This is a genomic window from Pseudomonas sp. FP597 (assembly GCF_030687435.1).
Lineage (GTDB): Bacteria > Pseudomonadota > Gammaproteobacteria > Pseudomonadales > Pseudomonadaceae > Aquipseudomonas > Aquipseudomonas lactucae.
In genome coordinates this window covers 4,307,385-4,764,821 of record NZ_CP117432.1, presented here as the reverse complement: position 1 = coordinate 4,764,821, position 457,437 = coordinate 4,307,385, and the positions used below count along the sequence as shown (strand labels likewise).

The 457,437-nt window shown below is 60.4% G+C and carries 426 protein-coding genes, 10 tRNA genes, 7 pseudogenes and 2 riboswitches (2 of these 445 running past the window's edge); of the genes and pseudogenes, 282 read left to right on the top strand and 161 right to left on the bottom strand.

The window, feature by feature from the left end; genetic code table 11:
* The 16 genes from hemN to ccoN (PSH66_RS21635) all read right to left on the bottom strand — a co-directional run.
* Positions 1–62, bottom strand: the start of a protein-coding gene (hemN, locus tag PSH66_RS21710; RefSeq protein ID WP_003175475.1) for an oxygen-independent coproporphyrinogen III oxidase. Its footprint begins 1,321 nt before the window's first position; 62 of the gene's 1,383 nt are visible here — the first part of the coding sequence; the start codon lies at positions 60–62; the stop codon falls past the left edge of the window.
* A gap of 102 nt (positions 63–164) precedes the next feature.
* On the bottom strand, positions 165–848 hold the full coding sequence (locus PSH66_RS21705; protein ID WP_305427641.1) for a sulfite exporter TauE/SafE family protein: 684 nt from the start codon (positions 846–848) through the stop codon (positions 165–167).
* The gene (gene ccoS / locus PSH66_RS21700) at positions 841–1,059 is read right to left on the bottom strand and encodes a cbb3-type cytochrome oxidase assembly protein CcoS (protein ID WP_078734208.1); all 219 of its coding nucleotides are present in this window, start codon (positions 1,057–1,059) and stop codon (positions 841–843) included. The genes PSH66_RS21705 and ccoS overlap by 8 nt, the downstream gene beginning before the upstream one ends.
* 22 nt (positions 1,060–1,081) lie before the next feature.
* Positions 1,082–3,532: a heavy metal translocating P-type ATPase gene (locus PSH66_RS21695; RefSeq protein ID WP_305427640.1), complete on the bottom strand. Its 2,451-nt coding sequence runs from the start codon at positions 3,530–3,532 to the stop codon at positions 1,082–1,084.
* 82 nt (positions 3,533–3,614) lie between these two features.
* A complete protein-coding gene (locus PSH66_RS21690) occupies positions 3,615–4,154 on the bottom strand; it encodes a FixH family protein (RefSeq protein WP_003175471.1) in 540 nt (179 codons plus the stop codon).
* 15 nt (positions 4,155–4,169) lie between these two features.
* The gene (gene ccoG / locus PSH66_RS21685; RefSeq protein ID WP_305427639.1) at positions 4,170–5,585 is read right to left on the bottom strand and encodes a cytochrome c oxidase accessory protein CcoG; all 1,416 of its coding nucleotides are present in this window, start codon (positions 5,583–5,585) and stop codon (positions 4,170–4,172) included.
* A 207-nt stretch (positions 5,586–5,792) separates the two neighbouring features.
* Entirely contained in the window at positions 5,793–6,203 is a 411-nt protein-coding gene (locus PSH66_RS21680) for a type II toxin-antitoxin system VapC family toxin (protein WP_078825683.1), read from the bottom strand.
* The gene (locus tag PSH66_RS21675) at positions 6,203–6,457 is read right to left on the bottom strand and encodes a type II toxin-antitoxin system Phd/YefM family antitoxin (protein WP_003175467.1); all 255 of its coding nucleotides are present in this window, start codon (positions 6,455–6,457) and stop codon (positions 6,203–6,205) included. Before PSH66_RS21675 ends, PSH66_RS21680 begins: the two co-directional genes overlap by 1 nt.
* A gap of 170 nt (positions 6,458–6,627) precedes the next feature.
* Positions 6,628–7,590 (bottom strand): cytochrome-c oxidase, cbb3-type subunit III, encoded by a 963-nt coding sequence (gene ccoP / locus PSH66_RS21670; RefSeq protein ID WP_003175466.1) that lies wholly within the window; start codon positions 7,588–7,590, stop codon positions 6,628–6,630.
* On the bottom strand, positions 7,587–7,772 hold the full coding sequence (locus tag PSH66_RS21665; RefSeq protein ID WP_003175465.1) for a CcoQ/FixQ family Cbb3-type cytochrome c oxidase assembly chaperone: 186 nt from the start codon (positions 7,770–7,772) through the stop codon (positions 7,587–7,589). Before PSH66_RS21665 ends, ccoP (PSH66_RS21670) begins: the two co-directional genes overlap by 4 nt.
* Before the next feature lie 6 nt (positions 7,773–7,778).
* Positions 7,779–8,387, bottom strand: a complete 609-nt coding sequence (ccoO, locus tag PSH66_RS21660) for a cytochrome-c oxidase, cbb3-type subunit II (protein WP_003193167.1) — start codon at positions 8,385–8,387, stop codon at positions 7,779–7,781.
* Positions 8,387–9,829 carry a cytochrome-c oxidase, cbb3-type subunit I gene (ccoN, locus tag PSH66_RS21655; protein ID WP_305427638.1) on the bottom strand — a complete coding sequence of 481 codons (1,443 nt, stop codon included), beginning with the start codon at positions 9,827–9,829 and terminating at the stop codon, positions 8,387–8,389. The genes ccoO (PSH66_RS21660) and ccoN (PSH66_RS21655) overlap by 1 nt, the downstream gene beginning before the upstream one ends.
* Positions 9,830–10,246: 417 nt before the next feature.
* Entirely contained in the window at positions 10,247–11,194 is a 948-nt protein-coding gene (ccoP, locus tag PSH66_RS21650; protein WP_078825681.1) for a cytochrome-c oxidase, cbb3-type subunit III, read from the bottom strand.
* Positions 11,191–11,397, bottom strand: a complete 207-nt coding sequence (locus tag PSH66_RS21645) for a cbb3-type cytochrome c oxidase subunit 3 (protein ID WP_003175459.1) — start codon at positions 11,395–11,397, stop codon at positions 11,191–11,193. Before PSH66_RS21645 ends, ccoP (PSH66_RS21650) begins: the two co-directional genes overlap by 4 nt.
* Before the next feature lie 3 nt (positions 11,398–11,400).
* Positions 11,401–12,009: a cytochrome-c oxidase, cbb3-type subunit II gene (gene ccoO, locus PSH66_RS21640; RefSeq protein WP_003175458.1), complete on the bottom strand. Its 609-nt coding sequence runs from the start codon at positions 12,007–12,009 to the stop codon at positions 11,401–11,403.
* A 10-nt stretch (positions 12,010–12,019) separates the two neighbouring features.
* Positions 12,020–13,444: a cytochrome-c oxidase, cbb3-type subunit I gene (ccoN, locus tag PSH66_RS21635; protein WP_078825680.1), complete on the bottom strand. Its 1,425-nt coding sequence runs from the start codon at positions 13,442–13,444 to the stop codon at positions 12,020–12,022.
* Positions 13,445–13,522: 78 nt separating this feature from the next.
* Between ccoN (PSH66_RS21635) and PSH66_RS21630 the strand changes: the two genes are divergently transcribed.
* The gene (locus tag PSH66_RS21630) at positions 13,523–14,215 is read left to right on the top strand and encodes an alpha/beta family hydrolase (RefSeq protein ID WP_305427637.1); all 693 of its coding nucleotides are present in this window, start codon (positions 13,523–13,525) and stop codon (positions 14,213–14,215) included.
* 134 nt (positions 14,216–14,349) lie between these two features.
* Here PSH66_RS21630 and PSH66_RS21625 read toward each other — a convergent pair whose 3' ends face one another.
* The 4 genes and pseudogenes from PSH66_RS21625 to PSH66_RS21615 form a co-directional block, all read right to left on the bottom strand.
* Positions 14,350–14,817, bottom strand: coding sequence for a hypothetical protein (locus PSH66_RS21625; RefSeq protein WP_305427636.1), 468 nt, complete (start codon positions 14,815–14,817; stop codon positions 14,350–14,352).
* Positions 14,818–15,042: 225 nt separating this feature from the next.
* A pseudogene (locus PSH66_RS30240) lies at positions 15,043–15,144 on the bottom strand (maturase); the annotation flags it as partial.
* 224 nt (positions 15,145–15,368) lie between these two features.
* Positions 15,369–16,934 carry a PAS domain-containing methyl-accepting chemotaxis protein gene (locus tag PSH66_RS21620; RefSeq protein WP_003175454.1) on the bottom strand — a complete coding sequence of 522 codons (1,566 nt, stop codon included), beginning with the start codon at positions 16,932–16,934 and terminating at the stop codon, positions 15,369–15,371.
* A gap of 99 nt (positions 16,935–17,033) precedes the next feature.
* Positions 17,034–18,437: an FAD/NAD(P)-binding protein gene (locus tag PSH66_RS21615; protein WP_305427635.1), complete on the bottom strand. Its 1,404-nt coding sequence runs from the start codon at positions 18,435–18,437 to the stop codon at positions 17,034–17,036.
* Between the two features lie 641 nt (positions 18,438–19,078).
* Between PSH66_RS21615 and PSH66_RS21610 the strand changes: the two genes are divergently transcribed.
* From PSH66_RS21610 to PSH66_RS21540, 15 genes are all read left to right on the top strand, one after another.
* Entirely contained in the window at positions 19,079–19,978 is a 900-nt protein-coding gene (locus PSH66_RS21610) for a glycosyltransferase family 2 protein (RefSeq protein ID WP_305427634.1), read from the top strand.
* A 4-nt stretch (positions 19,979–19,982) separates the two neighbouring features.
* Positions 19,983–21,053, top strand: a complete 1,071-nt coding sequence (gene rfbB / locus PSH66_RS21605) for a dTDP-glucose 4,6-dehydratase (protein ID WP_003175451.1) — start codon at positions 19,983–19,985, stop codon at positions 21,051–21,053.
* Positions 21,050–21,946, top strand: coding sequence for a dTDP-4-dehydrorhamnose reductase (gene rfbD, locus PSH66_RS21600; RefSeq protein ID WP_305427633.1), 897 nt, complete (start codon positions 21,050–21,052; stop codon positions 21,944–21,946). Before rfbB ends, rfbD begins: the two co-directional genes overlap by 4 nt.
* Positions 21,947–21,948: 2 nt before the next feature.
* Entirely contained in the window at positions 21,949–22,833 is an 885-nt protein-coding gene (gene rfbA / locus PSH66_RS21595) for a glucose-1-phosphate thymidylyltransferase RfbA (protein ID WP_305427632.1), read from the top strand.
* The gene (gene rfbC / locus PSH66_RS21590) at positions 22,833–23,378 is read left to right on the top strand and encodes a dTDP-4-dehydrorhamnose 3,5-epimerase (RefSeq protein WP_305427631.1); all 546 of its coding nucleotides are present in this window, start codon (positions 22,833–22,835) and stop codon (positions 23,376–23,378) included. Before rfbA ends, rfbC begins: the two co-directional genes overlap by 1 nt.
* A complete protein-coding gene (locus PSH66_RS21585; protein WP_305427630.1) occupies positions 23,378–24,196 on the top strand; it encodes an ABC transporter permease in 819 nt (272 codons plus the stop codon). The genes rfbC and PSH66_RS21585 overlap by 1 nt, the downstream gene beginning before the upstream one ends.
* Positions 24,186–25,535, top strand: coding sequence for an ABC transporter ATP-binding protein (locus PSH66_RS21580; RefSeq protein WP_305427629.1), 1,350 nt, complete (start codon positions 24,186–24,188; stop codon positions 25,533–25,535). The genes PSH66_RS21585 and PSH66_RS21580 overlap by 11 nt, the downstream gene beginning before the upstream one ends.
* Positions 25,532–27,307: a sulfotransferase gene (locus tag PSH66_RS21575; RefSeq protein ID WP_305427628.1), complete on the top strand. Its 1,776-nt coding sequence runs from the start codon at positions 25,532–25,534 to the stop codon at positions 27,305–27,307. The genes PSH66_RS21580 and PSH66_RS21575 overlap by 4 nt, the downstream gene beginning before the upstream one ends.
* A gap of 29 nt (positions 27,308–27,336) precedes the next feature.
* On the top strand, positions 27,337–28,416 hold the full coding sequence (locus PSH66_RS21570; protein ID WP_305427627.1) for a DegT/DnrJ/EryC1/StrS aminotransferase family protein: 1,080 nt from the start codon (positions 27,337–27,339) through the stop codon (positions 28,414–28,416).
* A gap of 32 nt (positions 28,417–28,448) precedes the next feature.
* Positions 28,449–31,070 carry a glycosyltransferase gene (locus PSH66_RS21565; RefSeq protein ID WP_305427626.1) on the top strand — a complete coding sequence of 874 codons (2,622 nt, stop codon included), beginning with the start codon at positions 28,449–28,451 and terminating at the stop codon, positions 31,068–31,070.
* Positions 31,060–32,229 (top strand): glycosyltransferase, encoded by a 1,170-nt coding sequence (locus PSH66_RS21560; RefSeq protein ID WP_305427625.1) that lies wholly within the window; start codon positions 31,060–31,062, stop codon positions 32,227–32,229. Before PSH66_RS21565 ends, PSH66_RS21560 begins: the two co-directional genes overlap by 11 nt.
* 80 nt (positions 32,230–32,309) lie before the next feature.
* A complete protein-coding gene (locus PSH66_RS21555; protein WP_305427624.1) occupies positions 32,310–32,966 on the top strand; it encodes an acetyltransferase in 657 nt (218 codons plus the stop codon).
* A complete protein-coding gene (locus PSH66_RS21550; protein WP_305427623.1) occupies positions 32,967–33,932 on the top strand; it encodes a glycosyltransferase in 966 nt (321 codons plus the stop codon). It abuts the gene before it with no gap.
* Positions 33,929–35,002: a glycosyltransferase gene (locus PSH66_RS21545; RefSeq protein ID WP_305427622.1), complete on the top strand. Its 1,074-nt coding sequence runs from the start codon at positions 33,929–33,931 to the stop codon at positions 35,000–35,002. The genes PSH66_RS21550 and PSH66_RS21545 overlap by 4 nt, the downstream gene beginning before the upstream one ends.
* A gap of 33 nt (positions 35,003–35,035) precedes the next feature.
* Positions 35,036–35,482 carry a hypothetical protein gene (locus PSH66_RS21540; protein ID WP_305427621.1) on the top strand — a complete coding sequence of 149 codons (447 nt, stop codon included), beginning with the start codon at positions 35,036–35,038 and terminating at the stop codon, positions 35,480–35,482.
* A 142-nt stretch (positions 35,483–35,624) separates the two neighbouring features.
* Here the strand turns inward: PSH66_RS21540 and cysN are convergent, their stop codons facing one another.
* The 3 genes from cysN to PSH66_RS21525 form a co-directional block, all read right to left on the bottom strand.
* Positions 35,625–37,511 (bottom strand): sulfate adenylyltransferase subunit CysN, encoded by a 1,887-nt coding sequence (gene cysN, locus PSH66_RS21535; RefSeq protein WP_305427620.1) that lies wholly within the window; start codon positions 37,509–37,511, stop codon positions 35,625–35,627.
* Positions 37,511–38,953, bottom strand: a complete 1,443-nt coding sequence (gene cysD / locus PSH66_RS21530; RefSeq protein WP_305427619.1) for a sulfate adenylyltransferase subunit CysD — start codon at positions 38,951–38,953, stop codon at positions 37,511–37,513. Before cysD ends, cysN begins: the two co-directional genes overlap by 1 nt.
* A 137-nt stretch (positions 38,954–39,090) precedes the next feature.
* Entirely contained in the window at positions 39,091–39,879 is a 789-nt protein-coding gene (locus PSH66_RS21525; protein ID WP_305427618.1) for a CPBP family intramembrane glutamic endopeptidase, read from the bottom strand.
* A gap of 426 nt (positions 39,880–40,305) precedes the next feature.
* Here PSH66_RS21525 and PSH66_RS21520 point away from each other — a divergent pair, with 426 nt between their 5' ends.
* On the top strand, positions 40,306–41,166 hold the full coding sequence (locus PSH66_RS21520) for a DMT family transporter (protein WP_305427617.1): 861 nt from the start codon (positions 40,306–40,308) through the stop codon (positions 41,164–41,166).
* Positions 41,167–41,196: 30 nt separating this feature from the next.
* On the opposite strand, the gene PSH66_RS21515 is transcribed toward PSH66_RS21520, so the two are convergent.
* The gene (locus PSH66_RS21515; protein WP_078734190.1) at positions 41,197–42,093 is read right to left on the bottom strand and encodes a DMT family transporter; all 897 of its coding nucleotides are present in this window, start codon (positions 42,091–42,093) and stop codon (positions 41,197–41,199) included.
* Between the two features lie 64 nt (positions 42,094–42,157).
* Positions 42,158–43,783, bottom strand: coding sequence for a methyl-accepting chemotaxis protein (locus PSH66_RS21510; protein WP_305427616.1), 1,626 nt, complete (start codon positions 43,781–43,783; stop codon positions 42,158–42,160).
* Between the two features lie 722 nt (positions 43,784–44,505).
* Here PSH66_RS21510 and aceK point away from each other — a divergent pair.
* The 5 genes from aceK (at position 44,506) to PSH66_RS21485 (ending at position 52,617) form a co-directional block, all read left to right on the top strand.
* Positions 44,506–46,215, top strand: a complete 1,710-nt coding sequence (gene aceK, locus PSH66_RS21505) for a bifunctional isocitrate dehydrogenase kinase/phosphatase (protein ID WP_305427615.1) — start codon at positions 44,506–44,508, stop codon at positions 46,213–46,215.
* Positions 46,216–46,342: 127 nt separating this feature from the next.
* The gene (hrpA, locus tag PSH66_RS21500; protein ID WP_305427614.1) at positions 46,343–50,254 is read left to right on the top strand and encodes an ATP-dependent RNA helicase HrpA; all 3,912 of its coding nucleotides are present in this window, start codon (positions 46,343–46,345) and stop codon (positions 50,252–50,254) included.
* Between the two features lie 239 nt (positions 50,255–50,493).
* Complete coding sequence (locus PSH66_RS21495) at positions 50,494–51,615, top strand: beta-ketoacyl-ACP synthase III (protein WP_003175428.1); 1,122 nt, start codon at positions 50,494–50,496, stop codon at positions 51,613–51,615.
* Positions 51,616–51,775: 160 nt separating this feature from the next.
* Positions 51,776–52,390, top strand: coding sequence for an RNA polymerase sigma factor (locus PSH66_RS21490; protein WP_305427613.1), 615 nt, complete (start codon positions 51,776–51,778; stop codon positions 52,388–52,390).
* Positions 52,384–52,617, top strand: a complete 234-nt coding sequence (locus PSH66_RS21485; RefSeq protein ID WP_003175426.1) for an anti-sigma factor — start codon at positions 52,384–52,386, stop codon at positions 52,615–52,617. The genes PSH66_RS21490 and PSH66_RS21485 overlap by 7 nt, the downstream gene beginning before the upstream one ends.
* A gap of 88 nt (positions 52,618–52,705) precedes the next feature.
* Here the strand turns inward: PSH66_RS21485 and PSH66_RS21480 are convergent, their stop codons facing one another.
* Positions 52,706–54,028, bottom strand: coding sequence for a putative porin (locus PSH66_RS21480; RefSeq protein ID WP_003175425.1), 1,323 nt, complete (start codon positions 54,026–54,028; stop codon positions 52,706–52,708).
* 283 nt (positions 54,029–54,311) lie between these two features.
* Between PSH66_RS21480 and PSH66_RS21475 the strand changes: the two genes are divergently transcribed.
* The gene (locus tag PSH66_RS21475) at positions 54,312–55,436 is read left to right on the top strand and encodes a GNAT family N-acetyltransferase (RefSeq protein ID WP_305427612.1); all 1,125 of its coding nucleotides are present in this window, start codon (positions 54,312–54,314) and stop codon (positions 55,434–55,436) included.
* Between the two features lie 30 nt (positions 55,437–55,466).
* On the opposite strand, the gene aqpZ is transcribed toward PSH66_RS21475, so the two are convergent.
* The 5 genes from aqpZ to PSH66_RS21450 all read right to left on the bottom strand — a co-directional run bounded on the left by aqpZ (position 55,467) and on the right by PSH66_RS21450 (position 60,530).
* The gene (gene aqpZ, locus PSH66_RS21470; protein ID WP_003175423.1) at positions 55,467–56,171 is read right to left on the bottom strand and encodes an aquaporin Z; all 705 of its coding nucleotides are present in this window, start codon (positions 56,169–56,171) and stop codon (positions 55,467–55,469) included.
* Positions 56,172–56,306: 135 nt separating this feature from the next.
* A complete protein-coding gene (locus PSH66_RS21465; RefSeq protein ID WP_141063563.1) occupies positions 56,307–58,139 on the bottom strand; it encodes an ABC transporter ATP-binding protein in 1,833 nt (610 codons plus the stop codon).
* Positions 58,140–58,221: 82 nt separating this feature from the next.
* Positions 58,222–58,785 (bottom strand): peptidylprolyl isomerase, encoded by a 564-nt coding sequence (locus tag PSH66_RS21460; RefSeq protein ID WP_078825643.1) that lies wholly within the window; start codon positions 58,783–58,785, stop codon positions 58,222–58,224.
* A 3-nt stretch (positions 58,786–58,788) separates the two neighbouring features.
* The gene (locus PSH66_RS21455; protein ID WP_078825642.1) at positions 58,789–59,592 is read right to left on the bottom strand and encodes an alpha/beta fold hydrolase; all 804 of its coding nucleotides are present in this window, start codon (positions 59,590–59,592) and stop codon (positions 58,789–58,791) included.
* Between the two features lie 14 nt (positions 59,593–59,606).
* The gene (locus PSH66_RS21450) at positions 59,607–60,530 is read right to left on the bottom strand and encodes a LysR family transcriptional regulator (protein WP_003175418.1); all 924 of its coding nucleotides are present in this window, start codon (positions 60,528–60,530) and stop codon (positions 59,607–59,609) included.
* Positions 60,531–60,579: 49 nt separating this feature from the next.
* Between PSH66_RS21450 and PSH66_RS21445 the strand changes: the two genes are divergently transcribed.
* From PSH66_RS21445 to PSH66_RS21430, 4 genes are all read left to right on the top strand, one after another.
* Positions 60,580–60,894 (top strand): 3-phosphoglycerate kinase, encoded by a 315-nt coding sequence (locus PSH66_RS21445; RefSeq protein WP_305427611.1) that lies wholly within the window; start codon positions 60,580–60,582, stop codon positions 60,892–60,894.
* A 151-nt stretch (positions 60,895–61,045) separates the two neighbouring features.
* Positions 61,046–61,645, top strand: coding sequence for an FMN-dependent NADH-azoreductase (locus PSH66_RS21440; RefSeq protein ID WP_003175416.1), 600 nt, complete (start codon positions 61,046–61,048; stop codon positions 61,643–61,645).
* 203 nt (positions 61,646–61,848) lie between these two features.
* Positions 61,849–62,727 carry a carboxylate/amino acid/amine transporter gene (locus PSH66_RS21435; RefSeq protein WP_305427610.1) on the top strand — a complete coding sequence of 293 codons (879 nt, stop codon included), beginning with the start codon at positions 61,849–61,851 and terminating at the stop codon, positions 62,725–62,727.
* Positions 62,728–63,065: 338 nt separating this feature from the next.
* Positions 63,066–63,587 (top strand): Abi family protein, encoded by a 522-nt coding sequence (locus tag PSH66_RS21430; RefSeq protein ID WP_305427609.1) that lies wholly within the window; start codon positions 63,066–63,068, stop codon positions 63,585–63,587.
* 226 nt (positions 63,588–63,813) lie between these two features.
* On the opposite strand, the gene PSH66_RS21425 is transcribed toward PSH66_RS21430, so the two are convergent.
* Entirely contained in the window at positions 63,814–65,112 is a 1,299-nt protein-coding gene (locus tag PSH66_RS21425; RefSeq protein ID WP_305427608.1) for a mechanosensitive ion channel family protein, read from the bottom strand.
* Between the two features lie 194 nt (positions 65,113–65,306).
* Here PSH66_RS21425 and PSH66_RS21420 point away from each other — a divergent pair, with 194 nt between their 5' ends.
* The gene (locus PSH66_RS21420; protein WP_141063567.1) at positions 65,307–66,653 is read left to right on the top strand and encodes a DEAD/DEAH box helicase; all 1,347 of its coding nucleotides are present in this window, start codon (positions 65,307–65,309) and stop codon (positions 66,651–66,653) included.
* 49 nt (positions 66,654–66,702) lie between these two features.
* Here the strand turns inward: PSH66_RS21420 and PSH66_RS21415 are convergent, their stop codons facing one another.
* Complete coding sequence (locus PSH66_RS21415) at positions 66,703–66,978, bottom strand: hypothetical protein (protein ID WP_141063568.1); 276 nt, start codon at positions 66,976–66,978, stop codon at positions 66,703–66,705.
* Between the two features lie 154 nt (positions 66,979–67,132).
* On the opposite strand from PSH66_RS21415, the gene PSH66_RS21410 reads away from it, so the two are divergent.
* The 5 genes from PSH66_RS21410 to copD all read left to right on the top strand — a co-directional run bounded on the left by PSH66_RS21410 (position 67,133) and on the right by copD (position 71,518).
* A complete protein-coding gene (locus PSH66_RS21410) occupies positions 67,133–67,522 on the top strand; it encodes a transcriptional regulator (RefSeq protein WP_305427607.1) in 390 nt (129 codons plus the stop codon).
* Positions 67,523–67,646: 124 nt separating this feature from the next.
* The gene (locus PSH66_RS21405) at positions 67,647–69,374 is read left to right on the top strand and encodes a copper resistance system multicopper oxidase (RefSeq protein WP_305427606.1); all 1,728 of its coding nucleotides are present in this window, start codon (positions 67,647–67,649) and stop codon (positions 69,372–69,374) included.
* Positions 69,375–69,384: 10 nt separating this feature from the next.
* Positions 69,385–70,203: a copper resistance protein B gene (locus PSH66_RS21400; protein ID WP_305427605.1), complete on the top strand. Its 819-nt coding sequence runs from the start codon at positions 69,385–69,387 to the stop codon at positions 70,201–70,203.
* 50 nt (positions 70,204–70,253) lie between these two features.
* Complete coding sequence (gene copC, locus PSH66_RS21395; RefSeq protein ID WP_003175405.1) at positions 70,254–70,640, top strand: copper homeostasis periplasmic binding protein CopC; 387 nt, start codon at positions 70,254–70,256, stop codon at positions 70,638–70,640.
* A complete protein-coding gene (gene copD, locus PSH66_RS21390) occupies positions 70,637–71,518 on the top strand; it encodes a copper homeostasis membrane protein CopD (protein WP_305427604.1) in 882 nt (293 codons plus the stop codon). Before copC ends, copD begins: the two co-directional genes overlap by 4 nt.
* Here copD and PSH66_RS21385 read toward each other — a convergent pair.
* From PSH66_RS21385 to PSH66_RS21375, 3 genes are all read right to left on the bottom strand, one after another.
* The gene (locus PSH66_RS21385) at positions 71,515–72,381 is read right to left on the bottom strand and encodes a DUF6279 family lipoprotein (RefSeq protein WP_305427603.1); all 867 of its coding nucleotides are present in this window, start codon (positions 72,379–72,381) and stop codon (positions 71,515–71,517) included. The genes copD and PSH66_RS21385 overlap by 4 nt on opposite strands.
* A 65-nt stretch (positions 72,382–72,446) precedes the next feature.
* Complete coding sequence (locus tag PSH66_RS21380; protein ID WP_003175402.1) at positions 72,447–73,169, bottom strand: TorF family putative porin; 723 nt, start codon at positions 73,167–73,169, stop codon at positions 72,447–72,449.
* Positions 73,170–73,375: 206 nt separating this feature from the next.
* A complete protein-coding gene (locus PSH66_RS21375) occupies positions 73,376–73,555 on the bottom strand; it encodes a hypothetical protein (RefSeq protein WP_017527541.1) in 180 nt (59 codons plus the stop codon).
* 323 nt (positions 73,556–73,878) lie between these two features.
* Here PSH66_RS21375 and PSH66_RS21370 point away from each other — a divergent pair, with 323 nt between their 5' ends.
* From PSH66_RS21370 to PSH66_RS21360, 3 genes are all read left to right on the top strand, one after another.
* A complete protein-coding gene (locus tag PSH66_RS21370) occupies positions 73,879–74,715 on the top strand; it encodes a S1 RNA-binding domain-containing protein (protein WP_003175400.1) in 837 nt (278 codons plus the stop codon).
* A 52-nt stretch (positions 74,716–74,767) separates the two neighbouring features.
* Positions 74,768–75,166: a DUF2177 family protein gene (locus PSH66_RS21365; protein WP_141063573.1), complete on the top strand. Its 399-nt coding sequence runs from the start codon at positions 74,768–74,770 to the stop codon at positions 75,164–75,166.
* 198 nt (positions 75,167–75,364) lie between these two features.
* Positions 75,365–76,807, top strand: a complete 1,443-nt coding sequence (locus PSH66_RS21360) for an NCS1 family nucleobase:cation symporter-1 (RefSeq protein WP_003175398.1) — start codon at positions 75,365–75,367, stop codon at positions 76,805–76,807.
* On the opposite strand, the gene PSH66_RS21355 is transcribed toward PSH66_RS21360, so the two are convergent.
* Positions 76,719–77,924: an MFS transporter gene (locus PSH66_RS21355; RefSeq protein WP_305427602.1), complete on the bottom strand. Its 1,206-nt coding sequence runs from the start codon at positions 77,922–77,924 to the stop codon at positions 76,719–76,721. The two genes, PSH66_RS21360 and PSH66_RS21355, sit on opposite strands and share 89 nt — an antisense overlap.
* 102 nt (positions 77,925–78,026) lie before the next feature.
* Here PSH66_RS21355 and PSH66_RS21350 point away from each other — a divergent pair, with 102 nt between their 5' ends.
* The 3 genes from PSH66_RS21350 to PSH66_RS21340 all read left to right on the top strand — a co-directional run bounded on the left by PSH66_RS21350 (position 78,027) and on the right by PSH66_RS21340 (position 81,546).
* Positions 78,027–78,920 (top strand): LysR family transcriptional regulator, encoded by an 894-nt coding sequence (locus tag PSH66_RS21350; RefSeq protein ID WP_003175396.1) that lies wholly within the window; start codon positions 78,027–78,029, stop codon positions 78,918–78,920.
* Between the two features lie 141 nt (positions 78,921–79,061).
* On the top strand, positions 79,062–79,184 hold the full coding sequence (locus tag PSH66_RS21345) for a PA1414 family protein (RefSeq protein WP_003193089.1): 123 nt from the start codon (positions 79,062–79,064) through the stop codon (positions 79,182–79,184).
* A 292-nt stretch (positions 79,185–79,476) separates the two neighbouring features.
* The gene (locus PSH66_RS21340; protein ID WP_305427601.1) at positions 79,477–81,546 is read left to right on the top strand and encodes an FAD-dependent oxidoreductase; all 2,070 of its coding nucleotides are present in this window, start codon (positions 79,477–79,479) and stop codon (positions 81,544–81,546) included.
* A gap of 56 nt (positions 81,547–81,602) precedes the next feature.
* Here PSH66_RS21340 and PSH66_RS21335 read toward each other — a convergent pair.
* From PSH66_RS21335 to speB, 4 genes and pseudogenes are all read right to left on the bottom strand, one after another.
* Positions 81,603–82,368: pseudogene (locus PSH66_RS21335) on the bottom strand (hypothetical protein).
* Between the two features lie 24 nt (positions 82,369–82,392).
* Positions 82,393–83,910: a cytosine permease gene (locus tag PSH66_RS21330; protein WP_003175390.1), complete on the bottom strand. Its 1,518-nt coding sequence runs from the start codon at positions 83,908–83,910 to the stop codon at positions 82,393–82,395.
* Between the two features lie 21 nt (positions 83,911–83,931).
* A complete protein-coding gene (locus PSH66_RS21325) occupies positions 83,932–84,354 on the bottom strand; it encodes a nuclear transport factor 2 family protein (protein ID WP_305427600.1) in 423 nt (140 codons plus the stop codon).
* The gene (gene speB, locus PSH66_RS21320) at positions 84,354–85,304 is read right to left on the bottom strand and encodes an agmatinase (RefSeq protein ID WP_003175388.1); all 951 of its coding nucleotides are present in this window, start codon (positions 85,302–85,304) and stop codon (positions 84,354–84,356) included. The genes PSH66_RS21325 and speB overlap by 1 nt, the downstream gene beginning before the upstream one ends.
* A 151-nt stretch (positions 85,305–85,455) precedes the next feature.
* On the opposite strand from speB, the gene PSH66_RS21315 reads away from it, so the two are divergent.
* The 7 genes from PSH66_RS21315 to PSH66_RS21285 all read left to right on the top strand — a co-directional run bounded on the left by PSH66_RS21315 (position 85,456) and on the right by PSH66_RS21285 (position 93,251).
* Entirely contained in the window at positions 85,456–86,349 is an 894-nt protein-coding gene (locus PSH66_RS21315; protein ID WP_003175387.1) for a LysR family transcriptional regulator, read from the top strand.
* 6 nt (positions 86,350–86,355) lie between these two features.
* On the top strand, positions 86,356–86,961 hold the full coding sequence (locus PSH66_RS21310) for a tRNA-uridine aminocarboxypropyltransferase (RefSeq protein WP_305427599.1): 606 nt from the start codon (positions 86,356–86,358) through the stop codon (positions 86,959–86,961).
* Positions 86,962–87,091: 130 nt separating this feature from the next.
* Positions 87,092–87,994 carry a cysteine synthase CysM gene (gene cysM / locus PSH66_RS21305; RefSeq protein ID WP_003175385.1) on the top strand — a complete coding sequence of 301 codons (903 nt, stop codon included), beginning with the start codon at positions 87,092–87,094 and terminating at the stop codon, positions 87,992–87,994.
* Positions 87,994–89,346 carry a 23S rRNA (uracil(1939)-C(5))-methyltransferase RlmD gene (gene rlmD, locus PSH66_RS21300; protein ID WP_003175384.1) on the top strand — a complete coding sequence of 451 codons (1,353 nt, stop codon included), beginning with the start codon at positions 87,994–87,996 and terminating at the stop codon, positions 89,344–89,346. The genes cysM and rlmD overlap by 1 nt, the downstream gene beginning before the upstream one ends.
* A gap of 124 nt (positions 89,347–89,470) precedes the next feature.
* Positions 89,471–91,714, top strand: a complete 2,244-nt coding sequence (gene relA / locus PSH66_RS21295; RefSeq protein ID WP_078734156.1) for a GTP diphosphokinase — start codon at positions 89,471–89,473, stop codon at positions 91,712–91,714.
* A gap of 132 nt (positions 91,715–91,846) precedes the next feature.
* Positions 91,847–92,680, top strand: a complete 834-nt coding sequence (gene mazG / locus PSH66_RS21290; protein WP_305427598.1) for a nucleoside triphosphate pyrophosphohydrolase — start codon at positions 91,847–91,849, stop codon at positions 92,678–92,680.
* Between the two features lie 25 nt (positions 92,681–92,705).
* Positions 92,706–93,251, top strand: a complete 546-nt coding sequence (locus PSH66_RS21285; protein ID WP_078734154.1) for a DUF2058 domain-containing protein — start codon at positions 92,706–92,708, stop codon at positions 93,249–93,251.
* 98 nt (positions 93,252–93,349) lie between these two features.
* On the opposite strand, the gene PSH66_RS21280 is transcribed toward PSH66_RS21285, so the two are convergent.
* The 4 genes from PSH66_RS21280 to purM form a co-directional block, all read right to left on the bottom strand.
* On the bottom strand, positions 93,350–93,538 hold the full coding sequence (locus PSH66_RS21280; protein ID WP_003175379.1) for a hypothetical protein: 189 nt from the start codon (positions 93,536–93,538) through the stop codon (positions 93,350–93,352).
* Positions 93,539–93,753: 215 nt separating this feature from the next.
* Positions 93,754–94,467 carry a DUF3108 domain-containing protein gene (locus PSH66_RS21275; RefSeq protein ID WP_003175378.1) on the bottom strand — a complete coding sequence of 238 codons (714 nt, stop codon included), beginning with the start codon at positions 94,465–94,467 and terminating at the stop codon, positions 93,754–93,756.
* Positions 94,468–94,475: 8 nt separating this feature from the next.
* The gene (gene purN, locus PSH66_RS21270) at positions 94,476–95,126 is read right to left on the bottom strand and encodes a phosphoribosylglycinamide formyltransferase (protein ID WP_003175377.1); all 651 of its coding nucleotides are present in this window, start codon (positions 95,124–95,126) and stop codon (positions 94,476–94,478) included.
* On the bottom strand, positions 95,126–96,184 hold the full coding sequence (gene purM, locus PSH66_RS21265) for a phosphoribosylformylglycinamidine cyclo-ligase (RefSeq protein WP_003175376.1): 1,059 nt from the start codon (positions 96,182–96,184) through the stop codon (positions 95,126–95,128). Before purM ends, purN begins: the two co-directional genes overlap by 1 nt.
* A 356-nt stretch (positions 96,185–96,540) precedes the next feature.
* Here purM and PSH66_RS21260 point away from each other — a divergent pair, with 356 nt between their 5' ends.
* The 5 genes from PSH66_RS21260 (at position 96,541) to PSH66_RS21240 (ending at position 101,121) form a co-directional block, all read left to right on the top strand.
* Complete coding sequence (locus PSH66_RS21260) at positions 96,541–97,578, top strand: DUF2066 domain-containing protein (protein WP_305427597.1); 1,038 nt, start codon at positions 96,541–96,543, stop codon at positions 97,576–97,578.
* Positions 97,579–97,616: 38 nt separating this feature from the next.
* Entirely contained in the window at positions 97,617–98,690 is a 1,074-nt protein-coding gene (locus tag PSH66_RS21255; RefSeq protein WP_003175374.1) for an AI-2E family transporter, read from the top strand.
* 203 nt (positions 98,691–98,893) lie between these two features.
* Positions 98,894–99,598 (top strand): DnaA regulatory inactivator Hda, encoded by a 705-nt coding sequence (hda, locus tag PSH66_RS21250; protein WP_003175373.1) that lies wholly within the window; start codon positions 98,894–98,896, stop codon positions 99,596–99,598.
* 209 nt (positions 99,599–99,807) lie between these two features.
* Positions 99,808–100,437 (top strand): C40 family peptidase, encoded by a 630-nt coding sequence (locus PSH66_RS21245; protein ID WP_003175372.1) that lies wholly within the window; start codon positions 99,808–99,810, stop codon positions 100,435–100,437.
* Positions 100,438–100,581: 144 nt separating this feature from the next.
* Entirely contained in the window at positions 100,582–101,121 is a 540-nt protein-coding gene (locus PSH66_RS21240) for a C40 family peptidase (protein ID WP_003175371.1), read from the top strand.
* A gap of 82 nt (positions 101,122–101,203) precedes the next feature.
* On the opposite strand, the gene PSH66_RS21235 is transcribed toward PSH66_RS21240, so the two are convergent.
* Positions 101,204–102,517, bottom strand: a complete 1,314-nt coding sequence (locus tag PSH66_RS21235) for a sorbosone dehydrogenase family protein (protein ID WP_305427596.1) — start codon at positions 102,515–102,517, stop codon at positions 101,204–101,206.
* A 99-nt stretch (positions 102,518–102,616) separates the two neighbouring features.
* A riboswitch (cobalamin riboswitch) is annotated at positions 102,617–102,863 on the top strand.
* 77 nt (positions 102,864–102,940) lie between these two features.
* On the opposite strand from PSH66_RS21235, the gene cobO reads away from it, so the two are divergent.
* The 14 genes from cobO (at position 102,941) to PSH66_RS21165 (ending at position 114,302) form a co-directional block, all read left to right on the top strand.
* Positions 102,941–103,552, top strand: coding sequence for a cob(I)yrinic acid a,c-diamide adenosyltransferase (cobO, locus tag PSH66_RS21230; RefSeq protein WP_003175369.1), 612 nt, complete (start codon positions 102,941–102,943; stop codon positions 103,550–103,552).
* Positions 103,549–104,877, top strand: a complete 1,329-nt coding sequence (locus PSH66_RS21225; protein WP_305427595.1) for a cobyrinate a,c-diamide synthase — start codon at positions 103,549–103,551, stop codon at positions 104,875–104,877. The genes cobO and PSH66_RS21225 overlap by 4 nt, the downstream gene beginning before the upstream one ends.
* Positions 104,874–105,524 (top strand): 5,6-dimethylbenzimidazole synthase, encoded by a 651-nt coding sequence (gene bluB / locus PSH66_RS21220; protein WP_305427594.1) that lies wholly within the window; start codon positions 104,874–104,876, stop codon positions 105,522–105,524. Before PSH66_RS21225 ends, bluB begins: the two co-directional genes overlap by 4 nt.
* Positions 105,521–106,429 (top strand): adenosylcobinamide-phosphate synthase CbiB, encoded by a 909-nt coding sequence (cbiB, locus tag PSH66_RS21215; RefSeq protein ID WP_305427593.1) that lies wholly within the window; start codon positions 105,521–105,523, stop codon positions 106,427–106,429. The genes bluB and cbiB overlap by 4 nt, the downstream gene beginning before the upstream one ends.
* Entirely contained in the window at positions 106,422–107,411 is a 990-nt protein-coding gene (cobD, locus tag PSH66_RS21210; protein ID WP_003175365.1) for a threonine-phosphate decarboxylase CobD, read from the top strand. The genes cbiB and cobD overlap by 8 nt, the downstream gene beginning before the upstream one ends.
* Positions 107,408–108,859, top strand: a complete 1,452-nt coding sequence (locus tag PSH66_RS21205) for a cobyric acid synthase (RefSeq protein WP_305427592.1) — start codon at positions 107,408–107,410, stop codon at positions 108,857–108,859. Before cobD ends, PSH66_RS21205 begins: the two co-directional genes overlap by 4 nt.
* Before the next feature lie 150 nt (positions 108,860–109,009).
* Positions 109,010–109,531, top strand: coding sequence for a bifunctional adenosylcobinamide kinase/adenosylcobinamide-phosphate guanylyltransferase (gene cobU, locus PSH66_RS21200; protein ID WP_003175363.1), 522 nt, complete (start codon positions 109,010–109,012; stop codon positions 109,529–109,531).
* On the top strand, positions 109,528–110,583 hold the full coding sequence (gene cobT / locus PSH66_RS21195; RefSeq protein ID WP_305427591.1) for a nicotinate-nucleotide--dimethylbenzimidazole phosphoribosyltransferase: 1,056 nt from the start codon (positions 109,528–109,530) through the stop codon (positions 110,581–110,583). Before cobU ends, cobT begins: the two co-directional genes overlap by 4 nt.
* The gene (gene cobC, locus PSH66_RS21190; protein ID WP_305427590.1) at positions 110,580–111,155 is read left to right on the top strand and encodes an alpha-ribazole phosphatase family protein; all 576 of its coding nucleotides are present in this window, start codon (positions 110,580–110,582) and stop codon (positions 111,153–111,155) included. Before cobT ends, cobC begins: the two co-directional genes overlap by 4 nt.
* Before the next feature lie 2 nt (positions 111,156–111,157).
* On the top strand, positions 111,158–111,886 hold the full coding sequence (locus tag PSH66_RS21185; protein WP_305427589.1) for an adenosylcobinamide-GDP ribazoletransferase: 729 nt from the start codon (positions 111,158–111,160) through the stop codon (positions 111,884–111,886).
* A gap of 42 nt (positions 111,887–111,928) precedes the next feature.
* Positions 111,929–112,333, top strand: coding sequence for a MarR family winged helix-turn-helix transcriptional regulator (locus PSH66_RS21180; RefSeq protein WP_078734135.1), 405 nt, complete (start codon positions 111,929–111,931; stop codon positions 112,331–112,333).
* A 63-nt stretch (positions 112,334–112,396) separates the two neighbouring features.
* Entirely contained in the window at positions 112,397–113,596 is a 1,200-nt protein-coding gene (locus PSH66_RS21175) for an MFS transporter (RefSeq protein WP_305429639.1), read from the top strand.
* Positions 113,593–113,715, top strand: a complete 123-nt coding sequence (locus PSH66_RS21170) for a hypothetical protein (protein ID WP_003175357.1) — start codon at positions 113,593–113,595, stop codon at positions 113,713–113,715. The genes PSH66_RS21175 and PSH66_RS21170 overlap by 4 nt, the downstream gene beginning before the upstream one ends.
* Positions 113,716–113,750: 35 nt before the next feature.
* On the top strand, positions 113,751–114,302 hold the full coding sequence (locus tag PSH66_RS21165; protein ID WP_003175356.1) for a glutathione peroxidase: 552 nt from the start codon (positions 113,751–113,753) through the stop codon (positions 114,300–114,302).
* Positions 114,303–114,367: 65 nt separating this feature from the next.
* On the opposite strand, the gene PSH66_RS21160 is transcribed toward PSH66_RS21165, so the two are convergent.
* The 4 genes from PSH66_RS21160 to PSH66_RS21145 all read right to left on the bottom strand — a co-directional run bounded on the left by PSH66_RS21160 (position 114,368) and on the right by PSH66_RS21145 (position 117,533).
* Positions 114,368–115,651 (bottom strand): OmpP1/FadL family transporter, encoded by a 1,284-nt coding sequence (locus PSH66_RS21160; protein WP_141063587.1) that lies wholly within the window; start codon positions 115,649–115,651, stop codon positions 114,368–114,370.
* A 145-nt stretch (positions 115,652–115,796) separates the two neighbouring features.
* Positions 115,797–116,279 carry a hypothetical protein gene (locus tag PSH66_RS21155; protein ID WP_003175354.1) on the bottom strand — a complete coding sequence of 161 codons (483 nt, stop codon included), beginning with the start codon at positions 116,277–116,279 and terminating at the stop codon, positions 115,797–115,799.
* 280 nt (positions 116,280–116,559) lie between these two features.
* Positions 116,560–116,784 (bottom strand): hypothetical protein, encoded by a 225-nt coding sequence (locus tag PSH66_RS21150; protein WP_003175353.1) that lies wholly within the window; start codon positions 116,782–116,784, stop codon positions 116,560–116,562.
* A gap of 443 nt (positions 116,785–117,227) precedes the next feature.
* On the bottom strand, positions 117,228–117,533 hold the full coding sequence (locus PSH66_RS21145; protein WP_003175352.1) for a hypothetical protein: 306 nt from the start codon (positions 117,531–117,533) through the stop codon (positions 117,228–117,230).
* Between the two features lie 456 nt (positions 117,534–117,989).
* On the opposite strand from PSH66_RS21145, the gene PSH66_RS21140 reads away from it, so the two are divergent.
* Entirely contained in the window at positions 117,990–118,313 is a 324-nt protein-coding gene (locus PSH66_RS21140) for a hypothetical protein (RefSeq protein WP_003175351.1), read from the top strand.
* A gap of 175 nt (positions 118,314–118,488) precedes the next feature.
* Positions 118,489–119,853: a DNA recombination protein RmuC gene (gene rmuC / locus PSH66_RS21135; RefSeq protein WP_181408594.1), complete on the top strand. Its 1,365-nt coding sequence runs from the start codon at positions 118,489–118,491 to the stop codon at positions 119,851–119,853.
* Between the two features lie 40 nt (positions 119,854–119,893).
* Here rmuC and PSH66_RS21130 read toward each other — a convergent pair whose 3' ends face one another.
* From PSH66_RS21130 to PSH66_RS21120, 3 genes are all read right to left on the bottom strand, one after another.
* Positions 119,894–123,364, bottom strand: coding sequence for a PAS domain-containing hybrid sensor histidine kinase/response regulator (locus PSH66_RS21130; RefSeq protein WP_305427588.1), 3,471 nt, complete (start codon positions 123,362–123,364; stop codon positions 119,894–119,896).
* A gap of 114 nt (positions 123,365–123,478) precedes the next feature.
* A complete protein-coding gene (locus PSH66_RS21125) occupies positions 123,479–123,862 on the bottom strand; it encodes a YbaN family protein (protein ID WP_042945088.1) in 384 nt (127 codons plus the stop codon).
* Between the two features lie 20 nt (positions 123,863–123,882).
* Positions 123,883–124,470 carry a YecA family protein gene (locus PSH66_RS21120; RefSeq protein ID WP_003175346.1) on the bottom strand — a complete coding sequence of 196 codons (588 nt, stop codon included), beginning with the start codon at positions 124,468–124,470 and terminating at the stop codon, positions 123,883–123,885.
* Positions 124,471–124,747: 277 nt separating this feature from the next.
* Here PSH66_RS21120 and recQ point away from each other — a divergent pair, with 277 nt between their 5' ends.
* Entirely contained in the window at positions 124,748–126,874 is a 2,127-nt protein-coding gene (gene recQ / locus PSH66_RS21115) for a DNA helicase RecQ (RefSeq protein WP_003175345.1), read from the top strand.
* A gap of 121 nt (positions 126,875–126,995) precedes the next feature.
* Positions 126,996–127,430 (top strand): MarR family transcriptional regulator, encoded by a 435-nt coding sequence (locus tag PSH66_RS21110; protein WP_003175344.1) that lies wholly within the window; start codon positions 126,996–126,998, stop codon positions 127,428–127,430.
* Positions 127,431–127,543: 113 nt separating this feature from the next.
* On the opposite strand, the gene PSH66_RS21105 is transcribed toward PSH66_RS21110, so the two are convergent.
* Positions 127,544–129,733: a patatin-like phospholipase family protein gene (locus tag PSH66_RS21105; RefSeq protein WP_078734126.1), complete on the bottom strand. Its 2,190-nt coding sequence runs from the start codon at positions 129,731–129,733 to the stop codon at positions 127,544–127,546.
* An 84-nt stretch (positions 129,734–129,817) separates the two neighbouring features.
* Here PSH66_RS21105 and PSH66_RS21100 point away from each other — a divergent pair, with 84 nt between their 5' ends.
* Positions 129,818–130,105 carry a SelT/SelW/SelH family protein gene (locus PSH66_RS21100; protein WP_003175342.1) on the top strand — a complete coding sequence of 96 codons (288 nt, stop codon included), beginning with the start codon at positions 129,818–129,820 and terminating at the stop codon, positions 130,103–130,105.
* A 41-nt stretch (positions 130,106–130,146) separates the two neighbouring features.
* Here PSH66_RS21100 and PSH66_RS21095 read toward each other — a convergent pair whose 3' ends face one another.
* Positions 130,147–130,428 (bottom strand): hypothetical protein, encoded by a 282-nt coding sequence (locus tag PSH66_RS21095; RefSeq protein WP_003175341.1) that lies wholly within the window; start codon positions 130,426–130,428, stop codon positions 130,147–130,149.
* 127 nt (positions 130,429–130,555) lie between these two features.
* Positions 130,556–131,440 (bottom strand): DMT family transporter, encoded by an 885-nt coding sequence (locus tag PSH66_RS21090; protein WP_305427587.1) that lies wholly within the window; start codon positions 131,438–131,440, stop codon positions 130,556–130,558.
* A 190-nt stretch (positions 131,441–131,630) separates the two neighbouring features.
* Between PSH66_RS21090 and PSH66_RS21085 the strand changes: the two genes are divergently transcribed.
* Positions 131,631–132,440, top strand: a complete 810-nt coding sequence (locus tag PSH66_RS21085) for a UDP-2,3-diacylglucosamine diphosphatase (RefSeq protein WP_003175339.1) — start codon at positions 131,631–131,633, stop codon at positions 132,438–132,440.
* A gap of 62 nt (positions 132,441–132,502) precedes the next feature.
* Here PSH66_RS21085 and PSH66_RS21080 read toward each other — a convergent pair whose 3' ends face one another.
* The 3 genes from PSH66_RS21080 to phhA all read right to left on the bottom strand — a co-directional run bounded on the left by PSH66_RS21080 (position 132,503) and on the right by phhA (position 134,943).
* Entirely contained in the window at positions 132,503–133,696 is a 1,194-nt protein-coding gene (locus PSH66_RS21080) for an amino acid aminotransferase (protein WP_003175338.1), read from the bottom strand.
* The gene (locus PSH66_RS21075; protein ID WP_003175337.1) at positions 133,696–134,052 is read right to left on the bottom strand and encodes a 4a-hydroxytetrahydrobiopterin dehydratase; all 357 of its coding nucleotides are present in this window, start codon (positions 134,050–134,052) and stop codon (positions 133,696–133,698) included. Before PSH66_RS21075 ends, PSH66_RS21080 begins: the two co-directional genes overlap by 1 nt.
* 99 nt (positions 134,053–134,151) lie before the next feature.
* On the bottom strand, positions 134,152–134,943 hold the full coding sequence (gene phhA / locus PSH66_RS21070) for a phenylalanine 4-monooxygenase (protein WP_305427586.1): 792 nt from the start codon (positions 134,941–134,943) through the stop codon (positions 134,152–134,154).
* Positions 134,944–135,200: 257 nt separating this feature from the next.
* Between phhA and PSH66_RS21065 the strand changes: the two genes are divergently transcribed.
* The 52 genes from PSH66_RS21065 to yegS all read left to right on the top strand — a co-directional run bounded on the left by PSH66_RS21065 (position 135,201) and on the right by yegS (position 187,438).
* Complete coding sequence (locus PSH66_RS21065; protein ID WP_042945085.1) at positions 135,201–136,763, top strand: sigma-54-dependent phenylalanine hydroxylase transcriptional regulator PhhR; 1,563 nt, start codon at positions 135,201–135,203, stop codon at positions 136,761–136,763.
* Positions 136,764–137,028: 265 nt separating this feature from the next.
* Positions 137,029–137,769, top strand: coding sequence for a flagellar basal body rod protein FlgF (locus PSH66_RS21060; protein ID WP_003175334.1), 741 nt, complete (start codon positions 137,029–137,031; stop codon positions 137,767–137,769).
* 81 nt (positions 137,770–137,850) lie between these two features.
* Positions 137,851–138,636: a flagellar basal-body rod protein FlgG gene (gene flgG / locus PSH66_RS21055; protein WP_078734118.1), complete on the top strand. Its 786-nt coding sequence runs from the start codon at positions 137,851–137,853 to the stop codon at positions 138,634–138,636.
* Between the two features lie 53 nt (positions 138,637–138,689).
* Entirely contained in the window at positions 138,690–139,385 is a 696-nt protein-coding gene (gene flgH / locus PSH66_RS21050; RefSeq protein WP_003175330.1) for a flagellar basal body L-ring protein FlgH, read from the top strand.
* A 27-nt stretch (positions 139,386–139,412) separates the two neighbouring features.
* A complete protein-coding gene (locus tag PSH66_RS21045) occupies positions 139,413–140,501 on the top strand; it encodes a flagellar basal body P-ring protein FlgI (protein ID WP_141063612.1) in 1,089 nt (362 codons plus the stop codon).
* 10 nt (positions 140,502–140,511) lie between these two features.
* Positions 140,512–141,777 (top strand): flagellar assembly peptidoglycan hydrolase FlgJ, encoded by a 1,266-nt coding sequence (flgJ, locus tag PSH66_RS21040; RefSeq protein ID WP_370694814.1) that lies wholly within the window; start codon positions 140,512–140,514, stop codon positions 141,775–141,777.
* 10 nt (positions 141,778–141,787) lie between these two features.
* The gene (flgK, locus tag PSH66_RS21035) at positions 141,788–143,824 is read left to right on the top strand and encodes a flagellar hook-associated protein FlgK (protein WP_078734116.1); all 2,037 of its coding nucleotides are present in this window, start codon (positions 141,788–141,790) and stop codon (positions 143,822–143,824) included.
* A gap of 14 nt (positions 143,825–143,838) precedes the next feature.
* On the top strand, positions 143,839–145,422 hold the full coding sequence (locus tag PSH66_RS21030) for a flagellar hook-associated protein 3 (protein ID WP_003175326.1): 1,584 nt from the start codon (positions 143,839–143,841) through the stop codon (positions 145,420–145,422).
* 277 nt (positions 145,423–145,699) lie between these two features.
* Positions 145,700–146,629 carry a ketoacyl-ACP synthase III gene (locus PSH66_RS21025; RefSeq protein ID WP_003175325.1) on the top strand — a complete coding sequence of 310 codons (930 nt, stop codon included), beginning with the start codon at positions 145,700–145,702 and terminating at the stop codon, positions 146,627–146,629.
* A gap of 274 nt (positions 146,630–146,903) precedes the next feature.
* Positions 146,904–148,349 (top strand): flagellin, encoded by a 1,446-nt coding sequence (locus tag PSH66_RS21020; protein ID WP_078734114.1) that lies wholly within the window; start codon positions 146,904–146,906, stop codon positions 148,347–148,349.
* 75 nt (positions 148,350–148,424) lie between these two features.
* Complete coding sequence (locus PSH66_RS21015) at positions 148,425–148,784, top strand: flagellar protein FlaG (RefSeq protein WP_078734113.1); 360 nt, start codon at positions 148,425–148,427, stop codon at positions 148,782–148,784.
* 79 nt (positions 148,785–148,863) lie between these two features.
* Positions 148,864–150,264, top strand: a complete 1,401-nt coding sequence (fliD, locus tag PSH66_RS21010; protein WP_003175321.1) for a flagellar filament capping protein FliD — start codon at positions 148,864–148,866, stop codon at positions 150,262–150,264.
* A gap of 136 nt (positions 150,265–150,400) precedes the next feature.
* Complete coding sequence (gene fliS / locus PSH66_RS21005) at positions 150,401–150,790, top strand: flagellar export chaperone FliS (protein ID WP_003175320.1); 390 nt, start codon at positions 150,401–150,403, stop codon at positions 150,788–150,790.
* Between the two features lie 24 nt (positions 150,791–150,814).
* Entirely contained in the window at positions 150,815–151,111 is a 297-nt protein-coding gene (locus tag PSH66_RS21000; protein WP_003175319.1) for a flagellar assembly protein FliT, read from the top strand.
* 168 nt (positions 151,112–151,279) lie between these two features.
* Positions 151,280–152,755: a sigma-54 dependent transcriptional regulator gene (locus tag PSH66_RS20995; protein WP_003175318.1), complete on the top strand. Its 1,476-nt coding sequence runs from the start codon at positions 151,280–151,282 to the stop codon at positions 152,753–152,755.
* A gap of 110 nt (positions 152,756–152,865) precedes the next feature.
* Positions 152,866–154,077: a PAS domain-containing sensor histidine kinase gene (locus tag PSH66_RS20990; protein WP_141063613.1), complete on the top strand. Its 1,212-nt coding sequence runs from the start codon at positions 152,866–152,868 to the stop codon at positions 154,075–154,077.
* Positions 154,078–154,083: 6 nt separating this feature from the next.
* On the top strand, positions 154,084–155,460 hold the full coding sequence (locus PSH66_RS20985) for a sigma-54 dependent transcriptional regulator (protein WP_042945080.1): 1,377 nt from the start codon (positions 154,084–154,086) through the stop codon (positions 155,458–155,460).
* Between the two features lie 666 nt (positions 155,461–156,126).
* A complete protein-coding gene (gene fliE, locus PSH66_RS20980; protein ID WP_003175315.1) occupies positions 156,127–156,456 on the top strand; it encodes a flagellar hook-basal body complex protein FliE in 330 nt (109 codons plus the stop codon).
* A gap of 16 nt (positions 156,457–156,472) precedes the next feature.
* Positions 156,473–158,251 (top strand): flagellar basal-body MS-ring/collar protein FliF, encoded by a 1,779-nt coding sequence (fliF, locus tag PSH66_RS20975; RefSeq protein WP_078734108.1) that lies wholly within the window; start codon positions 156,473–156,475, stop codon positions 158,249–158,251.
* A complete protein-coding gene (gene fliG, locus PSH66_RS20970) occupies positions 158,244–159,260 on the top strand; it encodes a flagellar motor switch protein FliG (RefSeq protein WP_003175313.1) in 1,017 nt (338 codons plus the stop codon). Before fliF ends, fliG begins: the two co-directional genes overlap by 8 nt.
* Positions 159,261–159,270: 10 nt before the next feature.
* Positions 159,271–160,035, top strand: coding sequence for a flagellar assembly protein FliH (gene fliH / locus PSH66_RS20965; protein WP_003175312.1), 765 nt, complete (start codon positions 159,271–159,273; stop codon positions 160,033–160,035).
* Positions 160,025–161,383 carry a flagellar protein export ATPase FliI gene (fliI, locus tag PSH66_RS20960; protein ID WP_305427585.1) on the top strand — a complete coding sequence of 453 codons (1,359 nt, stop codon included), beginning with the start codon at positions 160,025–160,027 and terminating at the stop codon, positions 161,381–161,383. The genes fliH and fliI overlap by 11 nt, the downstream gene beginning before the upstream one ends.
* 3 nt (positions 161,384–161,386) lie before the next feature.
* Positions 161,387–161,836, top strand: coding sequence for a flagellar export protein FliJ (gene fliJ, locus PSH66_RS20955; protein ID WP_003175310.1), 450 nt, complete (start codon positions 161,387–161,389; stop codon positions 161,834–161,836).
* 120 nt (positions 161,837–161,956) lie between these two features.
* A complete protein-coding gene (locus tag PSH66_RS20950; protein WP_003175309.1) occupies positions 161,957–162,262 on the top strand; it encodes an STAS domain-containing protein in 306 nt (101 codons plus the stop codon).
* Positions 162,259–163,977, top strand: coding sequence for a fused response regulator/phosphatase (locus PSH66_RS20945; protein WP_141063595.1), 1,719 nt, complete (start codon positions 162,259–162,261; stop codon positions 163,975–163,977). Before PSH66_RS20950 ends, PSH66_RS20945 begins: the two co-directional genes overlap by 4 nt.
* Positions 163,978–164,007: 30 nt before the next feature.
* The gene (locus tag PSH66_RS20940) at positions 164,008–164,355 is read left to right on the top strand and encodes an Hpt domain-containing protein (protein WP_003175307.1); all 348 of its coding nucleotides are present in this window, start codon (positions 164,008–164,010) and stop codon (positions 164,353–164,355) included.
* An 87-nt stretch (positions 164,356–164,442) separates the two neighbouring features.
* Positions 164,443–165,783: a flagellar hook-length control protein FliK gene (locus tag PSH66_RS20935; RefSeq protein ID WP_305427584.1), complete on the top strand. Its 1,341-nt coding sequence runs from the start codon at positions 164,443–164,445 to the stop codon at positions 165,781–165,783.
* A 136-nt stretch (positions 165,784–165,919) separates the two neighbouring features.
* Entirely contained in the window at positions 165,920–166,426 is a 507-nt protein-coding gene (fliL, locus tag PSH66_RS20930) for a flagellar basal body-associated protein FliL (protein ID WP_003175305.1), read from the top strand.
* A gap of 9 nt (positions 166,427–166,435) precedes the next feature.
* Positions 166,436–167,404 (top strand): flagellar motor switch protein FliM, encoded by a 969-nt coding sequence (gene fliM, locus PSH66_RS20925; RefSeq protein ID WP_078734099.1) that lies wholly within the window; start codon positions 166,436–166,438, stop codon positions 167,402–167,404.
* A gap of 44 nt (positions 167,405–167,448) precedes the next feature.
* Positions 167,449–167,916 (top strand): flagellar motor switch protein FliN, encoded by a 468-nt coding sequence (gene fliN / locus PSH66_RS20920; RefSeq protein ID WP_003175303.1) that lies wholly within the window; start codon positions 167,449–167,451, stop codon positions 167,914–167,916.
* 1 nt (position 167,917) lies between these two features.
* On the top strand, positions 167,918–168,352 hold the full coding sequence (fliO, locus tag PSH66_RS20915; protein WP_003175302.1) for a flagellar biosynthetic protein FliO: 435 nt from the start codon (positions 167,918–167,920) through the stop codon (positions 168,350–168,352).
* Positions 168,352–169,095 carry a flagellar type III secretion system pore protein FliP gene (fliP, locus tag PSH66_RS20910; protein ID WP_003175301.1) on the top strand — a complete coding sequence of 248 codons (744 nt, stop codon included), beginning with the start codon at positions 168,352–168,354 and terminating at the stop codon, positions 169,093–169,095. Before fliO ends, fliP begins: the two co-directional genes overlap by 1 nt.
* Positions 169,096–169,099: 4 nt before the next feature.
* Positions 169,100–169,369 (top strand): flagellar biosynthesis protein FliQ, encoded by a 270-nt coding sequence (gene fliQ, locus PSH66_RS20905; RefSeq protein WP_003175300.1) that lies wholly within the window; start codon positions 169,100–169,102, stop codon positions 169,367–169,369.
* Positions 169,370–169,373: 4 nt separating this feature from the next.
* Positions 169,374–170,159, top strand: a complete 786-nt coding sequence (gene fliR / locus PSH66_RS20900) for a flagellar biosynthetic protein FliR (protein ID WP_003175299.1) — start codon at positions 169,374–169,376, stop codon at positions 170,157–170,159.
* A gap of 3 nt (positions 170,160–170,162) precedes the next feature.
* Entirely contained in the window at positions 170,163–171,299 is a 1,137-nt protein-coding gene (gene flhB / locus PSH66_RS20895; protein WP_003175298.1) for a flagellar biosynthesis protein FlhB, read from the top strand.
* Positions 171,300–171,440: 141 nt separating this feature from the next.
* Positions 171,441–171,650, top strand: a complete 210-nt coding sequence (locus tag PSH66_RS20890; RefSeq protein ID WP_080547113.1) for a hypothetical protein — start codon at positions 171,441–171,443, stop codon at positions 171,648–171,650.
* A gap of 31 nt (positions 171,651–171,681) precedes the next feature.
* Positions 171,682–171,885 carry a cold-shock protein gene (locus PSH66_RS20885; protein ID WP_003175296.1) on the top strand — a complete coding sequence of 68 codons (204 nt, stop codon included), beginning with the start codon at positions 171,682–171,684 and terminating at the stop codon, positions 171,883–171,885.
* Between the two features lie 300 nt (positions 171,886–172,185).
* Positions 172,186–174,300, top strand: coding sequence for a flagellar biosynthesis protein FlhA (gene flhA / locus PSH66_RS20880; protein WP_370694860.1), 2,115 nt, complete (start codon positions 172,186–172,188; stop codon positions 174,298–174,300).
* Positions 174,301–174,312: 12 nt separating this feature from the next.
* A complete protein-coding gene (gene flhF / locus PSH66_RS20875) occupies positions 174,313–175,629 on the top strand; it encodes a flagellar biosynthesis protein FlhF (RefSeq protein ID WP_141063600.1) in 1,317 nt (438 codons plus the stop codon).
* 104 nt (positions 175,630–175,733) lie between these two features.
* Positions 175,734–176,567: a flagellar synthesis regulator FleN gene (fleN, locus tag PSH66_RS20870; protein WP_003192912.1), complete on the top strand. Its 834-nt coding sequence runs from the start codon at positions 175,734–175,736 to the stop codon at positions 176,565–176,567.
* Positions 176,564–177,304: an RNA polymerase sigma factor FliA gene (fliA, locus tag PSH66_RS20865; RefSeq protein WP_003175292.1), complete on the top strand. Its 741-nt coding sequence runs from the start codon at positions 176,564–176,566 to the stop codon at positions 177,302–177,304. Before fleN ends, fliA begins: the two co-directional genes overlap by 4 nt.
* A gap of 168 nt (positions 177,305–177,472) precedes the next feature.
* Complete coding sequence (locus tag PSH66_RS20860) at positions 177,473–177,847, top strand: chemotaxis response regulator CheY (protein ID WP_160385018.1); 375 nt, start codon at positions 177,473–177,475, stop codon at positions 177,845–177,847.
* A gap of 18 nt (positions 177,848–177,865) precedes the next feature.
* Positions 177,866–178,654, top strand: a complete 789-nt coding sequence (locus tag PSH66_RS20855) for a protein phosphatase CheZ (RefSeq protein WP_003175290.1) — start codon at positions 177,866–177,868, stop codon at positions 178,652–178,654.
* 11 nt (positions 178,655–178,665) lie between these two features.
* On the top strand, positions 178,666–180,897 hold the full coding sequence (locus tag PSH66_RS20850) for a chemotaxis protein CheA (RefSeq protein ID WP_305427583.1): 2,232 nt from the start codon (positions 178,666–178,668) through the stop codon (positions 180,895–180,897).
* Positions 180,898–180,945: 48 nt separating this feature from the next.
* Positions 180,946–182,073 (top strand): chemotaxis response regulator protein-glutamate methylesterase, encoded by a 1,128-nt coding sequence (locus PSH66_RS20845; protein WP_003175288.1) that lies wholly within the window; start codon positions 180,946–180,948, stop codon positions 182,071–182,073.
* Positions 182,073–182,813: a flagellar motor protein gene (locus tag PSH66_RS20840; RefSeq protein ID WP_003175287.1), complete on the top strand. Its 741-nt coding sequence runs from the start codon at positions 182,073–182,075 to the stop codon at positions 182,811–182,813. Before PSH66_RS20845 ends, PSH66_RS20840 begins: the two co-directional genes overlap by 1 nt.
* Positions 182,814–182,889: 76 nt before the next feature.
* The gene (gene motD, locus PSH66_RS20835) at positions 182,890–183,777 is read left to right on the top strand and encodes a flagellar motor protein MotD (protein WP_003175286.1); all 888 of its coding nucleotides are present in this window, start codon (positions 182,890–182,892) and stop codon (positions 183,775–183,777) included.
* A gap of 51 nt (positions 183,778–183,828) precedes the next feature.
* Complete coding sequence (locus PSH66_RS20830; RefSeq protein WP_003175285.1) at positions 183,829–184,617, top strand: ParA family protein; 789 nt, start codon at positions 183,829–183,831, stop codon at positions 184,615–184,617.
* Positions 184,618–184,619: 2 nt separating this feature from the next.
* The gene (locus PSH66_RS20825) at positions 184,620–185,432 is read left to right on the top strand and encodes a CheW domain-containing protein (protein WP_003175284.1); all 813 of its coding nucleotides are present in this window, start codon (positions 184,620–184,622) and stop codon (positions 185,430–185,432) included.
* A gap of 80 nt (positions 185,433–185,512) precedes the next feature.
* Complete coding sequence (locus tag PSH66_RS20820) at positions 185,513–185,995, top strand: chemotaxis protein CheW (protein ID WP_003175283.1); 483 nt, start codon at positions 185,513–185,515, stop codon at positions 185,993–185,995.
* Entirely contained in the window at positions 185,996–186,391 is a 396-nt protein-coding gene (locus PSH66_RS20815; protein WP_003175282.1) for a DUF2802 domain-containing protein, read from the top strand.
* Positions 186,392–186,517: 126 nt separating this feature from the next.
* A complete protein-coding gene (yegS, locus tag PSH66_RS20810; protein ID WP_305427582.1) occupies positions 186,518–187,438 on the top strand; it encodes a lipid kinase YegS in 921 nt (306 codons plus the stop codon).
* Here yegS and PSH66_RS20805 read toward each other — a convergent pair.
* From PSH66_RS20805 to PSH66_RS20795, 3 genes are all read right to left on the bottom strand, one after another.
* Positions 187,397–188,056: a response regulator transcription factor gene (locus PSH66_RS20805; RefSeq protein ID WP_042945074.1), complete on the bottom strand. Its 660-nt coding sequence runs from the start codon at positions 188,054–188,056 to the stop codon at positions 187,397–187,399. The genes yegS and PSH66_RS20805 overlap by 42 nt on opposite strands.
* Entirely contained in the window at positions 188,053–188,946 is an 894-nt protein-coding gene (locus PSH66_RS20800) for a sensor histidine kinase (protein ID WP_042945072.1), read from the bottom strand. Before PSH66_RS20800 ends, PSH66_RS20805 begins: the two co-directional genes overlap by 4 nt.
* A gap of 357 nt (positions 188,947–189,303) precedes the next feature.
* The gene (locus PSH66_RS20795) at positions 189,304–189,753 is read right to left on the bottom strand and encodes a hypothetical protein (RefSeq protein ID WP_176156659.1); all 450 of its coding nucleotides are present in this window, start codon (positions 189,751–189,753) and stop codon (positions 189,304–189,306) included.
* Positions 189,754–190,306: 553 nt separating this feature from the next.
* On the opposite strand from PSH66_RS20795, the gene PSH66_RS20790 reads away from it, so the two are divergent.
* Together PSH66_RS20790 and PSH66_RS20785 are read left to right on the top strand one after the other, a co-directional pair.
* Positions 190,307–191,242 carry a chemotaxis protein CheV gene (locus tag PSH66_RS20790; RefSeq protein WP_003175278.1) on the top strand — a complete coding sequence of 312 codons (936 nt, stop codon included), beginning with the start codon at positions 190,307–190,309 and terminating at the stop codon, positions 191,240–191,242.
* Positions 191,243–191,282: 40 nt separating this feature from the next.
* Positions 191,283–192,089, top strand: a complete 807-nt coding sequence (locus PSH66_RS20785; protein ID WP_003175277.1) for an MOSC domain-containing protein — start codon at positions 191,283–191,285, stop codon at positions 192,087–192,089.
* 65 nt (positions 192,090–192,154) lie between these two features.
* On the opposite strand, the gene PSH66_RS20780 is transcribed toward PSH66_RS20785, so the two are convergent.
* From PSH66_RS20780 to PSH66_RS20745, 8 genes are all read right to left on the bottom strand, one after another.
* A complete protein-coding gene (locus PSH66_RS20780; RefSeq protein ID WP_003175276.1) occupies positions 192,155–192,436 on the bottom strand; it encodes a pyrimidine/purine nucleoside phosphorylase in 282 nt (93 codons plus the stop codon).
* Positions 192,437–192,501: 65 nt separating this feature from the next.
* Positions 192,502–193,044, bottom strand: a complete 543-nt coding sequence (locus tag PSH66_RS20775; protein WP_003175275.1) for an exonuclease domain-containing protein — start codon at positions 193,042–193,044, stop codon at positions 192,502–192,504.
* A gap of 73 nt (positions 193,045–193,117) precedes the next feature.
* Entirely contained in the window at positions 193,118–195,001 is a 1,884-nt protein-coding gene (locus PSH66_RS20770; RefSeq protein WP_305427581.1) for an acetyl/propionyl/methylcrotonyl-CoA carboxylase subunit alpha, read from the bottom strand.
* 118 nt (positions 195,002–195,119) lie between these two features.
* On the bottom strand, positions 195,120–195,881 hold the full coding sequence (locus PSH66_RS20765) for an enoyl-CoA hydratase/isomerase family protein (RefSeq protein WP_003175273.1): 762 nt from the start codon (positions 195,879–195,881) through the stop codon (positions 195,120–195,122).
* Positions 195,878–197,035, bottom strand: coding sequence for a citronellyl-CoA dehydrogenase (gene atuD / locus PSH66_RS20760; RefSeq protein ID WP_003175272.1), 1,158 nt, complete (start codon positions 197,033–197,035; stop codon positions 195,878–195,880). The genes PSH66_RS20765 and atuD overlap by 4 nt, the downstream gene beginning before the upstream one ends.
* Before the next feature lie 16 nt (positions 197,036–197,051).
* Positions 197,052–198,668, bottom strand: coding sequence for an acyl-CoA carboxylase subunit beta (locus PSH66_RS20755; RefSeq protein ID WP_305427580.1), 1,617 nt, complete (start codon positions 198,666–198,668; stop codon positions 197,052–197,054).
* A 3-nt stretch (positions 198,669–198,671) separates the two neighbouring features.
* Complete coding sequence (locus PSH66_RS20750) at positions 198,672–199,544, bottom strand: SDR family oxidoreductase (protein ID WP_141063606.1); 873 nt, start codon at positions 199,542–199,544, stop codon at positions 198,672–198,674.
* Positions 199,545–199,555: 11 nt separating this feature from the next.
* The gene (locus tag PSH66_RS20745; RefSeq protein WP_003175269.1) at positions 199,556–201,334 is read right to left on the bottom strand and encodes an acyclic terpene utilization AtuA family protein; all 1,779 of its coding nucleotides are present in this window, start codon (positions 201,332–201,334) and stop codon (positions 199,556–199,558) included.
* A gap of 149 nt (positions 201,335–201,483) precedes the next feature.
* Between PSH66_RS20745 and PSH66_RS20740 the strand changes: the two genes are divergently transcribed.
* Positions 201,484–202,107 carry a TetR/AcrR family transcriptional regulator gene (locus PSH66_RS20740; RefSeq protein ID WP_305427579.1) on the top strand — a complete coding sequence of 208 codons (624 nt, stop codon included), beginning with the start codon at positions 201,484–201,486 and terminating at the stop codon, positions 202,105–202,107.
* A 93-nt stretch (positions 202,108–202,200) separates the two neighbouring features.
* Positions 202,201–202,989 (top strand): ABC transporter substrate-binding protein, encoded by a 789-nt coding sequence (locus PSH66_RS20735; protein ID WP_003175267.1) that lies wholly within the window; start codon positions 202,201–202,203, stop codon positions 202,987–202,989.
* Between the two features lie 3 nt (positions 202,990–202,992).
* Here PSH66_RS20735 and PSH66_RS20730 read toward each other — a convergent pair whose 3' ends face one another.
* A complete protein-coding gene (locus tag PSH66_RS20730) occupies positions 202,993–203,544 on the bottom strand; it encodes an RNA polymerase factor sigma-70 (RefSeq protein WP_003175266.1) in 552 nt (183 codons plus the stop codon).
* Positions 203,545–204,104: 560 nt separating this feature from the next.
* On the opposite strand from PSH66_RS20730, the gene PSH66_RS20725 reads away from it, so the two are divergent.
* Positions 204,105–206,645, top strand: coding sequence for a hypothetical protein (locus PSH66_RS20725; RefSeq protein ID WP_305427578.1), 2,541 nt, complete (start codon positions 204,105–204,107; stop codon positions 206,643–206,645).
* A 71-nt stretch (positions 206,646–206,716) separates the two neighbouring features.
* Here the strand turns inward: PSH66_RS20725 and dsbG are convergent, their stop codons facing one another.
* From dsbG to dsbD, 3 genes are read right to left on the bottom strand one after another with little or no spacing between them, the layout of a single operon-like run.
* Complete coding sequence (gene dsbG / locus PSH66_RS20720; protein WP_003175264.1) at positions 206,717–207,478, bottom strand: thiol:disulfide interchange protein DsbG; 762 nt, start codon at positions 207,476–207,478, stop codon at positions 206,717–206,719.
* Positions 207,454–208,308 (bottom strand): TlpA disulfide reductase family protein, encoded by an 855-nt coding sequence (locus tag PSH66_RS20715; RefSeq protein WP_305427577.1) that lies wholly within the window; start codon positions 208,306–208,308, stop codon positions 207,454–207,456. The genes dsbG and PSH66_RS20715 overlap by 25 nt, the downstream gene beginning before the upstream one ends.
* Entirely contained in the window at positions 208,308–210,035 is a 1,728-nt protein-coding gene (gene dsbD / locus PSH66_RS20710) for a protein-disulfide reductase DsbD (RefSeq protein WP_141063261.1), read from the bottom strand. The genes PSH66_RS20715 and dsbD overlap by 1 nt, the downstream gene beginning before the upstream one ends.
* 176 nt (positions 210,036–210,211) lie before the next feature.
* Here dsbD and PSH66_RS20705 point away from each other — a divergent pair, with 176 nt between their 5' ends.
* The 4 genes from PSH66_RS20705 to PSH66_RS20690 all read left to right on the top strand — a co-directional run bounded on the left by PSH66_RS20705 (position 210,212) and on the right by PSH66_RS20690 (position 213,480).
* Positions 210,212–210,892, top strand: coding sequence for a response regulator (locus PSH66_RS20705; RefSeq protein ID WP_003175260.1), 681 nt, complete (start codon positions 210,212–210,214; stop codon positions 210,890–210,892).
* Positions 210,889–212,211, top strand: coding sequence for an ATP-binding protein (locus tag PSH66_RS20700; RefSeq protein ID WP_078825552.1), 1,323 nt, complete (start codon positions 210,889–210,891; stop codon positions 212,209–212,211). The genes PSH66_RS20705 and PSH66_RS20700 overlap by 4 nt, the downstream gene beginning before the upstream one ends.
* Before the next feature lie 121 nt (positions 212,212–212,332).
* Positions 212,333–213,100, top strand: coding sequence for an N-acetylmuramoyl-L-alanine amidase (locus tag PSH66_RS20695; protein WP_003175258.1), 768 nt, complete (start codon positions 212,333–212,335; stop codon positions 213,098–213,100).
* 158 nt (positions 213,101–213,258) lie between these two features.
* The gene (locus PSH66_RS20690) at positions 213,259–213,480 is read left to right on the top strand and encodes an MbtH family protein (protein ID WP_003175257.1); all 222 of its coding nucleotides are present in this window, start codon (positions 213,259–213,261) and stop codon (positions 213,478–213,480) included.
* 101 nt (positions 213,481–213,581) lie between these two features.
* Here PSH66_RS20690 and PSH66_RS20685 read toward each other — a convergent pair whose 3' ends face one another.
* The 7 genes from PSH66_RS20685 to minC all read right to left on the bottom strand — a co-directional run bounded on the left by PSH66_RS20685 (position 213,582) and on the right by minC (position 220,319).
* Entirely contained in the window at positions 213,582–215,747 is a 2,166-nt protein-coding gene (locus PSH66_RS20685; RefSeq protein ID WP_305427576.1) for a mechanosensitive ion channel family protein, read from the bottom strand.
* A 52-nt stretch (positions 215,748–215,799) separates the two neighbouring features.
* Complete coding sequence (locus PSH66_RS20680; RefSeq protein ID WP_003175255.1) at positions 215,800–215,976, bottom strand: hypothetical protein; 177 nt, start codon at positions 215,974–215,976, stop codon at positions 215,800–215,802.
* Positions 215,977–216,182: 206 nt separating this feature from the next.
* Entirely contained in the window at positions 216,183–217,472 is a 1,290-nt protein-coding gene (locus PSH66_RS20675; RefSeq protein WP_003175254.1) for a M18 family aminopeptidase, read from the bottom strand.
* A gap of 105 nt (positions 217,473–217,577) precedes the next feature.
* On the bottom strand, positions 217,578–218,213 hold the full coding sequence (locus PSH66_RS20670; protein WP_003175253.1) for an RluA family pseudouridine synthase: 636 nt from the start codon (positions 218,211–218,213) through the stop codon (positions 217,578–217,580).
* Between the two features lie 96 nt (positions 218,214–218,309).
* The gene (gene minE, locus PSH66_RS20665) at positions 218,310–218,564 is read right to left on the bottom strand and encodes a cell division topological specificity factor MinE (protein WP_003175252.1); all 255 of its coding nucleotides are present in this window, start codon (positions 218,562–218,564) and stop codon (positions 218,310–218,312) included.
* Between the two features lie 3 nt (positions 218,565–218,567).
* A complete protein-coding gene (gene minD, locus PSH66_RS20660; RefSeq protein ID WP_017737535.1) occupies positions 218,568–219,380 on the bottom strand; it encodes a septum site-determining protein MinD in 813 nt (270 codons plus the stop codon).
* Positions 219,381–219,581: 201 nt separating this feature from the next.
* Positions 219,582–220,319, bottom strand: a complete 738-nt coding sequence (minC, locus tag PSH66_RS20655) for a septum site-determining protein MinC (protein ID WP_003175250.1) — start codon at positions 220,317–220,319, stop codon at positions 219,582–219,584.
* 119 nt (positions 220,320–220,438) lie between these two features.
* Here minC and PSH66_RS20650 point away from each other — a divergent pair, with 119 nt between their 5' ends.
* On the top strand, positions 220,439–221,371 hold the full coding sequence (locus PSH66_RS20650; protein ID WP_003175249.1) for a lipid A biosynthesis lauroyl acyltransferase: 933 nt from the start codon (positions 220,439–220,441) through the stop codon (positions 221,369–221,371).
* Positions 221,372–221,406: 35 nt separating this feature from the next.
* Positions 221,407–222,555 (top strand): patatin-like phospholipase family protein, encoded by a 1,149-nt coding sequence (locus PSH66_RS20645; RefSeq protein ID WP_305427575.1) that lies wholly within the window; start codon positions 221,407–221,409, stop codon positions 222,553–222,555.
* Positions 222,556–222,597: 42 nt separating this feature from the next.
* Here the strand turns inward: PSH66_RS20645 and PSH66_RS20640 are convergent, their stop codons facing one another.
* From PSH66_RS20640 to puuE, 6 genes are all read right to left on the bottom strand, one after another.
* On the bottom strand, positions 222,598–223,383 hold the full coding sequence (locus PSH66_RS20640; RefSeq protein ID WP_305427574.1) for an outer membrane protein OmpK: 786 nt from the start codon (positions 223,381–223,383) through the stop codon (positions 222,598–222,600).
* A 297-nt stretch (positions 223,384–223,680) separates the two neighbouring features.
* Positions 223,681–224,961 (bottom strand): urate hydroxylase PuuD, encoded by a 1,281-nt coding sequence (locus PSH66_RS20635; RefSeq protein WP_305427573.1) that lies wholly within the window; start codon positions 224,959–224,961, stop codon positions 223,681–223,683.
* A 51-nt stretch (positions 224,962–225,012) separates the two neighbouring features.
* Entirely contained in the window at positions 225,013–225,516 is a 504-nt protein-coding gene (locus PSH66_RS20630) for an ureidoglycolate lyase (protein ID WP_003175245.1), read from the bottom strand.
* Between the two features lie 114 nt (positions 225,517–225,630).
* Positions 225,631–226,626 carry an allantoicase gene (alc, locus tag PSH66_RS20625; RefSeq protein WP_305427572.1) on the bottom strand — a complete coding sequence of 332 codons (996 nt, stop codon included), beginning with the start codon at positions 226,624–226,626 and terminating at the stop codon, positions 225,631–225,633.
* Positions 226,627–226,667: 41 nt separating this feature from the next.
* Positions 226,668–227,183, bottom strand: coding sequence for a 2-oxo-4-hydroxy-4-carboxy-5-ureidoimidazoline decarboxylase (gene uraD / locus PSH66_RS20620; RefSeq protein WP_003175243.1), 516 nt, complete (start codon positions 227,181–227,183; stop codon positions 226,668–226,670).
* Positions 227,180–228,106: an allantoinase PuuE gene (puuE, locus tag PSH66_RS20615; protein WP_305427571.1), complete on the bottom strand. Its 927-nt coding sequence runs from the start codon at positions 228,104–228,106 to the stop codon at positions 227,180–227,182. Before puuE ends, uraD begins: the two co-directional genes overlap by 4 nt.
* 384 nt (positions 228,107–228,490) lie before the next feature.
* Between puuE and uraH the strand changes: the two genes are divergently transcribed.
* Positions 228,491–228,844 carry a hydroxyisourate hydrolase gene (uraH, locus tag PSH66_RS20610; RefSeq protein WP_305427570.1) on the top strand — a complete coding sequence of 118 codons (354 nt, stop codon included), beginning with the start codon at positions 228,491–228,493 and terminating at the stop codon, positions 228,842–228,844.
* A 178-nt stretch (positions 228,845–229,022) separates the two neighbouring features.
* Positions 229,023–234,206 (top strand): dermonecrotic toxin domain-containing protein, encoded by a 5,184-nt coding sequence (locus PSH66_RS20605; protein WP_305427569.1) that lies wholly within the window; start codon positions 229,023–229,025, stop codon positions 234,204–234,206.
* Between the two features lie 21 nt (positions 234,207–234,227).
* On the opposite strand, the gene PSH66_RS20600 is transcribed toward PSH66_RS20605, so the two are convergent.
* The 3 genes from PSH66_RS20600 to PSH66_RS20590 form a co-directional block, all read right to left on the bottom strand.
* Entirely contained in the window at positions 234,228–234,854 is a 627-nt protein-coding gene (locus tag PSH66_RS20600; RefSeq protein WP_305427568.1) for a LysE family translocator, read from the bottom strand.
* Between the two features lie 66 nt (positions 234,855–234,920).
* Positions 234,921–236,183 carry an NCS2 family permease gene (locus PSH66_RS20595; RefSeq protein WP_232291338.1) on the bottom strand — a complete coding sequence of 421 codons (1,263 nt, stop codon included), beginning with the start codon at positions 236,181–236,183 and terminating at the stop codon, positions 234,921–234,923.
* A gap of 252 nt (positions 236,184–236,435) precedes the next feature.
* The gene (locus PSH66_RS20590) at positions 236,436–236,870 is read right to left on the bottom strand and encodes a MarR family winged helix-turn-helix transcriptional regulator (RefSeq protein ID WP_042945908.1); all 435 of its coding nucleotides are present in this window, start codon (positions 236,868–236,870) and stop codon (positions 236,436–236,438) included.
* An 82-nt stretch (positions 236,871–236,952) separates the two neighbouring features.
* Here PSH66_RS20590 and PSH66_RS20585 point away from each other — a divergent pair, with 82 nt between their 5' ends.
* Together PSH66_RS20585 and PSH66_RS20580 are read left to right on the top strand one after the other, a co-directional pair.
* Positions 236,953–238,119 carry a PLP-dependent aminotransferase family protein gene (locus PSH66_RS20585; RefSeq protein ID WP_141063258.1) on the top strand — a complete coding sequence of 389 codons (1,167 nt, stop codon included), beginning with the start codon at positions 236,953–236,955 and terminating at the stop codon, positions 238,117–238,119.
* A gap of 10 nt (positions 238,120–238,129) precedes the next feature.
* Positions 238,130–238,732 carry a glutathione S-transferase family protein gene (locus tag PSH66_RS20580; protein WP_003175235.1) on the top strand — a complete coding sequence of 201 codons (603 nt, stop codon included), beginning with the start codon at positions 238,130–238,132 and terminating at the stop codon, positions 238,730–238,732.
* A gap of 9 nt (positions 238,733–238,741) precedes the next feature.
* On the opposite strand, the gene PSH66_RS20575 is transcribed toward PSH66_RS20580, so the two are convergent.
* Positions 238,742–239,668 carry a LysR family transcriptional regulator gene (locus tag PSH66_RS20575; RefSeq protein WP_305427567.1) on the bottom strand — a complete coding sequence of 309 codons (927 nt, stop codon included), beginning with the start codon at positions 239,666–239,668 and terminating at the stop codon, positions 238,742–238,744.
* A gap of 125 nt (positions 239,669–239,793) precedes the next feature.
* On the opposite strand from PSH66_RS20575, the gene PSH66_RS20570 reads away from it, so the two are divergent.
* The 3 genes from PSH66_RS20570 to PSH66_RS20560 are packed head-to-tail and all read left to right on the top strand — an operon-like array spanning position 239,794 to position 242,729.
* Positions 239,794–241,086: a CitMHS family transporter gene (locus PSH66_RS20570; RefSeq protein WP_003175233.1), complete on the top strand. Its 1,293-nt coding sequence runs from the start codon at positions 239,794–239,796 to the stop codon at positions 241,084–241,086.
* Entirely contained in the window at positions 241,087–242,412 is a 1,326-nt protein-coding gene (locus PSH66_RS20565; RefSeq protein WP_003175232.1) for an acyclic terpene utilization AtuA family protein, read from the top strand.
* Complete coding sequence (locus tag PSH66_RS20560; protein WP_003175231.1) at positions 242,409–242,729, top strand: hypothetical protein; 321 nt, start codon at positions 242,409–242,411, stop codon at positions 242,727–242,729. The genes PSH66_RS20565 and PSH66_RS20560 overlap by 4 nt, the downstream gene beginning before the upstream one ends.
* Before the next feature lie 160 nt (positions 242,730–242,889).
* Here the strand turns inward: PSH66_RS20560 and PSH66_RS20555 are convergent, their stop codons facing one another.
* From PSH66_RS20555 to PSH66_RS20545, 3 genes are all read right to left on the bottom strand, one after another.
* Positions 242,890–243,261: a glutathione S-transferase N-terminal domain-containing protein gene (locus PSH66_RS20555; protein WP_003175230.1), complete on the bottom strand. Its 372-nt coding sequence runs from the start codon at positions 243,259–243,261 to the stop codon at positions 242,890–242,892.
* A gap of 102 nt (positions 243,262–243,363) precedes the next feature.
* Positions 243,364–243,909: a GTP cyclohydrolase I FolE gene (gene folE / locus PSH66_RS20550; RefSeq protein ID WP_003175229.1), complete on the bottom strand. Its 546-nt coding sequence runs from the start codon at positions 243,907–243,909 to the stop codon at positions 243,364–243,366.
* A 227-nt stretch (positions 243,910–244,136) separates the two neighbouring features.
* Positions 244,137–245,384 (bottom strand): MFS transporter, encoded by a 1,248-nt coding sequence (locus PSH66_RS20545; protein ID WP_305427566.1) that lies wholly within the window; start codon positions 245,382–245,384, stop codon positions 244,137–244,139.
* A gap of 350 nt (positions 245,385–245,734) precedes the next feature.
* Here PSH66_RS20545 and PSH66_RS20540 point away from each other — a divergent pair.
* Positions 245,735–245,863 (top strand): annotated as a pseudogene (locus PSH66_RS20540) (fructose-1,6-bisphosphate aldolase); the annotation flags it as partial.
* Between the two features lie 169 nt (positions 245,864–246,032).
* Here the strand turns inward: PSH66_RS20540 and PSH66_RS20535 are convergent.
* The 3 genes from PSH66_RS20535 to PSH66_RS20525 form a co-directional block, all read right to left on the bottom strand.
* Complete coding sequence (locus PSH66_RS20535) at positions 246,033–246,590, bottom strand: Smr/MutS family protein (protein WP_003175227.1); 558 nt, start codon at positions 246,588–246,590, stop codon at positions 246,033–246,035.
* A 73-nt stretch (positions 246,591–246,663) separates the two neighbouring features.
* Complete coding sequence (locus PSH66_RS20530) at positions 246,664–246,984, bottom strand: hypothetical protein (RefSeq protein ID WP_003175226.1); 321 nt, start codon at positions 246,982–246,984, stop codon at positions 246,664–246,666.
* Between the two features lie 142 nt (positions 246,985–247,126).
* The gene (locus PSH66_RS20525; RefSeq protein WP_003175225.1) at positions 247,127–247,717 is read right to left on the bottom strand and encodes a cysteine hydrolase family protein; all 591 of its coding nucleotides are present in this window, start codon (positions 247,715–247,717) and stop codon (positions 247,127–247,129) included.
* 240 nt (positions 247,718–247,957) lie between these two features.
* Between PSH66_RS20525 and prmB the strand changes: the two genes are divergently transcribed.
* Complete coding sequence (prmB, locus tag PSH66_RS20520; RefSeq protein WP_042945067.1) at positions 247,958–248,866, top strand: 50S ribosomal protein L3 N(5)-glutamine methyltransferase; 909 nt, start codon at positions 247,958–247,960, stop codon at positions 248,864–248,866.
* 124 nt (positions 248,867–248,990) lie between these two features.
* Positions 248,991–249,947 (top strand): DMT family transporter, encoded by a 957-nt coding sequence (locus PSH66_RS20515; RefSeq protein ID WP_003175223.1) that lies wholly within the window; start codon positions 248,991–248,993, stop codon positions 249,945–249,947.
* Here the strand turns inward: PSH66_RS20515 and PSH66_RS20510 are convergent.
* Positions 249,944–251,326 (bottom strand): class II fumarate hydratase, encoded by a 1,383-nt coding sequence (locus PSH66_RS20510; protein ID WP_305427565.1) that lies wholly within the window; start codon positions 251,324–251,326, stop codon positions 249,944–249,946. The genes PSH66_RS20515 and PSH66_RS20510 overlap by 4 nt on opposite strands.
* A gap of 180 nt (positions 251,327–251,506) precedes the next feature.
* On the opposite strand from PSH66_RS20510, the gene PSH66_RS20505 reads away from it, so the two are divergent.
* From PSH66_RS20505 to PSH66_RS20495, 3 genes are all read left to right on the top strand, one after another.
* Entirely contained in the window at positions 251,507–252,025 is a 519-nt protein-coding gene (locus PSH66_RS20505) for a DUF2059 domain-containing protein (protein WP_003175221.1), read from the top strand.
* Between the two features lie 6 nt (positions 252,026–252,031).
* Positions 252,032–252,325, top strand: coding sequence for a BolA family transcriptional regulator (locus tag PSH66_RS20500; protein WP_042945066.1), 294 nt, complete (start codon positions 252,032–252,034; stop codon positions 252,323–252,325).
* A 196-nt stretch (positions 252,326–252,521) separates the two neighbouring features.
* Entirely contained in the window at positions 252,522–255,230 is a 2,709-nt protein-coding gene (locus PSH66_RS20495; RefSeq protein WP_305427564.1) for an RHS repeat-associated core domain-containing protein, read from the top strand.
* Positions 255,231–255,287: 57 nt separating this feature from the next.
* Here PSH66_RS20495 and PSH66_RS20490 read toward each other — a convergent pair whose 3' ends face one another.
* From PSH66_RS20490 to PSH66_RS20480, 3 genes are read right to left on the bottom strand one after another with little or no spacing between them, the layout of a single operon-like run.
* Positions 255,288–259,808, bottom strand: coding sequence for a SpvB/TcaC N-terminal domain-containing protein (locus PSH66_RS20490; RefSeq protein ID WP_305427563.1), 4,521 nt, complete (start codon positions 259,806–259,808; stop codon positions 255,288–255,290).
* Positions 259,805–264,661: a neuraminidase-like domain-containing protein gene (locus tag PSH66_RS20485; protein ID WP_305427562.1), complete on the bottom strand. Its 4,857-nt coding sequence runs from the start codon at positions 264,659–264,661 to the stop codon at positions 259,805–259,807. The genes PSH66_RS20490 and PSH66_RS20485 overlap by 4 nt, the downstream gene beginning before the upstream one ends.
* A 2-nt stretch (positions 264,662–264,663) precedes the next feature.
* Complete coding sequence (locus tag PSH66_RS20480; protein WP_305427561.1) at positions 264,664–267,450, bottom strand: Tc toxin subunit A; 2,787 nt, start codon at positions 267,448–267,450, stop codon at positions 264,664–264,666.
* A 245-nt stretch (positions 267,451–267,695) separates the two neighbouring features.
* Between PSH66_RS20480 and PSH66_RS20475 the strand changes: the two genes are divergently transcribed.
* The 5 genes from PSH66_RS20475 to PSH66_RS20455 all read left to right on the top strand — a co-directional run bounded on the left by PSH66_RS20475 (position 267,696) and on the right by PSH66_RS20455 (position 274,454).
* Positions 267,696–268,637: a rhodanese-related sulfurtransferase gene (locus PSH66_RS20475; RefSeq protein ID WP_141063248.1), complete on the top strand. Its 942-nt coding sequence runs from the start codon at positions 267,696–267,698 to the stop codon at positions 268,635–268,637.
* Positions 268,638–268,640: 3 nt separating this feature from the next.
* Positions 268,641–269,276: a DsbA family protein gene (locus PSH66_RS20470; RefSeq protein ID WP_078734036.1), complete on the top strand. Its 636-nt coding sequence runs from the start codon at positions 268,641–268,643 to the stop codon at positions 269,274–269,276.
* Positions 269,269–271,071: an ABC transporter ATP-binding protein gene (locus PSH66_RS20465; protein ID WP_305427560.1), complete on the top strand. Its 1,803-nt coding sequence runs from the start codon at positions 269,269–269,271 to the stop codon at positions 271,069–271,071. Before PSH66_RS20470 ends, PSH66_RS20465 begins: the two co-directional genes overlap by 8 nt.
* Positions 271,072–271,148: 77 nt before the next feature.
* Entirely contained in the window at positions 271,149–273,608 is a 2,460-nt protein-coding gene (locus PSH66_RS20460) for an EAL domain-containing protein (protein ID WP_003175210.1), read from the top strand.
* Positions 273,609–273,686: 78 nt separating this feature from the next.
* Entirely contained in the window at positions 273,687–274,454 is a 768-nt protein-coding gene (locus PSH66_RS20455; RefSeq protein WP_370694859.1) for a TenA family transcriptional regulator, read from the top strand.
* 19 nt (positions 274,455–274,473) lie between these two features.
* On the opposite strand, the gene PSH66_RS20450 is transcribed toward PSH66_RS20455, so the two are convergent.
* Both PSH66_RS20450 and lldD read right to left on the bottom strand, forming a co-directional pair.
* On the bottom strand, positions 274,474–275,400 hold the full coding sequence (locus tag PSH66_RS20450; protein ID WP_305427558.1) for a GGDEF domain-containing protein: 927 nt from the start codon (positions 275,398–275,400) through the stop codon (positions 274,474–274,476).
* 282 nt (positions 275,401–275,682) lie between these two features.
* Positions 275,683–276,825, bottom strand: a complete 1,143-nt coding sequence (gene lldD / locus PSH66_RS20445; RefSeq protein WP_003175207.1) for an FMN-dependent L-lactate dehydrogenase LldD — start codon at positions 276,823–276,825, stop codon at positions 275,683–275,685.
* Between the two features lie 102 nt (positions 276,826–276,927).
* Between lldD and PSH66_RS20440 the strand changes: the two genes are divergently transcribed.
* From PSH66_RS20440 to PSH66_RS20430, 3 genes and pseudogenes are all read left to right on the top strand, one after another.
* Positions 276,928–277,824, top strand: coding sequence for a LysR family transcriptional regulator (locus PSH66_RS20440; RefSeq protein WP_141063245.1), 897 nt, complete (start codon positions 276,928–276,930; stop codon positions 277,822–277,824).
* Between the two features lie 59 nt (positions 277,825–277,883).
* A tRNA-Asn gene (locus PSH66_RS20435) sits at positions 277,884–277,959 on the top strand.
* A 122-nt stretch (positions 277,960–278,081) separates the two neighbouring features.
* A pseudogene (locus PSH66_RS20430) lies at positions 278,082–278,219 on the top strand (ParA family protein); the annotation flags it as partial.
* A gap of 54 nt (positions 278,220–278,273) precedes the next feature.
* Here PSH66_RS20430 and PSH66_RS20425 read toward each other — a convergent pair.
* Both PSH66_RS20425 and PSH66_RS20420 read right to left on the bottom strand, forming a co-directional pair.
* Entirely contained in the window at positions 278,274–278,642 is a 369-nt protein-coding gene (locus PSH66_RS20425) for a BrnA antitoxin family protein (protein WP_305427557.1), read from the bottom strand.
* A 3-nt stretch (positions 278,643–278,645) separates the two neighbouring features.
* Positions 278,646–278,888, bottom strand: coding sequence for a BrnT family toxin (locus tag PSH66_RS20420; RefSeq protein ID WP_042945061.1), 243 nt, complete (start codon positions 278,886–278,888; stop codon positions 278,646–278,648).
* Between the two features lie 1,036 nt (positions 278,889–279,924).
* Here PSH66_RS20420 and PSH66_RS20415 point away from each other — a divergent pair.
* The 5 genes from PSH66_RS20415 (at position 279,925) to PSH66_RS20395 (ending at position 287,117) form a co-directional block, all read left to right on the top strand.
* Entirely contained in the window at positions 279,925–282,612 is a 2,688-nt protein-coding gene (locus PSH66_RS20415; RefSeq protein WP_305427556.1) for a phosphoenolpyruvate carboxylase, read from the top strand.
* Between the two features lie 64 nt (positions 282,613–282,676).
* Entirely contained in the window at positions 282,677–283,732 is a 1,056-nt protein-coding gene (locus tag PSH66_RS20410; RefSeq protein ID WP_003175202.1) for a D-isomer specific 2-hydroxyacid dehydrogenase family protein, read from the top strand.
* Between the two features lie 27 nt (positions 283,733–283,759).
* Entirely contained in the window at positions 283,760–284,413 is a 654-nt protein-coding gene (locus PSH66_RS20405) for an RraA family protein (protein ID WP_305427555.1), read from the top strand.
* Positions 284,414–284,681: 268 nt separating this feature from the next.
* Complete coding sequence (locus PSH66_RS20400; protein ID WP_003175199.1) at positions 284,682–286,535, top strand: ABC transporter ATP-binding protein; 1,854 nt, start codon at positions 284,682–284,684, stop codon at positions 286,533–286,535.
* A gap of 123 nt (positions 286,536–286,658) precedes the next feature.
* The gene (locus PSH66_RS20395) at positions 286,659–287,117 is read left to right on the top strand and encodes an Hsp20 family protein (RefSeq protein ID WP_003175198.1); all 459 of its coding nucleotides are present in this window, start codon (positions 286,659–286,661) and stop codon (positions 287,115–287,117) included.
* A gap of 82 nt (positions 287,118–287,199) precedes the next feature.
* On the opposite strand, the gene PSH66_RS20390 is transcribed toward PSH66_RS20395, so the two are convergent.
* The 4 genes from PSH66_RS20390 to PSH66_RS20375 form a co-directional block, all read right to left on the bottom strand.
* On the bottom strand, positions 287,200–289,611 hold the full coding sequence (locus PSH66_RS20390; protein ID WP_305427554.1) for a TonB-dependent siderophore receptor: 2,412 nt from the start codon (positions 289,609–289,611) through the stop codon (positions 287,200–287,202).
* A gap of 75 nt (positions 289,612–289,686) precedes the next feature.
* Positions 289,687–290,637, bottom strand: a complete 951-nt coding sequence (locus tag PSH66_RS20385; protein WP_305427553.1) for a FecR family protein — start codon at positions 290,635–290,637, stop codon at positions 289,687–289,689.
* A complete protein-coding gene (locus PSH66_RS20380) occupies positions 290,634–291,155 on the bottom strand; it encodes a sigma-70 family RNA polymerase sigma factor (RefSeq protein ID WP_078825514.1) in 522 nt (173 codons plus the stop codon). Before PSH66_RS20380 ends, PSH66_RS20385 begins: the two co-directional genes overlap by 4 nt.
* Positions 291,156–291,243: 88 nt before the next feature.
* Entirely contained in the window at positions 291,244–291,885 is a 642-nt protein-coding gene (locus PSH66_RS20375; protein ID WP_305427552.1) for a TetR/AcrR family transcriptional regulator, read from the bottom strand.
* 121 nt (positions 291,886–292,006) lie between these two features.
* Here PSH66_RS20375 and PSH66_RS20370 point away from each other — a divergent pair, with 121 nt between their 5' ends.
* Complete coding sequence (locus PSH66_RS20370) at positions 292,007–293,224, top strand: MFS transporter (protein WP_305427551.1); 1,218 nt, start codon at positions 292,007–292,009, stop codon at positions 293,222–293,224.
* 7 nt (positions 293,225–293,231) lie between these two features.
* On the opposite strand, the gene PSH66_RS20365 is transcribed toward PSH66_RS20370, so the two are convergent.
* Positions 293,232–293,672, bottom strand: coding sequence for a hotdog fold domain-containing protein (locus PSH66_RS20365; RefSeq protein WP_305427550.1), 441 nt, complete (start codon positions 293,670–293,672; stop codon positions 293,232–293,234).
* A 122-nt stretch (positions 293,673–293,794) separates the two neighbouring features.
* On the opposite strand from PSH66_RS20365, the gene PSH66_RS20360 reads away from it, so the two are divergent.
* From PSH66_RS20360 to PSH66_RS20350, 3 genes are all read left to right on the top strand, one after another.
* Positions 293,795–294,418 carry a TetR/AcrR family transcriptional regulator gene (locus PSH66_RS20360; protein ID WP_305427549.1) on the top strand — a complete coding sequence of 208 codons (624 nt, stop codon included), beginning with the start codon at positions 293,795–293,797 and terminating at the stop codon, positions 294,416–294,418.
* Between the two features lie 56 nt (positions 294,419–294,474).
* Entirely contained in the window at positions 294,475–295,272 is a 798-nt protein-coding gene (locus tag PSH66_RS20355; RefSeq protein WP_003175191.1) for a DNA/RNA non-specific endonuclease, read from the top strand.
* Positions 295,273–295,395: 123 nt separating this feature from the next.
* Positions 295,396–296,607 (top strand): YeeE/YedE family protein, encoded by a 1,212-nt coding sequence (locus tag PSH66_RS20350; protein WP_305427548.1) that lies wholly within the window; start codon positions 295,396–295,398, stop codon positions 296,605–296,607.
* Position 296,608: 1 nt separating this feature from the next.
* Here PSH66_RS20350 and PSH66_RS20345 read toward each other — a convergent pair whose 3' ends face one another.
* The 4 genes from PSH66_RS20345 to PSH66_RS20330 all read right to left on the bottom strand — a co-directional run bounded on the left by PSH66_RS20345 (position 296,609) and on the right by PSH66_RS20330 (position 298,962).
* Positions 296,609–296,770, bottom strand: a complete 162-nt coding sequence (locus PSH66_RS20345; protein WP_305427547.1) for a DUF2986 domain-containing protein — start codon at positions 296,768–296,770, stop codon at positions 296,609–296,611.
* A 109-nt stretch (positions 296,771–296,879) separates the two neighbouring features.
* Positions 296,880–297,398 carry a DUF2569 domain-containing protein gene (locus PSH66_RS20340; protein WP_078825508.1) on the bottom strand — a complete coding sequence of 173 codons (519 nt, stop codon included), beginning with the start codon at positions 297,396–297,398 and terminating at the stop codon, positions 296,880–296,882.
* A gap of 75 nt (positions 297,399–297,473) precedes the next feature.
* Complete coding sequence (locus tag PSH66_RS20335) at positions 297,474–298,514, bottom strand: alpha/beta fold hydrolase (RefSeq protein WP_305427546.1); 1,041 nt, start codon at positions 298,512–298,514, stop codon at positions 297,474–297,476.
* Between the two features lie 40 nt (positions 298,515–298,554).
* On the bottom strand, positions 298,555–298,962 hold the full coding sequence (locus PSH66_RS20330) for a hypothetical protein (protein WP_078734016.1): 408 nt from the start codon (positions 298,960–298,962) through the stop codon (positions 298,555–298,557).
* A gap of 382 nt (positions 298,963–299,344) precedes the next feature.
* Here PSH66_RS20330 and PSH66_RS20325 point away from each other — a divergent pair, with 382 nt between their 5' ends.
* Both PSH66_RS20325 and PSH66_RS20320 read left to right on the top strand, forming a co-directional pair.
* A complete protein-coding gene (locus PSH66_RS20325) occupies positions 299,345–301,039 on the top strand; it encodes a DUF262 domain-containing protein (protein WP_042945057.1) in 1,695 nt (564 codons plus the stop codon).
* Between the two features lie 348 nt (positions 301,040–301,387).
* Positions 301,388–302,446, top strand: a complete 1,059-nt coding sequence (locus tag PSH66_RS20320) for a hypothetical protein (RefSeq protein WP_305427545.1) — start codon at positions 301,388–301,390, stop codon at positions 302,444–302,446.
* 656 nt (positions 302,447–303,102) lie between these two features.
* Here the strand turns inward: PSH66_RS20320 and PSH66_RS20315 are convergent.
* Positions 303,103–303,444, bottom strand: a complete 342-nt coding sequence (locus PSH66_RS20315; RefSeq protein WP_003175182.1) for a DUF6124 family protein — start codon at positions 303,442–303,444, stop codon at positions 303,103–303,105.
* A gap of 452 nt (positions 303,445–303,896) precedes the next feature.
* Here PSH66_RS20315 and msrA point away from each other — a divergent pair, with 452 nt between their 5' ends.
* Positions 303,897–304,403 carry a peptide-methionine (S)-S-oxide reductase MsrA gene (gene msrA / locus PSH66_RS20310; protein ID WP_003175181.1) on the top strand — a complete coding sequence of 169 codons (507 nt, stop codon included), beginning with the start codon at positions 303,897–303,899 and terminating at the stop codon, positions 304,401–304,403.
* Positions 304,404–304,436: 33 nt separating this feature from the next.
* On the opposite strand, the gene PSH66_RS20305 is transcribed toward msrA, so the two are convergent.
* Together PSH66_RS20305 and PSH66_RS20300 are read right to left on the bottom strand one after the other, a co-directional pair.
* Entirely contained in the window at positions 304,437–304,883 is a 447-nt protein-coding gene (locus PSH66_RS20305; RefSeq protein WP_003175180.1) for a hypothetical protein, read from the bottom strand.
* 113 nt (positions 304,884–304,996) lie between these two features.
* Positions 304,997–306,247, bottom strand: a complete 1,251-nt coding sequence (locus tag PSH66_RS20300) for an MFS transporter (RefSeq protein ID WP_305427544.1) — start codon at positions 306,245–306,247, stop codon at positions 304,997–304,999.
* A 102-nt stretch (positions 306,248–306,349) separates the two neighbouring features.
* On the opposite strand from PSH66_RS20300, the gene PSH66_RS20295 reads away from it, so the two are divergent.
* The 3 genes from PSH66_RS20295 (at position 306,350) to PSH66_RS20285 (ending at position 309,175) form a co-directional block, all read left to right on the top strand.
* Complete coding sequence (locus PSH66_RS20295; RefSeq protein ID WP_141063232.1) at positions 306,350–307,318, top strand: AraC family transcriptional regulator; 969 nt, start codon at positions 306,350–306,352, stop codon at positions 307,316–307,318.
* A gap of 378 nt (positions 307,319–307,696) precedes the next feature.
* Positions 307,697–308,410 (top strand): class I SAM-dependent methyltransferase, encoded by a 714-nt coding sequence (locus PSH66_RS20290; protein WP_141063231.1) that lies wholly within the window; start codon positions 307,697–307,699, stop codon positions 308,408–308,410.
* A 222-nt stretch (positions 308,411–308,632) separates the two neighbouring features.
* A complete protein-coding gene (locus tag PSH66_RS20285; protein ID WP_042945046.1) occupies positions 308,633–309,175 on the top strand; it encodes a demethoxyubiquinone hydroxylase family protein in 543 nt (180 codons plus the stop codon).
* Between the two features lie 104 nt (positions 309,176–309,279).
* Here PSH66_RS20285 and PSH66_RS20280 read toward each other — a convergent pair whose 3' ends face one another.
* Positions 309,280–310,164: a LysR substrate-binding domain-containing protein gene (locus PSH66_RS20280; RefSeq protein WP_305427543.1), complete on the bottom strand. Its 885-nt coding sequence runs from the start codon at positions 310,162–310,164 to the stop codon at positions 309,280–309,282.
* Between the two features lie 126 nt (positions 310,165–310,290).
* Here PSH66_RS20280 and PSH66_RS20275 point away from each other — a divergent pair, with 126 nt between their 5' ends.
* Positions 310,291–310,800 (top strand): sugar ABC transporter, encoded by a 510-nt coding sequence (locus tag PSH66_RS20275; protein ID WP_305427542.1) that lies wholly within the window; start codon positions 310,291–310,293, stop codon positions 310,798–310,800.
* Between the two features lie 39 nt (positions 310,801–310,839).
* Here PSH66_RS20275 and PSH66_RS20270 read toward each other — a convergent pair whose 3' ends face one another.
* Entirely contained in the window at positions 310,840–312,333 is a 1,494-nt protein-coding gene (locus tag PSH66_RS20270) for a PLP-dependent aminotransferase family protein (RefSeq protein WP_305427541.1), read from the bottom strand.
* Between the two features lie 87 nt (positions 312,334–312,420).
* On the opposite strand from PSH66_RS20270, the pseudogene PSH66_RS30235 reads away from it, so the two are divergent.
* From PSH66_RS30235 to PSH66_RS20255, 3 genes and pseudogenes are all read left to right on the top strand, one after another.
* Positions 312,421–312,513, top strand: a pseudogene (locus tag PSH66_RS30235) (YggS family pyridoxal phosphate-dependent enzyme); the annotation flags it as partial.
* 37 nt (positions 312,514–312,550) lie between these two features.
* On the top strand, positions 312,551–313,816 hold the full coding sequence (glyA, locus tag PSH66_RS20260) for a serine hydroxymethyltransferase (RefSeq protein ID WP_305427540.1): 1,266 nt from the start codon (positions 312,551–312,553) through the stop codon (positions 313,814–313,816).
* Between the two features lie 264 nt (positions 313,817–314,080).
* Complete coding sequence (locus tag PSH66_RS20255; protein WP_305427539.1) at positions 314,081–314,470, top strand: addiction module antidote protein; 390 nt, start codon at positions 314,081–314,083, stop codon at positions 314,468–314,470.
* A gap of 389 nt (positions 314,471–314,859) precedes the next feature.
* On the opposite strand, the gene gudD is transcribed toward PSH66_RS20255, so the two are convergent.
* Both gudD and PSH66_RS20245 read right to left on the bottom strand, forming a co-directional pair.
* Positions 314,860–316,185 (bottom strand): glucarate dehydratase, encoded by a 1,326-nt coding sequence (gudD, locus tag PSH66_RS20250; protein WP_305427538.1) that lies wholly within the window; start codon positions 316,183–316,185, stop codon positions 314,860–314,862.
* 19 nt (positions 316,186–316,204) lie between these two features.
* A complete protein-coding gene (locus PSH66_RS20245) occupies positions 316,205–317,566 on the bottom strand; it encodes an MFS transporter (RefSeq protein ID WP_305427537.1) in 1,362 nt (453 codons plus the stop codon).
* Between the two features lie 335 nt (positions 317,567–317,901).
* On the opposite strand from PSH66_RS20245, the gene PSH66_RS20240 reads away from it, so the two are divergent.
* The 3 genes from PSH66_RS20240 (at position 317,902) to PSH66_RS20230 (ending at position 321,737) form a co-directional block, all read left to right on the top strand.
* Positions 317,902–318,612 carry a FadR/GntR family transcriptional regulator gene (locus tag PSH66_RS20240; RefSeq protein WP_078733978.1) on the top strand — a complete coding sequence of 237 codons (711 nt, stop codon included), beginning with the start codon at positions 317,902–317,904 and terminating at the stop codon, positions 318,610–318,612.
* Between the two features lie 13 nt (positions 318,613–318,625).
* Positions 318,626–319,321, top strand: a complete 696-nt coding sequence (locus PSH66_RS20235; RefSeq protein ID WP_305427536.1) for a tRNA (adenine(22)-N(1))-methyltransferase TrmK — start codon at positions 318,626–318,628, stop codon at positions 319,319–319,321.
* 358 nt (positions 319,322–319,679) lie between these two features.
* On the top strand, positions 319,680–321,737 hold the full coding sequence (locus PSH66_RS20230; protein ID WP_305427535.1) for a methyl-accepting chemotaxis protein: 2,058 nt from the start codon (positions 319,680–319,682) through the stop codon (positions 321,735–321,737).
* A 114-nt stretch (positions 321,738–321,851) separates the two neighbouring features.
* On the opposite strand, the gene PSH66_RS20225 is transcribed toward PSH66_RS20230, so the two are convergent.
* The gene (locus PSH66_RS20225; RefSeq protein WP_305427534.1) at positions 321,852–322,973 is read right to left on the bottom strand and encodes a lactonase family protein; all 1,122 of its coding nucleotides are present in this window, start codon (positions 322,971–322,973) and stop codon (positions 321,852–321,854) included.
* Between the two features lie 126 nt (positions 322,974–323,099).
* Between PSH66_RS20225 and PSH66_RS20220 the strand changes: the two genes are divergently transcribed.
* The 3 genes from PSH66_RS20220 (at position 323,100) to PSH66_RS20210 (ending at position 327,682) form a co-directional block, all read left to right on the top strand.
* Entirely contained in the window at positions 323,100–323,975 is an 876-nt protein-coding gene (locus PSH66_RS20220; protein WP_305427533.1) for a hypothetical protein, read from the top strand.
* 1,351 nt (positions 323,976–325,326) lie between these two features.
* Positions 325,327–325,785, top strand: a complete 459-nt coding sequence (locus PSH66_RS20215) for a transposase (RefSeq protein ID WP_305427532.1) — start codon at positions 325,327–325,329, stop codon at positions 325,783–325,785.
* Between the two features lie 160 nt (positions 325,786–325,945).
* Entirely contained in the window at positions 325,946–327,682 is a 1,737-nt protein-coding gene (locus PSH66_RS20210; RefSeq protein ID WP_305427531.1) for an OPT family oligopeptide transporter, read from the top strand.
* A 24-nt stretch (positions 327,683–327,706) separates the two neighbouring features.
* Here the strand turns inward: PSH66_RS20210 and PSH66_RS20205 are convergent, their stop codons facing one another.
* Positions 327,707–328,333: a glutathione S-transferase family protein gene (locus tag PSH66_RS20205; RefSeq protein WP_078733974.1), complete on the bottom strand. Its 627-nt coding sequence runs from the start codon at positions 328,331–328,333 to the stop codon at positions 327,707–327,709.
* Positions 328,334–328,395: 62 nt separating this feature from the next.
* A complete protein-coding gene (locus PSH66_RS20200) occupies positions 328,396–328,854 on the bottom strand; it encodes a VOC family protein (protein ID WP_003175160.1) in 459 nt (152 codons plus the stop codon).
* 196 nt (positions 328,855–329,050) lie between these two features.
* Here PSH66_RS20200 and PSH66_RS20195 point away from each other — a divergent pair, with 196 nt between their 5' ends.
* The 6 genes from PSH66_RS20195 (at position 329,051) to PSH66_RS20170 (ending at position 336,383) form a co-directional block, all read left to right on the top strand.
* Complete coding sequence (locus tag PSH66_RS20195; protein WP_305427530.1) at positions 329,051–331,102, top strand: pyridoxamine 5'-phosphate oxidase family protein; 2,052 nt, start codon at positions 329,051–329,053, stop codon at positions 331,100–331,102.
* 143 nt (positions 331,103–331,245) lie between these two features.
* A complete protein-coding gene (locus PSH66_RS20190; RefSeq protein WP_003175158.1) occupies positions 331,246–331,875 on the top strand; it encodes a glutathione S-transferase family protein in 630 nt (209 codons plus the stop codon).
* Positions 331,876–331,900: 25 nt separating this feature from the next.
* Positions 331,901–332,821, top strand: coding sequence for a LysR family transcriptional regulator (locus PSH66_RS20185; protein WP_141063222.1), 921 nt, complete (start codon positions 331,901–331,903; stop codon positions 332,819–332,821).
* Complete coding sequence (locus tag PSH66_RS20180; RefSeq protein WP_305427529.1) at positions 332,821–333,717, top strand: LysR substrate-binding domain-containing protein; 897 nt, start codon at positions 332,821–332,823, stop codon at positions 333,715–333,717. Before PSH66_RS20185 ends, PSH66_RS20180 begins: the two co-directional genes overlap by 1 nt.
* 150 nt (positions 333,718–333,867) lie before the next feature.
* Entirely contained in the window at positions 333,868–335,274 is a 1,407-nt protein-coding gene (gene gabP, locus PSH66_RS20175; protein WP_305427528.1) for a GABA permease, read from the top strand.
* A gap of 23 nt (positions 335,275–335,297) precedes the next feature.
* Positions 335,298–336,383 (top strand): GlxA family transcriptional regulator, encoded by a 1,086-nt coding sequence (locus tag PSH66_RS20170; RefSeq protein ID WP_305427527.1) that lies wholly within the window; start codon positions 335,298–335,300, stop codon positions 336,381–336,383.
* 37 nt (positions 336,384–336,420) lie between these two features.
* Here the strand turns inward: PSH66_RS20170 and PSH66_RS20165 are convergent, their stop codons facing one another.
* Both PSH66_RS20165 and PSH66_RS20160 read right to left on the bottom strand, forming a co-directional pair.
* On the bottom strand, positions 336,421–336,801 hold the full coding sequence (locus PSH66_RS20165) for a cupin domain-containing protein (protein ID WP_305427526.1): 381 nt from the start codon (positions 336,799–336,801) through the stop codon (positions 336,421–336,423).
* Positions 336,802–336,924: 123 nt separating this feature from the next.
* On the bottom strand, positions 336,925–337,536 hold the full coding sequence (locus tag PSH66_RS20160) for a LysE family translocator (RefSeq protein ID WP_003175152.1): 612 nt from the start codon (positions 337,534–337,536) through the stop codon (positions 336,925–336,927).
* A 114-nt stretch (positions 337,537–337,650) separates the two neighbouring features.
* On the opposite strand from PSH66_RS20160, the gene PSH66_RS20155 reads away from it, so the two are divergent.
* On the top strand, positions 337,651–338,514 hold the full coding sequence (locus PSH66_RS20155; RefSeq protein WP_003175151.1) for a LysR family transcriptional regulator: 864 nt from the start codon (positions 337,651–337,653) through the stop codon (positions 338,512–338,514).
* A gap of 58 nt (positions 338,515–338,572) precedes the next feature.
* Here the strand turns inward: PSH66_RS20155 and PSH66_RS20150 are convergent, their stop codons facing one another.
* The gene (locus PSH66_RS20150; protein ID WP_305427525.1) at positions 338,573–340,339 is read right to left on the bottom strand and encodes a S8/S53 family peptidase; all 1,767 of its coding nucleotides are present in this window, start codon (positions 340,337–340,339) and stop codon (positions 338,573–338,575) included.
* A gap of 129 nt (positions 340,340–340,468) precedes the next feature.
* Here PSH66_RS20150 and PSH66_RS20145 point away from each other — a divergent pair, with 129 nt between their 5' ends.
* Positions 340,469–341,944 (top strand): MFS transporter, encoded by a 1,476-nt coding sequence (locus PSH66_RS20145; protein ID WP_305427524.1) that lies wholly within the window; start codon positions 340,469–340,471, stop codon positions 341,942–341,944.
* A 23-nt stretch (positions 341,945–341,967) separates the two neighbouring features.
* Here PSH66_RS20145 and PSH66_RS20140 read toward each other — a convergent pair whose 3' ends face one another.
* Together PSH66_RS20140 and PSH66_RS20135 are read right to left on the bottom strand one after the other, a co-directional pair.
* Positions 341,968–342,387, bottom strand: coding sequence for a DUF6691 family protein (locus PSH66_RS20140; protein ID WP_003175147.1), 420 nt, complete (start codon positions 342,385–342,387; stop codon positions 341,968–341,970).
* Between the two features lie 2 nt (positions 342,388–342,389).
* Positions 342,390–342,822, bottom strand: a pseudogene (locus PSH66_RS20135) (YeeE/YedE family protein).
* Between the two features lie 153 nt (positions 342,823–342,975).
* On the opposite strand from PSH66_RS20135, the gene PSH66_RS20130 reads away from it, so the two are divergent.
* Positions 342,976–343,479, top strand: a complete 504-nt coding sequence (locus tag PSH66_RS20130) for a GNAT family N-acetyltransferase (protein WP_042945036.1) — start codon at positions 342,976–342,978, stop codon at positions 343,477–343,479.
* Between the two features lie 29 nt (positions 343,480–343,508).
* Here PSH66_RS20130 and PSH66_RS20125 read toward each other — a convergent pair whose 3' ends face one another.
* Entirely contained in the window at positions 343,509–343,865 is a 357-nt protein-coding gene (locus tag PSH66_RS20125) for a hypothetical protein (protein WP_305427523.1), read from the bottom strand.
* Positions 343,866–344,284: 419 nt separating this feature from the next.
* Here PSH66_RS20125 and PSH66_RS20120 point away from each other — a divergent pair, with 419 nt between their 5' ends.
* From PSH66_RS20120 to PSH66_RS20100, 5 genes are all read left to right on the top strand, one after another.
* Positions 344,285–344,545 (top strand): DUF6429 family protein, encoded by a 261-nt coding sequence (locus PSH66_RS20120; protein WP_305427522.1) that lies wholly within the window; start codon positions 344,285–344,287, stop codon positions 344,543–344,545.
* 175 nt (positions 344,546–344,720) lie between these two features.
* Complete coding sequence (locus tag PSH66_RS20115) at positions 344,721–344,897, top strand: hypothetical protein (RefSeq protein WP_370694813.1); 177 nt, start codon at positions 344,721–344,723, stop codon at positions 344,895–344,897.
* Between the two features lie 107 nt (positions 344,898–345,004).
* A complete protein-coding gene (locus PSH66_RS20110) occupies positions 345,005–345,475 on the top strand; it encodes a hypothetical protein (RefSeq protein WP_305427521.1) in 471 nt (156 codons plus the stop codon).
* 82 nt (positions 345,476–345,557) lie between these two features.
* Entirely contained in the window at positions 345,558–346,079 is a 522-nt protein-coding gene (locus PSH66_RS20105; protein WP_305427520.1) for a hypothetical protein, read from the top strand.
* A gap of 141 nt (positions 346,080–346,220) precedes the next feature.
* Positions 346,221–347,225 carry a tetratricopeptide repeat protein gene (locus PSH66_RS20100; protein WP_305427519.1) on the top strand — a complete coding sequence of 335 codons (1,005 nt, stop codon included), beginning with the start codon at positions 346,221–346,223 and terminating at the stop codon, positions 347,223–347,225.
* 221 nt (positions 347,226–347,446) lie between these two features.
* On the opposite strand, the gene PSH66_RS20095 is transcribed toward PSH66_RS20100, so the two are convergent.
* A complete protein-coding gene (locus PSH66_RS20095) occupies positions 347,447–348,388 on the bottom strand; it encodes a hypothetical protein (protein WP_305427518.1) in 942 nt (313 codons plus the stop codon).
* A 312-nt stretch (positions 348,389–348,700) separates the two neighbouring features.
* Between PSH66_RS20095 and PSH66_RS20090 the strand changes: the two genes are divergently transcribed.
* Positions 348,701–349,303, top strand: coding sequence for a hypothetical protein (locus tag PSH66_RS20090; protein WP_141063212.1), 603 nt, complete (start codon positions 348,701–348,703; stop codon positions 349,301–349,303).
* A gap of 78 nt (positions 349,304–349,381) precedes the next feature.
* Here PSH66_RS20090 and PSH66_RS20085 read toward each other — a convergent pair whose 3' ends face one another.
* Positions 349,382–349,732, bottom strand: coding sequence for a hypothetical protein (locus PSH66_RS20085; protein WP_305427517.1), 351 nt, complete (start codon positions 349,730–349,732; stop codon positions 349,382–349,384).
* Positions 349,733–349,930: 198 nt separating this feature from the next.
* On the opposite strand from PSH66_RS20085, the gene PSH66_RS20080 reads away from it, so the two are divergent.
* The 3 genes from PSH66_RS20080 (at position 349,931) to PSH66_RS20070 (ending at position 353,089) form a co-directional block, all read left to right on the top strand.
* Positions 349,931–350,203, top strand: a complete 273-nt coding sequence (locus PSH66_RS20080; RefSeq protein WP_305427516.1) for a hypothetical protein — start codon at positions 349,931–349,933, stop codon at positions 350,201–350,203.
* A 423-nt stretch (positions 350,204–350,626) separates the two neighbouring features.
* Positions 350,627–352,582 carry an AAA family ATPase gene (locus PSH66_RS20075; RefSeq protein ID WP_305427515.1) on the top strand — a complete coding sequence of 652 codons (1,956 nt, stop codon included), beginning with the start codon at positions 350,627–350,629 and terminating at the stop codon, positions 352,580–352,582.
* Between the two features lie 273 nt (positions 352,583–352,855).
* Complete coding sequence (locus PSH66_RS20070; protein ID WP_003175134.1) at positions 352,856–353,089, top strand: hypothetical protein; 234 nt, start codon at positions 352,856–352,858, stop codon at positions 353,087–353,089.
* Positions 353,090–353,092: 3 nt separating this feature from the next.
* Here PSH66_RS20070 and PSH66_RS20065 read toward each other — a convergent pair whose 3' ends face one another.
* Positions 353,093–353,323, bottom strand: a complete 231-nt coding sequence (locus PSH66_RS20065) for a DUF6124 family protein (RefSeq protein ID WP_003175133.1) — start codon at positions 353,321–353,323, stop codon at positions 353,093–353,095.
* A gap of 377 nt (positions 353,324–353,700) precedes the next feature.
* Between PSH66_RS20065 and PSH66_RS20060 the strand changes: the two genes are divergently transcribed.
* Positions 353,701–354,273 (top strand): nucleotidyltransferase family protein, encoded by a 573-nt coding sequence (locus tag PSH66_RS20060; protein ID WP_305427514.1) that lies wholly within the window; start codon positions 353,701–353,703, stop codon positions 354,271–354,273.
* Between the two features lie 19 nt (positions 354,274–354,292).
* Here the strand turns inward: PSH66_RS20060 and chrA are convergent, their stop codons facing one another.
* Positions 354,293–355,504 (bottom strand): chromate efflux transporter, encoded by a 1,212-nt coding sequence (chrA, locus tag PSH66_RS20055; protein WP_305427513.1) that lies wholly within the window; start codon positions 355,502–355,504, stop codon positions 354,293–354,295.
* 133 nt (positions 355,505–355,637) lie between these two features.
* Here chrA and PSH66_RS20050 point away from each other — a divergent pair, with 133 nt between their 5' ends.
* The gene (locus PSH66_RS20050; protein ID WP_078825459.1) at positions 355,638–356,078 is read left to right on the top strand and encodes a TspO/MBR family protein; all 441 of its coding nucleotides are present in this window, start codon (positions 355,638–355,640) and stop codon (positions 356,076–356,078) included.
* A complete protein-coding gene (locus PSH66_RS20045) occupies positions 356,078–357,004 on the top strand; it encodes an alpha/beta hydrolase fold domain-containing protein (RefSeq protein WP_305427512.1) in 927 nt (308 codons plus the stop codon). Before PSH66_RS20050 ends, PSH66_RS20045 begins: the two co-directional genes overlap by 1 nt.
* 298 nt (positions 357,005–357,302) lie before the next feature.
* Here the strand turns inward: PSH66_RS20045 and PSH66_RS20040 are convergent, their stop codons facing one another.
* From PSH66_RS20040 to PSH66_RS20025, 4 genes are all read right to left on the bottom strand, one after another.
* A complete protein-coding gene (locus PSH66_RS20040; RefSeq protein WP_305427511.1) occupies positions 357,303–358,067 on the bottom strand; it encodes an ABC transporter ATP-binding protein in 765 nt (254 codons plus the stop codon).
* Positions 358,064–359,068, bottom strand: a complete 1,005-nt coding sequence (locus PSH66_RS20035) for an iron ABC transporter permease (RefSeq protein ID WP_305427510.1) — start codon at positions 359,066–359,068, stop codon at positions 358,064–358,066. Before PSH66_RS20035 ends, PSH66_RS20040 begins: the two co-directional genes overlap by 4 nt.
* Entirely contained in the window at positions 359,065–360,075 is a 1,011-nt protein-coding gene (locus PSH66_RS20030; RefSeq protein ID WP_141063206.1) for an ABC transporter substrate-binding protein, read from the bottom strand. Before PSH66_RS20030 ends, PSH66_RS20035 begins: the two co-directional genes overlap by 4 nt.
* Before the next feature lie 113 nt (positions 360,076–360,188).
* A riboswitch (cobalamin riboswitch) is annotated at positions 360,189–360,383 on the bottom strand.
* 37 nt (positions 360,384–360,420) lie between these two features.
* Positions 360,421–361,347 (bottom strand): DNA/RNA non-specific endonuclease, encoded by a 927-nt coding sequence (locus PSH66_RS20025; RefSeq protein ID WP_141063205.1) that lies wholly within the window; start codon positions 361,345–361,347, stop codon positions 360,421–360,423.
* Positions 361,348–361,479: 132 nt separating this feature from the next.
* Between PSH66_RS20025 and PSH66_RS20020 the strand changes: the two genes are divergently transcribed.
* The gene (locus PSH66_RS20020) at positions 361,480–362,541 is read left to right on the top strand and encodes a M4 family metallopeptidase (RefSeq protein ID WP_305427509.1); all 1,062 of its coding nucleotides are present in this window, start codon (positions 361,480–361,482) and stop codon (positions 362,539–362,541) included.
* Between the two features lie 28 nt (positions 362,542–362,569).
* On the top strand, positions 362,570–362,875 hold the full coding sequence (locus PSH66_RS20015) for a protealysin inhibitor emfourin (RefSeq protein WP_003175118.1): 306 nt from the start codon (positions 362,570–362,572) through the stop codon (positions 362,873–362,875).
* A gap of 42 nt (positions 362,876–362,917) precedes the next feature.
* On the opposite strand, the gene PSH66_RS20010 is transcribed toward PSH66_RS20015, so the two are convergent.
* A complete protein-coding gene (locus PSH66_RS20010; RefSeq protein WP_305427508.1) occupies positions 362,918–364,309 on the bottom strand; it encodes an aldehyde dehydrogenase family protein in 1,392 nt (463 codons plus the stop codon).
* Between the two features lie 103 nt (positions 364,310–364,412).
* Here PSH66_RS20010 and PSH66_RS20005 point away from each other — a divergent pair, with 103 nt between their 5' ends.
* Positions 364,413–365,291: a LysR family transcriptional regulator gene (locus PSH66_RS20005; RefSeq protein WP_003175115.1), complete on the top strand. Its 879-nt coding sequence runs from the start codon at positions 364,413–364,415 to the stop codon at positions 365,289–365,291.
* Between the two features lie 38 nt (positions 365,292–365,329).
* Here PSH66_RS20005 and PSH66_RS20000 read toward each other — a convergent pair whose 3' ends face one another.
* On the bottom strand, positions 365,330–365,539 hold the full coding sequence (locus tag PSH66_RS20000; RefSeq protein ID WP_305427507.1) for a hypothetical protein: 210 nt from the start codon (positions 365,537–365,539) through the stop codon (positions 365,330–365,332).
* A 99-nt stretch (positions 365,540–365,638) separates the two neighbouring features.
* On the bottom strand, positions 365,639–366,835 hold the full coding sequence (locus PSH66_RS19995; RefSeq protein WP_305427506.1) for an amino acid aminotransferase: 1,197 nt from the start codon (positions 366,833–366,835) through the stop codon (positions 365,639–365,641).
* Between the two features lie 343 nt (positions 366,836–367,178).
* Between PSH66_RS19995 and uvrB the strand changes: the two genes are divergently transcribed.
* From uvrB to PSH66_RS19925, 14 genes are all read left to right on the top strand, one after another.
* Entirely contained in the window at positions 367,179–369,194 is a 2,016-nt protein-coding gene (gene uvrB, locus PSH66_RS19990; RefSeq protein WP_003175112.1) for an excinuclease ABC subunit UvrB, read from the top strand.
* A gap of 187 nt (positions 369,195–369,381) precedes the next feature.
* Positions 369,382–370,863: a glutamate--tRNA ligase gene (gene gltX, locus PSH66_RS19985; protein ID WP_003175111.1), complete on the top strand. Its 1,482-nt coding sequence runs from the start codon at positions 369,382–369,384 to the stop codon at positions 370,861–370,863.
* Positions 370,864–371,010: 147 nt separating this feature from the next.
* Positions 371,011–371,086 (top strand) — tRNA-Ala (locus tag PSH66_RS19980).
* A gap of 79 nt (positions 371,087–371,165) precedes the next feature.
* A tRNA-Glu gene (locus PSH66_RS19975) sits at positions 371,166–371,241 on the top strand.
* A 50-nt stretch (positions 371,242–371,291) separates the two neighbouring features.
* Positions 371,292–371,367: transfer RNA gene (locus PSH66_RS19970), tRNA-Ala, on the top strand.
* Positions 371,368–371,445: 78 nt separating this feature from the next.
* Positions 371,446–371,521: transfer RNA gene (locus PSH66_RS19965), tRNA-Glu, on the top strand.
* A gap of 181 nt (positions 371,522–371,702) precedes the next feature.
* Positions 371,703–372,242, top strand: coding sequence for a TetR/AcrR family transcriptional regulator (locus PSH66_RS19960; protein WP_003175110.1), 540 nt, complete (start codon positions 371,703–371,705; stop codon positions 372,240–372,242).
* 13 nt (positions 372,243–372,255) lie between these two features.
* Positions 372,256–373,089 (top strand): alpha/beta hydrolase, encoded by an 834-nt coding sequence (locus tag PSH66_RS19955; RefSeq protein WP_003175109.1) that lies wholly within the window; start codon positions 372,256–372,258, stop codon positions 373,087–373,089.
* A 39-nt stretch (positions 373,090–373,128) separates the two neighbouring features.
* Positions 373,129–373,563, top strand: a complete 435-nt coding sequence (locus tag PSH66_RS19950; protein ID WP_003175108.1) for a thioesterase family protein — start codon at positions 373,129–373,131, stop codon at positions 373,561–373,563.
* Between the two features lie 55 nt (positions 373,564–373,618).
* A complete protein-coding gene (locus PSH66_RS19945) occupies positions 373,619–374,578 on the top strand; it encodes a tRNA-dihydrouridine synthase (protein ID WP_141063202.1) in 960 nt (319 codons plus the stop codon).
* A gap of 398 nt (positions 374,579–374,976) precedes the next feature.
* Positions 374,977–376,416, top strand: a complete 1,440-nt coding sequence (locus tag PSH66_RS19940) for a hypothetical protein (RefSeq protein WP_305427505.1) — start codon at positions 374,977–374,979, stop codon at positions 376,414–376,416.
* An 87-nt stretch (positions 376,417–376,503) separates the two neighbouring features.
* A complete protein-coding gene (locus PSH66_RS19935; RefSeq protein WP_305427504.1) occupies positions 376,504–377,457 on the top strand; it encodes a hypothetical protein in 954 nt (317 codons plus the stop codon).
* A 108-nt stretch (positions 377,458–377,565) separates the two neighbouring features.
* Positions 377,566–378,843: a hypothetical protein gene (locus PSH66_RS19930; protein WP_305427503.1), complete on the top strand. Its 1,278-nt coding sequence runs from the start codon at positions 377,566–377,568 to the stop codon at positions 378,841–378,843.
* A gap of 218 nt (positions 378,844–379,061) precedes the next feature.
* Positions 379,062–380,228 (top strand): hypothetical protein, encoded by a 1,167-nt coding sequence (locus PSH66_RS19925; protein ID WP_305427502.1) that lies wholly within the window; start codon positions 379,062–379,064, stop codon positions 380,226–380,228.
* Here PSH66_RS19925 and PSH66_RS19920 read toward each other — a convergent pair.
* On the bottom strand, positions 380,225–383,503 hold the full coding sequence (locus PSH66_RS19920; RefSeq protein WP_078825443.1) for an EAL domain-containing protein: 3,279 nt from the start codon (positions 383,501–383,503) through the stop codon (positions 380,225–380,227). The genes PSH66_RS19925 and PSH66_RS19920 overlap by 4 nt on opposite strands.
* 64 nt (positions 383,504–383,567) lie before the next feature.
* Positions 383,568–384,458 carry a LysR family transcriptional regulator gene (locus PSH66_RS19915; protein WP_003175101.1) on the bottom strand — a complete coding sequence of 297 codons (891 nt, stop codon included), beginning with the start codon at positions 384,456–384,458 and terminating at the stop codon, positions 383,568–383,570.
* A 139-nt stretch (positions 384,459–384,597) separates the two neighbouring features.
* Here PSH66_RS19915 and leuC point away from each other — a divergent pair, with 139 nt between their 5' ends.
* The 19 genes from leuC to PSH66_RS19820 all read left to right on the top strand — a co-directional run bounded on the left by leuC (position 384,598) and on the right by PSH66_RS19820 (position 403,346).
* Positions 384,598–386,016 carry a 3-isopropylmalate dehydratase large subunit gene (gene leuC, locus PSH66_RS19910; RefSeq protein ID WP_003175100.1) on the top strand — a complete coding sequence of 473 codons (1,419 nt, stop codon included), beginning with the start codon at positions 384,598–384,600 and terminating at the stop codon, positions 386,014–386,016.
* Between the two features lie 10 nt (positions 386,017–386,026).
* Positions 386,027–386,671, top strand: a complete 645-nt coding sequence (gene leuD / locus PSH66_RS19905; protein WP_003175099.1) for a 3-isopropylmalate dehydratase small subunit — start codon at positions 386,027–386,029, stop codon at positions 386,669–386,671.
* Between the two features lie 151 nt (positions 386,672–386,822).
* Complete coding sequence (locus PSH66_RS19900) at positions 386,823–387,587, top strand: class I SAM-dependent methyltransferase (protein ID WP_305427501.1); 765 nt, start codon at positions 386,823–386,825, stop codon at positions 387,585–387,587.
* Between the two features lie 51 nt (positions 387,588–387,638).
* Positions 387,639–388,721 (top strand): 3-isopropylmalate dehydrogenase, encoded by a 1,083-nt coding sequence (leuB, locus tag PSH66_RS19895; protein WP_305427500.1) that lies wholly within the window; start codon positions 387,639–387,641, stop codon positions 388,719–388,721.
* Positions 388,722–388,785: 64 nt separating this feature from the next.
* Positions 388,786–389,898 (top strand): aspartate-semialdehyde dehydrogenase, encoded by a 1,113-nt coding sequence (gene asd, locus PSH66_RS19890; protein ID WP_003175096.1) that lies wholly within the window; start codon positions 388,786–388,788, stop codon positions 389,896–389,898.
* A gap of 169 nt (positions 389,899–390,067) precedes the next feature.
* On the top strand, positions 390,068–391,078 hold the full coding sequence (locus PSH66_RS19885) for an aspartate-semialdehyde dehydrogenase (RefSeq protein WP_305427499.1): 1,011 nt from the start codon (positions 390,068–390,070) through the stop codon (positions 391,076–391,078).
* Between the two features lie 163 nt (positions 391,079–391,241).
* Entirely contained in the window at positions 391,242–393,785 is a 2,544-nt protein-coding gene (locus tag PSH66_RS19880) for a FimV/HubP family polar landmark protein (RefSeq protein ID WP_305427498.1), read from the top strand.
* Between the two features lie 145 nt (positions 393,786–393,930).
* Positions 393,931–394,755 carry a tRNA pseudouridine(38-40) synthase TruA gene (gene truA, locus PSH66_RS19875; RefSeq protein WP_042945019.1) on the top strand — a complete coding sequence of 275 codons (825 nt, stop codon included), beginning with the start codon at positions 393,931–393,933 and terminating at the stop codon, positions 394,753–394,755.
* A 63-nt stretch (positions 394,756–394,818) separates the two neighbouring features.
* On the top strand, positions 394,819–395,451 hold the full coding sequence (locus tag PSH66_RS19870) for a phosphoribosylanthranilate isomerase (RefSeq protein ID WP_003175092.1): 633 nt from the start codon (positions 394,819–394,821) through the stop codon (positions 395,449–395,451).
* 244 nt (positions 395,452–395,695) lie between these two features.
* A complete protein-coding gene (gene accD, locus PSH66_RS19865; RefSeq protein WP_305427497.1) occupies positions 395,696–396,616 on the top strand; it encodes an acetyl-CoA carboxylase, carboxyltransferase subunit beta in 921 nt (306 codons plus the stop codon).
* Entirely contained in the window at positions 396,613–397,920 is a 1,308-nt protein-coding gene (folC, locus tag PSH66_RS19860; RefSeq protein WP_305427496.1) for a bifunctional tetrahydrofolate synthase/dihydrofolate synthase, read from the top strand. The genes accD and folC overlap by 4 nt, the downstream gene beginning before the upstream one ends.
* Complete coding sequence (locus PSH66_RS19855) at positions 397,904–398,557, top strand: SPOR domain-containing protein (protein WP_305427495.1); 654 nt, start codon at positions 397,904–397,906, stop codon at positions 398,555–398,557. The genes folC and PSH66_RS19855 overlap by 17 nt, the downstream gene beginning before the upstream one ends.
* A 141-nt stretch (positions 398,558–398,698) precedes the next feature.
* Entirely contained in the window at positions 398,699–399,256 is a 558-nt protein-coding gene (locus PSH66_RS19850; RefSeq protein ID WP_003175087.1) for a CvpA family protein, read from the top strand.
* 41 nt (positions 399,257–399,297) lie between these two features.
* Positions 399,298–400,803 (top strand): amidophosphoribosyltransferase, encoded by a 1,506-nt coding sequence (purF, locus tag PSH66_RS19845; protein ID WP_003175086.1) that lies wholly within the window; start codon positions 399,298–399,300, stop codon positions 400,801–400,803.
* A gap of 66 nt (positions 400,804–400,869) precedes the next feature.
* Positions 400,870–402,081: an O-succinylhomoserine sulfhydrylase gene (locus PSH66_RS19840; RefSeq protein ID WP_078825435.1), complete on the top strand. Its 1,212-nt coding sequence runs from the start codon at positions 400,870–400,872 to the stop codon at positions 402,079–402,081.
* Between the two features lie 11 nt (positions 402,082–402,092).
* Positions 402,093–402,857, top strand: a complete 765-nt coding sequence (locus tag PSH66_RS19835; RefSeq protein WP_078825488.1) for an SDR family oxidoreductase — start codon at positions 402,093–402,095, stop codon at positions 402,855–402,857.
* A gap of 99 nt (positions 402,858–402,956) precedes the next feature.
* Positions 402,957–403,032, top strand: a tRNA-Val gene (locus tag PSH66_RS19830).
* 55 nt (positions 403,033–403,087) lie between these two features.
* A tRNA-Asp gene (locus PSH66_RS19825) sits at positions 403,088–403,164 on the top strand.
* Between the two features lie 105 nt (positions 403,165–403,269).
* Positions 403,270–403,346: transfer RNA gene (locus PSH66_RS19820), tRNA-Asp, on the top strand.
* Positions 403,347–403,534: 188 nt separating this feature from the next.
* On the opposite strand, the gene PSH66_RS19815 is transcribed toward PSH66_RS19820, so the two are convergent.
* On the bottom strand, positions 403,535–404,818 hold the full coding sequence (locus tag PSH66_RS19815) for an FAD-binding oxidoreductase (RefSeq protein WP_305427494.1): 1,284 nt from the start codon (positions 404,816–404,818) through the stop codon (positions 403,535–403,537).
* 184 nt (positions 404,819–405,002) lie between these two features.
* Here PSH66_RS19815 and PSH66_RS19810 point away from each other — a divergent pair.
* The 7 genes and pseudogenes from PSH66_RS19810 (at position 405,003) to PSH66_RS19780 (ending at position 410,678) form a co-directional block, all read left to right on the top strand.
* Positions 405,003–405,079 (top strand) — tRNA-Val (locus tag PSH66_RS19810).
* A 490-nt stretch (positions 405,080–405,569) separates the two neighbouring features.
* Positions 405,570–406,982, top strand: a pseudogene (gene ltrA / locus PSH66_RS19805) (group II intron reverse transcriptase/maturase).
* A gap of 217 nt (positions 406,983–407,199) precedes the next feature.
* On the top strand, positions 407,200–407,553 hold the full coding sequence (locus tag PSH66_RS19800) for a hypothetical protein (protein WP_042944992.1): 354 nt from the start codon (positions 407,200–407,202) through the stop codon (positions 407,551–407,553).
* Between the two features lie 329 nt (positions 407,554–407,882).
* The gene (locus tag PSH66_RS19795; RefSeq protein ID WP_003175004.1) at positions 407,883–408,599 is read left to right on the top strand and encodes a DUF969 domain-containing protein; all 717 of its coding nucleotides are present in this window, start codon (positions 407,883–407,885) and stop codon (positions 408,597–408,599) included.
* Positions 408,596–409,546, top strand: a complete 951-nt coding sequence (locus PSH66_RS19790; RefSeq protein WP_305427493.1) for a DUF979 domain-containing protein — start codon at positions 408,596–408,598, stop codon at positions 409,544–409,546. Before PSH66_RS19795 ends, PSH66_RS19790 begins: the two co-directional genes overlap by 4 nt.
* A gap of 7 nt (positions 409,547–409,553) precedes the next feature.
* The gene (pcp, locus tag PSH66_RS19785) at positions 409,554–410,168 is read left to right on the top strand and encodes a pyroglutamyl-peptidase I (protein ID WP_305427492.1); all 615 of its coding nucleotides are present in this window, start codon (positions 409,554–409,556) and stop codon (positions 410,166–410,168) included.
* 63 nt (positions 410,169–410,231) lie between these two features.
* A complete protein-coding gene (locus PSH66_RS19780) occupies positions 410,232–410,678 on the top strand; it encodes an anti-virulence regulator CigR family protein (protein WP_003175001.1) in 447 nt (148 codons plus the stop codon).
* 12 nt (positions 410,679–410,690) lie between these two features.
* On the opposite strand, the gene PSH66_RS19775 is transcribed toward PSH66_RS19780, so the two are convergent.
* From PSH66_RS19775 to PSH66_RS19765, 3 genes are read right to left on the bottom strand one after another with little or no spacing between them, the layout of a single operon-like run.
* Positions 410,691–412,091 carry a heavy metal sensor histidine kinase gene (locus PSH66_RS19775; protein WP_305427491.1) on the bottom strand — a complete coding sequence of 467 codons (1,401 nt, stop codon included), beginning with the start codon at positions 412,089–412,091 and terminating at the stop codon, positions 410,691–410,693.
* Positions 412,088–412,759, bottom strand: a complete 672-nt coding sequence (locus PSH66_RS19770) for a heavy metal response regulator transcription factor (protein WP_078733912.1) — start codon at positions 412,757–412,759, stop codon at positions 412,088–412,090. The genes PSH66_RS19775 and PSH66_RS19770 overlap by 4 nt, the downstream gene beginning before the upstream one ends.
* Before the next feature lie 42 nt (positions 412,760–412,801).
* Positions 412,802–413,053 (bottom strand): DUF2790 domain-containing protein, encoded by a 252-nt coding sequence (locus tag PSH66_RS19765; protein ID WP_305427490.1) that lies wholly within the window; start codon positions 413,051–413,053, stop codon positions 412,802–412,804.
* Between the two features lie 203 nt (positions 413,054–413,256).
* On the opposite strand from PSH66_RS19765, the gene PSH66_RS19760 reads away from it, so the two are divergent.
* Complete coding sequence (locus PSH66_RS19760; protein WP_305427489.1) at positions 413,257–413,934, top strand: HAD-IA family hydrolase; 678 nt, start codon at positions 413,257–413,259, stop codon at positions 413,932–413,934.
* An 18-nt stretch (positions 413,935–413,952) separates the two neighbouring features.
* Here the strand turns inward: PSH66_RS19760 and PSH66_RS19755 are convergent, their stop codons facing one another.
* The 3 genes from PSH66_RS19755 to csrA all read right to left on the bottom strand — a co-directional run bounded on the left by PSH66_RS19755 (position 413,953) and on the right by csrA (position 415,004).
* Positions 413,953–414,249 (bottom strand): hypothetical protein, encoded by a 297-nt coding sequence (locus PSH66_RS19755; RefSeq protein ID WP_305427488.1) that lies wholly within the window; start codon positions 414,247–414,249, stop codon positions 413,953–413,955.
* 108 nt (positions 414,250–414,357) lie between these two features.
* Positions 414,358–414,597, bottom strand: a complete 240-nt coding sequence (locus PSH66_RS19750) for a hypothetical protein (RefSeq protein WP_305427487.1) — start codon at positions 414,595–414,597, stop codon at positions 414,358–414,360.
* 212 nt (positions 414,598–414,809) lie between these two features.
* Entirely contained in the window at positions 414,810–415,004 is a 195-nt protein-coding gene (csrA, locus tag PSH66_RS19745) for a carbon storage regulator CsrA (RefSeq protein WP_003192511.1), read from the bottom strand.
* Between the two features lie 262 nt (positions 415,005–415,266).
* Between csrA and PSH66_RS19740 the strand changes: the two genes are divergently transcribed.
* Positions 415,267–415,632 carry an SPOR domain-containing protein gene (locus PSH66_RS19740; protein WP_176156656.1) on the top strand — a complete coding sequence of 122 codons (366 nt, stop codon included), beginning with the start codon at positions 415,267–415,269 and terminating at the stop codon, positions 415,630–415,632.
* 31 nt (positions 415,633–415,663) lie between these two features.
* On the opposite strand, the gene PSH66_RS19735 is transcribed toward PSH66_RS19740, so the two are convergent.
* The 3 genes from PSH66_RS19735 to PSH66_RS19725 form a co-directional block, all read right to left on the bottom strand.
* Complete coding sequence (locus PSH66_RS19735) at positions 415,664–416,353, bottom strand: endonuclease (protein WP_003174992.1); 690 nt, start codon at positions 416,351–416,353, stop codon at positions 415,664–415,666.
* A 4-nt stretch (positions 416,354–416,357) separates the two neighbouring features.
* On the bottom strand, positions 416,358–416,609 hold the full coding sequence (locus PSH66_RS19730; protein WP_003174991.1) for a DUF1654 domain-containing protein: 252 nt from the start codon (positions 416,607–416,609) through the stop codon (positions 416,358–416,360).
* 188 nt (positions 416,610–416,797) lie between these two features.
* On the bottom strand, positions 416,798–417,886 hold the full coding sequence (locus tag PSH66_RS19725) for an asparaginase (protein ID WP_003174990.1): 1,089 nt from the start codon (positions 417,884–417,886) through the stop codon (positions 416,798–416,800).
* A 545-nt stretch (positions 417,887–418,431) separates the two neighbouring features.
* On the opposite strand from PSH66_RS19725, the gene PSH66_RS19720 reads away from it, so the two are divergent.
* The 7 genes from PSH66_RS19720 to PSH66_RS19690 are packed head-to-tail and all read left to right on the top strand — an operon-like array spanning position 418,432 to position 425,396.
* The gene (locus PSH66_RS19720; RefSeq protein ID WP_003174989.1) at positions 418,432–419,391 is read left to right on the top strand and encodes a sugar ABC transporter substrate-binding protein; all 960 of its coding nucleotides are present in this window, start codon (positions 418,432–418,434) and stop codon (positions 419,389–419,391) included.
* A gap of 57 nt (positions 419,392–419,448) precedes the next feature.
* Complete coding sequence (locus PSH66_RS19715; protein ID WP_003174988.1) at positions 419,449–421,002, top strand: sugar ABC transporter ATP-binding protein; 1,554 nt, start codon at positions 419,449–419,451, stop codon at positions 421,000–421,002.
* Complete coding sequence (locus tag PSH66_RS19710; RefSeq protein ID WP_003174987.1) at positions 420,999–421,976, top strand: ABC transporter permease; 978 nt, start codon at positions 420,999–421,001, stop codon at positions 421,974–421,976. The genes PSH66_RS19715 and PSH66_RS19710 overlap by 4 nt, the downstream gene beginning before the upstream one ends.
* 3 nt (positions 421,977–421,979) lie before the next feature.
* Complete coding sequence (locus tag PSH66_RS19705) at positions 421,980–423,002, top strand: LacI family DNA-binding transcriptional regulator (RefSeq protein WP_003174986.1); 1,023 nt, start codon at positions 421,980–421,982, stop codon at positions 423,000–423,002.
* Positions 423,003–423,025: 23 nt separating this feature from the next.
* Complete coding sequence (gene rbsK / locus PSH66_RS19700) at positions 423,026–423,940, top strand: ribokinase (protein WP_003174985.1); 915 nt, start codon at positions 423,026–423,028, stop codon at positions 423,938–423,940.
* Positions 423,937–424,341 (top strand): D-ribose pyranase, encoded by a 405-nt coding sequence (rbsD, locus tag PSH66_RS19695; protein WP_003174984.1) that lies wholly within the window; start codon positions 423,937–423,939, stop codon positions 424,339–424,341. Before rbsK ends, rbsD begins: the two co-directional genes overlap by 4 nt.
* A gap of 26 nt (positions 424,342–424,367) precedes the next feature.
* Positions 424,368–425,396 (top strand): nucleoside hydrolase, encoded by a 1,029-nt coding sequence (locus PSH66_RS19690; RefSeq protein WP_003174983.1) that lies wholly within the window; start codon positions 424,368–424,370, stop codon positions 425,394–425,396.
* 33 nt (positions 425,397–425,429) lie between these two features.
* Here PSH66_RS19690 and PSH66_RS19685 read toward each other — a convergent pair whose 3' ends face one another.
* Positions 425,430–425,642, bottom strand: a complete 213-nt coding sequence (locus PSH66_RS19685; RefSeq protein WP_003174982.1) for a hypothetical protein — start codon at positions 425,640–425,642, stop codon at positions 425,430–425,432.
* Between the two features lie 168 nt (positions 425,643–425,810).
* Between PSH66_RS19685 and PSH66_RS19680 the strand changes: the two genes are divergently transcribed.
* Together PSH66_RS19680 and PSH66_RS19675 are read left to right on the top strand one after the other, a co-directional pair.
* Positions 425,811–426,116: a hypothetical protein gene (locus tag PSH66_RS19680; RefSeq protein WP_003174981.1), complete on the top strand. Its 306-nt coding sequence runs from the start codon at positions 425,811–425,813 to the stop codon at positions 426,114–426,116.
* A 145-nt stretch (positions 426,117–426,261) separates the two neighbouring features.
* Positions 426,262–426,582, top strand: a complete 321-nt coding sequence (locus PSH66_RS19675; protein WP_003174980.1) for an I78 family peptidase inhibitor — start codon at positions 426,262–426,264, stop codon at positions 426,580–426,582.
* Positions 426,583–426,655: 73 nt separating this feature from the next.
* On the opposite strand, the gene PSH66_RS19670 is transcribed toward PSH66_RS19675, so the two are convergent.
* The gene (locus PSH66_RS19670) at positions 426,656–426,868 is read right to left on the bottom strand and encodes a cold-shock protein (protein ID WP_003179963.1); all 213 of its coding nucleotides are present in this window, start codon (positions 426,866–426,868) and stop codon (positions 426,656–426,658) included.
* Positions 426,869–427,157: 289 nt separating this feature from the next.
* Positions 427,158–427,472, bottom strand: coding sequence for a hypothetical protein (locus PSH66_RS19665; protein ID WP_003174978.1), 315 nt, complete (start codon positions 427,470–427,472; stop codon positions 427,158–427,160).
* Between the two features lie 356 nt (positions 427,473–427,828).
* Between PSH66_RS19665 and thrS the strand changes: the two genes are divergently transcribed.
* The 10 genes from thrS to PSH66_RS19615 all read left to right on the top strand — a co-directional run bounded on the left by thrS (position 427,829) and on the right by PSH66_RS19615 (position 435,946).
* On the top strand, positions 427,829–429,751 hold the full coding sequence (gene thrS, locus PSH66_RS19660; protein ID WP_003174977.1) for a threonine--tRNA ligase: 1,923 nt from the start codon (positions 427,829–427,831) through the stop codon (positions 429,749–429,751).
* Complete coding sequence (gene infC, locus PSH66_RS19655) at positions 429,751–430,302, top strand: translation initiation factor IF-3 (RefSeq protein WP_169850653.1); 552 nt, start codon at positions 429,751–429,753, stop codon at positions 430,300–430,302. Before thrS ends, infC begins: the two co-directional genes overlap by 1 nt.
* A 60-nt stretch (positions 430,303–430,362) precedes the next feature.
* Positions 430,363–430,557, top strand: a complete 195-nt coding sequence (gene rpmI, locus PSH66_RS19650) for a 50S ribosomal protein L35 (RefSeq protein ID WP_002553160.1) — start codon at positions 430,363–430,365, stop codon at positions 430,555–430,557.
* 30 nt (positions 430,558–430,587) lie between these two features.
* Positions 430,588–430,944 (top strand): 50S ribosomal protein L20, encoded by a 357-nt coding sequence (gene rplT, locus PSH66_RS19645; protein WP_003174975.1) that lies wholly within the window; start codon positions 430,588–430,590, stop codon positions 430,942–430,944.
* A 109-nt stretch (positions 430,945–431,053) separates the two neighbouring features.
* Entirely contained in the window at positions 431,054–432,070 is a 1,017-nt protein-coding gene (gene pheS / locus PSH66_RS19640) for a phenylalanine--tRNA ligase subunit alpha (protein WP_003174974.1), read from the top strand.
* A 26-nt stretch (positions 432,071–432,096) separates the two neighbouring features.
* Complete coding sequence (gene pheT, locus PSH66_RS19635) at positions 432,097–434,475, top strand: phenylalanine--tRNA ligase subunit beta (protein WP_003174973.1); 2,379 nt, start codon at positions 432,097–432,099, stop codon at positions 434,473–434,475.
* A gap of 3 nt (positions 434,476–434,478) precedes the next feature.
* Positions 434,479–434,781, top strand: a complete 303-nt coding sequence (ihfA, locus tag PSH66_RS19630; protein ID WP_002553164.1) for an integration host factor subunit alpha — start codon at positions 434,479–434,481, stop codon at positions 434,779–434,781.
* Positions 434,762–435,118: a MerR family transcriptional regulator gene (locus PSH66_RS19625; protein WP_003174972.1), complete on the top strand. Its 357-nt coding sequence runs from the start codon at positions 434,762–434,764 to the stop codon at positions 435,116–435,118. The genes ihfA and PSH66_RS19625 overlap by 20 nt, the downstream gene beginning before the upstream one ends.
* A 90-nt stretch (positions 435,119–435,208) precedes the next feature.
* Positions 435,209–435,285, top strand: a tRNA-Pro gene (locus PSH66_RS19620).
* Positions 435,286–435,511: 226 nt separating this feature from the next.
* Positions 435,512–435,946, top strand: a complete 435-nt coding sequence (locus tag PSH66_RS19615) for a hypothetical protein (RefSeq protein WP_080547106.1) — start codon at positions 435,512–435,514, stop codon at positions 435,944–435,946.
* Positions 435,947–436,058: 112 nt separating this feature from the next.
* Here PSH66_RS19615 and PSH66_RS19610 read toward each other — a convergent pair whose 3' ends face one another.
* Positions 436,059–436,595 (bottom strand): helix-turn-helix domain-containing protein, encoded by a 537-nt coding sequence (locus PSH66_RS19610; protein ID WP_141063192.1) that lies wholly within the window; start codon positions 436,593–436,595, stop codon positions 436,059–436,061.
* A gap of 135 nt (positions 436,596–436,730) precedes the next feature.
* Between PSH66_RS19610 and PSH66_RS19605 the strand changes: the two genes are divergently transcribed.
* From PSH66_RS19605 to PSH66_RS19595, 3 genes are all read left to right on the top strand, one after another.
* Complete coding sequence (locus PSH66_RS19605; RefSeq protein ID WP_003174970.1) at positions 436,731–437,513, top strand: aldolase; 783 nt, start codon at positions 436,731–436,733, stop codon at positions 437,511–437,513.
* 37 nt (positions 437,514–437,550) lie between these two features.
* Complete coding sequence (locus tag PSH66_RS19600) at positions 437,551–438,438, top strand: dihydrodipicolinate synthase family protein (RefSeq protein WP_305427486.1); 888 nt, start codon at positions 437,551–437,553, stop codon at positions 438,436–438,438.
* Positions 438,439–438,517: 79 nt separating this feature from the next.
* Positions 438,518–439,237 carry a type 1 glutamine amidotransferase gene (locus PSH66_RS19595; protein WP_003174967.1) on the top strand — a complete coding sequence of 240 codons (720 nt, stop codon included), beginning with the start codon at positions 438,518–438,520 and terminating at the stop codon, positions 439,235–439,237.
* An 80-nt stretch (positions 439,238–439,317) separates the two neighbouring features.
* Here PSH66_RS19595 and PSH66_RS19590 read toward each other — a convergent pair whose 3' ends face one another.
* On the bottom strand, positions 439,318–439,602 hold the full coding sequence (locus PSH66_RS19590) for a hypothetical protein (protein ID WP_318278509.1): 285 nt from the start codon (positions 439,600–439,602) through the stop codon (positions 439,318–439,320).
* A gap of 207 nt (positions 439,603–439,809) precedes the next feature.
* A complete protein-coding gene (locus tag PSH66_RS19585; protein WP_370694812.1) occupies positions 439,810–440,616 on the bottom strand; it encodes a lipopolysaccharide biosynthesis protein in 807 nt (268 codons plus the stop codon).
* 170 nt (positions 440,617–440,786) lie between these two features.
* On the opposite strand from PSH66_RS19585, the gene PSH66_RS19580 reads away from it, so the two are divergent.
* Positions 440,787–443,192 carry a TonB-dependent receptor gene (locus PSH66_RS19580; protein ID WP_305427485.1) on the top strand — a complete coding sequence of 802 codons (2,406 nt, stop codon included), beginning with the start codon at positions 440,787–440,789 and terminating at the stop codon, positions 443,190–443,192.
* Between the two features lie 79 nt (positions 443,193–443,271).
* Here PSH66_RS19580 and PSH66_RS19575 read toward each other — a convergent pair whose 3' ends face one another.
* Entirely contained in the window at positions 443,272–444,009 is a 738-nt protein-coding gene (locus PSH66_RS19575; protein WP_305427484.1) for a M12 family metallopeptidase, read from the bottom strand.
* 166 nt (positions 444,010–444,175) lie between these two features.
* Here PSH66_RS19575 and PSH66_RS19570 point away from each other — a divergent pair, with 166 nt between their 5' ends.
* Entirely contained in the window at positions 444,176–444,790 is a 615-nt protein-coding gene (locus PSH66_RS19570; protein WP_003174962.1) for a TetR/AcrR family transcriptional regulator, read from the top strand.
* 75 nt (positions 444,791–444,865) lie between these two features.
* Here the strand turns inward: PSH66_RS19570 and PSH66_RS19565 are convergent, their stop codons facing one another.
* Positions 444,866–447,604, bottom strand: a complete 2,739-nt coding sequence (locus tag PSH66_RS19565; protein ID WP_305427483.1) for a glycoside hydrolase family 3 protein — start codon at positions 447,602–447,604, stop codon at positions 444,866–444,868.
* A gap of 487 nt (positions 447,605–448,091) precedes the next feature.
* On the opposite strand from PSH66_RS19565, the gene PSH66_RS19560 reads away from it, so the two are divergent.
* The 12 genes from PSH66_RS19560 to gspD form a co-directional block, all read left to right on the top strand.
* The gene (locus tag PSH66_RS19560) at positions 448,092–448,316 is read left to right on the top strand and encodes a hypothetical protein (protein WP_042944985.1); all 225 of its coding nucleotides are present in this window, start codon (positions 448,092–448,094) and stop codon (positions 448,314–448,316) included.
* A 167-nt stretch (positions 448,317–448,483) separates the two neighbouring features.
* Positions 448,484–450,214: a type II secretion system ATPase GspE gene (gene gspE, locus PSH66_RS19555; protein WP_305427482.1), complete on the top strand. Its 1,731-nt coding sequence runs from the start codon at positions 448,484–448,486 to the stop codon at positions 450,212–450,214.
* A complete protein-coding gene (gspF, locus tag PSH66_RS19550; RefSeq protein ID WP_305427481.1) occupies positions 450,211–451,413 on the top strand; it encodes a type II secretion system inner membrane protein GspF in 1,203 nt (400 codons plus the stop codon). The genes gspE and gspF overlap by 4 nt, the downstream gene beginning before the upstream one ends.
* 20 nt (positions 451,414–451,433) lie before the next feature.
* Entirely contained in the window at positions 451,434–451,859 is a 426-nt protein-coding gene (gene gspG / locus PSH66_RS19545; RefSeq protein WP_003174957.1) for a type II secretion system major pseudopilin GspG, read from the top strand.
* A 9-nt stretch (positions 451,860–451,868) separates the two neighbouring features.
* A complete protein-coding gene (locus tag PSH66_RS19540) occupies positions 451,869–452,300 on the top strand; it encodes a GspH/FimT family pseudopilin (RefSeq protein ID WP_003174956.1) in 432 nt (143 codons plus the stop codon).
* Positions 452,297–452,659 carry a prepilin-type N-terminal cleavage/methylation domain-containing protein gene (locus PSH66_RS19535; protein WP_003174955.1) on the top strand — a complete coding sequence of 121 codons (363 nt, stop codon included), beginning with the start codon at positions 452,297–452,299 and terminating at the stop codon, positions 452,657–452,659. The genes PSH66_RS19540 and PSH66_RS19535 overlap by 4 nt, the downstream gene beginning before the upstream one ends.
* The gene (locus tag PSH66_RS19530; protein ID WP_141063185.1) at positions 452,656–453,285 is read left to right on the top strand and encodes a prepilin-type N-terminal cleavage/methylation domain-containing protein; all 630 of its coding nucleotides are present in this window, start codon (positions 452,656–452,658) and stop codon (positions 453,283–453,285) included. Before PSH66_RS19535 ends, PSH66_RS19530 begins: the two co-directional genes overlap by 4 nt.
* Complete coding sequence (locus tag PSH66_RS19525) at positions 453,282–454,007, top strand: type II secretion system minor pseudopilin GspK (RefSeq protein WP_305427480.1); 726 nt, start codon at positions 453,282–453,284, stop codon at positions 454,005–454,007. The genes PSH66_RS19530 and PSH66_RS19525 overlap by 4 nt, the downstream gene beginning before the upstream one ends.
* Positions 454,004–455,047, top strand: coding sequence for a PilN domain-containing protein (locus PSH66_RS19520; RefSeq protein WP_305427479.1), 1,044 nt, complete (start codon positions 454,004–454,006; stop codon positions 455,045–455,047). Before PSH66_RS19525 ends, PSH66_RS19520 begins: the two co-directional genes overlap by 4 nt.
* Complete coding sequence (gene gspM, locus PSH66_RS19515; RefSeq protein WP_003174951.1) at positions 455,022–455,636, top strand: type II secretion system protein GspM; 615 nt, start codon at positions 455,022–455,024, stop codon at positions 455,634–455,636. Before PSH66_RS19520 ends, gspM begins: the two co-directional genes overlap by 26 nt.
* Positions 455,629–456,153 (top strand): hypothetical protein, encoded by a 525-nt coding sequence (locus tag PSH66_RS19510; RefSeq protein ID WP_003174950.1) that lies wholly within the window; start codon positions 455,629–455,631, stop codon positions 456,151–456,153. The genes gspM and PSH66_RS19510 overlap by 8 nt, the downstream gene beginning before the upstream one ends.
* Positions 456,150–457,437: the 5' portion of a type II secretion system secretin GspD gene (gspD, locus tag PSH66_RS19505; RefSeq protein WP_305427478.1), read on the top strand. The gene runs 935 nt beyond the window's last position; the window shows 1,288 of its 2,223 coding nt (coding positions 1–1,288); the start codon lies at positions 456,150–456,152; the stop codon falls past the right edge of the window. The genes PSH66_RS19510 and gspD overlap by 4 nt, the downstream gene beginning before the upstream one ends.

Below are 457,437 nucleotides of genomic sequence, written 5' to 3'. Positions count from 1 at the left end.
CGCGGTCCCGCCAGGTCGTAGCGATGAATCAGATCAGTGTCCCAACGAATGGCGTCGAGCATGCGGGCGTCCCCCGGATAGGCTAGTGGGCCGAGTCTAGGGGCTGGCCGGTGCGGGCACCTTGATTTGCATCAACAGGCAGCGGCGCTATGCCACATGGCCCTTTAATGGCCCATCAGCCAGTGCTGATGCGGCCCCGGCAAGGTCCATAGGCCAAACACCATCACCAGCAACCCACCGGCCATGCGCACGCTGCGTTTGCGCAATAGCGTGGTCACGCGTTCGGCCGCCAGCCCGGTGGCCAGCAGTACCGGCCAGGTGCCCAGGCCGAAGGCCAGCATTAGCAGCGCACTGTCCAGCGCATTGCCTTGGCTCGCGGCCCAGAGCAGGGTGCTGTAGACCAACCCGCACGGCAACCAGCCCCACAGCGCGCCCAGCAGCAGGGCGCGCGGCAGGCTGGACACCGGCAGCAAACGGTTGGCGACGGGCTGGATATGCCGCCACAGGCCGCGCCCGAGGCGTTCGATGCGCGTCAGGCCGCTCCACCAGCCGGCCAGGTACAGGCCCATGCAAATCAACAGCACACCGGCCAACACACGCATGACCAGGGCCGCCGGGCTATTGGCCACCGCCCAGCCGGCCAGGCCGATCAACAGCCCTGCCGTGGCGTAACTGAGGATGCGCCCCAGGTTGTACGCCAGCAGCAGGCGAAACCGGCGACTGCGTTGCTCCCTGGGAATCGCCAGGGTCAGCGCGCCCATCAGTCCGCCGCACATGCCCAGGCAATGGCCACCGCCCAGCAGGCCCAGGATCAGCGCGGAGGCCAGCAACGGCGCCAGTTCAAGCATGGGGCGGGTCTTTGGGCGTGGGCGGTTGCGCCGGGCCGTTGGCTTCGTCGACGGCGGCCAGGTGGTTGGGGTCCTGGTCGTCGAACAGCACGCTGTGGGCCGGGCCGTCGAGGTCGTCGTACTGGCCGCTGTCCACGGCCCAGAAGAAGATGTAAATGGCGATGGCCACTATCAGCAGCGCCGCCGGAATCATCACGTATAAAGCTGGCATCTGCACTCCATGCCCGTGCGGCTCACGCCGGCAGCGGGCGGGTGATTGAGGGGGTACCGGTGACCGGCGCGCTCGGCAGGCGAGTCAGGCGCAGGGCGTTGAGCACCACGGTCAACGAACTGATGGACATGCCGACCGCCGCCCAGATGGGGGTGATCCAGCCGAGGGCGGCAAACGGCAGCATCAGGCCATTGTATAGGCCTGCCCACAGCAGGTTTTCAATAATCACCCGTCGGGTGCGTCGCGCCAGGCTGAAGGCCTGCACCAACGCGTCGAGGCGGTTGGACAACAGCACCGCATCGGCGCTGGTCTTGGCCAGGTCGGTGGCCGAGCCCATGGCCACGCTGATGTCGGCGGCGGCGAGCACGGGCACGTCGTTGACGCCATCGCCGAGCATCAACACCTTGCGGCCTTCCTTGTGCAGTTGTTGCAGCACGTGCAGCTTGTCGTCGGGGCGCAGGCCGCCGTGGGCCTCGTCGATACCCAACTCGGCGGCGACGCTGGCGACCATCGGCGAGCTGTCCCCCGACAGCAGCAACGTACGCCAACCGCGCGCCTTGCAGGCCGCGAGCAGCGCGGGGGCGTCGCTGCGCAGGCGGTCGTCGAGCACGAACCAGGCGAGGGCGCCGTCGCGGTCGCCCAGCAGCAGCCATTGCCCGGCGTCGTCCGGTGCAGCGGGGATCGGGCAACCACTGAGTTCACAGACAAAACCCGGCTGGCCGATGCGTAGCAAACGCTCGCCCACACGCCCTTCCAGGCCAAGACCAGGGGTACTGAGTACTTCATCGGCGGCCAACGGCGCGCGGCCGAAGGCGCGAGCAATCGGGTGTTCGGAACGGTTTTCCAGGGCGGCCGCCAGGCTCAGGCAGCGGTCGCTGTTCAGCTCGCCCAATGGCCGGATCGCCCGCAGTGCCAGGCGGCCCTCGGTGAGGGTGCCGGTCTTGTCGAAAATCACCGTGTCGATTTGGTTCAGGCCTTCCAGCACATGCCCGCGGGTCAGCAACAGTCCGAGTTTGTGCAGGGTGCCGGTGGCGGCGGTGAGGGCGGTCGGCGTGGCCAGGGACAGGGCGCACGGGCAGGTCGCCACCAGCATCGCCAGTACAATCCAGAATGCTCGCGATGCATCCAGCTGCCACCACAGCAGGCCGATCAGCGCCGCGGCGATCAGCGAACACAACAGGAACCACTGTGCGGCGCGGTCGGCGATTTGCGCCAGGCGCGGCTTCTCGGCCTGGGCCCGTTCCAGCAGGCGCACGATGGCGGACAACCGCGTCTCCTGACCCAGGGCGCGCACTTCGACGCTCAGTGCGCCCTCGACATTCAGGGTGCCGGCAGTCACCGCATCACCGACCTGGCGCGGCTGCGGCAGGTATTCGCCGGTGAGCAGCGACTCATCGATGCTGGACTGGCCGTCGAGGATCACGCCATCGGCCGGCAGCACCGCGCCCGGATGCACCAGCACGCGGTCGCCCAGCGCCAGTTCGCTCAACAGGATGCGCTCGCTCTGGCCGTCGGCTTGCAAGCGCAGGCACGAAGCGGGCAGCAGGTTGACCAGTTGCGCCGTGGCGGCCGCCGTGCGCTCGCGGGCACGCCGCTCCAGGTAGCGTCCGGCCAGCAGGAACAGCGCAAACATGCCCACTGCATCGAAATACAGTTCGCCCACGCCGGTGATCGCGGTCCAGATCCCGGCCAGGTAGGCCCCGCCAATGGCCAGGGACACCGACACGTCCATGGTCAGGTGACGCGTGCGCAGGTCACGCATGGCACCCTTGAAGAACGGCGCGCAGCTGTAGAACACAATCGGCGTTGTCAGAAACATCGCAACCCAGCGCAGGATCACGTGTAGTTCCGGGCTCAGGTCGATATTGAATTCGGGCCAGGTGGCCATGGTCGCCATCATCGCCTGGAACCACAGCAGCCCGGCCACCCCCAGTTGGCGCAAGGCCAGGCGGTTTTCGCCGGCCAGTTGCTCGGCGGCGCGATCGGCTTGATACGGGTGGGCGGCGTAGCCGATATGGCGCAGTTCGCTGAGCAGTTGGCTCAGGGGCAGTTGCCCGTCGGCCCAGCGCACTTGCAAGCGATGGTTGGACAAGTTCAACCGCGCCTCGGCGACGGCGGGCAGGTTGCGCAGGTGTTTTTCGATCAGCCAGCCGCAGGCGGCGCAGCTGATGCCCTCCATCAGCAGGGTGGTTTCAGCCAGTTCGCCCTGGTGGCGCACGAAGGGTTTTTGCACGTCGGCGCGGTCGTACAGCGCCAGTTCGTCCACCAACTGCACGGGCAGCGTTTCGGGGTTGGCCGACGCTTCGCTGCGGTGTTGGTAGTAGCTTTCCAGGCCGCCGGCGACAATCGCTTCGGCCACTGCCTGGCACCCCGGGCAGCAGAACTCGCGGCGTGCGCCGAGGATGTCGGCGGTGAACCGGCTGCCGGATGGGACGGGCAGGGCGCAGTGGTAGCAGGGGGTTGGGGTGGTCATGGTTAGGGGTCTTGGCTGGCTGGGAGGGCCTCATCGGGGCGGTGCGACGATTCGACTTGCCCCGATGCGCAAAGCGCGGCTTTTACTTCTTAAGGTCTTCGGCCCCCTGCAACGGTTCATCCCCCAGCAGCAAGTCTTTGTCGTGGGTGACCTCTTCTTCCTCGAACAGGCGCCAGGTCTTGTCGCCTTCCACCCCCAGCAGTTCCACAAAACGACGCCCCTCGACCTTGTCGGTGACCTGGCCGATGTAGCGACCGGGTTCGCTGTCGCTGCGGGTCAGGTTGACCTTGCGATCTTTCTGCGGCTGGGTCGGAGAAATCAGGTTGAGTTCCAGGGTATTCGGGTTGCTGTAGCCGGTCAGGTTCAGCTCGACTTCACCGGTCAGCTCATCCAAATGCAGCTTGGCGCGCAACTGCAGGGTCTGGGCCAGGCGTTCGCGGTCCAGGGAACGGTTGATGCCTTTGCCGGCCTCGTAGTAATTGTCGTTGACCAGGTTGTCCGGGTTATTCACCGCGATGGTCACCATGGACAAGGTCAGGGTCACCGAGCAGGCGAGGATCCCGATGATGATCCAGGGCCAGAGGTGCTTGTACCAAGGGCTTGCGGCAGTGGTTGCGGGCATTCTCGTGTTCCCTGTTTAACGAACTTGTGGGCCGATGAATCGGCTCTTGGCTTCAATTTGGATGCTGGTGTCGTCGGCATCCTTGAGGATGAAGGTCACTTCGTTGGTGCTCGACGGCAGTTGTTCCGGTGCACTCGACAGCTCCACCGGCATGCTTACGATGTCGCCGGCGGCCACTTTGATTTCGCGTCGGCCTTGCAGCTTGAGGTCCGACAGGCCGGCGGCGTCGAGCACGTAGGTGTGGTCGCGCTGGTCCTTGTTCATGATCTTCAGGCTGTAGACGTTTTCGACACGGCCTTCGGCGTTTTCGCGGAACAGCACGCGGTCTTTGCTCACGTCGAAACCCACCAGCGGACGCATGAAGAATGCGCTGGCCAACAGGCTCATCATCGCCAGCAACACCAGGGCATAACCGATCAGGCGTGGGCGCAATTTGTGGGTCTTTTGCCCGGACAGGTTGTGTTCGGTGGTGTAGCTGATCAGGCCGCGCGGGTATTCCATCTTGTCCATGATGTTGTCGCAGGCGTCGATGCAGGCGGCACAGCCGATGCACTCGATCTGCAGGCCGTCGCGGATGTCGATCCCGGTGGGGCACACCTGCACGCACATCGTGCAGTCGATGCAATCGCCCAGGCCCTGGGCCTGGTAGTCGGCGCCTTTTTTGCGCGGGCCCCGCAGTTCGCCACGGCGTGGGTCGTACGAGACGATCAGGGTGTCCTTGTCGAACATCACGCTCTGGAAACGTGCGTACGGGCACATGTAGATGCACACCTGTTCGCGCAGCCAGCCGGCGTTGCCGTAGGTGGCGAGGGTGAAGAAGCCCACCCAGAAATACGACCAGCCATCGGCCTGGCCGGTGAAGAAGTCGAACACCAGTTCGCGGATCGGCGAGAAGTAGCCGACAAAGGTCATGCCGGTGACAAAACCGATCAACAGCCACAGGCTGTGCTTGCTGAATTTGCGCAGGAACTTGTTGGCGCCCATCGGCGCCTTGTCCAGCTTGATGCGTTGGTTGCGGTCGCCTTCGGTGACTTTTTCGCACCACATGAAGATCCACGTCCACACGCTTTGCGGGCAGGTATAGCCGCACCACACGCGGCCGGCATACACGGTGATAAAGAACAGGCCAAACGCCGCGACGATCAGGATGCCCGACAGCAGGATGAAGTCCTGGGGCCAGAAGGTCGCGCCAAAAATAAAGAACTTACGCTCCGGCAGGTTCCACCACACCGCCTGGTGACCGCCCCAGTTCAGCCACACCGTGCCGAAGTAGAGCAGGAACAGACCGGCGCCGCCGAGCATGCGCAGATTGCGGAACAGGCCGGTGAAGGCACGGGTGTAGATCTTCTCGCGCGCAGCGTACAGATCGACAGTTTTACTCTCGGTTTTGGCAGGCGGGGTAACGTCATGTACCGGTATCTGGTTGCTCATCATTGCATCCCACGGCGGTGGAGATTTGCCTCGGCCAGTACGTGCCAACCGCGGTCAAATTAAGGGTCTTGCAGTGGCTTAATGATACGCCCCCGAGGATACGCCAAGGGTGCGACCTTTGGTCGCGTTGGGGGAAATCAATTGATGGTGTACGTGATCTGGATCAATTGACTTGGGAAGTATGGACGGTTTTTGCCGGTAAGCCGGTCATTCGTCCCACGGATTTATCAGTGGAACGCCACTGGATTTGAAATCGCTGACGTTGCGAGTAACAACGGTCAGTCCATGAACCAGAGCAGTCGCAGCAATCAACGCATCGCTTTCATTGGCCTGATCCGGCACATGCAGGTGCGCGCAGCGCAACGCGACTGCTGCATCCACCGGTAGAATTCTGGCATCGAAAGCGGGCATCACATGACGCTTCAGCCAGGTACGTAATACCTTCCCCTGCGCAGGGTCTCGACGCTCCATGCGCAGCACCCCGGTCTCCAGCTCTTTCAACGTAATTGCTGAGATGAACATGCGGGGGGCAATGACGCTTTTGGCCCAGGCGACGACCTTTGCATCAGCCTGGGGTTTACGAAGTTCGGAGATAACATTGGTGTCGAGTAGATACATCAAGAGAGGTCCACGGGGCGATGAGTGATTACGGCGCGCTCGGTTTCGAAGTCGATTTCGGCCGCTTCCGGCATCACCAGCAGGTCAACGATGTCAGCGTTGAGACCTGTCAATTTGTGATAGTCCTCAATGCTTAGCAGTACATGGGCAGGCTTGCCGCGATCAGTGATGAAAACCGGTCCTTGCCGGGCGGCTTTTTTGGCACCGCTTGTGTCTTGATTGAATTCGCGGCTGGAAATGGTCGTGATGGTCATGGGGCCTCCCGCTTATCGGCGTGAATGTAGCTACGTTACTACGGCCCAGTTGCAAGCTTCAAGCGGCAAGCCACAAGTGGTAGAGCGTCGTTTCAATTATCGCTGCATCCTTAACGAAAAAAGCCCCGCCAGCGTTCGCTGTACGGGGCTTTTTTCTTGCAGCTTGCAGCTTATTCTTGCTTCTGCGACAAGCTGTACACATACGCCGCCAGCAAGTGCACCTTGTCGTTGCCCTGCAGTTGTTCCTGCGCCGGCATCTGGCCCTGGCGGCCGTAACGGATGGTCTGCTGCAGTTGCGCGAAGCTGGAGCCGTAGATGAACGCGCCGGGGTGGGTCAGGTCGGGCGCGCCCATGGCGGGTGTGCCTTTGCCGGCGGGGCCGTGGCAGGCCACGCAGTTGGCGGCGAAGAGTTTTTCGCCGTTGGCCACATCGGCCTTGGCGCCTTCCGGCAGTTTGCGGCCGTCGAGCCTGGTCACCACAAAGCCCGCTACGTCAGCCACGCCTTGCTCGCCGATCACTTCGGCCCAGCCTGGCATCACCGCGTGGCGGCCCTTCATGATGGTTTCCTTGATGGTGTTCGCCTCGCCCCCCCAGCGCCAGTCGGCGTCGGTCAGGTTGGGGAAACCATAGGCGCCCTTGGCGTCGGAACCGTGGCACACCGAGCAGTTGGAGGCGAACAGGCGCCCACCCATCTTCAAGGCTTGCGGGTCCTTGGCCACTTCCTCAATCGGCATCGACGCGAATTTGGCGAAGATCGGCCCGAACTTGGCGTCCGACCTGGCCATTTCCTTTTCCCATTCGTGCACGCCGGTCCAGCCGGTCTGGCCGTTGGCGAAGGGGGTTTGCTTGTCGTTGTCGAGGTAGTTGTAGCCCGGCAGCAGGCCTTTCCAGTTGCCCAGGCCGGGGTACAGCACCAGGTAACCGAGGGCGAAGACGATGGTGCCGACGAACAGCATGAACCACCACTTGGGCAGCGGGTTGTCGTACTCCTCGATGCCGTCGAACGAGTGGCCGACGGTCTCGTCGGTTTGCTCGGCACGCTGGCCCTTGCGGGTCGACAGCAGCAGCCAGGTCAGGGCGAAGATGGTACCCAGGCTGAGGACTGTGACGTACAGACTCCAGAACGTAGTCATTCTTTGTTACTCCTAGAAGCTTGCTCGACGTGCTTGATGGCTTCGGGGTCATCCGCAAAGGGCAGCAAGGTCGCGTCTTCAAACTCCGACTTGCGCTTGGGGCTGAACACCCACAACGCCAGGCCGATAAAGGCCACCATCACGACAACGGTGCCCAGGCCACGAATCATCCCGATATCCATGAAGAATCACCGTTTGCTTTTGATGATGGTGCCAAGGCCCTGCAGGTAGGCCACCAATGCGTCCATTTCGGTCTTGCCCTTGACGGCGGCGGCGGCACCGGCGATGTCTTCGTCGGTGTAGGGCACGCCCAGGGTACGCAGGACTTCCATCTTCTTCGCGGTGTCCTTGCCGTCGAGCTTGTTTTCCACGAGGAACGGATACGCCGGCATTTTCGACTCGGGCACCACGTTGCGCGGGTTGTACAAGTGCGCGCGTTGCCAGTCATCGGAGTAACGCCCGCCCACACGCGCAAGGTCCGGGCCGGTGCGTTTGGAACCCCACAGGAACGGGTGGTCCCACACGCTTTCACCGGCGACCGAGTAGTGGCCGTAGCGTTCGGTTTCGGCGCGGAACGGGCGGATCATCTGCGAGTGGCAGCCGACACAACCGTTGGCGATGTAGACGTCGCGGCCTTCCAGTTCAAGGGCGGTGCGCGGCTTCATGCCTTCGACCGGCTTGTTGGTCACATCCTGGAAGAACAGCGGAACGATCTGGGTCAGGCCGCCGATACTCACGGCGATGACCATGAAGAAGGCCAGCAGGCCGATATTCTTTTCGACTACTTCATGCTTCATCAGTGAGCTCCCACGACGGCGATCTGGGCGGCGGCTTCGGCTTGTGCAGGGTCCGAGGCACGCACGGTGCGCCAGACGTTGTAGGCCATGAACAGCATGCCGGCGGCAAAGAACGCACCGCCCAGGGCGCGGACGATGTAGCCCGGGTGGCTGGCTTGCAGCGCTTCGACGAAGGAGTAGGTGAGGGTGCCGTCATCGTTGATTGCACGCCACATCAGGCCCTGGGTGATGCCGTTGACCCACATCGAGGCGATGTAGAGCACGGTGCCGATAGTGGCCAGCCAGAAGTGCGTGTTGATCAGCCCGACGCTGTGCATCTGCGCACGGCCGAACAGTTTGGGGATCATGTGATACAGCGCGCCGATGGAGATCATCGCCACCCAGCCCAGCGCCCCGGCGTGTACGTGGCCGATGGTCCAGTCGGTGTAGTGGGACAGCGAGTTGACGGTCTTGATCGCCATCATCGGCCCTTCGAAGGTCGACATGCCGTAGAACGCCAGCGAAACCACCAAAAAGCGCAGGATCGGGTCGGTGCGCAACTTATGCCAGGCGCCCGAGAGCGTCATCATGCCGTTGATCATGCCGCCCCAACTGGGCGCCAGCAGGATGATCGACATCGCCATGCCCAGGGACTGCGCCCAATCCGGCAGGGCGGTGTAGTGCAAATGGTGCGGACCGGCCCAGATATACAGGGTGATCAGCGCCCAGAAGTGCACGATGGACAGGCGATAGGAGTAAATGGGACGTTCGGCCTGTTTGGGCACGAAGTAGTACATCATCCCCAGGAAACCGGTGGTGAGGAAGAACCCCACGGCGTTGTGGCCGTACCACCACTGGATCATCGCGTCCGTCGCGCCGGCGTAGGCCGAGTAGGACTTGAACAGGCTGACCGGCAACGACGCGTGGTTGACGATGTGCAGCATCGCCGTGACCACGATGAAGGCACCGTAGAACCAGTTGCCCACGTAGATGTGCTTGATCTTGCGCTTGACGATGGTGCCGAAGAACACCGCGCCGTAGGTCACCCAGACAATCGCCAGCAAAATGGCGATCGGCCATTCCAGCTCGGCGTATTCCTTGGTGGTGGTGTAGCCCAGCGGCAGGCTGACGATGGCGCCGACGATGACCGCCTGCCAACCCCAGAAGGTAAAGGCGGCGAGGCCGTCGGAGATCAGTCGCGTCTGGCAGGTGCGCTGCACGACATAGTAGGAAGTGGCAAACAGTGCGCATCCGCCGAAGGCGAAAATCACCAGGTTGGTGTGCAGTGGGCGCAGACGGCCGAAGGTCGTCCAGGGCAAGTCGAAATTCAATTCCGGCCAGACCAGTTGCGAGGCGATGAACACCCCGAGCCCCATGCCAAGGATCCCCCAGACCACCGTCATGATGGCGAACTGGCGGACTACCTTATAGTTATAAGCAGTCGGACTGATTGCTGTGCTCATTCTAAGGTTCCACGGTTTAGGTTTTTTTATAGGTAAAATCGGCCGCAAGTATGTAGAAAGCGAGGGGTCATTGCAACGCAATGGCTGACCTGGATCAATGCGTTCCACGCCAGATTCTGCGCCCTTTCCATGTTTGGCGTAAGGACAAATCCGAAATGGAAAGCTGATCGATTGGACAGGAAAATTGCAGGGGCACAACGGGTGTCGTTGGGTACGCCGCAATCGCTCCGCTTGAAAGCAAGCGTAGACCCGAATGGCAGGAGGGGAAAGGTGTGCTTTGGAAGGGTGTGACACTTGGTCACACGGCTCGGTCACTGTGGCGAGGGAGCTTGCTCCCGCTGGAGTGCGAAGCGCTCCCACGATTCTGGGGCCGCTTCGCAGCCCAGCGCGAGCAAGCTCCCTCGCCACAAGTAACAGTTATTGAGGTTGGCTTTCTGGCGTTGCGCCATTGGCGTTATGGGACAGGCTATACACGTAAGCCGCCAGCAGGTGCACCTTGTCATTGCCTTGCAGCACTTCCTGCGCCGGCATCTGGCCTTGACGGCCGTGGCGGATAGTCTGCTGCAACTGCGCCAGGCTGGTGCCGTAGATGAAACCGGCGGGCTCGGTCAGGTTCGGCGCGCCCATGGCTTCGGTACCGTGGCCTTGCGCGCCGTGGCAGGCTACGCAGGTGGTGTTGAACGCCGCTTGACCGGCGGCCAGGTCGGCGGTGCTGTCGGCCGGCAACGGCAACTTGGCCAGGTCGTGGCGTACATAGGCGGCGACGTTCTTCACACCGTCTTCGCCCAGGACTTCACCCCAGGCCGGCATCGCCGCGTGGCGACCGTTGAGGATGGTGGTCTTGATCGCTTCGGCCGAACCGCCCCAGCGCCAGAGGTTATCCGCCAGGTTAGGGAAACCGTACGCGCCCTTGGCGTCCGAGCCGTGGCACACCGCGCAGTTGGAGGCGAACAGGCGACCGCCCATTTTCAGCGCTTGCGGGTCCTTGGCCACTTCTTCCACCGGCATGGCCGAGAATTTGGCGAAGATCGGTCCGAACTTGGTGTCGGCCTTGGCCATTTCCTTTTCCCATTCCTTGGCCGACGTCCAACCGTCCTCGTAGCCCGGCAACACCCCTTTCCAGTTGCCCAGGCCCGGGTAGAGGATCAGGTAGCCGACCGCGAACACCAGGGTGCCGGCGAATAGCATGAACCACCACTGAGGCAGCGGGTTGTCGTATTCCTCGATACCGTCGAACGCGTGCCCCATGGTCTGGTCGACGCTGCCCTTGGTTTCGCCCTTGCGGGTGCCGATCAACAGCCAGGTCAGGCCGATCAGGCTGCCGAGGGTCAGTACGCAGATCCATGTACTCCAAAATAGGGTCATGGCCGAGTGCTCCTTATTGCAGGCTCTTCTTGAGCGTCGGATGGGGTGGCGGTGGGTTCATCGGCAAACGGCAGCAGGCGTGCCTGCTCGAATTCCGCATTGCGCCGGTTGTTGAACACCCACAGCGACAGGCCGATAAAGGCGATGGCGACGACCAGCGTGCCAAGGCCGCGGATGGTGCCCGCATCGAATTCAAATCCCATGGCTCACCTCTTGCTCTTGATGGCGGTGCCGAGCACTTGCAGGTACGAAACCAGCGCGTCCATCTCGGTCTTGCCCTTGAGGCTGGCGACGGCGCCACTGATGTCATCGTCGGTGTACGGCACGCCGAGGGTGCGCATCACCTTCAACTTGGTCTCGGTGTGGCTGTTGTCGACCTGAGCCGTGACCAGCCACGGATAGGCCGGCATTTTCGACTCCGGTACCACGTTGCGCGGGTTGTACAAGTGCGCGCGGTGCCAGTCGTCCGAGTAGCGTGCGCCGACGCGGGCCAGGTCCGGCCCGGTACGCTTGGAACCCCACAGGAACGGGTGGTCCCACACGCTTTCGCCGGCGACCGAGTAGTGGCCGTAGCGCTCGGTTTCGGCGCGGAACGGGCGGATCATCTGCGAGTGGCACTGCACGCACCCTTCGCGGATGTAGATGTCGCGGCCTTCCAGTTGCAGCGCGGTGTAGGGCTTCATGCCTTCGACCGGCTTGTTGGTGACGTCCTGGAAGAACAGCGGGACGATCTGGGTCAGGCCGCCGATACTCACGGCGAGCACCATCAGCAGCATCAGCAGGCCGACGTTCTTTTCAATCGTTTCGTGTTTCATCACAGACTCCTCAGGCCAGCTGCGTGGCGGTGGCGGCTTCGACAGGCTGCGCCGAACGCACGGTGCGCCAGGTGTTGTAGGCCATCAGCAGCATGCCGCTGAGGAACACCGCACCGCCCACCAGCCGCACGATGAAGCCTGGGTGGCTGGCCACCAGGGTTTCGACGAAGGAGTAGGTGAGGGTGCCGTCATCGTTGATCGCACGCCACATCAGGCCCTGGGCGATGCCGTTGACCCACATCGAAGCGATGTAGAGCACGGTGCCGATCGTGGCCAGCCAGAAGTGCGCGTTGATCAGGCCGATGCTGTGCATCTGCTCGCGGCCGAAGATTTTCGGAATCATGTGGTACAGCGCACCGATGGAGATCATCGCCACCCAGCCCAGCGCCCCGGCGTGTACGTGGCCGATGGTCCAGTCGGTGTAATGGGACAGCGAGTTGACGGTCTTGATCGCCATCATCGGCCCTTCGAAGGTCGACATGCCGTAGAACGCCAGGGACACGACGAGGAAGCGCAGGATCGGGTCGCTGCGCAACTTATGCCAGGCGCCCGAGAGGGTCATCATGCCGTTGATCATGCCGCCCCAGCTCGGTGCCAGCAGGACCAAAGACATCACCATGCCCAGCGACTGTGCCCAGTCCGGTAGCGCGGTGTAGTGCAAGTGGTGAGGGCCGGCCCAGATGTACAGGGTGATCAGTGCCCAGAAGTGCACGATGGACAAGCGATAGGAATACACCGGACGCTCGGCCTGCTTGGGCACGAAGTAGTACATCATCCCCAGGAAGCCGGCGGTGAGGAAAAAGCCTACCGCGTTGTGCCCATACCACCACTGCACCATGGCATCCGTCGCACCGCCGTACAGCGAGTAGGACTTGGTCAGGCTGACCGGGATTTCCAGGTTGTTGACGATATGCAGGATCGCCACGGTGATGATGAACCCACCGAAGAACCAGTTACCGACGTAGATATGCTTGGTGTTGCGCTTCATCACCGTGCCGAAGAACACAATGGCGTAGGCCACCCAGACAATGGTGATCAGGATGTCGATCGGCCATTCCAGCTCGGCGTATTCCTTGGAGCTGGTGTAGCCCAGCGGCAAGGTGATCGCGGCTAGGAGGATGACCAACTGCCAGCCCCAGAAGCAGAACGCGGCGATTTTCGGCGCGAACAGCTGAGTCTGGCAGGTGCGTTGCACCGAGTAGAACGAGCTGGCGAACAGTGCGCAGCCGCCGAAGGCGAAGATCACCGCGTTGGTGTGCAGCGGGCGCAAGCGGCCGAAGCTGGTCCAGGGCAAATCGAAGTTGAGCGCAGGCCAGACCAATTGGGCGGCGAGAAAAACCCCGAGCCCCATGCCGACGATGCCCCACACCACCGTCATAATGGCGAATTGGCGGACCACCTTGTAGTTATAGGCGGTACTTAAAGTAGTGTTCATGGTTCCCCATCCACGGTTCAACCCAAGCAAAGCGGCACTTGGGCTGGAGTTATAGGCAGACTGAATAGCGAGGCAAGCATGGGCAAAGAGCACAAGGCCAGTATTGACGGGGATCAATGGGCGCGGTGTGCGCGCGAACACGGCTGGTTGTGGGACGCCGCCTCGGACGCGGCTGCGGATGCGCCACCAACGCTGATCCTGGCCCATGGCGCCGGTGCGCCGATGGACTCGGCGTTCATGAACGACATGGCCGCACGCCTTGCCGCACACGGCGTGAACGTATTGCGCTTCGAGTTTCCCTACATGGCCCAGCGCCGGCTGGACGGCGGCAAACGCCCGCCGAACCCGGCGCCGAAACTGCTGGAGGCCTGGCGTGAGGTGTATGCCGAGGTGCGGCGCCATGTCGCTGGGAAACTGGCCATTGGCGGCAAGTCCATGGGCGGGCGCATGGCCAGTTTATTGGCTGATGAAGTGGGGGCTGATGGGCTGGTGTGCCTGGGATACCCGTTTTATGCGGTGGGCAAGCCCGAGAAACCAAGGGTCGAGCATTTGGCCCGGCTGAAAACGCCGACGCTGATCGTGCAGGGCGAGCGCGATGCCCTGGGGAACCGGGCGGCGGTGGAGGGGTATGACTTATCGCCGAGCATCGAAGTGATGTGGCTGGTGGCGGGGGATCATGATTTGAAGCCGTTGAAGGCTTCCGGGTTTGGCCATGAGCAGCATCTGGAGGCGGCGGCGGTGCAAGTTGCTGGATTTCTGGGCGCCGGTTAGGGCCTCATCGGGAGCAAGCCCCCTCCCACATTTGACTGTGTTCACAAATGTGGGAGGGGGCTGCTACTGTCAAAGTGTCCACTTTTCTAAGGTGACACTTTGATGGTCGTAGCCAGGCGGGTACAAACGCGCTTTCATGTGGACAGGTACAGGGTAAAGGAGCCAGCAGGCTGAATGCGGTAGCCATGGCTCTTGAAGTGTGCGTTGAACTTACCCTGGGCCGCTCCCTTAACGAGATCAATAGTGATGATAAGTTCGGCGCTGTCGGCGTTGACGGTGCGATAGCCGATAAAGCCCGGAGGGGCTCCGATGCTATGGACGTGCCTGAAAGACAAGCCGTTTTCTAATGTAAATTCTTTGTCTTTGGGTGGTTCGCCTATGTCGGGAATAGACATTAAAAATTGAAAATAGTCTGGGCTGTCAGGTTCGTTTACTGACCCTGAGAATACCCAGGATTCCTCACCCGTCGGCATGTATACGTTATGGAAGAATCTTGAATAGTCGGCTTCCGTTTGCGGATTATCACCAAATTTCCATCGGAAGGTGTTCTTCGGATTATTGATACGTGTTTTTTGCGGAATAAAAATGTCTTGTGCACTCATGGCGAAAATCCTTCTCAGGTCAAGCCCGCTTGGGATAAATCAATGGAGGACGCCTTGACGTTTTAATCTATACGTAAAAACCTATCTACTGTCAGAAGTACCAGTAGACATTCTCTGATTATCTATCTTGGTAATGCCCGGTATGCGATGGCGGATCGAGTAGGAGGCGGCTTCACAACCGCCGTCCTCTCACACCACCGTACGTACGGTTCCGTATACGGCGGTTCAGATTATGCGGATAAGCCGGCTGATCGTATCCAGTACTGAGACCAATCCGAGCTGATTCCACAGTTTCTTCGGCAGCGCCTGGTTCATATGCGACGCTCCCCTCTTCGCTGAACGTGGGATCAGTCACCAGCCTTTCGAGCGTTAAGCCACGCTCGGGATTTCTCTCGTGGCATATCTGGAGTGCGGCTATGGCGGTGACCGCGACTTTTTCTTCGTTTTTCGGTTGAGCGGCGTCTGAGTAGGGTTTTGCAAAAGCTTTGCAAATCGCGGGCAATAAAAATCCTCGATGTCTATCGAGGATTTTTTGTTCTACGTAGATCGGTTCAGCGGTTAAAACGCTCCACCAGCGAGTACTGGCTATTGGCCGTATGCGTCAGCTCTTCACTCAGCTGCGCCGAGTTCAGCGCCTGCTCCGAGGTCTGATCCGCCAACAGCGCAATGGTGCTGATATTGCGGCTGATCTCCTCGGCCACCGAGCTTTGCTCCTCGGTCGCGGCCGCGATCTGGGTGGTCATGTCGGTGATATGCGCCACCGCTTCGCTGATCCCCACCAGCGCCTGGTCCGCTTCCATCACCCGCGCCACGCCTTCCTCGGCCTGGCGATGCCCGGCGTCCATGGTCTGCACGGCGGCGGCGGCGGTTTGCTGCAGCTTGGCGATCAGGGCATGGATCTGCCCGGTCGATTCGGCCGTGCGCTGCGCCAGTTGGCGAACCTCGTCAGCCACCACCGCAAAGCCACGGCCCATCTCACCGGCACGCGCCGCTTCGATGGCCGCGTTCAACGCCAGCAGGTTGGTCTGGTCGGCAATGCCCTTGATCACATCGACCACGCCGCCGATCTCATCGCTGTCCTTGGCCAACTGAGTCACGGTCACGCCCGTCTCCCCAACCGCCACCGACAAACGCTGAATCGCCTCGCGGGTTTCCCCGGCGATATCACGACCGCGGCCGGTCAGGCGATTGGCCTCCTGGGTCGCATCGGCGGTGCGCTGCACATGGCTGGCCACTTCCTGGGTAGTGGCCGCCATCTGATTGACCGCCGTGGCCACCTGCTCGGTTTCGACGCGCTGGCGTTCCAGGCCGCTGGAACTGTTGTGCGCCAGGGTGTTGGACTGCGCTGCCTGGTCGTTGAGATGCTCGGCCGTGTCCTGCAAGCGCGTAAGGCAAGTCTTCAGACGCGCCTCCTGGCTGAGAATCGACATCTCCAGGCGCGCCTGGGCGCCACGGCTGTCGGTGTACATCTGCGCGATCAACGGGTCGGACGTGGTCTGCTCCGCCAGGCGCAGCAGGCGCTTGAGTCCACGCTGCTGCCAGCTCAGGCCCAGCAGGCCCAACGGCACCGACAACCCCGCCGCCAGGGCAAAACCCCAGTGGGAATTGAACGACGCGCCGATCATGAAACTCACCTGGCTGATCAGGATAAACGGCACCCAGTCCTGCAACACCGGCAGCCACTTGTCCCGCTGGGGAACGGCCGACTTGCCCTGGTTGATGCGTTGATAGAGCGCCTCGGCCCGGCGGATCTGCTCGCTGGTGGGCTTGACGCGCACCGATTCGTAGCCGACCACCTGATTGCCGTCGAAGACCGGCGTCACATAGGCGTTAACCCAATAGTGATCGCCCGTCTTGCAGCGGTTCTTGACAATGCCCATCCATGGCAAGCCTTGTTTGAGCGTGGACCACATATGCCCGAACACCGCCGCCGGCACATCCGGGTGACGCACCAGGTTGTGCGGCGCGCGCAGCAGTTCTTCGCGGGAAAACCCACTGATCTCGACAAACGCGTCGTTGCAGTAAGTGATCACGCCTTTGGCGTCGGTGGTGGAGATCAACCGTTGCTGAGCGGGGAAGGTACGTTCGCGCTGGGTAACGGGCTGGTTATTACGCATGATTGTTCAATCCGCAAGGCTTTCAGGGGGTATCGGCCGGAGGCGGGGGTTATTTAACTTATTTTTGCAATAATCCGCCGGCCGATATCAGGGGGCGACCTAGCCTTGAGCGAGTGTTATGGCCAGTGTTTGAGCCATGCGTTTCACGTACTCGCGCAGTTCAGGTACCGCAGTGGCTTCCCAGTCACGCGCCTGGAGGAAGGGGCCTACGTAATATAGCCAGTCTGACGGCACTGCATTGCAATCGAGCAGCGCGCCCGACGGTGCGATATCCATCCCTGTTCCGAGCGCGTCAGGTACCAACAGGCCGTCTGCGCGCAGGGATTTGAGCAGAGGGTCGTCCAACTGGTGAAGGTCCAGCGCGGGCGTCGTGCAATTGATCACCGCTTTGACCGTCAGACGGTCCTCGGTGCTTGCGCCACGACGACGTACGTAAACGCTAATGTTGTGGGGGGTGGGCTCGTAACGGACGATACGTCCGGCCATGAGTTGCAGTCCGCCACTTTCAAGCTCTTCGTGCAGGCGCGCTCCCGGTTGCGGCGCACAGCGATGGCGGTGGGCATCCCAATAAGGGCGTACATGCCGCAGAAATCGCCGGCGTTCATCAAGCGGTAAGGCGTGCCACAATTGTTGGGTGGCGGACCTCAGGCCACCGATGATGTCGCGCCAGTCTCCTCCGGTTTGCGCGTGCTGCCGGACCGCATCACGAACCGCGCGTACGTAGTGGCGCACAGTGCAACGGGTCAACATGTGGTCGGACAACCCCTCATCGTAAGCAGGGTGTGCGCTCAACTCGCGGTGGGGCTGTGGAAGAAGGCCTCGGCGTGAGACTGCCTGGATAGTGCCGGTGTGCCCTCGGTCACGTAAGTCGAGTACCACGTCCAGCATCGTGAGCCCGCTGCCTATAAGGAAGACCGGGTCATTGGCCTCGATAGCATCGAGCGCGCCGGGTTGCCATGGGTCGTGCACATAGCCTGGGTTCTCGTAGAACTGTCGATGTTCTGCTGCAATCGAAGGCTCTTGGCGTGCACAACTGCCAATGCTTAAAACGACATTGTCGGCCTGAAAGTGTTCGCCGTTTTCCAGATAGAGAGAGGCGCCCCTTGCATTGGGCAGGGGCACTACCTTGACGACTTCCCCAATAATTGTCTGCACTTCACAACCGGTTGCAACAGTGTTGGATGCTTCATGAAGCAGCGCTTCCAAGTAATCGCCGTAGATGCGCCGCTCAACAAACGAGCCCGGCGTGGCGGTTGGGATTTTACGTTTTACGTAAGCATAAAAGCTGTCGTCTTCACCGGTCAGGGCATCCATTCTGGCTGCCGGTACATTGAGCACATGTGCGCGGGCCTGGGTGCTGTAGGCGACCCCCCGAGCCATGCTGCCTGGTCGGTTGATCAGCAGGATCTTGAGGGGTGTGACCGGTGGGTGGCGCAACAAATGCACTGCCAGCGTTGAGCCGCAGAAGCCTGTGCCGATGATCGCGAGGGTCTTGGTATTCATTACAGCTCCATGTTCAACGCTGCTCATATTTTCATTTGACAAAGTGGTTCACTTACTCTTTTGGAGTTGGTGACGATAAGTGTTGGGTCGGTTCGACCGAGCGTTGGGTAGGCGCGGGATAATGAAGTAGGCCGGGTTTCTCATCCACTACGCAACTGCGGCTATTGAGCGTTCGTTGATGCAGGTCAGTCTGTATTCATGGCTGAAGTTGTCAAAGTATTCTAACTGAATATGAGTTGAACTTTTCATGGTTGGATTAGTCTCGCTGGCGGTACACCCATTCGGATGTTGCTTTTCGCACACAGTCGCATTGTTTGGTGGCGATGGCGCTTGAACAGGATCGCACCCGGATTCTGGCGCTGTGCCTGGATTTTTGCTGGCAGACCGTCTGGAATGCAGTTTTCATCGCTGCAACAGCTGGCCGTAGAGGCTTTTAAGGGCTGAGGGCGAACGACGGTTGGTCACGGGTGAGATTGTACTTACAGACCAATACTGTAATAATTCGCACATTATCGTGGTCCATGTCCTACCTTCCCGTAGGACGTAGTTAGCTCGCAAGGGATATTGTGCCTATTTCCGCATCGTGTAGTTTCCCCAGCGCTCTGTCGGACGATGCTCGCCCTGCAAAAGTCGCGATTTTGATGTGTTCGTACAACGGCGAAACGTTCGTTGCGGAGCAGCTCGACTCCATTGAGCGGCAGAACCACCACGACTGGACATTAGTTGTCTCGGATGATGGCTCCAAAGATGGCACTTTGGCGATTTTTAACCAGTACGCTGATCGTTGGGGCAGCGACCGGCTGAGCGTCGTGTCCGGACCGCAAAAAGGCTTCGTGGCCAATTTCCTCTCGCTGACGTGCCGTACTGATATCCAGGCGGATTATTTTGCATGGTGCGATCAGGACGATATCTGGGATGACGAGAAGCTGCAGGTGGCCGTCGACTGGCTGCGCAGTCAGCCCTCGGACGTACCTGCCCTGTATTGCGGGCGCACGCGCTTGGTCAGTGATGCGGGTGTTGCGTTCGGTTTCTCTCCGCTTTTCTCCCTGCCTCCGCACTTCTCCAACGCTCTTGTTCAGAGCATTGCGGGCGGCAATACCATGGTTTTCAACCAGGCTGCGCGGGAGCTGATCACCGAGGCGGGTGCGGATGTCGTTGTCCCTTCGCATGATTGGTGGGCCTATCAGCTCGTCACGGGAGCGGGCGGGGTCGTTCACTACGACCCTGTGCCTAGAATGCAATACCGCCAGCATGATGAAAATTTGATTGGCAGCAATTCCGGCTGGGCAGCGCGCCTGGCTCGGGTATGGATGATTTTTCAAGGACGTTTTTACGAGTGGAACGATCAGAATATTCGTGCGCTCGAAGCCATGCAGCATCGTCTTTGCAAAGAGCATCAAACGACCCTCGCGCGCTTCAAGCGTGCGCGAAGTCAAACATTATTTAGACGAGTGCGGGGGTTCCGGTCGGCTGGTTTATACCGGCAGACGTTGATGGGAAATCTCGGGCTAATTCTTGCAACACTACTGAAAAAGATCTGACTCAATGACTATCTTAGTAACCGGCGGTGCTGGCTTTATTGGTGCAAACTTTGTACTGGACTGGGTTGCCCAGGCGGATGAACCGGTCATTAATCTGGATAAGCTGACGTACGCCGGCAATCTGGAGAACCTCAGCTCGCTCGAGGGCAACAAGCGCCACATATTCGTGCAGGGCGATATCGCCGATACGCAACTGGTCCAGCGCTTGCTCGCTGAACACCAGCCGCGCGCGATCTTGAACTTCGCCGCCGAGTCGCACGTTGATCGTTCTATCCACGGCCCGGAAGATTTCATCGAGACCAATGTCGTCGGTACCTTTCGTCTGCTGGAAGCGGTGCGCGCCTACTGGAAGGCGCTGGATAGCGATGCGCAGCAAGCCTTCCGCTTCCTGCACGTTTCGACTGACGAGGTCTATGGCTCCCTGGCCAAGGACGATCCGGCATTTACCGAAACCCACCAGTACGAGCCCAACAGCCCCTACTCGGCGAGCAAGGCGGCCAGTGATCACTTGGTGCGTGCCTACCACCACACCTATGGTCTGCCGGTACTGACCACCAACTGCTCGAACAACTATGGTCCATTCCATTTCCCGGAAAAACTGATTCCGTTGATGATCGTCAACGCGTTGGCAGGCAAAGCATTGCCGGTGTATGGCGACGGTCAGCAAATTCGTGACTGGCTGTACGTAAAAGACCATTGCAGCGCCATCCGCCGTGTACTGGAAGCAGGTACCGTGGGCGAGGTCTATAACGTGGGCGGCTGGAATGAAAAGCCGAACCTGGACATCGTCCACACCGTTTGCGCCCTGCTCGATGAGCTGCGCCCGCAAGCCGACGGCAAGCCGTACAGCGATCAGATCGCTTACGTAACGGATCGCCCAGGCCATGACCGCCGCTACGCCATCGATGCACGCAAACTGGAGCGTGAGTTGGGCTGGAAACCGGCCGAGACCTTCGAGACCGGTATTCGCAAGACTGTGGAGTGGTACTTGGATAATCAGGATTGGGTGAGCAATATCCAATCGGGTTCGTACCGCGAATGGGTAGAAAAAAACTACGCCGAGCGCTCGGCATGAAGATCCTTCTACTTGGCAAAAATGGCCAGGTAGGGTGGGAATTACAACGCAGCCTGGCCCCATTGGGCCAGGTGCTTGCGTTGGATTCGAAAAGCCAGGACTACTGCGGCGATCTGAATGACCTGCAAGGCCTGGCCGCCACTGTGCAGCGGTTTGCGCCCGACGTCATCGTCAACGCAGCCGCATACACCGCCGTCGATAAAGCCGAAAGCGAGCCCTCCCAAGCGCTGCGTGTCAACGCAGAAGCCCCGGCGGTACTGGCGGCAGAAGCGCTCAAGCTCAATGCACTGCTCGTGCACTATTCGACGGACTACGTGTTTGCGGGCGATGGCGATACGCCTTGGCAGGAAACTGATCCGGTGGGGCCGCTGAGCGTCTACGGCACGACCAAGCTGCAAGGCGAGCAAGCCATTCAGGCCAGCGGTTGCGCGCATCTGATCTTTCGCACCAGCTGGGTGTACGCCGCGCGTGGCAACAACTTCGCCAAGACCATGCTGCGTCTGGCCAGGGAGCGCGACAGCCTCAACGTGATTGACGATCAGTTCGGCACGCCGACTGGCGCGGATCTGCTGGCCGACATCACCGCCCATGCGATTCGTTCACTGCACTTGAACCCGCAATTGAGCGGGGTCTATCACCTCGCGGCCGCGGGGGAGACCACCTGGCATCGCTACGCTCGTTTCGTCCTCGAACAGGCGCAAGCAGCTGGCGTGCAGCTTTCGGTGACGCCTGCGAACGTGGGTGCAATTACCACCGCAGCCTACCCGACGCCCGCCAAGCGCCCCGGCAACTCCCGACTAAACACTCAAAAACTGCAGAATGCCTTCTCACTGCGCCTGCCTGAATGGCAGGACGGCGTGGCACGGATGCTCATAGAAATTCTAGAGAAATGAACATGCTTAAACGTAAAGGAATTATTTTGGCCGGCGGTTCAGGCACACGTCTGCACCCTGCAACCTTGGCGATTTCCAAGCAGTTGTTGCCGGTTTACGACAAGCCGATGATCTACTATCCGCTGACCACGCTGATGCTGGCGGGGATTCGCGACATCCTGATCATTTCCACGCCGCAGGACACCCCGCGTTTTGAACAGCTGTTGGGTGACGGCAGCAAATGGGGCTTGAATATTTCCTACGCCGTGCAGGCGTCCCCGGATGGCCTGGCCCAGGCGTTCATCATCGGTGAAGACTTTATCGGTAACGATCTGTCGGCGCTGGTGTTGGGTGACAATATTTATCATGGGCATAATTTCAATGAGCTGCTCAAAAGCGCGATGCACCGTGAGGACGGCGCCAGTGTGTTCGCCTACCACGTGAACGACCCGGAGCGTTATGGTGTCGTCGAGTTCGACGCGCAGGGCAAGGCTATAAGCCTGGAAGAGAAACCGCTCGAACCCAAGTCGAACTACGCCGTCACGGGTCTGTATTTCTATGACCGGGACGTGGTTGAAATCGCCAAGAGCATCAAGCCGTCGCCACGTGGCGAGCTGGAGATCACTGATCTCAACCGTATCTATATGGAGCGGGGCAAGCTGTCGGTGGAGATCATGGGTCGCGGTTATGCGTGGCTGGATACGGGGACTCATGATTCATTGCTCGAAGCCAGCAGCTTCATTGCCACGCTTGAGCATCGTCAGGGGCTCAAGGTTGCCTGCCCCGAAGAGATTGCCTTCCGTCAGAACTGGATTGGTGCAGAGCAACTGGAGCGCCTGGCCGCACCGCTGCTCAAAAACGGTTATGGCCAATACTTGAAACGTCTGCTGACCGAGAAAATTTATTGATGAAACACACAGCGCTAGCGATACCGGACATTGTTCTTATTGAACCCAGGGTCTTCGGTGATGAGAGAGGCTTCTTTTTTGAAAGTTTCAATCAAGAACAGTTTGAGAGCGCCATTGGCCGTTCAGTCAATTTTGTTCAAGATAATCACTCCCGCTCTGTGAAAAACGTATTGCGCGGCCTCCATTATCAAGTTCGCCAGCCTCAAGGGAAGTTGGTGCGCGTGGTCTCGGGCGAGATCTTTGACGTGGCCGTCGATATTCGTAAAGGCTCTGCCACGTTCGGTCAGTGGGTGGGGGAGGTATTGAGTGCCGAAAACAAGCGCCAGCTCTGGATCCCGGAAGGTTTCGCCCACGGTTTTGTGGTGCTGAGCGACTCCGCCGAGCTGCTGTACAAGAGCACGGATTACTACGCACCGGCTCACGAGCGCTGCATTGCATGGGATGACCCGAGCTTGGCGATCAAGTGGCCAATCGATAGCACCCCGACACTTTCGGAAAAAGATACCAAGGGCCAGTTGTTATCGGTTGCCGAGGTGTTTGACTGATGCAGAATTTTTCTGTTTCTCCCTTGGAAATGGTTGGAAGCCTGTGGCGCAATCGCCAGCTGATAAGAACCCTGATCCAGCGCGACGTATTGGGGCGCTATCGGGGCTCAATCATGGGAGTTCTCTGGTCTTTCATCACACCGATCCTGATGTTGGCGGTCTATACCTTTGTCTTCAGCGTTATCTTTAAGGCGCGCTGGAGTTCGGAGAGTACCTCCATGTCGGAATTTGGCATGGTTCTGTTTGTTGGGTTAATCGTATTCAACATATTTGCTGAATGTATTAACAAAGGCCCAGCACTCATTTTAGCCAACGTCAATTACGTCAAAAAAGTTGTGTTTCCACTTGAGGTGCTTCCCTGGGTGTCGATGGGCGTTGCCTTGTTTCATGCTGCAGTTAGTGTGGCTGTGTGGTTGGCTGCCTACGTAATCCTTTTCGGTATCCCTCACTTGACGGTGCTATTGCTGCCGATTGTGATGCTGCCATTGTTGTTCTTGATCATGGGGCTTACCTGGTTCCTTGCTTCTTTGGGTGTTTATCTGCGAGATGTCACTCAATTTGTAGCTATCTTGACGACCGTGACCATGTTTCTTTCTCCGATCTTCTATCCGGCGAGTGCGCTGCCAGAAAAATTCCAGATTCTTCTGCTGCTCAATCCGTTGACCTCCGTGGTTGAAGGAGGACGTGACGTGCTGTTCTGGGGGGTGATCCCGGATATGCAGTTCATTGCTATTTACCTAGTCGGCTCCCTCTTTGCTGCATGGGTGGGTTTTGCTTGGTTCCAGAAAACTCGCAAAGGGTTTGCAGATGTCCTCTGATACCGCGATCACAGTACAAAACCTTAGCAAGTGCTACCAGATTTACGCTAAGCCACATGACCGATTGAAGCAGTCGATCTACCCGCGTGTCCGTCGGACTTTGGGTATGGAGAAAAAACAGTACTTCGACGAATTCTGGTCTTTGCGAGACGTGTCTTTCGAGATTAAGAAAGGCGAGACGGTCGGTATCATCGGACGCAACGGCAGTGGTAAATCCACCCTGCTTCAGATCATTTGCGGCACGCTCAGTCAGTCCGAGGGTTCGATCAAGACCAATGGTCGCATCGCGGCCCTGCTGGAGCTCGGCTCGGGTTTCAACCCGGAATTTACCGGCCGGGAAAACGTTTACATGAACGGCGCGATTCTCGGATTGAGTCGCCAGGAAATTGAAGACCGCTTCGACGAAATTGCGGCGTTTGCCGACATTGGCGCGTTTCTTGAGCAGCCGGTGAAAACATACTCCAGCGGTATGTTTGTGCGGCTCGCCTTTGCCTGCAACATCATGTCCGATCCGGAAATCATGATTGTCGATGAGGCTCTCTCCGTCGGAGATATGAACTTTCAAGCCAAGTGCATGACTGCCCTGACGCATATCAAAGAGCGTGGCGCCACCATTCTCTTTGTCAGTCACGACGTTGGTACTGTTAAAAGCCTTTGTTCCCGCTGCGTCTATTTGGACGGCGGCAAAGTAGTTGCCGTCGGGCCATCGGCAGATGTCACGGAACTTTACGTTCGCTCGATGCGCGAGGAAATGAACGCGGAACATCGCAAATTCTCGCGAGTTTCCAAGCCTTTTGCCGAGCCGTCTGACACTCCGATGAGGCTGCCTGTTGTCGGTGATAAGTCGTTCCGAGTCGATCACTCGTTTGAGGCTCGAGTGGCTCAGTTTCGTTACGGCACGGGCGAAGTCAGGGCGCGTTCCGTCGAGTTGTTAGACATGAACGATGAGCCCACGACCTTTCTTGATTTTAACCAGCAGGTCAAGATCAGGGTGAATTTCGAGGCCTATGCCGAGAAGTCTGTTTCTTTGAATGTCAGTGTCTTTGATGAAAAGAAAAATAACATAACGGGCTGTGGGTTCCAGCATGTCGGTCAGCCCTATCTTCAGACGAAGGAGGGGGGCAAGTACGTCGCTGAGTATTTGTTCAAGATGCCGCTGCAGGAAGGTTATTACTCATTACGGGTCAATATTTCTTCGGTGATTATCGATAATGAAACGGCTGAATTCATTGACTTGATCAATGATGCTGTCGTTTTCCGCGTGGCTCGATGGGAAAAGGCTCGGGTTTGGTCCCAAGTCCATCAGTTCGCAGAGTTGAGGCTTGAGGAGCTTGTGTGAGCGAAAAAATCAAGCAGGCATTCATCATCGGAACCGGACGCTGTGGCACCACTTGGCTTGGCCAGATGTTGAACAGCAACCCAGCATTGTGCGTGCCCCCGGAAATTCAATTGCTATTCGAATATTCCGGCAACGGCAACCGGCTGTATGAAGAGTATTTGCTTGCTGGCGAGCAGGGGCTTGATAGTGATCAATTGGTCTCGATCATAGAGCGCGGGTGCCCGCATAACCTTGATCAGTTTTTTGACTATCCTGCGTTCTGCCGTCAAGACACCACGCCAAAGAGTTCACTGCGTGATTTTGTCAGCGCGTTTTATTCGGCAGTCGCTCAAAGCCACGGTAAACAATGGCTTATCGAACAGACGCCCTGGTATGGACAGCGCCTTGACCTAGCGAAAGCATTGTTTCCCGATGCGAAATTCATCCATGTGGTGCGTGACGGTCGTGATGTCGCATTATCGTTCGCCCGTACCACGTGGTGGCACCGATCTGCGCGTTTGAATCTCTCAAGGTGGCAGCGGGAAATCAAGAAAATCGCGCTGGACGCAAAGTTCTTCCTGAAGCCTGAGGCTTACTTGGAAGTTAAATATGAAGATCTGGTGTCGGATACGACGGGTGAGTTGGACAGAATATGCCAGTTCCTCGGAGTCGATTTTGATCCGGCAATGCTGGATCCCCAGGCTTTCATCGATTACGACCAGTTCTGTAAGTTTGACATGAGCCAAGTGTCCTCACAGGCCTACTCAGCGTGGCGCAAACAGAAAAGCAAAACTGTGTTTGCAGATAACGTAGAAGCGTGGCGCAAAGATGAAAGCGCTTTCGACAAAAGCTTGCCGCCAGAGATCGCTTGCTGGTTGTCTCATTATGGCTACCCGGTGGAAACCTCAGACGCGACGGAAACGCAAAACCTCCACCTTCATGAATATAGCCTGAATGCGTTGGAACAAAACAATCTCGAAAAGTCTCAGCATATTCAGAAGCTGGAGCAGTCTGTAGCGGATTACGTTACTTACCTCGGCAACGCAAGCCTGGTCGAACAAGACTGGGCTGCGCGTGGTGAGCTGCTGGAACATCTGGGCGGCACCGTTCAAGCTATCGAGCAGGACAATGCCGCGCTCCAGGGAAAAATCCATGCTCTCGAACACACGCTTGCTGGACAGACAGAGCACATCGTGCTTATCAAGGATGAGTGGCAAGCTCGCGGTGACTTGATTGATCAGTTAGGCGAAAAATATCGATCGCTTGAGCTAAGCCTTGCTGCCCGGAATATTGAGCTTGATGAAGCGGGGCAGTCCATCGACGAGTTGAAGCGAGAGATTGATGCTCGTGCGGATGCGTTGGCCGCTCATACCGAGCAGACTGCACTAATTGAGCAAGCATTGCGGGCTCGCGAACTTTTGTTGGAGCAGGCAGCCGAAGCCAATGAAGCTTTGAAAAGAGAAAGCGCATTGCGTGACGAGCATATCAATGTGCTTGAACGAACGCTGGCCGAACACAAACAACAGTCTGAAGTTGCGGAAAAACATCTCAGCGCTCGCGAGAGTTTGATCCAGCAGCTGACGGCATCTGTTGACGCGTTGAATTCAACCAACAATAAACAGGCAGAAAAAATCGAACAGCTGATGGCTGATTGCGTTGTGAGTGCTAATACAAACGCTCAACTCGTTCAGGAAATCGCCGATCAGAAACTATTGATCGAGGATTTGGAAGGCCGTCTTAATGAATTTGAGCGTTCGTGGTATGGAATCCTGAGAAAACGTTTCACTAAATGAACGTTTATTAATTTTCGCTTGAGAACTTCATGAATATTACAGTCACCAAACCCTTTATGCCGCCGTACGCCGACTATCAAAACTATTTGGCAGGCATATGGTCTCGAGAATGGTTAACAAACAACGGCCCCCTTCTGAACGAGCTGGAAATCAAGCTTAAAGAGTGCCTGTCGGTTGATAACCTTCTGTTTCTGAGCAACGGCACCGTCGCACTGCAGATCGCGATCCGTGCGCTTGAGCTCGAAGGCGAGATCATCACGACACCATTCAGCTACGTAGCGACGACGTCCAGCATCGTCTGGGAGCATTGCGAACCTGTAATGGTCGATATCTGCCGTGACACGCTGAATATTGACGTCAAGCTGATCGAACAGGCTATTACTGAAAAAACTACCGCCATCCTTGCGACGCATGTGTTCGGAAACCCGTGTGATGTAGATGCGATTGCCATTATTGCCAAAAAGCATAACTTGAAAGTGATCTACGATGCAGCGCATGCGTTTGGCACTGTGCACAACGGCAAATCGCTGCTGGCCTATGGCGATGTATCTACTTGCAGTTTCCACTCGACGAAGCTTTTCCATACTGTCGAAGGCGGCGCAGTCATTAGCCCGCACGCAGATGTGTCCAAGCGCATGGCTATGATGAGAAACTTCGGTCACTCCTCGGCCACTGATTTCGGCGATGTTGGTATCAACGGCAAGAACTCAGAGTTTCATGCTGCCATGGGCTTGTGCAATATCAAGCATGTACCCGACATCCTGGCAGTGCGCCGCAAGCTGTCGGAACGTTATGTGCACAATCTTGAAGGGCTGCCCGTCACCTTTCAAAAGATTCTGGCAAAGACCGAATATAACCACGCTTACTTCCCGGTTGTTTTCGAAAGCGAAGCGGTACTGTTGAAGTTGGTTGAATTTCTAAACCTGAACAGCATCTACCCACGTCGTTATTTTTACCCGTCGTTGACAAAACTGCCTTATGTTCACGGGCAAAGTGCTAGCGTCGCCGAGGATATCTCCCGTAGGATTCTATGCCTGCCGCTGTATCACACGCTTTCTCTGGAAGAGGTGGATATGATCTGCCGACTTGTGAAGCAAGACCTGTCTTGAACGATAGCGTCCTGTAAATAGGGAAATTTAAAATGGCTGTAAATAATAGTGAATGTGCGGGCGGGAATAATAACGTGAGTGGTACTGAAATCTTTAAAATTGATGATTTCAGCAACGAGGATAAACTCGAGCTGCTGAATTTTCTCATGCAGGAGTTCGGTCTTGAGCAGCCACTCGTGTTGAAAGGGGCCGACGCTGCGGTGTCGGCTCTTTTCATTACCAAGCAGTATTCACTTCGTGGGAAAAAAATCGATCTGTTGCTAACGGATTCGAATCTGCTGCAACAGTCCGACGCGTCCGTGGTCAAACTTTTTGATTTGCTATCGGGGCGCGGGCTGCTCTGTGTTGAATCCAAAGGTACTGCGCCTGAGGCGCTAAACCGCCTGCACAAGGCATTTGAACCTATATGGGTCACCCCCGGTTTTTCGATTTTTGCAAAAAAAGAAGGTGAACGTTCAATTCGAAGTGCTCGTTATCAAGTTGATCTCTTTTTACGCAAGCTTCATTTCCAAAAAAGTTGCCAGCTTGGACTAGCGCACGGCCATGTGCCACTGGTGACCGTTATTGTTCTGACGTATAAGCATGAAGCGTATATCGCTGAATGCATCAACTCGGTATTGCGCCAGAAAGGCCAGTTCCGCATGCGCATCATCGTGATTGATGATGTGTCGCCTGATAACACGGCAGATGTCGTCAGGGCAACGATCGAAAACCAGCAAAACGACCGTATTTCCATTGAGTTCCATGCGAACAAAAAGAACGTAGGTGTAGTTGGGAACCTGGCGACGTCGGTTAACCTCGCCAAGGGTTGTGACTACCTGACCTTTTGTGAAGGCGACGATTTCTGGACTTCAGACACGCGTATTCAGCAGCATATTGATTTTCTCGCGACTCATCCGGAATCGGTGATGTCGTTCAATTCGATTGAGTTGTGTGTGTCTGACGGCTCTTCGCGAGAGCTCTTCTCCGAACATAAAAATTTGATAAGTGACACGATAAGCGGACTTGAGCTGGCCGAAAATAATGTCATTGGTAACTTTACTGCGTGCTTTTATCGTGGTCCGATCCTCGATGTTATTCCCGCAGAAATATTTGATATTTATACAGTAGATTGGTTTTTTAATATTTACTGCGCGCAGTTTGGTAGTATTGCTCATCTCAAACAGCCGCTGTCGGTCTATCGTCAACATATCGGCGGTGAGTGGAGTGCTCGCAAAGAGCTGGACAAGGCAACGACTTTGCTCGGTTTGATCGACCAGTACAATACTTTTATCGACTTCAACTATAACGAAGGCTTTCAAAAGTACAATTGGAAGCTGTATTCATGGGTGAACGGCAGCTACTCTGACAGCTTTGAAAAATTGGATTTGATTGTCGTCGATGATGTGTTTCCGTCGCGCCGCAGCGGCTTCCGTCATGTCGAATTCACGGCGTATCTGAAAGCGTTCAAGCGTTCGTTGGTACTGACTACGGGCGCCACGTTGCACGTGCTCGAAAATGCGTCGATAACCAGCGTGGTTCGCGATTACCAGCACACCTATCCCGAGTTGGGCAATCGGGTAATGGTTGCGGATGAGTCGTTCCCGCTGGCTATCGGCAAAGTGCTGTATGTCAACTTCATTTCTAACGCTTACACTCTGTTGCCGCAGGCCGAAGCGCTTAATATTCCGTTTGTGTTTACCTTGTACCCAGGCGCCGGTTTTGCCCTGAACAGCCTCGAATGCGACAAGAAGCTCAAGCGCATCTTTGATTCGCCTTGCTTTCAGAAAGTTATCGTTACCCAGCAGGTCATCTATAACTACCTTACTGAAAAGCACTTGTGCCCGGCTGACAAGATCGAGATGATTTTCGGCGTGGTCATGCCTGAGCCCGTCAGTGAGCGGCCGCGTCTTGAAAAAAACCGCTGGGGTTTTGGTAAGGAGCGCCTGGATATCTGCTTTATGGCGCATAAGTACACAACGTATGGTGAAGACAAAGGTTATGATGTCTTTATCAACACCGCGAGTGTCCTGTGCCAGCGTTATGACGACATTTTCTTCCATGTTGTCGGCCCCTTTAACAAGACGGTCCTTGATGTCAGCTTGTTCAGTGATCGGATCAAGTTCCATGGCTCGCTTAATCCGGATGAGTTTGACGGCTTTTTCCAAGACATGGACATCATCATGTCGCCGAATATCAGCGGGAAAATATTCCCTGGCTCATTTGATGGTTTTCCTACCGCAAGTTGCACCGAAGCAGCATTGCGCGGCACCGCGATTTTCGCTTTCGACGAATTCAATTCCGCTCTGGGTCGGTTCACTGACGGCGAAGATATCGTGCTGATCAAGTATGACTTGTGGGACATCATCAGCTTGGTCGAAAAGTACCATGGCGATCCTGCAGCATTGAAAGCAGTGGGTGAGGCTGGTATCGGTCGTGTTCGCGACCTGTACAGCTATGAGGCTCAGCTTGCGCCACGGATAGAAATACTGCGCCAGGTTATCAATAATCCGGTGATTTCGTCGGTGAGCGTCGACCCGCTGCCGCTGGCCATGCAGAACGTAGCGACTACGGTGGCTCCAGGCCCGCGCGGCAGGCTAAGTACCTTGCGTAAATACTGCCCTGAACCGATCAAAAAAGCTTATCGCCTTTGGAAGGCTCGCCATGTCTCATGAGAAAGTAGATACCGCCCTCAATGCTGACGTGCCGTTGGTCAGCGTTGTGGTGCCGTCCTATAACCACGCGAAACACATCAGCAAGGCCATTGACAGTGTGTTGGGCCAGAGCTTTTCAAACTTTGAATTGCTGATTTCCGATGACCACTCGCCGGACAATAGCTGGGAGGTTATCTCAAGCTTCACGGACCGACGTATTCGGACGTTCAGGCAGGAGAGAAACCTCGGCCCTGTGGGCAACCTTGTATTTTTGATCCGGCAGGCGCGAGGCAAATATATTGCACTGCTCAATTCCGATGACGCCTGGTACCCGTCCAAACTCGGCAAGCAAGTGGTGATCCTCGACGCTCAGCCTGAATTGGGTGCATGCTTTACATGGGCTGATTTGGTGGACGGTTCGGGCCGGGAAATTTCCGGGCCTGAGGCGATCTGGAACGATGTGTTCCGGCAGGCGAATCGCACTCAGGGAGAATGGCTGAAGCATTTCTTCTTGAAAGGCAACTGCATTTGCCATCCAAGTATGCTCGCGCGCAAAGAGGTGTTTGAAACCCTCGGTTATTACAATCCCGGTCTGAGGCAACTGCCGGATTTCGATATGTGGATCCGGCTGGTAAAGCATTTCCCGATTCATGTGATTCAGGAAAATCTGGTCGCGCATCTCCGCGATGGTAATAATACTAGCGCGGTCTCGCCTGAAAACTCAGCGCGGAACTTGACCGAACTTGTTGAGATATTTGGCTCATTCTTCGAATCGCTTTCGGACGAAGTCTTTATTGACGGATTTTCTGAATATTTCCGCCTCAAAGACGTATCGATGACTTCTTCCAGATTGGAAGCCGAAAAGTTTTTCCTTCTGTTGGACAGTGCGTTCGTTCAACCCTCCGGTAAAGCAGCGGCGTTGTCCCTTTTTATCAAGCGCTGTGCTGACCCGGACTTCGAACGTGTGCTGCGTGATGAGTACATGTTCTCGGTGTTCGATTTTTATCGTATAACCGGACAAACGGGCTTTGGACACTTCCTGATGGCGGCCCACAGTGCTTCCATTCCTGCGGTGACCTCGCTGGAGGGGGCGAGCACGTCGAGCCAAGGGCATGTTGTCTACTTTTTAAAACGGGTAGTACGCCGTTTACGCAGAGCGTTACAGCGTATCAATGCTTGAACACCGGTTTAAGGTGTGCTGGCAGGCGCGCGTATCATTGCGTGCCTGCCAAGACAGCGAATAATTCTTCAGAGTACATTATGAAAACATTTTTTGGTCTTATTGGCGCAGGCGGGCATGGCAGAGAAGTGATGCCAATGTTGCGATCAATGATCAACGGCACACCAGCCGGATTGAACTCTGAGTTATTGTTCGTCGTGGAGAACCTGGAGGCGCCCACGCTTATCAACGGGTATCGTGCGGTCAGCCTCAATGCCTTTTTTGAACTTAACGGCGTTAAGCGCTTTAATATCGCGATTGGTGACTCCAAAGCTCGTCAGAGGATTGCCGACGCTTGCCTGGCGCGCGGTATCGAGCCTTTTGCCCTAATAGCGCCCAGTGCGATTTTGTTGGACAACAACGAGATCGGAGAGGGGGTCATGGTCTCCGAGCAGACAATCATTACCTCCAATGTGAAAATTGGACGTTTTTTTCAGGCTAACTGCCAGTGCAACATCTCCCATGACTGCGTGATTGGCGATTTCGTCACTTTCGGACCCGGTGTGAAATGTAATGGCAATGTCACGATTGGCGACCATGCTTACGTAGGTGCTGGTGCGCTGATTAAGCAGGGTAAGTACGGCGTGCCCTTGAAAATCGGTGCGGGAGCGGTTGTCGGTATGGGCGCGGTTGTCGTCAAAGACGTTGAGCCTTTCACCACGGTAGTGGGAAATCCTGCAAGGCCCCTGGTGAAGTAAATGACAGACGAAAGCTCGCACTTTGAATTATCGGTGCTGTTGGTTACCTATAATCATGAACTGTACATTGAGCGCGCACTGGACTCGCTCTTCAGCCAGGATTTCAGCGGTGCTATTGAGCTGGTTGTTGCCGACGATGCTTCATCTGATGCCACGCTAAAACGTATCCAGCGTTATGAAGGCCGAGATGCTCGGTTTACGTTCAAGTACCTTTCTCCCGTGGCCAATCTAGGGATTACCAGGAATTACCAACGCGGGTTTTCGGCCTGTCTCGGCCGCTATGTTGCGGTGCTCGAGGGTGATGACTACTGGAGCAGTCCCTATAAGTTGACGCGCCAAGCGAGATTCCTCGATCAGCACTGGGAATGTGGCCTTTGCTCGGTCAATTACTTTGTTTTTAACGAAGATGACGCAAGCTTCGTCAGTCGAGTCAAGCGAAGTGACGGCTATCGGCTATTAACCGCGCGAGACCTGATTTCAGACAATCTGGTAGGCAACTTTTCTACTTGCCTTTATCGAAAATCGGCGCTGGAAACGCTGCCGGCCGAGCTGTTCGATATCACGTCGTATGATTGGATCGTCAATATCTGCGTGGCAAGAAATAGCCTGATTGGATTTATCGAAGAACCCATGTCGGTTTATCGCGTGCATTCAAGAGGGGCTTGGTCCAACGTGGCCCGTATCGAACAGTTGGAGCAGCAGCTTAGTCTGATTCCCGAGTATGACCAACTCACCCGTCAGCTGTTTCATGCCAGCTTCGCCAAACTGCAACGCCGTCTGCGAAAGGCAGTTTTACTCTCACGACGCGGTCAATCATTAGGTACGGTTGCGCGTGCATTAGCCTGGAGTGCAACCAACCTTGAGCAGTTCATCCCGCCTGTCGTGGTGATAGTTTTAAAAGGTCTTACGCCTCCGGTCGTTAAAAAAATCTTCCTGAAGATTATCCGTCGTGGAGGGGGAATATGAACGGCCCCCTGATAAGCGTGATAATGGCCACCTTCAATCATGCTGAATACGTGGGGCAAGCGATTGCCAGTGTACTGAAGCAGCGCGGCGTCGAACTGGAGTTCCTGATTGCCGATGACGGCTCCACTGACAATACTCGGGAGGTCGTTGAGTCGGTTGTCGACCCTCGAATTCGTTTTTTCCCCTATCAGGACAATCGCGGTGCCTGTGCGGTCACCAACGAGTTGATTGCTCGCTCGAAGGGCCAATTCATAGCGTTGATCAATTCCGATGATTATTGGTGTGATGAAGATAAGCTTGCCTATCAACTTCAGATACTGCTTGGAAATCCTCAGTTAGGTGCGACCTTTGGTCGAGCTCGCTTCATTGATAAGCGAGGCGAGGTCATCAACAAGAAGCGTCTAACCTTTGGCTCGGTGTTTGACCAGCAGAATCGGTCTCAAGGTCAGTGGTTGCGTCTTTTTTTCGATCAGGGCAACTGCATTTGCCACCCCACAGTGCTCATTCGGCGTGAATGTTATGACGAAGTAGGTGTCTACAATAACAATCTTCGACAATTGCCTGATTTTGATATGTGGGTCCGATTGGTAAAAAGATTTCCAATCCACATCTCTGAGCGTGAGCTGATCAGTTTTCGTGTGCTGCCGGGACAAAGTGCGAGCAGTCAAACGGTCGCCAATTCTGTACGTACGATGAACGAGCATTACTTAATCGCCACTTCCTTCTTCCGTAACGTCGGGGCGCAAGCGCTTAAGGATGGCTTTTCTGATCTGTTGAGATATCCTGACGTGCCTAGCGACATACATCTGGATATCGAGAAAGCGCTGCTTTTTTTCGTGCCAAACAGAGGGTTGGGAAAGGCCTATGAGATGGTGGGCATTCTTGAACTCAATCGGCTCCTCAGCTTGGATGGGCATCGAGATGTATTGGTGAGGGATTACGGGGTTGATGCCGGTTGGTATCATCGCAAGATGCAGGATGTTGACGTGCTGCGCCCGAAAGTTTTGGCAGCTATTGCCAATAAAATCGCTGGTTTGAAAAGTGTTTGTTTTAGGCTTTTCAAATCTTAATTGGCTTGAAAATAGAAATTTAAAGGAAGATTTATGCGTACGCTCTACCTACCGGCTGTTGCTCTTCTCGGTCTTCTTGCAGGCTGTGATGCAGACAAGATGAAAGATGTTGCCTCCAACAACTCATGCTCGCTGGACGCTCCTGTTTCGGGCGCACAAGTCCTTGCAAATGTTCCTTTTGAGCCGTGGGGCTGGGCTTACAATGTCGTCGCTGGCACCGTCCCGAAAGATGTAACCTTGCAAATTATCAACGCAAAGAACGACGTTGTTCTGACTTCGCCGGTCACACGTGCCCCTCGTCCGGATGTTGCAAGTGCCTTGAACAAACCTGACTTGGCGATGTCGGGCTTTGTTGGCAAGCTAGACATCAGCAAGCTGGAAGCAGGTACTTACTCGATCAAAGTGATTCAGCAGGAAGGCAACGTCCGCTACAACTGCACCTCGCCAACAAAGTTTAAAATTCAGGCTAACAAAGGCTGATTGAACTCTGGCCAAGCCGCATGCATAACTGACCTTGAGTCGGTTGTGAGCTTCTGTCGTTAATGATTGCAGATATTAATGAACTGAACGACGCCTACCCTGCCACCCGCAGGGTAGGCGTTGTTAAAGCTGTGTGACATCTTTATTTGATGATATCCGACAGTTTGGAGAGTGCCTGTTCGAGGTCAGTTTGCGCAGTATCAATTTCAAGATCAGCTTCAACGGGCGCTTCATAAGGACTCCCCACCCCCGAAAGATTAGGCAACTGCCCAGCCCTTGCCTTCTTATACAACCCCTTCACATCCCGCTCTTCGCACACTTCAAGTGACGTACTCACATACACCTCGACAAACCGATCCTCGCCAATCAGCTCCTTCGCCATCTGCCGTTCTCTCCTGAAAGGCGAGATAAACGCCGTCAACACGATAAGCCCTGCATCCATCATCAGTTTTGCCACTTCGGCAATACGGCGGATGTTTTCCACGCGGTCGGCGTCGGTAAACCCCAAATCTCTGTTCAGGCCTTGGCGTACGTTATCGCCGTCGAGGATGTAGGTGCGGTGGCCCCTGGCGTGCAGTTCCAGTTCCAGCGCATTGGCCAGGGTTGATTTGCCTGACCCTGACAAGCCGGTGAACCAGATGACTTTGCCTTTGTGGCCATTCAGTTTTTCGCGATCTTCCCGTGTGATCGAGAGCGCCTGTCGGTGTACGTTCTGCGCGCGGCGCAGGCTGTGAGTGATCATCCCCGCCGCGACGGTGGCGTGGGTGACGCGGTCGACGAGGATGAAGCTTCCCAGGGCTCTGGAGTGTTGGTAGCTGTCGAATACCAAGGGCTTGCTGGTGGCCAGGGTGCATACGCTGATGTCGTTCAGCGAGAGGTGCCTGCTGGCGTCACGGGCAAGGGTGTTGGTGTCGATGCGGTATTTGATGTTGGTGATGGAGACGGATGCCCACTGTGTCGCCAACTTGATGTCGTAACTGCGGCCGTTCAGGCCAGCCTCTTCGTCCATCCAGATCAGCACCGCTTCAAACTGGTCGGTGACTTCCAGCGGGCTCTGGCTCAAGGAAAGTATGTCGCCGCGCGAGACGTCGATTTCCTTGTTCAATTTCAGGGTAATGGCGTCTCCGGCGCTGGCGGACGGCATCGAGCCGTTCATGCCGATAATCTCGGTGACCGTGGATGTCTGACCGGACAGGCTGGCGCGCACGTTGTCGCCGACGCGGACCTTTCCTTCGGCAATCGAGCCGCTGAAGCCTCGGAAGGAGGCATCCGGTCGATTGACCCATTGCACCGGGAATACCAAGCGCTCGGATTCAGGTGAAGGGATCTCCAGTGTTTCCAGGCAACCCATCAGGGTTGGGCCGCTGTACCAGGGGGTATGGGTGGAGCGTTGGGTGATGTTGTCACCCTTGAGCGCGCTGAGTGGGATCGGGACGATCGTTTCGAAGCCCAGGCTTTGCGAAAACTCACGGAACTCGTCGGTAATCTGGCGGAAAACCGTTTCGTCGAATCCGATCAGGTCCATTTTGTTTATGGCCAACACCACCTGACGAATGCCCATCAATGACACCAGGTAGGCGTGGCGTCGCGTTTGCGTGAGTACGCCCTGGCGGGCGTCGATCAGAATCACCGCCACATCGGCGGTGGATGCGCCGGTCACCATATTGCGCGTGTACTGCTCGTGGCCCGGGGTGTCGGCGACGATGAATTTGCGTTTGGCGGTGGAGAAGAAGCGGTAAGCGACATCGATGGTGATGCCTTGTTCACGTTCTGCGGACAGGCCATCGACGAGGAGTGCAAAGTCGAGATCCTTGCCCTGGGTGCCGTGTTTTTTTGAATCGGCCTGGAGTGTCGTCAGTTGATCGTCCGTCAGCTGTTGGGCATCCCACAGCAAGCGCCCGATCAGCGTGCTTTTGCCGTCGTCCACGCTGCCGCAGGTGATGAAGCGCAGCAGGTCCTGATCACGCTGTAGGGCGAGATAATCGTCGATGGTTGCAGGGGCGGTAAGCGCAGGTATGTCGAGTGCCATCAGAAGTAGCCCTCCTTTTTTTTCTTTTCCATGCTGGAGGCGCAGTCGCTGTCAATCGCTCGGCCTTGGCGCTCGGAGTGGGTGGAGCCCAGCAGTTCCAGGATGACATCGGCGGCGGTGAGGGCGTTCGACTCGACCGCGCCGGTCAGTGGGTAGCAGCCTAGCGTACGAAAGCGGATGTTGCGCGCTTCGATTTTTTCGTTCGGCAGCAGTTTCATGCGTGAGTCATTCACCATGAGTGCCACACCGTTGCGGATGACGACGGGCCGTTGTTTTGCAAAATACAGAGGAACCAATGGGATGTTTTCCTGGTGGATGTATTGCCAGATGTCGAGTTCTGTCCAGTTGGACAGCGGAAATACGCGAATGCTCTCGCCAGGGTTTTTATGGGTGTTGTAGAGGTTCCATACCTCGGGGCGCTGGTTTTTGGGGTCCCATTGATGGGTTTTGCTGCGGAACGAAAACACACGCTCCTTGGCCCGGGATTTCTCTTCATCGCGGCGGGCACCACCAAACACCAAGTCAAATTTGTACTTATCCAGGGCTTGCTTCAGGCCTTCGGTCTTGGTCAGGTCGGTGTGCAACGCGCTGCCATGGTCGAAGGGGTTGATATCTTTACTGATCGCCTCTGGGTTGACGTGCACCAGCAGGTCCATGCCGCTCTCACGCGCCATGAGGTCGCGGAACATATACATTTCCTGAAACTTCCAGCGTGTGTCCACATGGAGTAGCGGGAAGGGCGGCACCGAGGGATAAAAGGCTTTACGGGCCAAGTGCAGCATGACTGCGCTGTCTTTGCCCATGGAATAAAGCATGGCCGGGTTTTCCGATTCGGCCACCGCTTCACGGATGATTTGCACGCTTTCTGATTCAAGCCGTTTGAGATGCGGAGCAAGGCGCGTCGCGTGGGTGTGCAGTGGGTTGGTTGTAGGTTCATCCAACACAGGCGCATAGCTCAGCAACCCGAACTCCACGTTTGCGGGAGCGGCGAGTTGCCTGCAGAGGCCGGTGAGGCGTCCACCTGGAAAAACGACGATGTATTTGGATATATGCGTTTGCAAGCGTTGAAGGGCGTTGAGCAGCCCGTCGGCATCGAGCGGTTCGGTGCCCAGAGGCAGCCAGTAGCGCGCACCTCGTGCATCGTTGGCGTGCAGGAATTCTTGCCCGTCAACTGTGCGCCACAGTTGCGCGAATATCACCAGTCTGCGCTTGGCTCGGGCCCTGTCGATATCCCAGGTGAGGACGGAGTGGGTCGGCGGGCGTCCCAGTTCATCCTCCAGGTTGTGGACGGTCAACTCTGGGGGCAAGAGGCCGATCTCATGAAGGCGCCGCTCTGCAGTGCGCTTGGTATCGGCCTGTTGAGTCCCTTGAAGATGCTGGTAAGCCGACTGCGTGTTCCATACCTGGACCGCATCAAGACCGAGAAAGCCGGGATTAGACATTTTTGAGCCTTGTCGCATTTTGCGAAATTATCGATATATCTATGTAAAATACATTTTTTTATTGGTTTTGTTTGTTTTTATTGTTGTTTTTGCGAATTGCGACATCTTTGCGCCAGTTCTTGGAGCGCTTACTTTTTTCAAGCCAGCATCGGATACACAAACAAGCCAAAATGCAGCAAATTCACTCCGAAATGTGTCATCACCGCCGCGCCCAGCCCGCCAAACCGGTACGCCAACCCGTACCCAACCCCGGCAATTCCAGCCAACAACGTCCACTGCCACCCAGCGCTGACATGCACCAGCCCAAACAACAGTGAGGCCAATAGCAGTGCCAGGTTTTCCCCATAAGGCAGTTGCTTGAAGCGCCGGCTCAACCCGCCCTGGATGTAGCCACGAAACAACGCCTCCTCCACCAACGTCACCAGCAGCAGGTTGTTGAGCACCCAGATCCACGCCTGTTCCGGCCATTTCGGGGCCCAGCTGGTAATCCCCAGCAATACGGCACCGCCCAATGCGACGATGGCCGTGAGGCTCAAAGCCAGCGCCGTGACGCAGAGTGTCAGGCGCAATGAGCGCCGCGCCACGATCCACGGGCAGGCCAGCAGCAGCCAAAAGCCAATCAGCGGTTTGTCCTGGTTCAGGTACATCGAGAACGGTACGGCGTCAGGCGTAAAGCGCTGCGGGTCAATCGCACGGCCATTGTAGAAACCCGGCAGCCAGTGCATCGCCAGCCCCAGGGCCAATACGATGAACAGTCCATGGCCGAGGTAACGCGCCCAAGGCGTGCGCTGCCGGCGCACCGCGTAGCCGGCAATCAGCAGCAGGGCGACAGAGACCGCCGCGAGCGCGCCGAGTTGCCCGTAGGTCAAGGCCAGTACATAGCCAATGGAGAGAAGCGCCAGGTACAGCCAGGGCAGAGCGAGCATGTAAAATCCTTGGATCAAAACCGGTCGGCATTATAACGACCGTGTGTTTGCCTCAAAATGAAAACTCCTCCACGCGAACGGACCACTGCGCGGGTGATTGCACAATAGGTCGAAGGCTGGTTATAGTCGGCGCTTCTCCATCCCTTCACACAAGATCAGCCCATGCCTGCTTCTCCTCGCATAGCGGTAGTCGATCCAGCGGTTAACGCTGTGGTCGTGCCGTGCGGGAATAAGCAGCCTGCGCAGATCAGTCACTACCCCCCTCCTGTCAGTGGCATGCCGGTGTACGCAGTCGTATCACCGCCGGGTGTTGGCATTTCGGGCTGATCAGCGACTCGCTGTTCCCCTGTGCCCGCCTGAAAAAACCTACTGAGTTTCAGCCTTACTGAGCTGAATTGGCTTTTTGCCTGATGACAGGTGGTATTCATGTCTGTTCTTTCGAAACAATCCGTGGCCGCGGCGGCCTCGACGAGCCTGTTTGTACTGCTGTGGAGCAGCGGGGCGATTTTCTCCAAGTTGGGCCTGGCCCACGCTTCGCCCTTTGCCTTTCTGTTGATCCGTTTTGCCATCGCTTTGGCAGGCCTGGTGATTCTGGTACCGGTCCTCAAGCTGAAACTGCCTCGCCCCGGCAAACCTATGTTGTATGCGGCGGCGACCGGGTGGGTGCTGTTGGGGGCGTATCAGATTTTCTATCTGCTGGCCCTGGACCTCAAAGTGACGCCCGGCGTGATGGCAACCATCATGGGCGTGCAGCCGATCCTGACGGTTGTGCTGGTGGAGCGTCAGCGTTCGTTAAGTCGTTTGTTCGGCCTGGCGCTGGGGTTGGCCGGGTTGATCATGGTGGTCTACCAAGGCATCGGGTTGTCCGGGATGTCCCTGGCCGGCATGCTGTTCGGCCTGCTGGCGCTGGCGAGCATGACCTTCGGCTCGATCATGCAAAAGCGTATCACCGACAACCCTTTGGGTACTTTACCGGTGCAGTACCTGGCCGGGCTGCTGCTGTGCTCGGTGTTTGTGCCGTTCCAGCCCTTCCATTTTGAACACACCGCCAGCTTTTACCTGCCGGTGTTGTGGATGGGGTTGGTGGTGTCCTTGCTGGCGACGCTGTTGCTGTACCGCCTGATTGCACGAGGCAATCTGGTGAATGTCACCAGCCTGTTTTACCTGGTGCCGGCGGTGACGGCGGTGATGGATTACCTGATCTTCGGCAACCGGCTTGCGCTGCTGAGCCTGCTGGGGATGGGCTTGATCATCATCGGCCTGGTGTTTGTTTTCCGTAAAAGCTGAAGCTTGCAACGCGGTAGGGGCATCACGCCCCTACCGCGCCTTGGCCAGTTTCCCCACCCCCAAGACCAACCCCAACGCCCCCCCAATCAACACCCCGCCATACACATGCGCCATCGACAACGGCTCCCCCAACAACAAAGCCCCCCACAACACCCCAAACGGTGGGATCAAAAACGTCGTGGTCATCGACTTCACCGGTCCGATTGCCGTCAGCAGCCGGAAGTACAGCACGTACGCCAGCGCCGTACACACCAACCCCAACCCCAGTAACGACGTCCACACCTGCCACCCGCCCCAGCTCGCGGGCGGGTGGCTGATGGCGCTGTAGGCGAAGAGCGGCAGCAGAAACAGCGTCGCGCCGAGCATGCTGCCCAGCGCCGATAGCCGGCTGTCCAGCCCGCCACGCTGGTCCAGCCAACGCCGTGCCAGGAATCCGGCAAAGCCATAGCAGGTGGTCGCCAGCAAACAGGCGAGTGCGCCCATCAACAATTCCAGGTCAAACGCTACCGGTCCGGCGCGGGTCAGTACGCCGACGCCGAGCAGGCCCAGGAATACGCCGGCGACTTTCGAGGGGGTGAGGCGTTCGCTGAAGAACAGCCCGCCGATCAATACGCCCATCAGCGGTGTGGTGGCGTTGAAGATCGCCGAGTAGCCGGCCGGCAGGACCTGGGCGGCCACGGAGTACATCGTCGCGGGGATGCCGGAGTTGATCACGCCCAGCAACAGGACGGTCTTGAATTTGCCCTGGAAATCCCATTTCACGCGCATCACCGCCAACATCGCCAGCAACCCCGCGGCGGCGATGGAAACGCGGAAAAACGCGGTCGGCACGCTGCCGATCTCTGGCGCGATGATGCGCATGAACAGGAAACTTGCGCCCCAGATGGCAGCCAGGCCCAACAGGTACAGGGTGTCGACAGCTCTCACGGAATAGTCCTGTGTCAATAAGGCCGCGAGTGTTGCCCAGCGGCCTGTTCGACACAATCACTGTTTACACGATAAACCGCGTCACCAGGCCGTTGAGGTCTACCGCCAGGCGTGACAGTTCCTGGCTGGCGGCGCAGGTTTGGGTGGCGCCGGCGGCGGTCTGGGTGGACAGGTCGCGGATGTTCACCAGGCTGCGGTCGACTTCGCGGGCCACCAGCGCCTGTTGTTCGGCGGCGCTGGCGATGACCAGGTTGCGCTGGCTGATCTGTGAGATGGCGGCGGTGATCTTCTCCAGGGCGTTGCCGGCGCCGTTGGCGCGTTGCAGGGTTTGGCCGGCGTGTTCGGCGCTGCTGTTGAGGGCGTCGACGGTGTCCTGGGTGCCTTGCTGGATGGCGTTGATCATCTGTTCGATTTCTTCGGTGGAGTCCTGGGTGCGCTGGGCGAGCGAGCGCACCTCATCGGCGACCACCGCAAAGCCGCGTCCGGCTTCGCCTGCGCGGGCAGCTTCAATCGCGGCGTTGAGGGCCAGCAGGTTGGTTTGCCCGGCGATGCCGCGGATCACTTCCAGCACCTTGCTGATGTCCTGTGCCTGTACCGCCAGGCCTTCGGCCTTGTTCGAGGCACCGAGCACTTCGTCCACCAGGTTCTGGATCGAGGTGATGGTTTCGCTGATCTGGTAGTGGCCGTGCTTGCTGTCTTCGTCCGAGGCCTGGGATGCTTCGGCGCTGGACACGGCGTTGCCCGCCACCTCGTCCACGGCGGCACTCATTTGGTTGACGGCGGTGGCGGCCTGTTCGATTTCATCGTTCTGCGCCTGCAGGCCACGGGTGCTCTGGTCCATCACCGAGCTCATCTCTTCGGCGGCCGAGGCCAGTTGCTGCGCGGATTCGCTGATGCCACGGATGGTGCTCTGCAACTGCGCTTGCATGCTGGCCAGGGCGCCGAGCAGTTGGGCCGGTTCGTCGTTGCCCTGCACCTTGATCGGCTGGCTCAAGTCACCGGCGGCGATGGTGCGCGCCACGCTCAGGGCCTGGCCGATGGGCGCGGTGATGCTGCGGGTCAGCAGCCAGGCCAGCAGCAAGGTGGCGAGCAGTGCGGTAACGATGATCAGGCCGACGATCCACTGCGCGTTTGCGTACGTCTGCGCGGCTGAATCCGCGGCGGTTTCGACGCCGTTCTGATTGAAGGCGATCAGGCCTTCCAGGCTCTGGCTGAGGATCGTCCCTTGGGGGGCAAGGCGGCTGACCAGCAGGTCGAGGGCGTCCTGTTGCTGGTCTTTGTCCACCAGCGCGGTCATCTGGCCGACGATGGCGAGGTAGGTCGCCACATTGCGCTTGAGGGTTTTCAGCAGCTCGCGTTCTTCGTCGTTGCTCAGCAAGGCTTCGTGCCGGTCGAGCAAGGCTTGCAGTTCGCTCCCGGTGCGGGTGATCAAGCCTCGGCTGGTGTCACGCACCCGCGATTCGTCGGTGCTCACCATGCGCAGGGACTCCAGGCGGACCGTGGCCACCAGGGCTGCGCTGTCGTGGATGTTCTCGATGCTTGGCATCCAGTTCTTTTCAATGATCAGCGCACTTTCGCGCAGCTTGGCCATCTGGCCCAGGGCAAACACCCCCACCATCACCAGCAGACTGGCCAACACTGCAAAACTCAGACTGGCGCGCAGGCCGATCCGCATATTCCTGAATGACATCTCAATGCTCCTTGTGCGATTAGAACCTGCTCCCGGGTCGGTCTTTTGACCTTGTCAGGGCGGGAGAGGGCGCGCTGTATATCAAAGTGCCATTAATGTGGTAATCAGGGTTTCCCTTAGTTGGATCCAAAGTGCGCGCGGGGGAGGGTGTTCGACCGAGCAAGTGGTTGCCTGTGTTTAACCGGCCAGGCCAAGCGTCCAGCGGCGTACAGGTAAACGCCGAGGCGACTGGCGCGCGTATTTATTGACCGCTTGGTCGACTTATCAAAATTGAAAATAAATGTAAGAACTGAGCGATGTTGTAAAAGACGCCACGAAAAATCGTCCTTCTCCTGCCCACCGGTACGGGCTTAGGCCTCTACACAATTCCCGGTGAACGAAAAATCTATGGCGAATGGGCTGTTGTGGTGAGCGGGCTTTACCTAACAAGCCAGTCAGTTAAGCGCAGATCCCCTGTGGGAGGGGGCTTGCTCCCGATAGCGGTGGGTCAGTTGATATTTAAGTCTCTGACCCACCGCTATCGGGAGCAAGCCCCCTCCCACCTTTGATCTTTGTTGCTTTGAGCATTGCGTTCGCTTAACTGATCGGCGTTGGGGCTTGTCCCGCGCGGGACAAGCCCCGCTCACCACAGAGAGGCGTTTCAGCTGTTAGAAATTGTGTAGATACCTATGCCTGTACTGGCTAAGCTCAGGGCTTCCCGATGCCCGTTCGAGGTTTCCCGCATGCCGCAGTCCGCCCTCGCCATTGCCCGGATGATCCTCGATGGTTTCGACGATTACCGTGAGCACTTCCGCCAGATCACCGACGGCGCCCGCGAGCGTTTCGAGAAGGCTCAGTGGCAGCAGGGGCAGGCGGCATCGGCGGCGCGTATCAACCTGTATGAGGAGAAAGTCCTTGAGGTGACCACGCGCCTGCGCGCCGGTTTCGATGTCGCGCTGTTGCTGGACATCGATGCCTGGCCGCTGGTGAAAAGCGCCTACATCGGCCTGATCGACCTGCGCTTTGACGATGAGCTGTCCGAGACCTGGTACAACTCGATCTTCTGCGGGCTGTTCAGCCATGACCTGATCAGCGACGGCTGCATGTTCATTCACACCACCCGGCCAAGCCTGCGCCGGGCGCGGGCGGCGCAGACCCGCACGTATGCGCCGGCCGGCAATATCCCAGGCATGCTGGCGCAGATCTTTGCGGACTTCAGTTTCAGCGAGCCCTATGCCGACTTGAGCGCCGACCTGCAACGCCTCGAAGCGCAACTGCGCGAGAACCTGCCGGACTGGGTCTGCAAGGACCCGGACCTCAAGGTCGAGCTGTTTGCCTCGGTGCTGTACCGCAACAAGGGCGCCTACCTCGTAGGACGCATCTACACCCGCGACGAACAATGGCCCCTGGTGATCCCGCTGCTGCACCGCGAAGGGCAGGGCATCCAGATCGATGCGTTGATCACCGACGAAGCCGAGGTGTCGATCATCTTCTCGTTCACCCGTTCCTATTTCATGGTCGATGTGCCTGTGCCGGCCGAATTCATCGGCTTTCTCAAGCGCATCCTGCCGGGCAAGCACATCGCCGAGCTGTACACCTCCATCGGCTTTTACAAGCACGGCAAGTCGGAGTTCTACCGTGCGCTGATCAACCACCTGGCGACCACCGACGATCAATTCATCATGGCCCCTGGGGTGCGCGGCATGGTCATGAGCGTGTTTACCCTGCCGGGCTTCAACACCGTGTTCAAGATCATCAAGGACCGTTTCTCACCGTCGAAAAACGTCAACCGCGCCACGGTGATCGAGAAGTACCGACTGGTCAAAAGCGTCGACCGCGTCGGGCGCATGGCCGACACCCAGGAGTTCGCCGATTTCCGCTTTCCCTTGAGCAAGTTCGAGCCCGAGTGCCTGGCCGAGTTGCTGGAAGTCGCCGCCGGCACGGTCGAAGTGGAGGGCGACACCGTGCTGATTCGCCACTGCTGGACGGAGCGGCGCATGACCCCGCTCAACCTCTACCTCGACAACGCCAACCCCGCGCAGGTGCGCGAAGCCCTGGAAGACTACGGCCTGGCAATCAAGCAACTGGCGGCGGCGAATATCTTCCCCGGCGACATGCTGCTCAAGAACTTCGGCGTCACCCGCCACGGCCGCGTGGTGTTCTACGACTACGACGAGATCTGTTTTCTCACCGAAGCCAACTTCCGCCATATCCCCGCGCCGCGTACTCCGGAGGACGAAATGGCCTCCGAACCCTGGTACTCCATTGGCCCGCTGGACGTGTTCCCGGAAGAATTCCCGCCGTTCCTGTTTGCCGATGCCGGCCAGCGCAAGCTGTTCGATGAGTTGCATGGCGAGTTGTACAACGCCGATTACTGGAAAAGCCTGCAAGACGCGATTCGCGCCGGCAAGGTGATCGACGTGTTCCCGTATCGCAGGAAAGAGCAGCGATAAGCGTCGAGCTTCAAGCTGCAAGTAAAAGCGGTGGTGATCTTCCTTGCAGCTTGAAGCTTGACGCTAGCCACTGCTTTTCTGCCACACTTGCCGGCCGTGCATAAACAGCTGACCTTCAAAGTACCTGATGACTGACCAAGCACCCACTATCGACCAACTGCTCAAAAACCTCGATCACGCCATGCTCGCCGACCGCCAGCGCTTGCGCCGGCAGTTGCTTGAGCTGCGCAAGAAACCCGACGAGGAGAAGCTGGCGCACTGGGTGACGCGCATGCAGGCGTCCTGTGCTCAGGTCACGGCGCGGCGCGCGAGCCTGCCAGTGATCCGTTACGACGACAGCCTGCCGATTGCGGCCAAGCGCGACGAGATCAAGGCGGCGCTGCAAAAGCACCAGGTGCTGATCATTGCCGGCGAAACCGGCTCGGGTAAAACCACCCAGTTGCCGAAAATCTGCCTGGAGATCGGCCGCGGCCAGTACGGCCTGATTGGTCACACCCAGCCACGCCGAATCGCCGCGCGCAGCGTCGCCAGCCGGGTGGCCGAAGAGCTGGCCACACCGCTCGGTGCGCTGGTCGGCTATCAAGTGCGCTTCGAAGACCAGAGCGATTCCAACACCCTGATCAAGCTGATGACCGACGGCATCCTGCTGGCGGAAACCCAGAACGACCGTTACCTGGAACGCTACGACACGATCATCGTCGACGAAGCCCACGAACGCAGCCTGAACATCGACTTCCTGCTGGGCTATCTGAAGACCCTGCTGCCACGGCGTCCGGACCTGAAAGTCATCATCACCTCGGCGACCATCGATCTTGAGCGCTTTTCAAAGCACTTTGACGATGCGCCGATTGTCGAGGTCTCTGGCCGCACCTTCCCGGTGGACACCTGGTACCGCCCGCTGACCCTGGAACAGGACGAGGAGGGCAACCGCGTCGAAGACGACTTGACCGTTGACCAGGCGATCCTTGCCACCCTCGACGAAATCGCCGCCTATGAGCGCAGTGAGCGACGCAGCCCCGGCGATGTGCTGGTGTTTTTGCCGGGCGAGCGCGAGATCCGTGACGCCGCCGAGATGCTGCGCAAGGCCCAGCTCAAGCACACCGAGATTTTGCCGCTGTACGCGCGCCTGTCACCGGCCGAGCAGCAGCGGATTTTCCAGTCCCACCCGGGCCGCCGTGTGGTGCTGGCGACCAACGTCGCGGAAACCTCGCTGACCGTGCCGGGCATTCGCTATGTGATCGACAGCGGCACTGCGCGCATCAGCCGCTACAGCTATCGCGCCAAGGTGCAGCGCCTGCCGATCGAGGCGATTTCCCAGGCCAGCGCCAACCAGCGTAAAGGCCGTTGCGGCCGGGTCGAGCCGGGCATCTGTATCCGTTTGTACAGCGAAGAAGACTTTATCGGGCGCCCGGAATTTACCGACCCGGAGATCCTGCGCACCAACCTCGCAGCCGTGATCCTGCAGATGCTGCACCTGCGCCTGGGCGAGATCACCGATTTCCCGTTTATCGAACCGCCGGACGGCAAAGCCATCAGCGACGGTTTCAACCTGCTGCAAGAGCTCTCGGCGGTCGACCGCAACAGCCAGCTCACGCCGTTGGGCCGCCAACTGGCGCGCCTGCCGGTGGACCCGCGCATGGGCCGCATGCTGCTCGAAGCCGCCAAGCTCGGCAGTTTGCAGGAAGTGCTGATCGTCGCCAGCGCCATGTCGATCCAGGACCCACGCGAGCGCCCGCCGGAGCGTCAGCAGGCCGCCGACCAGGCCCACGCCCAGTGGAAGGACCCGGATTCGGATTTCGCCGGGCTGGTCAACTTGTGGCGCGGCTTTGAGGAACAGCGCCAGGCATTGACCGCCAGCCCGCTGCGCAATTGGTGTCGCAAGAATTTCCTCAACTACTTGCGCCTGCGCGAGTGGCGCGACTCCCATCGCCAGTTGAGCCTGATCTGCCGCGACATGCAGTTGACCCTCAACAAAGAACCGGCGGATTACCCGAAACTGCACAAGGCGGTGCTGGTGGGCCTGCTCAGCCAGATCGGCCAGAAAACCGAAGACGGCGATTACCTCGGCGCGCGTCAGCGGCGTTTCTGGATTCACCCGTCATCGGGCATCGGCAAAAAGCGCCCGCAATGGCTGATGACCGCCGAGCTGGTGGAGACCACCAAGCTGTATGCGCGCATGGTGGCCAAGATCGATGCCGACTGGATCGAACCGCTGGCCGGGCACCTGATCAAGAAAAACCACTTCGAACCGCATTGGGAAAAGAAGCGCGGCCAAGTGGTCGCCTTTGAGCAGATCACCCTGTTCGGGCTGATCGTGGTCGGGCGCCGGCCGGTGCATTACGGGCCAATTGACCCGGTGGTGTCTCGTGAGCTGTTTATCCGCGAAGGGCTGGTGCGCGGCGAAATCCAATCGCGGGCCAGGTGCCTCACGGCCAACCAGCAGTTGCTGGAACAGCTCGACGAACTGGAAGCCAAGGCGCGCCGCCGCGACATCCTGGCCGACGAAGAAACCCTGTACGCCTTCTACGACGCGCGCTTGCCGGCGGAGATCCACCAGACCGCGACCTTCGACAGTTGGTACAAGGTCAACAGCCAGAAAGACCCGCAGTTGCTGATCATGCGCGAGGAAGACGTGCTGGCCCGCGAAGCCAGTGAAGTCACCGCCGCGCATTACCCGGACACCCTGCACCTGGGCGACCTGGCCCTGGCGCTCAGCTACCATTTCGAGCCCAACCACCCGCGCGATGGCGTAACCCTGCGCGTACCGGCGCCGTTGCTGCCGGCCCTGCCGCCGGAGCGCCTGGAGTGGCTGGTGCCGGGGCTGATCGAAGCCAAGTGCATCGCCCTGGTGCGTAACCTGCCCAAGGCGCTGCGCAAGAACTTCGTGCCAGTGCCGGACTTTATCAAGGCCGCGCTGCAACGCATCGAATTCGCCCAGGGCTCGCTGCCCCAGGCGCTGGGCCGCGAATTGCTGCGCATGACGGGCGCGCGGGTCAGCGATGAAGCCTGGGCCGAAGCGGCGCAGCAGGTGGAAAACCATCTGAAGATGAACCTGGAAGTGGTCGACGCCCAAGGCAAGTTCCTTGGCGAAGGCCGCGACCTGGCTGAGCTGACCGCGCGTTTCGCCGAAGCCAGCCAAGCCGCGTTGGCCGTGCCGCAAACCGCGAAAAGCCAGCAACCGGTGCAGGCCAAGGCGTTCGCGGCGGTAGCCGAGAAGACCCAGCAGAACATCGCCGGTCTGTCGATGACGGTGTATCCGGCGCTGGTGGAAGAAAACGGTACGGTCAAGGAAGGGCGTTTCTCTACTGCCGCCGAGGCTGAGTTTCAACATCGCCGTGCCTTGCAACGCTTGCTGATGCAGCAATTGGCGGAGCCGGCCAAGTTCCTGCGTGGCAAATTGCCCGGCCTCACTGAGTTGGGCCTGATGTACCGCGAATTGGGGCGTATCGACGCGCTGGTGGAAGACATTCTGCTGGCCAGCCTCGACACCTGCGTGCTGGAAGGCGAAACCAGCCTGCCGCGTGACGGCGCGGGCCTGGCCGCCTTGGCCGAACGCAAGCGTGGCAGTTGGACCGAGCATGCCGAACGCCTGGCGCGCCTGACCCTGGAGGTGCTGAAACTCTGGCACGGCCTGCAAAAGCGCTTCAAAGGCAAGATCGACCTGGCCCAGGCCGTGGCGCTCAACGATATCAAGCAGCAATTGAGCAACCTGGTGTACCCAGGGTTTGTGCGCGAAACCCCGGCGCAGTGGTTCAAGGAACTGCCGCGTTACCTCAAGGCCATCGAACTGCGCCTGGAAAAACTGCCAGGCCAGGTGCAAAAGGACCGGGTGTGGAGCGGCGAACTCAGCGGATTATGGGCGCAGTACCAGAACCGCCTGAACAAGCACGCCCAGGAAGGCAAGCGTGACCCTCAGTTGGAACTCTACCGCTGGTGGCTGGAGGAATATCGGGTGTCGTTGTTTGGCCAGCAGTTGGGCACCAAGGTACCGATCTCCGACAAGCGCTTGAGCAAGCAGTGGGGCCAGGTAGAGCCCTGACCCCTTTCAGCGCCAGGAGCAAGCCCCCCCACATTAAAATGGGCAAATCTGCGAGAGGGCGCCAAATCCCTGGGTTTGTGGCAAACTTCGCCGCTATAAATACCGGGATTGTCGCAAAAGGCTGCGGCGCGATGGAATAAAGCGATGCCAGTTTGATGTCCGCTGCGCGGAATCGGACTACTTACAGTTTGGTACGACGGTACCAATATTATCTGCCTGACAGATCTAGAGGAACGACCGTGCATAACGTCGTCATCAGCGGCACTGGCCTGTACACCCCTGCCAACAGCATCTCCAACGAAGAGCTGGTGCAGTCTTTCAATACCTATGTGCAACAGTTCAACCAAGACAACGCGGCCGCCATCGAGCGCGGTGACGTGCAGGCGCTGACCGAGTCCAGTGCAGCTTTTATCGAGAAAGCGTCGGGCATCAAGAGCCGCTTTGTGATGGACAAGGACGGTATTCTCGACCCGCAGCGCATGACCCCGCGCCTGCCCGAGCGCAGCAATGACGAGTGGTCGGTACTCTGCCAGATGGCCGTCGGCGCTGCCGAACAAGCCCTGCAGCGCGCCGGCAAGACCGCCGCCGACATCGACGGCGTGATCGTCGCCTGCTCCAACCTGCAGCGCGCTTACCCGGCCATCGCCATCGAAGTCCAGGAAGCCCTGGGCATCGAAGGGTTTGGTTTTGACATGAACGTGGCGTGCTCCTCGGCCACCTTCGGCATCCAGAACGCCGCCAACAGCATCCGGCTGGGCCAGGCGCGGGCGATCCTGATGGTCAACCCCGAGGTCTGCACCGGCCACCTGAACTTCCGCGACCGCGACAGCCACTTCATCTTTGGTGATGCGGCTACGGCGGTTGTGCTCGAACGCGCCGACCTGGCCACCTCCGAGCATCAGTTCGACGTGGTGAGCACCAAGTTGCTGACCAAGTTCTCCAATACCATCCGCAACAACTTCGGCTTCCTCAACCGCGCGGCGCCAGAGGGTATCGGCGCGCCGGACAAACTGTTCGTGCAGGAAGGCCGCAAAGTCTTCCGCGATGTGTGCCCAATGGTGGCCGAACTGATCGGCGTGCACCTGGCGGAAAACCAGCTGGAGGTCGCCGATGTGAAACGCTTCTGGCTGCACCAGGCCAACCTGAGCATGAACCACCTGATCGTGAAGAAACTGCTGGGCCGCGAAGCGACAGTGGAAGAAGCCCCGGTGATCCTCGACACTTACGCCAACACCAGCTCGGCGGGTTCGGTGATTGCGTTTCACACCTATCAGGATGACTTGCCCAAGGGTGCCGTGGCGGTACTCAGCTCGTTTGGCGCCGGCTATTCGATCGGCAGCGTGATCCTGCGTAAACGCTGACCGCAACTTAAGGCTTTGAAGGGATAAAAAGTGACCTGTGGCGAGGGAGCAAGCTCCCTCGCCACAGATACAGAGTTTGTCCCTTAACTGACTGGCATCAGGGCTTGCCCAACCCCTCCCACACAGGAACCGGGTTTGCAGAGTGAAATCGAGGTAGACAATGGCAGCAGCGGACGACACGCACCTGCTTGAACGTTTGCTCAAGGGTGAGCAGCGGGCCTACAAGGAATTGGTCACCACCTACCAGAGCGCCATGCGCACGGTGGCCTATGCGATCGTCGGCCAGCGCCACGCCGATGAAGTGGTGCAGGACGCCTGGCTGTCGGTGGTGCGCAACCTGGGCAAGTTCGAAGGGCGCTCCAGCCTCAAGACCTGGCTGTTGACCATCACCGCCAATGCCGCCAAGGGCCGCTACAAGCAAAATCGTCGCGAGGTGTTGCTCGATGATTTGCCTTCGCCCCACGGCACCATCGGCGATGATCGCTTCAGCCCCGACGACGGTCACTGGGCTGTCGCTCCGTATGCCTGGCACCAGGACACGCCGGAAGCGCTGCTCACCGAAGATGAACTGCGCAAATGCCTGGAACATACGATACTGAGTTTGTCTGAGCTGCAAAGCAGCGTGCTGGTACTGCGCGAGCGCCAAGGCCTGGAGTTGGAGGAGATCTGTAATCTCCTGACACTCACGCTCTCCAATGTCCGTGTGCTGTTGCACCGAGCACGGCTTAAAGTCTTCGCTACGGTGGAGCATTTTGAGGAAACGGGCGAATGTTGACCTGTAAAGAACAAGTGGCGCGGTCCAGTGACTACCTCGATGGGCAATTGACCTTTCGCGAGCGCCTGCTGGTACGTCATCACTTGATGTTCTGCCCGAACTGCCGCCGGTTTATCCGCCAGATGCGCCTGATGCAGGCGACGCTGAGGATCATGCCCGAAGAGCCGGTTGAGGATGTGGATGCCCTGGCGCAGCGGCTGGCGGCCGAGCGTCTTAAGGGTCAATAAGCAGTGACAAGCTGCAAGCTACAAGTGAAAAACGGCAAGTGACACGCTTCTCCTTGAAGCTCGCCACTTGCCGCTCGAAGCCGCTTTTTTAGAACTTGGCTTCTGCGTCCAGCTGCAGGGTGTTGGTGTTGGCGTCACGCTGGGTACGGCTGGCGAAATCCGCCTTGGTCAGGAAGTAGGTGGCGCCGACCGCGAAGTTCTTGTCGATGTCGTAACCCACTTTGAGCTTGTGGCCGCGCGAACCGGTGGTGCCGTTGGCGAAGTCCGAGTCGGTGAAGGCGCCGACCACGGCGTTACGTTGCGTATCGCGGTAGTTGTAGTCCAGGTTGAAGCCGAAGACCTTGGACTTGGCGCCCAGCAACCAGGCGGTGTCCTGATCGGTGGAGGCGTCGTTGTTCTTCACGTATTGGCCATACAGCGACAGCGGAACGGCCAGGCCGCCGATGTCCAGTTGGCTGAAGCCTTCGTACAGGCGGAACTCTTCGTTGGCCGAGTTACCGTTGACCGCCAGCGCACACGGCGTGGTGGTCGTGGTGCAGCGGCTGTCTTCGTCGTTCTGGTAGGCGTAGACGCTGCCGCCCACGGTCAGTTTCAGGTTGTCGGTGAGTGAGAAACGCGAGCCCAATTGGCCGGCGGTCAAGCGCAGGTCGTGGCGGAACTGCACGCCGTCGCCGTCGACGTTGTCCTTGAGGTTGTAGTTGCCGATGCTGCCGAACAGCTCGGCGCTGCCGCCCAATGGGTACTTGTAGGTCAGGGCCAGGCCTTCTGGGTTGATGTCGCTATCCCAGATTACGTCGCCCATGTTGACCCACGGTTGCAGCATCTTGCCGCCGATCACGTGCAGGTTCTTGATCTGGTCGGGGTGGTAGTCGATGTAGCCCAGGTCCAGCCAGATCGACTTCTTGTCGAAGTAACCATCCTGGTCCTGGTTGGTGGACCGCGCATCGTCGCCGCCGCCGGTGGCGATACGAATACCGGTGTCCACTTGCGGGTTGATCTCGGTGTAGGCGCCCAGACGGGCACGAATGCGCTGACGGTCCTTGTCGCGCCCGCCGTTGTTGGGTTCGCCATCGATCTTGATGGTCTCCTGGCGGAAGCGCACATCACCCTTGAACTGGGTCTTGGCGGCCCAGGCCAGCTTCTGGTCGAAGCTGCTCAATTCGTTGGTTTTTTTAGCGGTGGCGGCGATTTGTTCGTTGGTCTCTTGTTGAGCTTGCCGTGCGATCTGCTGTTCTTTCTGGTCTTTGGCCAACTCGTTTTGCAGTTCGGTGTACTGCGCAGCGGTGATCTGGCCGTTGGCCTTGAGCATGTCGAGCAATTTAGCGTCGACTGCGGCGCTGGCCGGAATGCTCAGGGCCAGTAACAGGCCGCCGCACAGGATCGCCGCAGTTTTGGTGGAAGCAAGACGCATATCAATCTCCGAAAGTGAGGAGGGATGGCAAACCATCCAGGACACAACCGACCGATGACGGACGGAAAATAGCCGCCCGGCAGCACCGGGCGCTCTAAAAACAGGCGTCAGTATCGCGGCGGTTTGTGACCACGCAGTGGCGAAGTGATGTCATCTACATGACAATTTTTTCATCTTCGGAACTATTGTTTTAGAGCCTTGTCATGCCGATTTAAGGGTGTGCCGGGGGCGGCGATAAGCGATACTCGCGAGGCTTTCACGCCCCGACGTAGTGAGGATGCCGATGCCGCTGCAACGCCTGCAAAACCTGTCCGAAATCACCTCGGATACCTGGGATGCCCTGGTGCCGCAGGCCCAACCGTTCGTGCGGCATGCGTTCCTGAGCGCGCTGGAAGACAGCGCCAGCGTCGGCGCGCATACGGGTTGGCAGCCTGAGCATCTGCTGCACTGGGAGGGTGATCGGCTGGTGGCGGCACTGCCGGGTTATCGCAAGTGGCATTCCTACGGCGAGTACGTGTTCGACCATGGCTGGGCCGACGCCTGCGCGCGGGCCGGTATCGATTACTACCCCAAGCTCCTCACCGCCGTGCCGTTCAGCCCGGTCAGCGGCCCACGGCTATTGGCTGCGAGCGCCGAGGATGGCTTCGAACTGCTCAACAGCCTGCCGGGCTACCTGGAAATCGAAGGGCTCTCCAGCGCGCACATCAACTTCACCGATGCATTGGCCGACGAGGCGTTGGCCCTGCAACCGGGCTGGATGCAGCGCCTGGGCTGCCAGTTTCATTGGCAGAACCGCGGCTATCGCGACTTCCAGGATTTCCTCGACGCCCTGAGTTCGCGCAAGCGCAAACAGATGCGCAAGGAGCGCGAACAAGTGGCGGGGCAGGGTATCGATTTCGAATGGCTGCAGGGCCACGAGTTGAGCGAGGCGCAATGGGATTTTGTCTACGCCTGCTACGCCAATACCTATGCGGTGCGTCGCCAATCGCCGTACCTGACCCGTGCCTTTTTCAGCCTGCTGGCCGAACGCATGCCCGAGGCCATCCGCGTAGTGCTGGCCAAGCAAGGCGCGCGGCCGGTGGCGATGGCCTTCAGCCTGATCGGTGGCGACAGTTTCTACGGCCGTTACTGGGGCTGCCTGGCGGAATTCGACCGCCTGCATTTCGAAACCTGTTTCTACCAGGGTATGGACTACGCCATCGCCCACGGCTTGCAACGTTTCGACGCTGGCGCCCAGGGCGAGCACAAACTGATTCGCGGGTTCGAACCGGTGATCACCCGTTCATGGCACTACCTGCGCCATCCGGGTTTGAAGAACGCCGTGGAGGACTTCCTCGAACGCGAGCGGGTGGGGATTGTGGCGTATGCCGAAGAGGCGCGCACGGCCCTGCCTTATCGGCAGGGCTGAGCATGGCCCATCAAGGCTGCTACGGGAGTTTCAGGTGTCAGTTTCCTCCTTGCCCAGCCATCGATAGGTAATACCGCCGATTACCGCGCCGAGGATCGGCGCGAGCCAGAACATCCACAGTTGCTGGATCGCCCATCCGCCCACGATCAGCGCCGGGCCGGTACTGCGCGCCGGGTTGACCGAGGTGTTGGTCACGGGGATGGAAATCAGGTGGATCAATGTGAGGGCCAGGCCGATGGCGATGGGGGCGAAGCCCTTCGGCGCGCGCGGGTCAGTGGCGCCGAGGATGATCAGCACGAACATCGCGGTCATCACCAGCTCACAGACCAACCCCGCGGTCATCGAATACCCCCCCGGCGAATGCTCGCCATAGCCGTTGGAAGCCAGGCCTGCGGCCAGTTCAAAGCCCGGCTTGCCGCTGGCGATCAAGTACAGCAACGCGGCGGCGACAACCCCGCCGAGTACTTGCGCCACGATATACGCCGGTAACTCCCTGGCCGGAAACCGTCCGCCGACCACCAGCCCCACCGACACCGCCGGGTTGAGGTGACAACCGCTGATATGACCGATGGCGAACGCCATGGTCAGCACCGTGAGCCCGAACGCCAGGGACACCCCCAGCAACCCGATCCCGACCGCAGGGAACGCTGCGGCCAGCACCGCACTCCCGCAGCCGCCCAACACCAGCCAAAACGTACCCAATCCCTCTGTGACTGAACGCTTGAACAACGACATGCCGCACGTCCTTGATAGATCGCTCTACCGAAGCAGTAAATCAGTGATGCTCCCTGCAGATTTACTTCAGCGCCCCTCTGGGCACTGCACTGATTACAGCAGGGTTTCGGGACAAATCCAGGGCATAAATGTGCTTCAGTCGATGCCGACAAACCCCCCGGTCTGGTGCTGCCACAACCGGGCATACAGCCCCTTGTGGGCCAGCAGTTCGGAGTGGCTGCCGCTCTCGGCAATCTGGCCTTTCTCCAGCACGACCAGGCGGTCCATCCGCGCGATGGTCGACAAGCGGTGCGCAATCGCGATGACCGTCTTGCCTTGCATCAGGGTCTCCAGGCTTTCCTGGATCGCCGCTTCCACTTCCGAGTCCAGCGCCGAGGTGGCCTCGTCCATGATCAGGATCGGCGCGTCCTTGAGCAGTACCCGGGCGATGGCGATGCGCTGGCGTTGGCCGCCGGACAACTTCACCCCGCGCTCGCCCACATGGGCGTCCAGCCCGGTGCGGCCTTCGGCGTCCGACAGCAGCGGGATGAACTCATCGGCGCGGGCCTTGCGCACGGCGGCCCAGAGTTCTTCATCGGTGGCGTCGGGTTTGCCGTACAGCAGGTTGTCGCGGATCGAGCGGTGCAGCAACGAGGTGTCCTGGGTGATCATGCCGATCCGCTCGCGCAGGGACTCCTGGGCCACGTCGGCGATGTTCTGGCCGTCGATCAGGATACGCCCGCCCTGCAGGTCGTAGAGGCGCAGCAGCAGGTTGACGAGGGTCGACTTGCCCGCACCCGACGGGCCGATCAGGCCGATCTTTTCACCGGCGCCGATCTCAAGGTTCAAGCCGCCAATGATCCCGCTCTTTTTGCCGTAGTGGAAATCCACCTGCTCAAAACGCACTTCGCCATGGGGTACGTTCAGGCGCGGGGCGTTGTCGCGGTCGACCACCGCCAGCGGCTGGGCGATGGTCTTGAGGCCGTCCTGCACGATGCCGATGTTTTCGAAAATACCGTTGACCACCCACATGATCCAGCCGGACATATTGACGATGCGGATCACCAGGCCCGTGGCCAGGGCGATGGCGCCCACGGAGATCAGCGACTGCGTCCACAGCCACAGGGCCAGGCCGGTGGTGGTGACGATCAGCAGGCCGTTGAGCACCGTGATCACTGCATCCATGCTGGTGAGTACGCGTGCCGCCAGCTGGGTTTTTTCGGTTTGCTCGACGATCGCTTCCTTGGCGTATTCCTGCTCACTCTGCGTATGGGCGAACAGCTTCAAGGTGGTGATGTTGGTGTAGCCGTCGACGATGCGCCCCATCAGTTTGGAACGTGCCTCGGAAGAAATCACCGAACGCGCCTTGACCCTCGGCACGAAGTAGCGCAAAGCCAGGCAGTAACCGATGATCCAGGTGATCAACGGAATCATCAGGCGCCAGTCGGCCTCGGCAAACAGCACCAGGGAGGTGATCGCGTAGATCGACACGTGCCAGATGGCCTCCGCCGTTGCCACCGCGGAGTCACGCAAGGCGTTGCCGGTTTGCATGATGCGTTGGGCAATGCGCCCGGCGAAGTCGTTCTGGAAGAAATTCAAGCTCTGCTTGAGCACGTAGCTATGGTTCTGCCAGCGGATCTGGCTGGTCATGCCGGGGTTGATGGTCTGGTGCACCAGCAGGTCATGCAGGCCGTTGAAGATCGGACGCAGCAGCAGGGCGACCACGGCCATCCAGATCAGCTCGGTGCTGTGCACCTGGAAGAAGTTGGCGGGCGGTGTGCCCTGGGCCAGGTCGATGATGCGGCTCAGGTAGCTGAACAGCGCGACTTCGATCAACGCGCCGACCAGGCCCACCACCAGCAGCGCGGCAAAACACGGCCACACCTGGCGCAGGTAGTAGAGGTAGAAGGGCAGGACTTTATCGGGAGGGGCTTCGCTGGGCGCGTCGCGGAAAATATCGATCAGTTGTTCAAAACGACGATAGAGCATTGGGGTTGACGCCCGCCGGGCGGGCTCTCCTTTCAGATGCGCGCGCAGCCTTGTGGGCTGCGCGCGGAGCTTCCTGCCGACCTCAGTCGATGCGCTTGGCCGACTTGATCAGGACAGGATCGATGGGCACGTTCTGCATGCCCTGCTTGGTGGTGGTCTGGGAGTTGACGATGATGTCGACCACGTCCATGCCCTTGACCACTTTGGCGAACACGGCATAGCCGGCGTCGCGACCTGGGTCGAGGAAGGCATTGTCGGCCACGTTGATGAAGAATTGGCTGGTGGCCGAATCCGGGTTCGAGGTGCGCGCCATCGACAGAGTGCCGCGCACGTTGTGCAGGCCGTTGCTGGCTTCGTTCTTGATCGGCGCTTCGGTCGGCTTCTGCGACATCTGCTGGGTGAACCCGCCGCCCTGGACCATGAAGCCTGGGATCACACGGTGGAAAATCGTGTTGGTGTAGAAGCCTTTGTCGACATAGGCCAGGAAGTTCTTGGTACTGATCGGCGCCTTGACCGGGTCCAGTTCGATTTCAATGTCGCCATTGGTGGTGGAGATCAGCACGTGGGGCGCCTTGGCGGGCTCGGCCGCCATCAGGTTGGCAGCAAACAATACGGAACCGGCAAAGAAGGCGATTTTTTTCAGCATGGGTCAGTGATCCTGGGTTGTGGTGTCGACGGTCTTGAGAAAGTCGAGCAGGGTAGCGTTAAAAACGTCGGGTTGATCCAAGGGCGTGGCATGGCGGGAATCTTCGATTACCACCAGCCGCGCATCGGGCAGCAGTTTTACATAGATTTCTTTGTGGGCCACGGGGGTGTAGTCGTGGTCGGCGCTGATGACCAGGGTTGGACAGGTGATTCTGGAAAGTCGTTCCAGCACGCCCCAGCCCACAATCGCATCGAAGCTGGCGAGATAAGCACGTTTGTCGTTTTTTGCCCAGCGTTCGGCCATCTTGCGGCGCAGGTCGGCCTGGTGCGGTTTGGGGAACAACCGCTCACCCAGCGCCTTGCCGATGGTGCTCAGGCTCAATACCCGGGCCAGGGTCCAGCGCTTGGCCCACTGCCAATAGTCATCGGCGCTGCGCACCTTGACCTCGGGTGCGCTGTTGACGATGCACAGGCTCCTGACCAGGGCGGGTTGGTCCACCGCCAACTGAAACGCGATCATGCCGCCCATGGACAGGCCCACCACATGGGCGGCGGGCAGGTTCAGGTGTTCGAACAGCGCCAGCAGGTCAGCGGTAAAGCCTGGGATGCTGTAGCGCTCGCGCGGTTTATCGGAGCGCCCATGACCCCGCACGTCCACCACGACCAGGCGGTAGTGCCTGGCCAGCAGCGGAACCTGCAGTTCCCAGTCCTGGCTGCTGGAGCCCAGGCCATGGATCAGCACCAGCGGGGTGCCGTGGCCGTATTCTTCGTAATGCAGGCTGCAGCCGTCGTGGTCGAACCAGGCCATGCATGAACTCCGTTTCAGGCTTGCCGGGGAGCGGCGAAAGGCGCATCCAGCGGGGCCGTGTCAAAGGTGCGCAGCAGTTCCACGAGGATCTGCGTCGCCGGCCCCAAGGGTTTGTCCTTGTTTGAATACAAATAGAACGTGGGGTGGCGGCTGCCGCCCTGTTCCAAGGGTAGCTGCTTGAGCACACCCTCGGCGAGTTCGCGTTCGATCATGTGCCGAGGCAGCCAGGCAAAGCCCAGGCCGCTGCCGACGAAGGACGCCGCGGTGGCCAGGCTGCCGACGGTCCAGCGCTGTTCGGCGCCGAGCCAGCCCACATCGCGGGGTTGCTGGCGGCCGGAGTCGCGGATCACCACTTGCATCTGGCTTTCCAGGTCCTGGAAGCTCAGCTCGCGATTCATGCGGTGCAGGGCATGTTCGGGGTGGGCCACGGCGACGAATTCCACGTCGCTCATTTCCGTGCCCAGGTAACCGGGGATGCTGAAACCGCAAATGGCGAGGTCGGCCACGCCTTCAATCAACAACTCTTCGACACCGGACAACACCTCTTCGCGCAGGCGCACCCGGCAGCCACGGCTCTGCGGCATAAATGCGCTGAGGGCGCGTACCAGGCGTGCGTTGGGGTAAGCGGCGTCGACCACCAGCCGCACTTCGGCCTCCCAGCCCTGTTCCATATGGTGGGCGAGGTCTTCCAGCTGGCTGGCGTTTTTCACCAGCTGCCGGGAGCGGCGCAGCAGCACTTCGCCGGCATCGGTGAGCACTGCCTTGCGCCCGTCGATGCGCAGCAGTGGCACACCGAGCTGGTCTTGCATGCGGGCCACGGTGTAGCTCACCGAGGACTGCGAACGGTGCAGCGCTTCGGCCGCCTGGGCGAAGCCGCCATGGTCGACCACGGCTTGCAGCGTGCGCCATTGATCGAGGGTAACGCGGGGCGCTTTCAAGATAGGTTCCTCTTGTCCTAAGCTGGCGGTCCTTATTGGAGACTGCCGAATGAAAAAATTGTGTTGTGTGTTGCTGGCGCTGTTGCCGATGAGCGCATTTGCCTACCCCATCGACGTGACAAAAAAGATCGAGGGCGTGAGCGTGGACTACACCGCCTCCGATGTGGACGGCGACATCAGTTCGATTCAACTCAATAACTACGGCACCCGAGACGCCGTGTGTTCGGTCATCTTCACCAACGGCCCGGAAGCGCCGCGTCGTCGCATGGTCACGGTACCGGCGGGCAAAAGCACCAACACCACCGCCAAGTTCAACCGCGCCATTATCAAGATGCGCATTGCCCTGGACTGCGCGCCGAAATAAAACGGCAGCGGAGCATGCCGACAGGAATACTCCGCTTATCAACAAATTTCTAGATGGGTTGCAGCAGTTTTTTGCGCTTTTTTATCGAATGAGCCCTGGTTAATCTTTTCTCCATCGACTTACAGCAGTTTCAGATGGAGCCTACGAAGCCATGTCCAATGTTCTGATCATCGAAAGCAGCGCCCGCCAACAGGATTCGATCTCCCGCCAACTGACCCGGCAGTTCATCAGCCAATGGCAGGCCGCCCACCCGGCGGACCGGATCACCGTGCGTGACGTGGCCCTCAACCCGGTGCCGCACCTGGACGCCAATTTACTCGGCGGCTGGATGAAACCGGCGGAGGAGCGCAACGACGACGAACAGATCTCCCTCGACCGCTCCAACGAATTGACCGACGAGTTGCTGGCCGCCGACGTGCTGGTCATGGCCGCACCGATGTACAACTTCGCTATTCCAAGCACTTTGAAAGCCTGGCTGGACCATGTGTTGCGGGCCGGCGTGACGTTCAAGTACACCGCCACCGGGCCCCAAGGGTTGCTGACCGGCAAGCGCGCCATCGTGCTCACCGCGCGCGGCGGCATCCACACCGGCGCCAGCTCCGATCACCAGGAACCCTACCTGCGCCAGGTCATGGCCTTCATCGGGATTCATGACGTCACCTTCATTCATGCCGAAGGCGTGAACCTGAGCGGTGACTTCCAGGAGAAGGGCATCAATCACGCCAAGGCGCTGATTGCCCAGGTGGCGTGATCCTTTAATCGCCACGTAATCGCGCGGTGTTTATATCGCTGCACGCCACCCCTTCAAGTACGCGTATCGAACCTCCCTTTGCACTTGTTGCTCCTGAGTGCTCCTGCCCGACTGACGCTTTAGCGAGGTCGGGTTTTTTTTGTCCCGAGTTTCTTCAAGCGCCGAAAACCTTTAATGTCCCGCCCATTCGAAACGAGGCGCGCATGGGCTATCTACTGGTTGTCACCCTGATACAGGCATTTTCCTTCAGCTTGATCGGCGAATACCTCGCGGGGCACGTCGACAGTTACTTCGCGGTGCTGGTGCGCGTGGTGTTGGCCGGGCTGGTATTTATCCCCCTGACCCGCTGGCGCTCGGTGGAACCTGCGTTCATGCGCGGCATGCTGGTGATCGGTGCGTTGCAGTTCGGCGTGACCTACGTGTGCCTGTACCTGAGCTTTCGCGTGCTCACGGTGCCGGAGGTGCTGTTGTTCACCATTCTTACCCCGTTACACGTGACCCTGATCGAAGACGCCCTCAACCGGCGCTTCAACCCCTGGGCACTGGTCGCCGCGCTGGTGGCGGTGGCGGGCGCGGCGGTGATTCGTTTCGACCAGATCACCCCGCACTTCCTGATGGGCTTTGTGCTGCTGCAACTGGCCAACTTCACCTACGCCGCCGGGCAAGTGATGTACAAGCACCTGGTGGCGCGTTATCCGAGTGACTTGCCGCATTACCGGCGTTTTGGCTACTTCTACCTCGGCGCCTTGTTGGTGGTGTTGCCGGCATTCCTGTTGTTCGCCAAGGCCGACTTCCTGCCACAAGCGCCGCTGCAATGGGGCGTGCTGGTATTCCTGGGCCTGGTCAGCACCGCGCTCGGCATGTACTGGTGGAACAAAGGCGCGTGCCTGGTGCATGGCGGCACGCTGGCGGTGATGAATAACCTGCATGTGCCGGTGGGGTTGTTGCTGAATTTGCTGATCTGGAACCAGCACGAGCCGCTGGGGCGTTTGGCGTTGGGCGGGTTGGTGATTCTGGGGGCGGTGTGGATCAGTCGGTTGGGTGTGCGTTCTGCGGGGGCAGTTGTGCCACGCAAAACTTAATGAATGCCTGCGTCTTCTGTGGTACCCGGCTCCTGTGCAACGCTGAGCCTGGAAGCGCGCCGTAGCAAAAAACGCAATCGCCAGAAATGAGGAGGCCCCGCAGAGCGGGGCCGTCACATAACCTAGTCTCATCACCGTTTCGTGTTGCACGGGAGTGGAGGTTCCTAGGGCTGCGGGGGTAGATTACCAGCCCCGATTTGCACGTCAACCCCTTGCGGCGCGTCGGGTGAGCTACCCCATGATTTGGCAATAGTTTGTTGCTTTGAGGCGAAGAAACCAGCCTGTACCATCGCTCGTGCTTGTGACATTTCTTAGCGCTGAAAGGAGCTTGCGTATAGATGGTCTGGCAAACGCTGGAGGCGAAGCTCTCCACTCCAAGGATGAGTCGCTATCTCAAAGGGCATCGGGGCAATCAAGATCACGCGGCTGCAGCTTATGTGCACAACATGCGGATTGCAGAATCCCTTGTTTCGATTTTCCACGTGCTTGAAGTGAGCTTACGCAACGGTATCCAGCGCGAGATGGTGCGAGAGTACCAGCGGGATGACTGGTATGAAGTGTTCAGGGCCAGTACCAATGTGGAACTTCTTTCCAGCTATCAAAAAGTGGACGCTGCGCGTACGGCGCTTCAGAAAAGAGGTGTAAATCCTGGTCCGGACGAAATCACCGCTGAGTTGAGCTTCGGCTTCTGGACTTCACTGTTCAACCGTAGAGCATTTCCGGACGTCTCCAAGCCTTTGATGAAGGTGTTTTTCTACTGCCCAAAAAACGCCAAAAAGGCACACGTTATCCGCAGCCGCTTGAATAATGCCAGGGATCTGCGAAATCGTTGCTTTCATCACGAGCCGCTTCTGTGGTAGCCGCTTTTCAACCTGCATCGAGATATCACAGAGATCGTTCAGTGGATCGACCCGGGACTATGCGTTTGGATCAAAGGCCATGACCGACTTCCCGCTGCGCTGGTTGATTGGCGTAACTGGAAGGAAGCGGCGAAGCGTCAGGCCGATCAGGCAATGTTAGAAAAAGTAGGACCCAGCTAAAGATCGAGGGGACAGCGCAGCGCTTGAAAGGCTGCGCTGAATCGCTCTAGATCGTGGCTTTTTCCGGCGCAGGCAGTTGGCTGGCCCCCAGCACGGCAGGCAACATCCCCGCCCTTAAATCATTCCCACTCGGCTGCTGATACAAACTCAAGCCGAACTCCGGCAGCACCGCTAGCAAATAATCGAAGATATCCCCCTGGATGCGCTCGTAATCGGCCCACGCCGTGGTGCGGGTGAAGCAGTAGATCTCCAGCGGTACGCCCTGGGCGGTGGTTTGCATCTGGCGCACCATGCAGGTCATGTTCGGCTGGATGTCCGGATGGCTTTTCAGGTAGGCCAGGGCGTAGGCGCGGAAGGTGCCCAGGTTGGTCATGCGTCGGCGGTTGGCCGACAGTTGCGCGCTGTGGCCCTGGGCTTCGTTCCAGGCCTTGAGCTCGGCCTGCTTGCGGCTGATGTAGTCGGTGAGCAAATGCACCTGGGTCATGCGCGCTTCTTCGTCGTCATGCAGGAAGCGCACGCCGCTCGCATCGATGAACAAGCTGCGCTTGATGCGGCGCCCGCCCGAGGCCTGCATGCCGCGCCAGTTCTTGAACGACTCGGACATCAGCCGCCAGGTGGGGATGGAGACGATGGTCTTGTCGAAATTCTGCACCTTGACCGTGTGCAGGGTGATGTCCACCACATCGCCGTCGGCGCCTACCTGGGGCATTTCGATCCAGTCGCCGACGCGCAGCATGTCGTTGCTGGTCAGTTGCACACTGGCGACGAACGACAGCAGGGTGTCCTTGTACACCAACAAAATCACCGCCGACATCGCACCCAGGCCCGACAGCAGCAACAGGGGCGAACGGTCGATCAGGGTGGCGACGATGATGATCGCGCCAAACACGAACAGCACCATCTTCGCCAACTGCACGTAGCCTTTGATCGAGCGGGTGCGGGCGTGTTCGGTGCGGGCGTAGATGTCCAGCAGGGCATTGAGCAGGGCGCTGATCGCCAGCACCAGGAACAGGATCGAGATGGCCAGGGCCACGTTGCCGATAAACAGGATCGCGGTCTTGCTCAGGTCCGGTACCAGGTACAGGCCGAACTGGATCACCAGGGACGGCGTCATCTGCGCCAGGCGGTGGAAGACTTTGTTGTGCCGCAGGTCATTGAGCCAGTGCAAAGCTGGCTGGCGGCCGAGCAGTTTGACCGCATGCAGGATGAGGTAGCGCGCGACGCGTCCGAGCAGCAGCGCGACTACCAGCAACACCACGAAACCGAGGCTGGCATGCAGCAGCGGGTGTTGGTCGAGGGCGCCCCAGAGGTCTTGGACGTTGCGCCAGAGCTGTTTGATATCCATGGGTAGAACCGATTCTTCTGTAAGACAAGACGGGCGCGATTAGAGCATTTAAGTGCGACAAAGTTGACGGCGCGGACAAACTCCCTGACAAAAAAGCAGCTGTTTGGCACCGTTCGCGTAAAGAAACTCGGTTTGGACGCCCGAAACCGTTACCCTATGCAGCTGATATTTTGTATTTCTTCGAGGTAGCACCCGTGTTTTCCCAATTCGCCCTGCACGAACGCCTGCTCAAAGCCGTGGCCGAGCTGAAATTTGTCGAGCCTACGCCTGTGCAAGCAGCGGCCATCCCGCTCGCGCTCCAAGGGCGTGACCTGCGGGTGACGGCACAAACCGGCAGCGGCAAGACCGCCGCTTTCGTCCTGCCGGTTTTGAATCGTCTGATCGGCCCGGCCAAGGTCCGCGTCAGTATCAAGACACTGATCCTGCTGCCGACTCGCGAGTTGGCCCAGCAGACCCTGAAGGAAGTCGAGCGCTTCTCGCAGTTCACCTTTATCAAGTCCGGCATCATTACCGGCGGCGAGGACTTCAAGGTCCAGGCGGCCATGCTGCGCAAGGTGCCGGATATCCTCATCGGCACGCCGGGCCGCATGATCGAGCAACTCAACGCCGGCAACCTCGACCTCAAGGAAGTCGAAGTGCTGGTGCTCGACGAAGCCGACCGCATGCTCGACATGGGCTTTGCCGACGACGTACAGCGCCTGGTCGCTGAATGCGTCAACCGTCAGCAGACCATGCTGTTCTCCGCCACCACCGGCGGTTCGACCCTGCGTGACATGGTCGCCAAGGTCCTGAACAACCCCGAGCACCTGCAGGTCAACAACGTCAGCGACCTGAACGCAACCACGCGCCAGCAGATCGTCACCGCCGACCACAACGTGCACAAAGAGCAGATCCTCAACTGGCTGTTGGCCAACGAGACCTATCAGAAGGCCATCGTGTTCACCAACACCCGTGCCGCCGCCGACCGCATCTACGGCCGCCTGGTGGCCCAGGAATACAAGGCGTTCGTGCTGCACGGCGAGAAAGACCAGAAGGACCGCAAGCTGGCGATCGACCGCCTCAAGGCGGGCGGCGTGAAGATCCTGGTGGCTACCGACGTCGCCGCGCGCGGTCTGGACGTGGACGGCCTGGACCTGGTGATCAACTTCGACATGCCACGCAGCGGCGACGAATATGTGCACCGTATTGGCCGTACCGGGCGAGCCGGCAACGATGGCCTGGCCATTTCGCTGATCTGCCACGGCGACTGGAACCTGATGTCGAGCATCGAGCGCTACCTCAAGCAGTCTTTCGAGCGCCGCACCATCAAGGAAGTCAAAGGCACCTACACCGGGCCGAAAAAGGTCAAGGCGTCGGGCAAGGCCGTTGGCGTGAAGAAGAAAAAGACCGACGCCAAGGGCGACAAGAAGAAAGCCGGCGCCAAGTCGCCGACCAAGCGCAAGATCGCCAACCGCCCGAAGACCGACAACCTGTCGCTCGTCAGCAAGGACGGCATGGCGCCGCTCAAGCGCCGCAAGCCGCAAGCGCCAGCTGCCGAGTAATACGGGGCTGATGTAAAAAAACCGGACGTTGTCCGGTTTTTTTATACGTTCAGTTTTTCGCTTTGGCGGCAGCTTCTTTCAGCTCTTGCAAACGGGCGTCGATCAACTGGCACTTGTCGGGGAATTGCGCGCTTTCAGTGTCCAGGTCCATCTTTTGCAGCTCGTCGTTCATCTCCTTGGCTTTGGCCGGGTTCTGTTCGGTGAGTCGGGTCACTTCCTTGGCCAATGCTTCGCGCTTGGCCGTGGCCTCGTCGGGCGTACAGGCCCAGGCGGGCAGGGCGGTGAGCAGCGTGGCGGCGATGGCCAGGTTTTTCAGGGTGTTCATGATCGGACCTCCTTGGCGATGATGCTCAGTTGAGGTGGCGAACGTCTGGAAAGTTCAGAGAAATGACGCCCGTCGGTTGGTCTGAACGGCCACAGGCGCGCAGGGTCACTTCTACTGACGGGCTACTTTCCTCAGGCCCGCAGGAGGAATCAGGATGACGACTTACAATTGGGATTTGATCGAACGTCTGCTGCATGAAGTGCAGAACGGCGAAGGCAGCTTTGCGCCGCGCAAATACGCCGAACAGGAAGCGGCCGAGAAGGCCACGGCGGGCGAGGACACCGGCAATCTGGATGCGCTGAAGAAGACCGCTGCCGATTACGAGGCGCTGCTGTTCAAGCGCGGTTTCATCGAATCACGCCCGGAGGAAGAAGGCGGCAATGGCGAGAATTTCATTTTGACGGCGCTGGGCGCGCAATTGCTGGCGCTGATCGACAGTTCCATTCCGGGCAATGATCATCCGCGCCAGGTGCTGGATGAGCAGGCCGACGTACTGGACCCGCAGACCTTCGCTGACGTGGCGTCCAAAGCGCAAATCGCCTGACCTTGTCACGCGCCGGCACCCGCATGGCCGGCGCGAAACTGTCGGATCGGTAATCTGGCGCTAAGGTTGCTGACAGCCGGCGCCGCCTAATCTGCTGCCATTCAACTGACGGGCTTGAATTGGCATGCACCCTCTCACTTCTCGACGCACTTTCGTCAAAGGCCTGGCCGCCGGCGGCCTGCTGGGCGGTTTCGGGCTTTGGCGTACCCCGGTCTGGGCGCTGAGCAGCCCAGGCCAACCCACAGTGCTGGCAGGCACTGACTTCGATCTGTCTATCGACCAGACGCCGGTCAACCTCACCGGCCAGGCACGCACCGCATTGACCATCAACGGCAGCCTGCCGGGCCCGTTGTTGCGCTGGCGTGAGGGCGACACGGTGACCCTGCGCGTGAAAAACCGCCTGGCCGAACCGACCTCGATCCACTGGCACGGCATTCTCCTGCCCTCGACCATGGACGGCGTACCGGGCCTGAGCTTCAAGGGCATCGAGCCGGGTGGCGTGTTTGTCTATCAGTTCAAGGTCAAGCAGCACGGCACGTACTGGTACCACAGCCATTCTGGATTCCAGGAGCAGCAGGGCGTGTATGGCCCTTTGGTGATCGACCCCAGGGAACCCGAGCCTTATACCTACCAGCGCGACTACGTGGTGATGCTGTCGGACTGGACCGACGAAGACCCCGTCGCCCTGATGAAAACCCTCAAGAAGCAGTCCGACTACTACAACCTGCACAAACCCACCGTGAGTGATTTTGCACGCGATGTGGACAGGCAGGGCTGGTCGGCCACCGTCGCCGACCGCTGGATGTGGGCGCAGATGAAAATGAACCCCACCGACCTCGCCGACGTCAGCGGTGAAACCTACACCTACCTGCTCAACGGCCAGCCGCCGCGTCACAACTGGACCGCGCTGTTTCAGGCCGGAGAGACGATGCGCCTGCGCTTCATCAACGGCTCGGCGATGACGTATTTCGATGTACGTATTCCCGGCTTGAAGATGACCGTCATCGCCGCCGATGGCCAGCCGGTGACGCCGGTCAGCGTGGATGAGTTTCGCATCGCGGTTGCCGAAACCTTCGATGTGTTGGTGGAGCCCACGGCTGAGGCTTACACACTGTTTGCCCAGTCGATGGACCGCACCGGCTTTGCCCGAGGCACCCTGGCCCGGCAGGCCGGCGCGATGGCCCCGGTGCCGGCGCTTGATCCGCGTGTCTGGCTGAGCATGCAAGACATGGGCATGGGCGGCATGGACCACGGCGCCATGGCGGATATGCCCGGCATGGAAGGCATGGACCACAGCGCCATGGGCGCGATGCCGATGCCGATGCCGATGCAGAGCCATGCGGCCAGCGAGGCGAACAACCCGCTGGTGGACATGCAAGCCATGAACCCGGTGCCCAAGCTCGACGACCCCGGCATCGGCCTGCGCAACAATGGTCGGCGGGTGCTGACCTATGCCGACCTGCGCAGTACCTTCGAGGACCCTGATGGCCGCGATCCGGCGCGGACCATCGAGTTGCACCTCACCGGGCACATGGAAAAATTCGCCTGGTCATTCGATGGCGTGAAGTTTTCCGATGCCGAGCCCTTGCAGCTCACCTATGGCGAGCGCGTGCGGTTGGTGCTGGTCAACGACACCATGATGAGCCACCCCATTCACCTGCATGGCCTGTGGAGCGACCTGGAGGACGAGAACGGCCAGTTCCAGGTGCGCAAACACACCATCGACATGCCGCCGGGCTCGCGTCGCAGCTACCGCGTGAGCGCCGATGCCCTGGGCCGGTGGGCCTATCACTGCCACCTGCTGTACCACATGGAAATGGGCATGTTCCGCGAAGTGCGCGTGCATGAATGAGGAGGCGAGTATGAGCCATCGTGTTTTAGCGGTTTGCATGGCGCTGGTATTCAGTCCGCTGGCGATTGCCGAGGAAGCGTTCCAGGGGATGAGCCCGGCGGTGCCGGCGTTGACCGAAAGCCGCACACCGATCCCGGCGCTGACCGACGCCGACCGCGCTGCGGTGTACAACGAGCCGGGCGGGCACCTGGTGCATGACAGCGCCGTGCATTCGATGCTGCTGCTCAACCAGTTGGAATGGCAAGGTGGTGAAGGCAGTGCTGCGTTGAACTGGGACGTCAAGGGTTGGATTGGCGGTGACGTCGACCGGCTGTGGCTGCGCAGCGAAGGTGAGCGCAGCGCCGGGCGTACCGACAGCGCCGAAGCCCAGGCCCTATGGGGGCATGCGATCAGCCCGTGGTGGGACGTGGTGAGCGGCGTGCGCCAGGACTTCAAGCCCGGTGACAGCCAAACCTGGGGCGCCGTCGGCGTGCAAGGCATGGCGTTGTACAACTTCGAAGCCGAGGCGACGCTGTTTGTCGGCGAGTCGGGGCGTACCGCCGCGCGACTGGAGGGGGATTACGACGTCCTGCTGACCCATCGCCTGATCCTGCAACCGACCGCCGAACTCAATTTTTATGCGCAAAACGATCCGCGGCGCGGCGTGGGCGCGGGCTTGTCGGACAGTGAACTGGGCCTGCGGCTGCGTTACGAAGTCCGCCGCGAGTTTGCGCCTTACGTGGGGGTCAGCTGGAACCGCACCTATGGCCAGACGGCGCACTACGCCCGTGAGGACGACGAAGACATCAGCCAAGTGCGCTGGGTCGTCGGCGCGCGCCTGTGGTTCTGAGCCTTTTCTTATACCTATAACTCGCCGCCTGGAGCGGCCTGGAGCCTTGCATGTCGATGTTGAAAACTGCGTTAGCGGGTGGTGCGCTGTGGGTCGGATTAATCCTCAGCCTGCAGGCTGAGGCCCATCCGAAACTGCTGTTGTCCGCTCCGGCAGCCGGCGCCCAGGGCGCGGCGCCGGCCGTGATAGAGCTGCGTTTCTCGGAGAAGCTGCTGACGCAGTTCTCCGGCGCCAAGCTGACCATGACCGATATGCCCGGCATGCCCAATTCGCCGATGCCGGTGAAGGCCAGCGTGGCGGCCGGCACTGACCCCAAGGTGATGCTGATCAAGCCGGCATCTATGCTGACGGCCGGCACCTACCGGGTCGACTGGCGGGCGGTGTCATCCGACACCCACCCGATCACCGGGAACCTGGTGTTCAGCGTCCAGCCATGAGCGAACTGAGCCCAATCCTGCTGCGCTTTGCGCTCTATCTGGACTTGATGCTGGTGTTTGGCCTGGGGCTTTTTGGCCTCTACGGGTTGAAGGCCGCAGAGCGCACGCTATTGAATTTCAAGAAGCTGCTGGGGTGGACGGCGGGCATGGGCGTGCTGCTTTCGATCGCGTCGATGCTGAGCATCACCCAGGCCATGAGCGGTGCCACGGATTGGCCGACGTTATGGCCGCACTTGCAGATGATGCTCTGGCAGACCGATTTCGGTATGACTTGGTGGCTGCGTGTCGCGGCGCTGGTTGTGGTCGCGTCCAGCGCTCGTTTATCGCTGGCCACGCTGTTTGGCGGTATCGCACTGGTGACCCTGATGTGGACCGGCCATGGCGCAATGCACGAGGGAGCGCCGGGGGTGTGGCACATGCTCGGCGACAGTGCGCACCTGTTGGCGGCAGCGGGCTGGGTGGGCGCGTTGGCGGCGTTTGGACTGTTGCTGATGCGCGCGTCAGTGGGGGATGCCCGCCGCGCAGAGTCATTGGCCGCCGCATTGGCGGGGTTCGGGCGCATAGGTACGGGATTCGTCGCCGTGCTGATCGTCAGCGGTGTGGCGAATTATCTGTGGGTGGTCGGGCCGAGTCTGGACGGCCTTGGCGGTGGTCTCTACGCGCTCCTGTTGAGCCTGAAACTAGGCGTGTTCGGCGTGATGCTGGGGCTGGCGGCGCTCAATCGCTTGCACCTGACGCCGTTGCTGCAACGCGCCGTGGCGGCGGGCGACACGGCGCCAGCCATCGCCGCGCTGCGGCGCAGCATGGTCCTGGAGTTCGGCGCCGTGGTGCTGATCCTCGCGCTGGTGGCGTGGCTGGGCGCACTGTCGCCCACTTAGGACTCGGTGCTCTTCAGGCATTTGAGTGCCTTGAAGTCGCTGCGTACGCCGTCGATTTTTTGCGTGAGTTTGAGGCGTTGCTGCGCGGTGCTTTGCGCCATGACATCGACCAACAGGCTGCGTGCGGCGGCTTCGGTCTGCGCATACGCGGCGCGGTAGGCGGGCGTCCACAGGCTTTCGCGGTCTACCAGCAGTTGCTGCATCTTTTGCGGGAAGTCGGCGTTGTGGCGTTGTTGCACGGCGTCGATAAATTGCGCCTGCCAGTGCGCGCGGTTGCCGATCCACTGCGTATTCTGCTCCCCCAGGACGATGGACCAGGCCATGACGCGGTTCTGCTGGCTGGCACTGAGCGGGCCCATCCAGGTGTCCAGGCGTTTGTTCATGCGCTCGGCGCGTTGCTTGATTTGCTGGGCCAGCGGCGGCTTGAGGTATTCGTCCTGGCGCTTGCGCAGGTCTTTGGCCAGGGCGTCGTTCATCTCTTGGACCTGTTGATCATCCAGGCCCTTGAGCAACTCGATGGCCGATGGCGTGATCTCGCGGGCGACGTCGGCGATGGCTTGCTTGGCCTCGAGGGTGCGGCTTTGCAGCGCTGCGTCGTTTACCTGGTTGTCATCGACCATCTGTTGCAGACGGTCGAGCCAGTCCAGGTAACCGGGCAGTTGTGTGGTGCAATGCCAGGCCAGGTGTTCCTTGAGTTTGTCGTTGAACCAGCTCTTCTGCCCGGCGTTCATGTCCAGGTAGTCATTGAGCGTCCAGGGGATGATCACATCCAGGTTGCGATAGGCCAGGCCTACGCGACTGCAACCGGTGAGCACCAGGCTCAGGGTCAGCAGGACCATCAGAAGTTTAAGCCGACGCAGCATGGGCATGTCCTGGCAAGAGTGGGTTATTGCATGTGAACCCACGCCGGGCGCGACAGTTCAGCCCATCAATAAAACGAGCGCACGGCCTTCAAGGTCAACAGGCCGTCACATTGCGAATTGTGTCCGGAGTAGGCCGAGCAATCGCCGCCGCTGAGGCTGGAGTCGCTGTAGATCAGGTCCAGGTCAATGCCCTTCCATGCGCGCGAGAATTGCACCGACCAGTCGCTGAAACTGCTGATGGTGCCGCCGTCTACCGAAGCCGGCGTGCCCAATTGATGGGTGGTGTACTTCATGCTCACGCCGATGCCGAAAGGCTGGGTGCCACCGAGGTCGGCGAACAGGGTGCTGTCCTGGCGGTCGGGGTCGTTGCTGAAGGAGGCGCCGAAGCGATTGCCCAGCAGGTTAAGGCCGCCGTAGAACTCCTGGCTGTCGAGGGGGCTGAGCTTGGGGTAGCTGTAGTGAATCAACCCCACTTCGTAGCCCAGGGTCTGGTCGAAGGGGTGCTTGAAACCCATATAGGAGTCGACTTCGAGGGTACTCGCCGAAGACAGGCCCATGTTTGGCGAAAATTGGCCGAAGTACAGGCCGCTGTCATGGCTGAGGTCCAGGCCACCATGGAACGAATCGCTGCCCGGTGAAGTGGGCTTGACCAGGCCCTGGGCCATGCTACGACTGGGGGTGGTGCCTAATTTCAGGTCGAAGTCGCCCAGTTCGCGCTGGAATATCTGCGCTTCGGCGAGGGGACACGCCACTAAGGTGCTGACCAGGAAAATGCAGGGTTTGAGCATGCTTCACTCCATGAAAAGCGAGGAGCAGTAACGGAGAAAATCGGGCGCAGGCCCGTGCTAGACGTGTGCAAGGATACCGACGTATGCCAGGCGGTGAGGCCCGTTCGTCGATTAGCACGATATTGAGTGTGTCGGCAGGGTGTTTCGGGCTCTAGTCCTAGCGCCTTGAGAGCAAGACGCTTAGGGACCAGGTGTGTTGCGCGGTTTTACTTTTTACCCAGGCTGATCTGCTTGGACGGGCCGAAAGTCTGGCCGCTTACGCCCTTGGCAATTTGCTGGATTTCGCCACCGGACTTGAGGAACGCCGCGATCTGGTTGTTGATCGATTCGCTGGTTTCAACGGCGGGAGCTGGCTTTGCTTTGCTGTTGGATGCTTTTACGCGCATGGCGGCCACTAACCTGTAAAAAATTAACTTGGCCATGCATCGTACAGGAAATACTTGACAATTACTTGGTAAATATCCCCGAAGAATTAGTGCGGTGCCTGAAAATAGCCCCCGTTCATCTGTGAAATCGCCTGCTAACGTGCTGTTTTAAATCGAAACCCTGGGCATTGATCGAGACGGTCCGCCTGCCTGAATTCAGCCGATCGATCGGACGAGCGGGGCGGTGCCATTGGAACGCCACATCAGCCCGCGATTTTTCAGGTGCGCGCGCGTGGCAGGCGCAACTCGGGTAGAATGCCGCCCACGTAATGAGGGTATTGGACATGGCTTTAGTCGGGCGCTACAACAGTTTGCAAGTGGTTAAACACACTAACTTTGGTTTGTACCTCGATGGTGCGCAAGACGGCGAAATCCTCTTGCCCAATCGGTATATTCCCAAGGATATTCCCAGTGAAGATGAAGACTGGCTTAACGTTTTCATTTATCTGGACAGCGATGACAAACTGATCGCCACCACCGAAAAACCCAAAGTTCAAGTCGGCGAATTCGCTAGTTTGAAAGTGGTGGAAGTCAACAGTATTGGCGTGTTTCTCGATTGGGGGTTGCCAAAGGACCTGTTGCTGCCGTATTCCGAAGAAAAGCGTCAGATGACCGCCGGCGAATACTGCGTGGTCCACGTCTATCTCGACAAACACACCCGGCGCATCACGGCCACCGCGCGTCTGGACCGTTACCTGGACAAGACGCCGGCCAACTATCAGGTCGGTCAGGAAGTTGACCTGCTGGTCGCTGAAGCCACCGACATGGGCTTCAAGGCGATTATCAACAATAAGCACTGGGGCCTGATCCACAAGAACGAAGTGTTCAAGTTCCTGCGTCCGGGCAAGGAAGAGAAAGGCTTTATCAAAGAGATCCGTGCCGATGGCAACATCAGCCTGAGCCTGCAACCGGTCGGCCAGGAAGCGGCCTCCAGCCTCAACTCGAAGATCCTCGCCAAGTTGCGCGAAAACAACGGCACCCTGCCGGTCAGCGATAAAAGCGATCCGGCGCTGATCAGCAGCTTGTTCGGTGTAAGCAAGGGCAACTTCAAGAAGGCCATTGGTGCGTTGTACAAGCAAGGCCAGATCGTGATTCATGCCGATCGCATTGAACTAAGCTGAGTGCGTTTTGCTCTTCTGTAGGCGCCAATCGGCGCCTACAGAGGCTGCTTTGATGACCCAGAAAACCGTGTTTGCCTACCTCGGCACCTTGCTCGCCTTTCTGATCCTGGACGGCCTCTGGCTCGGTGTGTTCATGGGCCCTACCTACAAATCCCTGCTGGGCCCGCTGATGCTCGATCAGCCCCGCCTGTTGCCCGCAGTGCTCTTCTATCTGTTGTATGCCGTCGGTTGCATGGTGTTCGTGGTCTTGCCCAGCGCCAACTGGCAACGCGCGGCGCGTCTGGGGGCTCTGCTCGGTGTGGTTGCCTACGGTACCTATGACCTGAGTAATTGGGCGACGCTGCAAGGTTGGTCCGCCGGTTTGGCTGTGATGGACATGGCCTGGGGGGCTTTCCTGACAGCGGCGTGCTGCACGGTTGGGTACTTGTGTGCACATCGGGTGCACCGGTGATTGTGTACAGGATTGATATGCACCGTTGCTGAGCGCACGCCTCTCGTTTAAAGCGCCATCACCGACTTTGAGGTCCCGTTATAGAGGGATTGTGTGCCATTGGCACGTATTCTGCTGACTGTCTCGTATACAAACCATGCCGCCTCGCGTATGCATCCCCGTGATGCAAGTCCAGGCCGGTATTTCGAGGACTCAGCGATGACCGAACAATTGCCCAAAGGCTACAGCCCGCGCCTGTATAACCAGGACCTGGGCCCACTGCCGCAAAAGTGGACCTGGTACAACATCTTCGCTTTCTGGATGAGCGACGTGCACAGCGTCGGCGGCTATGTGTTCGCCGCCAGCCTGTTCGCCCTGGGGCTGGCCAGTTGGCAGGTGCTGATCGCCTTGCTCGTCGGTATTTGCATCGTGCAGTTGATCGCCAACCTGGTGGCCAAGCCCAGCCAGCAGGCCGCCGTGCCTTACCCGGTGATCTGCCGACTGGCGTTTGGCGTGTTCGGTGCGAATATTCCTGCGGTGATTCGCGGCCTGATCGCCGTGGCTTGGTACGGCATTCAGACCTATCTGGCTTCCAGCGCCTTGATCATTGTGGTGCTGCGCTTTTTCCCACAGATGGCAGTGTTTGCAGAGCCGCATTTCGCCGGCCTGTCTTACCTGGGCTGGTTTGGTTTCCTTAGCCTGTGGGTGCTGCAGGCTGCGGTGTTCTGGGCCGGCATGGAATCTATCCGGCGTTTTATCGATTGGGCGGGGCCGGTGGTGTATGCGGTGATGTTTGCCCTGGCCGGTTGGATTGTGTGGAAGGCCGGTTGGGCGAATATCAGCTTTACCCTGTCGGAAAAGTCCCTGTCGGGCTGGCAGGCGTTTGGTCAAGTGATCGTGGCCACTGCGTTGGTGGTGTCGTACTTCTCCGGGCCAACCCTGAATTTCGGTGATTTCAGCCGCTACTGCCGCAGCATGCAGGACGTGCGGCGCGGTAACTTCTGGGGGTTGCCGGTGAATTTCCTGGCCTTCTCCCTGGTCACCGTGGTGATTGTCTCGGGCACCTTGCCGGTGTTTGGCGAAATGCTGCATGACCCGATTGCCACCGTTTCGCGTATCGACAACAGCATGGCCGTGCTGCTGGGTGCCTTTGCCTTTGTGACGGCCACCATCGGCATTAACATTGTCGCCAACTTCGTTTCGCCGGCCTTTGATTTCGCCAACGTGGCGCCCAGCAAAATCAGCTGGCGCGCCGGCGGGATGATCGCCGCCGTGGCCTCGATCTTCATCACCCCGTGGAACCTGTTCAACAACCCGCTGATGATCCATTACACCCTGGACATCCTCGCGGCGTTCATCGGGCCGCTGTTCGGGATCCTGCTGGTGGATTTCTACCTGATCAAAAAGCAGAAGATCGACGTGGATGCGCTGTTCGATGACAGCCCGAGCGGGCGTTACTACTTCGACGGCGGCGTGAATTGGACGGCGGTCAAGGCCTTGGTGCCCGCCACGCTGGTGGGCGTGGCGATCACTTTCACTCCGGCGTTGCAGGGCATGGCCAACTTTGCCTGGTTTACCGGCTGCTTCCTGGGTGGGCTGTTTTTCCTGGTGCTGGCACGGCGCGAGCAGGTTCGCGCGCCAACACCTTTGGTGGCGGGCTAAGCAGCACCGCACCTGCCACTAACAGGCCCGCACCGGCGATCACCAATGCCGGTTGCAGGCCGCCGCTCAGGTGGCTGCTCACCGAGGCCAGTAATGGCCCGCTCAATTGGCCTATGGCGAAGCTGGCGGTCAGCAGTCCGGTGCTGCGCTGGTAACCGTGTGGCGCGACATCGCGCAAACGCGCCATCACTAATTGCATGCACGCCAGGAACGGTGCGCCGCACAGCAGCACGCCCAGTGCCAACCCCCAGCCGTTGCCCAGCAAACAGGCGAACACCCCGGCCGCTTGCAGCCACAAGGTGGTCATCAGCCAGCGGCGTGTGGTGTGCGGGTCCTTGCGACGCAAGCTCGCCACCCCCACGCCAATCGCGGCGACCAGCCCAAAGCATGGCCAGAACAAATCGGCCTGCCAGGCGCCGTTGAACTGGGCGCTGGCCATCTGCGACAGGAAGGTTGCCGGAATGATGTAGCCCAGCCCGAACAACACATAAATCCAGCACAGGTGCGTGATGCTGCCATTGCTGCCCGCAGCGCCATGGCTGGCGACTGGAGAACTCACGCTGGGCTGCGGTAAAAATGGCAGGATCGCCAGCAACATCACCAGCGCTGCCGCACCATATAACAACCATAAGGTGGCTGAATCCTGCCCCAGCAGGTTTGAGCCCAGCGCCAGCAACCCGCTCAACAGAATCCCCAGCCCCGGCCCGGCAAATACCAGGGCGCCCAATCGTGGGCGTCCGGCGGCAATCGCCAGCGGCTGGCTCAAACTGGTGATCATCACCAATACCCAGGCACTCGCCACGCCGGTACCGAAGCGCAACAGCAGATGCGGCCAGAAACCATTGGCCCAATACGAGGCGAATGTCAGCAGCACGCACAACCACAGCCCGCCGTACAGGCGACCGCGTACGTGGTGATGGCTACGGGCGAAAATCGAGTCCACCGCACCCACGAAGTACCCGAGGTAGTTGGCGGCGGCGATCAGGCCGGCGCCGGTCAGGTCGATCTGCCCTTCGCTGAGCAGGTGTGGCATTTGCGGGGTAAGGGCGAAGCGGCCAATGCCCATGGCCATCATCAGGGCAATAGAGCTGGCGATCAGGCGAATCAGGGGGGACATGGTCGGGTGCCTGTTAAGAACGAATGACCTTCAGCCTAAAGCGCTTTGTTTTTCTGTAAAAATGAATAATAGTGAGTAACTTGTTCAGTTTTGGAGAAAGGTATGGAGTTCAGTCAATTGCGTATTTTCCAGGCCGTGGCGCAAGAAGGCTCCATTACCCGTGCGGCCGAGCGCTTGCATCGTGTGCCATCGAACCTGTCGACCCGGCTAAAACAGATGGAGGAACAACTTGGCGTGGAGTTGTTCGTGCGCGAGCGTCAACGCTTGCAACTTTCTCCCGCAGGCAAGGTGTTGCTGGGCTACAGCAGTCGCTTGCTGGCACTGCATGACGAAGCCCACGGCGCAGTGCAAGGGGGGCAGCCGGCCGGCGACTTCGTGCTGGGCAGCATGTACAGCACCGGCGCGGTGCATTTGCCCAAGCTGCTGGCGCGTTATCACAAAGCCTACCCGATGGTGAATTTGCAGGTGCAGTCGGCGCCCAGTGGTGAGCTGCTGGAAGGGCTGATCACGGGGCGTCTGGATGCGGCGTTTGTGGATGGTCCGTTGAGCATTGACACGCTGGACGGCGTGCAGCTATGCGAGGAAAAGCTGGTGCTGATCTGCGAGGCCGACCATCCGCCCGTGCGCGGCCCCCAGGATGTCATCGGGCGCTCGGTGTTCACTTTCCGACGCAGTTGCGCCTATCGCACACGCCTGGAGAGCTGGTTTTCCAGTGCACATGTGGCCATGGGGCGAGCCATTGAGATTGAGTCGTACCAAGGCATGCTCGCGTGTGTGATTGCCGGTTCCGGGGTCGCGTTGATGTCCCAATCCATGCTCGACAGCCTGCCGGGCAAGGACAGCGTGTCCGTTCATCCGCTGACAGGGCATTTTGCCACTGCAACCACCTGGCTGATGTGGCGAAAGGGTATGCTCGGCGCTAACCTCAATGCATGGATCGACCTGCAGCAAGACGGCAAGGCCGAGGTCCTGCAAGCCAAACGCGCGATTGCCTGACCGGTCCGTCAGCATTTGGATGAATTCAGTAATAGTTCGTTGTGGTTTCGTACAAGCAATACGTAGGACTTAGGGCTACTATCAGTGTAGGAAAAGGCGACAGCATTGCGCCGTGCCGTACTACCCTCAAAGGGGGCAATCATGAAAGAGAAAATCCAGAACTGGCTCCATGACCTCGGCGTAGCGTTGGGTTTGATCGAGCCGCCGCTGCAACCCGTGCCGATTCGCACGGATGATGAGCAGCGCCGTCCCCGTCGCAGATAAGCTCGGTCTTAATGACTCCGGCTTGCCTGTAGGAGCGAGCTTGCTGTAGTGAGCAGGCTTGCCCTGCGCCGGCCTGCGAAGCAGGCCCCCACCCAGCCCCCTCATCCCCAGCGAAATATGTGCGGGCTTTCATATTCAGGTATCGGAATAGGACTACCGGTTTGTCAGAATCGGCTGGCTTATTCAATTCTCAAGATAAGCGTAGGTTGAGTTCCATCAGTTTTTCCTGAGTTTGAACTTACTCAAAAGCGGCAACGTGCCTGAGTAAGTCAGAATTGTTGGAGATAACGCCATGGTGCTCTCTTGCGTTCCGCCCGTTGCCGCGTCGCTCATCGCCACTACCGAAAATATCCTGCATATCGCGCCTGTATCGAGAGGCTGGAAGGCTGAAGCACCGGCAAACATCGTGTTTCTTTCTCCTTCATTAACCCAGCAAGCGCTGCTCATACAGATTGCTCTTCTGCGTCCAACCACGATCATTGCGGGAGACCAGGCCATTGATGCCCAGGTCATTGGCCAATGGCGTACATCCCGCCCGTTTGGAGAACTCTGCCTGGTGCGCAGAGGCACCAGCCTGGATAAGGTGCGGCTGGATCTGTGCGAGTCCAACGGTATCCAAGTGATCAATACGCCTGGGGTCAACGCGCCACATGTTGCTGCCTATATCGCGCACTGGCTGACCCTGGCCGATGGTTCACTGCCCCACGATATCTGTGTGCTGGGCTACGGCAATGTGGGCAAGGAATTGGTCAAGTTGCTGCTTGATCGGGATCCGGCTGTCCGGATCAGGGTATTGGAACGGCAGGGGCGAACGACAGACTTCCCCGACAGGCGTGTGTCATTCGAGACGGACGGGTTCGAGGTGCTGGAGGGCGCTCGCGCTGTCGCCCTCTGCGTGTCCCTGAATGATGAATCCGTTCACCGTATCGATCGAGCCCTTATTGAACGCCTGCATGCGCGCGCTCGCCTGGTGTGTGTCGCCAAACCGGACGTCTTCAGCGATGACGCTTTGCGCACGCTGGCGGCTGCCGAAGAGATCCAGCTGGTATTGGACTACGGGCCTGCGACGTTGGACGCGTTTCGAATGCGCATACAAGCGCTCGGTTGTGATGTTGCCTCGTGGCGTAAACCGCCGACGCTGACGACACGCGCAGCAACGACCGAAGCCTGTCATGGCGATCTTGATTACGCCGTTTGCGTTCAACTGAGCCTGATGGCCTTGCGCGGCCTTGTCAGGCGCAAACTTGCGCAGTCATTGACGATCCCCACTCACCCGGTCGATGTCGACGCGCCGCGTGTGTCGGTCATCGGCCGAGGGATCAATGGCCTGCTCCAAGCCGTAATGTTGCGCCTGGCGAATTATCGGGTCGCGGTATACGGAGGTAATCGGCAAAGCGATGGCGCCAGCCACAAGCAGGTGAACATGCGTCATCTGTCAGCCACGGAGACGACAGCGAAGCCGCTGCACAATGACTATCTGTTTCCCGCCAACCAGCATCTGAGCGTTGAGTGCAATCGTGCAGGCATTGAGCTGTTTGAAAAGCTCCTCGCCGACAACCCGTCGCTTGCCCGATTCGCGCGGGCGCGAATTGTTCGGGCCTATAGGGAAGATGCCGGTGATGTGGAGGCCGCGATTCGCGAGCAACGCGAGATCGAAAACAGGCCCTGGCCGAGTGGCAGGGCGGGAGGGGAGTTCGCAGAGATCAGTCGAATGCAATTGCAGGCCCGCTATGCAATTCCAGGGATCGGCCGGGCGATTGAAGTCTCGGGCTACGATCTGGAACTCATCCATTTCATGCATGAACTGGAAGCGCTTTTGCAGCGCGGTGGGGTTCAGTTTGTGCCTGGGCATCTGAGCCCGGCCGAAATCGCTGAGCTGAGCAGGGAACATTACGTCGTCACTGCTATGGGCGCAGAGGAACCGGGGGTCATCGCGATCACTGGCTGGTTTTTCAAGCTGCGTGCTGTTGGTAATGAAGGTGCTGACATGCGCGGGCTCAAGTTGCAGTACGAGTTGCCAATCGGGGTGATGAATTGCCGCTTGGATGGGGACGATATTCTTGTCTCCGGCGGGCAGGTTCCACCCGATTCAACGCCAGAGAATAAGGCGCAGATACTGGCTGCGTGCCTAGGCGCTGTTTCCCGACACTTTCCAGCGTCCTACCGCAGGGCCGTTGAAAGAGACGACTTGCATATTATCGAATGTACCAGACCCGGCACGTCAGACGGACTCTCGATCGTTTACTGGTCCGCCTACCATCAAGTTACAGCCGGAGGAACCTATGCCGGGGGCACGACACAGGGATTGGTATGGGCCTCCCTGGTACAGGAACTCATCCAGACGAGAACCCATGCCACTTGAATGAAAAAAACGGGCGCGACCTCCGACGTCGCGCCCGCTGAAGAAATCGCTCTACCTCATACAGCCCGAGCCGTCGCTTGCTCCGGGCGACGCGAAACCAGGCTCACCAGCACAAAACTCACCAACCCAACCGCCAGGCTGTAGTAGATCGTTGTGTTTGCATCCAGCCCATCCTTGAACATCAACACCAGCGCCGTCACGAAGCCCAGGGCCATGGAGGCAATGGCGCCCGGCGTTGTTGCGTGCTTCCAGAAAATCGCCCCCATCAGTGGGATCAACATGCCACCGACCAGCAGGTTATAGGCCAGTGTCAGCGCACTGATCACGTCGTTGACCACCAGTGCGATGCCCAGCACGGCGATGCCGGTCAGCATCGTAAACAGGCGGTTGACTGCCAGGCTCGACTGCTTGCCGCCGCGCAAACGCGGCAGCAGGTCTTCGGTCAGGACAGTGGAGGCGGCCAGCAGACCGGCGCTGGCGGTGGACATCATTGCCGCCAGTGCCGCAGCGCTCACCAGACCCCGGATGCCGTCAGGCAGGGACATTTTGACGGCCAGGAACAGGTTCAGCGCGATGATCCCGGCACCCAGTGCGGCACACAGCCAGAACCCGGAGATGCCATGCACGTAACCCAGGCGCACGGTGCCGACGGTGGATGCACCGCCCAGCACGGTGGCGGCCATGGTGCCCATGTAGCGAAGGGCCAAGGTTGCGACCGGCCACCAGGTAATCTTCGTGGGTCTTGGCGCGGCGCATGCCGTAATAGCCGAGCACGAGCATGCCGGCGGCGTAGATGAGTACGACGAATAAATCCAAAGCCATGACGGCGAGTCTCCGATGTTCTTTTTATGGTGTAGGGGCGCTTTTGGTGGCGCGGGAGCTGGTCGAATCCGCTGGGCTGCGAAGCCGCGCTTTGGGGCCATAGACCGAAGCCGGCTCCGGGAACACAAACAGCAACGTCAGGTACACCACCGACGCCAACCCCAGCGTCACCGGCAGGCTGATATCAATGCCGTCGGCCAGATTGCCCAGCGGCCCGACGAATTGCCCCGGCAGGTTGACGAAGCACAGGCCCGCCAGCGCGCTCGGAATCCAGGCCCCCAGCCCGCGCCAGTTCCAGCCATGGCTGAACCAGTAGCGCCCACCGGTTTCACCGCGGGTGAACACCTGCAGGTCATCCGGGCAGTAGAAGCCGCGACGGACGATCAGGCCGATGATCATCATCACCATCCACGGCGTGGTGCAGGTGATGATCAACACGGCGAAGGTCGACACGCTCTGCACCAGGTTGGCGGCGAAACGTCCGATAAAGATGAACGCAATCGACATCACCCCTATCAGCAGCGTGGCCTTGACCCGCGTCAACAGGCGCGGGAATACGCTGGACATATCCAGGCCGGTGCCATACAGCGAGGTGGTGCCGGTGGACATGCCGCCAATCACTGCGATCAGGCACACCGGCAGAAAGAACCAGGTGGGCGCCACCGCCAGCAGACCGCCGACGTAGTTGTTGGCCGCGATGTAGTCCGGTGCCTTGATCGCCACGATGGTCGCGGTAGCCAGGCCGAACAGGAACGGGATCAAGGTGGCGATCTGTGCCGCCACTACCGCCAGCATGATGCGCATTTTCGGCGTTTCACGCGGGATGTAGCGCGACCAGTCACCGAGGAACGCGCCGAAGGAAATCGGGTTGCTCATGGCCACCAGCGCTGCGCCGATAAACGCTGCCCAGAACCCGCTCTGGCCCAAGGCCACGGTACCGGCGAAGTGGCTGTCGAAGGCTGGCGCAAATGCGAAGATCCCGAGCAGAAACAGCAGGCTCGCCGCCCACACCGCGATGCGGTTGACCCACAGCATGAAGCGAAAGCCGTAGATGCACACGGTAAGCACCAGCAGGGCGAACAGGCCATAGGCCAGGCCCAGGGTCAGGTCTGTTTCCGGCAGGCCGATCAGACGTTTCGCACCGCCGACCAGCGCATCGCCCGAACTCCACACCGACAGTGAGAAGAAGGCAATCGCCGTCAGCAGCGAAAGAAACGAGCCGACAATTCGCCCGTGCACCCCAAAGTGCGCACCGGAAGACACAGCGTTGTTGGTGCCATTGATCGGTCCGAACAGGCCCATGGGCGCCAGGATCAGCGCGCCCACCAGCACGCCCAGCACAATCGCCCAGACACCGGCCTGGAACGACAAGCCGAACAGCACCGGGAACGCGCCCAGTACGGCGGTGGCAAAGGTGTTGGCACCGCCGAAGATCAGGCGAAACAGATCCGTGGGGCTGGCGGTGCGTTCGTGGTCCGGGATCTGTTCGACCCCGTTGGTTTCTATCTTGCGAATACTGTTTTCGTTGTTTTTATTATTCATGATCAGCTCCGATCACATTGGCTAAGGGGGCGGCAGCCCTTCCGGCATAGCGGACAAATGTTCGTGACAGGCCAGCCACGGGCCTTGTTGTTCTTCGCGTAGCCCTTGCCGTTTGAAGACAATGGTCTCGCGTTCCTGGCTGAAAAATGGCTCCCCGTTCATGCGCAGCTCGGTGGCCACGTCATGCACAAATATCGCCACGTCGTCACCTTGCAGGCTGACAAACGCGTTGCTTGAGGTGCACGACAACACCTCAAAGCCCTCGTCCCGACGCCAGCTGTCCCACAACGCCTGGTAGGCATCGCGACTGAGCAGCGGCTGGGGGAGGGTGTAGAACACGAAGCTCGCATCACTGCTGAACGCGCCGAAATAGGCGGCGCGATCATTGCGGGCGAAGGCCGCCACCAGGTCGGCGGCAGCGTGCAGCACCTCGTGTGTGCTCATCAGCGGTGCGCCACGCCGGGCAGTACGCAGAGCATCTCGTACAGCAGGTTGGCGCCCAGCAGCGAGGTGTTGCCGGTGGTGTCGTAGGGCGGCGAAACTTCAACCAGATCGCAACCAATCAGGTCGAGGCCCTGGCAGCCACGAATGATCTCGATCGCCTGGATGGTGGTCAGCCCACCGATTTCCGGGGTGCCGGTGCCGGGTGCCCAGGCCGGGTCGATGCCGTCGATGTCGAAGCTCAGGTACACCGGGCCGCCGCCGACTTTTTCACGCACTTCGGCCATCAGCGGCGCGAGGGAGTGGTGCCAGCATTCCTCGGCCTGGACTACGCGAAAACCCTGCTTGCGGCTCCAGTTGAAATCTTCGGCGGTGTAGCCCTGGGCGCGCAGGCCGATCTGCACCACGCGGTCGCAATCGAGCAGGCCTTCTTCGACGGCGCGGCGGAAGGTGGTGCCATGGGCGATTTTCTCGCCGAACATATGGTCATTCACGTCGGCGTGGGCATCGATGTGCACCAGCCCGACCTTGCCGTGTTTCTTATGGATCGCCCGCAGGATCGGCAGGGTGATGGTGTGGTCACCGCCCAGGGTCATGGGGATCACGTTGTGCTCGAGGATTTCATCGTAGGCCTCTTCGATGATGCGCACGGCGTCGAGCAGGTTGAAGGTGTTGATCGCCACGTCGCCGATGTCGGCCACCGACAGCGAGTCGAACGGTGCGGCGCCGGTGGCCATGTTGTAGGGGCGGATCATCACCGATTCGGCGCGAATCTCACGCGGCCCGAAACGGGTGCCGGCGCGCAGCGAGGTGCCAATGTCCAGGGGCACGCCGATAAAAGCGGCATCCAGGCCCTTGGCCGTTTGCAGGTGGGGCAGGCGCATCATGGTGGCGATGCCGGCAAAGCGCGGCATTTCGTTGCCGCCCAGTGGTTGATGGAAAATCTTGTCCACGGGAGTGCCTCATCGTTGTTGTGTTTATCAGGGGGCCGATTCTGCGAAAAGTGCAGACGGGGAAGAATCGGCTGGGGCAAATACTTAGTTCAGAATTTTCTAAACTAATGCAGGCGGGTAGACTGCCCCGATCCATACCCGGAGCCGACCAATGGCCAACGCCTTGCCCGACCTGAAACTCCTGCGCATCTTCGTCAGCGTTGTGCGGCACCAGGGGTTTGCCAATGCCCAGCACGAACTCAACCTGTCGACCTCGGCCATCAGCACCTATATGAGCCAGCTGGAATCGGCGCTGGGCCTGGTGTTGTGCCATCGTGGCCGGGGTGGCTTCAGCCTGACCAGCAAGGGCGAGTTGTTCCACCAGGAAACCCTGCGCCTGCTCGCTGAGCTCGAAGGCTTCGAGCAATACGCCGCCGCGCTGAAAGGCGAGTTGCGCGGTACCCTCAAGCTCGGCGTGCTCGACTCCACCGTCAGCGACAAGGCCCTGCCGTTCGCCGAAGTGATCGGCGCCTACAGCCTGGAACACCCGGCGGTGCACCTGCATTTATCGGTGATGAGCCCTTACGAGCTGCAACTGGGCGTGCAGGACAACCGCCTCGACCTGGCCATCGGTGCGTTCTCCAACCGCATGAGCGGGTTGATCTATATGCCGCTGTACCGCGAGCAGCATTGGTTGTATTGCAGCACGCGGCACCCGCTATTCAATGAACGACGCATCCCCGAACAAGTGATCACCCAGCAGCGCATGGTCGGGCGTGGCTACTGGAGCCAGGCGGAACTGGCGCGCCACGGCTTCAAGCACAGCGCCGCGACGGTGGAGAGTATGGAGGCGCAGCTGATCCTGGTACTGTCCGGCGCCTATATCGGCTACCTGCCGGAGCACTATGCGCAGGCTTGGGCCGACAAGGGGGACCTGCGCGTGCTGCTGCCGGCGACCTTCGGCTATCAGGCGCCGTTCTCGATGATCATGCGCCGGGGACGCAGCCGCGAGCCGCTGATCCAGACCTTTCGCGATTTACTCAAAGCCCAGCTCAACCAGGCCTGAAAAACCATGTCCAGACCCCAGTGTTCCCGTTGTCACAGGCCAATCAGCCACTGCTTGTGCGCGCTGATCCCCAGCCTCGACAGTCGCACCCGTGTATTGCTGTTGCAGCACCCGAGTGAGGTCGGACACGCGCTCAATACTGCGCGGTTGGCGGCGTTGGGCTTGAGCAATGCGCAATTGGTGGTGGGGGAGGTGTTCGATGATTTGGCGACGTTGTTGAGCCCGCCCGGTTATCAGGCACGGCTGTTGTTTCCAGCGGACGACGCCCAGCCACTGCACGCCTATGCGCCCGGCGATCAACCGCTGCTATTGGTGGTGCCCGACGGCACCTGGCGCAAGGCGCGCAAACTGCTGCATCTGAATCCGCTGCTGGCGGCGTTGCCTCGGGTGACCTTGGCCGAGGGCGGCGTGTCGCGTTATCGACTGCGCAAGGCGCCGGGGCCGGGAGCGCTGTCGACGGTAGAAGCCATCGTGCAGGCGTTGCAGGTGCTGGAGGCGCCGGTTTCGTTTGAGCCGTTGCTCAAACCTTTCGAAGCATTGATTGAGGGGCAGATTGCGGCGATGGGGGAGGAGGTTTTTCAGAGAAATCATGGCGACGGGCATTTGGGGTAGGAGGGCGCCTGCCCAGCCACTCCACCCCTCGCTTATTCCTTTAGGCCATAAGTACCACACTTTGCGTGATATGGCCTGCCGGTCTTTCCCGGTATGATGTGCGCCCCGCAGTCTGGATTGCGAATACGCCATGACCTTGCAGTACCCAACAATCGCCGATTGCGTCGGCAACACGCCCCTGGTCCGCTTGCAACGCATGGCGGGTGAAACCAGCAATACCCTGTTGCTCAAGCTCGAAGGCAACAACCCGGCCGGTTCGGTAAAAGACCGCCCTGCGCTGTCGATGATCACCCGCGCCGAGTTGCGCGGGCAGATCAAACCCGGCGACACCCTGATCGAAGCCACCTCGGGCAACACCGGGATAGCCTTGGCCATGGCTGCGGCGATCAAGGGCTACAAGATGATCCTGATCATGCCCGACAACTCCAGCGCCGAGCGCAAGGCCGCGATGACGGCCTACGGGGCCGAGCTGATTCTGGTCACTCAGGAGCAGGGCATGGAAGGCGCCCGCGACCTCGCCGAGCGCATGGCTGCCGAAGGTCGTGGCCAGGTGCTGGACCAGTTCGCCAACGGCGATAACCCCGAGGCGCACTACACCACCACCGGCCCGGAGATCTGGCGCCAGACCCAGGGCACCATTACCCATTTCGTCAGTTCCATGGGCACCACCGGCACCATCATGGGCAACTCGCGCTACCTCAAGGAGCAGAACCCGGCGATCCAGATTGTCGGCCTGCAACCGATGGAAGGCGCGGCCATCCCTGGCATTCGCCGCTGGCCCGAAGAATACCTGCCGAAGATCTACAACGCTGCGCGGGTCGATCGCATCATCGACATGGCCCAGCGCGAAGCCGAAGACACCACGCGCCGCCTGGCTCGTGAAGAAGGCATCTTCTGCGGCGTGTCGTCCGGCGGCGCCGTGGCCGGTATGTTGCGCCTGTCCAAAGAAGTGGAAAACGCGGTCATCGTCGCGATCATCTGTGACCGAGGCGACCGTTACCTGTCGACCGGTATCTTCGACGAACCCAACTGATGGCCAAGCACGAGAGAGGCCTGCGCTTTCAACCGACGGGCGGTAGTCGGGCCCCGCAGATTCCGGTGGGCAAGAAACAGCGCCTGACCATCGAGCGCCTGGCCAACGACGGTCGTGGCATCGTGTTCTTTGAAGGTCGTACCTGGTTCGTCAATGGCGCATTGGCCGGCGAAGACGTCGAAGCGCGCGTATTGGGCGCCCACGGCAAAGTGGTCGAAGCCCGCACCGAGCGGGTGTTCAAGGCCAGCGAGCTGCGTCGTCCGGCACCTTGCGCGCACTTCGGCCGCTGCGGCGGTTGCAGCGTGCAGCATCTGCCCCACGACGAACAACTTGCCCTGAAACAGCGCATGCTCGCCGAGCAACTGTCGCGTGTGGCCGGTGTCGAACCGCAAGAGTGGGCGCCACCGTTGAGCGGCCCGGAATTGGGCTACCGACGCCGCGCCCGCGTGGCGGTGCGTTGGGATGCCAAGGCGAAAAAGCTCGAGGTGGGCTTTCGCGCCGTGGCCAGCCAGGACATCGTCGCCATCGATGATTGCCCAGTGCTGGTACAGGCCTTGCAACCGATCATGCAGCGCCTGCCGAACATGCTGCGTCGCTTGAGCAAACCTCAGGCGCTGGGGCACGTGGAGCTGTTCAGCGGTTCGTCCATCGCCGTGTTGCTGCGGCACATGGCGCCGTTGTCCGACGCGGACCTGCAGGTGCTGCAAGAATTCTGTGCTTTCCATGAGGCCCAATTGTGGCTGCATGGCGAAGGCCAGCCGCAACCCGTCGAGCCCGATCAGGCCCTCGGCTTTCGGTTGGAGGCCTGGGATCTGGCGCTGGCTTACCGGCCAGGCGATTTTGTTCAGGTCAACGCCGGGGTCAATGAGGCGATGGTTACCCAGGCCCTGGAGTGGCTGGCACCCCAGCCGGATGACCGCGTGCTGGACCTGTTTTGCGGCTTGGGCAACTTTGCCCTGCCACTGGCCAAACAGGTACGCGAGGTGGTCGCGGTGGAAGGTGTGCAGACCATGGTGGAGCGGGCGGCACTCAACGCCGTCAGCAATAATCTGGATAATGTGCAGTTTTTTCAGGCCGATTTGTCCCAGCCTTTGACTGACGCGGAATGGGCCAAACAGGGCTTTTCTGCGGTACTCTTGGACCCACCCCGCGATGGTGCCCAAGAGGTTGTGCGCAAGCTCGCCACTCTGGGGGCCAGGCGCCTGGTGTATGTGTCCTGCAACCCGGCCACGCTGGCACGGGACACGGTTGAGCTGGTCAAGCAGGGCTACCGGCTAAAACGGGCCGGGATCCTCGACATGTTTCCGCAGACCGCGCATGTCGAGGCCATGGCATTATTTGAAGCGGGCTAGGATGCCCGTTTAATCCGACCGGCCTGCGTTCTCCAGGGCCTATGACCTGCCACGGAGCTTGCAGTAAACAAGGTCGGCGATGATTTTGGCGCATCGAAGATGCGCCGTAGGGAAGGTAAGAGAAATGGTACAGGTGAGAGCACACCAGCCGATCAATACTGACGGCAGTATCAACCTGGAGGCATGGCTGGACCATGCCATCAGTGTCGACCCGGCACTGGACCGTGAAACCATGAAGGCCGCCTGCGAGTTCGCACGTGAGTCCGAGCAACAAGACAATGCGGCCAAGAACCTGTGGGCCGAAGGCACTTCCAGTTTTCGTACCGGTCTGGAAATCGCCGAGATCCTCGCCGATCTCAAGCTGGACCAGGATTCGCTGATCGCCGCCGTACTCTATCGCGGCGTGCGCGAAGGGCACATCCCGTTGGCGACCGTGGGCCAGCGTTTCGGCTCGGTGGTGGCCAAGCTGATCGACGGCGTGCTGCGCATGGCCGCCATCAGCGCCAGCCTCAGTCCGCGTCAGTCCCTGGTGCTGGGCACCCAGGGCCAGGTCGAGAACCTGCGCAAGATGCTGGTGGCGATGGTCGACGACGTGCGCGTCGCGCTGATCAAGCTGGCCGAGCGCACCTGCGCAATTCGTGCGGTGAAGACCGCCGACGACGAAAAGCGCAACCGCGTCGCCCGCGAAGTCTTCGACATCTACGCGCCGTTGGCGCACCGCCTGGGCATCGGCCATATCAAATGGGAGCTGGAGGATTTGTCCTTCCGCTACCTGGAGCCCGACCAGTACAAACAGATTGCCACCCTGCTGCACGAGCGGCGGCTCGACCGCGAGCGCTTCATCAGCGACGTGATGGGCCAGTTGCGTTCGGAGCTGCAGGCCACCGGCGTCGACGCCGATATCAGCGGCCGTGCCAAGCACATCTATTCGATCTGGCGCAAAATGCAGCGCAAGGGCCTGGCCTTCAGCCAGATCTATGACGTGCGTGCGGTGCGTGTGCTGGTGCCGGAGATGCGCGACTGCTACACCGCGCTGGGCATCGTGCACACCCTGTGGCGGCACATTCCCAAGGAGTTCGACGACTACATCGCCAACCCCAAGGAAAACGGCTACCGCTCGCTGCACACCGCCGTGATCGGCCCCGAGGGCAAGGTGCTGGAAGTGCAGATCCGCACCCACGCCATGCACGAAGAGGCCGAGTTGGGCGTGTGCGCGCACTGGCGCTACAAGGGCACCGACGTCAAGGCCGGGTCCAACCAGTACGAAGAGAAAATTTCCTGGCTGCGCCAAGTGCTGGAATGGCACGAAGAACTCGGCGACATCGGCGGCCTGGCCGAACAGCTGCGCGTGGACATCGAGCCGGACCGGGTCTACATCTTTACCCCCGACGGCCATGCCATCGACTTGCCCAAGGGCGCCACGCCGCTGGATTTTGCCTACCGCGTGCACACCGAGATCGGCCACAACTGCCGGGGCGCCAAGATCAACGGGCGCATCGTGCCGCTCAACTACAGCCTGCAGACCGGTGAACAAGTCGAGATCATCACCAGCAAGCACGGCACGCCGAGCCGCGACTGGCTGAACCCGAACCTGGGCTATATCACCACCTCGCGGGCGCGGGCCAAGATCGTACACTGGTTCAAGCTGCAGGCGCGCGACCAGAACGTCGCCGCCGGCAAGACCTTGCTCGAACGCGAACTGGCGCGCCTGGGTCTGCCGCAGGTGGACTTCGACAAGCTGGCCGAAAAGGCCAACATGAAGATTGCCGAAGACATGTTCGCCGCCCTCGGTGCCGGCGATCTGCGCCTGGCGCAACTGGTCAACCTGGCCCAGCAGTTGGTCGAGCCGGAGCGCGGCAATGAGCAACTGGAACTGATCCCACGCAAGGCCACCGGCTACAAGCCCGGCAAGCGCGGCGATATTCAGATCCAGGGCGTGGGCAACCTGATGACGCAAATGGCCGGTTGCTGCCAGCCGCTGCCGGGCGACGCCATCGTCGGCTACATCACCCAGGGCCGTGGCGTGAGCATTCACCGTCAGGACTGCGCCTCGGTGCTGCAATTGGGCGGGCGCGAGCCGGAAAGGATCATCCAGGTCAGTTGGGGCCCGGTGCCGGTACTCACCTACCCGGTGGATATCATCATCCGTGCCTACGACCGTTCCGGTTTGCTGCGTGATGTGTCGCAAGTGCTGCTCAATGAGCGGATCAACGTGCTGGCGGTCAACACCCGCTCGAATAAAGAGGACAACACCGCGTTGATGTCCCTGACCATCGAGATCCCCGGGTTGGACGCGTTGGGGCGGTTGCTGGGGCGGATTTCTCAGTTGCCGAACATCATCGAAACCCGGCGCAATCGTACCCCATGATTCGCGGAATGAATGCAGGCTAAATGTGGGAGGGGGCTTGCTCCCGATAGCAGGCTGTCAGTTGATACATCGGGTGGCTGACGCACCGCTATCGGGAGCAAGCCCCCTCCCACACTGATCGGACACAGAAAGATGTATTCACTTGAAGACCTGCTGCACCTCATGAGCCGCCTGCGGGACCCGCACTACGGCTGCCCGTGGGACATCAAGCAAACCTACGCGACCATCGTGCCGCACACCCTCGAAGAAGCCTACGAGGTCGCTGACGCCATCGAGCGCGGCGACTTCGACCATTTGCAGGGTGAACTGGGCGATCTGCTGTTCCAGGTGGTGTATTACAGCCAGCTGGCGCGGGAAGAAGGGCGCTTTGAATTTGCCGGGGTGATCGACAGCATCACCCGCAAGCTCATCCGTCGCCACCCGCACGTGTTTCCCAGCGGCGATCTGTATGCGCCGCTGGATATCCCGCAATTGAGCGAAGAGCAGGTCAAGCTGCGCTGGGAGCAGATCAAGGCCGAGGAGCGTGCAGAAAAGTCCGACGCGCCGGAGCAACTCTCCTTGCTCGATGATGTGCCCGCCGCCTTACCGTCATTGTCCCGCGCCGCCAAATTGCAAAAACGCGCCAGCCAGGTCGGGTTTGACTGGCCGTCAGCGTTGCCGGTGGTGGATAACGTGCGCGAAGAGCTCGATGAAGTGCTCGAAGCCATGGCCGATAACGACTCGGTGGCCATTGCCGACGAGGTCGGTGACCTGCTGTTTGCAGCGGTCAACCTGGCCCGCCACCTCAAGGTCGACCCTGAAACCGCGCTGCGTGGCGCCAATGCCAAGTTCGAACGACGTTTCCGATTTATCGAACAGGCATTGCGCGAGACGCATCAACCCATAGAAGATTGCACCCTCGAACAGTTGGACGCCCTATGGGGCGAAGCCAAACGTCAGGAAAAGAATGTGTCCAGCTGCGGTTGAGCAGTTGCCTAAGTGAGTAAGCACCATGAGCCTTTCCCTTCGCGACCAGTTGCTCAAAGCAGGTCTGGTCAACCAAAAGCAGGCCAAGCAGGTCGGCAAAGAGAAACAGAAGCAGCAGCGTCTGGTCCACAAAGGTCAGATCGAGGCGGATGACACCCAGGCCCGCCTGGCCATTGAGGCTCACGCCGAAAAGGTCAAGCGCGACCAGGAACTGAACCGTCAGCAGCAGGAAAAAGCCGAGGCCAAGGCCCGTACGGCCCAGGTCAAGCAACTGATCGAGACCTCGCGCCTGCCCAAGCTGACCACCGAGGACTACTACAACTTCGTGGATGACAAGAAGGTCAAGCGCCTGTCGGTCAACACGCTGATGCGCAACAAACTGAGCAACGGCTCCCTGGCGATCGTGCACCACGGCGGCGGTTACGAAGTGATCCCGCGCGAGGCAGCGCTGAAGATCCAGGAGCGCGCGCCGGAGCGTATCGTGCAGCTCAACATCCTCACCGAAAGCCAGGTGCCGGATGAAGACGATCCGTACGCGGCCTACCAGATCCCTGATGATCTGATGTGGTAAGGCTGTAAAAACAACAAACCCCGCTCAACAGGCGGGGTTTTTGTTTGCAGGCACTCCAGCTGCTGTGTGGGGCCGGGTGCCTGCGGGATTTCAGTGTTTCAGGAGCTTTGTGCCTGGCGTTTCATCTCAAGCGATTCAAGCTCGTTTTTATAATTATGAGCATCGCTCTCGTTGTGAAACATGCCGACCAGCAAGTCTTGTTGGTGTACATCCCAGATGTGAATCCCATGGCCCAAGGCTTCGTGGGACATATGTTCGTCGTCGCGTTCAGTCACTTTTACAGTCATCTGCTTGCTCCAATCTCTGGTGGGTCTGCGGCAAGTCGTCGCAGGCCTTTTTTATACGATTTGTTAGCTTGCTAAGTAAACCGCTTTAGCGGTTTATGACAGAAGTTTCATGTTGGTCTCAGGCTTTGTATTGGCTCTAGAAGCTTCAAGGCAAAATATTCAGGCGAAAAAAAGCCCCGCATTCAGCGAGGCTCCCGTTCAGCTCTTCTGCGCAATCAGCTGCCTTTGACGGCCTTACCGTCAACGGTACCGTCCTGCAGCATGATGTTGTATTCCTTGCCGTCGGTTTCCACCTGGCGCAGGGCAACCAGAATGCCGCCCTGGTCCTTGGCAAACCACATCTGGGTGATGCGTTTGCTCTGCGACGGGTCACGCACGCGCTCGACCTTGATCGCATCGATCGAGCCGACCTTGGTCTGGACCTTTTCCGGACCTATCACGCGAAAGTCGTAGGTGTCGACATCAGTGCCTTCGACGACGCGGTAGCTCATGCTCTTCTTGCCGGCCGCCACGTCACGCTGAAGGGCGAGCTGGTAGGTCGACTTGTCGAGCATGCCACTTTCCAGGGTGACGTTGACCGCGTCCTTGTTTTCAAACCCGGTGACTTTCTTCGCCGTCTGGTCGAAGTCCAGGTTGACCTTCTTGGCCTTGCCCAGGCCGCCGCGTTCGAAGGTGTAGCTCTTCGGTTGCAGGGTGTCCTTGTCAAACAGGATCACGCTGGTTTCGGTCAAGCTGGCGATCATCATGGAAGCCTTGAAATTCAAGGTCCAGGTGCCGTCGCCGTTCTTGGTCAGGCTGCGTTCAGCCGAACCACTCATGGGCAACTGTTTCCAGTCGGCGGTATAGCTGACGGAGAAAGGGTGAAGGTCTGCCGCTTGCACGGCAGGCAAGGCAAACAGAGCAAAAGCGAAGAGCAAGGCGCGACGCATAAAATCTCCTAGGTTCGAATCAAGTGGCCGCTGGCCCCGAGTAACTGACCGTCCAATAATGCGCCGTGGTCACCAAGAATCAACCGCCCCTCGGCAAACCAGCGCACGGCCAGCGGGTAAATCCTGTGTTCCTGGGTATGAACCCGTTGCGCAAGCGTCTGCGCCGAGTCGTCAGACTCTACCGGAACTACTGCCTGTACGACCAGAGGGCCGCCATCGAGTTCCTCGGTGACGAAGTGCACACTGCAGCCATGCTCGCTGTCACCGGCATCGAGTGCCCGTTGGTGCGTGTGCATGCCTTTGTATTTGGGCAGCAGGGAAGGGTGGATATTCAGCAGGCGCCCGTCATAGTGCCTGACGAAATCCGCGCTGAGGATGCGCATGAAACCGGCCAGTACCACGAGTTTTGGCTTGAAGGCGTCGATCAGTTCGATCAAGGCGGCATCGAAGGCCTCGCGACCTTCGAAAGCCTTGTGATCCAGCGAGCGGGTTTCGATACCCGCATCCCTGGCGCGTTGCAGGCCGTAGGCGTCGCTGCGGTTGGAGATCACCGCTGCGATGCGCACCGGGCTGTCGCCGGTGCGCGTGCTGTCGATGAGGGCCTGCAAGTTACTGCCGGTGCCGGAGAGCAGCACCACGACATCACAGGTCGGAGACATTAATGAGCCTTGAGGTTCTTCAGTTCAACCTGAGCCGCGCCTTCTGGAGCGGTGGCGATCTGACCGATGACCCATGGCTGCTCGCCGGCTTCACGCAATACGTTCAGCGCGGTTTCCACGTGCTCCTGCGCCACGCAGATGACCATGCCCACGCCGCAGTTCAGCACGCGGTGCATCTCGGTTTCGTTGACGTTGCCTTTTTCTTGCAGCCAGTCGAAGACCGCGGGACGCTGCCAGCTGGCCACGTCGACAATCGCCTGGGCGCCTTTTGGCAGCACGCGGGGAATGTTGTCCAGCAGGCCGCCGCCGGTGATGTGGGCCATGGCCTTGACCGCGCCGGTGTCCTTGATCAGCTTGAGCAGTGGCTTGACGTAGATGCGGGTCGGGGCCATCAGCAGGTCGGTCAGTGGCTTGCCATCGAGCTGGATGTTCTCGATGTCGGCACCGGACACTTCGATGATCTTACGGATCAGCGAGTAGCCGTTGGAGTGCGGGCCGGACGATGGCAGGGCGAGCAGGGCGTCGCCGGCGGCCACTTTGGAGCCGTCGATGATGTCGGCTTTCTCTACGACGCCGACGCAGAAACCGGCCAGGTCGTAATCTTCGCCTTCGTACATGCCTGGCATTTCAGCGGTTTCGCCGCCGACCAGGGAGCAACCCGACAGTTCGCAACCCGCGCCGATGCCGGTCACTACCTGGGTAGCGGTCTCGACGTTGAGCTTGCCGGTGGCGTAGTAGTCGAGGAAGAACAGCGGCTCGGCGCCGCACACCACCAGGTCGTTGACGCACATGGCGACCAGGTCGATGCCGATGCTGTCGTGCTTGTTCAGGTTCAGGGCCAGGCGCAGCTTGGTGCCCACGCCGTCGGTGCCGGAAACCAGTACAGGCTGTTTGTAGCCGGCCGGGATTTCGCAGAGGGCGCCAAAACCGCCCAGGCCGCCCATGACTTCGGGGCGCGCAGTGCGCTTGGCGACGCTCTTGATGCGTTCGACCAATGCTTCACCGGCGTCGATGTCTACACCGGCGTCCTTGTAGCTCAGGGAGGGTTGCTTGCTCATGATCCAGGCCTTTAGGGGGGATTCAGGGGTAACGACCGAGTGGGCAGGCGCTTTTGGTAAAAGGCCCAGCCGTTGACGGTCTGCGAAGGCGCGCGATTTTATCAGGCTTGAGGGGCAGCGGCCATCCTCGGGCCGACGGGCAGGGCCATATAGCTTAAAAAAGCGCGTTAAAAAAATGCTAATCGGCTCTGCTTCGGGCCGTATTAAGGTATAGCCTTGAACCCGCTATCGTTATGACGGCGCGAAAACTTACCGAGGCCCTGTGAATGTTTTGTCGGTCGCCCTGGTCACAGCCTTGGCAAACCGAGTTCATCCGGTCTGTTCCAGCCGCTAAATTTGTCGTTCGGGAATCTTCCATGCGTCTGTGTAAATTCTTCTTTGTGGGCTGCTTGTCGTTGGTCAGCCTGGCGAGTTATGCCGAAACCCTCAATGGCCTGTATCAAGTACTTGAACCGGTTGGCAGCCAATCGCCGCAAGAGCGCGACCAGGCGACCCAGCGAGCGCTGCAGACGATGGTGATCCGCCTGACCGGCGATGCCAAGGCCGCCGAAGGCCCGGGCCTGGCGGCGATTCGCAAGGACCCGCAGCAGATCATCACCCAATATGGCTACGACGCCGGCCCGCCGGAGAGCCTGCAAGTGGATTTCGACCCGGTCAGCACCGATCGCGCCCTGCGTGATGCGGGCCTGTCGATCTGGGGCAGCAATCGGCCCTCGATCCTCGGCTGGTGGCTGAACGACTCCACCGAAGGCAGCAGCCTGGTCGGCGATGGCCAGACCGTTGCGCAAACCCTGCGCCGCGCGGCGCAACACCGTGGTTTGCCGCTGCGCCTGCCGCTGGGTGATCTGGACGAACAAGTCGTCGCCACCGCGCCGAATCTGGAAAGCACCGACGCTGCGCCACTGCGCGCCGCCTCCGAGCGCTATGGCGCCGACGCCCTGCTGGCGGTGCATGCCCGCCAGGAAGGCAGCCAATGGCAAGCCAAATGGCGCCTGTGGCTGGGTGACAAAAGCGAGCAGGGCAGCGTGCAAGGTGCCGACACCGGGGCGGTGGCCGACGCGGTGATGTTGGCGATCAGCCAAAAGCTGGCGCCGCGTTTTGCGGTCAAGCCCGGTGTGAGCACCGAACAATTGCTGGAAGTGCAGGGGATGACCCTGGAGCGCTATGCGGCGCTGGGGCATTTGCTTGAGCCGTTTGGTGGTCAGCCGCTACGGGTCGAGGGTGATCGCATCGTGTATCGCGTCAATGGCAGCGCCGATCAGTTGCGCACCCAGTTGAGCCTGGCCAGGTTGCAGGAGATCCCTGCGGGCGAGCCTGCGCCGCAACCGGTAGCGGCAGGCACGCAACCGCCCGCCGCCCCTGAGCCGCAGGCGCAACTGCGGTTTCGTTGGTAACAGTTCTTCCTTATATAGATAGAAGCATGGAGTGATGTATGGCGGATACGCGTCGTTGGGTGTGGCTTGGCGGGATCGTCCTGCTGTGCGTTTTTGTGTTCTTGCTGCATTCGATCCTGACGCCGTTCCTGGTTGCGTTGCTGCTGGCCTATCTGTTCGATCCGGTGGTGGATCGCCTGGAGAAAGCCGGGCTGTCGCGCACCTTGGGCGTGGTCGCGGTGTTCGCGCTGTTCACCTTGATCATCACTGCGTTGGTGCTGGTGCTGGTGCCAATGCTGGCCAAGCAATTGTTTCGCCTGTATGAGCTGGCGCCGCAGATGCTCGACTGGCTGCAACACACGGCCATGCCGTGGGCCCAGGCCAAGCTGGGGTTGTCGGACGGCTTCTGGAAGTTTGACAAGGTCAAGGCCGCCATCAGCGAGCACATGGGCCAGACCACCGACATTGTCGGCGTGATCCTCAGTCAGGCCACGGCCTCCAGCCTGGCGCTGATCGGTTGGCTGACCAACCTGGTGCTGATCCCGGTGGTGGCGTTCTACCTGCTGCGCGACTGGGACATCATGATGGCCAAGATCCGCAGTCTGTTGCCGCGCGATCGTGAGGAACGCATTGTGTCCCTGGCGGGCGAGTGCCATGAAGTGCTGGGTGCTTTCGTGCGGGGTCAGTTGTTGGTGATGCTGGCCTTGGGCATCATCTATGCCGCCGGCTTGATGGCGATTGGCCTGGAGCTGGGCCTGTTGATCGGCTTGATCGCAGGGTTGGCCGCCATCGTGCCGTACATGGGGTTTGTGATTGGTATCGGTGCGGCACTGGTGGCCGGGCTGTTCCAGTTTGGCGGCGACCTGTACCCGATGCTGGGCATCGTCGCGGTGTTCATGGTCGGCCAGGCCTTGGAGGGCATGGTACTCACACCACTGCTGGTGGGTGACAGGATTGGCCTGCACCCGGTGGCGGTGATCTTTGCGATCCTGGCGGGCGGTGAGCTGTTCGGCTTTACCGGTATCCTGTTGGCGCTGCCGGTGGCGGCGGTGATCATGGTGCTGGTGCGCCATATGCACGATCTGTACAAGGATTCGGATGTGTATACAGGGGTTGAAGACCCCGATCTGTAATCGTGTTGTCACAGACCCGGCCCAGGCCGGGTTTGTCGTTTCTGGCGCCGGGTGCTCCAAACAAGCCGGGTAAACCTGCAAGTTAACGCAAACCTTTGATTTTGCTTGTGGTCTGCCGCATTGTGCACCCGGCTTCACGGGTATAAACTTTGCAAACTTTTCACAGAGGCCACTAACGGTTCGATGGGAGCCGTTCAGTCAGCATGAAACCGATTCAGCTGCCCTTGGGTGTGCGTCTGCGTGACGACGCCACCTTCATCAATTACTACCCAGGCGCCAATGCCGCTGCACTCGGCTATGTCGAGCGGCTTTGCGAAGCCGACGCCGGGTGGACCGAAAGCCTGATCTATCTGTGGGGCAAGCAGGGCGTGGGGCGTACCCACCTGTTGCAGGCCGCATGCCTGCGCTTCGAACAAATGGGCGAGCCAGCGGTGTACCTGCCGTTGGCTGAGTTGATGGATCGCGGTATCGGCATCTTCGACCACCTGGAGCAATACGAGCTGGTGTGCCTGGATGACCTGCAGGCGATTGCCGGCAAGGCGGACTGGGAAGAAGCGCTGTTTCACCTGTTCAACCGTTTGCGCGACAGCGGCCGGCGCCTGTTGATCGCTGCCGCTACCTCGCCGCGGGAACTGCCGATCAAGCTGGCCGACCTCAAGTCGCGCCTGACCCTGGCGCTGATCTTCCAGATGCGCCCATTGTCCGACGAAGACAAATTGCGTGCCCTGCAATTGCGCGCCTCCCGTCGTGGCCTGCACCTTACCGACGAAGTCGGGCACTTTATCCTTACCCGTGGTACTCGCAGCATGAGCGCCTTGTTCGATTTGCTTGAGCAGCTCGATCAGGCCTCTTTGCAGGCGCAACGAAAATTGACGATACCTTTTCTCAAAGAGACGTTGGGTTGGTAAGGCGTTGATCTATCACGATTCGGCAATTTCCAGGCGCCAGGAAACCTGCGTCTGAGCCAGGCCGGCTACGCATTTACGTCATTAATTGGAATTAGGGCTTAGATGTCACGGTCCAATCGCGAAGTCACATAGAGCGCGATTGAATTTGCAAATCGATCTGATAGAGGGCATAGTCTCGTCTTCTTTACATACCAGCCACGGTCGTGCCCATGCTAAATCGCTTCGCACCCCTCGTGCCTCTCGCACTCGTTACCCTGTTGTTTGGTTGCGCCTCCCACCCTCAACAGGTGGCTGAGCAGCAGAAGCCTCAACAACAGTCCCAGGCAAAATTCGTCGCTGCGCAGTCCGCTTCCGTTTATGAGGAAGAGCTGGCAACCGAGAAGGAATTGGCCGATTTCTCCGGCAACAAGCCTTATCAGTTGCCTGTTCTGGCCGACAGCATCCTTGAGCGCGGCATGTCCCTGATCGGTACCCGTTATCGTTTTGGCGGTACCTCTGAAGCCGGTTTCGATTGCAGCGGCTTTATCGGTTATCTGTTTCGCGAAGAAGCCGGCATGAACCTGCCACGCTCGACGCGCGAAATGATCAACGTGAATGCACCGTTGGTCGCACGAAACAACCTCAAGCCCGGTGATCTGCTTTTCTTCAGTACTGCAGGCCGTGGTCGCGTCAGTCACGCCGGTATCTACCTGGGTGACAACCAGTTTATTCACTCCAGCAGCCGTCGCAGTGGCGGTGTACGAGTCGACAACCTGGGTGACAGCTACTGGAGCAAAACCTTCATCGAAGCCAAGCGTGCACTCGCCATGGCCCCGACCACGGTTACCGCCAGCAAGTAAACTTAAAGTGATACTTGAAGTTTGACGTGTAAGCGCTAGAATCCCTGGACATTGTTGTAATCCGTTCGCGCGAGCTTTGCTTGCGCGTTCTGGTTTTCAGCGTTCGGCAGCGAAAGCCGCATCCAGTCCAGGATTGTTCTGCACATGTCGACCTCGGCCCGCCTGTTTCTATTAGTTTGCGCCGCGCTCCTCAGCGCCTGCGCCAGCCGCACACCGCCGCCCGCGCCTGTCGCGGTCAAGCCAAAGCCGGTGTTCAACTATTCCACCCAGAATTTTTCGCCTGCTGCCGAAGACGTACTCTTTCGCGCGCTGGGTCTGGTCGGCACGCCTTACCGCTGGGGCGGCAACACACCGGATTCCGGGTTTGATTGCAGCGGCCTGATTGGCTTCGTCTACCGTGATGCCGCCGGCATTTCCTTGCCGCGCACCACCCGTGAACTGATCGTGATGCGCGCCCAGGATGTGAGTGAGCAGAACCTGCAAACGGGTGACCTGCTGTTCTTCGCCACCGGCGGTGGTTCGCAGGTCAGCCATGCCGGCATCTACGTGGGCGAAGGCCGCTTCGTGCATGCGCCGCAAACCGGCGGCACGGTGAAGCTGGATACCCTGTCCAAGGCGTATTGGCAGAATGCCTACTTGAGCGCCAAGCGTGTATTGCCAGCAAACCTGGCACGAAATCCCTAAAAGCAGCGATAAGCTTCAAGTTGTAAGCTGCAAGAGGGTGCACCGCCACCTTGCAGCTCCTAGCTTGAAGCTTGCGGCTTCGCTACCTAGCGGCCCACACCCGCCATACTTTATTCCCCACATCATCGGCCACCAGCAAATCCCCTTGCTGATCAATCACCACGCCCACCGGGCGGCCCATGGCTTTCTCGTCTTTATCGAGGAACCCAGTCAGTACGTCCACCGGCTTGCCCTTAGGCTGGCCTGCCTCGAACGGCACGAAGATCACCTTGTAGCCACTGTGCGGCTTGCGATTCCACGAGCCATGCTGGCCGATGAACGCGCCGTTGCTGAACGGCGCCGGGAGTTTGCTGCCCTCGTCGAACGTCAGGCCCAAAGACGCGGTGTGAGGCCCGACCGCATAGTCCGGCGCGATTGCCTTGGCGACCAGGTCCAGGTTCTGCGGCGTGACGCGCACATCCACATGCTGGCCGTAATAGCTGAAGGGCCAGCCATAGAAACCGCCGTCCTTGACTGAGGTGATGTAGTCCGGCACCAGGTCGCTGCCGATCTCGTCGCGCTCATTCACTGCGGTCCACAGCTTGCCGCTCTGTGGTTCCCAGGCCATGCCGTTGGGATTGCGCAGGCCCGACGCGAAAATGCGGTGCTGGCCGCTGGCGCGATCCACTTCCCAAATAGCCGCGCGGCCTTGTTCCGCTTCAAGACCGTTTTCGCCGACGTTACTGTTGGAACCGACGCTCACATAGAGTTTGCTGCCGTCCTTGCTGGCGACCACGTTTTTGGTCCAATGGTGATTGATGCTACCGCCCGGCAGGTCGACCACCTTGGTCCCCAGTGCCTTGATCGCGGTTTCGCCCGCGTGGTACGGGAAGCGCAGCAGCTTGTCGGAGTCAGCCACATACAGGTCGTTGCCAACCAGCGTCATGCCGAACGGTGAATTGAGGTTTTCCAAGAACACCGTGCGCGTTTCGGCCACGCCGTCGTGGTCGGCATCGCGCAGCAACGTGATGCGGTTCGGGCTCGGCACACCCGCGCCGGCGCGGCCCATGACTTTTTCCATGACCCAGCCACGAATGCCCTTGGCATCATCGGGCTTGGGCGGCGCGTTGGTTTCAGCCACGAGCACATCGCCATTGGGCAACACATACAGCCAGCGCGGATGGTCCAGCCCTTCGGCAAATGCTGCTACCTGCGTTCCGGCTGCAGCGATGGGTTTGGCGCCCTCGGGCCAGCCAACGGCCGGGGCGATGTTGACGGTGGGGATCAATGTCTTGTTCGGCTCCGGTAATTGGGGTGACGGCCCTGTGCCGTCGGCGACCTGCAAGGTCGAAGTTTCTCCGCAGGCGACGAGGCTGCCTGCGAGCATCATCAGTAAGGCGAGTCTGGTTTTATGCATGATTTTCTCCGGTATACCTGTAAGGGTAGAGGAGTGCGGTGATGCGATGGTTCAAGTACACGGCCAGCTTTCATTGACGCTCCCCCATCAACCCACTAACCTTCGCCGCTTGTTCCAGGTGCTCTGTGACCCACGGGTCGACAGGGTGAAACAGGGAAGCCGGTGAGTGAGCGCGCTTGTACACAGCGCCGCCGCAATTCCGGCGCTGCCCCCGCAACGGTAAATGAGTCAAGACGCTGCCTTTTGCCACTGTATCGCTCGCGATATGGGAAGGCGCAGCGTCGGTCTGTTCGCTTCAGAACGCCGCTCATGAGCCCGGAGACCGGCCTGGATCAATCAACAGCATCACGGTGGGCGATGCTTGGCTGTTTGTGTTTCTTTTTCCTGCCCGCCGTTTTTGTCCAGCCCCAACGGAGAGCTGCCATGACCGATACCCCCGACCGCGACGAACGCCACCTGGCGCGCATGCTGCGCAAAAAAGCCGTGATCGACGAGCGCATCGCCAACTCTCCCAATGAATGCGGATTGCTGCTGGTGCTCACCGGCAACGGCAAGGGCAAGAGCAGCTCGGCGTTCGGCATGCTGGCCCGGGCCATGGGGCACGGCATGCAGTGCGGCGTGGTGCAGTTCATCAAGGGACGTAACAGTACCGGCGAAGAGCTGTTCTTCCGCCGTTTCCCCGAGCAGGTGCGCTTCCATGTCATGGGCGAGGGCTTTACGTGGGAAACCCAGGATCGCCAGCGCGACATCGCCGCCGCCGAGGCCGCCTGGGCCGTGTCGCGCCAATTGCTGCAAGACCCGTCCATTGGCCTGGTGGTACTGGACGAGCTGAATATCGCCCTCAAGCACGGCTACCTCGACCTCGACCAGGTCCTCAGTGACCTGCAGGCCCGCCCGCCGATGCAACACGTGGTGGTTACGGGGCGTGGCGCCAAGCCTGAATTGGTTGAAATGGGCGATACCGTCACCGAAATGGGCATGCTCAAGCACGCGTTCCAGGCCGGTATCAAGGCACAGAAGGGCGTCGAACTTTGAATCAGCCCCGTCAGTGCCCCGCCGTATTGATTGCCGCACCGGCATCCGGCCAGGGCAAGACCACCGTCACCGCCGCGCTCGCCCGTTTGCACCGCAACCTGGGGCGCAAGGTGCGCGTGTTCAAATGCGGCCCGGATTTCCTGGACCCGATGATCCACGAGCGCGCCAGCGGTGCGCCGGTGTATCAATTGGACATGTGGATGGTGGGCGAGCAGGAAAGTCGCCGCCTGCTGTGGGAAGCGGCGGGGGAGGCCGACCTGATCCTGATCGAAGGCGTGATGGGCCTGTTCGACGGCACGCCGTCCAGCGCCGACCTGGCGCGGCACTTCGGTGTGCCGGTGCTGGGTGTGATCGACGGCACCGCCATGGCCCAGACCTTTGGCGCGCTGGCGTTGGGCCTGGCGCGTTACCAGCCCGACTTGCCGTTCGCCGGCGTACTGGCCAACCGCGTCGGCACCTTGCGCCATGCGCAGTTGCTCGAAGGCAGCCTCACCGAAGGCCTGCGCTGGTACGGCGCGTTGTCCCGCGAGACCGGGATCGAACTGCCCAGCCGCCACCTGGGCCTGGTGCAGGCCAGTGAACTCAATGACCTCGATGTGCGCCTGGACGCCGCCGCCCAGGCCCTGGGCAGCAGTTGCGAAGTCGCGCTGCCACCGCCGGTGACCTTCGCCGCACCGCAGGTGATCGAGGCCGAGCCGTTGCTGGCCGGCGTGCGCATCGCGGTCGCTCGCGACGAAGCGTTCGCCTTCACCTACGGTGCCAGCCTCGATCTGTTACGGGCCATGGGCGCCGAGCTGAAGTTCTTTTCGCCTATCCACGATAGCCATTTGCCTGACACCGATAGCCTGTATTTGCCCGGTGGCTACCCGGAACTGCACCATCAAGCGCTGTCGGAAAATACCCCGATGCTCGCTGCGATCCGCGCCCATCACGCCGCCGGTAAGCCGCTGCTCGCAGAATGTGGTGGCATGCTCTATCTGCTGGATTCGCTCACCGATGTCGACGGCAGCCGCGCCGAACTGCTCGGCCTTTTACAGGGCGATGCGGTGATGCAAAAGAAACTTGCGGCCCTGGCTTTGCAAAGCGTCGAGTTGCCGGAAGGCGTGTTGCGTGGGCACACGTATCACCATTCCCTGACCAGCACCGAGTGCCAGCCGATTGCCCGTGGCCTGAGCCCGAACGGTGGGCGCGGTGCCGAAGCGGTCTTTCGGCAGGGGCGGATGACGGCCTCTTATGTGCACTTCTATTTTCCGTCGAATCCGACTGCGGTAGCCGCCTTGTTTGCACCCAATGTGGGAGGGGGCTTGCCCCCGATAGGGCCATGACCGACTACGCCTTTCCCCAGGCCGACCGCGACGCCGTCTACCGTGCCATCGCCGAACGCCGTGACATGCGCCACTTCAGCGGCGGCACGGTGGCCCCCGAGTTGCTGCACCGCCTGCTCCTGGCCGCACACCAGGCGCCCAGTGTCGGCTTGATGCAACCATGGCGTTTCATCCGCATCAGCGACCGTCACCTGCGTGGGCAAATCCAGCAGTTGGTGGAAGAAGAGCGCGTGCGTACCGCCGAGGCCTTGGGCGAGCGTTCCGATGAATTCATGAAGCTCAAGGTCGAGGGCATCCACGACTGCGCCGAAGTGCTGGTGGCAGCGTTGATGGAGGGGCGCGAGCGGCATATCTTCGGCCGCCGCACCTTGCCGGAAATGGACATGGCTTCGTTGTCCTGTGCGATCCAGAATCTATGGCTGGCGGCCCGTGCCGAAGGCCTGGGCATGGGCTGGGTGTCGTTGTTCGAGCCTGAGGCCCTGACCGACCTGCTGGGCTTGCCGCCCGGCGCCAAACCCCTGGCCGTGCTGTGCCTGGGGCCGGTGACCGAATTCTATCCGGCACCGATGTTGCAGCTCGAAGGCTGGACCGAACCGCGGCCGCTGAGTGACATGCTGTACGAGAATACCTGGGGAGTGAGTCAATGAGTGTGGCCTTGCTGTGTGTCGCCGCGGTGGCGTTGGATGCACTGCTGGGTGAGCCCAGGCGCTGGCATCCGCTGGTGGCGTTCGGCAATTTTGCCGGGCGCATCGAGCAACGCTTCAACAGCGGTGGCCGTGGCTGGCGCAGCCATGGCGTGACGGCGTGGTTTATCGCCGTGGTGCCGTTGACCCTACTGGCCACTGCGCTGTCGTGGGCGCCCTATATTGGCTGGGCGTTGGAGATTCTGGCCTTGTACTGTGCCCTCGGCATGCGCAGCCTCGGTGAACATGTGATCCCGGTAGCGCAGGCGCTGCGCAGCGATGACTTGGAGCAGGCGCGCCAACGCGTGAGCTACCTGGTGAGCCGCCAGACCAGTGAGCTGGACAGCACCGAAGTGGCCCGCGCCGCCACCGAATCGGTGCTGGAAAACGGCAGTGATGCGGTGTTTGCGGCGTTGTTCTGGTTCGTGGTCGCTGGCGTACCGGGTGTGGTGCTCTACCGCTTGAGCAATACGCTTGACGCCATGTGGGGCTATCGTAATGAGCGCTTCGAGCGATTTGGCTGGGCGGCGGCGAAAATCGACGACGTACTGAACTACATTCCCGCGCGCCTGGTGGCTTTGACCTACGCGTTATTGGGCAAAACCGCGCTGGCCCTCAAATGCTGGCGCACCCAGGGGTCGACATGGGACAGCCCCAACGCGGGGCCGGTGATGGCGTCCGGGGCCGGCGCACTGGGTGTCGAACTGGGCGGCGCGGCGATTTATCACGGTGAGCTGCATCAGCGCCCGCCATTGGGCGAAGGCCCGGCGGCGGATGCCGATGCTATCGAGCGGGGCTGGCAGTTGGTGCAGCGCGGCGTCTGGTTGTGGCTGCTGATCTTATGCGCGGGGGCGCAATTCTATGCTTGAGCACGGTGGTCGGCTGCGCAAGGCGTCCGTTCGGTACGGGATCGCCGAGGCCAATTGGCTGGATCTCTCCAGTGGGCTCGCGCCTTGGCCCTGGCCGATTCCGGAGATTGCGCTGCGTGCCTGGGCGCGCCTGCCGGAAACCGACGATGGCCTGGAGCAGGCCGCCAGCGAGTATTACGGCGCGGCGCATGTATTGCCGGTGCCCGGTTCCCAGGCGGCGATCCAATTACTGCCGCGCCTGCGCCGTGCGGGCAAAGTCGGCGTGTTATCGCCGTGCTACGCCGAGCACGCCGAAGCCTGGCGCCGCGCCGGTTACGTGGTGCGCGAAGTGCAGGAGCAGGAAGTCGACTTCTTCCTCGATGGCCTCGATGTGCTGGTGGTGGTCAACCCCAACAACCCCACCGGCCTGAGCCTCAGCCCACAACGCCTGCTGGACTGGCACACGCGGCTGGCCCAGCGTGGCGGCTGGCTGGTGGTGGACGAAGCGTTTATGGACGTGACCCCGCAATTGAGCCTGGCGAGCCAGGCCCATCAGGTCGGCCTGATTGTACTGCGCTCGTTCGGCAAGTTTTTCGGCCTGGCGGGTGTACGCCTGGGCTTTGTGCTGGCCGAGCGCCGGCTGCTCAAGTTGCTCGCTGAACAGGTCGGGCCGTGGGCGGTCAGTGGGCCGACGCGGGTGGTCGGCCAAGCGTGCCTGCGCGACACCGCCGGCCATGCGCGTCAGCGCGCGCGTTGCCTTGAGGCTGGCCGGCGCTTGTTTGAATTGCTGCAGCGCCATGGCTTTCAACCTCAGGGCGGCTGCGCCCTGTTCCAGTGGCTGATTACCCCGCACGCCGAACGCATGCACGAATTCATGGCCCAGCGCGGCATTCTGCTGCGCCTGTTTGTACACGACAGCAGCCTGCGCTTCGGCCTGCCCGACACCGAGGCCGATTGGCTGCGCCTGCACGAGGCCCTGGGCGCCTATAAGGACGCTGCATGAGTACGCTGATGGTGCAAGGCACCACCTCCGACGCGGGCAAAAGTACCCTGGTGACCGCGTTGTGCCGCTGGCTGGTACGCCAAGGCGTGGCGGTGGCACCGTTCAAACCGCAGAACATGGCGCTCAACAGCGCGGTGACGGCCGAAGGCGGCGAAATCGGCCGCGCCCAGGCCGTGCAGGCCCAGGCGGCCAACCTGGCGCCCCATACCGATATGAACCCGGTGCTGCTCAAACCCAACAGTGACACCGGCTCCCAAGTGATCATTCATGGCCGTGCGGTCACCAGCATGAACGCCGTGGCCTATCACGACTACAAAGCCATCGCGATGCAAGCGGTGCTGGCGTCCCACACGCGTTTGAGCGAAACCTACCCGGTGGTGATGGTGGAGGGTGCGGGCTCGCCCGCGGAGATCAACCTGCGCGCCAATGACATCGCCAACATGGGCTTCGCCGAGGCGGTGGATTGCCCGGTGTTGTTGATCGCCGATATCAACCGTGGCGGGGTGTTCGCCCATTTGGTCGGCACGCTGGAGTTGCTCTCGCCCAGCGAACAGGCGCGGGTCAAAGGTTTCATCATCAACCGTTTTCGCGGTGATATCGCCCTGCTGCAGCCGGGACTGGATTGGCTGGAGGCGCGCACCGGCAAACCGGTAGTGGGCGTATTGCCATATGTGATGGACCTGCACCTGGAAGCCGAGGACGGCATTGACCGGCGCCAGATCGACAAGGCGGCGCAGGTGCTCAAGGTGGTGGTGCCGGTGCTGCCGCGCATCAGCAACCATACGGATTTCGACCCGCTGCGCCTGCATCCCCAGGTGGATTTGCAGTTTATCGGGCCGGGCCAACCGATTCCCGCCGCCGACCTGATCATTCTGCCGGGCTCGAAAAGCGTGCGCAGCGATCTGGCGTATTTGCGCGCCAATGGCTGGGACACGGCCGTGGCGCGGCATTTGCGCTATGGCGGCAAGGTGCTCGGCATTTGCGGCGGCCTGCAGATGCTTGGCGAGCAGGTGCACGACCCGTTGGGCCTGGAAGGGCCGGCAGGTTCCAGCGCCGGCTTTGGCCTGCTGGCGTTCAGCACCACGCTGGAAGAAGAAAAACAGCTGCGCAATGTACGCGGACGTTTGTTGCTGGAGGATGCCGAGGTCAGCGGCTATGAGATCCATGCCGGCGTGACATCGGGCGCAGCGTTATCGAACGCGGCCGTGCAACTGGATGACGGCCGTACTGACGGCGCCCGCAGTGCCGACGGGCAGATCCTTGGCACTTATCTGCACGGCCTGTTCGAAACCCCGGCCGCGTGCAGCGCCCTGCTGCGCTGGGCAGGGTTGCAGGATGTGCAGGAGGTGGATTACCACGCCCTGCGCGAGCGCGACATTGAGCGGTTGGCGGACTTGGTGGAGAACCATTTGGATACGGATTTATTGCGCAGGTTGTGTGGGATTTGATTTGGAGCAGGGCGTCTGTTGTGGGAGCTGGCTTCCGTGACGATCGGACAGCTACCTGATGCACCGCGATCTAAATGTGGGAGGGGCGGTGCGACGATTCGACAAGGCAGCTCCCACATTGGACCGCGTTATAAATGAAGGTAATGCCTCATGTTTCAACTGATCCTCGGCGGCGCCCGTTCCGGTAAAAGCCGCCTCGCCGAAAGGCTTGCCAGCGACAGCGCCTTATCCGTCATTTACATCGCCACCAGCCAACCGCTGGACGGCGAGATGAATGCGCGCGTCGCTCTGCATCGTCAGCGTCGCCCGGCGCATTGGGGCTTGATCGAAGAACCCGTCGAGTTGGCGCGGGTGCTGCGCGAGAACGCCGGCCCCGACCGCTGCCTGCTGGTGGATTGCCTGACCTTGTGGCTGACCAATCTGCTCATGCTTGAAGACCCGGAGCGCCTGGCGTTCGAGCGTGAGCAACTGCTGCAAAGCCTGGCCACGCTGACGGGTGAAATTATTTTTGTCAGCAACGAGACCGGTCTGGGTGTCGTGCCGCTGGGCGAATTGACTCGCCGCTATGTGGATGAAGCCGGTTGGCTGCATCAAGCCTTGGCCGAGCGTTGTCAGCGTGTTGTCCTGACGGTTGCCGGCCTGCCCCTGACCTTGAAAGGTACTGCGTTATGACTGACACCTGGTGGCTTAACCCTTGTAAGTCCATGGACACCACGGCGTACGAACACGCCCTGGCACGCCAGCAGCAATTGACTAAACCGGCTGGCTCCCTCGGCCAGTTGGAGGCGCTGGCGGTGCAATTGGCCGGCTTGCAGGGCCAGGTCAAACCGTCGATGGATCGGGTATGGATCGCGATTTTTGCCGGCGACCACGGTGTGGTTGCCGAAGGTGTGTCGGCCTTTCCCCAGGAAGTGACCGGGCAGATGCTGCATAACTTTGTCACTGGCGGCGCGGCCATCAGTGTGTTGGCGCGGCAGTTGGATGCGCGGTTGGAGGTGGTTGATCTCGGCACGGTGAACCCTTCGCTGAGCTTGCCCGGTGTGCATCACCTGAATCTCGGCGCCGGCACCGCCAATTTCGTCAAGGGTCCGGCCATGACCGTCGCGCAGGGACGATCGGCGCTGCAAGCGGGTCGCGAGAGTGTGCTGCGTGCCCGTGAAAACGCTGCGCAACTGTTTATCGGCGGTGAAATGGGCATCGGCAACACCACCGCCGCCAGTGCGCTGGCGTGTGCGTTGCTCGAGTGCCAGGTCAGCGACCTGACCGGCCCGGGTACGGGCTTGAACGCCGACGGTGTCAGCCATAAGGTGGCGGTGATTGAGCGTGCCTTGGCGCTGCACGCCGGGCAGCGCGATGATGCGCTGCAAACCCTGTTCAATCTGGGCGGTTTTGAGATTGCTGCGCTGGTGGGTGCCTATCTGGCGTGTGCCCAGGAAGGCGTCGTGGTGCTGGTGGATGGGTTTATCTGCACGGTGGCCGCGCTGGTCGCCACGCGTCTGAACCCGGCGTGCCGCGACTGGCTGGTGTTCGGCCATCGTGGCGCCGAGCCTGGACATCGGCATGTGCTGCACAGCCTCGATGCGCAACCCTTGCTGGAACTGGGCCTGCGTCTGGGTGAAGGCAGTGGCGCCGCGTTGGCCGTGCCGCTGCTGCGCCTGGCGTGTGCGCTGCATGGGCAGATGGCGACCTTTGCCGAAGCGGCCGTGGCGGACCGCCCGGCATGATCTTGCACCTGGACCTGCTGCGCCACGGTGAAACCGAGCTGGGCGGCGGCCTGCGCGGCAGCCTCGACGACGCGTTGACTGCCAGGGGCTGGGAGCAGATGCGCGCCGCGGTGGCGGAGCGAGGACCTTGGGACCGGTTGATCAGTTCGCCATTGCAGCGCTGCGCGCGGTTCGCCGATGAGTTGGGCGCACGGCTCAACCTACCGGTGCACCTGGAAAAAGACCTGCAAGAGCTGCACTTCGGCGCCTGGGAAGGGCAAAGCGCGGCGGTGTTGATGGGCACCGACGCCGAAGGCCTTGGGTTGTTCTGGGCCGATCCCTACGGCTTTACGCCACCCGAGGGTGAGCCGGTCAGCGCATTTTCCGAACGGGTTCTAGGCGCTGTCTCACGCCTGCACCAGACCTACGCCGGTGAGCGCGTGTTGTTGATCAGCCATGGCGGCGTGATGCGCTTGCTGCTGGCGCGTGCCCGAGGGTTGCCCCGTGAACAGTTGCTGAATGTGGAGGTCGGCCATGGCGGCTTGTTCAGCCTGCGGGTGGCCGCCGATGGTGGGTTGAAGGAAGGAATCTGACGATGCTGCCATTTTGGATTGCCCTGCAATTTCTCAGCAGCTTGCCAATTCGTCTGCCCGGCATGCCGCAACCCCAGGAGCTGGGACGCTCGCTGCTGTTTTACCCGGTGGTGGGGTTGCTGTTCGGGCTGCTGTTGTGGGGGCTGAATTCGGCACTGATGGGTACGCCGCTGTTGCTGCATGCGGCGCTGCTGCTGACGGCCTGGGTGTTGCTCAGCGGCGGCCTGCACCTGGACGGCCTGGCGGACAGCGCCGATGCCTGGCTGGGTGGCTTCGGCGACCGCGAGCGCACCCTCACCATCATGAAAGATCCGCGCAGCGGGCCGATTGCCGTGGTCACGCTGGGGCTGGTGCTGCTGCTCAAGTTCACCGCCTTGGTGGCCTTGATCGAGCAGCACAACGGCGCGGCGTTGATCCTGGCACCGCTGATCGGGCGGGCCTCGATGCTGGCGTTGTTCCTCACCACGCGCTATGTGCGCGCAGGCGGGTTGGGCCAGGCACTGTCGGATCATTTACCGAGGACTGTCGGCCAGCAGGTACTGATCCTCAGTGGCCTGGCCTGCATGCTTATTGGCGGTTTCAACGGCGGCGTTGCCGTGTTGCTCGCTGCGCTCTGCTTTGTGGGCCTGCGCCAGTTGATGGTCAATCGCCTTGGCGGGACCACCGGCGATACGGCCGGAGCCTTGTTGGAGCTGCTCGAAGTCACGGTTGTGGTCGGCCTCGCCCTGTAACACTTTCTTGCATTCTCTTAATCGCGGGTATATACACGTTCCATGCTTGCTTCCCAATGTTTATGCACCAACCTGCGACGCGCCGCCCGTGGCGTCAGCAGGCACTACGACGGCGCCCTTGACGGCTTCGGGATCAACGTCGCCCAGTATTCCTTGCTGTGCAACCTGCAACGTCTCGATCAACCGAGCATTTCCAGTCTGGCGGATGCCATGGGCCTGGATCGCAGCACCTTGGGGCGAAACCTGCGGGTGCTGGAATGCGAAGGGTTGGTGCAGTTGGTCGAGGGCAATGACCTGCGCAACCGCCTGGTGCTGCTCACCGAAGCCGGTGCAGAACGTCTGGCCGCCGCCTTGCCGGCCTGGGAAGCGGCGCAACAGAAACTGATCGATCGACTCGGCGTGCAAAAACGCGAAACCTTGTTGGCCTTGCTGGACGAACTCGCCTGAGGGCGGGTTTGTTCGAACATAAGCGGGTATATACCCGCGAGCGGAGAATAAGAAATGACCTCGATGTGGCGCACCAGCGGTTGGATCCTTGTGGGGAGTGCGCTGATCCTGGCGCTGTCCTTGGGCGTGCGGCATGGTTTCGGCCTGTTCCTGGCACCGATGAGCAGCGAATTCGGCTGGGGCCGTGAAACCTTTGCTTTTGCCATCGCCTTGCAGAACCTGATCTGGGGCTTGGCGCAGCCGTTTACCGGTGCGTTGGCCGACCGTTTCGGCGCCACCAAGGCCGTATTTGTCGGCGGGGTGCTGTACGCCGCCGGCCTGGTGCTGATGGGCATGTCCGATTCGGCCTGGACGCTGTCGTTGAGTGCGGGCCTGCTGATCGGTATTGGCCTGTCCGGCACCTCGTTTTCGGTGATCCTGGGCGTGGTCGGCCGCGCGGTGGCGCCGGAAAAACGCAGCATGGCCATGGGCATTGCCAGCGCCGCCGGCTCGTTCGGCCAATTCGCCATGGTGCCGGGCACCTTGGGCCTGATCAGCTGGCTGGGCTGGTCGGCCGCCTTGTTGGCGCTGGGCTTGATGGTGGCGCTGATCCTGCCACTGGTGACGATGCTCAAGGATCGACCGCTGCCGGTCGTGGTTGGTCAGCAAACCCTGCGTGAGGCCTTGAAGGAAGCCTGCTCCCACTCCGGGTTCTGGTTGCTGGCTTTTGGCTTTTTCGTCTGCGGTTTCCAGGTGGTGTTTATCGGTGTGCATCTGCCGGCATACCTGGTGGACCAGCATTTGCCGGCCACTGTCGGCACCACTGTGTTGGCGTTGATCGGCCTGTTTAATATCTTCGGCACCTACACCGCCGGCTGGCTCGGTGGGCGCATGTCCAAGCCGCGCTTGCTGACCGGTTTATACTTGCTGCGCGCGGTGGTGATTGTGCTGTTCCTGTGGGCACCGGTCACCGAAATCAGCGCGTATCTGTTCGGCATGGCGATGGGCTTTCTGTGGTTGTCCACGGTGCCGCTGACCAACGGCACGGTCGCCACGCTGTTTGGTGTGCGAAACCTCTCCATGCTCGGTGGGATCGTGTTCCTGTTCCACCAGTTGGGTTCATTCCTGGGCGGCTGGTTAGGCGGCGTGGTCTATGATCGAACCGGTAACTACGATTTGATCTGGCAGGTGGCGATCCTGCTCAGCCTGCTCGCCGCCGCCCTGAATTGGCCGGTACGTGAGCGGCCGGTCGCGCGATTGCAGGCGCAGATGGAGGCAGCATGAATTCGACTGGATACCTGTTCGGTGGGGCAGCCGCGATTGCGCTGTTGCTGGCCCTGGCCTGGTGGGGCTGGCAGCGGGGTGGGTTGGCGTTGATGCAACTGGGTATGTCGATCTGTTAAGTTCGATGCCTGGATTCTTTAAAGGACGTTTCGACATGCAGATGCGCTGGCTGGCTGTACCTGTGTTGATGGCTGCATTTGGCGGTGTGGCCCTGGCCGCCGATTGCCCGCCCTTGCTTGAAGGCCAATTGCCCAAGCTGCGCGCCAAGGAGTCCATCGACCTCTGCCAGCGCTTTGCCGGCAAACCGTTGGTCATCGTCAATACCGCGAGTTTTTGCGGGTTCGCGCCGCAGTTCAAAGGCCTCGAAGCCTTGCATCAACGCTACAAGGACCAGGGGCTGGAAGTGATCGGTGTGCCGTCCGATGACTTCAAGCAGGAAGCCAAGACAGGTGAGGAAACCGCCAAGGTCTGCTACGTGAATTACGGCGTGACCTTTACCATGACCGAACCGCAGAAGGTCAAGGGGCCGGACGCGGTGCACCTGTTCAAGGTGTTGGCGCAGCAGAGCAACGCGCCGAAGTGGAATTTCTACAAGTACGTGGTGGACCGTCAGGGCAAGGTGATTGGTGATTTTTCCAGTTTGACCAAGCCGGACAGCCCTGAGTTGATCGAGGCGGTAGAGAAGGCAATCGCCTCCAAGCCCTGATCGACACCGACTAAAAAGCCCCGCCTCCTTTGCAGGAGAGCGGGGCTTTTTTACACCGGTCTGGATCAGAAGGTGTAAGTCATGCCCAGGCCGAAACCGTTGGCACTGTTTTCATACTTGGCGCGGTAGCTGGCCGTCGAAGGCGGGTTGGCTGTCTGGTTGACCTTGACGTCTTCTTCTTTCAGGTACGAGTAGGCAAGGTCGACCGTCATGTTATCCATGACTTTGTAGCCCAGACCCACGCTGAAGATCGTGCGGTCACCCGTTGGGATGCGTGGCGAACGATTGGTGTTGTTGGTCGGTGACTGGTCGAAGGTCAAACCGGTCCGCAGCACGACTTGCTTGGTCAACTGGTACGAGGTACCCACGGCGTAGGCCCAGGTGTCATGCCAGTTTTGTTCTTCGGTGATAGCGCCGAGCTGGCTAGGCGCGAGCAGGCCACCGGCAGCGGTTACGCCTTCGTTGTTGACGGTGATTTCTTTGAGGCGGCTCCAGCGCGTCCAGGTTGCACCGCCATAGAGTTTCCAGGCATCGGTCAGGTCTTGAGTGACCGACAGGTCGTAGGACTCTGGGGTATCGATTTTCAGCGAGGCGTCGTAACGGTTGTTACGCAGGAACGGCTGGGTGGCGGTCGGGCCGCTGACGGTGGTGTGGCCTTCGAGCTTGTACTTGACCTTCGAGTGGTAGGTCAGGCCCACGCGCGTGGTGTCAGTGGCTTGCACCAATACGCCGACGTTGAAGCCCAGGGCGGTATCGTCACCCTTGATTTTGACGTTGGTGTCGGAGGCCAGCGGGTTCAGTGTCTTGTCCGACTCGAGCACACCGGAAATACGGTTGATGGTCGGGCCAAAGCCGATGGATACCCGATCATTGAACGCATAGCTGACAGTTGGCTGGAAGGTCATGACCTTCACTTCGCTCTTGCTGCCGAAGCCACGGCCCTGGAAGCCGTTTTCATAGTCGGTCACCAGGCCGAACGGTGCGTAGACACCGAAGCCGACAGCCCACTGATCGTTGAGTTTGTTGGTGTAGAAACCAAATGGCACCGCGGTGAACGGAACCATGTCACCTTTGTTGGAGCCGCGAGAATTGCCGCCGGTATTACTGATGTCGGTCGACGCATCGATGGCTGCGACGCCACCGGTGATCTGCTGGCCGCTCAGGCGAGCCATACCGGCAGGGTTACCGTACACAGTGCTTGCATCATCGGCAGAAGAAGAGCGACCTGCGAAACCGGTACCCATCCCGCTGACGCTCTGTTCGTTGAGTGCGAAGCCGCTTGCGAACAGTTGGGAAGATGCCATGGCAACGGCGAGGCTAAGTGTGGTCTTGAGCATTACTTTTTTCATTATTAGAACTCCGTGTGATCACCGCTGCGGAAAGTATCAATAAAATTAACATCGCGCTATAGGCTGTAATGCAGGAGATAGAGCGGTTTTGTAGGACAATCCGACCAGAATTCGGTGTTTTTGGCGAATCTTGCAAATTGCCCGGTCAGCAAGCCGTGTGATTCATGGGGGAAACGCTGGTTTGCCATGCGCGGGTGAAATCGCACAGTCGTCCTTGTGGATGAAATATTTCTTTCCAGATACGCGCCATGGCCAATACATCACCGGGTGGTGGCAGTGCCGGGCTGTGTTGTTCAACCAGTAACCAGGCAATGGCGGTGGCGTAGCGCAGGTTGACGGTCAACTCCAACTGGGGGGCACTGAGGAATGCATGTTGGCTGGCCAGTCCGCGTACCAGGCTGGCACGTTCGGGATCCAGTGCCAGGTAGTCATCCCATAGGGCGCGATGGCGAAGTTCGGTGATGCTGTACAGACCATGGCCGTGCCGGTCATGCAAGGCGGAGCCGAGTTCCGACTGGCTGGCGGCAATGCCCAGCAGCAGGGATTCGGCCGCAGGGTCATGGCGGCCGAGGTACATCAGCGTGGGCCGGATCACATAACGACACAATTCGCTGGCGGCGATACCCATACAGGCCTCAATCCGTAAAAGTGGACGGCGAGGCCTGAGAAGGGGGTTTGGCAGCAGTTGAATCGAAGTCTCAGGCTCGCCGGAAGCGGATCATGCCGCTTGAGTTGAAGTGTAGTGTCATATTCATGATGTAAAGGACTGTTTTTAAAACATCTTGTCTGTGCAGTTATAACGGTTATATCCATTTGAACTTAGTGCAAAGGCTCAATTACCGAATCGCGGGCAATAAAAAACCCTGTGTGTTAAACAGGGTTTTTTGGGTTTCAGCGACTCTGGTCGATCAGGCAACCAGTGCCTGACGGGTACGCTCGATCACGGCCTGCAGCGGTTCTGCGCTGGAGTATTGATCGGGGTACAGGCGTTCGCTGTGACGCGCGATGCCGTGTTCGTTGACCAGAGTGAAGCTGAAGCAGCCTTTGCGAGCAGCCATGATCAGGCAGTTCATTGGGGCAAAAGCGTTGGTGAGGGTGCGAATGGCATCCTGAGTATGGATTTGAGCGTTCATGTTATGGGTGTTCCTACAAATGACACGGATTAAGAACCGTGCAACGTTAAAACGTTCCAGTAACGTTGATCACCATTGATCAAACGAAGAACCCGACTGGAACAAAGCAGCCAGTTTGAAGCGCTGATAAATTAGGCGCGCTTGGGCTGGCAGGTAGGTACTTAGGAGGGCAGGCAACACAACAGGGGCAAAGGTTCTGGGCCCAGGGTGAAGATCCTGATCAATTTGCAGGTTGGTTCGGTCAGAGTATGGAAACTTCGCGGCACCCTTTGCTTATTCAAAGGCAGTGTCGTCGCAAGTGATACCTGGAAACCATCTAGGTGGTCGATCCCGTGTTGTTCAGGGGAGTGTTCGACCAGAATTGACTTTCAGCTTGGTACTAACGCCGCGGATAGTAACGGATTGAAACGGCCAATGGAAGGGGCATCACCAAAAAGATTCAATCAGCCGCCCAGCAGGCAGCGATAGACCAGCACGGTAGCGGCCGCCGCCAATGAACAACCCAGCCCATAGGCGGCAAGGGTGAGGCGCAGGGACTGACCGGTTTCGATCGCCTTCATCACATCGCCCATGTCATTGATGCGGCCATCACCCAGTTCGATGCACAGGCTCGCGGCGGTGAAGGCGGCCGACAACAGGATAGCGATGGCAAACAATGCGCCATCCGGCGACGGCAGTGCGGCGTTGATCCCCAGGGAAATGGCGCAGGTGGCCAATAACAACACGGCAAATAACAGAATTCCTTTCATTGACCCCTCCACGTTGCGTTGCCGGCCGGGCAGTGTGGCGAGGCTGCAGAGATTTGAAAAGTCCTGTTTGCGCCCATGCGGTAACGCTGTTGAAGCTGTTGCTTTAAAAAAAAGGGTGGGATAAACCGACGAATAGTGACTTGTGCACATTAGTTGCGGTCACTGTTACCACCCTGTCAACGGCCGCGCCGGGCCGCCATTTGCCTGCAATGGAAATTTAAGTCAATGAAAAATCTGGCTTTTTTTTATTGGTGAAAAAATCGTCAGTTTGACTGCGAGCCCCGTTCCATGGGCGTTTGCGCGGGTTAAAGGGGGGTTGTCCACTGAGTTATCCACAGCTTCTGTGGATTGTCCCAAGCGCTTGCTCTAGCACGGGCGTGCAAGATTTTTTCAGCTTTACCTCGACGAAAAAAAGGGTAGAGTGGCGCGCCTTCCGATCTGCTCCCACAGTGCTTTATGAAGTTTCGCTCAGTATCACTTTCTGTTACCGACACGCCGCAGGCTGTTACCGCGCCCAAGCGGTTCTCCTTGAAAGTCGCCTTGTGGTTGCTCGACAGCCCGCGCCTGGGGCACAAGCCCAACGTCCAGCACTTCGCCGGGCGCTTGCTCAAGCAGCCGGCCCGCGAAGGTGTGGTCGTCGCGCAAAGCCGCCTGGGCCAATTGATGTGCCGTGAATGCGGCAACGCCCGTGATCGCCGCATCGGTCACGACCTGTTGCGCCTGGCCGCCCGTGCCGGCGATCGCCGCGCCCAGCGCGAACTGGGCCAGGTCGAAGACTGAGCTGTCCTCCCGCGCTCTGCTTGGTTAACCTTGCTCTTTTTCGGTAATGGCAGAAATGGCTATGGTGTTTGACTGGACCAGTATCGCCCTGGGGCTTGCGGGTGCTGCAGTGCCGTTATTGGCCGTGTGCTGGCGGATTCAACGGCGACTGACCGAGCGCACCACCGGCTGGGAATTGCTCGAAGAACGCCTGGCCACGGCGCAACTGGCCCAGGAAGGCCTCATCGCGCAACTGGATGCCAGCCGCGATGAGATCAGCGACCTGAGCCAGGCCAACGCCGCCAAGCAAGCCGACCTGGCCGCCGTGCGCCGCGAAGTCGAGCTGTTGCAGATCGACCGCGACAACGCCCGCGACGCGGCGCATGCCTGGAACCTCGACCGCAGCGCCAAGGAAACCGAATTGCGCCGCCTCGACGCACTCGCCGCCGCCTTGCGCGCCGAACTGCGCGAGCAGCAGGAAAGCCACCAACAGCGCCTCGCCGACCTGCAAGGCTCGCGGGACGAGCTGCGGGCGCAGTTTGCCGAGTTGGCCGGCAAGATCTTCGACGAACGTGAGCAACGTTTTGCCGAAACCAGCCAGGAGCGTCTGGGCCAGTTGCTCGATCCTTTGAAAGAGCGCATCCAGTCGTTCGAAAAACGTGTCGAAGAGAGCTACCAGAACGAGGCGCGCGAGCGTTTTTCCCTGGCCAAGGAGCTCGAACGCCTGCAACAACTCAACCTGCGTCTGTCAGACGAGGCCACCAACCTGACGCGAGCGCTCAAGGGCCAGAAGACCCAAGGCAATTGGGGCGAGTTGATCCTTGAGCGGGTGCTGGAACATGCCGGCCTGGAAAAAGGCCGCGAGTACCAGACCCAGGTCAGCCTCAAAGGCCCGGACGGCGAGCGTTTCCAGCCGGATGTGCTGATCATGTTGCCCGGCGACAAACAGGTGGTGGTGGACTCCAAAGTCAGCCTGACGGCGTATCAACAGTACGTCGCCGCCGATGACGAAGTGATCGGCCAGGCGGCGTTGAAGCAGCACGTGCTGTCGCTGCGCAATCACGTCAAAGGTTTGTCCGGCAAGGATTACAAGCGCCTGGAAGGGCTGCACAGCCTGGATTTCGTGTTGCTGTTCGTGCCGATTGAGGCGGCGTTTTCCGCCGCGTTACAGGCTGAGCCGAACCTGTTTCAGGAGGCCTTCGACCGCCATATCGTGATCGTCAGCCCTACCACGCTGCTCGCCACGCTGCGAGTGATCGACAGCCTGTGGAAGCAGGAACGTCAAAGTCAGAATGCGCGGGAAATTGCCGAGCGCGCCGGTTGGCTGTACGACAAGTTCGTGCTGTTTATCCAGGACCTGGATGAAGTGGGCAACCGTCTGCAGCAGTTGGACAAGGCTTACAGCGCGGCGCGCAACAAGCTGACGGATGGACGCGGGAATCTGGTCAGCCGCACGGAGCAGCTAAGGCTGCTCGGCGCCCGCGCCAGCAAAAGCCTGCCGGCGGATTTGCTGGAGCGGGCGATGACCGACTCAGACGGCGTGGCGCACCTTCCCGAGTAAACGCAGTGCCCCTCCCAGATTTTGACTGAGTACAGCCGTTCTAAAGCGGCAAATGCCGACTGATCAACGCGCGCAAAGCCGCAGGCTTGACCGGTTTGGCCAGGTAATCCAGCCCCGCCGCATGCACCTCGGCGACCATCTCCGGACGGCCGTCGGCGCTGATGACCACGCCGGGAATCGGCTCTGCCAGTTGCGCGCGCAGCCAGCCCATCAACTCAGTGCCGGTTTCGCCGTGGTCCAGGTGGTAATCCACCAGCGCCAGTTGTGGCCGTACGCCTTCGGCCAGCAACGCGGCGCATTGCGCCTGGTCGCTGGCGGTCCATACCTCGCAACCCCAGCGCGTCAGCAAGCTGCGCATACCGATCAGGATGCTCTCTTCGTTATCCACGCACAGCACCTGCGCGCCGCTCAGCGGCAGACCGGTTTCCTGGGGGAGCTTGACCTGCGGGCTGGCCTGGTTGCGGGCCAACGGAACGCGCACACTGAATACGCTGCCTTTGCCTGGCCATGAGCGCACGCGGAGACGATGGCCCAGCACGCGGCACAGTCCGTCTGCAATCGCCAGGCCCAGGCCCAGGCCTTTTTCAGCACGGGTCTGATGGCTGTCCAGGCGCTTGAACTCTTCGAAGATCACTTTCTGTTTATCCACCGGAATGCCGGGGCCACGGTCCCAGACTTCCAGGCACAATTCGCCCTTGCGTCGGCGCACGCCAAGCAGTACCGGGCCGTCGGCATAGCGAAAGGCGTTGGTCAGAAAGTTCTGCAGGATTCGCCGCAACAGCTTGATGTCGCTGTCCACCCGCAAGCGACTGCCACGCAGGCGGAAGCGCAGGCCTTGCTCCTGGGCGAGTGCCTTGAATTCGGCGCCCAGGGTGTCAAACAGCTCGTTGAGCACAAAGGGCTGGCGCTGCGGGTTGATCTTGCCGTTTTCCAGGCGCGATATATCCAGCAGGTCGCTGATCAGGTCTTCGGCCGAGCGCAGCGAACTGTCCAAGTGCTGCACCAGTTGCCGGGCTTCGCTGGACAGTCCTTCGTTCTGGTGGGACAGGGCGGCGGAGAACAGGCGTGCGGCGTTCAGCGGTTGCATCAAATCGTGACTGACGGCCGCGAGAAAGCGCGTTTTCGACTGGCTGGCGGATTCCGCCACACCTTTGGCATCCGTGAGCGCGACATTGAGCTGCGACAGTTCATGGGTGCGTTCGGCCACGCGCTGTTCCAGGCCTTCGTTGGCCTCGGTCAGCGCCTGCGCGGCTTCGCGGAACGCGGTGATGTCGGTAAAACTCATGACAAAACCACCGCCGGGCATCGGGTTGCCGATCAACTCGATCACTCGCCCATTGGGGAACAAACGCTCGGAGGTGTGCGCACGGCCCTGGCGCATCCAGTGCAGGCGTCGCGCAACATGCACTTCGGCTTCGCCCGGCCCGCACAGGCCGCGCTCGGCGTTGTAGCGGATGATGTCGGCGATCGGCCGGCCCACGCTGATCAACCCCTCCGGGTAGTTGAACAGCTCCAGGTAACGGCGGTTCCAGGCCACCAGCTTCAGGGACTGGTCCACCACACTGATGCCCTGGGTGATGTTCTCGATGGCGCCTTGCAGCAACGCGCGGTTGAATTGCAGGACTTCCGACGCTTCGTCAGCGATACGTACGACATCCTCCAGCTGCATTTCCCGGCCTTCAATCGCTGCCTTTACGACTGCGCGTGTCGACGAGGCGCCGAGTACACCGGCCAATAGGCGCTCGGTGTGGGCAATCCAGTCGTTGTCGGCGTTCTGGTTGGGGTTGAAGCCCTTGCCCTGGCGATAAGCGAAGCGAATGAAACTCTGCTGGGCACGCTCTTCACCAACAAAACGCGCCGCAAGACTGAGCAGGTCACTGATCTGCACCGACAGCATCGAGCGCGCGCTGGCGCGCGGGCTGGTTTCCTGGCCGATAAAGCGACCGGCCTGCCAGTGTTCGGACACTCGCGTGCGCGACAGCATCGACACCCACACAAACAGGGTGAAATTACCCGCCAGCGAGAACACGGTGCCCAGCGTCAACGACGTGACGGACAGCCCCAGCGGGTGCGAATGCAGCCATGTCAGTCCAGGGAAGAGGCTGAGGGACCAACCCAGGCTTTTCGCCGTAACCGGCAGGACCAGCGTGTAGAACCACAGGAATGTACCGGCAGCCAACCCGGCAAACACCCCCCGCCGGTTGGCCTGCTTCCAGTACAGCGCGCCGAGCATGGCGGGAGCGAGTTGGGTCACGGCGGCAAACGCGATTTGGCCGATCGTGGCCAGGCTCGCGGTAGACCCCAGCAAGCGGTAGCTGACATACGCCAGCAACAGGATGATCACAATGCTGACCCTGCGCACCGAGAGCATCCAGTGGCGGAACACTTCGAACGGCCGCTCGGCGCTGGAGCGGCGCAACAGCCAGGGCAGCAGCATGTCATTGGAGACCATGGTCGACAGGGCGATGCTCGCCACAATCACCATGCCGGTGGCCGCCGAGGCGCCGCCGATAAACGCCAGCACTGCGAGTGCCGGATGGGCTTCGGCCATGGGCAGGCTGATCACGTAGGAATCCGGCAGTACCGAGCCGGGCAGCAGCATTTTGCCGCCGAGGGCGATGGGCACGACAAACAGCGCGGCAAGGATCAAGTAGGCGGGGAACACCCATTTGGCCAGGCGCAAATCCTGCGGGTCGATGTTCTCCACCACCGTCACATGGAATTGTCGCGGCAGGCAGATGATCGCCATCATCGCCACCCCGGTCTGCACCACCATCGACGGCCAGTTGACGGTTTCCTTCCAGTATTCCTCCAGCCGTGGCGCGAGCATCGCCTGGCTGAACAGGTCGCCGAAACCGTCATACAGGCCGTAGGTCACAAACGCGCCGACCGCGAGGAAGGCGAACAGCTTGACCAGCGACTCAAACGCAATGGCCAGTACCATGCCGCGATGGTGTTCGGTGGCGTCGAGGTTGCGCGTGCCGAACACAATGGTGAACAGGGCCAGCACCAGTGACACGATCAGCGCCGTGTCCTGGGCGCGAGTGCCGGTGGTGTCCGCCCCGGCACCGATCAGCAGGTTCACTCCCAGCACGATGCCCTTGAGTTGCAGGGCGATGTAGGGCAACACACCCACCAGGCAGATCAAGGCGACCACCACCGCCAGGGACTGGGACTTGCCGTAGCGCGCGGCGATAAAGTCAGCGATGGACGTGATGTTTTCCTGCTTGCTGATCAGCGTCATCTTCTGCAGGACCCAGGGTGCCAGCACCATCAACAGCACCGGTCCCAGGTAGATCGGTAAAAACGCCCACAGCTGTTCGGCGGCCTGGCCTACGGCGCCGAAGAAGGTCCAACTGGTGCAGTAGACCGCCAGCGACAGGCTGTACACCCACGCACGCATGCGTGGCGGCAGCGGCGCATGGCGACGGTCACCGTAGAAGGCGATGGCGAACATAATGGCCATATAGGCCAGGGCAACGGCGGCGATCAGCCCGCTGGACAGCGTCATGGTAACTCCGAGCATAAGAACGCCCGGGCCGTCCAGGCCCGGTTGGACAGTCTCGCATGATGCTTGGGGTTAGTCAGTGTCGACCATGGTCTGAGCGCGACGTGATGTCGCGGCTTATCGAGGGGGCAGGGTTTTCTGGCGCAGGATATAGATCGTTACCAGCACGGCACTGGTCAGCATGAACCCGCGCGCCCATGGCAGCGGCACCAGGTAACAGGAAATGCTGATGCTCAGCCACATCAAACCGATGGCGTAGACCTTGCCCTTGAGCGGGATACCATTGCCGTCCAGATAGTCACGAATCCACGGGCCCAGGCGCGGGTGATCCACCAGCCACTGGTAGAAGCGCGGGGAGCTTCGAGCGAAGCAGGCGGCAGCGAGCAGGAGGAAGGGCGTGGTCGGCAACACCGGCAGGAAAATGCCGATCACTCCCAGCGCTACGCTCAACCAGCCGATGGCCAGCAGCGCGTAACGCAGGAGCAGCGAGCGATTGCCCATGGGTGTCACGGGCAAACGGCTCAGTGGTGACGTGGCTTGAGGATCGCCGGTTTTTCGTCAGGTGCGTTGCACAGCAGGTACAGCGCGGTCAGGGCTTCCGGGATCTGGACGATCATGTCGTCCATCAGGTTGGCGTCGGCGGCGATGTCGGAGAACTCCGGCTGGTCGTCGAACAGGCCGGAACCGACCATGATCGGCAACAGCATTTCGCTGACTTCTTCCTCGGCGGTTTCGAACCAGGCGGCTTCGCGCAGGAACACGCCTTCCATGAACCCGATGCACCAGCCGCGCAGGTCGGAGTCGTCCGGGTCTTCACCCAGGTCCAGCTCGCAGGGCAGCTCGAATTCCTCGTCGGAAGCCAGTTGGCGACCGATGTGGGCCTTGAGGGCCAGCAGGGTGGCTTCGATTTCTTCGCGCTGGGCGTCGTCGGCGTAGTGTGGCTCTTCGGCGAACAGTGCATCGATCCACTCGCGATCGGGAACCTCTTCGGCGCAAATCGACAGGGCGGTCAGGTAGCCGTGGGCGGCCACGTAGTCCAGCGCCTCGTCATGCAGCTCGTCGGCGTCGAGGAAGGCTTGCAGGCGGGTTAGTTGCTCAGCGAAGGACATTGAAGGACTACCTTGGGAATAAACGATGCTGAATTCTAGGCGTTCTTGCGCGCCCAAGCCAGTCGCCATGCAGATTTGCCGGGTTTTAGAGACGGGCTGCAATTCGTCAGTGGTGCCCTTTGGCGGATGACGCTCGGGTATACTGCCGCGTTTTGTGATGCCCGTGCAGGCCAGGCGCCAGTCCGCGAAAACTTCGCTTACGGATTATTTTCCGTGAGCGCGTATTTTTTCGGCCAGCCTGTACAGAGGGTTTCGGGACTATTTTTTGGAGTTATACATGCTCGAGCAGGCTCAACGCGTCCTCAAGGACATCTTCGGCTACGACAGTTTTCGTGGCCGCCAGGGTGCGATCATTGAGCGCGTGGCCAGCGGCGGTGACGCGCTGGTATTGATGCCTACCGGTGGCGGTAAATCGTTGTGCTTCCAGGTGCCGGCGTTGCTGCGCAACGGTCTGGCCGTGGTGGTCTCACCGTTGATCGCGTTGATGGACGACCAGGTCGCGACCCTGGAGGAGCTCGGCGTCGCCGCCGCCGCCCTGAACTCCACCCTCAGTGCCGAGCAGCAGCGCGACCTGGCCGCGCGCATCAAGCGCGGTGAAGTGAAGATGCTCTACCTGGCTCCCGAGCGCCTCGTGCAGCCACGCATGCTCGCGTTCCTGCAGAGCCTGGAAATCGCCCTGTTCGCCATCGATGAAGCCCACTGCGTATCGCAATGGGGTCACGATTTCCGTCGCGAATACCTGCAACTGGGTCAGTTGGCCGAGTTGTTCCCCGACGTGCCGCGTATCGCCCTGACCGCCACCGCCGACAAGCGTACCCGCGAAGAAATCGTCGAGCGCCTGCACCTGCAGAACGCCGAGCGATTTCTGTCGAGCTTCGACCGACCGAATATCTTCTACCGCATCGTGCCCAAGGAGCAGCCGCGCAAGCAATTGCTCGCGTTTCTCTCCGAGCGGCGCAGCGATGCGGGCATCGTCTATTGCCTGTCACGCAAGAAGGTCGATGAGGTGGCCGCGTTTCTCTGTGAGCAGGGCTACCCGGCGCTGCCGTATCACGCGGGCTTGCCGAATGAAACACGCTCCGCTCACCAGAAGCGCTTTCTCAACGAGGAAGGCCTGATCATGGTGGCGACCATCGCGTTCGGCATGGGCATCGACAAATCCAACGTGCGCTTCGTGGCTCACATGGACCTGCCCAAATCCCTGGAGGCGTACTACCAGGAAACCGGGCGTGCCGGTCGCGATGGCCTGCCGGCGGATGCGTGGATGGTCTATGGCCTGCAAGACGTGGTGATGCTCAAGCAGATGCTGCAGAACTCCGAAGGTGACGAACGCCACAAGCGCCTGGAGCAGCACAAGCTCGACGCCATGCTCTCGCTGTGTGAAGAAACCCGCTGCCGTCGCCAGACCTTGCTGGCGTACTTCGACGAAGACATGCCCCAGCCCTGCGGTCATTGTGACAACTGTATCGACGGCGTGCAGACCTGGGATGCCACCGAGCCCGCGCGCCAGGCGTTGTCGACTATCTACCGTACCGGCCAGCGCTATGGCGTGGGCCATCTGGTGGATGTGTTGCTGGGCAAGGACAACGAAAAGGTGCGCAGCTTCGGCCACGAAAAACTCTCGGTCTACGGCGTCGGCAAAGCCCGCGCCGAAGGCGAGTGGCGTTCGCTGTTCCGGCAAATGGTCGCGCGCGGCCTGGTGGATATCGATATCGAAGGTTATGGCGGCCTGCGCCTGAACGACAGTTGCCGGCCGCTGCTCAAGGGTGAGGTGAGCCTGGAGCTGCGCCGCGACCTCAAGCCTCAGACTACCGCCAAGACCAGCACCAGCCAGGCCAGTCAGTTGGTGCGCGGTGAAGAGCGCGAGCAGTGGGAAGCCTTGCGCACCCTGCGGCGCAAACTGGCGCAGGAGCACAGCGTGCCGCCTTACGTTATTTTCCCCGACTCCACGTTGCTGGAAATGCTGCGCGAGCAGCCGACCACGATGGCGGAAATGGCGCGGGTCAGCGGTGTGGGCGCGCGCAAGCTGGAGCGCTACGGCCAGGCCTTCCTCGAAGTGCTCGGCGGCCAGGCTGAAGCGCCGAAGGAAATCGCCGATATTCGCCACGAACTGATCAGCCTGGCACGTGCCGGCATGACTCCGATCCAGATCGCCGGCCAGTTGCAATGCTCGGAAAAAAACGTCTACACCTTGCTTGCCGAAGCCATCGGCAAACAGCAGTTGTCGCTGGAGCAGGGCCTTGATTTGCCGGAAGATTTGCTCGGTGAGATCCAGGATGCGTTTCTTGATGGAGAGGGCGAATTGCCACCGGTTGCCGAGATCGCGCCGCTGTTTGCCGGGCGTGTGCCGGAAGGTGTTTTGTACTGTGTGCGGGCCGCTTTGCAGTCTGAATTCGAAATTTAGTGTGCCAATTACGACAATGTAACGAATCAGTACATAGCGACGCTTGCCTACGGGCAAGGCTCATGCTTAGCTGACTAATAATTAGCCACACTTTATTTTCAGTCTAAATCATGAGTTTTTTATGCCTTTAACCGATCAACACCGTTTTGGCATGCAGCTGGCGCAAATGTCCCGAGGTTGGCGCGCCGAGCTGGACCGCCGTTTGGCGGGGCTGGGTTTGTCCCAGGCGCGCTGGCTGGTGCTGTTGCACCTGGCTCGTTTTGAAGAAGCACCCACACAGCGTGAACTGGCGCAAAGCGTCGGCGTAGAAGGGCCAACCCTGGCCCGCTTGCTCGACAGCCTCGAAAGCCAGGGCCTGGTGCAACGCCAGGCCGTGGTGGAAGACCGCCGGGCCAAGCGTATTTTGCTGTGTGACACCGCCCGGCCGTTGATCGAGCAGATTGAGACCATCGCCACGGCCCTGCGTCATGAGCTATTCGTGGGGGTGAATGAAGAGGATCTGAGAGTGTGCATGCGGGTGCACGGGCACATTCTGGCGAATCTGGAAAAGTCCTGACCTGAACGCTGATTTATCCCAGGCAGGTTTGCTGTGGTGAGCGGGTTTGTTGTGGTAGCGGGGCAAGCCCGCTCACCACAAATGTCCCTCCCACAGTGGATGTGTGTGTGGCGCTAGAACGTCTGGCCGAGGTTCAGGTACACCGCCTTCTGATTGTCGTCATTGAACCCATAGCTGAAATTCAACGGCCCCAACGGCGTATCAAACCCGAGGAAAATACTCGCTGCGTTGATATAGCCGCTGTCGAATTCGTTGTCGTTGTTCCACGCCCGGCCCCGTTCCAGCGACGCTCCCATATACAGCGGGAAATCCAGCGGCAGGTACGAACGCGGCGTCAGCCGGCGGTAGTACACGGCACGCATCAGGCTGATGTTCTGCCCCGAGACCGCATCCTGGCGGAACCCCGACAACTGCCGCGCACCGCCCAGCAGGAAGCTCGAAATCACCACGTCCGCACCATCCAGAGTGCGCCCGTAGCGTCCGCCCAGAACGAGGGTGTCCGGTCCATGGCTCATGGCCTTGTCCAGCTTGAATTCCCACTGGCGGTAGCGTTGGTCCGAGCCCAGCCCCGGTTCGAACTCACGGAAGGCCAGGCCGATGTCCTCGCCGGTGTGGGGGAAGTACACGTTATCCAGGGAATCGAAGGAATATTTGAGTTCGTAGAACCCTTCGTTGAAGCTCACGCTGGGTAAGTTACGGTCGCCGATGCGCACGTCCGCCTTGCCCCAGGCCTCGCCGACGCCGAAGCGGATCTCGCCGCTGTTGCCGATCTGTCGACCCACATTCAAGCCGAAGCCGTAACGTTCCAGGCGGTATTCGGAGATCGGGTCGTTGTCCAGGATCAGCTCGACGTTCTGCGCCTGGGCGCTGAGGTAGGGCGCGACAAAGTAGCGCGAGCCGGTGTCCATCGGTTGGTAGAACTCGCTGTACAGTTCCTGCCGATCACCGATCTGCACGCGTGTCAGCCATTCGGCCCCGAGGCGGTTGATGCCGTTCATGCGATAGCTGGCGCCGAGGTTGAAGGCGCTGTCGCCGCGCATGTCGTCCGACAGGTTCAGGCCCAGGCGCAGGTAATCGGTGCCGGCGCGTTTGCCGCGGGCGCTGATCACCAGGGTGTTGTCCTGGCCCTTTTTCACCACGCGGTATTGCACCTGCTCGAAGTAATCCAGGCCGTACAAAGTGCCCATGTCGGTTTGCAGGCGGCCCAGGTGCAGTGGTTCGCCCAGAGGTTGGCGGATGTAGTAGCGGATCACGTCGTCGCTGACCTTGGAGTCGTTCTCCACCTTGATGGCGGTGATCACCGGGGTGCGCTCACCCGGCGTGCGTGCCGCGACCAGCGTCGGGTCGATGGGTTCGGCGGGGCGCAGGTGGGCCAGGCGCAGGTCGAGGGCGCGGGTGGCGCGGTAGCCGGCGTCGATCATGTCCTTGGCACGGCCGAAGTCCGTCACCCCGTAAGCGCTCAGCGGCGGCTGGATCAGCACGTCCTTGGGGTGCAGGGCCTTGAGCTGTTCTTCGGAGTTGCGCCGGGTCATCAGGGTGATGGATTGGTTGAGCACGTCCACCACCGTGGCCAGTTGCTTGCGTGAGCGCAGCGGGGTGCCGATGTCGACCACGATAGCAATGTCGACGCCCATTTCCCGCGCCACATCCAGCGGGATGTTATCGGTCATGCCGCCGTCCACCAGCAAACGGCCATCCAGCTCCACTGGCGCGAACACTGCCGGGATCGACATGCTGGCGCGGATCACCTGGGGCAGGTGCCCCTTGCTGAACACGACTTTTTCGCCGGTGGTGATATCGGTGGCCACGGCGCGGAAGGGGATGGGCAGCTTGTCGAAGTTTCGCGTGTTGCTGCTGTGGGCGAACATGCTTTCCAGCAGCAGCGCGAGGTTCTGGCCCTGGATCACGCCCAGTGGCAGGCCGAGACTGCCGTCATCGCGAAAGCTCAGCTTCTGCTTGACCAGGAAATCCCGGTCATCCTGCTTGCGTCGAAACGGCACGTCTTCGCGGGGCGGCGCATCGGACAGGGCTTGTTGCCAGTCGATACTCAGCGCGAGCTTTTCCAGTTCGTCGATCTTGTAGCCCGAGGCGTACAGCCCGCCGATCACCGCGCCCATGCTGGTGCCGGCGATGGCGTCGATATGAATGCCCTGTTCCTCCAGCGCCTTGAGCACACCAATATGCGCCAGGCCACGGGCGGCGCCGCCGGACAGCACCAGACCGATTTTAGGGCGTGGCGGCTCGACGGCGTCGGCAAGCAAAGGGATGAGGCACAGGAACAGGCAGGACAACAGGCGGCGCATCATGAATCTCGAGGCTGGGCGACAAAGGCCGGTATTATAGCCGTCCGATCCGCCTCCCTTGTCATGCCTGGAGTCAGTCAAACCATGTCCGTGAGCAAACCCGAGATCGTCATCACCTATTGCACCCAATGCCAATGGCTGCTTCGCGCTGCCTGGCTGGCGCAGGAGCTGTTGAGCACCTTTGCCGAAGACCTGGGCAGAGTGTCGCTGGAGCCTGCAACGGGCGGCGCGTTTCGTATTACCTGCGACGGCGTGCAGATCTGGGAGCGCAAGGCTGACGGCGGGTTTCCCGAAGCCAAGGTGCTCAAGCAGCGCGTACGCGACCGGATCGACCCGCAACGCGACCTGGGGCATAACGAGCGCACGCAGTGAAGGTCACCGCCGCTGCCGCACGGTGACCGGTACGCGCGTGGCTACTTGTCGGCCATCTTGCTTTTGATGAAGCCCACGAGCCACGTCAACACCAGGCCTCCGAAGCCACCGCCGAGAATATTGCTGCCGACCGCCGCGACATCCAGTGCTTCGCCGCCGGCGGTGCCGGTGAGCGCTGACATTAGCTGGCCCAGCAGCAGGCCTCCGATAGTGCCTATGATGGTATTGGGCCCGGTGCCCAGGCTCTGTTTGGTCATGCCGGCCAGATTACCGCCAACGGCGCCGCTGATGACCTGGACCAGCACGTTGATGAGCATTTCCATGTTGAAACTCCTGCATAGCGTTTAGGGAGTGACCACTCGCTTGCAGCAACTTCAAACATCATGGCTGTCGTCGAGGAGTCTTATCCGGTGAACGACGACAGACTGTTGCGGATGCGCACAGTATAGATCAGGCCGCCGTAACCGGCGGCTTGGCCTGGCTGGCACTGCCCATCAGCCCCGACAGCACGATGGCGACGATGATCAATGCGCCCCCCAGCAGCATGCGCGGGGTGGGCGTCTCGGCGAACAACAGCCAGGCCACGGTGATGCCGTAGACCGGCTCCATGGCAAACACCACCGAGGCGGTACGCGCCTTGATCACCGCGAGGCTGGCGACAAACAGGCTGTGGGCCAGGCCGGTGCAGAACACGCCGAGCAGGCCGATCCACAACCAGTCCAGCGCCCGCACGTGCGCCAGCCCCGGCGCCGCCACCGGCAGCAGGCACAGTGCAACCACCACGTTCTGGCACAGCGCGGCCTGTACCGCCGGAATTCGCCCGGAACTGGCGCGATTGTTCAGCGACAACAGGGAGAACAACAGCCCTGAGGCGATGCCCCACAGCAGGCCGCCGGTGGCTTCGCTGGCGAGGTTGAAATCCGGCGTCACCAGCACCAGCCCAACGCTGACCAGTACTACCAGGACGATTTCATTGGTGCGGATGCGCTCGCGGAAGATCAGCCCTTCAAGGATCACGGTAAACGCCGGGAACGCCGTGAACCCTAGCGTGGCAACTGCCACACCGGCCACCTTGACCGCGATGAAGAACGTCACCCAATGCGCCGCCAGCAACACGCCGCTGACCAGCAGGCGTCGCCAGTCGCGTGGCTCAAGGGTTTTCCAGGCGGTGTTGCTGGCAAACCGGGCAAATACCGCCAGCGCCAGCACGGCAAAAACGGCGCGCCCAAATACGATGATCGACGGCGAGGCGGCCGCCAGTTTGCCGAACACGCCGGTAAGGCCAAACATCAGTGCGCCGATGTGCAGGGCGCCGAGGGCTGAGCGGGGAGTCATTGCAATCCTTTGAACGGACGAGGTAACCGCCTTGCAGTCTAAAGGGTTGGTCGTGCCGATGTCTTTGGGCTGCGGCGCGTTTTGCCTGACAGGGTGATGTGCTCATCGCTGTCATCAGACTGACGCACCGTTGTCATGGGCTATTAATCGCCAGGGCGCAAGCTCGCTAAAACAGCGCCGAGGGATGCCCATGAGCAGTGCCGAGTTCACCCAGCCCAGCCGTAAGCAGCGGGTGCGAACCCTGTGGATTTCCGATGTGCACCTGGGCACCCGGGATTGCCAGGCCGAACACCTGTCGCAGTTCCTCAAGGGTTACCACGCCGACAAGGTGTACCTGGTGGGCGACATCATCGACGGCTGGAAAATGCGCGGCGGCATGTATTGGCCTCAAGCCCACACCAACGTGATCCGCCGCCTGCTGACGATGGCCAAGCGTGGCACCGAGGTGATCTACGTTACCGGTAACCATGACGAGTTCCTGCGCCGCTACTCCAAGCTGATCCTGGGCAATATCCAGTTGGTCGACGAGGCAGTGCACGTGACCGCCGATGGCCGTCACCTGTTGGTGATTCATGGCGATCAGTTCGATGTGATCACCCGCTATCACCGTTGGCTGGCATTTCTCGGCGACTCGGCCTACGAGTTCACCCTGACCTTGAACCGCTGGCTGAACCACTGGCGGGCGCGGTACGGCTATGGCTATTGGTCGCTGTCGGCGTATTTGAAGCACAAGGTCAAAACCGCGGTGAGTTTTATCAGCGATTTTGAAGAGGCCATCGCCCATGAAGTGACCAAGCGCGAGTTGCATGGCGTGGTGTGCGGGCATATCCACCATGCCGAGATTCGCAAGGTGGGCGAGGTGGATTACCTCAACTGCGGGGATTGGGTGGAGTCGTGCACGGCGTTGATCGAGCACTGGGATGGGCATATCGAGTTGTATCGATTGGCGGATGCACAGGCCAGAGCGGCACTGCTCAAGGCTGAGATGGTCACAAACTGAAGGTCAACCACAGTCCAAATGTGGGAGGGAGCCAGTCTCTCCCTCATTTGGAAGCGGTTTCTTCAGTTGCAGACGTCTGCGATGGCTTGGGCCAATAGCGCCAACCGCGTTGCATCCGCTCCCGCCACGTTGGCCCGTCCCGAACTGACCATATACACACTGTGCTTCTCGCGCAGTTGCTTCACTTGCTCGGCACTCAAGCCGGTATAGGAAAACATCCCGCGTTGCGCGCCGATATGTGCAAATCGCTCAGCCAATCCATGGGGTGCCAGTGCGTCCACCAGCCCGGAACGCAACTGCGCGATTCGTGCGCGCATGGCTTCGACTTCGCTACTCCACAGGGCTTTGAGCTCGGCGTCACCGAGGATGGTCGCTACCACCGCAGCCCCATGATCCGGCGGCGTCGACCACAGGTTTCGGGCGATATTCGCCAGTTGGCTGCGCACGTCGGTGAGTTTTTCCGCGTCCGCCGCACATACGATCAACGCGCCGACACGGTCGCGGTACAGGCCGAAGTTCTTCGAGCACGAACTGGTGATCAGTACTTCCGGCAGTTCAGCCGCAAACAACCGCACCGCCCAGGCGTCCTGCTCCAGGCCGTCGCCAAAGCCCTGGTAGGCGAAGTCGATCAGTGGCAGCAACTGGCGTTCGCGCACGATGTGCAGTACCTGGCGCCAGTCATCCTGGGACAGGTCGAAACCGGTCGGGTTGTGGCAGCAGGCGTGCAGCAGGACCACGTCGCCTTTGGGCACGGTGGAGAGCGTCGCCAGCATCGCCGCCACATCCAGGCGGTTGTCCGCGCCCACGTAGGGGTAATGGCTGACCTTGACTCCCGCCTTGGCGAAGAGCGTTTCGTGGATCGGCCAGGTCGGGTCGCTCAACCACACGCCACGGCCGGGCAGGTTGTGGGCGATGAAATCGGCGCTCAGGCGCAGGGCACCGGTGCCGCCAGGTGTCTGTGTGGCACCGGTGCGGCGGTCGCGGATCAGGGCTGAACCGGCACCGAGCACCAGTTCGCTGATCAGCGCGCCAAAGGCTGCATCGCCATGGCCGCCAATATAGGTCTTGGTGGTTTGCTGCTCCACCAGGCGCTGCTCCGCCCGCTTCACCGACGCCGGAATCGGCGTCAGGCCCTGGTCGTCCTTATAGACACCTACGCCCAGATCAAACTTGTTCGGGTTGGGGTCCTGGGCATACAGGTCCATCAACCCGAGGATCGGGTCGCCGGGAACACGGCCTATGGCATCGAAATGCATTACTTGCGGCCCTCGGCGCTCTTGGCCACTTCGTCGGTGCGTGCGGCCATGATGAAGTCGTTGCGGTGCAGGCCCTTGATGGAGTGGCTCCACCAGGTCACGGTGACTTTGCCCCATTCGGTGAGCAGGCCTGGGTGATGGCCTTCGGCTTCGGAGATTTCGCCCATGGCGTTGGTAAAGGCCAGGGCAAATTTGAAATTCTTGAACAGGAAGACTTTTTCCAGCTGCATCACGCCATCGCGCACTTCGATGTTCCAGTCGGGGATCTGCTTGAGCAGTACCGGCAGTTCTTCGTCGCTGACTTGCGGGGCGTCGGCGCGGCAGGCTTCGCAGTGGGCTTGGTTCAAGGTGGTCATGTGCGGTGTCCTGAATTCGAATGATTGAAGATCAGTGAGCGTCACCCTAAAGCAACGCAGGGTCAGGGAAAAGACTCACCTGGCCTTAAAAATCGTGGTTTACGCGGCTTTGGGTTTGGGCGGGAATTTGGGGGCGTGCAGACCCAACTGCATGCCGCGTTCGACCATGCCCATGATGTCCTCCTGCGCCACTTCGAACAGGCGCTTGAGCTCGGGCAGCACGAAGTAGAGCGGTTGCAGGATGTCGATGCGATACGGCGTGCGCATCGCTTCCAGCGGGTCGAAGGCCTGGTGCTCAGGTTCGTCCGACAGGCAGTAAACACTTTCTTTAGGCGACGACAGAATCCCGCCGCCGTAGATGCGCAGGCCGGCGGGCGTGTCCACCAGGCCGAACTCGATGGTCATCCAGTACAGGCGCGCCAGGTACACGCGCTGTTCCTTGGTGGCCGCCAGGCCGAGCTTGCCGTAGGTGTGGGTGAATTCGGCGAACCAGGGGTTGGTCAGCAGCGGGCAATGGCCGAAAATCTCGTGGAAAATATCCGGCTCCTGCAGGTAATCCAGTTCTTCACGGGTACGAATAAAGGTCGCCACCGGAAACTGCTTGTTGGCGAGTAGCTCAAAGAAGGTCTGGAAGGGGATCAGTGCCGGCACCCGGGCGACTTGCCAGCCGGTGGTCTCGGCCAGCACTTTATTGATTTCGCCCAGTTGGGGGATGCGGTCCAGGGGCAGGCCGAGTTTGTCGATGCCGTCCAGATATTCCTGGCAGGCGCGACCCTCGATCACTTTCAGTTGGCGCGTGATCAGGGTGTTCCACACCGCATGTTCTTGCGGCGGGTAGTGGATAAAACCTTGCGCATCGGGCTCGCGTGCCACGTAGTGCGTCTGCTTCATACGGCTCTCCTGCTAGGCATTCGTTCTTGTTATGTCCTGCGATGCACCTATTGATAACCCGTGGAGGGCGGGATTCCATCCGGCTGCGAGGTGCGCGTGTAGGAAAAACGGCTGGATTTCGTAAAGTATTCGTTACGGTTGCGTGACTCGTTGCCGCATTGGGCTGGGAAAAGCGCACAAGCTGTCACATAATCTTGACGACTATCTGCGCCCAGCGACAAAAAGACGCGGCGCTTCCCCACTTTTCGGGTCTTTTCATGCGTATCAAAGTGCACTGCCAGAACCGCATCGGCATCCTGCGGGACATTCTCAACCTGCTGGTGGAGTACGGCGTCAACGTCGCCAAAGGCGAGGTCGGTGGGGAACATGGCAATGCCATCTACCTGTTTTGCCCGAACCTGGTGAACATGCAGTTTCAGGCGCTGCGCCCGCAGTTCGAGGCGATTGCCGGCGTGTTCGGTGTAAAAAGGGTAGGGCTGATGCCCAGCGAGCGTCGGCATATGGAGCTCAACGCCTTGCTCGGTGCCCTGGAGTTTCCGGTGCTGTCCATCGACATGGGCGGTTCCATCGTCGCCGCCAACCGTGCGGCGGCGCAGTTGCTCGGCGTGCGCGTGGACGAGGTGCCGGGCATTCCGCTGTCGCGCTATGCCGAGGATTTCGACTTGCCGGAACTGGTGCGCGCGAGCAAGTCGCGGATCAATGGCCTGCGGGTCAAGGTCAAGGGCGACGTGTTCCTGGCGGATATCGCGCCGCTGCAATCCTCCGAGCACGATGACAGCGAAGCCATGGCCGGCGCCGTGCTGACCCTGCACCGCGCCGACCGTGTGGGTGAGCGCATCTACAACGTGCGCAAGCAGGAGCTGCGTGGCTTTGACAGTATTTTCCAAAGTTCCAAAGTCATGGCGGCGGTGGTGCGTGAAGCACGGCGCATGGCCCCGCTGGATGCGCCTCTATTAATAGAAGGCGAAACCGGTACCGGCAAAGAGCTGTTGGCGCGCGCCTGTCACCTGGCCAGCCCACGCGGGCAATCGCCGCTGATGGCGCTGAACTGCGCCGGGTTGCCCGAGTCGATGGCCGAGACCGAACTGTTCGGTTACGGCCCTGGCGCATTTGAAGGCGCGCGGGCTGAAGGCAAGCTCGGGCTGCTGGAATTGACGGCGGGGGGTACGTTGTTTCTCGATGGCGTGGGGGAAATGAGCGCACGCCTGCAGGTGAAATTGCTGCGTTTTCTGCAGGACGGCTGCTTCCGTCGGGTCGGCAGCGACGAAGAGGTGTACCTGGATGTGCGGGTGATTTGTGCGACCCAGGTGGACTTGTCCGAACTCTGCGCCCGTGGCGAATTTCGCCAAGACCTCTATCACCGCCTCAATGTGCTGTCGCTGCATATTCCGCCGCTGCGCGAATGCCTTGATGGGCTGGCGCCGTTGGTTGAGCACTTTCTCGATCAGGCCAGCCGGCAGATCGGTTGCCCGCTGCCCAGGTTGGCGCCGGCGGCCATGGAGCGGCTGAGCCACTACCACTGGCCGGGCAATGTGCGGCAGTTGGAAAACGTACTGTTCCAGGCGGTGTCGTTGTGCGAGGGCGGGACGGTCAAGGCTGAGCATATTCGCCTGCCGGATTATGGCGTGCGTCAGCCGCTTGGCGATTTTTCGCTGGAAGGCGGCTTGGAGGCGATTGTCGGGCGGTTCGAGAAGGCGGTGCTGGAAAGTTTGTATGCCGAGCACCCGAGCAGCCGCCAACTGGGTAAGCGCCTGGGGGTGTCGCACACCACCATCGCCAACAAATTGCGCGATTACGAAATCCTCAAGACTGACAAATAACCACCTGACACCCTTGGGGTTAAAACTGTGGGAGGGAGCAAGTCGAATCGTCGTACCGCCCCTCCCACCTTTGACCTGTACTTGCCGCACGCGGCAGTAGTCCGCCGTTTTTTCGACTCTCTCCAACGCTCAAAAAGTCACGACCCGCCCGCAAACCCCCGTCCAGCCTGCACTTCACCCTCTTTTAGAAAGTTGGTTCGCAAATTGCTTAAGCCTCATCAGTACAGCGGTGGGCGGCAAGCCTGCGTCAGAAAGAGGAAAGAGCGTGGACAAGTACCTTTATGTGGCAATGACCGGCGCCAGCCAGAATGCACTGGCGCAGAAGGCCCATGCCAACAACTTGGCGAACATTTCCACCAACGGTTTTCAACGCGACCTGGAACAGGCGCGTTCGATGCCGGTGTTCGGTGACAGCTTTCCGGCGCGGGCCTTTGCCATGACCGAACGTCCAGCGACCGACTTCAGCCCTGGGGCGATGATCGAGACCGGTCGCGACCTGGACGTGGCCGTCAACGGTGATGGCTGGATGGCCGTGCAGACCCCGGACGGCGGCGAAGCCTACGTGCGCAGCGCCAGCATGAACGTCGATGCGTTGGGCGTACTGCGCGCCGGTAACGGCATGCCGATCATGGGCAACGGTGGCCCGATTGCCGTGCCGCCGCAGCAGAAGATCGAAGTGGGCGCCGACGGCACCATCAGTATCCGCGCCATGGGCGAAGGCCCGCGCGTCATGGCCGAAGTGGACCGTATCAAGCTGGTCCAGCCGGACCTGAAGAATATGAATAAAGGCCTGGACGGCACCATCCACACCAAGGATGGCAAGCCGGCCGTGGCCGATGCGAGCGTCAAGCTGACCTCGGGCTTCCTGCAGGCGAGCAACGTCAATGCCGTTGAAGAAATGACGGCGGTGCTGGCGCTTTCCAAGCAGTTCGAGCTGCACATCAAGATGATGAACAGCGCCAAGGAAGACGACCAGGCCATGACCCGCGTCATGTCGATGAGCTAATCGCCCCTTTTTGAATAAAGTTGGCTTTTAAATAAACAGCGCAGCACGGCGCCAACAAACAGGCGCACAGAGGAGAACAGCATGCTTCCGGCTCTATGGGTTGCCAAGACAGGTCTGTCCGCCCAGGACACCAACCTGACCACCATTTCCAACAACCTGGCGAACGTCTCGACCACGGGTTTCAAACGTGACCGTGCCGAATTCCAGGACTTGCTCTATCAGATCAAGAAGCAGCCAGGCGCCCAGTCGACCCAGGACAGCGAGCTGCCGTCCGGCCTGCAACTGGGTACCGGTGTGCAGATCGTCGGCACCCAGAAAAACTTCAGCGCCGGTAACCTGCAGCAGACCGGCCAGCCGCTGGACATGGCCATCAACGGCCGGGGTTTCTTCCAGATCCTGCAACCGGATGGCACCACGTCCTACACCCGTGACGGCACTTTCCACCTCGATTCCAACGGTCAGATCGTCACCGCCAACGGTTTTTCCCTGGAACCCGCCGTGATCGTGCCGGCCGATGCCAAGACGTTCACCGTCGGCAACGACGGCACCGTGTCCATCACCGTGGCCGGCAACCCGGCCTCGCAAGTGATCGGCAACCTGCAAACCGCCGACTTCATCAACCCGGCCGGCCTGCAGGCGATGGGCAACAACCTGTTCCTGGAAACCGCTTCCAGCGGCGCGCCGCAAATCGGCACCCCTGGCCTGAACGGTTTCGGCACCACGCTGCAAAGCACTCTGGAAACTTCCAACGTGAGCACCGTTGAAGAGATGGTCAACATGATCACCACTCAACGCGCCTACGAGATGAACTCCAAGGTGATCTCCACCGCCGACCAGATGCTCTCGTTCGTTACGCAGAATCTGTAATCAAGTCTATGGGGCGCCTTAGTCAGCGCCTGCAACACCGTGAGGTAAGGGTCATGAATCGCTATGTTTCCGTTTTGGCATTGAGTGGGATTGCCGTGCTCGCGGGCTGTGTCGCCCCGACGCCAAAACCCAATGACCCGTACTACGCACCGGTGTTGCCGCGCACGCCGTTGCCGGCGGCGGCCAATAACGGCTCGATCTACCAGGCTGGTTTCGAACAGAACCTGTACAGCGACCGCAAGGCGTTCCGGGTCGGTGACATCATCACCATCACCCTGAACGAGAAGACCCAGGCCAGCAAAAACGCCAACTCGCAGATCGGCAAGACCAGCAAGGCGAGCCTCGGCCTCACGTCCTTGTTCGGCGGCGTTCCCAACACCAATAACCCATTGGGCAGTGGTGACCTGAGCCTCGACGCAGGCTACAGCGGCGACCGCGCCACCAACGGCAAGAGCGCGGCGGCGCAGGGCAACACCCTGACCGGTTCGATCACGGTGACGGTGGCGGATGTGTTGCCCAACGGCATCATCGCCGTGCGCGGTGAAAAGTGGATGACCCTCAATACCGGTGACGAGCTGGTGCGCATCGCCGGGATGGTACGCGCCGATGACATCGCCACCGACAACACCGTGCCGTCGACGCGGATTGCCGATGCACGCATTACCTATTCGGGTACAGGTTCGTTTGCTGATGCGAGTCAGCCGGGCTGGTTCGACCGCTTCTTCCTTAGCCCGCTGTTCCCTTTCTAGGTGGCCACTTTGAAACTCAAACAGCTGATGGCGGCCGCACTCCTGCTTTCCTTGAGCGCTGTCGCCCAGGCCGAACGCCTGAAAGACATCGCCAGCATTTCCGGCGTGCGGTCCAACCAGTTGATCGGCTACGGCCTGGTGGTGGGGCTTAACGGTACAGGTGACCAGACCACCCAGACCCCGTTTACCCTGCAGACCTTCAACAACATGCTCTCGCAGTTCGGCATCAAGGTGCCTGCGGGCTCGGGCAACGTGCAGCTCAAGAACGTTGCGGCGGTGTCCATCAGTGCCGACTTGCCGGCGTTCGCCAAGCCGGGCCAGGTGGTGGACATCACCGTGTCGTCCATCGGTAACTCCAAAAGCCTGCGTGGCGGCACCTTGCTGATGACGCCGCTCAAAGGTATCGACGGCAACGTCTACGCCATCGCCCAGGGCAACCTGGTGGTGGGCGGGTTTGACGCCGAGGGCCGGGACGGTTCGAAGATCACTGTCAACGTACCGTCGGCCGGCCGTATTCCCGGCGGCGCCACGGTCGAGCGCACCGTGCCCAGTGGTTTCAACCAGGGCAACAGCCTGACCTTGAACCTCAACCGCTCCGACTTCACCACCGCCAAGCGCGTGGTCGACAAGATCAACGACATGCTCGGCCCAGGCGTGGCCCAGGCCCTCGATGGCGGCTCTATCCGCGTGACCGCACCGCTGGACCCAAGCCAGCGCGTGGATTACCTGTCGATCCTGGAAAACCTTGAAGTCGACCCGGGCCAGGCGGTGGCCAAAGTCATCATCAATTCGCGTACCGGTACCATCGTGATCGGCCAGAACGTCAAGGTGTCGCCGGCAGCGGTGACCCACGGCAGCCTGACCGTGACCATTACCGAAGACCCGATCGTCAGTCAGCCTGGGCCGTTGTCCAATGGTCAGACCGCGGTGGTGCCGCGCTCGCGCGTGAATGCCCAGCAAGAAGCCAAGCCGATGTTCAAATTCGGCCCCGGTACCACCCTGGATGAGATTGTCCGCGCGGTGAACCAGGTGGGCGCAGCCCCTGGCGACTTGATGGCGATCCTCGAAGCGCTGAAACAGGCCGGCGCCTTGCAAGCCGACCTGATAGTGATCTGAGGCCATGGTCATGGACATGCGCAAGAGCGGTCTCACCAGCACGGCGGACTCGGGGTCTTACTCCGACCTGAACCGGCTTAACCAGCTCAAGGTCGGTGACGACAAGAACAGCGAAGGCAACATGCGCAAAGTGGCGCAGGAGTTCGAGTCGCTGTTCCTCAACGAGATGCTCAAGTCGATGCGCTCGGCCACCGAGGTGTTGGGTAAGGACAACCCGATGAACACCCCGGCCGCCAAGCAATACCAGGAAATGTACGACCAGCAGTTGGCCGTTTCGATGTCCCGCGAAGGAGGGGGTATCGGCCTGGCCGACGTGCTGATGCGCCAGATGCAGAAGAACAAACCCGTGGACGCCCAGGCGGCCACCTTGCAGGGCCCGGCGGCTGCCGAGCCTGCGAAGAAAGTCGACGTGCCGACCGAAATTGCCGCCGGCACCCAGGCCTCCGGTCCGCTGGGCCGCTCCAATGGTCAGCGTCCATTGTGGGCCTATCGCGTGGCGGAACCCCAGGCCGGTGCGGCTGCTACCCACAGCAACGACATGGAGCTGATGAACCAGCGCCGTATCGCCTTGCCGAGCAAACTCACCGATCGCCTGCTGGCCGGTATCGTGCCGACCACCCAGGTCGCCACCGAAGCCAAGTCCGCGCCGCTGCGTAACAGTGCGTTGCAAGACAACGTGGTCAACAGCGCCGCGCGCAGCTTTGCCGTGCCCAGCGACCGCATGCAGATCTACAGCCGCGCCGTGGCCCAGCCACCGTTGGCGCCGGCGAAGAAGGCGTTCAGCTCGCAGGATGAATTCGTCGCCACCATGTTGCCGATGGCCAAGGCCGCTGCCGCGCGCATTGGTGTCGATCCGAAGTACCTGGTGGCCCAGGCCGCGCTGGAAACCGGCTGGGGCAAATCGGTGATGCGCGCCGAGGACGGCAGCAGCAGCCACAACCTGTTCGGCATCAAGGCCGGCCAGAGTTGGCAGGGCGGCCAGGCGCGTGCGATCACCAGCGAGTTTCGCGACGGCGCGATGGTCAAGGAAACGGCGCAGTTCCGCTCCTACGACTCCTACCAGGACAGCTTCCACGACCTCGTGACCTTGCTGCAAAGCAATGATCGCTATAAAGAAGTTGTGAAGTCGGCCGACAACCCGGAACAGTTTGTGCGCGAGTTGCAAAAAGCCGGTTACGCCACGGACCCTGCCTACGCCAGTAAGATTTCGCAGATCGCAAAAACGATGAACAGTTACCAGAATTACGCTGCCGCGGGCGCGACCACTCATTTATAAGGTCTGAACCATGAGTTTGCTCAATATCGGGATGTCGGGGCTTAACGCCGCTCAAGGATCGTTGTCGGTTCTGAGTAACAACATCGCCAACGTCAACACCCCGGGATACTCACGTCAGCAGACCACTCAGAACGCCGGCGCCAGCAACCCCTACGGCGGCGTGTACATCGGCACCGGTACGACGCTGGCGGATGTGCGCCGCATTTATAACGATTTTCTGGGCGCGGCCTATCAAGGCAGCACCGCCCTCAACAGTGACGCCACCACTTACGCGGGCCAGGCCGCTGCGATCGACAAGACCCTGTCGGACAAGTCGACCGGCATGTCGGCCGTGCTCAGCGCATTTTTTGCCTCCCTGCAGACCGCGGCGGCAACGCCCAGCGATGTGTCCGCGCGGCAGTTGCTGGTCACCAGCGCCCAGACCTTGAGCAACCGCTTCAACGCGATCTCCACGCAATTGACCCAGCAGAAAGAAGGCATCAACGCCCAACTGAGCACCATGAGCGACCAGGTCAACAAACTGACGTCGTCGATTGCATCGCTCAATGCTCAAATCACCACCGCCCAAAGCTCGTCGACCAGCGCGCCGGCCAACTTGCTGGATGCGCGTAACGAGGCTGTGCGTTCGCTCAATGAGCTGATCGGCGTGACGGCCACCGAGAAAAACGGTCAGTTCAGCATCAATACCGGCACCGGCCAGTCGTTGGTGGAAGGGAACATCGCCAATACGATCTCGGCGGTGCCGAGCAAGGCCGACAACAGTCAGTACACCATCCAGCTGAACATGGGCGACACGGCAATTGACATCGGTAATGTGGTCAGCGGCGGCAGTATTGGCGGCCTGTTGCGTTATCGCAGCGATGCGCTGATGCCCGCCATCAATGACTTGGGGCGCATCGCCATTGCCACCGCTGACAGCGTCAACAGCCAGTTGGGGCAGGGCCTGGACCTGAACAGCGATTTTGGCTCCTCGCTGTTCGGCGACATTAACAGCGCCATCGCGATTGCCCAGCGAAGCCAGGCGTCAACGGGTAATAGTGCGGGGTCGGGCAACCTGAATGTGACGATTGCCGACAGCAGCAAGCTGTCGACCTTTGACTACAAGGTGACCTTCACCAGCGGTAACCTGTACAACGTGGTGCGCTCGGACGGCAAAGCCATGGGCTCGTTCGATACCACCACCACGCCCCCACCGGTGATCGACGGCTTCACCCTGGCGTTGGATGGCGCGGGCCCGGTCGCTGCCGGTGACAGCTTCAAGATCAGTCCGACGGCCAACGGCGCCAGCGGTATCAGTGTCGAACTCAAAGACCCGAACAAACTTGCGTTTGCCGCGCCTTTGGCGGGTAACGCCAGCAAGACCAACACCGGTACCGGTGCGTTCACGCCGCCCACCTTGACGGTGCCGATCGATATCAATGGTGGCGCGGCCACCGCCCAGTTGCGCACCGGAATCGAAAACTCGATGCCGGTGAAAATGCTCTTCGGCAAGCCTGCGGCGGATGGTACCCAGCCGTATTCGATCAGTGATGCCCAAGGCAATCCGCTCGGCACCGGCACCATCATTCCGGGGCAGGGCAACAAGATCACCGTCAATGTGCCGATGCGCGATGCCGCCGGCGCGTTGATTCCGGGCAAAAGTTTCAGCTTTGACACCAGTGTGTCCGGTGCGCCCGCCGACGGCGACAGCACGACCTTTTCATTCAATAGTGGCGCCACGTCCGATGGTCGCAATGCCCAGCAGTTGCTGGGGTTGCAGACCAAGGCGACGGTCGGCGCGGTGGATGGCAATGCGGGCGTGAGCCTGGTCAGCGCCAACAGCCGGCTGGTGTCCCAGGTGGGCTCCAAGGCAGCCCAGGCCAATACCGACAGCACCGCCACCGGCGCCTTGCTGGCGGCGAACAAGGCGGCCAGCAACTCCGTGTCCCAGGTCAACCTGGACGAGGAGGCGGGCGACATGATCAAGTTCCAGCAGTACTACACGGCGTCGTCGCAGATCATCAAGGCCGCGCAAGAAACCTTCAGCACACTGATCAACGCCCTTTAAAGGAGTCTGGAACGATGCGTATCTCTACACAGCAGTATTTCGACACCAGCTCCACCAAGTACCAGGACAACTATTCTGGTGTGGTGAAGGCCCAGGATCAGGCCTCTACCGGCGTGCGTGTGCAAACCGCTTCCGATGACCCGGTGGCCGCGGCCCAATTGCTGATGCTGCAACAACAGAAAGACATGCTGGGGCAGTACAACGGCAACATCACCACCTTGCAGAACTCGCTGAACAACGAAGAAAGCGTGCTGTCGAGCATCAGCCTGGCGATGCAGACCGCCAGTGGCCTGGCGCTGCAGGCCGGTAACCTGCAGATGAGCAACGATGATCGCAAGGCGATCGCCGCCCAGGTGGGAGCGCTTGAGGATCATGTGCTGGGCCTGCTCAACAGCAAGGACTCCAGCGGCAACTACATGTTCTCCGGGGCCAAGACCGACACGCCACCCTACAGCCGTAACAACGATGGCACCTACACCTATCAGGGTGATGAAACGCCGTTGAGCCTGCAGGTATCGAGCAACCTGTCGATCTCCATGGGTGATACCGGCAAGACCCTGCTTGAAAGTTCTTCCAATGTCGGTCGCACCCAAACCACGCTGTTGCCGCCTTCGGTCAATGACGGCAAGGTCTCGATCTCGGCCGGCCTGGTGACGTCCGGCACGGCTTATACCAAGAGTTTCGCCGATGGCCAGCCGTACAAGCTGACTTTCGCCAGCAGTACCCAATACAGCGTGACCGACAACGCGGGTAATGACGTCACGTCAGAGATCACCGGCAACGGTACGTTCGACTCCACCAAGGAAGGCGCGGCCAGCGTCAACCTGCGCGGGGTCAAGTTCGACATCACCTTGAACCTGGGGGCGGGTGTCGCCTCGGGGCCTCCCTCCGATGCATTGGTGGCCGGCAAGGAATTCACCCTTGAAAGCAAGCCGGATACCTTCAGCAGCTCGCGTACGGCAAGCAATGCATCCACCGCGCAGCTGACCGGTGGTCGCGTCACCGATCAGGCCGCGTACGCCAGCACTTTCCCGAACTCGGGGGCGGTGATCAAATTTACCAGCGGTACCGCCTACGACGTGTACGCCCAGCCCTATACGGTTGATAGCAAATCCATTGCCTCGGGCACCATTGCTGCGGGCGCGACAACAGTCACCACGGTCGGGGTGACCTTTGATGTGAGCGGCACGCCGGGTGCCGGCGATCAGTTTTCGATCGGTGCCACGAGCAATAAGAACATGAACGCCCTGGATACCCTGGGCCAATTGCGCAAAGCCCTGGAGGCTCCGGCGGATGGTGATCTGATTGCCAGGGCCAAGCTCAAGGATGTCATCAATACCTCCATCGGCAACCTGGCCAACGCTGACGCGCAGATCAACCAGGTACGCGGCTCCATTGGTGCGCGGCAGAACGCCTTGGATATTCAGGGCCAGGAAAACACCAGCCTGGGTCTGGCCAACACCTCCACCATGTCATCGCTGGCAAACGTCGATATGGGGCAGGCTGCGATTGACCTGACGTTGCAGCAGACCATGCTGCAGGCGTCGCAACTGGCCTTTGTGAAAATCTCCCAGTTGAGCCTGTTCAGCCGCATGTAATGGGCTGTCGGCGCAAGCGGCCCACCCTGGCGACAGGGTGGGCCGTTGTCGTTTCTGGCGCCGTGAATGTTGCGGGGTTTTGCATAAAGCGCACAAAATTGAGTGACCTGTGAGTCATAAAGCGCATCTTCACTGTATCGTATGAAAAGGATAAGTTGTCGCAGCTTCTTTACGCGGCGGCTTTCAGCGATTTTTTACGGGGTTATCCCCTTTATTGTCAGCGCTCCCGGCGTAGCCCGAGGGGTGTTATCCAGCTATTTAGTATTGGGAAGCCACAATGATTGGCATAAAAAGCATCGCCAGTTACGTGCCGGCGGACGGTATCGATAACTACGCCCAGGGTGCCAAATTCGCCAAGGATGAAGAATTCATCATCGGCAAGATCGGTTCGGCGTTCCTGCCACGCAAGGAAGCGGCGCAGGAGACCTCCGACCTGTGTGTCGAGGCGGCCAATGCCTTGTTTGCAGCCAACCCTGGATTGTCGCGCGAATCGATCGATGCGGTGATCGTCGTGACCCAGAACGGCGATGAGGAAGGGCTGCCCCACACGGCCGCCATCGTCCAGGACAAATTGGGCCTGCCGACTCACGTGGCGGCGTTCGATATTTCCCTGGGCTGCTCCGGCTATGTCTACGGCATCTATGCGATGAAAGGCTTCATGGAAGCCACCGGCCTGAAGAACGGTCTGCTGATCACCGCCGACCCTTATTCGAAGATCGTCGACCCGGAGGACCGCAACACCACCATGCTGTTCGGCGATGCCGCCACGGCCACCTGGATGGGTGAAGAGGCTCCATGGCAGTTGGGCAAGGCGAAATTCGGCACTGACGGTTCGGGCGCGCCGCACCTGAAGGTCAGCGACGGTGTGTTTTTCATGAACGGTCGCCAGGTGTTCAACTTCGCGTTGCTCAAGGTTCCCGCGCATTTGCACGAGCTGCTCAACGAATCGGACCTCAAGGCCGACGAGATCGATGCGTTCTGCATCCATCAGGGCAGTGCGGCCATTGTTGACGCCGTGGCGCGGCGTTTCGAAGACGCGCCGGTAGAGAAGTTCATCAAGGACATGGTCGAGACCGGCAACACCGTGTCATCGAGCATTCCGTTGCTGCTGGAAAAGCACGTGATGGATGCCACGTGGAAGCGCGTGGCGATCAGCGGTTTCGGCGTGGGCCTGTCGTGGGGCTCGGCGATTCTCTATCGTCCATGACGTTTCAGTAGACCGGTTCTGCATAAAAGCAAACGCCGATGATCAAAAGATCATCGGCGTTTTTTATTTGGCGCCAAAAAAAACCATAAAATCACGGGTTGGAGTCGGCCTAAGGCCTTGAATTACAAGGGGTGGCACGGCGCCATTAAAAAAAATCAAAAAAATCCTCAAGCAACCGGCTACCACGACGATAACTATTACGTAGGTTCTCTAGGCCACACCCGGCGGTTGCCAGGGCCGGAAGCCGCAGTACACCACCCACGAGGATTTCGTCATGGCATTAACAGTAAACACCAACCTTGCTTCGTTGACCGTTCAGAGCAACCTGAACAAGGCTTCCGGCGCTCTGCAAACTTCCATGCAGCGTCTGTCCTCCGGCCTGCGTATCAACAGCGCCAAGGACGATGCGGCCGGCCTGCAAATTTCCAACCGTCTGACCAGCCAGATCAACGGCCTGGGCGTTGCAATCAAAAACGCCAACGACGGTAGCTCGATTGCTCAGACCGCTGAAGGCGCGATGCAGCAGTCCACCAACATCCTGCAAAGCATGCGTACCCTGGCCCTGCAATCGGCCAACGGCTCGCCAAGCGCTGAAGACCGCAAGTCGAACCAGGCTCAATACGCTGCTCTGACTGCTGAACTGACCCGTATCGCTACCACCACTACCTTCGGTGGCAAGAACCTGCTGGACGGTTCTTTCGGTACCACTTCGTTCCAGGTCGGCGCCAACGCCAACCAGACTATCGACATGAGCATCGGTAACGTTGCAGCCAACAACATTGGTTCGCAGCAGCTGAAAACTCAAGCCCTGACCCCTTCGGCAACCGGTATTGCCGGTGGTGCTGTCACCGTTACCGGTGGTGGCCAGACCGCTACTGTGACCCTGGCTGCTGGTGCTTCCGCCAAGCAGATCGCTGCGCAAATGAACGGCGCCGTTGGTGGCCTGTCTGCAACTGCCAGCACTGAAGCTCAGTTCACCGTGAACACCGCTACCATCGCTGCCGCCACTCCGCCGAGCGCTAACTTCACCCTGCAAGTGGGCAGCGGTGCAGCCGTTCAGTTCACTGGCGTGACCAAAACTTCCGACCTGGCTGACCAACTGAAGTCCAACGCTGCCAAGCTGGGCATCAGCGTCAACTACGATTCGTCCACCGACGCTCTGTCGGTCAAGTCCGACACCGGTGAGAACCTGACCTTCAACGCCGGTGACGGTGGTGCTGCTGGTATCTCGGTCGCTACCAAAGACGGCACCGGTACCTACGGTACTGCTACTGCCCTGGCCGCCACCGCGATTATCGCCACGGGTGCTGTTTCGCTGAACTCCTCCAGCAGCTACGCGCTGAATGGTCCTGGTGTAGCCGGTGTGTTCGCTGCCGGTGCCGCTACCGCCGCCAACTCGGCCAAAACCACCGTCAACAACACTGACATCACCACGGCTTCCAACGCGCAGAACTCGATCGACGTGATCACCCAGGCGATCTCGGACATCGACTCCCAGCGTGCCGGTCTCGGTGCTGTACAAAACCGTTTCGACAACACCGTTGCCAACCTGCAGAGCATTGCAGACAACTCCAGCGCCGCTCGCGGTCAGATCCAGGACGTTGACTACGCTGCAGAAACTGCTCAGCTGACCAAGCAACAAACCCTGCAACAGGCTTCCACCGCGATCCTGTCCCAGGCCAACCAACTGCCATCTTCTGTACTGAAGCTGCTTCAGTAATAGCCATCGGTAGATGACTGACGGAAGGGCGCGTTTACGTGCCCTTTTGTCTTTTGCGTGATGAGGAGATTGGACATGGACATGAGCATCAAGTTGAACCTGTCTTATCCTGCAGCGGCGCCGCAGAGCGTTCCTGCTCCCGTAAACAATGACCTGCAGAAGACCAAGGTAGATCCTGTGGCTGCCACGGTCGAAACCAAGCAGGACTCGAAGCCGTCCGACCTTCAACAGGCGGTAACGGACATTCGCAACTTCGTCCAGGCTGCCCAGCGCAACCTGGATTTTTCGATTGATGACAGCACCCATCAGGTGGTGGTCAAAGTCATTGCGACTGACAGCGGCGAAATTATTCGCCAGATTCCGTCGGAAACCGCATTGAAACTTGCACAGAGCCTTCACGACGCCAGCAGCGTACTGTTTGACGCCAAAGTCTGAGCTGGCATGAATTTTGTTGCTGTAGCTGCTTTAGGCGTCGTCCGTCAATAAAGCGCCAGCCCCGATCAGGAGAAGTGTCATGGGTGATATCACGGTAAGCGGCCCGGTTACAGGGATTAATACCGAGTCGATCGTTACTGCTTTGGTGAACGCGGAGCAAGCGCCCAAGCAGTCGCAGATCAACAAGCAGACGCAGACGCAGACCGCCCAGCTGTCCTCGATCGGCAAGATTCAAGCGGCATTGTCGGCCTTTCGCGGCGCCATGGACAACATGACCAAGGACGCCAGTATCGGTGGCCTGACGGCCACGACTTCTGACACCGCCGTGTCCACTGTCACCTTGGGGGCCGGTGCTTCCGCGGGCAGCTATCAGTTGGTGGTCACCCAGCTGGCGACCGCCTCGAAGATCGCGACCCAGAACTTCGCCGGTGGCGCCAAGACCGTCGTCAACTCCGGCAGTACCGCGACGACCCTGGAGATTTCCCAGTCAGGCCAGAGTTATGGCGTGAGTGTTGCGCCGGGCGCCACCCTGCAGCAGGTGCGTGACTCGATCAACTCGCAGTACAGCAGCGCAGGCTTGAGCGCCAACATCCTGACCGACGCCACCGGTTCGCGCTTGGTTGTCACTTCGACCAACACCGGCGCAGGCACCGACATTACCCTGGGCGGTAATTCCGGCCTGCAAGCGGGTACTTCGGTGGTCGGCGGTGCACCGCAGAATGCCAAATACACCATTGACGGTACGGCTCAGGAGTCCAAGAGCAACACCCTGTCCGATGCGATCAGTGGTGTGAGCATCAAGCTCACGGCCGTATCGCCACTGCCCACCGGCGTCACGGATGAGACCAAGCGAATTGCGTCGACCATTACGGTCACCCGTAGCAACGACACCCTCAAGAGCTCGGTCAAGGGCTTTGTCGATACCTATAACGCCTTGATCACCGCGATCAGCACCGAGACCAAAGTCACCACCAACCCCGATGGCAGCACCACGCCGTCGGCGCTGACGGGCGATGCCACCATGCGCTCTTTGCAATCGGCGCTGCGCAGCGAGTTGAACGCACTGAGCGGTTCGGGCACGTTGAAGTCTCTGGCTCAATTTGGCGTGAACACTGACCAGACCACCGGCAAGCTGAGCATTGACGACAAGATCTTCAGCGCGGCAGTCGCTAGCAACCCTACGGACATCGGCGGCATTTTCAACGGTGACAAGGGCCTGCTGGCGCGCATGAAAACCGCGACCGACAGTTATGCGCTGAGCGGCACCGGCGTGCTCGCCACGCGCAGCTCGACGCTGTCGGATAACCTCAAGGACCTGCAGAACCAGCAGGACACCCTGACCGCGCGCATGGCTGCGCTGAAGACGAGCCTGACCGCCAAGTACACCACGATGAACAACCTGGTCGCCCAGCTCACCAACCAACGCTCCAGTGTCATGACCACGCTCAATGCGCTGAACAAAAACAACTCGGATAATTGATCCGCGTTGCAGTCGCCCCGGTGAGCGGCACCGGGCGCGGCGTCGCCTGATCGGCGGGTTAAAGTTTTGTGCAGTCCCGACGACATATTAGTCAGAGCCCATCCTATTTAGCTGTTGCCTGTCACGAGGTCGAAAAATGAATCCCATGAGAGCCCTTCGCCAATACCAGAAGGTCAATTCCCATGCCCAGGTCTCCGAGGCCAGCCCGCACCGTCTGGTCCAGATGCTGATGGAAGGCGCATTGGATCGCATGGCTCAGGCCAAAGGCGCCATGGCTCGTGGTGATATCGCGCAGAAAGGCCTGCTGTTGGGCAAGGCGATCGATATTCTGATCGGTCTGCGCGATGGCCTGAACCCGGAAAAAACCGATGACCCGGCCGCCTTGCAGCAATTGGACAACCTGTACGCCTACATGACCACGCGCCTGCTTGAAGCCAACAGCAAGAGCGATGTCACGATGATCGATGAAGTGGCGGGCCTGATGATTACCCTGAAGGAAGGTTGGGACGGTATTGCAACACAGTAGGCCGCTTGGCCTGAGGATGATGTCATGAGCCACGCCCTGCAACGGATTGACGAGACCCGCGAAGCCTTGGTGGACGCATTGGCGCAACGTAACTGGGACGCTATCGGCGAACTGGACCTGGGTTGTCGTGCGGTGATCGATGAGGCGCTGCACAATGCGCCGGTAGACGAAGGCGCACTGCGCGAGAAGCTAGAGAGCCTGCTGGCGGTGTACCAGCAGTTGCTCGAGGTGACGACCGGCGAGCGCCAGGCGATTTTTGAAGAGATGTCGCAGATCAACCGCGCGCAAAATGCGTCAAAGGTCTACCATCTGTTCGGCTGAACAGGCGCAGTTAATCCAACCGGCGCGTCATAAATTTGACCGTGCCAGCTTTTTTGACTTAACTAGTGCTGTTTTCAGAGTTCAGACGTCTATAGAGTAAGAAGTCCTACAGCCGTCTCGATTGCCCTTACACCGGGCAGGAAGTTTTACTAGGGAAGTTGCTATTGCATGTGGCGTGAAACCAGAATTCTGCTGATCGATGACGATAGCGTCCGGCGCCGCGATTTAGCGGTGATTTTAAATTTTCTCGGTGAAGAAAATTTGCCCTGCGGCAGCCATGATTGGCAGCAGGTGGTCAGCTCGTTGTCATCGAGCCGTGAAATCATTTGTGTGCTGATCGGGACGGTAAACGCTCCTGGCGCAGTTTTGGGCTTGTTAAAGACACTGTCTACCTGGGATGAGTTCCTTCCAGTGTTGCTAATCGGTGATATTTCTTCTGTCGAGCTGCCGGAAGACCAACGCCGCCGCGTGCTTTCCACCCTGGAAATGCCGCCCAGCTACAGCAAACTGCTCGACTCCCTGCACCGTGCCCAGGTCTATCGCGAGATGTACGACCAGGCCCGCGAGCGCGGCCGTCACCGCGAACCCAACCTGTTCCGCAGCCTGGTCGGCACCAGCCGTGCGATCCAGCACGTGCGCCAGATGATGCAGCAAGTGGCCGATACCGACGCCAGCGTGTTGATCCTCGGCGAGTCCGGCACCGGCAAGGAAGTGGTCGCGCGCAACCTGCACTACCATTCCAAACGCCGCGACGGACCCTTCGTGCCGGTCAACTGCGGGGCGATCCCGGCAGAGCTGCTCGAAAGCGAACTGTTCGGCCACGAGAAGGGCGCCTTTACCGGGGCGATCACCAGCCGTGCCGGGCGTTTCGAACTGGCCAACGGCGGCACCCTGTTCCTCGACGAAATCGGCGACATGCCGCTGCCGATGCAGGTCAAGCTGCTGCGCGTGTTGCAGGAGCGCACCTTCGAACGCGTGGGCAGCAACAAGACCCAGAGCGTCGACGTGCGCATCATCGCGGCGACGCACAAGAACCTCGAAAGCATGATCGAGATCGGCAGTTTCCGCGAAGACCTGTACTACCGCCTCAACGTCTTCCCGATCGAAATGGCCCCGTTGCGCGAGCGCGTGGAAGATATTCCGCTGCTGATGAACGAGCTGATCTCGCGCATGGAGCACGAAAAACGCGGTTCGATCCGCTTCAACTCCGCCGCGATCATGTCCCTGTGCCGTCACGGCTGGCCGGGCAATGTCCGTGAGCTGGCCAACCTGGTCGAGCGCATGGCGATCATGCACCCCTACGGGGTGATCGGGGTGGTCGAGCTGCCGAAGAAATTCCGCTACGTCGACGACGAAGACGAGCAACTGGTCGACAGCCTGCGCAGCGACATGGAAGAACGCGTGGCGATCAACGGCCACACGCCGAACTTCGCTTCCTCGGCCATGCTGCCGCCGGAAGGTCTGGACCTGAAGGATTACCTCGGGAATCTGGAACAAGGCTTGATTCAACAGGCCCTGGACGATGCCAACGGCATCGTCGCCCGTGCCGCCGAGCGCTTGCGCATCCGCCGAACCACCCTGGTGGAGAAGATGCGCAAGTACGGTATGAGCCGTCGCGAAGGTGATGAACAGCCGGAGGATTGACGCCTGTTTTTCAACTTCTTGATTTGTAGATAGTTTTTTTTAGGCACGGGTATTGCTACAGCCCTCGCAACGTTCCGTTTAACTGACGGTCAGCCAAGCGAGAGAGCATGATGCCCCACGCCGCCCAATTAGCTTCGGCCCCTGCCATCCAGGGGCTCGTTCCATCTGCAGAGCCCCTGGCCCGCCAGGGTCTGGAACAAGCGTTCTCGCAATTCAGCCAGATGTCGAGCCAGCTGACCGATTCCTACAGCCTGCTGGAAGCCCGGGTCTCCGAGCTCAAAGGCGAGCTGGCGGTGGTCAGCGCCCAGCGTATGCAAGAGCTGGCCGAGAAAGAGCGGCTGGCCAACCGCCTGCAAAACCTGCTGTCGCTGTTGCCCGGTGGCGTGATTGTCATTGATGAAGACGGTCGCGTGCGCGAAGCCAACCCGGCCGCCTGCGACATGCTCGGCCTGCCACTGGAGGGCGAGCTGTGGCGCCACGTCATCACGCGCTGCTTTGCGCCACGTGAAGATGACGGGCATGAAATCTCCCTCAAGGACGGCCGCCGCCTGTCCATCGCTACCCGTTCCCTGGACGCTGAGCCGGGCCAACTGGTGTTGCTCAACGACCTGACTGAAACCCGTCACCTGCAGGACCAACTGGCACGTCACGAGCGCTTGTCGTCGTTGGGGCGCATGGTCGCCTCTTTGGCGCATCAGATCCGTACGCCGTTGTCGGCCGCGTTGATCTACGCCAGTCATTTGACTGATGAGCAACTGCCCGCCGCCACCCAGCAGCGTTTCGCCGGTCGGCTCAAGGAGCGGTTGCACGAGCTCGAACACCAGGTACGCGACATGCTGGTATTTGCCCGCGGTGAATTACCGCTGACCGACCGCGTCACGCCTGACCAACTGATGCAAGCCTTGCAGGCGGCGGCCGCGGCCCATGTTCAAGACACCCAAGTGCGCTGGCAGTGCGACAGCCATTTCGGCGAGTTGCTGTGCAATCGCGATACGTTGGTGGGGTCATTGCTTAATCTGATCGAGAACGCGATCCAGGCCAGCGGGCCGGGCGCGCGGCTCAAGGTGCACCTGTACCGTCGCGAGCAAACCCTGCGTCTGTGCATCAGCGACAGCGGCAGCGGTATCGAGCCTAAGGTACTCCAGCGTCTGGGCGAACCGTTTTTTACCACCAAGACCAACGGCACCGGCCTGGGCCTGACCGTGGTCAAGGCGGTGGCACGTGCCCATCAGGGAGAATTGCAGCTGCATTCCCGTGTCGGGCGTGGCACCTGTGCATTGATGACCTTGCCGCTGTTTTCAGGCGCGGCAAGCGCGGAGTAAAGAGTCATGGCTATCAAGGTTCTGTTGGTGGAAGACGATCGCGCCCTGCGTGAAGCATTGGCTGACACGCTGCTGCTGGCGGGCCATGACTACCGGGCGGTCGGTTCTGCCGAGGACGCCTTGGAGGCGGTCGAGCAGGAGTCCTTCAGCCTGGTGGTCAGCGATGTGAACATGCCGGGCATGGACGGCCACCAGTTGCTGGGCTTGCTGCGTGTGCGCCAGCCGCAACTGCCGGTGTTGCTGATGACCGCCCACGGCGCGGTGGAGCGGGCGGTGGACGCGATGCGCCAAGGCGCGGCGGATTACCTGGTCAAGCCGTTCGAACCCAAGGCGTTGATCGAGTTGGTGGCACGGCACGCCCTGGGCGTGATCCCCGCCGGCGACGGCGAGGGCCCGATTGCCTTTGAACCGGCCAGTGCGCAATTGCTGGAGTTGGCGGCTCGGGTGGCGCGCAGTGATTCCACGGTGTTGATTTCCGGCGAATCGGGTACCGGTAAAGAGGTGCTGGCGCGGTATATCCACCAGCAATCGACCCGCGCCAAGCAACCGTTCATCGCCATTAACTGCGCGGCGATCCCCGACAACATGCTCGAAGCGACGCTGTTCGGTCACGAAAAAGGCTCGTTCACCGGTGCCATCGCCGCCCAGGCGGGCAAGTTCGAACAGGCCGACGGCGGCACGATCCTGCTCGATGAAATCTCGGAGATGCCCCTGGGCCTGCAAGCCAAACTGTTGCGGGTGCTGCAGGAGCGCGAAGTCGAGCGCGTCGGCGCGCGCAAGCCGATCCAGCTGGATATCCGCGTGGTCGCCACCACCAACCGCGACCTCGCCGGTGAAGTGGCGGCGGGGCGCTTTCGTGAAGATCTGTTCTACCGGCTCTCGGTCTTCCCGCTGGCCTGGCGCCCGTTGCGCGAGCGCCCGGCGGACATTATTCCGCTGGCCGAGCGCCTGCTGAACAACCACGTCAAAAAAATGAAGCATGCCCAGGCTCGGCTGTCGGCCGAGGCCCAGGCCTGCCTGATCAGCTACCCCTGGCCCGGCAATGTGCGGGAACTGGACAACGCGATCCAGCGCGCGTTGATCCTGCAGCAGGGCGGCCTGATCCAGCCTCAGGATTTCTGCCTGGCCATGGGCAGTGGTACTGCGCCATTGCCGACGTTGGCGCCCGCGCCGGTGGTGACCGAGGCTGAGTCTGCCGGTGCTCTGGGCGATGACCTGCGGCGCCGCGAATTCCAGATGATCATCGACACCCTGCGCGCCGAGCGTGGCCGGCGCAAGGAAGCGGCTGAGCGCCTGGGCATCAGCCCGCGCACCTTGCGCTATAAGCTGGCGCAGATGCGTGACGCGGGGATGGATGTGGAAGCGTATCTGTTTGCCACCTGACTTCACCCAATAGCTACGTATCTTTGGCGTGAGCCTGAACCTGTGGCGAGGGAGCTTGCTCCCGTGACGGCCGGACAGCTGGTACATATCTACCTAATGCCCTGCGATCCAAATGTGGGAGGGGCGGTGCGACGATTCGACTTGCCCCCGATGGCGGCTTGTCAGGCGACTATTTTTTGGATCTGACCGAGTACATATCCATTCCTGCGGTAACGGCCGCTTATGGTTCCGCTTTTACAGCGTGTCACTTTTGGAAGAGCGCTGGACCCAAAAGTAACCAAAAGGTCCTCGCCCCAACACTCGGCACCTCGCTTAGGCTCGGTGTGCCCGAACGCAGGCTTGAATCCGTGGGCCGCCGCCATGCGCCATCCATGGCGCAGGGCGGCTAACCCGGCGTCCTGCCGGGTTACCCACGGATTCAAGCCTGCGTTCGGCCAGCGTGTTTGACGGGGCGCCTTAGATCAAGATCAAAAGCCAAAGCCAGAGCCAAAGCCAGAGCAACAGCAAGCAGTTGTGTAGAAACCCATGCCTACAGCGGGTAACAAATTGGACAAGCTCTGTCGCCTTTTCTTACGAGCTGATACGGATCTGGCACCCTTGTTGCTACCTCCCTTAGTAATTGCGGCGTAGCGTCAAAAAAATACGGGTTGTCGGAGAGAGAAGGTCATGAGCCAGGGTATTGAGTTCAATCGGTTGATGTTGGATATGCGCTCCATGCAGATGGATGCCATGGCTCAACCGAAATCCGTCGCGCCAGCGCCGGAGTTGGGCCAAAGCAATTTTGCCGACATGCTCGGCCAGGCCATCAATAAAGTCAGTGATACCCAGCAAGCCTCCAGCCAGTTGGCCAACGCGTTCGAGATCGGCAAAAGCGGCGTGGACCTCACCGATGTGATGGTCGCCTCGCAAAAGGCCAGTGTCTCCTTCCAGGCCCTGACCCAGGTGCGCAACAAGCTGGTCCAGGCCTATCAAGACATCATGCAGATGCCGGTTTAAGGGCGAGATTTAAGTCATGGCAGAAGCAGTCTCCGACAACGTCCCCGCCAAGACAGACGGCAAGCCGCCGCTGTTTGGCCTGTCGTTCCTGGAAAACCTCTCGGAAATGACCATGTTGCGTCAGGTGGGCCTGATGGTCGGCCTGGCTGCCAGCGTGGCGATTGGTTTTGCCGTGGTGTTGTGGTCGCAGCAACCCGATTACCGTCCGTTGTACGGCAGCCTGGCGGGCATGGATTCCAAGCAGATCATGGAAACCCTGGCCGCCGCCGACATCGCCTACACCGTAGAGCCCAACTCCGGCGCCTTGCTGGTCAAGGCTGACGATGTGGCCCGTGCGCGCATGAAGCTGGCCGCCGCCGGCGTGACGCCGTCCGACAGCAATATCGGTTTCGAGATCCTCGACAAGGACCAGGGCCTGGGGACCAGCCAGTTCATGGAAGCCACCCGCTACCGTCGTGGCCTCGAAGGCGAACTGGCGCGCACCATCTCCAGCCTCAACAACGTCAAGGGCGCGCGCGTGCACCTGGCCATTCCGAAAAGCTCGGTGTTTGTGCGCGATGAGCGCAAGCCCAGCGCTTCGGTGTTGGTGGAGCTGTTTTCCGGGCGCTCCCTGGAGCCTGGCCAAGTCATGGCGATCATCAATCTGGTGGCCACCAGCGTTCCCGAGCTGAGCAAGTCGCAGATCACGGTGGTCGACCAGAAGGGCAACCTGTTGTCCGACATGGCCGAAAACTCCGCGCTGACCCAGGCCGGCAAGCAATTCGACTACAGCCGTCGCATGGAGAGCATGCTCACCCAACGCGTGCACAACATTCTGCAACCGGTATTGGGCAACGACCGCTACAAGGCCGAAGTGTCGGCCGACGTGGACTTCAGCGCGGTCGAGTCGACTTCCGAGCAGTTCAACCCTGACCAGCCCGCGCTGCGCAGCGAGCAGTCCACCAGTGAACAACGCACCGCCAGCAATGGCCCGCAAGGCGTGCCGGGGGCCTTGAGCAACCAGCCGCCGTCACCGGCCTCCGCGCCGCAAACCACCGGTGGCGCGGCAGCCACGGCCGGCGCGATCCAGCCTGGCCAACCGTTGTTGGACGCCAATGGCCAGCAGATCATGGACCCGGCCACCGGCCAGCCGATGCTCGCGCCGTACCCGGCGGACAAGCGTAACCAGTCGACCAAGAACTTCGAGCTTGACCGCTCCATCAGCCACACCAAACAGCAACAAGGCCGCGTCAATCGCCTGTCGGTGTCGGTGGTGGTCGATGACCAGGTCAAGGTCAATCCGGCCGATGGCGCCGTGACCCGTGCGCCGTGGAGTGCCGACGAATTGGCGCGCTTCACCCGCCTGGTGCAGGACGCCGTCGGTTTTGACGCCAGCCGCGGTGACAGCGTCAGCGTGATCAACATGCCGTTCTCCGCCGAGCGTGGCGAAACCATCGCCGAGCCTGCGTTCTACTCGCAACCGTGGTTCTGGGACATCGTCAAGCAAGTGCTGGGTGTGTTGTTCATCCTGGTGCTGGTGTTCGGTGTGCTGCGTCCGGTGCTCAACAACATCACCGGCAATGGCAAGAAACAACTGGCGGCTTTTGGCGGCGGCGACGTCGAGTTGGGCGGCATGGGCGGCCTCGATGGCGAACTGGCCAACGACCGCGTGAGCCTGGGTGGCCCGCAAAGCATCCTGTTGCCAAGCCCGAGCGAAGGTTACGACGCTCAGCTGAACGCAATCAAAAGTCTGGTGGCAGAAGACCCGGGTCGTGTGGCCCAGGTCGTGAAAGAGTGGATTAATGCAGATGAGTGATCGAGCCGCTGTTGCCAAACTGACCAAGGTCGACAAAGCCGCTGTATTGCTGCTGTCGCTGGGTGAGACCGACGCCGCCCAAGTGCTGCGTCACATGGGCCCCAAGGAGGTCCAGCGCGTGGGCGTGGCCATGGCGCAAATGCGCAACGTGCACCGTGAGCAAGTCGAACAGGTGATGAGCGAGTTCGTAGAGATCGTCGGCGACCAGACCAGCCTGGGCGTCGGGTCCGACAGCTACATCCGCAAGATGCTCACCTCGGCCCTGGGCGAAGACAAGGCCAACGGCCTGATCGACCGTATCCTGTTGGGCGGCAACACCAGCGGCCTCGACAGTCTGAAATGGATGGAACCGCGCGCCGTTGCCGATGTGATCCGCTACGAGCACCCGCAGATCCAGGCGATCGTGGTGGCGTACCTCGACCCCGACCAGGCCGGTGAGGTGCTCGGCCACTTCGACCATAAAGTGCGCCTGGATATTGTCCTGCGCGTGTCGTCGTTGAACACCGTGCAACCGGCGGCCTTGAAAGAATTGAACACCATCCTGGAGAAGCAGTTCTCCGGCAACTCCAATGCCTCGCGCACCACCCTGGGTGGTATCAAGCGTGCGGCCGATATCATGAACTTCCTCGACAGCTCGGTCGAAGGCCAGTTGATGGACGCGATCCGCGAGATCGACGACACCCTGTCCGGCCAGATCGAAGACCTTATGTTCGTGTTCAACAACCTCTCCGATGTCGACGACCGTGGCATCCAGGCGTTGCTGCGTGAAGTGTCGTCCGACGTGCTGGTGCTGGCCCTCAAGGGCTCGGACGAAGGCGTCAAGGAAAAGATCTTCAAGAACATGTCCAAGCGCGCGTCCGAACTGCTGCGCGACGACCTCGAGGCCAAGGGCCCGGTGCGCGTCAGCGACGTGGAAACCGCGCAGAAAGAAATCCTCACCATTGCCCGCCGTATGGCCGAAGCCGGAGAAATCGTTCTCGGTGGGAAGGGCGGCGAAGAAATGATCTAAGGCGCCCCGCATGTCGAACAAAGATGAGGCGCCCAGCGATCTGATTCGCGCACGGGATGTCGGTGGGTTCGACATCTGGTCGTTGCCCAGTTTCGACCCGCATGTGCCGGAGCCCGAGCCGGAACCGGTGGTCGAACTGCCGGTGGAAATGGAAGAAGTGCCGCTGGAAGAAGTCCAGCCGCTGACCCTCGAAGAGTTGGAAAGCATCCGCCAGGAGGCCTATAACGAAGGTTTCGCGGCCGGTGAAAAAGATGGTTTTCGCAGCACCACGCTCAAGGTGCGCCAGGAAGCGGAGGCGGCGCTGAGCGTCAAGCTGGCCAGCCTGGAGCGCTTGATGGGCGTGCTGTTCGACCCCATCGCCGAGCAGGACTCGCAGATCGAAAAAGCCATGGTGCGCCTGGTGGAGCACATCGCTCGCCAAGTGATCCAGCGCGAACTGTTACTGGACTCCAGCCAGATCGAAAGCGTGATGCGCGAGGCCCTCAAGCTGCTGCCCCTGGGGGTCGGTAATGTGCGGCTGTACATCAACCCGCAGGATTTCGAACAGGTCAAAGCCCTGCGCGAGCGCCATGAAGAAACCTGGCGCATCGTCGAAGACGCCGCGCTGCAGCCCGGTGGTTGCCGCGTCGAAACCGAACACAGCCGCATCGATGCCACGGTGGAAACCCGCATCAGCCAGATCATGGCCAAGCTGTTGGACCAGCAGCACGAGCAAGCATTGAACCCGGCCGAACCCGACCTGAGCGTGGACCTGGACACCGCCGATGCGCCTTGATCGCACCAGCTTCACCAAGCGCCTGGACGGCTACGTCGAGGCCACCGAGCTGCCCGGCCAGCCGATCCTCGAAGGGCGCCTGCTGCGCATGGTCGGCCTGACCCTCGAAGCCGAAGGCCTGCGCGCCGCCATGGGCAGCCGCTGCATGGTGATCAACGACGACAGCTACCACCCGGTACAGGTCGAAGCCGAGGTAATGGGCTTTTCCGGCACCAAGATATTTCTCATGCCGGTCGGCAGCCTGGCCGGTATCGCCCCCGGTGCGCGCGTGGTGCCGCTGGCCGACACCGGGCGCCTGCCGATGGGCATGAGCATGCTCGGCCGGGTGCTGGACGGTGCCGGTCGCGCGCTGGACGGCAAGGGTGGCATGAAGGCAGAAGACTGGGTGCCGATGGACGGCCCGACCATCAACCCGCTCAACCGCAACCCCATCAGCGTGCCGCTGGACGTGGGGATTCGCAGCATCAACGGTTTATTGACGGTCGGCCGCGGCCAGCGTCTGGGCCTGTTCGCCGGTACCGGCGTGGGTAAGTCGGTGTTGCTGGGCATGATGACGCGCTTTACCGAAGCCGACATCATCGTGGTCGGGCTGATCGGCGAGCGGGGCAGGGAGGTGAAGGAATTCATCGAGCACAGCCTTGGCGCGGAAGGCCTCAAGCGCTCGGTGGTGGTCGCGTCGCCAGCGGACGATGCGCCGCTGATGCGCCTGCGCGCCGCCATGTACTGCACGCGTATCGCCGAATATTTTCGCGACAAGGGCAAGAACGTCCTGTTGCTGATGGACTCGCTCACGCGTTTCGCCCAAGCCCAGCGGGAAATCGCCCTGGCCATCGGCGAGCCACCGGCGACCAAGGGCTACCCGCCTTCGGTGTTCGCCAAGTTGCCCAAGCTGGTCGAACGTGCCGGTAACGCCGAGGCCGGCGGGGGCTCGATCACCGCGTTCTACACCGTGTTGTCCGAAGGCGATGACCAGCAGGACCCCATCGCCGACTCGGCGCGGGGCGTGCTCGACGGCCACATCGTGCTGTCGCGGCGCCTGGCGGAAGAAGGGCACTACCCGGCCATCGATATCGAAGCGTCCATCAGCCGGGTGATGCCGGCGGTGGTCACTCCGGAACATATGGCCCGCGCGCAGCAGTTCAAGCAACTCTGGTCGCGCTATCAACAGAGTCGCGACCTGATCAGCGTGGGCGCCTACGTGGCCGGTGGCGATCGCGACACCGACCTGGCGATTGCCCTGCAACCGCAATTGGTGACCTACCTGCGCCAGGGCCTCAACGACAAGATCAGCATGGGCGAGAGCGAAGCGCATTTGCAGTCCATTTTCGCCCCCGCGCCAGGCGGCTAAGCCATGGCCAACAGCCGCGCCGCCCGCCTGGCCCCGGTGGTGGACATGGCCGAGAAGGCCGAAAAAGCCGCGGTCCAGCGCCTGGGTTACTTCCAGGGCCAGGTACGTCTGGCCGAGAGCAAGCTGGGCGACCTGGAGCGCTTTCGCAGCGAATACCAGCAGCAATGGATCGAGCGCGGCACAAAGGGCGTGTCGGGCCAGTGGCTGATGGGTTACCAGGGCTTTCTCAACCAGCTGGAAACCGCCGTGGGCCAGCAGCGCCAAAGCCTCGCCTGGCACCAGAACAACCTCGATAAAGCCCGTGAGAGTTGGCAAGCGGCGTTCGCCCGGGTCGAAGGCTTGCGCAAGCTGGTGCAGCGCTATATCGACGAGGCGCGGGCGCTGGAAGACAAGCGCGAACAGAAGCTGCTGGACGAACTGTCCCAGCGCCTTCCCCGCCAGGAACAGTTTTAACTAACGCAGCAGGGCAAATGTGGGAGGGGGCTTGTCTCCATACATTTGATGGTCTGTGTTGCTCATCGCCGGTTCAGCTGCTAAACCTTGTGTCTATGCCAATGACAAGGAAACAGTCGTATGTCAGTCGAGTCGGAAGTATCCCTGGATGGGAAGAAGTTGACGATCGCAATCAAGGGCCGGTTCGATTTCGGCAGTCACCAGGCATTTCGTGAATCGTATGAGCGCTATTACAAGGTGCCGGAGCTGTATGTGGTCGACTTGAAAGAAGCCACCTACATGGACAGTTCGGCCCTCGGCATGCTCCTGCTGCTGCGTGATCATGCGGGGGGGGACGAAGCGGAGGTCAAGCTGGTCAACAGCAGTTCTGACGTGCACAAGATCCTCGCCATCTCCAACTTCGAAAAGCTGTTCGACATCACTTGACGGGCCTCGCCTCCGTGTCCGAGCCGTTGACCGTCCTGATCGCCGAAGACAGCGCCACCGATCTGCTGTTGCTGTCGACCATTGTGCGGCGCCAGGGGCATCACGTGCTCACCGCTACCAACGGCGAGGAAGCCGTTGAAGTATTCGCCCGCGAACGTCCGCAACTGGTGTTGATGGACGCCCTGATGCCCGTGATGGATGGTTTTATCGCCGCGCGGCGGATCAAGCAACTGGCGGGCGAAGAGCTGGTCCCCGTTATCTTTCTCACCTCCCTGCGTGAAAGTACCGCCCTGGCCGAATGCCTGGACGCCGGCGGTGATGACTTCCTGCCCAAGCCCTACAACCCGGTGATTCTGGCGGCCAAGATCAATGCCATGGACCGCCTGCGGCGCCTGCAGGCCACGGTTCTGCAGCAGCGCGACCAGATTGCCAGGCACCACGACTACCTGCTGCACGAGCAGCGGGTGGCCAAGGCGGTGTTCGACAAGGTCGCCCACTCCGGCTGCATCAACGCCGCGCCGAATATTCGCTACCTGCAATCGCCCTATGCGCTGTTCAACGGTGACCTGTTGTTGGCGGCCTACACGCCATCCGGCGACATGCACGCGTTGCTTGGCGATTTTACCGGCCATGGGTTGCCGGCGGCGGTGGGGGCGATGCCCCTGGCGGATGTGTTCTACGGCATGACCGCCAAGGGCTATGGCCTGGCCCAGATCCTGCGGGAGATGAATGCCAAGCTCAAACGCATCCTGCCGGTGGACATGTTCTGCTGCGCCACCCTGTTGTGCCTGAGCGCGGAGCGGCGCGTGGTGGAGGTGTGGAACGGCGGCATGCCGGACGGTTACGTGCATGAGGTCGCCAGCGGCAAGCGTACGCCGCTGCAATCGCGGCATTTACCATTGGGGGTGTTATCGGCGCAGGCGTTCGATGACCGCACTGAAGTCTGGCCCATGGCCCTGGGTGATCGGGTGTTCCTGCTCTCCGATGGCGTGCTGGACACCGCCGATGGCAACGACCAACTGTTTGGCGCACAGCGTTTGCATGAGGTTTTCGCCGCCAACCGCGAGCCGGACCGTCTGTTCGAAGACATCGAGCAGGCCCTGGCTGCGTTTTGCGGTGAAGCGCGCGACGACGTGAGCATGGTGGAGATTACCCTGCAGCCTGGCCAGTCGCTGCGCGCGACGGGGCCGTTGTATGCCGACAGCGGCCAATCCTGCCCGCTGGATTGGTCGGTCAGTTTCGAATTTCGCGCCGAAACACTCAAACGCTACAACCCGCTGCCTTACCTGTTGCAACTGTTGCTGGAGGTTCATGGCCTGCGCGAGCAGAGCGGGGCGCTCTACAGCGTGATGGCTGAGTTGTATTCCAATGCCCTCGAACACGGCGTGCTGGGCCTGGACTCGCGGCTCAAGCGCGATGCCGCGGGGTTTGCCGAGTATTATCGCCAGCGCAATGACCGCCTGGCGGCGTTGAGCAGCGGCTACGTGCGCGTGCATGTGCAGGTGGTGCCCACCGAGACCGGCGGCAAAATGACGCTGCGCCTTGAGGACAGCGGCCTCGGCTTCGACGTGGAGCAAGTGCTGGCGCGGCCGCTGGATATCGACCGTCTGTCCGGTCGGGGCTTGAGCCTGGTGCGTCAACTGAGCAGCGCGGTGCGTTGGTCCGACGGCGGGCGCAGCGTCTGCGTAGAGTTTTGCTGGGGGGCTCTGGCATAATTCGCCGATTCTTGATCATGGAGCGAGCAAGTGGCTGAGATTCATATGGACCCTGAGGTGTTGTCGGTTTTGCAGGAAGTCATGGAAGACGGGTATCCGAAGTTGCTCGATACCTTTCTTGATGATTCCCAGAAACGCATCGAAGCGCTGCGCAAGGCGCGAGATGATGCAAAGGTGTTGGGGCAGATCGCGCATAGCTTCAAGGGTAGCAGCGGCAACCTGGGGGCCGTGCGGTTGGCGCAACTTTGCCAACAGCTTGAAGACGGCTCCGCCGAGCCTGCCGAGGTGGATCTGCGGGAGTTGGTGGACGAGATCGATCAAGAATTCGCGATCGTTCGGCCGTTGTACGAGCATGAGCGGCAACGATTCGAGCTGTGACTGAAGGTCATTGACCGACCTGGCCCGACTCTTGCTCTACCTCTTGATACTGCATCCCCGATCCCCATGCAGTGGAGACCTTTACCTATGCCAGTCGCCCCGAATTCGCTTCTCCAGGCTGCCCCCGCGGCCAAGCCTCAAGCGCCTGTCGCCACCCCTGCGGTGGTGGCCGCGGACCCGCAGGACAAGGGCCCTGGCTTCGCTCAAGTGTTCGCCAGCCAAGGTTCGAAACCCGTCGTAAAGGGTGACGATAACGCAGCCAGGCCGACCCGTGACAAGCCTGCCGATGCCGGCGCCAAGCCGGTGGACAGCCGCGATACGCCTGCCGCCACTACGCCGGCGGTTGCCGATAGCGGCAATACCTTGCCTGCCAAGCCGCCGGCCACGTCCGACGACAGTGCCGGCCAGGATGACGAGGCACCTGTCGATCCGACCCTGGTGCAGCAGCCCCCGGTTGACCCGGTGGTTGACCCGGCGTTGATTGCCGCTGTCACCCCGGTCGCCGTGCCCGTGCCGGTGGAAAACCCGGTGCCGGCCGCAGCCGTCACCGACGCCAAGGCGCAGCCGGTGGCGGCTGCGCCGATCACGGCGACTGAAGAGGTCAAGCCGGACTTCGACCCGGCAGCCGACCCACTGGACGCCATGCCGGTCGTGCGCCTGGCGATGGAGCAGGGCGGGCATGTATCGGCCAGCAGCCAGGCGCCCGCCAAAACCGCCGCGCCGACGACCCAGGATCAGCCGACCGCCGCGCAGAACTTTGCCGCGGGCCTGGCCACGATGGTCGACCAGCAAGCCACCAAGGACAGCACCGACACCGGTGGCGACAAGGCCTTTGGTGGTCTGATCGAAGATGGCCTCAAGGACTTGAAGCGTGCCGACAGTGACACCCGTGTCGATGACTTCGCCAATCGCCTGGCGGCACTGACCCAGGCGGCCACGCCGAAAACCGCGAATGCCTTGCCGCCGGTGACCAATGCACCGCTGGCCATGCACCAGAGCGGTTGGACCGACGAAATCGTCAACCGGGTGATGTACCTGTCCAGCGCCAACCTCAAGTCGGCGGAGATCCAGTTGCAGCCCGCAGAACTCGGGCGCCTGGACATCAAGGTCAACATGACGGCCGATCAGCAGGCCCAGGTCAACTTCATGAGCGCGCACCCGGTGGTGCGCGAAGCGCTGGAAAGCCAGTCCGGCCGCCTGCGGGAAATGTTCGCCCAGCAGGGCATGGGGCAGGTGGACGTCAACGTCTCCGACCAGTCCCGTGGTCAGGAGCAGCAGCAACAGCAGGCCCAGACCCGTGGCGTGAGCGGCAGTGGCGGGCGCGGTGGCGATAACGGCGACAGCGGCGGCCACATTGATGTGGCCGAGACAATGACGCCCGTGACTTCGACGGTGATCGGCTCCAGCGCCGTCGACTACTACGCCTGACCTGAGCCCAACGCAGCACAAAATGCGGGAGGGGTGGCGTTCCTTTTGTCTCCTACTTGCCAGACAACTCTGGCATAACACTTGCTCTTGCCTTTGCGTAGATCTACGAATCCCCGAATAGTGACGGATTATTGGCATGGCGAAGAGCGAAGACGCAGCAACAGCACCCGCAGGGAAAGGCAAAGGCAAGCTCAAGCTTATCCTGATGATAGTCGTGGGCCTGCTCCTGGCCATCGGCGCCTCGGTGGGTGGCACCTGGTACATCATGCACAGCAGTGCAAGCAAACCGGCTCCCGTCGCCGAAGCCGCCACCAACGCCAAGCAGCCGGCAATCTTCGAACCCATGCTTCCGGCCTTTGTTGCCAACTTCAACCAGAACGGTCGTCAACGCTACCTGCAGGTGAGCATCACCCTGCTGGCACGCAACCAGGCGGACCTGGAGGCGCTCAAAGTGCACATGCCGGTGATCCGCAATAACCTGGTGATGCTGTTCTCCGGACAGAGCTTCGATACCCTGGCCACGCCGGTGGGCCAGGAAATGCTGCGCCAGAAGGTCACTGCCAGCGTGCAGGAAGTGGCCCAGAAAGAGCTCGGCAAAGTCGTGATCGAGCAGGCGCTCTTCACTAATTTCGTATTGCAGTAGGACCACGACATGGCCGTGCAAGACCTGCTGTCCCAGGATGAAATCGACGCGCTGTTGCATGGTGTCGACGATGGTCTGGTACAGACCGAAATGGCTGCCGACCCCGGCAGCGTCAAAAGTTATGACCTCACCAGCCAGGATCGCATCGTCCGTGGACGCATGCCGACCCTGGAGATGATCAACGAGCGTTTCGCCCGCTACACCCGCATCAGCATGTTCAACATGCTGCGTCGTTCGGCGGACGTAGCGGTGGGCGGTGTGCAGGTGATGAAGTTCGGCGAGTACGTGCACTCGCTGTACGTGCCCACCAGCCTCAACCTGGTCAAGATCAAGCCACTGCGCGGCACTGCGCTGTTCATCCTCGACGCCAAGCTGGTGTTCAAACTGGTGGACAACTTCTTCGGCGGTGATGGCCGTCACGCCAAGATCGAAGGCCGTGAATTCACGCCCACCGAATTGCGCGTGGTGCGCATGGTGCTGGAGCAAGCCTTCATCGACTTGAAGGAAGCCTGGCAGGCGATCATGGAAGTCAATTTCGAGTACATCAACTCGGAAGTGAACCCGGCCATGGCCAACATCGTCGGCCCCAGCGAAGCCATTGTGGTGTCCACCTTCCACATCGAACTCGATGGCGGGGGCGGCGACCTGCACGTGACCATGCCGTACTCGATGATCGAGCCGGTGCGCGAGATGCTCGACGCCGGTTTCCAGTCCGACCTGGACGACCAGGACGAGCGTTGGGTCAAGGCCCTGCGCGAAGACCTGCTGGACGTCGACGTACCGCTGAGCGCCACCGTCGCCCGGCGTCAGTTGCGCCTGCGGGATATTTTGCACATGCAGCCTGGGGACGTGATCCCCGTCGAGTTGCCGCAGGAAATGATCATGCGCGCCAACGGCGTGCCATCGTTCAAGGTCAAGTTGGGTTCCCACAAGGGCAACCTGGCGCTGCAAGTGATCGAGCCGATCAATCGTCGCTGATCACCCCTTAATTTTATGAATGCTTGCTCCGCCGAGGACATGTAATGGCTACCGAACACGAAAACACTTCCGCCGAAGACCAGGCCCTGGCTGACGAATGGGCGGCTGCCCTTGAAGAAACCGGCGATGTCGGCCAGGACGATATCGATGCCCTGCTGGCCGCTGACGCCGCCACCGCGCCTGCCGGCAACCGCCTGCAGATGGAAGAGTTCGGCAGCGTGCCGAAGAACAACGAGCCGGTGAGCCTCGACGGGCCGAACCTGGACGTGATCCTCGATATCCCGGTGTCGATCTCCATGGAAGTGGGCAGCACCGATATCAATATCCGCAACCTGCTGCAACTCAACCAGGGCTCGGTGATCGAGCTGGACCGCCTGGCCGGTGAACCGTTGGACGTGCTGGTCAACGGCACCCTGATCGCTCATGGCGAAGTGGTGGTGGTCAACGAAAAGTTCGGCATCCGCCTGACCGACGTGATCAGCCCAAGTGAACGCATCAAGAAGTTGCGCTGATATGAAACGGCTGATGGTGGGACTGTTGGTCGCGCTGCCAGTTCACGCCTGGGCCGCCGAGCCGGTGGCCCAGGCTGCCGCCGCGCCGGTGACCGGCAGTGTCGGCGGGCAGTTGACCCAGTTGGTGCTGGGCCTGTTGCTGGTGGTCGGTGTGATTTTCGTGCTGGCCTGGCTGATGCGCCGCGTGCAGAGCATCGGCCCGGGCAACGCCCAGGTGATCGAGCTGGTCGGCTCGCGCGCGCTTGGCCCGCGTGATCGGCTGGTGCTGGTACAGGTGGGCGAGGAACAGATCCTGCTGGGTATCACCCCTGGGCGCATCACCCCGCTGCATGTGCTCAAGACCCCGGTGCAAACCACCCAGTCACAGCCCGCCACGCCGGAATTCGCTCAGCGCCTGATGGAGTTGCTGGGCAAGGATCAGAAGGATAAGAAGTGATGCGTGTTTTATTGACGCTCATGCTGTGGCTGGCCACGCCGTTGGCCTTTGGCGCCGACCCGCTGTCGATCCCGGCGATTACGCTGGGCACCAACGCCGCCGGCGCCCAGGAATATTCGGTCAGCCTGCAGATCCTGCTGATCATGACGGCGCTGAGTTTTATCCCGGCGTTCGTCATGCTGATGACCAGTTTCACACGGATCATCATCGTGTTCTCGATCCTGCGCCAGGCCCTGGGCCTGCAGCAGACGCCGTCGAACCAGATCCTCACCGGCATGGCGCTGTTCCTGACGATGTTCATCATGGCGCCGGTGTTCGACAAGGTGAACCAGCAAGCCCTGCAACCGTACCTCGCGGAAAAAATGACGGCCCAGGACGCGATCGACAAGGCCCAGGGGCCGATCAAGGACTTCATGCTGTCGCAGACCCGCTCCAGCGACCTCGAACTCTTCATGCGCCTGTCCAAGCGTACCGACATCGCCAGCCCGGACCAGGCGCCGCTGACCATTCTGGTGCCGGCGTTTGTCACTTCCGAGCTGAAAACCGCCTTCCAGATCGGCTTCATGATCTTTATCCCATTCCTGATCATCGACCTGGTGGTGGCGAGCGTGCTGATGGCCATGGGCATGATGATGCTGTCGCCGCTGATCATCTCGTTGCCGTTCAAGATCATGTTGTTCGTGCTGGTGGACGGCTGGGCGCTGATTATCGGCACCCTGGCCAGCAGTTTCGGCGGGGTATAGCGCGATGACGCCAGAAGTCGCCGTCGACCTGTTCCGTGAAGCGCTGTGGCTGACCACCATGATGGTCGCGGTGCTGGTGGTGCCGAGCCTGTTGGTGGGGTTGCTGGTGGCGATGTTCCAGGCCGCGACGCAGATCAACGAACAGACCTTGAGCTTTCTGCCGCGCCTGTTGGTGATGCTGGTGACGCTGATCGTCGCCGGCCCGTGGCTGGTACAGACCTTCATGGAATACATCCTGCAGCTGTACGGCAGTATTCCGCAGTTGATCGGCTGATCCGATGAACTCGCTGCTGGCGTTGACCGATACCCAGATCAGTACCTGGGTGGCCTCCTTCATCCTGCCGTTGTTCCGCGTGACGGCGATGTTGATGGCCATGCCGGTGTTCGGCACGACCCTGGTGCCACGGCGTATTCGCCTGTATTTCGCGGTGGCGATTACCGTAGTGATCGTGCCGGGGCTGCCGCCGATGCCGGCGGTCAATGCGCTGGATTTGAGCGCGTTGATGCTGATCGCCGAGCAGGTGCTGATCGGTGCCATGCTCGGGTTTTCGCTGTCGCTGTTTTTCCAGGCATTCGTGATTGCCGGGCAGATCATCTCGATCCAGATGGGCATGGGCTTTGCGTCCATGGTCGACCCCACCAACGGTGTCTCTGCGGCGGTGATCGGGCAATTTCTGACCATGCTGGTGACCTTGCTGTTCCTGGCCATGAACGGCCATCTGGTGGCGTTCGAGGTGCTGACCGAAAGCTTTACCACCTTGCCGGTGGGCTCGGGGCTGGTGGTCAATCACTTCTGGGAAGTCGTCGGGCGCCTTGGCTGGGTGTTGGGCGCCTCTCTGTTGCTGGTATTGCCGGCGATCACCGCGCTGCTGGTGGTCAACATCGCATTCGGGGTGATGACCCGCGCCGCGCCGCAACTGAACATCTTCTCCATCGGTTTCCCATTGACCCTGGTGTTGGGCATGTGGATTTTCTGGGTCGGCATGGCTGACATCCTCAATCAGTATCAACCGCTGGCCACCGACGCCTTGCAGTTCTTACGCGATCTGGCACGGGCGCGCTGAGCCATGGCCGAGAGCGAAAGTGGTCAGGACAAGACAGAAGACCCCACGGAGAAACGGAAGAAGGACTCCAGGGAAAAGGGCGAGATTGCGCGCTCCAAGGAACTCAACACCGTCGCGACCATGATGGCCGGCTCCGGCGCGCTGCTGATCTACGGTGGCGGTCTGGCGCTGGACCTGCTGGAGCTGATGAAACATAACTTCAGCCTGCCCCGTGAAGTGTTGCTCAACCCCGACTCCATGGGGCAATACCTGATGCACTCGGGGAAAATCGCGCTGCTGGCGGTGCAGCCGATCTTGATCACCTTGCTGCTGGCCGCGCTGATCGGCCCGGTCGCCCTCGGCGGCTGGCTGTTCGCGGCCGGCAGCATGGCGCCCAAATTCAGCCGCATGAACCCGGCCGCCGGGCTCAAGCGCATGTTTTCCGCCAAGGCGCTGGTGGAGCTGCTCAAGGCATTGGCCAAGTTCATCCTGATTCTGTTCGTGGCGCTGTCGGTGTTGTCGTCCGACGTCGATGATTTGCTGCGCATCGCCCACGAACCGCTGGAGTCGGCGATCATCCACAGCGTGCAGGTGGTCGGCTGGAGCGCGCTGTGGATGTCGGCCGGGCTGATCATCATTGCGGCGGTGGATGCACCGATCCAGCTGTGGGAAAGCCACAAGAAACTGCTGATGACCAAGCAGGAAGTGCGTGACGAGCACAAGGACCAGGAAGGCCGACCCGAGGTCAAGCAACGCATCCGCCAGCTGCAGCGCGAAATGTCCCAGCGCAAGATGATGGCGGCGGTGCCCGACGCCGACGTGGTCATCACCAACCCGACCCACTATGCCGTGGCCCTCAAGTACGACCCGGAGAAGGGCGGCGCGCCGATGCTGCTGGCCAAGGGCAGTGACTTCACTGCCTTGAAAATCCGCGAAATCGCCGTGGCCAACGAGATCCTGCTGTTGGAGTCGCCGGAACTGGCGCGGTCGATCTTCTATTCCACCGACCTCGACCATGAAATCCCCGCCGGGCTGTACCTGGCCGTGGCGCAGGTACTGGCCTACGTCTATCAGATCCGCCAATACCGCGCCGGCAAAGGCAAGCGCCCCGACCCGCTCAAGGACTTGCCGATCCCGCCGGAATTGCGCCGCGATTCGTAATCCGCATGCCGCCTTCCCTTTAACGGTTGCCGTTACCACCTATCGTCAATCGATGTCTACCTGTCAACTCTGACAGTAGCCAACCACCTCTTCTCACGGTTCTATGGCCGTGGGTGGTTACGAGCTGCGGGGAGAAGGGTATTGGAAGTGGGCAGTGGTGTCATCGAGTCCTATAACCCGGCGACGGGAGAGGGTTTGATTGCGCTCGATGGCGGCGAAGAACGTGTGCTGGTTAACCGACGCAACTGGATTGGGACCACGCTTTGGGTGGGAAGGCGGATGACGTTTCAAATGAGACATGGACGCGAAGGTGTTTATGCGTTGCGCATCGGTGCATTGCCAAACACCTGAATAAGCTCAATGAAAAGTACGGAGAACGGCAATGGCTACGGGTACGGTGAAGTGGTTCAACGCGGAAAAGGGCTTTGGGTTTATTACTCAGGATGGGGGCGGAGCTGACGTCTTTGTTCACTTTTCCGCGATCCAGAGTGACGGGTTCAAGACGCTCGAAGAAAACCAGAAGGTTGAGTTCGAAATCGAACAAGGACAAAAAGGACCTCAGGCTACGAGCGTGCGAGTGGTGTGAAGACTCATTGATTGATCGTTCGCCGGTAGCGCTGCACGCAAAAAAATCCAACTGTGGGAGGGGGCTTGCTCCCGATAGCAGTGTGTCAGGCAGCAGATTCATGGCCTGACTCACCTATATCGGGAGCAAGCCCCCTCCTACATTTGGATCGGTATATGGCCTTAGACACGGTCGCTTGTGAGGTTAACCAAACCCGAAACCAAAGTTGGAAGGCTTCTTGCACTACCCCCACCAGGACGCCTCCCGGCGTCAAAAGTTTGCTTTACGTTACGAGGAATACCGGTGGTGGATCGCTCTCAAATGCTCGGCACGGCCCGTACGACCCTGACTGACCTCTCGCGGGGTAATCTGGGTGTGCCGTTGTTGTTGCTGGTGATGCTGGCAATGATGATGTTGCCGATGCCGCCGTTCCTGCTCGACGTGTTCTTCACCTTCAACATCGCCCTGTCCGTGGTGGTGTTGCTGGTCTGCGTATACGCCCTGCGGCCGCTGGATTTCGCGGTGTTCCCGACGATTTTGCTGGTGGCGACCCTGTTGCGCCTGGCCTTGAACGTGGCCTCTACCCGCGTGGTGATGCTCCACGGCCAGGACGGTCACGCTGCCGCCGGCAAGGTGATCCAGGCCTTCGGTGAGGTGGTGATCGGCGGTAACTACGTGGTGGGTATCGTGGTGTTCGCGATCCTGATGATCATCAACTTCGTGGTGGTGACCAAAGGCGCCGGGCGAATTTCCGAGGTGAGCGCGCGGTTTACCCTCGACGCCATGCCCGGCAAGCAGATGGCTATCGACGCCGACCTCAACGCCGGCCTGATCGACCAGAACCAGGCCAAATCCCGCCGTCTGGAAGTGGCCCAGGAAGCCGAGTTCTACGGTTCCATGGACGGCGCCAGCAAATTCGTGCGCGGTGACGCCATCGCCGGCCTGCTGATTCTGTTCATCAACCTCATCGGCGGCATGGCCGTGGGCATCTTCCAGCACGGCATGACCTTCGGCGATGCGGGCAAGGTCTACGCCTTGCTGACCATCGGTGACGGTTTAGTGGCGCAATTGCCATCACTGTTGTTATCCACAGCGGCTGCAATCATGGTCACCCGTGCCTCGGGCTCCGAGGACATGGGCAAACAGATCAGCCGGCAGATGTTTGCCTCGCCCAAGGCCCTGGCCGTGGCTGCAGGCATCATGGCGATCATGGGTATCGTGCCGGGCATGCCGCACGTGTCATTCCTGAGCATGGCCGCCATGGCGGCGGGTGGTGCCTACCTGTTCTGGAAAAAGCAAAACGCAGTCAAGGTCCAAGCCCTGCAGGAAGTCGCGCGCCAGCAGGAGCTGCTGCCGTCCCCGGCCCGCGCCCAGGAAACCAAGGAGCTGGGCTGGGACGATGTGACCCCCATCGACATGATCGGCCTGGAAGTCGGCTACCGCCTGATTCCGCTGGTGGACCGCAACCAGGGCGGCCAATTGCTCGCGCGGATCAAGGGCGTGCGCAAGAAGCTGTCCCAGGACCTGGGCTTTTTGATGCCCACCGTGCACATCCGCGACAACCTCGACCTGGCGCCGAGCGCCTACCGCCTGACGCTGATGGGCGTGATCCTGGCCGAAGCCGAGATCTACCCGGACCGCGAGCTGGCGATCAACCCCGGCCAGGTGTTCGGCAGCCTCAACGGCATTACCGCCAAAGATCCGGCTTTTGGCCTGGAGGCGGTGTGGATCGAAATCAGCCAGCGCAGCCAGGCGCAGTCCCTGGGCTACACCGTGGTAGACGCCAGCACCGTGGTCGCCACGCACCTCAACCAGATTCTGTACAAGCACTCCCACGAGCTGATCGGCCACGAAGAAGTCCAGCAATTGATGGGTTTGCTGGGCAAAGCCTCGCCAAAACTTGCCGAAGAGCTGGTGCCCGGCGTGCTGTCGTTGTCGCAACTGCTCAAAGTGCTGCAAGCGCTGCTGGCCGAACAGGTGCCGGTGCGCGACATTCGCAGCATTGCCGAGGCCATCGCCAACAACGCCGCCAAGAGTCAAGATACCGCCGCGCTGGTGGCGGCGGTGCGTGTCGGATTGTCCCGCGCAATCGTGCAAAGCATTGTAGGGCTTGACTCCGAGCTGCCTGTGATCACCCTGGAGCCCAGGTTGGAACAGATTTTGCTCAATAGTATTCAGAAGGCGGGACAAGGCCAGGAAGAGGGCGTTCTGCTGGAGCCAAGCATGGCTGAAAAACTGCAGCGTTCTTTGATTGACGCCGCCCAGCGCCAGGAAATGCAGGGCCAACCGGTGATTCTACTGGTGGCAGGCCCGGTCCGAGCGATGTTGTCGCGGTTTGGACGCCTGGCAGTACCGAATTTGCACGTTTTGGCTTATCAGGAAATTCCTGACAACAAGCAAGTGACTATCGTCGCGACAGTAGGGCCCAACGGCTGAGGGTAGTGGGTTATGCAAGTGAAGCGTTTTTTCGCCGCCGATATGCGTCAGGCCATGAAACTGGTCCGTGATGAGCTGGGCGCCGACGCCGCGATTATCGGTAACCGTCGCATTGCCGGCGGTGTCGAGCTGACGGCTGCCCTGGATTACACCCCTCAGGCCCTGGCCCCGCGCGTGCCGAACATGGAGCTTGAAGACGAGCTGCGCAAGACCGCCTCGCGCATCGTCTCGGCCCAGGCCGAGCTGAGCATGCGTGGCGACAGCGATGCCACCACCAATCGCCAATTGTTCGCCGGGCTGCCGTTGACCGCCTCCGAGCCGCTGGTCGAGCCGACTTTCATCGAGCCACCGCGTCCTGCCGCGCCAGCCCCGGCCGCCGGCGTCGACCAGCGCGCGTTCGACTCGATGCGCTTTGAACTCAACGGCCTGCGCGAACTGCTGGAAGTCCAGCTGGGGTCGCTGGCCTGGACACAGTTGCAAGGCAGCAAGCCGCAACAGGCCAACCTCTGGCGTCGCCTGCAACGCATCGGCCTGTCTGGCCCGCTGTCCCGCGACCTGCTGGCACTGACCACCGAAATCGAAGAACCCCGCCAGGCCTGGCGCATGTTGCTGGCCCACTTGGCGCGGATGATCGCCACTCCGGAAATCGAGCCGCTGGAAGAGGGCGGTGTGATTGCCATGGTCGGCCCGGCCGGCATGGGCAAGACCACCACCCTGGCCAAGCTCGCCGCCCGTTATGTGCTCAAATACGGCGCCCATAACATCGCGCTGGTGAGCATGGACAGCTATCGTATCGGTGCCCAGGAGCAACTCAAGACCCTGGGCCGTATCCTCAACGTGCCGGTGACCCACGTCGATCCGGGCCAATCCCTGGCCAATGCCCTCGATCCGCTGCTGCGCAAACGCGTGGTGCTGATCGACACCGCCGGCCTGCAAGCCAGCGACCCGGCGTTGCGCCTGCAGCTGGAAAGCCTGGCTGGACGTGGCATCAAGTCGAAAAATTACCTGGTGCTTGCAACCACCAGCCAGAAACAGGTTCTGACCGCTGCGTATCACAGCTACAAACGTTGCGGCCTGGCCGGCTGCATCCTGACTAAACTGGATGAAACCGCCAGCCTGGGCGAAGTGTTGAGCCTGGCGATCAGCCATGAATTACCGGTTGCCTACCTGACCGATGGGCCGCGGATCCCGGATGATTTGCATCTGCCGCGCCGTCATCAGTTGGTCAGCCGTGCCGTGAGCGTACAAATGCAAGACGAGCCTAGCGAGGAAGCGATGGCCGACATGTTCGCCGATCTCTACCACCACCCGGCAAAACGGGTCGGTTGAAGTCGATGAGCACCGTGAAATGTATCTACATCGATGGTCTGCAAGCGATTCACGCGGCCAAGCCATGTAGCCTGCGTCTAAGCAAGACAAGGTAAAGAAATAAAATGGGCAGCATGCATCCCGTACAGGTGATCGCGGTGACCGGCGGCAAAGGTGGCGTCGGAAAAACTAACGTGTCAGTGAATTTGTCCCTGGCGCTTGCAGAGCTTGGCCGTCGCGTCATGCTGCTGGATGCTGACCTGGGACTGGCGAACGTCGACGTTCTGCTGGGGCTGACGCCCAAACACACCCTGGCCGATGTGATCGAGGGGCGCTGTGAGCTGCGCGATGTGCTGCTGCAGGGCCCTGGCGGGATCCGCATCGTGCCGGCCGCGTCGGGCACCCAGAGCATGGTGCACCTGAGCCCGGCACAGCATGCCGGCCTGATCCAGGCCTTCAGTGATATTGGCGACAACCTCGACGTGCTGGTGATCGACACCGCCGCCGGGATCGGCGAGTCCGTGGTCAGCTTCGTGCGCGCGGCGCAGGAAGTACTGCTGGTGGTCTGCGATGAACCCACCTCGATCACCGACGCCTACGCCCTGATCAAACTGCTTAACCGTGACTACGGCATGAACCGCTTCCGCGTGCTGGCCAACATGGCCCAGAGCCCGCAGGAAGGACGCAACCTGTTCGCCAAGTTGACCAAGGTCACGGATCGTTTTCTCGATGTCGCCTTACAATACGTTGGTGCAGTTCCCTACGACGAGTGCGTGCGCAAGGCTGTGCAAAAGCAGCGTGCAGTCTACGAAGCGTTCCCTCGTTCCAAGTGCGCCTTGGCGTTCAAGGCGATTGCCCAGAAGGTCGATACCTGGCCCTTGCCTGCCAACCCTCGGGGGCATCTGGAGTTTTTCGTCGAACGATTGGTGCATCAGACGAGCGCAGGACCTGTGCTATGACAGCGAACGGCTATAACGCTTATAAGAAGTCCGCCCGTGACAGCCAGGGTGAGTTGATCGAGCGCTATGCGCCGCTGGTCAAACGCATTGCCTATCACCTGCTGGGACGCCTGCCCGCCAGCGTCCAGGTCGAAGACCTGATCCAGGCCGGCATGATCGGCCTGCTCGAAGTGTCGACCAAATACGATGCCAGCAAAGGCGCCAGTTTCGAGACGTATGCGGGTATCCGCATTCGTGGCGCGATGCTCGATGAAGTGCGCAAGGGGGATTGGGCGCCACGTTCGGTTCACCGCAATACGCGCATGGTCAGTGACGCAATTCGGGCAATTGAAGCAAAAACCGGTCGCGACGCTAAAGATCACGAAGTTGCGGCCGAACTCCAATTGAGTCTCGACGATTATTACGGGATTTTGAACGATACCTTGGGCAGCCGCCTGTTCAGTTTCGACGACCTGTTGCAGGACGGCGAACACGAAGGGCTGCACGAGGACGGCGCGAGCGCACACATGGAGCCGTCGCGCGACCTGGAAGATCAACGCTTCCAGGGTGCGTTGGCGGACGCCATCGCCAATTTGCCGGAACGTGAGCGATTGGTGTTGGCGCTGTACTACGACGAAGAGCTGAACCTCAAGGAAATCGGTGAGGTCCTGGGTGTCAGCGAATCGCGGGTCAGCCAGTTGCACAGCCAATGCGCCGCCCGTTTGCGGGGGCGTTTGGGAGAGTGGCGAGCGCGCTGACAGGCAGTGTGGGGACACTGCAAAGCGATACCGCGAGGGCGTTTGATTTTCGTGGTTCGGCCCGTGGTGGCCCCGGCAGTCCTATTTGTGTAATGCCTGTTGATTGAAATGGCGCGTCCAGGTGCTGGGCGCGTTTAAGACTGCTTGGAGGTCGAATTGGACAAGAACATGAAAATCCTCATCGTTGATGACTTCTCAACGATGCGGCGGATCATAAAAAACCTGTTGCGTGACCTTGGGTTCACCAACACGGTCGAGGCGGATGACGGCCTGACGGCGATTCCGATCCTCAACAGCGGGAGCATCGACTTTCTGGTAACCGACTGGAACATGCCGGGCATGACCGGTATCGACCTGCTGCGCCACGTGCGCGCCGACGAAAAACTGCGCAGCCTTCCCGTGTTGATGGTGACCGCCGAAGCCAAGCGTGAGCAGATCATCGAGGCCGCCCAGGCCGGGGTCAACGGTTACGTGGTCAAGCCATTCACTGCACAGGCCTTGAAAGAGAAGATCGAAAAAATCTTCGAACGCATCCACGGCTAATGCCATCGCGGGGGAGCTATGGAGCATAACGAAACGTCACAGGGAGACTTTGAGTCCACCCTGAAAAAACATGCTCACCAGTTGGTCGAATGCCTTGAAAAAGGCCAGTTCGGTGACGCGGTGCAGTTGATCCATGAGCTCAATCAGACCCGTGACCGAGGCCTGTACCAGGAAGTGGGCAAGCTCACACGCGAGCTGCACAGCGCGATCGTCAATTTCCAGATTGACCCGCACATGCCCCAGGCCGAAGAAATCTCACAGATCACCGACGCCACCGAGCGTCTGTCCTATGTGGTCAGGCTGACTGAAGCGGCGGCCAACCGCACCATGGACCTGGTGGAAAACGCCACGCCGCTGGTGACCGGCATGGCCACCGAAGCCCAGGCCCTGAGCGTTGACTGGGGCCGCTTCATGCGCCGCGAAGTGGGCGCTGAAGAGTTCCGTGAACTGGCCCGCCGGGTCGAAGGGTTCCTGTCACGCAGCGAGCAGGAAAACCGTACGGTTTCCAGCAACCTCAACGACATTCTGCTGGCCCAGGATTACCAGGACCTCACTGGTCAGGTGATCAAGCGCGTGACCCAATTGGTCACCGAAGTGGAAAGTAACTTGCTCAAATTGGTGCTTATGGCAGGCCAGGTCGATCGTTTTGCCGGTATCGAACATGACCGCGAAGCGATCCTCTCGGAAAAAGATCCACAAAAACATCTCGCCAAGGGTGAAGGTCCGCAGATTCATGCCGATAAACGTGAAGACGTTGTGTCAGGTCAGGATGACGTAGATGACCTGTTATCCAGTTTAGGCTTCTAAGGAGCACCCACATGAGCTTCGGCGCCGATGAAGAGATCCTTCAGGATTTCCTTGTAGAGGCCGGCGAAATTTTAGAGCAACTGTCCGAACAACTGGTCGAGCTGGAAAGCCGCCCAGATGATGCGAACCTGCTCAATGCAATTTTTCGCGGTTTTCACACTGTAAAAGGGGGCGCCGGCTTCCTCCAGCTCCATGAGCTGGTGGAGTGCTGCCACATCGCCGAGAACGTTTTCGACATCCTGCGCAAGGGTGAGCGTCACGTTGATTCGGAGTTGATGGACGTGATTCTCGAAGCACTGGATGCGGTCAACGGCATGTTCAGCCAAGTGCGTGAACGTGCCCCGATCACCGCAGCCACGCCGGAACTGTTGGCCGCCCTGGCGCGCTATGCGGAGCCTGCGGACACCTCGGCGGCGCCGGTGGTCGAAGCGGAGCCTGAACCGGAGCCTGAGCCCGATGTGACGGACACTGAGTTCGAACAGCTGCTCGACTCGCTCAGTGCCGTCAAGGCCGAAGCCGAAGCGCCGGCCACTGTGGCCCCGGCAGCGGCGCCGACCAGCGAAGACATTACCGACGCGGAATTCGAGTCGCTGCTCGACCAGTTGCATGGCAAGGGCCAGTTCGCTGCCGATGCGGTCGCGCCTGCCGCTTCTGCACCGGCTGCACCGGCCGCGCCTGTCAGCACCGACATCACCGACGACGAATTCGAAGCGTTGCTCGACCAACTGCATGGCAAAGGCACGTTTGCCGCCGACGCCTTGCCGGCAGTCGCTGCCACCGCCACCGCCGCCGCGCCTGCAGCCAGCGCTGCGCCCGCCGCTGATGGCTTGATCACCGATCACGAATTCGAAGCCCTGCTCGACGATTTGCACGGCAAGGGCAAGTTCAGCGAAGCCGTCTCGACGGCAGCCGTCGCTGCGCCCGCACCGGTTGTCGCCAAAGCCGCCGCGCCGGCCAAAGCCGCCGCTCCAGCCGCCAAACCGGCTCCTGCTCCGGCAGCGGCCCCAACGCCGGCCCCAGCCCCAGCACGTGCCGCCGCCGCGGCACCGCCTGCGGACAAACCCGCCAGTGAAGCCGAAACCACCGTGCGCGTCGATACCGCGCGCCTGGACGACATCATGAACATGGTCGGCGAACTGGTGCTGGTGCGTAACCGCCTGGTGCGCCTGGGCCTGAGCAGTGGCGATGAGGCCATGCAAAAGGCGGTGTCGAACCTCGATGTGGTCACCGCCGACCTGCAAACCGCGGTGATGAAAACGCGGATGCAGCCGATCAAGAAAGTCTTCGGCCGCTTCCCGCGCCTGGTCCGTGACCTGGCGCGCCAGCTGAAGAAAGAGATCAACCTGGAACTGGTGGGTGAAGAAACCGACCTCGACAAAAACCTTGTCGAGGCCCTGGCCGACCCGCTGGTCCACTTGGTGCGCAACGCGGTCGACCACGGCGTCGAAACGCCGGAAGAACGCGAAGCCTCGGGCAAGTCCCGTGGCGGCAAGGTGATTCTGGCGGCGGAGCAGGAAGGCGACCATATCCTGCTGTCGATCACCGATGACGGCAAGGGCATGGACCCGACGATATTGCGCAACATCGCGGTCAAGCGTGGCGTGATGGACAAGGACGCCGCCGACCGCCTGACCGACACCGAGTGCTACAACCTGATCTTCGCCCCGGGCTTCTCGACCAAGACCGAGATTTCCGATGTGTCGGGCCGTGGCGTCGGCATGGACGTGGTGAAGACCAAGATCAGCCAGCTCAACGGCTCGATCAATATCTACTCGACCAAGGGCCAGGGCTCGAAGATCGTCATCAAGGTGCCGTTGACCCTGGCGATCATGCCGACCCTGATGGTGATGCTGGGCAACCAGGCGTTCGCCTTCCCGCTGGTCAACGTCAACGAGATCTTCCACCTCGATCTGTCGCGCACCAACGTGGTGGACGGCCAGGAAGTGGTGATCGTGCGCGACAAGGCGTTGCCGCTGTTTTACCTCAAGCGCTGGCTGGTGGCATCGGCGGCTCACGAGGAGCAGCACGAAGGTCATGTGGTGATTCTGTCCGTGGGCACCCAGCGTATCGGCTTTGTCGTCGATCAACTGGTGGGTCAGGAAGAAGTGGTCATCAAGCCTTTGGGCAAAATGCTGCAGGGAACCCCGGGCATGTCGGGTGCGACCATCACCGGTGACGGTCGGATCGCGCTGATTCTCGATGTTCCGAGCATGCTCAAGCGTTACGCCGCTCGGCGTATTTGATTCTGGTGGGGCAGGGCGGTCTCGCTCGCCCCACCTAACGGAGTGTTTATGGCAGTCAAGGTCCTGGTGGTGGACGATTCGGGTTTCTTCCGCCGCCGCGTCTCGGAAATTCTTTCCGCCGATCCAAGCATCCAGGTGGTCGGCACGGCCACCAACGGCAAAGAGGCGATTGATCAAGCCATTGCGCTGAAGCCGGACGTGATCACCATGGACTACGAGATGCCGATGATGGATGGCATCACGGCAGTCCGGCACATCATGCAACGCTGCCCGACCCCGGTATTGATGTTCTCCTCGCTGACCCATGAAGGCGCCCGAGTGACCCTCGACGCGCTGGATGCCGGTGCGGTGGACTTTTTGCCGAAGAATTTCGAAGACATCTCGCGCAACCCCGAGAAGGTCAAGCAGATGCTGTGCGAGAAAGTCCACAGCATCTCGCGCAGTAACCGTCGCAGCCTGTTCAGTGCGCCGACGCCTGCTCCGGTGGCGGCACCGGCCGCGCCCACCGGTTCCTCGTTCGGGCGCCCGGCACCCGCGCCGCTTGCACGACCCGCGCCGCCACCGGTACGGGCCTCGGCGCCGGCAACCGCGCATTCGCCGGCACCCAAGCGCAAAGCCTACAAGCTGGTCGCCATCGGCACCTCCACCGGTGGCCCGGTCGCCTTGCAGCGGGTGTTGACCCAGCTGCCGGCCAACTTCCCGGCACCGATCGTATTGATCCAGCACATGCCCGCCGCGTTCACCAAAGCCTTCGCCGAGCGCCTGGACAAGCTGTGCCGCATCAGCGTCAAGGAAGCCGAGGATGGCGACATCCTGCGTCCTGGCCTGGCGCTGCTGGCGCCGGGTGGCAAGCAGATGATGGTCGACGGCCGTGGCGCGATCAAAATCCTGCCGGGCGATGAGCGTCTCAACTACAAACCGTGCGTGGACATCACGTTCGGTTCGGCGGCCAAATCCTACGGCGACAAAGTTCTGGCGGTGGTACTCACCGGCATGGGCGCCGACGGCCGCGAAGGTGCGCGCCTGCTTAAGCAGGGCGGCAGCGCGATCTGGGCCCAGGACGAAGCCAGCTGCGTGATCTATGGCATGCCCATGGCCATCGTCAAGGCTGACCTGGCCGACGCCGTCTACAGTTTGGACGATATCGGCAAGCACCTGGTGGAGGCCTGCCTCTGATGGACGTGTTGAGCCTGATCGGCATTACCATGGCATTTGTCGCGATCATTGGCGGCAATTACCTCGAAGGCGGCCACCTCGGTGCGTTGGCCAACGGTCCGGCGGCGCTGATCGTGATCGGCGGCACCGTGGGCGCCGCGTTGTTGCAGTCGCCGATGAGTTCGTTCAAGCGTGCGATGCAGATCATGATCTGGATCATCTTCCCGCCGCGTGTCGACCTGCCCGGTGGCATCGACCGCGTGGTCAACTGGAGCCTCACCGCCCGCAAGGAAGGCCTGCTGGGCCTCGAAGGCGTGGCCGATGCCGAGCCCGACAGTTATTCGCGCAAAGGCTTGCAGTTGCTGGTGGACGGCGCCGAGCCGGAAGCGATCCGCAGCATCCTCGAGGTGGATTTCTACACCCAGGAAAGCCGTGACATCAACGCCGCCAAAGTCTTTGAAAGCATGGGCGGCTACGCGCCGACCATTGGCATCATCGGTGCGGTGATGGGCCTGATCCACGTGATGGGCAACCTCGCTGACCCTTCGCAACTGGGCAGCGGGATTGCCGTGGCATTTGTCGCCACCATCTACGGTGTGGCCAGTGCCAACCTGGTGCTGCTGCCGGTGGCGAGCAAGCTCAAGTCGATTGCCATGCGCCAGTCCCGTTACCGTGAAATGTTGCTCGAAGGCATCCTGTCGATTGCCGAGGGCGAGAACCCGCGTTCCATTGAATTGAAGCTCCAGGGCTTCATGGATTGATGGATATGTATAGCTGGCCTGCGGCCTTGTTGTGGCGAGCGAGCCATAAGTCCTGTGTACAGAGAGGTGCCTGCCAGTGAGCCGTCGCCGTCGCGAGCCTGAAGAGCACGTCAACCACGAACGCTGGCTGGTGTCCTACGCGGACTTCATCACCTTGCTGTTTGCGTTTTTCGTGGTGATGTATTCCATCTCGTCGATCAACGAAGGCAAGTACAAAGTCATCTCCCAGGCGCTGATCGGTGTGTTCAACGACGCCGACCGCTCGCTCAAGCCGATTCCCATCGGCGAAGAACGGCCCAGGACCGTGACGCCGGCCAAGCCGCTGGTCAATGACAGCGATGAAACCGCTGCCGGTGTGGGGGGCACCAGCGATCCGCTGAAAAGCATCGCCGATGACATCAGTGCTGCGTTCGGCGACCTGATCAGCTCCAACCAGATGACCGTGCGCGGCAACGAGTTGTGGGTGGAAATCGAGCTTAATTCCAGCCTGCTGTTCGCCAGTGCCGACGCGATGCCCAGCGACCAGGCGTTCACCATCATCGACAAGGTGGCGGCGATCCTCAAACCGTTCGAGAACCCGGTGCACGTCGAAGGGTTTACCGACAATGTGCCGATCAGCACCGCGCAGTACCCGACCAACTGGGAACTGTCCTCGGCGCGTGCCGCGAGCATTGTGCGCATGCTCGCGATGCAGGGCGTGAGCCCCGGACGCCTGGCGTCGGTGGGGTATGGCGAGTTCCAGCCGGTGGCCAACAACGCTACGGTGGAAGGCCGTGCGCGCAACCGTCGGGTGGTGTTAGTGGTCTCGCGCAACCTGGACGTGCGCCGCAGCCTGACCGCCACCGGCACCGCCAATGCAACACCGGACGCGGCTTTGAGGCGTGCTGGCACACAAACTGCACCGGCCCCTGCAAAGCCGCCGGTTCGTCAGAGTGCCGTCAATTCTCCGTCGCCGGCTCAATAACCTTATGCAATGTCTCGGTCGCGCCTGTGCCCACCGGGAGGAACCATCCGAATGAGAGTCTGGGCAGTTGCCAATCAAAAAGGCGGGGTCGGCAAGACCACCACCTCCATCGCTCTAGCCGGTTTGCTGGCTGAGGCGGGCAAGCGCGTGGTCGTGGTCGATCTGGACCCCCACGGCTCGATGACCAGCTATTTCGGTTACGACCCGGATGCGCTGGAACACAGCTGCTATGACCTGTTCCTGCACAAGGGCAGTGTGCCGAGCGACTTGCCCGGCCAACTGCTTTTGCCGACCAGCAGCGAGCGCATTTCCCTGCTGCCATCGAGCACCGCGCTGGCCACCCTTGAGCGCCAGTCACCGGGCCAGAGCGGCCTGGGCCTGGTGATCGCCAAGACCCTGGCGCAGCTGTGGCAGGACTTCGACTACGCCATCATCGACAGCCCGCCGTTGCTCGGCGTGCTGATGGTCAACGCCCTGGCGGCCAGCCAGCAACTGGTGATCCCGGTGCAGACCGAGCACTTGGCGGTCAAGGGGCTGGAGCGCATGGTCAGCACCCTGGCGATGATCAACCGTTCGCGCAAACAGGCGCTGCCGTACAGCATCGTGCCGACGCTGTTCGATCGTCGCACCCAGGCGTCGCTCGGCACCTTGCGCGTATTGCGCGATGCCTACCCGCAGACCATCTGGAATGGCTACATTCCGGTGGACACGCGTCTGCGCGATGCCAGCCGTGCCGGGCTGACGCCTTCGCAATTCGATGCCAAGAGCCGTGGCGTGATGGCCTACCGCGCGCTGCTCAAGCACCTGTTATCGCAGCAGCTTGTGGCGCAGGTGGCTTGATGATGAACCGCCCCGTCGAACTCAAGACCAAGACCCGGCCGCAACTGGCGCTGGAATCCTACCTGGATGCCTTGCTGCAGGACGCGACCGAGGAGCAATTGCCGGAACCGATCCTGGCGCTGGAACCGGCGGTAGAAGTACCGTCGTCGAGCAGCCTGGATGAGTTCCAGCTGGCTGTATTGGAAGAGCAGGCCCGCGATGCACATGCTGCACCGCTGATCGTGCCGGTCGAGGCACCGGTTGTGGTGGAACCGGTGACGCCGCTGATGGTGGTCGAGCCGGTGGTAGACGTGCACCTGCCGCCAAGCATCACCCCGCCGCCGGTGAGCGGCGACGATCGCCCGTCCTGGGCGGCGGAACCGTTCGAATGTTTGCTGTTCGACGTCGCCGGCCTGACCCTGGCGGTGCCGCTGGTGTGCCTGGGCTCGATCTATTCCCTGGAAGGCCAGGAGCTGACGCCGCTGTTCGGCCAGCCCGATTGGTTCCTCGGGATCCTGCCCAGCCAGGCCGGCAACCTCAAGGTGCTGGACACCGCGCGCTGGGTGATGCCCGACCGCTACCGCGATGACTTGCGCCAAGGCTTGCAATACGTGATCTCGGTTCAGGGCTACGAGTGGGGGCTGGCGGTGCATCAGGTCAGCCGCTCGCTGCGCCTGGACCCGAATGAAATCAAATGGCGCAGCCACCGGGGCCAGCGGCCTTGGCTGGCGGGCACTGTGATCGAACACATGTGCGCGTTGCTTGACGTCGCCGAGCTGGCGGAATTGATCGCCAGTGGCGCCGTCAAGGAAATGTCCGCCAATAAACGCAGTTGATTGAACAACAAGGGCCGTGCGCAAGTGCGGCCAACGAAGCACACACGCCGTACGCAACGGCATTTGAAGGGGTCATGAGTATGAGCAGCAATCCAAGTAAGAGCACTACAGACGATCCGATCCTGCAATGGGTTACCTTCAAGCTGGACAACGAGACCTACGGCATTAACGTGATGCGCGTGCAGGAAGTGCTGCGCTACACCGAGATCGCTCCGGTTCCGGGTGCGCCAAGCTACGTGCTGGGTATCATCAACCTGCGCGGCAACGTGGTGACGGTGATCGACACCCGCCAGCGTTTTGGCCTCAATGCCACCGAGATCAGCGACAACACCCGTATCGTCATCATCGAAGCCGACAAGCAAGTGGTCGGCATCATGGTCGACAGCGTGGCGGAAGTGGTCTACCTGCGCCAATCGGAAGTGGAAACCGCGCCGAACGTGGGTAACGAGGAATCGGCCAAGTTCATCCAGGGCGTGTGCAACAAGAACAACGAACTGCTGATTCTGGTTGAGCTGGACAAGATGATGAGCGAAGAAGAATGGTCGGAACTGGAGAGTATCTGATTGTTCCTTGAGGCGGCGGTAATTGTCCTGGCCCTGCTGTGGGCCGGGACGTTGGCGTTTTTGCTGCGCCATGTCAGTCAGCAACGCGAATTGGCCTTGCAACAGGCCGAGCGCGATGCCATGCGTGATCGGCGTGTGCTGGAGCTGGTCAAGCGGGTCGACCATTATCAGCAAAGTGCGGTGAAGGTCGGGGACGAGGTGCACGAGTTGCGCGCAATCCTGGCGCCGTTGCCGGACAAGCTGGTGCAACTGGAGCAGCGCGATCCCGCCAGTCTGTCGTTCGCTCAGGCGGCGAAACTGGTGGGGATGGGCGCGACGGTGGACGAGCTGACCCAATCGTGCGGCTTGACGCAGGCTGAGGCGCAGTTGATGAGTAAGTTGCACAAGAGCAGTTGAAGGCTGCGAGCTTCAAGCGGCAAGGTCGAGGCGTGCGACTTGTCGCTGATGACTTGCGGCTGCACTTTCCTTCCTGGTTTGAGGTCAACATCCTTCAAGCACTTTCAACCCAGGAGTAACCCACCCATGACCACCGCCAAGGCACTGTTGATTCTCCACGGCAAGCAAGCCCTCAACGAGGACGTGCGTGCGGCCGTGCAGGCGCGGCGTGGGCAGGGTTGGGAATTGGCGGTACGGGTGACCTGGGAGGGCGGTGATGCCCAGCGCCTGGTCAGGGAGGCCCTGGATGGCGGTTATACGCACATCATCGCAGGCGGCGGCGACGGCACCTTGCGTGACGTGGCCGAAGCGATGGTACAGGCACAGGCCGATGCCAGTCTGGTGTTGATGCCCCTGGGCACGGCCAACGATTTCGCCAAGGCCGCCGGCGTACCGCTGGAGCCTGCCCTGGCCCTGGCGTTGCTGGATGTCCCGGCCAGGGCCATCGACCTGGGCCAGGTCGGCGGACAAATCTTCCTGAACATGGCCACTGGCGGTTTCGGCAGCCAGGTCACGGCCAATACGTCGGAAGACTTGAAGAAGGTCCTGGGCGGCGCCGCCTATCTGTTCACCGGCCTGTCGCGGTTCAGCGAGTTGAAGGCTGCCTACGCCGAACTGGATGGCCCGGATTTCCACTGGAAAGGTGAACTGCTCGCGCTGGGCATCGGCAACGGTCGCCAGGCGGGCGGTGGGCATGAGCTCTGTCCGCAGGCCATGGCCGATGATGGGCTGCTCGACGTGAGCATTCTGCCGGCGCCCCAGGAGGTGGTCGGCACGTTGCGTGAGCTGATGAGCAATGGCTGGGGCCTGGAGACTATGTTTGTGCGGGCGCGCTTGCCGTGGGTGCAGGTCAAGCAGGCCGAAGGCCTGTACTTAAACCTTGACGGTGAACCGCTCGAGAGCGACGACCTGCGTTTCGAGGTCTTGCCCAAAGCCTTGCGTGTGCACTTACCGGTGGGGTCGCCGCTAGTCGTCCAGGCTGATGATCTGCTCGCGCACGGCAAATAACACCAAGCCCGCCACGTCGAATATCTGCAGGCGCTTCATGATCTGCGAGCGGTGCGCCTCTACAGTCTTGATGCTCAGGCCCAGGCCGTGGGCGATCTCGCGGGTGGACTTGCCGCGCACGATCAAGCGCAGGATTTCCAGCTGGCGGGCCGTGAGGTTGTGACTGTGGACGGCGGCGGCAGCCGGGCCCTGGTTGCGCACCAGCGCCTGGTTGATCACCGTGTGGGCGATCGCCGGGCTCAGGTAGCGTTCGTTGTTGCGCAAGGCCAGCAGCGCGTGTTCCAGCTCATTGGCGCTGGTGTCCTTGAGCAGGTAGCCATGGGCGCCGGACTCCAGCGCCTGCATGATCAGTTCCGGGTCGGTGTGCATCGACAGGATCAGCACCTTGCTCTTGGGGTAGACGCGCTTGAGTTGCTGCAGCGCATCCAGGCCGCCGGTGTGTTTCATCGATAGGTCGAGCAGTACGATATCCGGCTGCAAGACGCTGAACTGCTCGAGCAACTGCGCGCCGTCGCTGGCTTCGCCGACAACGGTGTAGCCGCAAATATCTTGGACCAGTGCGCGTACGCCGGCCCGGATCAGTGCATGGTCATCCACCAGGAGTAATGTGCAGGTCACTCGTAAACCTTAGGGGAACTGGCCCGTTCGAGGGCGCGCGGCGCCCAGGGGAAAAGCACGTCAATCCGTGTGCCCTTGCCTGGCTGGCTGTTGACGGACAGGGTGCCCCCCAGTTGATTGATCCGTTCGGCCATGCCGGCCATGCCTCGTTGACCTTCACGCCCTGGGTCGAGGGCGGGCGAAAAGCCCTGACCGTCATCGCTGATACTCAGCGACAGACCCTCGGGCAGACGTTGCAGGCGCACCAGCAGGTTGTGTGCCTGGGCATGGCGCAGCATGTTGGTCACCGCTTCCTGGGTAATGCGAAAGGCCGCCACGGCTATTTCTTCCGGGATGCCGGTCAAGCGCTGCTGACATTCCAGGCTCCAGTGCACGGGGGTGTTTTCCAGCGTCTTGAGCAGGTGCGCGCGCAGGCTGGCTTCCAGGCCCAGGCTGGTGAGCTGCCGGGGGTTGAGGATGGCCGAGACGTCGCGCACCTTGGCCAGGGTCTCGTTCAAGGTGTTGCACAGCACGTTGCACTGGTCTTGCAGGTCTGCCGGCAGACGACGCTTGAGCCACTCGCTCTGCAGCTTGGCGGCCGTGAGCAATTGGCCGATATCGTCGTGCAGGTCGCGGCTGAGACGATGGCGTTCGTTTTCCTGTACTTGCAGCAGGCGGTCGGCCAGCTCCTGCGGCTGGAACTTGATGGCGGTGCGCGAGCGCCACTGCCGCAGGCCCACTACCAGCAAGAGGATCAGATTGAGCAGCGGCACCATGATCGGCAGCGGCGCGCTGTACAGGTAGGCCCACAGACTCAACAGCAGCGAGCCGAGGCACAGCATGAGGATCAAGCGGCGTACATGGCTGCCTGACGCGGACCTGGCGATAAGTGTCTTGAGGCTGGCGTACATAGCGGAGGGAGCCGATGAAGGTTCACTGCGGGAAGACCGGTCATGGCGATTGGCCGGACTCTGTTGGGAACGCGTTGTCGAGTCTGTTTTATACATGATGAAGTTGAGTCACTTCGAGCGAGGCATAGTACCACCACTCTTACCGTTGGTCGCCTGGCGCAGTGGCCCGGCCGGCTCATTAATCGCGCCGATACCTGGGCGGTATTCCCAGTGTTCATGGCGTTGTGGGGAAGTCTAAAGGAGGTTGTATCGCTATGAGCAGTGATGGCTTATTGCTATTATTGTGTGCCGGGTAACGTGCAGTGCGTTAAAAGTGCAGTGCGTTAGTTGATCCTGTCGTTGGCAGGTGCATACGCCTCACAGTGCCGGATGCACACGTTGCTGCGGTTTATGACTGAAGTTTTTCTGCGGAATCTGCAAGGTGACGGTTGCGATCAGCGTGGCCTGTTCACTCTCATCCATGGTCAACTCGCCGGTCCGGACATCGATCAGCTCCAGTTGCCAGGCCAGCAGGGTCAGGCAGTCATGCAGCGCGTCCAGCGCCTGGTCATGCAATTGCATCGGGCTTTCGGCGTTGGCGATCAGTTGCTGGATATGCCGGGAGAACTCACTGATGGCCTGCAGTGCCAGGCTGTCGGCCTTTTCGGCCAGTTTGATCAGGCTGGTCTTCATGCAGTCGATGGCATCGCTGTCATCGCGAATCAGGTGCAGATGGCTCAGGCACTCTTCTGACTTGGTCAGCAGCTTTTGCGCCTCAAGCAAGAATTGGGGGAGTGTGGTTTGCCATTCATTTGCGCTGTTCATCATACAAGTCTCCACAACGTAAGGTCGGGCGATGAGATGCTGCACCGGGTGAATGACTTAAAAATAGCGCCGAAAATTGACTTTGACCTGTAGGTCGAATCCGATAATTCAGTAGGACGTTTATTTGAATGACAGGGACGGCGACGCTCGGCCCGGGTGAGTGGGCTCGGTTGCACACCGTCAAGGGACGTGACACTTACGTCTGAAATACCCGTGGGCCGGGGGCTTGGCGTGGCAAACAAAAGCCTGACTCCATTCATGCAATGAGAATGGCGTCACATTAATGGCTATTAGATATTGCGAATATCAGGTTGGGCCTGATTGCGCCTAGGGGAATCCCCTATATAGAGGAACTTCGCGATGCTTTGGATGTCGCGAGGTGGCGGTGCGGCTCTCTTGGAGCACCTGCGCAGTAGAGCATGATGTCAGTGTGACATCAATGGGTTTGCATGGCATTTTATTGGGGTCAAGATCCGGCGTTCGCCGCCGATAACCCGCTTACAGCACTGCATAATCCCTCGCGCATGATGTTATCTGCGCACACCAGGAGCATTTGATGGCCAGCATTCTCGACTCGGTAGACCAACGCACGCAACTGGTGGGTGAGAATCGCCTGGAAATCCTCATGTTTCGGCTGTTCGGGCGGCAGTTGTTCGCGATCAACGTATTCAAGGTGCAGGAAGTCCTGCAACTGCCCAAGCTGACCCTGATGCCTCAGCGTCACCCTTTCGTGTGCGGTGTGGTCAACCTGCGTGGCCAGACCCTGCCGGTGATCGACCTGTCCCAGGCCATCGGTATGCGCCCGCTGGTGCCGGGCCCGAACAGCACCATCATCGTCACCGAGTACAACCGCTCGGTGCAGGCGTTCCTGGTCGGCGGCGTGGACCGCATCGTCAACATGAACTGGGAAGCCATCCTGCCGCCGCCGACCAGCGCCGGGCGCCAGCATTACCTTACCGCGATCAGCAAGGTCGATGACCAGTTGGTGGAGATCATCGACGTGGAGAAAGTCCTCGCCGAGATCGTGCCCTACAACGCCAAGGTGTCCCGTGAAAAGCTCGAAGATCCGGTATTGGAGCGCGCCCGTGGCCGCGAAGTGCTGCTGGTGGACGACTCCAACGTCGCCCTGTCGCAGCTGCGCGACACCCTGGGCCAACTGGGCGTGAAGATGCACATTGCCAGCGACGGCCTCAAGGCGCTGAACATGCTCAAGGCCTGGGCCGACGCCGGCCACGTGATGACCGACAAGCTGCTGATGATCTTCACCGACGCCGAAATGCCCGAGATGGACGGCTACCGCCTCACCACCGAGATCCGTAACGACCCGCGCCTGCGCAAGTTGTATGTGGTGCTGCACACCTCGCTGTCCGGCAGCTTCAACGACTCGATGGTGAAGAAGGTCGGTTGCGACAATTTTCTGTCCAAATTCCAGCCCGACAAACTGGTGGATGTGGTGCGTCAGCGACTGATGCTGGACGAAGCCTCGGCTTGACCTTAGGGTGGGCATCTTTGCCCTCCAGGAATGCAGGCCCATGCTTCGTCTCAGCGCGTTGTACCGTTACCCCTTGAAGTCCGGCAAGGCCGAAACCTTGCAGGCGGTAGGCCTGGATAAGCTCGGGTTGGAGGGGGATCGACGCTGGATGCTGGTGGACGAGGCCAGTGGGCGTTTCCTTACGCAGCGCGCGGTGGCAAAGATGAGCCAGTTGTCGGCGTTGTGGAACGCGGCCGGCGGGCTCACGCTGAGTTCGCCGGGCTACCCGTCCCTGGACGTGGCATTGCCCGACAGCGCCAGCGAACTGCGCGGCGTGACCCTCTGGAACGACACCCTGCGCGTACCGGACGCCGGTACTGCGGCCGCCGCCTGGGTCAGCGAGTTCATCGGCAAGCCGACGCGCCTGGTGCAAATGCCGCTGGAACGGGCGCGTACCACCCAGGCGGGCTATGGCCGCGATGATGACCAGGTGGCGTTCGCCGACGGTTATCCGCTACTGCTGATCGGCCAGGGTTCCCTTGATGACCTCTCCCGGGAAATCGGCCGCCCCATGGAAATGCTGCGCTTTCGCCCCAACCTGGTGATCGAGGGCGGTGAAGCCTTTGCCGAAGATGGCTGGAAACGCCTGCGCATCGGCGATGTCGAATTTCGTGTGGTCAAGCCCTGCTCACGCTGCGTGCTCACCACCATCGACCCGCAGACCGGCGAGCGCAGTGCCGACCGTGAACCCTTTGCCACCCTTCAGACTTACCGCAAGACCGAACAAGGCGCGATGTTCGGCCAGAACCTGGTCAACGACGGGGTGGGGCGCCTGGAAGTGGGCATGGCGGTGACGGTCCTCGAGTAATAGCCGACGCCCATAAAAAATGCCCGTCTCGCAGGAGACGGGCATTTTTTTCAGCGGTGCAACCCTTAGCTGCGGTATTCGCACAGGTAAGCGGTGTCCACGGCGACCTTCAGTTGGAACTTGCTGTTGGCCGGCACGTTGAACTGACTGCCGGCGGCGAAGGTTTCCCACTCGGCATCAGGCAACTTGACGATAAGGGCGCCTGAGACTACGTGCATGATTTCACGCTGGGCGGTGCCGAATTCGTATTCACCCGGGGCCATGACGCCGATGGTCGCCGGACCTTCTGCGGTGCCGAAAGCGATCGACTTGACGGTGCCGTCGAAGTACTCGTTGACTTTGAACATGGGCGATTCCTCGGAAAAAAGGGGCTGGAAAGGTCGGCCAGTATGCCCAAGGGCGGGGAAGCTGCCTAGACCGGCAAAATCAGCGGCAGCAGGCGTGCGGTGTTACGTGCATCTTCCAATGCCCGATGTTGCTGGCCATGGAACTGCATTCCCGCCAATTGCAGCGCCCCATTGAGTCCCAGGGGCTTGTCCAGGCGCCGGGCCTTGGCGAAGCGCTGCTTGAGGTTCACATGGGGCGTGTCTGCCAGGGCGCTGGCCAGGCCATGGCGCTGCCATTCGAGCTCTAGCTGCACGCGATCGTAATCGCCCCAGCTGGCCCAGCCTTCCAGGCGCGCCTGATGCTGGCCCAACCAGCGCTCGAACAGGGGCCACACCTCGGTGACAGGGGCGGCGGCGTCGATGTTGGCTTGGGTGATGTGGGTCAGCTGACGGCAAAAGGGCGTCAGCAATGGACGGCGCAGCGGCCGCACAAAGCGCTGGAAATGGTCCAGTTCGCGGCCCTGGCGGTTGACCAGGCTTGCGCCGATCTCGATGACTTCCATCTCCGTCACGGGCCAGCCGCCTTCATCCGTTGTGGCTTCAAGATCAATAATCAGCCAATGAGGCATCGTGCAGGTTCCCGTACTCTTCCCTTCCTGATGGGGATAGAGCGTAGCCCGGCCTTGTAGTTCCGCCTAGGGTCTATTCGATCTCCAGCAACACCTGGCGATTGCGCACCTGATCGCCCGCGAGTACTTGCACGCCTTTGACGATGCCATCGATGCCTGCGGTCAGCGGATGCTCCATTTTCATGGCTTCCAGCACCAGCAGCAGTTGGCCTTTGCTCACGCGGTCACCGGCACTGACCCGCACGTCGACGATGGCGCCGTCCATCGGCGCCTTGAGCGTGCCGCTGCGAACATCGGCCTGGCGGTGGGCGGCTTGCCGGGTTCGGTCGGTCACCGTCACGCCTTGCAGCCACAGCCGGTTGCCGTGGAGGTGATAGGGGATGCGGCGACGGATGCCATTGAGTACCACGGTGGCGTGGCGGCCATCGGTGGTGAGTTGCAGGGGGCTGACGGTGATCGTATGGATGTCGTCGTTGACCTCGAGGCGACAGGTCCAAGGCGTGCCGAGGTTGTTCCGCCATCCCGTCAAGCCTGGGGGGTGCTGGTCGGCGCCGTGGTGATAAAACAGCGCGGCGGCCAGGGCGAGCTGTTCATCGGTCGGCGCCAGGGGTGGGATGACGTTGAAGTGGTCGGCGATAAACGCGGTGCTGAAGTCACCACGGATAAAGTCTGGATGCTTGAGCAGCTCGGCCAACAGGCGCTGGTTGGTGGTGACGCCGAGCAGAACGCTGTCCTCCACCGCCCGCAGCAGCTTGCGCCGGGCTTCTTCGCGGGTGGCGCCGTGGGCGATGAGCTTGCCTTGCATGGCGTCATAGAACGGGCTGATGGTGGCGCCTTCGCTTAGCCCATGGTCGATCCGGATCCCAGGCGCGGGCTCCCAGCGCAGCACCTCGCCGGTTTGCGGCAGGAAACCCTGGGCCGGGTCTTCGGCGTACAGGCGCACTTCCATGGCGTGGCCGCTCAGGGTCACCTGCGGTTGGGTGAGTGGCAGCGGTTGGCCGGCGGCAATCTGCAGTTGCCAGGCCACCAGGTCGAGGCCGGTGATCAGTTCGGTGACCGGGTGTTCCACCTGCAGGCGGGTGTTCATTTCCAGGAAGTAGAACCGGCCGTTGCGGTCGAGCAGGAACTCCACGGTGCCGGCGCCCACATAGTTCACCGCGCGGCCGGCCTTGAGCGCGGCCTCGCCCATGGCCTGGCGCAGCTCGGATGTCATCACCGGGCAGGGCGCTTCTTCGATGATTTTTTGATGGCGGCGCTGGATCGAGCAGTCGCGTTCGCCCAGGTAAATAAGGTTGCCCTGCGTATCGCCGAACAGCTGGATTTCGACATGGCGCGGTTCGATCAGGGCCTGTTCGAGGATCAGCTCGTCACTGCCGAAGGCGTTCTGAGCTTCTGAACGGGCGGTGCGCAAGTGTTCCAGCAACTGCTCGCGCTGATGCACCAGGCGCATGCCCCGACCGCCGCCGCCGGCGCTGGCCTTGATCATCAACGGGTAGCCGATGCGCTCGGCTTCGGCGTGCAGGGTGGTGTCGTCCTGGGCGCTGCCCTGGTAACCGGCGATGCACGGCACGCCGGCGTTGAGCATGGCCAGTTTGGACAGGCGCTTGCTGCCCATCAGTGCGATGGCTTCGGGGCTAGGGCCGATAAAGGTGATGCCGGCGTTCAGGCAGGCTTGGGCGAACTCGGGGTTTTCCGAGAGGAAGCCGTAGCCGGGGTGGATGGCGTCGGCGCCTGTGCGTTGGGCAGCGTCAAGGATAGCGTCGATGTTGAGGTACGACTGCTGCACCGGCGCCGGGCCGATATTCACCGCTTCGTCAGCCATTTGCACGTGCAGGGCCCAGGCATCGGCGTCGCTGTACACCGCCACGGTGCGGTAGCCCAGGGCCTGGGCGGTGCGCTGGATGCGACAGGCGATTTCGCCGCGGTTGGCGATCAGAATCTTTGTGAATCGCGGCATGGTTGTTTCCCTTGGGATCGAGTACATATCCGTTTCTTCGGTAACGCAGACCTTAAAGCCGACCGGTGTGGCAGGTCGAACTGGGTCCAGATGTGGGAGGTGGCTTGCCCCGATGGCTTCATTTGCACCACCCAGGCCTACGCTTCTGCACAAAAGCCTGTGTCCCTTCAATCCCTTCTTCACTGCTCACCGCCTCGGCAAACCACTGCGCCGCCTGGTCCAGCAGCGGCCCCAACGGCTGGTCCACGCTGGCCAGCAACAGCGCCTTGGTTCGTGCATTCGCCTCCGGCGCGCACTGCAGCACTTGCCCCAGCACTTCATCCAGTCGCTGCGCCAGCGCCTGCGGATCGCTTTCGGTAAAGTGCACCAGCCCCAATCGTTCGGCCTCAACCCCATCGAACCGCGCCGCCGTCAGCGCCAACCGCCGTGCCTGAGTCAGGCCGATGCGCTTGACTACAAACGGCGCAATCTGTGCCGGCAGCAAGCCCAGGCTGGTTTCCGGCAACCCGAACTGCGCCTTGTGATCGGCAATCGCAATGTCACTCACGCATGCCAGGCCAAACCCGCCGCCCAACACCGCACCTTGCAGTACCACGATCACCACCTGCGAAACCGCTTCCACTTCTTGCAGCAGGCTGCCAAACGCCCGGTTCAGCGCGGCCAAATGACCGCCCGCGGTGACCAGGTCCTTCACATCCGCCCCGGCGCAGAAGTGCCCGCCCGCGCCGCTGATCACCACGGCGCGCGTCTGGCTGTCCAATTGCGCCACCACCGCACGCAATTCGTTGACCATCTCCAGACTCATGGCATTGCGGCATCCGGGCCGGTTCAGGGTGATGTGCAGCACGCCGTTATGGGGTTCGAGCAGCAAGGTGTTCATGGTTTTTTCCCTGGCAGGGTGCCCATCAGCTTGCAGATGATGCCCAGCATGATCTCGTCGGCACCGCCGCCGATCGACACCAGGCGCACGTCGCGATAGGCCCGTGCCACCGGGTTGTCCCACATGAAGCCCATGCCGCCCCAGTATTGCAGGCAGCTGTCGCTGACGTCGCGGCCCAGGCGCCCGGCCTTGAGTTTGGCCATGGAGGCCAGGCGCGTCACGTCCTGGCCCTTGATGTATTGCTCGGTAGCTTGATAGACCAGCGCCCGCAGGCATTCGATTTCGGTGGACAGTTCGGCCAGGCGAAAGTGGATCACCTGGTTGTCGATCAGTGCCTTGCCGAAGGTACGGCGCTCCTTGCAGTACGCAATGGTGCTGTCGATGCAGTGCTCCAGGCCCTTGATCATGTTGGCCGCGCCGAACAGGCGTTCCTCCTGGAACTGCAGCATCTGCATCATGAACCCCGCGCCTTCATGGCCGATGCGGTTGCGCTGCGGTATGCGCACCTCGTCGAAGAACACCTGGGCGGTTTCGGAGCTGTGCATGCCGAGTTTTTCCAGGGGCGGGCTGACGCTGATACCCGGGGTGTTCATCGGCACCATGATCAGTGATTTGTTGATATGCGGCTTGTCGTCGGAGGTGTTGGCCAACAGGCAGATGAAGTCGGCGCTGGGCGAGTTGGTGATCCACATTTTGCTGCCGTTGATCACGTAGTCAGCGCCGTCCTTGCGCGCATGGGTCTTGAGCCCGGCGACGTCGGAGCCGGCGCCGGTTTCCGAAACGCCGATGCAACCGACCTGTTCGCCGCTGATGGCCGGGCGCAGGAATTCGTCGCGCAGTTCATCGGAGCCGAAGCGGGCGAGGGCGGGGGTGCACATGTCGGTCTGCACGCCGATGGACATGGGAATGCCGCCACAATGGATGGTGCCGAACTCTTCGGCGGCGACAATCGAGTAGCTGTAGTCCAGGCCCATGCCGCCGAACTTTTCCGGCTTGGAAATGCCCAGCAGACCGAGGTCGCCGGCCTTGCGGAAGATCTCGTGGATGGGAAAGCGCCCGGCCTTTTCCCATTCGTCCACATGGGGGTTGATCTCGCGGTCGACGAAGGCGCGCACGCTGCGGCGCAGCTCCTGATGTTCCTGGGTGAAGATCATTGTTGTTGTTCTCCTGTTAGAGACGCGCCACGCCGAAGCTGTTCGGTTGCAATTGCCGTACTTCGGCCTCATGGCAGATATCCAGCAAAAAACCGAGCAACGTTCGCGTATCCCGTGGATCGATCAGCCCGTCGTCCCACAGGTTCGCGCTGCCATATAGCGCAGTGGATTGGCTGTCGAGTTTCTGTGCGGTGACCTGCTCCAGCATGTCCAGCATTTTGGGATCGGGCACCAGCCCGTCTTTCAACTGCTTGGCCTCGGTGACGATACGCAGCACCTTGCCCGCCTGCGCGCCGCCCATCACTGCCGTGCGGCTGTTGGGCCAGGCGAAGATAAAGCGCGGGTCGAGGCCGCGGCCGCACATTGCGTAATTGCCGGCGCCATAGGAGCCGCCCACCACAATCGTGAGCTTAGGCACCCGCGCATTGGCCACCGCCTGGATCATCTTCGCGCCGTGCTTGATCACCCCTTGCTGCTCGGACTCGGTGCCGACCATGAAGCCGGTGGTGTTATGCAGGAACAGCAGCGGCGTGCGGCTCTGGTCGCACAGCTGGATAAACTGCGCCGCCTTGCTCGCGCCCTTGGGGGTGATGGGGCCGTTATTGCCGATCACGCCCACGGCGCGGCCCTGGATATGCAGGTGGCCGCAGACGGTGTGGGAGTCGAACTCCGCCTTGAATTCGAGCCAGTGGGACGCGTCGGCCAGGCGCGCCAGGATTTCGCGCACGTCGTAGGGCTTTTTCGGGTCGTTGGGGATCAATCCCAGCAGTTCGTCGATGGGGTACAGCGGTTCTGTGTAGGTGTGTCGTGGTGCTGGCGGCAGGCGGTCGTCCCACGGCAACAGCCCGACGATTTCACGCACGATGCGTATGCCGTCCGCGTCGTTTTCCGCCAGGTATTCGGCGGTGCCGGCGGTTTGCGCATGCATCTGGGCGCCGCCCAGCTCTTCATCGGTGGCAATCTCGCCGGTGGCGGCCTTGAGCAGTGGCGGGCCGGCGAGAAACAGCTTGGCCTTGCCGCGCACCACCACCACGTAATCCGACAGCCCCGGCTGATACGCCCCTCCCGCCGTGGCCGAGCCATGCACCACGGTGATCTGCGGCAGGCCCATGGCCGACATGCGCGCCTGGTTGGCAAAGCTGCGCGCGCCTTCGACGAAAATCTCGGCGGCGTAGTTGAGGTTGGCGCCGCCGCTCTCGGCCAGAGTCACCATCGGCAGTTTGTTTTCCAGGGCGATCTGTTGCAGGCGCAGGGATTTCTTCAGACCGGTGGGGGAAATGGTGCCGCCCTTGATCGCGCTGTTGTTCGCCACCACCAGCATGCGCACGCCGCTGACGTAACCGATACCGGCGATCAACCCACCGCCGGCGGCGCTGCCGTCCTTGTCATCATGCAACTTGTAGCCGGCCAGGCTGGCCAGTTCCAGGAATGGCGCGCCGGGGTCCAGCAGCAGGTTCAGGCGTTCTCGCGGCAGCAGTTGGCCGCGCTGGTCGAACTTGGGCTTGGCTTCCTGGGCCTTGTTCAACAGGTTCTGCTCCAGTTGGCGCAGGTGCTGGAGGCTTTCCAGCAGGGCGTCGCGGTTCTGCGCGAACTGGGGGCTGTGGGGGTCGATCAGACTTTCAATCACCGGCATGCGCTATTCCCCCGCCTTGAGTACATCCGGCAGGTACGCCCGGTGGAAGCCGTTGAACGGCGCGCCTGGTGGCTGTGCCTTGTGCAGCGGCCAGGCGCGGCTGCCGAGGCTGGCGGCACCGTCGATGCGCAGGGTGCTGCCGCTGATGAAGGCGGCGGCGGGGCTGAGCAGAAACACGATGGCGGCGCTGACTTCCGATTCGGTGCCGATGCGCTTGAGCGGCACATGTTCGCGCAAGCTCGGGATTACCGCCTTGAACGCACCCTCATAGGTGTCCATGCCGCTGGAGGCGATCCAGCCCGGCGCCACGGCGTTGACCCGCACACCGGCGCAGCCCCATTCAACGGCGGCGGTCTTGGTGAAATTGTCCATGCCTGCCCGCGCCGCGCCGGAGTGGCCCATGCCGGGCATGCCGCCCCACATGTCGGCGAGCATGTTGACGATGGCGCCGCCGTGCTTATTCATCGATTGATTGAACACCTCGCGCGCCATCAGGAAACCGCCGACCAGGTTGGTGCGCACCACGGTTTCGAAACCCTTTTGGTTGATCGAGGCCAGCGGAGCGGGGTACTGGCCGCCGGCGTTATTCACCAGGCCGTGGATTGGACCGTACTGTTGAATCAGATGGCTGACGAGGGTGGTGACGCTGCTTTCATCGCGAATGTCGCAAGCGCCCCATTGCGCGATACCGCCATCCTCGGTGATCTCTGCCGCGACCTTTTCCAGTTTTTCCGGCTTGCGCCCGACCAGGATCACCTGGGCACCAAGCGCCGCCAGCTCGTGGGCGGTGCAGCGGCCAATACCGCTGCCGCCACCGGTGACAATCACGGTATGCCCCTGGAACAGGTCGGCTTTGAAGATCGAGTCGAAAGCCACGGCAACGCTCCTTATTTGAATTGCTCGGCGATGTGTTGCGGTACGGCGATGGGGATTTCCAGCAACTGCTGGGCAAAGGCCTTGCCTTGGGGGTCGATGCGCAGGCTGGCGATACCGCCGCCGCCCAGGGCATTTTCCAGCAGGAAGTTCAGGCTGTGGCTGCCGGGCAGGTACCAGCGTTCGACACGCCCGTAGACGGGGTCGAGCACGTGGCCCATCCAGTCGACGACTACCTCCGGGGTCAGCGCCTCGGCGATCCATGGCAGGTACGCGGGGTCGCGGGCGATCACGCCGATGTTGCTGTGGTTGCCCTTGTCGCCGGAGCGCGCCACCGCGAGTTTGACCAGCGGCACGCTGGCATCGGCGTGGCCCTCGGGCTTGGGCACGTCGATAGGCGCGACCGGCGCTTGCAGCGCGGCGGCGCTGGGCAATTGGACGGGATGGCGTTGGCCCTGGTAATCGATGGCGACCGTGCAGCCTGCCTTGTCGATCAGGAACGAAAACAATCGGATCAATGGGTACACCGTCGGCCGTCCGCCGACGATGCCGGTGAGCCCCGGCGCCATGCCGGTGGCGGCCTGGGCGATCTCGCGAGCGAACAGCACCAGCGCCTGCTTGTTGGGGTGCCGCACGGCCAGCTTCACCACCACTTCACGGCAATCCTGGCGCTGGGCGTGGGCGCCGTAGGTCGCTTCACTGCCGAGCAGTTCGATATTCACCTCGGTGTACGGTGCCCAACCGCGCTGGCTGAATAACTCCGAGGTCTTGTGGATGATTGCCTGGCTGACCCGCTCGGCCTTGGCCACCGCATCGATCCCGGCGATCAGGCAACTGGCGGTGCAGCGAAAGCCATCGGGATATGTAGCGCTGACCTTGTAGTGAGCGGTCGGCGGCAAGCCCTTGGCGCCGTGCAGGCGCACCTGGTGCCTGCCTTGCTGCTGCAGTTTGACCTGGCTGAAATCACAGATCACATCGGGCAATACATACGCGCGTGGGTCGCCGATTTCATACAACAGTTGTTCGGCGACGCTGAGTTCGCTGATCAGCCCGCCGCTGCCATCGACCTTGTTGACGGTGAACTGGCCGTCGGCGCTGACCTCGACGATGGGGAAACCGATGTGTTCATAGTCCGGTACATCGCGCCAATCGGTGAAATTACCGCCGGTGCACTGGGCCCCGCATTCAATGATATGCCCGGCCAGTGCGGCCTGGGCCAGGCGGTCATAGTCGTGCCAGGACCAGTTGAATTCATGCACCAGCGCGGCACTGACCACAGCGCTGTCGACCACCCGGCCGGTGATGACGATATCGGCGCCCAACTGCAAGGCCTGGGTGATGCCCGGTGCGCCGAGGTAGGCATTGGCCGACACGCACATCGGCGGCAGCGGCGTGCCGTTGAACATGTCGGTCACACCGTGCAGCTGTTTGAGCTGGGGTTGCAGGTCATCGCCCAGCAGCACGGCGATTTTCAGCGGGACCTGCGCCGTGTCGCAGGCGGTTTGCAGGGCGGCCGCGCAGGCCAGCGGGTTGATGCCGCCGGCATTGCTGATCACGCGGATGCCCTGGCGCCGGATCTCGCCCAGCAGCGGGGTGAGCACCTCGATGAAGTCCGTGGCATAACCGGCCTGGGGATCTTTCATGCGCGCACCCGCCAGGATCGACATCGTGACTTCCGCCAGGTAGTCGAACACCAGGTAATCCAGCGCGCCGCCTTGCACCAATTGGGCGGCGGCGGTGCAGGTGTCGCCCCAGAAGGCGCTGGCGCAGCCGATACGAACCGTCTTGCTCATGAGAAATCCTTCCTCGAATGGCTGCGGTCGAGACTACCAAGCAAGCGCTTGGTTTGTAAACTGCCGATACAAGTTTTACCCAAGCGCTTGCTTGGCTCGCGGTCACAGCCTAAATTGCCGCCCAAGACGATAGTAGAAGTGAGGGCAGCATGGACGAGCAGAAAACCCTGGGGGTGATGCGCACCATGGTCGACGGCGGCCAATTGACCGACCCCGACAGTGCCCGGGGCAAGTTGCTGCAAACCGCGGCGCACCTGTTTCGCAACAAGGGGTTCGAGCGCACCACCGTGCGCGACCTGGCCAGCGCAGTGGGTATCCAGTCCGGCAGCATCTTTCATCACTTCAAAAGCAAGGACGAGATCCTGCGGGCGGTGATGGAGGAAACCATCCACTTCAACACCGCGCTGATGCGCGCGTCGCTGCTTGAGGCCACGACTGTGCGCGAACGCGTGCTGGCGCTGATTCGCTGCGAGTTGCAGTCGATCATGGGTGGCAGCGGCGAGGCCATGGCGGTGCTGGTGTATGAATGGCGCTCGTTGTCGGCCGAGGGGCAGGCCCAGGTGCTGGCCTTGCGCGGTATGTATGAAGACATCTGGCTGCAGGTGCTGGGCGAAGCCAAGGCCGCTGGGTATATCAAGGGTGATGTGTTTATCGCGCGGCGCTTTCTTACCGGCGCCTTGTCCTGGACCACCACCTGGTTTCGCGATGAAGGCAGCCTGACCCTTGAGCAATTGGCCGAAGAAGCCCTGTTGATGGTTTTGAAAGCCGATTGAGGCGCAAACTATTAATTTGCCAGTGGAAAGTTGTCTCGGCAGACAAAAACGCCTAGCTTATCGCCATCAATGTGATGAACGGTGTGTGCCTTGATGTTATCGCCATGGCGGCTGGCTGCAGGACTTACCTTATGGGCACTGGGCACCACGTGCTGGACGTCGGCTTCGGCTGCGCAACTGGTCCGCATCGGCGCGGCGCATTTCCCGCCCTACACCGTGCGCCCGGAGCAGGGCGCCGACACGGGGTTGTTACCGCAGTTGGTGGAGGCCCTGAACGCCTCGCAGACCGACTACCAGTTTGTGCTGGTGCCCACTTCGATTCCTCGGCGTTTTCGCGATTTCGAGCAGGGCCGGGTCGATATGGCCATTTTCGAAAACCCCGACTGGGGTTGGCAGAAAATTCCCCACACCAGTGTCGACATGGGCCTGGAGGACGCGGAAATCTTCGTCGCCCAGCGTGAGCCCGGTCGCGGCCAGGATTATTTCGTCAACCTCTCCGGCAAACGCCTGGCGGTGTTCAGCGGCTATCACTACGCCTTCGCCAACTTCAACCCCGACCCCAAGAACATGGCCGAGCATTTCAACGCGACGTTGACCTACTCCCACGACAGCAACCTGTTGATGGTCGCCCGTGGCCGCGCCGATATCGCCCTGGTGACCCGCTCTTACCTGAGTGACTTCATGGTGCGCAACGCTGACATGGCCGGGCAGTTCCTGGTGTCGGAGCGCATCGATCAGATCTATCACCACTATGCCTTGCTGCGGCCCAAGGCGCCGATCACGGGCGAGGCGTTTTCCGCGATGCTCAAGCGTTTGCGCGATGACGGCCAGATGCTGAAGATTTTCGAGCCGTATCGCATTGACGTGATGCCGACGCCCTGAGTGTCAGACCCTGCGCGCGAACGTATCGCTGTGGCTGCCCGACACCTTGCGGCAGTGCACCAGCGCATCGCGAATCATGAAGTTCACCAGGGTCGGCGAAACCCCCAGTTCCTTGGCGATGTCCTTTTGCGGCACGCCGTGCAGACGGTACATCTCGAACGCGTAGCGGGTGCGCTGCGGCAGCTCCGTCAAGGCGTTGGCGATGGTTTCCAGGGTGTTGAAATTGATATGTGACGTCTCCGGTGACGCGCCGTGAATAACCACATTCAAGCCTTCCTCTTCCGTCCCGGAGTATTTGAGCTCCAGGGCCTGCTTGCGGTAATGATCGATGGCCAGGTTGCGCACGATCTGGAATAGATAACTCAATTGGGCCTTGAAAGAAGAGGTGATCGTCGGCGCCGATTGCAGGCGGAAGTAGGCGTCCTGTACTACGTCCTCGGCTCGCGAGCGGCACCCGGTAATACGTGCCGCAATCTTCACCAGGATCAGTCGGTTGTCGACGAATGCCTGTAGAAGGGGTGAGTCGCACCTGCCTGTGGATACTTGTTCCGTCATGGAAATCACCTGGTTGCAAAAGAAGTTAGGGGAGGGCGTCCTTGCTGAGGCCTCCTACACACCGGGCAACAAATTATGATGAATGATAATGATTGTCAAATGAGAAGGCGAACTAATCTTATGCTTTCTTGTTCTGTGTGAGCGATGTCTTGCTCGCTGGCGGTGATTGATTATTTGCCGGTGTCATCGGTTCGTCTGGGTGAGAGGCTCGTTGGTGATCCGGCCAAGGATCAGCGCCTGAGAAAGGACGACCTGGGGGTTATCGTGCATACGGCGTGTTTCAGTTTGGCGTCGTGTGATGGGCACACCGACGCGACTGAGGCGGTGTGCCCGCCTTGAGCGAGCATTCCCTTGGCTGATCGTCGCTGATATCAATGGTTTAAAGGATTCCGGTGCAATGCCGGGCAGGTGGCCGCTGGTCGGCAAGTCCTGGCCCATTCGGTAGAACTGTCAATTCTGACAGTAGAAAGGCAGTGGGCAATTCGATCTGATGGGCCGGTGCCGACCTGGTGAATGCACGGGACGCGGCGCTACCTATCAATTGAACAGGAGTTTGAGTCATGTCCAAGTCATTGCCGGATATCGTTGAGTTTCCCAAGCCAGAACTGGTCGAGGCCGAGGGAGCAACGCAAGTAGATCCACTCAAGTTGCTCAATGGGGCCACCTGTCGAGTGTGTTATGACGATATGCTGAGCACCGATCTGATCATGTTGCGCTGGTGGTTGGGGGGGGATAAGTACGCGCCCATCGAGCCCCAGTATGGCGTCGATGCGGGGTGTGTGGATTTTCATGTCGACCCGCTTTATGTAAGCCAGCGGTTGGACGCTTATCCGGAAATTTCCTATATCGTGACTCGCAACGGTGAAGATATTCCGTCGCAGGTGCAGAATAGGGTAAGAATCAATCTGCCCACCAATTTTCCAAAACCCACGCTCATGCAAGCGCAAGATGGCGTGCTGGACCTTTCACTGTTGTGCTGCCAGGACCCCGTCATTTGGGTCGAGCCTTGGGTGTTTATCGACCCGATCCAGACCGTCAAGCTTTATGTCTATGGCAAAAAAAAAGACGGGACACGCTTTCGCGAGTTGTTTTTCGAGGACGAACAGGTGACCGAGGACGAGGTGCAAAACGGCTGGTCCAGAACGTTGCCGTTGGCAATGCTCAAGGAACTCGAGCACGGCTCGACGCTGCACTTGCAATTTGATGTCAATTTCCACGTTTATCGATTCTTCCCCTACCTCGAGGTAACGTTGCTCACGGAGGATCACCTCGACCTGATCGAACCCAAAGTACTCGAAGCCGTCGAGGTCTCACCGGGAAAATTTTCCATCAACCCGATCAACACCCTCAACGGCGCAACCTTGCGCGTCAGCTACGAACACATGTGCCCATGCGACTGGGTCTGTCCTTCCTGGGAAGGTGCCCCCGGAGCCGGCAGCCCGGCGCTTGAGTGCAAGCGAGCCGACAGCCGCGAGTTCGTGGATTTCACCGTACCGCCTTCGGCTATCAGTGCCAATTTCAATGGGCAGGTAACTGCCGGCTACACCGTGCGGCGCGACGGCGAGACATGGCCGTCGCCGCCGCTTGAGTTGGATATTCTGGGTATTACCGGGCTACCGAAGCCAGGGTTGGAAGAGGCCACTGGCGATGTGCTGGATCTCAACACCTTCGCCGATTCAGCGACCGCCGTAGTTCCAAAATGGGACTATGCGGCAGTGGGGCAATGTTGCTGGATGTGGATTACCGGCACGCATGAGGATGGCAATCCGTCACGAATCAACGTGCTGATGGGAGAGCCGCTCACCGCCCAATGGCTAAGCGACGGCGTTGATATTCAGGTCGCGCGCGACGAACTCAAACAACTGAAAGATTGCAGTGAGTTCGAGCTGCATTTCGCCGTGAACTTCAACGACGCCTGTGAACTGGCGAGCGCCGTCGAATTCCCGGTCAAGACCTTCTCCATCGAACAGGAGGCAATGGACCTGCCGCCTCCGACCGTGCTGCAGGCCGTGGGCTCGAACCTCACGGTTTACAACGGTAAGAACGGGGTGACCCTGCGGGTGAAATACCCGCTCATCAATGATCGGCATCAAATCACGGTGTTCTGGAAGCGCTCGGACGGCACCGACCTGCCATTGGCCTCCAAACCGGGCAACAGCAGCCTGGGCTACACGGATTTTGCCATCCCGCGTGAAGCGGTCATCCGTGGGATCGGCAAGACCGTCACCATCAACTACACCGTTGCCAGCCTGTGCAAGCTGCAAACGTCGGAGGATCTGGAACTGGTGATCAGTGTTCCGGTGCGACTGCCCACCCCTGTCATTACTCAGGCGACACCACCGGCGACCGATGGCGGCATTCTGGATCTTGCCACGTTCAGTAAAGATGCCAATGTTGAAGTTGCGCCCTGGTGGTTCATCCTGCCAGGTCAGACCGTTTGGCTGCGGGCGATCGGCACCAAGGCGGCGGGTGGTGATCACGTGATCACTGTTTACCTGGGTAAGGTCGTCTCGGCGGAGGAGGTCAGTGCGGGGCTGGCGGATCTGCTGAAGCGAACCGAGCTGGAGCAATTACGCGATGGCAGCGAGTTGACGGTGACCTGCAAGGTCGCCGCAGACGGCAGCGCCCATGAAAGTGCTGCGGTGGTATTCCCGTCGCTGACAGTGGAACTGCGCAGACCTTTATATGATTTCACACCATTTTCAGCGGGCTGGAACGCTTGGTACCCTGGATGGGCGGCAAATGGAGAGATGGTGTTGAGCTATCAACTTAACCGATATTGCGTAAAAAACGGCACCGCCAGTGTCGCGTATATCGGCCCCGTGCTGCAGAAAGTCTATAGCGGACTGCGCGTTGGGCACCGTTATGAATTCAGCATTCTGGCCTGCAGTTATAACGGGGCGTCGCCCTTGCCACGATTGTCGTTGATGGCCGGTAGCCAACAAGTTGCCGCAATTACTTACTTCTCTCAGTATTGGTCGACCTTGCAGGGATCCTTTACGGCCAATGCGACGTCAATGACCTTGGCGGTCCATAGCCACGAAAAGGATGGACAAAGTGGCAACGACTACGCCATTACCAATATCCTGGTCAAAGGGTAGTCGGCGGTAGCGCTATACGCTCGTGATCAGTGCTCCCACTTGGGTGGGAGCACTGTGTATCTGAATCAACGTTATTTAGGCCCCATTATTTTCGCCAGTTTATCCGGCGACGGCGCCCCTTGCTGTTGCTGCAACCCACCCTTGTCATCCAGGTAGAAAATCGCCGGCGTCGCCGACAATTCCAGTTCATCCATCAGTTTCATATTGGCATCAAGCTTGGCTTCGATGTCCGCCGGGATCTTGGCCAGGGCCTGCAACTTGCTGCCCTTGCCGGCGGCCTCGTGTTCTTCCAGGGCTTTTTGCGGGTCTTTGGCGGCGAACAGGGCGGCCGACTTGGCGGCGCTGTCCTCGCGGATGATGCCGACCATGATGTGGCGCAACTGCACCTTGCCGGCTTTTACCCACGGCCGTGCCTGTTCCCAGAACATGTTGCAATAGGGGCAGTTGGGGTCGCTGAACAGATAGACAATGCGAGGGGCGTTCTTGTCGCCGTCCTGGATCCAGCTGCTGTTTTCCATCTTGGCCCAGACTTGCTTGGCCATGGGCGCGTACACCAGTTTTTCCAGAGGCTGCGTACTCAGGTCATTGCCCTGGGCGTCGTAGAGGTTGCCGGCAATCACGCTGTTGCCGTCGGCGGTCAGGTACAGGGCCATGCCTCGGTTCTGGTACTGCGCGGCGTAGCCGGTGAGGCCGCTGGGAGCCTCGAACTTGCCGATGATTTTGGCGCCCTTGGCTTCGATCTGTTTGATCGGCGCCGGCCAGTCTTCGGCCTGGGCGAGGGTGGCGGCCAGCGTCAGAGGCAGCAGGGTCAGCAGGTGGCGGAGGCGAGGCATGTCGGTTTCCTTGTGGCGGCAGGGGCGAGGGTGTCGAAGGGTTCCATGGCGCGGGCCAGGCTGGCCTGGGACAACTCGCCCAGGTGGCTGTTGATCAGGCGCCCGTCGGCTGTGTAGAACAGCGTGGTCGGCAGGACCATGGAGCCCACGGCCTGGCCGAGGCGGCCGCCGGCGTCGAACAATACGTTGTCGAGGGTCAACCCCTGGGTAGCCAGGAAAGTACTCACGCTTTGCATGCTTTCGGCCTGGTTGACGAATAGGAAGGTCACGTCGGGGCGCATGCGCTGGGCACTTTCGAGTACCGGCATTTCGCGTCGGCACGGCGGGCACCAAGTGGCCCACAGATTGATCACCAGAGGGCCGCCCTGGTAATCGGCCAGTTGCACCACCTCGCCATTGGCCGTGCGCAAGGTGATGTCCGGCAGGCGCGTGCCTTTTTCATAGACGTTCAGCGACAGGCTGGTCATGCCCCAGAACAGCAGGCCGGTAATCACCCCGGCGCTCAACGGCTTGCGCAGCGCCGGGCGACGCCAGCCGTAGGCCAGCGCGGCGACGATCAGCACGACGATACCCGGCCAGGCGAGAAAGCCACCGTCGCGCAGGTCGACCATCTGCAGCGGGTCGTTACGGTAGTAACTCCAGTACATCGCCACGAAGCTGACGCGCGCGGCCAGCATGCCCAACAGGAACAGGCTGAACAGCACCGATTCCGGGTTTTCACCGCCACGCTTGGCCACGCGCCAACCCACTAGGGTGGCGAGAATCAGCGCGCTGATGAGCAGGATGTGATTGAGCGCGATGGCGAAGGTGCCGATGGTCAAGGTCAGCATCAGAGGGCGTCTCGGGTCTGGTTCCAGCGTTGCAGGAAGGCGTCGGCGTTTACTTCGCCGGTGATGCGCTGGGCGCGGCGTTCTTCACCATCAGGGCCGATCCAGACAAAGCTCGGTGGGCCCGGCACTTTGTAGCGGCCCAGCAGTTCGCGGCTGGCGGCGTTGTCGGCGGTGACGTCCAGGCGCAGCAGGCGCACGTCTTTCAGGGCCTCCAGCACCTGAGGTTGGCCGAACACCTGTTTTTCCATGATCTTGCACGACACGCACCAGTCGGCGTAGTAGTCCACCAGCACCCACTGGCCCTGGGCCTTGGCGCTGTCGAGCTGGCTTTGCAGCACGGCCGGATCGTTGATGGTCATGAAGGCATCGTGGGCGGTCGGCGCACCGGCTACCCGCGAGCCACTGTAGACCTTCAGCGGTTGCCACAGGTCGTCGCTGCCACCGGCCGCGCCCACCACCAGCACCGCGCCCCACAGGCCCAGCACCAGGGAACCGGCGCCGAACACTTTGGCGGCCAGGCCATATTCACGTGCGAGTGTCCAGCCGCAGTAGGCCATTACCAGAGCCAATGCACCCCACAGGCCAATCCACAGGCTTTCGCCAACGACCGGGCGAATCATCAGCACCGCGGTGCCGAGGAACAGAAAGCCGAAGATGCCCTTGAGCACGTTCATCCAGGTGCCCGGCTTGGGCAGGAAGCGATTGCCCACGGTCACCAGCAGCAACAGCGGAATACCGATGCCGATGCCCATGGCGAACAGGATCAGGCCACCGTGCAACGCATTGCCGCTCTGGGCGATATACAGCAGCGCGCCGGCCAGCGGCGCGGTCATGCACGGGCCCACCAGCAGGCCGGACAGCGCGCCGAGTACACCCGCGCCGACGAGACTGCCGCCGCTTCGTTGACGGCTGACGTTGTCCAGGCGATCACGCAGGAACGCCGGCAGTTGCAATTCGAAGAAGCCGAACATCGGCAGGGCAAGGATCACGAACAAGGCGGCGAAACTGCCGAGGATCCACGGGGTTTGCAGCAGCGCGGCGAGGTTGGCGCCGAGCAATGCGGCCAGCACACCGAGGGCGGCATACACCAGGGCCATGCACACCACATAGCTGCTGGCCAAGGCAAACCCGCGGCGCGGGCTGGCACCGCTGCCCACCACCAGGCCGGCAAGGATCGGCAGCATCGGCAACGAACACGGGGCGAACGCCAGCAGCAGGCCGAGGCCGAAGAACACCAGCAGGCTCCAACCCAGGCTGCGCTGTTGCAGGCCACTGGCCAGGCTCTGGTCTTGGGCCTGCGCGGTGGCTGCGACGGCCGGGTTGCCGCCCAGGTCCACGGTGATCGACTGCGGCGGGTAGCACAGGCCCGCGTCGGCGCAGCCCTGCCAGCCCAGCTTGATCTGGCCGGTGACACCGGCCGGTATCTTCACTTCCAGGCCCTGGCGATACACTTGCTGCTCGCCAAAGAACTCATCGCTGTGGGCTTCGCCTTCGGGCAATGCCGGCTTTTCGGCCAGGCCATCGAACTTCATGCGCTGCTTGTACAGGTAATAACCGTTGGCAATTTGCCAATACAGCTGCGTTTCGCCACTTTCAAGGCGTTCGGAGGTGAAGGTGAAGGCCTTGCCCACCGGGAGGAAATCGGGTTTGGTCTCGAAGGGGTTGCCCGGCGCTGCCTGGGCGAATCCCGCGAACAACACCAGCAGAAAGGTAAAAAGATGCCGCATGGTCAAGCCTTAGTTCGATGCAAGTGAGGCACACAATGTGTGGCGTTGATTAACCGATGATTAACCGAGGGCTATTCTAGAGTGTAGGGATTTTCTGATGTTGTGAACTTTGGCGGCATAATGCGCGCTTAATCCTTGGCTTCTCTAATCTCCCCATCTTTCATGAAGGGTTCAGCATGCACGTACTGGTCTGTGAAGACGACGAACTGATCGCCAGCGGCATCGTGGCCGGCCTCGGCGCCCAGGGCTTTACGGTCGAGCGCGTGGCGACCGCCGCAGCCGCGCGCGCGATGCTCAAGGCGGCGACCTTCGACATCATGGTTCTTGATCTGGGGTTGCCCGACGAAGACGGCCTGAAGCTGCTGCAGCAATTGCGCAGCCAGGGCCTGGAAATCCCGGTGCTGATCCTGACCGCACGAGATTCGGTGACCAACCGCGTCGACGGCCTGCAAGCGGGCGCCGATGACTACCTGCTCAAACCCTTCGACCTGCGCGAATTGGCCGCACGCCTGCAGACCCTGCTGCGCCGCATGGCGGGGCGCAGCGTCAACCTGATCGAGCACGGCCGCCTGAGCTACGACCCGAGCAGCCGCGAAACCCTGCTCGGCGGCCAGCCGGTCGACCTGTCGCGCCGCGAGCAGGCGCTGTTGCAGGCGCTGCTGCACAACAAGGGCCGGGTGCTGTCCAGCGAGCAACTCAAGGACAGTGTCTACGGTTTCAACGACGAGTTGGAAAGCAACGCGCTCAACGTGCACATCCACCATCTGCGACGCAAATTGGGCAATGGCATCGTCGAAACCGTGCGCGGCCTGGGCTACCGCCTGGGCCCGGCGGATGATGGAGAAAACGCTTCGTGAAGAGCCTGCGCCTGCGCCTGACCTTCAAGCTCGGCGCCGCATTCGTGGTGATCTGGGCCCTGGCGGCGGCCTGGATGCTCAACGACCTGCGCAACCAGATGATGTTTTCCCTCGACCAGCGTCTGGTGGCCTCGGCGCGCATGGTGGCCGGGCTCACCGAGCAGATGCCGGGCCTGGCCAGTGTTAGCGGCGGTGCGCATTTGAATTCCGAGCACTTCAATGTGCCCGGCGGCATGGCCTGCCAGGTCAGCTCGTTGCGTGGCGAAATCCTCGCGCGCAGCCACACCACCCCGGACCAGGGCCTGGAGTCGCAACGCAGCGGCTTTCGCGATCAGATGATCGACGGCGTGGGCTGGCGCAGCTTTACCCTGTCCCGCGGTGACCTGTTGATTACCACCGCTGACCGCCAGGTGGAGCGCGAGGCACTGAACATGTCGATCCTGCTGGCGGCGTCGGTGCCGGTGGGTGTGGCCATGCTCGGCTGCCTGTGCCTGCTGTGGCTGGGCATTGGCCAGAGCCTGTTGCCGCTCAACCGCATGCGTGACGCACTGATGCGTCGCAGTGCCGACTCCCTGGAGCCGCTGCAGATCCACCCGTTGCCCAGTGAACTCAAGCCGCTGCTCGACACCCAGAACCAACTGTTGCAGCGCATCGCCAAGACCATCGAGCGCGAACGCCGCCTCACCGGCGACGCGGCCCACGAACTGCGTAGCCCGCTGACGGCGATCAAGACCCACCTGCAAGTGGCGCGCATGACCGACGGCGCGGCCCGCGACCAGTCCCTGGCGCATGCCGAGGCGGGCGCCGACCGCCTGCACCGCACCCTTGAGCAATTGCTGCTGCTGGCGCGGGTGGAAGGCAGCCTGTCGTTTGACGATGGCGTGCAGTCCAGCGCCGAAGAGGTGGCCCGGCTGGCGATCCAGGATGCCAATGCAGGAGACAGCGCGCGTATCGACCTGATCCTGCCGGACAACCTTTGCGCCACTCCGGTGGAAATGCCCGTGGGCCTGGCGGTTGCGGCGCTGCGCAACCTGCTGGACAACGCCCTGCGCCACACCCCGGCCGACACCCGCGTCGAACTCAGCGTGCACGCCACCGCGGAGCAGGTGGTGTTCCGGGTGCGCGACCATGGCAAGCAGATTTCCAGCGAAGACCTGCAATACCTCACCCAACGCTTCTGGCGCAACGGCAACAGCGAGGGTTGCGGCCTGGGCCTGGCGATTGTGCAAGCCATTGTGCAGCGCTGTTCCTGCTCGCTGAAGTTCGACAGCCAGGTCGACGGTTTGCGCGTCGAACTGGGCATGCCGCTGCGGCGCTGATCCTTTTTTCAAGTGCCAAATAGTTACCGCCCGCCTGACGTACGGATCGTCAGGATGGCGGTAATTTTTTTGCGCTTGAACGGGCCGAACGACTCGGCCTGTATTGAAAAGGACGGTTCTTATGTTGGTCATCGACACCAGTTTCCCTGCCCTGGGCTTCAACGAACGTAACGGCGAGCCGGTGCGCCAGTTGATCGTGCATTACACCGCTGCCCCTTTCGCGTCATCCCTGCGCACCCTGACCCGCGACGGTGTCAGTGCCCATTATCTGCTGCCCGACCCACATGAGCCCGGCTACCGCGTCGCCGGTTATGACGAGTTGCGCGCCTTTCGCCTGGTGGATGAGGACAAGCGTGCCTGGCATGCGGGCGTCAGTCAGTGGGGTGGGCGCGACAATCTCAACAGCCGCTCGATTGGCATCGAACTGGTCAACCTGGCACGCGATGACGGCGGCGTGTTTACCTTTCCTGCCTACCCTGAGGAACAGATCGACGTATTGATTGCGCTGCTTCGCGACATCCTCGGGCGCTACCCGCAAATCGGCCCCACGGATATCCTCGGGCATTCGGACGTAGCCTACGGGCGCAAAAGCGATCCGGGCCCCCGGTTGCCCTGGCGGTGTCTGTTCGAGGCGGGAATCGGCGCCTGGTTTGACGACTCGACGCGGGCCATGTACCAGCGCCGGTTTTGCCTGGGGCTGCCGCCGGAGGTGGAAGTGGAACGCGCATTCCAGCGCTATGGCTATGCGCCGGCCAAAAATCGCCAGGGCTTTGAGCGCAGGACGCGGGCGTTCCAGATGCACTTTCGCGCACGGGATTATCGTGGGGGTCTCGATGCCGAGACGTGCGCGATTCTGTATGCGTTGAATGAAAAATATCGTGGGCTGTGAAGCCGAATGCAATTCAAATGTGGAAGGGGCCGGGATCTTCAGGCGAGCCCTGGCGGCCACAGCGGCCAGCCTCTAATTTTTTCACGGCGTGGTACGTCTCTATAGATATCAGCGTTGCGCGTGGTGCGCAGACAACCTTCAAACCCTGGAGAACAGCAATGACCTCAGTATTTGACCGCGACGACATCCTGTTTCAGGTAGTGGTCAACCATGAAGAACAGTATTCCATCTGGCCCGACTACAAGGCCGTGCCGGAAGGCTGGCGCACCGTGGGCAAGAGCGGCCTGAAGAAAGAGTGCCTGGCCTACATCGAAGAAACCTGGACCGATATGCGCCCATTGAGCCTGCGCCAGACGATGGATGGCACTGCGCTGGCCTGACTCATCCCTTGTGGCGAGGGAGCTTGCTCCCAAAATCGTGGGGCCGCTTCGCAGCCCGCGGGAGCAAGCTCCCTCGCCACAACAAGCCGGTTCCCAAAGGTTCAAGCGTTCTTGTCTTTCTCCAACCCGCCCGTTGCCCCCGTCACCACCTGCACACTCAAGCGCGGCGTGGCCAGATCCAGTCCGGCCTCATCCAGTTGCCGCTTGAGCGCCAGGTTGAACGCCCGCGACACTTCCCATTGTTTGATCGGCGCCGTCTTGAACCGTGCGCGCAGGATTGCGCTGCCTGACTCGAAGCTTTCCACCCCCTGAATCTCCAGCGGCGACCAGATGTTACGGCGCTGCAACGGGTCGTTGCGGATCTTCTGGCCGACCTCGCGAATCAGCTTGATCGCGGCATCGATCTCCATGTTGTAGGGGATCGCCACCCGGAAGATCGCGTAGCCGAACTCCCGCGAGTAGTTCTTGATGCTTTTGATTTCGCTGAACGGGATCGTGTGCACGATGCCGTCGATGTCACGCAGGCGCACGGTGCGGATGGTCAGGCCCTCGACCGTTCCGAGGTGCCCGCCGACGTCAACGTAATCGTCAATCGCCAGGGAATCTTCGATGATGATGAACAGACCGGTGATCAAGTCCGCCACCAGCGATTGCGCACCAAAACCGATGGCCAGGCCGATCACACCGGCACCGGCCAGCAGCGGGGTGACGTTCATGCCCATGTTCGCCAGGGCGACGATGGCGGCGATGATGAAAATGGTCACGAACAGCACGTTGCGGATCAACGGCATCATGGTCTGCGCCCGCGCATTGGCCAGGCCTTTGCGCGAACGGGTGAGGGCGTGGTGAATCGCGGTGTCGCTGAGGATCCAGATCAGCCAGGCAAACAGCAGCGTGCCGGCCAGGCCGAACAGCTTGACCGCGATTTCATGGCCCTCGCCTTCGGCAAAACCAATCAGCGACAGGCCCCACACCCGCAGGCCCAGCTCGATAAACACCAGCCACACCGCCAAGTGGGCCAGGGTGTAGATGAAACTTTTCAGGCGTTCGGAATACAGCGCATGGCGCTTGTGCCGTTGGGGTTTGAGTGCGTGACGACGCACCAGGCCGTTGATCACCATGCACAACACCAGTAACACCGTGCACAACAACGACTGGCGCAGGGCGGTGCTGGTGTCGCCGGCGGACAGGAACGTGGCAAACAGTGAGATGCCCACCAGCAACATCGCCGGCAGGTACCAGAAGGTGCCGATGATCGACAGCGTGTCGGTAAGCGCGCGGCGGGTGAGGCGCCGCGACAGCGGCTGGTTGCGTATCAGGTGCGCAATCGGCCGGCGGAAGCGCAGGATAAACACCCCGGTGGACAGCGCGGCCATCACATTGGCGACTGTCGCCGCGGTGTGGGCAAGGTGCTGGCCGAGTGCGCTCACCAGGCGCGGGTCACTGAGGGCTTCGCCGAAGGCGGCAAAACTGCCGATCCACCACAGCGGACGGAAGGCCTGGTGGCGCAGGATGTACAGCGCGCGATGGCGGTGCGGACCGTCCAGCAGGGAGAAGGCAATCACGCAGATCGCCGAGAAACAGGTACCGACCACCAACGCGTAAGCCAGCACCATCGCCAGGGATTTGCCCAGGGACGAGGGCAGGGCGTAGCTCAGGTAAACCGTGATCACCAGGGCGATCAGCCACGGCCCCAGTTTGCGCAGGGCGAAGCGCACCATGTCCCAGGTGCGCGGGTGTTGCGGCAGTTCTTCCGGCAGGCCGAAGCGCTCGCGCACACGGTGGCTGAGCCAGATCAGCACGGCGGCCAGCAGGCTCCACAGCGCGAGGATCAGGGCAAAACCGAAGATGATAGGCAGCCACTCGGTGGCCGGCAGCATCAAGGCATTGAGTTCATCCTTGGCCAGGTCGACCTCACTGGACCAACGTCCCAGCGGGCTGTCGTTGCCCGAGAACTGCTGCTCCAGGCCGGACAGCGTGCTGCCGATCAGCCCGAGCACGCCTTGTTCGGCGGCGGGCTGGGCCTTTTGCGTGGCGGCGCGCAGCTTTTTCAGGTCGCTGAGCAGTTGGCTGCGCTGCTGGTCGTTTTCCAGGGTCTTGATCACCTCATCCAGGGACTGCCCCAGGGGCACCTCGGCTTGAGGTTGAGCCTTGGCGGTACCGCCCAGCAGTCCAGGCAAGCCCACGGCGTGGGCAGGCGAAGTGGGAAGCAGGGTGAGCAGGGCGATCAGCAGGTAGCAGGGCAGGGCGAACAGACGGGAGAGCACGAGGCGGTCAACCTTGAAGACGACAGGTCGATCGAGTGTACGAGGGCAAGCGTCATTCGGCCAGTTTGGCGAGGATCTTGTACACCACAGTGCCCAGGATCAGCAGCATGCCGACCCACATGCCGAACACGCCGAGGGGCTTGTCGCGAAAATTGAAGCCGACCGCGAGCAGGAACATGCCGACCAGGATGGGGATAAGCATGGCGTGGAAGGCGGACATGGAGATCATGGGGCGACGGCCTTGTCGGAGTGGGAATACTGACAAGTCTAGGCCGGATTATGGGAAGTGCAGGTGATGCAGGTCAGATGTACGCCGAACTAAATGTGGGAGGGGCGGTGCGACGATTCGACTTGCCCCCGATAGCTGTGGGTCAGTCAACATTTACAGTGACTGATACTCTGCTATCGGGAGCAAGCCCCCTCCCACACTGGAGATCAGGGCAGGTCGTGGCTCGCGTAGAACGCCCCCAATACCTTCACCAAGTGCGCCAGATCATGGCTGCCACACAGTTCGCGAATCGAGTGCATGGCAAACGTCGGCAGGCCGATGTCCACGGTGCGCACGCCCAGGTGGCTGGCGGTGATCGGGCCGATGGTCGAGCCGCAACCCATGTCGCTGCGCACCACGAAGCTTTGTACCGGTACTTCCTGAGCCATACACAGGTGGCGGAAGAACCCGGCGGTTTCGCTGTTGGTGGCGTAGCGCTGGTTGCTGTTGACCTTGATCACCGGGCCCGCGTTGAGCTTGGGGCCGTGGTTGGCGTCGTGCTTGTCGGCGTAGTTAGGGTGCACGCCGTGGGCATTGTCGGCAGATACCAACAGCGATTTCTGGATGGTGCGTACGAATTCATCGCCTTCGGGCAACAGGCGGCGCAGGGTCTGTTCCAGCATCGGGCCATCGGCGCCACAGGCCGAGCAGGAGCCGACTTCTTCGTGGTCGTTGCACACCAGCACGCAGGTTTCCTCGCTTTCGCTGGTGAGCAAGGCTTGCAGGCCGGCGTAGCAGGACAGCAGATTGTCCAGGCGCGCCCCGGCGATGAAGTCGCCATTGAGGCCGATCACCGCGGCGCTTTGCGTGTCGTAGAAGCTCAGCTCGTAGTCGAGCACCACATCGGCGTTCAACCCATGTTCGCGTGCCAGTTGGTCGGTGAGCACGGCGCGGAAGTCCACGCGCTCGTCCCCGGCAAACTGCGCGAGGATCGGCGGCAGCTCGGTCTGGGCATTGATCGCCCAGCCCTGGTTGGCTTCGCGGTTCAGGTGAATGGCCAGGTTGGGAATGATGGCGATCGGTAACTTGAAGTCGATCAACTGGCTTTCGACCTTGCCGTCGCGGCGGAAGGTCACGCGGCCGGCCAGGGACAGGTCGCGGTCGAACCATGGCGCCAGCAGCGCGCCGCCGTAGACTTCAACGCCCAGTTGCCAGAAACCCTGGCGTTGCAGCTCGGGCTGGGGCTTGACTCGCAGGCACGGGCTGTCGGTATGGGCACCGACCAGGCGGATACCACCCTGCAGCGGCGAATGACGGCCGAGCTTGAAGGCGATGATCGAGGAGTCGTTGCGGGTCACGTAGTAGCGACCGTTGGCTTCGGTGGTCCAGGTCTCGCGCTCGTCGAGACGCTGATAACCGGCCGCTTCGAGGCGCTGGGCCAGGGCGGCAGTGGCATGAAAAGGAGTAGGGGAGGCCTTGAGGAAGTCGATCAGGCCTTGATTCAACGCTTCGCGCATAAATAGCTCCAGACAGCAGTGCGCGCAGTTTACCGTTCGATGGCTGCAAGTGCACAGAACAAATGTGGGAGGGGGCTTGCCCCCACATTTGACTGTGTTTACAGCTTAAAAAGGGGCAGGGCACTCGAAGCGTAGACGCTCGCCGCTTTGCGGATGCGTGAAGCTCAGCATGCTCGCGTGCAGGCACAGCCGCGGCCAGGCGGCCAGGGCTTGTTCATGGGCGTACAGGCCATCACCCAGTAGCGGGTGGCCGATGGACAGCATATGCACGCGCAACTGGTGAGAGCGCCCGGTGATCGGCGTCAGTTCTACTCGACACCAATCGCCACAACGTTCCAGCACCTTCCAGAAGGTCAGCGCATGCTTGCCGAACTCGTGGTCCACCACGTGACGCGGCTTGGTCGGTGGGTCATAGCGCAGGGGCAGGTCGATACTGCCGCTGTCCAGTGCTGGTTGGCCCCAGGCCAGGGCGGTGTAGGCTTTTTCGGTTTCGCGGTCGTGAAACTGGCGCGACAGTTCGCGATGGGTATCGGCGTCCCGCGCCAGCAGGATGATACCCGAGGTCTCCCAGTCCAGGCGATGGACGATACGGGCTTCGGGGTAGCCGTTTTCCTGCAGGCGGGTGATCAGGCAGTCCTTGTTGTCGTCGGCACGGCCAGGCACCGAGAGCAGCAGGGTCGGCTTGTTCACCACCAGGACAGCGTCGTCCTGATAAAGGATGTGGACATTGGACAGCGGCATTAAACAGCCTCGTAACAAACGCCAACGGCGACTCGCCCACCCAGTCCCCCGATGAGGGACAGGGTGAACGAGCCGCCGTGGCGGCCGCCTGTTCGATCAGCGATCAGGCAGGGTGATATTGAGTTCCAGAATCGAGCAGCTGCCGTCATTTTCCAGGGCGACATGCACGTCATCGTTACCGATATTGACGTACTTGCGGATCACCTCGACCAGTTCCTTCTGCAAGGCCGGCAGGTAATCCGGGGTGCTGCGTTGGCCGCGTTCGTGCGCCACGATGATCTGTAGACGCTCTTTCGCGACCGATGCGGTGCTTGGTTTTTTGTTGGCGCGAAAGAAGTCGAGAAATTTCATTGTTTAGTTGCCTCCAAAGATACGCTCGAAGAATCCCTTCTTCTTTACATCGAGGAAGCGATGTTCCACGGTCTTGCCCAGCAGGCGATCGACAGCATCGCTGTACGCCTGGCCGGCGTCGCTCTGGTCGTCAAGAATCACCGGCACGCCCTGGTTGGACGCCTTCAGCACAGCCTGGGATTCCGGGATCACGCCCAGCAGGGTCACCGCAAGGATGTCCTTGACGTCTTCAACGCCGAGCATTTCGCCATTGCTGACGCGCTCAGGGTTGTAGCGGGTGAGCAGCAGGTGTTCCTTGATCGGGTCTTCGCCTTTTTCGGCGCGCTGGGATTTGCTGGCCAAAAGGCCGAGCATGCGGTCCGAGTCACGTACAGAGGAAACTTCCGGGTTGGTCACCACGATGGCTTCATCGGCGAAGTACATCGCCAGGTGAGCACCGGTTTCGATACCCGCCGGGGAGTCGCACACCACGTATTCGAAGGTTTCCTTCAGCTCGGCGAGGACCTTGCCTACGCCTTCCTTGGTCAACGCATCCTTGTCACGGGTCTGGCTGGCGGCCAGCACGTACAGGTTCTCAAGGCGCTTGTCCTTGATCAGGGCCTGTTGCAGGTTGGCTTCGCCGTTCACCACGTTGACGAAGTCATACACCACGCGACGTTCGCAGCCCATGATCAGGTCGAGGTTACGCAAACCGACGTCGAAGTCGACGATGACTGTCTTGTGGCCGCGCAGAGCGAGGCCGGTACCGATAGCGGCGCTGGTGGTGGTCTTACCCACACCACCCTTGCCGGATGTAACCACGAGAATCTTGGCCAAGGTGTTTCACCCCTAAGGAAAAAGGACTTTTCAGCCCCTGAAAAACATCTCTTGGAACTCGCTGCAGGCGGACAGCCCTTGTAGGAAAAAGATGTGGTTTCCACGGGGGAAACGCCAACTTCCAATTATTCCTACGCAAGTCTTGCCGGTTTCGCTGTGCTATCAGAGTCTAGAGATGCTTGGAAAATGCGGCAGTATCCGTTAAAGCCGGGTGATGTTCAACACATCGCCCGACAGGCTGACCTGCACCCCGGCTCCCCACAGCGGATCACGGCGCAAATCTTCGGAAACCTTGTACCGGCCCGCGATGGACACCAGCTCAGCGGTCAACTGCTGACAAAAAATACGCGCCTTGGTATCACCCTTGATGCCGGCGAGTGCACGTCCGCGCATCGGGCCGTATACATGGATATTGCCATCGGCGAGAAGTTCCGCGCCGGGGCTGACCGAGGAGATCACCACCAGGTCGCTGCCTTCGGCGTAAATCTGCTGCCCGCCGCGTACGGGCGTGGTGATGATCTTTGTAGGCTTGATCGTCGGCTCCGGTGGTTTTTCCGGTTTTTTCTTCGCTTCGTCGACTAACGGTTCAAGCGGACGCTCACGCGCACCGGACGGCGGCAGTACTGGCAGTTCAATGGCGATGGCTGCGGCAATGTCTTCGATACGGCTGGCGCGAATGGCCAGGGTGCGCAGGCCATGGGAACGGCACACACGCATCAGGCCGGGCAGATCGATAGCGCCCTGGCCGGCGGGGAGTTTGTCCAGGGCCAGTACCAGCGGGGCATTGTTGAAGAAGTTCGGCGCCAGGGCGACCTTGGCGGCCAGTTGGCGGTCCAGGGCATCCAGGTCGTTGCGGGCCAGTTCCAGCACGGTGATGGCGAGCATGCTGCCTTTCAGCTGGAACACGGGATCTTGGTCTAGCGGTTCGGTTTGGCTCATGGTCGGCATAAAGCGGCTTGTCACGAAAAGTGTCGAGACTTATAACGAGAACACTCACCCGCCGCAAGCCGAGTCGAACCGTTGTAGAATGCGCGGCCCTGTCTTTACCGGAATCTGTAATGGATCGCCCGCGTTTTCGAGCTGTATTTCTTCACCCGCGTTTCTGGCTATTGTGGCTGGGGCTCGGCCTGTTGTGGCTGGTCACTCGGTTGCCGTACCGTGCGCTGCTTGCCATTGGTCGGTTGCTGGGCGCGGGGATGTACCGTGTCGCCGGCGAACGTCGCCGCATCGCCGCGCGCAACCTGGAACTGTGCTTCCCGGAAAAAACCGCCAAAGAGCGTAAGCACCTGCTCAAGCAGAACTTTGCCTCCACCGGCATCGCCTTCTTTGAAATGGCCATGAGCTGGTGGTGGTCGCGCCAGCGCCTGGCGCGTCTGGCCCATGTCGAAGGCCTGGAACACCTCAAACAGGCGCAACTGGACGGCAAGGGCGTGATCCTCATGGCCCTGCACTTCACCACCCTGGAAATCGGTGCGGCGCTGCTCGGGCAGAAGCACACCATCGATGGTATGTACCGTGAGCACGGCAACCCGCTGTTCGACTTTATCCAGCGCCGTGGGCGCGAGCGCCACAACCTTGATTCCCTGGCCATCGAACGCGAAGACGTGCGCGGCATGCTCAAGTTGCTGCGCGCCGGTCGTGCCATCTGGTACGCGCCGGACCAGGACTACGGCGCCAAGCAAAGCGTGTTCGTGCCGCTGTTCGGCATCCAGGCCGCCACGGTCACCGCCACCAGCAAGTTCGCCAAGTTGGGCAAGGCCTTGGTGGTGCCGTTCACCCAGGAGCGCCTGGCCGATGGCAGCGGTTACCGCCTGGTCATCCACCCGCCGTTGAGCGATTTTCCCGGTGAAAGCGATGAGGCGGACTGCCTGCGCATCAACCAATGGGTTGAAGCCGCCGTGCGCGAATGCCCCGAGCAATACCTGTGGACGCACCGGCGCTTCAAGAGCCGGCCACCGGGTGAACCCAAGCTGTACGAAAAACGCCGCTGATCAGTCAGATCTTTCCCCCTTTATGGAGTGACGCAATGCGCCCAGCTGAACCGGTTACAGGTTTGATTCTTTCCGGCGGCGGGGCGCGAGCGGCGTATCAGGTGGGGGTATTGGCGGCGATTGCCGAATTGTTGCCGCCGGGGGCACCGAATCCTTTTCCGGTGATCGTCGGTACCTCGGCGGGCGCGATCAACGCGGTGAGCCTGGCCAGCGGTGCAATGGACTTCACGGCGGCCGTGCAACGGCTTACCGCCTTCTGGCAGGGCTTTCGCAGCCATCTGGTGTTGCGCAGCGACTGGCCAGGGGTGGTTCGCCAGGCGAGTCGCTTCCTGATCCACAGCCTGTTGGGCCTGGGTCGGCAGTTCCCAGTGGCGCTGCTCAACAGTTCGCCGCTGCGCGATTTGCTGCAGGACAAATTGCACCTGGCGGGTATCGACGAGGCGATCCGGCAGCGGCACCTGCATGCGGTGGCGGTGACCGCGTTCGGCTACGAGTCCGGGCAAGCGGTGACCTTCTACCAAGGTCGCGGCACCCTCGACGCGTGGCTGCGTCACCGGCGTATCGGCGTCCCCACCCAACTGACGGTTGAACACCTGCTGGCCAGTTCCGCGATCCCGTTGCTGTTTGCCCCGGTGAAGCTTGACGAGGAATACTTCGGCGACGGCGCCGTGCGTCAATCGGCGCCAATCAGCCCGGCCCTGCACCTGGGCGCCAGCCGCGTGCTGGTGGTGGGGGTCAGCGGCAACCCAAGGGGCAACGAGCCGGCAATACAACGCACCTACACCGGCCAGCAACCGACCCTGGCACAGATCGGTGGGCACATGCTCAACAGCACGTTCATCGACAGCCTGGAAAGTGACATTGAGTTGCTGGAGCGCTTGAACCAGTTCAGCCATTTGCAGCCGGCCGACAGCGCAGCCCGTGGCCTGGCACCGGTGGAGGTGCTGGTGATCGCACCCAGCCAGCCGATCGATGAAATCGCGGCGCGCCATCGCCAGGAATTGCCGGCGGCGTTGCGTTTGTTCCTGCGTGGGCCGGGAGCGACCAAGACGAGCGGGGCGGGGGTGTTGAGTTACTTGTTGTTCGAGGCGGGCTATTGCAGCGAGTTGATCGAGCTGGGACGCAGTGATGCGTTGGCCAAGCGTGAAGAGATCACACGGTTCTTAGGTCTACCGACGACCTGAATGTGGGAGGGGGCTTGCTCCCACATTGGTTTGCAGCGGGGTTTAAAAGTGATACTTGACCAGGAAACTTGCCGTGTCCTGCGTCGTCTTGAACGCGCCCGAATCTTCGATCCCGTATTTGTTCTTCCAGTAGTCGTATTCAAAACCGACATACAGCTGCTTGTCGCCCCAGTGCAGCGCCTTGCCCAGGTCATATTTGACCTGTGGGTTGAAGTGCAGGTTGGCGTGGTAAGTGCCACGGGCGTTCTTGTCGTTGTCGACCACCCAGTCCATGAAACCGTCGATCAACACATCGGAGTTGCCCACGGGCAGGGTGTACGACCACACCGGGGTGATCTGCCACACGCCGTCGCCCGGGCGGTTGCCTTCGGTCTGGCGCTGGTAGAAGTTCAACTGGAAGTAGTCGAAGCCCGGGATGTTCAAATCGAATGCCGGACCCAGCAGATAGGACTCGTTATCGCCCTCGCCGAATTCGTAAGTGAAGGCCAGCAACACATCCTTGATCGGGCCGAAGGACAGGTACTTGTCGAGAATCTTGCCGAATGACAACCGTGGACTGAACTCGCCGTAGTAAGTGTTCGGACCGACGTTGCCGTCTTCCTTGCCGTTGTAAAAGATGCGGTCGAGGAAGAAGAAGTTGTCGCCGTACTTCCACGCATCGGCGTGTTCGAAGGTGACGGTCTGCTGGATCTGCGGGTTGACGGTAAAGCTCTTGCCCCACAGGTAGGTCAGGCTGTTGTTCTGCCACTGCAACAAGTCACCGGCCACGGCCTGGCCGCCGGCCAGCAGCGATCCTGCCAACACCAGGCTTTTGAACATAGGTTTCATTCGGTTGCTCCCGAGCTAAAGTTTTATGTTTTTTCTAATCTGGCGCTCTGGATGTGGCGCCTTTGGATTCGATGAAAAACTCGTCTGATTGGTCAGCTTTATGGCTACAGCAAAAGCCGCGCCAAGGCGGTAAAACCACCGTCGATTCAAGCGGGCGCGGAGAATACTGGCTCCCACGTCCGGGCTCAAGTGCGCCGTTACAGCGCGCACAGGGCGACAATGGGGCATGCTTCAGGTGTGGGAGGGAGCACGTCGAATCGTCATACCGCCCCTCCCACAGGGAGTTGTGTGAATCAGTTAGTTGGTATGTGCGCCCTGATTGATCCAGGTACCAATCAAGTCCCGCTCCTGCTGGGTCATCTGGGTGATGTTACCCAACGGCATGATCTGGCTGGCCACGGCCTGCGCTTGAATGCGCGCCGCCTGCTGTTGGATCTGCGCCGGGGTGTCGAACATCACGCCGGCTGGCGCGGTGCTGAACAGCGGGCTGGTCGGTTTGGCCGAGTGGCACACCGCACAGCGTTCCTGGATCACCCCGTGCACCTTGTCGAAATCAATCGTCGCCTGGGCGGGCGCCGGTGCAGGTTCAGCAGCCGGCGCCGCGGGTTTCAAACCACCGCCCAATGCGGTTTCCGGCAGTGGCTGGTACTCGATGGCCACCGGTGCCTTGGCTATCGGCTCTGCCGGCTTGGGCCCGGTGACGTACGCCAGGCTGATCATCGCCAACGCGCCCACGGGTAAGGTCCACGCATACTTCTGGCTGTTGTGGCGCGTATTGAAGTAGTGCCGCACCAACACTGCCGCCACCGCGATACCGGCCAGGATCAGCCAGTTGTATTGGCTGCCGTAGGTGCTCGGGAAGTGGTTGCTGATCATGATGAACAGCACCGGCAAGGTGAAGTAGTTGTTGTGACGTGAACGCAGCAAGCCCTTGGCCGGCAGGGCCGGGTCGGGCGTGCGGTTTTCGGCGATGGCCGCCACCAGCGCGCGCTGCGCCGGCATGATGATGCGGAACACGTTGCCCACCATGATCGTGCCGATCACCGCACCCACGTGCAGGTAGGCGCCACGGCCGCTGAACACCTTGCTGAAGCCGTAGGCCGCCGCAATCAACAGCACGAACAGGATGAAACCGAGCAGGGCGGGGCGCTTGCCCAGGGCCGAGTCGCAGAGGAAGGAGTAGATGAACCAGCCGACGAACAGTGAGCCGATGCCCAGCAACACGCCTTCGGTGCCGCTGAGTGTGCTGCCGGGGGCGAGCAGGTACAGCGTCGGGTTGAGGTAGAACACCACGCACAGCAGCGCGACGCCCGACATCCAGGTGAAGTAGGCTTCCCATTTGAACCAGTGCAGGTTGTCCGGCATGGTCGGCGGGGCCAGTTTGTATTTTTCCAGGTGGTAGATACCGCCACCGTGGATCGCCCACAAGTCACCGGCCAGGCCGCTCTTGGGGTTGACGCGATTAAGGTTGTTTTCCAGCCAGACAAAGTAGAAAGAAGCGCCGATCCAGGCGACGCCAGTGATCATGTGAACCCAGCGCACGCTCAGGTTCAGCCATTCCAACAGATGTGCTTCCACAGTCTTTACCTCTCGCCTGTCACCCTTGTTGTCGGGTGATCCGGCCTTCTCTTATTGGTGGGGGGCGAGGATCAACCGCTCATCCTCTTCAAAAAAATGCTCATCGCAGTTATTGCCTGTGCCACTGCGATCAACCACCAGGAAGTCATCCCGCTTTTCGATCGTCAGCACCGGGTGGTGCCAGACGCCGCGATGGTAATTGATGCCCTGCCTGCCGTTGGTAACGAAGGCGCGGACCAAGCCCGATACAGGTGCATCGCCAAGTGGCGCGACCACGATCAGAAAGGGGTTGCCGAGCAGCGGAATGAAGGCCTGGCTGCCCAGCGGGTGTCTCTCCAGCATGCACACGGTCAGCGGCATATCCAGCGCGTCGGCGCGGAAGATGCTGATGATGGCGTGGTCTTCAGGCTGTGCTGTTTCGACCGTCGCCAGTTTGTGAAAACGCATGGTCGATCCGTTGTTGATCATGAAGTGATCGCTGCCGTCGGTTTCGATAACGTCGCCGAATGGAGCGAAGGCTTCTTTGGTCAGGGGTTCGATCATCAGTGTGCGCATGGCTGTCTCTTATCCGAATGCTGTGTTGTTAAAACTACTGTGTGGCAATGCAGCTTATGTGGTGAGCGGGCTTGCCCCGCGCGGTGCAAGCCCGCTCACCACAGGGATCACTGCTTACTTTGAGACTTTGCCCAAGACACGCAGGCGACTCACACCGCCATCCGGGAACACATTCAAGCGGATGTGGGTGATCGGCCCCAGCGCCTTGATCTGTTCGGCGAAGGTGTGTTCGGCGTGCATTTCCAGTTTCTGTGCCGGCAGCAGTTCGCGCCAGAACAGCGACTGGGTTTCGATCTGGCTGTCGGTGCCGCCCTTGACGAAGGCGCCCTGGATCGAGCAGGTGTCCGGGTAGTTGCCCTTGAAGTGCAAGGTGTCGACGACGATCTTTTCGATCTCGCCCGGGTGGCCCAGCGCAACGATCACCCAGTCATTGCCAGGCGTACGACGACGTGCGGTTTCCCAGCCGTCGCCCATGTTGATGCCACGGCCCGGGTTGAGGATGTTGCTCATGCGCCCGAAGTGTTCATCGGAGCAGGCCAGTGCACGACCGCCGTTCAGGGCGGCCGCCAGGTCGACCTGTTCGTTGTCGCCCACCGAAGACCAGTCGCGGAACGGCACGCCGTACACACGCAGACGGGCCACGCCGCCATCCGGGTAGATATTGAAACGCAGGTGGCTGAACGCCTGGTCGTTGCTGATCTCGTGGTAGTGGTGGCTGTTGCCTTGCAGCTCGACGGCCGACAGCACTTCGGTCCACTGGGTGTGTTCGTCCGGCTCGCCCGAAGTCAGGAAGCAGGCTTCCAGGGAGGCCGACGGCGGGAAGTTGCCGGTGAAGAATGAAGTGTCGATGTCCACGCCCTTGATTCGGCCCGGTACACCCAGTTGGATCACCGCGCTGTCGTAGCCTTCGAAACGCTTGCGGCGCGACTCCCAGCCGTCCATCCACTTGCCGTTGTCATCGAAAACGCCCTCCTTCCACACGGCCGGGGTGGGCTGGAACAGGCGATTTGCGTCAGCGAACCAGTCATCGGTTACCGAGATAATCTTGGTGCCCAGGCGGGCGTCGGCCAGGTTGACGAACTTTTCGAAAGGTACGGGTTGCGCTTTCATTCTTCTTGTCTGCCTTAGATAGAGTGGCTGGGGATGGACTGCTAGAGGGTCAGTAAACGGAACAACGCGATCTTGTTGATCTCGTCCAGCGCGCACTTGAACTCGGCGTCCGCGGAGTTGTGGATGCGCGTTTCGAACGCGGCGAGTATTTGGTGCCGGTTGCTGCCTTTTACCGCCATGATGAAGGGAAACTTGAACTTGGCTTTATAGGCCTCATTCAGCTCGGTGAAGCGAGAAAACTCTTCGGCCGTGCATTGGTGAATACCCGCGCCTGCTTGTTCATCGGTGCTGGCTTGGGTCAGTTGGCCCTGGACGGCAGCTTTGCCGGCCAGGTCCGGGTGAGCGTTGATCAACGCCAGCTGACTGGCATGATCGGCACTCAACAGGATGTCGCTCATGCGCTGGTGCAGGGTTTCGATCTGGTCGATCGAGGTGTCCTGGCCCAGGTCGAACGCCTTTTCGGCCACCCAGGGCGAATGTTCGTAGATATCGGCGAAGGCGGCGACAAACGCATCGCGGCTCAGGGTCGAGGGTTTCAGGGTGTGGAACGCAGTCATATCGCCGCTCCCGTGCAGGGGTGGGTTGCGTGCCAGTGGCGGGCAATATCGACACGACGGGTGAACCACACCTGTTCGTGGCTTTTGGCGTATTCGATAAAGCGCTTCAACGAGGCCAAGCGGGCAGGGCGGCCGATCAGGCGGCAATGCAGGCCGATGGAGAGCATTTTCGGCGCCTCGGCCCCTTCGGCATAGAGCACGTCGAAGGCGTCCTTGAGGTACTCGAAAAAGTCATCGCCCTTATTGAAACCCTGCACCTGGGTGAAGCGCATGTCATTGGTGTCCAGGGTATAGGGGATCACCAGGTGCGGCTTGCCGTTGGGGGTGTTGGGTTCCCAGTAGGGCAGGTCATCGTCGTAGGTGTCGCAGTCGTACAGGAAACCGCCTTCTTCCATCACCAGGCGGCGGGTGTTGGGGCCCGTGCGCCCGGTGTACCAACCCAGGGGGCGCTCGCCGGTCAGTTCGGTGAGGATGCGGATGGCTTCGAGCATGTGCTCGCGCTCCTGGGCCTCGTCCATGTACTGATAGTCGATCCAGCGGTAACCGTGGCTGCAGATCTCGTGACCGGCCTGGACCATGGCGCGGATCACCTCCGGATGGCGCTGGGCGGCCATGGCCACGGCGAAGACGGTCAGCGGGATATCGAATGCCTTGAACAGCTTGAGAATGCGCCACACGCCGGCACGGCTGCCGTATTCGTACAGCGACTCCATGCTCATGTTGCGTTCGCCCTGCAATGGCTGGGCCGAGACCATTTCCGAAAGGAAGGCTTCGGACTCTCTGTCGCCATGCAAAATGTTGCGCTCGCCGCCTTCTTCGTAGTTGAGTACGAACGACAACGCGATGCGTGCCTTGCCCGGCCAGTGGGGGTGAGGAGGGTTACTGCCGTAACCGATCAGGTCGCGTGGGTAGTCAGCGCTCACTGCAGTCTTCCTTCTTGTGCGTGGTAGCAAGTGTGTGGCGGCCGGCGCGAAGACCTGGTGGCGTCACAGTGATGGGATGATTGTATACAACTTGCAGGTCACTTTGTAAGCCTGTATTTCTGCATTTTTTCCAGCCCACCGTCATCGCTTAGCGCTGCAAGAAACTTGCCCAAATGGTCAATAAATGGATGAAAGGTCTTTTAAAAGCAAGGCTCAATGAGTATCTGCTGCAAGGAGGGAGGTTCAAAGGCTCGCGCAAAACTTTGTGATTTTTATTGTGTACAATATTTGTCAAAAGTGTCTTAATCGGCCTGTCACCGGCTTTTTCATGCACTGCAAAGGTGCGGCCTATCTTCACTCGACTCAATAAGGGAGCCCGGATCCATGGGACGACTGACCACACACGTACTGGATGCGGCTCACGGCTGCCCCGGGAGCGCCATCCAGGTTGAACTGTACCGCGTCGAAGGCACGCTGCTTGAGCTCGTCGCCAGTGCCGTCACCAACAGCGATGGTCGTTGTGACGCGCCGCTGCTGCAAGGCGATGACTACCGCAGCGGCGTCTACCAGTTACAGTTCAGTGCCGGCGATTACTACCGTGCCCGTGGCGTGCAGTTGCCGGAACCGGCGTTCCTCGATGTGGTGGTGCTGCGCTTTGGCATCAGTGCCGAACAGGACCACTACCATGTGCCCCTGCTGATTTCGCCCTACAGTTATTCGACCTACCGAGGCAGTTGAGTCTTCACCGCGCTTCACACCCCCAAAGCGCTTCGCTGTTTTTTTCGCCCGCTCACACTGCGGGCTTTTTTTTCTGCCGATGTGGCTGATCGTCAACGACCTCGATCTATTTATGTAGTGCCAGAGCGGTGAGCCAGCCCCCTAATCTGCGGTTTTACAGCAGAGAATGGATGCAGGCATGGAACCCGAACAGTTGGCCGCGACTGATAAAACCCCTGAACATACTCAAGGGCCAGTGTCTTCCGCCGACCCACCAGGCTCCATGGCGTGGATGGAGTCGGTCCTGATTGAGCGCTTGTCCACCAGTGCTCAACCCAGCCAAATGCTCAATCAGCTTTACCATGCCCAGACGCGATCCGCGCGGTACGCGCACCTGTTGCAAAAGATGCAGGTTCGTTCACCAAAAATCAGTCGGTTGATCCGCAAAACGTTACGCGAAACATTCGAGACTGACCCCGATTCCCTGTTGCTCAATGTGCCATTGGTGCCCGATGCGCCGCCATGGCGTCGCAACTTGACCGACACGGTCATGCACCTGCTGGCCGAACGTGCGTGTACGAGAGCAGGTGCATGGAGCGAGCAGGTATGCCGACCGGAGGGCCAAGCCGGTAGAGTGCTGGATGAGATCTTCGATGTGGACCTGCTCGAACGCATCGAGGCCGCTGTGCCGGCGTATTGGCAAGTGCTGGCTGAAAACGAGGTCTGTTCGCGCAAGGATCGCTGGTGCACGCTTTACCGGAAGTTCGCGGCTGACCAGGCAGTGTTGGCCCATGGATTGAATCAACTGTCCGACGCCGGGTTGGCGATGGTCATGACCCTGGTCGAAGCGCCCACTCCTCAGGCCCGTGCACGGGCGGGAGGCGTGCGCGCGAAACTGCAAGTGGCGCAAGTAGTGTGTCCAGGAAAGGCTGACAGCCAGATCCCGCTCAGTGGGGCCCTGCATCTTTTCTACCAGGAGGAGGCTGAGGATAAGCGACAGGTGCTGTACCTACCCGGCCTGGCTCAAGCGTTTTATGAGTTCAGCAGCCTGCAAGAGTGGCAGGCTCAGTTCGCCATACTGGTCAATACGCATGCGCTGCTGTTGTGGCCGCTGTTGGCGTTGCCTCGACGTCACCAGTTAGCGCCGGCCACAGCAGTAGCACTGCAGCCCTTCGCCGCGGGCCGGATAGGCCCGCACATCAGCATGGATGCCTTGGCCCATAGCGCCGAGGCGCTGTTAAAGGTGCAGTGGGACAACGAACTGGCCACATTGCTGGAGATCAATATCCCCTATCTGTTTGCCGGCAACGCAATCAAGGGCGCGCATATGCGACCGCTCGAACGTCTGCTGCAGGTGGAACAGGAGCGGGGCGTGATATCCGTGCAACCCGAGTTGAACACCGTTCTGTCGCGGTTGCTGGAAAGGGACAAGCAACGGCGTCATCGGGAGATCAGCTTTTCCAGCCTCTCGACCCACTTACCCTTGCGTGCCTGCGAAGCGAAGGTGCGGCATCAGGAACTCGCCTTTCAACGTCTGCTCAACCCCCAGGCACCGGGCGAGCAGACCCAGGCATTCAACACCGCCGTGGCCCTGCACAAACAATGGCTGGAAAAACGCAATCAATGCGCGCAGCTGCTGCAAGCGCAGGCGCACCGGTTGCATGAGTCCGCGTCCTGGGCCGACATCGGCACCGGCCAGGTCAGTCTGGAGCAGCGCCTGCTGAACGCTCGTGGCGCGGCGTTGGAGCTCGAGGCACTGCTGGGACACCGGATGGGCTTGATTGATCCGACGCTCTTGGCACGCGTCACGGCGTTCACCGCGAAGGCGGTGCAGACCAGCGACACCTGTGCAGATCGGGTGTTGGCGATCAGTATCGGCTCGGCGTCGCAGCCCAGGTACCGATTGCGCGGTGCATGCATACTCGCCGGTGCGAATGAGCCCGCAGCGTCCACCCGCCAGGCCGTGTTGTTGTACGTGCCTGGCATTGACGGTGGCTTGCAACGGTTCAAATCCCTGGCGTACCTGAAGCAGTGTGTACAGGCCAGTTTCAAGTCCACTGAACCCGGTGCGCTCTGGCAATGTATCGGGCGTGCCGAGCGCAACGCTGCGCGTGACTGGGTCCGAAGCTTGGCGGTGGACGAAGCGCTGGAGGTGATTGTCGAAGCGCTTGGGGCCGATGCGCTGAAAATCGGCCTTCAGGAACAGATAGCGGCGCTGGTGGAGGCGCACGAGCGGCTTGGACGAGGCGAGCGGATGTTCACCGAAGTCAGCGACAGATCGTTGACCACGACCTTGCTGGCGATGGAAGCCGAGCAGAACCTGCAGGTGCCGGCCAACGATGCGCGGGAAATGGCCTTGAATAATATCCAACTGGTCATCGCCGCTGCCAGGTTCAGCGCCACGCTGCCCCCCCTTGGCACGGATCACCGGCGCTTGCTTTTGAGCCAGCAACACAGTGAGTTCAACCTCCAGCGTTGGTTGACCACTCAGTTGGGCGACGTAGAAAGTTTCGGCCGCCAGCGCTTGATCTTGCAATTGACCCAGGATGGTTTTTACCCTGGGTTGGATATCGACAAGCCGCTTTTTGATATTCCAGATGACGTGAGCAAGGTCTGGGCCACCCACCCCGAGCGCGCGGTGGGGGAAGCAGGCGCGAAAACGCTGGTGAGTCCGGAGCGCACCACCTACAGCTTCTTGCAACTGGCCCTGAACAATCTTGATCCGCAGGCGCCGTGGACGCGCTGGCGCCTGCAGCATATGACCTGCCTGGACCCGGTCTGGGCAACGCGCCTGAACGTGGATTACCTGATCAAGACTATCTCTGGCCTGGACCTTGGCGGGCAATTTGAGCGCAAAATCCTTGAGGTCTGTTATGGCGAAGAGGGCATGGCCCGGACCGCGCAGGTGTCGCCCTTGCTGCACGAGTTATTGCGCCGGCCGGTCAGGCACCAGGCGAAGCTGGCGCTGCTCGATCAGCAGCGTGTGCTGAGCGAGCGGGGTCGGCAGCTGTTTGCAAAGGTGTTGGCGAACAAGCGTGGCGTGAGCCTGGCGCCGCTGCAACTGTGTTTTCTACGGCTGGAGGCGCTGACGCTGCCATGGGCGCGGCATATTGCCGCGAGCGTGGTGATTCATGACCCTGGCAGCGGTTATTGCCTGCTTTACTGGCCCGGCGCCATTGGTTACCCGGCGCTGTCCGAATACACGAGCCTCAAAGCGTTGCGCGAGGCCTTGATGGCGCACCTGCAGCCCGGAGAACCCATCTCCAGGTTGGCTGCACATGTTGCACCTGGTTCCGAGTCGCAAGCCCTGCTTGGTTACCCTGGCTATATCAAAGCGCTGGTCGAGCCCGCTTCGATCTGGCGCCGCATGCTGGAACGCAACGGGATGTTTTCAGTCGTGAATATCGTCCACTCGGCGGTTGAGACGGGCAAATACCTGTATCGATGGTTCAAGACCAACCGAGTGTTCCCAGCGGCGGCCTTGAGCGAGATAGAGGCCGAGATCCTCGAGCAGCGAGCGCATGGTCCGCACGAATGGCTCGGCATCAGCGCCACGGACGCCACGGATATGCTCGGGCTCCTGGCTCACGCACGGGTGTTGCGGGTGCAGCGTGAGGCGCATGCTCAATCCAATTCCCTCGAAAGGCTGCAGGCGTATCGTCAGTGGCGATATGGCGAGGCGACGGGTCGAACCAACAGGGGGCTGTTATCGATGATCCCCCTGGTGGGTGTGGGGGTCGTGGCCTGGGAAGTGGTATTGGCCACGCGACGGCTTTATCACAGTGGAAGTGCCGATGATGTGATCGACCTGGTGTCCAGCGTGCACCTGTTATTGCTCGAATGCGCAATGCTGTTCCTGCCGGTAAAAGGGGCCAAGGGCTCGTCAAAGCACTTGATGGGCCCGGCGCTGAAGCGTCTGCATCAAGGCCAGCGCAGGCAAGCCAGCCTTACCGTGCGGCCTCCTTCGTCGTCCAGGTTCAAGGGGCCGTCTCCCTACAAGATGGCAGGCGCGGCGGTCGATGCGGTCGAGCTCAAGGCGCCGGTGGACAAGGGGACACGGATGCGCGACGGCGAGCAGTTCACGTTCGACGCCACCGGTCAGCGCCTGGGTGTCTATCGACGCAAAGGTGAGCAACGGCTGCGTTTCAAAAATACTCAAACACCTGGCGAGAATGAGCTGTTTGTATTTATCGAAGAGCCCCGCGAATGGCTGCTGGGCGCCGACAGCCCGCAGCCGGGCAGGAGTACCGACGCAAGTGCTTCCTGGCGGCCGACGCCCGCGCCCACCCCGGTCAGTTGGTCGCCACCGTCGCCACGCTTAGTGGGTGATTTGACGAGAACGCCGATCAACATCGCCGGTCAATGGCGCGAATGGGGGCAGGCGCTGAACATCAGAGAGCTCACCGAGATAACGCCAGGCAAAAACCTGTATCAGGTAACCGGCTCGCCGCGCCGGGTCGTTAAAGTGGGCGCGAACTTCTATGAGACACTTGCCGACGGCTCGCAGCCCCATGCCGACCTCGTCTTCCTCAGACCACCGGGCGGGTTGATTGACAGCCTCGAGGGTTTGACCATGCACCTGGGGCAAGCCCCCACACAGCAACCGTTGCTGCTCACATACGGCGTCGACCTGCGCTGGACCCCGCGTCAAGACCTGTTCTTCCAGCCGCTTTCACAATCACTGGCTAACCGTTTCCCGGGCCTGACACCGGCCAGTCTGCGACAGTTGATGCACAGAATGGTGGAGCTGGCCGACACTGGCACATCCGTCACGAGCACTCGCTTATTGAACATCCGTGCAGCGCTGAATAGATGGGTGCCTCCCGCACTGGGGCAGATGGCACCGACCGACGATCTACTGACAATGCTGCGGCCTGTCAGACCGCGCAAAAAAGCCGTTCTGTACGTGGGACTGGATGGCGAGGTGGGAGGGTACGAGCGTGTGGACTTCGGTCTGTCAGGCGCGCCGGAGGCCAGGCTGCGCGGACCATCACGCGGTGACGTAGCGATCACCAATGATCGGATAACCGTCAGTACCAATGCCGTGACCCGTGTCCTTCAGTCTCTCGGATTTACGGTCACGATGGAAAGCTTCTCCTCTTCCATCAGGCGGCTTGTCTATCTGGTCTGCACACATCCAGCTTCAAATAACCTGTATTTCATATGGATCAAATGGCTGGATGGGACATCCCTCCCGATGAAAACCGGACGGCAACGTCTGATGTCTCGTGCATGGTTTACGGACAAGCACAGCTTGCGTCCAACGGTCTATCAACGGTTCCTGACGGCCCAGAATGAGGGCCGACTGGTCAAGCTATTCGCCGGCATCCAGGATGCCGATCCGCCGACAATTTACTTTTTAAGGCCGGCCGACCTGGACTGACGCTAAATCGGCCCAGAGCGCCTACCGGCTGAGCAACGAAGCCGCGCCGGCGCCGCCGAACAGGCCGGCACTGACCCGGTTGAACCAGCTTTGGCCCTTGCCGCTGCGCAGATATCGCGCAGCGCCATGGGCGCCCAGGCCATAGGCCAGCTTGCACAGCAGATCGAGCAGTGTCCAGGTCGCGATCATCACCAGCAGTTGCGGCAAAAACGGCTGTTGGCTATCGAGAAACTGCGGCAGAAAGGCGGCAAAAAACAGGATGTCCTTGGGGTTGCTGGCGCCCAGTACGAAGGCCCGGCCAAACAAGGCGCGAAAACGCGGCACGGTCGGTGCTTGCGCAACCTCGGCTGCCCGGGCCGGTTGCCGCGATTGCTGCCAGCTCTGCCAGGCAAGGTAGAACAGGTACAGGGCACCCACGAGCTTCAAGGCATCGAATAACTGTTCGGACGCCAGCAACAACGCGCCCAAGCCGAGGGCCGAAGCGCTCAACAGACAGATCGAGGCAAACACGCCACCGAGAAACGCCGGGTACGAACGGCGCAGGCCGTAGTTGAGGCTGTTGCTGATCATCAGCAACGACAGCGGGCCGGGGATCAGGATCACGATCAAGGCGGCGCCGCTGAACAGCAGCCAGGTTTCAGTCGTCATTTCATTGCTCCAGTCTTCAGCGCCACGCTTCAAGCTGTCAGTCAACGCTTGTCGCTGGCCGCCGTTTTATAAAAATACAAACTTGGCGATAAAGATTGCGCACAGCACCCACAGGCTGACCGAGATTTCGCGGTATTTGCCGGTGCCGGCCTTGAGGGCCACGTAGGTGATAAACCCCAGCGCGATACCATCGGCGACCGAAAACGTCAGCGGCATCATGATCGCCGTGACGATCGCCGGAATGCTGTCGGTGGCTTCATCCCAGTTGATATGCGCCAGGCTCGCCATCATCAGCATCGCCACGTAAATCAAGGCGCCGGCGGTGGCATAAGCAGGAATCATACCCGCCAGCGGCGCAAAGAACATGGCGGCCACGAACAGCACACCCACGGTCACGGCGGTCAAGCCGGTGCGCCCACCCGCGGCTACCCCGGCGGCACTTTCCACGTAGCTGGTCACCGGCGGTACGCCGACCATGGCGCCGAATACGCTGGAGGCGCTGTCGGCCTTCAAGGCGCGGGACAGGTTGTGGATCTTGCCGTCGGCGTTGACCAGGCCGGCGCGCTGCGCGACGCCCATCAGGGTGCCGGCGGTGTCGAACATGTGCACGAACAGGAAGGCGAACACCACGCTGATCATGCTCACATTGAACACGCCCATCACGTCCATCGCCATCCAGGTCGGCGCCAGGCTCGGCGGCGTGGCGAGGATGCCGTTGTAATGCACCAGGTCCAGGCCCCAACCGGCGGCCGTCACGGCGATGATGCTGATCAGGATCGCGCCGAATACGCGGTGATAGCTGAGGATCGCGATCAGCAAAAAGCAGATGGCCGCCAACAGCGGAGCGGGTTCATGCAGCGAACCGAGCTTGATCAAGGTCGCCGGGCTGTCGACGATGATGCCCGCGGTTTTCAGGCCGATCACGCCGAGAAACAGCCCCACACCCGCACCCATGGCATGACGCAGGCTCACCGGGATGCTGTTGAGCAGCCACTCGCGAATACGCGACAGCGTGAGGATCATGAACAGCACGCCCGAGATGAACACCGCGCCCAGTGCGGTCTCCCAGGTGTAACCCATGGTGCCGACCACGGTGTAGGTGAAAAACGCATTCAGCCCCATGCCCGGCGCCAGGCCCACCGGCCAGTTGGCGTACAGCCCCATCAACAGGCAGCCCAGCGCGGCGGCGATGCAGGTGGCGACAAAGGCCGCGCCATGATCGATGCCGGCGTCGGCCATGATGTTGGGGTTGACGAAGATGATGTAGGCCATGGTGATGAAGGTGGTGAGGCCGGCGATCAACTCGGTCTTCACTGTGGTGCCATGCATGCGCAGTTTGAACAGGCGTTCCAGCCAGCCGCCTTGCGGTGCGGGGAGGTCGAGCGTTGGGGCTTCGGATTTGCGGCTATCCACAGCGAGTACTCCTCAAGCATTTTATTGTTATGGCCAGCGCGGGGCGCTGTGAGGTACTGGCGGGTTTGTTGACTAAAAGGTCAGGAACTCGCACGAAGCGAATTATGCTTTTGTATACAAATAAAGCAAATAATGTTTTTCATTATGTACTCAGCACTGGATGAAAGGCTAATTCACCCCACTCAGTGCCTGGTTGACCGCCAACCATCCGGCCACCGCCTCTTCCCCGGCTTCGCTGAACGCACGCTGCAAGAGCTTCACCTGTTCACGGCGCAACGACTGCTCGAAGCGCCGCCCTTCGTCGGTCAACTCCAGCAGGCGTTTACGCTTGTCGGTCTCGGACGCAACGCTGTCCACCAGGTGCATTTCCTGCAATTGGCGCAGCGGCATATTCAGCGCCTGCTTGCTCACACCCAGCAATTGCAGCAGCTCTTTGACGCTTGAGGCCGGGTAGCGCGCGATAAAAAACACGATGCGTTGGTGCACTCGGCTCAAGCCCCGGCGTTCGAGCATTTCGTCGGCCTTGGCGGTAAACGCCTGGTAGCCGAAGAAGAACGCTTCCATGGCTTGTTGCTGGCTGGTCTGGTTTTTAAGGTCAAGCATATTGACGTATCCGCCCAAGTCGTCGTAATTTCGGTCAACCAGTTTGACGTATTTCCCACAACCTTCGCCAGCGGTGACCTCCATGGCCTTCTCTGAACGTGTTACGCGCCTCAAAAGCTCCCTGATCCGTGAAATTCTCGCGGCAGCCCAGCGCCCGGAAGTGATGTCGTTCGCCGGTGGCCTGCCGGCCGAATCCATGCTGCCAGCGTTGAACTGGGACGACATGCCACTGAACATCGGCCAATACGGCATGAGCGAAGGCGAACCGCAATTGCGCGAACTGCTCGCCGCCGAGGCCCGCGCCCTGGGCGTGCCGTGCCAGGCCAGCCAGGTGCTGGTGGTCAGCGGTTCCCAGCAAACCCTCGACCTGGCGGCCAAGCTGTATATCGACAAGGGCACGCAAATCCTGCTGGAAGGTCCGACCTACCTGGCCGCGTTGCAGATCTTCCAACTGTTCGGCGCCGAGTGTCTCACCGTGCAGTTGGAAGCCGACGGCCCGGACCTTGCCGCGTTGCGTGCCAACCTCGAACGCCATCGTCCGGCCTTCATCTACCTGATCCCGACCTTCCAGAACCCCTCGGCGGTGCGTTACAGCGAAGCCAAGCGCGACGCCGTGGCCGCTTTGCTCGATGAATTCGGCGTGACCCTGATCGAAGACGAACCCTACCGCGAACTGACCTTCGACGCGGGCAGCGCACGGCCGATCGTCAGCCGCTTGCACAAGGCCAGCTGGATCTACACCGGCACTGTTTCCAAAACCCTGTTGCCCGGCCTGCGCATCGGCTACCTGATCGCCAGCCCGGATCTGTTCCCGCACCTGCTCAAGCTCAAGCAATCGGCGGACCTGCACACCAACCGTGTGGGCCAGTGGCAGGCGATGCAGTGGATCGGCACCGAGCGCTATCAGCAACACCTGGTCCAACTGCGCAGCTTTTACCGTGAGCGCCGCGATGATTTCCAGGCTGCACTTGAGCGTCACTTTGGCGACCTGGCGGACTGGCAAGTGCCCCAGGGTGGATTATTCTTCTGGCTGACCTTGAAACAGCCGGTGGATACCCGCACTTTATTGCCCCAAGCGCTGGAGCAGAACGTGGCGTTCATGCCCGGTGAACCGTTCTTCTCCGAGCCGGACCAACACCTGGGCTCGTTGCGCCTCAATTTCAGCCATATCGACCCGGCCCGCCTGGATGAAGGCCTCTCGCGCCTGGCCGGCGTGGTCCGTCAAGCACAGCACGCGCAAGCGGCATAAGGGGAGCCCCATGTACAAGGTTTATGGCGATTACCGTTCGGGCAACTGCTACAAGGTCAAATTGATGCTCAACCTGCTGGGCATCCCGTATGAATGGGTGAATGTCGACATTCTCAACGGCGACACCCAGACCGCCGAGTTCCTGGCCAAGAACCCCAACGGCAAGATCCCCGTGCTGGAGCTGGAAGACGGCACATGCCTGTGGGAATCCAATGCGATCCTCAACTTCCTCGCCGATGGCAGCGAATTTTTGCCGACGGAGCCGCGGTTGCGTACGCAAGTGCTGCAATGGCAGTTCTTCGAGCAATACAGCCACGAGCCGTATATTGCGGTAGCACGGTTTATCCAGTTCTACCTGAACATGCCCGAGGATCGGCTTGAGGAATATAAAACCACGCACAAGGGCGGCTACAAGGCACTGAGGGTGATGGAGCGCCAGTTGCAGGCCACGCCGTACCTGGTGGGCGAGCAGTATTCGATTGCCGATATCGCGTTGTATGCCTACACCCATGTGGCGCATGAAGGCGGCTTTGACCTGGCGCCTTACCCGGCTGTGCTGGCGTGGTTGCAGCGCGTGGCCAGTCATCCCAAGCATGTGGCAATGCTTGACTGACTCACTCGGTCAAAATGTGCGAGGGGGCCAGTCGAACCGTGGCACCGCCCCTCCCACATTTAGTTCCGTGGCGAGCAGGTCAAAACACTGCCGCGCCGCCGGGCTCAGCCCCATGCCGCTACGACTGATCAGGCCGATCTCACGGTTCACGCCGGGATGATCGATGTGGATGCGCTTCAACCCCTCCAGGCTGTCCGCCGCCGACTCCGGCAGCACGCTGATGCCCAAGCCCTGGCGCACCAATGCCAGCACCGTCGACATGTAGTTGGCCTCCATCCCCGCGTTCATCGTCAGCCGTGTTTCGTCAAACAAACCGTCCACCTGTTCGCGCACGCTGCTGTCGCGTCCGGTCAGGATGATCGGCTGGTCCGCCAGTTGCTCCAGGGTCAACTGGCGGTGGCGGGCGAGGGGATGCCCCAGCGGCACGAACGCACACAGCCGGTCATTCAGCACCGGTACGAAATCCAGCCCATGGCTCAGCCGCGCGCGTACGCCGATGCCGAAGTCCACCGCGCCCTCGCGCACCTGGGCATGAATACGGTGGGCGACCAGGTCGTGCAAACGCACTTCAATCCCGGCAAAACGCTCGCGAAACAGACGCAAGGCCGGCGGCAGGGCGCCTGCGCACACTGAGGGCAGGGCGGCGAGGCTGACCACGCCGCGGCGCAAGGCCGCGAGGTCGCGTGAGCCGGTGACGATGTTGTCCAGGTCCAGCAGCAGCTTTTCCATGGGGCCACGCGCCGCCTGGCCGGCAGCGGTGATGCTCACATGACGCGGGCTGCGGTCGAGCAGGGCGACGCCCAGCCAATCCTCCAGTTGCTGCACCTGCACGGTGAGGGCCGAGGGTGACAGGTGCAGTTCGTTGGCGGCCTTGGTGAAGCTGCCGGTACGGGCTACGGCAAGAAAGGCCTGAATGTGCTGGATAGAATTCTTCATAGCAATCGCTTCATTTTGTTTTTCCGAACATGCAGGTCTGAATATTCCAATTTACAAAGACTAACCCGCTTCCAATACTCCAGGGAAAACAATAACCGGCCAAAAAGGCCGCTCTGGAGTAACCCATGCTCGCTACCCTGGGTGTCATCACCATCCTGTGCCTGCTCGCTGCCGTCATGAGCAAACGCCTCTCGCCACTGGTGGCCCTGATCGCCTTGCCGATCATCGCTGCGCTGCTCGGTGGGTTCGGCCTGCAAACCAGCGCCTTCATCATTACCGGTATCAAGAACGTCGCCCCAGTGGTGGGCATGTTTGTGTTTGCGATCCTGTTTTTCGGGATCATGACCGATGCCGGCATGCTCGACCCCATCATTGATCGTATCCTGCGCACGGTTGGCACGCGTCCTACACGCATCGTCGTCGGCACCGCGACCCTGGCGCTGCTGGTGCACCTGGACGGTTCCGGGGCGGTGACCTTCCTGGTGACGGTGCCGGCGATGCTGCCGTTGTATACGCGGCTGGGCATCGACAAACGCATCCTCGCCTGTGTCTGCGCGATGGCCGCCGGGGTCAACTTCCTGCCCTGGACCGGGCCGGTGCTGCGCTCGTCGGCGGCGCTGCATGTGCCGGTGGCCGACCTGTTCCAGCCGCTGATCCCGGTGCAGATCGTCGGGCTGATCTTTGTCTTCGCCTGTGCCTGGTGGCTTGGCCACCGTGAAGAAAAACGCCTGGGCCTGGGGATCGGCTCCAGCGTGGAGGCGGTGCCGCAACGGGTGCTCAGCGATGACGACATCGCGCTGCGTCGCCCACGGCTGTTCTGGGTCAACCTGATCCTCACCGTGCTGGTGATGGTGGTGATGATCGCCGGTTGGGTCGACCCGGTGGTGATGTTCATGCTCGGCACCGTGGTGGCGCTGTGCATCAACTACCCGAACGTCGACGCCCAGCGCGCTCGCATCGACGCCCATGCCAAAACCGCCCTGACCATGGCCAGCATCCTGCTCGCCGCCGGGGTGTTCACCGGCATCATGCAAGGCACCGGCATGCTCAAGGCGATTGCCGAAGTGGCGGTGGCGCAGATTCCCGCCGGCCACGGCAAGCTGATTCCGGCGGTGGTGGGCTTTATCTCCATGCCATTGAGCATGCTGTTTGACCCCGATTCCTACTATTTCGGCGTGATGCCGGTGATCGCCGAAGTCGGCAAGGCCCTGGGTGTCGACCCGCTGCAAGTGGCCCAGGCCTCGCTGCTGGGCGTGCACACCACCGGGTTCCCGGTCAGCCCGCTGACCCCCGCGACCTTCCTGTTGGTGGGCCTGTGCAAGATCGAATTGGCCGATCACCAGCGCTTCACCATTGCGTTTCTGTTTGCCGCGTCGGTGTTGATGACCCTGACGGCATTGCTCCTGGGAGTGATTTAAATGAAAACCTTGCGCATCGGTTCCGGCGCCGGCTACTCCGGCGACCGTATTGAACCTGCCGTGGAACTGGCCGAACAGGGTGAGCTGGATTACCTGGTGTTCGAATGCCTGGCCGAACGCACCATCGCCCTGGCGCAACAGGCACGTATCAGCGATCCACAGGGGGGTTATGACCCGCTGCTCACCGAGCGCATGCAACGTGTGTTGCCTTACGTCGGCCGTCGTGAAGGGCACCGCCGTCTGCGGGTGATCACCAATATGGGCGCGGCCAACCCTGTGGCGGCAGGCATTGAAGTGCGGCGGATCGCCAGTGCGCTGGGCCTTGAGCTCAAGGTGATGGCCGTGGTGGGCGATGACGTGTTGGACGTCCTGCGTCCCGAGCAGGTCTTGGATAACGGCCAGACGGTCGGCGCCCTGGGTAAACGGATAATTTCCGCGAATGCCTACCTGGGTGTCGACAGCATCCTGGCGGCCCTGCGCGCCGACGCTGACGTGGTGATCACCGGACGCGTGGCCGACCCATCGTTGTTCCTGGCGCCGCAGATGTTCGAGTTCGGCTGGGCGCCGGACGACTGGCAGCGCCTGGGGCGCGGCACGCTGGTGGGGCATTTGCTGGAGTGTGCGGGGCAGGTCAGCGGGGGGTATTTCGCCGATCCTGGTTTCAAGGATGTGGAAGACCTGGCGCGGCTGGGCTTTCCGCTGGCTGAAATCGACGCGGAGGGCGAAGCCTTGATCACCAAGGTGGCGGGCTCCGGCGGGCGGGTCAGCCGCGCGACCTGTACCGAACAATTGATCTACGAAGTGCATGACCCGGCGGCGTACCTCACGCCGGACGTCACTGCGGACTTTTCCCGGGTGGGGTTTGTCGAGGAGGGCTTTGATCGCGTGCGTGTCCAGGGTGCAACGGGGCGCGCGCGGCCTGAGCAACTGAAGGTCAGTGTCGGTTATCTGGACGGCTGGATCGGCGAAGGGCAAATGTCCTACGGCGGCCCCGGCGCTGTCGCAAGGGCACAGCTGGCGCGGGACGTTGTCCTTAAACGTTTGGAATTGATGGGCGTGAAGATGCAGGACGTGCGCGCCGAGTTGATCGGCATGGATGCGCTGCATGGCCCGCGCAGCAGTATCGAGCCCTGGGAAGTGCGCCTGCGCGTCGCTGCACGCTGTGAAGAACGCAGCGAGGCCGTGCGGGTCGGCAATGAAGTGGAGACCCTTTACACCAACGGCCCGTCCGGCGGCGGCGGTGCGAGCAAGAGCGTGCGGCAGGTGGTGGCGGTGGCGTCGTTGCTGCTGGCGCGTGACGCGGTCAACCCGAGGATCGAAGCATGAAACTGCATAACCTGGCCCATTCCCGTACCGGGGACAAGGGCGACACCTCGAACATTTCGATCATTGCCTATCGCGCCGAGGATTACCCGCTGCTGTGCGAACAGCTCACGGCTGAGCGCGTTGCCGAGTTTTTTGCGGGACTGCTGGAACCGGGTGCGGCGCCGGTGCGGCGTTATGAACTGCCGAATGTACACGCGCTGAACTTCGTGCTGCCGGGGATATTGCGCGGCGGCGTAACCCGCTCGCTGGCGCTGGATGCGCATGGCAAGTGCCTGGGTTCTGCGCTGCTCGACCTTGATTTGGCCATGATGGACTAACTGTGGGAAGGGCTTTCTGTGGGAGGGGCTTTCTGTGGTGAGCAGGCTTGTCCTGCGCTGGGCTGCGAAGCAGCCCCCTTGGATCTGTGGTGAATCCGTCGGGGGGACAAGCCCCACTCACTACAGCAAGCCCCACACACATTTAATCCGCACAAGTCTGTCAGATGGCGGCGAAGCGTTTGTCCAGGTAATCGATGATCACCTTGGAGTCGTACATCCAGGTGGTCTGGCCATTCTCTTCGATACGCAGGCACGGCACCTTGATCTTGCCGCCTTGCTCCAGCAGGGTCTGGCGATCCTGCTCATTATTTTTCGCGTCCTTGAGCGCCACCGGCACGTTCAGGCGGTGCAGGGTGCGGCGGGTCTTCACGCAGAACGGGCAGGCGTGGAACTGATACAGGGTCAGACCCTTGGCCGCGTCGTTGACCTGCGCCTGCTGTTCGGCGGGGCGCTGCTTTTTACGTGGGCGGGTCAGGAAGTCGCCCGCGATGATGACGTGGCCGAGACCGACTCGAAGTGCTTTGACGAACATGGCTGAAAGCCTCTTGCCCATGAAGAAGGGGTCGCAGCTTACCTGAATTTTGTAAGCGAAAAAAAACCGGCGATGAACGCCGGTTTTTTCCTGCTCGGCCTGTTACTTGATCAGGCTGAGGAATTCGCTGCGGGTCGCCGCGTTTTCGCGGAACTCACCCAGCATCACCGAAGTGATCATCGACGAATTCTGCTTCTCCACACCGCGCATCATCATGCACATGTGCTTGGCCTCGATCACCACGGCCACGCCCAGGGCGCCGGTCACTTGCAGTACCGCGTCGGCGATCTGGCGGCTGAGGTTTTCCTGAATCTGCAGGCGGCGCGCGTACATGTCGACAATCCGCGCCACCTTCGACAGGCCCAGCACTTTGCCACTCGGGATATACGCAACATGGGCCTTGCCGATAAACGGCAGCAGGTGGTGTTCGCACAGCGAGTAGAGCTCGATGTCCTTGACCAGCACCATTTCGCTGTTGTCGGAGCTGAACAAGGCACCGTTGGTGACTTCTTCGAGTGTCTGTTCATAGCCGCGGCAGAGGTACTGCATCGCCTTGGCGGCGCGCTTTGGCGTGTCAAGCAGGCCCTCGCGGGAGACGTCCTCGCCGAGTTGGCCGAGGATCGCGGTGTAGTTTTGTTCCAATGTCACAGGACGGTTTCCGTATGGGTTTCAGAGCGGTACGGTGTGTGCCTGTACCAATGTGAAGCGTTGTTTCAGCGCGGATGACCCGTTGTGCGCTGACGATTGGCGCACATAGTAGCGTAGGTAGGTCGTCAGGTGTATTGCTGGGCGAAGCTGACGCTCAACACGAGCGCTGTAACCCAGAATTCGAGGCTTCCTCGGCTGTGGGTCTGTGACTACCTCGTTACGCTAACCTATGGTTTGTACGCGTGCCGCCTGTGAATATAAACATAGACGGCAATTGACATGAGTGCAGTTAAAAATGCCATGCATGCAGCGACTACAAAAGGCGCCGGGCGCCCGGCTGCGGCTATTAACGCCGTTCCTAAAGACGGTCCGGTGATAACGCATAAGATTTGGATGCTTCTGAAAGACATGGATATCCTTCCGATATTATCAGGCGGGCATAGCTGTTGAAGGATTATGTGTGAGGCTATTATTAGCATCTCATAGCCAAATCCGTTCACAAACCACACCACCGGATAGAGATGGTTTCTGCCGGGCACTTGGAAAAATACCAATACCGCAGTCAGTACTAATGCAATGGAAAAAATAATTAGTGCATTTGACCGAAGCAGGATCTCATTCATATCGTGTAATTTGAACTTTATCAGCAATGCCGCACATATCGCGCCTGCGGCGGTTGATGAAATGATTACTGAAAAACTGACGGGGGGCAAACCTTCATTGGCTAGAAAGGATGCCAAATGAGGGTCGTAAATTCCTAAAGCCAGCGAAGTGAGTAAAGAATACAAAAAGCCAATGCGCAGTTGAAAGGGCAAAGAATTAAATATAGAGAATCCTCTCAATATGTCACGATATAGCGAAAGAATTTTTGTAGAGGAATATTTAGGTTGTGTCTGGATCACTGAACAAATAGACATCAGGAGCGGAAGGCTTGCAAACATGGCCGCGGCCGACAAAAAGAATACATCCTTAGGTGACAGTATTACCGTTAACATGCCTGCAAGTAATGGCGCGAAAATTTTGGAAAATTGATCGGCGAGACTTGTGCAGCTGAAAAAAGATTTGCGTTCTTCAGCGATAATTAATTGCTGAACCGTAATGATGATCGAAGGGAAGTAAACCAGGTTGGAGACGCCTTTCAAAATGACAAAAAGCAAAAAAACCTGAAGGTTTGGAGAGAGTGCAAGCGCTACAGTAGATATTGCGCGAAGCAGAGAACCCAATACGAGTGTTTTCCTTACGTCATGTCGATCTATTAGTGTTCCTACGATAGGCCCTAGAAACAACATTGGAGCGCCCAAGCAAAATGCCAGGACAGCTATTGATGAAGGAGAGGCATTCCATAGATATACAGGTACAGTGAAAATCAGAAAAATATCAAGCCAAAGTGACAGGCTGGATAGTGCTTGTACGAAAATAAGTTTACTTGAAATATTTGTCATAACTATTGGGGCTTTAAAAAAGCTTGTCTTCAATTACGAATCCATCAAGCCTATTCTCAGTGGCGAAGCGGTGAAGGTCTCTCGGTTTATTTATGAAGCCACGACCGTTGAGATTGCGATGCACTTAAATCGTAGGGTGAGTTATTGTGGTTGTCAATTTGAATGTTTTTGCTCTTTGCTGTTTTTAATTGGGGTTTTGTGTTTTTTTTTTACTTGTAGGCTCTCGGATGATTCTGGATGGTTTTTCCTACATCTCACATCAGCGCTGGTTTTCAAAGCTACTTAGTTTATAAATGGCGCTGTAACATCCAGTTGCATAAAGTCGAAGGCTTCTTGTCTGCGTGGTACAAATACTTTCTTCGCAGGTAATAGGTGATCTCAATATGCCTGATGTGCGTACCGCAAGTTATGAAACTCTCGGTACTGGCGGTAACGCGTCGAAGATCAAGCCGATGTCGCTGGAAGCGATGTACCAGCAATATTTGAGAGGTGAGTTGAGCGCTAAGGTGAACCGTCAGCAAAGTCCGCAGCTGGGCGCTACAGGAGAAACTATGGGGTTGTTTGGGGGCACAGGTCTCGATACTGGATACAGCAAACTGGCTTGGTTGCGCGTCGTATACGGAGTTCGACGTAAGATGACGTGAGAGGACGGCGGAAGCGTAAATCCGCCTCCTACTCGATTTACTCGTCCCGCCCTTCCATCATCGTCCGCTTGAGCATCACATACACCGCCCCCGCGCCGCCGTGGCGGGCCTGGCAGGAGGTGAAGCCAAGTACCTGGGCATGCTGGCGCAGCCAGGTGTTGACGTGGCTCTTGATCATCGGTCGCTTGCCGTCCAGGCGCACGGCCTTGCCGTGGGTGACGCGCACGCAGCGGATTTCGAACTTGGTGGCTTCGGCGAGAAAGGCCCACAGGGTTTCCCGGGCTTTTTCCACAGTCATGCCGTGCAGGTCGAGGCTGCCTTCGAAGGGGATCTGGCCGGCCTTGAGTTTGCGCATCTGGCTTTCCTGCACGCCGTCGCGGGCCCACATCAGTTCGTCTTCGGGGCCGACGTCGATCACGAACTGGTCCGACAGGCCATCCACGGTGGTGGCGTCGGTGCGCACGGTCGCGGCCTGGCGCAGTTTGGCAATCTGTGCCCGGTCGGCCTTGGGTTTGCCGGTGTCGGCGCGGTCGTGCTTGATCGGCTTGACGCCGCGCAGCTCGTTTTTGAACAGGGAAAAGTCGTCGTCTTGCATGGTGGCCTCCGCGAAGGGCGGCAGTTTACCTAATTCGCGGCAGCCGGGCGCAGGAAACGCTATCCAGGCGCCATCAGTCGTGCTTTTTCATCAAGTGCGAAGCGATGTTCAGGGACAGCGGCTGGCGCATTTTCCGACGGCTACGTCGCCATAACCACACGCCTGTCCACAGCACCAACAGGCCGATCCCCAACAGGAGGGCCGAACCGCCCGGGCTTGCATTCAGCTCACCAAGGGCTGGCGAATGACCAAACAAACCGGCGCCACCAGCGCCAGCCAACAACAGACCTACAATCGCCAGCAGCGCGGCAATGCCTGCCACCAGGCGCAGACGCCAATTGCTCGGGCCCTTGGGGCGCAAGCGACGAGCGTCAAAACCATCGGATATCTTCATTCCGACCTTTCCTCCAGGGTATCGGCCCTTCGACCGGAAGATACACAGGTTGTTCCGGTAGCCGGGGCAAATGCGCCAAATGAGGTGGTTTTGTGGATGAGCGGAGCAATAAACATTGCCGCACCGCTCATCCGAAGGACGATCAGATCAGGTCTTTGGTTAGCGCGAGGGTGGCGAAGTTGTCGGCCATGATTGCCATTTCGGTCTGCTGCACGTGCTCGGCGCTCAGGATGCCGCCTTTGTAAGGCAGGTCGCGGGTGGCGCAGGCGTCTTCCACCAGGGTGCAGCGAAAGCCCAGGTTTTTGGCGGCGCGCACCGTGGTACTGACGCTGGAGTGGCTCATGAAGCCGCACACGATCAGGTCCAGGGAGCCGAGGTCCTGCAGGTGTTTTTCCAGGCCGGTGCCGTGGAAGGCGCTCGGCAGCAGCTTGCCGATGATGGTTTCGTCACGTTCAGGCTCAAGGCCGGGAATGAACTCGCCACGTTCGCCCTGGGGATCAAACAGGCCACCGACGGTGCCCAAGTGGCGCACATGCACGATCGGGCGTCCGGCGTTGCGCGCCGCAGCCACCAGTTGCTTGATATGGGCGACCGCCGCGTCCATGCCCGAAAGGGCGAGTGGGCCGCTGAGGTATTCCTTTTGGGCGTCGATGATCACGAGGGTCGCATGGGCAAGGTTGGCTGCTGCGTAACCGCGACCGCTGAGTTGAAACATCGTCTTTGGAACGGACATTCTGGGGCTCCTGTGAGGGGGGCTTTTGCGACATTGTCCACTGGCTGAGCGCTTCTGTGAATCGCTACTATCGTAAGGTACGCCGTTGCTGGCGTGCAGGCCTGTCAAGAGGTGGCCTCGTTTAAGCCAATGATGGCAATTAGGATGAAATCCGACGTGCGGCTAGGAGGTTTTCGTACGTCGTCGGTACAGGCGAAGGCTGTTAGAATCGCCAGTCGTTTTTTCCAGGAGTCTGCCCCCGTGATCACTTCCCGCCTGCGCACCTTGCGCGACCACATCCGTTGGGCTGTCAGCCGTTTCCACGGGGAAGACCTGTTTTTTGGCCATGGCACCGACAATGCCTGGGACGAAGCCCGGCAATTGGTGCTCGGTGCCGTGCACCTGCCGTGGGAAATTGCCGACAGCTATCTGGATTGCAACCTCGAAGAAGAGGAGATTTCCCACGTTCAACGTTTGCTGCACCGACGTATTCATGAGCGCGTGCCGACGGCTTACCTGTTAGGCGAGGCGTGGTTCTGCGGCATGTCGTTTATCGTCGATAAACGCGTGCTGATCCCGCGTTCACCGATTGGCGAGCTGATCGAAAACCGCTTCGAACCCTGGCTGGCCCAGCCGCCGGCACGCATTTTGGACCTGTGCACCGGCTCCGGCTGCATCGGCATCGCCTGCGCCTATGAGTTCCAGGACGCCGAAGTGGTGCTGGGCGACCTGTCCTTCGAGGCCCTTGAAGTGGCCAACCAGAACATCGAGCGCCATGGCGCGGATGAGCGCGTGTACACCGTGCAGGGTGACGGTTTCGGCGGTCTGCCGGGCCAGCGTTTCGACTTGATCGTGTCCAACCCGCCGTATGTGGATGCCGAAGATTTCGCCGACATGCCGGACGAATACCAGCACGAACCGGAACTGGGCCTGGCCTGCGGTGATGACGGCTTGAACCTGGTGCGCCGCATGCTTGCCGAAGCGGCGGACCATCTGACCGAGAAAGGTTTGCTGATTGTAGAAGTGGGCAACAGCCAGGTGCACGTCGAGGCACTGTACCCGGAGGTGGACTTCGCCTGGCTGGAGTTCCAGCGGGGAGGGCATGGGGTGTTCATGTTGACGGCCGAGCAGTGCCGCCAGCATCAGGCGCTGTTTGCCGCCCGGATCTGATGGCTGGCGCAGGCAAGCCAGCACCCATGATTAATCTGTGGTGTGTTGAAAAAATCACTCGCCAAGGCACCCCTCGGTCCCCCTAGAATGCCAGCTCCTTCATCGTTGGTCTTTTGGGGCGCTCATGCACATCTCTTCCGGCCGCTGGGTCTATGGTTTTTGCCTGACCCTGCTGACCGCGCTGCTCTGGGGTATTCTGCCGGTCAAGCTCAAACAGGTATTGCAGGTGATGGACCCGATCACCGTGACCTGGTTTCGCCTGACCGTGGCCGGCAGTTGCCTGTTTATTTACCTTGCGGCCACCCGGCGTTTGCCCAGTCGCAAGGTGCTCGGTCCCAGAGGTGGCTGGCTGGTGGCGATGGCCGTATGCGGCCTGGTGGGCAATTACGTCTTGTACCTGGTGGGCCTCAAAACCCTCAGCGCCGGCACCGCACAGTTGGTGATCCAGATGGGCCCCATCTTCCTGATGGTTGCCAGTGTCTTCGTGTTCAAGGAGCGTTTCAGCCTGGGGCAGGTGATCGGACTGGTGGTGCTGATCATTGGCTTTGGCCTGTTCTTCAACCAGCGCCTGGTCGAACTGCTGACTTCCTTCGGTGCCTACACCGCCGGCGTGCTCACCGTGCTGCTCGCCACGTCGGTCTGGGTGTTCTATGCCTTGGGCCAGAAGCAATTGCTCACGGTATGGAATTCGCTGCAAGTGATGATGGTGATCTACCTGAGCTGCGCCTTGTTGCTCACCCCGTGGGCGCATCCGCTGGAGGCGCTGCAACTGAGCCCGCTGCAAGGCTGGCTGCTGCTGGCATGCTGTATGAATACCCTGGTGGCCTACGGCGCGTTTGCCGAAGCGTTGGCCCATTGGGAGGCTTCGCGGGTGAGCGCGACCCTGGCCCTCACGCCCTTGGTGACCTTTGTCGCGGTGGCCTTGGCGGCCTGGTTGTGGCCGGATGACGTACAGGCCGAAGACATCAACGCGTTGGGGTATTTCGGCGCTTTTGTGGTGGTGTTGGGCTCGGCGGCCGTGGCGTTGGCGCCCTCGCTGCTCGCCGGGCTCAAGGCCCGGCGGCTGCGTGTGACGGCTTAGTTGCCCAGCATGTCCTGCGGGCGTACCCACTGATCGAATTGCTCGTCCGTGAGGTAGCCCAGCTCGAGTGCCGCGTCGCGTAGTGTCAGCCCTTCGGCGTAGGCTTTCTTGGCAATCTCTGCCGCTTTGTCGTAGCCGATATGCGGATTGAGTGCCGTCACCAGCATCAGCCCGCGCTCCAGATGCGCAGCCATTTGCTCGGCGTCGGGCTCAAGGCCGGCGATGCAGTGTTTCTGGAAGTTGTTGCAGCCGTCGGCCAGCAGGCGGATCGATTCCAGCAGGTTGTGGATGATCACCGGTTTGTACACGTTCAACTGCAAGTGGCCTTGGCTGGCGGCCATGCCGATGGTCACGTCGTTGCCCAGTACCTGGCAGGCCAGCATCGACAGCGCTTCGCACTGTGTGGGGTTGACCTTGCCCGGCATGATCGAGCTGCCGGGTTCGTTGGCCGGCAGCTTCACTTCCGCAAGGCCGGCGCGCGGGCCAGAGCCCAGCAAGCGCAAGTCATTGGCGATTTTCATCAGGGCCACAGCCAGGGTTTTCAGGGCGCCATGCAGCGTCACCAGCGGCTCGTGGCCGGAGAGGGCGGCGAATTTATTGGGAGCCGTCACAAAGGGCAGGCCGGAGAGGGCGGCCAACTCGGAGGCAATCGCCTCGCCAAAACCATGGGGCGCATTGAGCCCGGTGCCGACCGCCGTACCGCCCTGGGCCAGTTCACACACGGCGGGCAGGGCGCTGCGAATGGCGCGTTCGGCGTAATCGAGTTGGGCAATGAAGGCCGACACTTCCTGGCCGAAGGTGATCGGTGTCGCATCCATCATGTGGGTGCGTCCGGTCTTCACCAGCTTCATGTGCCGTGCGGCCAGCTCGGCCAAACCGCCGGACAGCGTGGCGATCGCCGGTAACAAGCGTTGATGCACCGCCTGCACGGCCGCGATGCTCATGGCCGTAGGGAAGCAATCATTGGAGCTTTGGGAGCGGTTCACATGGTCGTTGGGGTGTACCGGGCTCTTGCCGCCCCGTTCGTTGCCCGCCAACTCGTTGGCGCGGCCGGCGATCACCTCGTTGGCGTTCATGTTGCTCTGGGTGCCGCTGCCGGTCTGCCATACCACCAGTGGGAACTGGTCGTCGTGCTGGCCGTCGAGCACTTCGTCGGCGGCCTGTTCGATCAGGCGGGCGATGTCGGCGGGCAGGTCGCCATTACGGTCGTTGACCCGTGCGGCGGCCTTTTTGATCAGGGCCAGGGCGTGCAGCACCGCGAGCGGCATGCGTTGCTCACCAATGGCGAAATTCACCAGCGAGCGTTGGGTCTGGGCGCCCCAGTAAGCTTCGTCCGGGACTTCCACTTCTCCCAGGCTGTCGGTTTCGATACGGCTCATCGGGCACACTCCTTAATGTTCGTTTGCGCAGTTTAGGCCGTGATCGGCCAAGTGGGTTCCCTAAAAGACTTTTCATCGGGCAATCCGTGCCCGACAAGGCTCGGGGTTGAGCCGCAAGGTTTTTTAGGCGCAGAATGGGCGCCCTTGGGGTCTTACCTCGTCAGCTAGAAAGGAAACTCGATGACTCGTCTTCGTGCCATCTGTACCGCGGTTGCTCTGGTGTGCGCCAGCGGCCAGGTTTTTGCCGATACCGCCAGCCACAACGCCAGTGCCGAAGCCTTCCTGACCCTGGCCCATGCCGACAAGCTGGGTACCCCGGTGTACATGCAAGTGCAACAAATGTTCGCCCAGCGTTTCGAACAGACCAAGGCGCCTGCCGCCAAGCAGTCGGTACTCGACAGCTACCAGGCCAAGGCCAACGCCGCCCTGGACCAGGCCATCGGCTGGCCGAAGCTCAAGCCGGACATGGTCAAGCTCTACACCACCAACTTCAGCGAATCCGAGCTCAAGGACCTGGTTGCGTTCTACCAGTCGCCGCTGGGCAAGAAAGTCCTGGAAAAAATGCCGCAGCTGACCCAGCAATCGGCCCAGATGACCCAGGCCAAGCTGGAAAGCGCCGTGCCGGTGGTCAACAAACTGTTGGAAGACATGACCAACGAACTGGCGCCGAAAGCCGCCGCACCGGCCAAGAAGAAGTAAGCAGCAATGACCATGCAACAGCGTATCGAAACGGCACTCGCCGCCCTGGCCCCACAATACTTGAGCGTGCTGGATGAAAGCCACATGCACAGCCGCGGGTTGCAGACCCACTTCAAGGCCGTGCTGGTCAGCCAGCAGTTCGAGGGGCTCAACCGCGTCAAGCGTCACCAGACGGTCTACGCGACTTTGGGCGACCTGATGAGCGAGTTTCATGCGCTGGCGTTGCATACCTACACGCCCGAAGAATGGGCGAGAATCGACGCAGCCCCGGCTTCGCCGACCTGCGCCGGGGGACATTAAGCTCATGCACGGGTCTCAGCCGACGATTATTGGTTGAGGCCCTTGCAGCGCCCGTACATACCTGGATAGGCCCACTTTCCGGAGCATGATCCCTAGGCTTTTCTGACCATTGTGCAATTTGGGTCATGAAATGATGTCTAGCTCGCTCCATAAACATACCCCCTCCCTGACCGCTTTCGATCCGCGTGGGTTGACTGTGCGTAACGTCGACTACTACCGCGCCAACGCACAGGACGCAGCCCAAGCGCGCATCCAGCGTCAGGTCTATGACGGTCGCGGCTTGATGATCGAGCAGTGGGACCCGCGCCTGTATCAGTTGCAGCGCTCAGACCACGACACCCAAGCCACTCTACGAATAATCTACAGCCTTGGCGGGCAAGCCCTGCGCACCGATAGCGTGGACGCCGGCTGGCAGCTGATGCTGCGCGCAGAGTCCGGGCGAGTGCTCGAATCCTGGGACGCCCGTGGCGCGTATCGGCGTTATGAATTTGATGTTGTGCTGCGCCCCGTGGCGATCTACGAGCAGGCTGCCGATGAGCCCGCCCTGCGTTGTGTCGAACGCCTGGCCTATGCGCCATCCTCCTCCGAGGATGCCCGCTTGCAACGCTGTGGGCGGCTGGTGCGCCGTGATGATCCGGCGGGCACATTGCTGTATGAGGCCTATGGGGCACAGGGGCAGGTTGTGAAGCAAAGTCGACGGTTTCGCAAGGATCTACCGTTGCTCGACTGGCCGCAGCTTGAGGCGCAACGCGATGCTCAATTGGAGACCGAGCGCTTCGTCACTACTTGGCGGTACTCGGCGTCGGGGCAATTGTTGGAACAGGTCGATGCCAGGGGAAACCGCCAGCAACTGACTTATGGGCTAGATGCCCAGCTCAAGTCATGCGCTGTGTTGTTGGCCGATGGTCGACGTCAGGTGCTGGTGGATCATTGCAGCTACAACGCCAGCGGGCAGCTGTTGTTGGAGCGGTCTGGTAACGGCGTGACCGTTGCCGCGCACTACGCAGTGCGCGACGATCGGTTGACGGCACTGACGGTCTATCGTCAGGCGGACAAGGCCAAGCCGCTGCAATCCCTGAGCTATGAATATGATGCCGCGGGCAATGTGACGCGGGTCGAAGATAGTGCGCAGCTGGTTCAGTGGGGCCGTAACGCTCAAGTGCGAGCGGTCAGTACCTACGCGTACGACACGCTCTATCAGTTGGTTTGCGCGACGGGACGTGAAAGTGCGCAGTCGTCGATGGGGCCGGCGTTGCCCATCAGGGAAGTGTTCACGATGGAGGACGACAGTCGCTGGCGCAACTATAGCCAGCATTACATCTATGACGCGGGCGGGAATCTCAAGACGTTGCGGCACGTGCCGTCCACGGGCGCGGGGTACACCCGTCAAATGACTGTGGCCGGTTCCAGCAACCATGCCGTGTTGGCCGGTGACGGGCCCGCCGTTCCCGGCCTGGGTGGAGGTTTTGACGCCGCGGGCAATCAGCTTGAGTTGGCGAAGGGGCAGCCAATGGTCTGGAACGTCCGGGGGCAATTGGTGCGTGTCACCCAGGTGGTGCGCAGCGACGATGACGACGATGACGAGTCCTACGTTTATGATGGCAGCGGCCAACGTGTACTCAAGCGGCGAAGGATGCGCAGCCGGATAAGCACACACATACAGGAGGTGCGTTACTTGCCCGGCCTGGAGATCCGCAGCAACACGGCCACCGGCGAACGTTTGAGTGTGGTGACGGCCTTGGCTGGCCGCAGCCCCGCGCGCCTCTTGCAGTGGGAGCAGGGCCGCCCCGACACGGTTGCGGACATTCAGGTGCGTTTCTGCGTGTCGGACCACTTGGGGAGTTGTTCACTGGAGCTTGATCAGGCCGCACGGTTGATCAGCCAGGAGGTTTTTTATCCGTTTGGCGGTACGGCGTGGTGGGCATCGGCAACCGCCGTTGAGGCGACGTACAAGACGATTCGTTACTCTGGAAAAGAGCGCGATGCCAGTGGCCTTTATTACTACGGTTTGAGGTATTACGCACCCTGGTTGCAGCGCTGGATCAGCCCGGACCCGATGGGGGATGTGGACGGCTTGAATCGGTATGCGATGGTCAAGGGCAATCCATTGCGCTTCAGGGATGACGATGGCGGGCAGGCGACGTTTGGCGAGCTATTCCAGCCAAATCGAGGCGATATACTGTTTGGCCTGGCCGAGACGGTTGGAAGTTACCGCAGTTTCTGGTCGAAATTGAGCGAGCGTGGAGACGCGATGGTGGCCTATTTCTCCGGTGCGCAGTTGCAGCGATGGACGGCAGGGTTGGTGTCTCCCGTGCGTGCTTTCTCAAGCTTTCGCGCAGAGGCGCCAGACTGGTTCGCGGGCCTGGAGCACGAACCGGGAGAACTACCCGAGATACGACGTATCAAGGCGCAGCTCATCGAGAAAATATCCGTCGGTGTCCAGCCGTTCTATGAGGGGATTGTTTCGAGGTACTCAGGCTGTTTGGCAACGGCGTGCAATCAGCAGTTCGCGAGGCAATTTGTCAGTGATCTCAAGGCAGGAAATTATTCCGCCGAGGCGACTGCCAGCGAATATATTGGTGAAGGTTTACTCGGCATCCAGCAAAAAATGATCACTCGAAGCAGCAAGTCGGCTCTGCAAACCCTGATGAGTCCACAGAGCCCGGCGGTGGTGCATTTTGCCCTCGACGAGCTGGACATACCGAGCGTGGTCAGCAAATCGCGCCGTTCCACCACGGCCTCGGAGTTACGCTGGCTCTATCGGCATCGAACGCAACTGGCCGGCAAGGTGGTTTTCTATCGCGGTCAAATCAAGGTCGACGCGCCGTGGGAAACCCATCCTGTCCAGTGGCGTCATTACCGGCCAAAAAGCGCCGCCCGCACTATGCGGACAAGGACGCGTTGATTCATCCAACCACCGTGGCAGTGACTCGGCGGAGCCTGCCACGGTCGCCGCGGGCGGTTACGCTGAACCCTGGGTATCGTTTTCATCCTCGCTGACGATGTACCAGGCCCAATAGGTGTTTTGTCGTTTCCCGGCGCTGGCCGTCACGGTTCGGATAGGTCGCCCGAGAGGGTCGTAAAACTGTGTGTCGCAGTGCCAGAACCGGCGCAAGGACTCATCGTTAATATAACCGTGGCAGTCGCTGAAGCACGGGCGGTAGAGGCGAACGATCCTGCCCTCTAGGTCATACTCGGTGCGCTCACTCATGCACCAGCGCGAGTTGGCGTGCGCCGTTTGCGGCATGCTGTCCTTGACGCTCAAGTCGCCCGTGTTTGTCACGACGTGCGCGGGCCCCGGCTCTGCTGTTTGCGTGCGTTGCAGGGGACGTCCAAAACCGTCCCAGTGGGTCAGCGTCATGGCCACCTGCTGTCCGGTCTCGTCCGGGTAACGGTCGGCCTGCAACGTGAGCCCATGCACCGGCGTCTGCCGGGACGCGTCAAACCATGTTTTGAGTTCCTTTTCGTCGTCGCTGAGGGAGGCCTGTGGGGCTTTGAGGCGTAGCCGTGTGCGCATGGTGATATGCCCCGAGGGCAGCAAATGGCGATTGGCAATCCACTGCGCTCTATTCGGGTATGCCTTGTCGATCACGCCCATCCAACTGAAGGGATCGTAACAGTGAAAACTGGCCATTCTCTGCACGACGTGTTTGGTATTCGCAATCGCGAAGTCGGGGGTGACCGCGTGCAAGGGGGCATAGTCTTGCAAGGCTGAAAAGCCCGTTTCAACGCCTTGCTCGTGACGGTGGAACGTACTGACCGACAACTGTCCAAACCCGTCATAAAGGGCCTCTTGAACTCTGCCATTGGGATCGACGATTTTGTTCGGCATCAGCAATCGGTAGTCATATTCGGCCGTGGTAAAACACGTGTCCGGGGTTTTCACGGCGGTGACCAGCAACCAATAGCGGTCGTAGAAGATCCGTGTTTTGTCCTCAGATTGGGTCTCGCGTATGGCCTTGACCCGATAAAACGCTTTTGCCGGTTCATACTGCCGTGCGTGCTCGCGCCTTGACCACAGGGTGTCCGCCTTGTGCGGCTCTTCGTGCGCGAACGAAAAAAACACGGTCATGGGGCTGTAACCGGCCTTCTTGAGCCGCTGTGCGAGGTCGATCACTGCCGCGTCGGGCATGACGGGCAGGCTTCGATAAACGCTCAGGGCGTGTTCATCCAGTGCCGCTGTCTCAACGTAATCAGCCAGGGCCTGAAGGGTGGCGATGCCGCGCTTGAGCGTTTTCCCGGACTCGCCGGCTTCTCGATAGCGTTGCACCGACAAGCGACTTAATTGGCGTTTGGCGTTGGCGGCCAGGGGGCCTTTGTGTGGGGCGATGAAGCCTTCATAGCTCAGTTGCTCAATGGTCAGCCCGTCAGTGGCGGGTGCCTTGTCCTTCACCAGGACATTGTCGCGCTGACGGTAAGGCAGGGCCAGGCGCAGGTCCTGTGGGCCGTCCAGGTGGATGTATTGTGCCAACGTTTCCGTCAGGTAATAGCGTTGTTGTGCGCTGTCGTGGGTGTCCCGCCACCAGCGCTGCTGATGGTCGTCGGGGAGCGCAGATGGCGGGACGTCATTCGCGGTTTTACGCCGGGCATAGTGGATGGTTACCCCATGTACCAGGCTGCCATAGGCATCCCGACGCAAATGGATCTGGTGCTCACACACAGGGTCGTCCGCCACGCCTTCATAATGACGACTGATGGATTCCAGCGGCACGGGCAGCAACCGGGCATGGACGCTGTGTTCAGTGGCCGGCGCCAACAGGCGAACCAGGTAGCGGTACTGGTGCACCGAATAAGGCACGGCGTCCGGCGCCGCATCGGCCGCGATGACTTCAACCCGTCTGATTGTCCCCTGCAACGCACGTGCTGCGTCGCGTAACAGCAAGGGCGCCGGATTGTCGATGAGGTCGTCATGATGGTCGAGGGGGGAGGCGCCTTCGGTTGCCCGGTAGCGGCTCACCAGGGTGCTGGCCAACGTGGTGGCCTGCGGGTCGTGGAGACTATGGCCTGGAGCCAGTGATTCTGCGGGATGGCCGGTATGGAACCAGGTTTTGCGCAACAGCGGCCCTCTGAAACCCGTGGCCTGCGGGTCGCTGCTGCGGTCGACGTCGGTTTGCAGCAACAGCCCGAAGCCGCGGAACTCACGGTCTTTACGGTCGTAATAGGCGTGTCGATACCGCCAGCGCTGAATCAGCCGATTACCGGTGATTTCGTCCAGTTGTAACCGTTGGCTGACCAATTGCAGGGCGAATGGCAAGTGACTGATTGCCGGCTGGCTGGCGGCCATGAGTTGATGTTTTTCATCCAGCCATTCCTGGGCGCTGCTGCGGTACCTGATGCTGGTGCGAGCGCCCATGTTGTTGTAGGTTCGCGCCAGTAACCAGGGCTTTTTCGCGAAGAAGTCGTAGCGCCAATGCGTGGGGCTCTGGTGGGCGGCGGTCAGGATCAGGCTTGGGCAACCCAGCCCTTGCACGTCGGCCAGGCTGACCTGGCAACGGTTGTCATGCCGGATACCCGCAGGCCATGCCAGTTTGATTGGCTCTGTCGCGAAGCCGTTTCCTGCGTTATTGAGAAATATCCACAAGTGCTCCGTGGTTGCATACAGCAGGTCTGCGCCGCCGCTGCCATCCAGGTCGGCGAGCCACACATTGGCGGCCTTGAAGGTTTGATAGCTGAACGGCAAGGTACCCAGGACAAATCCCTTGGCGAAACGTCCTCGGCCCAGAGTGGGCCAGCATTTGATTTCGTCGTGACGGATACGTACCAGGTGCTGTTGCCCGCTGGCGAGCACATCGCTGAATGCCACCAACTCGCTGGGTGAGGACGAGATCACGGGCAAGTCATCGTCAGTCTCGGCACGCCTGACCTCGATAGCAGGGGCAAACCCCGACCTGCGGTGATGGGCGTACAGGCGCACGCTGCGTGGGCCGATCATTGCCAGGTCAGGCTGCCCGGCGCCGATCAAGTCGACGAACACCGAGTGGCGATGGAAGAACTCCTGCGGGAACGCGTCGAAGGGGGTGAAGGTTGACCAGTCGCCCTGTTCGTTCAGGCTGAATACACCGTTCATTCCCGGCTGGGCAACCAGCCAGTCCAGCCGACCATCGCCATCGACATCCACCAGCGCTTGATGGATCTGTCGGGTCTCATCCGCGACCGGTATGGGCGATAACGATCGGGCCGGGCCGTGAATCACGTCGTCCTCGGCATGCGGTGGCGCAGGCCTTATGGGTTCGCGGTAATACCAGTTTTTGGCCTCCCGATACAGGCACCCGGGGATGGCCTCGCCATACAGATCGACCAAGTGGTAACGAATGCCATCGTTGAGGCCGGGCAGCACGCTGAAGGGTTTATAGGCGCTGTCGTCCACCTGGAGCGTGCTCGATTGATAGAAACACTCCAACGGCGGACGGCTGGTGCTGTTGCCTGCGCTGTCGAACGCCTGTTCATGGATGCCGACCAGCAGATTGATTGTGTTGACTTGACGGTATTCCAGCAGTAGGCGCCTGACCAGCACCGGATCTGCCCCCATCGTTGCCTCATCGGGAAAGTGATGGAACATCAGTACCTGTTGGCACAGGCGCAAGGTGCGCAGTTCGAAACCGAAGGAAAAATCCGAGCAGGGGTCCGGGCGTGACGCCCATGCCCGGGTCGGCTGAAAGGTCGGCTGTTGATCCAGTTCAAGGGCGCGTTCGCCATAATCGAACAGTAATTGAAAGTGCCATTTCACCAGCGGCGGGGCCTCGGTCTGCCAGAGGTACAGCGCCTCTTGATCGCTGGCGGTAGAATTACCGTAGTAAACGGTTTGCAAGTAACGCTGGGCACGACAGTCCCGTGGGTGGCGGGTAGGGTCGGTTTCTTGCTGGTAATGGTAGTAAATGTGCTCGCCGTGGGGGGACAGGCTTTCTTGCAATAACCACTGCGCGACATGATGTGGCTGGTCCGGATCGGCGATGCGTGCCAAGTGGGTTTTGCCGTAGAAGTGTTGGCTGCCATCGGCCGCCTGTACCCGCCAGAACCCCGCCGTATCGGCTGCCGAGTGCCAGTGCTCGATGCGGTTGAAGCGGCTCTCGACCCTGGGGAAGTAGCGGGTCACGGTGTAGGATGTGTCCAGTTGCATGCCGTTGACGGTTGTGTGGTGAGTAACGACCAGGACACCGTCGGGGTGACGTTCGGGTAGCCAGTCCTGCGCATCGGGCCCCACGAACCCATCTTGCGCTGTGTAGGTGGGGACGCCACAGGACGTGCGACGGCTGATGGCGTGTATCGGCACCGTCCAGCCCAGCCCGAACGGTCCGTTTGCATGGCTGCTGTGGTAGGCCAGCGTCATGGACGGTGTGTAGCCGCGTATGGGGGAAATCGGCAGCGCGATCTCAAGCGTGGCCACGCCGTTGCCGCCCACGGCGCTCCATTGGCCGGTGCCGTGAAGGGGCGCGGCGCCATTGGGCAGGGCTGGCGGGGTGATGTGCAGAGTATCGCTGCTCATCGCACGGCCCCCCTGGCGGTGTAGTGCAGGTGAATCACAATGTCGTTGATCGATTCGAGCATGGCTTTTTGCCGGGCCGGCTCTGCAAACTTGAGGGTCCAGCTGGAAATGGCGCCGGTGTATTCGAAGGGCAGGTAGCGCTCCTGGCTGTCGAACGTCAGTGCGAATTGACCGTTGTCATCCAGGCCGGTGGAGAGCGCGATCTGTTGATGAGCGCGCAGGTCCGTGTGGGTTGAAAGGTCGGGCAGTTCAAGCCTATTACTGGTCTGTATCAGGATCGCCCTGATGTCCTCATAAGGTCCCAGTGTCGCCGGTAACGACACACTGATGCGTTTGATCCGTCGTAGACGATGCCCGGGGTAATCCTGCTCGAACAATGCCTTGGTCAACTTGAAGTGCAGAACGCCGGTGTCGACCAACTGGCGTTTTAGTAGTTGCCACAGAGCTTGTGTGTCCACCGTCTTGTCAGCCGTTAACGGGGCTTGCACGCCGGTGTCGAGGTCGCTGACGCGATGGCGCAGAGAGAGTGTCTTGACGATCTCCAGGTCCTGCACATGGTTGTCCAGATAGGCTGCGTTCATGTTGAGCAGCGAGAGCTTCAGCGCTTCGCCTGCCAGATAGCCGTGATAGCTGTTATTCCAGGCGTCGGTGTGAATAAACCGACGCGTGAAGTCTGCGATCTCGTATTGCCAGCACGCTTCAGCGGAGAGGCACAGCGACCTGCACAGATCGTAGGCCTGGTAGAAAAACCGGCTCAGGTGTGCATTCACCCAGTCGTAGAGCTGCGCGTTGGAAAAGCGTTTGGCCAGCAGTTGGTAGCTCGAACGCGCATGGGCCAATGATGTCTGGCTCAGACGTAATTGCAGGCGCGTGGCTTTTTCCTGCTCGGCATAGGCCTGCCGTTGCAGGTCGATCTGGACGATTTCCAGGCGGGCTTGCTCGCGGGCAAGGGTCCATTCCCGCGCGCGCCGATTGAACTGTTCGGTACGGTCCAGATCAGCAGCAGTGCTGCGTCGATCGCTCGCGGCGCCTTGGGCCAGAGATTGAGCTGCATGAAATGGACCTTCCCAGCGCGATCCGCCGACCGACATGCCGACGATGTTCGGCGCGAGCATCGCCATGCCCGCCGCTGCTCCCGCGAGCGCGCCCGCGGCCTCGAAGCTGGCGCTGGTCAGGTATAACTGGCCCGCCTCGGTTTCCGCGCGGCTGATACCTTCGGTGAGCTGCTGATCGTAGTACGCCTCACGGGCTTCGCTAATTTCACGGCTGGCATCCAGCGCCTGGCGGTTTTTCTCGTCGATCAATAACGCCTGGTTTTGTTGTGCGACCACTATATCGGCCAGGTCCCAGGCTTGTTGTTGTTGCAACTCCAGGTATTCGGCCTGTTCCTTGCGTTCGGTGAGACTCAATATCGTGGCGCCGAACTGAATCAGTGTTTCGGCGGCGCTCAGGGCATGGCCCAGCATCACCCGGAACCGATAATGGCGGGTCGGCGCCGGGGTCAACTGGGGAGCCTCTATAAGAGACGGCGTGCTTTTGTTTGGGCTGGCCAATAGCTGGCGCGGTAGCAGAGGTGTGGCATACAACGCCAGGCGCAGAGGTTTGCCGCTGATATCGAGGTTATGCCGCAGGTTATGCAAGCGGCTTTCCAGCTTGTCCCAGCGTGCGACCAAATCCGGGTTGAAGGGCAGGCACAGATGGTCGCTATGGGTGAGCCATAGCAGGTTGTGGCTATTGACCGGTCGATCGAAGTCGATGGGCGGCGCTTGCTGTTCCAGTTGTTTGAGCGCCTGCGAGGCGTTTTCTGTCAATTCGCCAAGAGTGATGGTGTCCCACGGCTCGACCGTGGTGATGGTGGGACGTGTCTGCAACAGCTGGTTGACGCGTATGTACCAGAGCTTGGCCTGGGTCAGGCTGTCGGGGCGTTGCTGACGATACGCCGCATCGCCGCAGTTGATCAGAATATCAAGATAAAGCAGATAGATCGCTTTACGAAAATGCACCGTGGCATCCATCGCCTGTTGGTGGGGGTCGATGGTCCAGTCATCAACGGTATCGCGGTCTCGGGTCAGCGCGCCGAACCCCCAATAGGCCGGCCGGCCTGTGGACGTATCGGCGGCCCGGCTTGGGTCGAAAATGTATTTGAGCCAGGCCAGGGCGTCGGCGTACTGCTGCTCCTGATTCAGACGGTGGGTAACCAGCCAGGGCAGGTGCAGGAACAGTTCCCAGAAGTACTTGCCGTTGGCGCCTTGAAAATCAATGGGGTCGGCTTTTCCGCCAAGTGTCAACGGTGGCTCCCGCCATTGTTCTGGGGTGAGTGAGTACAAGCGCTCGAGGCTGAGGCTGGCGGCTTCAACCAACTTGCCGGCGAAGCAGGTATTCATGCGGATCGGGTCCAGCGGGTAGGCAAGATGCCGGGTATTGAAGAAGTCGATGAATTCGGCTCTGCCCGATAACGGTGATGACAGTTGTTTGACCGTGGGTGCCAACCGTTGGCTGGGCGCGGTGTCCTCATTCGCTTTACGCACTTTCAGGGTAAAGGCCCTGACCGCGTAGCCGAGCACCTTAGGCCCTGCAGTGTCTAGCTCAAGCGTCAGCACGCCATGGATAAGGGTGATGGTTGGCTCCGCGTCGTCGTCCGGTACCGGAATATGTGCCGTGACGCTATGCCCTTCAGGCAATTCCGGGCTTGAGCCGGTCAAACTGGCGTGAGCCGCGTCCTGGAGGTTCAGGATACGGTTGGAGTTGGCGTCGATGGTGTCGGTGAGTGAGTACTCGGAGAAATTGGAACGCATGATGACGTGTTTGTAGGCACGTAGATTGGGCCTGATGACTGAGGCTTTTTCGATAATGTCGACATCCCGCTGGTGTAACTTCTTCACCTCGTCAATACGGTCCTCGTTGCTTTCCTGGGGGAGGGTGTAGGTCGTGTATCGATAGAGGTGTATGTCGAACGCCATGTGACTGTGGGTATACAAGTGGATAAAAGTGTTTTTGTCGATTAATTTGCCTTTCAGGTCAATGTTGGATGAGGAAGATGTACGGTCGACGCTAATCAAGCGATTGTGAGTGTCGTGGATAAAGTTGGGAAACTCTTCGAGGGTTTCCGTGTTTTTTAGATAGAAGGCATAAAAATCGAAAATAAAGTTTTTTTCTGTGCCAGGGATGTCCTGGATGGTGATCATGGACCCTTCGCTCAGGTGGAGTTGCGCGGTGTCCGGCGCATATAAGGGAGAGTCGACCTTCAACGTGATCGTTATTTCGTATTTGCCGGATATTTTGCTCAGCGTGACGGAGTAGGGTTCACGAAACGTTGCCTTGAGCGTAGAGGTGATAATCAGTTTTTTGGTGTTCGGGTCGAACGAAGGTGAGCGGTCAGTCATCTCGTTGACGTCGTTCTGTTTACTGCCGTAGTTCCAACCGGTGTTCGATGCAAAAGGCGATCTATGGTGTGTCAAAGAAACCGTGAGCGTTCTAGAGGGCGCAACCTTGTATTGCAGATTGTCCTTGTTGGTATGCCCGAAGAACGTGAAATACTTCCTGGCGTTGTCCGGCAATAACTCGCTGTAATAACCATTCTTGTCAGGCGTCTGGCCGGTGATCACCGCCTGTACTTCCCCTCGCTGGGGGGTATCGAAGACCTCCAGCAGTCGGTTTATCTCGGTGGCGACTTGCGATCCCGGTGCGTACTTATAGCGCTCGGGACTGCCGCCATCAGCGACTTTGGTGACATTGAAGTGCTGGTCGATTTCGACGGCCTGGAAAAATTTACCCCTGAAATGCTCTTGTTGTTCCGGGCCTTGCGCGATGGGCACGTGCACGCCCAGAAACAATGTGGCCGGCATGCCGGGGGCGGCGATTGCCACGGTTTGGGTCATCGATTGCACAATTGCCGCGGTCGCGGCGTTGACGTCTTCGGTTGCGCAGTATTCATCGATGCATGTCTGTGGTGGGCTCCAGCTGTCATCGTAATTTTTGTAAGAGAAATTGAGACGGAATTTGACGTAATGGCTGTTGACCCAGTCCGTCAGACGGTCTTTTTTGCCACCCTTGAATTCCGTGCCTTTAAAGGAGCTGGTGGGGGCGGGTTTGATGCATTCGGCCCAAATCAAATACAGACGGTTGTTAAAAAATACCGGGCGGATACTCTGCTTGGCCGTGGTGGCGGGCAGTGTCAGGTTGATCGTTTTCCAGTCCGACCAGGCGTGTATCGAGGGTTGCCTTGGGTTGTCAGCCGAGCGTCGGGACGCGTCCAGGCTGCGCCAGTAATAGGCATCTTCAGACGTGGACTTACCGACGAAATAGAAAATGCTGCTGTTGAGTTGGCTGGCGGTTCCATCGATGTAGCCGTTGAGCATATGGATGTTGGCGATGGCCTCGAACCTGGCCAAATAGTTCTGGACCGCCGTGAGCACGGTGTCCGGTTGCAGTCGGTAGTGGCTCAGGTCGTTTTCCAGACGTTGAAAGCTCTCAGTCTTGTTACGCCGCAATGCAGGGTCCAGATAATTGGCCGGGTAATAGCGCAATTGCTGGGCGGCGCTCCAGACGGGATACGCGTGAAACTGTTCGGTCCATAGCCGCTCGTGCTGCGCGCTCATCGGGTGTTGTTCGTAACCTGGCTCAAGGCCCAGATGAAGGCGCGTGATGTATTGCTGCAGGCTGGAAATTGCGCTGGCCACCGGGCTGGTGGGGACAGCCTGGCTGACTTGCACGTCCAATAGCCAATACTCGTAGAGGTCGTCAGCCGTGCGAATATTGAATTTTTCAATCTTGGGCGCCTGGTGGGTCAGGTAGTACGCCAGCATGGCGTCGCGCAGGCTTTCATTGAGGTGTTGAGGGGCGGCGTGAGACATGATCAGTCCTTGAGCAAGTCAAATGGATGGGATGACGATTGAAGGGCGCTGCTGACGGCTTCGCCCACAGCCCGCCACTCGTCGAATGTCGAGTGGGTGGTCAGTTGGCTGGCTTTGAGCAGCATGTCGACTGACAGGCCGCTGTCCATGCAGGTTTGCCGGCAGCGCAACACCCAATCCAGACGGTCCATGGAGTTAATGCACGCTGGCGTCAGGGTGTTGCTCAATACTTTTATTTCTTCCGCACTCCAGCCCAGCAATCGCGCAAGTTGCGCGTCAGCATCCGATGCGCAGGTGTTGGCCTGTTCCAGGTAGTCAAAGAGCTGTTCCTGGGAAAGGTTGTAGCGTTCGATGCACTGCTTGAATTGCTGCATCGACACCAGGTTGTTCCAATCCAGTTCGAGGAGTGAGTTCGGCTGATACCGCTCATTGAGCCAGTGCGGGTTGATCAAAAATCGTTGCAGGGCCTTGCGATTGATGGGCAGTTGCAGGTAGTCGGCGGCATGGGGCAGCAGCAATATCAGGTAGCCCAGGGTGTGTGAAGACGGCGCGGAGGAGGGGTGCAGACGCAGAAATTCGAAATCGTACTTGGTCAACACCAACACCTCGCCCTGATCCTGGAGGTCGTTGATGATTTTTTTGAGCTCGAGGTACTGCTGCCATACATCCCCTCGGAGTTTGGTCAGGATTGGCAGCAGTTTGCCCTTTGCCTGCTGGATTAATGAGGGCCTTCGCGTTTCGCCTTGATGGGTTATTTCGACGTCGGCGAGCTCTTTATCAAGGGCGTCTGCCGTGTGCATGTCCCTACTCCGGTGCACGACGCGCCGGGCCAGCGCTACCCAGTCGACCGCAGGTAAGCGTTGCTCGGTACTGCCCCTTTCATCCTCTGGCTGCTGAGGCAGCGCCGCATCGTTCACCATCGACGGCAGGTCCGGTGGCCGATGGGTCGAAAAGGCATCGATCAAGCGCTTGACGACGGGATCCAGGCTCAATGGCTCCAGCAGCAATTGGTGGCGCAACAGCGGCAGGCTGCCACCGCGCTCCTTGAGCCATCGACTTGCCCATTCCAGATGCAGCAGAACGTCGAGTATGTCAGCCGCCCCTTTTGGTTGCTGACGTAACCAGGGCTTGAACAGCTGCTGCGCAAAGGTCGCCTGACCCAGCATCGATACCAGGTCAATGCACGTTTTGACCGACAGACCAAAGAGGCGCGCGATGCGTGCGTGCCGGTAAATTGCACTGATCTGCTCAAGGCTGCGCCTGGGCGCCTGGCCGATCAGCAGTTGCAGCGAATCCGCTGTGTCGTGCAGGCCCAGCGCGGCACACAGTTGTTGGCGAGTGGTTGCGTTGAAGGCCTGATCGTCCAGCTGCAGGGCGGGCAGGACTGTCCCTGTTTGATTGAATACCTGATCGAACAACGGCGTGTGCTCGCCCGAGGCGTGAACCGGCAGTAAATGGACCAGGGCGGCGAACTCTTCGGCTTGCAGCCCGTAGTGCCTGTGCAGATAGCGATACACCCCGAGCGCGCGCAGGGTGTTGTGGTTGATCAGCAGGGACGTATTGGCCTCTGCTTCGCAGCGCATGGTGCTGACGAGCAGCGTATCGAGTTGCGCGAAGGGCGTAGCGAACCAGCGTTGCAGGCGAATCATGCGTTGCAGCCTGTCGAGCCGCTCGGTGGACAGGTTCAACAGCGTCGTCTGGTCGATATCGAGGGGGGGGTGGTTTGCCGGACCGTTGACGTAGCAAGCGCCATAAGCGTGCGTCGTTTCCAGCCTGCAGGACGGCGAGATACGTGGCTTCTGGATTTTTTGCGCAAGCAGCGCCTGAAGCGCCGCGGCATCGAGCTGCGTGTGGTGCAGGAACACGCCGAGGTCTGCCAGTGCCTTTGAGTCCGTGGTTTGGTTCAGGTTGTAGTAGTCGCGATAAAACGTTTCTTTATCCAGTGTATTGGCCACGTCGCTGACTAATGAGCGGCCGAGCAAGGTTAGCTGTGTGGGACTCAGCCCCGATAGCAGGCACTGGATGTCGTTGTTGTGGGCCAGGACTTCTCCATACGCGTTGGGCGCGCGCGCGACCACGGGCAACTGGCGACTGATTCGATAGTTCAACTCGCCGAGTGCCGGTGTGTTGCCAGACAGGGCCAGTTGACATTGCTGATGATAAAAGTGATAGGGCAGCGAAAAGGGATACCGGGCGTCGTTCAACAACGCGTACGCGCTTTTTGGCTGACCTTGGGTAATAGCGTCCGTCAGCATCTGGTTGATGATCGACAGCATCGGTCTCTGGACTGAAACGCTGTGTGCATCAATGACCAGTTTTTTCAGGTCCGGGCGTCGATCCGCCAGTTTGACGGCGGTGTTTTTGTCCGCACGTTTTTCCAGCTCGATCACAAATAACGACAACGCTCTTAAATAGGCTGCCGGTGAATCGAGCGCAGCAATGGAATGGCGAGCGCAGTATTGATGCCAGTTCTCATTGAACAGCGCGGGGTAGGTCGCACCGACCCTCGGTGAGGGTGTATTGGCGCTTTGCGTTGGCGGTAGGGACACTTGGCGATTGCGAAATAATGCATCCAGTTGCAGGGCGGCGCTCAAGGCCCTGCGATAGACCTGTTCGGCATCGTCGTCGTTATGTTGCGCCAGTTGTTCGGCAAACGCTTGCTTGGACAACTGAACGATGTCGAACACCGAATGGATACCCAGGTGTCTGAGGGCACTCGCGAGGTCGAGTCGACCGTTTTTTGGAGGGGCCGGCTGGTCGATCAGCCGGGCCAGTAGGGGATTTTCCATGTTTGTGGGCTTCCGTAGGCCCGCCGGTGGGTCCGGTGGGGGGCAGGAAACGCTAGCATCCGTGCCGTCGGCGGTGGCATAGGTATGTACCTGTCCATTGCCGCGGCAACAGGCGGGCACACCCACAAATCGCTAAATGCGGCGACTGCGCGCTTTTGTTAGAATCTCTTTCGCGCCGCTCAGCCGGCGTATTTTTTTGCATCCGGTTCACCCCTTACGAGGGTAGCCACCTGGAGAGAACATCCATGACCCAACCCATCGTCGTGGCGGCACTGTACAAGTTCGTCACCCTCGAAGATTACGTCGCCCTGCGCGAGCCCTTGCTGCAGGCGATGGTCGACAATGGCATCAAAGGCACCTTGCTGATCGCCGAAGAAGGCATCAACGGTACCGTGTCCGGCAGCCGCGAAGGCATTGATGGCCTGATGGCCTGGCTGAAGAACGACCCACGCATGGTCGACATCGACCACAAGGAATCGTACTGCGACGACCAACCGTTCTACCGCACCAAGGTCAAGCTCAAGAAAGAGATCGTGACCCTGGGCGTCGAAGGCGTGGACCCGAACAAAAAGGTTGGTACCTACGTCGAGCCCAAGGACTGGAACGCGCTGATCAGCGACCCCGAAGTGTTGTTGATCGACACGCGCAACGACTACGAAGTGTCGATCGGCACATTTGAAGGTGCAATCGATCCGAAAACCACCAGTTTTCGCGAATTTCCCGACTACATCAAAGCCAACTTCGACCCGAGCAAACACAAGAAAGTCGCCATGTTCTGCACTGGCGGCATCCGTTGTGAGAAAGCCTCGAGCTATATGCTCAGCGAAGGCTTCGATGAGGTCTACCACCTTAAAGGCGGGATCCTGAAGTACCTCGAAGAAGTGCCCCAGGAAGAAACCAAGTGGCAGGGCGACTGCTTTGTTTTTGACAATCGCGTGACCGTGCGCCACGACTTGAGCGAAGGCGACTACGATCAATGTCATGCCTGCCGCACACCCGTAAGCGTTGAAGACCGAGCATCCGAGCATTATGTGGCCGGTATCAGTTGCCCGCATTGCTGGGATAAGCTGCCGGAGAAAACCCGTCGCAGCGCCATCGACCGGCAAAAGCAGATTGAACTGGCCAAGGCCCGCAACATGCCGCACCCGATTGGCTTCAACTACAAGCAAACCCCTTCCGAGGTCTGACCCATGTCCGCGCGCCTGCTCTATGTAATGGACCCGATGTGTTCCTGGTGCTGGGGCTTCGCCCCGGTAGCGCAGGCGTTAGTCGAGCAGGCCCAGGCCGCCGGCGTGGACGTGCACCTGGTGGTGGGCGGTTTGCGCACCGGCAGCGGCGCGGCACTGGAGCCGACCACCCGGCGCTATATCCTGGAGCATTGGCAGGCCGTCACCGAAGCCACTGGCCAACCGTTCAAGCGCGAGGGCGCGTTGCCCGACGGGTTTGTCTATGACACCGAACCCGCGTGCCGCGCCATTGTTACCGCGCGCAACCTGGCGCCGGATTGCGCATGGAAACTGCTGGGGCTGATCCAGCATGCGTTTTATGTCGAGGGCCGCGACGTGACCCTCGCCAGTGTGCTGGTCGAGTTGGCCGAGCAGGCGGGCATCCCGCGCATCGAGTTTGCCGGCGAATTCGACCGTGCCGAACAGCATGCCGCGACGGCCGCCGATTTCACGTGGGTGCAGGATCTGGGCATCGCCGGGTTTCCGACCCTGCTCGCCGAACGCAAGGGCCAGTTGGCCTTGTTGACCAATGGTTACCAGCCGCTGGCCGAGCTGTCGCCTTTGTTGGGCCGATGGCTGGAGCGAGCCGCCTGTGTATGAACCGAACAAACGCACCGATCGTCTGACCTGGGCGGAAATTCGCCGGCTGGCCCTGCGTCACAGGAAATCCCTGTGGATCGCCAATGGCGTCGCCGTGCTGGCGACCCTGTGCAGTGTGCCTATCCCATTGTTGTTGCCACTGCTGGTGGACGAGGTGCTGCTGGGCCGTGGCGATGCCGCGCTCAAGGTGATGAACCACGCGTTGCCCCTGGGTTGGCAGAAAGCCGCCGGTTACATCGGCCTGATGCTGCTGGTGACGTTATGCCTGCGCTGCGGCGCGCTGGTGTTCAACGTTGTGCAGGCGCGGCTGTTTGCGCGCCTGGCCAAGGATATTGTGTACCGCATCCGCGTACGCCTGATCGAGCGGCTCAAACGCATCTCGCTCGGCGAATACGAAAGCCTGGGCAGCGGTACTGTCACCACGCACCTGGTCACCGACCTGGACACCCTGGACAAGTTCGTCGGCGAAACCCTAAGCCGTTTCCTGGTGGCCATGCTGACCCTGGTCGGCACCTCGGCGATCCTGGTGTGGATGCACTGGCAGCTGGCGTTGCTGATCCTGCTGTTCAACCCACTGGTGATCTACGCCACGGTGCAGTTGGGCAAGCGCGTCAAGCACCTCAAGAAGTTGGAAAACGACAGCACCTCGCGCTTCACCCAGGCCCTGACCGAAACCCTCGACGCCATCCAGGAAGTACGCGCCGGCAATCGCCAGGGTTTCTTTCTCGGGCGCCTGGGCCAGCGCGCCCAGGAGGTGCGTGACTATGCGATCCACTCGCAGTGGAAAACCGACGCTTCCAGCCGTGCCAGCGGGTTGCTGTTCCAATTCGGTATCGACATCTTCCGTGCGGCGGCAATGCTCACGGTGCTGTTTTCCGACCTGTCCATCGGCCAGATGCTCGCGGTGTTCAGTTACCTGTGGTTCATGATCGGCCCGGTGGAGCAATTGTTGAACCTGCAATACGCCTACTACGCCGCGGGCGGGGCGCTGACGCGGATCAACGAGTTGCTGGCGCGCGCCGACGAACCGCAATACCCCGGCGGCGCCGACCCGTTCACCGGGCATGAAACCGTCGGCATCGAAGTGCGCGGCCTTGACTTTGGTTATGGTGAGGACCTGGTGCTCAACCAACTGAACCTGGCGATCGCGCCCGGCGAGAAAGTGGCGATTGTCGGCGCCAGCGGCGGCGGCAAAAGCACCCTGGTGCAATTGTTGCTCGGGCTCTACACCCCACAGGCCGGCAGTATTCGGTTCGGTGGTGCGACTCAGCAGGAGGTCGGCCTGGAAACCATCCGCGAACAGGTCGCGGTGGTGCTGCAGCACCCGGCACTGTTCAACGACACCGTGCGCGCCAACCTGACCATGGGCCGCGAGCGCAGTGATCAAGCCTGTTGGCAAGCGTTGGAAATTGCCCAGCTGGATGCTACCGTCAGGGCATTGCCCCTGGGGTTGGACAGCGTGGTGGGGCGTTCCGGGGTGCGCTTTTCCGGCGGGCAGCGTCAACGCCTGGCGATTGCGCGCATGGTGCTGGCCGAGCCGAAGGTGGTGATCCTCGATGAAGCCACTTCCGCCTTGGACGCCGCGACGGAGTACAACCTGCATCAAGCGCTGGCGCGGTTTCTCAGCGGCCGTACTACACTGATCATTGCTCACCGTCTGTCGGCGGTAAAACAAGCTGATCGAGTTTTAGTGTTCGACGGTGGTCACATTGCCGAGGACGGTGATCATCAGCAGCTGATCGCGGACGGCGGCCTGTACGCCAAGCTTTATGGGCACTTGCAGCAAGTTCGTTGATGTTGATATAGCCTGGGCTGTGCTTTTGAAAGCAGGTGTTTGCGTGCGTATCCAGCTGTGCATGTGCAAGGGACTTCATGAAGCAAAAGCGGACTCTCGGAACGCCTCGACTACTCGGCATTGTCTGGCCCTTTATCGCCGTGGTGCTGTTCCAGGCATTGTTGGGCTGTGTCAGTCTTTACGTGCTTTCGGCGGTGCGTGGCTATGTGGCGGGCGAAAGCCTGTGGTCCAAGGGCCAGAAGGACGCTATCTACTACCTGACGCTCTACGCCGATAATCGCGACCAGACCACCTACCTCAAATACCAGCAGGCCATCGCCGTGCCTCAGGGCGGGCATGAACTGCGCATTGCCCTGGATCGCCCCATCCCTGACCTTGGCGCCGCGCGCCTGGGTATCCTCAAGGGCGGCAACCACCCTGATGACGTCTCCAGCCTGATCTGGCTGTACCTGAACTTCCGTCATTTCAGTTACCTGGAAAAAGCCATCGAGCTGTGGACCGTAGGCGATGGTTACCTGGTGCAATTGGATACCCTCGCTCAGGAAATGCACAACGCGATCGACCACGACCAGATCAGCGCCAACGATGTGCAGCAATGGAAGGCGCACATCACCGCGATCAACGAGGGTGTGACACCCGCGGCCAAAGCCTTCAGCGATGCGTTGGGCGAAGGCTCGCGCATGATCCTGCGGTTGCTGTTGATCACCAACCTGGCGACGGCCTTGGGCCTGATCGTGCTGGCGCTGCTGCGTACGCGCAAGTTGCTGGCTCAGCGCCATGCGTTTGCCGAGGCCTTGAAAGACGAGAAGGAGCGGGCACAGATCACGCTGGAGTCGATTGGCGACGGGGTGATCACCACCGACGTCGATGGCGCCATTACCTATATGAACCCCGCCGCCGAGGCGCTGACCCACTGGAAATCGGTTCAGGCTCAAGGCTTGCCCTTGGCAGCCTTGTTCAACCTGCTGGACGACGATGCCCAGCCCGACGGGTTGACGCTGATCGAACACATCCTCAAAGGCCGGCTGCGTGGTGGCAGCGAGCATTCCAAAACCATCCAGCGCGTGGACGGCAGCACGGTCTCGGTGACGCTCGTGGGCGCCCCGATCCGTAGCGCGGGCAAGATCAGTGGTGCGGTGCTGGTGCTGCATGATATGACCCAGGAGCGCCAATATATTGCCAACCTGTCGTGGCAGGCGACGCATGACGCGCTGACGGGCCTGGCCAACCGCCGTGAATTCGAATACCGCCTGGAGCAGGTGCTGAATCCGGCCCGGCATCAGGGCGAGCGGCATGCATTGATGTTCCTCGACCTTGATCAGTTCAAACTGGTCAACGACACCTGCGGTCATGCGGCGGGCGACGAGTTGCTGCGCCATATCTGCGCGCTGTTGCAATCGGACTTGCGCGAGGGTGACACCCTGGCGCGCCTGGGAGGTGACGAGTTCGGTATCCTGCTGGAAAACTGTCCGGCGCCCACGGCGGAAAAAATCGCCGAGAGCCTGCGCCATACCGTGCAAAGCCTGCATTTTGTGTGGAAAGGTCGACCGTTCATGACCACGGTGAGCATCGGCCTGGTGCATATCTCCAATACCCCGACCACGCTCGAAAGCTCGCTGCGTGCAGCCGATATGGCGTGCTACATGGCCAAGGAGAAGGGTCGCAACCGTGTGCAGGTCTACCATTCCGACGATTCCGAGCTGTCCGTGCGTTTCGGCGAGATGGCCTGGGTGCAGCGCTTGCACATGGCGTTGGAGGAAAACCGGTTTTGCCTGTACGCCCAGGAAATCGCGTCCTTGGGTCACACCGAAGCTGGCAGTGGGCATATTGAAATCCTGCTGCGCCTGCACGATGAGGCCGGCCGAATTATCCTGCCCGATAGTTTTATTCCGGCGGCTGAACGTTATGGCCTGATGACGTCGCTGGATCGCTGGGTGGTCGAGAACGTGTTCAAGATCATCGCGCGTTGCATGCATGAGCGACCGGCCCGGCCTATGGCGATGTGTGCGATTAATCTGTCAGGCATTACCATTGGCGATGACGATTTTCTCGGCTTTTTACGAGAAAAATTCGACAGTTATCGCATTCCTCCCGAAATGATTTGTTTTGAAATAACCGAGACAAGCGCTATTGCCAATTTAGGCAGCGCCATTCGGTTTATTAATGAACTCAAGGCCTTAGGCTGCCATTTTTCCCTCGACGATTTTTGCGCCGGAATGTCCTCATTCGCGTATTTGAAACATTTACCTGTAGACTTCTTGAAGATCGATGGAAGTTTCGTAAAGGATATGCTGGACGACCCGATTAACCGCGCGATGGTCGAAGTGATCAACCACATCGGCCACGTCATGGGTAAGCGCACAATTGCCGAGTTTGTTGAAACCCCGCAAATCGAACAGGCGTTACTTGAGATTGGTGTGGATTACGCTCAGGGCTACCTGATTGAACGACCGCAATTGTTTACCTTTGATAGCTTGCAGTGTCGACCTGCGCGGCCGCAGCCTCTGCTGTTCAAGGCGCCCGGCACATTCCGCTGAAACATTTGCTGGTCTGTACAATCACACTTAAAAAGGAGCCTTACAGTGATCGACACATTCAACAGAACCGGCCCGCTTATGGAAGCATCGAGTTACCCCGCCTGGGCGCAACATTTGATCCAGGCCTGTAGCGAGAGCAAGCGCCGCGTTGTCGAACACGAACTGTATCAGCGCATGCGCGACAACACGCTCAGTGCCAGGACTATGCGCCACTACCTGATCGGTGGCTGGCCCGTGGTCGAGCAGTTTGCCTTGTACATGGCACAGAATCTCACCAAGACCAAATTTGCCCGCCATCCGGGGGAGGACATGGCGCGACGCTGGCTGATGCGCAATATTCGGGTGGAACTCAACCACGCCGACTATTGGGTGCATTGGGCACGCGCTCACGGTGTCAGCCTGGATGAGCTGCAAGCCCAGGACGTACCGCCGGAACTGCATGCGCTGAGTCACTGGTGCTGGCACACCAGTTCGGCCGATTCGCTGATCGTGGCGATTGCGGCGACCAACTATGCAATCGAGGGGGCAACGGGGGAGTGGTCCGCGGTGGTGTGCTCCACCGGTGTCTACGCGGCGGCGTTCCCCGAGGAAGAGCGCAAGCGCGCAATGAAGTGGCTGAAGATGCATGCCCAGTATGACGATGCCCATCCGTGGGAAGCCCTGGAAATCATCTGCACCCTTGCGGGGATGAGCCCAAGCAAAGCCCTGCAGGAAGAGCTGCGCCAGGCCGTGTGCAAGAGCTATGACTACATGTACCTGTTCTTGGAAAGCTGCATGCGCCTGGAGAAAGAACAAGCGCCTCTGGTAACGCGTGAGCGCCCGCTGCGTGTGGCCAGCGAGGCCTGATGTGACGGCGGTGGCGGGGTCAGCCCGCCATTGCCAGGCGGTTACGGCCTTCGCGCTTGGCCACGTACAAGGCGTTGTCGGCACGACGTAACAGGCTCTCGGCCGATTCGGCCGCCAGCAAGGTCGAGCAACCCAGGCTCACCGTCAACGCTATCCGTTCCCCCTCGGCCCAGTAATCCTGGGTCTGCGCCGCCTGGCGCAGGCGTTCGCCGACCATCGCCGCCGCTTCCCGGCTGGTGTTGGACAGCAGGATCAGAAACTCTTCCCCGCCGAACCGAAACACCATGTCCACATTGCGCAATTGGCTCTTGATCGCTGTGGCGACGGTGCGCAACACGTTATCGCCGGCGGCGTGGCCATAGGTGTCATTGATGTTCTTGAAGTGGTCGATGTCCAGCATCAACAGCGACAGCGGGCTCAGGTGCCGTCGCGCCATATCGATTTCCCGTTGCAGCGTCTGGTCCATCGCAACGCGATTGCCGGTTTCGGTCAACGGGTCACGCAGGGCGCTGCGGGTGGCGGAGCGGTAAAGCAAGGCGTTGCGCATCGGGTAGAGCAAGGTCGCGAGTAACAATTCGAGATGGCTGAGTTCTTCTTCTGTCAGGCGTTGGTTGCGGCGAAAGATCAGCTCACCCAAATGCTCGCCTTCATGGCTCAAGCTGTAGCTCACCGAGTGGTGGCCGCGCTGGCCGAGTTCCAGGCGCAGGTCGCTGGTGACATGACGGTAATGGAGGGCGTCCAGCGGCACCAAGCGTTGGACCTCCCGGAAAAACACGGCGAGGATGCGCTCCGGCTCCAGGCTGGTCTGCAATTGCTGTCCCAACTGCTGGCGAAGTTGTGTGGCGGTGGTTGGACGGTGGGGGATCGCCGCTGGTTGGCCAAAGCCCAGGCGTTGCAATTTGGCGCTGTCGAAGTCGATTGCGTGAGTCTGGGTAGGTGTTTTCATAACCAATCGGCCCTCTGAGCACGTGAGTGTCTTACAGGCTCGATGGGTGTGGCGGGTACCAAGCGTCTTACTGTTCCCTCAGTTCCGTAAAACATTAGAAACAGTTTAGACCGCTTTGTAACGGGTTATAACCCCAAGGCACCGCCATACGTCTTGTCATCGCTTAACCTGCTTGAACAGTGTTAGAGCGAGAATCATGCCAAATCGTTTCGAATAAAAAACACCTTATAAATCAATCGACTGTTTTTAAATTAAACAACGGTCGGGCAATACCGACGTCAGTTATTTGGCTGTTTGAACCAGTGTGGTGTGATCGATCTGATCAATTGACGTCACACCGGTCAGCGTCATCGCCACGCGCATTTCCTTGGCAAAGATATCCAACAAGTTCTCCACGCCGCGTTGGCCGTCGGCGGCCAGCGCGTAGGAGGGCGCGCGGCCCAGCAGGCAGGCTTTGGCGCCCAGGGCGAGCATGCGCACCACGTCCAGCCCTGAACGAATGCCGGAGTCCACCAATACCGCCAGGTCATCACCCACCGCCTCGGCGATTGGTGGCAACGCCTTGGCGGTGGACAGCACGCCATCCAGTTGCCGGCCGCCATGGTTGGACACCACGATGCCATCGGCGCCGAAACTCACCGCGTCCTTGGCATCCTGGGGGTCGAGGATGCCCTTGATGATCATCGGGCCTTTCCAGAATTCGCGGATCCACTCCAGGTCCTTCCAACTGATCGAAGGGTCGAAGTTGTTCGCCAGCCAGCCGATATAGTCTGCCAGGTGGGTAGGTTTGCCGAGGTATTTGGAGATATTGCCCAAGTCGTGCGGGCGTCCCATCAAGCCCACATCGAACGCCCATTGTGGTTTGGTGATGGCTTGCAGCATGCGCCGCTGCGCCGCGTAAGGGCCGGACATCCCCGAATGGGCATCGCGGTAGCGCGCGCCAGGCGTGGGCATGTCCACGGTAAACACCAGCGTGGTCACGCCGGCGGCCTGGGCGCGTTCCAGCGCATTGCGCATGAAACCACGGTCCTTGAGCACATACAGCTGGAACCAGATCGACTGTGGGCTTTGCGAAGCCACTTCTTCAATCGGGCACACCGAGACCGTTGACAGGCAAAACGCAATGCCTTGGGCCGCCGCCGCCTTCGCCGCTTGCACTTCGCCACGTCGCGCGTACATGCCGGTCAGGCCCACCGGGCTGAGAACCACTGGCATGGCGAGTTCCTGACCGAACAAGGTGGTCTTGAGACTCAGGTTATCGACATTGCGCAGGATGCGCTGGCGCAGGCTGATATCGGCCAGGTCCGAACTGTTCGCACGCAAGGTGTGTTCGGCGTAGGCACCGCCGTCGATGTAATCGAACAGGAAGCGCGGCAGCTTACGCCGGGCGGCGGCGCGGTAATCGGCGGCGGACGAAATAATCATGGATGGGGTCTCGGCAGGGCAAGGGTGGCTCAAAGATAGGCAAATATCTGGCATGATAAAAACAACTTTTATCACTAGTATCCAGTCGCCAAGGGAATACCGATGAACCTGCGGACATTATTGGCCTTTGTCGAAGTGGTGCGCCAGGGTGGTTTCTCCCAGGCGGCCGAAGTGGTGTCGTTGACTCAATCCTCGGTGAGCAAGGCCGTCAAGACCCTGGAGGATGAACTGGGTATGCCGCTGCTCAATCGTCTCGGTCACCGTAACGAACTGACGGCTGCCGGCGAAATTACCTACCGTCGTGCCCTGGTATTGCTTGCCGAACAGAATGATCTGTTCGCCGAGATCAACGAACTGCGCGGCTTCAAGCGCGGCGTGTTGCGTATCGGCTTGCCGCCGGTGGGCTGTGGCGTGCTGTTTGCGCCGATGTTCGCCACTTACCGCAGCCGCTACCCGGATATCGAGATCGAACTGACCGAGTACGGCAGCAAAAAACTGCGCGAATGCCTGGAAGCGGGTGAGGTCGACCTGGCGGCGCTGTTGTTGCCGACGGATGAAGGCTTTGATTACCAGCCGGTGCGCAACGAACCACTGATGGCCGTGCTGCCCATGAGCCACGCTCTGGCCCGGCGCCAGCGGATCGATTTCACCGACCTGGCGGATTCGCCCTTCATCCTTTTCGAAGCCGGCTTCGCGCTCAACGCCAAGATCCTCGCCGCCTGCGAGCGCAAAGGCGTCAGCCCGCGAGTCACCGCCCGCAGCGGGCAAATCGACTTTATCGTTGACCTAGTGTCAGCCGGGCTCGGCGTTGCCTTCCTGCCCCGCATGCTGGCCCACAAGCATCAACACGCAGGTATCGCCCTGATCCCCCTGGACGAGCCCCACACCGACTGGCACATCGCCCTGGCCTGGCGCGCCAGCGCACACCTGCCACCGGCCGCACTGGCCTGGCTGGAGCTGGCCAAGGAGCAGCTGCTTCCAACCAGTCATCCGGCTTGAACGGTAAAATGCCGAAGGGTGCTTGACTTATCCTTTTTAATCAGTAACATACGGCGCATTCCGCGATAGCTCAGTTGGTAGAGCAAATGACTGTTAATCATTGGGTCCCTGGTTCGAGTCCAGGTCGTGGAGCCAGATAGGGAAAAGCCTGCAGCGATGCAGGCTTTTTTTTTTCCCTGAATTTCTCGGGGCGATCAAAGCGCACAGCGTGACCCGCATGAATGCATCTCAAATCCTACGATTTCGAGGTCAATATCATGAAAGTCGCTGCAGTCGTTTCAACCAAAGGCGGGCCGGGTAAAACCACGGTAGGCGTCAATCTGGGCGCGTTCTGCGCCGATGCAGGTATTCGTACACTGTTGATCGATCTCGATAACCAGCCGTCACTGTCCTCGAGTCCCTGGAGGAGCCTGATGAATACTGTCGTATATCTGGCAGAGTGGTCGTGGTTACAGGACGGATTTGTCTTTTGATCTGGTCGGTTTGGGATTTCCAAACATCCGATTCAATTCTCCCGGGACAGCTATCAACTGCTGCTCCAGCGCTTCGACCTCTGACACGCTGATGCGATTGTTGATGACTTGCAGGGTTTTGGCTTGTTTCTTCGAAGCAGGCGCGAGGTTATGTGCGTCCTGGGAAACCAACGTCTGTCGCAGCAAGTTGTTGATCACAGTCTGATAGCCGGTACCGGCATTTTCCGCACGTTCACGGGCAGCTTCGATCACTGCATCGTCCAGCATGATGGTGATGCGGGTTTTTCCTTTATTGCTGGCGATAGCGCCGCGCTTGGCGTTGCTGAAGTCGTATTCGTCTTTCATGGTTCAAACCTCCAGGTACTGACGCCGTTCGTTTTTGGATGCAAGCCGGGTACTGATAATGCGCACGAAATTGGGGTCGCGATAGGTGTAGGCCACCACCAATATGCGTCCTTTTGCATCTGCGCCCATGATCACCCAGCGCTCTTCTCCGTGATCGTGGTCTTGCAGCGTTAGGGCTGCCTCGTCATAAAACACCGGTTCTGCATCAGCAAGGCTTATGCCTCTGTGCTTGCGCTGGTTGGAAATGCTTTGCTCTCTCCTTGGCTAGAGGCGTGGGGTAGGGAAAAATTGCCCTAACCCAATACGCTATTCAGTAAAGGCTGCCGAGCGCTAGGTAAAGGCTGGTCTCCGGCTCGATCAACTTTGGTCCTTGATTCCTGACGTTACCCACAGCTTTGCCCACAGGGGACCATTAACGCTTGATGGGTCCGCCAGGTATTGGTGTCCGGTTGGCAGGGGGCAGTCCAGGTCGGTGGTAGGCATTGAGCCAGTAGCATCGTTGAGTTTTAAACGCAGCACCTCTATTTGTATAGCGTTTGTCGCATGCTTGAATCCAATCAAAGCGGAGTTGTACCCAGCATGATTATCACAATGAGATGGCGAAGTTGGGGGCGGGAGTTTGCATCACTGCCACGCGTGCCAATGACCATTCTGAAGGGATGACTACAACGTCCGTATGCGGTGTATAGGATGCTCCACCGACTTTACTGGTGTACCTCAATCAAATGTCGAGCACTTTCCAAGCGGGCTTACAGAGCGAATTTTAAGTGCCAACGCGCACTCCTTGGGTAATGCGCTTAATGCAAAACATTACTATAAAGAGGTGGCAATGAGCCTGCTCTGCTTTTTCATAAAGTCGTGTTTATGAAGAATTGTTTAGGTTGCGCTCGCAGGTTGTGCCTACGCGAGATTCTTCCCGGGGCGAGCGTTTTTGGGCGGGTGGATTTAATTTCGAATAATCAGGGTTTTAGAAAAAACATCGGCACTAAAGCAGAATCAGTGCTGTGATTTTTATTAGCTACCTATCATTTTTTTCTAGCTGTCTATTCCAAAAAGGTCTTTTGTCGAAAAATTCGGAGCATGTTTTATTGCTCACAGATGTAACAAGTTGTTTCATTTTTTTTGCCGTTTTTCGGTACCGACAAGGGGGCTTTCTGTCGGCGAACAGGTGAGTTCCGTTCGTTGCGACGCAGTGGGTTAAGCCTGGGACATTGATGATTTTGCGTGTGTCTGTCCGGCGCACTGCAAACAAGGGATTTGACAATTATCGAGGCTTGAACCCATGAATCATGTGATCAACTCCATACTGGAAAATGCATCAACTCGCCCCTCAATCGGCCATACCAACCCCGCGCTACTGCATGACGTTCTATGGCGAGCACTGGAGCACGCACTCAAGGCCAACACGGATGATGCTTCCCACACCCCGCATGCCCGTGCCTGCCTCAGGATCTATGCTGAAATCGATACGCTGTCGTATCTGGATAAGGGTGATTCGAAATTGGCCGCGGCCCTGGGCAAGGCGTTCTTCGAATCCCGCTCCAGCAAAGACGTCGAGGCTTTCTGGAAGCTGTTGCTGATCAAGCAACTGCTGTTCGAATTGTCGGTTAGGAGTGTGGCGACCCAGATCGCTTCGCAAGCCAGCCTGCCCCGTCAGTTGCTCACGCTCGACTCGCAGTTGATTGCAGCGCCGTCGGGGGTAAATATCAGCCTGGGGCTGCTGTGCAAAGAGACTGACCAGCTCAAGCATTCCGTCGTGCTGGTCTTGCAGAAACTGGCGCAGCACATCGAAGACCGTGGCATGAAAAAATCCCAGGCCACTGCGCAGCTCCTGCTGGAGTTGTACAACGCCGTGTGGTCGGGCAGTAATGGCACCGATATCGAGTCGCAGATTTTTTACGCCGACAGTGTGTATGACGCGTTACCCGACGTGCATCACGCCCTGGGCCTGGCGCCGCAGGAAAAATGGCTGACCTTGTTTACCTGGTTATACGGCGACAAAGATGGCCGCCCCTATGACACCAACCAGCACACCGAAACCCTGGTCGTGGCGCTGGAAACCGCGCTGCGCAATCGCTACATCGCTGATATCGACAGCCTGATCAAGAACGGCGGCGCACGGCATCGCCTGGAAGAGATTCGCGCACGCCTGGGCAAGGATCATCCCGAGCATTTCGAGCAGCCCGCCGAGCTGATCGAAGCACTGGGCAGCATCCGTTTTACCCAGCCGGCCGCCATTGACCGCTTGCTGCTGCGGGTGCATGCGTTTGGCTTTCACTACCTGGATATCGAGTTTCGTGAAAACGCCGAGATGTTCAGCAGCGTGGTCGATGAGATTCTTTCCAGCCAATGGCTGGAAACCATCGGCCTGGGCCAGGGCCGGCACTATCATGAGCTGGATGAGCGTGCGCGCCAGGCCGCGCTTGAGGTCGCGCTGGAAGGCGACGAGTCCCAGGCTCCTGCGGCCCTGTGGCAAGGCTATCTGCAACGCACCGCGTCGATTTACACCAAGAAAGCCCAGCAATACGCCGGCCAGGATTACATCGCGCTGATGGAGCAGGACCCGAGCTACATCCGCATGCACGATGCGCGCAATGCGCTCGAGCGGTTTGAAATGATCGATCGGTATCGCGACCGCATGAAAATCCACGGGATCGCCGAATACACCTCGGCCCTCAGCGCGCTGGAGGTGCTGTTCCTGATGAAGGCGGCCCAGGTGCGGGACGGAATCGACATCGCCCTGCAACCCGAAGACCTTGCGGGTGCCGAGCGCACGCTGGCGACGGTGCATGAGGTGTACGAAAACCCGTTGTACCGCCAGCACCTGGCAACGCGGGGCAACCGCCAATACATCACGTTTGGCCCAAGCGACACCGGCAAACAAGGTGGCAAGGCCATGCACAAACTGAACATGGCTATTGCCAACCAGCACAAGCGGATCGCGGCCCGCTACGGTGTCGAGGTGGTTGTCCACGTAATCATGGGCGGGGAACACGCACGGTGTAACGGAGTGATCGCCGAGACCTTGCAGGAGTTTGGTGCGCTGGAGGGTCCGGAAACCCGCTTCATGCTGGCCGGGTGCGCGGAGATGCGCGCTCATCTGCTGACCCGCAACCAGTCCGTCAACTTCCTCAGCCAGTTGTACCGCATGCACGCCGAGCCCCAGCCGCAACCGTCCGAGGAGGTCGTTATGGGCAGGATTCAACGCTGGGCTGAGGTGGTGCGCCGCTACCATGCGACATTCTTCGAGCATCCAGCCCTGCCTTCCCTGCTGCGGGACCTGGCGCGATTCGATGTGGTCAGGGCCACCGCCAAGGGCACCCGGCCGCCTTCTCGCATCTTTAACATCAAGGTTTTCGAGTCCCGCCCAGATGCCATTCGTGCGATTCCCTGGACCCGTGCGCTGTTGGCCGGTGGGTTACACAGCGAACTGATCGGCGTCGGGCAGTTTGCGCGAGAGCCGGCAGCGCAATTGTCGACGGCGTTTAACGAGGATGAGAGTTTTCATACCTACGTCAAAGGTATGGCCTATGCCATCGCGCGAACCGACCTGAAATGCGCCTGGCTGACCTTGACCGGCAGCATCCCGGAGAAGGCCAACATCCTGGCGCTGGCTGAAGCCTTGAAGACCGAAGCAGTCGGAACGGCAGAACAGCTGCTGGCCAGCCTGCACCTGGAAGTGATTGAAGGTAAGCGCTTCGTGTACAGAGCCATTACCGGCACCGAGTGGGTGGATCCATGGAAAATCAAGGAAAGCAGCTTGCTCAACCCGTGGCCTAGCCTCAAGGCAGAGGTCTACCGCAAGGAAAAGAACCTGAGAATCTATCGGTTGTTTCTTATCTACGCCAAAAGCAATCCCGAGTTCATCCAGTCTTCGTCGCTGAATGATTTCTACAGCGGGTTCCTCGCGGCCGCCAGTACCGATGCAGGTCTGGTCGATCCTACCAGCGCCCAACATTTCACTTGGTGATCAGTCCCGATATCCAGGGCAACCTGGGTATCGGCAGGCGCTACCCTCCAAGAGGATCAACTGAATGGCGTTTACTACCCTGATACTCGATGCCCCCGGGCCCCCGTTGCTGTTTGAGGAAGTCGATCGCTTTCTTAACCTGGGCCTGGCCGTTACCCTCAATCTGCACTATTTCGCGGACAAGGACCGCATCCGGCAGCATTACACCACGCGCATTCACTATGCCGAGATTAACTGCCACGACGAGCCTGACTTTATTGCCGCCGTGAATCAGGCCGGGGGTTATAGCGTGTTCAAGACACGCCTGAATATCCCCTTAGGCGCCAGCCTGATTCGCGCAGCCACCTCACCCGCGCTGTCTACACCACTGCGCGCCATTGCCCAGGCAGGCGCCGGGGTTAACCATATTGATCGGCTAGAGTGCGAGCAGTGTGGCGTGGCGATACTCAACACGCCGGGTTCCAACGCGGCCGCTGTTGCCGAATACGTCGTGGCCCAAGTGCTGTTTCTGTCTCGCGACCTGGATTACTACAACGCTGAAACCCACAAAGGTCATTGGGCAAAAGGCACCTTGGCACCTACCTCCGAATACGCTGAACTCACTCTTGGGCTGGTGGGCACCGGCAGCATTGCTCGGCAGGTAGCACGCAAGGCGGCGGCGTTAGGCATCAAGGTGATCGCCACAGGGTCGGAGCGTTTCACCGAACCGGTGGCGCGCAGCCTTGAGCTTGAACGACGAGCAAGCCTGGCGCAGTTACTGGCCGAGGCGCACATCATTTCGATCCACGTACCGCTAACCACGCTGACCCGAGGCTTGTTCGGCACTGCCGAGTTCCGGCAGATGCGCCAAGGTTCAATCCTGATCAATACCGCACGCGGCGGGATCGTTGACGAACACCAACTGGCAGCCTTCATGCGCCAGTTTCCCAGGCATATCAAGGCGGTCGCCATCGATACCTTTGCCCTGGAAAAGGACCGGTTCGACTCTCCACTGACCGGCATTCCCCGCGCGCAATTGACGCCGCATATCGCCGGCAATACCACCACGGCAATCAGGACGGCATCGCGCCAGATCGTCGACAAGATCCATGCATTCAGTAACGCCGCGATCGTGCGTTAACCGACTGGACACAAGGAAGGCCACATCATGCAGACCTCTCTTTTTACCCGTATCAACGCCCTGAGTTGCACCGACCTCAGCGATGCGATGGACCGCCTGAAAATCGTTTGCCAGTGCACCGACATCATGCCTCTGGACCGGTCGTTCAACCTCACAGGTAAAGCCTGGACCCTGCGCTACGGCCCTGTTGGCCTGGACGGCGGCTCGGTGGGTGACTACATCGACGACCTTGAGGCCGGTCAGGTGATAGTGATCGACAACCAGGCGCGGCTCGACACCACCGTGTGGGGCGATTTGCTGACCTCTACCGCCGCCCGTAATCAATTGGCCGGGACGGTGATTGACGGTATCTGCCGTGATGTCGATCGTGCATTGGCGCTTAACTACCCGATCTTTTCCCGGGGTAACTGGATGCGCACCGGCAAGGATCGCGTGCGTGTCGAAGCGATCCAGGCGCCCGTTACGCTGGGCGGCGTGCGGGTACAACCCGATGATTGGTTGCGCGGCGATGGTGATGGACTGGTGGTGATCCCGGCCGGTTCACTGAGCCAAGTGCTGGGGGTGGCCGAAGAAATCCACCAGGCCGAAGAGCATATTCGTGCGGCTATCGAGGCGGGCGTTCCTTTACGCAAAGCTCGCGCCGATTACGGCTACCACGCCTTGCAGACTCCGCGCCGCTGACTGGCCAACGACAGAAGCCGCAGCGGGTGCGGCTTCAGTTGATGCTGGCCGGGGGGCAGGGGCACCTTCAAACGTTTATGTCGTTCCCACCACACTATCCACAATCTGCGTGCTCTAAGAATAAAATCGGGGACTCCTCAGGCTCTGCCCCCTATTTTCCTCCAACCTGCAAAAGGCTCTGATCCGAATAACCTTTACTCCCCCGCAAAACCCTCAACGCCGCCGTTAAATGCCAGAATCTCCCAACTGGATTGTTTTGGAGAACTCCATGCTTGGCCTATTTGAACGACGGCTCGACCCTTTCCCTCCCGACGAAGCACCGCCGCCGCCTGAGGGGCTGGCGCGGTTCCTGTGGGCCTGCACACGCGGTGCGCGCGGTTATGTCCTTGCGCTCGCCTTGCTCAGTGCAAGTGTGTCGATCTACGAAGCGTGGCTGTTTTCTTTTCTCGGGCAAGTGGTGGACCTGCTGTCGACCTGGCAGGCCGGCGGCGAAGCGGCCGGGCAGGAAAGTCGGGTGTTGTGGGGCATTGGCATCGTACTGGTGACGAGTATCGGGTTGGTGGCGTTGCGTACGATGGTGCAGCACCAGGTATTGGCGATTAACCTGCCGTTGCGCCTGCGCTGGGATTTTCACCGGCTGATGCTGCGACAAAGCCTTTCGTTTTTTTCCGATGAGTTTTCCGGCCGGGTCACGACCAAGGTGATGCAGACCGCGCTGTCCGTGCGCGAGGTCTTGTTCACCCTGATCGAGATCGCCCCCGGCATCGGTGTGTACTTCATCGCAATCATCACACTGGCCGGCGGTTTCGATCCCAAGCTGATGCTGCCGTTCATTGCGTGGCTGGCGTTGTTCGGCCTTGCCATGGGGTACTTCGTGCCGCGTCTTGGCAAGGTCGGCCAGGAGCAGGCCAATGCGCGCTCGTCGATGACCGGGCGGATCTCGGATGCCTACACCAACATCACCACGGTGAAGCTGTTCTCCCACTCGAAACGTGAAGCCCATTTCGCCCGCGCGGCGATGGAGGATTTCAAGCAGACCGGCTTTCGCCAGATGCGCCTGGTCAGCCAATTCGAGATCGTCAACCAGGCGCTGGTGGTCGGGTTGATCATGGGCGCAGGCGGTTATGCCCTGTGGATGTGGCACCAGGGCGAAGTCGGCACCGGTGCCGTGGCGGCGATCATTGCCATGGCGTTGCGCATCAACGGCATGTCGCACTGGATCATGTGGCAGATGACCGCGTTGTTCGAGAACATCGGCACCGTGCAGGACGGTATGGAAACCCTGGCCCGCGGCCCCAAGGTACAGGATGCGCCGGATGCCGGCGTGCTGGTTACCACGGGCGGTGCAGTGACCTTCGACAACGTGAGTTTCAATTACAACGGCGAACGCCAGGTGCTCGACGGCCTCAGCCTGAGCATTCGCCCAGGCGAAAAGATCGGGCTGGTGGGGCGCTCCGGCGCCGGGAAATCCACGCTCATCAACCTGCTGTTGCGCTTCTATGACGTGGACAAGGGCGCGATTTATATCGATGGGCAAAACATCGCGCACGTCACCCAGGACAGCCTGCGCAGCGCCATCGGCATGGTCACTCAGGACACGTCCCTGCTGCATCGCTCCATTGGCGACAACATCGCCTATGGCCGCCCCGATGCGACCGACGAACAGATCCGCCGCGCCGCCGCCAATGCCCAGGCCGATGGGTTCATCAGCCAACTGAGCGACAAGCAAGGCCATAGCGGCTACGACACCCTGGTGGGCGAGCGCGGTATCAAGCTGTCGGGCGGCCAGCGGCAACGCGTCGCGATTGCGCGGGTCATGCTAAAAAATGCGCCGATCCTGCTGTTGGACGAGGCCACCAGCGCGCTGGACTCGGAAGTCGAAGTCGCCATCCAGGAAAGTCTCGATGACATGATGCAAGGCAAGACCGTGATCGCCATTGCCCATCGGTTGTCGACGATTGCGGCCATGGACAGGCTGATCGTCATGGATAACGGCTGCATCATCGAACAAGGCACCCACGCTGAACTGTTGGCGAAAAACGGGGTGTATGCGCGCCTGTGGCATCACCAAAGCGGCGGGTTTCTGGGGGAGGACCAGGGCGTGACCGAGACCGTGGAGTAGCCCTTTAAAAAATTTTTGGGTGCACCGCTTGAAATTTTTTCCCCTGAACCTACTTAGGTTTTACGCGATGCCGAATCCGGGTCGCGTATTAAATCACTTGGAGAAAACTCAGGAGATTTTGCAATGGCTACTACGCTTTCTTTGGCCCCACTGTTCCGTCATTCCGTAGGCTTTGATCGGTTCAACGACCTTTTCGAATCGGCGCTTCGCAGCGAGGCCGGTACCACGTATCCCCCTCACAACGTCGAAAAGCACGGCGACGATCATTACCGGATCGTCATCGCGGCTGCCGGCCTGGTGGAGGAGGACCTGGAGATCCAGGTGGAAAAAGGTGTGTTGACCGTCGCCGGCGGCAAGCGTGAACACGATGAAAACATCACCTACCTGCACCAGGGTATCGCTCAGCGCGCGTTCCGCCTGTCGTTCCGCCTGGTCGACCACATCGAAGTGCAGGGCGCGCAGCTGTCCAACGGCTTGCTGAGCATTGATCTGCTCAGGGTTGTACCGGAGGAAGCGAAGCCTAAGCGCATCGCGATTGGGGGTGCGGCCAAGGCTGAGGTGAAATCCATCAGCGAGCAGTAATGCCGCGATGAATAAAGGCGCTCTTCGGAGCGCCTTTATTATTTGGGCTATTGATGATTAACGGTGTTCATCCCCGCCCGGATTACCAGCGATAGGTCAACGAACTGACCAGCTGCCGCTCATCGCCATACCGGCAAATCGCAAACTCGCAGTAGGTATAGCGCTTGTTGGTCACGTTGTTGGCGTTGACCGCAACCTCCCAATGTTCGTCGATCTCATAACTGGCACGGGCGTCATACAGGGTGTAGGCGGGCATCGCGGAGGGCACGCCGGAGGCCTGGGTGGTGCCCTTGTAGCGCGCACCGCCGCCGATGCGCAGTTGCGGTACGCCTAGTGCCGCCAGGCGGTAGTCGGCCCAGAGCGCGGCTTGGTGGTAGGGCGTGTCTTCACTGCGTTGGCCGATTTCGCTGGCGATATCGCTTTGTGTGATGCGCGCGTCGATGTAGGCGTAGGACGCGATCAGGCTGAGGTTGGGCGTGACTTCGGTCTTGGCTTCCAGTTCGAAGCCACGGGAGCGCACCTCGCCGACCTGCACCGAGAAGTTGATATCGGTTCGGTCCTGGCTCAGCACGTTGCGCTGCTCCAGCTGGTAAACCGCCGCACTCAACAGCGTGGCGCTACCTTCGGGCTGATAGCGGATACCGATTTCATATTGCTTGCCTTCGGTGGGAACAAAGCTCTCGCCGGCCTTGTTGGTGCCAGCCACCGGGAAGAACGATTCGCTGTAGCTGATATAGGGCGCCAGGCCATTGTCGGCCTTGTACACCAGGCCGGCACGCCAGGTGGTGGCCTCATCGCTTTTGCCGCTGTCGGCCCCGTTGCGGAACAGTTCGGTGTGCTGGTCCGCCCAGTCGTGACGGCCGCCCAACAGCAGGATCCAGTGTTCGTCGAACTTGATCTGGTCCTGGAAGTAGATGCCTTTTTGCAGGGTGTCGATCTGCGAGCCACGGTCGGTGACGGGGTTTTTATTGATCACCACCGGCTGACCATATTGATAGGTCGCCAGGTTCAACGACGGTGCGTTGCCGCGAAAATTGTGTGAATCGTAACTGGTGTCGTAGCCATCGAAGCCCAGCAGGAAGGTGTGCTGCCAATCGCCGAACTGCCATTTGCTTTCGATATTGGTGTCGCTGGCCAGGCCCCGCGAGCGTTCTTCGCGGTCGCTGTATTGGCGACGCAGCAGGCCGGTGGTCTGCGCGGTGGCGATGTTGCTTCCGGCAGTGTTGACCTGCAGGTAGCGCCAGGTAACGTCCGACTGGTAGTAACGCAATTTGTGGCTGATGCGCGTGTGCTCATCGAAACGGTGCTCGAACTCGTAGCCCAGTGCCGACATCTCGCCGTTCATTTCGTCGTAGTCCGGCTCGCCGATAAAGTCGTGGCGGCCGATCTGGAACCGGCCGCTGCCCACGCCCTTGGTCAGTTGATAGGGCAGGGGGGCGGAGAAGCCGGTTTCGGTCTTCTGATAGAACGACAGCAAGGTCAGCGAGGTGTCATCGTCGGGACGCCAGGTCAGGGCCGGAGCGACATAGACCTTGTTGTTCTGGATAGAGTCGGTGGCGGTGTCGCTCTTGCGGTCGAGCAGGGTCAGGCGGTAGCTCAGGGTGTCGCTGTCGCCCAACGGGCCCGTGAAGTCGGCGGACAGTTGCTTGCGGTTATTCTGCCCGGCCTGCAGGTTCAGCTCATGGTAAGGCGTCTGACTGGGGCGTTTGCTCACAGTGTTGATCAGCCCGCCGGGAGAGAGTTGCCCGTACAACACCGACGCCGCGCCGCGAATCACTTCGGCGCGCTCCAGGCCATAGGGTTCCTGCACGCCATCGTACGAGTTGTTCTGCAGGCGCAAGCCATCTCGCAGGGAGCCGCCGGTGGCCGACTCTACATCGAAACCGCGAATGCGGAAGCGGTCCGAGGTACGGTTGAAACTGGTCGGTTGGCTGGTAAAACCCGGCGTCAGGTCGAGGGTTTGCGAGAGGGTTTCCGATTGCCGGTCGCGGATCTCGTCACTGGTGACCACCGACAGCGATTGTGGGGTTTCGATGATCGGCGTGTCGGTCTTGGTTGCGCTCAGGTTGCGCGTGGCCACGTAGCCTTTGAGGTGCTCGGCGCTGCGCTCTTCGGTGAGGCCCGTGATCGACGTCGGCCCCAGTTCCAGCGAGCCGCTGGTGTTGACAGGCACCAGCACATAGCCGTTGGCGCCTTGTACCGCCTGCAAGCCACTGCCGCTCAGCAGTTGGGCAAAGCCTTGGTTGATCGGGAAGTCACCGCGCAGGCCGGCGGTGTTCAAACCGGCGACGGTTTTGCTGTCGAACAGCAACGCTACATGGGCCTGCTGGGCGAACAGGTTCAGCGCCGGACCGAGCGGCCCTGCGGCGATGGCATAACGCGCCGCCTCTTGCGCGGTGGCCTGGCTGCACAGGCCCAGACTCAGCGCGGCAACGCCCACCAGGTTGATCGCCAGGGCGAGGGGCAAGGGAGAACGCTTGAAATGGCGCGGCATGGAAGACATTCCTGTGATTGAGGTGCTTTCTTCCTTGACGGGGCAGTGCCGAAAAGCGGAACCCTGCATGCGAGATTATTTTTCGTGGCGCTCAATCTGCAACCACAATGGGCTGAACGCACGGATACGCACCGGCAGCCCATCGGCAATCAATTGCAGGGCGCGGCGCGGGTTATCCAACGGCAAAACAGCGGATACGCGCAGGTCGCCCAGTTGCTCGCGATTGAACTGCACATGGCCGCCGTATTGGCGCGACAGTTCGTCGAGTACCTCAGGCAACGGCCGGTCCTGGACCACCAACTGATGGTGTTGCCACGCGTCGTTCGTGCTGCGCGGGTCCACTGTGCCCAGGCGTTTCACCGCGTTCGGCGTGATGTTCGCCTGCTCGCCTGCGTGGATATTTACGGTGTCGTGATGGCCGGCGTCGGAGGCTGCGACCGTTGATTCAAGCATCGTCAGCAGCGTACCCGATGCTTCGCGTTTGACCGTGAAACGCGTGCCGAGGGCGCGCATCTGGCCGTCGTCGGTTACCACCACAAACGGCCTCTTGGCATCGTGGGCCACTTGCACCAGGATTTCACCGCGCAGCAAGCGCACCTGGCGTTGCAGGTGATCGTAGGTCAGGTCCACCGCGCTGTTGCCGCTGAGGATCAGTTGCGAGCCGTCCTCCAGGTTGACCCGCTGCCACTGCGCTGGCGCGGTGCGCTGGTCGGCCAACAGGTAGCTCGGCGGGTAGGCCCGCAGCGCCAGGGCCACCGGCAATGCCAGCAACAGGCCCAGCAGCACCCGGCCGGCCGGGTTGCGCCGGCGGACCCGGGCGGCTTCCAGTGCGGCCTGTACCGGCGTCTGTTGCGGACGCAATGTCTGCAAGCGCCCGACGAACCCTTGCAGACGCTCGAACGCCGCCGCGTGCCGTGGGTCGGCGGCCTTCCAGCGTTCGAACTGCTGTTGCTCGCGCGCGCTGAGGTGGCCTTCATTCAGACGAATCACCCAGTTGGCGGCCTGTTGATCGAGGTCGCTGCTCATACGTCCAGCGCGTGGTGGCAGTGCAGCAAGGCGTTCATCAGATGCTTGCGCACCATGCGCTCGGAGATCCCCAGGCGGTGGGCGATGTCGCTTTGGCGCAGGCCTTCGAGGAAGTACAGCAGAAACGCCTGACGTGCATTCAGGGCCATGCCGTCGAGTACAAAGGTGATCTGCTCCAGTGCTTCAAGGGTGACCAGGATCTGTTCCGGTGACTGCTGACACTGTTCCATCATCTCAATGGTTAACGCCAGTTCGCGCAGGTAGGTGTCTTCCAACTGACGGCGGCGCGCGCGGTCGATGATCAGGTGGCGCGCCGTGGTCGTCAGGAACGCTCGCGGTTCGCGAATGGCGCCCAATGCGTCGCGTGAAGCGAGGATTCGCATAAAGGTGTCGTGGGAGAGATCCGCGGCGTTATGCGGGCAACCGAGTTTTTTTCTCAGCCAGCCGAACAACCAGCCATGGTGCTCGGTGTAGAGCACATGGACGGCCTGGTTCAAGGAAAGGTCGCTGGCCGACATGGAAGGTTAAGTCTGCGGATAAGAATTATTCGCAAGATTAGCGGTGTGCCATCAACGAAAGCAAGCGTGGCTGGCACTGATTGTGTATTTAAGCCTTCGAGTGCGATAACGGAGGCGTGATGGACGCGGCAACATCCCACGTCAGCAAGAGTTGGCTGATCGCCGCGTCGATGGTTGCGTGCGGCACGCCATCGCGGGCCAGTATCGAAACGCCCTGCAAGAAACTATCGAACACCGTCGCCATTACCGTCGCCTGGGTCGCTGCTGGCAGCTGGCCCAGGCGCACCGCCCGCGCCACACACGCCACGATCCCCGCCCGCGTGCGCAGCCGCGACTGCGTCAACGCATCCGCCACCCGCGCGTTTTCCGGGCTTGGCGCACTCATCACGCCGAGTGCCACCATGCAGCCCTTGGGATGGCCGTCTTCGCATTGCATGCGCGCCGATTGACGCAGCGCGGTTTCCACGGCTTGGCGTGGCAATAGGGATTCATCCCACAGGCATTCGGTGACTCGGGCGTAGGTTGCCAAGTAACGCTGCACGCACTCTTCGAACAACGCTTCCTTGGAGCCGAACGCGGCGTAAAAACTCGGCGCGGAAATGCCGCCGCCCAGTCCGGCCTTGAGCTGGGCGAGGGAAGTGGCGTCGTAGCCGTGCTGCCAGAACAGGTGCAGTGCCTGTTCCACGGCCTGTTCACGATCAAAATTACGCGGGCGGCCCATTTGTGCCATGTGAAGTCTCCTCTGGAAAGCGAGATAAATACTAGTCGATACATAAGTCGTTGACAACGCGTCATGTTCGCCTGCAACATTTGTATCGATCAGTATTTAAGTTGTCTTCAAGGAGCCTCCCGTGACCCCCTCACTGACTTTATCGGCCTCGTCCGAACGCTTGCCCGTCGGCGCCTTGCTCGCGCTGGCCATGACCGGCTTCATTTGCATCGTCACCGAAACCCTGCCCGCCGGTCTGTTGCCGTTGATCAGCGAAGGCCTGGCGATTTCGCCGTCGATGGCCGGGCAGATGGTCACGGCCTATGCGCTGGGTTCGGTGCTGGCAGTGATCCCCATGACCATCGCCACCCGTGGCTGGCGTCGGCGCAATGTGCTGCTGCTGACCATCGTCGGTTTTTTGCTGTTCAACTCGATTACGGCGTTGTCCTCCCACTATGGCGTGACCCTGGTGGCGCGTTTTTTTGCCGGTGTCGCGGCAGGGTTGGCCTGGAGCCTGTTGGCCGGTTACGCCCGGCGCATGGTCGCGCCCCATCAACAGGGCAGGGCGCTGGCGATGGCGATGGTCGGCACGCCGATTGCGCTGTCGCTGGGCGTACCATTGGGCACTTGGCTGGGCGGGCTGGTGGGCTGGCGAACCACCTTTGGCCTGATGTCGGGGCTGACCCTGATATTGATCGTGTGGGTGCTGGTGAAAGTGCCGGACTACGCGCCACAACCCGCGCACCAACGGCTGTCGCTGGGTAGAGTGCTGACCACCCCCGGCGTGCTCCCGGTGCTGGCGGTGGTGATCAGTTGGATGCTGGCGCACAACATGTTGTACACCTACATCGCACCGTTCGTGGCGCAAGCAGGGTTGGCCGAGCGTGTGGACCTGGTGTTGCTGGTGTTCGGGATCGCCGCATTGGCGGGCATCTGGATCACCGCTCGGTTGGTCGAGCCTTTGCTGCGCCGCACCGTGTTGGTGAGCCTGGCGACGTTCGCGCTGGTCAGTGGGGTGTTCGGCTCGTTGGGATCAAGGCCTGAGATGATCTACCTCGGTGTGGCGGTCTGGGGCCTGAGCTTCGGCGGCGCCGCCACGTTGTTGCAAACCGCGCTGGCGGATGCGGCGGGCGATGGGGCGGATGTGGCGTTATCGCTGAACGTAGTCGCGTGGAACAGCGCAATCGCCGGCAGTGGCGTGCTGGGGGGAGTGTTGCTGGACACCTGGGGGGTAGCGGCGTTTGCGTGGGCGATGCTGGTGTTGGTCGGCGTGGCGCTGTGCATTGTGTGGACGGCGCGGGCCCATGGCTTCAAACCGGGAAAACGCTCTGCCGATGGGCCGGCGGCGGTGGGGCATTGAGCCGAGCCTAAGCCAGTTTCACATTCATGGTGATGCGCGCGGTAAACACCTTGATGTCGCCTTCATCGAAGATATCCACCGCCACGATCTTGTCCCCGGCGCTGTGCCAATCGACGCTGCTGCCGTCGGCCACCGCGCGAATGCTGGTTTTCGCCTTGGCCAGGTATTCGACCGTCATGCCTTTGGGAATCCAGCGGGCGCCGGCCGGAATCGAAGCATCCGTCATCATGCCGCCGGCCAGTTCGGCGGCATTGCACAGCGCAATTGCGTGCACCGAGGCCAGGTGGTTGGTGATCTCTTTGCGAAACGGCACCGTGACCACCGCGTGGTTTGGGCGCAGCTCAGCGATCTCGGGGTTGATGGTGCTGAAGTACGGCGCCATCTGGCACGCCAGGTTGCTGAATGCAGCGGGGCCTACGCTATTGAACATGCTCAGTGCTTGGCTCATCGGATATCCTCAGGGTTAATTAACAGAATTATATTCTGTTGCGGAACAATATTCCGTTTTATCTGCGAGTGTCAACCCGGCCGATCAACCTATAAACTCCTTTTCATTTGGCGCTTTCCTGCATGCATTCCATCGACCTCATTGATCGCACCTTCCCCGGCCGGCGCAGCGACCTCAAGCGCACCATCCTGCGTGAGGCGCTGGCGTGTTTTAACGAGGTGGGCATCGAAGCGACCAACATCGAGACCATTCGCGCACGCTGTGATACCAGTGTGGGGGCCATCTATCATCACTTCGGCAATAAGGAAGGTCTGGTGGCGGCGTTATTTTTCGCGGCGCTGGAAGATCAGGCGGCGCTGCGCGATCGCTACCTGCAGGATGCCCATACCGCGCACGAGGGGATCGTTGCGCTGGTGTACAGCTATGTCGAATGGGTAGACGCACAACCGGACTGGGCGCGCTTTATGTTCCAAAGCCGTTTCGCGGTATCCAACGGCCCGCACAAGGACGAACTGGTGTCGCGTAATCGCCAGCGCAACCGGCAGTTGCAGGACTGGATGAGCGCCGAGGGACGCCAGGAATATTTCAGCCACCTGCCCGCTGAACTGATCCCTTCGCTGATCATTGGCGCAGCGCAAAGCTACTCGCGAGCCTGGCTGTCGGCCAAGGTTAAAAAGAGCCCCCAGGCGTATCGAGAACGACTGGCCGAAGCCGCGTGGAATTCGATCCGACAGGCGCCGCACTAAAGTGCAATGTGAGGGTCCATAAGTCCCGCTCAATCCTCACGATAAGATTTAAAAACATGCACTTACGCAAGCTTGCTGTTGGGCTGTCGGCCCTTGTTCTGTTGTCCACCGGGGCACATGCCCAGGTGGCGATGGACCTCTACTCCAGCCAGGAACAACGCCTCTCGTTCGACAGCTGCGCCGATATTTTCCCCGACGCTACACCGATCAAAACCGCCACTGTCCCCACCAGCATGAAGCCGCTGGCGCTGTGCTCCGACCATTTTGCCGTGCTGTATTCGCAAACCAGCAAGACGCCGCTGCTGGTGGTCGAGCGCTTGAACGCGCGTCAACTCAAAGACGCCAAAGGCGAAGAGCGCACCAACCATTTCTACGCCGACCCGCGCATTCCCAAGGCGGGGCGCGCGGAGTTGAGCGACTACCACGGCCAGCACCCGGCCATGGACCGTGGCCACCAATCCCCGGCCGCCGACGCACCCGACGCCAAAGCCATGGCCCAGTCTTTTGCGCTGTCGAACATGGTGCCCCAAGACCCCACCAACAATCGCAAGATCTGGAGCAAGGTCGAGGCCGACGTGCGCAAATTCGCCGTGCGCGCCGGCGGTGATGTGTATGTGTTCACCGGGCCGTTGTTCGATGCGGGCTACGGCACCATCGGCGATAACCAGGTGTGGGTGCCGACGCGGCTGTTCAAACTGGTGTACGACGCCTCGTCCAAGCGGGCCTGGGCCTATGTGCTGCCCAATGCCGAAACACGTATTCAGCGGCCGATGGATTACGCCACCTTTGTGAAGACCACCGGGCTCAAGTTGCTGGGCAACCTTCCGGTGTCGGGGTCGGTGGGGCGCGGCTGACAGCGGGGTGACCGTGTTCGCCTTTAACTGACTGGCATTCAGCCTTGCGGGGGCTCGAAAGCTCCCGCTTCACTCTATACTCCCTCCCTCGCACTCATCCCTTCAAACCAAGCGAGATTCGCCATGAGCACCTCCCTTCCTCTGACCCCCACGCGCAAGCCCCTTGCACCGTGGGTGGCCTTCATCATCCTGGTGCTGGGCGCCGTGCTCCTGCAAACCAGCGTCGGCTCGCGGCAAGTGCTGTTGCTGGCGGTCGGCGCCGCGTTGGGCCTTACGCTCTATCACGCCGCGTTTGGTTTCACGTCGGCCTGGCGCGTCTTCATCAACGAGCGCCGCGGCGCCGGTTTGCGCGCACAGATGGTGATGCTTGCGCTGGCAGTCCTGTTGTTTTTTCCCGCGCTGGGCGCCGGCACCTTGTTCGGGCAACCGGTGACCGGGCTGGTGGCGCCGGCCGGGGTGTCGGTGGTATTTGGCGCGTTTATCTTCGGCATCGGCATGCAGTTGGGCGGCGGCTGCGCGTCGGGGACGTTGTTCACCGTAGGCGGCGGTAATGCGCGGATGCTGGTGACACTGTTGTTTTTTATCTGCGGTTCGCTGATCGCCACCCACCACGTGGACTGGTGGTTTGCACTGCCTGCATTCCCGGCGGTGTCCATCGTCAAGAGCTTCGGCGTGCTGCCGGCCTTGCTCGCCAGCCTGGCCATGTTCGCGCTCATCGCCGCCGTTACCGTCCGCCTGGAAAAGCGCCGTCACGGCCAGCTTGAACCCGGCGTGCACAGCGAACACCAGGGCCTGCGCCGTTTCCTGCGCGGCCCGTGGCCATTGGTATGGGGCGCGATTGGCCTGGCGCTGCTCAACTACGCCACCCTGGCCCTGGCCGGGCGCCCATGGGGCATTACCTCAGCGTTCGCGTTGTGGGGCGCCAAAGTGGCGAGTGGTTTGGGTGTCGACGTCAGCGCCTGGGCGTTCTGGCAGATGCCCGGCAATGCCAAGGCCCTGGCCGCGCCAGTGTGGGAAGACATCACCAGCGTCATGGACATTGGCATCGTCCTGGGCGCGTTACTGGCCGCCGGCCTGGCCGGACGTTTCGCCCCCAGCCTGAAAATCCCGACCCGCTCGCTGATCGCAGCGGTGATCGGCGGCCTGCTGCTCGGCTACGGCTCGCGCTTGGCGTACGGCTGTAACATCGGCGCGTATTTCAGCGGCATCGCCTCCGGCAGCCTGCACGGCTGGGTGTGGTTGGTGGCGGCGTTTATCGGCAACGGCGTGGGCGTGCGCCTGCGGCCGTTTTTCTTTGCGGGGGAACGGCGCCCGGTGGGGTTGAGCGGTTGCTGAGTCAGCTTTGCGAAGAAAGATCGGGTACCTGAGCGGCTTCGGCCGCGAGCTTTTCGCGGTCGGCTTTGCTGATGTACCTGTCCTTGCTTTTCGGGGCCAATTTGGCGCTGGCCTTTTTGGCTTTGGCCTTGAAGAGTTGCTGGAGTTTTTTCTGGCGGTTCATGGGGCTTACCTGGTGTGTAATCGTGCGGATGATACCAGCTTGAAAACCCTGGTCGTTGAGCCCGCCGACAATCGCGTCGGCAGACTCACGCCGGTAGTCTTTCCAAGGGTTAAACGGCGGCGTTGCCGCGAGTGTTCGCCACCTCTGGGCGATGCTTTACAAACGTCGCCTTTACCCTTTTGGACACCAGCAAATAAGGCACCCACACAAACACGCCGATAAGCACCCTTATCATCTCTTTGGTTGTGTCGTAGTCGAAGATGGGCTCATTGACCAACACAAACGAGGACACCCAGGCATCAAGTGGAACAAAAACAGCCGATGCAACGAGCGCGGCGATATAGAGTCTGGGGAACAAGTAATGCTCTGTGAAAAAGAGATAAGTCAGGTAAATGGAAAAGGTCGCCATTATTGACGCGTAGAGGGCTTCCGAAATCAGAAACGGCGCCCAAAGCGCGTTATATAGATGCGTACCCGGCGTTGTCAGCGCGGTGAAGGAGCCATCCGTGAATATCGGGTAATACACCGCAATGACGCTATAGGAGAGGCGGGCAACCGTTAACACCAGGCCTATTCCAACCAATATGAGCCAGCCTCGTAGTCCTCTTGGATGCTTGCTTTCTTGCATGTTTCGCTCCGTAAATAACCTACATAATGAATCAACAGTGACGCGCATGCTTGCTCGATATCGCCCCGTGTGGGGTCAATCCAAATAGGACTTCGCCAAAAACTCAGTCATCAACTGCACCACCTGCTGCTGAATGATTGGCCGCGCCCGAGCCCCCTCGCCATCCCGACAAATCATCCCATCCCCCGGCGAATCCTCTTCAATCAACGCCATGCCTCCCGGCTTGCAGATCGCCATAAAACTGAAGTGGGTCGCATCGCCAATCTCCACATACCGCGTCGTCGCTTTCGGCATGCGCCTCACCATATCGGCAGACTCCAGTTCCGGCGCCATGTCCTCCGTCGGCACACCGCCCGCAATCACCAACACCGGCACCGACAGCGCCGCCAGGCTGGCATCGGTAAAACCGCGCGACAGGCCCAGGTCCAGCGACACAACGGCTGTTACCCGCGGATCGCTCAAATCCGCCGCCAGTTGCGCCTTACCGGCGGGCGTAGCGGCGGGGTTCATCTGTTTATAGCCAATGCAACCGCCCAACTTCGGGTGCACGCCGCAGTCCCGGGCAAACAAATCGGGATCAAACCGCGCACCGGCGATTTCCATCACTGTCCAGCCGCCGATGGAATGGCCCACTGCCGCAATCCGCCCCTTCGCCACCGCACCAAACGGCTGCGGCTGCGCAAGCACGGCATCGATGGCGCGGCTCAGGTCCCTGGGCCGTTGCCACAACTGCGCGGCAGCGGCGGGGCTGCGGTCCTTGCTGGTGGTGCCCGGATGGTTGACCGCCGCCACGATATAACCCTGGCGGGCCAACGCGCTGGCCAGCCACACTTGGTTGCCCCAATTGCCGCCATAGCCGTGGGACAGCACCACCAACGGATGCTCGCCCCCAGCCGGCGCCGCACCGGGCACGGCGAGAGCGCCGATGAACACCGCGTTGTTGGCAATCAGCTCAGGCGTGGCGGTAGTGACGGCGGGGTACCAGACGGCCATTTGCAGCGCACGCTGGTCGTGCGCGTCGGGCAGGGTGACGGTTTGGAAGCCGATGGCAGGTTCATCCGCAAAGCAAGGCAGTGCCAGGCAAAGCAGCAGCAGCGCACAGAAAGCCGTTTTCATTGTGTCTATCGTCCATGATGAGTTCGAAACCGCAGCCGTATCAGGGTAACGCGTAACCTTCGTAATCCAGCGCGATCGTATCGTTTTTCGGGTAACTCACATACACCACCACCGCATCACTGTTGTCGACCAGCGCGTAGGGCCATTTACCATTGGCTTTGCGCATATCCTCATAAAACGGCAGGAAAAAATCCTTGGTCTGACCTCGCGGGTCGTAGGGCGCCTGCACCTGGAAAATCGGATAGTGCCCGCCGTTGCAGAGCTGGATGCGTTCAAGCTGGAAGTGGTTTTTTTCCAGCAACGTGCGGGTGGGGTGCTGCCAGGTGGCCAGGTCGACGTCATGGCAATCCTTGGCCGTGTCGCTGTAGAGCGTGGTGTTTTCCAACGCGGGCAACGCATAGGCCAAGGTCGGTAGCGACAACAGCATTAAGGCGAAAAGGCGCGGCATGGCGGCGGTCCGGGAGGAGGGGAGCAGGATTGTAAATCTATTTGCCGGCCTCGGGACCTGTTGTTCTTTTGTGGTGAGCGGGCAAGCCCCGCGCTGGGTTGCGAAGCCGCCCCAATAAGGTCAACGCCGTGTGTCAGGATTAACCGAGTCCAGGTTTAGGGCTGCTTCACAGCCCTGCTCGCTAAGCGCTGAGGAATTCAACCGCAGTGCACGGCATTGGTACGTCCTAGCAATACTCCTACAGCATGACGGCAGGGGTTAGCCGTCTCAGATGAGTTTGGGATGTTGATTGAGCCCGAGCAGAATGTAGTGCCCGAGCATGCAAAAAATCTCGACTCAAGCGATGATAAGGCAAAATGCCACCTCTCATAAGGACATACCCGTGGAAGCCTCAACGACCATTCGCAGCATGCTGGCCAACAACCGCATCGTGGTGCCCGCCTATCAACGCGCCTATGCTTGGGATACGCCAGTTGAAGGTTCGACCCGCGTCAGCCAGACACAGGTGTTTCTCTCCGATCTGGAAGCCTACCGCAGCAGCACTTCCCGCAGCCCTTATTACTTCGGCCATTTCCTGTTTGAGCAGACGCAGGGAGAGTATCGGGTAATTGACGGCCAGCAGCGCCTGACCACGATCACGCTGTTTCTGGCGGGCGTGTTCGCATGCTTGCAAACCAAGCGCGCCCTGACCGAAGATGAACAGGACTGCTACAAAGACATGATCAAACGGGAAAGTCAGATCCACTTCAAGACGGTCGACTACGACAACCAGACCTTTGTCGATTATGTGATCAACCAGTCCAGAAGGGTCGCCCCTGCTTCGCTGACCACATCCGCCCAACGACTCATCAATGCGTTCGACTTCTTCAAAAAGAAGCTGGGCGCCCAGCCTGAAGCCTACTTGACCGACATGCTGCGGATTGTGTCCCAGGCATCGTGCAGTACGCACCCGGTACGAGACGAGGCTGAAGCCATCCAGATGTTCATCTTCCAGAACAACCGCGGCAAGCGCCCGTCCAACCTGGAGGTGGTGAAGGCGCAATTCATGTATGCCATCCATCTTCATGGCGAAAACCAACAAGCGAAAGACAGCCTGATCGAAGAAATCCAGAATCGCTTTGAGACCATCTACAAGTCGATCTCGGCGATTGAATATCGGATCAATGAAGACGACGTTCTGCAGTACACCTTGCGCGTTCACTTCAATTCCCTGTGGGAAAGCGGCGCGCTGGACCGGATTGAAAAAATGCTCGCAGCAGAGGCGCCTCTTGAATTTGTGAAAAATTTCACCCATTCATTGGCTATCAGTTTCGAGCATTTGTCGGTTTTCTTCGGTGATGACGAGCAAAGCAGTTTTTCGATCCACTCACTGGTGACCTTGGGCGGGATCGCCGTCGTATTACCATTTGTTCTCAAGGCCTATCGCTTTGGTCTTCCGCTATCGGACAAGAACCAGCTTTGCGTCGCCTTTGAGAGCCTGATCATCCGCCATCGCTTGATTGGCACCCGTGCGGATATCACGTCCCGCATCAATGATGCTTACGAGGCGTTTACCAGCGACGCGCCGTCGATAGCTCCGGTCCTTGAGCTTATCGCCTACCTCAAGACTACAAAAAATTGGTGGTGGGCCTATTGGAACAACGAAAAGCTGGCGGAGGCGCTGGAAGTTGAAATCGGTCACCCGACCGCCAAGCACCTGCTGTGGAAATATGAAGTGCACCTGAAAGGACAGGGTCAACGTGGCTACAAGCCGCAGCGCTACAGCGACATCAAGCGTCCAGAGCTGGAACATATCGCTCCTTCCACTGAGCCCACAGCTCGTCCACATGGCTACGGTACCTACGACGAAATCTTCAAAGGCGAATACCTGAACTGCCTCGGCAATTACCTGCTGGTGTCCAAATCCCACAACTGTGCCGTGGGAAACATCCCGTTCGCCGAGAAACTGGCAACCTACGAGCACAACGCCCAACAACAGGAAATAGCGAAGTTTGCCAGCGCTGGTAGCGTTTGGGATCAAGATGCAATCCAGGTTCGTCACGATAAAATCGTCGCCGCGCTGATGGCTGAACTTTAAATGAATTGCGCTCCGGCCCTGGTCTAACGAAGAAAGGGGGCGGATTATTTACCCTGCTCTAACGTCTGGTTCGGGTCGATTGCTGACTGTCGCGAAAGGCAGCAATCGACCCATAGCTGCCGGTGACAGCCACCAGAAAACGGCTAGAAGAAGTGGCCAATGGATGGCACGAACCTGTTGCGCTCTTAGCGTTGGACCGGTTTCACTTGGTAGATAAGGAGTTGCACGGCGATTATGGTCTGATCCTCGACTAAAAATAATAGCTTGAGCACCTTTCCATGACTAATATCAGGGAGTCCCGGCTATAGTAAAACATATACGCAGATATCCTGAAGGGAATGAAGAGCAATGACTGATACGATTCTGATTAAACCGAAGTTGGTAAATAGCGCCACCTCATATTGGGCCATGTTTTACTACGCTATCCTGAAAACTGTGGCAAATCAGAAAAATATTAAGTATCCGCTAACTCAGGCTTCTCTTGAAAGTTATCGAGGTGTACTAAAACATCCGGCAAATTTTTTTCATCAGATGAGAAGCGGCTTAAAAAATCATGGTTTTGAATATCTCATGATTGACTTTCTTCGATCTCAGGATGGTAGCGAAATTTTTGATCAGCTAACCAATTCTCTTCTGCAGGAAAATGGAATAAGCGATTTCGATGTAAAATTTTTAAATATATTTAAGCTGGGCTCTGATTCCCTCGTTAGTAATCGAATTTCTGGGTATCAAAACCCAGATGTGAAGATTTTTTTGCCAGGTCGCACAGAGTCAGTTTTTGCAAGAAAAAAGGCGGGCTTGTCAATTTCTTATTCCGCGGGAAATATATCCGCAGCTTTTAGCTTCTGCGACTTGTTTATCATGGTTTCCGATGGTGAGAAGCACACCTATGGTTTTGTAGGCGAAGTTGAAGGACAGCATGGTGAGCGTCTTTTTCGAGATGATTATTGGGGGAAAAAAGATGGTCTCAAATCAAAATTTGCTACTTTTGCCCTCGGCGCGTCTGACCGAAAGAAGAATATTGAAACGGTGAGCCCAAAAGGTAATATTGTTCTTCACCGAGATGTCGGTGGAAGATGGATAGTGCATTTTTCTGACTCTTTAGAATTTGTCAAAGATTTTACCCATGCCATTAGCAACTTGGAGCTTTGCCTAGGCGGGCATTCATCAAATATTCGAATAACCGATAAGGCACATGAGAACGTCCTGGCTTTAATAACTAAAAATTGGGGCGTGGATAAAGAGATCGTTTTTTCTCAACTTGAACAGTTGATAGATTACTCGGTCGACACACATACGTTTTACTATCAAAACAATCTCGAAGAGATAAGTATGGCTGGAGATGCGAATTACAGTCCATCTTTAATTGTTTTGGAAGATGAATTCTTTTTGCATAAAAAGAAATGACTAGAGTAATCGGCATTAGATTTGCTAGTTACGAGGATGATTTCGAATGGAGTGGTATGAGCAGCAAAATCGTGAAGTTATTCAGCGTGAGGCTGGTCACTGCGCTCCATCATGGAATCGATACTGACCATATAGAAATCGTCTCACGACGAAAACAGCTATTATGGCCACTGCAATTTAATTATCTTCCCAGGATTACATAAAATTGATGATGCAAAAGCATTAATCGAATCTAGGATTCGGACGTCGATGGCAGGCGCAGTGGCACAGCTTATTGAACGCAAAAAAGTGCAATGGAGTTGCATGATGAACATTTTCGAGAGTAATTGTGCAGATGATTTCGAAAAAATAAATGAATATTTGTCTTTTGTTTCGGGTTGTTATCCAGAGAGCTTTATGGATAGAGAGAATACGAATTTCGAGTCAGGATTTGAGCACCTGACGCGCTCAACAACGTTCTACACAGCCTCGGCCGAAAGGCCCCATTCACCCTCGACAGCTGTCCGAGTGAAGGGTTTCTTTTTGTCTTCATGCCACTTCCGGCGAATGAGCAAACGTGCCCACTCAAAACTCGCGATGTGAAAAACAACAAGCCCAAAAAATATCGCCGGGTCGTCGTAACTCGGTTATGACGACCCATCGATGTGAAGGATCAGCTACCGGGCCACAGCCCCCTCCCGCTCCATCAACTTATCCACCAACAAAACCCCCAACTCACTCAACTGATGAATCGCCAACGCCACATCCCGTTGCTTCCCCGTCAACTCGTCCGACAGGTCCAACAATAAAGCAGTCACCGAAGAAAACGTTTCATAGCTATTGGCGAGCAACATTTCACTGCTGGCATCGTCCGCCACACTGAACAGCGATGTCGAGGGCGGTGGAGGAGGTTCTGGCGGCTCACCGCCGGGATTCAGGTGGTAATCAATCGCACGATGCGCCGCCTGATCAAGCTTCAGGTCCGGGCCGTTTGGAGGGTTTGGCGTGACTTTGAACATACTTGGAATTTCCCATTTAAGGGCCGTCACCGCTTAGCTACTAAACAAAGGGTGGCAGCTGTGCGCAGGTTAGTAGACCGGGGAATTCCAAGAAAGCCGGCGCGCCCGAAGGCGCCCTGCGCACAGCCACCATCAAACACAGACAAAATGTCTGATGGACAGAGCTTATGCACTAGCTGGAATTGACCTCGGGCTACTAAACCCGATCACTGAGTTGTCAGCGACCGAACCACCTTAGAGACGCCCACTCAAGCGCACAAGCCGGCGGATTCTGACGCAACTGTAGGCAATGGAGCAAGATGGGAGGCTTCTTGTAGGACTTGTCCTCGTTCCGCAACGCCATCCCGACTCTCCACACAAAACCCGTGCTCCCATTTTTCCTCGATTCCCCTTGGTATTACCCAACATCCCCCCATAACTACCCCTGTCTCCATCAACCGCAAGGACAGACCATGACCAACCCAACCGAAACCGCCATCCTCGCCGGCGGCTGCTTCTGGGGCATGCAAGACCTGTTGCGACGCTACCCCGGCGTGCTGCACACGCGCGTCGGCTACACCGGTGGCGACGTACCCAACGCCACCTATCGCAACCATGGCAACCATGCTGAAGCGATTGAGATCGTGTTTGACCCGGCGGTGATCAGCTACCGGCAGATTCTTGAGTTCTTTTTCCAGATTCATGACCCGAGCACGCCTAACCGGCAGGGCAATGATCTTGGGCCGAGCTATCGTTCGGCGATTTACTACCTGAGCGAAGAGCAAAGGGATATTGCCGAAGATACCGCGGCTGACGTGGACGCCTCCAAGCTGTGGCCGGGGCCTGTGGTCACGCAAATCGAGCCCGCCAGTGCGTTCTGGGAGGCGGAGCCGGAGCATCAGGATTATCTGGAGCGGATACCGAACGGGTATACCTGCCACTTCATACGGCCGAACTGGAAGTTGCCCAAACGGGCCTGAACCGCAATCGCACCGGGAACATGCGGGCCAGCCTCAGCCCTCACAACTCTGCTTGTTGATTTCGAACTGTCCCACCTCTTTTACGTTTTTGCTGCCAAAAATGTAAATGAGGGTCCCGCCTTGGGACAGTATCGATTGGTCGCTGCGCATTTGTGCGGCGCAAGTCGCCTGGGTGATGTTTGATTTCATCACGTCCAGGTCAATCTCATTGGGATGGGTGTCGTAACGGGTCAAGGTGTAATAGAACTTGAGTGCGTGACTGTTGGCCGCTTGCGCCCGAACGAAGGTTATATCTTCGTCGATTTTTCGATTCTGGGGCGTTGTTCGCGCGGTCACGATGATGAGGTCGCTGAGAAAGGTGGTTTTGCTCGGCTGCGGTGTTTCCTGAAAAGCCTGTATGACCAGAACCCCCACCAGGCTCAAAAACAGCAACCCCCACGCCGAATACACGAGCGTCTTCCTGGATTTTTCGCTGGGCATGGATGTCATTCCTTTGAGGTTGTTCAAGGCGGGCATTCTACGGCAACCCGCCTTGTTCGACAGCCTTGCGGATCTGCGTTTGTGCGCACGGCTGCGACGCTGGGGGCATCAGATCAAAGGTGCAGCGCCGGTCTGGTCCGGGCACTGCCATGTGCAGAAGGGACCCGAACACGCAGCGCAATCAGCAATGCAGCCAGCAGCATCAGCACGGCCGCCGCTACGAATACGCCTGCGCTGCCACCGAGGCTGAACATCGCACCGCCGGCGGCGGCGCCGGTTGCGATGGCCGACTGCACAGAGGCCACCACCATGCCCCCGGCGCTTTCCGCCTGGTCGGGTACCGCGCTGGCGACCCAGTTCGACCACGCCACCGGCACGCCGCCAAAGGCCAGGCCCCAGATCGCCAGCAGCACCGCCTGCCCCGGCACCGAGGCCGGTAACAGCACCAACGCCAGTGCTGCAACGCCCACCAATGCGGGCATCAACACCAGCGTGGCCAGTGGGCGGCGCTCCAGCAACCAGCCGGCCAACAGCGTGCCGACGAAGTTCGCCACCCCAAACCCCAGCAACATCAGCGACAGCCCCTGTGGGCCGATGCCGGTCGTGCCTTCGAGAAATGGCCGAACATAGGTGAACATCGCGAAGTGGCCGCTGTGCACCAGCACACAACCGAACATCCCTATGGCGATGCCCGGGCGCCGCAACACCTCCAGGACAGTGCGCAGGCGCGCCGGCCGGCGCGGCGCAAGGCTTGGCAGCGTGAACGACTGGAAAACCAGGGTCACTGCACCCACCGCCGCCGCTGCAAAAAACGCGCTGCGCCAGCCATATAACGCGCCCAGGTAGCTGCCCAGCGGCACCGCCACCACCGTCCCGACGGCAATGCCGCTGAAAATGATCGAAAGCGCTCGCGGCAACAACGCACCCGGTACCAAACGCATCGCCACCGCTGCCGCCATGCTCCAGAAGCCACCAAGGGCAATGCCCAGCAGGATACGCATCACCAAGAGCACCGCGAGGCTGGAGGAAACGGCGACCAACAGGTTGGACACGATCATCAGTGTGGAAAACCCCAGCAACACCCAGCGGCGGTCGATACTGCGGGTCAGGCCTGGCACCAACAGCCCGGCGAACAGCGCCACCACGGCGGTCACCGTTACCGCCTGGCCAGCCAGCGCTTCGGACACCCCCAGATCGGTCGCCATCGGCGTCAACAGGCTGGCCGGAAGGTACTCAGCGGTCAGCAAGCCGAACACGCCCATTGCCAATGAGAAAACGGCCATCCACGCGGCGGTTGCAGGTTCTACCTCCGTCCCGGCGCCGGGACGGCTGTCGGATACGGCGTTACACATACAGTCAGTCATTGCACGGATCTCCCAATCTTCATTGCGATCCGCAGTCTAGGCGCGCGAAATCGGATGATCTATGATCAAGAAACTCGATTTTTTGACTGAAACACCTGAACGATGCCTACAGATCAGTTTGCTCTGTCCTCGAATCTCATCAACGAGCTGTTGCGCGGCATGCGCCTGCGTGGCGTCGAGTACCGACGTATCCAAGCCGGGCCAGTCTTCGGCCTGGGCTTCGCTGCCAAACCTGGGCACGCCTGGTTCCACTTCCTGGCGGTCGGCAATGCGCTGCTGCGCATGGACGATGGCACCACGTACGCGCTGTCTGCGGGCAACGCCGTGTTCATCTCCCATGGCGCGGCCCATCAACTGTTGTCCGATGCGGATGTGCCTGTTCAGGACATCGACCGTTTGGACGGTGCCCCGCTCGGTGATGCCGTCTGCGCGGTGGAGACCGGAACCGACGCCAGCCTTACGCCGGCCACCCTTTTGTTCAGTGGCTGCATGGAGTTTGAACTGGGCAGTATCCACGGCCTGGGCAGACTGATGCCGGGCCTGATGCTGATTGATGCCGGTGGCCAGCGTTACCCTGGACTGATGCCCATCCTGACCACCATGGAGCGCGAAGTCAGCGCCGCACGGGTCGGTTTCGCCGGCATCCTCGCGCGGTTGGCCGACGTGGTGGCGGCCATGGTCGTACGCGGTTGGGTGGAGTGCGCCTGCGCAAATGCCTCAGGCCTGGTCGCCGCCTTGCGTGATCCACGGTTGGCGGGTGCGCTGCTGGCGCTGCATCAACAGCCGGGGCGCGACTGGACCGTTGCGCAGCTGGCGGCACACTGCAACACCTCTCGCTCGGTCTTCGCCGACCGTTTCCAGATGACCATTGGCATGGCCCCGCTGCGCTACGTCACCGAATTGCGGATGCGGCTTGCGAGCCAGTGGCTGACACTCGAAAGGCTGCCGATCGAAGAGGTGGCGCTGCGCTTGGGCTACACCTCTCAGGCCGCTTTCAGCCGCGCATTCAAGCGCATCACGGGCACGACGCCAGGGTTAAGTCGCCAGTCGAGGCAGCTCACTGCTCCCTGACGAATTGACTGGCGCCCCGGTATTGATCTGATACACCGCGGTCAACCGCTTACATGTCTTGCAACTTGATCGCCTGCTCGACCGTCACGGGAGCAAGCTCCCTCGCCACGGGCTCAACCTGGTACTTGAGATGTGTAGATATCCATGAGGAAGCCGAGCGCAGGTAATGGATGAGCCAAGTGGGCGGCGAACGGTCGGCGCCCGCTGCTTTTGGCCAGCTATCAGTCACGAGAGGCGACTTTCGACCCATAGCTGACTTTCACTTGGACAAATCATGAATGCCTGGGTATTCCTGGTGGGAATGCGGTGCATAAAATCAATGAATTTTTATTATTTATGTTTTTGACCTAAGTTGATTCAAGGACATGGAGAACGGCCTTGAAATCACGACTTAACTCAGCTGAAAAGTTTGATAACGCTCGAGCCAATGAATACGGACGACAGAGCCGTATCGCACTGGCAGGTTATGACGCCTGTCAGGACTTGGTGGCATGCATGCTCGCGGCAAGCCTTGAAAATATGGGCTCTGCAAAAATTCTGGTAGTCGGCGCAGGCGGTACGGCACAGGAGATCATTGCGATGGCCAAGCTTGAGCCGGGCTGGCGCTTCACCGCCGTTGATCCATCTGAGCCGATGCTGGAAACCGCGAAACAGCAGTTAGCTGTAAACAGCGTGCTTGAAAGAACGGACGTGCATCTTGGGCACGTTGAAGACTTGGCCGCAGATGGGTCCTACGACGCAGCCACTTTGATCGGTGTACTCCATCACCTTGATGGGGATGATGCCAAGAGAGAAATTTTACGATCCATTCGGGCTCGTCTAAAACCTGGGGCTCCGCTGATTGTCGCCGGCAATCATTATGCCTATGCCAGCCAACCTTTACTCCTCGCAGCCTGGGGGCAGCGTTGGCGGCAGCATGGAGCCAGCCCGGATGAAGTGAAGGTCAAACTTGGGAAAATCCTTCAAGGCGCTGACCCTCCACATTCTGAAGCGGCTGTTCAGAAGCTTTTGCATGATGAGGGCTTTGGGGACGCTACCCGTTTTTTCAGCAGCCTGTTCTGGGGGGCTTGGTTAACGTGTAAAGCAGTCTGACCGGTGATCCAAGTGGCAGCTTTTGGCCGCACAGCCGACAGAGACAACCGGCTAAAAACACCCCAAAACGATCTGTCAGTTGCTTAAAGATCGGCCAAATCGAAGAGGGTCGGAGGCCGCTCTGTGAACTCACTTGCTTATCTGCTAAGCGTTACCGCACGATGCCGGCTCAAGAGCAAGGACCGGCCCCATGACCCAGCCCCTCGAACAAGAAATCTCAATGTGAATTCACCAGACTATACGGCTAAGGGCGACGACCTCGGCAACCGCATGATGAAGGTCGACCATGCGGGCGAGCATGGTGCGATCTGTATCTACAGCGGACAGTTGTTTATGGCCCGGCTTTTCGTCCCGGGCATGGTGAATGAACTCAAGGAGTTCCTTTCCCACGAGCGCCGCCATCGGACGGTTTTTCAGGAGGAGTTGCGACGTCGCGGTTATCCCCGCTGCCGTAGTTATTGGTTGTGTGGTATCGGCGGTCTTGCGTTGGGTCTGGTTACTGGCATCTGCGGCCGCAAAGCCATTGTCGCGACTACCGTCGCGGTTGAGAGTGTGGTGCTCAAGCACCTGGCTCATCAACTTGATGTGCTGGGCGACATCGATCTCCACGCGGTGGCTGCCATTACTTCGATTGTGGAGGAGGAGCAGCACCATCATGACCACTCGGCAGCGCAGATTGATGTGCGTGATCCCTGGTTCAGGGTACTGAAACCGATGGTGACCGCATGGACCGAGGCGGTAATCTGGATGGGTATGCGTTCTTAGAAAACGGGTGTTATTACCCCATTTCACTGTCGCAATCTTTTAGACACGTGACTGGTTGCTTCTGGTCGAAAGCAATCGAGCATGAGCCGCACCTACCCACTGAATCATCCCCGCGCCTGCCCCAACAACCAACGTGCAAACGCCCGAATCGGCGCACCGCTCAGCTCAAGAGGCTCGGGCAGCACGAGGCAAAACGTCTTGGCGATATTCGTCGCCTGCGGCCATGGCGCAACCAGTCGGCCTTGCGCCAACTCTGCTTCCACGTACAGGCGTGGTACGAGGGCCACGCCGAGACCGGCCAGTGCGGCTTCGATCAACATCGCATGCAAATCGTAGCGCGCGCCCATGGCGGCGTTGCTCAGGACGATCCCGGTTTCCTGGGCATAGCGCTGCCATGCATCCGGGTTCTGCCGCCGGTGAAGTCGCGGCAGTGAATCCAGCGCCGTTGCCTGCTTGCCCGGGTTCAGGAGGGCAGGGTGACAAACCGGAATCAGCACTTCATTCAACAGGCGGTGGGTGTGCATGCCTGTCCAGGCCGGGTGCTCGAAATGGATGGCAGCGTCCAAGCCGCTGCCTGCCAGCACAAACGGTTCCATGCGTTCCGAGAGGTGCACACAGATGTTCGGGTGTTGTTGGCCAAAGTCAGGCAACCGCGGAATCAGCCAGCGCAGGGCAAAGGTGGGGCTGACGGCGATATCCAAGCTGGCGCCGTCGCTGGGCTGGCCCATCAGGTACTGGCTGTCCCTGTCGAGTCGGTCGAGCAGTTCGCGTACTTGGGCGGCGTAGCGCTCACCGTTAGGCAGCAGTCGCACGCGGTTGCCAATGCGCTCGAACAGCGTAACGCCCAAAAAGGTTTCCAGGCGGCCGATCTGCCGGCTGATGGCGCCTTCGGTCAAGGCCAGTTCGTTGGCGGCGCGGGCGAAACTGCCATGGCGGGCGGCGGTTTCAAAGGCCATCAGGGCCGCGTTACTGGGGAGCTTTCGACGCATGGGCGTTCCTGGTTCGGGTCAAGGCGTCCAGCTTGACGTTTGATCATTGAAGGGTGCCGAAATATCGTTTTATGGCGGATTAGCCTGTCACTAGCATGACGGAACATCAATGAGTGGAGTGACACGATGATTTACACAGTCGAGTGCAACTACGCTGATCCCGCCAGCGAAGCCGAGTGGAATGCGTTTTATAGCCTGGAAAAACTACCGGCGCTGATCTCGGTGAGTGGATTTAAAACCTCACAGCGTTTCGAAGCCTTGAGCGGCGATTGCCCAGCCTACCTGGCCCTCCATTCAGTCGATACGCTTGCCATCTTGCAGAGCGATGAGTACCGCCAAAAAGGCGGAGGCAATTTTTCCCGTTGGCAGTCGCATATCACCGATTGGAGGCGCAACGTCTACGCCGGGCAGGACCGGGCAGTTGCCGTGGGCGCGGGCGAAGTCCTGTTGGTCAGTGAGCAAGGCCCTCAAGCACTGATTGGATTGGGCCTTGCGCCCATAGCGCTGCACGCGGTGGCTTTGGACAAGACCCCAGCACACCGTTGGCTGGCCAAACTTGAGAGCACTCAGGCCAGGGCCAGCGACCTGCGGGGGCTGAATGTCTATCGCGTAATGACCGTGCAGTTGCTGTCATGAGTCGTGTGTTGCCAGGGGGTTAGGTCGCTGCAGGGGCCACTAGATTTTCAAGGCCCTGGCCAGCCGCACCATCGCGGTTTCGATTTCATGCGCGGTCAGGGCGGAGTACCCCAACAGCCAGCCCTGTTGCTTCGGCTCGCCCGCATACAAACGGCTCAGGCCGGAGAGTTGCACACCCGCCGTGGCGGCCTGGCGGATGGTTTTTTCTTCGGACCAGCCGGCCTTGAGCACGCAGGGAATCTGCAACCCGCCCGGCGGCAACGGGGCGCTGACCATACTCAAGTGCCTGCAGATGGCCTCGTGCATGATGGACCGGCGTGAGCGGTACAGCTTGCGCATGGCGCGCACGTGCGCGTTGTAGTGACCGTCCTCCATAAAGCGCGCCAGCGTCAGTTGCAGGGTTTGCGGGGTGTGGCCATCCATGATGCTGCGCGCATAGGCAAAGGGCTTGACCAGTTCGGACGGCAGCACCATGTAGCCCATGCGCAGGCCAGGGTAGAGGGTCTTGCTGAAGGTGCCGATGTAGAGCGTGCGCTGGTACTTGTCCAGCCCCTGCACACACGCGGTGGGTGGCCCGTCGTAATGGAACTCGCTGTCGTAGTCGTCTTCGATGATCCATTTGCCTTTTTGCGCCGCCCAATTGATCAACTCAAGGCGCCGTTCCAGCGGCAGGGTCACGCCGGTGGGGTATTGGTGCGAGGGCGTGACATACACACAAGGGGCGCCGCTGCGGTCGGCGTGCAACAGGTCGGTGCGAATGCCGTGTTCATCGACGTCGATCGGCAGCACCTGGGTTTCGGCGATTTCAAAGGCTTTGCGGGCGCCGTAATAGCCAGGGTTTTCCAGCAGGATCGGCTTGCCGGCGTCGACCAGCAATTGCGCGCACAGGTACAGCGCCTGGCGCGTGCTGCTCAGTACCAGCACCTGGTCGGGGGTGCAGGTGGCGCCGCGCTCCAGGTTCAGGTAGGTGGCAATCGCTTTGCGCAGGGGTTCGGCACCTTGTGGGTCGCCATGCAGCAGCACGCTTGCCCGATGGTCCTTCATGACCTGGCGCTGCAAGCGCTCCCAGACATCGGTGGGGAAGCTGCGGGTTTCCGGCAGGCCGGTGGCGAACGCCTTGATCACTTGCTGATCGTGCACGCCGCCGGTGTCGAAGATCATTCGTCCACGTTGGCTGAGTTCGGCGCCCGGCGCGGCAATGCTGTTTCTGATGGCCTGGGCCTTGAGGCGGCGGCGCCCGGCACCGCGCAATGTCACGCCCAGTGTGTCGCAGACGTAACTGCCGGCACCTTCGCGGCGCACGATAAAACCATCCCGGTGCAATTGCCCATAGGCGTTCTCGACGGTGTCGCGAGCGCAACCCAGTGACTTGGACAAAACCCGCGTGGCGGGCAGTTTCAGGCCGGGGCCGAGTGCGCCATCAAGGATTAGTGCACGCAATGCGCGCTGGATGCGCTGGTGCAGATCCAGTAACTGAAACTCCGCGTCGTTGAAGCGCATCTTCAGGGTTTCCAGCTCGAAGGTGGTTGCCATGCGGTCTGCTCTCTTTCCATGAATTGGCAGGTAAAGGCAGGCCAGTCTATCCGTAGACTCTGGCCCTCGTCACTCAGCGGCCTTATGCGCATTCTCCAGGCGTGTCGCCGGGTAGGCCGTGACCCGTGCGGTGTGCGCCTGCTGCCGGTCAGCAAGACGTTCGATGAAGCCCACCTGCGCAGTGAAGCTTGATTTCTTAACCCAGGACCCTTTGCCCATGTACGACTCAACGCTGACCCTCAACGCTTTCGACCCTGAGCTGCATGCAGCGATTCACAACGAAGTGCATCGCCAGGAAGATCACATCGAGCTGATCGCCTCGGAAAACTACGCCAGTCCGCTGGTGATGCAAACCCAGAGCACGGTGCTCACCAACAAGTACGCCGAAGGCTACCCCGGCAAGCGCTATTACAGCGGCTGTGAATACGTCGACGTGGCCGAGCGGCTCGCCATCGAACGGATCAAGGCTCTGTTCAACTGCGACTATGCCAATGTGCAGCCCCATGCCGGGGCCCAGGCCAACGCGGCGGTGTTCCTGGCGCTGACCAACCCCGGTGACACGGTGATGGGCATGAACCTGGCCCAGGGCGGTCACCTGACCCACGGTAACCCGGCCAACTTCTCGGGGCGGCACTACACCATCGTGCCTTATGGGCTGGACCCGAAAACCGGCTTTCTGGACTACGACGAGATGGAGCGCATCGCCCTGCAAACGCGCCCGAAAATGTTGATCGGCGGTTTTTCGGCGTATTCGCGGTACAAGGACTGGGCCCGCATGCGCAGCATTGCCGACAAGGCCGGCGCGATTTTCTGGGTCGACATGGCCCATGTCGCCGGGCTGGTCGCGGCGGGCGAATACCCGGACCCGCTGCCCCATGCGCATGTGGTCACCAGCACCACGCACAAGACTCTGCGTGGGCCGCGCGGCGGTTTGATTCTGTCCAAGGGCCAGGACGAAGCGTTCTACAAAAAGCTCGACTCGGCGGTATTTCCCGGCGTGCAGGGCGGGCCGCTGATGCACCAGATCGCGGCCAAGGCCGTAGCGTTCAAGGAAGCACTGGCGCCGGCGTTCAAGGTCTATCAGCGTCAGGTGGTCATCAACGCCCGGGCCATGGCGGCGGTGTTGCAAAAACGCGGCTACGCAATCGTCTCGGGCGGTACCGACAACCACATGATGCTGATCGACCTGTCCAGCAAGCCCTACACCGGCAAGGAGGCCGACGCGGCCTTGAGCCGTGCCTTTATCACCGCCAACAAAAACTCGGTGCCCAATGACCCGCGCTCACCCTTCGTGACCTCCGGCCTGCGCATCGGCACCCCGGCGGTGACCACGCGCGGCTTCGGTGTCGAGGCCTGCGAGCAAGTGGCCGGCTGGTTATGCGACATACTCGACGCCCTGGAAAACGGCAACAGCGACAAAGTCGGCCACCATGTGCGCGAACAGGTCGTTGCACTGTGCCGGCGTTATCCGGTGTATCGCTGAGCCTGGCTTGGGCATTGTCGATTGGGGGGCTTTAAACATCAGGGAAACAAGCGCTAATAGTCTCGATCGGCTGCTCATGCGGGTGCTGGACTAGGATTTTTTCTTCTGGATCGTTCCGGACTAAAAATTCACTGGCATCGACAAGGAGTAGCCAGTAGGCTACAGGTCACGGCGTACCTGATGCTGTGGGGCAGTGATAAAACCGACCAGACGAGAGGATCAAACGGGCAAAAGAGATCCTCAATGCCCTGAGAGGTCAATGAAATGAGTGAGTCAAAATTCAAACCAGAGGACATGCCGATCCTCGATCTGGATACATCCGGCACCAGCGTCTACGAGGCGTCGCGCTTTCTCGACAGCTCGGAAACCATCAGCGCCTACCTGGCGCAGAGCATGAAATCCCAGGACCCGCAGGTACTCATGAAGGCACTTGCAGAGGTCGCCAAGGCCCAAGGCGTAAACAAGGTGGCCGAGGCGGCGGGGGTTAATCGGGAGAGTCTGTATAAAACCCTCAAGGGCGGCTCTAAAACGCGCTATGAGACGATTCAGAAGCTGATGCTGGCGTTGGGCGTGGAACTGACGGTGCAGCCGATTGCGGCGGTGGCAGTCAAGACAACGCCAAGAGCAAAACGGGCTGCGGCCGGTAAACCCTGACACCGAAGATCCCTGTGCGGTTTAGCGAGCGACCACGACCCTGCGCTGTTGCTGTTGCTGCTGCTCTGGCTTTTGATCTTGATCTCAGGCGCCCCGTCAAACACGCTGGCCGCAATTCGATATTGATTTGGGGGGCAAACCGGCAGGGATGCCGGTTTAGCCGCCCCGCGCCATGGATGGCGCGGGGCGGCGGCCCCCCAAATCAATGTCGGATTACGGGCACACCGAGCCTAAGCGAGGTGCCGAGTGTTGGGGCAAAGAGCGTTTTGCTTACTTTTGACTGGGCCGGCATTCCGGCTGTTCAAAAGTGAGCCGCCGTAAGGGCGGAACCTATAGCCGCCGTTACCGCAGAAACGGATATGTACTCGATCTGATCCAACACCGCTTGCTCAGCGCACCAGGCAAGGCTGTTTGTTGTTAAAACGCCACCCCGGAATCAAAAACTGCATCGCCACGCTGTCATCCCGCGCGCCGAGGCCCATACCTTGGTACAGCTCGTGGGCCTTGGCCACGGCGTCCATGTCGATGTCCACGCCCAGGCCCGGTTTGGCCGGCACCTTCACGTAACCGCCTTCGATTTTCAGTGGTTCACGGGTCAGGCGTTGGCCGTCCTGCCAGATCCAGTGGGTGTCGATGGCGGTGATGTCGCCCGGCGCGGCGGCGGCCACCTGGGTGAACATGGCCAGGGAAATGTCGAAGTGGTTGTTGGAGTGCGAACCCCAGGTCAGGCCCCACTCATGGCATATCTGTGCCACGCGCACCGAGCCTTGCATCGTCCAGAAGTGCGGGTCGGCCAGCGGGATGTCCACCGATTGCAGCTGGATCGCGTGGCCCATTTCGCGCCAGTCGGTGGCGATCATGTTGGTGGCGGTCTTGAGGCCCGTGGCGCGGCGGAATTCGGCCATGACTTCGCGGCCCGAGTAACCGTTTTCGGCGCCGCACGGGTCTTCTGCGTAAGCGAGCACGTGATGCTGGTCGCGGCACAGGCGGATGGCTTCCTTGAGCGACCAGGCGCCATTCGGGTCGAGGGTGATGCGTGCATCGGGGAAACGTTCGGCCAGGGCGGTGACCGCCTCGATTTCCGCGTCGCCACTCAGTACACCGCCCTTGAGCTTGAAGTCATTGAAGCCGTACTTGGCTTTGGCGGCCTCGGCCAAGCGCACCACGGCCTCGGGGGTGAGGGCGGTTTCATGGCGCAGGCGGAACCAATCGTCGTCGGCGTCCGCTTCGCTGCGGTAGGCCAGGTCGGTGGCGTTGCGGTCGCCGACATAAAACAGGTAACCGAGCATTTTCACCGCGTCGCGCTGCTGGCCTTCACCGAGCAGGGCCGCCACCGGTACCTCGAGGAACTGCCCCAGCAAGTCGAGCAGGGCGGCTTCCATCGCGGTGACGGCGTGGATGGTGATGCGCAGGTCAAAGGTCTGCTGGCCGCGCCCGGCCGCGTCGCGTGATGCAAAGGTGTTGCGCATCTGGTTGAGAATGCGCTGGTAGTGGCCGATCGGCTGGCCGATCACCAGGCTGCGTGCGTCTTCCAGGGTTTCGCGGATGCGCTCGCCGCCGGGCACTTCGCCCACGCCGGTGTTGCCGCAGCTGTCCTTGAGGATGACGATATTGCGCGTGAAATAAGGCCCGTGGGCGCCGCTGAGGTTAAGCAGCATGCTGTCGTGGCCGGCGACGGGAATGACCTGCAAGTGCGTGACAACTGGGGTATTCATGGCAAGTTTCCTTAAGTGCTCAAAGAGGTTTGCTGGCGGCAGCGCCGGTGGGCGCCGCGCTTGGCGAATGCATTGCGGCAGAGGGCGCGGTCCTGGCGAAGAACACCAGGATCGCCGCCAGTACCGAGGTGCCGGCCAGGCCGTAAAGGCCGCCCTGGATCGAACCGGTGGTCTGTTCCAGGAAGCCGAAAGTGGTCGGTGCGACGAAGCCGCCGAGGTTGCCGATGGAGTTGATCAGCGCGATCACTGCCGCCGCGATGCGCACATCCAGGTAGCCCTGGGGGATCGGCCAGAACAGCGAAGACGCCGACTTGAAACCGATGGCCGCAAAGCAGATCGCCACGAACGCGAAAATGGGCCCGCCGGTGGTGGACATGAACATGCCCGCCGCCGCAATCAACAAGGCTGCCGCCACCCAGGCCTGCTGGAACTTGAACTTGCCCGACAGCGACGCGAAGGCATACATGGCGATGATCGAGATCAGCCACGGGATCGAGTTGAAGAAGCCCACCTGCACGTCGCTCAAATCACCCATCTTCTTGATGATGCTCGGCAGCCAGAAAGTCGCCGCGTAAATGGTCAACTGGATGCAGAAGTACAGCGCGCAAAACAGCAGGATCTGACGGTCCTTGAGCAGCTTGCCAAGGGTTGGCTTGACGCTGGTCAGCGCCTCGCGCTGGCGTTGTTCCTCGTCGATGGCGTCGACCAGTGCGTCCTGTTCTTCGCGGGTCATCCATTTGGCATCGTGGGGTTTGGAGTCGAGCCAGAACCACACAAAAAAGCCGATCACCACCGAGGCCAGGCCTTCGAGGGCGAACATCCATTGCCAGCCGTGGAAACCAAAGCCTTCGATCTGCAACAGCGCCCCCGACAGCGGGCCCGAGATCAACGACGCTACTGCCGAGCCGCTGAGGAAAATCGCAATGGCCTTGCCGCGCTCCACGCCCGGCAACCAACGGGTGAAGTAGTAGATCACCCCAGGGAAGAAACCGGCTTCGGCCACACCCAGCAGAAAGCGCAGGATGTAGAAGTGGGTTTCGTTCTGGATGAACGCCATCATCGTCGCGACGATGCCCCAGGTGAACATGATGCGGGTCAACCAGATACGCGCGCCGACCTTCTGCAGCAGCATGTTGGAGGGTACTTCGAAGAGCGCATAACCGATGAAGAACAGCCCGGCACCGAAGCCATAGGCCGCCGCGCCGATGCCCAGGTCATGCTCCATGTGCGTGCGCACAAAGCCGATATTGACCCGGTCGATGTAATTGAGGATGAACATGATCACGAACAGTGGGAGCACGTGGCCCTTCACTTTGCGCACGGCGCGTGCGAGGACCGGATCACTGCTTGGAGCGGTAGCTGCGTGGATTGAATTAGTCACAATTCAAAACTCCCCCTGGATTATTTTTATGCGGGTTTGTGTGTCTTGTTGATAGACATCATACAAGTGCTTCTCCAGGAGCCGCAATCCGGGCTGGTGCTTTTTATTTTTATAAGGCGGCCGTTTGGATGGGTGTTTTGGTTATTTGTCAATGTTCATTGGGTCTTATGCCGGGGCTAGAGGGTTTTTTATTAGGCGTGATGGTTTTGATGCTGACCGGTAGGAAGCGTTTATAGATTAGTTGTCATACAAGTTGAGCGCTTTACTAAATCCCCAGCGATGTCACCGATCAGAGTGTTAAGCTCCCTCCAGCCCAGCCCCGTGGACTTGTCGCAATGCCCAATGAAAGCCCGTCGCCCATGCGTAAGCGTTCCAGCAACCTGGCCCAAGGCGTGGTCGACGACCTGACCCAGCGCATCCTGCTCGGGCAGTTGAAACCCGGTGAAAAATTGCCGTCCGAATCCACCATCGTGCTTGAACACGGCGTCAGCCGGACGGTGGTGCGCGAGGCGCTGTCCAAGTTACAGGCCTCGGGGTTGGTGGAGACGCGTCACGGCATCGGCACCTTCGTGCTGGAACCGCGCGCCCAACAAGGTTTGCGCCTGCATGTGGACACGGTCGCCAGTGTGCGCAACATGCTCGAGTTGCGCCTGGGCCTGGAGGTACAAGCGGTGGCACTGGCCGCGCTGCGCCGCAGCGATACGCAGCTGGCCCACATGCGCCAGGCGCTGGATGATTACCAGTCTTCCCTGGCCAACAACGACAGTTGCGTGGACGAGGACAAGCGCTTTCACCAGTTGATCGCCGAGGCCACCGGCAATACGTTTTTCAGCGAAATCATGCAGCACCTGGGCAATGCGATGATTCCGCGTACCCAGGTCAAGGGCGCCGAACGCGGCGGTGCGGACTTTGCCAAGCTTGGGCAATTGGCGAACCTGGAGCATGAGGCCATTTACAATGCGATCAAACGCCAGGACCCGGACGCCGCGCGGGCGGCAATGGTGCTGCACCTGACCAACAGCCGGGATCGGTTTTCCGGCGAATGACAAGGACCCGAGGTTGAACGAACACACATTGTCCCAGCGTCTGGAGCGCGTGGCGGCGTATGTCCCGAACGGCGCGCGCCTGGCCGACATCGGCTCGGACCACGCCTACCTGCCGGTGGCGTTGTTGCGCCGTGGCGTGATCGAGGCGGCCGTGGCGGGGGAGGTGGCCGCCACGCCGTTCCAGGCGGCCGAGCGTACCGTGCGGGACAACGGCCTGGAACCGCAGATCACCGTGCGCCTGGCGGATGGCTTGTCAGCCATCGGCGCCGACGACCGCATCAGCGTCGTCAGCCTGTGCGGCATGGGCGGCGAGACGATCCGCGACATTCTCGAAGCTGGCAAGTCCTACCTGCGCGGCGATGAACGACTGATCCTGCAACCCAATGGTGGCGAGCAACCGCTGCGCGCGTGGTTGATGCGCAACGGCTACCGTATCGTCAGTGAAGACCTGCTGCACGAACAGCGTTTTTACTACGAAATCATCGTTGCCGAGCGCTCGGAGCCGGCCGTGTATAGCGCTGAAGAATTGTATTTCGGCCCGCTGCAATTGCAGGCGCGCACACCGGTCTTCCTGGCCAAGTGGCAGCGCGCGTTGCGCCTCAAGCGCAAGACCCTGGCCGGCTTTGAACAGGCGCGGCAGACGGTACCCGAGGCGAAGCTGCAAGAGATTGCCCGGCAGATTCGGTGGATCACTCAATTGCTGGCTTGATCGCTACATGCACGCCAAATAGGGCGTTGCAACCGGCCTTGCGAATCACAGGTCCAGCCCTTCAAGTTTGATCGGTTCGCGGCCGATAACGTGTCTGTGACTGAAGGTGTTCAGGGAGGCACCTCGGGCAGCGTCTCCGTCGGTTACAGCGGCTTTGTCGACGCTGAGTGCTTTTGCCCCGTTTTCGTGCGCGCCACCGGCTCCATAAGCACACCGAGCGCCCTGTTTCGGGGCTCCGTGCCGGCGGCCCGTATCTTGCTAGTGCCAAGCTAATCAATGACATGGCATTTTGCCGTTAGTCATTTCAAGGCTTGGCCCGCCATTTAATTGTGTGGGTTGTTTTTGGGAGTGGTCGGACATGCACAGCTTGTTATCACCCGGTATCCGCCTGCTCGGACGTTTCGGATTCGCACGTAAATTCCAGATTCTGTTTTTCCTGTTCATGCTGCCCCTGGCCGGTAGCCTGTGGATGATCGGGCAGGACTATCGCGACAAATTAAGCGTGATTTCCAACGAGCAGTCCGGCGTTCGCCAACTGTTGGCCCTGGACACGCTGGACGGGCAACTGACCGCGCAGCGCAACCTGGCCGCGCGCTGGAAGGCTGCGGACATCCTGCACGCCCCGACGCCGGCGGCGAAGGCAGCCATGGACAAGGTCGATGCCAATTTCCCGCTGATCCAGCAAAGCCTGCAAGCCTTGGGCGAGGCACTCAAAGCCCAGAACGCCAGCGCCGATATTCTCGCGCGCTTCGATGCGTTGCAGGCCACGGTCAAGGGCATGGACTCCGAGTCTCTGCGTACCGTGGGCTGGTGGCCGGACGGTTACGACCGTTTCACCTCGGCCCTGAGCGCCATGCAGACCCTGCGCGAGCAGATCACCCTGGACGCCGGCCTGATTCTCGATCCCTGGCTGGAAACCTACATGCTGATGCAGATGGGCACGCAACAGACGCCGGACCTGATCGAGCGCATCGGCCGCATGGCGAGTGTCGGGCAGTCATCCATTGCGTCCGGGCAGTTCACCCTGCAAAGCCGCTTGCAGATGCGCGACCTGCGCAGCCGCATTGGCGACGCGCGCGATCAGTTGGCCAAGGCTGCGACGGCGCTCAAAGCCAAGCAGTTCGACGGCATGCAACCCTGGACCGCGCAGTACGACAACAGCCTGCAGCTGTTGGATAACGAACTCAAAGTGCTCGATGACGGCGTGTTCGGCGGCAGTATCAAGCTTGACACCGCCAGCTTCGAGCGCAGTGTCGACGCCACGCTCGCCTCGCTCGGCGCGCTGCGCGTGCAGTCGCTCACCTCCCTGGACGCGCGCTTGAGCTACTACCACAACCACGCCAACCAGCGCTTCATTCCCCTGGCGCTGACGTTCAGCCTGCTGGCCTTGGCCGCGCTGTACCTGTTCATGTGCCTGCAAGCCTCCATCCGCCGCAGTGCCAGTGGCATCACCACCCTGGCCGAATCCCTGCGCGACGGGAACCTGTGTGTGGAGGTGGAGGTGCAGGGGCGCGACGAACTGGCCGTCATCAGCACGGCATTGAACGTGGCGGTGGTGCAACTGCGCACCAGCCTGCTCGGGGTCAATCACGAGACTCAGCAGCTCGGCTCTGCCGTGCTCACGCTCAATTCGCAATCGGGCAGCACCCTCACCGAAGTCGAAGACCAGCAACATCAGATCAGCCAGATCGCCGCCGCCGCCACGCAGTTGGCCGCCACGTCCATGGGCGTCGCCAGAAACTGCGAGCAGGCCTCGGGCAGCGCCCAGCAAACCCGGCGCATCGCCGAAGACAGCAGCCGCGACAGCCAGCGCACCACGGCGAGCATCCAGCAGCTTAACCAACGCCTCACCGACACCGCCGAGGCGTTGCAGCAAGTAAGTCAGCAGGGGCAGCAGATTCAGTCGGTGGTCGACACCATTCGCGGCATTGCCGAACAAACCAACCTGCTGGCGCTCAATGCGGCGATCGAGGCGGCGCGTGCCGGTGAGCAGGGCAGGGGCTTTGCGGTGGTGGCCGATGAAGTGCGCAGCCTGTCACAACGCACCCAGGCTTCCACGGCGCAGATCGCCGGCACCGTGGACAGCCTGCGTGCGACTGTCAGCCAGGCGGTCACCCTCATGGGCGCCGCGTGCGAACAAGCACTCACCGATGCTGAATCCGTCACCGGCCTGGGCGCGCGGTTGGGCGAGATTGCCGGCGCGGTGCAGAACGTCACCGACACCCTGGCGCAAATTGCCACGGCGGTGGAGGAGCAAGCGGCGACGGCGGACGAAGTGAGCGGCAATATCCAGCAGGTCGACCAGGCGGCAGGGCGCTTGCTGGACGGCGCGCGGGCAGTCAATCGCGCGGCGGACACCCTGAGCAAGGGCAGCCAGGCGTTGAGCGACAACACCGCGCGGTTTCGTTTGGGCTGAAGGTCAAAATCGCCCGAAGAGCGAAAGGTCCATGGCGAATTTGCTGTTGTGGTGAGCGGGGCAAGCCCGGCTCACACATTTTTGAGCTGCATCGTTCGCGAATGGTACTGAGGGTTACTTCGCCTGGGTACGCAACACCTCAATCCACAACGCCCCCTTGCCCGACGCGGCTTGCGCCACCCGTTTCAGCGCCCCGTTGGCGCTGACCGCATAGGCACCGACCGTGTCGCTTTTTTCACCCGTCACCAACAACCACTGCCCGTTGGGCGAAAACGCGATATTGCGTGGCTGTTTCTCGGCCACCGGGTAATTGTCGAGAAAGCGCAGGCCGCCTGTGGCCGTATCCACCGCAAACGCCGACACCGAACTGCTGGTGCGTTCACTCATCAGCAGCAGCTTGCCATCCGGCGACAGGCGCAGGTCGGCGGCCCAGATCCGTGGCGTCGGGTCGTCCTTCAAATCATTGTTACGCGCGTCGCGCACTTCGCCGTGGGCCAGGTTCAAGCGCGCGGGGATGCCGTTGGCCACGCCGATCTGGGTCAGCGCGCCGGTGCTGTCGTCGATGGCGAACGCGGTCACGGTGCCGCTCATTTCGCCGACTACATACAGGTATTTGCCATCGGCCGAAAACGCCAGGTGCCGAGGGCCGGTATTGGCCGGCACGCTCACGAAGCCCGTGCCGATCGGCGTGAGTGCGCCGGTGTTGGCGTCGAAGCGGTATTGCAGCACATGGTCGGTGCCCAGGTTGCCCGCGTAGGCAAAGCGATTACTCGGGTCGGTACGCAGCGAGTGCGCGTGCAGGCCGGTCTTGTAGGTGAGGATTGGTTCGGCCTTGTCGACCGGCTGCACGCTGAGCAGGTCGGCACCGTAGGACGCCGCGAGCAGATAACGCCCGGCACGGTCGGTGGCCAGGTAAGCCATGCTGTCGGCCAATGGTGCCTTGGACGTTGGCGTCAAATGCCCGCTGGCCGGGTCAATGCTGAACGCCTGCACCTGAAACGGCTTGACCCGTAACGCGGCAAACAGGGTCTTGCCGTCCGGGCTCAGCGCCATGGGGTTGACCTGATCACCCGCCGTTACCTGCTCGACCAGGCTCAGCGCACCGTTGCTTTCGTCGAGGCGGTACTGGGAAATCAAACCATCGCCGGGGCTGGAGATGTAGGCAAAGGTGGCGGCACTGGCATGTGCGCCGAGGCCGCAGGCAATGGCGGCGGCCAGGATGAGGGGCTTATTCATGAGCGAACCTTTATTGTTTTGATTGTGGTCAGTCATCGTATGACTATGCGTGGATCTCGGCAATGGCTGTTTGGTCGGCTCACTTACTTCTTCATCTTGGTGCCTCACACGGGCATGATGCGGGCCATGAACGACGATCCCAACGCACGCTACTGGCGCTTCTATACACCTGATCCCGGCATTGGCCCGCGCGAACAGGCGCCGATACTCGCCCAGGAACTGGCCTGGGCCCGTGAGCATGCGAGCGGGCACCGCTTCAACTGGATTGTCGTGTTAACGCCGCCGTTGTGCTTTGGACTCTACCTGCCGAGCCTGGTGTTTTTACTCAGCCTGTTGTTGTATCGCGCTGTGTTCGAGGCGGGGTTGGACGTCGATCGCCTCATCGGTGACTCGTTTGGCTGGCAGGCGCTGGCAGGGGTGGTATTCACCGCCGCCTGGGCGCTGCGTAACTACCGCCGCGATACCCATGACCCGATCAACCTTTACTGGCAAGCCATGCCGGACCAGGGCGTGATCGAGCTGGAACGCCACACCCTGGTGTCGGCCACCAGCCTGTGGGCTTCGGATTTCGATCCGGACTGCAACGCCCTCATGCAATGGAAAAACGGCCGTCTTGAACGCACCCAGAGCAGCGGGGTGTCGCAATGGATTATCGCCATGACCACGGCGGGGCACTGGCTGGTGATCAGGGACGAATACCCCGGCGACTTCACCTACAACCGGGTCGGGCACATGCCGCCAGCGGACAGACAACTGCAACCCCGCCAGCACCTGGCGATTGCCTTTGCGCCCCGCACCAACCTGGTACTGGGTCGTCGATTTGACGGCGAATCGATGCCCCTGACCCACACCGCCTATTGGTTGTCGGGCGATGAACTCAAGCGCCTGACCGACGTTGCACATCACTGGCGATTCTTTCCCCCGGACCGCTATGGCGTGGTGAATACCCAGGATGCGCCGTGGGTGCAGCGGCTGTTGGAGAAGGCAAACGGGTACCTGTAGTGAGCGGGCTTGCCCCGCGCTGGGCTGCGCAGCAGCCCCAAAACCCGATACCGCGATCGACCTGAAGTACACGGTGTTTTGGATGGGGCCGCTTCGCAGCCCAGCGCGGGGCAAGCCCGCTCACTACAAGGTACGGATACATTCGGTCAACAAGCGATACGGGGTCGTCACACTCGTGATGATTGGGACTGCGGTGGTGATGAATGAGGTCTCTGTAGTGAGCGGGCTTGCCCCGCGCTGGGCTGCGCAGCGGCCCCAAAACCCGATACCGCGATTGACCTGAAGTACACGGTGTTTTGGATGGGGCCGCTTCGCAGCCCAGCGCGGGGCAAGCCCGCTCACTACAAGGTACGGATACATTCGGTCAACAAGCGATACGGGGTCGTCACACTCGTGATGATTGGGACTGCGGTGGTGATTGAGTCTATAGGATGATTGAGGTCTCTGTAGTGAGCGGGCTTGCCCCGCGCTGGGCTGCGCAGCGGCCCCAAAACCTGATGCCGCGATTTGCCTGAAATACACGGTGTTTTGGATGGGGCTGCTGCGCAGCCCAGCGCGGGGCAAGCCCGCTCACTACAAGGTACGGATACATTCGGTCATCAAGCGATACGGGGTCGTCACACTCGTGATGATTGGGACTGCGGTGGTGATTGAGTCTATAGGATGATTGAGGTCTCTGTAGTGAGCGGGCTTGCCCCGCGCTGGGCTGCGCAGCAGCCCCAAAACCTGATACCGCGTTTGCCTGAAATACACGGTGTTTTGGATGGGGCCGCTTCGCAGCCCAGCGCGGGGCAAGCCCGCTCACTACAAGATACGGATACATTCGGTCAACAAGCGATACGGGGTCGTCACACTCGTGATGATTGGGACTGCGGTGGTGATGAATGAGGTCTCTGTAGTGAGCGGGCTTGCCCCGCGCTGGGCTGCGCAGCGGCCCCAAAACCCGATACCGCGATTGACCTGAAGTACACGGTGTTTTGGATGGGGCCGCTTCGCAGCCCAGCGCGGGGCAAGCCCGCTCACTACAAGGTACGGATACATTCGGTCAACAAGCGATGCGGGGTCGTCACACTCGTGATGATTGGGACTGCGGTGGTGATTGAGTCTATAGGATGATTGAGGTCTCTGTAGTGAGCGGGCTTGCCCCGCGCTGGGCTGCGCAGCAGCCCCAAAACCCGACACCGCGATTGACCTGGAGTACACGGTGTTTTGGATGGGGCCGCTTCGCAGCCCAGCGCGGGGCAAGCCCGCTCACTACAAGGTACGGATACATTCGGTCATCAAGCGATACGGGGTCGTTACGCGCCACGCGCTAGCGTTAAAGCTCTTCAGGACTCTCAAGAGCAACGGAATGCGCCCTACGCCTCAATCACACCGTCTGCGTCACGGTCGTTACTCGGAATATAGCCGCAGCTACCTCATCACCCTCGTCGTTCATCATCGTCAGCGCCTGTTTACGGACCTTTATCTTGGTCGTCTGCTGGTTGCCGAGTTCCGGCAGGTTCACGAACTGGGGCTGGTCGATTCGCTGGCCTGGGTCATCATGCCCGACCACATCCATTGGTTGTTCGAGTTGAAGCAGCAGGGGTTGGCCGATGTGATGCGGCGTACCAAGTCGCGCAGTACGCTAAACATCAACCGGCGCCGTCAAAGCAAGGAGCGTGTCTGGCAACCCGGTTATCACGATAGAGCGGTGCGTGCAGAGGATGATATTCGCAAGATGGCGCGTTACATCATTGCCAACCCGTTGCGAGCCGGTTTGGTGGAGCGGGTAGGCGATTATTCGCTATGGGATGCTGCGTGGCTTTGAAGAGGGGAGCGGGCTTTTGTGGGGATTGAGGTCTCTGTGGTGAGCGGGACAAGCCCGCTCACCACAAAAGCGGGTGTGTCAGCGGCTGGCCCAGGAACCTTTCGCGCTCTACAGGGCTCACTTGTCAGGTCGCCCTGTTTCATCGCCGAAAGGAATCCGCATGCTTTCAGCCTCGCCAGCCATTGCCCGGCACGCCCCCGTCGAACGCGAACTCAGCCTGCGCGCCGTCATCATGGGGACGCTGCTCGGGATCCTGCTCACCCCTTCCAACGTGTACGCCGGCCTGAAGATCGGCTGGTCGTTCAACATGTCGATCATTGCTCTGTTGGTGGGGTATGCGATCTTTCAGGGCCTGGCCAAGCGCTCGTCCGGGCAACTGCCGTGGACGCTGCATGAAAGCAATATCAACCAGACAGTCGCTTCGGCCGCCGCCTCAATTATCTCAGGCGGGCTGGTGGCGCCGATCCCGGCCTACACCCTGCTGACCGGACACCAACTGGACGCGCTACCGATGATCGCTTGGGTGTTTTCGGTGAGTTTCCTGGGCATCTGGATCGCCTGGTACCTGCGGCCGTCGCTCCTCAATGACAAGGCGCTGAAATTCCCCGAAGGCATGGCCACTCTGGAAACCCTGCTGCATATCTATAACCACGGCCGCGAAGCTGCGACACGCCTTAAGGTGTTGCTCAGCGCCGCGTTGTTGTCCGGTTTGGTGAAGTGGGTGGATACCTTTATTTGGGCCTTCCCGCGCCTGTCGCCAACGGCCCAGCTGGAGCGCCTGACCTTCACGGCCGATCCTTCACTGTTGCTGCTGGGGTTTGGCGGCATCATCGGTATTCGCGTCGGCCTGACCCTGTTGCTCGGTGCCTTGCTCGCCTGGGGCGGCCTGGGTCCTTGGCTACTGGCGCAAGGCTTGGTGACTTTGCCGCCAGGCAGCACAGGCCCGCAGTTCGCCGCTTTGGTGGAGTGGCTGCTGTGGCCGGGCGTGAGCCTGATGGTGTGTTCGACGTTGGCGTCGTTAACGATCCGTCTGTGGGCGCTGCGCACCTCCACCAAGGCCGACGGCGGCGCCATCTGGACCCTGCCAAAACCTGGGCCTGCCGCAGGCTTCGTGTTGTCGATTGCATTCGTGGTGAGCCTGCAGGCGCTGTTGTTCGGCATCAACCTGTGGATGGCGTTATTGACCATCCCCTTGGCGATTTGCCTGGCCGCGGTGGCCGCCCGTGTAGTGGGAGCCACCGGCATTCCGCCGATTGGCGCCATCGGGCAATTGTCCCAACTGAGTTTCGGCATCGTCGCGCCCGGCCAGGTGCCGATCAACCTGATGAGCGCCAACACCGCCGGCGGCTCGGCCGGACAGTGCACCGACCTGATGAACGACTTCAAGGTAGGCAAGGCGATTGGCGCCACGCCGCACAAGCAGGTGATCGCGCAGATCCTGGGGATTTTCATCGGCAGCATCGTCGGCGTGTTCGCCTACCTGGCGCTGATTCCCGATCCGCAGTCCATGTTGCTCACCGAGCAATGGCCGGCACCGGCGGTGGCGACCTGGAAAGCCGTGGCGCAAACCCTCACCCATGGGCTGGATTCGTTGTCGCTGAGTATCCGCTGGGCGATTGCCATTGGCGCGGTGCTAGGCGTGCTATTGGGGGCGTTTGACAGCCTGTTGCCCGCGCACCGCTCCCGTTACCTGCCCAGTGCCGCCGCACTGGGGCTGGCCTTTGTGTTGCCAGCGTCGGTATCGCTGATGATGGCGCTGGGCGCGATACTGACCTGGCTGGTGAGCTGCCGCTGGCCGAGCCTCACCGAGCGCTTCGCGATTACCGCAGCGGCGGGGTTGATTGCCGGGGAGAGCATCACCGGGGTAGGGGCGTCGTTGTGGCAGATGCTCCGATAGCAGCCACAACTGAGTGCCTGTTATCTATTTGGCAAACGCATACTCGCCACCCTGTTCCAGCGCCTGTCGATACGCCGGCCGCGCCTGGAACCGCTGCACCCACGCCGCCAGATGCGGGTAGGCCTGCAGCTTGCCCTGGGCCTTGGCGATTTCGCCGATAAAGCTCATCTGGATATCCGCGCCGCTCAGCTCATCGCCCAAAAGGTACGGCGTCGTTGCCAGCGCGTCGTTGAGATAACCGAGGTAGTTGGCCACTTCCGATTCAATCCGCGGATGCAACGGCGCACCGGCATCACCCAGCCGCCCCACGTACAGGTTGAGCATCAGCGGCAGCATGGCCGAGCCTTCGGCGAAGTGCAGCCACTGCACGTACTGATCGTAGTCCGCGCTCGCCGGGTCCGGTTGCAGACGGCCTGCGCCATGACGGCGGATCAGGTAGTCGACGATGGCGCCGGACTCGATCACCACCTTGCCTGCGTCTTCGATCACCGGCGACTTGCCCAGCGCATTGATCGCCTTGAGTTCAGGCGGTGCGAGGTTGGTCTTCGGGTCGCGTTGGTAGCGCTTGATTTCGTAGGGCAGGCCAAGCTCTTCGAGCAGCCAGAGGATGCGCTGCGAACGTGAGTTGTTGAGGTGGTGAACAATGATCATGGGAACTCCGACGGGCAAGGGGTAGGTGTAGGAACAGACTGCTGTGCGGGCGCAGAGTGCCCTCAATCGGCAAACGCCGCCTCGATGAAAGCCTCCAGGCCTTTCTCTTCCAGAATCTCGATGGAGAAATGCCCAAAGCGCTTGGGCAGCCAGATAATGCGCCCGCCGGCCGGCGTTTGCAGGTTTGCCTTCGCCAGTGGCCGGCCGTTCTCATCTTCGGGTTGCACGCCCGAGGCCATCAGTTCGTCATAGGCGACCTCAATGTCCGGCGTCGTGTAGCAATGGCGATAAATCATGCCTTCGCCATGGGCGTCCAACAGCTCCCGCAGGTTGCCCGCGATCGGCTGAACCAGCATGAAGCGCTCCTGGCCCATCAGCGCCACGGCATAACGCACATGCAGGCCGCCACGGTCCCAGACGAACGTCTTGGAAATACGCGCCTTGAGGATTTGCGCGTAGTAGGTACAGGCCTCTTCAAGGTTGGCGACCAGTACGTCGACGTGACTGAATTTCAGGTCCATGGTGTGCCTCCATTACGAATCGACGACCATCGTAACCACGATAGGTATCACAGGGATATCCCATCTCGCCGACATCCTTTCAGGCACTGAAACACTGAATTGCCATTCGTGCAGGTTCCGTCCACGACCCGATAGCGCAAAAATCCAACCGCGCGCCGTGCTTGCTTAACCCGAGGCGCGACCGAGGAGAGCACCAATGGACGAGATCTCGACACTGCCGGCCTCACCCTGGCACGAAGGCGAGCTGGCCTTGCAACGCACGGTTGGCGCGGTAGACATGATGGCCGGCGTGGGCCAGCGGCAAATGGCTCGTGACTGGATGCCGGACCAGCACCGCGAATTCTATGGGCAACTGCCCTTTGTGGTGCTGGGCAGTGTGGATCGCCAGGGGGATGTGTGGGTGACCCTGCGCAGCGGGCAGCCGGGCTTCATGCACTCACCCACCCCGCATACCCTGCGGATTGCGCTGGCGCCACAGCCCCAGGACCCGGCCCAGGAAGGCTTGGGCGAAGGGGACGCCATCGGCATGCTGGGCATCGAGTTGCATACCCGACGCCGGAACCGCATGAACGGCATTGTGCGTCGGCAACTCAAGCAGGGCGTTGAGATCGAAGTCACCCAGGCCTACGGCAACTGCCCGCGTTATATCAACCTGCGTCAATACCGAGTGGTCGACGAGCTGCCCGGCGCGGCCATCGAATTACCTGCCAACGACCCGCTGATCCGACGCCTGGTGACCACGGCGGACTCATTCTACGTGGCCACTTACGTGATCCGTGACGGCCAGACGCAGGTTGATGCATCCCACCGTGGCGGGCTGTCGGGCTTCGTGCGCATGGAGGCGGACGGCAGCCTGACCATTCCGGATTTCTCCGGCAACCTGTTCTTCAACACCCTGGGCAATATTTTGCTGAACCCGCGTGCTGGCCTGACGTTCGTCGACTTTGGCAGCGGTGACTTGCTACAGATGAGCGGCAGCGCCCAGGTGCTGCTGGATGACCCTGAAATCGCCGCGTTCCAGGGCGCCGAGCGGCTGTGGCGGTTTACCCCGCAACGCAGCGTCTACCGCAAGGCCGCGCTCGGGTTGCGCTGGGAGGACCAGGCCGAAGGGGTGTCTCCCAGTTCATTGATGACGGGTAACTGGTCACAGACCGCCGAACGGCTCAAGGCCCAGGCCCTCAGCGCCCAATGGCGGGCGCTGCGGGTGGCGCGGGTGGTTGATGAGAGTGCTCACATCCGCTCGTTTTACCTGCATGCCGACGACGGTGCCGGGCTGCCCGTGTATGTGCCAGGGCAACACCTGCCGGTGCGCGTGACGTTGCCGGGCCATGCGGGGACGATGATTCGCACCTACAGCGTCTCCAGTGCGCCATCCGATGAATTCCTGCGCATCAGCGTCAAGCGCGACGGCGCAGTGTCGTCGTACTTGCATGAACAGCTTCAGGTCGGCGATCGGCTGGAGGCGCGGGCGCCGCAGGGGCACTTCACGGTGCGGCCCGCCGAGCGTCGACCGTTGGTGCTGCTGGGCGCGGGTGTGGGGATCACGCCATTGCTGTCGATGCTGCGCGAGGTGGTGTACGAGGGCAAGCGCATCAACCGCATGCGCCCGACCTGGCTGATCCAAAGCGCACGCACCCAAGAGGCGTTGGCGTTCGCCGATGAGCTAAAGGCCTTGGTGGCGCGGGCCGGCGACAAGCTGCGCTGGCTGCGGGTCGTCAGTCAGGCGCCTGGTTCGGGGCCGGGGGAGGGCTACGACGCGGTGGGCAGGATCGACCTCGCGCTGCTCAAGTCAGTGCTGCCGTTGGACGACTACGACTATTACCTGTGCGGCCCCGGTACCTTCACCCAGGCGCTGTACGACGGCCTGCGCGGTTTGCGTATCCCGGACGAGCGCATTCATGCGGAAACCTTCGGGCCGTCCACGCTGGTGCGCGACGCTGAGGTCAGCGTGACGGCACCGCCACAGCCGCCGGTCTCCAGCGAACCGGTGAAAGTGCTGTTTGCCACCTCCGGCAAGGAAGCGCGCTGGGAACCCGGCACCGGCACCTTGCTGGAGTTGGCCGAAGCCCGTGGCCTCAACCCGGAGTTCAGTTGTCGCGGCGGCTCGTGCGGTACCTGCAAATCCACCTTGAGCCGTGGCCAGGTGCATTACCTCAACACCCCGGCCGAGCCTTTGGCACACAACGAAGTGTTGATCTGCTGCGCCGTGCCGGCCCAGGGCAGTGAGCCGTTGGTGCTGGATATCTGAGCGCCCGCCGTGCCGTCGATTGTTGCGGATTCTGAAATGCTGAACTGTAAACCGTGGTTATTCCGCTGTTGAACGCCGTAGCTGAACATAGCGCCACCGACGCACAACGCGTCGTCAACCCAACCTTGGTAATGGAGCACGTCATGTCCCTGAACGCGATCAAACTGTACCGCCACCCCCTGTCCGGCCACGCCCATCGGGTCGAGCTGATGCTGTCGTTGCTGGGCTTGCCCGTCGAGCTGATCTCGGTGGACCTTGCCAACGGCGCGCACAAGGCCCCCGAATTTCTGGCCCTCAATCGCTTCGGCCAGGTGCCGGTGATTGACGACAGCGGCACGGTGCTGGCCGACTCGAATGCGATCCTCACCTACCTCGCCGTCAAATATGGCAACGGTCAATGGCTGCCCGCCGATGCGCTGGCGCAGGCCAAGGTGCAGCGCTGGTTGTCGGTAGCGGCCGGCCAGATCAGTGCGGGTCCTGCCACGGCGCGGTTGATCACAGTGTTCGGGGCAGCGTATAACGCCGAGGACGCGATCGCGCGCTCCCATGCCTTGCTCAAAGTCATGGAGCAAGAATTGGGCGACAGTGCGTTCCTGGCCGGCGACAAGCCGACCATCGCCGATATCGCCGCCTACACTTACGTGTCCCACGCGCCGGAAGGCAATGTCGACTTGAGCGACTACCCGCAGGTGCGTGCGTGGCTGAGCAGCGTTGAAGCGTTGCCCGGTTTTGTCGGCATGCAGCGCACCGCGATAGGCCTGCAACAGGCGTGATTCACACCACCACAACGGGTTTGCCATGGATCGCTTTCAAGAAATGCAGGTGTTTGTCAGCGTCGCGGAAGAAGAGGGTTTCGCCGCCGCAGCGCGTCGCCTGCATATTTCCGCGCCGAGCGTGACGCGGGCCATTGCGGCCATGGAGGAGCGCATCGGCACGCAGTTGCTGGCGCGAACCACGCGCAGCCTGCACCTGACCGAAGCCGGCCAGCGCTACCTGGAAGATTGTCGGCGTATCCTGAGTGAACTGGACGAGGCGGAGCAATCCGCCTCGGGCGGCTACTCGTTGCCGCGCGGTCACCTCACGGTGACCGCGCCGGTGCTGTTCGGCGAACTCTACATCGCACCGTTGCTGACCGATTACCTCGACCTGTTCCCCGCCGTGCAGGTCAACGCCTTGCTGGTCGACCGGCTGGTGAACCTGTCGGATGAAGGGGTCGATGTGGCCATCCGCATCGGCCATCTGCACGACAGCCAGCAACAGGCGATCAAGGTGGGCGAGGTGCGCCAGGTGATCTGCGGCGCGCCGGAATATTTCGCACGGCACGGCCGGCCCAGCCATCCACAGGATTTGAGCCGCGCCAACGTGGTGATGTCCAGCGCCAGCACGTTGTTGAGCGACTGGCACTTCAGCAGTGACGCCGGGCCACTGAGCGTGCGCGTGGAGCCGCGCTTGGTGGTCAGCGCCAACCAGGCGGCGATCCATGTCGCCCGTGAGGGCTGGGGGCTGACCCGGGTGTTGTCGTATCAAGTGGCGCAACGCGTGGCCGATGGCGAACTGGACCTGGTGCTCGAAGCGTTCGAGCCTGCCGCGTTGCCGATTCATGTGGTGTACCAGAACACCCCGAGGGTGCCGGCCAAGGTGCGCACCTGCGTGGACTTTCTGGTCGAGCGCCTGCGCGAGGATTTCAGGCTCAAACCTGTGAAGCCTGGCGCCGCTTGATGGACCGCTACCATGAGATGCGGATGTTCCGCGCCTTGTCGCAGCGCCCCAGCCTGGCCTCGGCGGCGCGCTTTCTGAATGTCTCCGGCCCGACGCTGGTACGCGCCATCGCCCGTCTGGAGTCGCGGCTTGGCGTGCCGCTGGTGGTACGCAGCACACGGGGCGTTGCGCTGACCGAGGCCGGTGCGGCGTTCATGGCCGACTGTTCGCGCATCCTCGATGATATCGAGCAGGCCGAAGTCTGCGCCAAGGGCTTGCACGTGCAGGCACAAGGCAGTCTGCGGGTGCATCTGCCGTTGCTGTTCAGTCGTTATGTCATGGCGCCGATGCTCACACGCTACATGGACCTGTACCCGCAGGTGCGGCTCTTTGCGCATTACCATGACCGCGTCGTCAACCTGCATGAGGAAGGCGTGGATGTGGCGGTGGTGATGGGCCATTTGCCCAGTTCCTCATTGATCGCACGCCCGGTCGGGCAGGTGCGCTCGATCGTCTGCGCCAGCCCAGCGTACCTGGCCATCCATGGCGAGCCCCTGGTTCCGGAGGACCTGCTGCGGCATCGGCTGATCGCCGTGCAGGCCCATCAGGACAAGGTGCAATGGCCGTTCCAGGTCGGTGCCGAGACCTCTCTGTTCAAGGCGCGCCCTCACCTCGGTTGCTCCACCGTCCAGGCGGCCATCAGTGCTGCCGCCCAGGGTGCCGGGCTGGTGCGGTGTGAAAGTTATCCGCTGTACGACTATTTGCAGAGCGGGCGGCTGCGCCCTGTGTTGGGCGCCTACGAGACCGCGTCGCTGCCGGTGCAGGTGGTCTATCGCGAAGGCCTCAAGGCACCGATTCGTGTGCGCAGCCTGGTTGATTTCCTGGTCGAGCACCTGCGCGAGCATCCGGCGTTGTGATTGAGCCGACAGCCGCCGACACCCACGAACGGGGCGGGCGGATTGCCTGCGTGTCGACATCAAGCATGACAATGGCGCAACCAGGCTACTTGGGCATCGCCGAGCGCACTTAAGGTGGTGCGCATTCGGTCGCAGAGAACAACAAGAACAATGAATAGCTTGAACTCCATGGATTCCAACGCTCAGTTGGCGCAAGGCTTCAAGCCGCGCCACGTCACCATGCTGTCCATTGCCGGGATCATCGGCGCGGGGTTGTTCGTCGGGTCCGGGCACGCCATCGCGGCCGCCGGGCCGGCGGTGTTGCTGGCCTATCTGGCCTCCGGTTTGCTGGTGGTGCTGGTAATGCGCATGCTCGGCGAAATGGCCGTGGCGCGGCCCGACACCGGCTCGTTTTCCACCTACGCCGACCAGGCCATCGGCCCTTGGGCGGGGTTTACTATCGGTTGGTTGTACTGGTGGTTCTGGGTGTTGGTGATCCCGATCGAGGCACTGGCGGCGGGGCATGTGCTCACCCAGTGGTTCCCGCAGGTGGATGGTTGGCTGTTCGCCTTGCTGTCGATCATCCTGCTGGTGATCACCAACCTGTTCAGCGTGGCCAAGTACGGTGAGTTCGAGTTCTGGTTCGCGATGGCCAAGGTGATCGCCATCATCGGGTTTATCGGCCTGGGGTTCAGCGTGTTGATGGGCTGGATTCCCGACCGCGAAGCCAGCGGCCTGAGCCGGTTGATGCAGGAGCACGGCGGTTTCGCCCCCAACGGCCTGTCGGCGGTGGTGGGCGCGTTCATTACCATCATGTTCAGTTTCATCGGCACCGAAGCGGTGACCATCGCGGCGGCCGAGTCGAGCAACCCGGCGCAGAACATCGCCAAGGCCACCCGTTCGGTGATCTGGCGTATCGGCATTTTTTACCTGCTGTCGATCTCCATCGTGATTTCCGTGGTGCCGTGGAATGATCCGCTGCTGGCGTCGGTGGGCTCCTATCAACGTGCGCTGGAGTTGATGAACATCCCCCATGCCAAGTTCATGGTTGACCTCGTGGTGTTGATCGCCGTGGCCAGTTGCATGAACTCCTCGATCTACATCTCTTCGCGCATGTTGTTCTCCCTGGGCAAACGCGGCGACGCGCCGCAAGCTCTCAAACGCACCTCGGCGGCGGGCGTGCCCAGGGCCGCGGTGATCGCCAGCACCATCATCGGCGCGGGTGTGACGTTGCTCAGTTACTTCATGCCGGCCGGGTTGTTCCAGTTCCTGCTGGCCAGTTCCGGCGCCATCGCGTTGCTGGTGTATCTGGTCATCGCCATTTCCCAACTGCGCATGCGTCGGTTGCTGCGGCGGCAAAACGTCGAGTTGAGCTTTCGCATGTGGCTGTTTCCCTGGCTGACCTACCTGGTGATCGTGTTCATCTGCCTGGCGCTGGGGGTGATGATGGTCACGCCGGAACACCGCACCGAAGTGTCGTCGACCATTGGTCTGGCGCTGGTCATTTCCTTGATCGGCCTGATCACAGCGCGTCCGCATGGCCCGGCGGCCAAGCCGGTTTCGCTGGGGCAATCCTGATCACCCACCGGGGAGTATCGGCCATGGCTCCTGACGCGCCTGCCTGCCAGACCATCGGCTTTTTGCTGCTGGACCAGTTCACCCTGATTTCCCTGGCTTCGGCGGTCGAGCCCTTGCGCATGGCCAACCAATTGGCCGGCGAAGAGCTCTACCGCTGGCAAACCCTCAGCTTCAACGGCCAGCCGGTGTGGGCGAGCGATGGCGTGCCGGTCACGCCGGATGCCTCGACGCAGGCCCCGCACAGCTTCGACGCCGTGATCGTGTGCGGCGGCGTGGGGATCCACACGGCGGTGAAGCCCGAACACATCGCCTGGCTGCGCAACCAGGCCCGCGTGCATTGCAAACGCCTGGGCGCGGTGTGCACCGGCAGTTGGGCGCTGGCCAAGGCAGGCTTGCTCGACGGTTTCCAGTGCAGCGTGCATTGGGAACTGATGGCGTCGATGCAGGAAGCCTTTGCACGGGTCACCGTCAGCTCCAGCGTGTTCACCCTCGACGGCAACCGCTTCACCAGCTCCGGCGGCACCGCGCCGCTGGACATGATGCTGCATCTGATCGGCCGCGATCACGGCCACGAACTGTCGGCGGCGATATCGCAGATGTTTGTGTACGAGCGCATCCGCAACGAACGCGACCACCAGCGCGTGCCGCTCAAACACCTGCTCGGCACGCAACAGCCGAAGTTGCAGGAAGTGGTGGCCTTGATGGAAGCCAACCTGGAAGAACCCATCGACCTCGACGACCTGGCGGCCTATGTGCAAGTGTCCAGGCGCCAATTGGAGCGCATGTTCCAGCGTTACCTGTACTGCACGCCGTCGCGTTATTACCTCAAGCTGCGCCTCACCCGTGCGCGCCAACTGCTGATGCAAACGCCTATTTCGATCGTGGAACTGGCGGTGATCTGTGGCTTCGTGTCCACGCCGCACTTTTCCAAATGCTATCGGGATTTCTTCTGCGTAGCGCCCAGTGACGAACGCTCCGACATGCGCCTGCACCCCCCGGTGGCGACTCGGCCGGTGGTGCATCCGCCTTCGCCGGCCCGGCCGAAGGACACCCTGGAACAGGCGCGCGATGAGCCGACGTTTGCGAGTGTGCAGATTCAACGACGTTGAGGCAGCGAGGAAGTCGGCGGGTGCAACGCGTCGGTTTTCAGATCCATAGATCATTCACGGCGGTGCGTTCGCCGCCTTCATGGCCGGTATTCAGGATACCGCGCGGTTCGATCATCATCAGTTTGGCTTCGCCTTCGGCGGCGGTCCTGTGTTCGACACCACGCGGCACCACATACAGCTCGCCCGGCGCCACGTACACCGGGCCGTCAGGCAGGTCGATGCGCAATGTGCCTTCGAGCACCAGAAACGCCTCGTCGGTCTCCGGGTGCGAGTGCCAGATAAATTCGCCCTCGATCCGCACCACCTTGAACTGGTAGTCGTTCATCTCGGCGACGACCCTGGGGCTCCACTGCTGGTCGATGAGCCCTGCTTTGTGTGTGAGATTGACCGGTTGTGCCGGCTGCTGTGACTGAACCATGGTGGAGCCTCTGGTGTGTGAAAGATCCCAGGCTAACCAAGTAAGCGGCAGGCAGGCTTGTACGATCATGCAAGGTGCCCGTTCAGAGAGCATCGATCATCCACACCGTCAGGCAAGTGGTGTTTATCGCGCATGGAGTGGCAGCGCCAACCCAAACAACGCAAAGAAACCGCCACACACCTTATTGAACCGGCGCCCCGTCCTCGCCAACCAAGGCCTGACCCTATGCGCTGCACTGGCCACCAGGTACTCAACGATGAATTCCACCACGGCGTAGGTCAGCGCGATGGCGGCCGTCTGCGCGATGATGCTTCTGTGCGGGTCCAGGAAGGGCGGGATAAATGCCGTGAACAGCAGCAGCGCCTTGGGGTTTGAAATGGCCGATACCAGCCCTTGGCGAAACAGCGACCAACTGTTGAAGCCAGTAATGCTGGGCGTATCAAGACTCACGGGGGCCGACCGCCACAGCCCTATGCCCAACCAGATCAGGTACATCCCACCGGCAATCTTCAACGCGGTGAACCAGGCGGTCGACGCTTGGATCAGTGCGCCCAGACCCAGCGCGCAGAGGGAAAGCACCACGGCAAAACCGAGCACGCCGCCCGTGATGGTGAACAGTGTTTTACGACGCCCGTGAAGGGCGCCATGGGTCAGCACCAATAAAGCATTCGGCCCTGGCACCACCGCAATGCCGCAGCATGTCATCAAATAGAGCAACCAAGTATCGAGGGGCATGATCAGCGTCCCGTATGAGTGGGTTCAGGCAAATCATTTTTGCGGGTGGGCAAGCTTCATGAAAAGCGCATAATTCACATCGCAGTCATTCGATAAACGAATAGAGGGGCAACCATGCCTGCCAGTGATTTGCAGATTGATTGGCTCAAGTGCTTCGTGGCGGTGGTGGATGCTGGCTCACTCTCTGGCGCTGCGCATGAGGTCAACCGATCGCAGTCCGCTGTGAGCATGCAAATGAAAAAACTGGAGGCCGCCCTCGGGCGACAATTGTTGAGTCGAGGCCCGCGACATTTTGAATTGACCGATGACGGCCAGACGCTGCTCGGTTACGCCCGTCGCATGCTCATACTTCACGCCGAGACCCAAGCGGCTTTTCACGGCGAAGTACTCACCGGGCGTATTCGCCTTGGCGTCGCCGAGGACTACGCCGCCAGGTACCTCACTCCGCTGCTGAAGCGTTTTGCTCCGCGCTACGCAGGCGTGGAGATAGAGCTGACGTGTGAACAGTCGACCACGCTTATCCCGCGTGTGCGCAGCGGTGATCTTGATCTGGCCCTGGTGTCCCGGGACTCGCCGCAGAGCGGTACGTTTTTGTTCAAGGAACCCATGGTGTGGGTGGGCTCGCCCCAGTTCGAGCTCTGGCGGCGCGACCCATTGCCCATCGCTGTGTATGAAAGTGAAAGCCTGGCCCGGCGCTATGCGGTGCACTCATTGACCCAACAAGGGCGCCAATTCAAGGTGGTTTACAACAGCTCCAGCCTGGCCGGCCAAGTCGCCGCCGTCGAAGGAGGGCTCGCCATTGCCGCGATCACCCAGTGTACGGTGCAGCCATCGCTGCAGGTCTTGGGCAGCGAGCAGGGGTTGGGGAGCATTGAGCCGATGGACGTTTCGATTCTGCGCAGCCGCGCTTCACGCGGGTCCAGGGCTGTCAGCAGCCTTCACGCTTTCATCATCAGCGCGTTGAGACATCAGGCCTAGGCCAGCGGCCGCAACTGCAACATCGCTGGGCTTCAAGGTTAGGCTCAGCCTTTTTGTTTCAACGCACTCGCGTCCTGCTCTGCACCGCCAGGTCCAGGGCCTTTTGCATATCGAGCCGCGCCGAGCGGCCTACGTCCTTGTCATTGAGCTGATAGTTACGCTCCGATGGCAGGATCGGCGCGGTAAGGTCCTGGGCGTCGCTGCGTTCAAAGTCATGGTTGTCGCCAATGGCCATCGAACTGCGGCGCAACAGCGTGCGCAATTGCTCGGGTTGCAACTGCGGGTTGATCGACAGCATGGCCGCCAGCAGGCCCGCGACCATTGGCGTGGCGTAGGAGGTGCCGCAATGCACGGCGCCTTGCTCGCCGGCGTCGGCGGTGGATGCATGGGCGCAGGCGGCGGCGGTGATGTCGACGCGCATGTCGACGTTCGAGGAACTGCGCGTGACCGCATAGGCCGGGTCATCCACGGCGATACCGGCCTGCTCGCTGCGCTGGTGGCCGCCCACCACCAGCAACTGTTCGGTGATGAACGAGGAGGGCAGGCGGTAGTCGTCCGTGCCCGAAAACGCCGAGCCGTTGCCGGCGGAGTTCACCACGATCACGTCGGGATGCTCCTTGCGCAGCCACAGGAAGAATTCCTCCAGCAATTCTTCGTAGCCGCTCATGGCGATGCCCGAGCGCACCAGCGAGTCGACGTCCTTGCCGTTGACGTCCTTGGTGCCGACGCGATGAATGCCCCAGCTCCAGTTGAGCACGCGAACGCCATCTTCCACGAGGTTGACCGAGGCGGCGATGTTTGCGGTAATTCCTGCATCGGAATTTCGCTCGACGATCACATCGAAGCCTCCGCCGGCCTTGTCCAGTCCACGCAGAAAACCGCTGTTGCCGCCGTCGTCCCAACGCGCTGCGAGGATGCCTGCGACGGTGGTGCCATGGTCGTCCGCCGCACCAGTGTCGCGTGCGTACACGCAGGTTCGCCTGGGCGCGCAGGCACCCAGATACTCGGCGAAGTCCGCCGTGTCGAAGTCGACGCCGCGCTCGATCACCCCCACGCGCACCGGTTGCGGCACGATCGGCGTGTGTTGCCCCGGGATGCGCCGCTGGTAGTAGGCCACCGCGTCGAGAAAACGGTTGGCGGCCCATTCATCGGAGTCGGGTGCCGGTTTTTTCGGTGCTTCACGGCGCGTGGCGGTTTGCTCGGTTTCTTCGGCGGCGGACTCTTCGATCACCACGGCGTCCACGCCGGTCTCGCTGCCCAGGCGCAGCACCAGCGCATCGCGTTGCGTCAGGTCCTTGGCCGGCAGGCGCAACTGGTAGACGTTCAGCGGCGCGATGCTGCCGACCACCGTCGCTCCATACTTGCGCGCCAGGCGCTCGGCCTCCTGGCGACCGTTCTGGTCTTCTTCGATCAACACGCTGACCAGGTCCACATAGGTGGTCAGGCCGTCCATGTTTTTCGCCACTTCGTTGGCGCCTGCGGCCACCACATGGCTGTTGCGCAGCGTCAGCCAGGCCGCATTGCTGACGCGCGGGCCGTCTTCCAGCCACAACGGGCCGCTCTGCTCGCGGGCGCTGTCCAGGCGCACGCGCAATTGATCGCCCTGGTGCTCAACGGTGCTCGCCGGCAGCGTCTTGCCCGCCAGTTTCAGCTGCGGTGTGGTGGTGCCCAGCCCGCGCACGCTGAGGCACCAGTCCTGCTGGCGGCTGTCCAGCAGGTTGCCGCAGCGTTTCAGGTTTTCCAGGCGCAACGCGTCCTGAGCCGCAGCGGGTGTGGCGGCAGCCAATGTGAACAGCGTGGCGAGTGCAGCGAAGCGTAAGGGCATGAGCGCATTTCCGTGCCGGGGCGTTTTGTTCCGACTGCGCCGGGGCGCGCTTCGTTCAGCGTGAACGCCATGCAACAACCGTTGAACTCGCCCTGGCCAAGCTCACTCCTAACCGAAGAGGGACTGCACATGACGGATGTGACCATGACCCAGCAACACCCACACTGCGGCGACACCGGCGCGGTCTTTGAAACCGACTTGCCCGCGCGCCTGGACCGCTTGCCCTGGGGCCGCTTCCACACCTTGCTGGTGTTCGCCCTGGGCATCACCTGGCTGCTCGATGGCCTGGAAGTGACCCTGGCCGGCTCGGTGTCCGGCGCGCTGAAAGACAGCCCCGAGCTGCGCATGAGCAACGTCGACATTGGCCTGGCCGGCGGCGTGTACATCGCCGGTGCCGTGCTCGGCGCGCTGCTGTTTGGCTGGCTCACCGACCGCCTGGGCCGCCGTAAGTTGTTCTTCATCACCTTGTGGCTGTACATCGGCGCCACTGCCGCCACGGCGTTCTCGTTCAGCCTGGAAAGTTTCCTGCTGTTTCGCTTCCTCACCGGCATGGGCATCGGCGGCGAATACACCGCGATCAACTCGACGATCCAGGAGTTCACCCCGGCGCGTTATCGCGGCTGGGTCGACCTGAGCATCAACGGCACCTTCTGGCTCGGCGCAGCACTCGGCGCCGGCGGCGCCATCGTGTTGCTCGACCCGCAAGTGGTCGGTGGCGACCTCGGCTGGCGGCTGTGCTTCGGCATTGGCGCGGCGCTGGGCCTGATCATCCTGGTGATGCGCCTGTGGCTGCCGGAGAGCCCGCGCTGGCTGCTGATCCACGGCCAACACGATGAAGCCCGGCGCATTGTCGAAGGCATCGAAGCGCGCCTGCGTGATCAGGGCCATGATTTGCCGCCCGTCACCAGCCCGCCCCTGCGCCTGCACGCCCGCGACCACACGCCGCTGGCCGAGATATTCCACACGCTGTTCGTCAGCTTTCGCCGCCGTGCGCTGGTGGGCATGACGCTGCTGACCGCCCAGGCCTTTTTCTACAACGCGATCTTCTTCACCTACGCCCTGGTGCTCACCGACTTCTACCAAGTGCCCGCCGAGCAGGTCGGCTGGTACGTCCTGCCGCTGGCCCTGGGCAACTTCTGCGGGCCGCTGTTGCTGGGGCGTTTGTTTGATGTGATCGGCCGTCGCGTGATGATCAGCTTCACCTACGCCCTGTCCGGCGTGCTGCTGGCGCTGAGTGGCTATGCGTTCCAGCAGGGCTGGTTAGACGTGACCCAGCAGGCGCTGGCGTGGATGGTGATTTTCTTCTTTGCCTCGGCGGCGGCCAGCTCGGCGTACCTGACCGTAGCGGAGACGTTCCCGCTGGAGATTCGCGCGTTGGCGATTGCGGTGTTTTATGCGTTCGGCACAGGGCTGGGCGGGATCATCGGGCCGACGTTGTTCGGGCAACTGATCCAGACACAGCAGCGCAGTAGTTTGTTGATCGGCTATTTGATTGGCGCGGCGCTGATGTGCGCGGCGGCGGTGGTGCAGGCGGTGTGGGGCGTGGCGGCGGAGCGCCAGGCATTGGAGCGGGTGGCGCGGCCGTTGTCCCAGGCCGCGGATTGAGGGGCTGGCGGTGGCCGTAATGTTCAGCGCTGCTTGCGTGATTCGAGACCTGCAAACACCAGCATGCCCGCCAGCATGGCCGCAGTGAACAGCACCGCCTGCCATCGCCCCGTCAGCAGCAAGGCCAAGGCCGGTCCGGGACAGAGCCCGGCAATCGCCCAGCCCATACCGAACACGATGCTGCCCAGCACCAGCCGGCGGTCGATGTTGCGCCGTATCGGCATCTGCATCGGCGCGCCGAGCAATGAGGTGTCACGCCGCCTGGCGAAGAAGAAAAACACGCTGCTCACCATCAGCGCTCCGAGCATGACCAAGGCCAACGAAGGGTCCCAGTCGCCAGCGAGGTCGAGAAAACCCAGCACCTTGGCCGGGTTTGTCATCCCGCTGAGGTACAGCCCCAGCCCGAAGATCAAGCCAGCAATCAACGCTGTGATTTTGCGCATGCTCAGGCCCCCAGTAGATGACGTAACACGTAGACGCCGGCAAAGCCGCTGCCCATGAAACAACCCACCGCTACCAGCGAGCGCATCGACAACCGTGAAAGCCCGCAGATCCCGTGCCCGCTGGTGCAGCCGGCGCCATAGCGCGTGCCGATCCCCACCAACAACCCCGCCAGTACCAGCGCCACGCCACCGGCCTGGAACGAGGGCTGCGGCAACGGCGCGCCGAGTGACCAGATCAGGGGCGAGGCGATCAACCCCGCGACGAATACCAGCGCCTCCCCACGGCCATCGCCACGCCTGGACAACAGGCTGCCCGAGCAGACCGCTGATACCGGCAATGCGCCCGTTGAGCAGAATGAACAGGCCGGCGGACAAACCGATCAAGGCACCGCCGAGCAGGGAGGTCCATGGGGTGAAATCGGCGGAGAAGCTCATGGTCGGGGCAGCCTTCGGGGATTGGAGGGGAGTGCATCGATAGCACAGTTTTAACCCGTATTGCGTGAAATGTCGGTGGTAGAGGGGGTGGCTCAAGCGATGGCGCGCAAGCACCGCTATGATGTTCGATTACCCATTCACAGGCTAAGCACGATGCCAAACGCCACTGATCAAAACGCCGCGGTTGTTTTAAGCCCGGCGAGCCATGCAGACCTGGAACAGCTGGTTGCCATCAGAATTGAAGCCATGCGCGAAAGCCTTCAGCGCGTCGGACGATTCGACCCTGCGCGCGCGCGGGAACGGTTTGTGGCCGGGTTCGATGCCACCTGCACGCGCGGCATTGAAGTCGCCGGTGAGTTGGTCGGTTTTGTGGTGATCAAAGACCAGCAGGGCGAGCTTTTGCTTGACCACCTGTACGTAAAACCGTCAGCCCAGGGCGCGGGCATTGGTGCAACGGTGCTGGCGCAGATATTCAAGGAGGCCGATGAGCTGGGCCGATCGATCAGGGTCGGGGCGCTCAAGGAAAGCGCTTCAAACCGTTTTTACCAGCGCCATGGTTTTGTGTGGGTGCGGAGCGGTGAGTTCGATCATTACTATGTGCGCGTGAGCGGCAAGGGCGTTGCTAAGCCAGGCGCTAGATGGCCTGCCGGCGCGTAATTTTCCATCAGATTCGCCATGCTCATCCGTCAGCGACGTGCCAACCGCACGCGCCAGTCGCCGGCGTGCTTCAACTGGCATTCTTCTTCAGAATCAAACTGCACGCAGCGCGCCATGGGCAGGGGCGGCACGTCGGACTTGTGCAGCGCAGCGGCGGTCAGCTCGCGCATGCGTTGATCGGCGCCGGCGGCGAGGGCTCGGTCCTTGTTGGCACGGGTGTCGAACACCCACGTCACGCGCAGGCTGTGGGGGAAGGCTGTGTAATCGACGGTGTGCGTCAGCCATTCGAACCCCGGGATTTCGGCTTTGGCGGTTTCGCAGGCGTCGGTCAGGGTGGTGATCAGTTGGCGTTCGAGGCGGGCGTTGTCGCGTTTGGTGGGCGGCATAGGGGGCTCCGGTTTCCGATAGGCTGTTGTGGTGAGCGGGCTTGTCCCGCGCTGGGCTGCGCAGCAGCCCTAAAACCGTCACCGCGGTTAATCCTGACACACGGCGGTGATCTTATTGGGGCTGCTTCGCAGCCCAGCGCGGGACAAGCCCGCTCACCACAGTGAGGATTTCCCGTTCTTAAAAACTGTGTAGCAAGGGCTGGAACAGGGTCGGCAGATAGCCGATCGTTTGTTTGGCGCAAGGACCGACGAGTAGCCTGAGAAGGTCACATCACTCAAGCTAAACCCGAAGGCGGCTGAACGGGTGGAAGGCTTGCCGGCGCTACTTGCGTTTTGCGCGAGGAGGGTTTGAGATAAAACCACCACCTGCGGCGCCTTGAGGCAAGGCGAGCTTAAACAAAACGAGTCGAGCAACGATCATGGAATACGACGAAAAATTGATTGAAGAAGCCGTACTCGCCCTGTTGGCAGCCTTCAGTTCTGATAGCGGCAACGCCTGGAAAGGTTTCGACTTCGAGGTCATGAACCGATTGCATGAACAGGGTTTTATCAGTAATCCGGTGAATAAGAACAAGTCGATCTGGTTGACGGAGCAAGGGCTGGAACGAGGTCGGCAAATAGCCGACCGTTTGTTTGGCGTAAGGTCCGACGAGCAGACTGTAGCTGACTCGGATGCCTGACTCAGGACTATCCGAAACGGCTTGTTGCCTGGCTCACAATAGGATAATGCGTTGCAGGGCTCTTTCAATATGTCAGATGAGGCTAAGGAGCCATGCCGAACTTGCCGCTCTCAGGGGCAGCACTTTCAAGGTCTTTGATAAAATCCCACAAAACTCAGTCAGGGTGACGAAAGCGATGTGGGCAGAAGTTCTAGCGCGGTTTGAGGCGTTGGTTGCACACGCCGCTCTTCACTTTCAGAAGATGCGTCTTTCCACCGATACTTCTGGAGGCGATGTGTTTTACCTGCGCTGCGGCTTCATGCGAACAGAAGATGTCCATGCCACCCACATCATGGAGCTGCTCAACCCCTGACCCGGCGGCTTTCGGCCAGAGGCAGCCCATCGCGGTCGTCAACGTTTGACGACAACGCGTTGCTCTTGCACTCTGTTTTGCGCCCTATTTCTTCACTAGGCTTCCCTATGTCATTCGCTACCGTAGTACTGCTTGACTCCTGGCCACAGCCAAGTACATCGCCCGAACCCATCGTGTTTGCCACGGACACGCAGCTATGTTTACGGTATTACGCCGCTGGGGAGCAAATAGCTGTAATCCATTTTCCCCTAGTTAAAAAATTTCAGTTCGGCTCACCAAACGACGAGGCTTTGGGCGGCCATCCGCTTATTGGACTTGGCCTCAAGCATTACCAAATTCATCGAATAGATAATTCTCCTTGGCTAGCAGAGCTTGAGCAGAGAAACGCCATTCATCCGCGACATGATAAACAGCGGTTTCTAAAAGATGCCATCCATTATGTCTTTACGTTTCAGGACTCTACCCTGGAGTGCATCATAATTGAGGGGCAGTTCTGGCATCCAAAAGTACAAGTCTTTACCTCGGAGCAGAAGGCAAGGGATGTCTGGCGCGAACTGGTAAATGACGTGGGCGCATGATCCCAATAGTCACGAGAGGCCGCTTTGGCTCGAAAGCAATCATCCACGACCGGCACCCATCGACCCGGAGCTGCCCAAGTCAATGGCGCGCCTCATCAACTGCCACCATCGGTTAGAATCCGCAGCTTATTTCGACAATACTTGCTACAAACGAGGAAATGCAATGACAAGGATGGCCGTTGTTTTCACTTTACTGAGTTGCATGGCGTCGACCTCTGCATTGGCGGCGTCTGATTGTCCGTTTCCGCAGGGAATGCAGGCATCCATCGGTGCGTCGAAGGAAGTTATTGCGGCCAGGCAAGCGGGCGTCGCCAAGGATGATCTGCTCACCAAGATTTCCCCCGCGGCCAACGGGCAGATGTCCCAGATGCTAAAGAGTATCGTCGACGAGGTTTACGATTATCCGGTACTGCTGCCCGAGGTGTACGCCGCCTTCCGGTTCGAGCGCTGCTTTGTTTCGCAGCAGCACGCCGAACAGGTCGCGGCGATGAAATTTGCCGATGCCTATCCGCTGCTGAAGAAATGCGAACAGCTCGACCCCCAAGGGGCTCGACCGCCTTGTGCAATGCGCGTAGTGCATACAGTGACCGGAATTCCCGAGTAAACGATCCGTTAATGTGCTCGCGGAATGCATGCGGTGTTGCTGCGTCCTTAAATCGAGAGCGAGAGGTCGCCTCCATTCTTGTCCGCCTCGAAGCCCGCTTCATTACCTCAATTTAATGACAGCTTTGGACCGAAAACAGCCATGAGTCAGATCTCCATCTCAAACCAAGGGACCTCCGTGCACATTCGTTGGCTGAAAGCTCTACGCCCGTTCTCATTGCTCCTCCTGATGTTTGGCGCTGAGGCCGCTCTGGGGGCGGCGAGCGACAAGGCGGTTAGCCTTTTCGAGGCAGGGCGGTATCAGGCGACGATTGAGGAAGCGGATCGCGTGCTTGCAACCGAGCCTGCCAACTCCGAGGCGTTGAATATCAAGGCGCTGGCAGTCTCCGTGCTGGGCGATGACCGTACTGCGGTCGTCCTGGTCACCCAGGCACTGGAGGCGGCTAAACAGAACGGACAGGCCTCCATTGCGCAACAGGCGACCTACTGGAACAGCCTCGGCTATTTTCACGAGCGACTACGCAATCTCGACATTGCCCTTGGCTACTATGAAAAATCCTTGAAAATGCGCCTCGCGGTACTCGGCACGGATGACCTGATGATTGCCGACAGCTACAACAACCTCGGTACCGCGCAGAGCAAACTGGGTCGATATGAAGAGGCCTTCGAAAACCTGCGCAAAAATATCGCGTTGAGAAAGCGACTGCTGGGCGAACACGACGCTTCGGTAGCCGTCTCACTGAACAACTTGGGCAATGCCTATAACCTTCAGGGCAATCACGAGGCGGCACTGCCACTTTTTCAACAGGCACTGGATATCGACATGGCCCTGCATGGTCCCCGTCATCCGACGGTCGCCATTCGCTGGAACAACCTCGGCGACGCCTATCGTGGCCTGGGCCAGTACGACAAAGCTGAAGCCTTCCTGACGATGGCGCTGAACAGTGACCGCGCAACTTTTGGAGAGAACCACCCCAAAGTAATTTTGCGCCACTTCAACCTTGCAAGAGTCTACGAGGCTGAAGGCGACACCGCCAAGGCGCGCGCCGCCTACACAAAGGCGCTTCAGATACTCAGGCAGGTCGACCCCGATGACTTGGCGCAAATCCGCTATTTCGAAGAAAAACTGCGGACACTGCAAGGCTAGTGTATGTAGGTCTTGGGCGCGTCGGAGAGAACTTGCGGGTTGCGTGCCAGTTCTCGATGGCCGGGGTTTTGGCCCAGGCAGCGATGGGTTGCTGGCGGATGTCGACGGCCACCCACCAGGATTTTTCCACGGCGGGGCCCATCTGCCGGAGGTTAGCGGTGGTGTTCTGGATCTTGGCGATCTCATCGCCCTGGGCTTGCGGATGCGCCGGCATCCTGCATTCAGGGATTGGCTTTCATCCGCCCCAGAACCGCCGTGCGCAGGCATTGCCAGGCGATAAACCCGATAATCAACACCTCGGCCACCCCCAAAAACACATTGAATGAAAACGCGACCGGTTGTTCGGCCCAGTAGAACGTCGTGTATCCCGATTTGCCGCTGATCCGCAACCTCCCGGTGAGCACCGCCGGCACCAGTGCGACGATCTGATTCAAATCCAGCACCGCCAGAAAAGCGCCCGCCAGCGTGAGCAGGGCGCGTGCGGGAATACCGAGTTGTTCGGTCGATTCAATCGTCGGCATGGGGCCTTGGGCTTTGCGCCGCCTGGCGATCTTCGCGGGTGTCGGAGTGGGCCGATAGGGTGCCGGCTGACCGACCGCGGAGCCAATGATGACCTCGGCTGGCACCGCCACGTTCAGGTAGTCGGCCAGCTCCCGCAGCCACGACTCGGTGCGTTTGCTGCCTGGCACCACCGGAACGTGATCGGTGGTCAAACGGTGCTCGCTGCCATCTCGCATCACCAGCCACAGCTGGGTATAGGCGGGCTCGGCCTGTTCGCGTCGACGCAGCTCCAAGGCGCGCGGGTTATCGAGGTTGAATACCGACTTCACCTGCTCGCGACGCCCGAAAAAGTTCTGCGTGCGGCGCTTGCCTTCCCCGTCGACGCGTGACAACAGCAACGACTCGCGCGAGCCCATGTACACCATCAGGGACAGGCCCAGGGCAGGCATCAGCAGCAGCGCCAAGATTAACAGCAGGGTCGACAGGGGATTCAGGTCGGCCAGTTGCGCTTGCCATTCGGTAAGCCAGAACCCAACGCAGGCTACCGGCAGGATCAAGGCGATTGCGCCGGTCAGCAGCATAAATGCGCTTTGCACAAGGTTGCGTGAGTGGATGTGCAGATCGCCGTTGGCGAGGTGTTCGAAGCGGTGGCCGATTAGCATGTCGAGATCCATAGGCGCCGGGCTCAATACCGCTTCAGGGGCCGGCAGGCTGGGGGCGAGGTTGATGCCGCGCAGAATACCGTATGCAGGGCCTGCTTTCTAAGCGCGCATACCCATCCAGATGACAGCCTCCGTCCATGCGGTCACCTTCGGTGCCAATACCCAGGGGTGGTTTCCGGGCTCGCCGACACCCTGTCATCGTCCCCCGTGAAACAAACAGATGCCCGCTGAACGTTGCTTAGAGTGAGCCAGCTGTGAAATTCATCTTCAGTTCTGTGGTCTGTACAACAATCCCGTAAAGGACTGGTTCCAATGTCTATTCGCCGTACCCTTTGTTTTCTGACGCTGCCGTTATTTGCCGGCTGTCAGTATTTTCCTCATTTCCATTACTTCAAAGCGCCTGAAAACGAGCCGAACCCCGCTTGGGTCAGAGTCGTCAACTTCACTCAGCATGCCGATATTTATCAATACGAGAACGGCGTGCGTTCGGGAGGCTCCGTCCGCACGGGGCCTCTTCCATTTACCCACACGCAAGACGTGGGCATGCCCAAGGCCGGGCAGAATTTGACTTCCGACTACTATGAAACACCCATAAGGCCGGGCATCGAGACGCAGGTGAGTATGTTCTGGAAGGGCTCGCGCACACGCTCGTGCTACGTCACAACTCAATTCACGCCACAGGCCGGGCGCTACTATCAATTCAGGCTGACATCCGGTTCGGGGGGGACTTGTACGTTGTATCCGTCGCTGATCGAACGCGATAACGACGGGACCGGATGGCATCTGACGCCCAATCCTGAGGTCACGTACATGGGCGAGGGGCCTACAGCCAAAATGCATTACGACAATAGCCGCTTTGAAGACCCCAATTACCACCCACCTGCGGATCTCTATCCCGGCATCGACGTTAACTGAAGGGGGGATTTCGTAGATCGAATGGGCTCGTCTGGCCGATAGGAGCCCGTAACCACTGGGAGCATTGACGAAGTTGAGTCAGGCATATGCCGGCGGAAGCCGCGCTGCCACTTGCCCCCAGCATCTTCTGATTTCTCTGATAATGCCGCTGTCACCCAGCTTGTTCGTAGAGACCTCACATACCGACAAATGCTCTAACAGCCATTCATCTGTCCATCCCGCCCATTCACCTGTAATGGACTTGAGGTTGCCTTCAAGCACAGGGAAAACTTCACCCCAAAGGATGCTGTGAATGTCTTGGGGCGCATAGCCTGTTTCCAGGACCACGCGAGCGACGTAGTCAAAAGTCGAGTCGGTGATTTCAGTATCGAGAAAAAACTCTGAAAGTGCCTGCCAGATCTTCAAGCGGTTTGCGTCGACAGTTTTCATGCAATATCCCGAAGCTTGGAGGGCGCCCAACGGCTAGAAGGCATAGTAGCCGAAAGCGTTCAGACAGATATTCGCTGTCAGGACGGGCCGCTTTCGACCCAGAGCGGACACCAGGCGATGGATGCTCTTGGCCAATAGCCGTGATCAAGCAACCAGCGTAATCTTTCGGCCTTCTCGCACAATTGAGGCAAACAACAGATGACGGAACAGCTTTGCGTTGTATTCATTCCGGCGCTTTCGGTGGCTTTGCAAAGCGCCGAAACGAAAAAAGGCTCCCCGCTTACAGAGTCCGAGGCACTCAAAATCCGTGATCAAGCGACGTGTGTTGCAGTTCCATTCGACGTCGCCCTGGATATGGCGAACGAACGTGGTTTCCGGGACTTAGTTGCCGAGGACTGCTGGAATGAATGGCAGCGACTACGGCTCTTGATGAAGAATGACTCTCTGAATTGCACCAATACTCAGTCATAAGATGCAGTCTTGACCTGCCCATTGTTGCCGAAATGAAAGGCAGCTCTTGGCCGAATTCAATCGGTCGTCACAGGCAGAAAACGGCCAAAAGCAGACCCTCAGAGTATGGAGGTGCGTGTTTGAGTCAATATTTTCGATAATGCTAGGCAGTTACAGAGGGATGAACTATCTGGAATCCTGCTATTAGCCGACTAAACCCAAATGGTATTTAGGGCATAAATCATGCGCTGCTATCTGTGATGCAACGACTCCAATCGCCATGAGAGCACGCAGAAGATGCCGGCCATTGGCTATCACTACTGATATTCATGGGATAAGATTAAATCGTGGTGAGTGAAATGTTGCCAAAGCGAATACGTTCGAGAGCGCTCCTGGACATTCGCATAAGCAGTTAACTATTGATTGATAATGGATTAATTAGTAATGAAGTTGACCCTTTTGCGTCCTTACAAATCACTAAAGACATTTGAAAGTGTAGAGCTACCAGACCTCACTATAATCACAGGTACTAATGGTGCGGGTAAGAGCCAGTTACTGAAGGCATTGGATGAAGGAGCGCTATCAATCGAGGGGGTCGCACATTCTCCGCATAACCGTTTGATTCGGTTGTTTGACGCAACAACATTGATTCCCTCAGATACAGGAGCGTTTGCTAGCATTCAGAGCAAACAAGAAAGAGACGGGACTTGGAACCACATACTTGGCTTGATCAACAATGCAAAGCCAGGAATTGAATCATACCTGCTTCAGTGGCCCGAACTCTCCAAGCTTGATTTAAAAAAATTGGCAACACTGACTATTTCAGAATTACTAAACTACGGAATTCCATCGGATCAAGTAGAAATCACACATCAAAACATCAAAGACAATTTGAACGCCCACAGCCAAAATGTCGCATCAAGCTTTAACTCAAGCAACCCAGCAATCAATTCGAGACTGCTTGATAAAATCACAGCCAAATGCAAAGTTCCGCTTATTGCGTTCGACATGGATTTATTTTACGAACATTACCCAATGGCATGGCAGCCCGTGGAGTTATTTCAACAATCATTCGCCAGGCTTTTCTCTGAATACCAAGGAGCTTTTCTGGCAAATGAATTTAACACCTTTCGTCGTGACATCCGTGGCGCTAATGTGTCGGCATTAAGTGACAAAGAGTTTTTTGAAAAAAATGGATCACCTCCTTGGGAATTTTTGAATAATATTCTAGAAACAGCTAACCTTTCATTTAGAATCAATAAACCTGACGAAGATAATGATCGCCCCTATGAGCCAATCCTCACAGACTTAGTCACAGGCGCACAAGTAAAATTCAATGACCTTTCCTCAGGCGAAAGGATTCTAATGTCGTTTGCATTGTGCTTATATTATACAAGGGAGTCAGGCGATAGAGTAAATTACCCCCAAGTACTTTTATTTGACGAAATCGATGCTCCCTTGCACCCGTCAATGACCAAGTCACTTCTCGACACCATTCAAAAGGTATTGATTAGCGAGCGCAAAATAAAAGTAATTATGACCACGCACTCTCCGTCAACTGTAGCGCTCTGTCCGGAGGATGCCATATTTATAATGACAAAGGAAGGAAGCAGTCGGCTTAGAAAAACCAATAAAGACAGCGCACTATCGTTGTTGATGTCGGGAGTGCCGAGTATAAGTATCAGCTACGAAAATAGACGTCAAATTTTTGTAGAGAGCCATCTGGACGTCCAATATTACGATCAGATTCTTAGAAAAATTAAATCCAGGTTACACCCGGAAATATCGCTGAGCTTTATTGCATCCAGTAATTCAAAAATCGGTGGATGCGATCACGTTAAGGATATTGTAAGGCAGCTATCTACCCATGGAAATCCGACAATCAGAGGTTTGATTGATTGGGACACGACCAATCACCCAAATGATAAAGTGGTAGTTCTCGGCCACAACCGTCGTTACTCTATAGAGAATTACATTTTAGACCCCTTATTAATTGCAATGCTATTATTTCAAGATAAGAGCATTGAAAGAAGCGAGCTCGGAATGGAGGAGCATGAAGGGAGCGCCGACATATTGAAAATGACTCACCCACGACTACAGCACATTGCAGACTATATTGTTTATAGTATTTTGCCTGGAGCATCTGGCGATGACGTCAAAAAATTAAAATGCGAGTACCTTGATGGACAATTTGTATTCCTACCAGAATCTTTCATGTTAATGCAAGGGCATGAGCTTGAAGAGTTACTGAAGTCAAAGCTTGATGGCTTGAAACGCTATCATCGGACTAACGACTTAAAAACAACAATTTTGAAGCGTGTCGTTGACGAATTCCCTTCACTTATACCTATTTGCCTGCTTGACGCCTTCAAAAACCTACAGGAGCCAATTCACACTTAAGATCCACAGCCTCACATCCCTTTAGACGGCGGCAATCCTCTATTTGCCGCTTTGCCCCCCCCCCAGCACTTTTTATATGTACAGTTGAAATTGCGACCAAGTTAATCGCCACTATTTTCGTAGACACGCCAAGTGATTGCCTTAGGCCGTATGAGACTTCGGACGATTGTCCGCTTTTGGCCGAAAGCAACCCCTCTCATCGCAAACCGGTCTACTATGCCTCCCCCGGCAGTGGTTCCAAGCGCTACCGACTCAACTGTTAAAGGTATCGCAATGTCCATCGATCAAATATCCCTGCCCAAAGGCGTAGGCCCTCACGCCACCAAGCTCCTCGACGCCATCACCGGCGCCGCCACCCATGAAGAACTCAACCGCGCTGGCGGCAAGGCCGAGGGGTTTGTGCTCGGCCTTGAATCCACCAAAGCCATCAAAAGCCAGATCGCCGAGTCGTTGTATGTGGCCTATGACGACGCGGCGAGCAATCGGGCGAGTGAGTTGAAGGGCTGATGATCAGCCGGGGCAGGGCGCTTTGCGGTCCAGAAGTCTGGCGGTGAGAAGTACGCCCAGTTCGCTCAGTTGGTGAATGGCCAGGGCGATGTCGCGGTGTTTGCCGTTGAGGTCTTCGGACAGGTCGAGCAGCAGGGTGCTGACGCTGGTGAAGGTTTCATAGCTGTTGGTGATGAGGGTTTCGTGGCTGGCGTTGGGTGCGACGCTGAAGAGGGTGGTTGAAGCGTTAACCATTGTTAAGTTCCTTGCTTGAGGCCACTGCCCAGTCGCTACTAAACAAGAGGGCGGTAGCTGTACGCAGGTTAGTAGACCGGTGGAACCTAACAAAACCGGCGCGCCCGAGGGCGCCCTGCGCACAGCCACCATCAAGCACAGACGGGAACGTCTGATGAGATGAAGCTTGTGCACTTGTTAGGTTAAACCGTGGGCTACTAAACCCGATCCCCGAGATGTCGGCGACCGAGCCACCTTAGAGACGGCTACCCAGGTGCACAAGTCGACGGATTCTGACGCACGCGTAGGCAATGGAGCAAGTTGGAGTCGCTCGATTTTCGCTTGTGAGATCTTGTACAGTCAGCCCCTGGACAAGGACTGCTTACCAAGGACGCACCATGACATTGACCGTCGACACCTTCCTCGAACTGGCCATGGCCAACCCCATCAACGTCGAAATCACTGCGCGTCTACCCGGCCTCGGTGTGGAGCAGTGCATGCTCACGGCGGGCTGTCTGTTCCAGGCGGTTTGGAATCATCAGATGAATCTGCCGGCCGATCAGGGGGTAAAGGACTACGATGTTTTTTACTTCGATACCGACCTGTCCTACGAGGCGGAAGATGTAGTGATTCGCAGGGCTGAAGGCTTGTTCAAGGACCTGGGCGTGAATGTGGAGGTCAAGAACCAGGCGCGGGTGCACCTTTGGTACGGGCAGCGGTTTGGTCGGCCTTACCCGCAATTGCAATCGGCCCGGCAGGGGGTGGATCGTTACTTGGTGGCGGGGACGTGTATCGCATTGGACATCGCCACCGGTGAGGTGTATGCGCCGTATGGGTTGGCGGATGTGGAGCAGGGGGTGTTGCGGATCAATCCGTTGCATCCGGAGCCGGCGCTGTTTGCTGAAAAGGCCAGGAGTTATCAGGCGCGGTGGCCTTGGCTCAGGATCGTGGAGCCGTCAGTCGAGCAATGAGGCCATTACTTCACGTTGATTATCCGGCAGTGAGGTTAAGTAACCCTCCCAGCCCGGCACTGGCCGCCACCACCAGCCACGGCGGCAACTTCCAGACCATCAACGCCACCAGTGCGAGCGCGGCCAAACCGAGGTCGTAGACGCTGAAGATCGCGCTGGTCCACACCGGGTGATACAGCGCGGCCAGCAGCAGGCCCACCACGCCGGCGTTCACGCCCGCCAAGGCCGCTTGGGTGCGCGGGCTGCGGCGCAGGGTTTCCCAAAAAGGCAGGGCGCCGAACACCAGCAGGAACGACGGGGCGAAGATAGCCAGCAGGCAGATCAGGCCGCCCAGCCAGCCGTTCGGGGCCGGCTGCATGGCGGCGCCGAGGAAGGCGGCGAAGGTGAACAGCGGGCCGGGCACGGCTTGGGCGGCGCCGTAGCCGGCGAGGAACAGGTCGTTGCTGAGCCACTGCGGCGGCACCACTTCGGCCTGCAGCAACGGCAGCACCACGTGGCCGCCGCCGAACACCAGTGCGCCGGCGCGGTAGAAGGCGTCTACCAGCGCCAGGCCTTGGTTGGGCAGCGTTTGCGCCAGCAGCGGCAAGGCCATCAGCAACAGCACAAACAGCAGTAACCACAGGGCCCCGGTGCGACGGCGGAGGGGCATGGGCAGTGCTTCGTGTTCGGCGTTTGGCGTGGGGGTTAAAAGCAGCAGGCCGATCACGCCGGCGACGACGATCACGCCCACCTGGCCCCAGGCCGAAGGCGCCAGCAGGGCCACGCACGCAGCGATCAGCATCAGGGTGATCCGGGTCGCGCCCTGGCACAGGTTGCGCGCCATGCCCCACACGGCTTGGGCGACCACGGCCACCGCGACGACTTTAAGACCGTGCAGCACGTCGAGCGGCAGGGCGTTGCTGTGGTGCGCAATGCCCAGGGCGAACAGCACCAGCAGCAGCGCGGACGGCAAGGTGAACCCGGCCCAGGCGGCCACGGCACCGCCGTAACCCGCCCGCGACAGGCCCAGCGCGATGCCGACCTGGCTGCTGGCCGGGCCGGGTAAAAACTGGCACAGCGCGACCAGGTCGGCATAGCTGCGCTCGCTGAGCCAGCGCCGCCGCGTCACGAACTCGGCGCGAAAGTAGCCGAGGTGCGCGATGGGCCCGCCGAACGAGGTGAGGCCCAGGCGCAGGAAGATCAGGAATACCGACCAGGGGGTGTTGGATTGATCGGCGCGGGTATTGGTCACGGCTGGGGTCTCTGGTGGTGCTCAAAAAGGGTAGAAGAGTGCCATTTTTGCCGCCGTCATTGAATTTATTTGCGGTAGTTCGAGTCACTCAAGCATAGCGTTACTTTCTACCCCTTCACCTCAAGGATCGACCATGACCTTCTTCATCTTCCTGCTCGCCTGCGCCGCCGCCGCCAGCACCGGCATTATCTTCAAGCCCGGTGCCTGGTACGAATCGCTGGTCAAGCCCAGCTTCACCCCGCCCAATTGGCTGTTCCCGGTCGCGTGGACGATCATTTACCTGCTGCTGGCCTGGGCCGGTTATCGCCTGAGCCTCATACCGGGCAGCGAAATGGTTCTGGCGCTGTGGGCTGCGCAAATTGCGTTGAACACGCTGTGGACGCCAGTGTTCTTCGGTGCGCATCGCTTGCTCGCCGGGATGGTGATCATCGTACTGCTGTGGCTCACCGTCGCGGCGATGGTGGTGTTGGCGGTGCGCCTGGATCTGATTACCGGCTTGATCCTGTTCCCGTACCTGGCGTGGCTGTGTGTGGCGGCGGCGTTGAATTTCTCGATCCTGCGCAATAACCGCTGATGGCTCTCCAACCGTGGCCGGCGAGCGAGGCCGAGCTGGCCCAGATGCGCCGCTTCAATCAAAAGCTTGCGTGGATGCCGCGCTTTAAAATCCGCAATCGCGTCACACCGCGTCTGATCCAGGCGCTGTTGCGTGCCAGCCAAACGTTCAGGCAGGCGCCCGTGGTCGAATGCAAAGTAGTGGCGGGCGTGCCCGTGCGCATCCTGCGCCCGAGCGGTAAGCCCAAGGGGGTGGTGCTGGATATCCACGGCGGCGGCTGGGTGATCGGCAATGCCCGGATGGACGACGACCTCAATCTCGGCATGGTCAACGCGTGCGACGTGGCGGTGGTGTCGGTGGATTACCGGCTGGCGGTGGATACGCCGGTTGAAGGGTTGTTGGAGGACTGCCTGGCGGCGGCGCGTTGGTTGCTCGGCGAGGAAGAGTTTGCGCATCTGCCGGTGGTCTTCGTCGGCGAATCGGCCGGCGGGCATCTGGCGGCGGCGACGTTGCTGGCGCTCAAGCAATGGCCTGAGTTGCTCAAACGGGTAAGCGGTGCGGTGTTGTATTACGGCGTTTACGATCTGACCGGTACACCGAGCGTGCGCCAGGCCGGGCCGCAAACGTTATTGCTGGACGGGCCGGGGATGGTCGAGGCGTTGCGCATGCTCACGCCGGGATTAAGTGATGAACAGCGCACGCAAGCGCCGTTGTCGCCGTTGTATGGCGACTTTGAAGGTATGCCGCCAGCGTTGATGTTCGTGGGCGAGTTGGACCCGCTCAAGGACGACACGCTGCTGATCGCCGAGCGATGGCCGCAGGCCGAGGCCCATCTGCTGCCGGAGTCGGCGCACGGGTTCATTCATTTTCCGGTGGCGATGGCGGATGGGGTGTTGGGGTATAGCCGAAGGTGGATCACGACGTGTATCGGTGCGTCAGGCCTATAGAGGTGATGCTGTCGGGGCCTGGGTCTAGGTACCTGCACAATTTTTAAACGTTGAAAATTCTCCCTGTGGTGAGCGGGCTTGTCCCGCGCTGGGCCGCGCAGCGGCCCCAATAAGATCGCCGCAGTGTGTCAGGATTAACCGAGGCGCAGGTTTTAGGGCTGCTTCGCAGCCCAGCGCGGGACAAGCCCGCTCACCACAGAGAAGATTTTCAGCTTTTAAAAATTGTGTGATACCGATGTCTACCGCAGACAAGCCAACGCCCATCGTTGATCTTTGGTGTTCTCGACGTCGTGATCGCTCAGTTGGAGCGCAACCGCAATATCCGCGCCCCATCAAACGGGTCCGTCAGATAATGCCCCCGCACCCCGAACGTCTCCTGCAACCGCTGCGGTGTGAGCACGTCCATCGGTTTGCCCAGCGCCACCAACCGCCCGCGATCCAGCACGGCGAGGCGATCGCAGGTCAGTGCCTGGTTGAGGTCGTGCAGCGCAATCAAAGTGGTCACCGGCAGCGCTTGCACGCCTTTCAGAATCGCCAGTTGATGCTGGATATCCAGATGGTTGGTCGGCTCATCCAACAACAGAATCTGCGGCCGTTGCGCCAATGCGCGGGCGATGTGCACGCGTTGGCGTTCGCCGCCGGAGAGGCTGCGCCAGGCGCGTTGGCTCAGGTGGGTGGCATCCACGTCGTGCAGGGCCTGGCGCACGATGGTATCGTCTTCGCCAGACCACGGGCTCAACGCCGACAGCCACGGTGTGCGGCCCAGCGCCACGGCGTCGAACACGCGGATGGCGTCGTCGGTGTCGGCCTGTTGCTCCACCACCGCCAACTGTTGCGCGATGGTGCGGCGCGTGAGGTCGCCCAGGCGTTGGCTGCCGAGTCGCACCTCGCCGCTGGCGGGCACACGCAAACCGGCGAGCAATTTGAGCAGGGTGGATTTGCCCGAGCCGTTCGGCCCGACAATCCCCAAGGTTTCTCCCTGTTGAACCTGCAGGTGGATATCGCGCAGTAACTCGGCGTCACGCACCTTGAAGCCCAGGCCCGTGCAACTGAGCACGGTCATCGCGCATTTCTCCGGCCAATCAGGATCAATGCAAACACCGGCGCGCCGACCAAGGCCGTGACTACACCGACGGGAATCACCTGGCCCTTGATCAAGGTGCGCGACAGCACATCAGCGGCGATCAAGAACAACGCGCCGCCCAACGCACTGGCCGGCAGCAGGCGCGAGTGCCCGGTGCCGAGCAACAGGCGCATGGCGTGGGGGATCACCAGGCCGACAAAGCCGATGGAGCCGACAATCGACACCATCACCGCCGTGACCAGCGCGGCGCAGCCCACCAGCACACACTGCACGCGGCGCACCGGGATGCCGAGGGACGCCGCCGAGTCGCTGCCGAAGGTGAACGCATCCAGCGCGCGACGGTGCCACAGGCACACGGCCAATCCCGCGACCGCCACCGGCACCGCCAGCCACACCGACGGCCAGCGCACGCCGCTGAGGTTGCCGAGCAGCCAGAACAGGATGCCGCGCGCCTGTTCCGAGCTGGCGGATTTGGTGATCAGGAACGCGGTGAGCGCATTGAACAGCTGCGAGCCGGCAATGCCCGCGAGGATGATCTGCCCGGTGCCGCTCAGGGAACCGCTGGCCCGTGTCAGCAGAATCACCAGCGCAAACGCCGCCATGGCCCCGACAAACGCGCCGGCCGACAGCGAAATCAAGCCGCCGCCCACGCCCATCAACGCCACCAGCACCGCGCCGGTCGAGGCGCCCGCGCTGATGCCCAGCAGGTACGGATCGGCCAACGGGTTGCGCAGCAATGACTGCAAAATCACCCCGCAGGTGGCCAGCCCGGCACCGCAGGCGGCGGCGACCAGGGCGCGGGTCAGGCGGTAATTCCACACCACGCCTTCGTCGATGGGGTCCAGCACGTAGCCGGCGTTCCACAGTTTGTTGGCCAGCACCTGCAACACCACCTGCGGTTCGATGGCGGTTTCGCCGATGGCCACGCCGGCAAGGACGGCGGCCAGCAGCAGCGCGAGGGCAAGTAAGGTACGGATCATTTGGACAGGTCGTAGCCGTCGATGGCCCCGGCCAATTGTTCAAGGCCATCAAAGGTGCGCAGGCTGGCCTGCAGCGCCAGGGCGTCGAGGATGATGATGCGGTTGTTTTTTACCGCGTCCATGTTGCGCGTGACCGGGTCGCTGCGCAGGAAGGCGAGTTTCTTTTCATGGTCGTCGGCGGGGTAGCGGCGGCGGTCCATGCGGGCGATCACCAGGAAGGTCGGGTTGGCCTTGGCGAGGGTTTCCCAGCCGACGGCGGGCCACTCTTCATCCGATTGCACCACGTTGTGCAAACCAAGGGTGTCGAGCATGAATTCGGGAACGCCCTTGTGGCCGGCCACGTACGGGTCGCTGGCCATCTCCGCGCTGGAGAACCACACCAGTGCGCTGGCCTGTTTCAAGCCCTTGCCTTGCGCGGTGGCGACGGACTTGGCCAGGCGCGCCTTGAGTGCATCGTTCAGTTGTTCGCCGCGATCCTGGACGTCGAAAATCTGCGCCAATTGGTGGATGCTTTTGTAGATTGTCTCAATGTGGAACTGCTCCAGCCGCGTGCCGTCGGCGCCCACCAGGTTGTCCTTGCCTTCGCAGTCGGAGGGCAGCACGTAGGTGGGAATCTTCAGTTCATGGAATTGCTCGCGAGTGCCGACCACGCCTTGCGGGCCGACCACCCATTCCAGCTCGGCGGCCACCAGTTGCGGGCGCTTGGCGATCACCGCTTCAAAGCTTGGCTCGTTGTTAGCCAGGCGTTCGATGCCGTCGTTTTGCGCCTTGAACTGCGGCAGCACGCTGTTGAACCACAGCGAGGTGCCGACCACGGTGTTGCCCACGCCCAGGGCGTAAAGCATTTCGGTGGCGGCCTGGCCGATGGTCACGCTGCGTGTCGGGGCTTGCTGGAAGGTGACGCTGCTGCCGCAGTTTTCGACGGTCAGCGGGTAATGAGCGGGGGCCGCGTGGGCCAGGGCACAGAAGCCCAGCCCGGTGAGCAGGGCGGTAACGTGTGGCAGCATGGGGCGATCTCCGTGTGAACCGTACGTGAAGCAGGGGAGGTACGGCTCGGAAATACGCCCTCGAACGCTGCCGCTCGGGCAGGCGAGGATGTCCTTCCCGGACACCCCGCCGGTAGTGATGTTGCTGGGCCGGCAGGTCTCCTGACTGATGCGTCGTCGCCTCGCTCCAGCCTTCCCGGACGGTGTCCAGTGGCGTTGAGGAGCAGGCTCGGCACCTACAGTTGCGGGGGCAGTTTCGATTGGCGCCGCGGGCGGCGCTTCGAATTCCCTATTAGTCCCGTGGGGGAACCGGCGGCGGTATGGTAGTTGATTCGGCGCGGGAGCGGGAGGTCGAAGTGAGCCCGGTCACACGCGAATATCTTCAGGCCCCCGGATCAGCGCTTCGATGCGCGTCCCGGTAGCGCGCTCTTCATTGCTGAACCCGTCGTAATCGGCCAGGTTGCCAAAGCGAATGCCGGTCAAGCCTTCGATCTGGATCACGCTGCGCTGGTAGGTTCTGAGCTGCCCGAAGACCAGGTCGAGCTGACCCAGTTCACGGCTTTGGTCGATCATGTAGGCGCTGGCTGAAGGCTTGCCATCGTCGCTCAGGTACGCGACGACTTTCCAGAATGCCTTGGGGATTTTGACGCCACGGTACAGGCGGTCGTCGTCGGCGAAGACCGGGCCGGTGAACACCGTGGCACGGGCTTTCCAGCGCTGGGTGTTGTCGAGGAGATAGTCTTCGAGTTCGAGCCAGGTCTTCTGGTTGAAGCCGCTCATCTGCGGTGAGCAGTTGGTGAAATGGAAGGTGTCGAGGTTGGCGGTGGTTGCCTCGTCGCCCCAGTTGGGGTCCTGGCGCCGTACCAGATGGCCGCGGTCCAGGCCGTTGCCGGCGTAGAGGTCCTCGCCCACTTGGGCGTCGAGCGGCAGGCGGCCGTCGTAGGCCCAGCTGTCGTTGCTGCGCACGATGTCCACATGCCGTGCGCCGTCGATGTTGACCCCCACATAGTGGGCCAGTCGTCGGGAGCGTGACATCGTGATGGAAAAGTGCGTGTAGTCCAGCCGTGGTTGCACGTCAGCCGCCAACGTTTCGTTGACCGTAGGCCATGGCACCACGAAACTGCCGAGGAAGTCTTCAGCGTAACCGCTGCGGTTGTGCAGGTCCTTGGCCGGCGTGGTGCGCGGCGTCGGGGCCCTGGCCTCCAGGAGTGTGGGAAAGGGCGCGATCAACGGGCGCAGATCGGCGAGCCTGGGGCGGTGGGACAGGTCGACATTGACTTTACGTGCGGGCATGGGCTGCTCCTTGCGGGCCTGAGATAAACATACTGCAACATAGGTTCATGACAATTTAGGCCAGGCACTGACAGCCGGACTATCCTGAAACGGTTATCCGGAGTTCACCACACGCCAGAATGGAGCCAGCTTATGTGTGTTCGCCACCACCGCAATCCGATTTTTTGCCTGATTCCTCCGTACATGCTCGATCAGATCGCCCGTCACGGTGATAAAGCCCAGCGTGAAATTGCGTTACGCACACGGGCCAAGGACAGCACATTCCGCTCGTTGCGCATGCTCGCCGTGCCTGCCCGAGGCCCGGCCCACATGGCCGTGGCCATGGGAGCGGGCAAACGCCGCTCAATCTACAGCGCCGACGGCACCGACACCCTGCCCGGCAAACTGATCCGCGGCGAGGGGCAGCCCGCCAGTGGTGATGCGGCGGTCGACGAAGCCTATGACGGCCTGGGCGCGACCTTCGACTTTTTCGACGAGGTATTCGACCGCAACTCCATCGACGATGCCGGCATGGCGCTGGACGCCACCGTGCATTTTGGCAAGGACTACAACAATGCCTTCTGGAACTCGACCCAGATGGTGTTTGGCGATGGCGACGGGCAGTTGTTCAACCGCTTCACCGTGGCCCTCGACGTGATTGGTCATGAGTTGGCCCATGGCGTGACCGAGGATGAGGCCAAGCTGATGTATTTCAACCAGTCCGGCGCGTTGAACGAGTCGCTGTCGGATGTGTTCGGCTCACTGATCAAGCAGCACGCGTTGCAGCAGAAGGCCGAAGACGCCGACTGGTTGATCGGCAAAGGGCTGTTTACCCAGAAAATCAAAGGCACCGCGCTGCGTTCGATGCAGGCCCCCGGTACGGCGTTCGATGACAAGCTGCTGGGCAAGGACCCTCAACCCGGACACATGGATGATTTTGTGCAGACCTACGACGACAATGGCGGCGTGCATATCAATTCCGGTATTCCCAACCATGCGTTCTATCAGGTGGCCACCCGGCTGGGTGGGTTCGCCTGGGAGCGCGCCGGTCGCATCTGGTACGACGCCTTGCGTGATGCGCGGCTGCGGCCGAACTCGGGCTTTTTGCGTTTTGCCCGTATCACTTACGATGTCGCCGGTCGGCTGTACGGCATCAACAAGGAAGAGCAGAAGGCGGTCAAGGACGGTTGGAAAGCGGTGGGCATCAATGTCTGACAAGCCGCCAGGGCGGCGAGGAACAGTCATGCGAATTTCAATCAAGGAAAACGGCGGCCCGGCGTTTTTTCCGGGCCTGGCCAAGCCTCACAGCGTCGAACTGGACGCGCTGCCCGAGCCGGAGAGGCAAGAGCTGCGGCAACTGGTCGAGGCGTCTGACTTCTTTCAGTTGCCGCAAAGTACCGCTCCAGAGCCGGGTAAACCCGGCCAGGTGCATTACACCCTGACGGTGACCGAGGGTGAGCGCGAGCACACGGTGTGTGTGCTGGCGCCGGTGAAATCCCAGGCGCTGGATGGGTTGGTGCAGTGTGTACGCCGGCATGTTCGCTGTTGAGGCATCGTTTAACGTCAAAACAGCGCAGCTCCCCAGGACCTGTTATTTGCGATCCAGCCACACGGTCTGCGCGTTGCAGAACTCGCGCACGCCGAAGTGCGACAGTTCACGGCCGAACCCGCTCTTTTTCACACCGCCAAACGCCACCCGAGGGTCGGACACGCTGAAGGCGTTGACGAAGATCCCGCCGGTGTCCAGCTGGTTGGCGATGTGCCGCGCCTTCGCCGCATCGGTGGTGAAAATGCTGGCGGTGAGGCCGAACTCGCTGTCGTTGGCCAGGGCCACGGCGTGGTCGGCATCGCGGGCGGTAATGATCGAGGCCACCGGGCCGAACAGTTCCTGTTTGAACGAGGTCATCTGGTCGGTGACGTTTGCCAGTACGGTCGGCTCGTAATAGTTGCCGGCACCGGCGACTTTATTGCCGCCGAGCAGCAAGGTCGCGCCTTCTTCCAAGGTCGCCTGGACCTGGCCATGCAGCTCATCACGCAGATCGAAACGCGCCATCGGGCCGACGTAGGTGTCGGTCGAAGTCGGGTCGCCCATCACCAGTTTGCGGCTGGCCTCGACGAATTTAGCCGTGAAGGCTTCCACCACACCGGCTTCGATAATCAGGCGCTTGGCGGCGGCGCAGACCTGGCCGCTGTTCTGGAAACGCCCGATCACGGCGGCCTGCGCGGCGGCATCAAGGTCGGCGTCGTTAAGCACGATAAACGGGTCGGAGCCGCCCAATTCCAGCACGCATTTTTTCAGCGCTGCACCGGCCTGGGAGCCGATGGCGATACCGGCACGCACGCTGCCGGTGAGGGTGATGGCGGCGATGCGTGGGTCGGCGATGGCGCTGGAGACGCCGTCGGTGGTCACGTTGATCACTTCGAACAGGCCCTCGGCAAAACCGGCTTTCTGGAAGGCTTGCTGGATCAGGTAGGCGCTGCCCATCACGTTCGGTGCGTGTTTGAGTACATAGGTATTGCCCGCGAGCATGGTTGGTACCGCGCCACGCAGTACCTGCCATACCGGGAAGTTCCACGGCATCACGGCGAGGATCGGGCCCAATGGGCGGTATTCGATGTGGGCGGTGCCGTTGTCCACCAGGGTCGGCTCCGGCTCAAGCATGGCCGGGCCTTGGGCGGCGTACCATTCACTCAGTTGCGCGCATTTCTCGATTTCGGCACGGGCCTGGGCGATGGGTTTGCCCATTTCCAGGGTGATCATCTGTGCCATGGCTTCGGCTTGCTCGCGCAATGCACTGGCCAGGGCCAGCAGCCGTTCGGCGCGCTGGCTCACCGGTTGGCGGCGCCAGGTGCGAAAGGCTGCGGTGGCGCGGTTGAGGGCGGCGTCCAGCTGCGAGGCGGTTTCGTAAGGGTAGCTGCCGACGGTTTCGCCATTGGCGGGGTTGATCGACAGGGCGTGGGTCGGGTGGGAAATCATGTTCATGGCACCGTCCGGCTGAATGAGTGGAATGAGTTCAGCCTACGGAGCTTTATGTTTTCTGGAAACTGAATAATATTGAGCAATACATTCACGATTGGAGAATGACTTGGACCTGGTGCAACTGGAAATCTTCAAGGCCGTTGCCGAGCAAGGCAGCATCAGTGCCGCCGCGCAGTTGATTCATCGCGTGCCGTCGAACCTGACCACGCGCATCAAGCAACTGGAGCAGGACCTGGGCGTGGAATTGTTCATTCGCGAAAAGAGCCGTCTGCGCCTGTCGCCGGCTGGCTGGAATTTCCTCGGCTATGCGCGGCGCATTCTCGACCTGGTGCAAGAGGCCCGCGCCACGGTAGCGGGGGAGGAGCCCCAGGGGGCGTTCGCCCTGGGTTCGCTGGAAAGCACGGCGGCGGTGCGTATTCCGGCGTTGCTGGCGGCGTACAACCAGAAGCACACCAAGGTCGAACTGGACCTGAGTACCGGGCCGTCGGGCACGATGATCGAAGGTGTGCTGTCGGGGCGCCTGACGGCGGCGTTTGTCGATGGTCCGGTGCTGCACTCGACCCTGGAAGGCGTGGCCGTGTTCGAAGAAGAGATGGTGGTGATAGCGCCGCTGCATCACGCGCCGATCACGCGCGGGCAGGACGTGAATGGCGAGAACATCTATACGTTCCGCTCGAACTGTTCCTACCGGCACCACTTCGAGCGCTGGTTTTCACAGGATGGTGCCGTACCGGGCAAGATCTTCGAGATCGAGTCGTACCACGGCATGTTGGCGTGCGTCAGCGCCGGCGCCGGGCTGGCGCTGATGCCGCGCAGCATGCTGGAAAGCATGCCGGGGTGTGCGGCGGTGAGTGTGTGGCCGCTGGCCGATACATTCCGCTTCTTGAATACCTGGCTGATCTGGCGGCGAGGCACGGTGTCGCAGAGCTTGAACAGCTTTGTAAACCTGCTGGAGGAACGCAATCTGAAAGCGTCGGTGTCTTAATGTGGGAGAGGGCTTGCCCCTCCCGCATTGACCCGGTTTCAGCCGCCGAACTGGAAGGTGCCCATGGCCAGTTTGGCCATGATTGCCGTTGCGCCCAACTGCACCAGCCATAACGCCAAGCCCCCCAGGAACACCCCCAGCGCCACTTGCAGCACCAGGCTTTTCTGGCGTTTGGCGTGCGGCGCGCGTGGGGTGTAGTTGTGCAGTTCGTCGCGGTCGGCACGCAGGTCCAGGTCATCGTTTCTCATAAGGCTCTCACAGCAAAGGGGCGATCAGGGTTCAGTCTAGGGGCTGGAGACGAAAAAGGGGAAGCCATCGGCTTCCCCTCCTGTGCCGCGCCAGCAGGTTTACAGCACCTGGACGATGGCCTTTGTGACCGCAGCAATGTTTGCCTGGTTCAGCGCCGCAACGCAGATACGCCCGGTATCCAGCGCATAGATGCCAAACTCGCTGCGCAGGCGGCCGACTTGCTCAACGGTGAGGCCGGAGTAGGAGAACATCCCACGCTGACGGCCGACGAAGCTGAAATCGTGGCCCGGGGCAGCCTTGGCCAGTTCGGCCACCATCTGCTCGCGCATGCCACGGATGCGCAGGCGCATCTCCGCCAGTTCGGCTTCCCACTGGGCGCGCAGCTCAGGGTTGTTCAACACGGCCGCCACAATCGCCGCGCCGTGGGTCGGTGGGTTGGAGTAGTTGGTGCGGATCACACGCTTGACCTGGGACAGGATGCGCGCGCTTTCTTCCTTGGAGTCGCCGACGATCGACAGCGCGCCCACACGTTCGCCATACAGAGAGAACGATTTGGAGAACGAGCTGGAGACGAAGAACGTCAGGCCCGATTCCGCGAACAGGCGCACCGCGGCGGCGTCTTCGTGGATGCCGTCGCCAAAGCCCTGGTAGGCCATGTCGAGGAAGGGGATGAGGTTCTTGGCCTTGACCACGTCCAACACGTTTTGCCAGTCGGCCGGGCTCAGGTCGACGCCGGTCGGGTTGTGGCAGCAGGCGTGCAGCACCACGATGGACTGCGGCGGCAGGGCATTGAGGTCTTCGAGCAGGCCGGCACGGTTCACGTCGTGGGTGGCGGCGTCGTAGTAGCGATAGTTCTGCACCGGGAAACCGGCGGTTTCGAACAGCGCGCGGTGGTTTTCCCAGCTTGGGTCGCTGATGGCGACGACCGCGTCGGGCAGCAGTTGCTTGAGGAAATCCGCGCCCAGTTTCAGCGCACCGGTGCCACCGACGGCTTGCACGGTGACCACGCGGCCGGCTTGCAGCAGTGGCGACGCGTCACCGAACAGCAGGGTTTGCACGGCCTTGTCGTACGCGGCGATGCCGTCGATCGGCAGGTAGCCACGGGCGGCATGTTGCGCCACGCGAATGGCTTCCGCTTCGGCAACGGCACGCAAGAGTGGAATCTTCCCCTCCTCGTCGCAGTAAACGCCGACCCCAAGGTTGACCTTGGTGGTTCGTGTATCGGCGTTGAATGCTTCGTTGAGGCCCAGGATAGGATCGCGTGGTGCCATTTCGACAGCGGAGAACAGGCTCATTTTTGCGGCAGCTCTATGGGGGAAGGGAGGGACGTGTCGCGCTCCAGCCGAATGCACTAGAGCGGTGCACAAACGGGGAGCTAGTATAGAGGCCATCACCGCTGAGGGCGACCACCGAAACGGCTTTTCGGCCAAGTTTTTCGGTTTATTTGCCGACCGTTAGTCTTATTGCAACAACGCTGCTGCACGGCTGGGAGGGCGATTGCCTTGAAACCCGTCACATTCGCCACCACTTCTACAGCTATCATGGTTTTTTCCTGCAGCCTGCGACGACTATTCGCGGGTTGCTGAGCTATTTCGTCCCTGGCGGTTTCGAGTCTGGGGTGACTTCACGAGGTACGTTATGTCGGATTTCCAGCTCGTCACCCGCTTTGAACCCGCCGGCGATCAACCGGAAGCCATTCGCCAGATGGTCGAAGGCATCGAAGCCGGCCTGGCGCACCAGACGCTGCTCGGGGTGACCGGTTCAGGCAAGACCTTCAGCATCGCCAACGTGATCGCGCAGATCAACCGCCCGACGCTGGTGCTGGCGCCGAACAAAACCCTCGCCGCGCAGTTGTACGGTGAGTTCAAGGCGTTCTTCCCGAACAACGCGGTGGAGTACTTCGTTTCCTACTACGACTACTACCAGCCCGAAGCCTATGTGCCGTCGTCCGATACCTTTATCGAGAAAGATGCGTCGATCAACGACCATATCGAGCAGATGCGTCTGTCGGCGACCAAGGCGCTGCTGGAGCGCAAGGACGCGATCATTGTCACCACCGTGTCATGCATCTACGGCCTGGGCAGCCCGGAAACCTATTTGAAGATGGTGCTGCACGTCGACCGCGGCGACAAACTCGACCAGCGTGAATTGCTGCGCCGCCTGACGAGCTTGCAGTACACCCGCAACGACATGGATTTTGCCCGCGCCACTTTTCGCGTGCGCGGCGATGTGATCGACATCTACCCGGCCGAATCCGACCTGGAAGCCATCCGCATCGAACTGTTCGACGATGAAGTCGAGAGCCTCTCGGCCTTCGACCCGTTGACCGGCGAGGTAATCCGCAAGCTGCCGCGCTTCACCTTCTATCCGAAAAGCCACTATGTGACCCCGCGTGAAACCCTGATGGGCGCCATCGAGGGCATCAAGGTGGAGTTGGCCGAGCGCCTGGACTACCTGCGCGCCAACAACAAACTGGTAGAGGCCCAGCGCCTGGAGCAACGCACCCGGTTCGACCTGGAGATGATCCTGGAGCTGGGCTACTGCAATGGCATCGAAAACTACTCGCGCTACCTCTCGGGCCGTGAATCCGGCGCGCCGCCGCCGACGCTCTATGACTACCTGCCGGACGATGCGCTGCTGGTGATCGACGAATCCCACGTCAGCGTGCCGCAAGTGGGCGCGATGTATAAGGGCGACCGTTCGCGCAAGGAAACCCTGGTGGAATATGGTTTCCGTCTGCCGTCGGCGCTGGATAACCGGCCGATGCGCTTCGACGAATGGGAAGCCATCAGCCCGCAGACGATCTTTGTCTCGGCCACGCCGGGCAACTACGAGGCCGAACATGCAGGCCGCGTGATCGAGCAACTGGTGCGTCCGACCGGCCTGGTCGACCCTGAGATCGAGATCCGTCCGGCGCTGACCCAGGTCGACGACCTGCTCTCGGAAATCAACAAGCGCGTGGCCCTGGAAGAGCGCGTACTGGTCACCACGCTGACCAAGCGCATGTCCGAAGACTTGACCGATTACCTGGCCGACCACGGCGTGCGGGTGCGCTACCTGCACTCGGACATCGATACGGTGGAGCGTGTGGAGATCATCCGTGACCTGCGCCTGGGCACTTTTGACGTGCTGGTGGGGATCAACCTGCTGCGCGAAGGCCTGGACATGCCGGAGGTGTCGCTGGTGGCGATCCTGGATGCCGACAAGGAAGGCTTCCTGCGCTCCGAGCGCTCGTTGATCCAGACCATCGGCCGTGCGGCGCGTAACCTCAATGGCCGCGCGATTCTCTATGCGGACCGCATCACCGGCTCCATGGAGCGGGCGATCGGCGAGACCCAGCGGCGGCGCGACAAGCAGATCGCATTCAACCTGGAAAACGGCATCATCCCCAAGGGCGTGTTCAAGGACGTCGCCGACATCATGGAAGGCGCCACCGTGCCCGGTTCGCGCAGCAAGAAGCGCAAGGGCATGGCCAAGGCCGCCGAGGAAAGCGCCAAGTACGAGAACGAGCTGCGCTCGCCGAGTGAGATCACCAAGCGCATTCGCCAGTTGGAAGAGAAGATGTACCAGTTGGCGCGGGATCTGGAGTTTGAGGCGGCGGCGCAGACGCGTGATGAGATCGGCAAGTTGCGCGAGCGTTTGTTGGCTGTTTGATTTGCAGTGGCTTCACCGGCCTTATCGGGGCCAAGCCTCCTCCCACACTCTTATGCGTGAACCCGGTCAAATGTGGGAGGGGGAGTTGCCCCCGATGGCCGCACCTCGGTTTTCCAGAAAACCCCCAGGCTGTTAACATTCGCCCCTTGTTTCAATTTTCAGCTTTATCGCCCATTCGAGACCCGCCATGACCACCGTCCGCACGCGCATCGCGCCATCGCCCACTGGGGATCCCCACGTCGGCACTGCCTACATCGCCTTGTTCAACTACTGCTTTGCCAAGCAGCATGGCGGTGAATTCATCCTGCGGATCGAAGACACCGATCAACTGCGCTCCACCCGTGAGTCGGAACAGCAGATTTTCGACGCCCTGCGCTGGTTGGGCATCACCTGGGCCGAAGGCCCGGATGTCGGCGGCCCGCACGGTCCGTATCGTCAGAGCGAGCGCAGCGACATCTACAAGCAGTACACCCAGCAACTGGTCGACATGGGCCATGCGTTCCCGTGCTTCTGCACCGCCGAAGAACTCGATCAGATGCGCGCCGAGCAACAGGCCCGTGGCGAGACCCCGCGCTACGACGGCCGCGCGCTGCTGCTGTCCAAGGAAGAAGTGGCGCGCCGCCTGGCCGCCGGCGAGCCCCATGTGATCCGCATGAAGGTGCCGAGCGAAGGCGTGTGCGTGGTGCCCGACATGCTGCGCGGCGACGTCGAAATCCCGTGGGACCGCATGGACATGCAGGTGCTGATGAAGACCGACGGCCTGCCGACGTACTTCCTGGCCAACGTGGTCGACGACCACCTGATGGGCATCACCCACGTACTGCGCGGTGAAGAATGGCTGCCGTCGGCGCCCAAGCTGATCCTGCTCTACGAATACTTCGGCTGGGAGCAGCCGCAGTTGTGCTACATGCCGCTGCTGCGTAACCCGGACAAGAGCAAGCTGTCCAAGCGCAAGAACCCGACCTCGGTGACCTTTTACGAGCGCATGGGCTTTATGCCTGAGGCCATGCTCAACTACCTGGGCCGCATGGGCTGGTCGATGCCGGACGAGCGCGAGAAGTTCTCGCTGCAGGAAATGGTGGACAATTTCGACCTGTCCCGTGTTTCGCTGGGCGGGCCGATCTTTGATATCGAAAAGCTGTCGTGGCTCAACGGCCAGTGGCTGCGTGATCTGCCGGTGGAAGAATTCGCCAGCCGCGTGCAGCAGTGGGCGTTGAACCCCGACTACATGATGAAGATCGCGCCGCTGGTGCAGGGCAGGGTGGAAACGTTCAGCCAGGTCGCACCGTTGGCCAGTTTCTTCTTTGCGGGCGGCGTTAACCCTGATCCGAAGCTGTTCGAGTCCAAGAAGCTCTCGGGCGACCAGGTGCGCCAACTGATGCAGTTGATCCTGTGGAAGCTCGAAAGCCTGCGCCAGTGGGAGAAGGACGCCATCACCGCGACCATCCAGGCAGTGGTGGAATCCCTGGAGTTGAAGCTGCGCGATGCCATGCCGTTGATGTTTGCCGCGATCACCGGGCAGGCCAGTTCGGTGTCGGTGCTTGATGCGATGGAAATCCTCGGTCCGGACCTCACGCGTTTCCGTCTGCGCCAAGCCCTTGATTTGCTTGGTGGTGTGTCCAAGAAAGAAAACAAAGAGTGGGAAAAGCTGCTGGGCGCTATCGCTTAAGCAGGGCGCTGCAGCGACGAAACCCCGGTTTTCCGGGGTTTCGTCGGTAAGTGATTGTTATCCCGGCAAAAAATTTTGGAAATTGTTGAAAATAAATTTGACACACTTCCAAACGGCCATTAAGATTCGCCCCGTCCTCACCGATGAGGGGCTATAGCTCAGCTGGGAGAGCGCTTGCATGGCATGCAAGAGGTCAACGGTTCGATCCCGTTTAGCTCCACCAATTTACAGGTTCAAGGTCTGGCCACACCGTCCTTGAATCGATCAGGTCTCAGCTCTGATCACGTTGTACAGAAGGTTTTGTCCCCTTCGTCTAGTGGCCTAGGACACCGCCCTTTCACGGCGGTAACAGGGGTTCGAGTCCCCTAGGGGACGCCAGTTTCAACCAGCGGTTCGAAAGGTCTGCTGCGTCGCGAGACGAAAAATCCGGGGCTATAGCTCAGCTGGGAGAGCGCTTGCATGGCATGCAAGAGGTCAACGGTTCGATCCCGTTTAGCTCCACCAATTTACAGGTTCAAGGTTTTGGCCACTCCATCCTTGAATCGACCGTTCTCAGCGCGGTCAGTTGTATAGAAGGTTTGTGTCCCCTTCGTCTAGTGGCCTAGGACACCGCCCTTTCACGGCGGTAACAGGGGTTCGAGTCCCCTAGGGGACGCCACGATTACCCGCTCTGCGGGATTTTTAAGGGTCATTCAATTATTGAATGGCCCTTTTGTTTGTCTGGCGTTTGGCCAATTCCCTTTCAATGCTCTTCCTGTGTTCTGACCAGTGGTCGTGGCGGTCGCTTGCTAAATATTATTATGGTAATAATATCCAACCCATGAGAGTCGGAGGCTTTGATGAGCGATAAAAAAGCACAAACCCGCGAACGCATTCTGCAAGCCGCCAGCGCTGCGTTGGTCCAGCGTGGCCCGGCCGAGCCGAGCGTCGGTGAAGTCATGGGCGCGGCGGGGCTGACCGTCGGTGGTTTTTACGCGCACTTCGAAAGCAAGGACGCGCTGATGCTGGAGGCGTTCAGCCAATTGCTGGCGCAGCGCCGCGCCTCCATCGACGATATCGACACTCAGCTCACCGGCGAAGAGCGTCGGGCGCTGGTGGCGGCCTTCTATCTGTCGCGCAAACACCGTGATTCCACCTCCCAGGCGTGCCCTTTGCCGGCCACAGTGGGCGAAATGGGCCGTTTGCCGGACGCGTTTCGCGAGGTATTGAGCGAGCATGTCGAGTTGATGGTCGCGCAATTGGCCGGCAGCCCGGAAGACACCGACAAGGCCCTGGCAGACATGGCCTTGATGGTGGGTGGCCTGACCCTGGCGCGAGCGCTGGGGCCGGGCGAGTTGTCGGATCGCGTGATACGTGCGGCCAAGTCGGCGGTGCGCTGAAGAGGGGAACATCATGGGCGCCTTCACCTGGATTCGTGGTTTCAATGGCACCGTTGGCCGCCTGGCACCGCGCATGGTTGCCGGCAGGATGCGTCGCACCTTCATGACCCCGCGCGACCTGCCGCCACGTGACTGGGAGCTGCCGTTGTTGGCGCAATCGGAGCGCATCACCTTGCGCTTCGGTTTGTCGGCCCTGCGCTGGGGCCAGGGGCCGACAGTATTGCTGATGCATGGTTGGGAAGGGCGGCCGACCCAGTTTGCCAGCTTGATCACGGCATTGGTCAACACCGGCTATTCGGTGATTGCACTGGACGGTCCCGCCCACGGTCGTTCGCCGGGGCGTGAAGCCCATGTATTGCTGTTTGCCCGCGCGATGCTGGAAGCGGCGGCCGAGTTGCCACCGCTGCACGCGGTGATTGGCCATTCCATGGGCGGTGCCAGTGCGATGCTCGCGGTGCAACTGGGCTTGCGTACCGGGGCGTTGGTCAGTATTGCCGCACCGTCACGTTTTCTTGATGTGCTGCGCGGCTTCACCCAGATGGTCGGCTTGCCACCACGGGCGCGTTCGGCGTTTATCCAGGAGGTTGAGCACACGTTCGGCATGCCGCTCAAGCACCTGGATGTGGCCCACTATCAGATGAACCTTCCCGGCCTGGTCGTGCATGCCGAAGACGATACCTTCGTGCCGGTCAAAGCCTCTCAAGCCATTCACGATGCCTGGTTCGACAGTCGCCTGCTGCGCCTGGAGCAGGGCGGTCACCAGAAAGTGCTGGCCGACACGCGGGTGATCGACGGCGTGCTGGCGCTGTTGGCGGGCTGCGGTTTACAGGAGCGCAAGAGCGCCTGATACACTGCCCGGCCGACATTAATCGACTGGGAGCAAGGCATGGGCTGGGACTTGGCAACGCCGTTTATCATTGACCTGCAGGTTTTTCCTGAAGACATCGACGGCCTGGGGCACGCCAATAACGCGGTGTACGTCTCCTGGCTCGAGCGCTGCGCCTGGCGCCACTCCCAGCGGCTGGGGCTGGATCTCACCGAATACCGCCGCCTGGATCGAGCCATGGCCGTGGTACGCCATGAGATCGACTACCTGGCCGCCGGCTATGAAGGCGACGAGCTGCAACTGGCCACCTGGATTGTCGATTGGGATCAGCGCCTGAAAATGACCCGCCGGTTTCAACTGGTACGTCCGTGCGACGGCGCAACCCTGCTGCGCGCGCAAACCACCTTCGTGTGCATCGAACTCTCCAGCGGCAAGCCCAAGCGCATGCCGGCCGAGTTTATCGAAGGCTATGGCCCCGCCCTGACAGGGGGTTAACGGTTGGCGTAGGAAACCCAGTAAACTGCGCCACGATTTTTGTTGAGTGTTTCCCATGCAAATTGCTTTGGCACCCATGGAGGGGTTGGTCGACAACATCCTGCGTGACGTGTTGACCCGCGTGGGCGGTATTGACTGGTGCGTGACCGAGTTCATTCGCGTCAACGACCGCCTGCTCACCCCTGCCTATTTTCACAAACTCGCTCCGGAGTTGCTGCACGGTGCGCATACCGCTGCCGGCGTGCCCCTGCGTGTGCAATTGCTCGGTTCCGACCCGGTGTGCCTGGCCGAGAACGCTGCCCTGGCCTGCGAGTTGGGCTCGCAAGTGATCGACCTGAACTTCGGCTGCCCGGCCAAGACCGTCAACAAGTCCCGTGGCGGTGCGGTGCTGCTCAAGGAGCCGGAGCTGCTCAACCAGATTGTCGAGCATGTGCGTCGCGCCGTTCCGGCCCATATTCCGGTAACCGCCAAGATGCGCCTGGGCTTCGACAGCCCGGACGGCGCGTTGGTGTGCGCCACGGCGCTGGCCGAGGGTGGCGCGGCGCATATCGTGGTGCATGCGCGCACCAAGACCGATGGCTACAAGCCGCCGGCCCACTGGGAGTGGATCCCGCGTGTGCAGGACGTGGTCAAGGTGCCGGTGTTCGCCAATGGTGACATCTGGAGTGTCGAAGACTGGCAGCGTTGTCGCGAAATCAGTGGCGCCGAAGACATCATGCTCGGCCGCGGCCTGGTGGCGCGCCCCGACCTGGCGCGGCAGATTGCCGCGGCGCGAGCGGGTGAGGAAGTGGTGGAAATGACCTGGGCGCAAATGCAACCCATGCTTCAGGATTTCTGGACTCAGTGCGTCGCTCAACTGACCGAAAAGCAGGCGCCGGGCCGCTTGAAGCAGTGGCTGGCGATGCTGACGCGCAATTACCCGCAGGCGGTGGAGCTGTTTACGGCCTTGCGCCGGGAGACGGATTTGCAGCAGGTCAGTCGCCTGCTGGGAATGGCCCATCCGGTGGCCGCCTGAGCGTGACCGACATTCGGCAGGCTCCTGTGACCTGATGCACTTCACCTGAAAAGAGCGCCTTTGGCGCTCTTTTTTTGCGCGCGCGAATTAGCACAAAATTTCGGCTGGAGGGGGCTTGAATGTTATCGATCAATTGCATGTCCGCAGTTTATTAGCGCGTGTGACGGTTCTTCAGGCGCATCAGCGGCTTGCCGCAAGGGCTTATGGCGAATGTCCATGGGGCAAAGTCTGATATTGCCTTTTGGTTTCCTTATATGAGTGGCGATTTTAGGAACTCGATAGCCTAACTTTCCACGAACATAGTGACTGTGAGGCGTTGTTGCTTCCAGTTCGTCAAAACATCTCTCTCTTTCCTGAATCTTTATCTGCTTCAGGTGTTTGAACTAAGGATTTCGCTAATGTCTGTATCGTTTAATAATCGGCCACATGTGAATGTTGATCAGTTTTCGCTGGATAACAAACCTGTTGCCTCAGCAAAAAGCCCCGGCAATTCTAATGTGCAGTCCAGCGGTACTCCGATCAGCCAGGCGGGGTTGCGGAATGAAAAACCTCCGGTTCTCAACAATCAAGTAATGGTGCCTGGCGCTGCGTTCACTAAGTTATTCGACATGCTTGAACAGATCTTCAGCGCCATGCGCGAAATGTTCATGGGGCCGAAAACAACGCCTGACATATTGCATGATTCAAACAAAACGTTGGTGAAAACGAATGCGCACCAGCATCCCGACAAGCAGAATATGAAGACGTTTGAAGTGAAGCTGCAACCCAGTACTCCTGGTGCGGTGACGTCAGAAGTGCCGGTTCAGAACCTGTCCGTTGGCATGCCGCGAGGACCACAACCCTCGATCGTCGTGACTAACGATGCCAAATCGGACGTACATTTAAACGTCAGTGTGGGTCATTGTCACTGCCCTGAATCTGCGGACAGTGACGCGAAGTCGAAGATGCGGCCGGATAATAGGATCGCTATCAAACCGGGCAAGGACGCTGATGGCAAGGTCAAGGTCGAGGTCGAGACCAAGCGGGGCACGAACGCTGAAGGTAACGCGCAGGCCCAGGCCAAGACCGATACCACACCGGGCACGAACGCTGATGGCAAGGTCAAGGTCGAGGTCGAGACCAAGCGGGGCACGAACGCTGAAGGTAACGTGCAGGCCCAGGCCAAGACCGATACCACACCGGGCACGAACGCCGATGGCAAGGTCAAGGTCGAGGTCGAGACCAAGCGGGGCACGAACGCTGAAGGTAACGCGCAGGCCCAGGCCAAGACCGATACCACACCGGGCACGAATGCCGATGGCAAGGTCAAGGTCGAGGTCGAGACCAAGCGGGGCACGAACGCTGAAGGTAACGCGCAGGCCCAGGCCAAGACCGGTACCACACCAGGCACGAACGCTGGTGGCAAGGTCAAGGTCGAGGTCGAGACCAAGCGGGGCACGAACGCTGAAGGTAACGCGCAGGCCCAGGCCAAGACCGGTACCACACCAGGCACGAACGCTGGTGGCAAGGTCAAGGTCGAGGTCGAGACCAGGCAGAGCGCGAACGCTGAAGGTAACGCGCAGGCCAAGGCCAAGGCCGGTACCACAACGGGCAAGAACGCTGATGGCAAGGTCAAGGTGGAGGTCGAGACCAGGCAGGGCACGAACGCTGAAGGTAGCGCGCAGGCCAAGGCCGGTATCACACCGGACGCGACGCCAACTTCTACCGTTGTACCGGATATCACCTCCAAACTATTGCCTGAAGAGCCCGGCGAGGTATTGACCAGCCCAGGCCCTGATGAAATTCAATTTAATGCAAGGAACTGGCAGTTAAATGTTCGGAATGCGTACAAGTCCTGAGTTGATTTCCCGGCGTTAACGCTTGAAGTAATACAGGTACCTGCGCGGATATAAGTATTCGCAGGGGTACCTGCTTAGGGGGAATACATGTCTATAGGTTCAATTCAAAACATTGCTCGTATCATCGATGCAGGAACAGTGGTAGGTGGTGATACGCGTGCTGTCAGTAATGAACTTTACCTTCAGCCTGTTGCTGTCGATAAATACATTGCGCGGGGAAGCTGTCGTTATTCCGATTCGGAACTGGTGCAAGCAATAGATTCAGGGCGGAAATCAGAAACGCGCACTCAGGTGCCGAATTCACTGGCTTTTTTCTTTGCTCGAATGTGTAACTTTCGGCTTAGTGAAAGTAATGAAGTGCCTGACAAAAAAACCGTGTCACCCGCGATCATCCCGCACGTTCTGCCTGAGCGCGTAGTACCTGCACCCAATCACTCACGGGATATCCCTGGCCTGTCCAGCAAACGCAACGGTGCCAAAGCGGACAATATCTGGAGCGGATTTCGCCAGGGCCCTGATGGTAACTGCGTGACGGTGTCGGCCATCAAGGCGGCGATGCATCGATTTGGCCAGAGCCCCACGGATATCTACAAAGAGGTCAAGCGCGTCGACGGAGGGTATCGGGTCATCATGCGTGATGATTTCCAACTCACCCTCAGTGACCGCGAACTGGCCGCAGGTGCCCGCGGTTCGAGGTTTGTCGGGCAAGACAAAGACATGCTCAAGGATGCGCATTTTTTGTTTGCGGTCAGTGCCAAGCGCGCGCAGATGGAGAATAACGATGGTATGGCGAGAAGGAGTTTCCAGGCGGCTATCCACAGTTTGAACGATGGCGAGGATGAGCGCGGGCCAGGGGAAGGGTTCATGCGGCTGGGGTTGAAGAAGCACATGAAGCGAGTGTCCGTACGCGACCTTGCGCGCGGGCAAGTGGGAATGTGCAACCGCACCGGGCATTCGGCGGCGGTCATCAATGGTCGTGAAGAAATGTGGGGTCGCAAGGGCGCGCCCCCCACCCGCGGTGACGCGGTAGCGCTGATGTGAGCATGGACGGGGCGCGATAAGCAGTATGGCCAGGGCACGGTGCCAACCGGGCCGTCGCTTCTGGCTGTCTGTTGGTCAATTTGTTTCAAACAACCAGGAAACCAGTCGATGAGTATCTCAGTAGGTGCCCCTTCGGTGCTGCCGGTGATAAGTGCGGGCGGTGCGTTTTCAGCGGTTTCCTCAGCGGGGGCAGGCAAAAAAAACAATGAGGTTGCCCCGTCGTTCGATATCGCCCAGAGACGCTTTGGCGAGGACTTCGATGTCAGCACCCACGGCGCGGTGATCAAGATGATGATGAGGGTGCTGGGCTCCACCCCGGCGGATATGTTCAATCAAGTCACCCCTTCCGCCGGGGGCTATGACGTGACGATGAAGGATGAATTCAAGGTGCATGTCAGCCAGGACGAACTAAGGCGAGTCACGCAGGCGTCGAGGTTCAGTGGCGCTGACGCCGAAGCCGTCAAGGCTGCCAATTTTGCGCTGGCTGTCTTTGTGAAACGCAAGCAGGCCATGGGCGGTTACGCCCGTTTTGACGAGGCCCTGGCAAAAACCCTGCAAGGCGAAACCACCTTCAGGTGTTTGCAGGGCATGGGTGTGCATGGTCTTACCCAATACGTAGCGCCGAGCGAGATGGTGGGTCAGGGGGTGGTGGCGGTGGTGGGCAGCCATAACCTGGGCAGCGCCCTGGTGGTGGATGGGGTGGCGCATCACTACGCCGACCGGCGCAAGGTGGGCAATCGGTATGGCTATCGCCTGTTCCCTGATCACTCGCGGTTGAGGCCCTCTCTGCACAAGGCGCCCGTGAAGCCAAAACCCAAGGATATCTGGCGCGGCTTCTACCAGGGGTACGAGGGTAATTGCGTGACGGTGTCGGCGATCAAGGCGGCAATGATGAGGTTCGGGCAAAGCCCGGCTGACATTTACCGAGCGGTGACAGTCAGCCCCGCTGGTTACGAGGTGGTCATGCGTGATGGTTTCACCCTGACCCTTACCCGTGATGAGCTGGATAAAGCCAGGCGTGGCGCTCACTTGCGCGGCGGCGACCAGGCGCTGTTGGACGATGCCAATTTCCTGTACGCCGTGAGTGCCAAGCGTGCCCAGTTGAACAATAACGACTTTCGGGCCAGGGAAAGCTTCGAGGCCGCCATGGGCACCCTGAACGATGGTGAGTACCCGGGACAAGCCCTGCGCCGGCTGGGACTGTTGGGCTATCTGCGGGAGAGCACTGTGCGCGAACTGGCCAATGGCGCCATCGGTACCCTGGCCGATAACGGCCATTCGGTCGTGGTCATCGATGGCGCCCTGGATTACTACGGGTCCAGGTACGACCTGCGCTCATCGGCGCATTGGATGAATCGCGGGTTCAGGGCCCTGAAGCTGGTCTAGCCCAACAACTGGCAGGCCTTCGATTGGTGAAGGACTGTGGCGCAAGTCTCTTAAAAACACGGCGCCCCACCTTTTACGGGTGTGCCGGAACTCGATCAGGAATCTGTCTTATGTACACCGGCGTATCAACTTACCCACTCGCTGCAAGGAACACTCAGTACTTTCCCTCCTTCGGAGACGGTGCAAGGGGTTCCAGGCAAGAAAAAACGCATCATGTCGTGAACGCCTTCGATGTCGCCAGGCGGCAGTTCGGCGAATACTTCGATGCCAGCAGCCATGCGGCCGCGATCAAAATGATGATGGCCGCTTTCGGGCCTGCTCCAACCGATATGTTCGAGCAAGTCACGCCTTCCAGCGGCGGCTACGAGGTGACGCAGAAGGACGGGTCCAAGCTCTACATCACCCAGGATGAATTGAGCCGAGCGGCGCAAGCCTTCAGGTTTCACGGTACCGATTCCGACGCGCTCAAAAGCGCTAACTTCGCAGTGACGGTCCTGGTAAAGCGCAAGCAGATGGAGGAAGGCCATGTCCGTTTTGACGCCGCTCTTGCGCAAAGCGTGCGGGGCGAATATCTGCGTGATTGTTTGGGCAGTCTGGGGGTGCTGGGTTTTGCTCAACCGGTGCGGGGAAGCGATATGGGCGAGGGCTTGTCGGTACTGTCTTTTGGCCGTGAAAGCTCAGTGGTGCTGGAGGGGGTCGAGCATTATTCCGTACACAGATTTGAGGTCGATAAACACGCTAAGGGGTACAAGTTATACGCTGATGCCTCATCTGCGAAGTCGCCTTTGGGCAAGGCGCCTCTGAGTGAAAAACCCAAGGACATTTGGCGCGGATTCTTTCAGGGCAGCGCGAATAATTGCTTGACGGTGGCGGCGATCAAGGCGGCGATGATGAGGTTTGGACAACGCCCTTGCGATGTCTTCCGGCAGGTCACTGCTCGGCCCTATGGTTTTGAGGTGACCATGCGTGACGGCTTCAGGCTCACGCTCACCCGTGAGGAGTTGCGCAAAGCCGGGAGTGCCTCAGACCTGCGCGGCGATAATCAGGCGCTGGGTGACGATGCCAACTTCCTGTACGCCGCGAGTGCCAAGCGTGCGCTGTTGGAGAACAACAGGTCCTTCAAGCGTATCCAGAGTTTTGAGAGGGCCCTGGAGGAACTGGGCCAAGGCGAACAACTTGGATACGCCTTGCATCGGCTTGGGCTGGTAGCCCACATAAGGGAAAGTAGTGCGCACGAGCTGGCCAATGGCGCCATCGGTGTTCTGGACGTAGGCTTCCACGCTGCGGCGGTGATCGAGGGTGCCGTCGATGATTATGGGGTGAAAAGCGCCCTGTCCTCACCCAAATGGACGGACAGATCGTACCGGGCCCTCAAGCTGATCTAGCCCAACAACCGCCTGAACCCCTCGATCGGCAGCGGCCGGCTATGCAGATAGCCCTGGAACAAATGGCACCCCAGCTGTTGCAGGAACGCCAGTTGTTCCAGGGTCTCCACGCCTTCGGCGATCACCTCCAGGTTGAGGCTGCGGGCCATGGCCACGATGGCACGGATGATTTCGGCGTCGTTGGGGTCGTGGGTTGCGTCGCGGACAAACGACTGGTCGATCTTCAGCGCATCCACCGGCAGGCGTTTGAGGTAGGTCAGCGACGAATAGCCGGTGCCGAAGTCATCCATGGCAAAGCTCACACCGAGTTTTTTCAGGCGGCGCATCTTGCTGATGGTGTCATCCAGGTTCTGGATCACGATGCCTTCGGTGATTTCCAGTTTCAGCAGGCTATAGGGCAGTGAGTGCTGGTTGAGGCTGTGTTCCACCTTTTCCACGAAGTCGTTCTGACGAAACTGGCGGGGGCTGATGTTGACGCACAGGCTGAAATTCAACGGGTCGACTTTGCCTTCCTTGATCAGTTGTTCAAAGGCGGCGCACGCCTCGTCAAGGATCCAGGTGCCCACTTCGAGGATCAGGCCGCTGTCTTCCAGCACCTTGATGAATTCGGACGGTGACTGCGCGCCCAACTCCGGGTGATGCCAGCGCACCAGCGCTTCGGCACCGATGATCTTGTTGCCGCGCGCATCCACCTGGGGTTGGTAATGCACGCTGAACTCGCCTCGCGACAGGGCCAGGCGCAGGTCGGTTTCCATGCGCAGGCGTTCGCTGGCGGTTCTCTGCATGCTGTTGTGGAACATCTGCGTGGTATTGCGTCCCGAGTCCTTGGCGCGGTACAGCGCGATGTCGGCGCGCTTGAGCAGGTCGGCCGGGGTCGAACCATGGTCGGGGATCAGTGCCACGCCGATACTGGGGGTAACCTGCAGGCGTTGGCCGTCGAGGAACATGGGCTCCGAGAGCAATTCGCGCAGGGTGTCGGCCAATGCCTGCACCTGCTTGCTGACTTGCGTGCGTGAGCCGTCCAGGCCGCTGAGCAGCACCACGAACTCATCCCCGCCCAGGCGTGCCACGGTGTCTTCCATGCGCACACTGGCCTCCAGGCGCGCGGTGACGATCTTCAATACGGTGTCGCCCACCGGGTGGCCGAGGGAATCGTTGATGTGCTTGAAGTGGTCGAGGTCCAGGAACAGCAGCGCACCGCGCAAGTTGTGACGCTTGAGCAAAGCGATCTGCTGGCTCAGGCGGTCCATCAGCAGCGCACGGTTGGGCAGGTTGGTCAGCGGATCGTGGTAGGCCAGGTGGCGGATCTGCGCCTGGGCATTTTTCAACAGGCTCACATCCCGGGCGGTCAGCAGCAGGCACGGGGTTTCGTTGAGGGTGATGGGCTCCACCGACACTTCCACCGCCAGCAAGTCACCGCGCTTGTTGTGCCAAATCATCTCCATGTGATGAATGCGGCTCTTGATCTGCAGCTCGGCCAGCAACGCCGAGCGCTGGTTCTCGTCGGCCCAGATGCCGATCTGGTACAGAGTGAGGCCAATCGCTTCTTCGGCGCGGTAACCGGTCAGGCGACAGAAACCGTCGTTGACCTCTACATAACGGCCGGTCTCGCGCTCGGTGATGGAAATCGCGTCGGGGCTGGAGTGGAAGGCCTTGGCGAATTTCTCTTCGCTGGCCTTCAGGGCGGCTTCAGAACGCTGTTGCTGGGTGATATCGCGCAGCGTGGTGACGATGCACGGTTGATCGCCGACCTTGATCAAGCGGCTGGAAATGACGCAGGTCAGGCTCTGGCCATTCTTGTGATGGACCACCACGGCCACGTTGCTCAACGCCTGGTCACGAATCACCCGCTCGATACGCTGCACGCGCTGGTTCGAGTCGTCCCACAGGCCAATCTGGTCGGCGCTTTTGTCGATCACCTCGGCGGCGGTCCAGCCAAACGTCTGGGTAAACGCCGGGTTGATTTCGACAAAGGCGCCGCTGTCCAGGCCGGTGACGCAGATCGGGTCGGGGCTGGCCTGGAACAGGCTGGCGAATTTCTCTTCGGAGGCACTCAGGCGTTGTTCGCGCTCCACCTGATCGGTGATGTCCAGCAAGGTGCCGGCCATGCGCAGGGGCGCGCCGCGCTCATCGCGGTACAGGCGGGCGCGGCTTTCCAGGTAGCGCGAAGTGCCGTCTTCCATGGGCACGCGGTAAGTCAGTTGATAGTTGCCGGCCGGGCCTTCGCGCAGGGTGCGGTAGGCGCTGCGCATGTTGTCGCGTTCTTCGTCGGGCATGCCCTCGAAGAATGCATCGAATGATTCATGGAAGGGTTCGGGCGGCAGTCCATGCAGTTGGGCGGCGCGCGCCGAGCCATAGAGCATGCCGGTGGGGATGTGCCAGTCCCAGGTGCCCAGTTGGGCGGAGTCCAGGGCCAGGTCGAGACGTTCCTGGCTGTCCTTGAGGGCTTGTTCGGCGTTCTTGCGTTCGGTGGTGTCGAGGAAGGTGCTGATCAGGTACGCCTCACCTTCCAGCTCGACCTTCTGCGCGCTGAGGGTGCCATCGTGGATCTGGCCGTTACTGGCGCAAAACTGCACCTCCATGGTGATGGGCTCGCCCTTGCGTTGGGTGGCCTTGACCAATTGCATGCGCTGTTCGGGGTGGTGCCACAGGCCCAGGTCCAGGGTGGTGCGGCCGATGGCGTCGGCCACCGGCCAGCCGAACAGCATCTCGAAATACTGGTTGGCCTCACTGATCAGTCCATCGGACTGGCGCGTCAGCAGGACCATGTTGGGGCACAGATGAAACAGCGTGGCGAAGCGTTTTTCGGAATGGCTGAGGGCGGCTTCACGCTCGCGCTGGTGGGTGATCTCGCGGATCACCCCGATCATGCGCCGCCGGCCGGCCTTGTCCGGCAGCAGACTGCCATTGATTTCCAGCCAGTGCTGGCTGCCATCCGGCCACCGGATGCGATGGTGCATGGCCTGCTCGAACGGCTCGCCGGCCAATACCGCGTGGAACGCGCGGATCACACGGGCGCGATCCTCCGGCGCCAGCAGGTCCAGGTATTCCAGGTCCTTGGGCAACGGCTGCCGGGGGTCAAACCCAAACAGCGCCTGGGTGCCTCGCGACCAGCTGATTTTTCCGCTGTCGATTTCCCAGTACCAGGCACCCAGCCGGGCGGCGTTGAGCGCGGCCAGCAATTGCGGAGCGCTGTCCCAGCTCTGTTCCGCCTCTTGCGGGTCGAGGGCGTAAATGCGGGGCAAGGGTGGCACTGAGTCGACGGGGTTGCGCATTATCAAAGGGCCTTGGCTCGATGGACGGACAGCGCGGGGTACTCATGCCTGAAGCCGCAGCGAATCATGCCGGTGTTCCTGGCAGATCCGTTTGTGCGTCCAGCAGGCTCATGAACGCCCGCGCAGCGTTCGACAGCGTCCTTTCGGTGTGCACGATATAGCCTAGCTGGCGACTGAGTTGTATGCCCGGCAAAGCGATACTCGCCACCTGATCATCGAGCATGGTGCGTGGCAGCACGCTCCAGGCCAGGCCGATGGACACCATCATCTTGATCGTTTCCAGGTAGTTAGTGCTCATCGCGATGTTGGGCGTCAGGCCCTGGGCTTCGAACAGTCGGCTGACAATATGGTGGGTAAAGGTGTTGCCGCCAGGGAAAACCGCCGGATGGCGAGCAATATCCGCCAGGCTGATGGTGCCGTTGCCGGCCAGGCTGTGTTCGAGTGCCACGACGAAATCCAGCGGGTCGTCCCACACCGGGGTGGCGCGCACCAGGTGGTGGGGATCGGGCGCCAGGGTAATCACCGCCACCTCGGCGCGGCCATGCAGGATTTCTTCGTAGGCCACTTCCGAATCGAGAAATTGAATATCCAGCGCCACGTTCGGGTATTCCCGGGTGAAAGTGCGCAACACCGGCGGCAGGCGGTGCAGGCCGATGTGATGGCTGGTGGCCAGGGTGAGGCGGCCGCTGACTTCGCCGGTGAGGTTGGTGAGCGCGCGGCGGGTGTCGTCCAGCACGTTGAGAATCTGATAAGCGCGCGGCAACAGGGCCCGGCCGGCTTCGGTCAGGCCGACTTCGCGACCCAGGCGGTCGAACAGGCGTACCTTGAGTTGTTGCTCAAGCCCGGCAATGCGTTTGCTGACGGCCGGTTGGGTCAGGTGCAAGCGCTCGCCCGCACCGGAGAAGCTGCCGGTCTCGGCGATGGCGATAAAGGCATTGAGGTTGGCCAGGTCCATGGTGGTATTCCAGTTGGTAATCCAAAGCATAAAAAATATGAATTTGAGTTATTTAATGTAGCGCCATACCATCAGCCTCACAAGCCAAAGGGTTATTGAAAAGCCCGGCGCATGAAACACCGCTGATGAGGACCGACTGATGGCCGGCAAAACGCTTTACGACAAGCTTTGGGATTCCCATGAAGTGAAACGGCGCGATGATGGGTCGTCGCTGATCTACATCGACCGTCACATCATCCATGAAGTGACCTCGCCCCAAGCGTTCGAAGGCCTGCGACTGGCCGGGCGCAAGCCATGGCGCGTCGACTCGATCATCGCCACCCCGGACCACAACGTCCCCACCACCCCGGAGCGCAAGGGCGGCATCGACGCCATTGTCGACACCGTATCGCGTTTGCAGGTGCAGACCCTCGACGATTACTGCGATGAATATGGCATCACTGAATTCAAGATGAATGACGTGCGTCAAGGCATCGTGCACGTGATCGGCCCGGAGCAGGGCGCCACTTTGCCGGGCATGACCGTGGTCTGCGGCGACTCGCACACCTCCACCCACGGTGCCTTTGGCGCCCTGGCCCATGGCATCGGCACGTCCGAGGTGGAACATGTGTTCGCCACCCAGTGCCTGGTCGCCAAGAAGATGAAGAACATGTTGGTCCGCGTCGAAGGCACTTTGCCGTTCGGCGTGACCGCCAAGGACATCGTCCTCGCCGTGATCGGCAAGATCGGCACCGCCGGCGGTAACGGCCACGCCATCGAATTCGCCGGCAGCGCCATTCGCGATTTGTCCATCGAGGGCCGCATGACCATCTGCAACATGTCCATCGAAGCCGGTGCGCGTGTGGGCATGGTGGCGGCGGATGAGAAAACCGTTGAATACGTCAAAGGTCGCCCATTCGCGCCAAGCGGCGCCGATTGGGACGCCGCGGTCGAAGCCTGGAAAGACCTGGTGTCCGACGCCGACGCGGTGTTCGATACCGTGGTCGAGCTCGACGCCGCGCAGATCAAGCCGCAAGTCAGCTGGGGCACCTCGCCGGAAATGGTCCTGGCCGTCGACCAGAACGTGCCGGACCCGGCCCGCGAGGCCGACCTGGTCAAGCGCGGTTCCATCGAGCGTGCGTTGAAGTACATGGGCTTGAAAGCCAACCAGGCGATCACCGACATCCAGTTGGACCGCGTATTCATCGGCTCCTGCACCAACTCGCGGATCGAAGACCTGCGCGCCGCGGCGGTGATCGCCAAGGGCCGCAAAGTCGCCTCGACCATCAAGCAAGCCATCGTGGTGCCGGGCTCGGGCCTGGTCAAAGCGCAAGCCGAGGCCGAAGGCCTGGACAAGATCTTCCTCGAGGCCGGTTTTGAATGGCGCGAGCCGGGCTGCTCGATGTGCCTGGCGATGAACCCGGATCGTTTGGAGTCGGGCGAGCATTGCGCGTCCACCTCCAACCGTAACTTCGAAGGGCGTCAGGGCGCCGGCGGGCGGACCCACCTGGTCAGCCCGGCCATGGCCGCCGCCGCTGCCGTCAACGGTCGTTTCATCGACGTTCGCGAATTGATCTGAGGAATACCCGATGAGAGCTTTTACCCAACACACAGGTCTTGTCGCGCCGTTGGACCGTGCCAACGTGGACACCGACCAGATCATCCCCAAGCAGTTCTTGAAGTCGATCAAGCGCACCGGTTTCGGCCCTAACCTGTTCGACGAATGGCGCTACCTGGATGTGGGCTACGCCTACCAGGACAACTCCAAGCGCCCGCTGAACAAGGACTTCGTGCTCAACGCCGAACGTTACCAGGGCGCCAGTGTATTGCTGGCCCGGGAAAACTTCGGTTGCGGTTCCAGCCGTGAACACGCGCCCTGGGCCCTGGAAGAGTATGGCTTTCGCAGCATCATTGCGCCGAGCTACGCCGACATCTTCTTCAACAACAGCTTCAAGAACGGCCTGTTGCCGATCATCTTGACCGACGCAGAAGTCGACGAGCTGTTCAAGCAGGTTGAAGCCGAGGTGGGCTACCAGTTGACCGTCGACCTGGCCGCGCAAACCGTGACCCGCCCGGACGGCAAGGTGTACCACTTTGAAGTGGATGCGTTCCGCAAGCACTGCCTGATCAATGGCCTGGACGACATCGGCCTGACCCTGCAGGACGGCGATGCGATTGCGGCGTTTGAAGCCAAACACCGGGCGAGTCAGCCTTGGTTGTTTCGCGACGCCTGATTTGCTGTAGGCAGGACTGCCGCCATCGGGAGCAAGTCGAATCGTCGCACCGCCCCTCCCACATTTTGATCTGTGAATGCAGTCAAGGGTGGGAGGGGGCTTGCCCCCGATAGGGCCAGTGTTAACAACACAACACCCAAGGAAAACCACCATGACCACCACCGCCCACACCCAAGTCGTGCAAAAACAATTCGGCGAGCAGGCTGCGGCCTACCTGAGCAGTGCCGTGCACGCCCAAGGCACCGAATTCGCGCTGCTCCAGGCCGAACTGGCCGGGCAGGGCAGCGCACGCCTGCTGGACCTGGGCTGCGGTGCCGGCCATGTCAGCTTTCATGTGGCGCCATTGGTTAAAGAGGTGGTGGCCTACGACCTGTCCCAGCAGATGCTCGACGTGGTCGCCGCTGCTGCGCAAGAGCGTGGTTTCACCAATATCAGCACCGTAAACGGCGCCGCCGAACGCCTGCCGTTCGCCGATGGCGAATTCGACTTCGTGTTCAGCCGCTACTCGGCCCACCATTGGAGCGACCTCGGTCTGGCCCTGCGTGAAGTGCGCCGCGTGCTCAAGCCCGGCGGCGTGGCGGCTTTCGTGGATGTGTTGTCACCGGGCAGCCCGCTGTTGGACACTTACCTGCAAACCGTCGAAGTGCTGCGCGACACCAGCCACGTGCGCGATTACTCCGCCGCCGAGTGGATGCGCCAGCTCAGCGAAGCCGGCTTGCATGTACGCAGCAGCAGCCGTCAGCGTCTGCGTCTGGAATACGCCTCGTGGGTCGAGCGCATGCGCACGCCCCAGGCCTTGCGCGCGGCAATCCTTGAACTGCAGCTGGCGATGGGTCAGGAAGTGCGCGATTACTATGAAATTCAAGCCGACGGCACCTTCAGCACCGACGTGCAGGTGGTGTGGGCCGAACGCTGATCAATTTTCCGACCTGCCCCCGGGCAGGTCGCTCGATGAAATGAGGAACGCATGAGCAAGCAGATTCTGATTCTCCCAGGCGACGGTATTGGTCCGGAAATCATGGCCGAAGCGGTCAAGGTCCTGACACTGGCCAACAGCAAATACAGCCTGGGCTTCGAGCTGAGCCACGACGTGATCGGCGGCGCGGCCATCGACAAGCACGGCGTGCCCCTGGCCGACGAGACCCTGGCGCGCGCCCGTGCCGCCGACGCCGTGCTGCTCGGCGCCGTAGGTGGCCCGAAATGGGACAAGATCGAGCGTGACATCCGCCCTGAACGCGGCCTGCTGAAAATCCGCGCGCAACTGGGCCTGTTCGGCAACCTGCGCCCGGCAATCCTCTACCCGCAACTGGCCGAGGCGTCGAGCCTCAAGCCGGAAGTCGTCGCTGGCCTGGACATCCTCATCGTGCGTGAGCTGACCGGCGGTATCTATTTCGGCTCGCCACGCGGTGTGCGTGAGCTTGCCAATGGTGAGCGCCAGGCCTACGACACCCTGCCGTACAGCGAGAGCGAAATCCGCCGTATCGCCCGTGTCGGCTTTGACATGGCCCGCGTGCGTGGCAAGAAGGTCTGCTCGGTCGACAAGGCCAATGTCCTGGCGTCCAGCCAACTGTGGCGTGAAATCGTCGAAGAAGTGGCCAAGGACTACCCGGATGTCGAGCTGAGCCACATGTACGTCGACAATGCCGCCATGCAACTGGTGCGTGCGCCCAAGCAGTTCGACGTGATCGTCACCGATAACCTGTTCGGCGACATCCTGTCCGACCAGGCGTCGATGCTCACCGGTTCCATCGGCATGCTGCCGTCGGCGTCCCTGGACACCAACAACAAGGGCATGTACGAGCCGTGCCATGGTTCGGCGCCGGACATCGCCGGACAGGGCATTGCCAACCCGTTGGCGACCATCTTGTCGGTGTCGATGATGTTGCGTTACAGCTTCAACCTGTCCGATGCTGCGGATGCCATCGAGAAAGCCGTGAGCCTGGTACTGGACCAGGGCCTGCGCACCGGCGACATCTGGTCGCAGGGTTGCACCAGGGTGGGTACGCAAGAAATGGGCGACGCAGTAGTCGCCGCGCTGCGGAATCTGTAATCTCTCGGGCCCGCTGGCAGTTGTTGCTGCCAGGCGGCCCACTTTTTAACAAGGTGTAGTTGCGATGAAACGTGTAGGTCTGATCGGTTGGCGCGGTATGGTCGGTTCCGTGCTCATGCAGCGGATGCTGGAAGAGCAGGATTTCGATCTTATTGAGCCGGTGTTTTTCACCACGTCGAACGTGGGTGGTCAAGGGCCGTCCGTGGGCAAGGATATTGCCCCGCTCAAGGATGCCTACAGCATTGACGAGCTGAAAACCCTCGACGTGATCCTGACCTGCCAGGGCGGCGACTACACCAGCGAAGTGTTCCCCAAGCTGCGCGAAGCCGGCTGGCAAGGTTACTGGATCGACGCCGCCTCGAGCCTGCGCATGCAGGACGACGCCGTGATCGTTCTCGACCCGGTCAACCGCAAGGTCATCGACCAGCAACTGGACGCCGGCACCAAGAACTACATCGGCGGCAACTGCACCGTCAGCCTGATGCTGATGGGCCTGGGCGGCCTGTTCGAAGCCGGCCTGGTCGAGTGGATGAGCGCCATGACCTATCAGGCGGCGTCCGGCGCCGGCGCGCAGAACATGCGCGAACTGATCAAGCAAATGGGCGCCACTCATGCGGCCGTCGCCGATCAACTGGCCGACCCGGCCAGCGCGATCCTCGACATCGATCGCCGTGTGGCCGAAGCCATGCGCAGCGATGCCTACCCGACCGAAAACTTCGGCGTGCCCTTGGCCGGCAGCCTGATCCCGTGGATCGACAAAGAGCTGCCGAACGGCCAGAGCCGCGAAGAGTGGAAGGCCCAGGCCGAGACCAACAAGATCCTCGGTCGCTTCAAGAGCCCGATCCCGGTCGACGGCATCTGCGTGCGCATCGGCGCCATGCGCTGCCACAGCCAGGCGCTGACTATCAAACTGAACAAAGACGTGCCGATCGCCGATATCGAAGGGCTGATCAGCCAGCACAACCCGTGGGTCAAGCTGGTGCCGAACAACCGCGATATCAGCATGCAGGAGCTGAGCCCGACCAAGGTCACCGGCACCCTGAATGTACCGGTGGGGCGTCTGCGCAAGCTGAACATGGGCAGTCAGTTCCTCGGCGCGTTTACCGTGGGCGACCAGTTGCTGTGGGGCGCGGCTGAACCGCTGCGTCGCATGTTGCGGATTCTGCTGGAGCGTTGATTGCTTGAGGCAATATGAGAAACCCGCGTTCTGGTGACAGGCGCGGGTTTTTTGTTGTGCTTTCGGGCCCCCGATAGCGCCTTCAGCCACCCCACAAGCCCAGGTTAATTGCCTCACCCCCAGCCACCCGGTAAAGTGCCGCTCCCCCCGTAATGCCCGAGGCAGACCCATGACCCAGACCTTTGAAATTGCCGTGATCGGCGCCACCGGCACGGTTGGCGAAACCCTGGTGCAGATTCTCGAAGAGCTGGAATTCCCGGTGGGCACCCTGTACCTGCTGGCGGGCAGCAACTCCGCCGGCGCGTCGGTGCCGTTTCGCGGCAAGAATGTGCGGGTCAAGGAAGTCGATGAGTTCGACTTCAGCAAGGCGCAACTGGCGTTCTTCGCTGCGGGCCCTGCGGTAACCCTGAGCTTTGCGCCACGGGCCACGGCGGCGGGTTGCTCGGTGATCGATTTGTCCGGCGCGTTGCCCGCCGACCAGGCGCTTCAAGTGGTGCCGGAAGCCAATGCGCATGTCCTTGACGGTCTGAAAAAACCGTTCCAGCTCGGCAGCCCAAGCCCGTCCGCGACCAACCTGGCGGTGGTGCTGGCGCCGTTGCGCGGTTTGCTGGAGATTCAGCGGGTCAGCGTGACCGCGAACCTCGCAGTGTCGGCCCTGGGTCGCGAAGCGGTCGGTGAACTGGCCCGTCAGACTGCCGAGCTGTTGAATGTGCGTCCGCTGGAGCCACAGTTCTTCGATCGGCAGATGGCTTTCAACCTGCTGGCACAAGTCGGCACGCCGGATGCCCAAGGTCATACAGACTTGGAGAAACGTCTGATACACGAACTGCGTGCCGTGTTGGACACTCCTTTGCTAAAGATTTCAGCAACATGCGTTCAAGCTCCGGTGTTTTTTGGCGATAGCCTGACTGTGTCGTTGCAATTGGACGCGCCGGTCGACCTGGCCGCCGTCAACCGCGTACTCGACGCCGCGCCCGGCATAGAGCTTGTAGAGGCGGGGGATTACCCAACGGCGGTGGGCGATGCGGTGGGCCAGGATGTGGTCTATGTTGGCCGGGTGCGTGCCGGCGTGGATGACCCGGCGGAACTAAATCTGTGGCTGACGTCAGATAACGTACGCAAAGGCTCGGCGCTTAACGCCGTGCAACTGGCGCAGTTGTTGATAAAACGCCTTGTGTAAAAGATACTTGGCGGCAATTTGTAGATTGATTCTAACCAGGCGCTATGCTTGGCCCCAAGCAGGAACAGTTGCGTGTCGGTGACCTATCGGCTCGCCATGCCTTATGGCAAGCGGTTACCAACCTTCTCGCAGGCCGGGGAGTGTTCAGACAAAGGATGAGGCTATGGTTCAAGTTCGCAAACTGGTGTTAGCAATAGCGGCCGCCTCGGCGCTGTCCTCCGGTATGGCGCAGGCGCTTCAACTGGGGGAAATGACCCTCAAGTCGAAGTTGAACCAGCCGTTGGCGGTGGAAATCGAATTGCTCGATGTCGGCGGCCTCAGCGCTTCCGAGATCACCCCCAGCCTGGCCTCATCCCAGGCGTTTGTGGATGCGGGTGTGGATCGCCAGGCATTTCTCAATGACTTGACGTTTACCCCGATCATCAACCCCAACGGTCGCAGCGTGGTGCGTGTCACCTCCAGCAAGCCGCTGCCCGATTCCTACGTGCGCTTCCTGCTTCAGGTGCAGTGGCCCAATGGCCGTCTGATGCGTGACTACAGCGTGCTGCTCGACCCGGCCAAGTTCGACCAGCAGGCCCCGACCACCGCTGCGCCGGCCCCACGCCTGAGCGCGCCCGCGACGAGCACCTCGGCCCAGCACACCACCACCGCCCGCGACACCCTGTGGGAAATTGCCGAAAAACACCGCAATGGCGGCTCGGTGCAGCAAACCATGTTGGCTATCCAGGCGCTGAATCCTGGTGCGTTTGTCGGCGGCAATATCAACCGCCTGAAGACCGGCCAGGTGCTGCGCCTGCCGGATACCGTACAGAGCACCGCACTGCCGCAACCCCAGGCGATTGCCGAAGTGCGCGCGCAAAACGAGGCCTGGCGCCAGGGGCGTCGCTCCGCCAACAGCCAGACGGCGGGCAAGCAGCAATTGGACGCCACCAAGCGTACCCAGGCGGGTGACGCGCCGGCGAGCACCAATGCCAAGGACAATTTGAGCCTGGTCTCGGCCGAGGCGGCCAAGAAGGGGGGTAAAGGCAAGGCGGGTGACAGCCAGGTTTTGAGCGACAAACTGGCAATGACCCAGGAGCAGCTGGACACCACCCGTCGTGACAACGAAGAACTCAAGAGCCGCGCGGCAGATTTGCAAAGCCAGTTGGACAAGCTGCAAAAGCTGATTCAACTGAAGAACGATCAACTGGCGCGTTTGCAGGCAGAAAAAGCCGACCCGGCAGCGCAGGCCACGGCGGCGATGCCCGCACAGTTGGCCAGCGATCCGGCAGCCACCCCGGCAGCCCCCGCTGAACCGGCAGCCACGCCGACCCCGGTTGCGCCAGCGCCGGAGCCTGCCAAGCCGGTTGCAGCCACGGACACCACCGAAGGCAAGTTCAACGAACTGCTGACCAACCCGGTTGTGCTGGGGGTCATTGGCGGTGCGGCGGGCCTGCTGGTGTTGCTGCTCCTGCTCCTGTGGGCGCGCCATCGCAACGCGCGCCGCGAGGAGGAGAAACATTTGCGCATGGCGCGTGCGCTGGCCGAAGAACCGGTGTTCAGCTCGAGCATCGACCAGGACCTGCCGTCGGACAGCTTCGAAGGCCTCGAAGTACCGCCGCCGAACGTCAAGCTGGCAGCCGCTCCCGTCCCTGCACCGGTGGTCGCGCCCGCCGCGGTTGTACCGACCGTTGCGTCGGTGCTGGCGCCGCTGGCCGTCGCCGTGGCCCCGGTCAACGCCAATGACGCGCTGGCGCAAGCCCAGTCCCATATCGACCGTGGCCACCTGAACCAGGCCGCCGATGTGCTGGAACAGGCGATCAAGCAAGAGCCCAAGCGCAGCGACCTGCGTTTGAAACTGATGGAGGTCTACGGCCTGCAGAACGACAAGGACGGCTTTGTCACCCAGGAGCGTCAACTGGTGGCCAATGGTGAAAACCATGCGCAGGTCGAACAGCTCAAGAGTCGCTTCCCGGCCATGGCCGTATTGGCGGCAGGTGTCAGTGCGGCAGTGGCCGCGGCCGCCCTGGACGCTCAATACGTCAAGGAACTGCTGGAGGACAAGCCGGCTGCACCGGCCCCTGAGCTCGACACGTTCGACACTGATTTTGATTTGAGCCTGGATGAACTGGAAGCGGCGTCGCCGGCCAGCCTGGACGATGAACAGACCTTTGCCGCGTTGTTGCAGCAACAGACAGACGCCAAGGCGGGCCCGGAAGAGGACCTGTCTGACTTCGATCTTGACCTGCAATTGGATGCGCCGGCCTCGGCACAATCGGATGACGACTTCCTTTCCGGGCTGGAAGAGCAGATGAAGGACGTGCCGGCCGTCGAGCCGCCGACCCTCACGCCTGCCGCCCTGGACGACTTTGACCTGCCGGAGGATTTCGATCTGTCCCTGGCTGACGAGCCGCAAGCTGCCGCCAAGCCCGATGCCTTCGCGTCGGAGCTGGATGACGTCAACGCCGAGCTGGATCGCCTGTCCCAGAACCTGGAAAACCCTGCCCTTGAGCCATCCTTCACCGCTGAAGACGCGGCGTTGGGCGATGATGAGCCGGAGTTCGACTTCCTCTCCGGTACCAATGAAGTCGCCACCAAGCTGGACCTGGCCCAGGCCTATATCGATATGGGCGATGCGGATGGCGCGAAAGACATCCTGGCCGAAGTGCTGATCGAGGGCGATGAGGTGCAGCGCGGCGAAGCCAAGGAAATGCTCGGCAGAATCTAACGGCTGGAGCAAGCCCCTCCCACATTGGTATGCGTCAATCCATAACAAAAGCGCGCGCAACGCACCTGTCGCCTTATAATGGCCGCCTTTGCGCAACTCATCAGGCTCTCAATTCTTGGCAAATTTAGATAACCCGGCCGCCGAAATGGCGGCCGCCGGCTTTTACCGCATCGCCCTGGGCGTGGAATACAAAGGCTCGCGCTATCGTGGCTGGCAGCGCCAGGCGTCGGGCGTGCCCACGGTGCAGGAAACCCTGGAAAAGGCCCTGTCCAAGGTTGCTGATTCGTCGGTTTCGCTGATGTGCGCCGGGCGTACCGATGCTGGCGTCCATGCGTGTGGCCAGGTGGTGCACTTTGACACCCAGGCCGAACGCACGATGAAGGCGTGGGTCATGGGCGCGAATATCAACTTGCCCCATGACGTCAGCGTCAGCTGGGCCAAGGTCATGCCGGCGCATTTTCATGCGCGCTTCAAGGCGATCGCCCGGCGCTACCGCTATGTGATCTACAACGACCAGATCCGCCCGGCGCACCTCAACGAAGAAATCACCTGGAACCACCGCCCGCTGGACGCCGAGCGCATGGCCGAAGCCGCGCAGCACCTGGTGGGGGTGCATGATTTCAGTGCCTTCCGTGCCGGCCAGTGCCAGGCCAAATCGCCGATCAAGGAAGTCCATCACCTGCGTGTGACCCGTCACGGCAAGATGATCGTGCTGGACATCCGTGCCGGCGCGTTCCTGCACCATATGGTGCGCAACATTGCCGGGGTGCTGATGACCATCGGCACCGGCGAGCGCCCGGTGGACTGGGCCAGGGAAGTGCTGGAAAGCCGCATCCGCCGCACCGGCGGCGTCACCGCGCATCCGTTCGGGCTGTATCTGGTGGATGTGGAGTACCGCGACGAGTTCGAACTGCCGGACCGTTTTATCGGGCCACACTTCCTTACCGGTTTCAGCGAACTTGGCGGCTGACGCCCGGAATAGCTTTTGTTACCATCCGGGACTTTCTCGGCCAAACCCTGAGGCTTCTACGACATGTCAGCCGTTCGCAGCAAGATTTGCGGGATTACCCGCATAGAAGACGCGCTGGCGGCAGTCGAGGCGGGGGCGGACGCCATTGGCCTGGTGTTTTATGCCAAGAGTCCGCGTGCGGTGAACGTACTGCAGGCGCGGGCGATCATCAAGGCATTGCCGCCGTTCGTCACCACGGTGGGCTTGTTCGTCAACGCCAGCCGTTGCGAACTCAACGAAACCCTGGATGCCGTACCGCTGGACATGCTGCAGTTCCACGGCGACGAAACCCCGGAAGACTGTGAAAGTTACCAGCGCCCGTACATCAAGGCGCTGCGCGTCAAGGCCGGGGATGACATCGCTGCCGCCTGTGCCGCCTATGCCGGGGCACGTGGGATTCTGCTCGACACCTACGTCGAAGGCGTACCCGGCGGTACCGGTGAAGCGTTTGACTGGTCGCTGATCCCCGAGGGGCTGAGCGCGCCGATCATCCTGGCCGGCGGCCTCAACCCGGCGAATGTCGCGGCGGCCATCGAGCAGGTTCGTCCCTATGCCGTGGATGTCAGCGGCGGGGTGGAGCAGGGCAAGGGCATCAAGGATCACAGCAAGATTCGCGCGTTCATGCAGGCCGTGCGCAACAGCCGTGGCGGGATGTGACGGCTGGCAGTCTGCCGCCGTCCATAACTACCACTGTGTAAAACAGCCCGGTGCCGCCTGTGGGTGTGCCGGAAACGAAGTGGCAACCCTGCGTTGGCAGGTTGTCTGGAAGGCTGAGGATGCAGGCTGGAAATGGCAGGTCGAACGTCTGACCCCGTCCAGCCCGCGTCATCGCCACATATGAATTTAGCTCAAGGGCATACGCGGGGCTGTGTTCAAGCCACCGGTACTGGAGAAAGAAAGCATGAGCAACTGGTTAGTAGACAAACTGATCCCTTCGATCATGCGTTCCGAGGTGAAAAAAAGCTCGGTTCCTGAAGGTCTGTGGCACAAATGCCCATCCTGCGACGCGGTGCTGTACCGTCCGGAGCTGGAAAAGACCCTGGACGTTTGCCCCAAGTGCAACCATCACATGCGTATTGGCGCCCGCGCGCGTATCGATATTTTCCTCGATGCCGACGGCCGTAACGAGCTGGGCGCTGACCTGGAACCGGTTGACCGCCTCAAGTTTCGCGACGGCAAGAAGTACAAGGATCGTCTGAGCGCTGCGCAAAAGCAGACCGGTGAGAAGGATGCGTTGATCTCGGTCAGTGGCAAGCTGCTGGGTATGCCGGTGGTGGTGTCGGCGTTCGAGTTCTCCTTCATGGGCGGTTCCATGGGGGCCATCGTCGGCGAGCGCTTTGTGCGCGCCGCCAACTACGCGTTGGAAAACCGTTGCCCGATGATCTGCTTCGCCGCCTCCGGTGGTGCGCGTATGCAGGAAGCCCTGATCTCCCTGATGCAAATGGCCAAGACCTCCGCGGTGCTGGCGCGTCTGCGCGAAGAAGGTATCCCGTTCATTTCCGTGCTGACCGACCCGGTCTACGGCGGCGTTTCCGCCAGCCTGGCGATGCTGGGTGACGTGATCGTTGGCGAGCCAAAGGCCCTGATCGGCTTTGCCGGCCCGCGCGTCATCGAGCAGACCGTGCGTGAAAAACTGCCCGAAGGCTTCCAGCGCAGCGAGTTCCTGCTGGGGCACGGTGCCATCGACCTGATCATCCCGCGTGGCGAGCTGCGTCCACGCCTGGGTAACCTGCTGGCGCAAATGATGGGCCTGCCGACGCCTGTGTACGTCGCGCCTAAAGTCGAGCCGATCGTTGTGCCGCCGGTGCCTGCGAACCTATGACCCAGCGTACCCTGGGCGAATGGCTCGCCTACCTTGAGCAGTTGCATCCGTCCGCCATCGACATGGGCCTGGAGCGCTCGCAACAGGTAGCGGCCCGCCTCGGGTTGGGCCGTCCGGCGCCGCGTGTGATCACGGTGACCGGCACCAACGGCAAAGGCTCTACCTGCGCCTTTGTCGCCGCGTTGCTGCAGGCCCAGGGGCTGAGCGTCGGCGTTTACAGCTCGCCGCACCTGCTGCGCTACAACGAGCGGGTGCAGCTCAATGGCATCGAAGCCACCGACGAGCAGCTCTGCGAAGCCTTCGCCGCGCTGGATGCGGGGCGCGGCGACACGTCCCTGACTTACTTCGAGATGGGCACCCTGGCGGCGTTCTGGCTGTTCGAACGTGCGCAACTGGACGTGGTGGTGCTGGAGGTAGGCCTGGGCGGGCGTCTGGACACGGTCAACGTGGTGGATGCCGACCTGGCGTTGGTCACCAGTATTGGCGTGGACCACGCCGACTACCTGGGCAATACCCGCGAGTCCGTTGCCTACGAAAAAGCCGGAATCTTCCGCCAGGGCAAGCCTGCGCTGTGCGGTGACCTGGACCCGCCGCAACCCTTGCTGGACAAGGTGCGTGCGCTGGATTGCCCGTTCTTCCTGCGCGGGCGCGAATTCAGGCTTGAGATTGGCGAACAGCACTGGCAGTGGCGCGGGCGTGATGCGCGTGGGCAGACAGTTGAGCTGCGCGATTTGCCGCTGCTGAACCTGCCGATGGAAAACGCCGCGCTCGCGCTGCAGGCCTATCTGTTGCTGGATCTGCCGTGGAATGCCGAACAGATTGCCGCGACCTTGCTGGCGACCCGTGTTGTGGGGCGTCTGGACCGTCGTGCATTCGAGTGGGAAGGCAAGCGCCTGAACCTGTTGCTGGATGTGGGGCACAACCCCCATGCGGCGCAATACCTGGCGCAGCGTCTGTCACGCACGCCGCCGGCCGGTCGTCGTCTGGCGGTGTTCGGGTTGCTGGCGGACAAGGACCTGGAAGGCGTGGTTGCGCCGTTGCTCGGCAGTGTCCAGACGTGGGCGGTGGCACCGCTGGGCACTCCGCGCAGCCGTCCGGCGTTGGAGCTGGAGGCAGTGTTGCAGAACCTTGGGGCGCCCGTGACGTCGTATGCAAGCGTGAGTGCCGCCCTTGAGGCGCAATGCGCGGTCGCGACGGCCGAGGACGAAATCCTGTTGTTCGGGTCATTTTATTGTGTTGCCGAGGCGCTTGAATGGTTGGCCCGGCGCTCCACGGAGGAAGCTGCACATGGCATTACTGGATAGCGCATACAAGCAGCGGATGGTCGGAGCCCTGGTTCTGGTGGCGCTGGCGGTGATTTTTTTGCCCATGCTGTTTTCTCGCCAGGACGAAGAGCGCCAGGTCGTTGTTGAAGCGCCGGCTGCGCCTCAGGCTCCCGCCGTGCCGCAAGTGCAGATTGAACCGGTCGTAGTGCCGGAGCCTCAGGCATTGCCGCAGGAAGAGCCGGTACCGAGCGATGAGGAGGTGGCTGCGCAACAGGCGCCGTCGATGCCGGTTCAGCCAAGCGTGCCGGTGGTCAAGCCCGTGCCAGCCGTTGCCGCCAAGCCTGCCGCGCCGGCACCTGCGCCCAAGCCGGTCGCGCCGCAACCCGCCGCGCCGGGCAAGCCGGATGTCGGGCAGAGCCGCATCGACCCGAATGGCTTGCCGATCAGTTGGTCGATCCAGGTGGCCAGCCTGGGCAATCGCGAAGGGGCCGACGCGTTGCAGAAGAAGCTGCGTGCCCAGGGGTATAACGCTTACATCCGCAGTGCCGACGGCAAGAACCGCGTGTTTATCGGGCCGCTGATCGAACGTGCCGAGGCGGACCGCCTGCGCGATTTGCTGGATCGTCAGCAGAGCCTGAAAGGGTTCGTGACCCGGTTCCAGCCTGAGCGCGGCTGAGCCTACATTGATTTGTGGTGGGGGTTGAAACGCGATTGGCTCGCCACAAACTACTGATTTGCAAAGCAGCCGCAATCACAGCTTACCGATAGCCCGGCGCTCTGCTAAAATGCGCCGCCTTATCTGTCCGTAGGCTCAAACGTGCCATTTACCTGGGTTGATTGGGCGATCGTCGCCATCGTCGCCATCTCCGCGTTGATCAGTCTAAGCCGCGGCTTCGTAAAAGAAGCACTGTCGTTGCTGACCTGGATCATTGCAGGAGTCGTCGCCTGGATGTTCGGTGGCTCGCTGTCGGTCTATCTGAGCGGATACATCGAGACACCTTCGGCTCGCGTCATTGCGGGCTGCGCCATCATGTTCATCGCCACGCTGCTGGTGGGAGCAATGGTCAATTATCTGATTGGCGAGTTGATACGTGTCACCGGCATCGAAGGGACCGATCGATTTCTCGGCATGGCCTTCGGCGCCGCGCGTGGCGCGTTGCTGGTGGTCGTGGCGGTCGGGCTGTTGAGCCTGGGGCCGGTACAGCAGGATTCGTGGTGGCAGGAGTCGGTACTCGTGCCAAAATTTCTATTGGTTGCAGATTGGTCCAAGAACCTCATTCTGGGGTGGAGCAGTCAGTGGCTGGCCAGCGGAATCAGCGTACCCGCTGATCTTCCGTTCAAGGAACACCTCTTGCCGGCCAAAACGCCTCAGTAAGCTGTGTTCAGTCAAGATTCATTAAGTAGGGGTTGCGTCGCATGTGTGGCATCGTCGGTATCGTCGGTAAGTCGAACGTCAATCAGGCGCTGTATGACGCGCTAACCGTCCTCCAGCACCGCGGCCAGGACGCTGCCGGTATTGTGACCAGCCACGACGGCCGGTTATTCCTGCGCAAGGACAATGGCCTGGTGCGTGACGTGTTTCATCAGCGTCACATGCAGCGCCTGGTCGGACACATGGGCATTGGCCATGTGCGTTACCCGACTGCCGGTAGCTCGACCTCGGCCGAAGCTCAACCGTTCTACGTCAACTCGCCTTACGGCATCACCCTGGCGCATAACGGCAACCTGACCAACGTTGAACAGCTGGCCAAGGAGATTTACGAATCTGACCTGCGCCACGTCAACACCAGCTCCGACTCGGAAGTGCTGCTCAACGTGTTCGCTCATGAGCTGGCCCAGCGCGGCAAGCTGCAGCCGACCGAAGAAGACGTGTTCGCCGCCGTAATCGACGTGCACAACCGTTGCGTCGGTGGTTACGCCGTGGTGGCGATGATCACCGGTTACGGCATCGTCGGTTTCCGCGACCCGCATGGCATCCGTCCGATCGTGTTCGGCCAGCGTCACACCGACGAAGGTGTCGAGTACATGATCGCTTCCGAAAGCGTGTCCCTGGACGTGCTCGGCTTTACCCTGATCCGCGACCTCGCGCCGGGCGAAGCGGTGTACATCACCGAAGATGGCAAATTGCACACCCGTCAGTGCGCCGTGGCGCCGACCCTCACCCCGTGCATCTTCGAACACGTCTACCTGGCGCGTCCGGATTCGATCATCGACGGTGTGTCGGTATACAAGGCGCGCCTGCGCATGGGTGAGAAGCTGGCCGACAAGATTCTGCGTGAGCGTCCCGAGCACGATATCGACGTGGTAATCCCGATTCCGGACACCAGCCGCACCGCCGCGCTGGAGCTGGCGAACCACCTGGGCGTCAAGTTTCGCGAAGGTTTCGTCAAGAACCGCTACATCGGTCGTACCTTCATCATGCCCGGCCAGGCAGCGCGCAAGAAGTCGGTGCGCCAGAAGCTCAACGCCATCGAACTGGAATTTCGCGGCAAGAACGTGATGCTGGTGGATGACTCCATCGTACGCGGCACCACGTGCAAGCAGATCATCCAGATGGCCCGCGAAGCCGGCGCGAAGAACGTGTACTTCTGTTCCGCGGCGCCTGCCGTGCGTTACCCGAACGTGTACGGTATCGACATGCCGAGCGCCCACGAGTTGATCGCGCACAACCGCACCACCCAGGACGTGGCCGACCTGATCGGCGCCGATTGGCTGATCTATCAGGACCTGCCGGACCTGATCGAAGCGGTCGGTGGCGGCAAGATCAAGATCGAGCAATTCGACTGCGCGGTATTCGACGGCAAATATGTGACCGGTGACGTCGACGAGGCCTACCTGAACAAGATCGAGCAGGCGCGTAACGACTCCTCGAAGATCAAGACCCAAGCGGTCAGCGCGATCATCGATCTGTACAACAACTGAGTAAACACCGGCCCTGAGGGGCCGGTTTTGTATGTTAAATAAAGCATTCAAGTAAGGAGTGGCAGCATGAGTCAGGAATGGGATGCCGGTCGGTTGGACAGCGACCTCGATGGCGTAGCTTTCGATACCCTGGCTGTGCGCGCCGGCCAGCACCGTACCCCGGAAGGTGAGCACGGCGACCCGATGTTCTTCACCTCCAGCTATGTATTCCGCACCGCGGCCGATGCCGCTGCGCGCTTTGCCGGTGAAGTGCCGGGTAACGTTTACTCGCGTTACACCAACCCGACCGTGCGTGCGTTCGAAGAGCGTATCGCGGCCCTGGAAGGCGCCGAGCAGGCGGTGGCCACGGCAACCGGCATGGCGGCGATCCTGGCGGTGGTGATGAGCCTGTGCAGCGCCGGCGACCACGTGCTGGTGTCGCGCAGTGTGTTTGGTTCGACCATCAGCCTGTTCGAGAAGTACTTCAAGCGCTTCGGTATCGAGGTGGATTACGTGCCTCTGGCGGACCTGTCCGGCTGGGATGCGGCGATCAAGGCCAATACCCGCTTGCTGTTCGTCGAATCGCCGTCCAACCCGTTGGCCGAGCTGGTGGATATCGCCGCCTTGTCCGAAGTGGCTCACGCCAAGGGCGCCATGCTGGTGGTGGATAACTGCTTCTGCACGCCGGCCTTGCAGCAGCCGCTGAAGCTGGGCGCGGATATTGTGGTGCACTCGGCCACCAAGTTCATCGACGGCCAGGGTCGTTGCATGGGCGGTGTGGTGGCGGGGCGCAGCGAGCAGATGAAGGAAGTGGTGGGCTTCTTGCGCACCGCCGGCCCGACCCTGAGCCCGTTCAACGCCTGGATCTTCCTCAAGGGCCTGGAAACCCTCGGCCTGCGCATGAAGGCCCATTGCGCCAATGCCCAGGCCCTGGCCGAGTGGCTGGAGCAGCAGGACGGTATCGAGAAGGTCCACTACGCCGGGCTCAAAAGCCACCCGCAACACGAATTGGCCCAGCGCCAGCAGCGTGGCTTCGGTGCGGTGGTGAGCTTTGAGGTGAAGGGTGGCAAGGAGGGCGCCTGGCGCTTTATCGATGCCACGCGCCTGATCTCCATCACCGCCAACCTGGGCGACAGCAAAACCACGATTACCCACCCAAGCACCACTTCTCATGGCCGCCTGGCGCCGCAGGAACGTGAGGCGGCGGGTATTCGCGACAGCCTGATCCGCGTCGCGGTGGGCCTGGAAGACGTGGCTGATTTGCAGGCCGACCTGGCCCGCGGGTTGGCGGCCTTGTGATCGAGTGGTCCCTGGAAGCTGCCGCGGCGACTAACGGGCGCGTCGCGCTGGTAACGGGCGCGGCACGGGGCATTGGCCTCGGGATCGCGGCGTGGTTGATCAGTGAAGGTTGGCAGGTGGTGTTGACCGACCTCGATCGCGAGCGCGGTGCCAAGGTGTCCAAGGTGCTGGGCGACAACGCGTGGTTTATCACCATGGACGTGGCGGACGAGAAACAAGTCGCCCAGGGTGTCGCTGAAGTGCTCGGGCAGTTTGGTCGCCTGGATGGGCTGGTGTGCAATGCGGCCGTGGCCGACCCGCACAATATCACTCTGGAAAGTCTCGACCTGGCGTATTGGAATCGCGTGCTGGCGGTGAACCTCAGCGGGCCCATGCTGCTGGCCAAGCACTGTGCGCCGTATCTGCGCGCCCACGGTGGGGCCATCGTCAACTTGGCCTCGACCCGTGCCCGTCAATCGGAGCCGGACAGCGAGGCCTATGCGGCGAGCAAGGGCGGCCTGTTGGCCCTGACCCATGCATTGGCGATCAGTCTCGGGCCGGAGGTCCGTGTGAATGCCGTCAGCCCGGGCTGGATCGATGCGCGTGACCCGGCCGTACGACGTGCCGAGCCGCTGACCGATGCCGATCATGCCCAGCATCCCGCGGGCCGGGTCGGCACGGTCGAGGATGTGGCGGCGATGGTCGCGTGGCTGCTGTCGCGCCAGGCCGGGTTTGTCACCGGGCAGGAGTTCGTGGTGGACGGCGGCATGAGCAAGAAGATGATTTACAGCGAGTAGGGTGGTCTTGACGCTGTTTTGGTTTTTTTAGAAAAACTTCAAGCAGGCTATTGACTTAGGTCCGCTACCTGCGTAAATTTCGCGGCCTCACGAAGCAAAGGGTGATTAGCTCAGCTGGGAGAGCATCTGCCTTACAAGCAGAGGGTCGGCGGTTCGATCCCGTCATCACCCACCACTTCTTGAGAGTTTTGCTCCAGGGCAAGACGCAACGTTAAAGGTTGCACCGACGCGCAGCGGTAGTTCAGTCGGTTAGAATACCGGCCTGTCACGCCGGGGGTCGCGGGTTCGAGTCCCGTCCGCTGCGCCATATTTTACAGGTCTGATTCGTCGGGCTTGAGATTGAACAGCCAAGGCTGATCGGTCAGATGTTTAAAGACAGTTGAGGTTTTACGCGCAACTGGTCAAGCGATACGCAGCGGTAGTTCAGTCGGTTAGAATACCGGCCTGTCACGCCGGGGGTCGCGGGTTCGAGTCCCGTCCGCTGCGCCATATCTGCCTCAAGGCCCACTGAACGCCTTGAAGCACAAAGCAAGCCACTGGCTACTTTGATCCGATAGCAAAGACCCTGGTCGAAAGACCGGGGTTTTTTGTGTCTGCGATTTGATGTTAAGTCAGGCGCGGTGAATGTGGGCGCTGGCTTGCCTGCGATAGCAGCGCAGGCAAACCTTTCCATATCCTCAGAACCCCAACTTATCCCGCAACCCGTAGTACCAGGCGCCCAGCGCCGCAAACGGCGTGCGCAACAGTTGCCCGCCCGGAAACGGGTAGTGCGGCAGGTCGGAAAACGCATCAAAACGCTCTGCCTGGCCTCGCAGCGCCTCCGCCAGTACCTTGCCAGCCAGGTGCGTGTACGTCACGCCATGCCCGCTGCAGCCCTGTGAGTAGTAGATGTTGTCCCCCAGTCGGCCCACCTGTGGCAAGCGCGACAGGGTCAGCAGGAAATTGCCGGTCCAGGCGTAGTCGATCTTCACATCCTTGAGTTGCGGAAAGGCCTTGAGCATTTTCGGCCGGATGATCGCCTCGATATTCGCCGGATCGCGCGCGCCATACACCACGCCGCCGCCGAAAATCAGACGCTTGTCGCTGGTGAGGCGGTAGTAGTCGAGCAGGTAGTTACAGTCCTCGACACAGTAGTCCTGGGGCAGCAATGTCCTGGCCAGTTCATCACCCAGCGGTGCGGTGGTGATCACTTGGGTGCCGCACGGCATCGATTTGGCCGCCAACTCCGGTACCAGGTTGCCCAAGTAGGCATTGCCGGCGACGATGATGAACTTGGCCCTGACCTTGCCTTCGGCGGTATGCACCACCGGGTTGGCGCCGCGCTCAATGCGCACCGCCGCCGATTGTTCGTAGATCGTGCCACCCAGCGATTCCACCGCCGCCGCTTCGCCCAGCGCCAGGTTGAGTGGGTGGATATGCCCGCCACTCATGTCCAGCAGGCCGCCAAGATAATTATCACAGGCCACCACGTCGCGGATGCGGCGTTCGTCCAGCAGTTCCAGTTGGGTGTGGCCGTAGCGCTCCCACAGGCGCTTCTGCGATTCCAGGTGGCCCATGTGCTTGCTGTTGAGCGCGGCGAACACGCCGCCGTCCTTCAGGTCGCACTGGATCTGGTACTTGGCGACGCGCTCACGAATGATCCTGCCGCCTTCGAAGGCCATTTGTCCCAGCAACTGGGCCTGCTGCGGGCCGACGCTGCGCTCGATCACATCGATATCGCGGCTGTAGCTATTGACGATCTGTCCGCCATTGCGCCCCGACGCACCAAAACCCACTTTGGCCGCTTCCAGGACCGTCACGCGAAACCCGTTCTCCAGCAGAAACAGCGCGCTGGACAGCCCGGTATAGCCGGCCCCAATCACGCACACATCGGTTTCAACGTCACCTTGCAGGGCCGGACGAGGCGGAACCGCGTTGGCGGACGCGGCGTAATACGACTGGGGGTAGGGGGTGTTCGCCATCCTGGAACCTCTGTTTTATATTTTTTACGAGTGCGCTGATCCTACCTGAGTTGAAAATTGCCCGCCAGCCACCGAAAAAACGCGAGTGTGCCAGGCGAAAATAAAAAATTCGCATATTCATAGGGTTAGCTGCAAAAAAGAGGTTGACACCCCTGCGCAATTCCGTAGAATGCCGCCTCACAGCAGGCACGTAGCTCAGTTGGTTAGAGCACCACCTTGACATGGTGGGGGTCGTTGGTTCGAGTCCAATCGCGCCTACCAAACAAAATCCGCTCTGCTGGGCGGTCTAGAAGGGCTCACCGAAAGGTGGGCCCTTTTTTGTGTGCGCCAGGCATGGCGCGTTGCGCGTAAGCGCAACCAGCTTGGCTGTGGTGGCCACGCTGGTGACTTGGAGGTGAAAGTCCTCTACACACCCGGCAAGGGGAAGTGTTAGCCAGAGGCAAGGGTGTCGCGGGTGACTGCGAATCTGAAGGAAGCCCGAGGCAAAATGCTGGCCTGACGAACAGGAAGCGGATAGAGGCGGCGTAGCGGGGTAAGACGGCGCAAATCGTTAAAGCCCAATACTTGCACGGAACGCTACGACGTAGATCCGACAGGCATAAGCAGGAAGGTCGCGCGAATTACCCTGGGAGATCTGTAGGTTTGCCACTGTGCTACCGGGCGTCGAGAGGCGACGGGATGAACCTGCAGAAGTCAGCGAGCCGGCCGTAGTAAGTGACGAATAACCACGTCATCAAGGGCTGAACAGGTTATGCCGCCGGTAGGCGTCAGAGTCTCGTGAATACCGAAATGCAGAAATTTCTCCCAGAGAAAACTGTTACTCCGAGTTCCGGACAGTATCCGAGGATGACGGCTGACAGCGCAGAGGTATCGGCGGCGTCTGTGGCGCGGACGAAAGCGGAGCCGGACACGCTGATGGCGCGGGTGCTCGCACCCGTCAACCTCAAGCGTGCGTATCACCGTGTGGTCAGCAACAAGGGCGCGCCGGGTGCCGATGGCATGACGGTCGAGCAATTGGCGGACTACACGAATCAGTATTGGCCGATCCTCAAGGCTCGGTTGCTGGCCGGTGAGTATCACCCGCAAGGTGTACGCGCCGTTGAAATCCCCAAGCCCAAGGGAGGAACGCGACAGCTGGGCATTCCCAGTGTAGTGGACCGCCTGATCCAGCAGGCTTTGCTGCAACAGCTCACACCGATCTTCGACCCTCTGTTCTCGGATTACAGCTACGGCTTTCGTCCGGGCAGAAGCGCTCACCAAGCTATCGAAACAGCTCGCGCCCATGTGGCGGCGGGGAACCGCTGGTGCGTGGAGCTTGATCTTGAGAAGTTCTTTGATCGAGTCAACCACGATGTATTGATGGCCTGCATCGAACGTCAAGTCGAAGACAAGCGAGTGCTCAGGCTGATCCGTCGCTACCTCGAGGCTGGAGTCATGTCGGGTGGGATCGCCAGCCGACGGCAGGGGGACGCCGCAAGGCGGTCCGCTCTCGCCGTTGTTGTCGAATATCCTGCTCAACGAACTCGACCGTGAACTGGAACGACGGGGCCACCGCTTTGTACGCTATGCCGACGACGCGAACATTTATGTGCGTAGTCGTCGCGCAGGCGAGCGTGTGCTGGCCGGGGTTGAACGCTTCCTGAATCAACACCTGAAATTGACGTTGAATCAGGAAAAGAGCCGTGTGGCACGGCCCTGGGCCTGTGACTACTTGGGTTATGGGATGAGCTGGCACCAACAGCCGAGACTAAGAGTGGCGACGATGAGCCTGGATCGCCTACGCGATCGGCTCAGAGCACTGCTGCGTAAAGCCCGGGGCCACAAGATGGCTAACGTCATTGAGCGGATCAACCCGGTGCTGCGTGGTTGGGCGGGTTACTTCAAGCTCAGCCAGAGCAGGAAACCACTCGAAGAATTGGACGGTTGGGTAAGACGTAAGCTTCGATGTGTCGTCTGGCGTCAATGGAAGCGGCCCTCTACGAGGGCGCGCAACCTGATGCGCCTGGGGATCCATGAAGGACGTGCTTGCACATCAGCGTTCAATGGCAGAGGTCCTTGGTGGAACTCGGGAGCGTCACATATGAATCAGGCGCTGCCGAAGAAACTGTGGAACCAGCTCGGACTGGTCTCGATACTCGATACGATCAACGGCTTATCCGCATGACCTGAACCGCCGTATACGGAACCGTACGTACGGTGGTGTGAGAGGACGGCGGATGTAAATCCGCCTCCTACTCGATCCGCGATTTGCAAAGCTTTTGCAAAACCCTACTCAGAACGCCAATTCGGCGCTCACTTCCAGATTCTCGATCCCTTGGCAACCGCTTACGCGCTCGATAAGGTGAGAAAGCGATTCACCTGCCGAAATCAGGAGTAAACAAGTGTTTTCAAGGAAAAACGCGGGGCTGTGGATACTGCTTTCAGCCGTCACCAGCGTCGAGGCAGCTACCGCCGCTCAACCGAAAAGCGAAGAAAAAGTCGCGGTCACCGCCATAGCCGCACTCCAGATATGCCACGAGAGAAATCCCGAGCGTGGCTTAACGCTTGAAAGGCTGGTGACTGATCCCACGTTCAGCGAAGAGAGCAGGTCCGAGTACCGCCGGGTCAACGCGGACCCTTCATACAAAGACGACGTCTCGGAAATGAAATCCTTTTTGTTACAGCCCCCACTGGCAGATGTCCTGCGTGATATTTGTGAGAATCTTAGAAAAACCAGTCCGGACGGCTATCGGTAATCGATGGTCTTCGCCGTGACGCTCTGATGCGTTGATTGGCCATCGGTAGCGTTCCAATAACCTGAGCACCAGGTCAATCAAGCGCCCGATACACTCCCGGCCTGTCTGCGTCCTGGCCCTCCATCCCCCACAAAATTTATTGGTTTGCAGCAACAATTTTTCTTGTTGGACACTCCCCGCCCCCAGGCAGCAAAGTTGCCGCCACTGACGCTCGACCTTCCGGGTCAACAATAAAAACCGAGCCGACTGCACGCTACTTCTTGCTGTGAACCTTTGTTCACATCCTGCTGTAACGGCGCCGCAGCGCGCACTTATAGGACCTTCCCGTCATGCAAACTGTTGTGAACTTATGGCCGTTGATCGGCGTACTTGTGATCGTGGTTGGCTTTGTCTTGCGCTTCAATCCGTTGTTGGTGGTCACCGCTGCCGCGATCGCCACCGGGCTTGCGGCTCACTTCCCGCTGGAAAAGATTCTCGCCAGCATGGGTGAGGGTTTCCTTCAGACCCGTGCCCTGCAATTGATCCTGTTGTTGCCCCTGGCCGTCATCGGCTTGCTGGAACGCCATGGCTTGCGCCTGCATGCACAGAACTGGATCGCGCGGTTTGAGCGGGCGACGGTCGGACGCTTGTTGATCATCTACCTGTTTGTGCGTGAATCCACCGCGGCCATGGGGTTGACCAGCCTGGGTGGGCATCCGCAGATGGTGCGTCCGCTGCTGGCGCCGATGGCCGAAGGTGCGGCGGAAAAACGCTACGGCAAACTGCCGGAAAAACTGCGCCACAAAGTCTTGGCCATGTGCGCGGCGACGGACAATGTCGGCCTGTTCTTTGGTGAAGATATCTTCGTGGCCTTTGGTGCGATTGCGCTGATGCACACCTTCCTGCTGGGCTCGGGCATCGATGTGGAACCGCTGCACATCGCGGTGTGGGGCATTCCCACGGCGATCTGCGCGTTTATCATCCATGCGATTCGCTTGCATCGTTTTGACCGAAGGCTGACCCGCGAACTGACGCCGTCCGTTACCCCGGTGGGAGCCGCGCAATGATCATTTCGATTCAATACCTGTACTGGCTGGCCGGGGTGCTGCTGTTGATTACCGCCGGCATGATCCTGATGGACCGTACTCACCCCAAGCGTTGGTCCAGTGCGGTGTTCTGGCTGCTGTTCGCGCTGCCGTTTTTGCTGGGCGAGCGCCTGCCGTCGGTGGCCATCGGCGTGGGCGTGGTGGTGATGGCGTTGATCGCGGGCTTCGGCGGGGTAGGCCGTGGCATCCATGCCGAACTGCATGACAAAGCGTCCCGCGCCAGTGCCGGACGCTTGGGGCACAAGCTATTTATTCCGGCGTTGGCCATCCCGTTGACCACCGTGATCGGTTCGGTCTTGCTCAAGCACACCGAGATCGGCGGCGTGCCGCTGCTGGACCCGAAAAACACCACCTTCGTTTCCCTGGGTATCGGCTGCCTGATCGCCCTCGGCCTGGCTTGCTGGCTGACCCGCGACACGCCGGTGCAAGCCTTGCGCGAGTCGCGTCGCCTCACCGAAGCCCTGGGCTGGGCCATGGTGCTGCCGCAGATGTTGGCGATGCTCGGTTTGTTGTTCAATGAAGCCGGGGTCGGCACGGCCGTCGCGCACGTCACCACCACCTATATCAACCTGGACTATAAATTGGTGGCGGTGATGGTCTATGTATTGGGCATGGCGCTGTTCACGGTCATCATGGGCAACGGTTTCGCCGCGTTCCCGGTGATGACCGGCGGGGTCGGCGTGCCGGTGCTGGTGGGTATTTATGGCGGTAACCCGGCGGTGATGGCGGCCATCGGCATGTTCTCCGGCTACTGCGGTACGCTGATGACGCCCATGGCGGCCAACTTCAATATCGTGCCGGCGGCGTTGCTGGAATTGCCGGACAAGAACGCAGTGATCAAGGCGCAGTTGCCGACGGCGTTGATGATGCTGATGGTCAATATCGTGCTGCTTTATCTGTTGATGTGAGGCCAGGATGCGAACCGTATTGCTGACGGGGTTCGAGCCCTTTGACCGAGACCCGGTGAACCCGTCCTGGGAGGCTGCGCGCCTGCTGGACGGCTGCATGATTGATGAAGACGTGATGATTGTGGCGCGTGAGCTGCCCTGCGCGTTCGCCACGGCAGGCGAGTGCCTGGTGCGACTGATCGATGAATGGCGCCCGGTGATGGTGATTGCCACGGGCCTGGCGCCGGGGCGTAGCGAGATTTCCATGGAGCGGGTGGCGATCAATATCAACGACGCGCGCATCCCCGATAATCTGGGCGAGCAGCCTGTCGACACGGCGGTGGTGGTCGGTGGCCCGGCGGCGTATTTTTCGACGCTGCCGATCAAGGCCATGGTCAAGGCCGTGCGCGAGGCGGGGATTGCGGCGTCGGTGTCGCAGACGGCAGGCACCTTTGTCTGTAATCAGGTGTTCTACCGTTTGCAGCATGTGCTGGCCGGCACGTCGGTGCGCAGTGGTTTTATCCATGTGCCCTGCGAGGCGTTGATGGCGCTGCCAAGCCTGGTGGAGGGCCTGCGTATCGCAGTCTGTGCGGCGTGGAGTACATCAGTGGATGTGCTGGAAGTGGGCGGTCAGGTGAGTTGATTCTGCGCGTGGCGCGCCAACTTGAACTAGAGTTCAACTACGCTCCCGCCTTGGATAATCGCCATGATCAAGTCTTTGAAATTCGTGTCTGTCGTGCTGTCGCTTGTGCTGTTTGCCGGGAGTGGCATGGCGCTGGCTGATCCAGGCAATGGCAAGGGACAAGGCAACAACAAGGGCAATGGCCAGGGCGGGCAGGGGCATGACAAGTCCAAAGGCAAAGGCGGTTCGAGCAGCCACGGCCCCAGTGTCGACCGTGGCAGCGTGCTGAATGTGCTGGGTGGTTATCGCGACTACTGGAGCCCGGGCCCGTCTTTGCCGCCGGGTATCCAGAAGAACCTGGCACGCGGCAAGCCTCTGCCGCCGGGCATCGCGAAAAAACTGGATGGGCGTTTAGTGGGACACTTGCCTCATTACGATGGGTATGAGTGGCAACAGGCGGGCACGGACTTGATATTGGTAGCCATCGCGTCTGGCATCATTTACGAAGTACTCAACGGCGCCTTCGATTGAATCGGCGGCTCCTCACCCTTCGCGCGCCGGGAAAAACAGCTCAAAACAGGTCACTCCGTTTTCACTGGTGACGCTGTACCGGCCGTTATGCAACTGCATGATGGTCGCCACGATGGACAGGCCCAAGCCGTTGGATTGGGCCGAACGCTCCCGTGACTCATCCACCCGATAAAACCGCTCGAACAGCCGCGCCAGGTGCTCGGCGGCAATGGTTTCACCGCTGTTGCTGACCCGCAGGTAAATGCCCTCGGCGCTTGGGGTGGCCTGTATCACCAACTCGCAACCAGGTGCGCCATACTTGATGGCATTGGCGCACAGATTCGCCAGGGCCCGGCGCAGCAGCATCGGTTCGGCCCAGATCACGCCTTCGCCCGTGGCATGAATGCTCATGTCCACATCGCTTGCCAATCCTTCAAAGTAATCCGCGATACGCTCCACTTCATCGGCCGCGCTGAGCGCCTGGCGCTGGCGCAGGGCGGCAGCCGGGTCGGTGCGTGCCAGAAACAGCATGTTGTCGAGCATCCGCGCCAGGCGCTCAAGCTCTTCCACATTGGAGGCCAGCAGGTGCTGATACCCCTCGATGCTGCGGTTCTGTTGCAGGGCGACCTGGGTTTCGCCCAGCAGATTATTGATCGGCGTGCGCAGTTCGTGGGCCATGTCGGTCGACACCTGGCCCAGTTGCACAAAACCCTTGGCCAGGCGCTCCAGCATGGTGTTGAACGAGTCAATCATCGGCAGCAGCTCTTTCGGCGCGCCGTGGCTGTCGAGGCGCTCGGTGAGGTTGCCGACACCGATGCCCTCGGCATGCCGGGCCAGGCGCCTTAATGGCAGCAGACCGCGATAGACCAGCAGATAGCCCGCCAGCGCGAGAATAATCGCGGCGATACTCGCCAGGACATAAACGCTCAGCCGGTAGCTGGCGAGCATGGCGGTGCGTTCGGTCATCAGGCGCCCGCTGGTGACTTGCAGGCTGCCCAGGTCGCCGGAGTCGATGGAGGCCGCCAGGGTGGAGAAGGGCACGCCATTTATACCCGGCAAATGCTGCACGTCGCTCAGCGCCAACACATGATCCTTGGGCACCGGCGTGATCGCGGGCAGGTCGATATTGGCGGGGTTCACCAACAGCAGCGGTTTCTGGCCGGGTGCGGCGATGCTCAGCACCGACTCGCGGTTGCCCAGCATGTTCTGGAACAGTTCCGGCTTGGTCTTGATCAAGTCCAGGGTATTGCTGTCGTTGAGCAGGTTTCGCAGTTGGTCCACGCGCGAGATCAACTGCGCGTCGTCGCGGCGGATCAGCTCGCGTTCCAGCTCGCGGTACAGTGCCACGCCCAGGGTCGCCAGCAGGGCAAAGGCGAGCAGCGCGAAAATCAGCGCCAGGCGCAGGGTCAGCGAATAATGACGGCGCGGGTTCATGGCTGGGTATCGAAGCGGTAGCCGATGCCCCGCACGCTGTGGATCAGCTTGAGCTGGAACGGGTCGTCGACTTTCAAGCGCAGGCGTCGGACGGCCACGTCCACCACGTTGGTGTCGCTGTCGAAATTCATGTCCCATACCCGTGAGGCGATCAGCGAGCGCGAGAGCACCTGGTCCTGGTGGGTGGCGAACAGGTGCAACAGGGCGAACTCCTTGTTGGTCAGGGTGATGCGGGTGCCGGCGCGGGTGACGCGGCGCTTGAGTACATCGATTTGCAGGTCGGCGATGTGCAGTTGCTCTTCTTCGCGGATCGGGCCGCGACGGGTCAGGGTGCGCAGGCGCGCCACCAGTTCGGCGAAGGAGAAGGGCTTGATCAGGTAATCATCAGCCCCCAGTTCCAGGCCCTTGATGCGGTCGGCAATGTCATCGCGAGCCGTCAGGAAAAGCACCGGTGTGTCGGTTTCCTTGCGCAGGCGGCGCAGTACTTCCCAGCCGTCCATCTTCGGCATCATCACATCCAGCACGATCACGTCGAACGGCGTTTCCAGCGCCTGGTGCAAGCCGTCCACACCATCACGGGCCAGGCTTACGGAGTAACCCAGTTCCTGCAGGCCATTAAGCAGGTAATTGCCGGCCTTGGGTTCGTCTTCGACAACGAGGATGTTCATGGGAAATATCCTGATTCAGTACGTGGCGCCAGTGTAGCCCGATCAATTGTCACTGGCGCAGCCGGTGCCTTGCACTTGGTAGTCCAGGACGTGCTCGCGGCCCTGGTGGTCGAGGTAGTCGAGACGCGCCGGGACGATACCGCATTGGCCGTAAGTGTCGGTGCTCGACAGGACCTTGGCCATATCCAAGTGTACGAAAAAACCGGTTTTGTCGTGGATGACCGTATTGTTGTCAGCCGCAAACACGGAGCCGGTAGCCAGCAGGGCGGTAAAGCCGAGGATAAACAGTTTCATAAAAGTTGCTCTCTTGAAGGGTTGGCTGCCAGGTCCGGCAGTGCATTCACGGTAACCAGGCGACCCGAACAGCTCACCAACAGGAGGATGACAAGTTTGTAATCATTGGCTGCGCGACACCCGCGCAGCGTTTACAAGTCATAAGGTGATCCGTAGATTGCATCGGGCCGATTATTCGTTTCAGCCCACGAGGAAGTCCCGCAGTGTCCATCCGAGGATCAGCTGTCTTTGCCCGCCCTTACCGCGCTTTCCTGTTCGATATGGACGGGACGTTGCTCAACTCCATCGCCGCCGCCGAGCGGGTGTGGAGCATCTGGGCTGAACGCCACGGGCTGGATGTGGCGGCGTTCCTGACGACCATTCATGGCGCCCGCGCGATCGATACCATCACGCGCCAAGCCTTGCCCGGCGTCGATCCAAAGGTTGAGGCGCAGTGGATTACCGAGGCTGAAATCCACGATGTGCAAGGCATTGTTGCGATTCCCGGGGCCATCGAATTCTTGAAGCGCCTGCCCGCTGACCAGTGGGCGCTGGTCACCTCTGCGCCCAGGGATCTGGCGCTGCGTCGGCTTGAAGCGGCGGGGATCGAGGCGCCGGCGGCGCTGGTCACCGCTGAAGACGTGGCCATCGGCAAGCCGGACCCCGCCTGTTATGTGTTGGGGGCCGCGCGTCTGGGGGTGCCGGTGCAGGATTGTCTGGTGTTTGAAGACGCTACGGTGGGCATTCGGGCCGGGGAGGCGGCGGGGGCGGATGTGATGGTCGTGACGTCGACGCATCTCAAGCCCATGCTCACCGAGCATCCGTCTATCGACGGTTATGAGGGGATGCAGGCCATGCGTGACGCCCAGGGTTTGTTGCGTTTGCAGCAGGTGACAGGCTGATACAAAAAGCCGAACCCGTTACCGGGCCCGGCCTATTTCGCAGGTGGCAGGACTCGGCGGTGCCTGCATTCGATCACTGCGCATGCTCTGGCGTGACAGCACCATCTCCTTGAGGATCTCGTTGGCAAGCCGCGAGATCGCTTCGGCGCCTCGATAGTGCGCGCGCACGATACCGGTCACGGCGAAGTGATCGGTTTTCGGGCCGCTGAGCACTGCCGAGAGGGTGCCGTCGGTGTGCAATGTGCAGGTCACCTGGTAGCTGGGCAGGCGTGCCGCCAATTCAGCTTCGATCTGGCTTTTACTGAGGGTATCCATCGGCTTCAGCACCTCTACTGACTGTGCAAACACACTCAAGAATAGGTCCTGCTGCGCAGCTGTAAATACCGGCGATCCGACAACGAGTCTTCAACGGTCCCTCAGGGACTACCGCGGATGGCTGCGGCACAACCTGCGATGCACCAGCTTGTGGATGGGCCTCAGGCAAAACAGGAACAGATAGCCGCACAGCAGCAATGCCAAGTCCAGCCAGGCATGCGAGCGGGTCACGCCTGCGTCTTTCAATACGCGCCACAGCGCATAGTCCAGGCTCAGAACGGCGAGCCCGATCAGTAGAGTGATCATCCATGAACGTTGAAAAAAGGGTTGTGCGGTGATTGGCCTCATCGACGTGCTCCTGAACGCACACGGAGATGGCGGGATGTCCGTCAGTGGATTCGTCTGCGACTACCACAACAAGTTCCAGGCATGAGGCAGTTTTATCTTGCGGCGGGAGGATCTTGCGGATGAAACCAGGTCACGTAGCGCAGGGACGCAGCGTTCGAAGAGGTTTTCGCCAGCCGTTACAATGAACGAAAAGGCTGGCTACTGAAGGCGCTTCAAGGCGTCTGGTTTTTGTCCGGCGCCGTCAGGCCCGCCTGGATGCGCTGGTAAATCTCCTCACGATGCACGGCAACATCCTTGGGGGCGTTGATGCCGATTCGAACTTGCTGGCCGCTGACGCCCAGGATGGTGATCGTGATGTCATCACCGATGTTTATGCTTTCACCGACTTTTCGGGTGAGTATCAGCATGGACTTCTCCTTGATTACTTTTAAGGACACATGTTTGGACAGGGCAGGTGTCGGATGTGTGTAGCTTACTGCTAAGCGCTTCCCTGTGACTGCCTCTTTTAGGACGCATAGAGGCGACATTAATTCCCATGGCGGCATCATACAGGTCTGGGATACATCATTCGCATTGTTTAAGCCAAGGTTTATGACGGCCAGAATAGACAGCGAATGATAAAGTCGCCTCTTTAATCCTTTAAGGAGCAGGGCAGTGCGTAAAGTAGCGATGGCAATGGCGGTGTTGGCATTGGCCGGTTGTGGTGAAGGCAAACGTGTCGACGCTCCGAAGACCAAGCCTGCCACGACCGAAAGCCAGCCACAAACCGGCGCGATTGCCGCTCAGGAGTGGGACCTGCGGGTAGGGCCGCCAGACCATAAGCTTCAGGCAATCACCGACCTGACCGCCTGGCTGCTGGAACATGGTTTCAATTTTTACATCGTGAAGGTCGACGGCAAGGACGAAGTGTTATTGGGCCCATTCGCAACCAGGGCCGAGGCCGAGGCCAAGCAGACGCTGCTCAACGAAAAAATGGCCCGGGCCAAGAAGAACGACACCGTGTCTGAAATCATCGAGCACAAGTCCGCGCAGTAACAGGCCCTTTGGGCGGCAGTGCCGCCCCTGTTCAACCGCAGGCTTTGAGGTTCACCGGGCCGACAAACGCATTGCCGCGCCCCATCACACAAGCCACGGTCTGGTTGCGCTGGCGCTCCCAGGGTTGCACCGGGTAGGTCTTGTTCCAGGCTTCGTACAGCTGGCGGTCCTGTTTCGACAGGCGCAACCCGTACTGCTTGCTCATGTAGAAATACGTACGCGCGATCATTCCGCGAATCGAAGGGCGCGGCATGACCTTCTTGGCCTTGAAGTCCACTTGGGTCAGGCATGAGCCGTACTGACCGGTTTGCACTGGCAGCCAGCCAAAACTGAAATTGTTGCGGTCGCCATTGACCTCGCCGATGCTCGGCACCAGGTTGTGCAAGTCGGCTTCGGCGCGCTTGAACACGTCGTCATGGCGTGTGCAGTTCTTGCGCCCGCCGTTCTGCCAGCACTGACGTTGATGGCCGATCTGCCAGGCCGGCACGATGTGTTCCCACTCGATACGTGCCGCGCGGTTGGCGTTTTTACGTGGAATGTAGCCACAGGCCTTGAGGTCTACGCGGTTGCCGGTGTATTTGCAGCCGCAATAGAACTCGGTGGATTGTGGCGCGTAGAGTTTCCAGGCGATTTTCTTGGCTTCGGTGAACGTTCGGGGCGCCTGGGCGTGGGCGCTGAAGGCAAAAAACAGGCAACACAATGCAATAAAACGCGCATTCATTGAGTCAATCTTCCTTCGGCACAACCCAGAAAATCTGCACACCGCCATCGTCCCGATAGGCGAGGGTGACGTTATCGTTCTCCGCGATTTCCTCCAGCAAGCGCTGCCACTCATCCTCTGGCTCATCCGGCAATCGGAAGATCAGGGCGGCCTTGGCTTTTTGAGCGTTGGTGGAATTGATGATTTTTTGCACGCGAATGGCCAGGCGTTCGTAGGCGTCGGGTGGGGTTGGCACTGCGGAAGAGGACTTTGCCACGGAGTATTCCTTGATAAGCTGTACGCACATACAGTATTTAACTGTAGGTGATTTCGCAACTACTTAAATTTCAAGAAGTTCGTCTGATAGCTATTCGGGAATTTTGGTGTAAGGCGGGAGCGTTGTCGAAGCGAGCGCAATGGGGTGAGGGCGTTCGCTCCCTCACCCCAGTCGGGGTCAGTCAGGCATCAATACTCCCAGAACATCCGTTGCAGCTCTTTGCTGTCCTGGGTCTTGGTCAGGGCGACCATCGCCAGAATCCGCGCTTTCTGCGGGTTCAAGTCGAGGGCGGCGACCCAGTCGTACTTGTCGTCAGGCTGTTCGGCGTTACGCAGCACCATGCCGCCGGCATTCACGTGGGACGAGCGGATGATTTGCACGCCTTGCTTGCGCAATTCGACCAGGGCAGGAACCACCTTGGACGACACCGAACCGTTACCGGTACCGGCGTGGATGATGGCTTTGGCGCCAGCCTGGGCCAGGGCCTTGTAGGCGGTGTCGCTCACGTTGCCGTAGCCGTAGGCGATTTCAACGTCCGGCAGGCTCTTGATGGTCTTGATGTCGAATTCCGAATCCATGGTGTGACGCTTGGCTGGCAGGCGGAACCAGTAGGATTTGCCTTCAACCACCATGCCCAGTGGGCCCCATGGGCTCTTGAACGCTTCGGTCTTGATATTGATCATCTTGCTGACGTCGCGACCCGACTGGATCTCATCGTTCATGGTTACCAGGACGCCCTTGCCGCGCGCATCCTTGCTTCCTGCCACGGCGACGGCGTTGTACAGGTTGAGCATGCCGTCGGCCGACATGGCGGTGCCTGGGCGCATCGAGCCGACGACAACGATAGGCTTGTCGGTTTTTTCCACGAGATTGAGGAAGTAGGCGGTCTCTTCCAGGGTGTCGGTGCCGTGGGTGATCACGATGCCATCCACGTCCTTGTTGTCAGCCAGCTCGGCGACGCGGCGACCCAGTTGCAGCAGGTTTTCGTTGTTGATGCTTTCGGACGCAATTTGCATCACTTGCTCGCCACGCACGTTGGCGATCTGGCTAAGCTCAGGAACGCCGGCGATCAATTGTTCGATACCGACCTTGGCCGCCTGGTAGGTGGCGCTGTTGGCCGCGCTGGCGCCGGCGCCGGCAATGGTGCCGCCGGTGGCGAGGATCACCACGTTGGACAATTTGGTCTTGGATTCAACGTCCTTTGCCTGGACGGCAACGGGGAACAGCAGCAGTAGGGCTAACGCGCCCGGAACAAAGTTCTTCAGTGCAGATTTCATTATTCTTCTCTCTGGTTTTTGATGAGTGCTGTAGCCGGTTCATCTAGAACACCCGGGCGATTCTGAGCGCCACGAGCGCAGGGTTAGGAGCAGAATCCGTACCAGGCCGAACAGGTTTGTGAATTTAAATTAACCTATTGATTTATAAGATTTTATACTGGTTTTTGTATGTGTCGTTCCCAGCGCATGTCCGGCTTTCCGAACAACTGGTGGGATTGTGTTCGGTTGCCCGAAAAGTCTGATGGAAAAGTCCTGGGTTAAACGTCGACGTCTGTCGTTTCGGACAATCGCATCGCGGGGAAGGAGTGAGGATGGCCGCCAGGTGGGGCGAGAGAAGGGGGCCGTGCATGAAAGGTTGTTTTATCCCGTTGACAAAACTCGACAAGGTTCGCATAGTTCGATCAACGCAAACGTTTGCGAGATGTTTCACGCAGGGCTCCCCGAGTCGGCGTGAACGCTCGTATCAGCCTCCCGGGTGGGCGGGCTGCCGAAGCGTTCTTCGGTGCAGGCGTTGCTCACAATAATCATAAGATCGGAGTACACCCATGAAGCTGCCATTTGCAGGACGTCTTCTTGCTGTCGCTGTGCTTGCTGCCGCATCCGCCGCTCTACCCCTGTCCTCTGCATTCGCTGATGACGCCGCCGCCAAACCCAAGGTCGGCCTGGTGATGAAGTCCCTTGCCAACGAATTTTTCGTGACCATGCAAGAGGGCGCCAAGGACTACCAGAAATCTCACGCCGCTGACTTCGACATGATCACCAACGGCATCAAGAATGAAACCGACACCAGCGCACAAATCGACATCGTCAACCAGATGATCCTGTCCAAGGTCAATGCCATCGTTATCGCACCCGCCGATTCCAAGGCACTGGTCACCGTGCTGAAGAAAGCTTCCGACGCCGGTATCAAGGTGGTCAACATCGACAACCGCCTGGATCCGGACGTGCTGAAAAGCAAAAAACTCGATATCCCGTTTGTGGGCCCGGACAACCGCAAAGGCGCCAAGCTGGTGGGTGACTATCTGGCCAAGCAACTGGCGGCGGGCGACAAGGTCGGCATCATCGAAGGCGTACCTACCACCACCAACGCCCAACAGCGCACCGCAGGCTTCAAGGATGCGATGGACGCTGCCGGCATGAAGATCGTGTCCACCCAATCCGGTAACTGGGAAATCGACCAGGGCCAGAAAGTCGCGTCGGCCATGCTCAGCGAATACCCGGATCTCAAGGCGCTGTTGGCCGGTAACGACAACATGGCCCTGGGCGCCGTCTCCGCCGTTCGTGCAGCCGGCAAGGCTGGCAAAGTGCTGGTCGTGGGCTACGACAATATCGAAGCCATCAAGCCAATGCTGAAGGACGGTCGCGTGCTGGCCACCGCCGACCAGGCCGCTGCACAACAAGCCGTGTTCGGTATCCAGAACGCGCTCAAGCTGGTCAAGGGTGAGAAAGTCGATGCCACCGACGGCGTGATCGAAACCCCGGTCGAACTCGTCATCAAGCAGTAATTCTCGCGGTACCCAACAGCGTCCGCTCGCCCTGGGCGGACGCCTGGAGATTTTCCTATGTCATCTTCCGCCCCGAACGCTGTCCTCTCGGTCAGCGGTATCGGTAAGACCTATGCCCAACCGGTTCTGTCCGACATCACCCTCACGCTCAATCGTGGGGAGGTGCTCGCGCTGACCGGTGAAAACGGCGCAGGCAAAAGTACCTTGTCGAAAATCATCGGCGGGCTGGTCGTGCCGACCACCGGGCACATGCAATTCAATGGTCAGGACTACCGTCCCGCCAGCCGCACCCAGGCTGAAGAGCTCGGCGTGCGCATGGTCATGCAGGAACTCAACCTGCTGCCGACATTGACCGTGGCTGAAAACCTGTTCCTGCATAACCTGCCCAGCCGCGCTGGCTGGATCAGTCGCAAGCAACTGCGCAAGGCCGCCATCGAGGCCATGGCCCAGGTCGGCCTGGATGCCATCGACCCGGACACCCTGGTCGGCAGCCTGGGCATTGGTCACCAGCAAATGGTCGAGATCGCCCGCAACCTGATCGGCGACTGCCATGTGCTGATCCTCGACGAACCCACGGCCATGCTCACGGCCCGTGAAGTCGAGATGCTGTTCGAGCAAATCACCCGCCTGCAGGCCCGCGGCGTGGCGATCATCTACATTTCACACCGGCTCGAAGAATTGGCGCGTGTTGCGCAACGCATTGCGGTACTGCGTGACGGCAAGCTGGTCTGTGTCGAGCCGATGGCCAATTACAACAGCGAGCAGCTGGTGACCTTGATGGTCGGCCGCGAATTGGGCGAACACATCGACCTGGGCCCCCGGACCATCGGTGGCCCGGCCTTGACGGTCAAAGGCCTGACCCGCTCGGACAAGGTTTGCGACGTTTCCTTTGAAGTGCGTGCCGGCGAGATCTATGGCATTTCCGGACTGATTGGCGCCGGCCGTACCGAATTGCTGCGCCTGATCTTCGGCGCCGACCAGGCCGACAGCGGCACTGTCGCCCTGGGCTCGCCGGCGCAGGTGGTGAGCATCCGCTCGCCGGTGGACGCGGTGGGCCATGGCATCGCTCTGATCACCGAAGACCGCAAGGGCGAAGGTTTACTGCTGACCCAATCCATCAGTGCGAATATCGCGCTGGGCAACATGCCGGAAATTTCCGCTGGCGGCATCGTCAACCGCCGTGACGAAACCGCGCTGGCCAAGCGTCAGGTCGACGCCATGCGCATCCGCAGTTCCAGCCCGGCGCAATTGGTGTCCGAGCTGTCGGGCGGTAACCAGCAGAAAGTCGTGATCGGCCGCTGGCTGGAGCGCGACTGCCAGGTGATGCTGTTCGATGAGCCGACGCGTGGTATCGACGTCGGTGCCAAGTTCGACATTTATGCCTTGCTCGGTGAACTGACCCGCCAGGGCAAAGCGTTGGTGGTGGTGTCCAGCGACCTGCGCGAGCTCATGCTGATCTGCGATCGCATCGGTGTGCTGTCAGCCGGTCGCTTGATCGACACCTTCGAGCGCGACAGCTGGACCCAGGACGAATTGCTCGCCGCCGCGTTTGCCGGCTATCAGAAACGTGATGCGCTGCTCAACGATGCCGCGCCTAGGAATACCCCATGAAAACCACAACTTCCCCCGGTAAAACTGGCGGCAACTTCTACGGCCTGGGCACCTACCTGGGCTTGGCGGGCGCGTTGCTGGCGATGATCGCGCTGTTCTCGGTGCTCAGCGACCACTTCCTGTCCTACGACACATTCAGCACCCTGGCCAACCAGATTCCGGACTTGATGGTGCTGGCGGTTGGCATGACCTTCATCCTGATCATCGGCGGCATCGACCTGTCGGTCGGCTCGGTGCTGGCATTGGCGGCATCGGCGGTCAGCGTGGCGATCCTGAGCTGGGGCTGGAGCGTGTTGCCTGCCGCCGTGCTCGGCATGGGCTGTGCGGCATTGGCCGGTACCCTTACCGGTTCGATCACTGTGGCCTGGCGCATCCCTTCGTTTATCGTGTCCCTGGGCGTGCTGGAAATGGCCCGTGGCGTGGCGTACCAGATGACCGGTTCGCGCACGGCCTATATCGGTGATTCGTTCGCCTGGCTGTCCAACCCGATTGCGTTCGGTATTTCGCCATCCTTTATCATCGCGTTGCTGGTGATCATCGCTGCGCAACTGGTGCTGACGCGTACGGTATTCGGTCGCTACCTGATCGGCATCGGCACCAATGAGGAAGCCGTGCGCCTGGCCGGTATCAATCCCAAGCCTTATAAGATCCTGGTATTCAGCCTCATGGGCCTGCTCGCAGGTGTGGCGGCGTTGTTCCAGATCTCGCGACTCGAAGCGGCGGACCCGAACGCCGGCTCCGGCCTGGAGCTGCAAGTGATCGCCGCGGTGGTGATCGGCGGCACCAGTTTGATGGGCGGGCGTGGCTCGGTGATCAGTACGTTCTTCGGTGTGTTGATTATTTCGGTATTGGCCGCGGGCCTGGCGCAAATCGGTGCCACGGAGCCGACCAAACGCATCATCACCGGTGCGGTGATCGTGATTGCCGTGGTCCTCGATACCTACCGCAGTCAGCGCGCCAGTCGGCGGGGCTGAACCATGGCAACGATCAAGGATGTGGCGGCGCTTGCAGGTATTTCCTACACCACGGTATCCCACGTGGTGAACAAGACGCGCCCTGTGAGCGAGCCGGTACGCATCAAGGTTGAAGCCGCGATCAAGCAGCTCGACTACGTGCCCAGTGCGGTGGCGCGCTCGCTCAAGGCCAAGACTACGGCGACCATCGGTTTGCTGGTGCCCAACAGCCTCAACCCGTATTTCGCGGAGTTGGCGCGCGGCATCGAGGATTACTGTGAGCGTAACGGCTACTGCGTGATCCTGTGCAACTCCGACGACAACGCAGAAAAGCAGCGCAGCTATTTGCGCGTGTTGCTCGAAAAACGCATCGACGGCCTGATCGTGACCTCGGTGGGCGGCGACGACAGTGGGTTGGCGGCAGGCTTGAGCGCGGTGCGCACGCCCATGGTGATCGTCGACCGGGCACTGGATGGGATTGATGTCGACCTGGTCCGTATCGATCACGAGGAGGGCGCCTACCTGGCGACCCGGCACTTGCTCGAGCTGGGGCATCGTGACATCGCCTGCATTGGCGGCCCGGCGCATACCCGCGTGGCGCAGATGCGTCTGGCGGGGTATCAGCGTGCGTTGCGCGAGGCGGGTATCGACGTGGCGGCCCATCGCATCCAGGCAAGTGATTTCACCAGCACCGGCGGTTACGCCGCCGCTGTGCAGCTGTTGGCGCAGAACCCGCCCAGCGCGATTTTTGCCAGCAACGACATGATTGGTTTCGGCGTGTTGCGTGCGGCTGCGGAGCGTAATATCCGCGTGCCCGGCGAACTGTCGGTGATCGGTTTCGATGACATTCAAATGGGCCGTTATGTGTACCCGGCGCTGACTACGGTCGGGCAATCGATCCTGCAACTGGGCGAGACGGCGGCCGAGCTTCTCCTGCGACGAATCGCAACACCCCAACTGCCGATCGATCAACGGATCGTGACGCCGAGCATCGTATTGCGTGAGTCGACGGCGCCCGTCGCCGGTGCGTTCGCCCAATACCGCTGAACCGAATTGATGAGTATTGATGTATGCCAGCAAAAGTAGTGGTTATAGGCAGCTTGAACATGGACCTGGTCACCCGCGCCAGCCGGTTGCCCCGTGCCGGTGAAACCCTGATCGGCCAGACGTTCTCGACAGTGCCGGGCGGCAAGGGCGCCAACCAGGCTGTCGCGTCTGCTCGCCTGGGGGCCGAAGTGGCAATGATCGGTTGCGTCGGTACCGATGCATACGGCGCTCAACTGCGGGATGCGTTGCGGGTGGAAGGCATCGATTGCCAGGCGGTCAGTACCGTGGACGGCTCCAGTGGCGTCGCCTTGATCGTGGTGGATGACAGCAGCCAGAACGCCATTGTCATCGTCGCCGGCAGTAATGGTGAACTGACGCCAGCCTCGCTGCAGGCGTTTGACGCGGTGTTGCAGGCGGCGCAGGTAATTGTCTGCCAGCTGGAAGTGCCGATGGACACCGTGGGGTATGCCCTCAAGCGCGGTCGCGAACTGGGCAAGACGGTCATCCTCAACCCGGCGCCGGCCAGTGGTCCGCTGCCCGCCGAGTGGTACGCCTTGATCGATTACCTGATTCCCAACGAAAGTGAAGCCACCGCGCTCAGTGGCGTGACCGTCGACTCACTCGACAGCGCCAAGCGTGCGGCAACCGAGTTGATCAAGGCGGGTGCCGGCAAAGTCATCATCACCCTGGGGGCCCAAGGCGCGCTGTTTGCTGATGGCCAGGGTTTTGAACAGCTGGTTGCGCCCAAGGTCCAGGCCGTGGATACCACTGCCGCCGGCGATACGTTTGTCGGCGGCTTCTGCGCGGCGCTGGCCAATGGCAAGAGCGAAGCCGAGGCCATCCGTTTCGGCCAGGTCGCGGCGGCGCTGTCGGTCACTCGCGCCGGTGCGCAACCCTCCATTCCTACGCTGCTCGACGTACAAGGTTTTGTGCCATGAAAAAGACTCCGCTGCTCAATATTGCCCTGTCGCGCGTCATCGCCTCCCTGGGGCACGGCGATATCCTGGTGATCGGCGATGCCGGTCTGCCGGTGCCGCCGGGTGTCGAATTGATTGACCTGGCATTGACCCAGGGCATTCCTGACTTCATCGGCACGCTGCGTGTTGTGCTGAGTGAAATGCAGGTTGAAAGCCACGTGCTGGCCGAAGAAATCCTGCACAAGCAGCCGCCCGCATTGGCTGAGTTGAACACCCTGACCGACCAGGCTGCCCTCGGTGAGCGGCGTCTGGTGAGTCATGACGCATTCAAGCAGCTCAGCCGCAAGGCGCGGGCCGTTGTGCGCACGGGCGAATGCCAGCCTTATTGCAATATCGCGCTGGTGTCCGGCGTAACGTTCTAGAGTTCCCCAACGACAAGGAGTGTTTTATGCAACGTGGTCTTCCCATCCTGAGAAATCTGTTTCGGAGTGTCCTGCTTTTGTCCGCGCTCACAGCAGCCAGCGCCCAAGCGGCGGAAAAAATCGATCTGATCATCGACACCGACCCAGGCGCCGACGATGTAGTGGCCTTGCTCTTCGCCATGGCCTCTGCGGACGAATTGAACATCCGTGCGCTGACCACCGTGGCCGGCAATGTGCGGTTGGACAAGACTTCGCGCAACGCGCGCCTGGCCCGCGAGTGGGCGGGGCGCGAGGACATCCCGGTATACGCCGGTGCCCCGGCGCCACTGCTGCGCAAACCGATCTATGCCGAGAATATCCACGGCAAGGAAGGCATTTCCGGTGTGGCCGTGCACGAACCCAAAAAGGGCTTGGCCGAGGGTAACGCGGTTGATTACCTGATCAAGACCCTTCGCGCAGCCAAACCTCACAGCATCACGATCGCCATGCTCGGTCCGCAGACCAACCTTGCGCTGGCATTGACTCAGGACCCGGAAATCACCCAGGGCATCAAGGAAGTGGTGGTGATGGGCGGCGCGCATTTCAACGGTGGCAATATCACGCCGGTGGCCGAGTTCAATCTGTTCGCCGACCCGATCGCGGCCGAGATTGTGCTCAAGAGCGGCGTCAAGCTGACCTACCTGCCACTGGACGTGACCCACAAGGTCTTGACCAGTGAGGCGCGGCTTAAGCAGATCGCCGATATCAAGAATAACGCGAGCAAGATCGTTGGCGATATTCTCAACGAATACGTCAAAGGGGACATGGAGCACTACGGTATCCCGGGTGGGCCTGTGCACGACGCCACTGTCGTTGCCTACCTGCTCAAGCCATCGCTGTTCAGCGGGCGTGAGGTCAACGTCGTGGTGGACAGTCGCGAAGGCCCGACCTTCGGCCAAACCATCGTTGATTGGTACGATGGCCTGAAACAGCCGAAGAACGCATTCTGGGTTGAAAGCGGCGACGCCCAGGGCTTTTTCGATCTGCTGACCGAGCGCCTGGCGCGCCTGAAGTAAATCCCCTGCCGGTCGGCGCTCGTCGACCGGCTCTTATCCGCGCTCGGGGTTGTGCGCGCCCTGGTGATCGGTCGGGTATTTCTCGAATACCTGGCCTATGAACGCCTGCGCGGCTTGAGTGCCCAGTTCCTTGACCAGCAGGTCGATACCGATGATCGCCAATTCTTCCGGGCTGCCGGGGCTGTAGGAACTTTGTCCTAGGGGCCATTTGGCTTTGATATCGGCTTGGAGCGTTACGGTGGTCATGAAAGTCTCACGGGTAGAATGCGGGGCAATGCGCTGGAATGCGGCTCTAACGGGCGCAGTTAAGCATTTTGCGCAGTATTTGGCACTGCTACTTAGGCATGAAGTGTTTCGAAGTGAGGCCCGCGCTGTGCGACACTGGCCCATTGTTTAATGGCCGGGGAACACCGCGTGCAGATCGATTTGAACAATCCCGAGAACCTGACCCTGGATAACGTGCGTCAATTGCTCGCCAGCGCCAGCGACGATCAACATACTCAATTGCGTGTCACCAAGGCGGGTATCGCCTATATTTCTTCCGGGATAGTGGGCGGCACTGATATCGGCGGCCTGCTGTTCCGTCTGGAGACCTGGGCCAAGGGCTCCGGCTATGTCGGTAACGTGGCCGCCAGCGACGAGGTCTGGGTCATGCAGATTTTCAACGCGCTGAAGCAGAATTGGCCAAAGCCTGCCTTTGACTACATTGATATCTATTGATTACGTTCATATCTGGTCACGATTGACTGGGCGAATGCCTGTCGAGACTCAGGCAGACTTGCCCATCGACGGTTTACGTCTTGAAACCAATCTATCAGACCGCTGTCGCACGATCTCTGTCCATTTTTTATCATTAGGAGGCTTCATGCCTTGGAAGCTCGCATCATTCGGTACTTTGTTGGCAGCACTCGCCCTGGCGGGTTGCAGCACCCCGGGTGCCTCTGAGCCAGGCAAAGACGCCACCGTGACCGACGCCGGCCATAGCCGCTGTGAGGCAAAGGCCGCCGAATTCACCGTCGGCCAGAAGGCTTCGCCGCAGTTGCTGGAACAGGCCCGTACTCGTGCCGGTGCGCAGAACGCGCGGATCCTCAAGCCCAACGATATGATCACGCTGGAATACCGTTCCGATCGCCTCAATCTCAATACCGACGACAATCTGGTGATTACGCGCGTCAATTGCGGCTGATCGCTTCCAGGCTTTTGCAGCGCCCATAAAAAACCCCGTCACATGGACGGGGTTTTTTAGATCGGCGCAGAAATTACTCTGGGCGAACCTGTGCAGCTTGCATACCCTTTTGGCCTTTCTCAGCCACGAAGGAAACGGTTTGGCCTTCTTTCAGGCTTTTGAAACCGTCGCTTTCGATAGCTTTGAAGTGTACGAACAGGTCGTCACCGCCACCTTGAGGAGTGATGAAGCCGAAGCCTTTTTCATCGTTGAACCATTTAACGGTGCCGGTTTGGCGATTAGACATGGTGTATCTCCAAGAAACATATATTTTCAGTAGTGCTGTGCTGCTCAGGCCAACTGGGCACACCGGGCTATCATAGTCGAAATGTTCGACTTGGGAGCCCCCCCAAGGCACTGTTTGCTAATCAATAGCGTTGCGTTTAGGGGCTGTGTTGGCTGAAAGCCCCGATTTACGGGGCTTTCGCACGAAATATCAGCTGGTAAAAAAAGCCGTAAAAGCTGCGTAATTTGTGAGAAATGGCAGTTTTCAGGCTGTTTTTACGGCTGAAAATCCGTCTGATCGCGGGTCGTTCTTACTTTTTCTTCACGACTTTGCAGGAAGAAATAGCCGCTACAGCTTTGTTTTTGAGCTCAGGGCTGGCGTTCTGATTGGTCATCAGCTCCTTGATTTCGGCGGTGCTCAATTCAGCGTTGATCTTGTCGGCGCCGCATTCGCAGTGGGCTTTGGCGGTCTTGGCATCCACGTTCTGGCTGGCGGCTGCGCTGCAATCCTTGACGAAACTGTCGCGGGCACCGGCAGGCCAGTTCGACGGGGCCGCAGCGTGTGCGCCGAGGGAAAGCAGGGTCAGGGAAGCGGCTAGAGCGAGGGTAGAGGTAAAACGCATCATGAGGATGCTCCTTTGGGTCGAGGACGAACGGCGATTCTCAGTGGGTTTGAGGGCTTGCGTACAGCCCAAGTTCACTTTTGCCGCTATTTTGTCTTCGCATCAGTGGGCGTCGGCGCGATGACCGTTCATCTGTGCTAGCATCGTTGCCCTGGCTCTTACGGGTGCGCTATTTGCCGCCTTGCCATGTTCTTTTCAGTTCACTCCAGTCACTCTGGTTCGATTATCGGTTGGCCGAAAGGCTCCTGCCGCTGTAAGGCAGGCGTTCATCATTTGAACGGCCTGGTATTGGATCTTGTACTGGCTCATCCCAACCCACGTGACCTTTGGTAGGGGTCACCACTAGGAGAGGAGGCGCCATGCCAACTATTACTCTTCCCGACGGCAGTCAACGTTCATTCGATCATGCGGTTTCCGTAGCCGAGGTCGCCGCATCCATTGGTGCCGGCCTGGCCAAGGCCACCGTGGCCGGCAAGGTCGACGGCAAACTGGTCGACGCCAGTGACCTGATCACTTCCGATGCCAGCCTGCAAATCATCACGCCCAAGGATCAAGAGGGGCTGGAGATCATTCGCCACTCTTGCGCGCACCTGATTGGCCATGCGGTCAAGCAGTTGTACCCCACCGCGAAGATGGTGATCGGCCCGGTCATTGACGAAGGCTTCTATTACGACATCGCCTACGAGCGTCCTTTTACGCCGGACGATCTGGCGGCCATCGAGCAGCGCATGCACGCGCTGATCGAAAAAGATTACGACGTAATCAAGAAAGTCACCCCACGCGCCGAAGTGATCGACGTGTTCACCGCCCGTGGCGAGGACTACAAGCTGCGTCTGGTGGAAGACATGCCGGACGAGCAGGCCATGGGTCTGTATTACCACGAAGAATACGTCGATATGTGCCGCGGTCCGCACGTGCCGAATACGCGCTTCCTTAAGTCGTTCAAGCTGACCAAGCTGTCCGGTGCCTACTGGCGTGGTGACGCGAAAAACGAACAACTGCAGCGGATCTACGGCACCGCCTGGGCTGACAAGAAGCAGCTGGCGGCCTACATCCAGCGCATCGAAGAAGCCGAAAAACGCGACCACCGCAAGATCGGCAAGCGCCTGAACCTGTTTCACCTCCAGGAAGAAGCGCCGGGCATGGTGTTCTGGCACCCGAACGGCTGGACCCTGTACCAGGTGCTTGAACAGTACATGCGCAAGGTTCAGCGCGAAAACGGTTACCTGGAAATCAAGACGCCACAAGTCGTTGACCGCAGCCTGTGGGAGAAATCCGGGCATTGGGCCAACTACGCCGACAACATGTTCACCACCCAGTCGGAAAACCGCGACTACGCCATCAAGCCGATGAACTGCCCATGCCACGTGCAGGTGTTCAACCAAGGCCTGAAGAGCTACCGCGAATTGCCGATGCGCCTGGCCGAGTTCGGTGCCTGCCACCGTAACGAGCCATCGGGTGCGCTGCACGGCATCATGCGTGTGCGCGGCTTCACTCAGGATGACGCCCACATCTTCTGCACCGAAGAGCAGATGCAGGCCGAATCCGCCGCGTTCATCAAGCTGACCATGGACGTTTATCGCGATTTCGGCTTTACCGAAGTCGAAATGAAGCTGTCCACTCGTCCGGAAAAACGTGTCGGTTCCGACGAGCTGTGGGATCGCGCCGAAGCGGCACTGGCCGCAGCGCTCGACAGCGCGGGCCTTGCGTACGATCTACAGCCGGGCGAGGGCGCCTTCTACGGTCCCAAGATCGAGTTCTCGCTGAAAGATTGCCTTGGTCGCGTCTGGCAGTGTGGTACCCTGCAGCTCGATTTTAACCTGCCGATCCGTCTGGGAGCCGAATACGTTTCCGAAGACAACAGCCGCAAACACCCGGTTATGCTGCACCGGGCGATCCTCGGCTCGTTCGAACGGTTCGTCGGTATCCTGATCGAGCACTACGAGGGCGCGTTCCCTGCGTGGCTGGCTCCGACCCAGGCAGTGATCATGAATATCACTGATAAACAGGCAGATTTTGCCGCTGAAGTTGAAAAAACTCTCAACGAAAGCGGATTTCGTGCCAAGTCCGACTTGAGAAATGAAAAGATCGGCTTTAAAATCCGCGAGCATACTTTGCTCAAGGTTCCCTATCTTTTGGTTATCGGAGATCGGGAAGTCGAGATGCAGACTGTCGCTGTGCGTACTCGTGAAGGTGCTGACCTGGGCTCGATGCCCGTCGCCCAGTTCGCTGAGTTCCTCGCGCAAGCGGTTTCCCGGCGTGGTCGCCCAGATTCGGAGTAATTATTATTAAGCGTGAAATGAGACAAGATAAACGAGCTGCACCGAAAGCCCCGATCAACGAGAATATCTCGGCACGCGAGGTTCGGTTAATTGGCGCTGACGGCGAGCAGATTGGCATCGTCTCGATTGATGAAGCGCTTCGTATCGCTGAAGAGTCCAAATTGGACCTGGTGGAAATCTCCGCCGACGCAGTCCCGCCTGTTTGCCGGGTGATGGACTACGGCAAGTCGATCTTCGAGAAGAAGAAGCAGATTGCTGCGGCGAAGAAAAACCAGAAGCAGATTCAAGTAAAAGAAATCAAGTTTCGTCCAGGGACGGAGGAAGGGGATTACCAGGTAAAACTGCGCAACCTGGTACGTTTCCTGAGTGATGGGGACAGGGCCAAGGTATCCTTGCGATTCCGCGGCCGTGAGATGGCCCACCAGGAGCTGGGGATGGAACTCCTCAAGCGGGTTGAAGCTGACCTGCTCGAGTACGGTTCGGTCGAACAGCATCCTAAGATGGAAGGACGCCAACTGATCATGGTCATCGCCCCGAAAAAGAAGAAGTAATCAACAGGGCACGGCAGGCCTTCTGATTATGTTTATCAACTGAATGCGGAGTATCCGAACATGCCAAAGATGAAGACTAAAAGTGGTGCTGCTAAGCGGTTTCTGAAAACTGCTAACGGTATCAAGCACAAGCACGCTTTCAAGAGCCACATCCTGACCAAAATGTCGACCAAGCGTAAGCGTCAACTGCGCGGTAGCAGCTTGCTGCATCCGTCTGACGTGGCAAAAGTCGAGCGCATGCTGCGCCTTCGTTAATTTTTGGATCAAGAATAGAGGAAGTAACTCATGGCTCGTGTAAAGCGTGGCGTCATTGCCCGTAAGCGTCACAAAAAAATTCTGAAACTTGCTAAAGGCTACTACGGCGCGCGTTCACGCGTATTCCGTGTTGCCAAGCAAGCGGTAATCAAGGCTGGCCAATACGCCTACCGTGACCGTCGTCAGAAAAAACGTCAGTTCCGCGCTCTGTGGATCGCTCGTATCAACGCTGGTGCACGTGTTAACGGTCTGTCCTACAGCCGTTTCATCGCTGGCCTGAAAAAAGCGTCCATCGAAATCGACCGTAAGGTTCTGGCTGAACTGGCCGTGAACGAAAAAGCGGTGTTTGCTGCGATTGTCGAGAAAGCTAAAGCCACCTTGGCTTAAGTACCCCCGACAGTCACCCTGGGCTACTCCTGTAGCCCAAGGTGGTAAACGTCATAAATAGGGGAAGAGCCTTCAAGCTCTTCCCCTATTTTGTATCTGGAGTCTGTACATGGAAAACCTGGACGCGCTCGTTGCCCAAGCTCTTGAGGCTGTGCAAAGCGCTGAAGATATCAATGCCCTGGAGCAAATCCGGGTTCACTACCTTGGCAAAAAAGGTGAATTGACTCAGGTGATGAAGACCCTGGGGAATTTGCCGGCTGAAGAGCGTCCGCAGGTCGGCGCGCTGATCAACGTTGCCAAGGAGCGCGTCACCGAGGTTCTCAATGAGCGCAAGGCGTCGCTCGAGGAGGCCGATCTTGCGGCCAGGCTCGCCGCCGAGTCCATTGATGTCACCTTGCCTGGCCGTGGCCAGGCTTCGGGCGGTCTGCACCCGATCACCCGGACTCTGGAACGTATCGAACAGTTCTTCACTCATATTGGCTACGGCATCGCCGAAGGCCCTGAGGTCGAAGACGACTACCACAACTTCGAGGCGCTCAACATCCCAGGCCATCACCCGGCCCGGTCGATGCACGACACCTTCTATTTCAACGCGAACATGTTGCTGCGCACCCATACCTCGCCGGTACAGGTCCGCACCATGGAAGCGAACAAGCCGCCGATCCGCATCGTCTGCCCAGGCCGTGTGTACCGCAGCGACTCCGATATCACCCACTCGCCGATGTTCCACCAGGTCGAAGGCCTGCTGGTCGATCGCGATATCAACTTCGCCGACCTCAAGGGCACGATCGAAGAATTCCTGCGGGTGTTTTTCGAAAAAGAGCTGGCGGTGCGTTTCCGCCCTTCGTTCTTCCCGTTCACCGAGCCGTCCGCTGAAGTCGACATGGAATGCGTGATGTGCAGCGGTAAAGGCTGCCGTGTCTGCAAGCAGACCGGCTGGTTGGAAGTGATGGGCTGCGGCATGGTCCACCCCAACGTGTTGCGCATGTCCGGTATCGATCCGGAAGAGTTCTCGGGCTTTGCCTTCGGCATGGGCGTTGAGCGTCTGGCCATGCTGCGTTACGGCGTGAACGACTTGCGTCTGTTCTTCGACAACGACTTGCGGTTCCTCGCGCAATTTCGCTAGTCGTAACGAATCTTTAGGAGAGCAGGATGAAATTCAGTGAACAATGGCTGCGCGGCTGGGTAAGCCCGCAGGTGGATCGCGACGCGCTGGTTGCGCGTCTGTCGATGGCCGGTCTTGAGGTCGATAGCGTTACGCCGGCCGCCGGTGTTTTCAGCGGCGTGGTCGTGGGTGAGGTGCTGAGCACCGAGCAGCACCCCGATGCCGACAAGTTGCGTGTATGCCAAGTCAGCAATGGCGCCGAAACCTTTCAGGTCGTATGCGGAGCGCCGAATGTGCGTCCGGGTCTGAAGATCCCGTTCGCGATGATTGGTGCTGAACTGCCAGGCGATTTCAAGATCAAGAAGGCCAAGCTGCGTGGCGTTGAATCCAATGGCATGCTGTGCTCCCAGGCAGAACTGCAGGTGGGCGAGGGCAATGATGGCTTGATGGAACTGCCGGGCGACGCACCGGTGGGCCAGGACATCCGCGTTTACCTGGAGCTGGAAGATGCCAGCATCGAGGTCGACCTGACGCCGAACCGCGGCGATTGCCTGTCCCTGGCCGGCCTGGCGCGTGAAGTGGGCGCGCTGTACAACGCCCCGGTCACCCGTCCGGTGGTTGCCTCTGTGCCGGCGGTGCACGACGAAGTGCGTTCGATCGAAGTGCTCGCGCCCAATGCGTGCCCACGTTACCTGGGGCGTGTAATCCGTAACGTCGACCTGTCCAAGCCAACTCCGCTGTGGATGGTTGAGCGTCTGCGACGTGCCGACGTGCGCAGCATCGATGCCGCCGTCGACATTACCAACTATGTCATGCTGGAACTGGGCCAACCGCTGCACGCGTTCGACCTTGCCGAGATCAACGGCGGCATCCGCGTACGCATGGCCGAAGAAGGTGAAAAGCTGGTGCTGCTCGATGGCCAGGAAGTGGCCCTGCGCGCCGATACCCTGGTGATCGCTGATCATTCGCGCGCCCTGGCCATTGCCGGCGTGATGGGCGGCGAGCACAGCGGTGTGTCCGCGACCACCCGTGACGTGTTCCTTGAAAGCGCATTCTTCGACCAGATCGCCATCGCGGGCAAGGCCCGTTCCTATGGCCTGCACACCGATGCGTCGCACCGCTATGAACGTGGCGTGGACTGGAAGCTGGCCCGTGAAGCCATGGAGCGCGCTACTGGCCTGCTGCTGGAAATCACTGGTGGCGAAGCCGGTCCTATCACCGAGACCGTCAACGAACAGTACCTGCCGTCCGTTGCGCCAATCACCCTGCGTGCCAAAAGCGTTGAGCAGATGCTCGGCCTGGTGATTGAGCCTGCTGAGATCGAGCAACTGCTGTCGGCCCTGGGGCTTGCCATCTCTGTTGGCGGGGAAGGGCAGTGGCACGTTGAAGTGCCAAGTCATCGCTTCGATATCAGCCTGGAAGTCGACCTGATCGAAGAGCTCGCTCGCTTGTACGGCTACAACCGCCTGCCGGTTCGCTACCCGCAAGCACGTCTGGCGCCGCAGCCCAAGGCCGAAGCGCGCGCTCACTTGCCTGAATTGCGTCGCCTGTTGGTTGCGCGTGGCTATCAGGAAGCAGTGACCTACAGCTTCATCGATCCAAAGCAATTCGAGCTGTTCAACCCAGGCGTTGAGCCGCTGTTGCTGGCCAATCCGATCTCCAATGACATGGCGGCCATGCGTTCGTCGCTATGGCCAGGCTTGGTCAAGGCGCTGTCTCACAACCTGAACCGTCAGCAAGATCGCGTGCGCATGTTCGAAAGCGGCCTGCGTTTCGTCGGTCAACTCGATGGCTTGAAACAAGAGCCAATGCTGGCAGGCGTGGTTTGCGGCAGCCGCCTGCCTGAAGGTTGGGCACAAGGCCGCGACGCCGTGGACTTCTTTGACGTCAAGGCTGACGTGGAAGCGGTGCTGGGCTTCGCCGGCGCGTTGGATGCCTTCACTTTTGTGCCTGGCAGTCATCCCGCATTGCATCCAGGCCAGACTGCGCGTATCGAACGCGAAGGTCGTTTGGTGGGTTTTGTGGGCGCCATTCACCCTGAGCTTTCGAAGACCCTGGGGCTGGACCGTCCAGTCTTCGTTTTCGAGTTGGTGTTGGCGGAAGTCGCGTCGGGCAAAATGCCGAAATTCAGCGAGTTGTCGCGTTTCCCTGAAGTGCGGCGTGATCTGGCCCTGATTGCCGACCGTGAAGTTGCCGCCACTGCCGTTCTGGATGTAATCCGTGAAAATGCAGGGGAATGGCTGACAGACCTCAGGCTATTTGACGTCTATCAGGGTAAAGGTATTGATCCGCATAGAAAAAGCCTTGCAGTTGGCTTGACCTGGCAGCATCCATCGCGCACTCTTAATGACGATGAGGTGAATACCACGACACAAAATATCCTCACCTCGCTTGAACAAAGGTTAAACGCCACGTTAAGGAAGTGACGTATGGGGGCTTTGACGAAAGCTGAGATGGCGGAACGTCTGTACGAAGAGTTGGGTCTGAACAAACGCGAGGCCAAGGAATTGGTCGAGCTGTTTTTTGAAGAGATCAGACACGCTCTGGAAGACAACGAACAGGTCAAATTGTCCGGTTTCGGCAATTTCGACCTGCGGGACAAACGCCAGCGGCCTGGCCGCAATCCAAAAACGGGAGAAGAAATCCCGATCACGGCTCGCCGTGTGGTCACCTTTCGTCCAGGGCAGAAGTTGAAGGCCCGAGTTGAGGCTTATGCTGGAACCAAGTCATAACGACGAGCTACCCGTCATCCCAGGCAAACGCTACTTCACCATCGGTGAAGTCAGCGAGCTATGTGCGGTAAAACCGCACGTGCTGCGCTATTGGGAGCAGGAGTTTCCTCAACTCAACCCCGTCAAACGCACCGGGAACCGTCGGTATTATCAGCGCCAGGATGTGCTGATGATCCGACAGATCCGTGCGTTGCTGTACGACCAGGGGTTCACCATCAGCGGCGCGCGTCAGCGCATGTCCGGTGATGAAGCCAAAGACGACACCACCCAATACAAGCAACTGATCCGCCAGATGATCTCCGAACTCGAAGATGTGCTGGTTGTGCTGAAGAAGTGATACAGGCTTTTAAAATACTTCCACATTTCAAAAGCTTGCGGTATATTCCTGATCGCTTCGTTGCGAAGCAAACCCAGTAACACGCCTAGTCGGGGCGTAGCGCAGTCCGGTAGCGCACTAGCATGGGGTGCTAGGGGTCGAGTGTTCGAATCACTCCGTCCCGACCATATTATTCAATGACTTAGCCCAATCGGTAACGGTTGGGCTTTTTCATGTCCGCGTAAAAACCTAAATATACAGCGACGACGCTCGCACCTCATGAAACCCAGACATCTCTTCCCAGTTCCACCCCCGCAGTAATTCGCCGCCTCCCCCTCCATCGGTCGCATGACTTGAACTCTCGGCGGGCCAACGCGTCTGACCATACGCCCCATTAAACCTACGGAAGCTATCATGCTTTTCAAGAATAAAAGTCTCGTTGCAGTCCTGTCCTGCGCCATGATGTTTGCAGCAGCCCCGTTACTCCCGGCTGACCTCTCTATCATGAACTCCGCCTATGCGAAGGGTGGTGGTGGTGGCAACGGAGGCGGTAATGGCGGCGGTAACGGCGGTGGTCACAGCGGGTCGGATCACGGCAGCTCCGATAGTAACGGCCGTGGCAATGGGCTGAGCAGCGATCACGCCGGCAAGGCGGTTCGCGACCGTGGCGAAAGCGGTAACCGCTACGGCAGTGATCGCGGTCATGGTTCGACGACTTCAGGCATCGCCCATTCCAAAGATACGCGTGGCGTTGCCAAAGCGACTGCGATCTCGACGTCGACACCAGGGGATCACAACGCGAAAGGGTTGAGTAACGCCGGGACGTCGACTTCAAAGAAATCGCACTGATTCACGACGTCGCGACATGCAACGTTGAAAAAAAACGGGCGCCCCGCACAGGGCGCCCGTTTTTATTTACGCCTGAAGTGCTCGCAAGCATCACCAAAAAGACGCAGCGGCCCTAATCCGCGCTATGAACCACAACCAGCAACTCTGCCTGTTCGTCAGAAACCGTGCGCAGGCGGTGAGATTTCTGCGCATTGAAATGCAGGGCGTCGCCTTCATCCAGCGTCTGCCGTTCGTCACCGAAATCCACTTCAACACGACCACGGACTACATAGATGAACTCTTCCCCCAGGTGTTCCTTGAAGGCGGACTGGCCGAACGAGCGGGGCGGGTAGACCAGAAATGGCAACAACGCCCGCTGACCGATATGGCGCGCCAACGGCACGTGAGCCACGGGTGCAGCGCCATCATTGGCTTCGCGCTGCTGGCGTCGGACCAGGCTGTAGCCTTCGGCGGGCACCGCTTCGGTGCTGAACAATTCTTCGGCCTGGGCATTCAAGGCCTTGGCCAATTTGAGCGCCACCGCAATGGAGGGCGAACTCACACCGCGCTCCACCTTTGACAGGTAGCTCTTGGTCAATCCGGTCAGCCCGGCCAACTGCTCCAGGGTGATCCCCATCTTCTTGCGCAAAATTCTCAGCTGTACCGCCATCCAACGCTGTTCCTTGAGAAATAATGACACTTGGCTTGATAATGACACAAAGTGTCATTAATATCGATTTGTGTCCTTGAGAGCCGTTGCAGCGGCTCCTTGGCAACTTGAACGATTTTCGAGCAGGTACAGACCGTGACCACGACCATGCAGACCCCGAAGGATCAGCTCGTCACCCTCGCCGAGAAGCAAATGGTGACTGCGCTGATCGACAACGAATATACCCCGAGACAGAAGCTTGCACTCACTTGCCGCATTCTTTTTGACGGCGGTCATGATTCCGGGCTGGCCGGGCAAATCACCGCACGCGCCGAAACGCCGGGCACCTATTATACGCAGCGTCTGGGCCTGGGTTTCGACGAGATCAGCGGGGCGAACCTGCTGGTGGTTGATGAAGACCTCAAAGTACTCAAAGGCCAAGGCATGGCGAATCCGGCCAATCGCTTTCACAGCTGGCTCTACAGGGCTCGTCCGGATGTGAACTGCATCATCCATACGCACCCGTTGCACAGCGCCACGCTGTCGATGCTGGAAGTGCCGCTTGCTGTCTCCCACATGGACATCTGCCCGCTGTTCGACGACTGCGCCTTTCTCAAGGAGTGGCCGGGTGTTCCGGTGGGCAATGAAGAAGGCGAGATCATTGCCAAGGCGATCGGTGACAAGCGCGCCATCCTGCTCTCTCACCACGGCTTGCTGATCGCAGGCGGCTCGATCGAAGAAGCCTGTGTGCTTGCCCTGCTGTTTGAACGTGCGGCCAGAATGCAGTTGCTCGCCATGAGCGCAGGAGAGATTCGCCCCATTCCCGAAGCGTTGGGCAAGGAAGCTCACGACTGGATCTCCACCCCGAAACGCCACGGCGCCGCCTTCAGTTACTACGCACGGCGTGCGCTGCGTACCCATGGCGACTGCCTGGCCTGACCGTCTCTACACTCTAAAAATCGCAAAGGTGCCTTGTATGTCTACTTCTAGTATTCGTGGCGTTATCGGCTACACCATCACCCCATTCGCGGCAGACGGTTCACTGGACCTGGCGGCTCTGGGGCAATCGATCGACAAGCTGATCGCCTCTGGCGTGCACGCCATCGCTCCCTTGGGCAGCACCGGGGAGGGCGCTTATCTTTGCGATCAGGAATGGGAGGCGGTGGTCCGTTTCAGCCAGGAGCAAATTGCCGGTCGAGTACCGACGGTGGTCAGCGTTTCCGACCTGACCACGGCGCGCACCGTACAGCGTGCCCAACTGGCTGAATCCTGTGGTGCGACTGCTGTGATGGTGCTTCCAGTCTCTTACTGGAAATTGACTGACGCGGAAATCGTCGATCACTACCAGGCTGTCGGTACGGCCATCAACATTCCGATCATGCTCTACAACAACCCGGGCACCAGTGGCACTGACCTGTCGGTCGATCTGATCCTGCGGATTCTGCGCGAAGTGAAGAACGTCACCATGGTCAAGGAGAGCACCGGTGACATTCAGCGCATGCACCGCCTGTACACCGCGACGGAGGGCAAGGTGGCCTTCTACAACGGCTGCAATCCGTTGACCCTGGAGGCCTTGGTGGCCGGTGCCACGGGCTGGTGTACCGCGGCGCCCAACCTTATTGCGCAACTGAACCTGGCGCTTTGGGAGGCTGTTCAGGCCGGCCAGATGGCACAAGCGCGTGCCTTGTTTTATCGCCAGTACGAACTGCTGGAATACATCACGCGTCGTGGCCTGCCCACGACGATCAAGGCGGGTTTGAAGCTTCAGGGTCTGGACGTCGGCGCGCCGCGCCTGCCACTTCAAGCGCTCGATGCTTCGGGCAGCGCTTACCTGAAAGCGCTGCTGGACGCGCTGGCAGACTGAGCCGCTGCTTAAGCCCATAGGGTGATTGCGAAAAGGCAGTCACCTTGAATCCACCGTTGCGCAACCTGAGGGTAAAACAGTGAAAGTCCATTTCGTGATGCACGAGTCCTTTGAAGCCCCCGGCGCGTTTGAGGACTGGGTAACCGCCCGGGGTTATCGAGCAAGCTATTCGCGCGTCTACCAATATGATGCCCTGCCGGACGACGCTGCTGCGTTCGATCTGCTGGTCGTGCTGGGCGGCCCCCAGGACCCTGGCACGTCGCTTGAGCAATGCCCTCACTTCAACGCAGTGGCCGAACGCGAGCTGATCAACAAAGCCATCAGCGGCGGGAAGGCCGTGGTGGGTGTTTGCCTGGGTTCGCAGCTGATCGGCGAAGCGCTGCAGGCGACGTTTGCACACAGCCCAGAGAAAGAAATCGGCAAATTTCCTATTCACCTGACCGAGGAAGGCTTGGCGAACCCGAAGTTTTCTCACTTCGGCAAAACCCTGGATGTCGGCCATTGGCACAACGACATGCCTGGTCTCACCACAGAAGCCAGGATCATTGCTCGCAGCGAAGGCTGCCCACGTCAGATCGTTGAGTACAGCCCACTGGTCTATGGCTTTCAGTGCCACATGGAACTCACAAAAGACGTTGTGGAGCTGCTCATCCAGGCATCAGAAGCGGAGCTGGCGACATTGACCGATCGACGTTTTGTCCAGCAGCCCGCCGCATTACGGGAAAACGATTATGCCGAGATGAACCAGAAGCTGTTCGTGTTTTTGGACAAGCTCGTGGCCGACTACCTGTCCAGGTAACGCCAGCCGACGTCGCAGCGTCACGCCTGGATCGATCCGGTCAAACCTGATCTCAAAGGCATTGAAAAAATGCCTGCCAGTCAAGGAGCGACGAGTGGGTAGTGCTTGATACGGCATTCATAACTATGACCATCGCCTTTACACACGCCATCCAGATACCGGTAGTTCAGACGCACAGACTGTCCCTTATTGGGCCACTGGCGGCGTGGGAGCTGACGTTGATAGTCCGTGGTCTCTGGCGTAAACGTAAGAATGGCCCCCGCGTCTGGACATTCTGCGGTAAACGATGCCGGGATTACTTTCAGGACCTGAGCCCGCAGTTGCGGATACGGATTTTTCAAGACATCGGTGATGCGCAGTTCCATATTGCACACTTGCCAGGTCGATGCATGGATTGGCATGCACACTGCGGTGAAAGTCAACAAACAGAGTGCATAGCGGGGATGCCTTTGCGGTTTAGCCATGGATCCTGCCAGTTGAGTCTTGTCGGTGGGATTAAGTCATGAGTGCTTCAATATGGACCAAACATTGATCGTCTGCGCTCTGACGAGACGGGCGCGCCATGGCCGCGCCTATTTAAGCATCATTTCAACCTCCGCCAGCGTCACCTTCGGCACAACACTCTGCGGAAGCCTCGAGCACGCGGACAGGTTATACACCCGGAAATCATCGCCCACGATCTTCTCGGCCATCAGTTCGAACGACGGCAGTATGCGCGTGTAAAAGTGCTGATCAAGCCCGCAGGGCGATCTGGCGACGGTATCGTTTTCATAAAAGCGTGCGGATTTTTCATCCAGGTCGACGCCGACCAGAAACACCGTGGAGAAACCCATATGGAATGCCAGCTGGACCGCCAGATACGCCACCGTTCGCGCATCAAAAAAGCCTTCGCCCATGTCCTTGCTGAACCCTACCGGCCTTTTGCGCAGGGGCAGTAACGAATGATCAGCGACCAGCGCTTCGTGTCTGCCCAGTACCGCATCCAGCCAGGACGGTCGTTCAGCCTTGGATAGCGGGTAAAACTCGCCGGCGGGTTTTATACGCGATATACGCAAATGGTCTTCCCACAGCGCGACTCGCTGGCTGTTGGCCATGGCGTAGTTGAATAGCGCCGGCTGTTGCTGGGAAAAGCTTCTATCCGTACAGGCGTAAAAACATGGTTTGACGGCCGTGTTCAAAAATTTCGAAATGGCGCCGTTCATGGTGATCATCGGCACGTGCGCAAAGTCCTCCAGGGGAAATGACCTTGCCGATGGGCCGGAAGCAATGATGAAAACCGCGCCTGTTTCGACAGCGCGGCAGTTTGCAAAATCGTGCATGACCAGCTCATCCAGCGGGTCCGGTGCAGGCGCTGCAGCGAGGCGGGACAGTGGTTTCATAACGCTCACCGTGAAGTGAATTTAAAAGGCCTACACCACTCGACCAGAGTTTTGTTACAGAGTTTCTTTGTTAAAAAAACGATACATAAGCGTTCGCTCAAAACGCCTGTCCCTTTTGTTCATCTCGCCTGTCATTCCAGGCAAGTGAATTAAATCGAGAGCCTTCTCCCATGCCCGTCGTCGTCCCCTCGCGCTTGCGCCCGTTGCTCAAACTGAGCCTGATGCTGAGCCTCAGCGCCAGCCCGCTGTTCGTCCCCGTAAGCTTTGCCGAAGACAGCAACGCCCGGCGCAGCTACCAGGTGCCGGCCGGCAGCCTGAGCGCGGCATTGACCCGTTTTGCCGGGCTGTCGGGGGTCAACCTGTCGGTGGACCCGGCGCTGGTCAGCGGGCGCAGCAGCAGCGGCCTGTCCGGTGAATACGGCGTGGAAGAGGGCTTCGCGCGCTTGCTGCAAGGCTCCGGCCTGCAACTGCAACCCATGGGCGCGCAAGCCTACATGCTGGTGCCGGTGCCGGAAGGCGGCAGCCTGGAACTGGCGCCGACCTCGATCCTCGGCACCACCGGCCTGTACGACGGTGACACCTATGCCGGTGGCCAAGTGGCGCGCCGTGGCTCGCAAGGTTTGCTGGGCACGCGAGACTTCATGGAAACGCCGTTCAGCATGACCACCTACACGGCGGATGCGGTCAAAAACCAGCAGGCGCGTACGCTGGGCGACCTGATCGCCAGCGACCCGTCGGTGCGCGCTACCAACCCGGCCGGTGGGCGCTATGAGCAGTTCACCATTCGCGGCTTCAGCCTGTTCAACAGCGATGTGTCGTACAACGGTCTCTACGGCGTGCTGCCGACCTACACCATCGACATGGAAATGGCTGACCGCGTCGACATCTTCAAAGGCCCCACCCAGTTGATCAACGGTATCTCGCCGCGTGGCAGCGTGGGCGGTGGGATCAACGTGGTGCCCAAGCGCGCCACCGACAAGGACATCACCTCATTCACCGGCACCTGGGCCTCCGACAGCCAGGCGGGCGGCGCGGTGGACGTTGGCCGACGCTTTGGCGAAGACAACCAGTTCGGCCTGCGTTTCAACGGCGTGAAGCAGTCCGGCGACACCGAATGGGATCACCAGAGCGTCGACCGCGAGATGGCCGTGCTGGGCCTGGATTTTCGTGGTGAGCGCCTGCGCCTTTCCACCGACATCGGCCGCACCGAGCGTGACACCGATGCGCCCCAGGAGCGTGTGCAGGTCGCCGCTGCCGCGCCGGTGCCGAGCGCCAACGATGTGCGCCGCAACTACGCGCAGTCCTGGAGCAAGGCGCGCACCCAGGACACCTTCGGCACGGTGAATGCCGAATATGACCTCAGCGACTCGGTGATGCTCTACGGCGGCGTTGGCGCGCGCAAAAGTGACCACGACTTCCTGCGCCATGCCGTATCGGTGACCAATGCCGCGGGCGCATTCAGCGTGCAGCCCCGCGATTTCACCCGCGATGAGAACGTGCGTACCGCCACGGCCGGCGTGCGCAACTGGTTTCATACCGGGCCGGCGAGCCATGAGGTCAACCTGGCCGCCAGCTACTTCTATATGGACTTCACCAACGGCGGTGCGCGTTATGCGAACGCGTCGAGCAACCTCTACAACCCCGTGCAGACCCCGACGCCATCTGTGGCCACGCGCCAGGATGCGAAGGTGTACACCGAGAATAAATTCAGCGGCGTGGCGCTGTCCGACACCCTGGGCTTCTTCGATGACCGCTTGCTGCTCACCCTTGGCGCGCGCTGGCAGCGCGTCGTCGTCGACGACTGGAGCGACGGCATCAAGGGCGACACCAATTACGACGAAGAAAAGGTCTCACCCTCCGGCGGTCTGCTGTTCAAGGCCACCGACAAGCTGTCGTTGTACGCCAACTACATGGAAGGCTTGAGCCAGGGCAAGATCGCACCGTCCACGTCGATCAACGAAGACCAGATCTTCCCGCCGTTTATCAGCCGCCAGGTCGAAGTGGGCGCCAAGTACGACGCCGGTGCCTTCGCCGTGACCGCCGCGGTGTTCCGCATCAAGCAACCGGCGTATGAAACCAACGCCACCTCGCGGGTGTTCGGACCCAACGGCAAGCGCCAGAACACCGGTGCGGAGCTGAGTGTGTTCGGCGAACCGCTCAAGGGCGTGCGCTTGCTCGGCGGTGTGATGTACATCGACAGCAAGCTCAAGGACACCACCAACGGCACCTTCGACGGCAACCGCGCCCCGGCCACGCCGGAGTACAACGTCAACCTCGGCGCCGAATGGGACGTGCCTACCCTCGAAGGCCTGACCCTGACCAGCCGTGGCATCCACTCAAGCTCGCAGTATCTGGACCAGTCCAACGTCAAGAAAATCGACGGGTGGAACCGCCTCGACGTCGGCGCGCGCTATGCCTTCAAGGTGGATGACAAGCACGTCACCCTGCGCGCGAATGTGGAGAACCTCGCCGATAAACGCTACTGGAGCTCGGCCGGTGCGTCGGATGACAGCGAGCCGGGGCTGACCTTGTCGACACCGCGTACTTATTTGCTGTCGGCCACCGTCGATTTCTGATGGGGCACACAGGCCGGAATGTGCGGGAGTCCGTTCCCGCAGTCATGAGCAGGCTTCTTGTCACGAGACCGCCTGAGCCTCACGCGGGCTCAGGTTGAGGAGGGGCTTTGGGATAGGCCTTGTTCGCCCAGGCGATATCGCCTGCGCTGAGGATTGAGTTTCTTGAGTGAAAGGTAGTGTCCGTGGTCCATGAGGGGGCGATGGAATAGTGCATGATCGAATCCGGCTCGTAAGGCAAAAAGTCATAGGTATCGCTGCGAGGCAGGGGGAGGAAGTTGCGCTCCAACATGGACCGGGCGAATTGCTGGTCCAGGTTGGCTCTGTTCCACGGGATATTCGCGTCGGGATGTTGATGAGCGTGACGGGCGCCCAGCATATGCCCGAATTCGTGCAGTACAACGTATGCAAATGAAGAGGTCATAGGGTCTCTTGGCAGGACCATGGTTGGCGAATCACGGTAGTCTCGTATAATTTCGCGCGCCTGGGTGCCCACCGCTGAAGCGCCATGGCCATCGGCTTCACTCAGGTCGACAAGAACGTCCGCGTCATCTGCGCTGGCAACGAATTCGAATTTCAGGTTGATGTGGGGCAGCCATTCACTGGCGGCTTTTGTGATCGCCTGCACCTGGGGGGAGTCGAGATCATGGTCAAAAACGTGAAGTTTGACGGTGCTGTGCTGTGGCCAGTATCTGCCCGGCTCACCGACGTTGCGGCGACTTCTGGACAGGCGTTGCGGGCGATCAGCACTGTCAAGGTTCTCATCCGATGGGATCACGGGCAGGGGCGCGCTGTTGGTGAATGGGCTGACAGATATCATGGCGTTTCTCCTTGATGCGTTGGTTAGATCTCTGACTGTTGATTCGTCCGGAACGCGGAAAGATTCCAAAGGAAACATGTGCGAATGTAATCTCGATGGCGCTGGGTCCATTTGCGGCCAAAGGTTAATTTGGATACGGTGCACGCCTGCCTGAAAGGACTTTTCCATGATTGAGCCCACCCCCAAGACCCGCCGCGCCCCAAAGGGTGAAAAGCGCCGCGAAGAGCTACTGGACGCAGCCTTGCAGGTGTTTTCCCTGGAAGGCTACGGCGGCGCTTCAATGGCTCAGGTTGCGGGGATCGTCGGCATTTCCGTGGCTGGGTTGCTGCATCATTTCCCCAGTAAGATCTCGCTGTTGATGGGCGTGTTGCAGCGCCGCGATGAAGTCAACCAACGGATTGCCGATGAAGTGCGCGCAGAGAAATCCCTCAACGGTTTGCTCGGCAGCCTGCGGGCGATCAATCGTTCCAATGCCACTGCACCGGGTGTGGTGCGGGCTTTCAGTATTTTGAATGCGGAGAGCCTGTTGGATACCCATCCGGCGTGGAGTTGGTTCCAGGCGCGCTACGCGGCGATTCACCAACGCATGCAGGGGCAGTTCGCCGAACTGGTCGCGGCGGGGGAGGTGCGCGGCGATGTGGACATCGCCGGGCTGGTGGAAGAAATCCTGGCCATGATGGATGGCCTGCAGATCCAGTGGCTGCGTTTTCCGGAACAGGTGGACCTGGTGGCGCGCTTCGATACCTACCTTGCGCGGGTCGAAGCGGCGATCAGAACCTGAGCCGAACGCGATCAAAATGTGGGAGGGGCAAGTCGAATCGTCGCACCGCCCCTCCCACACTGGACCGCGCCGGTATCAGTTACCGGTAGCGCTGCCTTGGTTGCTGTCGTAACCGTCACCGTCACTGGTGCCACTGTCACTTTCATCCTGATGCAGTACGCCGCCGGTCTTGACCGTCGACTCCCGCAGGGTCGAATTGAGGGCCGAGCGCGGCAATGGGTTGCTGGTGGTGGTCGACAGTTCCTGGCGGAACGGGTTGACCAGCTTGGCGTTCAGGCGAATGTCCTGGGACGACGCGCCCACCGACAGGGTGAAGCTGTCGGCGTCCACCACCCATTGCTTGCTCTTGACGTCGTAGTAGGCCAGCGAGCGATCGTTGAGCTCGATGGTCACGCGCTTGCTCTCGCCAGGCTTGAGGAACACCTTCTTGTAGCCCTTGAGTTCCTTGAGCGCGCGCTCGACTTTCGGCGCGTTCTGGCCCACGTACAGTTCGGCGACTTCGGCGCCCGCCACCTTGCCGGTGTTGGCCAGGTCGAACGACACCTTGATCGGTGCGCCCGCCACCGCGACCCCAGGGGTCACACTGATGTTGCTGTAGCCGAAGGTGGTGTACGACAAGCCGTAGCCGAACGGGTAGAGCGGCTTGATGCCTTTTTTCTCGTAACCGCGATAGCCCAGGAACAGGTCGTCCTTGTAGCTCATCGTGGCCAGGGTTTCCTGATTGTCGAATGTCGGGAAGGTCGCGTAGATCGGGTTGTCTTCGATGTTGCGCTCAATGCTGATCGGCAACTTGGCCGACGGGTTGACCTTGCCCAGCAGGATCTCCGCTAACGCCTGGCCGCCGTTCTGCCCTGGGTAGAACGCATGCAGCGCGGCCGGCACCTGGTCGATCCAGTCGCTCATCTTCAACCCGGTGCCGCCGTGCAGGGTGACGATGGTGTGGGGGTTGACCTTGGCGATGCTCTGGATCAACTGGCCCTGGAATTCCGGCAGGTCGAAGCTGTGGTCGAAGCCTTCACCTTCGTACTCACTGCTGTTGCCCGCGGCCACCAGCACGGCGTCGTACTTGGCCAGGTCCTGCGGCGCAACCAGTGACGCCCAGCTCATCTGCACGCCCACCAGGCCGCCCATGGTCGAGAGGTAGCCGTTGCGGCGCGAGTATTCCAGCTTGATATCCACCGGTTTGCCGGCTTCCAGCTTGACCTTGGCAAACACCGGGATGGTCGGCGGGATGCTGTTGTTGGGCAGTGGCTTGCCGTCGCCGTTGTCGAGGACTTTCTGGCCGTTGACGTAGAGGCGCACGGCACCGTCGGCGCGCACCTTGAACACCTGCTCTCCGCTGACTGTCGGGGTGATCTGCCCGCTGTAGCGGATCGAGGTGGCGGCGGTGTCGCCGTTCACCGGCAGGCTGTCGGTGGACCAGTCGAGGTCGACATGGTTATCGGTGCGGCTGGCGGCCGGGTCACCCGACCAGTTGCTGTTGCTGAAGAACTCGGTCTTCAAGCCTTTGACACGGTTGCCATTGCTGTCGGCATGGGTCCAGCTGGAGGTGGCCGGGTCCAGGGACAATCCGTCGATAAACTCGACCTTGGCCTCCGGCGCCAATTGCTGCAGGCCGCTCAGCTCGCTGATGTATTGGGCCGCCATCACGTTCGCGCTGCCGAAACCGGTCGGCGGGGCGTACTTGGCCAGGTTGCCGACCACCGCGATGGTCTTGACCTGCTTGGCGTCAAGCGGCAATAGGTTGTTCTGGTTCTTCAGCAGCACGATGCCTTCGCGCGCCGCGTTCAGGGCCACGCGGTTGCTGGTGGCGCTGTTCATGTTGTGGCGGGTCAACGGCGCCTTGCTGTCGAACTTGTACAGGTAGATCTGCTTGAGGATGCGGCGCACCTTGTCGTCAAGGGTCGCGCTGCTCAGCTCGCCGCTGTCCAGGTACGGCTTGAGCACCGTGCTGTTCATCTGGTAGCCCATCATGTCCAGGTCGGTGCCGGCCTGTGCCGCCGGCAAGCCGTTGACCACCGCGTTGTAGTCGCTCTGCACGAAGCCTGGGTAGCCCCACTCGGTCTTCAGGATGTCGTGGATCAGGTGCGAGTTTTCGCAGGCGAATTCGCCGTTCACCTTCTGGAAGGCGCACATCATCATCGCGACCTTGCTGTTCTTCGAGGCGGACTCGAACGGTGGCAGGGTCATTTCGCGCAGCACCCGTTCGCTGATGCTTTCATCGAGGTGGAAGCGGTTGCTTTCCTGGTCGTTGGCCGCGTAGTGTTTGGCATTGGCCCACACCCCGCGCGACTGGATACCATTGATCACCGCCGGCCCCAGGCTGGCGCCGAGGAACGGGTCTTCACCGGACAGGTATTCGAACGCACGGCCGCTGTACGGCATGCGGTACAGGTTCACGCCGGGGCCGGTGACGAACTGATACCCGCCGCTGGCGGTGTCATAACCCAGGGCGCGGCCCAGATCGATGGCGCGGCGCGGGTTCCAGCTGGCCGCCAGGTTCGGGCCCGACGGGTACACCACGCCCTGCTCGTTGCCTTCGCTGGTGTAGCGCACGCCGACGCCGCCATCGGCGCCGTGGATCTGCGGGATGCCGTATTGGCTCAGTGGCTTGACGTCCCAACCACCGGTGCCGCCGATGTAGGCGAGTTTTTCTTCCAGGGTCATCTTCGCCAAGGTCTTGTCCGCGGCTTTTTCCGCGCGGCTTACCCGGCCTTCATCCAGCGCAGGGCTGGTGGCCGCGTGCACTTGAGCCACGGCCAGGGCCAGCAGGGCGAATGCCGACTGTGCACCGATCATCTTGCGTTTACTCATGGGTTTCTCCGACAACTCTTCGTTGAAAAATGGGACGGCGCTCGTCACTTTTTCGTGGGCAATAGTTCGCCTTGATCGCAATGTTTAACCGATGGCTAATTGCAATTACTGGGCGGGTTTTGCAGTTATAAAAGTTTAATAATTGTATTAATTATTCTTGTGGGTGATGTCTTGGCGATATCACGAGATGGCATTTTGAACCGCGAAAACGCCATAATTAAGGCAATTCTTGCGGTTATAAGTCAAACAAAAGCTAATTTTTGCGTGAAATAAGAAATATTTCATTACGATTTTGAACTTGAGTTAAACCTACTGGTCGATTGGTTTAAGAAAATTCAGGGTGGCATGGCAAATGAATGGCCCCGCTCGGTAGTTCTAAAAGGCCATGTTTTATACAAGCTGTCATACACATCGCTTTGGTGTAGGGTCTTGAACGAATTCAGGGCGCTACTTGAGCGGTCCGTTGTTTTTTATCTGGAGAATGTTCATGAAGATTTCCCTGTTGGGTGCCGGTTTTGTGCTGGGCGTTGCATTGAGTGGCGCAGCCATGGCGGCTGAAGCCACCGACGCGGACGCCAAGTCCGGCGCCACCGATTCCACGGTTTTGACCCAGACCCAGGATGCCAAGGCCGCGAAAAAACAGAAGGCTGAAACCACCAAGGGCGGCCGGCCGTTGAATGGCAGTCAGGCTGCGCCGAAGACCTCGAACTAACAGGGAAACGCGGTCCCCTGTGGGAGGGGGCTTGCTCCCGATAGCGGTGGCTCAGTTGATACATCTATGGCTGATCCACCGCCATCTGGGGCAAGTCGAATCGTCGCACCGCCCCTCCCATGGGTTTTCCACCGTCTTTAGAACATTGCCCCCTTAGATAGTCACCCATGCCAAGCCCCTCAACACCCATCGATGCCTGCCAACTGCAGATCCCGCACACCGAACAGGTCTGCGCGTGGCTGATGCAACACGCCGGCTTGAAAACCGTTGACCTGGAACGCGCCCGGCGCTTGTCCCAGGAGTCGGGCGACAGCGAATTGCTGGGCCTGTTGACCCGCCTGGGGCTGGTCTCCGAAGTGGAACTGGCCCGCGCCTGGGCCGATCTGCTCGACGCGCCGCTGTTATTGGCGGAGGCCGCGCCACCGTTGCTGGACCCGCTGCCGGCCTTGACCGAACGTTTCATGCGCCACTATCAGGTGGTGCCGGTGGGCTGGAGCCAGGGCGGGTTGCGCGTGCTGGCGGCCAACCCGGCGTTGGTCTATCCGTTCCAGGCCATGGCCTATGCCTGCGGCGTGCCGGTGTGGCTGGCGGTGGGCCCGCGCAACGAAGTCGAAACCCTGATCGAGCGTTACTACGGCCAGGGCCGCTCGGCCATGGGCACCCTGATCGAGAACCTCGACGAGCAGGGCGGTGCGCTGGAAGACATCGAACACCTCAAGGACATGGCCTCCGAAGCGCCGGTGATTCGCCTGGTCAACCTGATCCTGCAGCGCGCGGTGGAACATCGCGCCTCGGACATTCATATCGAGCCCTTCGAAAACCAGCTCAAGGTGCGCTACCGCATCGACGGCGTGCTGCACGAGGCCGAGGCGCCGCCGTCCAGTTCGTCGGCGGCGGTGATTTCGCGGGTGAAGATCATGGCGCGGCTGGACATCGCCGAGCGGCGCTTGCCCCAGGACGGGCGCATCATGCTGCGCATCCAGGGCAAGGAGCTGGACCTGCGCGTGTCCACGGTACCGACCAGTTTTGGCGAGTCGGTGGTGATGCGTTTGCTCGACCGCCAGACCGTGCAGTTCGATTTCCAGAGCCTGGGCTTCGACGGCCAGCGCCTGGAAACCTTCCTCGAAGTGCTCGAACGCCCCCACGGCATCCTGCTGGTCACCGGCCCCACCGGTTCGGGCAAGACCACCACGCTGTACACCGCGCTGTCGCGCCTCAATACCGCCGAGCGCAAGATCATCACCGTCGAAGACCCGGTGGAATACCAGCTCGAAGGCATCAACCAGATCCAGGTCAAACCGGCCATCGGCCTGGACTTCGCCGGCGCGCTGCGTTCCATCGTGCGCCAGGACCCGGACGTGATCATGATCGGTGAAATCCGCGACCTGGAAACCTGCCGCATCGCTATCCAGTCTTCGTTGACCGGGCACCTGGTGCTCTCGACTCTGCACACCAACAGCGCGGCAGCGAGTATCACGCGCCTGCTGGACATGGGTGTGGAAAGCTACCTGATTGCCTCGACGGTCAACGGCATCCTCGCCCAGCGCCTGGTGCGCCGCCTCGACCCGGCCACCCGTGAAGCCTTTGAAGCACCGCCGCAATTGATCGCCGAACACGGCCTGGATCGCTTTACCGACCAGCGCCCGATCCTGCTCTACCGCCCGCGCGCGGATGCGCCGGGTGGCGGTTATCACGGGCGCAGCGCGATCACCGAATTGCTGGTGATGAACGACGAACTGCGTAGCCTGCTGATGCGTCAGGCCGATGCCGCCACACTCGAACAGGCCGCCCGTCGTGGCGGCCTGCGCACCTTGCATGAAGAGGGTCTGCGCCAGGCGGTGGCCGGCGTTACCTCGCTCGAAGAAGTGCTGCGCGTCACCCGGGGTGAGGGCGCATGAGCCTGTACAAGTACCGCGCCCTAGACAGCCAGGGCCAACCGCAAAACGGCACCCTCGAAGCCAGGGACCAGGACGCCGCCGTCGCCGCGCTGCACAAGCGCGGTTTGTTGTTATTGCACATCGATGTGGCTGGCGCCCAGGGGCTGCGCAAGGCCTTTGGGCGCGGCCAGTTGAACGGCGCGGCGTTGGTCAGCTTCACTCAGCAACTGGCGACCCTGCTGGGGGCCGGCCAACCGTTGGAGCGCTCCCTCGGTATCCTGCTCAAACAGCCCGGCCAGCCGCAGCCCCGTGCATTGATCGAGCGCATCCGCGAACAGGTCAAGGCGGGCCAGCCCTTGTCCAAGGCGCTGGAAGAGGAGGGCAGCCAATTCTCGCCGCTGTACCTGAGCATGGTGCGAGCCGGCGAAGCGGGCGGCGCCCTGGAAAACACCCTGCGCCAGCTCAGCGACTACCTGGAGCGCAGCCAACTACTCAGAGGCGAAGTGATCAATGCGTTGATCTACCCGGCGTTTCTGGTCGTGGGCGTGCTCGGTTCCCTGGCGCTGTTGCTGGCCTACGTGGTGCCGCAGTTCGTGCCGATCTTCAAGGACCTGGGGGTGCCGATCCCGCTGATCACCGAAGTGATCCTGGGACTGGGGCAGTTCCTCGGTGCTTATGGCCTGGCGGTGTTGGCCGGGCTGATCGTGACCGTCTGGACCCTCGCCGCGCGCCTGCGTGATCCCCGGCGGCGTGAACGTTATGACCGGCGCGTGCTGGGCATTCGGGTGATCGGCCCGCTGTTGCAACGCGTTGAGGCCGCCCGCCTGGCGCGCACCCTGGGCACCTTGCTCAGCAACGGCGTGGCCCTGCTGCAAGCGCTGGTCATCGCGCGGCAGGTCTGCACCAACCGCGCCCTGCAAGCGCAGGTCGCGCAGGCCGCCGAAGCGGTCAAGGGCGGCGGCACCCTGGCCAGCGCCTTCGGCAGCGAGCCACTGCTGCCGGACCTGGCCCTGCAAATGATTGAAGTCGGCGAACAGGCCGGTGAACTGGACAGCATGCTGCTCAAGGTCGCCGAGGTGTTCGACGTCGAAGCCAAGCGCGGCATCGATCGCCTGCTCGCCGCGCTGGTGCCGTCCCTGACCGTGGTCATGGCGGTGCTGGTGGCGGTGATCATGCTGGCGATCATGCTGCCGCTGATGAGCCTGACCAGCAATATATGAACCCTTGAGGAAGCAAACCGATGCGTCAGACCCGATTCAAGCCCGCCCGCCGCCAGGGCGGTTTTACCCTGCTGGAAATGCTCGCGGTGATCGTCCTGTTGGGCATCGTCGCGACCATCGTTGTGCGCCAGGTCGGCGGCAATGTGGACAAGGGCAAGTACGGCGCAGGCAAGGCGCAACTGGCCAGCCTGAGTATGAAGATCGAAAGCTACGGACTTGATGTCGGCTCGCCGCCCAAAACCCTGCAACAACTGGTCGACAAGCCCGGCAACAGCGCCGGCTGGGCCGGGCCGTACGCCAAGCCATCGGACCTCAAGGACCCGTTCGGTCATGCCTTCGGCTATCGCTTCCCCGGTGAGCACGGCGCGTTCGACCTGATCTTCTACGGCCAGGACGGCCAACCCGGTGGCGAAGGCTACAGCGCCGACCTGGGCAACTGGGAATAAGCCACGACCATGGCTAACGCTCAACGCGGCTTTACCCTGCTGGAAATGCTGGTGGTGATCGTGCTGATCAGTATCGCGGCCGGGTTGGTCGGCTTCGGCCTGCAACAGGGTCTGCGCGCCGCCAAGGAGCGCCAGGCCGTCGGGCAGATCGTCGAGGCGCTGCGCAGCACGCGGGCGCGGGCAATTGTGAGTGGTACCACCGAAAGCACCGTATTCGATTTGCAACAGCTGAGTTTTCAAGCGCCGGGGCGCCCGAAAAAACACTGGCCGGCCGACCTGCAAGTGACCCTGCACACCGCCGAACAAGCCGGTTCGGCGGTGGCGTTCTACCCCGATGGCAGCTCCACCGGCGGCAACCTGTTGTTGGCCAATGGCAGCCGGCGCTGGCGCATCGATATTGGCTGGCTGACCGGCAGCGTGCAGTCCAGGGCCTTGCCATGAAGCACCAGCGCGGGTTCACCCTCCTGGAAATGCTCGCCGCGCTGACGTTGATGGCGATCTGTAGCACGGTGCTGCTGGTCGCGTTCGGCCAGAGCGCGCGCTCGCTGCTGCAGGTGGCCCATAACGATCGCCTCACCCATGCGGCGTTGAGCGTGATGGACCAGGAGGGCGCGGGGCCTTTGGCCAACGGCACGCGCCAGGGCGAACTGGATGGCATCGCCTGGCAATTGCGCATTGCTCAACAGCCCACTCGTGTCGGCCAGGCCCATCTGTTTCGCCTGGACCTGAGCGTCAGTGAAGGCCCGCGCCAGGCGCAGTTCAGTACCTTGAAGTTGCGCGCCGCCGGGGCCGGTTTGTGAGGCGGCGCCAGCAGGGGTTCACCTTGCTCGAGATCATGATCGTGCTCAGCCTGCTCGGGGTGCTGCTGACCTTGGTCGGCAGTGCGTTGCTCGGTGCCAATCGCGCGGTGCTCAAGGCCCAGCGCTACACGGTCAGCCTGGATGAAATGCGCGCCGCGCAGCAGTTTTTACGCACCGCCATCAGTGAGGCGTTGCCGCTGGATGTGACCGAGGACGACAGCCAGGTCGATGGTTTTTTCGCCGGTGGCCCGCAGCGCATGCAGTTCGTTGCAACCTTGCCCGGCGTGCTCGGCGGCGGCATCCAGCGCTTCACCTTGCAGTTGACCGGCACCGAGGCATCGCGCGATTTGCAGGTGGCGTTCGCGCAGTTTGAGTCCAAGGCGCAGGTCAGCGTGCCGGCGTCACGCAGCGAGCCGCAGGTGTTGCTCAGGGGCGTCGAGGACCTGCAATTCAGTTATCGCGGTGTGTCGCCCAAGGGCCAGGCCACCGGCTGGATCAGTGAGTGGCCGTGGGCCAAGCGCTTGCCGTCTGCGGTGCGCATTGACGCACGGGTAAACGGGCCGGTGCCCTGGGTGACCCAGGTGGTTGCCTTGCGCCTGAACCTGTCCGGCGGGGCGCCTGAATGATCAAGCATCAACGCGGTGTCGCGCTGTTATTGGTGCTGTGGGTGCTGGCCTTGCTCAGCCTGTTGCTCGGCGGCCTCGCCGGTTGGGTGCAGCTGGAAACACGCCAGGCGGCGTGGCATCGCCAGCATACCCAGGCGATGTTGGCCGCCGAGGCGGGCGTGGCGTTGGCCCTGCAGGGGCTGCTCGACCCTCAGCAGCGCAAACAGTGGATTGCCGACGGGCGTGAAATCCCGTTGGTGTTTGACGACGCGCAACTGCACGTCAGCCTGCGCAGCGAGCGAGGCGGGTTGTACCTCAACAGCGCCGAAGTGGCTGACTTCGCGCGTCTGGCCCTGGCGTGCGGTGCCACCCAGGCCCAGGCCAGGCAACTGGCCAGGGCGCTGGAGGTGCGGCGCAACCAGGGCCTGGCGCCGTTTCGGGTGGTGGAAGAAGTGCGACAGTTGCCGGGCATGACCCAGGCGCTGTACAGCGCACTGGTGCCGCAAATCAGCCTGTGGAGCGGCCTCGACCGGCCCGATCCGGCCTTCGCCAGCCCATTGATGCGCCACGCACTCAACCTGCCGCATCAGAGTGCAGTGGGCGTCGACCCCGGCGAGGTGCTGGTGGTCAGCAGCCGCGCACAACGCCCCGGCGGTTATCACGCCCAAGTGCAAGCCACGGTTTTATTGAGCCCCGCGCAAGGTAGCGCACAACCTTATCGAGTATTGCGTTGGCAAGAATGACTGAACACTTAACCGCGCGGCTGGAGGCGTTGGCCGAGCCGATTGCGCGGCGCTGGCACGGCAGCCTGCTGCAACAGGGCTGGCGCCTGTGGCTCAAGGAACTGCGTGGCTGCCTGCCCGGCTGGTTGTCCTTGCACGACATCCCCGAGCACGTTTACCCGTGGCCGATCACTGCGCCCGTGGCAACACCTGCCGGCGAGGCGCGCCAGGTGCTGTTGCTGGCGCCTGACGCTGTGCTGGCGCAAACCCTGCAACTGCCCGCGGCCGCGGCGCGCAACCTGTCGACGGTGGTCGGTTATGAACTGGACCGTTTCACCCCGTTCGAGGCCGCGCAACTGTACTTCGTCGCGCGCCAGGAGCGTCGCACGGCCAGCCATCTGCAGGTGACGCTGGTGGCGATCCTGCGCGAACGCCTGGACCAGGTCCTCAGCGACTGCGCCGCTTTCGGCCTGCAACCGCATGCCGTGGATGTGGCCGACGGCGCCGGCAGGCCGATGGGCATCGACTTGTTGCCGGCACCGTTGCGCCCACGCCAGCGCCCGGCCGGCAAAGGCTTGCAACGCAGCCTGCCATGGCTGTGCGCTGCCTTGCTGATTGCCGCCATGGTGCTGTGGCTCGACGACCGCCAGCGCGTGCTCGACGCCATGCAGCGCAGCGTGCGCGAACAGAAAGCGGAGGTCGCCGAAGTCCAGGCGCTGCGCCAGCAACTGCTCAATACCCGAGGCGCCGCGCAGTACCTGATCCGCCGCAAAATGGCCCAACCGCCGTTGGCGGCATTGCTCAATGAACTGACCGCCTGCCTGCCGCCCGACACCTGGATCGACCAGTTGGAAGTCAACGACGGCGCCGAGGTGTCGTTCTCCGGGCAAAGCGCCAAGGCCAGTGCGTTGATCACCCGCATCAAGAGCTGCCACAGCCTGGAAAACGCCCAGTTCGAAGGGGTGATCCAACCCGATGCGCACACCGGCAAGGATCAGTTCTCCTTGCGCGCCCACCTGCACCAGGAGGCCGCCGATGCGCCGACCACTGACACCCCGTGAGCGCCGTGGCGCGGCCTTGATCGGCCTGGCCGTGGTGCTCGGTGCCGCGTACTGGTTGTTGATCGACAGCTGGTTCGCCGGCCCCTTGCGCGCCATGGGCGAGCAGGCCGAACAACTGCGCGAGCAGCAACAACGTTATGCCGGCGTATTGCGCCAGCGTGACGGCCTGCGCGAGCAGCTCGAACAGGCCCGCCAGGACCCGGCCAGCAGCACCAGCCTGTTGCCAGGCGATGACCCCAGCGCGGTCGCGGCCGACCTGATGCAACGCATCGCCGACCTGATCAACAGCCGCGCCGGCCTCGGTGGCGGTTGCAGCCTGACCCAGCGCATGCCGATCACCCCGGAGCAGGACGATGCCGAGCCATATCGACAGGTCAAAGTCAGCCTGACCCTCAACTGCGCCATCGAACCCCTGACCGCGATCCTGCATGAGCTGGAGTACCAGCGCCCGTTTCTGTTCGTCGATGAAATGAGCATCCGCCGCCGCCCGGACGCGCCCGCCACCGGCGGCGCCGGCAAACTGGTGGTGCACCTGCTGGTGCGCGGTTACCTGCAACCGGCCGGTGCGCGGCAGGTGGCCCATGATTAATGCATTGCGTCCGATTGAGTGGGTTTTGCTCGGCGTATCCGCCGCCTTGGGCGTGCTGATGCTGGGCATCTTGAGCAACATCGGCGACGCGCCGCAGTGGCTGCCGGAACCTGAGCCTGCCGCCCATGCCAATACCGCGGCCAAGGTGCTGACCGCGCCGGACGTCACCCTCGACAGCCTGGCCGGTACCTGGCAGGCGCCGCTGTTCAGCAGCGACCGCAGCCCGGATCGTACGGTGGGGCAGGCGGCGGTCTCCAGCCTGTCGAGCCTGACCCTCACCGGCATCGTGCTGGACGGCGACCTGCGCGTGGCACTGCTCAAGCGCGCCGATGGCCCGCCGTTGAAAGTCCACCAGAACCAGACCCTGCCCAACGGTTGGCGCCTGGAACACCTGACCCCGCGCGACGCGCGCTTTGTGCTCGATGGCCGCAGCCAAACCCTGAGCCTGCGTGCCTTGCGTCTACCGCCGCCGTCGACGACCCCCCCGATTACCCTTCCTCACGAGTCCGCCCCTTGATCGATACCTACCCTGGCGCCTTGCGCACCACCGTGCTTTGCCTGGCAACCGCTGTTTCCCTGGCGGGCTGCGGCACATTCTCCGACCACCTCGACCCGGACGAGGCCCTGTTGCACGAAGCGATGCAGGGCACCGGTTCGCAACGTCCGCCCGTGGAACCGGCCAGTGAACAAGCGCCGGTCAACGGCGGCCAACCCCAGGCCAAGACGCCGCCGCAACGCCAGTTGATTCGTGGCAACCAGCAGTTCGTGCGCCAGCCGGCGGCGTCGGCGGCGAAGGAGGAGGGCGGCGGTGACATCGTATTCAACTTTGCCGACCAGCCGATCGAGGCGGTGATCAACAGCGTGATGGGCGACCTGTTGCACGAGAACTACAGCATCGCCCAGGGCGTGAAGGGCAATGTGAGTTTTTCCACCTCCAAACCGGTGAACAAGCAGCAGGCGCTGTCGATCCTGGAAACCCTGTTGTCCTGGACCGACAACGCCATGATCAAACAGGGCAACCGCTATGTGATCCTGCCGGCCAACCAGGCGGTGGCGGGCAAACTGGTGCCCGAGATGCGCGTGTCGCAGCCTTCCAGCGGCCTGTCGGCGCGACTATTTCCGCTGCGTTATATCTCCGCTACCGAGATGCAGAAACTGCTCAAGCCGTTTGCCCGCGAGAACGCGTTTTTGCTGGTGGACCCGGCGCGCAATGTGCTGAGCCTGGCCGGTACGCCCGAGGAACTGGCCAACTACCAGGACACCATCGACACCTTCGATGTGGACTGGCTCAAGGGCATGTCCGTCGGGGTGTTCGGCCTGCAACGCGCCTCGGTGGCCGAGCTGATGCCCGAGCTGCAAAAGATGTTCGGCCCCGACAGCGGCATGCCCCCGGCGGGCATGGTGCGCTTCCTGCCCATCGAGCGTACCAACTCGGTGGTGGCGATCTCCTCGCAACCGCAATACCTGAGCGAAGTGGGCGACTGGATCCACACCATCGACGAAGGCGGCGGCAACGAACCGCAGATGTACGTCTATGACGTGCGCAATATGAAAGCCAGCGACCTGGCCAAGTACTTGCGGCAGATCTACGGCACGGGCGCGATCAAGGACGATGCCCCGGCCAAGGTTGCTCCCGGTTTGCGCACCGCGACTCTTTCATCGCCCGGCACCAACAGCACGTCCGGCAGCACGCCGGGCGGGCTGAGCAACAACCTCAATGGCAACCAACCCGCCGCGGAAGATGAGGAGCAAGCGCCCGAAGCCGAGCAGGACAACGCCGAGCAGGGCACCCGCGACGACG

Coding starts and splice junctions, on each gene's coding strand:
- PSH66_RS21705 (WP_305427641.1), bottom strand. CDS start 848: ATGCTTGAACTGGCGCCGTTGCTGGCCTCCGCGCTGATCCTGGGCCTG.
- ccoS (WP_078734208.1), bottom strand. CDS start 1,059: ATGCCAGCTTTATACGTGATGATTCCGGCGGCGCTGCTGATAGTGGCC.
- PSH66_RS21695 (WP_305427640.1), bottom strand. CDS start 3,532: ATGACCACCCCAACCCCCTGCTACCACTGCGCCCTGCCCGTCCCATCC.
- PSH66_RS21690 (WP_003175471.1), bottom strand. CDS start 4,154: ATGCCCGCAACCACTGCCGCAAGCCCTTGGTACAAGCACCTCTGGCCC.
- ccoG (WP_305427639.1), bottom strand. CDS start 5,585: ATGAGCAACCAGATACCGGTACATGACGTTACCCCGCCTGCCAAAACC.
- PSH66_RS21680 (WP_078825683.1), bottom strand. CDS start 6,203: ATGTATCTACTCGACACCAATGTTATCTCCGAACTTCGTAAACCCCAG.
- PSH66_RS21675 (WP_003175467.1), bottom strand. CDS start 6,457: ATGACCATCACGACCATTTCCAGCCGCGAATTCAATCAAGACACAAGC.
- ccoP (WP_003175466.1), bottom strand. CDS start 7,590: ATGACTACGTTCTGGAGTCTGTACGTCACAGTCCTCAGCCTGGGTACC.
- PSH66_RS21665 (WP_003175465.1), bottom strand. CDS start 7,772: ATGGATATCGGGATGATTCGTGGCCTGGGCACCGTTGTCGTGATGGTG.
- ccoO (WP_003193167.1), bottom strand. CDS start 8,387: ATGAAGCATGAAGTAGTCGAAAAGAATATCGGCCTGCTGGCCTTCTTC.
- ccoN (WP_305427638.1), bottom strand. CDS start 9,829: ATGAGCACAGCAATCAGTCCGACTGCTTATAACTATAAGGTAGTCCGC.
- ccoP (WP_078825681.1), bottom strand. CDS start 11,194: ATGACCCTATTTTGGAGTACATGGATCTGCGTACTGACCCTCGGCAGC.
- PSH66_RS21645 (WP_003175459.1), bottom strand. CDS start 11,397: ATGGGATTTGAATTCGATGCGGGCACCATCCGCGGCCTTGGCACGCTG.
- ccoO (WP_003175458.1), bottom strand. CDS start 12,009: ATGAAACACGAAACGATTGAAAAGAACGTCGGCCTGCTGATGCTGCTG.
- ccoN (WP_078825680.1), bottom strand. CDS start 13,444: ATGAACACTACTTTAAGTACCGCCTATAACTACAAGGTGGTCCGCCAA.
- PSH66_RS21630 (WP_305427637.1), top strand. CDS start 13,523: ATGGGCAAAGAGCACAAGGCCAGTATTGACGGGGATCAATGGGCGCGG.
- PSH66_RS21625 (WP_305427636.1), bottom strand. CDS start 14,817: ATGAGTGCACAAGACATTTTTATTCCGCAAAAAACACGTATCAATAAT.
- PSH66_RS21620 (WP_003175454.1), bottom strand. CDS start 16,934: ATGCGTAATAACCAGCCCGTTACCCAGCGCGAACGTACCTTCCCCGCT.
- PSH66_RS21615 (WP_305427635.1), bottom strand. CDS start 18,437: ATGAATACCAAGACCCTCGCGATCATCGGCACAGGCTTCTGCGGCTCA.
- PSH66_RS21610 (WP_305427634.1), top strand. CDS start 19,079: ATGTGTTCGTACAACGGCGAAACGTTCGTTGCGGAGCAGCTCGACTCC.
- rfbB (WP_003175451.1), top strand. CDS start 19,983: ATGACTATCTTAGTAACCGGCGGTGCTGGCTTTATTGGTGCAAACTTT.
- rfbD (WP_305427633.1), top strand. CDS start 21,050: ATGAAGATCCTTCTACTTGGCAAAAATGGCCAGGTAGGGTGGGAATTA.
- rfbA (WP_305427632.1), top strand. CDS start 21,949: ATGCTTAAACGTAAAGGAATTATTTTGGCCGGCGGTTCAGGCACACGT.
- rfbC (WP_305427631.1), top strand. CDS start 22,833: ATGAAACACACAGCGCTAGCGATACCGGACATTGTTCTTATTGAACCC.
- PSH66_RS21585 (WP_305427630.1), top strand. CDS start 23,378: ATGCAGAATTTTTCTGTTTCTCCCTTGGAAATGGTTGGAAGCCTGTGG.
- PSH66_RS21580 (WP_305427629.1), top strand. CDS start 24,186: ATGTCCTCTGATACCGCGATCACAGTACAAAACCTTAGCAAGTGCTAC.
- PSH66_RS21570 (WP_305427627.1), top strand. CDS start 27,337: ATGAATATTACAGTCACCAAACCCTTTATGCCGCCGTACGCCGACTAT.
- PSH66_RS21565 (WP_305427626.1), top strand. CDS start 28,449: ATGGCTGTAAATAATAGTGAATGTGCGGGCGGGAATAATAACGTGAGT.
- PSH66_RS21560 (WP_305427625.1), top strand. CDS start 31,060: ATGTCTCATGAGAAAGTAGATACCGCCCTCAATGCTGACGTGCCGTTG.
- PSH66_RS21555 (WP_305427624.1), top strand. CDS start 32,310: ATGAAAACATTTTTTGGTCTTATTGGCGCAGGCGGGCATGGCAGAGAA.
- PSH66_RS21550 (WP_305427623.1), top strand. CDS start 32,967: ATGACAGACGAAAGCTCGCACTTTGAATTATCGGTGCTGTTGGTTACC.
- PSH66_RS21545 (WP_305427622.1), top strand. CDS start 33,929: ATGAACGGCCCCCTGATAAGCGTGATAATGGCCACCTTCAATCATGCT.
- PSH66_RS21540 (WP_305427621.1), top strand. CDS start 35,036: ATGCGTACGCTCTACCTACCGGCTGTTGCTCTTCTCGGTCTTCTTGCA.
- cysN (WP_305427620.1), bottom strand. CDS start 37,511: ATGGCACTCGACATACCTGCGCTTACCGCCCCTGCAACCATCGACGAT.
- cysD (WP_305427619.1), bottom strand. CDS start 38,953: ATGTCTAATCCCGGCTTTCTCGGTCTTGATGCGGTCCAGGTATGGAAC.
- PSH66_RS21525 (WP_305427618.1), bottom strand. CDS start 39,879: ATGCTCGCTCTGCCCTGGCTGTACCTGGCGCTTCTCTCCATTGGCTAT.
- PSH66_RS21520 (WP_305427617.1), top strand. CDS start 40,306: ATGTCTGTTCTTTCGAAACAATCCGTGGCCGCGGCGGCCTCGACGAGC.
- PSH66_RS21510 (WP_305427616.1), bottom strand. CDS start 43,783: ATGTCATTCAGGAATATGCGGATCGGCCTGCGCGCCAGTCTGAGTTTT.
- aceK (WP_305427615.1), top strand. CDS start 44,506: ATGCCGCAGTCCGCCCTCGCCATTGCCCGGATGATCCTCGATGGTTTC.
- hrpA (WP_305427614.1), top strand. CDS start 46,343: ATGACTGACCAAGCACCCACTATCGACCAACTGCTCAAAAACCTCGAT.
- PSH66_RS21490 (WP_305427613.1), top strand. CDS start 51,776: ATGGCAGCAGCGGACGACACGCACCTGCTTGAACGTTTGCTCAAGGGT.
- PSH66_RS21485 (WP_003175426.1), top strand. CDS start 52,384: ATGTTGACCTGTAAAGAACAAGTGGCGCGGTCCAGTGACTACCTCGAT.
- PSH66_RS21480 (WP_003175425.1), bottom strand. CDS start 54,028: ATGCGTCTTGCTTCCACCAAAACTGCGGCGATCCTGTGCGGCGGCCTG.
- PSH66_RS21475 (WP_305427612.1), top strand. CDS start 54,312: ATGCCGCTGCAACGCCTGCAAAACCTGTCCGAAATCACCTCGGATACC.
- aqpZ (WP_003175423.1), bottom strand. CDS start 56,171: ATGTCGTTGTTCAAGCGTTCAGTCACAGAGGGATTGGGTACGTTTTGG.
- PSH66_RS21465 (WP_141063563.1), bottom strand. CDS start 58,139: ATGCTCTATCGTCGTTTTGAACAACTGATCGATATTTTCCGCGACGCG.
- PSH66_RS21460 (WP_078825643.1), bottom strand. CDS start 58,785: ATGCTGAAAAAAATCGCCTTCTTTGCCGGTTCCGTATTGTTTGCTGCC.
- PSH66_RS21455 (WP_078825642.1), bottom strand. CDS start 59,592: ATGGCCTGGTTCGACCACGACGGCTGCAGCCTGCATTACGAAGAATAC.
- PSH66_RS21445 (WP_305427611.1), top strand. CDS start 60,580: ATGAAAAAATTGTGTTGTGTGTTGCTGGCGCTGTTGCCGATGAGCGCA.
- PSH66_RS21440 (WP_003175416.1), top strand. CDS start 61,046: ATGTCCAATGTTCTGATCATCGAAAGCAGCGCCCGCCAACAGGATTCG.
- PSH66_RS21435 (WP_305427610.1), top strand. CDS start 61,849: ATGGGCTATCTACTGGTTGTCACCCTGATACAGGCATTTTCCTTCAGC.
- PSH66_RS21430 (WP_305427609.1), top strand. CDS start 63,066: ATGGTCTGGCAAACGCTGGAGGCGAAGCTCTCCACTCCAAGGATGAGT.
- PSH66_RS21425 (WP_305427608.1), bottom strand. CDS start 65,112: ATGGATATCAAACAGCTCTGGCGCAACGTCCAAGACCTCTGGGGCGCC.
- PSH66_RS21415 (WP_141063568.1), bottom strand. CDS start 66,978: ATGAACACCCTGAAAAACCTGGCCATCGCCGCCACGCTGCTCACCGCC.
- PSH66_RS21410 (WP_305427607.1), top strand. CDS start 67,133: ATGACGACTTACAATTGGGATTTGATCGAACGTCTGCTGCATGAAGTG.
- PSH66_RS21405 (WP_305427606.1), top strand. CDS start 67,647: ATGCACCCTCTCACTTCTCGACGCACTTTCGTCAAAGGCCTGGCCGCC.
- PSH66_RS21400 (WP_305427605.1), top strand. CDS start 69,385: ATGAGCCATCGTGTTTTAGCGGTTTGCATGGCGCTGGTATTCAGTCCG.
- copC (WP_003175405.1), top strand. CDS start 70,254: ATGTCGATGTTGAAAACTGCGTTAGCGGGTGGTGCGCTGTGGGTCGGA.
- copD (WP_305427604.1), top strand. CDS start 70,637: ATGAGCGAACTGAGCCCAATCCTGCTGCGCTTTGCGCTCTATCTGGAC.
- PSH66_RS21385 (WP_305427603.1), bottom strand. CDS start 72,381: ATGCTGCGTCGGCTTAAACTTCTGATGGTCCTGCTGACCCTGAGCCTG.
- PSH66_RS21380 (WP_003175402.1), bottom strand. CDS start 73,169: ATGCTCAAACCCTGCATTTTCCTGGTCAGCACCTTAGTGGCGTGTCCC.
- PSH66_RS21375 (WP_017527541.1), bottom strand. CDS start 73,555: ATGCGCGTAAAAGCATCCAACAGCAAAGCAAAGCCAGCTCCCGCCGTT.
- PSH66_RS21370 (WP_003175400.1), top strand. CDS start 73,879: ATGGCTTTAGTCGGGCGCTACAACAGTTTGCAAGTGGTTAAACACACT.
- PSH66_RS21365 (WP_141063573.1), top strand. CDS start 74,768: ATGACCCAGAAAACCGTGTTTGCCTACCTCGGCACCTTGCTCGCCTTT.
- PSH66_RS21360 (WP_003175398.1), top strand. CDS start 75,365: ATGACCGAACAATTGCCCAAAGGCTACAGCCCGCGCCTGTATAACCAG.
- PSH66_RS21355 (WP_305427602.1), bottom strand. CDS start 77,924: ATGTCCCCCCTGATTCGCCTGATCGCCAGCTCTATTGCCCTGATGATG.
- PSH66_RS21350 (WP_003175396.1), top strand. CDS start 78,027: ATGGAGTTCAGTCAATTGCGTATTTTCCAGGCCGTGGCGCAAGAAGGC.
- PSH66_RS21345 (WP_003193089.1), top strand. CDS start 79,062: ATGAAAGAGAAAATCCAGAACTGGCTCCATGACCTCGGCGTAGCGTTG.
- PSH66_RS21340 (WP_305427601.1), top strand. CDS start 79,477: ATGGTGCTCTCTTGCGTTCCGCCCGTTGCCGCGTCGCTCATCGCCACT.
- PSH66_RS21330 (WP_003175390.1), bottom strand. CDS start 83,910: ATGAATAATAAAAACAACGAAAACAGTATTCGCAAGATAGAAACCAAC.
- PSH66_RS21325 (WP_305427600.1), bottom strand. CDS start 84,354: ATGAGCACACACGAGGTGCTGCACGCTGCCGCCGACCTGGTGGCGGCC.
- PSH66_RS21315 (WP_003175387.1), top strand. CDS start 85,456: ATGGCCAACGCCTTGCCCGACCTGAAACTCCTGCGCATCTTCGTCAGC.
- PSH66_RS21310 (WP_305427599.1), top strand. CDS start 86,356: ATGTCCAGACCCCAGTGTTCCCGTTGTCACAGGCCAATCAGCCACTGC.
- cysM (WP_003175385.1), top strand. CDS start 87,092: ATGACCTTGCAGTACCCAACAATCGCCGATTGCGTCGGCAACACGCCC.
- rlmD (WP_003175384.1), top strand. CDS start 87,994: ATGGCCAAGCACGAGAGAGGCCTGCGCTTTCAACCGACGGGCGGTAGT.
- relA (WP_078734156.1), top strand. CDS start 89,471: ATGGTACAGGTGAGAGCACACCAGCCGATCAATACTGACGGCAGTATC.
- mazG (WP_305427598.1), top strand. CDS start 91,847: ATGTATTCACTTGAAGACCTGCTGCACCTCATGAGCCGCCTGCGGGAC.
- PSH66_RS21285 (WP_078734154.1), top strand. CDS start 92,706: ATGAGCCTTTCCCTTCGCGACCAGTTGCTCAAAGCAGGTCTGGTCAAC.
- PSH66_RS21280 (WP_003175379.1), bottom strand. CDS start 93,538: ATGACTGTAAAAGTGACTGAACGCGACGACGAACATATGTCCCACGAA.
- PSH66_RS21275 (WP_003175378.1), bottom strand. CDS start 94,467: ATGCGTCGCGCCTTGCTCTTCGCTTTTGCTCTGTTTGCCTTGCCTGCC.
- purN (WP_003175377.1), bottom strand. CDS start 95,126: ATGTCTCCGACCTGTGATGTCGTGGTGCTGCTCTCCGGCACCGGCAGT.
- purM (WP_003175376.1), bottom strand. CDS start 96,184: ATGAGCAAGCAACCCTCCCTGAGCTACAAGGACGCCGGTGTAGACATC.
- PSH66_RS21260 (WP_305427597.1), top strand. CDS start 96,541: ATGCGTCTGTGTAAATTCTTCTTTGTGGGCTGCTTGTCGTTGGTCAGC.
- PSH66_RS21255 (WP_003175374.1), top strand. CDS start 97,617: ATGGCGGATACGCGTCGTTGGGTGTGGCTTGGCGGGATCGTCCTGCTG.
- hda (WP_003175373.1), top strand. CDS start 98,894: ATGAAACCGATTCAGCTGCCCTTGGGTGTGCGTCTGCGTGACGACGCC.
- PSH66_RS21245 (WP_003175372.1), top strand. CDS start 99,808: ATGCTAAATCGCTTCGCACCCCTCGTGCCTCTCGCACTCGTTACCCTG.
- PSH66_RS21240 (WP_003175371.1), top strand. CDS start 100,582: ATGTCGACCTCGGCCCGCCTGTTTCTATTAGTTTGCGCCGCGCTCCTC.
- PSH66_RS21235 (WP_305427596.1), bottom strand. CDS start 102,517: ATGCATAAAACCAGACTCGCCTTACTGATGATGCTCGCAGGCAGCCTC.
- cobO (WP_003175369.1), top strand. CDS start 102,941: ATGACCGATACCCCCGACCGCGACGAACGCCACCTGGCGCGCATGCTG.
- bluB (WP_305427594.1), top strand. CDS start 104,874: ATGACCGACTACGCCTTTCCCCAGGCCGACCGCGACGCCGTCTACCGT.
- cbiB (WP_305427593.1), top strand. CDS start 105,521: ATGAGTGTGGCCTTGCTGTGTGTCGCCGCGGTGGCGTTGGATGCACTG.
- cobD (WP_003175365.1), top strand. CDS start 106,422: ATGCTTGAGCACGGTGGTCGGCTGCGCAAGGCGTCCGTTCGGTACGGG.
- PSH66_RS21205 (WP_305427592.1), top strand. CDS start 107,408: ATGAGTACGCTGATGGTGCAAGGCACCACCTCCGACGCGGGCAAAAGT.
- cobU (WP_003175363.1), top strand. CDS start 109,010: ATGTTTCAACTGATCCTCGGCGGCGCCCGTTCCGGTAAAAGCCGCCTC.
- cobT (WP_305427591.1), top strand. CDS start 109,528: ATGACTGACACCTGGTGGCTTAACCCTTGTAAGTCCATGGACACCACG.
- cobC (WP_305427590.1), top strand. CDS start 110,580: ATGATCTTGCACCTGGACCTGCTGCGCCACGGTGAAACCGAGCTGGGC.
- PSH66_RS21185 (WP_305427589.1), top strand. CDS start 111,158: ATGCTGCCATTTTGGATTGCCCTGCAATTTCTCAGCAGCTTGCCAATT.
- PSH66_RS21180 (WP_078734135.1), top strand. CDS start 111,929: ATGCTTGCTTCCCAATGTTTATGCACCAACCTGCGACGCGCCGCCCGT.
- PSH66_RS21175 (WP_305429639.1), top strand. CDS start 112,397: ATGTGGCGCACCAGCGGTTGGATCCTTGTGGGGAGTGCGCTGATCCTG.
- PSH66_RS21170 (WP_003175357.1), top strand. CDS start 113,593: ATGAATTCGACTGGATACCTGTTCGGTGGGGCAGCCGCGATTGCGCTG.
- PSH66_RS21165 (WP_003175356.1), top strand. CDS start 113,751: ATGCAGATGCGCTGGCTGGCTGTACCTGTGTTGATGGCTGCATTTGGC.
- PSH66_RS21160 (WP_141063587.1), bottom strand. CDS start 115,651: ATGAAAAAAGTAATGCTCAAGACCACACTTAGCCTCGCCGTTGCCATG.
- PSH66_RS21155 (WP_003175354.1), bottom strand. CDS start 116,279: ATGGGTATCGCCGCCAGCGAATTGTGTCGTTATGTGATCCGGCCCACG.
- PSH66_RS21150 (WP_003175353.1), bottom strand. CDS start 116,784: ATGAACGCTCAAATCCATACTCAGGATGCCATTCGCACCCTCACCAAC.
- PSH66_RS21145 (WP_003175352.1), bottom strand. CDS start 117,533: ATGAAAGGAATTCTGTTATTTGCCGTGTTGTTATTGGCCACCTGCGCC.
- PSH66_RS21140 (WP_003175351.1), top strand. CDS start 117,990: ATGAAGTTTCGCTCAGTATCACTTTCTGTTACCGACACGCCGCAGGCT.
- PSH66_RS21130 (WP_305427588.1), bottom strand. CDS start 123,364: ATGACGCTGTCCAGCGGGCTGATCGCCGCCGTTGCCCTGGCCTATATG.
- PSH66_RS21125 (WP_042945088.1), bottom strand. CDS start 123,862: ATGGGCAATCGCTCGCTGCTCCTGCGTTACGCGCTGCTGGCCATCGGC.
- PSH66_RS21120 (WP_003175346.1), bottom strand. CDS start 124,470: ATGTCCTTCGCTGAGCAACTAACCCGCCTGCAAGCCTTCCTCGACGCC.
- recQ (WP_003175345.1), top strand. CDS start 124,748: ATGCTCGAGCAGGCTCAACGCGTCCTCAAGGACATCTTCGGCTACGAC.
- PSH66_RS21110 (WP_003175344.1), top strand. CDS start 126,996: ATGCCTTTAACCGATCAACACCGTTTTGGCATGCAGCTGGCGCAAATG.
- PSH66_RS21105 (WP_078734126.1), bottom strand. CDS start 129,733: ATGCGCCGCCTGTTGTCCTGCCTGTTCCTGTGCCTCATCCCTTTGCTT.
- PSH66_RS21100 (WP_003175342.1), top strand. CDS start 129,818: ATGTCCGTGAGCAAACCCGAGATCGTCATCACCTATTGCACCCAATGC.
- PSH66_RS21095 (WP_003175341.1), bottom strand. CDS start 130,428: ATGGAAATGCTCATCAACGTGCTGGTCCAGGTCATCAGCGGCGCCGTT.
- PSH66_RS21090 (WP_305427587.1), bottom strand. CDS start 131,440: ATGACTCCCCGCTCAGCCCTCGGCGCCCTGCACATCGGCGCACTGATG.
- PSH66_RS21085 (WP_003175339.1), top strand. CDS start 131,631: ATGAGCAGTGCCGAGTTCACCCAGCCCAGCCGTAAGCAGCGGGTGCGA.
- PSH66_RS21080 (WP_003175338.1), bottom strand. CDS start 133,696: ATGCATTTCGATGCCATAGGCCGTGTTCCCGGCGACCCGATCCTCGGG.
- PSH66_RS21075 (WP_003175337.1), bottom strand. CDS start 134,052: ATGACCACCTTGAACCAAGCCCACTGCGAAGCCTGCCGCGCCGACGCC.
- phhA (WP_305427586.1), bottom strand. CDS start 134,943: ATGAAGCAGACGCACTACGTGGCACGCGAGCCCGATGCGCAAGGTTTT.
- PSH66_RS21065 (WP_042945085.1), top strand. CDS start 135,201: ATGCGTATCAAAGTGCACTGCCAGAACCGCATCGGCATCCTGCGGGAC.
- flgG (WP_078734118.1), top strand. CDS start 137,851: ATGCTTCCGGCTCTATGGGTTGCCAAGACAGGTCTGTCCGCCCAGGAC.
- flgH (WP_003175330.1), top strand. CDS start 138,690: ATGAATCGCTATGTTTCCGTTTTGGCATTGAGTGGGATTGCCGTGCTC.
- PSH66_RS21045 (WP_141063612.1), top strand. CDS start 139,413: ATGGCGGCCGCACTCCTGCTTTCCTTGAGCGCTGTCGCCCAGGCCGAA.
- flgJ (WP_370694814.1), top strand. CDS start 140,512: ATGGACATGCGCAAGAGCGGTCTCACCAGCACGGCGGACTCGGGGTCT.
- flgK (WP_078734116.1), top strand. CDS start 141,788: ATGAGTTTGCTCAATATCGGGATGTCGGGGCTTAACGCCGCTCAAGGA.
- PSH66_RS21030 (WP_003175326.1), top strand. CDS start 143,839: ATGCGTATCTCTACACAGCAGTATTTCGACACCAGCTCCACCAAGTAC.
- PSH66_RS21025 (WP_003175325.1), top strand. CDS start 145,700: ATGATTGGCATAAAAAGCATCGCCAGTTACGTGCCGGCGGACGGTATC.
- PSH66_RS21020 (WP_078734114.1), top strand. CDS start 146,904: ATGGCATTAACAGTAAACACCAACCTTGCTTCGTTGACCGTTCAGAGC.
- PSH66_RS21015 (WP_078734113.1), top strand. CDS start 148,425: ATGGACATGAGCATCAAGTTGAACCTGTCTTATCCTGCAGCGGCGCCG.
- fliD (WP_003175321.1), top strand. CDS start 148,864: ATGGGTGATATCACGGTAAGCGGCCCGGTTACAGGGATTAATACCGAG.
- fliS (WP_003175320.1), top strand. CDS start 150,401: ATGAATCCCATGAGAGCCCTTCGCCAATACCAGAAGGTCAATTCCCAT.
- PSH66_RS21000 (WP_003175319.1), top strand. CDS start 150,815: ATGAGCCACGCCCTGCAACGGATTGACGAGACCCGCGAAGCCTTGGTG.
- PSH66_RS20995 (WP_003175318.1), top strand. CDS start 151,280: ATGTGGCGTGAAACCAGAATTCTGCTGATCGATGACGATAGCGTCCGG.
- PSH66_RS20990 (WP_141063613.1), top strand. CDS start 152,866: ATGCCCCACGCCGCCCAATTAGCTTCGGCCCCTGCCATCCAGGGGCTC.
- PSH66_RS20985 (WP_042945080.1), top strand. CDS start 154,084: ATGGCTATCAAGGTTCTGTTGGTGGAAGACGATCGCGCCCTGCGTGAA.
- fliE (WP_003175315.1), top strand. CDS start 156,127: ATGAGCCAGGGTATTGAGTTCAATCGGTTGATGTTGGATATGCGCTCC.
- fliF (WP_078734108.1), top strand. CDS start 156,473: ATGGCAGAAGCAGTCTCCGACAACGTCCCCGCCAAGACAGACGGCAAG.
- fliG (WP_003175313.1), top strand. CDS start 158,244: ATGAGTGATCGAGCCGCTGTTGCCAAACTGACCAAGGTCGACAAAGCC.
- fliH (WP_003175312.1), top strand. CDS start 159,271: ATGTCGAACAAAGATGAGGCGCCCAGCGATCTGATTCGCGCACGGGAT.
- fliI (WP_305427585.1), top strand. CDS start 160,025: ATGCGCCTTGATCGCACCAGCTTCACCAAGCGCCTGGACGGCTACGTC.
- fliJ (WP_003175310.1), top strand. CDS start 161,387: ATGGCCAACAGCCGCGCCGCCCGCCTGGCCCCGGTGGTGGACATGGCC.
- PSH66_RS20950 (WP_003175309.1), top strand. CDS start 161,957: ATGTCAGTCGAGTCGGAAGTATCCCTGGATGGGAAGAAGTTGACGATC.
- PSH66_RS20935 (WP_305427584.1), top strand. CDS start 164,443: ATGCCAGTCGCCCCGAATTCGCTTCTCCAGGCTGCCCCCGCGGCCAAG.
- fliL (WP_003175305.1), top strand. CDS start 165,920: ATGGCGAAGAGCGAAGACGCAGCAACAGCACCCGCAGGGAAAGGCAAA.
- fliM (WP_078734099.1), top strand. CDS start 166,436: ATGGCCGTGCAAGACCTGCTGTCCCAGGATGAAATCGACGCGCTGTTG.
- fliN (WP_003175303.1), top strand. CDS start 167,449: ATGGCTACCGAACACGAAAACACTTCCGCCGAAGACCAGGCCCTGGCT.
- fliO (WP_003175302.1), top strand. CDS start 167,918: ATGAAACGGCTGATGGTGGGACTGTTGGTCGCGCTGCCAGTTCACGCC.
- fliP (WP_003175301.1), top strand. CDS start 168,352: ATGCGTGTTTTATTGACGCTCATGCTGTGGCTGGCCACGCCGTTGGCC.
- fliQ (WP_003175300.1), top strand. CDS start 169,100: ATGACGCCAGAAGTCGCCGTCGACCTGTTCCGTGAAGCGCTGTGGCTG.
- fliR (WP_003175299.1), top strand. CDS start 169,374: ATGAACTCGCTGCTGGCGTTGACCGATACCCAGATCAGTACCTGGGTG.
- flhB (WP_003175298.1), top strand. CDS start 170,163: ATGGCCGAGAGCGAAAGTGGTCAGGACAAGACAGAAGACCCCACGGAG.
- PSH66_RS20885 (WP_003175296.1), top strand. CDS start 171,682: ATGGCTACGGGTACGGTGAAGTGGTTCAACGCGGAAAAGGGCTTTGGG.
- flhA (WP_370694860.1), top strand. CDS start 172,186: ATGCTCGGCACGGCCCGTACGACCCTGACTGACCTCTCGCGGGGTAAT.
- flhF (WP_141063600.1), top strand. CDS start 174,313: ATGCAAGTGAAGCGTTTTTTCGCCGCCGATATGCGTCAGGCCATGAAA.
- fleN (WP_003192912.1), top strand. CDS start 175,734: ATGGGCAGCATGCATCCCGTACAGGTGATCGCGGTGACCGGCGGCAAA.
- fliA (WP_003175292.1), top strand. CDS start 176,564: ATGACAGCGAACGGCTATAACGCTTATAAGAAGTCCGCCCGTGACAGC.
- PSH66_RS20860 (WP_160385018.1), top strand. CDS start 177,473: ATGAAAATCCTCATCGTTGATGACTTCTCAACGATGCGGCGGATCATA.
- PSH66_RS20855 (WP_003175290.1), top strand. CDS start 177,866: ATGGAGCATAACGAAACGTCACAGGGAGACTTTGAGTCCACCCTGAAA.
- PSH66_RS20850 (WP_305427583.1), top strand. CDS start 178,666: ATGAGCTTCGGCGCCGATGAAGAGATCCTTCAGGATTTCCTTGTAGAG.
- PSH66_RS20845 (WP_003175288.1), top strand. CDS start 180,946: ATGGCAGTCAAGGTCCTGGTGGTGGACGATTCGGGTTTCTTCCGCCGC.
- PSH66_RS20840 (WP_003175287.1), top strand. CDS start 182,073: ATGGACGTGTTGAGCCTGATCGGCATTACCATGGCATTTGTCGCGATC.
- PSH66_RS20830 (WP_003175285.1), top strand. CDS start 183,829: ATGAGAGTCTGGGCAGTTGCCAATCAAAAAGGCGGGGTCGGCAAGACC.
- PSH66_RS20825 (WP_003175284.1), top strand. CDS start 184,620: ATGAACCGCCCCGTCGAACTCAAGACCAAGACCCGGCCGCAACTGGCG.
- PSH66_RS20820 (WP_003175283.1), top strand. CDS start 185,513: ATGAGCAGCAATCCAAGTAAGAGCACTACAGACGATCCGATCCTGCAA.
- yegS (WP_305427582.1), top strand. CDS start 186,518: ATGACCACCGCCAAGGCACTGTTGATTCTCCACGGCAAGCAAGCCCTC.
- PSH66_RS20800 (WP_042945072.1), bottom strand. CDS start 188,946: ATGTACGCCAGCCTCAAGACACTTATCGCCAGGTCCGCGTCAGGCAGC.
- PSH66_RS20795 (WP_176156659.1), bottom strand. CDS start 189,753: ATGATGAACAGCGCAAATGAATGGCAAACCACACTCCCCCAATTCTTG.
- PSH66_RS20790 (WP_003175278.1), top strand. CDS start 190,307: ATGGCCAGCATTCTCGACTCGGTAGACCAACGCACGCAACTGGTGGGT.
- PSH66_RS20785 (WP_003175277.1), top strand. CDS start 191,283: ATGCTTCGTCTCAGCGCGTTGTACCGTTACCCCTTGAAGTCCGGCAAG.
- PSH66_RS20780 (WP_003175276.1), bottom strand. CDS start 192,436: ATGTTCAAAGTCAACGAGTACTTCGACGGCACCGTCAAGTCGATCGCT.
- PSH66_RS20775 (WP_003175275.1), bottom strand. CDS start 193,044: ATGCCTCATTGGCTGATTATTGATCTTGAAGCCACAACGGATGAAGGC.
- PSH66_RS20770 (WP_305427581.1), bottom strand. CDS start 195,001: ATGCCGCGATTCACAAAGATTCTGATCGCCAACCGCGGCGAAATCGCC.
- PSH66_RS20765 (WP_003175273.1), bottom strand. CDS start 195,881: ATGAACACCTTGCTGCTCGAACCCCATAACGGCGTGCTGCACATCACC.
- atuD (WP_003175272.1), bottom strand. CDS start 197,035: ATGATCTTCACCCAGGAACATCAGGAGCTGCGCCGCAGCGTGCGCGCC.
- PSH66_RS20755 (WP_305427580.1), bottom strand. CDS start 198,668: ATGCCGGTGATTGAAAGTCTGATCGACCCCCACAGCCCCCAGTTCGCG.
- PSH66_RS20745 (WP_003175269.1), bottom strand. CDS start 201,334: ATGAGCAAGACGGTTCGTATCGGCTGCGCCAGCGCCTTCTGGGGCGAC.
- PSH66_RS20740 (WP_305427579.1), top strand. CDS start 201,484: ATGGACGAGCAGAAAACCCTGGGGGTGATGCGCACCATGGTCGACGGC.
- PSH66_RS20735 (WP_003175267.1), top strand. CDS start 202,201: ATGTTATCGCCATGGCGGCTGGCTGCAGGACTTACCTTATGGGCACTG.
- PSH66_RS20730 (WP_003175266.1), bottom strand. CDS start 203,544: ATGACGGAACAAGTATCCACAGGCAGGTGCGACTCACCCCTTCTACAG.
- PSH66_RS20725 (WP_305427578.1), top strand. CDS start 204,105: ATGTCCAAGTCATTGCCGGATATCGTTGAGTTTCCCAAGCCAGAACTG.
- dsbG (WP_003175264.1), bottom strand. CDS start 207,478: ATGCCTCGCCTCCGCCACCTGCTGACCCTGCTGCCTCTGACGCTGGCC.
- PSH66_RS20715 (WP_305427577.1), bottom strand. CDS start 208,308: ATGCTGACCTTGACCATCGGCACCTTCGCCATCGCGCTCAATCACATC.
- dsbD (WP_141063261.1), bottom strand. CDS start 210,035: ATGCGGCATCTTTTTACCTTTCTGCTGGTGTTGTTCGCGGGATTCGCC.
- PSH66_RS20705 (WP_003175260.1), top strand. CDS start 210,212: ATGCACGTACTGGTCTGTGAAGACGACGAACTGATCGCCAGCGGCATC.
- PSH66_RS20695 (WP_003175258.1), top strand. CDS start 212,333: ATGTTGGTCATCGACACCAGTTTCCCTGCCCTGGGCTTCAACGAACGT.
- PSH66_RS20690 (WP_003175257.1), top strand. CDS start 213,259: ATGACCTCAGTATTTGACCGCGACGACATCCTGTTTCAGGTAGTGGTC.
- PSH66_RS20680 (WP_003175255.1), bottom strand. CDS start 215,976: ATGATCTCCATGTCCGCCTTCCACGCCATGCTTATCCCCATCCTGGTC.
- PSH66_RS20675 (WP_003175254.1), bottom strand. CDS start 217,472: ATGCGCGAAGCGTTGAATCAAGGCCTGATCGACTTCCTCAAGGCCTCC.
- PSH66_RS20670 (WP_003175253.1), bottom strand. CDS start 218,213: ATGCCGCTGTCCAATGTCCACATCCTTTATCAGGACGACGCTGTCCTG.
- minE (WP_003175252.1), bottom strand. CDS start 218,564: ATGAAATTTCTCGACTTCTTTCGCGCCAACAAAAAACCAAGCACCGCA.
- minC (WP_003175250.1), bottom strand. CDS start 220,319: ATGAGCCAAACCGAACCGCTAGACCAAGATCCCGTGTTCCAGCTGAAA.
- PSH66_RS20650 (WP_003175249.1), top strand. CDS start 220,439: ATGGATCGCCCGCGTTTTCGAGCTGTATTTCTTCACCCGCGTTTCTGG.
- PSH66_RS20645 (WP_305427575.1), top strand. CDS start 221,407: ATGCGCCCAGCTGAACCGGTTACAGGTTTGATTCTTTCCGGCGGCGGG.
- PSH66_RS20640 (WP_305427574.1), bottom strand. CDS start 223,383: ATGAAACCTATGTTCAAAAGCCTGGTGTTGGCAGGATCGCTGCTGGCC.
- PSH66_RS20630 (WP_003175245.1), bottom strand. CDS start 225,516: ATGCGCACACTGATGATCGAACCCCTGACCAAAGAAGCCTTCGCTCCA.
- alc (WP_305427572.1), bottom strand. CDS start 226,626: ATGAAAGCGCAACCCGTACCTTTCGAAAAGTTCGTCAACCTGGCCGAC.
- uraD (WP_003175243.1), bottom strand. CDS start 227,183: ATGACTGCGTTCCACACCCTGAAACCCTCGACCCTGAGCCGCGATGCG.
- uraH (WP_305427570.1), top strand. CDS start 228,491: ATGGGACGACTGACCACACACGTACTGGATGCGGCTCACGGCTGCCCC.
- PSH66_RS20605 (WP_305427569.1), top strand. CDS start 229,023: ATGGAACCCGAACAGTTGGCCGCGACTGATAAAACCCCTGAACATACT.
- PSH66_RS20600 (WP_305427568.1), bottom strand. CDS start 234,854: ATGACGACTGAAACCTGGCTGCTGTTCAGCGGCGCCGCCTTGATCGTG.
- PSH66_RS20595 (WP_232291338.1), bottom strand. CDS start 236,183: ATGCATGGCACCACAGTGAAGACCGAGTTGATCGCCGGCCTCACCACC.
- PSH66_RS20590 (WP_042945908.1), bottom strand. CDS start 236,870: ATGCTTGACCTTAAAAACCAGACCAGCCAGCAACAAGCCATGGAAGCG.
- PSH66_RS20585 (WP_141063258.1), top strand. CDS start 236,953: ATGGCCTTCTCTGAACGTGTTACGCGCCTCAAAAGCTCCCTGATCCGT.
- PSH66_RS20580 (WP_003175235.1), top strand. CDS start 238,130: ATGTACAAGGTTTATGGCGATTACCGTTCGGGCAACTGCTACAAGGTC.
- PSH66_RS20575 (WP_305427567.1), bottom strand. CDS start 239,668: ATGAAGAATTCTATCCAGCACATTCAGGCCTTTCTTGCCGTAGCCCGT.
- PSH66_RS20570 (WP_003175233.1), top strand. CDS start 239,794: ATGCTCGCTACCCTGGGTGTCATCACCATCCTGTGCCTGCTCGCTGCC.
- PSH66_RS20565 (WP_003175232.1), top strand. CDS start 241,087: ATGAAAACCTTGCGCATCGGTTCCGGCGCCGGCTACTCCGGCGACCGT.
- PSH66_RS20560 (WP_003175231.1), top strand. CDS start 242,409: ATGAAACTGCATAACCTGGCCCATTCCCGTACCGGGGACAAGGGCGAC.
- PSH66_RS20555 (WP_003175230.1), bottom strand. CDS start 243,261: ATGTTCGTCAAAGCACTTCGAGTCGGTCTCGGCCACGTCATCATCGCG.
- PSH66_RS20535 (WP_003175227.1), bottom strand. CDS start 246,590: ATGCAAGACGACGACTTTTCCCTGTTCAAAAACGAGCTGCGCGGCGTC.
- PSH66_RS20530 (WP_003175226.1), bottom strand. CDS start 246,984: ATGAAGATATCCGATGGTTTTGACGCTCGTCGCTTGCGCCCCAAGGGC.
- PSH66_RS20525 (WP_003175225.1), bottom strand. CDS start 247,717: ATGTCCGTTCCAAAGACGATGTTTCAACTCAGCGGTCGCGGTTACGCA.
- PSH66_RS20515 (WP_003175223.1), top strand. CDS start 248,991: ATGCACATCTCTTCCGGCCGCTGGGTCTATGGTTTTTGCCTGACCCTG.
- PSH66_RS20510 (WP_305427565.1), bottom strand. CDS start 251,326: ATGAGCCGTATCGAAACCGACAGCCTGGGAGAAGTGGAAGTCCCGGAC.
- PSH66_RS20505 (WP_003175221.1), top strand. CDS start 251,507: ATGACTCGTCTTCGTGCCATCTGTACCGCGGTTGCTCTGGTGTGCGCC.
- PSH66_RS20500 (WP_042945066.1), top strand. CDS start 252,032: ATGACCATGCAACAGCGTATCGAAACGGCACTCGCCGCCCTGGCCCCA.
- PSH66_RS20490 (WP_305427563.1), bottom strand. CDS start 259,808: ATGAGCAGCGATACTCTGCACATCACCCCGCCAGCCCTGCCCAATGGC.
- PSH66_RS20485 (WP_305427562.1), bottom strand. CDS start 264,661: ATGTCTCACGCCGCCCCTCAACACCTCAATGAAAGCCTGCGCGACGCC.
- PSH66_RS20480 (WP_305427561.1), bottom strand. CDS start 267,450: ATGGAAAATCCCCTACTGGCCCGGCTGATCGACCAGCCGGCCCCTCCA.
- PSH66_RS20475 (WP_141063248.1), top strand. CDS start 267,696: ATGACCCAACCCATCGTCGTGGCGGCACTGTACAAGTTCGTCACCCTC.
- PSH66_RS20470 (WP_078734036.1), top strand. CDS start 268,641: ATGTCCGCGCGCCTGCTCTATGTAATGGACCCGATGTGTTCCTGGTGC.
- PSH66_RS20460 (WP_003175210.1), top strand. CDS start 271,149: ATGAAGCAAAAGCGGACTCTCGGAACGCCTCGACTACTCGGCATTGTC.
- PSH66_RS20455 (WP_370694859.1), top strand. CDS start 273,687: ATGGAAGCATCGAGTTACCCCGCCTGGGCGCAACATTTGATCCAGGCC.
- PSH66_RS20450 (WP_305427558.1), bottom strand. CDS start 275,400: ATGAAAACACCTACCCAGACTCACGCAATCGACTTCGACAGCGCCAAA.
- lldD (WP_003175207.1), bottom strand. CDS start 276,825: ATGATTATTTCGTCCGCCGCCGATTACCGCGCCGCCGCCCGGCGTAAG.
- PSH66_RS20440 (WP_141063245.1), top strand. CDS start 276,928: ATGAACCTGCGGACATTATTGGCCTTTGTCGAAGTGGTGCGCCAGGGT.
- PSH66_RS20425 (WP_305427557.1), bottom strand. CDS start 278,642: ATGAAAGACGAATACGACTTCAGCAACGCCAAGCGCGGCGCTATCGCC.
- PSH66_RS20415 (WP_305427556.1), top strand. CDS start 279,925: ATGAATCATGTGATCAACTCCATACTGGAAAATGCATCAACTCGCCCC.
- PSH66_RS20410 (WP_003175202.1), top strand. CDS start 282,677: ATGGCGTTTACTACCCTGATACTCGATGCCCCCGGGCCCCCGTTGCTG.
- PSH66_RS20405 (WP_305427555.1), top strand. CDS start 283,760: ATGCAGACCTCTCTTTTTACCCGTATCAACGCCCTGAGTTGCACCGAC.
- PSH66_RS20400 (WP_003175199.1), top strand. CDS start 284,682: ATGCTTGGCCTATTTGAACGACGGCTCGACCCTTTCCCTCCCGACGAA.
- PSH66_RS20395 (WP_003175198.1), top strand. CDS start 286,659: ATGGCTACTACGCTTTCTTTGGCCCCACTGTTCCGTCATTCCGTAGGC.
- PSH66_RS20390 (WP_305427554.1), bottom strand. CDS start 289,611: ATGCCGCGCCATTTCAAGCGTTCTCCCTTGCCCCTCGCCCTGGCGATC.
- PSH66_RS20385 (WP_305427553.1), bottom strand. CDS start 290,637: ATGAGCAGCGACCTCGATCAACAGGCCGCCAACTGGGTGATTCGTCTG.
- PSH66_RS20380 (WP_078825514.1), bottom strand. CDS start 291,155: ATGTCGGCCAGCGACCTTTCCTTGAACCAGGCCGTCCATGTGCTCTAC.
- PSH66_RS20375 (WP_305427552.1), bottom strand. CDS start 291,885: ATGGCACAAATGGGCCGCCCGCGTAATTTTGATCGTGAACAGGCCGTG.
- PSH66_RS20365 (WP_305427550.1), bottom strand. CDS start 293,672: ATGAGCCAAGCACTGAGCATGTTCAATAGCGTAGGCCCCGCTGCATTC.
- PSH66_RS20360 (WP_305427549.1), top strand. CDS start 293,795: ATGCATTCCATCGACCTCATTGATCGCACCTTCCCCGGCCGGCGCAGC.
- PSH66_RS20355 (WP_003175191.1), top strand. CDS start 294,475: ATGCACTTACGCAAGCTTGCTGTTGGGCTGTCGGCCCTTGTTCTGTTG.
- PSH66_RS20350 (WP_305427548.1), top strand. CDS start 295,396: ATGAGCACCTCCCTTCCTCTGACCCCCACGCGCAAGCCCCTTGCACCG.
- PSH66_RS20345 (WP_305427547.1), bottom strand. CDS start 296,770: ATGAACCGCCAGAAAAAACTCCAGCAACTCTTCAAGGCCAAAGCCAAA.
- PSH66_RS20340 (WP_078825508.1), bottom strand. CDS start 297,398: ATGCAAGAAAGCAAGCATCCAAGAGGACTACGAGGCTGGCTCATATTG.
- PSH66_RS20335 (WP_305427546.1), bottom strand. CDS start 298,514: ATGAAAACGGCTTTCTGTGCGCTGCTGCTGCTTTGCCTGGCACTGCCT.
- PSH66_RS20330 (WP_078734016.1), bottom strand. CDS start 298,962: ATGCCGCGCCTTTTCGCCTTAATGCTGTTGTCGCTACCGACCTTGGCC.
- PSH66_RS20320 (WP_305427545.1), top strand. CDS start 301,388: ATGACTGATACGATTCTGATTAAACCGAAGTTGGTAAATAGCGCCACC.
- PSH66_RS20315 (WP_003175182.1), bottom strand. CDS start 303,444: ATGTTCAAAGTCACGCCAAACCCTCCAAACGGCCCGGACCTGAAGCTT.
- msrA (WP_003175181.1), top strand. CDS start 303,897: ATGACCAACCCAACCGAAACCGCCATCCTCGCCGGCGGCTGCTTCTGG.
- PSH66_RS20305 (WP_003175180.1), bottom strand. CDS start 304,883: ATGCCCAGCGAAAAATCCAGGAAGACGCTCGTGTATTCGGCGTGGGGG.
- PSH66_RS20300 (WP_305427544.1), bottom strand. CDS start 306,247: ATGACTGACTGTATGTGTAACGCCGTATCCGACAGCCGTCCCGGCGCC.
- PSH66_RS20295 (WP_141063232.1), top strand. CDS start 306,350: ATGCCTACAGATCAGTTTGCTCTGTCCTCGAATCTCATCAACGAGCTG.
- PSH66_RS20280 (WP_305427543.1), bottom strand. CDS start 310,164: ATGCGTCGAAAGCTCCCCAGTAACGCGGCCCTGATGGCCTTTGAAACC.
- PSH66_RS20275 (WP_305427542.1), top strand. CDS start 310,291: ATGATTTACACAGTCGAGTGCAACTACGCTGATCCCGCCAGCGAAGCC.
- PSH66_RS20270 (WP_305427541.1), bottom strand. CDS start 312,333: ATGGCAACCACCTTCGAGCTGGAAACCCTGAAGATGCGCTTCAACGAC.
- glyA (WP_305427540.1), top strand. CDS start 312,551: ATGTACGACTCAACGCTGACCCTCAACGCTTTCGACCCTGAGCTGCAT.
- PSH66_RS20255 (WP_305427539.1), top strand. CDS start 314,081: ATGAGTGAGTCAAAATTCAAACCAGAGGACATGCCGATCCTCGATCTG.
- gudD (WP_305427538.1), bottom strand. CDS start 316,185: ATGAATACCCCAGTTGTCACGCACTTGCAGGTCATTCCCGTCGCCGGC.
- PSH66_RS20240 (WP_078733978.1), top strand. CDS start 317,902: ATGCCCAATGAAAGCCCGTCGCCCATGCGTAAGCGTTCCAGCAACCTG.
- PSH66_RS20230 (WP_305427535.1), top strand. CDS start 319,680: ATGCACAGCTTGTTATCACCCGGTATCCGCCTGCTCGGACGTTTCGGA.
- PSH66_RS20225 (WP_305427534.1), bottom strand. CDS start 322,973: ATGAATAAGCCCCTCATCCTGGCCGCCGCCATTGCCTGCGGCCTCGGC.
- PSH66_RS20220 (WP_305427533.1), top strand. CDS start 323,100: ATGAACGACGATCCCAACGCACGCTACTGGCGCTTCTATACACCTGAT.
- PSH66_RS20215 (WP_305427532.1), top strand. CDS start 325,327: ATGCGCCCTACGCCTCAATCACACCGTCTGCGTCACGGTCGTTACTCG.
- PSH66_RS20210 (WP_305427531.1), top strand. CDS start 325,946: ATGCTTTCAGCCTCGCCAGCCATTGCCCGGCACGCCCCCGTCGAACGC.
- PSH66_RS20205 (WP_078733974.1), bottom strand. CDS start 328,333: ATGATCATTGTTCACCACCTCAACAACTCACGTTCGCAGCGCATCCTC.
- PSH66_RS20200 (WP_003175160.1), bottom strand. CDS start 328,854: ATGGACCTGAAATTCAGTCACGTCGACGTACTGGTCGCCAACCTTGAA.
- PSH66_RS20195 (WP_305427530.1), top strand. CDS start 329,051: ATGGACGAGATCTCGACACTGCCGGCCTCACCCTGGCACGAAGGCGAG.
- PSH66_RS20190 (WP_003175158.1), top strand. CDS start 331,246: ATGTCCCTGAACGCGATCAAACTGTACCGCCACCCCCTGTCCGGCCAC.
- PSH66_RS20185 (WP_141063222.1), top strand. CDS start 331,901: ATGGATCGCTTTCAAGAAATGCAGGTGTTTGTCAGCGTCGCGGAAGAA.
- PSH66_RS20180 (WP_305427529.1), top strand. CDS start 332,821: ATGGACCGCTACCATGAGATGCGGATGTTCCGCGCCTTGTCGCAGCGC.
- gabP (WP_305427528.1), top strand. CDS start 333,868: ATGAATAGCTTGAACTCCATGGATTCCAACGCTCAGTTGGCGCAAGGC.
- PSH66_RS20170 (WP_305427527.1), top strand. CDS start 335,298: ATGGCTCCTGACGCGCCTGCCTGCCAGACCATCGGCTTTTTGCTGCTG.
- PSH66_RS20165 (WP_305427526.1), bottom strand. CDS start 336,801: ATGGTTCAGTCACAGCAGCCGGCACAACCGGTCAATCTCACACACAAA.
- PSH66_RS20160 (WP_003175152.1), bottom strand. CDS start 337,536: ATGCCCCTCGATACTTGGTTGCTCTATTTGATGACATGCTGCGGCATT.
- PSH66_RS20155 (WP_003175151.1), top strand. CDS start 337,651: ATGCCTGCCAGTGATTTGCAGATTGATTGGCTCAAGTGCTTCGTGGCG.
- PSH66_RS20150 (WP_305427525.1), bottom strand. CDS start 340,339: ATGCCCTTACGCTTCGCTGCACTCGCCACGCTGTTCACATTGGCTGCC.
- PSH66_RS20145 (WP_305427524.1), top strand. CDS start 340,469: ATGACGGATGTGACCATGACCCAGCAACACCCACACTGCGGCGACACC.
- PSH66_RS20140 (WP_003175147.1), bottom strand. CDS start 342,387: ATGCGCAAAATCACAGCGTTGATTGCTGGCTTGATCTTCGGGCTGGGG.
- PSH66_RS20130 (WP_042945036.1), top strand. CDS start 342,976: ATGCCAAACGCCACTGATCAAAACGCCGCGGTTGTTTTAAGCCCGGCG.
- PSH66_RS20125 (WP_305427523.1), bottom strand. CDS start 343,865: ATGCCGCCCACCAAACGCGACAACGCCCGCCTCGAACGCCAACTGATC.
- PSH66_RS20120 (WP_305427522.1), top strand. CDS start 344,285: ATGGAATACGACGAAAAATTGATTGAAGAAGCCGTACTCGCCCTGTTG.
- PSH66_RS20115 (WP_370694813.1), top strand. CDS start 344,721: ATGTGGGCAGAAGTTCTAGCGCGGTTTGAGGCGTTGGTTGCACACGCC.
- PSH66_RS20110 (WP_305427521.1), top strand. CDS start 345,005: ATGTCATTCGCTACCGTAGTACTGCTTGACTCCTGGCCACAGCCAAGT.
- PSH66_RS20105 (WP_305427520.1), top strand. CDS start 345,558: ATGGCGCGCCTCATCAACTGCCACCATCGGTTAGAATCCGCAGCTTAT.
- PSH66_RS20100 (WP_305427519.1), top strand. CDS start 346,221: ATGAGTCAGATCTCCATCTCAAACCAAGGGACCTCCGTGCACATTCGT.
- PSH66_RS20095 (WP_305427518.1), bottom strand. CDS start 348,388: ATGCTAATCGGCCACCGCTTCGAACACCTCGCCAACGGCGATCTGCAC.
- PSH66_RS20090 (WP_141063212.1), top strand. CDS start 348,701: ATGTCTATTCGCCGTACCCTTTGTTTTCTGACGCTGCCGTTATTTGCC.
- PSH66_RS20085 (WP_305427517.1), bottom strand. CDS start 349,732: ATGAAAACTGTCGACGCAAACCGCTTGAAGATCTGGCAGGCACTTTCA.
- PSH66_RS20080 (WP_305427516.1), top strand. CDS start 349,931: ATGACGGAACAGCTTTGCGTTGTATTCATTCCGGCGCTTTCGGTGGCT.
- PSH66_RS20075 (WP_305427515.1), top strand. CDS start 350,627: ATGAAGTTGACCCTTTTGCGTCCTTACAAATCACTAAAGACATTTGAA.
- PSH66_RS20070 (WP_003175134.1), top strand. CDS start 352,856: ATGTCCATCGATCAAATATCCCTGCCCAAAGGCGTAGGCCCTCACGCC.
- PSH66_RS20065 (WP_003175133.1), bottom strand. CDS start 353,323: ATGGTTAACGCTTCAACCACCCTCTTCAGCGTCGCACCCAACGCCAGC.
- PSH66_RS20060 (WP_305427514.1), top strand. CDS start 353,701: ATGACATTGACCGTCGACACCTTCCTCGAACTGGCCATGGCCAACCCC.
- PSH66_RS20050 (WP_078825459.1), top strand. CDS start 355,638: ATGACCTTCTTCATCTTCCTGCTCGCCTGCGCCGCCGCCGCCAGCACC.
- PSH66_RS20045 (WP_305427512.1), top strand. CDS start 356,078: ATGGCTCTCCAACCGTGGCCGGCGAGCGAGGCCGAGCTGGCCCAGATG.
- PSH66_RS20040 (WP_305427511.1), bottom strand. CDS start 358,067: ATGACCGTGCTCAGTTGCACGGGCCTGGGCTTCAAGGTGCGTGACGCC.
- PSH66_RS20035 (WP_305427510.1), bottom strand. CDS start 359,068: ATGATCCGTACCTTACTTGCCCTCGCGCTGCTGCTGGCCGCCGTCCTT.
- PSH66_RS20030 (WP_141063206.1), bottom strand. CDS start 360,075: ATGCTGCCACACGTTACCGCCCTGCTCACCGGGCTGGGCTTCTGTGCC.
- PSH66_RS20025 (WP_141063205.1), bottom strand. CDS start 361,347: ATGCCCGCACGTAAAGTCAATGTCGACCTGTCCCACCGCCCCAGGCTC.
- PSH66_RS20020 (WP_305427509.1), top strand. CDS start 361,480: ATGTGTGTTCGCCACCACCGCAATCCGATTTTTTGCCTGATTCCTCCG.
- PSH66_RS20015 (WP_003175118.1), top strand. CDS start 362,570: ATGCGAATTTCAATCAAGGAAAACGGCGGCCCGGCGTTTTTTCCGGGC.
- PSH66_RS20010 (WP_305427508.1), bottom strand. CDS start 364,309: ATGAACATGATTTCCCACCCGACCCACGCCCTGTCGATCAACCCCGCC.
- PSH66_RS20000 (WP_305427507.1), bottom strand. CDS start 365,539: ATGAGAAACGATGACCTGGACCTGCGTGCCGACCGCGACGAACTGCAC.
- PSH66_RS19995 (WP_305427506.1), bottom strand. CDS start 366,835: ATGAGCCTGTTCTCCGCTGTCGAAATGGCACCACGCGATCCTATCCTG.
- uvrB (WP_003175112.1), top strand. CDS start 367,179: ATGTCGGATTTCCAGCTCGTCACCCGCTTTGAACCCGCCGGCGATCAA.
- gltX (WP_003175111.1), top strand. CDS start 369,382: ATGACCACCGTCCGCACGCGCATCGCGCCATCGCCCACTGGGGATCCC.
- PSH66_RS19960 (WP_003175110.1), top strand. CDS start 371,703: ATGAGCGATAAAAAAGCACAAACCCGCGAACGCATTCTGCAAGCCGCC.
- PSH66_RS19955 (WP_003175109.1), top strand. CDS start 372,256: ATGGGCGCCTTCACCTGGATTCGTGGTTTCAATGGCACCGTTGGCCGC.
- PSH66_RS19950 (WP_003175108.1), top strand. CDS start 373,129: ATGGGCTGGGACTTGGCAACGCCGTTTATCATTGACCTGCAGGTTTTT.
- PSH66_RS19945 (WP_141063202.1), top strand. CDS start 373,619: ATGCAAATTGCTTTGGCACCCATGGAGGGGTTGGTCGACAACATCCTG.
- PSH66_RS19940 (WP_305427505.1), top strand. CDS start 374,977: ATGTCTGTATCGTTTAATAATCGGCCACATGTGAATGTTGATCAGTTT.
- PSH66_RS19935 (WP_305427504.1), top strand. CDS start 376,504: ATGTCTATAGGTTCAATTCAAAACATTGCTCGTATCATCGATGCAGGA.
- PSH66_RS19930 (WP_305427503.1), top strand. CDS start 377,566: ATGAGTATCTCAGTAGGTGCCCCTTCGGTGCTGCCGGTGATAAGTGCG.
- PSH66_RS19920 (WP_078825443.1), bottom strand. CDS start 383,503: ATGCGCAACCCCGTCGACTCAGTGCCACCCTTGCCCCGCATTTACGCC.
- PSH66_RS19915 (WP_003175101.1), bottom strand. CDS start 384,458: ATGGACCTGGCCAACCTCAATGCCTTTATCGCCATCGCCGAGACCGGC.
- leuC (WP_003175100.1), top strand. CDS start 384,598: ATGGCCGGCAAAACGCTTTACGACAAGCTTTGGGATTCCCATGAAGTG.
- leuD (WP_003175099.1), top strand. CDS start 386,027: ATGAGAGCTTTTACCCAACACACAGGTCTTGTCGCGCCGTTGGACCGT.
- PSH66_RS19900 (WP_305427501.1), top strand. CDS start 386,823: ATGACCACCACCGCCCACACCCAAGTCGTGCAAAAACAATTCGGCGAG.
- leuB (WP_305427500.1), top strand. CDS start 387,639: ATGAGCAAGCAGATTCTGATTCTCCCAGGCGACGGTATTGGTCCGGAA.
- asd (WP_003175096.1), top strand. CDS start 388,786: ATGAAACGTGTAGGTCTGATCGGTTGGCGCGGTATGGTCGGTTCCGTG.
- PSH66_RS19885 (WP_305427499.1), top strand. CDS start 390,068: ATGACCCAGACCTTTGAAATTGCCGTGATCGGCGCCACCGGCACGGTT.
- PSH66_RS19880 (WP_305427498.1), top strand. CDS start 391,242: ATGGTTCAAGTTCGCAAACTGGTGTTAGCAATAGCGGCCGCCTCGGCG.
- truA (WP_042945019.1), top strand. CDS start 393,931: ATGGCGGCCGCCGGCTTTTACCGCATCGCCCTGGGCGTGGAATACAAA.
- PSH66_RS19870 (WP_003175092.1), top strand. CDS start 394,819: ATGTCAGCCGTTCGCAGCAAGATTTGCGGGATTACCCGCATAGAAGAC.
- accD (WP_305427497.1), top strand. CDS start 395,696: ATGAGCAACTGGTTAGTAGACAAACTGATCCCTTCGATCATGCGTTCC.
- folC (WP_305427496.1), top strand. CDS start 396,613: ATGACCCAGCGTACCCTGGGCGAATGGCTCGCCTACCTTGAGCAGTTG.
- PSH66_RS19855 (WP_305427495.1), top strand. CDS start 397,904: ATGGCATTACTGGATAGCGCATACAAGCAGCGGATGGTCGGAGCCCTG.
- purF (WP_003175086.1), top strand. CDS start 399,298: ATGTGTGGCATCGTCGGTATCGTCGGTAAGTCGAACGTCAATCAGGCG.
- PSH66_RS19840 (WP_078825435.1), top strand. CDS start 400,870: ATGAGTCAGGAATGGGATGCCGGTCGGTTGGACAGCGACCTCGATGGC.
- PSH66_RS19815 (WP_305427494.1), bottom strand. CDS start 404,818: ATGGCGAACACCCCCTACCCCCAGTCGTATTACGCCGCGTCCGCCAAC.
- PSH66_RS19795 (WP_003175004.1), top strand. CDS start 407,883: ATGCAAACTGTTGTGAACTTATGGCCGTTGATCGGCGTACTTGTGATC.
- PSH66_RS19790 (WP_305427493.1), top strand. CDS start 408,596: ATGATCATTTCGATTCAATACCTGTACTGGCTGGCCGGGGTGCTGCTG.
- pcp (WP_305427492.1), top strand. CDS start 409,554: ATGCGAACCGTATTGCTGACGGGGTTCGAGCCCTTTGACCGAGACCCG.
- PSH66_RS19780 (WP_003175001.1), top strand. CDS start 410,232: ATGATCAAGTCTTTGAAATTCGTGTCTGTCGTGCTGTCGCTTGTGCTG.
- PSH66_RS19775 (WP_305427491.1), bottom strand. CDS start 412,091: ATGAACCCGCGCCGTCATTATTCGCTGACCCTGCGCCTGGCGCTGATT.
- PSH66_RS19770 (WP_078733912.1), bottom strand. CDS start 412,759: ATGAACATCCTCGTTGTCGAAGACGAACCCAAGGCCGGCAATTACCTG.
- PSH66_RS19765 (WP_305427490.1), bottom strand. CDS start 413,053: ATGAAACTGTTTATCCTCGGCTTTACCGCCCTGCTGGCTACCGGCTCC.
- PSH66_RS19755 (WP_305427488.1), bottom strand. CDS start 414,249: ATGGATACCCTCAGTAAAAGCCAGATCGAAGCTGAATTGGCGGCACGC.
- PSH66_RS19750 (WP_305427487.1), bottom strand. CDS start 414,597: ATGAGGCCAATCACCGCACAACCCTTTTTTCAACGTTCATGGATGATC.
- csrA (WP_003192511.1), bottom strand. CDS start 415,004: ATGCTGATACTCACCCGAAAAGTCGGTGAAAGCATAAACATCGGTGAT.
- PSH66_RS19740 (WP_176156656.1), top strand. CDS start 415,267: ATGGCAATGGCGGTGTTGGCATTGGCCGGTTGTGGTGAAGGCAAACGT.
- PSH66_RS19735 (WP_003174992.1), bottom strand. CDS start 416,353: ATGAATGCGCGTTTTATTGCATTGTGTTGCCTGTTTTTTGCCTTCAGC.
- PSH66_RS19725 (WP_003174990.1), bottom strand. CDS start 417,886: ATGAAATCTGCACTGAAGAACTTTGTTCCGGGCGCGTTAGCCCTACTG.
- PSH66_RS19720 (WP_003174989.1), top strand. CDS start 418,432: ATGAAGCTGCCATTTGCAGGACGTCTTCTTGCTGTCGCTGTGCTTGCT.
- PSH66_RS19715 (WP_003174988.1), top strand. CDS start 419,449: ATGTCATCTTCCGCCCCGAACGCTGTCCTCTCGGTCAGCGGTATCGGT.
- PSH66_RS19710 (WP_003174987.1), top strand. CDS start 420,999: ATGAAAACCACAACTTCCCCCGGTAAAACTGGCGGCAACTTCTACGGC.
- PSH66_RS19705 (WP_003174986.1), top strand. CDS start 421,980: ATGGCAACGATCAAGGATGTGGCGGCGCTTGCAGGTATTTCCTACACC.
- rbsK (WP_003174985.1), top strand. CDS start 423,026: ATGCCAGCAAAAGTAGTGGTTATAGGCAGCTTGAACATGGACCTGGTC.
- rbsD (WP_003174984.1), top strand. CDS start 423,937: ATGAAAAAGACTCCGCTGCTCAATATTGCCCTGTCGCGCGTCATCGCC.
- PSH66_RS19690 (WP_003174983.1), top strand. CDS start 424,368: ATGCAACGTGGTCTTCCCATCCTGAGAAATCTGTTTCGGAGTGTCCTG.
- PSH66_RS19685 (WP_003174982.1), bottom strand. CDS start 425,642: ATGACCACCGTAACGCTCCAAGCCGATATCAAAGCCAAATGGCCCCTA.
- PSH66_RS19675 (WP_003174980.1), top strand. CDS start 426,262: ATGCCTTGGAAGCTCGCATCATTCGGTACTTTGTTGGCAGCACTCGCC.
- PSH66_RS19670 (WP_003179963.1), bottom strand. CDS start 426,868: ATGTCTAATCGCCAAACCGGCACCGTTAAATGGTTCAACGATGAAAAA.
- PSH66_RS19665 (WP_003174978.1), bottom strand. CDS start 427,472: ATGATGCGTTTTACCTCTACCCTCGCTCTAGCCGCTTCCCTGACCCTG.
- thrS (WP_003174977.1), top strand. CDS start 427,829: ATGCCAACTATTACTCTTCCCGACGGCAGTCAACGTTCATTCGATCAT.
- rpmI (WP_002553160.1), top strand. CDS start 430,363: ATGCCAAAGATGAAGACTAAAAGTGGTGCTGCTAAGCGGTTTCTGAAA.
- rplT (WP_003174975.1), top strand. CDS start 430,588: ATGGCTCGTGTAAAGCGTGGCGTCATTGCCCGTAAGCGTCACAAAAAA.
- pheS (WP_003174974.1), top strand. CDS start 431,054: ATGGAAAACCTGGACGCGCTCGTTGCCCAAGCTCTTGAGGCTGTGCAA.
- pheT (WP_003174973.1), top strand. CDS start 432,097: ATGAAATTCAGTGAACAATGGCTGCGCGGCTGGGTAAGCCCGCAGGTG.
- ihfA (WP_002553164.1), top strand. CDS start 434,479: ATGGGGGCTTTGACGAAAGCTGAGATGGCGGAACGTCTGTACGAAGAG.
- PSH66_RS19625 (WP_003174972.1), top strand. CDS start 434,762: ATGCTGGAACCAAGTCATAACGACGAGCTACCCGTCATCCCAGGCAAA.
- PSH66_RS19615 (WP_080547106.1), top strand. CDS start 435,512: ATGCTTTTCAAGAATAAAAGTCTCGTTGCAGTCCTGTCCTGCGCCATG.
- PSH66_RS19610 (WP_141063192.1), bottom strand. CDS start 436,595: ATGGCGGTACAGCTGAGAATTTTGCGCAAGAAGATGGGGATCACCCTG.
- PSH66_RS19600 (WP_305427486.1), top strand. CDS start 437,551: ATGTCTACTTCTAGTATTCGTGGCGTTATCGGCTACACCATCACCCCA.
- PSH66_RS19590 (WP_318278509.1), bottom strand. CDS start 439,602: ATGGAACTGCGCATCACCGATGTCTTGAAAAATCCGTATCCGCAACTG.
- PSH66_RS19585 (WP_370694812.1), bottom strand. CDS start 440,616: ATGAAACCACTGTCCCGCCTCGCTGCAGCGCCTGCACCGGACCCGCTG.
- PSH66_RS19580 (WP_305427485.1), top strand. CDS start 440,787: ATGCCCGTCGTCGTCCCCTCGCGCTTGCGCCCGTTGCTCAAACTGAGC.
- PSH66_RS19575 (WP_305427484.1), bottom strand. CDS start 444,009: ATGATATCTGTCAGCCCATTCACCAACAGCGCGCCCCTGCCCGTGATC.
- PSH66_RS19570 (WP_003174962.1), top strand. CDS start 444,176: ATGATTGAGCCCACCCCCAAGACCCGCCGCGCCCCAAAGGGTGAAAAG.
- PSH66_RS19565 (WP_305427483.1), bottom strand. CDS start 447,604: ATGAGTAAACGCAAGATGATCGGTGCACAGTCGGCATTCGCCCTGCTG.
- PSH66_RS19560 (WP_042944985.1), top strand. CDS start 448,092: ATGAAGATTTCCCTGTTGGGTGCCGGTTTTGTGCTGGGCGTTGCATTG.
- gspE (WP_305427482.1), top strand. CDS start 448,484: ATGCCAAGCCCCTCAACACCCATCGATGCCTGCCAACTGCAGATCCCG.
- gspF (WP_305427481.1), top strand. CDS start 450,211: ATGAGCCTGTACAAGTACCGCGCCCTAGACAGCCAGGGCCAACCGCAA.
- gspG (WP_003174957.1), top strand. CDS start 451,434: ATGCGTCAGACCCGATTCAAGCCCGCCCGCCGCCAGGGCGGTTTTACC.
- PSH66_RS19540 (WP_003174956.1), top strand. CDS start 451,869: ATGGCTAACGCTCAACGCGGCTTTACCCTGCTGGAAATGCTGGTGGTG.
- PSH66_RS19535 (WP_003174955.1), top strand. CDS start 452,297: ATGAAGCACCAGCGCGGGTTCACCCTCCTGGAAATGCTCGCCGCGCTG.
- PSH66_RS19525 (WP_305427480.1), top strand. CDS start 453,282: ATGATCAAGCATCAACGCGGTGTCGCGCTGTTATTGGTGCTGTGGGTG.
- PSH66_RS19520 (WP_305427479.1), top strand. CDS start 454,004: ATGACTGAACACTTAACCGCGCGGCTGGAGGCGTTGGCCGAGCCGATT.
- gspM (WP_003174951.1), top strand. CDS start 455,022: ATGCGCCGACCACTGACACCCCGTGAGCGCCGTGGCGCGGCCTTGATC.
- PSH66_RS19510 (WP_003174950.1), top strand. CDS start 455,629: ATGATTAATGCATTGCGTCCGATTGAGTGGGTTTTGCTCGGCGTATCC.